At 43.0% G+C, this 461,373-nt stretch carries 389 protein-coding genes and 9 tRNA genes (2 of these 398 cut by a window edge); 202 read left to right on the plus strand and 196 right to left on the minus strand.

Annotation, left to right across the window (positions count from 1 at the left end):
• Both DXX92_RS05925 and DXX92_RS05930 read right to left on the minus strand, forming a co-directional pair.
• On the minus strand, positions 1 to 3,074 hold the 5' portion of the coding sequence (locus DXX92_RS05925) for an EAL domain-containing protein (protein ID WP_181901703.1). It extends 1,423 nt beyond the left edge of the window; the window shows 3,074 of its 4,497 coding nt (coding positions 1–3,074); it begins with the start codon at positions 3,072 to 3,074; the stop codon falls past the left edge of the window.
• Positions 3,075 to 3,346: 272 nt separating this feature from the next.
• Positions 3,347 to 6,133 (minus strand): insulinase family protein, encoded by a 2,787-nt coding sequence (locus DXX92_RS05930; RefSeq protein ID WP_245961406.1) that lies wholly within the window; start codon positions 6,131 to 6,133, stop codon positions 3,347 to 3,349.
• A 212-nt stretch (positions 6,134 to 6,345) separates the two neighbouring features.
• On the opposite strand from DXX92_RS05930, the gene sixA reads away from it, so the two are divergent.
• Entirely contained in the window at positions 6,346 to 6,837 is a 492-nt protein-coding gene (gene sixA, locus DXX92_RS05935; RefSeq protein WP_115999616.1) for a phosphohistidine phosphatase SixA, read from the plus strand.
• Positions 6,838 to 6,869: 32 nt separating this feature from the next.
• Here the strand turns inward: sixA and smrB are convergent, their stop codons facing one another.
• Complete coding sequence (gene smrB, locus DXX92_RS05940; protein WP_116002311.1) at positions 6,870 to 7,403, minus strand: endonuclease SmrB; 534 nt, start codon at positions 7,401 to 7,403, stop codon at positions 6,870 to 6,872.
• Positions 7,404 to 7,492: 89 nt separating this feature from the next.
• Between smrB and prmB the strand changes: the two genes are divergently transcribed.
• The 3 genes from prmB (at position 7,493) to DXX92_RS05955 (ending at position 10,957) form a co-directional block, all read left to right on the plus strand.
• The gene (gene prmB, locus DXX92_RS05945) at positions 7,493 to 8,494 is read left to right on the plus strand and encodes a 50S ribosomal protein L3 N(5)-glutamine methyltransferase (RefSeq protein ID WP_115999617.1); all 1,002 of its coding nucleotides are present in this window, start codon (positions 7,493 to 7,495) and stop codon (positions 8,492 to 8,494) included.
• Complete coding sequence (gene aroC, locus DXX92_RS05950) at positions 8,494 to 9,582, plus strand: chorismate synthase (protein WP_115999618.1); 1,089 nt, start codon at positions 8,494 to 8,496, stop codon at positions 9,580 to 9,582. The genes prmB and aroC overlap by 1 nt, the downstream gene beginning before the upstream one ends.
• Before the next feature lie 223 nt (positions 9,583 to 9,805).
• The gene (locus tag DXX92_RS05955; protein WP_115999619.1) at positions 9,806 to 10,957 is read left to right on the plus strand and encodes an MFS transporter; all 1,152 of its coding nucleotides are present in this window, start codon (positions 9,806 to 9,808) and stop codon (positions 10,955 to 10,957) included.
• A gap of 108 nt (positions 10,958 to 11,065) precedes the next feature.
• Here DXX92_RS05955 and lipA read toward each other — a convergent pair whose 3' ends face one another.
• The 13 genes from lipA to leuS form a co-directional block, all read right to left on the minus strand.
• A complete protein-coding gene (gene lipA / locus DXX92_RS05960) occupies positions 11,066 to 12,034 on the minus strand; it encodes a lipoyl synthase (RefSeq protein WP_115999620.1) in 969 nt (322 codons plus the stop codon).
• The gene (lipB, locus tag DXX92_RS05965; protein WP_115999621.1) at positions 12,024 to 12,683 is read right to left on the minus strand and encodes a lipoyl(octanoyl) transferase LipB; all 660 of its coding nucleotides are present in this window, start codon (positions 12,681 to 12,683) and stop codon (positions 12,024 to 12,026) included. Before lipB ends, lipA begins: the two co-directional genes overlap by 11 nt.
• Positions 12,684 to 12,751: 68 nt before the next feature.
• Complete coding sequence (gene ybeD, locus DXX92_RS05970) at positions 12,752 to 13,015, minus strand: DUF493 family protein YbeD (RefSeq protein WP_115999622.1); 264 nt, start codon at positions 13,013 to 13,015, stop codon at positions 12,752 to 12,754.
• A 273-nt stretch (positions 13,016 to 13,288) separates the two neighbouring features.
• A complete protein-coding gene (locus DXX92_RS05975; protein ID WP_115999623.1) occupies positions 13,289 to 14,485 on the minus strand; it encodes a D-alanyl-D-alanine carboxypeptidase family protein in 1,197 nt (398 codons plus the stop codon).
• 192 nt (positions 14,486 to 14,677) lie between these two features.
• Complete coding sequence (locus DXX92_RS05980; RefSeq protein ID WP_115999624.1) at positions 14,678 to 15,586, minus strand: septal ring lytic transglycosylase RlpA family protein; 909 nt, start codon at positions 15,584 to 15,586, stop codon at positions 14,678 to 14,680.
• Between the two features lie 73 nt (positions 15,587 to 15,659).
• Positions 15,660 to 16,778, minus strand: a complete 1,119-nt coding sequence (gene rodA / locus DXX92_RS05985) for a rod shape-determining protein RodA (RefSeq protein WP_115999625.1) — start codon at positions 16,776 to 16,778, stop codon at positions 15,660 to 15,662.
• Positions 16,778 to 18,751: a penicillin-binding protein 2 gene (mrdA, locus tag DXX92_RS05990; RefSeq protein WP_115999626.1), complete on the minus strand. Its 1,974-nt coding sequence runs from the start codon at positions 18,749 to 18,751 to the stop codon at positions 16,778 to 16,780. The genes rodA and mrdA overlap by 1 nt, the downstream gene beginning before the upstream one ends.
• 48 nt (positions 18,752 to 18,799) lie before the next feature.
• Positions 18,800 to 19,270, minus strand: a complete 471-nt coding sequence (rlmH, locus tag DXX92_RS05995) for a 23S rRNA (pseudouridine(1915)-N(3))-methyltransferase RlmH (RefSeq protein WP_115999627.1) — start codon at positions 19,268 to 19,270, stop codon at positions 18,800 to 18,802.
• A 23-nt stretch (positions 19,271 to 19,293) separates the two neighbouring features.
• Positions 19,294 to 19,614: a ribosome silencing factor gene (rsfS, locus tag DXX92_RS06000; RefSeq protein ID WP_115999628.1), complete on the minus strand. Its 321-nt coding sequence runs from the start codon at positions 19,612 to 19,614 to the stop codon at positions 19,294 to 19,296.
• Between the two features lie 210 nt (positions 19,615 to 19,824).
• Positions 19,825 to 20,547, minus strand: coding sequence for a nicotinate-nucleotide adenylyltransferase (gene nadD / locus DXX92_RS06005; RefSeq protein ID WP_115999629.1), 723 nt, complete (start codon positions 20,545 to 20,547; stop codon positions 19,825 to 19,827).
• Positions 20,540 to 21,580 (minus strand): DNA polymerase III subunit delta, encoded by a 1,041-nt coding sequence (gene holA / locus DXX92_RS06010; RefSeq protein ID WP_115999630.1) that lies wholly within the window; start codon positions 21,578 to 21,580, stop codon positions 20,540 to 20,542. The genes nadD and holA overlap by 8 nt, the downstream gene beginning before the upstream one ends.
• Positions 21,581 to 21,612: 32 nt before the next feature.
• Positions 21,613 to 22,113 (minus strand): LPS assembly lipoprotein LptE, encoded by a 501-nt coding sequence (gene lptE / locus DXX92_RS06015; RefSeq protein ID WP_115999631.1) that lies wholly within the window; start codon positions 22,111 to 22,113, stop codon positions 21,613 to 21,615.
• 171 nt (positions 22,114 to 22,284) lie between these two features.
• Positions 22,285 to 24,885, minus strand: coding sequence for a leucine--tRNA ligase (gene leuS, locus DXX92_RS06020; RefSeq protein ID WP_115999632.1), 2,601 nt, complete (start codon positions 24,883 to 24,885; stop codon positions 22,285 to 22,287).
• A gap of 336 nt (positions 24,886 to 25,221) precedes the next feature.
• Between leuS and DXX92_RS06025 the strand changes: the two genes are divergently transcribed.
• Together DXX92_RS06025 and DXX92_RS06030 are read left to right on the plus strand one after the other, a co-directional pair.
• Positions 25,222 to 25,704 carry a zinc ribbon-containing protein gene (locus tag DXX92_RS06025; protein ID WP_245961407.1) on the plus strand — a complete coding sequence of 161 codons (483 nt, stop codon included), beginning with the start codon at positions 25,222 to 25,224 and terminating at the stop codon, positions 25,702 to 25,704.
• 206 nt (positions 25,705 to 25,910) lie between these two features.
• Entirely contained in the window at positions 25,911 to 28,298 is a 2,388-nt protein-coding gene (locus DXX92_RS06030; RefSeq protein ID WP_115999634.1) for an ATP-binding protein, read from the plus strand.
• A gap of 106 nt (positions 28,299 to 28,404) precedes the next feature.
• Here the strand turns inward: DXX92_RS06030 and can are convergent, their stop codons facing one another.
• Complete coding sequence (gene can, locus DXX92_RS06035; RefSeq protein WP_115999635.1) at positions 28,405 to 29,004, minus strand: carbonate dehydratase; 600 nt, start codon at positions 29,002 to 29,004, stop codon at positions 28,405 to 28,407.
• Between the two features lie 138 nt (positions 29,005 to 29,142).
• On the opposite strand from can, the gene ppiC reads away from it, so the two are divergent.
• Positions 29,143 to 29,421 (plus strand): peptidylprolyl isomerase PpiC, encoded by a 279-nt coding sequence (ppiC, locus tag DXX92_RS06040; RefSeq protein ID WP_115999636.1) that lies wholly within the window; start codon positions 29,143 to 29,145, stop codon positions 29,419 to 29,421.
• 132 nt (positions 29,422 to 29,553) lie between these two features.
• Here the strand turns inward: ppiC and DXX92_RS06045 are convergent, their stop codons facing one another.
• Positions 29,554 to 29,727: a DUF2897 family protein gene (locus tag DXX92_RS06045; protein ID WP_115999637.1), complete on the minus strand. Its 174-nt coding sequence runs from the start codon at positions 29,725 to 29,727 to the stop codon at positions 29,554 to 29,556.
• Between the two features lie 219 nt (positions 29,728 to 29,946).
• Here DXX92_RS06045 and DXX92_RS06050 point away from each other — a divergent pair, with 219 nt between their 5' ends.
• Complete coding sequence (locus DXX92_RS06050) at positions 29,947 to 31,113, plus strand: methyl-accepting chemotaxis protein (RefSeq protein WP_115999638.1); 1,167 nt, start codon at positions 29,947 to 29,949, stop codon at positions 31,111 to 31,113.
• Positions 31,114 to 31,234: 121 nt separating this feature from the next.
• Here the strand turns inward: DXX92_RS06050 and DXX92_RS06055 are convergent, their stop codons facing one another.
• From DXX92_RS06055 to DXX92_RS06070, 4 genes are all read right to left on the minus strand, one after another.
• Positions 31,235 to 33,226, minus strand: a complete 1,992-nt coding sequence (locus tag DXX92_RS06055; RefSeq protein ID WP_115999639.1) for a methyl-accepting chemotaxis protein — start codon at positions 33,224 to 33,226, stop codon at positions 31,235 to 31,237.
• Between the two features lie 750 nt (positions 33,227 to 33,976).
• Complete coding sequence (locus DXX92_RS06060) at positions 33,977 to 35,068, minus strand: alkene reductase (RefSeq protein WP_220347627.1); 1,092 nt, start codon at positions 35,066 to 35,068, stop codon at positions 33,977 to 33,979.
• Positions 35,069 to 35,070: 2 nt separating this feature from the next.
• On the minus strand, positions 35,071 to 36,186 hold the full coding sequence (locus DXX92_RS06065) for an alkene reductase (protein ID WP_115999640.1): 1,116 nt from the start codon (positions 36,184 to 36,186) through the stop codon (positions 35,071 to 35,073).
• A 250-nt stretch (positions 36,187 to 36,436) separates the two neighbouring features.
• Positions 36,437 to 37,150, minus strand: coding sequence for an autoinducer binding domain-containing protein (locus DXX92_RS06070; RefSeq protein WP_115999641.1), 714 nt, complete (start codon positions 37,148 to 37,150; stop codon positions 36,437 to 36,439).
• A gap of 444 nt (positions 37,151 to 37,594) precedes the next feature.
• Between DXX92_RS06070 and DXX92_RS06075 the strand changes: the two genes are divergently transcribed.
• Positions 37,595 to 38,050 (plus strand): hypothetical protein, encoded by a 456-nt coding sequence (locus tag DXX92_RS06075; RefSeq protein ID WP_115999642.1) that lies wholly within the window; start codon positions 37,595 to 37,597, stop codon positions 38,048 to 38,050.
• Between the two features lie 97 nt (positions 38,051 to 38,147).
• Positions 38,148 to 38,546: a hypothetical protein gene (locus tag DXX92_RS06080; protein WP_115999643.1), complete on the plus strand. Its 399-nt coding sequence runs from the start codon at positions 38,148 to 38,150 to the stop codon at positions 38,544 to 38,546.
• A gap of 91 nt (positions 38,547 to 38,637) precedes the next feature.
• Here DXX92_RS06080 and DXX92_RS06085 read toward each other — a convergent pair whose 3' ends face one another.
• The 6 genes from DXX92_RS06085 to DXX92_RS06110 form a co-directional block, all read right to left on the minus strand.
• Positions 38,638 to 38,925, minus strand: coding sequence for a hypothetical protein (locus DXX92_RS06085; RefSeq protein WP_115999644.1), 288 nt, complete (start codon positions 38,923 to 38,925; stop codon positions 38,638 to 38,640).
• Between the two features lie 13 nt (positions 38,926 to 38,938).
• Positions 38,939 to 39,157: a hypothetical protein gene (locus DXX92_RS06090; RefSeq protein WP_115999645.1), complete on the minus strand. Its 219-nt coding sequence runs from the start codon at positions 39,155 to 39,157 to the stop codon at positions 38,939 to 38,941.
• 61 nt (positions 39,158 to 39,218) lie between these two features.
• A complete protein-coding gene (locus DXX92_RS06095; protein ID WP_115999646.1) occupies positions 39,219 to 39,818 on the minus strand; it encodes a hypothetical protein in 600 nt (199 codons plus the stop codon).
• Positions 39,819 to 40,227: 409 nt separating this feature from the next.
• Positions 40,228 to 40,629, minus strand: coding sequence for an ankyrin repeat domain-containing protein (locus DXX92_RS06100; RefSeq protein WP_115999647.1), 402 nt, complete (start codon positions 40,627 to 40,629; stop codon positions 40,228 to 40,230).
• 66 nt (positions 40,630 to 40,695) lie between these two features.
• Positions 40,696 to 41,280, minus strand: a complete 585-nt coding sequence (locus DXX92_RS06105) for an ankyrin repeat domain-containing protein (protein WP_115999648.1) — start codon at positions 41,278 to 41,280, stop codon at positions 40,696 to 40,698.
• 155 nt (positions 41,281 to 41,435) lie between these two features.
• On the minus strand, positions 41,436 to 42,416 hold the full coding sequence (locus DXX92_RS06110) for an NAD(P)H-dependent oxidoreductase (protein WP_115999649.1): 981 nt from the start codon (positions 42,414 to 42,416) through the stop codon (positions 41,436 to 41,438).
• A 176-nt stretch (positions 42,417 to 42,592) separates the two neighbouring features.
• On the opposite strand from DXX92_RS06110, the gene DXX92_RS06115 reads away from it, so the two are divergent.
• Together DXX92_RS06115 and DXX92_RS06120 are read left to right on the plus strand one after the other, a co-directional pair.
• Positions 42,593 to 43,495, plus strand: coding sequence for a LysR family transcriptional regulator (locus tag DXX92_RS06115; protein ID WP_245961408.1), 903 nt, complete (start codon positions 42,593 to 42,595; stop codon positions 43,493 to 43,495).
• A 106-nt stretch (positions 43,496 to 43,601) separates the two neighbouring features.
• A complete protein-coding gene (locus tag DXX92_RS06120; protein ID WP_115999651.1) occupies positions 43,602 to 44,528 on the plus strand; it encodes a LysR family transcriptional regulator in 927 nt (308 codons plus the stop codon).
• Between the two features lie 116 nt (positions 44,529 to 44,644).
• Here DXX92_RS06120 and DXX92_RS06125 read toward each other — a convergent pair whose 3' ends face one another.
• Complete coding sequence (locus DXX92_RS06125; protein WP_115999652.1) at positions 44,645 to 45,652, minus strand: quinone oxidoreductase family protein; 1,008 nt, start codon at positions 45,650 to 45,652, stop codon at positions 44,645 to 44,647.
• 330 nt (positions 45,653 to 45,982) lie between these two features.
• Here DXX92_RS06125 and DXX92_RS06130 point away from each other — a divergent pair, with 330 nt between their 5' ends.
• The gene (locus tag DXX92_RS06130; protein WP_147301937.1) at positions 45,983 to 46,576 is read left to right on the plus strand and encodes a hypothetical protein; all 594 of its coding nucleotides are present in this window, start codon (positions 45,983 to 45,985) and stop codon (positions 46,574 to 46,576) included.
• Between the two features lie 79 nt (positions 46,577 to 46,655).
• Here DXX92_RS06130 and DXX92_RS06135 read toward each other — a convergent pair whose 3' ends face one another.
• Positions 46,656 to 47,648 (minus strand): SDR family oxidoreductase, encoded by a 993-nt coding sequence (locus DXX92_RS06135; protein WP_115999654.1) that lies wholly within the window; start codon positions 47,646 to 47,648, stop codon positions 46,656 to 46,658.
• Positions 47,649 to 48,006: 358 nt separating this feature from the next.
• On the opposite strand from DXX92_RS06135, the gene DXX92_RS06140 reads away from it, so the two are divergent.
• Positions 48,007 to 48,909 carry an AraC family transcriptional regulator gene (locus tag DXX92_RS06140; protein ID WP_116002313.1) on the plus strand — a complete coding sequence of 301 codons (903 nt, stop codon included), beginning with the start codon at positions 48,007 to 48,009 and terminating at the stop codon, positions 48,907 to 48,909.
• A 27-nt stretch (positions 48,910 to 48,936) separates the two neighbouring features.
• Here the strand turns inward: DXX92_RS06140 and DXX92_RS06145 are convergent, their stop codons facing one another.
• Entirely contained in the window at positions 48,937 to 49,701 is a 765-nt protein-coding gene (locus DXX92_RS06145; protein ID WP_115999655.1) for a fibrobacter succinogenes major paralogous domain-containing protein, read from the minus strand.
• Between the two features lie 361 nt (positions 49,702 to 50,062).
• Between DXX92_RS06145 and DXX92_RS06150 the strand changes: the two genes are divergently transcribed.
• On the plus strand, positions 50,063 to 51,343 hold the full coding sequence (locus DXX92_RS06150; RefSeq protein WP_115999656.1) for an NAD(P)/FAD-dependent oxidoreductase: 1,281 nt from the start codon (positions 50,063 to 50,065) through the stop codon (positions 51,341 to 51,343).
• A 128-nt stretch (positions 51,344 to 51,471) separates the two neighbouring features.
• Here the strand turns inward: DXX92_RS06150 and DXX92_RS06155 are convergent, their stop codons facing one another.
• Complete coding sequence (locus DXX92_RS06155; protein WP_115999657.1) at positions 51,472 to 52,446, minus strand: LysR family transcriptional regulator; 975 nt, start codon at positions 52,444 to 52,446, stop codon at positions 51,472 to 51,474.
• A gap of 213 nt (positions 52,447 to 52,659) precedes the next feature.
• Here DXX92_RS06155 and DXX92_RS06160 point away from each other — a divergent pair, with 213 nt between their 5' ends.
• The 3 genes from DXX92_RS06160 to DXX92_RS06170 all read left to right on the plus strand — a co-directional run bounded on the left by DXX92_RS06160 (position 52,660) and on the right by DXX92_RS06170 (position 58,113).
• Positions 52,660 to 53,841 (plus strand): efflux RND transporter periplasmic adaptor subunit, encoded by a 1,182-nt coding sequence (locus DXX92_RS06160; RefSeq protein WP_115999658.1) that lies wholly within the window; start codon positions 52,660 to 52,662, stop codon positions 53,839 to 53,841.
• Between the two features lie 12 nt (positions 53,842 to 53,853).
• Positions 53,854 to 57,018 carry an efflux RND transporter permease subunit gene (locus DXX92_RS06165; RefSeq protein WP_115999659.1) on the plus strand — a complete coding sequence of 1,055 codons (3,165 nt, stop codon included), beginning with the start codon at positions 53,854 to 53,856 and terminating at the stop codon, positions 57,016 to 57,018.
• Between the two features lie 114 nt (positions 57,019 to 57,132).
• Positions 57,133 to 58,113, plus strand: a complete 981-nt coding sequence (locus DXX92_RS06170; RefSeq protein ID WP_115999660.1) for a zinc-binding dehydrogenase — start codon at positions 57,133 to 57,135, stop codon at positions 58,111 to 58,113.
• 131 nt (positions 58,114 to 58,244) lie between these two features.
• Here DXX92_RS06170 and DXX92_RS19375 read toward each other — a convergent pair whose 3' ends face one another.
• The 3 genes from DXX92_RS19375 to DXX92_RS06180 form a co-directional block, all read right to left on the minus strand.
• Positions 58,245 to 58,451: a hypothetical protein gene (locus DXX92_RS19375; RefSeq protein WP_342768039.1), complete on the minus strand. Its 207-nt coding sequence runs from the start codon at positions 58,449 to 58,451 to the stop codon at positions 58,245 to 58,247.
• A complete protein-coding gene (locus tag DXX92_RS06175) occupies positions 58,452 to 60,443 on the minus strand; it encodes a M3 family metallopeptidase (RefSeq protein WP_342768040.1) in 1,992 nt (663 codons plus the stop codon). It abuts the gene before it with no gap.
• 243 nt (positions 60,444 to 60,686) lie between these two features.
• Positions 60,687 to 62,015 carry a dihydroorotase gene (locus tag DXX92_RS06180; RefSeq protein ID WP_115999661.1) on the minus strand — a complete coding sequence of 443 codons (1,329 nt, stop codon included), beginning with the start codon at positions 62,013 to 62,015 and terminating at the stop codon, positions 60,687 to 60,689.
• Positions 62,016 to 62,279: 264 nt separating this feature from the next.
• On the opposite strand from DXX92_RS06180, the gene DXX92_RS06185 reads away from it, so the two are divergent.
• On the plus strand, positions 62,280 to 63,164 hold the full coding sequence (locus tag DXX92_RS06185) for a LysR family transcriptional regulator (protein ID WP_115999662.1): 885 nt from the start codon (positions 62,280 to 62,282) through the stop codon (positions 63,162 to 63,164).
• Positions 63,165 to 63,235: 71 nt separating this feature from the next.
• On the opposite strand, the gene DXX92_RS06190 is transcribed toward DXX92_RS06185, so the two are convergent.
• Positions 63,236 to 63,442, minus strand: coding sequence for a dodecin (locus DXX92_RS06190; protein WP_115999663.1), 207 nt, complete (start codon positions 63,440 to 63,442; stop codon positions 63,236 to 63,238).
• A gap of 167 nt (positions 63,443 to 63,609) precedes the next feature.
• Positions 63,610 to 63,966 (minus strand): winged helix-turn-helix transcriptional regulator, encoded by a 357-nt coding sequence (locus DXX92_RS06195; RefSeq protein WP_115999664.1) that lies wholly within the window; start codon positions 63,964 to 63,966, stop codon positions 63,610 to 63,612.
• A 183-nt stretch (positions 63,967 to 64,149) separates the two neighbouring features.
• Here DXX92_RS06195 and DXX92_RS06200 point away from each other — a divergent pair, with 183 nt between their 5' ends.
• Positions 64,150 to 64,731: an NAD(P)H-dependent oxidoreductase gene (locus tag DXX92_RS06200; protein ID WP_115999665.1), complete on the plus strand. Its 582-nt coding sequence runs from the start codon at positions 64,150 to 64,152 to the stop codon at positions 64,729 to 64,731.
• Between the two features lie 9 nt (positions 64,732 to 64,740).
• Positions 64,741 to 65,283 carry a redoxin domain-containing protein gene (locus DXX92_RS06205; RefSeq protein WP_115999666.1) on the plus strand — a complete coding sequence of 181 codons (543 nt, stop codon included), beginning with the start codon at positions 64,741 to 64,743 and terminating at the stop codon, positions 65,281 to 65,283.
• Positions 65,284 to 65,406: 123 nt separating this feature from the next.
• Here the strand turns inward: DXX92_RS06205 and DXX92_RS06210 are convergent, their stop codons facing one another.
• Positions 65,407 to 66,945, minus strand: a complete 1,539-nt coding sequence (locus DXX92_RS06210) for a leucyl aminopeptidase family protein (RefSeq protein WP_115999667.1) — start codon at positions 66,943 to 66,945, stop codon at positions 65,407 to 65,409.
• A gap of 194 nt (positions 66,946 to 67,139) precedes the next feature.
• On the opposite strand from DXX92_RS06210, the gene DXX92_RS06215 reads away from it, so the two are divergent.
• Positions 67,140 to 67,646, plus strand: coding sequence for a gamma-glutamylcyclotransferase family protein (locus DXX92_RS06215; RefSeq protein ID WP_115999668.1), 507 nt, complete (start codon positions 67,140 to 67,142; stop codon positions 67,644 to 67,646).
• A gap of 35 nt (positions 67,647 to 67,681) precedes the next feature.
• On the opposite strand, the gene DXX92_RS06220 is transcribed toward DXX92_RS06215, so the two are convergent.
• The 4 genes from DXX92_RS06220 to DXX92_RS06235 form a co-directional block, all read right to left on the minus strand.
• Positions 67,682 to 68,671: an MDR family oxidoreductase gene (locus DXX92_RS06220; protein ID WP_115999669.1), complete on the minus strand. Its 990-nt coding sequence runs from the start codon at positions 68,669 to 68,671 to the stop codon at positions 67,682 to 67,684.
• Between the two features lie 107 nt (positions 68,672 to 68,778).
• On the minus strand, positions 68,779 to 69,417 hold the full coding sequence (locus tag DXX92_RS06225) for a TetR/AcrR family transcriptional regulator (protein ID WP_115999670.1): 639 nt from the start codon (positions 69,415 to 69,417) through the stop codon (positions 68,779 to 68,781).
• Between the two features lie 128 nt (positions 69,418 to 69,545).
• Entirely contained in the window at positions 69,546 to 70,733 is a 1,188-nt protein-coding gene (locus tag DXX92_RS06230; RefSeq protein WP_245961409.1) for a c-type cytochrome, read from the minus strand.
• Positions 70,734 to 70,935: 202 nt separating this feature from the next.
• Positions 70,936 to 72,471 carry an AbgT family transporter gene (locus DXX92_RS06235; RefSeq protein ID WP_115999671.1) on the minus strand — a complete coding sequence of 512 codons (1,536 nt, stop codon included), beginning with the start codon at positions 72,469 to 72,471 and terminating at the stop codon, positions 70,936 to 70,938.
• A gap of 325 nt (positions 72,472 to 72,796) precedes the next feature.
• On the opposite strand from DXX92_RS06235, the gene DXX92_RS06240 reads away from it, so the two are divergent.
• The 4 genes from DXX92_RS06240 to DXX92_RS06255 all read left to right on the plus strand — a co-directional run bounded on the left by DXX92_RS06240 (position 72,797) and on the right by DXX92_RS06255 (position 77,173).
• Entirely contained in the window at positions 72,797 to 73,924 is a 1,128-nt protein-coding gene (locus DXX92_RS06240; protein ID WP_115999672.1) for a type 1 glutamine amidotransferase domain-containing protein, read from the plus strand.
• Between the two features lie 69 nt (positions 73,925 to 73,993).
• On the plus strand, positions 73,994 to 74,893 hold the full coding sequence (locus DXX92_RS06245) for an alpha/beta hydrolase (RefSeq protein ID WP_245961410.1): 900 nt from the start codon (positions 73,994 to 73,996) through the stop codon (positions 74,891 to 74,893).
• 230 nt (positions 74,894 to 75,123) lie between these two features.
• Positions 75,124 to 75,834: a response regulator transcription factor gene (locus DXX92_RS06250; protein WP_245961411.1), complete on the plus strand. Its 711-nt coding sequence runs from the start codon at positions 75,124 to 75,126 to the stop codon at positions 75,832 to 75,834.
• 94 nt (positions 75,835 to 75,928) lie between these two features.
• Entirely contained in the window at positions 75,929 to 77,173 is a 1,245-nt protein-coding gene (locus DXX92_RS06255; protein WP_115999674.1) for a sensor histidine kinase, read from the plus strand.
• Between the two features lie 44 nt (positions 77,174 to 77,217).
• On the opposite strand, the gene DXX92_RS06260 is transcribed toward DXX92_RS06255, so the two are convergent.
• Positions 77,218 to 79,176: a methyl-accepting chemotaxis protein gene (locus DXX92_RS06260; protein WP_115999675.1), complete on the minus strand. Its 1,959-nt coding sequence runs from the start codon at positions 79,174 to 79,176 to the stop codon at positions 77,218 to 77,220.
• A gap of 186 nt (positions 79,177 to 79,362) precedes the next feature.
• Between DXX92_RS06260 and DXX92_RS19315 the strand changes: the two genes are divergently transcribed.
• Positions 79,363 to 79,497: a hypothetical protein gene (locus DXX92_RS19315; protein ID WP_281269071.1), complete on the plus strand. Its 135-nt coding sequence runs from the start codon at positions 79,363 to 79,365 to the stop codon at positions 79,495 to 79,497.
• 55 nt (positions 79,498 to 79,552) lie between these two features.
• Here DXX92_RS19315 and DXX92_RS06265 read toward each other — a convergent pair whose 3' ends face one another.
• A complete protein-coding gene (locus tag DXX92_RS06265; protein ID WP_220347628.1) occupies positions 79,553 to 80,677 on the minus strand; it encodes a hypothetical protein in 1,125 nt (374 codons plus the stop codon).
• Positions 80,678 to 80,957: 280 nt separating this feature from the next.
• Here DXX92_RS06265 and DXX92_RS06270 point away from each other — a divergent pair, with 280 nt between their 5' ends.
• The 4 genes from DXX92_RS06270 (at position 80,958) to DXX92_RS06285 (ending at position 87,784) form a co-directional block, all read left to right on the plus strand.
• Positions 80,958 to 82,055: an efflux RND transporter periplasmic adaptor subunit gene (locus DXX92_RS06270; protein ID WP_115999676.1), complete on the plus strand. Its 1,098-nt coding sequence runs from the start codon at positions 80,958 to 80,960 to the stop codon at positions 82,053 to 82,055.
• Complete coding sequence (locus DXX92_RS06275; RefSeq protein ID WP_115999677.1) at positions 82,052 to 85,210, plus strand: efflux RND transporter permease subunit; 3,159 nt, start codon at positions 82,052 to 82,054, stop codon at positions 85,208 to 85,210. The genes DXX92_RS06270 and DXX92_RS06275 overlap by 4 nt, the downstream gene beginning before the upstream one ends.
• Positions 85,211 to 85,745: 535 nt before the next feature.
• Positions 85,746 to 86,405 (plus strand): nitroreductase family protein, encoded by a 660-nt coding sequence (locus DXX92_RS06280; RefSeq protein ID WP_115999678.1) that lies wholly within the window; start codon positions 85,746 to 85,748, stop codon positions 86,403 to 86,405.
• A gap of 218 nt (positions 86,406 to 86,623) precedes the next feature.
• Complete coding sequence (locus DXX92_RS06285) at positions 86,624 to 87,784, plus strand: helix-turn-helix domain-containing protein (protein WP_147301938.1); 1,161 nt, start codon at positions 86,624 to 86,626, stop codon at positions 87,782 to 87,784.
• 211 nt (positions 87,785 to 87,995) lie between these two features.
• Here the strand turns inward: DXX92_RS06285 and DXX92_RS06290 are convergent, their stop codons facing one another.
• Positions 87,996 to 88,703 carry a PEP-CTERM sorting domain-containing protein gene (locus tag DXX92_RS06290; protein WP_115999680.1) on the minus strand — a complete coding sequence of 236 codons (708 nt, stop codon included), beginning with the start codon at positions 88,701 to 88,703 and terminating at the stop codon, positions 87,996 to 87,998.
• Positions 88,704 to 89,324: 621 nt separating this feature from the next.
• Here DXX92_RS06290 and DXX92_RS06300 point away from each other — a divergent pair.
• On the plus strand, positions 89,325 to 90,008 hold the full coding sequence (locus tag DXX92_RS06300) for a hypothetical protein (protein WP_115999682.1): 684 nt from the start codon (positions 89,325 to 89,327) through the stop codon (positions 90,006 to 90,008).
• 48 nt (positions 90,009 to 90,056) lie between these two features.
• Here the strand turns inward: DXX92_RS06300 and DXX92_RS06305 are convergent, their stop codons facing one another.
• Complete coding sequence (locus DXX92_RS06305) at positions 90,057 to 91,016, minus strand: alpha/beta fold hydrolase (protein WP_115999683.1); 960 nt, start codon at positions 91,014 to 91,016, stop codon at positions 90,057 to 90,059.
• Between the two features lie 300 nt (positions 91,017 to 91,316).
• Here DXX92_RS06305 and DXX92_RS06310 point away from each other — a divergent pair, with 300 nt between their 5' ends.
• A complete protein-coding gene (locus tag DXX92_RS06310; RefSeq protein ID WP_115999684.1) occupies positions 91,317 to 92,207 on the plus strand; it encodes an alpha/beta fold hydrolase in 891 nt (296 codons plus the stop codon).
• Positions 92,208 to 92,400: 193 nt separating this feature from the next.
• On the opposite strand, the gene DXX92_RS06315 is transcribed toward DXX92_RS06310, so the two are convergent.
• The 7 genes from DXX92_RS06315 to DXX92_RS06345 form a co-directional block, all read right to left on the minus strand.
• Complete coding sequence (locus DXX92_RS06315; protein WP_115999685.1) at positions 92,401 to 93,789, minus strand: DUF1501 domain-containing protein; 1,389 nt, start codon at positions 93,787 to 93,789, stop codon at positions 92,401 to 92,403.
• A gap of 24 nt (positions 93,790 to 93,813) precedes the next feature.
• Positions 93,814 to 95,742 (minus strand): DUF1800 domain-containing protein, encoded by a 1,929-nt coding sequence (locus DXX92_RS06320; RefSeq protein WP_115999686.1) that lies wholly within the window; start codon positions 95,740 to 95,742, stop codon positions 93,814 to 93,816.
• A gap of 287 nt (positions 95,743 to 96,029) precedes the next feature.
• The gene (locus DXX92_RS06325; protein WP_115999687.1) at positions 96,030 to 97,451 is read right to left on the minus strand and encodes a sensor histidine kinase; all 1,422 of its coding nucleotides are present in this window, start codon (positions 97,449 to 97,451) and stop codon (positions 96,030 to 96,032) included.
• 51 nt (positions 97,452 to 97,502) lie between these two features.
• Positions 97,503 to 98,180, minus strand: a complete 678-nt coding sequence (locus DXX92_RS06330; RefSeq protein WP_115999688.1) for a response regulator transcription factor — start codon at positions 98,178 to 98,180, stop codon at positions 97,503 to 97,505.
• 611 nt (positions 98,181 to 98,791) lie between these two features.
• Complete coding sequence (locus tag DXX92_RS06335) at positions 98,792 to 99,505, minus strand: pirin family protein (protein WP_115999689.1); 714 nt, start codon at positions 99,503 to 99,505, stop codon at positions 98,792 to 98,794.
• Positions 99,506 to 99,525: 20 nt separating this feature from the next.
• Positions 99,526 to 100,491 carry a glutathione S-transferase family protein gene (locus DXX92_RS06340; RefSeq protein ID WP_115999690.1) on the minus strand — a complete coding sequence of 322 codons (966 nt, stop codon included), beginning with the start codon at positions 100,489 to 100,491 and terminating at the stop codon, positions 99,526 to 99,528.
• 120 nt (positions 100,492 to 100,611) lie between these two features.
• Entirely contained in the window at positions 100,612 to 101,058 is a 447-nt protein-coding gene (locus DXX92_RS06345) for a DoxX family protein (RefSeq protein WP_115999691.1), read from the minus strand.
• Positions 101,059 to 101,240: 182 nt separating this feature from the next.
• Here DXX92_RS06345 and DXX92_RS06350 point away from each other — a divergent pair, with 182 nt between their 5' ends.
• The 5 genes from DXX92_RS06350 to DXX92_RS06370 all read left to right on the plus strand — a co-directional run bounded on the left by DXX92_RS06350 (position 101,241) and on the right by DXX92_RS06370 (position 108,099).
• Entirely contained in the window at positions 101,241 to 102,134 is an 894-nt protein-coding gene (locus DXX92_RS06350; protein WP_115999692.1) for a LysR substrate-binding domain-containing protein, read from the plus strand.
• Positions 102,135 to 102,803: 669 nt separating this feature from the next.
• A complete protein-coding gene (locus tag DXX92_RS06355) occupies positions 102,804 to 105,176 on the plus strand; it encodes a TonB-dependent receptor (RefSeq protein ID WP_115999693.1) in 2,373 nt (790 codons plus the stop codon).
• A 217-nt stretch (positions 105,177 to 105,393) separates the two neighbouring features.
• Positions 105,394 to 106,761: a leucyl aminopeptidase family protein gene (locus DXX92_RS06360; protein WP_115999694.1), complete on the plus strand. Its 1,368-nt coding sequence runs from the start codon at positions 105,394 to 105,396 to the stop codon at positions 106,759 to 106,761.
• A 130-nt stretch (positions 106,762 to 106,891) separates the two neighbouring features.
• Complete coding sequence (locus DXX92_RS06365) at positions 106,892 to 107,203, plus strand: putative quinol monooxygenase (RefSeq protein ID WP_115999695.1); 312 nt, start codon at positions 106,892 to 106,894, stop codon at positions 107,201 to 107,203.
• Positions 107,204 to 107,274: 71 nt separating this feature from the next.
• The gene (locus DXX92_RS06370; RefSeq protein ID WP_115999696.1) at positions 107,275 to 108,099 is read left to right on the plus strand and encodes an SDR family oxidoreductase; all 825 of its coding nucleotides are present in this window, start codon (positions 107,275 to 107,277) and stop codon (positions 108,097 to 108,099) included.
• 10 nt (positions 108,100 to 108,109) lie between these two features.
• Here the strand turns inward: DXX92_RS06370 and DXX92_RS06375 are convergent, their stop codons facing one another.
• Entirely contained in the window at positions 108,110 to 109,468 is a 1,359-nt protein-coding gene (locus DXX92_RS06375) for a serine hydrolase domain-containing protein (protein ID WP_245961412.1), read from the minus strand.
• A 215-nt stretch (positions 109,469 to 109,683) separates the two neighbouring features.
• Here DXX92_RS06375 and DXX92_RS06380 point away from each other — a divergent pair, with 215 nt between their 5' ends.
• From DXX92_RS06380 to DXX92_RS06415, 8 genes are all read left to right on the plus strand, one after another.
• Positions 109,684 to 109,926, plus strand: a complete 243-nt coding sequence (locus tag DXX92_RS06380; RefSeq protein WP_115999697.1) for a hypothetical protein — start codon at positions 109,684 to 109,686, stop codon at positions 109,924 to 109,926.
• 69 nt (positions 109,927 to 109,995) lie between these two features.
• Complete coding sequence (locus tag DXX92_RS06385; protein ID WP_115999698.1) at positions 109,996 to 110,289, plus strand: putative quinol monooxygenase; 294 nt, start codon at positions 109,996 to 109,998, stop codon at positions 110,287 to 110,289.
• A gap of 29 nt (positions 110,290 to 110,318) precedes the next feature.
• Positions 110,319 to 111,071 carry a sporulation protein gene (locus tag DXX92_RS06390; RefSeq protein ID WP_115999699.1) on the plus strand — a complete coding sequence of 251 codons (753 nt, stop codon included), beginning with the start codon at positions 110,319 to 110,321 and terminating at the stop codon, positions 111,069 to 111,071.
• Positions 111,072 to 111,724: 653 nt separating this feature from the next.
• Complete coding sequence (locus DXX92_RS06395) at positions 111,725 to 112,258, plus strand: SRPBCC family protein (protein ID WP_115999700.1); 534 nt, start codon at positions 111,725 to 111,727, stop codon at positions 112,256 to 112,258.
• A gap of 58 nt (positions 112,259 to 112,316) precedes the next feature.
• Positions 112,317 to 112,724 carry a DUF4019 domain-containing protein gene (locus DXX92_RS06400; RefSeq protein ID WP_245961413.1) on the plus strand — a complete coding sequence of 136 codons (408 nt, stop codon included), beginning with the start codon at positions 112,317 to 112,319 and terminating at the stop codon, positions 112,722 to 112,724.
• A 201-nt stretch (positions 112,725 to 112,925) separates the two neighbouring features.
• Positions 112,926 to 113,480 carry a VOC family protein gene (locus tag DXX92_RS06405; RefSeq protein WP_115999701.1) on the plus strand — a complete coding sequence of 185 codons (555 nt, stop codon included), beginning with the start codon at positions 112,926 to 112,928 and terminating at the stop codon, positions 113,478 to 113,480.
• Positions 113,481 to 113,555: 75 nt separating this feature from the next.
• Complete coding sequence (gene efpL, locus DXX92_RS06410; RefSeq protein ID WP_115999702.1) at positions 113,556 to 114,128, plus strand: elongation factor P-like protein EfpL; 573 nt, start codon at positions 113,556 to 113,558, stop codon at positions 114,126 to 114,128.
• Positions 114,129 to 114,243: 115 nt separating this feature from the next.
• Complete coding sequence (locus tag DXX92_RS06415; RefSeq protein WP_115999703.1) at positions 114,244 to 115,179, plus strand: M14 family metallopeptidase; 936 nt, start codon at positions 114,244 to 114,246, stop codon at positions 115,177 to 115,179.
• Here DXX92_RS06415 and DXX92_RS06420 read toward each other — a convergent pair.
• The 6 genes from DXX92_RS06420 to DXX92_RS06445 all read right to left on the minus strand — a co-directional run bounded on the left by DXX92_RS06420 (position 115,163) and on the right by DXX92_RS06445 (position 121,371).
• Entirely contained in the window at positions 115,163 to 116,476 is a 1,314-nt protein-coding gene (locus DXX92_RS06420; RefSeq protein WP_115999704.1) for a DUF2252 family protein, read from the minus strand. The two genes, DXX92_RS06415 and DXX92_RS06420, sit on opposite strands and share 17 nt — an antisense overlap.
• A gap of 54 nt (positions 116,477 to 116,530) precedes the next feature.
• Positions 116,531 to 117,346: an MBL fold metallo-hydrolase gene (locus DXX92_RS06425; RefSeq protein WP_115999705.1), complete on the minus strand. Its 816-nt coding sequence runs from the start codon at positions 117,344 to 117,346 to the stop codon at positions 116,531 to 116,533.
• A 257-nt stretch (positions 117,347 to 117,603) separates the two neighbouring features.
• Complete coding sequence (locus tag DXX92_RS06430; protein ID WP_115999706.1) at positions 117,604 to 118,329, minus strand: HugZ family protein; 726 nt, start codon at positions 118,327 to 118,329, stop codon at positions 117,604 to 117,606.
• A 72-nt stretch (positions 118,330 to 118,401) separates the two neighbouring features.
• Complete coding sequence (locus tag DXX92_RS06435) at positions 118,402 to 119,322, minus strand: ATP-binding cassette domain-containing protein (protein WP_245961414.1); 921 nt, start codon at positions 119,320 to 119,322, stop codon at positions 118,402 to 118,404.
• The gene (locus DXX92_RS06440) at positions 119,315 to 120,364 is read right to left on the minus strand and encodes a FecCD family ABC transporter permease (RefSeq protein WP_115999707.1); all 1,050 of its coding nucleotides are present in this window, start codon (positions 120,362 to 120,364) and stop codon (positions 119,315 to 119,317) included. Before DXX92_RS06440 ends, DXX92_RS06435 begins: the two co-directional genes overlap by 8 nt.
• Entirely contained in the window at positions 120,364 to 121,371 is a 1,008-nt protein-coding gene (locus tag DXX92_RS06445) for a heme/hemin ABC transporter substrate-binding protein (protein WP_245961415.1), read from the minus strand. The genes DXX92_RS06440 and DXX92_RS06445 overlap by 1 nt, the downstream gene beginning before the upstream one ends.
• Before the next feature lie 408 nt (positions 121,372 to 121,779).
• On the opposite strand from DXX92_RS06445, the gene DXX92_RS06455 reads away from it, so the two are divergent.
• Positions 121,780 to 123,897, plus strand: a complete 2,118-nt coding sequence (locus DXX92_RS06455; RefSeq protein WP_115999709.1) for a TonB-dependent hemoglobin/transferrin/lactoferrin family receptor — start codon at positions 121,780 to 121,782, stop codon at positions 123,895 to 123,897.
• A 280-nt stretch (positions 123,898 to 124,177) separates the two neighbouring features.
• On the opposite strand, the gene DXX92_RS06460 is transcribed toward DXX92_RS06455, so the two are convergent.
• Complete coding sequence (locus DXX92_RS06460; protein ID WP_116002321.1) at positions 124,178 to 125,005, minus strand: TIGR02391 family protein; 828 nt, start codon at positions 125,003 to 125,005, stop codon at positions 124,178 to 124,180.
• Positions 125,006 to 125,520: 515 nt separating this feature from the next.
• Between DXX92_RS06460 and DXX92_RS06465 the strand changes: the two genes are divergently transcribed.
• The 4 genes from DXX92_RS06465 (at position 125,521) to DXX92_RS06480 (ending at position 127,593) form a co-directional block, all read left to right on the plus strand.
• Complete coding sequence (locus DXX92_RS06465; RefSeq protein ID WP_115999710.1) at positions 125,521 to 125,724, plus strand: DUF3565 domain-containing protein; 204 nt, start codon at positions 125,521 to 125,523, stop codon at positions 125,722 to 125,724.
• A gap of 44 nt (positions 125,725 to 125,768) precedes the next feature.
• Entirely contained in the window at positions 125,769 to 126,029 is a 261-nt protein-coding gene (locus DXX92_RS06470; RefSeq protein WP_115999711.1) for a DUF5062 family protein, read from the plus strand.
• A 10-nt stretch (positions 126,030 to 126,039) separates the two neighbouring features.
• Entirely contained in the window at positions 126,040 to 126,744 is a 705-nt protein-coding gene (locus DXX92_RS06475; RefSeq protein WP_115999712.1) for a M14 family zinc carboxypeptidase, read from the plus strand.
• A gap of 207 nt (positions 126,745 to 126,951) precedes the next feature.
• Positions 126,952 to 127,593, plus strand: a complete 642-nt coding sequence (locus tag DXX92_RS06480; RefSeq protein WP_115999713.1) for a LiaF domain-containing protein — start codon at positions 126,952 to 126,954, stop codon at positions 127,591 to 127,593.
• Positions 127,594 to 127,747: 154 nt separating this feature from the next.
• On the opposite strand, the gene DXX92_RS06485 is transcribed toward DXX92_RS06480, so the two are convergent.
• Together DXX92_RS06485 and DXX92_RS06490 are read right to left on the minus strand one after the other, a co-directional pair.
• Positions 127,748 to 128,590, minus strand: a complete 843-nt coding sequence (locus DXX92_RS06485) for a DUF417 family protein (RefSeq protein ID WP_115999714.1) — start codon at positions 128,588 to 128,590, stop codon at positions 127,748 to 127,750.
• Between the two features lie 124 nt (positions 128,591 to 128,714).
• Positions 128,715 to 129,623 carry a LysR family transcriptional regulator ArgP gene (locus DXX92_RS06490; protein WP_115999715.1) on the minus strand — a complete coding sequence of 303 codons (909 nt, stop codon included), beginning with the start codon at positions 129,621 to 129,623 and terminating at the stop codon, positions 128,715 to 128,717.
• Between the two features lie 170 nt (positions 129,624 to 129,793).
• Between DXX92_RS06490 and DXX92_RS06495 the strand changes: the two genes are divergently transcribed.
• Entirely contained in the window at positions 129,794 to 130,411 is a 618-nt protein-coding gene (locus tag DXX92_RS06495; RefSeq protein ID WP_115999716.1) for a LysE/ArgO family amino acid transporter, read from the plus strand.
• 106 nt (positions 130,412 to 130,517) lie between these two features.
• On the opposite strand, the gene DXX92_RS06500 is transcribed toward DXX92_RS06495, so the two are convergent.
• On the minus strand, positions 130,518 to 131,669 hold the full coding sequence (locus DXX92_RS06500) for an iron-containing alcohol dehydrogenase (protein WP_115999717.1): 1,152 nt from the start codon (positions 131,667 to 131,669) through the stop codon (positions 130,518 to 130,520).
• Between the two features lie 153 nt (positions 131,670 to 131,822).
• Here DXX92_RS06500 and DXX92_RS06505 point away from each other — a divergent pair, with 153 nt between their 5' ends.
• Both DXX92_RS06505 and DXX92_RS19095 read left to right on the plus strand, forming a co-directional pair.
• Positions 131,823 to 132,113, plus strand: coding sequence for a hypothetical protein (locus DXX92_RS06505; protein WP_245961416.1), 291 nt, complete (start codon positions 131,823 to 131,825; stop codon positions 132,111 to 132,113).
• A gap of 260 nt (positions 132,114 to 132,373) precedes the next feature.
• Positions 132,374 to 133,807, plus strand: a complete 1,434-nt coding sequence (locus DXX92_RS19095; RefSeq protein ID WP_181901706.1) for a GAF domain-containing sensor histidine kinase — start codon at positions 132,374 to 132,376, stop codon at positions 133,805 to 133,807.
• Positions 133,808 to 133,886: 79 nt separating this feature from the next.
• Here the strand turns inward: DXX92_RS19095 and DXX92_RS06515 are convergent, their stop codons facing one another.
• Entirely contained in the window at positions 133,887 to 134,402 is a 516-nt protein-coding gene (locus tag DXX92_RS06515) for a hypothetical protein (RefSeq protein WP_115999718.1), read from the minus strand.
• 227 nt (positions 134,403 to 134,629) lie between these two features.
• A complete protein-coding gene (locus tag DXX92_RS06520; RefSeq protein WP_115999719.1) occupies positions 134,630 to 135,658 on the minus strand; it encodes a choice-of-anchor H family protein in 1,029 nt (342 codons plus the stop codon).
• Positions 135,659 to 135,858: 200 nt separating this feature from the next.
• On the opposite strand from DXX92_RS06520, the gene DXX92_RS06525 reads away from it, so the two are divergent.
• The 4 genes from DXX92_RS06525 to DXX92_RS06540 all read left to right on the plus strand — a co-directional run bounded on the left by DXX92_RS06525 (position 135,859) and on the right by DXX92_RS06540 (position 139,071).
• A complete protein-coding gene (locus DXX92_RS06525) occupies positions 135,859 to 136,134 on the plus strand; it encodes a PepSY domain-containing protein (RefSeq protein WP_115999720.1) in 276 nt (91 codons plus the stop codon).
• Positions 136,135 to 136,175: 41 nt separating this feature from the next.
• Positions 136,176 to 136,853, plus strand: a complete 678-nt coding sequence (locus DXX92_RS06530) for a response regulator transcription factor (protein WP_115999721.1) — start codon at positions 136,176 to 136,178, stop codon at positions 136,851 to 136,853.
• Between the two features lie 128 nt (positions 136,854 to 136,981).
• Complete coding sequence (locus tag DXX92_RS06535) at positions 136,982 to 138,352, plus strand: ATP-binding protein (protein ID WP_115999722.1); 1,371 nt, start codon at positions 136,982 to 136,984, stop codon at positions 138,350 to 138,352.
• Between the two features lie 71 nt (positions 138,353 to 138,423).
• Complete coding sequence (locus DXX92_RS06540) at positions 138,424 to 139,071, plus strand: DUF998 domain-containing protein (RefSeq protein WP_245961417.1); 648 nt, start codon at positions 138,424 to 138,426, stop codon at positions 139,069 to 139,071.
• Between the two features lie 109 nt (positions 139,072 to 139,180).
• Here the strand turns inward: DXX92_RS06540 and DXX92_RS06545 are convergent, their stop codons facing one another.
• Entirely contained in the window at positions 139,181 to 139,864 is a 684-nt protein-coding gene (locus tag DXX92_RS06545; RefSeq protein ID WP_220347629.1) for a cupin domain-containing protein, read from the minus strand.
• A gap of 533 nt (positions 139,865 to 140,397) precedes the next feature.
• Between DXX92_RS06545 and DXX92_RS06550 the strand changes: the two genes are divergently transcribed.
• Together DXX92_RS06550 and DXX92_RS06555 are read left to right on the plus strand one after the other, a co-directional pair.
• Positions 140,398 to 142,044, plus strand: a complete 1,647-nt coding sequence (locus tag DXX92_RS06550) for a DUF3300 domain-containing protein (RefSeq protein WP_115999725.1) — start codon at positions 140,398 to 140,400, stop codon at positions 142,042 to 142,044.
• Positions 142,045 to 142,270: 226 nt separating this feature from the next.
• Entirely contained in the window at positions 142,271 to 143,131 is an 861-nt protein-coding gene (locus DXX92_RS06555) for a polyphosphate kinase 2 family protein (protein ID WP_245961418.1), read from the plus strand.
• Positions 143,132 to 143,242: 111 nt separating this feature from the next.
• Here DXX92_RS06555 and DXX92_RS06560 read toward each other — a convergent pair whose 3' ends face one another.
• The 8 genes from DXX92_RS06560 to DXX92_RS06595 all read right to left on the minus strand — a co-directional run bounded on the left by DXX92_RS06560 (position 143,243) and on the right by DXX92_RS06595 (position 148,294).
• Positions 143,243 to 143,440 carry a hypothetical protein gene (locus DXX92_RS06560; protein ID WP_115999727.1) on the minus strand — a complete coding sequence of 66 codons (198 nt, stop codon included), beginning with the start codon at positions 143,438 to 143,440 and terminating at the stop codon, positions 143,243 to 143,245.
• A 59-nt stretch (positions 143,441 to 143,499) separates the two neighbouring features.
• Positions 143,500 to 143,742 (minus strand): hypothetical protein, encoded by a 243-nt coding sequence (locus tag DXX92_RS06565; RefSeq protein WP_115999728.1) that lies wholly within the window; start codon positions 143,740 to 143,742, stop codon positions 143,500 to 143,502.
• A 236-nt stretch (positions 143,743 to 143,978) separates the two neighbouring features.
• Complete coding sequence (locus tag DXX92_RS06570; protein WP_115999729.1) at positions 143,979 to 144,578, minus strand: MlaC/ttg2D family ABC transporter substrate-binding protein; 600 nt, start codon at positions 144,576 to 144,578, stop codon at positions 143,979 to 143,981.
• Positions 144,579 to 144,683: 105 nt separating this feature from the next.
• Positions 144,684 to 145,274, minus strand: coding sequence for a TetR/AcrR family transcriptional regulator (locus DXX92_RS06575; RefSeq protein ID WP_115999730.1), 591 nt, complete (start codon positions 145,272 to 145,274; stop codon positions 144,684 to 144,686).
• A gap of 191 nt (positions 145,275 to 145,465) precedes the next feature.
• On the minus strand, positions 145,466 to 145,945 hold the full coding sequence (locus DXX92_RS06580; RefSeq protein ID WP_115999731.1) for a hypothetical protein: 480 nt from the start codon (positions 145,943 to 145,945) through the stop codon (positions 145,466 to 145,468).
• A 138-nt stretch (positions 145,946 to 146,083) separates the two neighbouring features.
• Positions 146,084 to 147,124 carry a glycerophosphodiester phosphodiesterase gene (gene glpQ, locus DXX92_RS06585; protein ID WP_116002322.1) on the minus strand — a complete coding sequence of 347 codons (1,041 nt, stop codon included), beginning with the start codon at positions 147,122 to 147,124 and terminating at the stop codon, positions 146,084 to 146,086.
• A 195-nt stretch (positions 147,125 to 147,319) separates the two neighbouring features.
• Positions 147,320 to 147,574, minus strand: a complete 255-nt coding sequence (locus DXX92_RS06590) for a hypothetical protein (protein WP_115999732.1) — start codon at positions 147,572 to 147,574, stop codon at positions 147,320 to 147,322.
• A 177-nt stretch (positions 147,575 to 147,751) separates the two neighbouring features.
• On the minus strand, positions 147,752 to 148,294 hold the full coding sequence (locus DXX92_RS06595; protein ID WP_181901707.1) for an N-acetylmuramoyl-L-alanine amidase: 543 nt from the start codon (positions 148,292 to 148,294) through the stop codon (positions 147,752 to 147,754).
• Positions 148,295 to 148,433: 139 nt separating this feature from the next.
• On the opposite strand from DXX92_RS06595, the gene DXX92_RS06600 reads away from it, so the two are divergent.
• From DXX92_RS06600 to DXX92_RS06610, 3 genes are all read left to right on the plus strand, one after another.
• Positions 148,434 to 152,951, plus strand: coding sequence for a hypothetical protein (locus DXX92_RS06600; RefSeq protein WP_115999734.1), 4,518 nt, complete (start codon positions 148,434 to 148,436; stop codon positions 152,949 to 152,951).
• Between the two features lie 324 nt (positions 152,952 to 153,275).
• Positions 153,276 to 154,508, plus strand: a complete 1,233-nt coding sequence (locus tag DXX92_RS06605) for an efflux RND transporter periplasmic adaptor subunit (protein WP_245961419.1) — start codon at positions 153,276 to 153,278, stop codon at positions 154,506 to 154,508.
• Positions 154,509 to 154,532: 24 nt separating this feature from the next.
• Positions 154,533 to 157,649 (plus strand): efflux RND transporter permease subunit, encoded by a 3,117-nt coding sequence (locus DXX92_RS06610; RefSeq protein ID WP_115999735.1) that lies wholly within the window; start codon positions 154,533 to 154,535, stop codon positions 157,647 to 157,649.
• A gap of 211 nt (positions 157,650 to 157,860) precedes the next feature.
• Here DXX92_RS06610 and prsT read toward each other — a convergent pair whose 3' ends face one another.
• The 10 genes from prsT to DXX92_RS06660 form a co-directional block, all read right to left on the minus strand.
• On the minus strand, positions 157,861 to 160,644 hold the full coding sequence (gene prsT, locus DXX92_RS06615; protein WP_115999736.1) for an XrtA/PEP-CTERM system TPR-repeat protein PrsT: 2,784 nt from the start codon (positions 160,642 to 160,644) through the stop codon (positions 157,861 to 157,863).
• A gap of 132 nt (positions 160,645 to 160,776) precedes the next feature.
• On the minus strand, positions 160,777 to 161,577 hold the full coding sequence (gene xdp1, locus DXX92_RS06620) for an exosortase-dependent surface protein XDP1 (RefSeq protein ID WP_147301940.1): 801 nt from the start codon (positions 161,575 to 161,577) through the stop codon (positions 160,777 to 160,779).
• A gap of 336 nt (positions 161,578 to 161,913) precedes the next feature.
• Entirely contained in the window at positions 161,914 to 163,602 is a 1,689-nt protein-coding gene (locus DXX92_RS06625) for an amidohydrolase (protein ID WP_115999738.1), read from the minus strand.
• A gap of 147 nt (positions 163,603 to 163,749) precedes the next feature.
• Positions 163,750 to 165,309: an apolipoprotein N-acyltransferase gene (gene lnt, locus DXX92_RS06630; RefSeq protein WP_115999739.1), complete on the minus strand. Its 1,560-nt coding sequence runs from the start codon at positions 165,307 to 165,309 to the stop codon at positions 163,750 to 163,752.
• Between the two features lie 22 nt (positions 165,310 to 165,331).
• Positions 165,332 to 166,210, minus strand: coding sequence for an HlyC/CorC family transporter (locus DXX92_RS06635; protein ID WP_115999740.1), 879 nt, complete (start codon positions 166,208 to 166,210; stop codon positions 165,332 to 165,334).
• A gap of 16 nt (positions 166,211 to 166,226) precedes the next feature.
• Positions 166,227 to 166,703 carry an rRNA maturation RNase YbeY gene (gene ybeY / locus DXX92_RS06640; protein ID WP_428977358.1) on the minus strand — a complete coding sequence of 159 codons (477 nt, stop codon included), beginning with the start codon at positions 166,701 to 166,703 and terminating at the stop codon, positions 166,227 to 166,229.
• Positions 166,693 to 167,868 (minus strand): PhoH family protein, encoded by a 1,176-nt coding sequence (locus DXX92_RS06645; RefSeq protein ID WP_115999742.1) that lies wholly within the window; start codon positions 167,866 to 167,868, stop codon positions 166,693 to 166,695. The genes ybeY and DXX92_RS06645 overlap by 11 nt, the downstream gene beginning before the upstream one ends.
• 113 nt (positions 167,869 to 167,981) lie before the next feature.
• Positions 167,982 to 169,436: a tRNA (N6-isopentenyl adenosine(37)-C2)-methylthiotransferase MiaB gene (gene miaB / locus DXX92_RS06650; protein ID WP_115999743.1), complete on the minus strand. Its 1,455-nt coding sequence runs from the start codon at positions 169,434 to 169,436 to the stop codon at positions 167,982 to 167,984.
• 100 nt (positions 169,437 to 169,536) lie between these two features.
• Entirely contained in the window at positions 169,537 to 172,329 is a 2,793-nt protein-coding gene (locus DXX92_RS06655; RefSeq protein ID WP_147301941.1) for a triple tyrosine motif-containing protein, read from the minus strand.
• Positions 172,307 to 172,756, minus strand: coding sequence for a hypothetical protein (locus DXX92_RS06660; protein WP_115999745.1), 450 nt, complete (start codon positions 172,754 to 172,756; stop codon positions 172,307 to 172,309). Before DXX92_RS06660 ends, DXX92_RS06655 begins: the two co-directional genes overlap by 23 nt.
• 205 nt (positions 172,757 to 172,961) lie before the next feature.
• Between DXX92_RS06660 and DXX92_RS06665 the strand changes: the two genes are divergently transcribed.
• The gene (locus tag DXX92_RS06665; protein WP_115999746.1) at positions 172,962 to 174,131 is read left to right on the plus strand and encodes an FAD-dependent oxidoreductase; all 1,170 of its coding nucleotides are present in this window, start codon (positions 172,962 to 172,964) and stop codon (positions 174,129 to 174,131) included.
• 659 nt (positions 174,132 to 174,790) lie between these two features.
• Here the strand turns inward: DXX92_RS06665 and DXX92_RS06670 are convergent.
• The 11 genes from DXX92_RS06670 to DXX92_RS06720 all read right to left on the minus strand — a co-directional run bounded on the left by DXX92_RS06670 (position 174,791) and on the right by DXX92_RS06720 (position 178,693).
• Positions 174,791 to 174,865, minus strand: a tRNA-Gln gene (locus tag DXX92_RS06670).
• Between the two features lie 49 nt (positions 174,866 to 174,914).
• A tRNA-Leu gene (locus DXX92_RS06675) sits at positions 174,915 to 174,999 on the minus strand.
• Between the two features lie 64 nt (positions 175,000 to 175,063).
• Positions 175,064 to 175,140, minus strand: a tRNA-Met gene (locus DXX92_RS06680).
• Between the two features lie 54 nt (positions 175,141 to 175,194).
• A tRNA-Leu gene (locus tag DXX92_RS06685) sits at positions 175,195 to 175,279 on the minus strand.
• Positions 175,280 to 175,326: 47 nt separating this feature from the next.
• A tRNA-Gln gene (locus DXX92_RS06690) sits at positions 175,327 to 175,401 on the minus strand.
• Between the two features lie 61 nt (positions 175,402 to 175,462).
• Positions 175,463 to 175,537 (minus strand) — tRNA-Gln (locus tag DXX92_RS06695).
• A gap of 42 nt (positions 175,538 to 175,579) precedes the next feature.
• A tRNA-Leu gene (locus DXX92_RS06700) sits at positions 175,580 to 175,664 on the minus strand.
• An 8-nt stretch (positions 175,665 to 175,672) separates the two neighbouring features.
• A tRNA-Met gene (locus DXX92_RS06705) sits at positions 175,673 to 175,749 on the minus strand.
• Positions 175,750 to 176,306: 557 nt separating this feature from the next.
• On the minus strand, positions 176,307 to 177,398 hold the full coding sequence (ychF, locus tag DXX92_RS06710; RefSeq protein ID WP_115999747.1) for a redox-regulated ATPase YchF: 1,092 nt from the start codon (positions 177,396 to 177,398) through the stop codon (positions 176,307 to 176,309).
• Positions 177,399 to 177,478: 80 nt separating this feature from the next.
• Positions 177,479 to 178,063 (minus strand): aminoacyl-tRNA hydrolase, encoded by a 585-nt coding sequence (gene pth / locus DXX92_RS06715; protein WP_115999748.1) that lies wholly within the window; start codon positions 178,061 to 178,063, stop codon positions 177,479 to 177,481.
• A gap of 15 nt (positions 178,064 to 178,078) precedes the next feature.
• Positions 178,079 to 178,693 (minus strand): 50S ribosomal protein L25/general stress protein Ctc, encoded by a 615-nt coding sequence (locus DXX92_RS06720; protein ID WP_428977333.1) that lies wholly within the window; start codon positions 178,691 to 178,693, stop codon positions 178,079 to 178,081.
• Between the two features lie 440 nt (positions 178,694 to 179,133).
• Between DXX92_RS06720 and DXX92_RS06725 the strand changes: the two genes are divergently transcribed.
• From DXX92_RS06725 to DXX92_RS06735, 3 genes are all read left to right on the plus strand, one after another.
• Positions 179,134 to 179,481, plus strand: a complete 348-nt coding sequence (locus DXX92_RS06725; protein ID WP_115999750.1) for a PadR family transcriptional regulator — start codon at positions 179,134 to 179,136, stop codon at positions 179,479 to 179,481.
• On the plus strand, positions 179,481 to 180,203 hold the full coding sequence (locus tag DXX92_RS06730; RefSeq protein ID WP_115999751.1) for a hypothetical protein: 723 nt from the start codon (positions 179,481 to 179,483) through the stop codon (positions 180,201 to 180,203). The genes DXX92_RS06725 and DXX92_RS06730 overlap by 1 nt, the downstream gene beginning before the upstream one ends.
• Positions 180,204 to 180,273: 70 nt before the next feature.
• On the plus strand, positions 180,274 to 181,164 hold the full coding sequence (locus DXX92_RS06735; RefSeq protein WP_115999752.1) for a CPBP family intramembrane glutamic endopeptidase: 891 nt from the start codon (positions 180,274 to 180,276) through the stop codon (positions 181,162 to 181,164).
• Between the two features lie 114 nt (positions 181,165 to 181,278).
• Here the strand turns inward: DXX92_RS06735 and speE are convergent, their stop codons facing one another.
• Together speE and DXX92_RS06745 are read right to left on the minus strand one after the other, a co-directional pair.
• The gene (gene speE / locus DXX92_RS06740; RefSeq protein ID WP_115999753.1) at positions 181,279 to 182,154 is read right to left on the minus strand and encodes a polyamine aminopropyltransferase; all 876 of its coding nucleotides are present in this window, start codon (positions 182,152 to 182,154) and stop codon (positions 181,279 to 181,281) included.
• Complete coding sequence (locus DXX92_RS06745) at positions 182,144 to 183,106, minus strand: adenosylmethionine decarboxylase (protein ID WP_115999754.1); 963 nt, start codon at positions 183,104 to 183,106, stop codon at positions 182,144 to 182,146. The genes speE and DXX92_RS06745 overlap by 11 nt, the downstream gene beginning before the upstream one ends.
• Positions 183,107 to 183,594: 488 nt before the next feature.
• Between DXX92_RS06745 and speB the strand changes: the two genes are divergently transcribed.
• Together speB and speA are read left to right on the plus strand one after the other, a co-directional pair.
• Complete coding sequence (gene speB, locus DXX92_RS06750; RefSeq protein WP_245961420.1) at positions 183,595 to 184,578, plus strand: agmatinase; 984 nt, start codon at positions 183,595 to 183,597, stop codon at positions 184,576 to 184,578.
• On the plus strand, positions 184,575 to 186,533 hold the full coding sequence (speA, locus tag DXX92_RS06755; protein WP_428977334.1) for a biosynthetic arginine decarboxylase: 1,959 nt from the start codon (positions 184,575 to 184,577) through the stop codon (positions 186,531 to 186,533). Before speB ends, speA begins: the two co-directional genes overlap by 4 nt.
• 301 nt (positions 186,534 to 186,834) lie before the next feature.
• Here the strand turns inward: speA and DXX92_RS06760 are convergent, their stop codons facing one another.
• On the minus strand, positions 186,835 to 187,284 hold the full coding sequence (locus tag DXX92_RS06760) for a hypothetical protein (protein WP_115999755.1): 450 nt from the start codon (positions 187,282 to 187,284) through the stop codon (positions 186,835 to 186,837).
• Between the two features lie 397 nt (positions 187,285 to 187,681).
• Here DXX92_RS06760 and DXX92_RS19320 point away from each other — a divergent pair, with 397 nt between their 5' ends.
• Positions 187,682 to 188,992, plus strand: a complete 1,311-nt coding sequence (locus tag DXX92_RS19320; protein WP_115999756.1) for a methyl-accepting chemotaxis protein — start codon at positions 187,682 to 187,684, stop codon at positions 188,990 to 188,992.
• 220 nt (positions 188,993 to 189,212) lie between these two features.
• Here DXX92_RS19320 and DXX92_RS06770 read toward each other — a convergent pair whose 3' ends face one another.
• On the minus strand, positions 189,213 to 190,325 hold the full coding sequence (locus DXX92_RS06770; protein ID WP_115999757.1) for a methyl-accepting chemotaxis protein: 1,113 nt from the start codon (positions 190,323 to 190,325) through the stop codon (positions 189,213 to 189,215).
• Positions 190,326 to 190,725: 400 nt separating this feature from the next.
• Between DXX92_RS06770 and DXX92_RS19325 the strand changes: the two genes are divergently transcribed.
• Both DXX92_RS19325 and DXX92_RS06780 read left to right on the plus strand, forming a co-directional pair.
• On the plus strand, positions 190,726 to 192,030 hold the full coding sequence (locus DXX92_RS19325; protein ID WP_115999758.1) for a methyl-accepting chemotaxis protein: 1,305 nt from the start codon (positions 190,726 to 190,728) through the stop codon (positions 192,028 to 192,030).
• Positions 192,031 to 192,378: 348 nt separating this feature from the next.
• Positions 192,379 to 194,112, plus strand: a complete 1,734-nt coding sequence (locus tag DXX92_RS06780; protein ID WP_116002326.1) for a mechanosensitive ion channel family protein — start codon at positions 192,379 to 192,381, stop codon at positions 194,110 to 194,112.
• 16 nt (positions 194,113 to 194,128) lie between these two features.
• Here the strand turns inward: DXX92_RS06780 and DXX92_RS06785 are convergent, their stop codons facing one another.
• Complete coding sequence (locus tag DXX92_RS06785; protein WP_115999759.1) at positions 194,129 to 194,917, minus strand: enoyl-CoA hydratase/isomerase family protein; 789 nt, start codon at positions 194,915 to 194,917, stop codon at positions 194,129 to 194,131.
• Between the two features lie 209 nt (positions 194,918 to 195,126).
• Between DXX92_RS06785 and rimO the strand changes: the two genes are divergently transcribed.
• The gene (rimO, locus tag DXX92_RS06790; protein ID WP_115999760.1) at positions 195,127 to 196,578 is read left to right on the plus strand and encodes a 30S ribosomal protein S12 methylthiotransferase RimO; all 1,452 of its coding nucleotides are present in this window, start codon (positions 195,127 to 195,129) and stop codon (positions 196,576 to 196,578) included.
• A gap of 221 nt (positions 196,579 to 196,799) precedes the next feature.
• Here the strand turns inward: rimO and DXX92_RS06795 are convergent, their stop codons facing one another.
• The 8 genes from DXX92_RS06795 to DXX92_RS06835 form a co-directional block, all read right to left on the minus strand.
• Entirely contained in the window at positions 196,800 to 198,782 is a 1,983-nt protein-coding gene (locus DXX92_RS06795) for a methyl-accepting chemotaxis protein (RefSeq protein ID WP_115999761.1), read from the minus strand.
• A 367-nt stretch (positions 198,783 to 199,149) separates the two neighbouring features.
• A complete protein-coding gene (locus tag DXX92_RS06800; protein ID WP_181901708.1) occupies positions 199,150 to 203,751 on the minus strand; it encodes a PAS domain S-box protein in 4,602 nt (1,533 codons plus the stop codon).
• Between the two features lie 398 nt (positions 203,752 to 204,149).
• On the minus strand, positions 204,150 to 205,898 hold the full coding sequence (locus DXX92_RS06810; RefSeq protein WP_147301942.1) for a GGDEF domain-containing protein: 1,749 nt from the start codon (positions 205,896 to 205,898) through the stop codon (positions 204,150 to 204,152).
• 47 nt (positions 205,899 to 205,945) lie between these two features.
• Positions 205,946 to 206,191, minus strand: coding sequence for a hypothetical protein (locus DXX92_RS06815; protein WP_115999765.1), 246 nt, complete (start codon positions 206,189 to 206,191; stop codon positions 205,946 to 205,948).
• Positions 206,192 to 206,207: 16 nt separating this feature from the next.
• Positions 206,208 to 207,008, minus strand: a complete 801-nt coding sequence (locus DXX92_RS06820) for an SAM-dependent methyltransferase (RefSeq protein WP_115999766.1) — start codon at positions 207,006 to 207,008, stop codon at positions 206,208 to 206,210.
• Positions 207,009 to 207,094: 86 nt separating this feature from the next.
• Positions 207,095 to 207,679 (minus strand): GNAT family N-acetyltransferase, encoded by a 585-nt coding sequence (locus tag DXX92_RS06825; RefSeq protein ID WP_115999767.1) that lies wholly within the window; start codon positions 207,677 to 207,679, stop codon positions 207,095 to 207,097.
• Positions 207,663 to 209,069, minus strand: a complete 1,407-nt coding sequence (locus DXX92_RS06830; protein ID WP_181901709.1) for a pepsin-like aspartic protease — start codon at positions 209,067 to 209,069, stop codon at positions 207,663 to 207,665. The genes DXX92_RS06825 and DXX92_RS06830 overlap by 17 nt, the downstream gene beginning before the upstream one ends.
• A gap of 265 nt (positions 209,070 to 209,334) precedes the next feature.
• Positions 209,335 to 211,194 carry a M2 family metallopeptidase gene (locus DXX92_RS06835; RefSeq protein ID WP_115999769.1) on the minus strand — a complete coding sequence of 620 codons (1,860 nt, stop codon included), beginning with the start codon at positions 211,192 to 211,194 and terminating at the stop codon, positions 209,335 to 209,337.
• A gap of 1,370 nt (positions 211,195 to 212,564) precedes the next feature.
• Between DXX92_RS06835 and DXX92_RS06840 the strand changes: the two genes are divergently transcribed.
• The 3 genes from DXX92_RS06840 to DXX92_RS06850 all read left to right on the plus strand — a co-directional run bounded on the left by DXX92_RS06840 (position 212,565) and on the right by DXX92_RS06850 (position 215,779).
• On the plus strand, positions 212,565 to 213,185 hold the full coding sequence (locus DXX92_RS06840) for a TetR/AcrR family transcriptional regulator (RefSeq protein WP_115999770.1): 621 nt from the start codon (positions 212,565 to 212,567) through the stop codon (positions 213,183 to 213,185).
• A 169-nt stretch (positions 213,186 to 213,354) separates the two neighbouring features.
• Positions 213,355 to 214,365 (plus strand): beta-N-acetylhexosaminidase, encoded by a 1,011-nt coding sequence (gene nagZ / locus DXX92_RS06845; RefSeq protein WP_116002327.1) that lies wholly within the window; start codon positions 213,355 to 213,357, stop codon positions 214,363 to 214,365.
• A 1-nt stretch (position 214,366) separates the two neighbouring features.
• Entirely contained in the window at positions 214,367 to 215,779 is a 1,413-nt protein-coding gene (locus DXX92_RS06850; RefSeq protein WP_115999771.1) for an SLC13 family permease, read from the plus strand.
• 96 nt (positions 215,780 to 215,875) lie between these two features.
• On the opposite strand, the gene dsbB is transcribed toward DXX92_RS06850, so the two are convergent.
• The 3 genes from dsbB to DXX92_RS06865 form a co-directional block, all read right to left on the minus strand.
• Complete coding sequence (dsbB, locus tag DXX92_RS06855) at positions 215,876 to 216,394, minus strand: disulfide bond formation protein DsbB (protein WP_115999772.1); 519 nt, start codon at positions 216,392 to 216,394, stop codon at positions 215,876 to 215,878.
• Positions 216,395 to 216,550: 156 nt separating this feature from the next.
• On the minus strand, positions 216,551 to 218,137 hold the full coding sequence (gene nhaB / locus DXX92_RS06860) for a sodium/proton antiporter NhaB (RefSeq protein WP_115999773.1): 1,587 nt from the start codon (positions 218,135 to 218,137) through the stop codon (positions 216,551 to 216,553).
• 428 nt (positions 218,138 to 218,565) lie between these two features.
• Positions 218,566 to 220,239, minus strand: a complete 1,674-nt coding sequence (locus tag DXX92_RS06865; protein ID WP_115999774.1) for an AMP-binding protein — start codon at positions 220,237 to 220,239, stop codon at positions 218,566 to 218,568.
• A 394-nt stretch (positions 220,240 to 220,633) separates the two neighbouring features.
• Between DXX92_RS06865 and DXX92_RS06870 the strand changes: the two genes are divergently transcribed.
• From DXX92_RS06870 to DXX92_RS06900, 7 genes are all read left to right on the plus strand, one after another.
• Positions 220,634 to 221,899 (plus strand): serine hydrolase domain-containing protein, encoded by a 1,266-nt coding sequence (locus DXX92_RS06870; RefSeq protein WP_115999775.1) that lies wholly within the window; start codon positions 220,634 to 220,636, stop codon positions 221,897 to 221,899.
• 36 nt (positions 221,900 to 221,935) lie between these two features.
• Positions 221,936 to 222,631: a response regulator transcription factor gene (locus DXX92_RS06875; protein WP_115999776.1), complete on the plus strand. Its 696-nt coding sequence runs from the start codon at positions 221,936 to 221,938 to the stop codon at positions 222,629 to 222,631.
• Positions 222,632 to 222,658: 27 nt separating this feature from the next.
• Positions 222,659 to 223,876 carry a sensor histidine kinase gene (locus tag DXX92_RS06880; RefSeq protein WP_181901710.1) on the plus strand — a complete coding sequence of 406 codons (1,218 nt, stop codon included), beginning with the start codon at positions 222,659 to 222,661 and terminating at the stop codon, positions 223,874 to 223,876.
• 157 nt (positions 223,877 to 224,033) lie between these two features.
• Positions 224,034 to 224,414 carry a hypothetical protein gene (locus DXX92_RS06885; RefSeq protein WP_115999778.1) on the plus strand — a complete coding sequence of 127 codons (381 nt, stop codon included), beginning with the start codon at positions 224,034 to 224,036 and terminating at the stop codon, positions 224,412 to 224,414.
• A 272-nt stretch (positions 224,415 to 224,686) separates the two neighbouring features.
• A complete protein-coding gene (gene fadR, locus DXX92_RS06890; protein WP_116002328.1) occupies positions 224,687 to 225,397 on the plus strand; it encodes a fatty acid metabolism transcriptional regulator FadR in 711 nt (236 codons plus the stop codon).
• 222 nt (positions 225,398 to 225,619) lie between these two features.
• On the plus strand, positions 225,620 to 226,447 hold the full coding sequence (locus tag DXX92_RS06895) for a tetratricopeptide repeat protein (RefSeq protein ID WP_181901711.1): 828 nt from the start codon (positions 225,620 to 225,622) through the stop codon (positions 226,445 to 226,447).
• 86 nt (positions 226,448 to 226,533) lie between these two features.
• Positions 226,534 to 227,364, plus strand: a complete 831-nt coding sequence (locus DXX92_RS06900) for a tetratricopeptide repeat protein (protein WP_115999780.1) — start codon at positions 226,534 to 226,536, stop codon at positions 227,362 to 227,364.
• A 307-nt stretch (positions 227,365 to 227,671) separates the two neighbouring features.
• Here DXX92_RS06900 and DXX92_RS06905 read toward each other — a convergent pair whose 3' ends face one another.
• From DXX92_RS06905 to sodB, 4 genes are all read right to left on the minus strand, one after another.
• Positions 227,672 to 229,183, minus strand: a complete 1,512-nt coding sequence (locus tag DXX92_RS06905) for a SpoVR family protein (protein WP_115999781.1) — start codon at positions 229,181 to 229,183, stop codon at positions 227,672 to 227,674.
• Between the two features lie 38 nt (positions 229,184 to 229,221).
• Positions 229,222 to 230,499 carry a YeaH/YhbH family protein gene (locus tag DXX92_RS06910; protein WP_115999782.1) on the minus strand — a complete coding sequence of 426 codons (1,278 nt, stop codon included), beginning with the start codon at positions 230,497 to 230,499 and terminating at the stop codon, positions 229,222 to 229,224.
• A 37-nt stretch (positions 230,500 to 230,536) separates the two neighbouring features.
• Positions 230,537 to 232,471 (minus strand): PrkA family serine protein kinase, encoded by a 1,935-nt coding sequence (locus DXX92_RS06915; protein WP_115999783.1) that lies wholly within the window; start codon positions 232,469 to 232,471, stop codon positions 230,537 to 230,539.
• 257 nt (positions 232,472 to 232,728) lie between these two features.
• A complete protein-coding gene (gene sodB, locus DXX92_RS06920; protein ID WP_115999784.1) occupies positions 232,729 to 233,310 on the minus strand; it encodes a superoxide dismutase [Fe] in 582 nt (193 codons plus the stop codon).
• Between the two features lie 292 nt (positions 233,311 to 233,602).
• On the opposite strand from sodB, the gene DXX92_RS06925 reads away from it, so the two are divergent.
• Positions 233,603 to 233,941 (plus strand): Grx4 family monothiol glutaredoxin, encoded by a 339-nt coding sequence (locus tag DXX92_RS06925; protein WP_115999785.1) that lies wholly within the window; start codon positions 233,603 to 233,605, stop codon positions 233,939 to 233,941.
• A gap of 121 nt (positions 233,942 to 234,062) precedes the next feature.
• Here DXX92_RS06925 and rnt read toward each other — a convergent pair whose 3' ends face one another.
• The gene (gene rnt / locus DXX92_RS06930; protein WP_115999786.1) at positions 234,063 to 234,722 is read right to left on the minus strand and encodes a ribonuclease T; all 660 of its coding nucleotides are present in this window, start codon (positions 234,720 to 234,722) and stop codon (positions 234,063 to 234,065) included.
• A gap of 275 nt (positions 234,723 to 234,997) precedes the next feature.
• Here rnt and DXX92_RS06935 point away from each other — a divergent pair, with 275 nt between their 5' ends.
• The 3 genes from DXX92_RS06935 (at position 234,998) to DXX92_RS06945 (ending at position 238,731) form a co-directional block, all read left to right on the plus strand.
• The gene (locus DXX92_RS06935; RefSeq protein WP_116002329.1) at positions 234,998 to 235,870 is read left to right on the plus strand and encodes a flagellar protein MotY; all 873 of its coding nucleotides are present in this window, start codon (positions 234,998 to 235,000) and stop codon (positions 235,868 to 235,870) included.
• Between the two features lie 94 nt (positions 235,871 to 235,964).
• On the plus strand, positions 235,965 to 237,806 hold the full coding sequence (locus tag DXX92_RS06940; protein WP_115999787.1) for a M1 family metallopeptidase: 1,842 nt from the start codon (positions 235,965 to 235,967) through the stop codon (positions 237,804 to 237,806).
• Positions 237,807 to 237,930: 124 nt separating this feature from the next.
• On the plus strand, positions 237,931 to 238,731 hold the full coding sequence (locus DXX92_RS06945) for a hypothetical protein (RefSeq protein WP_115999788.1): 801 nt from the start codon (positions 237,931 to 237,933) through the stop codon (positions 238,729 to 238,731).
• Between the two features lie 149 nt (positions 238,732 to 238,880).
• Here the strand turns inward: DXX92_RS06945 and miaE are convergent, their stop codons facing one another.
• A complete protein-coding gene (miaE, locus tag DXX92_RS06950) occupies positions 238,881 to 239,657 on the minus strand; it encodes a tRNA isopentenyl-2-thiomethyl-A-37 hydroxylase MiaE (RefSeq protein WP_115999789.1) in 777 nt (258 codons plus the stop codon).
• Positions 239,658 to 239,921: 264 nt separating this feature from the next.
• Between miaE and DXX92_RS06955 the strand changes: the two genes are divergently transcribed.
• Positions 239,922 to 241,817, plus strand: coding sequence for a DUF885 domain-containing protein (locus tag DXX92_RS06955; protein ID WP_115999790.1), 1,896 nt, complete (start codon positions 239,922 to 239,924; stop codon positions 241,815 to 241,817).
• A 115-nt stretch (positions 241,818 to 241,932) separates the two neighbouring features.
• Here the strand turns inward: DXX92_RS06955 and DXX92_RS06960 are convergent, their stop codons facing one another.
• Positions 241,933 to 242,685, minus strand: coding sequence for a UDP-2,3-diacylglucosamine diphosphatase (locus DXX92_RS06960; protein WP_115999791.1), 753 nt, complete (start codon positions 242,683 to 242,685; stop codon positions 241,933 to 241,935).
• A gap of 62 nt (positions 242,686 to 242,747) precedes the next feature.
• Entirely contained in the window at positions 242,748 to 243,239 is a 492-nt protein-coding gene (locus DXX92_RS06965; protein ID WP_115999792.1) for a peptidylprolyl isomerase, read from the minus strand.
• A gap of 205 nt (positions 243,240 to 243,444) precedes the next feature.
• Between DXX92_RS06965 and cysS the strand changes: the two genes are divergently transcribed.
• Complete coding sequence (gene cysS / locus DXX92_RS06970; protein ID WP_115999793.1) at positions 243,445 to 244,833, plus strand: cysteine--tRNA ligase; 1,389 nt, start codon at positions 243,445 to 243,447, stop codon at positions 244,831 to 244,833.
• A gap of 143 nt (positions 244,834 to 244,976) precedes the next feature.
• On the opposite strand, the gene DXX92_RS06975 is transcribed toward cysS, so the two are convergent.
• Positions 244,977 to 245,678, minus strand: coding sequence for a hypothetical protein (locus tag DXX92_RS06975; protein WP_115999794.1), 702 nt, complete (start codon positions 245,676 to 245,678; stop codon positions 244,977 to 244,979).
• A gap of 110 nt (positions 245,679 to 245,788) precedes the next feature.
• Positions 245,789 to 246,544, minus strand: a complete 756-nt coding sequence (cysZ, locus tag DXX92_RS06980; RefSeq protein ID WP_115999795.1) for a sulfate transporter CysZ — start codon at positions 246,542 to 246,544, stop codon at positions 245,789 to 245,791.
• Between the two features lie 194 nt (positions 246,545 to 246,738).
• Between cysZ and smc the strand changes: the two genes are divergently transcribed.
• The 10 genes from smc (at position 246,739) to DXX92_RS07030 (ending at position 259,598) form a co-directional block, all read left to right on the plus strand.
• Positions 246,739 to 250,359 carry a chromosome segregation protein SMC gene (gene smc / locus DXX92_RS06985; protein ID WP_115999796.1) on the plus strand — a complete coding sequence of 1,207 codons (3,621 nt, stop codon included), beginning with the start codon at positions 246,739 to 246,741 and terminating at the stop codon, positions 250,357 to 250,359.
• 12 nt (positions 250,360 to 250,371) lie between these two features.
• Positions 250,372 to 251,442, plus strand: coding sequence for a cell division protein ZipA (zipA, locus tag DXX92_RS06990; protein WP_245961422.1), 1,071 nt, complete (start codon positions 250,372 to 250,374; stop codon positions 251,440 to 251,442).
• 89 nt (positions 251,443 to 251,531) lie between these two features.
• Entirely contained in the window at positions 251,532 to 253,565 is a 2,034-nt protein-coding gene (gene ligA / locus DXX92_RS06995; RefSeq protein WP_115999797.1) for an NAD-dependent DNA ligase LigA, read from the plus strand.
• Between the two features lie 2 nt (positions 253,566 to 253,567).
• Positions 253,568 to 253,903 (plus strand): DUF3392 family protein, encoded by a 336-nt coding sequence (locus DXX92_RS07000; RefSeq protein WP_220347631.1) that lies wholly within the window; start codon positions 253,568 to 253,570, stop codon positions 253,901 to 253,903.
• Positions 253,904 to 253,979: 76 nt separating this feature from the next.
• Positions 253,980 to 254,549 carry a hypothetical protein gene (locus DXX92_RS07005; RefSeq protein ID WP_115999798.1) on the plus strand — a complete coding sequence of 190 codons (570 nt, stop codon included), beginning with the start codon at positions 253,980 to 253,982 and terminating at the stop codon, positions 254,547 to 254,549.
• 97 nt (positions 254,550 to 254,646) lie between these two features.
• On the plus strand, positions 254,647 to 255,432 hold the full coding sequence (locus tag DXX92_RS07010) for a M48 family metallopeptidase (RefSeq protein WP_115999799.1): 786 nt from the start codon (positions 254,647 to 254,649) through the stop codon (positions 255,430 to 255,432).
• A gap of 505 nt (positions 255,433 to 255,937) precedes the next feature.
• Positions 255,938 to 256,315: a response regulator gene (locus tag DXX92_RS07015; protein ID WP_115999800.1), complete on the plus strand. Its 378-nt coding sequence runs from the start codon at positions 255,938 to 255,940 to the stop codon at positions 256,313 to 256,315.
• A 55-nt stretch (positions 256,316 to 256,370) separates the two neighbouring features.
• Positions 256,371 to 256,916, plus strand: coding sequence for an adenine phosphoribosyltransferase (apt, locus tag DXX92_RS07020; RefSeq protein WP_115999801.1), 546 nt, complete (start codon positions 256,371 to 256,373; stop codon positions 256,914 to 256,916).
• Between the two features lie 6 nt (positions 256,917 to 256,922).
• Positions 256,923 to 259,169 carry a DNA polymerase III subunit gamma/tau gene (dnaX, locus tag DXX92_RS07025; protein WP_115999802.1) on the plus strand — a complete coding sequence of 749 codons (2,247 nt, stop codon included), beginning with the start codon at positions 256,923 to 256,925 and terminating at the stop codon, positions 259,167 to 259,169.
• 99 nt (positions 259,170 to 259,268) lie between these two features.
• A complete protein-coding gene (locus tag DXX92_RS07030) occupies positions 259,269 to 259,598 on the plus strand; it encodes a YbaB/EbfC family nucleoid-associated protein (RefSeq protein WP_116002332.1) in 330 nt (109 codons plus the stop codon).
• A gap of 197 nt (positions 259,599 to 259,795) precedes the next feature.
• Here the strand turns inward: DXX92_RS07030 and DXX92_RS07035 are convergent, their stop codons facing one another.
• Positions 259,796 to 261,133 (minus strand): dicarboxylate/amino acid:cation symporter, encoded by a 1,338-nt coding sequence (locus DXX92_RS07035; RefSeq protein WP_115999803.1) that lies wholly within the window; start codon positions 261,131 to 261,133, stop codon positions 259,796 to 259,798.
• 185 nt (positions 261,134 to 261,318) lie between these two features.
• On the opposite strand from DXX92_RS07035, the gene DXX92_RS07040 reads away from it, so the two are divergent.
• The 4 genes from DXX92_RS07040 (at position 261,319) to topA (ending at position 270,707) form a co-directional block, all read left to right on the plus strand.
• Positions 261,319 to 263,586 carry an Ig-like domain-containing protein gene (locus tag DXX92_RS07040; protein ID WP_115999804.1) on the plus strand — a complete coding sequence of 756 codons (2,268 nt, stop codon included), beginning with the start codon at positions 261,319 to 261,321 and terminating at the stop codon, positions 263,584 to 263,586.
• 430 nt (positions 263,587 to 264,016) lie between these two features.
• Positions 264,017 to 265,786 (plus strand): DEAD/DEAH box helicase, encoded by a 1,770-nt coding sequence (locus DXX92_RS07045; RefSeq protein ID WP_115999805.1) that lies wholly within the window; start codon positions 264,017 to 264,019, stop codon positions 265,784 to 265,786.
• Between the two features lie 624 nt (positions 265,787 to 266,410).
• Positions 266,411 to 267,454, plus strand: coding sequence for a 4-hydroxyphenylpyruvate dioxygenase (hppD, locus tag DXX92_RS07050; RefSeq protein ID WP_115999806.1), 1,044 nt, complete (start codon positions 266,411 to 266,413; stop codon positions 267,452 to 267,454).
• Positions 267,455 to 268,022: 568 nt separating this feature from the next.
• Positions 268,023 to 270,707, plus strand: a complete 2,685-nt coding sequence (gene topA, locus DXX92_RS07055; RefSeq protein ID WP_115999807.1) for a type I DNA topoisomerase — start codon at positions 268,023 to 268,025, stop codon at positions 270,705 to 270,707.
• Positions 270,708 to 270,944: 237 nt separating this feature from the next.
• Here the strand turns inward: topA and DXX92_RS07060 are convergent, their stop codons facing one another.
• The 3 genes from DXX92_RS07060 to lolB form a co-directional block, all read right to left on the minus strand.
• Positions 270,945 to 271,895, minus strand: coding sequence for a ribose-phosphate pyrophosphokinase (locus tag DXX92_RS07060; RefSeq protein WP_115999808.1), 951 nt, complete (start codon positions 271,893 to 271,895; stop codon positions 270,945 to 270,947).
• A gap of 93 nt (positions 271,896 to 271,988) precedes the next feature.
• A complete protein-coding gene (gene ispE, locus DXX92_RS07065) occupies positions 271,989 to 272,852 on the minus strand; it encodes a 4-(cytidine 5'-diphospho)-2-C-methyl-D-erythritol kinase (RefSeq protein ID WP_115999809.1) in 864 nt (287 codons plus the stop codon).
• A gap of 108 nt (positions 272,853 to 272,960) precedes the next feature.
• On the minus strand, positions 272,961 to 273,632 hold the full coding sequence (lolB, locus tag DXX92_RS07070) for a lipoprotein insertase outer membrane protein LolB (protein WP_181901712.1): 672 nt from the start codon (positions 273,630 to 273,632) through the stop codon (positions 272,961 to 272,963).
• A 494-nt stretch (positions 273,633 to 274,126) separates the two neighbouring features.
• On the opposite strand from lolB, the gene hemA reads away from it, so the two are divergent.
• From hemA to kdsA, 7 genes are all read left to right on the plus strand, one after another.
• Positions 274,127 to 275,398 (plus strand): glutamyl-tRNA reductase, encoded by a 1,272-nt coding sequence (hemA, locus tag DXX92_RS07075; protein WP_115999811.1) that lies wholly within the window; start codon positions 274,127 to 274,129, stop codon positions 275,396 to 275,398.
• A gap of 33 nt (positions 275,399 to 275,431) precedes the next feature.
• Positions 275,432 to 276,520, plus strand: coding sequence for a peptide chain release factor 1 (gene prfA, locus DXX92_RS07080; protein WP_115999812.1), 1,089 nt, complete (start codon positions 275,432 to 275,434; stop codon positions 276,518 to 276,520).
• A 17-nt stretch (positions 276,521 to 276,537) separates the two neighbouring features.
• Positions 276,538 to 277,425, plus strand: coding sequence for a peptide chain release factor N(5)-glutamine methyltransferase (prmC, locus tag DXX92_RS07085; protein ID WP_281269072.1), 888 nt, complete (start codon positions 276,538 to 276,540; stop codon positions 277,423 to 277,425).
• A gap of 337 nt (positions 277,426 to 277,762) precedes the next feature.
• Positions 277,763 to 278,125, plus strand: a complete 363-nt coding sequence (locus DXX92_RS07090) for a SirB2 family protein (protein ID WP_115999813.1) — start codon at positions 277,763 to 277,765, stop codon at positions 278,123 to 278,125.
• 129 nt (positions 278,126 to 278,254) lie between these two features.
• Positions 278,255 to 279,052, plus strand: a complete 798-nt coding sequence (locus DXX92_RS07095) for a SirB1 family protein (protein ID WP_115999814.1) — start codon at positions 278,255 to 278,257, stop codon at positions 279,050 to 279,052.
• A gap of 14 nt (positions 279,053 to 279,066) precedes the next feature.
• Complete coding sequence (locus tag DXX92_RS07100; RefSeq protein ID WP_115999815.1) at positions 279,067 to 280,314, plus strand: DUF819 domain-containing protein; 1,248 nt, start codon at positions 279,067 to 279,069, stop codon at positions 280,312 to 280,314.
• 16 nt (positions 280,315 to 280,330) lie between these two features.
• A complete protein-coding gene (gene kdsA / locus DXX92_RS07105; protein WP_115999816.1) occupies positions 280,331 to 281,176 on the plus strand; it encodes a 3-deoxy-8-phosphooctulonate synthase in 846 nt (281 codons plus the stop codon).
• A 393-nt stretch (positions 281,177 to 281,569) separates the two neighbouring features.
• Here the strand turns inward: kdsA and DXX92_RS07110 are convergent, their stop codons facing one another.
• From DXX92_RS07110 to DXX92_RS07135, 6 genes are all read right to left on the minus strand, one after another.
• Complete coding sequence (locus DXX92_RS07110; RefSeq protein WP_115999817.1) at positions 281,570 to 282,013, minus strand: DoxX family protein; 444 nt, start codon at positions 282,011 to 282,013, stop codon at positions 281,570 to 281,572.
• Positions 282,014 to 282,104: 91 nt separating this feature from the next.
• Positions 282,105 to 283,088, minus strand: coding sequence for a DNA-binding domain-containing protein (locus tag DXX92_RS07115; RefSeq protein ID WP_115999818.1), 984 nt, complete (start codon positions 283,086 to 283,088; stop codon positions 282,105 to 282,107).
• Positions 283,031 to 283,978: a DUF692 domain-containing protein gene (locus DXX92_RS07120; RefSeq protein ID WP_116002334.1), complete on the minus strand. Its 948-nt coding sequence runs from the start codon at positions 283,976 to 283,978 to the stop codon at positions 283,031 to 283,033. Before DXX92_RS07120 ends, DXX92_RS07115 begins: the two co-directional genes overlap by 58 nt.
• Before the next feature lie 75 nt (positions 283,979 to 284,053).
• On the minus strand, positions 284,054 to 284,356 hold the full coding sequence (locus DXX92_RS07125; protein WP_115999819.1) for a BufA1 family periplasmic bufferin-type metallophore: 303 nt from the start codon (positions 284,354 to 284,356) through the stop codon (positions 284,054 to 284,056).
• A 40-nt stretch (positions 284,357 to 284,396) separates the two neighbouring features.
• On the minus strand, positions 284,397 to 284,708 hold the full coding sequence (gene trxA / locus DXX92_RS07130; protein WP_115999820.1) for a thioredoxin: 312 nt from the start codon (positions 284,706 to 284,708) through the stop codon (positions 284,397 to 284,399).
• Positions 284,709 to 284,710: 2 nt separating this feature from the next.
• Entirely contained in the window at positions 284,711 to 285,187 is a 477-nt protein-coding gene (locus tag DXX92_RS07135) for a YHS domain-containing (seleno)protein (protein ID WP_115999821.1), read from the minus strand.
• A gap of 180 nt (positions 285,188 to 285,367) precedes the next feature.
• Here DXX92_RS07135 and DXX92_RS07140 point away from each other — a divergent pair, with 180 nt between their 5' ends.
• The 3 genes from DXX92_RS07140 (at position 285,368) to DXX92_RS07150 (ending at position 287,212) form a co-directional block, all read left to right on the plus strand.
• On the plus strand, positions 285,368 to 286,210 hold the full coding sequence (locus tag DXX92_RS07140; RefSeq protein ID WP_115999822.1) for an AraC family transcriptional regulator: 843 nt from the start codon (positions 285,368 to 285,370) through the stop codon (positions 286,208 to 286,210).
• Positions 286,211 to 286,293: 83 nt separating this feature from the next.
• The gene (locus tag DXX92_RS07145; RefSeq protein WP_115999823.1) at positions 286,294 to 286,932 is read left to right on the plus strand and encodes a Crp/Fnr family transcriptional regulator; all 639 of its coding nucleotides are present in this window, start codon (positions 286,294 to 286,296) and stop codon (positions 286,930 to 286,932) included.
• Positions 286,933 to 287,023: 91 nt separating this feature from the next.
• The gene (locus tag DXX92_RS07150; RefSeq protein WP_115999824.1) at positions 287,024 to 287,212 is read left to right on the plus strand and encodes a YgaP family membrane protein; all 189 of its coding nucleotides are present in this window, start codon (positions 287,024 to 287,026) and stop codon (positions 287,210 to 287,212) included.
• Between the two features lie 89 nt (positions 287,213 to 287,301).
• Here the strand turns inward: DXX92_RS07150 and DXX92_RS07155 are convergent, their stop codons facing one another.
• From DXX92_RS07155 to ahpC, 4 genes are all read right to left on the minus strand, one after another.
• Complete coding sequence (locus tag DXX92_RS07155; RefSeq protein ID WP_220347632.1) at positions 287,302 to 287,763, minus strand: GNAT family N-acetyltransferase; 462 nt, start codon at positions 287,761 to 287,763, stop codon at positions 287,302 to 287,304.
• Between the two features lie 49 nt (positions 287,764 to 287,812).
• The gene (locus DXX92_RS07160) at positions 287,813 to 288,247 is read right to left on the minus strand and encodes a CBS domain-containing protein (RefSeq protein ID WP_115999826.1); all 435 of its coding nucleotides are present in this window, start codon (positions 288,245 to 288,247) and stop codon (positions 287,813 to 287,815) included.
• Between the two features lie 232 nt (positions 288,248 to 288,479).
• Positions 288,480 to 290,072: an alkyl hydroperoxide reductase subunit F gene (gene ahpF, locus DXX92_RS07165; protein WP_115999827.1), complete on the minus strand. Its 1,593-nt coding sequence runs from the start codon at positions 290,070 to 290,072 to the stop codon at positions 288,480 to 288,482.
• A 208-nt stretch (positions 290,073 to 290,280) separates the two neighbouring features.
• Positions 290,281 to 290,850, minus strand: a complete 570-nt coding sequence (gene ahpC, locus DXX92_RS07170; protein WP_115999828.1) for an alkyl hydroperoxide reductase subunit C — start codon at positions 290,848 to 290,850, stop codon at positions 290,281 to 290,283.
• A 434-nt stretch (positions 290,851 to 291,284) separates the two neighbouring features.
• Here ahpC and DXX92_RS07175 point away from each other — a divergent pair, with 434 nt between their 5' ends.
• Positions 291,285 to 292,148 carry a substrate-binding periplasmic protein gene (locus DXX92_RS07175; RefSeq protein WP_115999829.1) on the plus strand — a complete coding sequence of 288 codons (864 nt, stop codon included), beginning with the start codon at positions 291,285 to 291,287 and terminating at the stop codon, positions 292,146 to 292,148.
• Between the two features lie 138 nt (positions 292,149 to 292,286).
• Here the strand turns inward: DXX92_RS07175 and DXX92_RS07180 are convergent, their stop codons facing one another.
• From DXX92_RS07180 to DXX92_RS07195, 4 genes are all read right to left on the minus strand, one after another.
• The gene (locus DXX92_RS07180; RefSeq protein WP_115999830.1) at positions 292,287 to 293,111 is read right to left on the minus strand and encodes an L-type lectin-domain containing protein; all 825 of its coding nucleotides are present in this window, start codon (positions 293,109 to 293,111) and stop codon (positions 292,287 to 292,289) included.
• Positions 293,112 to 293,432: 321 nt separating this feature from the next.
• Positions 293,433 to 295,493 carry a M13 family metallopeptidase gene (locus DXX92_RS07185; protein ID WP_115999831.1) on the minus strand — a complete coding sequence of 687 codons (2,061 nt, stop codon included), beginning with the start codon at positions 295,491 to 295,493 and terminating at the stop codon, positions 293,433 to 293,435.
• Between the two features lie 172 nt (positions 295,494 to 295,665).
• Positions 295,666 to 296,331 (minus strand): TetR/AcrR family transcriptional regulator, encoded by a 666-nt coding sequence (locus tag DXX92_RS07190; protein WP_115999832.1) that lies wholly within the window; start codon positions 296,329 to 296,331, stop codon positions 295,666 to 295,668.
• Positions 296,332 to 296,353: 22 nt separating this feature from the next.
• Positions 296,354 to 297,577 (minus strand): threonine/serine ThrE exporter family protein, encoded by a 1,224-nt coding sequence (locus DXX92_RS07195; RefSeq protein ID WP_115999833.1) that lies wholly within the window; start codon positions 297,575 to 297,577, stop codon positions 296,354 to 296,356.
• A gap of 270 nt (positions 297,578 to 297,847) precedes the next feature.
• Between DXX92_RS07195 and DXX92_RS19100 the strand changes: the two genes are divergently transcribed.
• Positions 297,848 to 298,024 carry a hypothetical protein gene (locus tag DXX92_RS19100; protein WP_181901713.1) on the plus strand — a complete coding sequence of 59 codons (177 nt, stop codon included), beginning with the start codon at positions 297,848 to 297,850 and terminating at the stop codon, positions 298,022 to 298,024.
• Between the two features lie 9 nt (positions 298,025 to 298,033).
• Here DXX92_RS19100 and DXX92_RS07200 read toward each other — a convergent pair whose 3' ends face one another.
• Positions 298,034 to 298,825, minus strand: a complete 792-nt coding sequence (locus DXX92_RS07200; protein ID WP_115999834.1) for an NRDE family protein — start codon at positions 298,823 to 298,825, stop codon at positions 298,034 to 298,036.
• Positions 298,826 to 298,943: 118 nt separating this feature from the next.
• Between DXX92_RS07200 and DXX92_RS07205 the strand changes: the two genes are divergently transcribed.
• The 3 genes from DXX92_RS07205 to DXX92_RS07215 all read left to right on the plus strand — a co-directional run bounded on the left by DXX92_RS07205 (position 298,944) and on the right by DXX92_RS07215 (position 301,900).
• The gene (locus tag DXX92_RS07205; RefSeq protein WP_115999835.1) at positions 298,944 to 299,714 is read left to right on the plus strand and encodes a class II aldolase/adducin family protein; all 771 of its coding nucleotides are present in this window, start codon (positions 298,944 to 298,946) and stop codon (positions 299,712 to 299,714) included.
• 67 nt (positions 299,715 to 299,781) lie between these two features.
• A complete protein-coding gene (locus tag DXX92_RS07210; protein WP_115999836.1) occupies positions 299,782 to 300,957 on the plus strand; it encodes a mandelate racemase/muconate lactonizing enzyme family protein in 1,176 nt (391 codons plus the stop codon).
• Between the two features lie 67 nt (positions 300,958 to 301,024).
• On the plus strand, positions 301,025 to 301,900 hold the full coding sequence (locus tag DXX92_RS07215; RefSeq protein ID WP_115999837.1) for a D-hexose-6-phosphate mutarotase: 876 nt from the start codon (positions 301,025 to 301,027) through the stop codon (positions 301,898 to 301,900).
• 33 nt (positions 301,901 to 301,933) lie between these two features.
• Here DXX92_RS07215 and DXX92_RS07220 read toward each other — a convergent pair whose 3' ends face one another.
• A complete protein-coding gene (locus DXX92_RS07220; RefSeq protein WP_115999838.1) occupies positions 301,934 to 303,361 on the minus strand; it encodes a sensor domain-containing diguanylate cyclase in 1,428 nt (475 codons plus the stop codon).
• A 136-nt stretch (positions 303,362 to 303,497) separates the two neighbouring features.
• Complete coding sequence (gene mutH / locus DXX92_RS07225) at positions 303,498 to 304,181, minus strand: DNA mismatch repair endonuclease MutH (RefSeq protein WP_115999839.1); 684 nt, start codon at positions 304,179 to 304,181, stop codon at positions 303,498 to 303,500.
• A gap of 149 nt (positions 304,182 to 304,330) precedes the next feature.
• On the opposite strand from mutH, the gene rppH reads away from it, so the two are divergent.
• The 6 genes from rppH (at position 304,331) to DXX92_RS07255 (ending at position 311,117) form a co-directional block, all read left to right on the plus strand.
• Positions 304,331 to 304,837, plus strand: coding sequence for an RNA pyrophosphohydrolase (rppH, locus tag DXX92_RS07230; RefSeq protein ID WP_116002335.1), 507 nt, complete (start codon positions 304,331 to 304,333; stop codon positions 304,835 to 304,837).
• 478 nt (positions 304,838 to 305,315) lie between these two features.
• Positions 305,316 to 307,574: a phosphoenolpyruvate--protein phosphotransferase gene (gene ptsP / locus DXX92_RS07235; protein WP_115999840.1), complete on the plus strand. Its 2,259-nt coding sequence runs from the start codon at positions 305,316 to 305,318 to the stop codon at positions 307,572 to 307,574.
• A 58-nt stretch (positions 307,575 to 307,632) separates the two neighbouring features.
• Positions 307,633 to 308,424 (plus strand): sulfite exporter TauE/SafE family protein, encoded by a 792-nt coding sequence (locus DXX92_RS07240; protein WP_115999841.1) that lies wholly within the window; start codon positions 307,633 to 307,635, stop codon positions 308,422 to 308,424.
• Between the two features lie 434 nt (positions 308,425 to 308,858).
• A complete protein-coding gene (gene lgt / locus DXX92_RS07245) occupies positions 308,859 to 309,680 on the plus strand; it encodes a prolipoprotein diacylglyceryl transferase (protein ID WP_115999842.1) in 822 nt (273 codons plus the stop codon).
• Positions 309,677 to 310,528, plus strand: a complete 852-nt coding sequence (locus tag DXX92_RS07250; protein WP_115999843.1) for a thymidylate synthase — start codon at positions 309,677 to 309,679, stop codon at positions 310,526 to 310,528. The genes lgt and DXX92_RS07250 overlap by 4 nt, the downstream gene beginning before the upstream one ends.
• Positions 310,529 to 310,715: 187 nt before the next feature.
• Entirely contained in the window at positions 310,716 to 311,117 is a 402-nt protein-coding gene (locus DXX92_RS07255; protein ID WP_115999844.1) for an MAPEG family protein, read from the plus strand.
• A 246-nt stretch (positions 311,118 to 311,363) separates the two neighbouring features.
• Here the strand turns inward: DXX92_RS07255 and DXX92_RS07260 are convergent, their stop codons facing one another.
• The 16 genes from DXX92_RS07260 to hisG form a co-directional block, all read right to left on the minus strand.
• Positions 311,364 to 311,819: a GNAT family N-acetyltransferase gene (locus DXX92_RS07260; protein WP_220347685.1), complete on the minus strand. Its 456-nt coding sequence runs from the start codon at positions 311,817 to 311,819 to the stop codon at positions 311,364 to 311,366.
• Between the two features lie 60 nt (positions 311,820 to 311,879).
• On the minus strand, positions 311,880 to 312,182 hold the full coding sequence (locus tag DXX92_RS07265) for a DUF6559 family protein (RefSeq protein ID WP_115999846.1): 303 nt from the start codon (positions 312,180 to 312,182) through the stop codon (positions 311,880 to 311,882).
• A 276-nt stretch (positions 312,183 to 312,458) separates the two neighbouring features.
• Positions 312,459 to 312,782 carry a hypothetical protein gene (locus tag DXX92_RS07270; protein WP_115999847.1) on the minus strand — a complete coding sequence of 108 codons (324 nt, stop codon included), beginning with the start codon at positions 312,780 to 312,782 and terminating at the stop codon, positions 312,459 to 312,461.
• Positions 312,783 to 312,956: 174 nt separating this feature from the next.
• Positions 312,957 to 313,358, minus strand: coding sequence for an ACT domain-containing protein (locus DXX92_RS07275; RefSeq protein ID WP_115999848.1), 402 nt, complete (start codon positions 313,356 to 313,358; stop codon positions 312,957 to 312,959).
• A gap of 978 nt (positions 313,359 to 314,336) precedes the next feature.
• Positions 314,337 to 314,582 carry a hypothetical protein gene (locus tag DXX92_RS19135; RefSeq protein WP_220347633.1) on the minus strand — a complete coding sequence of 82 codons (246 nt, stop codon included), beginning with the start codon at positions 314,580 to 314,582 and terminating at the stop codon, positions 314,337 to 314,339.
• Between the two features lie 539 nt (positions 314,583 to 315,121).
• Positions 315,122 to 315,475 (minus strand): hypothetical protein, encoded by a 354-nt coding sequence (locus tag DXX92_RS07285; protein ID WP_115999849.1) that lies wholly within the window; start codon positions 315,473 to 315,475, stop codon positions 315,122 to 315,124.
• A 113-nt stretch (positions 315,476 to 315,588) separates the two neighbouring features.
• Positions 315,589 to 315,906: a hypothetical protein gene (locus DXX92_RS07290; RefSeq protein WP_115999850.1), complete on the minus strand. Its 318-nt coding sequence runs from the start codon at positions 315,904 to 315,906 to the stop codon at positions 315,589 to 315,591.
• Between the two features lie 349 nt (positions 315,907 to 316,255).
• Positions 316,256 to 316,819 (minus strand): hypothetical protein, encoded by a 564-nt coding sequence (locus DXX92_RS07295; protein WP_115999851.1) that lies wholly within the window; start codon positions 316,817 to 316,819, stop codon positions 316,256 to 316,258.
• Positions 316,820 to 317,365: 546 nt separating this feature from the next.
• Positions 317,366 to 317,986, minus strand: a complete 621-nt coding sequence (hisIE, locus tag DXX92_RS07305; protein ID WP_115999853.1) for a bifunctional phosphoribosyl-AMP cyclohydrolase/phosphoribosyl-ATP diphosphatase HisIE — start codon at positions 317,984 to 317,986, stop codon at positions 317,366 to 317,368.
• 2 nt (positions 317,987 to 317,988) lie between these two features.
• Positions 317,989 to 318,762, minus strand: coding sequence for an imidazole glycerol phosphate synthase subunit HisF (gene hisF, locus DXX92_RS07310; RefSeq protein WP_115999854.1), 774 nt, complete (start codon positions 318,760 to 318,762; stop codon positions 317,989 to 317,991).
• Complete coding sequence (hisA, locus tag DXX92_RS07315) at positions 318,762 to 319,547, minus strand: 1-(5-phosphoribosyl)-5-[(5-phosphoribosylamino)methylideneamino]imidazole-4-carboxamide isomerase (protein WP_115999855.1); 786 nt, start codon at positions 319,545 to 319,547, stop codon at positions 318,762 to 318,764. Before hisA ends, hisF begins: the two co-directional genes overlap by 1 nt.
• Before the next feature lies 1 nt (position 319,548).
• Complete coding sequence (gene hisH / locus DXX92_RS07320; protein ID WP_115999856.1) at positions 319,549 to 320,199, minus strand: imidazole glycerol phosphate synthase subunit HisH; 651 nt, start codon at positions 320,197 to 320,199, stop codon at positions 319,549 to 319,551.
• Positions 320,199 to 321,266, minus strand: coding sequence for a bifunctional histidinol-phosphatase/imidazoleglycerol-phosphate dehydratase HisB (gene hisB, locus DXX92_RS07325; protein ID WP_115999857.1), 1,068 nt, complete (start codon positions 321,264 to 321,266; stop codon positions 320,199 to 320,201). The genes hisH and hisB overlap by 1 nt, the downstream gene beginning before the upstream one ends.
• Positions 321,266 to 322,435 carry a histidinol-phosphate transaminase gene (gene hisC, locus DXX92_RS07330; RefSeq protein ID WP_115999858.1) on the minus strand — a complete coding sequence of 390 codons (1,170 nt, stop codon included), beginning with the start codon at positions 322,433 to 322,435 and terminating at the stop codon, positions 321,266 to 321,268. The genes hisB and hisC overlap by 1 nt, the downstream gene beginning before the upstream one ends.
• Complete coding sequence (gene hisD, locus DXX92_RS07335; protein WP_115999859.1) at positions 322,435 to 323,760, minus strand: histidinol dehydrogenase; 1,326 nt, start codon at positions 323,758 to 323,760, stop codon at positions 322,435 to 322,437. Before hisD ends, hisC begins: the two co-directional genes overlap by 1 nt.
• 11 nt (positions 323,761 to 323,771) lie before the next feature.
• Positions 323,772 to 324,668, minus strand: coding sequence for an ATP phosphoribosyltransferase (hisG, locus tag DXX92_RS07340; protein ID WP_115999860.1), 897 nt, complete (start codon positions 324,666 to 324,668; stop codon positions 323,772 to 323,774).
• Positions 324,669 to 325,233: 565 nt separating this feature from the next.
• Between hisG and DXX92_RS07345 the strand changes: the two genes are divergently transcribed.
• The 8 genes from DXX92_RS07345 (at position 325,234) to DXX92_RS07380 (ending at position 334,206) form a co-directional block, all read left to right on the plus strand.
• On the plus strand, positions 325,234 to 325,752 hold the full coding sequence (locus tag DXX92_RS07345; protein ID WP_115999861.1) for a hypothetical protein: 519 nt from the start codon (positions 325,234 to 325,236) through the stop codon (positions 325,750 to 325,752).
• Between the two features lie 58 nt (positions 325,753 to 325,810).
• Positions 325,811 to 327,742 carry an ATP-dependent DNA helicase gene (locus tag DXX92_RS07350; RefSeq protein ID WP_115999862.1) on the plus strand — a complete coding sequence of 644 codons (1,932 nt, stop codon included), beginning with the start codon at positions 325,811 to 325,813 and terminating at the stop codon, positions 327,740 to 327,742.
• Positions 327,739 to 328,431 carry a tRNA (adenosine(37)-N6)-threonylcarbamoyltransferase complex dimerization subunit type 1 TsaB gene (gene tsaB / locus DXX92_RS07355; protein WP_220347635.1) on the plus strand — a complete coding sequence of 231 codons (693 nt, stop codon included), beginning with the start codon at positions 327,739 to 327,741 and terminating at the stop codon, positions 328,429 to 328,431. The genes DXX92_RS07350 and tsaB overlap by 4 nt, the downstream gene beginning before the upstream one ends.
• A gap of 107 nt (positions 328,432 to 328,538) precedes the next feature.
• Entirely contained in the window at positions 328,539 to 329,174 is a 636-nt protein-coding gene (locus DXX92_RS07360; protein ID WP_115999864.1) for a hypothetical protein, read from the plus strand.
• Positions 329,175 to 329,293: 119 nt separating this feature from the next.
• Positions 329,294 to 329,968, plus strand: coding sequence for a M50 family metallopeptidase (locus tag DXX92_RS07365; protein WP_181901714.1), 675 nt, complete (start codon positions 329,294 to 329,296; stop codon positions 329,966 to 329,968).
• Positions 329,965 to 330,834, plus strand: a complete 870-nt coding sequence (locus DXX92_RS07370) for an alpha/beta fold hydrolase (RefSeq protein ID WP_115999866.1) — start codon at positions 329,965 to 329,967, stop codon at positions 330,832 to 330,834. The genes DXX92_RS07365 and DXX92_RS07370 overlap by 4 nt, the downstream gene beginning before the upstream one ends.
• A gap of 221 nt (positions 330,835 to 331,055) precedes the next feature.
• A complete protein-coding gene (gene fadD / locus DXX92_RS07375) occupies positions 331,056 to 332,711 on the plus strand; it encodes a long-chain-fatty-acid--CoA ligase FadD (RefSeq protein WP_115999867.1) in 1,656 nt (551 codons plus the stop codon).
• A gap of 166 nt (positions 332,712 to 332,877) precedes the next feature.
• The gene (locus DXX92_RS07380; protein WP_115999868.1) at positions 332,878 to 334,206 is read left to right on the plus strand and encodes an IS4 family transposase; all 1,329 of its coding nucleotides are present in this window, start codon (positions 332,878 to 332,880) and stop codon (positions 334,204 to 334,206) included.
• Between the two features lie 140 nt (positions 334,207 to 334,346).
• Here the strand turns inward: DXX92_RS07380 and DXX92_RS07385 are convergent, their stop codons facing one another.
• Positions 334,347 to 335,084: a YciK family oxidoreductase gene (locus DXX92_RS07385; protein WP_115999869.1), complete on the minus strand. Its 738-nt coding sequence runs from the start codon at positions 335,082 to 335,084 to the stop codon at positions 334,347 to 334,349.
• Between the two features lie 270 nt (positions 335,085 to 335,354).
• Between DXX92_RS07385 and DXX92_RS07390 the strand changes: the two genes are divergently transcribed.
• Positions 335,355 to 337,775 carry a VolA/Pla-1 family phospholipase gene (locus DXX92_RS07390; protein ID WP_115999870.1) on the plus strand — a complete coding sequence of 807 codons (2,421 nt, stop codon included), beginning with the start codon at positions 335,355 to 335,357 and terminating at the stop codon, positions 337,773 to 337,775.
• Positions 337,776 to 337,911: 136 nt separating this feature from the next.
• On the plus strand, positions 337,912 to 338,958 hold the full coding sequence (gene sohB, locus DXX92_RS07395) for a protease SohB (protein ID WP_115999871.1): 1,047 nt from the start codon (positions 337,912 to 337,914) through the stop codon (positions 338,956 to 338,958).
• A 342-nt stretch (positions 338,959 to 339,300) separates the two neighbouring features.
• Here sohB and DXX92_RS07400 read toward each other — a convergent pair whose 3' ends face one another.
• Entirely contained in the window at positions 339,301 to 339,573 is a 273-nt protein-coding gene (locus DXX92_RS07400) for a hypothetical protein (RefSeq protein ID WP_115999872.1), read from the minus strand.
• On the opposite strand from DXX92_RS07400, the gene DXX92_RS07405 reads away from it, so the two are divergent.
• On the plus strand, positions 339,542 to 341,626 hold the full coding sequence (locus tag DXX92_RS07405) for a bifunctional metallophosphatase/5'-nucleotidase (protein WP_115999873.1): 2,085 nt from the start codon (positions 339,542 to 339,544) through the stop codon (positions 341,624 to 341,626). The genes DXX92_RS07400 and DXX92_RS07405 overlap by 32 nt on opposite strands.
• A 200-nt stretch (positions 341,627 to 341,826) precedes the next feature.
• On the opposite strand, the gene DXX92_RS07410 is transcribed toward DXX92_RS07405, so the two are convergent.
• The gene (locus DXX92_RS07410; protein ID WP_115999874.1) at positions 341,827 to 343,137 is read right to left on the minus strand and encodes a Na+/H+ antiporter NhaC family protein; all 1,311 of its coding nucleotides are present in this window, start codon (positions 343,135 to 343,137) and stop codon (positions 341,827 to 341,829) included.
• Positions 343,138 to 343,590: 453 nt separating this feature from the next.
• On the opposite strand from DXX92_RS07410, the gene DXX92_RS07415 reads away from it, so the two are divergent.
• The 10 genes from DXX92_RS07415 (at position 343,591) to DXX92_RS07460 (ending at position 361,229) form a co-directional block, all read left to right on the plus strand.
• Positions 343,591 to 344,211 (plus strand): FKBP-type peptidyl-prolyl cis-trans isomerase, encoded by a 621-nt coding sequence (locus DXX92_RS07415; RefSeq protein ID WP_116002336.1) that lies wholly within the window; start codon positions 343,591 to 343,593, stop codon positions 344,209 to 344,211.
• Positions 344,212 to 344,323: 112 nt separating this feature from the next.
• On the plus strand, positions 344,324 to 344,815 hold the full coding sequence (locus DXX92_RS07420) for a hypothetical protein (RefSeq protein ID WP_115999875.1): 492 nt from the start codon (positions 344,324 to 344,326) through the stop codon (positions 344,813 to 344,815).
• Positions 344,812 to 345,615, plus strand: a complete 804-nt coding sequence (gene dapB, locus DXX92_RS07425) for a 4-hydroxy-tetrahydrodipicolinate reductase (RefSeq protein ID WP_115999876.1) — start codon at positions 344,812 to 344,814, stop codon at positions 345,613 to 345,615. Before DXX92_RS07420 ends, dapB begins: the two co-directional genes overlap by 4 nt.
• Before the next feature lie 344 nt (positions 345,616 to 345,959).
• On the plus strand, positions 345,960 to 347,120 hold the full coding sequence (carA, locus tag DXX92_RS07430) for a glutamine-hydrolyzing carbamoyl-phosphate synthase small subunit (RefSeq protein ID WP_115999877.1): 1,161 nt from the start codon (positions 345,960 to 345,962) through the stop codon (positions 347,118 to 347,120).
• 14 nt (positions 347,121 to 347,134) lie between these two features.
• Positions 347,135 to 350,350 carry a carbamoyl-phosphate synthase large subunit gene (carB, locus tag DXX92_RS07435; protein ID WP_115999878.1) on the plus strand — a complete coding sequence of 1,072 codons (3,216 nt, stop codon included), beginning with the start codon at positions 347,135 to 347,137 and terminating at the stop codon, positions 350,348 to 350,350.
• Positions 350,351 to 350,518: 168 nt separating this feature from the next.
• Positions 350,519 to 350,995 (plus strand): transcription elongation factor GreA, encoded by a 477-nt coding sequence (gene greA, locus DXX92_RS07440; RefSeq protein ID WP_115999879.1) that lies wholly within the window; start codon positions 350,519 to 350,521, stop codon positions 350,993 to 350,995.
• 387 nt (positions 350,996 to 351,382) lie between these two features.
• Entirely contained in the window at positions 351,383 to 353,077 is a 1,695-nt protein-coding gene (locus DXX92_RS07445) for a reprolysin-like metallopeptidase (protein WP_181901715.1), read from the plus strand.
• 322 nt (positions 353,078 to 353,399) lie between these two features.
• Positions 353,400 to 354,266: a transporter substrate-binding domain-containing protein gene (locus tag DXX92_RS07450; protein ID WP_181901716.1), complete on the plus strand. Its 867-nt coding sequence runs from the start codon at positions 353,400 to 353,402 to the stop codon at positions 354,264 to 354,266.
• A gap of 344 nt (positions 354,267 to 354,610) precedes the next feature.
• Entirely contained in the window at positions 354,611 to 357,871 is a 3,261-nt protein-coding gene (locus DXX92_RS07455; protein ID WP_115999882.1) for a VPS10 domain-containing protein, read from the plus strand.
• A gap of 100 nt (positions 357,872 to 357,971) precedes the next feature.
• Entirely contained in the window at positions 357,972 to 361,229 is a 3,258-nt protein-coding gene (locus tag DXX92_RS07460) for a VPS10 domain-containing protein (protein WP_115999883.1), read from the plus strand.
• A 279-nt stretch (positions 361,230 to 361,508) separates the two neighbouring features.
• Here DXX92_RS07460 and DXX92_RS07465 read toward each other — a convergent pair whose 3' ends face one another.
• Complete coding sequence (locus DXX92_RS07465) at positions 361,509 to 361,793, minus strand: hypothetical protein (protein ID WP_115999884.1); 285 nt, start codon at positions 361,791 to 361,793, stop codon at positions 361,509 to 361,511.
• Positions 361,794 to 362,100: 307 nt separating this feature from the next.
• Between DXX92_RS07465 and DXX92_RS07470 the strand changes: the two genes are divergently transcribed.
• The 4 genes from DXX92_RS07470 (at position 362,101) to rlmM (ending at position 365,442) form a co-directional block, all read left to right on the plus strand.
• Positions 362,101 to 363,018, plus strand: coding sequence for a transcriptional regulator GcvA (locus DXX92_RS07470; RefSeq protein ID WP_115999885.1), 918 nt, complete (start codon positions 362,101 to 362,103; stop codon positions 363,016 to 363,018).
• A 60-nt stretch (positions 363,019 to 363,078) separates the two neighbouring features.
• Positions 363,079 to 363,855: an alpha/beta family hydrolase gene (locus tag DXX92_RS07475; protein WP_245961423.1), complete on the plus strand. Its 777-nt coding sequence runs from the start codon at positions 363,079 to 363,081 to the stop codon at positions 363,853 to 363,855.
• 62 nt (positions 363,856 to 363,917) lie between these two features.
• Positions 363,918 to 364,343 (plus strand): DUF423 domain-containing protein, encoded by a 426-nt coding sequence (locus DXX92_RS07480; RefSeq protein ID WP_115999886.1) that lies wholly within the window; start codon positions 363,918 to 363,920, stop codon positions 364,341 to 364,343.
• Between the two features lie 10 nt (positions 364,344 to 364,353).
• On the plus strand, positions 364,354 to 365,442 hold the full coding sequence (gene rlmM / locus DXX92_RS07485; protein ID WP_115999887.1) for a 23S rRNA (cytidine(2498)-2'-O)-methyltransferase RlmM: 1,089 nt from the start codon (positions 364,354 to 364,356) through the stop codon (positions 365,440 to 365,442).
• Between the two features lie 150 nt (positions 365,443 to 365,592).
• On the opposite strand, the gene DXX92_RS07490 is transcribed toward rlmM, so the two are convergent.
• The 5 genes from DXX92_RS07490 to DXX92_RS07510 all read right to left on the minus strand — a co-directional run bounded on the left by DXX92_RS07490 (position 365,593) and on the right by DXX92_RS07510 (position 371,363).
• Entirely contained in the window at positions 365,593 to 366,600 is a 1,008-nt protein-coding gene (locus DXX92_RS07490; protein WP_115999888.1) for an isocitrate dehydrogenase, read from the minus strand.
• 278 nt (positions 366,601 to 366,878) lie between these two features.
• On the minus strand, positions 366,879 to 367,256 hold the full coding sequence (locus DXX92_RS07495; RefSeq protein ID WP_115999889.1) for a DUF3192 domain-containing protein: 378 nt from the start codon (positions 367,254 to 367,256) through the stop codon (positions 366,879 to 366,881).
• A gap of 195 nt (positions 367,257 to 367,451) precedes the next feature.
• Positions 367,452 to 368,255 carry a flap endonuclease Xni gene (xni, locus tag DXX92_RS07500; RefSeq protein WP_115999890.1) on the minus strand — a complete coding sequence of 268 codons (804 nt, stop codon included), beginning with the start codon at positions 368,253 to 368,255 and terminating at the stop codon, positions 367,452 to 367,454.
• Positions 368,252 to 369,646 (minus strand): nucleotide 5'-monophosphate nucleosidase PpnN, encoded by a 1,395-nt coding sequence (ppnN, locus tag DXX92_RS07505; RefSeq protein ID WP_115999891.1) that lies wholly within the window; start codon positions 369,644 to 369,646, stop codon positions 368,252 to 368,254. Before ppnN ends, xni begins: the two co-directional genes overlap by 4 nt.
• Positions 369,647 to 369,737: 91 nt before the next feature.
• Positions 369,738 to 371,363, minus strand: a complete 1,626-nt coding sequence (locus DXX92_RS07510; RefSeq protein WP_115999892.1) for a GGDEF domain-containing protein — start codon at positions 371,361 to 371,363, stop codon at positions 369,738 to 369,740.
• A gap of 339 nt (positions 371,364 to 371,702) precedes the next feature.
• Here DXX92_RS07510 and DXX92_RS07515 point away from each other — a divergent pair, with 339 nt between their 5' ends.
• Entirely contained in the window at positions 371,703 to 373,490 is a 1,788-nt protein-coding gene (locus DXX92_RS07515) for a M61 family metallopeptidase (RefSeq protein WP_115999893.1), read from the plus strand.
• Positions 373,491 to 373,581: 91 nt separating this feature from the next.
• Here the strand turns inward: DXX92_RS07515 and queF are convergent, their stop codons facing one another.
• Complete coding sequence (gene queF / locus DXX92_RS07520) at positions 373,582 to 374,433, minus strand: NADPH-dependent 7-cyano-7-deazaguanine reductase QueF (protein ID WP_115999894.1); 852 nt, start codon at positions 374,431 to 374,433, stop codon at positions 373,582 to 373,584.
• A 66-nt stretch (positions 374,434 to 374,499) separates the two neighbouring features.
• Between queF and syd the strand changes: the two genes are divergently transcribed.
• Positions 374,500 to 375,072, plus strand: coding sequence for a SecY-interacting protein (syd, locus tag DXX92_RS07525; RefSeq protein WP_115999895.1), 573 nt, complete (start codon positions 374,500 to 374,502; stop codon positions 375,070 to 375,072).
• Between the two features lie 40 nt (positions 375,073 to 375,112).
• Here the strand turns inward: syd and DXX92_RS07530 are convergent, their stop codons facing one another.
• A complete protein-coding gene (locus tag DXX92_RS07530; RefSeq protein WP_115999896.1) occupies positions 375,113 to 375,469 on the minus strand; it encodes a DNA-binding protein in 357 nt (118 codons plus the stop codon).
• A 171-nt stretch (positions 375,470 to 375,640) separates the two neighbouring features.
• Between DXX92_RS07530 and DXX92_RS07535 the strand changes: the two genes are divergently transcribed.
• Positions 375,641 to 376,006: a DUF3192 domain-containing protein gene (locus tag DXX92_RS07535; protein ID WP_115999897.1), complete on the plus strand. Its 366-nt coding sequence runs from the start codon at positions 375,641 to 375,643 to the stop codon at positions 376,004 to 376,006.
• 126 nt (positions 376,007 to 376,132) lie between these two features.
• Here the strand turns inward: DXX92_RS07535 and DXX92_RS07540 are convergent, their stop codons facing one another.
• Positions 376,133 to 376,363 carry a DUF2789 domain-containing protein gene (locus DXX92_RS07540; RefSeq protein WP_115999898.1) on the minus strand — a complete coding sequence of 77 codons (231 nt, stop codon included), beginning with the start codon at positions 376,361 to 376,363 and terminating at the stop codon, positions 376,133 to 376,135.
• A gap of 307 nt (positions 376,364 to 376,670) precedes the next feature.
• Between DXX92_RS07540 and DXX92_RS07545 the strand changes: the two genes are divergently transcribed.
• The 3 genes from DXX92_RS07545 to recR all read left to right on the plus strand — a co-directional run bounded on the left by DXX92_RS07545 (position 376,671) and on the right by recR (position 378,454).
• Entirely contained in the window at positions 376,671 to 377,327 is a 657-nt protein-coding gene (locus DXX92_RS07545) for a GNAT family N-acetyltransferase (protein WP_115999899.1), read from the plus strand.
• A gap of 2 nt (positions 377,328 to 377,329) precedes the next feature.
• Positions 377,330 to 377,647 carry a DUF962 domain-containing protein gene (locus tag DXX92_RS07550; RefSeq protein ID WP_115999900.1) on the plus strand — a complete coding sequence of 106 codons (318 nt, stop codon included), beginning with the start codon at positions 377,330 to 377,332 and terminating at the stop codon, positions 377,645 to 377,647.
• A gap of 201 nt (positions 377,648 to 377,848) precedes the next feature.
• Entirely contained in the window at positions 377,849 to 378,454 is a 606-nt protein-coding gene (gene recR, locus DXX92_RS07555; RefSeq protein WP_115999901.1) for a recombination mediator RecR, read from the plus strand.
• 66 nt (positions 378,455 to 378,520) lie between these two features.
• On the opposite strand, the gene hmpA is transcribed toward recR, so the two are convergent.
• From hmpA to DXX92_RS07570, 3 genes are read right to left on the minus strand one after another with little or no spacing between them, the layout of a single operon-like run.
• Positions 378,521 to 379,729, minus strand: a complete 1,209-nt coding sequence (gene hmpA / locus DXX92_RS07560; protein ID WP_115999902.1) for an NO-inducible flavohemoprotein — start codon at positions 379,727 to 379,729, stop codon at positions 378,521 to 378,523.
• A 35-nt stretch (positions 379,730 to 379,764) separates the two neighbouring features.
• Positions 379,765 to 380,994 (minus strand): NnrS family protein, encoded by a 1,230-nt coding sequence (locus DXX92_RS07565; protein WP_245961424.1) that lies wholly within the window; start codon positions 380,992 to 380,994, stop codon positions 379,765 to 379,767.
• Positions 380,995 to 381,012: 18 nt separating this feature from the next.
• Entirely contained in the window at positions 381,013 to 381,279 is a 267-nt protein-coding gene (locus tag DXX92_RS07570) for a hypothetical protein (RefSeq protein WP_245961425.1), read from the minus strand.
• A gap of 487 nt (positions 381,280 to 381,766) precedes the next feature.
• Here DXX92_RS07570 and norR point away from each other — a divergent pair, with 487 nt between their 5' ends.
• Positions 381,767 to 383,431 (plus strand): nitric oxide reductase transcriptional regulator NorR, encoded by a 1,665-nt coding sequence (gene norR / locus DXX92_RS07575; protein ID WP_116002339.1) that lies wholly within the window; start codon positions 381,767 to 381,769, stop codon positions 383,429 to 383,431.
• A gap of 57 nt (positions 383,432 to 383,488) precedes the next feature.
• On the opposite strand, the gene nhaA is transcribed toward norR, so the two are convergent.
• The gene (nhaA, locus tag DXX92_RS07580) at positions 383,489 to 384,784 is read right to left on the minus strand and encodes a Na+/H+ antiporter NhaA (RefSeq protein WP_115999903.1); all 1,296 of its coding nucleotides are present in this window, start codon (positions 384,782 to 384,784) and stop codon (positions 383,489 to 383,491) included.
• 194 nt (positions 384,785 to 384,978) lie between these two features.
• Complete coding sequence (locus DXX92_RS07585) at positions 384,979 to 385,395, minus strand: hypothetical protein (RefSeq protein ID WP_115999904.1); 417 nt, start codon at positions 385,393 to 385,395, stop codon at positions 384,979 to 384,981.
• A 181-nt stretch (positions 385,396 to 385,576) separates the two neighbouring features.
• Here DXX92_RS07585 and nhaR point away from each other — a divergent pair, with 181 nt between their 5' ends.
• The 3 genes from nhaR to htpG all read left to right on the plus strand — a co-directional run bounded on the left by nhaR (position 385,577) and on the right by htpG (position 388,982).
• Positions 385,577 to 386,482, plus strand: a complete 906-nt coding sequence (nhaR, locus tag DXX92_RS07590; RefSeq protein WP_115999905.1) for a transcriptional activator NhaR — start codon at positions 385,577 to 385,579, stop codon at positions 386,480 to 386,482.
• Positions 386,483 to 386,531: 49 nt separating this feature from the next.
• Entirely contained in the window at positions 386,532 to 386,816 is a 285-nt protein-coding gene (locus DXX92_RS07595) for a hypothetical protein (protein ID WP_115999906.1), read from the plus strand.
• A 204-nt stretch (positions 386,817 to 387,020) separates the two neighbouring features.
• Positions 387,021 to 388,982 (plus strand): molecular chaperone HtpG, encoded by a 1,962-nt coding sequence (htpG, locus tag DXX92_RS07600; protein WP_115999907.1) that lies wholly within the window; start codon positions 387,021 to 387,023, stop codon positions 388,980 to 388,982.
• A 123-nt stretch (positions 388,983 to 389,105) separates the two neighbouring features.
• On the opposite strand, the gene DXX92_RS07605 is transcribed toward htpG, so the two are convergent.
• Positions 389,106 to 389,576 (minus strand): GNAT family N-acetyltransferase, encoded by a 471-nt coding sequence (locus tag DXX92_RS07605; protein WP_115999908.1) that lies wholly within the window; start codon positions 389,574 to 389,576, stop codon positions 389,106 to 389,108.
• A 480-nt stretch (positions 389,577 to 390,056) separates the two neighbouring features.
• Here DXX92_RS07605 and DXX92_RS07610 point away from each other — a divergent pair, with 480 nt between their 5' ends.
• The 7 genes from DXX92_RS07610 to adk all read left to right on the plus strand — a co-directional run bounded on the left by DXX92_RS07610 (position 390,057) and on the right by adk (position 394,577).
• Positions 390,057 to 390,542: a plastocyanin/azurin family copper-binding protein gene (locus DXX92_RS07610; protein WP_115999909.1), complete on the plus strand. Its 486-nt coding sequence runs from the start codon at positions 390,057 to 390,059 to the stop codon at positions 390,540 to 390,542.
• Between the two features lie 10 nt (positions 390,543 to 390,552).
• Positions 390,553 to 391,017, plus strand: a complete 465-nt coding sequence (locus tag DXX92_RS07615) for a hypothetical protein (protein WP_115999910.1) — start codon at positions 390,553 to 390,555, stop codon at positions 391,015 to 391,017.
• 177 nt (positions 391,018 to 391,194) lie between these two features.
• Positions 391,195 to 391,389 (plus strand): hypothetical protein, encoded by a 195-nt coding sequence (locus DXX92_RS07620; protein ID WP_115999911.1) that lies wholly within the window; start codon positions 391,195 to 391,197, stop codon positions 391,387 to 391,389.
• A gap of 28 nt (positions 391,390 to 391,417) precedes the next feature.
• The gene (sodN, locus tag DXX92_RS07625) at positions 391,418 to 391,927 is read left to right on the plus strand and encodes a superoxide dismutase, Ni (protein ID WP_115999912.1); all 510 of its coding nucleotides are present in this window, start codon (positions 391,418 to 391,420) and stop codon (positions 391,925 to 391,927) included.
• Positions 391,928 to 391,957: 30 nt separating this feature from the next.
• Positions 391,958 to 392,257: a S24 family peptidase gene (locus tag DXX92_RS07630; protein ID WP_115999913.1), complete on the plus strand. Its 300-nt coding sequence runs from the start codon at positions 391,958 to 391,960 to the stop codon at positions 392,255 to 392,257.
• Between the two features lie 134 nt (positions 392,258 to 392,391).
• A complete protein-coding gene (locus tag DXX92_RS07635) occupies positions 392,392 to 393,603 on the plus strand; it encodes a putative manganese transporter (RefSeq protein WP_115999914.1) in 1,212 nt (403 codons plus the stop codon).
• 329 nt (positions 393,604 to 393,932) lie between these two features.
• A complete protein-coding gene (adk, locus tag DXX92_RS07640; protein WP_115999915.1) occupies positions 393,933 to 394,577 on the plus strand; it encodes an adenylate kinase in 645 nt (214 codons plus the stop codon).
• Between the two features lie 218 nt (positions 394,578 to 394,795).
• On the opposite strand, the gene yhbY is transcribed toward adk, so the two are convergent.
• Positions 394,796 to 395,092 (minus strand): ribosome assembly RNA-binding protein YhbY, encoded by a 297-nt coding sequence (gene yhbY, locus DXX92_RS07645; protein ID WP_115999916.1) that lies wholly within the window; start codon positions 395,090 to 395,092, stop codon positions 394,796 to 394,798.
• Between the two features lie 138 nt (positions 395,093 to 395,230).
• Between yhbY and rlmE the strand changes: the two genes are divergently transcribed.
• From rlmE to DXX92_RS07680, 7 genes are all read left to right on the plus strand, one after another.
• Complete coding sequence (gene rlmE / locus DXX92_RS07650) at positions 395,231 to 395,860, plus strand: 23S rRNA (uridine(2552)-2'-O)-methyltransferase RlmE (protein WP_115999917.1); 630 nt, start codon at positions 395,231 to 395,233, stop codon at positions 395,858 to 395,860.
• A 56-nt stretch (positions 395,861 to 395,916) separates the two neighbouring features.
• Positions 395,917 to 397,857 (plus strand): ATP-dependent zinc metalloprotease FtsH, encoded by a 1,941-nt coding sequence (gene ftsH / locus DXX92_RS07655; RefSeq protein ID WP_115999918.1) that lies wholly within the window; start codon positions 395,917 to 395,919, stop codon positions 397,855 to 397,857.
• A 113-nt stretch (positions 397,858 to 397,970) separates the two neighbouring features.
• Positions 397,971 to 398,837, plus strand: coding sequence for a dihydropteroate synthase (folP, locus tag DXX92_RS07660; protein WP_428977335.1), 867 nt, complete (start codon positions 397,971 to 397,973; stop codon positions 398,835 to 398,837).
• A 2-nt stretch (positions 398,838 to 398,839) separates the two neighbouring features.
• Entirely contained in the window at positions 398,840 to 400,177 is a 1,338-nt protein-coding gene (gene glmM, locus DXX92_RS07665) for a phosphoglucosamine mutase (RefSeq protein WP_115999919.1), read from the plus strand.
• A 97-nt stretch (positions 400,178 to 400,274) separates the two neighbouring features.
• Positions 400,275 to 401,048: a triose-phosphate isomerase gene (gene tpiA, locus DXX92_RS07670; RefSeq protein ID WP_115999920.1), complete on the plus strand. Its 774-nt coding sequence runs from the start codon at positions 400,275 to 400,277 to the stop codon at positions 401,046 to 401,048.
• A gap of 3 nt (positions 401,049 to 401,051) precedes the next feature.
• Positions 401,052 to 401,429 carry a preprotein translocase subunit SecG gene (gene secG / locus DXX92_RS07675; RefSeq protein WP_181901801.1) on the plus strand — a complete coding sequence of 126 codons (378 nt, stop codon included), beginning with the start codon at positions 401,052 to 401,054 and terminating at the stop codon, positions 401,427 to 401,429.
• Positions 401,430 to 401,453: 24 nt separating this feature from the next.
• A tRNA-Leu gene (locus DXX92_RS07680) sits at positions 401,454 to 401,538 on the plus strand.
• A 156-nt stretch (positions 401,539 to 401,694) separates the two neighbouring features.
• On the opposite strand, the gene DXX92_RS07685 is transcribed toward DXX92_RS07680, so the two are convergent.
• Complete coding sequence (locus tag DXX92_RS07685; RefSeq protein ID WP_116002341.1) at positions 401,695 to 402,615, minus strand: alpha/beta fold hydrolase; 921 nt, start codon at positions 402,613 to 402,615, stop codon at positions 401,695 to 401,697.
• A gap of 251 nt (positions 402,616 to 402,866) precedes the next feature.
• On the opposite strand from DXX92_RS07685, the gene DXX92_RS07690 reads away from it, so the two are divergent.
• A complete protein-coding gene (locus DXX92_RS07690; RefSeq protein ID WP_115999922.1) occupies positions 402,867 to 403,250 on the plus strand; it encodes a winged helix-turn-helix transcriptional regulator in 384 nt (127 codons plus the stop codon).
• 312 nt (positions 403,251 to 403,562) lie between these two features.
• Positions 403,563 to 404,570 carry a hypothetical protein gene (locus tag DXX92_RS07695; protein WP_115999923.1) on the plus strand — a complete coding sequence of 336 codons (1,008 nt, stop codon included), beginning with the start codon at positions 403,563 to 403,565 and terminating at the stop codon, positions 404,568 to 404,570.
• A 218-nt stretch (positions 404,571 to 404,788) separates the two neighbouring features.
• Here the strand turns inward: DXX92_RS07695 and DXX92_RS07700 are convergent, their stop codons facing one another.
• On the minus strand, positions 404,789 to 404,971 hold the full coding sequence (locus DXX92_RS07700; protein WP_115999924.1) for a DUF6435 family protein: 183 nt from the start codon (positions 404,969 to 404,971) through the stop codon (positions 404,789 to 404,791).
• 279 nt (positions 404,972 to 405,250) lie between these two features.
• On the opposite strand from DXX92_RS07700, the gene DXX92_RS07705 reads away from it, so the two are divergent.
• Together DXX92_RS07705 and DXX92_RS07710 are read left to right on the plus strand one after the other, a co-directional pair.
• On the plus strand, positions 405,251 to 405,841 hold the full coding sequence (locus DXX92_RS07705) for a hypothetical protein (protein WP_115999925.1): 591 nt from the start codon (positions 405,251 to 405,253) through the stop codon (positions 405,839 to 405,841).
• Between the two features lie 245 nt (positions 405,842 to 406,086).
• Positions 406,087 to 406,575 (plus strand): fasciclin domain-containing protein, encoded by a 489-nt coding sequence (locus DXX92_RS07710; RefSeq protein WP_181901803.1) that lies wholly within the window; start codon positions 406,087 to 406,089, stop codon positions 406,573 to 406,575.
• Between the two features lie 238 nt (positions 406,576 to 406,813).
• Here the strand turns inward: DXX92_RS07710 and DXX92_RS07715 are convergent, their stop codons facing one another.
• On the minus strand, positions 406,814 to 408,151 hold the full coding sequence (locus DXX92_RS07715) for an ABC1 kinase family protein (protein ID WP_245961426.1): 1,338 nt from the start codon (positions 408,149 to 408,151) through the stop codon (positions 406,814 to 406,816).
• A gap of 278 nt (positions 408,152 to 408,429) precedes the next feature.
• On the opposite strand from DXX92_RS07715, the gene DXX92_RS07720 reads away from it, so the two are divergent.
• The 7 genes from DXX92_RS07720 to DXX92_RS07750 all read left to right on the plus strand — a co-directional run bounded on the left by DXX92_RS07720 (position 408,430) and on the right by DXX92_RS07750 (position 418,189).
• Positions 408,430 to 409,635 (plus strand): PepSY-associated TM helix domain-containing protein, encoded by a 1,206-nt coding sequence (locus DXX92_RS07720; protein WP_115999927.1) that lies wholly within the window; start codon positions 408,430 to 408,432, stop codon positions 409,633 to 409,635.
• Positions 409,636 to 410,216: 581 nt separating this feature from the next.
• On the plus strand, positions 410,217 to 412,559 hold the full coding sequence (locus DXX92_RS07725) for a TonB-dependent receptor (protein ID WP_115999928.1): 2,343 nt from the start codon (positions 410,217 to 410,219) through the stop codon (positions 412,557 to 412,559).
• 251 nt (positions 412,560 to 412,810) lie between these two features.
• Positions 412,811 to 413,188 (plus strand): hypothetical protein, encoded by a 378-nt coding sequence (locus DXX92_RS19220; protein WP_245961427.1) that lies wholly within the window; start codon positions 412,811 to 412,813, stop codon positions 413,186 to 413,188.
• Positions 413,189 to 413,212: 24 nt separating this feature from the next.
• Positions 413,213 to 414,925 carry a PepSY-associated TM helix domain-containing protein gene (locus DXX92_RS07735; protein WP_115999929.1) on the plus strand — a complete coding sequence of 571 codons (1,713 nt, stop codon included), beginning with the start codon at positions 413,213 to 413,215 and terminating at the stop codon, positions 414,923 to 414,925.
• On the plus strand, positions 414,926 to 415,174 hold the full coding sequence (locus DXX92_RS07740; protein WP_115999930.1) for a hypothetical protein: 249 nt from the start codon (positions 414,926 to 414,928) through the stop codon (positions 415,172 to 415,174).
• 388 nt (positions 415,175 to 415,562) lie between these two features.
• A complete protein-coding gene (locus DXX92_RS07745) occupies positions 415,563 to 416,564 on the plus strand; it encodes a cytochrome-c peroxidase (RefSeq protein ID WP_220347637.1) in 1,002 nt (333 codons plus the stop codon).
• Positions 416,565 to 416,584: 20 nt separating this feature from the next.
• Entirely contained in the window at positions 416,585 to 418,189 is a 1,605-nt protein-coding gene (locus DXX92_RS07750) for a methyl-accepting chemotaxis protein (RefSeq protein WP_115999932.1), read from the plus strand.
• A 179-nt stretch (positions 418,190 to 418,368) separates the two neighbouring features.
• Here the strand turns inward: DXX92_RS07750 and DXX92_RS07755 are convergent, their stop codons facing one another.
• On the minus strand, positions 418,369 to 418,860 hold the full coding sequence (locus DXX92_RS07755) for a GrpB family protein (protein ID WP_181901717.1): 492 nt from the start codon (positions 418,858 to 418,860) through the stop codon (positions 418,369 to 418,371).
• Positions 418,861 to 419,068: 208 nt separating this feature from the next.
• Here DXX92_RS07755 and DXX92_RS07760 point away from each other — a divergent pair, with 208 nt between their 5' ends.
• The 7 genes from DXX92_RS07760 (at position 419,069) to DXX92_RS07790 (ending at position 426,819) form a co-directional block, all read left to right on the plus strand.
• Positions 419,069 to 420,352 carry an efflux RND transporter periplasmic adaptor subunit gene (locus tag DXX92_RS07760; protein ID WP_115999933.1) on the plus strand — a complete coding sequence of 428 codons (1,284 nt, stop codon included), beginning with the start codon at positions 419,069 to 419,071 and terminating at the stop codon, positions 420,350 to 420,352.
• Between the two features lie 92 nt (positions 420,353 to 420,444).
• Complete coding sequence (locus DXX92_RS07765) at positions 420,445 to 421,170, plus strand: ABC transporter ATP-binding protein (protein WP_115999934.1); 726 nt, start codon at positions 420,445 to 420,447, stop codon at positions 421,168 to 421,170.
• Between the two features lie 56 nt (positions 421,171 to 421,226).
• Positions 421,227 to 422,543, plus strand: a complete 1,317-nt coding sequence (locus tag DXX92_RS07770) for an ABC transporter permease (protein WP_115999935.1) — start codon at positions 421,227 to 421,229, stop codon at positions 422,541 to 422,543.
• A gap of 39 nt (positions 422,544 to 422,582) precedes the next feature.
• Positions 422,583 to 423,797, plus strand: a complete 1,215-nt coding sequence (locus tag DXX92_RS07775) for an ABC transporter permease (RefSeq protein WP_115999936.1) — start codon at positions 422,583 to 422,585, stop codon at positions 423,795 to 423,797.
• Between the two features lie 215 nt (positions 423,798 to 424,012).
• Positions 424,013 to 425,569, plus strand: coding sequence for a COG3014 family protein (locus DXX92_RS07780; protein WP_115999937.1), 1,557 nt, complete (start codon positions 424,013 to 424,015; stop codon positions 425,567 to 425,569).
• A gap of 61 nt (positions 425,570 to 425,630) precedes the next feature.
• Positions 425,631 to 426,230 carry a penicillin-binding protein activator LpoB gene (gene lpoB, locus DXX92_RS07785; protein WP_115999938.1) on the plus strand — a complete coding sequence of 200 codons (600 nt, stop codon included), beginning with the start codon at positions 425,631 to 425,633 and terminating at the stop codon, positions 426,228 to 426,230.
• 76 nt (positions 426,231 to 426,306) lie between these two features.
• Entirely contained in the window at positions 426,307 to 426,819 is a 513-nt protein-coding gene (locus DXX92_RS07790; protein WP_245961428.1) for a glycine zipper 2TM domain-containing protein, read from the plus strand.
• Positions 426,820 to 426,959: 140 nt separating this feature from the next.
• Here DXX92_RS07790 and DXX92_RS07795 read toward each other — a convergent pair whose 3' ends face one another.
• From DXX92_RS07795 to DXX92_RS07830, 8 genes are all read right to left on the minus strand, one after another.
• Positions 426,960 to 428,096, minus strand: a complete 1,137-nt coding sequence (locus DXX92_RS07795) for a porin (RefSeq protein ID WP_181901718.1) — start codon at positions 428,094 to 428,096, stop codon at positions 426,960 to 426,962.
• Positions 428,097 to 428,491: 395 nt separating this feature from the next.
• Positions 428,492 to 428,908: a phosphate ABC transporter substrate-binding protein gene (locus DXX92_RS07800; RefSeq protein ID WP_220347638.1), complete on the minus strand. Its 417-nt coding sequence runs from the start codon at positions 428,906 to 428,908 to the stop codon at positions 428,492 to 428,494.
• A 9-nt stretch (positions 428,909 to 428,917) separates the two neighbouring features.
• A complete protein-coding gene (locus DXX92_RS07805; protein WP_115999940.1) occupies positions 428,918 to 430,054 on the minus strand; it encodes a porin in 1,137 nt (378 codons plus the stop codon).
• Between the two features lie 527 nt (positions 430,055 to 430,581).
• Positions 430,582 to 431,001, minus strand: a complete 420-nt coding sequence (locus tag DXX92_RS07810) for a substrate-binding domain-containing protein (RefSeq protein ID WP_245961429.1) — start codon at positions 430,999 to 431,001, stop codon at positions 430,582 to 430,584.
• Positions 431,002 to 431,018: 17 nt separating this feature from the next.
• Positions 431,019 to 432,155 (minus strand): porin, encoded by a 1,137-nt coding sequence (locus tag DXX92_RS07815; protein ID WP_115999941.1) that lies wholly within the window; start codon positions 432,153 to 432,155, stop codon positions 431,019 to 431,021.
• 316 nt (positions 432,156 to 432,471) lie between these two features.
• Entirely contained in the window at positions 432,472 to 433,989 is a 1,518-nt protein-coding gene (locus DXX92_RS07820) for a methyl-accepting chemotaxis protein (protein ID WP_181901719.1), read from the minus strand.
• A gap of 755 nt (positions 433,990 to 434,744) precedes the next feature.
• Entirely contained in the window at positions 434,745 to 435,878 is a 1,134-nt protein-coding gene (locus DXX92_RS07825; protein WP_115999943.1) for a porin, read from the minus strand.
• Positions 435,879 to 436,333: 455 nt separating this feature from the next.
• Entirely contained in the window at positions 436,334 to 439,312 is a 2,979-nt protein-coding gene (locus DXX92_RS07830; RefSeq protein WP_115999944.1) for a TonB-dependent receptor domain-containing protein, read from the minus strand.
• Positions 439,313 to 439,766: 454 nt separating this feature from the next.
• Here DXX92_RS07830 and DXX92_RS07835 point away from each other — a divergent pair, with 454 nt between their 5' ends.
• Together DXX92_RS07835 and DXX92_RS07840 are read left to right on the plus strand one after the other, a co-directional pair.
• Positions 439,767 to 440,864: a sensor histidine kinase gene (locus DXX92_RS07835; RefSeq protein WP_245961430.1), complete on the plus strand. Its 1,098-nt coding sequence runs from the start codon at positions 439,767 to 439,769 to the stop codon at positions 440,862 to 440,864.
• Entirely contained in the window at positions 440,857 to 441,618 is a 762-nt protein-coding gene (locus DXX92_RS07840; RefSeq protein WP_115999945.1) for a LytR/AlgR family response regulator transcription factor, read from the plus strand. Before DXX92_RS07835 ends, DXX92_RS07840 begins: the two co-directional genes overlap by 8 nt.
• 420 nt (positions 441,619 to 442,038) lie before the next feature.
• On the opposite strand, the gene DXX92_RS07845 is transcribed toward DXX92_RS07840, so the two are convergent.
• Positions 442,039 to 442,494: a methylglyoxal synthase gene (locus DXX92_RS07845; protein WP_115999946.1), complete on the minus strand. Its 456-nt coding sequence runs from the start codon at positions 442,492 to 442,494 to the stop codon at positions 442,039 to 442,041.
• A 475-nt stretch (positions 442,495 to 442,969) separates the two neighbouring features.
• Here DXX92_RS07845 and sbcD point away from each other — a divergent pair, with 475 nt between their 5' ends.
• The 5 genes from sbcD to DXX92_RS07870 all read left to right on the plus strand — a co-directional run bounded on the left by sbcD (position 442,970) and on the right by DXX92_RS07870 (position 452,647).
• Positions 442,970 to 444,232 carry an exonuclease subunit SbcD gene (gene sbcD / locus DXX92_RS07850; RefSeq protein WP_115999947.1) on the plus strand — a complete coding sequence of 421 codons (1,263 nt, stop codon included), beginning with the start codon at positions 442,970 to 442,972 and terminating at the stop codon, positions 444,230 to 444,232.
• Entirely contained in the window at positions 444,232 to 448,029 is a 3,798-nt protein-coding gene (locus DXX92_RS07855; protein ID WP_115999948.1) for an SbcC/MukB-like Walker B domain-containing protein, read from the plus strand. The genes sbcD and DXX92_RS07855 overlap by 1 nt, the downstream gene beginning before the upstream one ends.
• A gap of 165 nt (positions 448,030 to 448,194) precedes the next feature.
• On the plus strand, positions 448,195 to 449,082 hold the full coding sequence (locus DXX92_RS07860; RefSeq protein ID WP_116002349.1) for a DMT family transporter: 888 nt from the start codon (positions 448,195 to 448,197) through the stop codon (positions 449,080 to 449,082).
• A gap of 90 nt (positions 449,083 to 449,172) precedes the next feature.
• On the plus strand, positions 449,173 to 449,655 hold the full coding sequence (locus tag DXX92_RS07865; protein ID WP_115999949.1) for an FKBP-type peptidyl-prolyl cis-trans isomerase: 483 nt from the start codon (positions 449,173 to 449,175) through the stop codon (positions 449,653 to 449,655).
• A 1,072-nt stretch (positions 449,656 to 450,727) separates the two neighbouring features.
• On the plus strand, positions 450,728 to 452,647 hold the full coding sequence (locus DXX92_RS07870) for a methyl-accepting chemotaxis protein (protein WP_220347639.1): 1,920 nt from the start codon (positions 450,728 to 450,730) through the stop codon (positions 452,645 to 452,647).
• Positions 452,648 to 452,777: 130 nt separating this feature from the next.
• Here the strand turns inward: DXX92_RS07870 and DXX92_RS07875 are convergent, their stop codons facing one another.
• Entirely contained in the window at positions 452,778 to 453,029 is a 252-nt protein-coding gene (locus DXX92_RS07875; RefSeq protein ID WP_115999950.1) for a TIGR03643 family protein, read from the minus strand.
• Positions 453,030 to 453,262: 233 nt separating this feature from the next.
• Here DXX92_RS07875 and DXX92_RS07880 point away from each other — a divergent pair, with 233 nt between their 5' ends.
• The gene (locus tag DXX92_RS07880; protein ID WP_115999951.1) at positions 453,263 to 454,360 is read left to right on the plus strand and encodes a sensor domain-containing diguanylate cyclase; all 1,098 of its coding nucleotides are present in this window, start codon (positions 453,263 to 453,265) and stop codon (positions 454,358 to 454,360) included.
• 3 nt (positions 454,361 to 454,363) lie between these two features.
• On the opposite strand, the gene DXX92_RS07885 is transcribed toward DXX92_RS07880, so the two are convergent.
• The gene (locus tag DXX92_RS07885; protein ID WP_115999952.1) at positions 454,364 to 455,167 is read right to left on the minus strand and encodes a hypothetical protein; all 804 of its coding nucleotides are present in this window, start codon (positions 455,165 to 455,167) and stop codon (positions 454,364 to 454,366) included.
• Positions 455,168 to 455,338: 171 nt separating this feature from the next.
• Between DXX92_RS07885 and DXX92_RS07890 the strand changes: the two genes are divergently transcribed.
• The 3 genes from DXX92_RS07890 to DXX92_RS07900 all read left to right on the plus strand — a co-directional run bounded on the left by DXX92_RS07890 (position 455,339) and on the right by DXX92_RS07900 (position 459,327).
• Positions 455,339 to 456,304, plus strand: a complete 966-nt coding sequence (locus tag DXX92_RS07890) for a LysR family transcriptional regulator (protein ID WP_115999953.1) — start codon at positions 455,339 to 455,341, stop codon at positions 456,302 to 456,304.
• A 445-nt stretch (positions 456,305 to 456,749) separates the two neighbouring features.
• A complete protein-coding gene (locus DXX92_RS07895; protein ID WP_116002350.1) occupies positions 456,750 to 457,988 on the plus strand; it encodes a metal-dependent hydrolase family protein in 1,239 nt (412 codons plus the stop codon).
• A gap of 175 nt (positions 457,989 to 458,163) precedes the next feature.
• Complete coding sequence (locus tag DXX92_RS07900; RefSeq protein ID WP_115999954.1) at positions 458,164 to 459,327, plus strand: GNAT family N-acetyltransferase; 1,164 nt, start codon at positions 458,164 to 458,166, stop codon at positions 459,325 to 459,327.
• 37 nt (positions 459,328 to 459,364) lie between these two features.
• Here the strand turns inward: DXX92_RS07900 and DXX92_RS07905 are convergent, their stop codons facing one another.
• The 3 genes in view from DXX92_RS07905 to rcsF are tightly spaced (at most 13 nt apart) and all read right to left on the minus strand, a layout consistent with a single transcriptional unit that may run on beyond the window.
• Positions 459,365 to 460,234 (minus strand): DMT family transporter, encoded by an 870-nt coding sequence (locus tag DXX92_RS07905; protein ID WP_115999955.1) that lies wholly within the window; start codon positions 460,232 to 460,234, stop codon positions 459,365 to 459,367.
• Between the two features lie 8 nt (positions 460,235 to 460,242).
• Positions 460,243 to 460,992: a tRNA (N6-threonylcarbamoyladenosine(37)-N6)-methyltransferase TrmO gene (tsaA, locus tag DXX92_RS07910; RefSeq protein WP_115999956.1), complete on the minus strand. Its 750-nt coding sequence runs from the start codon at positions 460,990 to 460,992 to the stop codon at positions 460,243 to 460,245.
• Positions 460,993 to 461,005: 13 nt separating this feature from the next.
• Positions 461,006 to 461,373: the 3' portion of an Rcs stress response system protein RcsF gene (gene rcsF / locus DXX92_RS07915; RefSeq protein WP_181901720.1), read on the minus strand. It continues 34 nt past the right edge of the window; only the last 368 of its 402 coding nucleotides appear in the window; the start codon falls outside the window, past its right edge; it ends in the stop codon at positions 461,006 to 461,008.

Consider the following 461,373-nt stretch of genomic DNA (forward strand, 5'->3'; position numbering starts at 1 on the left):
TAAAGCTCATTGTTGTGGCGCAAACTTTCAATTTCACCTTGCCAACTGCCTTCAACAACCAACTGCTTTTTAATTGATTGCGTAAAATTTGCGGGGTAGCGGTTAAACTGCAATTGTTCGCCAATAACATCGGCTTTGCTTCTGCCAGTGATACGGCTGAATGATTTGTTAACATCAATGGTGTTAAATTGACGGTCGTAAATCACGACTGCGTCAGAGATGTTTTCAATGCACTTGGCAAATAATTTAAGCCTTTCTTCTGCTTTTTTTATTTGACTAACGTCTTTAAGGGTACCTGTCATTCGCAATGGCTTACCTTGCTCATTACGTTCAACCACTTTGCCGCGATCGAGCACCCACACCCAGTTTTCTTGTTTATCTAGAACGCGATACGTTGTCTCGTAATGCTCAGTTTTGCTATCAAAATGATCTTCTAATGCGTTGGTCACCCGTTTGATATCATTTGGGTGAATATTTGTTTGCTCAGTTCCTACATTACGTGTGCCATCTTGTGGGAACTCTAAAATGCCCCAGATATTTGAGCGGAATATTTTCTGAGTACGAATATTCCAGTCCCACATTTCATCACCACTGCCCCAAAGTGAAAGTTTTAATCGTTCTTCACTTTTCTTGATCTGGTAGTGATATTCGTGGCGATGTCGCAACTGCTGCAAAAAGTAAGCGCATAGTAGGATGCCCGCTAAGCCGTATAGAATCACCGCGCTTTTGTCTAACCACCACGGCGGGGTGATAGTAAACGAAAGCTTAGTACCTTCAACTAGCGTCGGGTCAAAATGGTCAAAGACTTCAACTTCAAACGTGTATTCGCCGGAGCTTAAATTTGTGTAGGTCGCACGTCTGTTTTCGTTGTCAGCTTCAACCCAGCTTTCTTCTAATCCAAGTAAGCGGTAGCGGTATCTGGTTTGGTGTTTTAGCTTGGCATTAGGTGCAACAAAATCAAAGCTTAGCGGGAAATCTCGGTGACCTATGGTAAATGCTTTAGTATTCGCTAAATTCATAGGAAAGTGTTGGTCCGCAAACTGTTCTAGTATCTCAATGTTTTTATTCGCGATGTTGACTTTGCTGATGACAGGAGTTGATATCGACTGTGTTGTATTAAACAGCTGTTGTGGTTTGAATTTTACATAGCCTTTAGGGCTACCAAAATACGCCCAGCCTTCTTTTGTTAATAGCGCAGAGTGACTATTAAATTCGATGTGATCCAACCCATAATCAATATCGAACTGCTTTAAGGTTAAGCTGTTAACATCAATTGCGCCAATTCCCTTATTGGTCGCAAACCATAGCTGATTGTCAGGCGACATTAGTAAATCGGCCAAGTAGCTATTGCCCAAACCATTGCCTTCGATGAAGTTTTTTACTTGACTGGTTGCTAAGTCAATATGGGTTAGGCCTTTACCGTTTGAAGCCAACCAAAGGCTGCCTTGGCTGAGTATTAAGTGGCTTACCGTTACTGAAGGTGAGTAAATATCGGCTAAAGAATAAATAAACTCGAATTTTTGCTGAGCAACTGAAAATTTATAAACGGCTTGGCTTTCGGTCAGAACGAGTAGACTATCGTTTGTGTGTTTCTGCAACAAAACGGCCGCTTGTTCACCGTCAGGCAGAAAAGTTAATACCTGCTCACTATTGCTGTTTAAACAGCTGACATTTCTTGCTGAGTCGATTTGGCAAAGGTGGTTGTTTAGAGCGACTAGCTCTTGCATTTTATGACTTGAAGCTATCCAAGCTTGAAAATGTCGAAGTGTGAGCGACTCAGTATTGAATTCGAAAAGCTCTTGTGAGTAGCTTTTTAACCATAAACTATTACTGTCTTTAACGTGTACTTGCGCGACTTCAATGTTTAGCGATATTGGCTGAGCTAGCTCGGCATCAAGTGGTTGTTTAAACAGTTCACCTGATTCATTACTAAACCACAGGGTCCCTGTGCTGTCTTGCGCGAATGAGGTGAGCCAAAGATCATGTGTTAACTGCGTTCTTGGGCCAGTTTTAATCAGCTTACTGCTGTCTCTGTGCTTTTGAATACCGCCGCCATAGGTGCCAAACCATAAGTTACCAACCTTATCTTGATAAGATGTCATCACCCATGGCTCTTCAAAGCCATTCGGGGCTGCCCCTTTTTTCGCGACTTGGCTGATTGATAGCGTCAATAAATCAATGGCATTGATACCTTCTTTGGTTCCAAGCCATAGTTTGCTGCCCTGGGTCGGCAATAAAGTTCTGATTTGGTTTGACAGTAATTGGAAGTCGGTCGATTGTTGGGTGATATGGTGTTTAAGCTGGTAGCTCTTATCAACTATAAAAATACCGTTGTCTGTTGCTAGCCAGTAGTTTTCGGCAATTTCTTTAATATCAAATAATGAAGTAGCATCAATAGTGAAATTCCATTGGCTCGTTTTTTCACCAGCAATCTTTAAGTGTTTTATTAAACTAAAACTTTGATTGGTAAGATAAACACCATCATCAAAAGTACCTAACCAAATATTTTTTTTGTCGTCTTGGTAGATGCTTTTTACTGCTTTAAAACTTTCGCCTGTTGTGCCATTTTCTATCCGTGTAAATTGACCATTAGCGGTATTGAACTTATGCAGGCCTGATTCTGTCGCGACAAGCAGTTGAACACCATCAACGTTGGAAACAACTTCATAAATAGTCCAAATAGTGTTGTCGGATAGGGCATTGGTATTGCTTTGATTAGAGGAGGTAAGAGCGTTTTCCTGATCGGTGGTGAAATTATCAAAGTTATTACGGGAAGGATTAAATCGGCTGAGGCCTCCTTTTGTACCAACCCACAAGGTATTTTCGCTGTCGATAAATAAGGTTCGAATGTAATTGTCAGCTACAGAATTAGGATCTTGAACATTGTGTCGATAATGCACAAATTCAAACCCGTCATAACGGTTCAAACCATCGGCTGTTGCGAACCAGAGAAAGCCATTACTGTCTTGGACAATAGAAAATACATAACTTTGTGATAGGCCATCAGAGGTGGTGAATTGCTGAAAAGTTGCGTTGTTATCGAAGTGGCTGGCGTGCGAAATTTTGCTAACCAATACCGACGATATTGATACAGCAATTAACAGCCAAAAAAAGAAAACTCTATGTAAAGCTCTATGTAAAGAAAGAACAGCCAAATTATTTTGCTAGCAGCCTAGGGCTTAGCTAGTTCATTTATAATTATTGTTTGCTACATTTAATCGAATGCTTTGTGGTAAGTCAAATTTGTTGATAAAAGTGTAGGACATATGCTCAAACAATCGTCGGTAATGTCTCAATCTTGATAAAAATTAGCCTAAGGTTTGGCTAAAAACTTGGTGTCTGAGCTTTAGTATTTTCGCTCCGTCTTTTGGCTTAGTTCACTTGGTTCGTTAATAATTATGGCGCCTCTATCTTCCCATTGTTTACTTTGCGTTTTATTCTCAAGTGAAACTAATGTTAATCGGCTAATGAAGTCTTGATTGTCAGTTTTACATAGTACCTTGTCGATAAACGCGATGACTTGTTCTAGCGATATGTCATTGATAGCTTCAAGCAAGCGTTGCTTGCGATCAAAGGTAAAATCTTGATTGGATATTGCTGCCCAAAAGCGTTGGCTTTTTGTGCGTAAGCTAGTGTCCTTCTCTGCTAATTGTGCACTTAGACCAAATTTAAACGTTTGCCATTGCTCATTGGTGACACTTGACAGTTTATCACTCACCGTTGCAATAAACTCATCCATAGCGCTGACTAATTCAACCGGTGAGGTATGTGGTGACTGGATGTAAAATGCAATGCCAGGGTAGCGGTTAATAGGTATATAACCGACATTAACTAAGTATCCATATTGCTTTTCTGTGCGCATTTCTTGGAAAAACAGAGGTGCGAGAAAATGACTGGTTAGCATGGTTAGTGCCGTTGAATGCTCGTCTTTTTCTGTTTGTGGGTAATAGCACACGGCTGCGTGATCATGCTCGGGCAGTAACACTGGCACTATATATTCTTGGTGCCCATCGATATCAATAACAGGGCAGCTAACGTGATTACGACCATCAAAGCAATGATTAAACCCGTCTTCTATTTGCTTGGCTATTGCTCGAGCGTGACTTTCTAGCCAGTTGCCGTGGATCAACACCTCAAGGGTGATATGTTCAAATAGTCTGCCACAAAAGCGCATAAACTGAGCAAACGAGATTGAGCTAACCGTTTCCAATAATTCACTTGCGGCCGGATTGTGAGGCTGCATTAATGAGCTCAAGGTCGCAAATAGTTGAGAAATAGACTTGTTCTTGTCAGCATTTTGCCACTGCTTAACATGTAATGCTTTGCTCTGCTCAAATGCCTGCTCAGTAAAGTTATGTTGAATAAGGCTAGCTAATAGCCTTTCTAGTAGCAAAGGTTGCTTTTCACTGAGCCCAGACAATTGCAGTGTCATCCCACCTTGATGGGCATAGAGTTGATAGTGAATGCCTGCTAACTCAGCGTCATAATGTTCTTCAATCACTTGATCACTAAAGATATCAACAAACATGCGCGTCATGACAATGTTAGCGGTAGATGCAATAGCAAGAGGGGAATCTATACCAATATAGATGTATCCTTTGGGCACTTTATAAGTTGTATCTTGCTTGTACCAAACACATAAGCCGTTGTGGTTGTCAATTAACGCAGGCTTGCTTGACTCATGGCTGTGAGGCCAAACCTGAGGCTTGTCTATGATATAAGGGTTTGGTGCTGGTAGCTTTAAGTCTTGATGCACAGTAATGGTTTGCCAGCGCTCTAGCGTTTGAGGCGAAATGGCACTCACCTGATAGGGCACTTGATACCAAGGGCTTAACTGATCACATTGGTAATTTTGCCCGATTTTGACTATGCGACAGTTGTTGGGAGATAAAAAGGTTAACAAGTGCTCTACGCTGTCATCGCACATACCTGCCATTAAATAATCGCCGGCGATATAGTCTTCCACCGGGTAGTGTTGCATGTTCACCGCGAGCTGGTTGACTGAGTCGAGCGGCTTGAGCCTTTCCATATAGTCAAAAGCGATGCGTGCGAGCTTTTGCTTTTCAATGTAGTAAGTGTGCGATAACGGTTTTGATTTTAATAACTGAATATAGCTAAAAACGATGTCGAGAATACCATCAATTTCTTGCTCGCCTTGTTCGGTAAGCGAGATGCTGATATTGAAATCTTTGAAGTTTGAGCCGTTTATCCCAGAGCCTGCGGTAAGCCCCAAAGCTAAATGCTGTTGCTTGAGTAGCGATAGAATACTGCCTTTGCCTTCATGTCCTAGCAGGTAAGTAAGCACTGATTCCGGCTTGTGCTGGTAATATTCATCGATACCAGGCATCGCAAAGCTGACAATTAATTGTCTTTCTTCTTTGACAGGGGTAACCGATATTTCTTGTGCTAAGTGCTCAGCTAGATATAAAGGTGTGGTGATCGTTTTTTTATCACCACCAGTCTTGATGGATGAAAAGTACTGTTTAGCGAGCTGCTCTAATTCCTCAAGTGGCTGCGGCCCTTCGATGGCAAGGGTCATTAAATTAGCGCGATAATTTTGTTCAAAATAAGCAAGAATGTCTGCTTGTGCGCTTTGCCCATCGCGATCGGCTAAGGTTTCAAGGTTGCCGACAGAAAACTGCGAAAATGGGTGTGCTTGGTTTACGGTTGCCTTGTGAACATCGTACAAGCGTCTAATGTCGTCTTTTAATTTTAATTTGAACTCGGCATCAATATTTTGTCGCTCAGTTTCGACAAATTCTTCGCTCAGTAGCGGGCAGATAAAAAAGTCAGCAAATCTTGCTAACGCTTCTGGTAAGAAATTACTTTGAATGTCAAAAAAGAAGCAGGTGTGCTCGGTGCCTGTCCATGCATTATGATGGCCACCGTGCTGACTGATAAATTTTTGGTATTCACTACCATCGGGATAATTTTTAGTGCCCAAAAACAACATGTGCTCAACAAAATGCGCTAGGCCTTCGCGGTCTCTAGGGTCATCAAAATGACCAGCATTAATTGCCAAAGCTGCCGCGGCTTTTTCAGACTCAGTGTTTTGTACAAGTAGCACTTGTAAACCATTGCTAAGTGTCAGCGGCTGGTATTGTTTTTTGTCATTAGGGCTTTGTTTCAACATAAATTCCTATTTCACACTTATATCGAACAGCACCATCGGAAAATCGTGTATATACTTTTGATTATAGCGTTGTTTTTGTTATAAATTACTTGAGGGAATAACGCCAGTTTATTTTATTCTTAAGAGTTGTTATTAATCATAACGCGTTTCTTTTACTATAGCCGGAATTTTTTACCAATAACCGCGATTTATTGAAGTGCGGGAGACAGTTAATGCAGATTTTGATAATGCGACATGGTCAAGCAGAAGCGACGGCCAACTCTGATGCGGAACGTGCATTAACTGAATACGGTATTAATGAAGCCGCTATAATGGGCAAATGGTTGGCGAGTAGATCAATTACGCCAAGCAAAATTTGGGTTAGTCCTTATTTGCGTGCTCAGCAAACCTATCAAACCCTTGCTGAATATTTGCCTCTGTCGACTCAAGCGCTAACCGAGTTAGTTGTTACTCAGTCCATGATCACCCCGTCAGGCTCAGCGTCTCAAGTACGCGATTTAATCGATGGTGAATTGATGTCAACATCAACAGAAACCTTATTGATCGTTTCGCATATGCCATTGGTGAGTTATTTAGTGTCAGAATTCACACAGCAGCAGTTTGCTCCTATCTTCCAAACGGCAGGTATTGCTGAAATAGAATATGATGTAAACACTATGCTTGGCGAGCTCAATGGCGTCGTTGCGCCAAGTGATTTAGGCTAGCTGTTAATTAGATTATCTGGGGCTTGCTTTTATCAATACTTATCTTTGATATCAACAAGCGCGAGCAAAGCACCGTCACCACCATACTCCAAAGGCGCTTGATGAAATGCTAGTACATCAGGGTGCTGCACTAACCAGTGAGGCACTTTGTTCTTGAGAATTCGGTTGCCAATACCGTGAACAATGCACACACAGCGCGCATGTTCTTTGTGACAAGCGAGCAACAAGGAGGCAATCTCGCGTTTAGCATGCTCTTGCGTTAACCCGTGCAAATCTAAAATTAGCTCGGGATGATAAATTCCGCGGCGCAGGTTTTTGGCTTCATAGCTGTCGGTACCTTCCTTAACGTATTGCATTGGGCCTGTGCGATTTAAATCGGGCTCAAATTCATCAGAAAAATGAAACTCAGCCACTTGCCTTGTCGTCATTTGATTTGCTTTTACAACCGCAGAAGTCGGGCGCTTTTTTTGATGCACGACTTTGTCTTGTTTAAGCCGTTTAACTTTACCAATTTCATCTTTGAATAATTGCTTTTCTTCAGCGGTTAATAAATCTTTAAATTTCATGGCAAAGTTGAACACGTAAACAGAGTTTAATGATATAGTAGTTGGCCTTTTTTGTCCTCCATTAGTACGCCAGAACGCGCAAGATAGCCATGTCAGAAAAAACAGTGTCAACCACCTCAGAGCCACAGCAAGAGTCGCTCAATCCAGACATCGCTAGCCAACAGCTAGCAAATCCAATATTTGAACAGTTAACGACGATTGAAGATTGGATTAGGTGGGCGGCAAGCGAGTTTAATCGCGCTGATTTATTTTTTGGGCACGGCACTGACAATGCTTGGGATGAAGCGACTAAATTAGTGATGTACACACTGGCGCTGCCCAACGAGTTATTTGAACGTTGCAAAGCAGCCAAACTGTTAGCTGATGAAAAGCAGGCATTATTTGAACTTATTGCGCGCCGAATTGAAGAGCAAATTCCCGCCGCCTATTTGACCAATCAAGCAAGTTTTGCTGGTTTGTCATTTTATGTGGATGAGCGCGTGCTTGTGCCACGTTCGCCAATAGCTGAGTTGATAGATAATCAGTTTGCTCCTTATTTGTCACATCAGCCAGCGCGTATATTAGATCTTTGCACGGGCAGCGGCTGTATCGCTATTGCGTGTGCTTATGCTTTCCCTGATGCTGAAGTGGACGCTCTTGACTTATCGACAGATGCGCTGGATGTTGCGCAAATTAATATTGAAGGTCACGGTTTAATGGCACAAGTTATTCCGATTCAGTCTGATCTTTTTGCTTCTGTCACACAGGAAAAATATGATTTAATTGTGACGAATCCACCGTATGTCGATCAGGAAGATGTTGACAGCTTACCTGCTGAATTCACTCACGAACCAGAAATGGGGCTTGGCTCTGGTCACGACGGCTTAGATATTACTCGTGAAATATTAGCCAAGGCAGCAAGTCAACTCAGTGATAATGGCATTCTGGTTTGTGAGGTAGGTAACTCACAAATTCATGTTGAAGCAACTTATCCTGAAGTCCCTTTTCATTGGGTTGAGTTTACACGCGGTGGACACGGCGTTTTTGTGCTGACAAAGGCACAATTAGAGGAACATCAAGAAATTTTTAATCAACGGGTCGTTGCAAGATAATGTCAGGTAATACATACGGAAAATTATTCACGGTCACCACGTTTGGTGAAAGTCATGGTCTAGGTTTAGGTGCTATTGTTGATGGTTGCCCACCGGGTTTAGAAATCTCGGAAGCAGATCTGCAATTTGACCTTGATCGCCGTAAGCCTGGTACATCTCGTTATACCACAGCTCGACGTGAAGCCGATCAAGTGAAAATTATGTCGGGTGTGTTTGAAGGTAAAACAACAGGTACACCTATTGGCTTGTTAATTGAAAATACAGATCAACGCTCGAAAGATTACGGCAATATCGCACAAAGCTTCCGTCCTGGCCACGCTGATTACACGTATACGCAAAAATATGGTTTTCGCGATTACCGTGGTGGTGGTCGTTCGTCAGCGCGTGAAACAGCAATGCGTGTAGCGGCTGGTGCGATTGCGAAAAAGTATTTAAAACAACAATTAGGTATTGAGATTAAGGCCTGTGTTACACAAATTGCTGATGTTAAAGCAGAGCAGTTTAACTGGGATATTGTTGAAGAAAACCCTTTCTTTTTCCCTGATGACACTAAGCTTGACGCGTTAGATGAAACTTTGCGCGGCATTATTAAGCAAAAAGACTCGATTGGCGCAAAAATCATGGTGGTTGCCACAGGCGTTCCTGTTGGCTTAGGTGAGCCGATTTTTGATCGTTTAGATGCTGACATTGCCCACAGTTTAATGAGCATTAACGCGGTTAAAGGCGTTGAAATTGGCGATGGTTTTGAAGTGGTTAACCAGAAAGGCTCAGAGCATCGCGATGAACTGACGCCTGAAGGTTTTGCTTCTAATCACGCTGGTGGCGTATTAGGGGGCTTGTCTTCAGGTCAGCCAATTGTCGCTAATATTGCGCTTAAGCCAACCTCAAGTATTGGTGTTAGCGGTCAAACCATTGATGTTGACGGACAGCCTATGGATATCGCAACCAAAGGGCGCCACGATCCATGTGTTGGTATTCGCGCTGTACCTATTGCTGAGGCTATGCTGGCGTTAACCCTAATGGATCACTATTTACGCCATCGTGGCCAAAACGCCGATGTGGCCTGCGCTACACCAGTAATTGAATAGGCTGTCGGCAAACACAAGCAAGCTTATGAAAGTTAACTTATCTTAAGCTGCTAAGCGATAAAATTGACATAGCTCGCCGCGGCGAGCTTTTTTATATGCGATAATTAAACCCTTTCAAATAAGGACTGGCGAACATTATACAATGTCGCTACTAAGAGGTTGGGGAGGCTGGACCTATCCAAACCTTCTTTTTGTTACCAATATGGAAGTAATTTTCTAACACATGTTATCTAACTTTGTTCGCCTTTCTAACGGCTACTTTTGGTACTTCGCCGTACTTGGTTTAGCCATGCCATTTTTAGCGGTTTTTCTAGAAGGGCGAGGATTTAACTCCCGCCAAATTGGTGAGCTACTTGCGATTTTTACCGCTACTAAAATTGTAGGGCCGTCTTTTTGGGCATTCTTTGCTGATAAAACGGGTAAGCAGCTTGTCGTTATTCAAGTGGCCAGTACGCTGGCAATGATTTCATTTTTTGGCTTGTTCTTTGTTGATGGTTATTGGCCGATTGCTATTGTATTAGCGCTATTCAGTTTATTTTGGACAGGCATGTTGCCTCAGCTAGAAGTGCTAACGCTGCACTCGATGCGCAAAAGCGCAAAGTTTTATGCGCGTATTCGGCTTTGGGGTAGTTTAGGTTTTATTGCGCTTGCTGTGCTTAGTGGCGAAGTTATTGCCAGCCAAGGCAGTGAAACCTTTGTCTTGCTCGGTCTAGTGGTGCTCATTGGTTTATGGTTATCAACCTTGTTGATGCGCGATAAAAGAGGGCGAGCACCAAGCGAAATAGATACGAGCTCAATGCTAACCCTCCTTATGTCACGCAACTTTGTTTTATTCTTTGTCGCTGGTTTATTGTTGCAAGTAAGCTTTGGCCCTTATTACTCATTTTTTGCTCTGTATATTCGTGACTTAGGCCATCCTAGCTACGCAGTTGGCCTGCTAATCGGAGTCTCTGTGGTGATTGAAGTCGCGACATTTATACTTGCTGGGCGTATATTTAAGCGGTTTAGTGTTTATCACTTATTAATCTTTAGCTTTTTAAGTACCGCACTGCGCTGGCTGTTAATGGGGCTTTGGGGCGAGCATATGGCATTACTAGTGTTTACGCAGCTTATTCATGCGGCAAGCTATGCGCTATACCACAGTGCGTCGATGCAGTTTATTCAACATCACTTTCGTGAAAATCAACAAAATAGGGCGCAAGCGCTCTACATTAGTGGTGTTTATGGGGTGGGGGGCGCGATCGGTGCGTACGCAGCTGGCCTATTGTGGCTAGATGGTGATGGGTTAACGCAAACACATATTGCGGCCGCGATAACTGCGCTTCTAGCTGGTTTTATTTCACTGGGGCTTAACAAACGTCAACTGGATCGTTAACGAAGGGATGAGAGGGCTAAAGAATTAGCGACAGTACCAAGTTAAACTGCCGCTAATTTTTAGGAAGTTATGATTAGCCTTAAAGCACGTAACGCTGGCGACACATTACTAGCTGACTTCTTCACCTGCGGCTTGCTTGTCAGCGTGGTAACTTGAACGTACTAGTGGCCCACAGGCGGCATGTTTAAAGCCCATTTTCATGGCTTCGTCGTGGAACATTTTAAATTCATCAGGGTGAACATAACGTTCCACAGGTAAGTGCTCTTTACTTGGTTGCAAGTATTGACCAATCGTTAGCATGGTCACGCCGTGAGCACGCAAGTCGCGCATAACCTCAAGGATTTCTTCGTTAGTTTCACCTAAGCCCACCATTAAGCCTGACTTAGTTGGTATATCGGGGTTAGCTTCACCGAATTTCTTTAGTAAGTCTAATGACCACTGGTAGTTCGCCCCGGGGCGCGCTTTAGTGTATAGTCGCGGCGCAGTTTCCATGTTGTGGTTAAACACATGTGGTGGATGCTGGTTTAAAATTTCCAGCGCTCGGTCCATACGGCCACGAAAATCAGGCACTAAGATTTCTACTTTTGTGTGTGGTGCAAGTTCGGCTATTTCTTTCACACATTCAGCAAATTGGCTCGCACCACCGTCACGCAGATCGTCGCGATCAACTGAAGTGATCACCACGTATTTTAGTGACATGTCTTTAAGCGTAAGTGCCAATTTTTTCGGCTCTTGGGCATCAGGTTTTAGCGGACGCCCATGAGCTACATCACAGAACGGACAGCGACGGGTACAAATGTCACCCAAGATCATAAAGGTGGCGGTACCGTGATTGAAACATTCTGACAGGTTAGGGCATGAAGCTTCTTCACATACGGAGTGCAAACCGTGCTTGCGTAAGCCAGCTTTGACTTGATCGATTTTTTCAGTCGTACGCGGCAGTTTGATGCGCAACCACTCTGGTTTGCGCAGCATGGTTTCGCGTTCTGAAGGCACCACTTTAATTGGGATATGGGCCATTTTCTCAGCGTCACGTAACTTAACGCCGGGCTCCATACGTGAAGATTTAATTGTCATATTGTTGTTCCAAACCTGTTTGATATTGAAGCTCGTCGGCTTCAAGTAGTGCGCTTAAATGTTTGACCAGCCCTTGACCTGCTTGCTCAACAGTTTTGGGGCCATTTAAATCAGCACTCTGTATAATTTCTAAATCGTTATAACCGCAAGGATTGATGCGCAAAAATGGTGATAAATCCATATTAACATTGAGCGCTAACCCATGGAATGAACAGCCTTTGCGAATCCGTAAGCCAAGCGAAGCGACTTTTTTGCCATCGACATAGACACCTGGGGCATCTGGCCTTGGGTAAGCGTCAATATCATATTCTGCAAGGGTATTAACTATCGCATTTTCAATTAGGGTAACCAGTTCTCGAACACCCATTTTCCGGCGTCTAAGATCGATCATAACGTAGATAACTTGCTGGCCGGGACCGTGGTAAGTCACTTGTCCGCCACGGTCAACTTGTACAACTGGGATTTCCCCTGGCGCAAGTAAATGCTCTTCTTTACCGGCTTGCCCTTGAGTAAACACGGGCGGATGCTCTACTAACCACAGTTCGTCTAAGCTTGACTTGTCACGCTCATCGGTGAACTTTTGCATGGCTTGCCATACTTGCGTGTACTCTGCTTGTGCTAACTGTCGAATAACTAGCGTATTAGTCAATTTACTGCCTACTTGATTTTACAATGTCGCGATAGAATGCTTGGCTATTTCTTTGGTGGCTTGGTTCGCTAGAGGATGTAGCGAACTTGCTCAATTGTATTAAGTGATTGATATACTTGCTCAATATGCTCTTTGCTTGTCACGCGAACGGCAACAGACACAGACACATAATTACCTTTAGAGCTTGGCTTTAATTTCGGTGAATAATCGCCAGGCGTGTGCTTTTGTAACTCAGCAACAATCAAGTCAGGTAATTCGTCGCAAGCGACACCCATCACTTTGAAGTTTAGTACGGTTGGAAATTCTAATAGTTCATCAAATTTAGTTTGCATATTTGCTCTCTATTGCTGCTTGCAGGGCGTTAATACGACGCTTTACAACGCAGTCTGGTGCGAACGCTCACATAAATGCGGTCGCTTGGTACTCTTAGTTCATATTTTATCACTAATCTACAGGCAAGGGCTATGCTTGTGATTTGCTGGCTTGTTAATGGTGGCGAACAATCAAAATTCAAGCGTTAAATGTAACTTTATGAGACAAAAAAACCCTAGCGTTTGCCAGGGCTTTTCAAGGGGGGATTTACGCTGTTACTTCACATTTAGTAACTAGTTAACAAACTGTAGTTTTACATAGTCCACTAAACGACTGAACATGCTGCCTTCGTTCACTTCTTGTAAGGTAACCAGAGGGTATTCAGCGATATCTTCACCGTTAAGGGTTAAATAAAGTTTGCCCACTTGCTCACCTTTGGCTAATGGGGCAACAAGTTCTTTGGTAAGCTCAACGTTCGTTTCAATTTTCTTACGTTGCCCACGCGGAATAGTAATCGGCGTACTTTCTAAAATACCTAGGTTAACGTCTTTAATATCACCCATCCAAACACGGTTCGTGGCAAACGTTTCGCCAGCTTCATATGGCGTGATGGTTTCAAAGAAGCGGAAACCATAGTTAAGGAGTTTCTTGTTTTCAATTTTACGAGCGCGTTGGCTTTCGGTCCCCATCACCACAGAAACTAAACGCATTCCGTCTTTCACCGCCGAAGTCACTAAGCTGTAGCCAGCTTTTGAATGGTAACCCGTTTTAATTCCGTCAACGTCTAAACTCTTGTCCCATAATAGACTGTTACGGTTGTACTGTTTGATGTCGTTGTAAGTGTACGAGCGTTGCTTGTACATCTCATATTCATTTGGTGTATCGCGAATTAATGCAATTGCGAGGGTTGCCATATCTCGTGGTGTAGTGAAGTGCTCTTCACTATGCAGACCATGGCTGTTTTCAAAGTAACTGCTCGACATGCCTAATTGCTGTGCGTGGGCATTCATCAGATCGGCGAAGGCATCTTCCGACCCTGCAATATGCTCAGCCATTGCAACACAGGCATCGTTACCTGAAGCGACAATAATTCCTTGGTTAAGCTCGGCAACACTCACCTCAGTACCGACTTCAATAAACATTTTTGAAGAATCTGGGAAGTTTTTTGCCCATGCATTTTCACTGATAGTTACCATATCAGTGCTTGCAATGTTACCTGCTTGAAGTTCGCGACCGATAATATAGCTGGTCATCATTTTAGTTAAACTAGCCGGTTCTAATTGCGTGTCGGCATTGCCTTCTGCGATCACTTTACCTGTGGTGTAATCAATTAAGATGAAGCCTTTGGCATTAATTTCTGGGGCATCCGGTGTGATGCGAATCGATTGTGCCGAAGCAGAAAATATAGATGAGGAAAGTGTAATGGCGCTTAGCAAAACTAAGCATCGCTTAGTGGATTTAGCTACGCGCTGAGCGAATGGGCGTGACATAATGCTCCTTGAAAATTGTATTTTTAACCAGCTGCACAACTGATCATTGCTTTAGCGAGTCATTTACTTTGCCACTCGCTTTATTGGGGAGGGCAGTGCTAAAGGTTGATGTGATAAGTTGTGTCAAAAAATTGCCAACAGTATATCACTACTATTAGGATTTGCTACGCGCAAACCCAATGGATAACAGGCTTAATGTAAGATTTTGCGACGGTAGGCGCTTTCGTAACCGGCTTGTCGCAAACTGGTGACTAATTCATCAGTATTTTCGTGCTCAGCAAATGGACCTAGCTTAACTCGGTATATACCATTTTGCTGTGAATAAACGGCGTTGTGTTGATATAAGCTGGTCAGTGCTAAAACTGTACGCTTAGCCACGTCTTCACTGCGTGTTGCGAATACTTGAACATAATCACCTTCTGGTACCGCCGAGTCATCGTTGGTCGTTGTTAACAATTCTTGCTTGGCTTTCTGCTTAACTTCTTGCTCAGCGTCAGTGGCTGCTAACTGACTTGTACCATCAGGTGAAGTTTTTGCACTGGCAACCGAACTTGGTTTTGCTATCGGCGCATTATCGTCAGTAATCGCTTCAATTGTAACGTTTGCAGTGCCAGTAGACAGCATGCCTAACTTGTATGCCGCGCTGTAGGACAAGTCGATAATACGATCTTGATGGAACGGACCGCGATCATTAACGCGGACTATGACTGATTTTTGGTTTGCTTGGTTGGTGACTTTTACATAGGTTGGCAATGGTAAGTTTTTATGCGCGGCGCTCATGGCATACATGTCATAAATCTCACCATTAGATGTTAGATGACCGTGAAATTTTTTACCATACCAAGAAGCTATACCTGACTGGCTAAACCCTTCTGCGCTATCGAGTACTTGATAGTGCTTACCGCGCACTTGATAGTTTCGATTACCACCTCGGCTTTTCGGCTCAACACGCGGAATGGGATCTTTAAGCTCCGCAGCGGTTGGTAAACGGGTTGGAATGCTGTCATGTGCTTGTTGGTAGCGGCCCTTACTGGTACTGCAACCAGCCATGATGGCAATAGCAGTGATAAGCAAGCTGGCTAGGCATAATTTTTTAGTCATTGTTATTTATGTATAGCTTTTATGTTTAGTTTTTAAGCGTTACGTAAAATTGAGATTTAAAGCTTATTGGCAATCACTGTGCATTAAACCGACGGTGTGTTCCTATTGCCATTAGAATGCCAAAGCCGGCCATTAATGTCACCATTGACGTACCACCATAGCTAACGAGCGGCAGCGGTACGCCAACCACTGGTAGCAAACCCGAGACCATACCAATATTGACAAATACGTATACGAAAAAGGTCAACGTAATACTGCCTGCAAGCAGCTTGGTAAAGGCTTCTTGAGCATTTACTGCGATCCAAAGACCGCGCATCACGATAGCTAAATAAACCAGTAGCAGCGCTGTTACGCCAACTAGTCCAAACTCCTCACTAAATACTGAGAAGATAAAGTCGGTATGGCGCTCAGGTAAAAACTCTAATTGTGATTGCGTGCCTTGTAGCCAGCCTTTGCCGTATAGCCCGCCTGAACCAATGGCAATTTTCGATTGAATAATGTGGTAGCCGCTACCCAGTGGATCTTTCTCTGGATCGAGAAAAGTTAATACCCGCTGCTTTTGGTAGTCTTTCATCAAAAACATCCAAAGGATTGGCGTAAATGCTGAGGCAAGGCCAACGCAGGTGCCAATTAACTTCCAACTGGCGCCCGCAAGAAAAATCACGAAAATGCCTGAGCTAGCAATTAATAATGAGGTACCTAAATCGGGTTGCTTAGCAATTAGTAATGTTGGGATCAGCACAAGAATAAAGGCAATCACGATATTACCTAGCTTGGCTGGCAGATCGTGCTGGCTGATAAACCAAGCGATGGTGATCGGCACAATAAGTTTCATCACTTCTGAAGGTTGAAACTGCATAAAGCCGAGATTTAACCAGCGTTGAGCGCCTTTACCTACCGTACCAACTAGCAGTACCGCAACCAGTAAACCTAAACCAATAACAAAAGTGGGAACGGCCCATTTAAAATAAACCTGCGGTGGAATCTGCGCGACGATAAACATCACGAGCAGGGCAACGCCAAGGCGAACACCTTGTCGAACAACTAAATCAAAGTCTTGCCCACCTGCGCTATAGACCACAAAAAGTCCCAAGGTCATCAAGCTAAGTAAGCCAAGCAACAAGGGTAAATCTAAATGAAGTTTCTGCCAAATATCGAGTTTTTTGGCTTGATCTTGCCCCGTTGATCGCATTAATCGGCCTCGTCAGTGGAAACGGTAAAGTGCTCGTCGTGAAGTGGATGTTCCTCACTGGTGTATTCGCTAGTGATCACGCGATTACCAAAATATTGATCCATTATTTGCCTTGCCACCGGCGCGGCATTGGTTGCACCACCGCCTTTGGCAACATTTTCGATAGCAACAGAGACCACAATCTCGGGCTTATCAAATGGGGCAAAGGCGATAAACATGGCATTATCACGCTTGTTCTCTTGAGTTTTTTCGGCGTCATATTTTGCATCTTGCGCAATGCGCGCAACTTGTGCGGAGCCTGTTTTACCGGCGGCGTCGTATTGGTGGTCTTTAAACGCGGTATGGCCAGTTGCCCCTTTTTTCTGCACGGTTGAATGCATCGCATCCAATACAAGTTGCCAATTGTCTTTGTTATTTAAGGCAATTGGTGGATACTCCTCAAGCTCATATGGCTGAGCACTGATGGTGACAACATTCTTGCCTTCACCTTGTGTGTATGTAGTTTGCGAACTGGCTTTTAATAAATGCGGCTTTTTGATTTCACCTTTGTTGACCAACACTGAGGTCGCCTGCGCCAGTTGCAGTGGCGTTACTGTCCAATAACTTTGTCCGATACCGACTGATAAAGTTTCGCCTGTATACCAGTTTTGATTGTAGCGAGCGCGCTTCCAGCCAACACTGGGCAAAATACCGCTGCTCTCTTCATGAATATCAATGCCGGTGCGTTCACCAAAGCCAAACTTGTCCATCATCTCGCTGATTTTGGTGATACCAAGCTTGTAGGCTAAATCATAAAAGTAAACGTTACACGATTGTTCAATCGCTTTAGTTAAATCAACCCAGCCATGCCCCCATTTTTTCCAGTCACGGTATTTGTGATCAACACCTTTTAGCTGATACCAACCAGGGTCCCAAATTCGAGTTTCAGGTGTTATCACTCCTTGCTCTAGGCCAAGTAAGGCTAAGAAGGGTTTTACGGTAGAAGCGGGCGGGTAACCTTGGACACTGCGATTGATCAGTGGCAAGTCTTTCGAGTCCAATAATTTGCGATAATTCTTCGAACTAATGCCGTGCACGAATAAGTTACCGTCGTAACTTGGGTTCGAATACATCGCCAACACTCCGCCATCACGGGGGTCAATCGCGACTACTGAGCCACGTTTGCCAGCGAGTGCCCGCTTGGCGATCATTTGTAGCTCAATATCTAGGGTAAGGGTAAGGTCTTTGCCGGGAGTAGGAGGCGTGAAATCAAGCGTGCGTATCACGCGTCCTTGGTTATTCACTTCAACTTCTTGGTGACCAATACGACCGTGTAGAATCTCTTCGTAATACTTTTCTAAACCTAGTTTACCTATCTCACGCGTTGCTGCGTAATTCTCTGATTTCCCCTCTGCTTCTAGGCGCTGCGCGTCTTTGCGGTTAATTTTGGCAACATAACCTAAGTTATGGGTGGTTAAATCGCCAAATGGATAATAACGCTTAAGTCGGGCATCAATAAATGCGCCTGGGTATTTATGCTGATTAACGGAAAAGCGCGCTACTTGCTGATCGCTCAAACGCGACTGCAATTCAATCGGTTTAAAACGACGTTTACCTCGCAGTGCTTTGAAGAACTTTTGTTGCTTTTCTTCGCTGATATCGAGTAATTCACTAATATCGGCAATCGTACCTTCGAGGTCTTCAACCTGCTCAGGAATAATTTCTAAGCTGTAAACGGGCTTATTTTCAGCCAGCAGTACGCCATTGCGATCATAGATTTGCCCGCGATTAGGGGCAACAGGTAAAAGCTTAATGCGGTTGCTGTTTGATCGTGTTTGATACTTTTCGAACGAATTAACTTGCGAGTTATAAACGTTGGTAAACAGAACAATCAACATCGCGACCACACCAATGAGTGCAATAAAAGCACGGCGGGCAAATAAGTTTGCCTCGGCGCTGTGGTTACGTATGGATACGCGTTTACGTCTTACCATGATAGCTGCTTAGTTTTGATGGCTATTACCTGCGCTTATTCTCTGTGCTTATTCTCGATGATAAGGGTGGTTAGTGTTAACACTCCAAGCGCGATACAAACTTTCGGCAATAATAATGCGCACCATAGGGTGTGGCAATGTCAAAGGCGAAAGCGACCACTTTTGCTCTGAAGCTTTAATACATGCGGGTGCTAGCCCCTCAGGCCCACCAACCAGTAATGCAACGTCACGACCATCGTGCTGCCAACGTTCTAGCTGGGTAGCGAGCATCGGGGTGTCCCAAGGTTTACCTGTGACTTCCAGGGTAACAATGCGATTGCCTTTTGGAATAGCCGCTAACATTTGCTCGCCTTCTTTGTCTAGAATACGGGCAATATCAGCATTTTTAGTACGTTTACCAGGAGGGATTTCAACCAGGTGAAAGCTTAAATCACGTGGGAAACGGCGGGCATATTCTTCAAAGCCTTGAGTCACCCAAGCAGGCATTTTATTGCCAACGGCATATAAAGTTAAACGCATTGAACGGATCGCCTAAATTGCTGTTAGTCTTGCCAAAGCTTTTCAATTTGGTATTTGTCACGTTGCTCGTCAGTCATGACATGAACGACCACTGAACCTAAGTCAACTAACGACCATTCACCAATATCGTTACCTTCGATACCGAGCGGTTCGATACCTTCAGCACGGCATTCCATGGCAACATTTTGCGCAATAGATTTAACGTGGCGATTAGAGTTACCTGAAGCGACTACCATGTAATCAGCAAAACTGGCCTTATCTTGAATATTTAGGGTGATAATGTCGCGGCCTTTTAGATCGTCGATTTTTTCATAAACGAAAGCGGAAAGAGCTTCACTTTGCAATGTTTTTTCCTTGATTGAAATTGAATTTAAACAATATTCGAAATTAGTAACCGCTAATAATATCACTATTTATCAGGAGCGTTAACTGCTCAAAGGTAACAGGCAGTAAATTATTAGGCTACGAAGTACTTATTCGTGAAGTATTCACAAAAACGCGTTGATGTTTAGGTTAGTGCGGATAGTGAGTTATCTGTATATTCAGGCAAATTATTAGCAATAAAGCTGACGCTGCTTGATGTACTCTGCGATTACCTTGGGGAGCTGGTTAAATGCTTGGCTAGGCACTTGGGAAGAAGTGGTGACCGATGATGAATCGTACGTGTTTACTTGACTAAGCTGATAGCGAATATCGGTTGAGGACAAGTCTACATTAGCTGACGGTGCTAAATAAATTTGTCCAACATCAGCTAAGTTTAATGAAGCCTTATCGGTCAGGCGTTTTTGTAGCTCTGTGTGCAATTGCTTTATGTCAAGCGTGTAATTGGGGCGTGTACAGACAATAAGATTAACTCGCGCGATTATTTCCTGCCATTGGTGCCACTGCGTAAAGCTCAGTAAAGAGTCCATACCAATAAGTAAACTTAAAGAAAGCGCAGGGGTTTCAAGCTTAATCTCTTTTAATGTGTCGACTGTATAACTTGGCTTGTCGCGATTGAGCTCTCGACCATCAACACGAAAAAGCGGTTCTTGCTGGGCGAGTGCTTGTAACATTGCCAATCTGTGTTGACTGCTTACCTTGGCTGCGGCTTTGTGCGGCGGAATATTCGCAGGCAATAGTGTGATTGTATTAACGTCTAAATCGCCAGCAACATGTTTACATAGGTTTAAGTGGCCCAAGTGAAAAGGGTCAAAGGTGCCGCCAAAAATTAGTTGGCTTTCGGTGTTTTTGGGCCGTTTGCTTTTAACACGCTCGTTTTCAGCAACGTTAGTCATAGTAGTTTAGGCTAAGTGGCTTTAGCTTTTCACCGTGATAAGCGCAAATACAGACATCTGCGAGCATCTGAAAAACATTAAATTCACTCGTAGTTTTACTGACCAAATCAACATCGGCTAGGCGGGTAATCGCAATTAAAATATTATCAAGCGACATATTGGCTAGTGCATGCTGATAAAGCGGTTTGCGCTTATCCCAAATGCGAAATGCTTTAAATATGGCTTGCTCGTTTTCGCCTGTTTGCAATTGGTAATGCATTTGTTTGAGCTGGTTAAGCTCTTTATTGATAAACCATTGTATTTTGGCTGCAGGCGTTCCTTCTTGTTGCTGCTGATCTAACATAGTGATACAGCGATCAACTTTACCTGCGAGTAAGGCATCAACTAAGGCAAAAGGATTAAATTTTGCTTGGCTAATAATCAGTGCTGACAAGGTATCAAATTCAATTGCCTGCTGGCCATATAAAATAGACAGCTTTTGTAATTCTTGATCGAGCGCTAAGACATTGCCCTCAAACATGGTCAGCAATAATTCAATGCCTTGTTTATCAATCACCAATTGATACTGACGTACTTGACGATTGAGCCACATGGCTAGCCCTTTGGTGTCAAGGTCGTAAAGTGGCAGATAGACACCCGAGCCGCTCAGTGCTTTAAACCATTTCTTTTTACTGGCGTTGCCATCGAGTTTATCACCATGGCAAAGCAGGGTGACATCTGGGCTAAGCTGACTACAAATTAACTCAATCGCTTTTGTGGCGCTATCGTTTAACTTGGTGGTGAGAAATTCAAGCTCAATCACACGGCGGGCGGCAAATAGGCTCATCGCATTGTATTCGTTGAGCACATCGTCCCAACTGAACTTGTCATCAATGCTAAAGCGGATTAGCTCATCAAAACCTTGCTGCAGGGCAGCGGCTTTGATTTGTGCCAAGCTATCGTTTTTTTGCCAAGGCTCGTCGCCAAATACTAGCCAAACTGGTGAAAGCGGCTCAGTTAAGGTTTGTGAGAGTTGATTGTGGTAGATGCGCAAGCTTAAAAACCTCGTTAATTGGCGTTGAAGGCTTAGCTATTAACTTGAATACTCGCCATTTCACGTAGGATACGATCTGCAGCAAGTTGGCGCATTTCTTTTAACAGTAGTGCAAGTTCGCGACTTTTTGCCAGAGTGCGATCTGGGTCGTCTTGATAATCACTGTACAGCTCAAAGCTAAAGCGCTGAGGTTCTTGGTTAGCCATTTGTAGCTGGTAATTAACGGTATAGATAATTTCGTATTCAGCCACTTGGCCATTAGGAAATAGTGACAGGGTGCGACGATTTAGCTCGTCTTTTAAAATTCTCAGCTCAGGTAGTTCGGCACGAGGTGTACTAACGATATTCACCTGATTTAAGGTTAAATGTTGTTTGACTAAACGAGTGAGCTCACCGTGTTTGTCAACTGAACTAACATAAAGGGTTTGCAGTTCTGGTGCGAGCAGAAAGTCACCGCGTAAGCGAAAGCCACAAGCCGATAGCAAAATGCTTAACACGACAATCAGGCTTATTTTACGTGACGATAACTTCATAATTTTTCCTTACTCTAAAGCGAAAAGAACCCGACAAGATTAAATATTTAGCGCCTAAATTAACGCCTCACTTATAGCGCCTAACAAGGACTTGATAGGCGCATTTTTATAGTGTTAGCTAGTGGCTATTTGATATTAAACAGTCATTAGTAACAGCTAGTTAGCCAACCTTTAGTTGGCTACAATGTTTAGCAGCTTACCCGGTACATAAATTACTTTACGTACCGTTTTGCCTTCAACAAATTTTGCTACGTTTTCTTCTTCTTTCGCTAATGCTTCCACAGACTCTTGGCTAGCATCAGCAGCAACAGTTACTTTAGCGCGAAGCTTACCGTTTACTTGTACGATGATAAGTTTTTCATCTTCAACAAGTGCTGCGTCATCTACCTGTGGCCAAAGTGCGTCTTCAACTTGGCTGCCGTCACCAATTTCTTGCCATAACTTGTGGCTTAAGTGAGGCACGATTGGCGCAAGCATTAAGGTAACTGCGCGCACCGCTTCTTGCATCACCACTAGATCTTCGTTTGACTCAAGCTTAGCTTTCGCTAAGTGGTTCATTAGCTCCATAACTGCCGCAATTGCGGTGTTAAAGGTGTTACGACGACCAATGTCATCACTTACCTTAGCAATTGTTTTGTGTAACTCACGACGAAGTGCTTTGTGTTGGCTAGCAAAGTTCACGTTTGCTGCATCAAGCTCTGTTGTATTTGCTGCTTCGGTGAAATCAGCAGCGAGCTTCCATACGCGCTTAAGGAAACGATGCGCACCTTCTACACCTGAGTCTGACCATTCTAAGGTTTGCTCTGGTGGCGAAGTGAACATAATAAATAAACGCACGGTATCTGCGCCGTATTGCTCGATAACCGCTTGTGGGTCGATACCGTTGTTTTTCGACTTCGACATTTTGCTCATGCCCGCCGAAATCACTGGTTCACCATCAATTTTGCTTTTCGCTGCGGTGATTTTGCCTTTTTCGTCGCGCTCAACTTCTACATCTGTTGGTGCAATCCACTCTTGGCCGCCGTTAGCACCTTCACGGTAATAGGTTTCTGCTAACACCATACCTTGACATAACAGGCTCTTGAATGGTTCGTCTGAATCAACTAAGCCAACATCACGAAGTAGTTTGTGGAAGAAACGCGCGTACAATAAGTGCAAAATAGCATGCTCAATACCACCAATGTATTGATCAACGGGTAACCAATAGTTTGCCTTTTCTGGGTCTAACATTTGATCGTTTGAATCAGTCGAACAGTAGCGTGCGTAGTACCAAGATGATTCCATAAAGGTATCAAAGGTATCGGTTTCACGGAATGCTTCTTCACCGTTGTAAGTGGTTTTCGCCCACTCTGGATCATCTTTGATTGGCGAGGTTACACCATTCATTACCACATCTTCTGGTAGTTCAACCGGTAGCTGATCTTCTGGCACTGGCACAGATTCACCATTGGCTAGGTTAATCATCGGAATTGGCGCACCCCAGTAGCGTTGGCGTGATACACCCCAATCGCGTAAGCGGTAGTTTACCGTGATCTTACCTTTACCTAATGATTCAAGCTTAGCGGCAACCGCTTTAAACGCTTCATCAAACGATAACCCATCAAACTCGCCAGAGTTAATCAATGCACCTTTTTCGGTGATTGCGGCTTTGCTGATATCGTCTTCTTCGCCACCAGCAATAACTTGTGCTATTTCAAGGCCGTACTTAGTGGCAAACTCAAAGTCACGTTGGTCGTGACCAGGTACTGACATTACCGCGCCTGAGCCGTAATCCATTAGTACGAAATTCGCCGCCCATACAGGTACTAATTCACCGGTTAATGGGTGAATAGCTTTAAGGCCAGTATCAACACCTTTTTTCTCAACCGTCGCCATGTCGGCTTCAGACAGCTTGCTTGCTTTCACTTCCGCAATAAATTCAGCAAGAGCAGGGTTGTTTTCAGCCGCTTTCACTGACAATGGATGCTGGGCAGCAAGCGCAACATAAGTAACACCCATGATGGTATCTGGGCGCGTGGTGTAAATGTCGAAGCTTTCGTCAGACGCTTGACCTTCACTGTCAGCAACAGCAAAAGTCATTTCAACACCTTCAGAGCGACCAATCCAGTTGCGCTGCATGGTTTTTACTTGCTCAGGCCAGCCTTCTAACTGATCTAAATCGTTCAACAACTCTTCTGCGTAGTCAGTGATTTTGATAAACCATTGAGGAATTTCTTTACGCTCAACAATCGCACCTGAGCGCCAGCCGCGACCATCAATTACTTGCTCGTTAGCCAGTACGGTTTGATCCACTGGATCCCAGTTTACTGTCGCGTTTTTCTTGTAAACTAAGCCTTTTTCGTAAAGCTTAGTGAAGAACCACTGCTCCCAGCGGTAGTAATCTTTTTGACAGGTAGCGAATTCGCGATCCCAGTCATAGCCAAAACCTAGCGATTGCAATTGACCGCGCATGTAGTCAATATTTTGGTAAGTCCACTTAGCGGGTGCAGAGTTGTTTTTGATCGCCGCGTTTTCTGCTGGTAAACCAAATGCATCCCAACCCATAGGCTGTAATACGTTTTTACCTTGCATGCGTTGGTAGCGAGAAATTACATCACCCAAGCTGTAGTTACGCACGTGACCCATATGCAAGCGACCGCTAGGGTATGGGAACATTGACAGGCAGTAGAACTTTTCTTTGCCTGGCTTTTCTTGTGCTTTAAAGGTTTTGTTGTCAGTCCAGAACTGCTGAACTTCTGCTTCAATCGATTGGGGATTGTATGTGGATTCCATCAATTAATTTCTCAAATACTCAGAAGAGGGTGCTTAAGCCTTAACTGGCAGCTTTTTATGTTACTTATCTCTCTGACGCTAGGTCAGTAGCTAGGCAAGTAGCGAGGGCGTTAAATAACGATTTTATTGCTATTTATTCGCTCTTTGGGCAGCTGCAATGGCGGCATGTTAAATTTTGCCGCATAGAATACCTTATCCTGCTAGGAAACAACAAGTTTAATCCCGTAAATCGCAAGCTAGGATGACGTACAATTAGCGCCGTAAAAACACTTAATCGCCATGGCTAGCTATACTCAATGATAGGGTGTTTCTTGCTTAAGTGATTAAGGGGTGATGATGGCTGAGCACAACCAACTAGATACCATTTATCAAAAGCTTTCCAACTGGCTGCAAGATATTCAGCAACATGAGGTTAGGCAGTTAATTGATGTCGTGGAAGAAGCAAAAGCGTTAGCACATGCGGCAGAGAGTTTATCGCAAGAGCGAGTAGGCCAGTTTGTTGATAATTTGAAATATGACTTAAAGGAGTTTGGCGAGCAGTGGCAGCAAGACTCCGCACATTCCATTTATTTAGGGCTACTTAACGAGACTTGGTGGGATTCGTTAGCAAAAGCGGCAGATAAATCGCAAATTGAGTGGGCTGAGCTGCCTGATGATTTTGCCCATGACGGTATCTATCAAAGTGGTGACTATATTGGTTTTGGTGTCTTGGTTTGCCGACAATGCGATGCATCGCTGACGATTTCTCATTTCTCGCAAGTCGCTAATTGTGCTAAGTGCGGGCACGATAAATTTTATCGCCAACCCTTGTCGCCTTAGTCTTCGGGAAAGGGCGTTGTTCAAGTCAAAGAAACTTACTTTCTAGTGCAAATAGGGAACGTTCAATTGCTGCTAACTAGGTTGCGTTGGTTGATAAGTAACCACCTGTCAAAGCCAAGGGTAAATTACCTTTGCTCTTGGCAGGCAAGCGAGTAAACTGGCGATAATACTAACAAAATTTGAACATGTTTCATTTGAGTTCCTGCATGAGTTTATCCGCTGTTAGCTGCCTGCTAAAACCAAACCAATTAACTGCTAATTTATCAGAGGCGATGTTTATCAGCTCTGAGCACGCCATTGAGCGTCAGCCATTTGTCGGGCACGAACGTGCCAAAGAGGCATTGGAATTTGGTTTATCAATGGAAGCTATTGGCTTTAATGTGTTTGCCATGGGAGATCACGGTACGGGTCGCCAAACGTTAATCAAGCAAATGCTAAACGAAGTAGCAGGTGAGCAAACAACGCCTTCCGAGTGGTGCTATATCAACAACTTTGATGATAACCACGCACCGTACCGCCTCTATGTGAGCCCGGGCGATGGCAAGCAGTTATTGGCTCGCATCAATACTTTTATTGATGAGTTGATGGCACTGTTTCCAGAAATTTTTGATAACCCGGGTTATCAACGTCAAAAGGCGGCGATTGATCGCGAGTTTAACCAAAAATATGATGAAGCCATTGGCACAGTTGAGCAAACCGCGCTTAGCCACAGTGTAGTGCTGCACGAAGAAAACGGTGAAATTGGTTTTTCACCACTAGTAGACGGTAAACCTGTTAGTGATAAAGAATTTGCCAACCTGTCGGAAGAAAAACGCGCTGAGTTTTACAAAATTCTTGCGGCTCTTGAGAATTTGTTATCGGAACAATTAATTGAGTTACCACTATGGAAACGCGAGTCTTCAAACAAACTGCGAAAGCTTAAGTTTGAGACCGCTGATCACAGTATTCGCCCGTTAATTAAAGAACTAGAGCACGAGTTTGCCAGCAACATTGGTGTGCTTAAATACCTGAGCAAGCTTAAAGAGCACGCCGTTGATACAGTACTTGAAGTACTGGCAGATGAAAGTGCAGAAAACACGAACGATAAAGATAATCGTAAGTTATTGGTTGAGCACTTCTTGCCAAATCTACTCGTTTCACGTAAGCCGAACGAAGGCGCGCCTGTGGTGTACGAGCAAAATCCAACCTTCCAAAATTTGTTTGGTCATATCGATTTTTCCACCTTTCAAGGAGCAACTTACACTAGCTATCGTCAAATTCGCCCAGGGGCGTTGCACAAAGCGAATGGTGGTTATTTGATTTTAGATGCTGATAAGCTGCTCAATCAGCCATTGGTGTGGTCAAGGTTAAAGTTGGCGTTAAAAACGCAAAAGTTAGCCATTGAAAACCCCTATTCAGAAATGGGCGCGAGCGCGACGGTCACCTTACAGCCGCAAAAAATTCCACTTAATGTGAAAGTGGTTTTACTGGGTAGTTCAGATGTTTACTACATGCTGCAAGAGTACGATCAGGAGTTTACCGAGCTATTTCGCGTGTTGGCAGACTTTGATCGTCATATTGATAATAACCACGCCAGTTTGAAAGCGTATGGCAATTTAATTCGTCGCCGTGCAAAACAATTCGATTATCCCGAAGTGCTGGATGAGGCGATTGTCGAGTTGGTGCGCTATGCACTGCGCCGTGCTGAGCATCAACACAAGATCTCTGCCAATATTGTGCAAATCAATGACTTGTTAGACGAAGCCGTTTATTGCTGGCGCAAGCAGTCGCTGGAAAGCACACTTACTGCTGAATTTGTCAAACTTGCCCTAGCTGCAAAGCAGCGTCGTACGGGGCGATTAAGTGAAACTTGGCTAAGCGAAATTAAAGAGCGCCAAGTGCTGATTAATACCGAAGGGCAAAATGTTGGCAAGGTTAACGGCTTAACCGTGTTAGAAATTGGCGATAGCGTGTTTGGTACACCAGCGCGCATTACCGCCACGGTCTATGCAGGCAGTAACGGCGTAACCGATATTGAGCGAGAAGTCGACTTAGGTAAATCAATTCACTCCAAAGGGGTATTGCTACTGACGGGTTATCTCGGTCATAAGTACGGTCAAGAGTTTCCGGTATCGATTTCTGCCAATATTGCCATTGAACAATCTTATGGGCATATTGATGGCGATAGTGCCTCAATGGCGGAGCTGTGTGTTTTAATTTCGGCCATTACTCAGCTGCCCATTGAGCAAAGCATTGCCATTACCGGCTCTATTAATCAACACGGTGAAGTGCAATCGGTTGGTGGTGTGAATGAAAAAATCGAAGGTTTTTATCGCCTGTGTAAAGACAAGGGGTTAACGGGTAAGCAAGGGGTGATTATTCCGCGTACCAATGTGATTAACCTCATGTTAGAGCAAGATGTGATTGATGCCGTTAAAGAAGGGAAGTTCGCCATTTATGCCGTTGATTGCATCGACCAAGCGCTGGAAATTTTAATGGCGATGCCTGCAGGCGAAATCAGTCGCACAGGTCGATACCCACGTAAATCAATTCATGGCTTAGCATTAGAGAAACTGAATAAATTTGCCGATATTTTAGAAGGCTCGGAAGAGTAGTTTTTTCAACCGTCATCCTATATCAAAAAAATAGCCAGCAATCGCTGGCTATTTTTATTCGTTAAAGTTTTAGTTAAGGCTCTCGTTTAGGTTAAAGCACTAGCCGTTACTTACCGTCTACCGACACTTCCATATCTTTTAAAATGCCGTCTTTAAGGTTATAGACAAAGCCATGAACCGTTAACTCCTGTCCGTTAGACCACGCTTTTTTAACGATACTGGAATTAGCGACATTGGCGACTTGTTCAATCACATTGAGCTCGCACATTAAATTAAACTTTTCGTTTTGATCGGTGACGGCATCTACCTTTTCCTTATGGAATCGATAAACATCTTTTAAATGGCGCAGCCAGTTATCGATTAAGCCTCTAGGCTCATCGTCCATTGAAGCGATAACACCGCCGCAGCCATAGTGGCCACAAACAATCACATGTTTTACTTTCAGCACTTCAATCGCGTATTGCATTACCGATAAGCAGTTAAGGTCAGTGTGCACTACTTGGTTGGCGATATTGCGATGAACAAATACTTCACCCGGCGCTAAACCTAATAGCTGGTTGGCGGGAACACGAGAATCTGAACAGCCAATCCACAAATATTCTGGTGATTGCTGTTTCGACAATTGCTCAAAAAAATTGGGGTCTTGTTCACGTATTTTATCTGCCCATTGTTGGTTTTTGCTAAATAGATGATCGATGGAGCTCATAGTTAATTATTATAATTTTAAGTAGTAGATAAACTTGGTGATAGCGTATCACAACTGAATATGTGAAGTGGTTGAATTAGTTGTTTTTAGTGTTTTCAGTTTACAATTGTCACTATTGAGGATTTATTGAGAACAATCATGGCAACAGCATCTGCCCGACATATTTTAGTGAAAGACAAAGTACTAGCGGAAAAGTTAAAGCAACAATTAGACAAAGGCGCTGATTTTGCCAAATTGGCAAAAAAGCATTCCACCTGTCCATCTGGCAAGCGCGGCGGTGACTTGGGAGAATTTCGTCGCGGTCAAATGGTGAAAGCATTTGACGACGTGGTGTTTAAGAAAGATGTACTGAAAATTCACGGCCCAGTGAAAACTCGCTTTGGCTTTCACCTGATCCAAACCATTTATCGCAGTTAGGCCAACGTTTCGCCGCTACAATTAAAGGTACTTATGGAACGGTTTGCTTGTGTAACGCTTTACCAAGCAAGCCATCAATTACTTAACATCTTTTTCTTCTCTAACTTCTTTTTAATGCCTTAGTGATGCCTTTTATTCCTTGTCTTCTTCTTTCTCTTCCTTTTCCCAAGCGGCTTGACGCTCTTTTATTTTCCTTTTCTGTTCATCTGTCAGGTTAAATTTCTTTGCAGACTGTTTTAGTAACAGTATCCCGCCCCAAATAACTCCCAACGCCAATACTAGAATTAATAATTGCTCAATATTCATGCAGATAAATGATTTGTCTGTTAAATCTTAAAATTATCATAGAAAAATAGCGGATTTATCGGTAATTTGGTAACGCTTTCATAACAATAATGTCATTTATTATCGTATTAAGTTTCAAAATAGCTCGAGTAGTATTATTCAGGACTAAAGGTGAGACGACGGTAAATATCATTACTCAGAAAGTTGTGAAAAATAAGAAAAATAATATGGAAAGTTAATATGTTAGATAGGTTAAACGTAAAATTGCTGATGCCGTTGGCATTGATTGGTGTCATTTTTGTTGTCGTTAGTGTCTTGATGGCGGAAACCTTGTCGGGCGGCGCAGTTACAGGCTTTGTGCTAGCGATGCTGATCACTCAGCTGATAGGTTGTTACTTTTATTCCCAACATACATTAACGGCTAGGCTTGCCAAGCTAAAAGCCTATTTGGCGTTAGTGGTAAGTACTGAGCAAGCACCAGAGTCTCCACTTAATGATAGCCGTAGCGATGAACTTGCTGAAATCACTAATGAATTAAGCGAGTTTATTGAAGGTTTAGGGCAAGTAATTGAAGAAATTCGCACTGAGTCTGAGGTTTTAAGTCAAGGCTCTACTAAGCTGTCATCACAAATGGTTAACTCGGTTAATGCCGTTGACGAATCATCAAATCAAATTGAGTTAATGGCAGGCTCAATCAACCAAGTTGCCGAAACTTCGAGTATTTTATCTGATAGCGCAGAGCAAGTTAGCGAAACGACTAGTCGTGTGATGGAAATACTTGCACAGGGTACTTCTTCGTCAAATACCAGCCAGCACACAATAGAATCAGTCACCAATGAAGTTAACAGCATGGCCAATGACTTAGCCTTGCTGCAAGAGGAGTGCTCACGAATTGGTACTGTACTCGATGTTATTCGTGGCATCGCGGAGCAAACTAATTTATTGGCACTTAACGCCGCCATTGAAGCAGCGCGTGCCGGAGAACAAGGGCGTGGTTTCGCCGTGGTCGCTGATGAGGTAAGGGCGCTGGCGCATCGAACCCAAGAGTCAACGGTAGAAATTCAGTCGATGGTAGAGGGTTTACAAGAAAAGTCTACGAAAGCGGTTAATGCAATTGGCCGTGGGCAAGCGTTAACACAAGAAAGTTTAGCGCATTCTCAGCAGGTAGTGTCGGCATTAGACCAAGTAGGTGATGCCTTTGCTGACGTTGATAATTTAACCTCACAAATAGCCAGTGGTACTGATGAACAACGGCTGTCGACATCATCGATAAATGAAGCTATGGCGACGGTGGTGGCGTTAAGCCGTGATGTTACACAAGGTTTAGCCGCTATTGCAGAGCACGCTGAGCAACAACAGCGCACAGCTGCTGATGTTGACACCACGTTGAATCGAATCTGTGTTTAAATCCTAAAAAAATAAGCGCCTAGAACTAAGCAGATAAAGCTAATTCGATAAAAATTGGCAAATAAAAAAGCGAGCAATTCACGCTAAGTGATGCTCGCTTTTTTGTTATTGGTATAAATTGCTACTGAAACTTAAAGTTATCCATGGTGTTTTGAAGTGTTTTAGAGTTGATTTTCATATCTTTGAAAATTTGCTCTAAGTCTTGAGATGCTTCAACTTCGTGGTTCGCATATTCCAGCACATTCGTTGCATCACCTGCAATGGTTGCGGCAACGGTCGATTGCTGCTCGGCAGCAGAAGATACGTTCATTGCCAGCGACTCTAAGTTACGGCTTTGAGCGTGTACTTGCTCAGACACGTCTTTTGCTTGTTCAAACTTATCTAAGGCCGTTTTCGACAACTCTGCGCTATCGTCAATTGACTTAACAACTTGCTCAGTAATGGATTGCAGCTGGTTAAGCAGTGAAGCAATCTTTTCTGAAGACTCTTTACTGTTGCCCGCTAGACTTCTTACCTCATCGGCGACCACGGCAAAGCCTCGACCATGTTCACCAGCACGCGCTGCTTCGATTGCGGCATTTAAGGCAAGTAAGTTAGTTTGCTCGGCAATGCTGCTAATAGAATCAAGAATTAGTGAAATACTGGCAACTTGCTGCTCCATTTGTGCAGCAAGTGATTCAACAGTATTCATACTTGCGGTTAAATCGTTGATCGATGTTTGGCTTGCTTGGTTGTCGTCAATCAGTTGCTGTGCTTGTCGATTTAAATCATCGCTAGCATCTAAGGTTTGCGACGCAGACTGAGCAATTTCTCGGCTAGTGGCTGCCATTTCTTCAATTGCACTGGCGATATTTGTGGCCATCGACTGTGTTTTAAGTGACTCTTCTAATACAGTTTGTGTCGCTTCGTTCATGCTATTGTTGAGTCGCGTTCCAGATTTTACTGACTTATCTAACCCTAGCATCAAGGCTTTAAATGCATAAACCGTATTGTGAATAGCGCTAGATATTTCGCCCAACTCATCTTTGGTATTAAGGCGAAGTTCTACGGTTAAATCACCGTTTTCCGCCTCTTTTAACATTTTGGTTAAATAACCAAGCTCTTCACGCAATGTTGATAGCAAGTAATAGTTCAGCAAAATAATGATGATGATAGTGACCACAAACGCAATTAGCGTGTAGGTTAGTTCATTCAACGCGCCATTTTTCATTGCTTCTCCATCAGCTTGGATACCTTGCCATTGCTTGTCTAGCATGGCTTTGATTTGTCCAATTTGTTGAGTTGCCATTGGAAACCAACTAGTGGCTGCAGGAAGGCTAGAGAAATCAGGGCTGTCTGACGCTAGCAATTGGTCGACAATTGCTTTAATGCGGATCGAATCACCTGAACTTAACGCACTGTTGAATGTCTGCTGATCATCTGTGCCAGAAAGGCTGGCTTTAAGGTAGTTGTTTAAAAGCGCCAATTCAGAGCTATATAGCGCAATATCTTGCTGTGCTTTTGGCGAGATTTGTTGTTTGGCTAATACACCATTAATTTTACCGCGATTTTGCCCTAGCCGCTCTTTGTATTGAGCAAATAAAAACGCAGCACTTAACTCTTCAGCTAACTCAGGGTGCTTAATTTGGTTTTTCAGGCTGGAAGCGATATCAATAGCGATTTTGTTGAGTGTACTGTAGTAGCCAAATGCTTCTGGCGCGTTACGCGCATCCACCTTGCGACGCAGGCTAGTTTTGCCTGCCTCGTGGTTGTACAAAATAGTGAGGTTTTGACTTAGTTTATCACCTAAGTGGTCAAGCTCTTTTTGCTGTTCTCGTAAGTTGTTAATCGATGCATCGGCTTTTTGGCGTTGAGCGATAACTTTCTGCCTAGCTTGGTCAGTACCACTGCCTAAAAAGCCCGCGGTTAATCCCCGCTCAACGGCGTGGTTATGCGCGACTTTCTCTAGTGCATCAAGCAAGAGAATGAGCTTAATATCTTGTTCTGTGGTTTCCACTTCGTGCCACTTGTTTAATAGGTTTTGAACCAACAAGGTGACAACAAATATGGCGAGTATGGCTGAGCTTATTAACGAAATTTGAATAATAGATAATCTACTCAGTAGTTTTTTCATTGATGATTTCCTTCTACTCAACAGGTCCTTTGCTTTGAAAAAGCGAACTAAGTTTTGGGTTACTCTTGGGTGTTTACTAGATATTTGGTGTGTATTACAGACTTGTGCAATACCACTTCAGTGTAGACCAAGAATTTTAAACCTGAAGAATTTATGATTGTTTTTACTGCTTTTTTTTGCTTTTTCTCGATTACTTAGAGTAAAAGCTTTAGCTAGATTAGCAGGAATATTGAGCAATAATAGGGGCTAAATCAAAGTGAAGGTCTAAACATTGATGTTAAAAAACACTAAAGATGAGTGAAAAATAACAATAAATGACGAATTGTCAGCAAGTTAGCATCATACCTGAGAGGTTTTATGTATAAGCTTACAGGCATTATGATTTTGATGAATTGTCGTTATTGTCAGCTCAATCTACAGGTGTAAAAACTATTGTAAGTGTTTGATTATAAATAGGTGGTTGTTCTAGGGCTAGCTGGCCAACGCTTCTTAGGTTGCTTACGTAGTTTACGTTGCTTACATCAATTGCTTAGTTTGCGTTAACTCCGTGGCTTACTTTGCCTGTTTCGAATGGCTTTACTTTGTCGGTTATATAAAAGTTATCGGTTATATAAAAATTTTGCGCTTTTAAAAATGGGTAAAGCCAAGACGTAACTGCTGAATTTTCAAATTGCAGGAAAATCAGCAATCACGCTTAGCTTTTATTTTGTGAGCTACTTTTAGAACTTCAAAATATTTATGCTCTTAAAACTAAGCTAAATAATTTGAGTAGTCAGTGTAACCCTCAGCATTGCCGCCATATAGAGTCAGTCTGGCATCGGCATCAAATTCTGCCAGCGGCCAGCTATTTTCAAAGCGCGCCACTAGGTCTGGATTAGTGACAAATGGCGTACCGAACGCCACTAAATCAGCATAACCTTTGGCGAGTAATTCCTGAGCTTTATCTTTATCGAGCTTACCGGCGACCATGATTGGGTTTTGGTAAACTTCGCGCACCTGTTGGCGGAATAATTCTGGCACTGCTTGGTAGCGGGAAATATTTTCAGAAAAATGCACATAGGCCAGCTTCATTGGCTGCAATTTCTCTAGCATATTTAACGTTAATGGCACCAGCTCGGGGTCTTGTTCAGCGAAGCCTTCAACCACATGCGGCGATAAGCGCACGGCGACTTTGTCACTGCCAATCTCATTACCTACGGCTGATAATGTTTCAAGTAAAAAGCGCATTCGGTTTGCTTGGCTACCACCATATTGATCGTTTCGCTGGTTACTTTCTAAACGCAAAAATGTATCAAATAGGTAGCCATGTGCCGCGTGAATTTCAATGCCATCAAAGCCCGCTTCCATCGCATTTTTTGCCGCTTGGACAAAGTCAGCGAAGGTGTTGTCGATATCTTGCTGCGTCATGGCTTTTGGCTGCTCGGTTTCTATCATGCCAAAGCCACCTGTTGGCAATGGGCCGAATACTTGATCTGGCACTTTGATTGCCGATGGCGCTAGCGGCTGTTGACCTGAAATACTGGAATGGCTGCGGCGACCAACATGCCAAAGCTGAACAAAAACTTTACCGCCTTTTTTATGGATCGCATCGGTAACTTTGCGCCAGCCTGCGATTTGCTCTGGTGTGTAAATTCCCGGAGTCATGGAATAACCGCGACCCACTTCAGATATCGGCGTCCCCTCGGTAACAATAAGCCCGGCTGTGGCGCGCTGCTCGTAATATTTCGCCATTAATTCATTGGGAATATCACCGGGTTGAGTGGAGCGTGAGCGTGTCATCGGTGCCATGGCGATACGGTTAGTTAAGCTTAGTGATTGATGCTCAAAATCTTGGAAAATCATGGTTACTGCTCCGCGTTGGCTTGGCTAGTGTAATTAGGGTAGTCGATTAAGCCTTGCTCGCCGCCGCCAAATAGGGTTTCTGGCACATGAGCGGCTAATGGATAGCCGTGTTTAATCCGCGTGGGTAAATCAGGGTTGGCGACAAATGGGCGACCAAAACCAATCATGTCGGCTAGGCCTTGGCTAATGGCTTGCTGCGCTTTCTCACCGTTGTAACGACCTGCGTAAATAAGCACGCCATCAAATGCATCGCGAAGCCCTTGTTTAAATGACACTGGTGTATCGGGGGCATCGTCCCAGTCCACTTCTGCGATATGTAGATAAACAATCTTGTGCTTATTGAGCAGCGCCGCTGCGGCTGTATAAGTGTTGATAGGATCGCTATCGACTGTGCCATTTAGTGTGGTAAGTGGTGCTAAGCGCACGCCAACACGATCGGCACCTATGGCATCAACCATAGCGCTAACTACTTCGTCTAGAAAGCGCAAACGGTTTTCAAGGCAGCCACCGTATTCGTCGGTGCGGTTGTTCGATTCAGAATCGATAAACTGGTTGATTAAATAACCGTTAGCGGCGTGTAGTTCGATACCGTCAAAGCCCGCTTCAATCGCATTCAATGCTGCTTGGCGATATTGCTCAATAACTAACTTGATATCGTCATGGGTCATTTCACGCGGCTGTGCTACATCAACAAAGCCCGGTTCATCAGTGCCATTATCAACAAACACTTTAACGTTTTCCGCTTGAATCGCAGATGAGGAGATTGGCTGCTCGCCATCGATATTATCTGGATGGGTAACTCGGCCAACGTGCCAAAGCTGCGCGAAAATAGTGCCGTCTTTCGCGTGCACAGCCTCAGTCACCTTTTTCCAACCAGCAATTTGTGCCTCACTGTATATGCCCGGTGTCCAAGCATAACCTTTACCCATAGGTGAAATTTGTGTGCCTTCGGTAACAATTAGGCCTGCGCTCGCACGCTGGGCGTAATAGGTTGCCATTAAATCGTTGGCAGCATCGTCAGGTTGACTGGCTCGTGAGCGAGTCATAGGGGGCATTACTATGCGGTTGTTAAGCGTTAGTTTGCCTAATTGAATAGGCTGGAATAAAGCATCTGTCATGACTGAGCCTCGTTACATCATATAAAGTGTGAAGAAAATAAGTTAAGTGGCGCGTATCTTAGCAAGGGTGACTGGGTAGATTTAGAGCAAAAATAACAAATGATATTTGTTAAAAGTGAAATAATTTAACGGTGTTGTTGCAATCTTTTACTGTGACGGCTAGTCGTGATGGAAAATGGTGGCGGGGAGTCAATAAAGGGCGTAATGCTCTTGGCAAGCGCTTTTATGCGAGCATGCAAATGCAGGCGAGCTATAGCAAGTTATACTGAATAGCCTTAACGGCAGCAGCGGTTTTATTGCAAACGCCTAATTTGTTTACCGCATTAGCTAAATGAAAAGAAACTGTGCTTTTAGTGACGTTAAGTATCATCGCAATTTCATCCGATGTTTTGCCATCTGCACACCATTTAAGGATTTCTTTTTCTCGTTTGGTTAGCTTACCGTCATGGGTGTCGATTTTTTGCGGCACGACAAGCTCACCGTAGACAGATTGGAAGGTGTTACTCAAGCTTAATAAATATAGCTGTTTAGCTTGCGACAAGGGGGCTTGATCATTCGTTGCCAGAGTTAGCATGCCCGTTGCACCGGGTTTTAATAGTGCCGATTGCGCCCAACCTGACTTAAGCCCGTGAGCGTTAGCCTCTTCCCAAAATGCCTTTTGGCTGCGCTTTTTTTGTCCTGACCAAGCAATTGGTCGAGTGGATTGCAGCCCGTGTGCCACAGTCGGATCAATATGGATATATTGGTTTTTCTCGTATCTATGTTGCCACTGCTCGGGGTAGTTATTACGTAGTGTGAAGGTTGGCCTAGTCACCGGAGAAGCAATACACAAACCATAGGCGTAGTAATCGAATTCTAAATATTGTATTGCCGACTTTAGGTGTTTAAACAACTCAGACTCAGTTGAAACATAAGTCATATCTTGAATGATTTGAAAAAAAGTGGTTGAAAATACTGGGGTCATTACTAAAAAAGCTATTATCGGAACGGGTGAAAAGCGCTTAGCATTTTATTTATGCGTTGCCATCACACTTTTATTTTGAACATATCTTTTAAACACAAGCCCGGTTAAAAAACGGCATAAAATTCGATGACATTGACTGTGTTTAAGCGGTGTAAAGTATACAAGGTACTAAGGCATATACAATCGTAAAAGGTAAACAGTTGAGAGCCGAGCTGCACAACTCTGTTACTGGCGGTACATCAACTGACAATAATTTGCCGCATCAGTGCCAACCCTTGCCTACTCAGCTTTCGATCATTTCTGAACGCCGCCCAAAAAGCAAACTATCCATTAATTTAGCCGTAAAAACCTAGCACAAGTACTAGGTTAATTATTTTTGGTGCATGACTTGCGTGACCACGATTAATTCAAGCCAAAGTGTCATTAAAATAGCAGAGGACAATCATGCTAACTAACCGAATAGCGCAAACCAACCAAACCGCTTCAATACAGCAAACAATAACAAATACCGCCATTTACCAGCAAAACCAAGAAAATACGACAAAGGCCACAAGCACCACCACAGATACGGCAACCATCAGTAGCGCAGGCCAAGCCAGCAGCGATGCCGATATTGACGCCAAATGGCAAGCGATTGCCAAAAAATATGATGTAACGAATATTACCGGCCATGAGGTGTTAGCCATGGCGCAAGAGTTATATGACAATAATTTTATAACTGGGGCTGAAAAACTAGATATGTATATACCTGCTGGTATTGATGATGACTTATCCAGAAAGCGCAATCATTTAGAAAGTAGGATGTTAGATTATGAAGCCATCAAGAAGCATGGCGAGTATAGTCAAGGATCCCTTAAAGCAGATGAGCGTGTTATCGAGATATTAAAGCGAATTGGCTAATTAACAAGGCGGACTAGCCACAAAGGATAAGGAATCACCCATGATCACAAACCATATTGCCCCTACCCACCAAGCCACCTAAATAAAGCAATCAACGATGACTGCGGCAATTTACCAGCAAAACCAAGAAAGCACCGCACAGGCAAATAGCACCACTGCAGATATGGCAACCATCAGTAGTGCCGGTCAAGCCAGCAGCGATGCCGATATTAATGCCAAATGGCAGGCGATTGCTGAAAAATATGACGTAACGAATATTACCGGCCATGAGGTGCTAGCCATGGCACAAGAGTTATATGACAATAACTTGATCTCTGAGGCTGAATACTTCGATATGTATAGATCAGCAGGTATTGATGATGACTTATCCAGAAAGCGCAATCATTTAGAAGGGATGATGTTAGATTATGAAGCTGTTAAGAGGCATGGCAAACCGACACAAGAATCCCTTAAAAAAATGGAAAGTGTGATTGAGATATTAAAGCGAATTGGCTGATATAGTCTCAACGAGCGCTTGCTTATCGAATATAAACAGAATCTCGCCAGTAACCAAATGGGCTGGCGATTGAGTTACAGTTTTAAATAGCTCAAGCATAGTAATCGGCATAGCTTGGAGTGAGTTCGACTAATGTTTGATAATTTTCTGGAGAGCTTAAGCCTTGGCTTCCCCAGCGATTCGCGAGCTTGTATAAATCTGATTGTTGGTCTCTTAATTCGACAATACTGAGCAGGATCGCTTTGTCGCTTTTGCCCTCCGCTCGGACCTGACTGATTAGCGCTTGCTCCTGATTGAGCACAGAGCGGTTTTCTTGTTCAATTTGGCCGCTTAAACGATTGATTCTGTTAAGCAATTCTTCTTCTCTACCTGAATTCATTATTTCCCGCAAATTAACCACCATGGGGGAGGGAGCTTGACATGATTTGGTTAACGCGTGCAGTAAGCTCTGCTGGTGTTGCCGTGGCAATAAAGTCGGTCGTATTTTTTCGGGTATCGATATTGACGACCGATTCACTCGATTTGGCGGTGAACTGGGCTAACTCATTGACTTTACTAACAGTGCGTGTTGGCTGAATGTGATAACTCTGCCCAGTGATTGAACTGTTCATGGCGCTTATCCTTACGTCTTCGCTGGCGGTAAAAGTTGTTTGTAATCGTCAACTTAGATCTTTATTTCGGTTTAACCCCTAGGGTGTTCATTAGCGTGACGGCTTTGGGGTTGGCTAACATGATTGCTTTGAATTGTTCACCCAGCGCTGCGCTGTTTGGGTCATGTAAACTTGGCAGAAAAGAGTCATTATCAAGACCTAGTGCTGCTTTAGCTGCGGCCATTGCATCCTGCTTAATCGCTGTGTATTCATCAATTTGCTGTTGGTGAGTTTGATTAAATTGATCATGAGCAAGCAACTGCTGATTCGCTGACATATGGTGTCGATAACTTGCTATTGCTTGTTGTTCTGCGGCAGTAACATGTCCATCTGCACTATATTGTTCTGACAATGCAACTAGCTGGGCGCCTTCTTTGATCGCCGCTGATGAGCTTGTCAGATCTAAGCTGGGCACTGAAAATTCAGTATACCAGTTAGGTAGTGCAAGTTGACTTAATGCTGCTTCATTGCTTAAAGCAGAACGACCTGCTTCAGATAAGCTGAAAGTGTCCGCGTTGTTCTTATTAGGTGAGTTTGTATTAAACTGCTCAAGTTGGTGTTGCACCGAGTTAGCGTAGCTAGACTTTGGGGTATTAACTTGTCTGGCGTCTATAACGTTCATTTGCGCTCCTTTGTTTAAACGAAAGTTATTACTTGTGCCTAGTGGCAAGCGTTAATGAAGCAAAGCGAATGCCAGCATTTCCGGGGTTAACCTGTTATTAATACTAGGTTTTTAGCTTTAATTAAGGGATAAGGGAAAAATATCAGTATTGACCGCTTGTTCAGACACAAATGACATGCCGAATATTGATATATCTGTGTTGATTGAAAGCGCTACTGTCAGACGTATTGGCAAAATATGCTCAATATTCGGTTATGAATATCGAAATTAAGCGGCTATAGCACGAAGATGACAAAATATTGCCACATCGTCGACACGCTTTGCCTCGTTAGGCTGGCGGAAAAATTCGCAGTCCCCATTTAAGAAGGCTGGCGTATCGACTTATTGTTTTCAAATCAGAATACTAATGTTAATGCTCTATAAACTTCACTATTTCAGAATATTGATAGCGTTTAGCAAGTGCGAGTGGAGTATCTTGCTCGTAAGTCGACAAATCAAGTTTTGCACCACCTTTAATAAGTACTCTAGCCGCCTTGGTATTGCCATGCCAGATTGCATCGTGAAGTGGTGTGTAACCATTGTTAGGTCCTTGTGCGTTTAGCACTTTAGCTGCCCGTTTGTCGGCGAGTAGTAGTTGTATTATCTCTGGATGGCCCATATAAGCTGCCTTGTGAAAGGCAATTGCGTTCATTGGATAGCCAGTGATAGATTGGTCCGCATCATGTGCCAACAAGAGTTCAACTATTTTGCTATAACCCTCTCGCGCAGCTATCAGCAATGGCGTATGCCAGTCATTGCGATTTGAATACACAGGGCGTCGTTGGTTAACGTTTTGCCCTTGCTCGATTAAACGTGAAATTTTATGAACTTTTTCTGATTAAGGCAGGCTGTTGTCTTCAACGGTATTGAGAATTTTCTGCTTGCTCAGCAAATTTGCTTGTTGGCTACGTTTATCCGCAAACAATTTCGCAAGCTCGTTATACCGCTTAGCTTCATGTGGCTCAATATGGCGATCCCAGCCGCCAACCATGTCTTCGGCCTTTGCTCCTACTGGGCTTTGTAACTCAATATTTAACTCGGTGTAGCTAAATAGCAATTTAATATTCTCAGGCTTTGAGTACCATGCTGCGATCATCAATGGCGTAAAGCCAGATCGTGGTGCTTGCAAATTAATGAAAGCACCGTGGTCGAGCAGGTAACGCAAAATATTGGTGTGGTCTGTTTGCGCGGCAATATGTGCAGGAGAGTTACCCATTTGTGGGTCGAGCTGGTTAATGTCGCTTACTTGATCAATCAGCTGTTTTACTTTTGCCAAGTCACCAGCGATCACGGCTTGATGAAGTGCGGGAAGAGAGTGATGTGTGGGTAAATATTGTGCTGATGAAACTGAGTGCGCATTACCCGCCTTTGTCGATAGGCTAACTAGGGCTACTAGTGCTGCGATAAAAGTTACTATTTTCATGTTTGTTTCTGCTTTATAAATTTACCAATAAAGGGCTGAATGAACTAGCAAAGCCTTCTAACGAGTGGGAGGCTTGTTTTCATTTAGTGTGAATTGGCTTAATGCTTGGTTATTACCCGCGACTAAATTCATCGCGGACAATTAGTCACGGACAACTAGCCATTAACGACTTCGACTAAGTATTCAGAAATATTAATATCACCAGCATCAGTTAAGCTTAGCTGCCACGTTTCATTGACTAGCATATTAACGCTTTGACCTTGCAGCGCTGATTCAGGAAAAGTTTCTGCTTTAAGGCGAATGCGTAATTCGGCGGTGTAATTACCATCGCTGTTTTGTTCATTAACACTTATCTGCTCGACAATATGCTGACAGTTTGGTTTAAAAGTTTTTCTGGCAATCGCGTACCAGTCTCTAAAGCCTTGATGACCGATAAATTCACCATCTGGCATCACCAGTTTGACGTCTTCACTTAAATTTGCGGTAAAGCGCTCTGGTGCGGCAGTCAGTAGGTCAAAATCGGCAAACCAATCAGTAACAAACTTGCTCACTTTGCTTTCGATTGAATTGGACAGCTGTTGAATTTGATTGACCAGACGTTGGCCATGAGCAGTCGCGCGGCTTTGCACATCTTCTAAGGTATTGTAAACGCCAGGAATATACACCATGCGATGAGTGTAAACAGGAGCAACAAAATTCATTCCTGCCAAATAAGCGGTTTGCTGAAGTGGCAAAATTAACTGTTCAATCGAAAAGTGGTTATAACCTAGTGGTTGGTATGACTCTTCTGGGCCCCCCACTGTAAACGATAAGATTAAGTCTTTGCCTTTTAGTTTGTCGCCTTCTGCGCCATAGGCAAAATTGTAGCTAAACACATCGTCTAACCACTTTTTCAATAATGCTGGCGTTGAGTACCAGTAAAAAGGAAACTGCAGGACGACAATATCAGCATTAACAAGTGCTGCTTGCTCTGCGGCAACATCAATGTGAAAGTTAGGGTATAAGCTATCTAGTCGACGAACTTCGAGGTCATATGAAGGAGCGGCAAGTTGTTGTGTTAGGTGATCTAAGATCACCGTATTGGTATTTGAATTGGCTAAATCTGGATGGCCTGAAACTACTAGAATATTACTCATTGTGACTCTCCTGCTGACAGCATTGGTATGGCTAAGGCCTGACTAAACTGACCTTGTCTGTAATTGATAGGGAGAGTGTACGTGAGCTTATTGTTATTGATTAGATGATGTATGGCTAAATAATTGTTAGTCTTTAGCTAACAATCAAGGTGGGCAGCTGTGAATAAAGTACAAGAATGATGAATGGTGCGACTTTTAACCAACTACAAATGTTTCACACTATTGTCAGTGAAGGCAGTATTACCAAAGCGGCGCAAAAGCTAGAAGTTGCCGCGCCTTCAGTCAGCAATGCGTTAAAAGCACTTGAAGCAGAAGTCGGCTTACCGCTATTTACTCGCACAACGCGCCGAATTGAGCTCACTGAAGCGGGCAGGTTATTGCACCAGCAAACAAAGCAGCCGCTGCAGGAATTGCCGTTAGCGTTTGAAAGTGTCAGCGATTTAAGCAAGGTACCATCGGGTAAGGCCAGGCTAACCACGCCGCGCTTTGTTTATAAGCATTTATTGCAACCTATTTATGCTGAATTTTGTCAACGTTATCCAGCCATTGAACTAGAAATCTCCGTTTCTGATGCGGCGATCGATATTTTAAAAGAGGGCTATGATCTGGGTATTCGCTTCGGTGATCGCGTGGAGCAGGGCATGGTGGCGCGCCAGTTAACCAAACCAATGAAAGAGGCGTTTTTCGCTTCACCAGATTATGCAAAACAACACGGCCTACCAGCAACGCCAAACGAATTACAGCAACATAAACTGATCCAGTATCGCTTTATTACCTCGAATCAATTAGTACCTGTATTACTTAACGATAATGGTCAAACAGTGACAGTGGAAATGCCTAATGCCTTAATCGTCAATGATACCAGCTTGATGGTCGACGCCGCGCTAAAAGGCTTGGGAATAGGCCGTATCGTTGAGCCGTTAGTCACTGAATTAATCGACAGCGGTCAGCTGGTTCCTGTTCTACCTGAGTATTGGTATCCGTATTCTGCGCTGTATGTCTATTTCCATAAAGACGCACAAAAAGCAAAGCGGGTCAGAGTGTTGATTGACTTTCTGTTGGAAAAATTAATGCCGTAAGCTTAGCTAGCCACTAGGTTCGATGCTGATTTGTTTCACTAAAATTCGCTATTATTTCATTTTTGGTATAGTTTGCTTTATTTGATGAAAAATACTAAGCACGCGAATGAAAAAGGTTCTCGACGATATTCAGGTCTTTTGCGCGGTAGTCGAGCAAGGTAGTTTAAAAAAAGCCTCTGAGCAGTTAGGCGTGCCACACAGCACTGTGAGTCGTCGATTAGATGCGCTGGAAAGTTCGCTAGGGCTAGATTTAATTAAACGTACCACGCGAGAAATTAGCGTGACGGCACGCGGTCATCAGTTGTATCAAGAATGCTCGCCACTACTCGCATCACTCACTAACTCCATTAATGCAGCGGTCGCTGATGAAATTCGTTTTAACGGTGAGCTCAGCATTTCAATGCCTGTGCGCGCTGGCGTTGATTTTCTCGGCAGCTGGTTAATTGACTTTGCCGCTGATCACCCTGACTTATCACTCAGCATTGGCCTATCGAATGTTAACCAAAATTTAGTGCGAGAGCAGCTAGACTTAGCGTTTCGGGTCGGGCCACTGGAAGATTCATCCGCGATTGCATTGCATTTGTGGGATATTCCTTATGTCGTTTGTGCACATAAAGACTTGCTGATAGAGGCAGGGCTAGTTTGTCCGAAAGTAATGAGTACTGAGCAAATTCAGCAAATAACCATCACTGAATCACAGCTAAGCGCATTACCTGCTGTGGTAACTTTACCTGCTAGCCAGTGGGCTTTTCAAAGCACAGATAACCAAACACATCTTTTTACGACAAATCAAAAACTCACCCTTGATGACCTTGGGCTGGCTTATCACAGTGTGGGTAACGGACGATTTGTTGGCTTTATTCCCGAAGTGATGCATACCAACCCGGAGGTGCTCGAAATTAATGTTGAGGGACTAACACCTCGTACTCGCGCTATGTATGCATATTATTATGGTCGGCGCCATACTATTAGCCAAATCAGACACTTAGTAGGCTACATTAAACAAAGGTATGCAGCACAAGAGTCTGAGTGAGCACTGCAATAAGCCGCTAGTTTATTAAATTTTAAACTAGCGGTTAATCGAAATTTTACATCGTAAAAGTTGTTTATTAAAAACTAAGCTAGAGCAGCCAACCGAGAGCAGACAAACTAAGGCGTTAGCACTAACTTACCCAACACTTTGCCATTTTCTAATAAGTCATGCGCTTTGGCAGCTTCAGCCAACGGTATCGTAGTGTATAGCGGCTGAATTTTCTGCTCTGCTAATAAGGCATAAACTTTTTCTAGCGATGATGCGACCAAGTCATAATTGTTAAAGTAGGTAGCATAGATTTCTGAATAACTGATCGTCGGTGACTTGCTAAAGTGTTTAACTACTTCTGCTTGCATATTAGTTTCACCAACGCCTGCTAAGAAACCAAAAATAACGATATGCCCAAGCGTTGCCAAGGCTTCTAAGTCTTGGCTGATGGTATCGCCAGCGACAGGGTTGAAAATATAGTTCACCCCTTGGTTATTAGTGATTTTCTTAACTTCTGTTAGCCAATCTTTACTAGCAGCACTTGTATTAAATGCGCTTATATTAAAGGCATAGTCCGCGCCCATTTTTAATGCTTGCTCTACTTTACTATCGCGACGTTCAAGGGCGATTGTCTTAACACCAGCAAGTTTTAAAAGCTGTAGTAAGGCCGTGCCAACCCCACCCGATGCCGCGTAAACAAGGGCAAATTTGTTTGGCTCAACTCGGGCGACGTTATGAATCATATGATAAGCGGTAAAATACGTTACTGGCATAGAACCAGCTGCGATTAGATCCGTTGCTTCATCTAAAACAACCAGCTTATCAGCATCGACCAAGGCATATTCTGCGTAGGTAGCGGCGCCAATTGGCCCTAAAAACGCAACTTTTTGGCCGTTTCTCAAATTTGTGCCATTGCTATCGACAATTGTACCACTGCCTTCAACCCCCGAAATAAATGGAAGTTCTGGCATCATACCCGGTGGCATATTACCTTCGCGGATAATGGTATCAATAAAGTTAACTGGTGCTGCTGCCACCTTGATCAATACCTGGCTTGATGACGGGCTTGGTGTGCTCACTTCGGTGTAGTTTAGCTTTTCACTATTTCCGGTTTGAGTTAATAAAATCGCTTTCATGGCTTGCTCCTAATGGCATAAAACGACTCGTAGTGACGAGTCAATCTTGAACGGGGCATATGCTAGCAAGCTAAGGTGTGATGAAAAATGCGCATTATTGGGAGTGACTATTGCAAATTTGCAATAATAAAAGAGGTGGTAGGTAAGAGGTGAGAGGTAAAAGAATCGCGAATAATCACCACAACCCCCAACCAGAAACCACAAAAGAATACTGTTTTCCGTAACTACTGTTTGGCATAGATGAATAAATCGCAACTTGGGAAAATTGCCGAACCGACAAAAGCTAACTAAATTTAAATAAGTTGTTTGTTATAAATAAGTTTGATTTTAATGAATTTGTTTAACACGAAGTTAGTACATTCAAGTGCCGCTTTTGTTGCCAACTTTGCCGCCCATTTTGTGGCTTATTTCGATAACCTTGAGAAAAAATGCGACTCGTTAATAGCGCTTCGCGATTCAGGTGCTGTTTCTGAAACTGAGCTGATCCACGCGAATAATCAACTATTAACCGATCTGATCAATGCCCATGCAAAGTGTAGCTTGATGAGTCAGTTTGTCGGCTTAAACAGTGATTTATTCGAGCGGAAAATCGCTTATCTGTTTGGTGAAAAAGAGTTCGTCAAAGAAGTGATTCGTATCGGCTCTAACTTATCGGACTACTTTGGTTACTGCGGCTTTTCCTGTGATTCCACCAACATTTTTAACGGCTTTTCTTTAGTGATTGACCGCAATATTTTGGCTTTCTCACCTAATGATGTGAATGCCTTTTCCGATCTTATTTTAAAAAATATTCGCTTTAGAAAAGCCGTTAGCACACCGACAAGCTTTGACCCTGCTTATCAACTACCGACGTATTCGATTGCAGGGGTAAGTTTTTATATTGTGCCGGTCAGTGAAATCAAATATCCCTACATTGATATTTAGCTAGGAGCTAGTGGCGGTTTTGTTTTGAACAAAGCTTCTAACTCGCAAAGAACTTAACCGAATAACCCCAAATAGCTAACTAAAACGGCCAAGTAAAACCCGTTTTCTGCTCAGATACTTGCCAAAGTTTAGTGGCGACCTCTCTGTCTAGCGCCAGAGTTTCCAAAGGGCATTCATCAACGGCGCCAACCGTTTGTGCGCGTTTTGTTGGCCCATAGTAACGCTGTGGTTTTAAGTCTTGCTCAGTTGCACACATTACCTGAGGCCAAGCGCCTTTTTCGGCAGGTTGGGCAATAACGCGTGAGAGCACAGACCAAAGTGCTTTGTTAAATGTGCTGGCGGTATCCATCAACAAATTAGTGCGCGATGCGCCAGGATGACAAACGTGTACTTGAACGTTTGAGCCTTTAGTATCAGTATCGCTGGCTAAAGGGCTGGCTAAAGGGCTGGCAAATTGGTTGGCTAAGCGATATTGCAACTCATAAGCAAACATCAGCTGAGCTAATTTACTTTGCGCATAGGCATTCCATGCAGTGTACTTTGCGTCAAAATTTAGATCGTCAAACTGAATGGTTTTTAGTCCCATTTTATAGGCGTTGCTGCCCACTACCACGATACGACCGCTTGATGCTTCAATGCGATTAAACAACATGCCACATAGTAAAAAGTGACCAAAATGGTTGACGCCAAGCTGACTCTCAAAGCCATCAGTGGTGATTTCTTGCTGAGCAACTTGTGCGATTGCGGCATTACAGATCAGTGCATCGATTTGCGGTACCGATTCCAACACCTTTGCAGCGGCTTTGCGCACTGACGCTAACTTTGCCAAATCCAATTGGATATAGCTTACCGGGCAACTGGTACCAAACTCTTGCTGAAGCTTGTCGATGGCTACTGCTGATTTTTCAGGATTGCGATTCATCATCACTACCTTCGCGCCCTTTGACAGGAAAATACGGGCAGCTTCAAAACCTGTACCTGAATTTGCGCCGGTAATAACATAAGTTTTTCCCGCCAATGAGCGGATTCGCTCGGGGCTCCAGCCGTATTTACCAAATTGTTGTGTGGTCATCGTCTAACTCCTGAATGCGTATTGCTAAAGTACTAAATGGGCTTGCAAGTCGCTGTTATGCGGGTTTCAGTCGTTAACCCATATGCTTAATAAGCTTGAAGCACTTGCTAGGGTGAAATACTATAAATCTCAATGGTGGTAGCTAATAGACGATAAAGTCGTTAAAACTTGCCTATTTGTATCGTATTGGTGTTAATCGAGTGGTTTGGTGAACTGTTAAAATGTGGGCTTGGGAATCAAGGTAGTTGGATAGACTAACAAGTAGAATGTAAATATGAGCAATAAAGACGCGCTGAAACAACAAATAAAGCAACTAATTGAGGCTCAGGTATGTCTGCAAACCTTAAGTGAGCAAACCATGGGCGAGCACCAGCTTAGTGACAAGCCGGCAAGTAAAAGGCAGGCAAGTGAAAGTAAGGTCAGTGCAGAAGCGTTAATCGATACCGGTATTAAAGGCTTACAACTTTTTAAAGTAACTGACGCAGTGCGATGTGCACCGGCGATATACGAGCCAGCAATAATCGCCATTGTTAGCGGTACTAAAGAGGCGATACTCGATGGTCAGCGTTTTAGCTATGGAAGTGATCAATACATGTGCTGCACTATGTCGATGCCAGTTGAAGCAGGCACACCTTTGGCTTCACCTGAAAAGCCGTTGTTAGGCGTTTATATCTCGCTTGATACTAAGGTAATGACTGAACTGGTAATCGAATTAGCCAGTACAACCAGTGTTATGACACAACCTAAATATAGCGACCAATCACCGAGCTTAACCTTGGCAACGTGGGATGATAATTTTACGGACGCGTTGCTACGTTTATTGCGATTACTGGCTAACCCAACACAAATGAAAATACTGGGAGATAGTCGATTAAGAGAGTTTTATTACGCTGTATTGGAAGGGCAAGCAGGTCTGTCAGTCAAGCGAGCGTTCGGTATGGGAAATGAAATTGCCCGTTCAATTGAATATTTATCGGCACGTTTAGGTCAAAGCGTGACGATTGACGAGCTTGCGTCGCAAGTGGGAATGAGCCGCGCTGTCTTTCATCGCAAGTTTAAGCAAGCAACCACTATGTCGCCAATACAATTTGTTAAATCCATGCGGTTAAATAATGCCGCAATGCGCATTGCCAGTGGTGAGAACGTCAGCACGGCAGCATTGGCAATGGGCTATGAAAGCTCGTCGCAATTTAGCCGAGATTTTAAGCGACTATACGGTCAATCACCCAAGCAGTGGGCGCAAACCCAGCAATCGCACTAGCAAGTTCTCAAAACTCATTACGCTTGATTAAATTTTGATACAGCGCACGGAAAACATATAGTCTTTCGATATCTTGACGCGGTTAATTTCACCTTTGTGAGGATTCCACCAAGGGTAAACGAGCGTTCGATTATAGGCTTTTGTGTCGGTTGCCTCCGTGCTTGTCCAAAACTCTGTGTATATTCCTTGGGTGAGATAAAAGCGGCCCCATTTCACACCTGCGGGTCTGGCGGCAAAGTTGTACTTGTTGACTTGTGATTGATCGAATTTTTCAAACCAGCTATCTGGTTGTGCTTCTTTAAGGGTGATAGCAAGATCATTATCACCTCGCCAACCTTCTTTATTGAGATCAGCATCCGCCATACCAATGGTTTTTTCCAATGTTTGCCAATCGGCGTCAGTGGCAACGCGCCAGCCAACAGGGCAAATATTTCGCTCGTCGACAACATCATGCCAGTTGTAGAGCCGACCATAGGTTAGCAGCTTATTTTCATCGTCATCTGGAATAAAAGCAGTGGGTATCGCCGAGCCATCTTGAAACTTAGTACTTCTTAGATTTTCGGCGAGCCAGATTTGATCGCCTATAGTTACGGTGCGATAGGTGTTGCCCTCACTATCTTGGACACTAGGTTGTACTTTACTTAGCGTTTCGCTATCTGCTTGCGCTTTGCTATCTGCTTGCTCTTGGCTGTTTATATGCGTTTGGCTATTTGACATGGAATCTAACGCATTAACAGGTGTTACGGTGGTCAGTGACACTATGGCTCCTAACGCTAAAATTAGCGGTCTCATGGTTATTTACCTTGGTTGAACTTTTGCGAGCCACTTTATAGTTGCTAAGGTTAACCTGCTAGGCGATATCGTCTTCAAAAATAGCCTATTTGTATCAAGATCATGTCGACTATTTGCTAGTTCGAAGTTCCAAAGAGCGGCTTCAGAACTGTACTCGTAAGGTAACTTATTAATACCAAAGGACTCTTTAAAATTACCGTACAAATTGTGTTAGTATGATTTTGCTTTTAAGTGATAAAGCACTGAAGTTGGATTGTTTTGGCTAGCGCTTTTCCTGCATTTTCCTTGTGTTTTTAAATGCTAGGTGAGCTACTAAAAGTTTTGCCGACGCCAGTCCTTTATTACTTTTAAGGACTTTTCTATGCAAACTATTGTTATCGTTGGAGGAGGGGCTGGCGGCCTTGAATTAGCAACCCAATTAGGCCATAAACTAGGCCGAAAAAACCAAGCCAAGATCATCTTGGTAGACAAAAACCGCACCCATGTGTGGAAACCTTTATTGCACGAAGTCGCCTCGGGCACCTTTGATGCTGGCCTAAATGCCGTGGTTTATCACGCGCATGGCGCACGTCATGGCTATCACTTTCAGCTTGGCTGTTTAAGTGGTGTTGACCCTGACCGCAAAACCTTGACCTTAGAGCCTGTCAGCGACGAGCATAATCTGGGCACACGCCAATTACACTACGATCAATTAGTGCTAGCGGTTGGTAGTGTCAGTAACGATTTTGGCACGCCGGGCGTGGCTGAGCATTGTTATTTTCTCGATAGCCATCAACAGGCTGAGCGCTTTCACAAAACCTTATTAAGCACTTTCACCCGAATTAGTCAGGATGAATCCAAGCAAGAGCTACACATTGATATCGTAGGTGCAGGCGCGACCGGTGTTGAGCTGGCGGCAGAGCTATTTCATGTCACCGAAATGCTGGGCAGCTATGGTTTTGAACATATGGCCGCAGAGCAGCTTAAAATTCGCCTAATTGAAGCAGGACCGCGTATTTTACCCGCCTTGCCTGATCGCATTGCTAGCGCTGCTAAACGTGAGCTGGAAAAAATTGGCGTTGAAGTGCTAGAGCAAACGCGGGTGCAGCGCGCAGAGCATGATGGCTTTGTCACCAGCGAGGATGAAAAACTGCAAGCCGATATTATGATCTGGGCGGCAGGGGTAAAAGCGCCCGAGTTTTTGGCACAGATCAAAGGCGTCGAAACTAATCGTATGGGGCAAGTGTTGGTCAATAAAGATCTAACCTCAACCTTCGATGAGGATATTTATGTACTTGGCGATGCGTGTGGTTTTCAAAACCCTGATGAAAGCTGGGTACCACCTAGAGCGCAGTCGGCACATCAAATGGCGAGCATCGTCAAAGAAAATATTTTACGTAAACGCAAAGGACTCGCGCCGAAAGAATATCGCTATATGGATTATGGCTCGCTGGTGAATTTGTCGCGTTTTAGTACTGTGGGCAGTTTAATGGGGAATCTCACCAAAGGCAGCATGTTTATTGAAGGGCGCATTGCCAAGCTGGTGTATGTTTCTTTGTATCGTATGCACCAAGCGGCTATTCACGGCCAAGTGCGAGCGACGATTTTGTGGTTTGCCGAACGGTTAGTGAAAGTGACTCGACCTAAAATGAAGCTGCACTAAGTTCTAATATTTTAGCGACTACTTGAGCTAATACTTAAGCGAGAAATAAAGCAAGTATTGGAGTAAAGGCACCTCTTGGTGCCTTTTTAACTTTAGTGCCTTTATATCTCTATCTAGGGGTAAATGGTTTATGCTTGGCTGTTCCACTCTTCACGCGTTGGATTACCGTACATTTTTTCAAAGTTCGGGATATTCTGCTCCCAAATCGGAATTTTATCGCCGATATATTCTTTTAACGCATCAAAAAATAGGCGTGCTCTAAGTGGTAAATCTCGGTGTGGGTATACTGCATAAATCGCAGTAAAATCCAGTAGTTTTAAGTCGGTCATGATCGGCACTAAGCGACCAGCGCTGATATCGTCTTGCATATGAAACGCAGGGGCGAGATAAAACGAAGCACCTGAAAGCACGTGGTCGCGCATTAACTCCACTTCGTTACAGGCAAATTGCCAGTTCAGGTGCACACGCTGTGTTTGGTTTTGCTCGTCGGCATAGTCGATATAATCCGGCCTAATTTGCTCGCCGGCATAGCAAGTAGCAGGCAAGCTCGCCAGTTCTTCAAGTGTTTTGGGCTCGCCAAAGCGTTCGATAAAGCTTGGCGCAGCCAGTAACAATAAGCGATTGCGGGCAAGGTAGCGGGCTACCATAGAAGAATCTTTTTGCTCACCAACGCGGATCGCTAAATCAAATCCATCAGCAATAATATCGACGACTTTATCGCCGGTGAATAATTCTACGTTAACTTGTGGAAAGCGCTGCTGAAAGGAGGTAATCACCGGCATCAGTACTTGCTTAGCTAGAGAGTAGCTACAGGTAATTTTTAGCGTACCCCGAGGTGTTTGGTGATAATTTTGCGCAACACGCGTCGTGTCATCAAGCAAGCTTTTGAGCGCTTGTGCCTTTCTTAGCACATCGTGGCCGGCGCCAGTAATGGAAAAAGAGCGGGTGGTGCGATTCATTAAGCGCACGCCTAATTCTTGCTCTAACTTGGCGACTTGTTTCGATACAACTGAACGATCGATCTTTCTATGCTCGGCGACTTTGGCAAATGAGCCGCGCTCAGAAACTTCCAAAAACAACAACATACGACTAGAAATATCCATTCGGATCTCCACAAGATTAACTTTATTGGTGCCAAAAGCGCAACACTGTGTGTCATTATAGGTGGTTAATGGGCAACAATAAAAGCCTTACAATAGCGCTCAATAAATTGGTCATGGTTTCATAGTCTGTGCTTGTCGCCCTTACCAATCTCTTTTCATAAAATTCTCGACCACCTGTGGTCGTAATTAGCGCATTACAAGGTATATATTTTCATGAAAAAGCTTCATTTATTAGCTTCCGTAACGGCAATGCTCGCGGTGCTTACCTTGGCTGGATGTAATAGCCAAGAAGCCGAGCCACAAATGCAAATGCCACCACTGCCAATTGATGTTGCACAAGTTGCCTTTCAAGAAGTGCAATCTTGGCATACCTATACTACTCGCCTTGAGTCGCCGCAGCGCGTGATTTTAATGCCGCGTGTTTCTGGTGTGGTTGAAAGCATTGCCTTTACCGAAGGGCAAACGGTGCAGCAAGGTGACGCACTTTTTCAAATTGATCCTCGTCCATTTCAAGCGGTCGTTGATCGCTTGCGCGCGCAAATTCTTGCTGGTGAAGCGGCGCTGGAAGAGGCGATTAATCGCGAAAAGCGCGCCTTAAACCTAGGAAAAAGTAGTGCCATTTCAATTGAACAAGTGGAATCGCGTTCAGCTGATTCAAAACAACGTAAGGCGGAATTGTTAGCACTGAAAGCTCAACTAGATTCAGCCTTACTTGATTTAGAATTCACCTCAGTGAAGTCGCCAATTACAGGTGTGATTTCACGCGCAGAAATTACCGAAGGTAACAACGTTATTGCTAACCAAAGTGTGTTAACTAATATCGTTTCTAACGATGAAATGTATGCATACTTTGATATTGACGAGCGCACGTGGAACTCAGATTTTGCCAATGTTACGTCAAACACACCATTGCCAGTGATGTTAACGTTAGCTGGCAGCAGCAAGCGTCAATACCAAGGTCATATCGACTTTGTTGATAATGCAGTGAATGCCTCAACAGGTACGATTCGTGTCCGTGCGACGTTTGATAACCACACGCAAGAACGCGCGTTAAAAGCAGGCTCTTTCGCTCGCTTAAAACTGGCGTCTACCGATATTGAAAAACACATTTTGGTGCCAGATCGCGCAATTGGCACAGATCTGAAAAATCGTTTTGTGTTAACGATTGGCGAAGATAATACCGTGCAATATCGCCAAGTAACGGCAGGTGAGCGTTATGGTCAGTACCGCGTGATCACCGAGGGTTTAAACCCAGAAGACAATATTGCCGTAAATGGCCCAGCGAAAGTGTTCCCAGGCATGGTGATCAGCCCGCGCAATGTCACTTTAGATTTATCGGCGGTTGCACTGACCGTTGACCCAGCTGCTGCCGAAACGTTTGCGGCTGTGCGCTAGGAGTTACTCGCTGTGAATTTTTCTCATTTCTTTATTCAACGGCCGATATTCGCGTCGATGCTGTCGCTGATTATCTTGATCGGCGGCTCTATTTCCTTGTTCCAACTGCCGGTCAGTGAATATCCAGAAGTTGTGCCACCTACTGTGGTGGTCACGGCGAACTACCCCGGTGCTAACCCAAAAGTGATTGCCGAAACGGTGTCCACGCCGCTTGAGCAAGAAATCAACGGTACCGAAAACATGCTGTATATGTTTTCACAGGCAACCAGTGATGGTCGCATGACCTTAACCGTCACTTTTGCCTTGGGTACCGACCTAGACAAAGCGCAAGTACAAGTGCAAAACCGTGTTAACAGTGCCTTGCCGCGTTTGCCAACGACAGTGCAACGCTTAGGTGTAGTCGCCGAGAAAGCTTCGCCTGATTTAACCATGGTCGTGCATTTGTACTCGCCAGATGAGTCGCGTGAAATCAGCTACTTATCAAACTATGCCAGCCTGTATGTGAAAGATCAGATCGCTCGTTTGGGCGGCGTTGGTGATGTTCAGCTATTTGGCGGCGGCGAATACTCAATGCGCTTATGGTTAAACCCAGATGCCATTGCTTCACGCAATATGACGGCAATGGATGTTGTTTCAGCCGTTCGTGAACAAAACCGTCAAGTGGCCGCAGGTTCATTAGGCGCACAGCCAACGCCAGTGGACAGTGAATTCCAAGTTCTGCTCAACGTAAAAGGGCGCTTAAACTCAATTGAAGAGTTTGAAGATATTGTCATTAAAGTAGGTGACGATGGCTCTATTACACGCTTGAAAGATGTCGCGCGTGTTGAGCTAGGCCAAAACACCTATGCCTTACGTTCACTACTTAATGGTAAGCCTGCGGTGGCGATGCCGATTTTCCAGCGTCCGGGTTCTAATGCTATTGAATTGTCTGATGAAGTGCGCAGCACTATGGCCGAGCTGTCAAAAGCCTTCCCACAAGGGGTAGCTTACGAAATCGCTTACGACCCAACGGTGTTTGTTCGTGGCTCGATTGACGCGGTAATCGCCACGTTACTAGAAGCGATTGTGCTTGTGGTCTTGGTGGTGATTTTATTCCTACAAACATGGCGCGCATCAATCATCCCATTAATTGCGGTGCCTGTATCGCTCATCGGTACCTTTGCCATTATGCAGTGGATTGGCGTTTCAATTAACACACTTTCACTATTTGGCTTGGTACTAGCCATTGGGATTGTGGTCGATGATGCCATTGTGGTGGTGGAAAACGTTGAGCGAAATATTCACGATGGTTTATCGCCATTAGAAGCAACGCGCAAAGCCATGACCGAAGTAACAGGGCCAATTATTGCGATCGCGCTAGTACTGTGTGCGGTATTTATTCCAACAGCCTTTATTACTGGTTTATCAGGCCAATTCTATAAGCAATTTGCCTTAACTATTACCATTTCAACCCTGATTTCAGCATTTAACTCGTTAACGTTATCGCCAGCGTTATCGGCATTGTTGCTAAAAGGGCATGATGCCAAGCCAGACTGGTTAACACGTGTGTTAGATAAAACGCTGAGCAGAGTGGTATTTACACCGTTTAATAAGTTGTTTGACAGAGGTGCTAATGCCTATGAAAACTTAGTGAAAAAGTTAATCCGCTTTTCGCTGTTAGTGTCTGTGTTATACCTAGGTTTAGTGGGCGCAACTGGCAGCTTATTTAATGCTGTACCGGGTGGCTTTATTCCTCAGCAAGACAAGCAATACTTAGTGGCGATTGCGCAATTGCCAGATGCGGCAAGCTTGAATCGTACCGAAGAAGTGATCCGTGAAATGGGCGATATGGCGCTTAATACCCCTGGTGTCGCCAATACCGTCGCCTTCCCAGGTTTGTCGGTGAACGGTTTTACCAATAGCCCGAACAGCGGTATTGTGTTTGTGACCTTAAAAGATTTTAGCGAGCGCAGCGACCCACAGCTTTCTGCTAACGCTATTGCGGCTAACTTAAATGGCCAATTTGCGGCGATTGATGAAGCTTTTGTCGCGATTTTCCCTCCGCCCCCCATTCAAGGCTTAGGTTCAACCGGTGGTTTTAAACTACAAATTGAAGACAGAGGTAACTTAGGGTTTAACGCTTTGTTTGATTCACTACAAGCGGTAATTGGTGAAGCGCAAAAACGCCCTGAGTTAATGGGCTTGTACTCAACTTTCCGCATTCAAGTACCACAAATGGATATTGAAGTGGATCGCGAACAAGCGCTGATTCTAGGGGTTGAGCTATCGGAAGTGTTCGATGCGCTGCAAGTTTACTTAGGCTCTTTGTATGTCAACGATTTCAACTTGTTTGGCCGCACTTATCAGGTTAACGCGCAAGCCGATGCAGACTTTCGAGTTGATCCGAAACAAATTCTTGGCTTAAAAGTCCGTAATGCCGCAGGGCATATGGTACCGCTGGGCGCAGTTGTGGCAGTAACGCCAACCACAGGGCCAGATCGCGTGATGCACTACAACGGTTATCCAAGTGCTGAATTAAACGGTAGCCCAGCACCGGGTTACAGTTCAGATCAGGCACAATTTGCGATTGAAGAAGTACTCGCCGCGACCTTGCCAAACGGTATGGAATACGAGTGGACCGAAGTGACTTACCAGCAAATTTTAGCGGGTAATACCATGGTGTACATCTTCCCGTTAGTGGTGGTGTTAGTGTTCACTGTATTAGCTGCGCAATATGAAAGCTTACGTTTGCCATTAGCCATTATTTTGATTGTGCCGATGACCATTTTCTCTGCCTTGTTAGGTGTTTGGATGATTGGCGGTGACAACAATATTTTTACCCAAATTGCGTTAATCGTGCTGGTTGCACTGGCCTGTAAAAATGCGATTTTGATGGTGGAATTTGCTAAAGAAATTCAAGATGCTGGTCAATCGCCATTAGCGGCAATTTTGGAAGCCTGTCGCTTGCGTTTGCGCCCAATTTTAATGACCTCAATTGCCTTTACTGCCGGTGTTGTGCCGCTTGTGTTGGCAACAGGTGCTGGCGCAGAAATGCGTCAAGCAATGGGCGTAGCGGTATTTGGCGGCATGATCGGGGTTACGGTATTTGGCCTGTTATTTACGCCAGTTTTCTATATGCTACTAGCTAATAAAAATAAAAAAGCCGCCTCAGCGTTACCAGCCGAGCAAGTAACTTAGGGAACGGCCAATCGCGATAGGTTTAGCAATGAATATTTTAGCTGCTAAACCTATCGCAGTAAGTTTGTATTAGCGGGGAAACAAGTGAAAACAAGCAATTCGATTGCCAGTAGTATGCGAGCACTGGTATTAACCAAGGCAAGTGAAGACTTTGAACTAACCGAAACTCAGCTACCGGTGCCGAGTGTTGGTGATGGTCAAGTACTGATCAAAGTTGACTATGCCGCGCTCAACCCAGTGGATAGCAAGTTAGCGAAAACTGGGCATAGTGCTTGGCAATATCCGCATATTCCAGCATTAGATGGGGTAGGTACTGTGGTTGATTCATACAGCCCGCATTGCCCGTTAATTGGTAAACAAGTGCTGTGGCATAGCGATTTATCAAAAGCTGGTGCGCTTGCCGAATATGTTGCGATTGAAGCCCATGCGGTATCGCTGTTGCCGGAAGGTGTCGAGCCAATTAAAGCTGCGGCTTTACCTTGTGCGGGTATGACTGCGATCCTTGCGCTATGTAAGCTGCAAGTTGAAGCTGGCGAAACCATTTTAATTGAAGCGGGGGCTGGTGCTGTTGGCCAGTTTGCGATTCAACTAGCAAAAGCTAAAGGGCTAACGGTGCTGGCAACTGCCTCGAAAGCCAATCATAAATTAGTTAGCTGTTTAGGCGCCGATCACGTCTTTGATTATCGCGATAAACACTTAGTGGATAAGATTAAACAAGCTTTGGCTTATCAGCTGTTAGACGCAGTACTTGATTCAGTTGGTGGCGAAGCAACGGCGCGTGATATAGAACTATTACGCTTTAATGGGCGCATTGCCTGTTTAACCGAACTACCAGTAATTGACGCTGGCTTATTGTTTGAACGATCGCCAGCCATTCACGCTATCTCCCTCGGTGGTGCTTGGCTTGCCAATGATCTATGTGCTCAGCAAAAACTCAGTATGATGGGCGATCATTTGCTAGAACTACTCGCTAGCAAACAACTGCATGTCCCTGAAATTTATTCAATTGAATTTGATGCCGAGCAAGTGACCAAGGCTATGCATGCGCAACTCGCTGGTGGGCTAGTGGGTAAGCAGGTGGTTAAGGTTAGTTAGCTGGTAACAATATTTATTTAAAAAGCCCTGACATCTTGCGATGCAGGGCTTTTTTATTGGGTGGCTTTCTATTTTTCTTTTTCCGTCTCTGATGACAGGTGAAAACTTAAGAAAGCCGCTTTAATAGCGCGCTAAGGCTGCGTAAAACCTCGATTTTCTAATAACGCGTCTGTTGTTGGCGCACGACCTCTAAAGCCTTTGTAGGCTTCTTCGTAATTTAACGTATCACCTGTGCTAAACACGAAGTTATAAAGTTTCTGCGCAACTTCTTTGTCGAAAATATTGCCTGCTTCAACAAAGGCGTTAAAACCGTCAGAGTCTAAAATTTCAGACCACATTTAGGCGTAGTAGGCTGAGTCGTAACCGCCAGCGAAGATATGACCAAAGTGTGTGCTGCGATGGCGCATAATAATTTCTTCCGGCTTGCCATAATCACCTAAAATTTTGTCTTCAAACGCTCGCACGTCGATTGAATCAACTTCAGTCATTTTGTGATAAGCCATATCAACCAGTGCTGACGCTGTATATTCGATGGTCGCAAAACCTTGGTTAAAGGTGCTGGCATCTTTAATGCGTTTGATAAGCGCATCAGGCATTGGTTCGTTGGTTTTGTAGTGACGAGCAAACTGCTTCAGCATTTCTGGTTCAGCGATAAAGTGTTCGTATAACTGTGCTGGAAACTCTACCCAATCACGTGACACACTGGTTCCTGCTAGCGTTGGATAAGTAACGTTAGAAAGTAAGCCGTGCAGCGCGTGACCAAATTCGTGGAATAAGGTTACCGCATCAGAGTAGCTCATCAGCGTAGCTTCGCCTTCAGCTGGCTGGTTAAGGTTCATGTTGTTGATGATCAGTGGTTTAACATCACCCGCCAATTTTTGCTGCGTTCTAAACGCACTCATCCAAGCACCAGAGCGCTTAGTTGAACGCGCATAGTAGTCACCAAAGAACAAACCAATCGAAGTGCCGCTGGCGTCTTTTACTTCCCACACACGAACGACAGGGTTGTAAACCGGAATATCGTTGCGCTCAGTAAAAGTTAAGCCAAAGAGCTGCTCAGCTACATGAAACTTAGCTTTGAGCATGTTTTCTAGCTCAAAGTACTGGGCGATTTCACCTTGGTCTAGGTCAAAGCGCGCTTTACGCACTTTTTCTGCGTAGTAACGCCAGTCCCAAGCTTCAAATTTGTGATCTGCGCCTTCTTCTTTCATCAGCTCAAGAATCCATTCACGCTCTTGCTCTGCTTTGGCAACCGCAGGTGTCCAAACCTTCATGAGCAAGTCCATCGCCGCTTCTGGTGAGGATGCCATGGTATTAGACAGTACATAGTCGGAGTGGTGCTTGTAACCTAGTAATTTAGCGCGCTCTGAGCGCAATTTAACGATTTCTTCAACGTTTGCTTTGTTGTCGTATTCGTTGTCGTTATCACCGCGCATTGCCCAGCCTTTGAACGCTTTTTCGCGTAAGTCACGGCGCTCTGAGAACTGTAAGAATGGTTCAACACTTGAACGTTGAAGGGTGATTAAGTATTTGCCTTCCATATCTTGGGCTTTAGCGCTGGCGGCTGCGGCATCAATCATAGATTGAGACATACCTGCCAAGTCTGACGCTTCCAACACGAGTTTAAAGTCAGTGCTGTCGTTCAACATGTTTTGACCAAAGGTGGTGGTGAGTGTCGCAATGCGTTCATTGATTTCGGCAAAACGCTCTCGATCTGCACCTTCTAGGTTAGCACCAGAGCGAACAGCTTCGTTATACAAGCGTTCAACAAGGCGAACTTGCTCGGCTTTTAGGTTGCTGTCGTTACGAGTGGCATGTACCGCTTTAATTCGCTGAAACAACTCAGGATTCATTTGAATCTTATTACTGTGACGGCTTAACAGCGGCGAAATTTCACGTTGCAGGGCTTGCATTTCATCGTTCGATTCGGTGCCTGTTAAGTTAAAGAATACGCGCGCTACGCGCACTAACTCAGCGCCCGAAAGCTCTAGCTGCTCTACCGTGTTGGTAAATGTAGGTAGACTGTCTGATGTCGCAATTGCGTCAACTTCTTTAAGGTGCTTCTCCATTGCCTGCTCAAATGCTGGCATAAAGTGCTCGGTTTTGATTTCATCAAACGGTGGCGCGCCAAATGGTGTACCCCATGCATTAAAAAACGGGTTAGTTGCAGCGGCCACTTGGCTTGGATCTTTTACTGCTGTTTGGCTCTGCTCTTGGGGGGCTTGTGTTTCCTCGGTGGCTTGCTCTTGCTGAGGGGAGCAGCCCGTTGTTGACAATGCCAAGGCAACGGCGCCGGCTGTCAATAATATCGAAAATCGATGTTTAGACATGTGTTTTCCTTCCAATGTAGGTTGAGTTGTTACACTCTGTGTTTTTTATTGTGTTTATTTCCAACAATTTAAACTAATCGTTTAAATAAGCTTTGGTCAAATAATCTGCTTACTTTGCCACGAACTTTGCGACTATTTTTACGACAAGCTTCGGCTAAAATGCGTCAAAATACGGTTACGGTTAATGCTTTTGTCTTGGTCATAGCCCTAGGACTGCTAAAATCCTTAGCCTCGATCAGAGCCTTAGCCCCGATCAAAGCTTAGTGGCATCGCCGAGCTAGCTGCTATGACATTCGTGCCGTCAAACACTAGTTCTCCGTTAACATACGTTGCGGCAATCCTGTGGCTAAAGGTTACGCCGTCGAATGGTGTCCACTGGCACTTATAGCGATTGTTTTGATGACTTGTATAAGTAGATGTACTTGGGTCAATTAAGACGAGATCAGCAAAATAACCTTCTTGAATAAACCCGCGTTTTCTCAGTTTATAGCGCTTAGCTGGGTTATGACTGACTTTTTCCACAACTTTCGTCAGCGGTATGGCACCTCGTGCCGATTGCTCTAATAGTGAAAGTAGGGCGTGTTCAACCAATGGCAATCCTGCCGGTGCTTGTAAATAATCAACTTGCTTTTCCTGCCAAGTATGTGGAGCGTGATCTGTGGCAATAATATCAATGCGGTCGTCGTTGATTGCGTTGATGAGCGCCAATCGATCACTTTCCGCTTTGATGGCTGGGTTGCATTTGATCAGATTGCCGAGCGTTGCGTAATCGTCTTGATTAAACCAAAGGTGATGAACACAAGCTTCGGCGGTGATTTTTTTATTGTCGATCGGCCCGCGTTCAAACAGTGACATTTCTTTTGCTGTGGTCAGGTGCAGTACATGTAAATCACTATCATGTCGTTTGGCTAAATCAATGGCGTATGACGAAGATTGATAGCAGGCCTCAGCATCGCGAATTACCGGGTGATGTTTCGGCGTGAACTCTGTGGTTTGTGTTTTGAGTTGTTTAAAGTTCTTGTCAATCACTGCGCCATTTTCGCAATGGGTAACAATCAGCGTGGGGCTATATTGGAAAATACGCTCTAGTGCTTCTGGGTGTTCAACCAATAAATCGCCAGTAGATGCGCCCATAAACACCTTTACACCGCATACCCAACTTGGATCAAGGCGTTTGATTTCTTCGATGTTGTCAGGTGTTGCGCCAAGGTAAAACGAATAATTCGCCAGCGAGTTATGCTTTGCTAGCTCGTGTTTTTCAAGCAGGGTGTCAATTGTGGTCGTTGAAGGTTTAACATTCGGCATTTCCATAAAACTGGTGATACCGCCAGCTACCGCGGCACGCGACTCACTGTAAATTGAGCCTTTGTGAGTTAAACCGGGTTCGCGAAAATGTACTTGATCGTCAATCATACCCGGTAGTAGCAACATGCCACTGGCATCAATCACAGTGTCATTTGCTGTAAGTGTGATATCTGGCGCAATTTTCTCGATAATATGACCCTTGATAGCGACATCTGCCGCATACATTCGACCACTATCAACCAAAGTCGCACCTTTGATAATTTTCATTGTTATTGCTTAGTATTATTTTTTGGTGAAATACTATGTGATAGTGTAACGATACGCAAATATTGAATAGGGCTTGAGGTTGTTTTTGGTTGTTATAGTGTAACTGGATGTTTCCGTGCTAAGAAGGCACTTGCGGGGTTGCTTTATTGTGATCTCTAACGGCAGTTAATTATCATAAGTCCCTTAATGTAATAGGGTTCTTAAGTGCGGGGCCTTAAGTAAAGGAGCCTTAAGTGATTATTTGGATTGGCGAGCAACAACTCAGTGGTTAAATCAAAAATAGAAGATTTAACGGCATTTATTGCCGTGGTTGATACCGGTGGATTTTCCAGTGCGGCAGAGGCGCTTGATCTGCAAGTGGCCAAAATCTCACGTAGTGTTAGTCGTTTAGAGCAAAGCTTAAATACGACTTTACTTAATCGCACCACGCGACGAGTGGATTTAACGGAAGAGGGGCGCTTGTTTTTAGCTGAAGCAAAACAAGCGTTAGCCACCCTCAGTAATGCAGAAGAAAAACTCTTATTTGCAGATGCCAAGCCCTCTGGGCGATTAAGAATTGATGCCGCCAGCCCGTTTATTTTGCATCAATTAGTGCCGTTAATGGCTGAGTTTAATGCGGCTTACCCAGACATATCGGTGGAACTGATTTCCAATGAAAGCATTATTGACTTGCTTGAACGGCGCACTGATGTGGCTATTCGCATTGGTCAACTGAACGACTCAAACTTGCATGCCAGTCGTTTAGGGGAAAGCCCATTAAAAATAGTGGCAACGCCTGAATATCTTGCCAAACATGGTAAGCCTGAAAGTATTGCTGCGTTGGCAAATCATCAAATCGTAGGCTTTGCTGATTTACCTAAGTTTAATGATTGGGCGCTTGTTGAGCCATGCCAAACAAAACCTTTTATATTGGCAAGCAGCGGGGAGTCGGTCAGGCAACTTGTGCTGCATCATCATGGCTTGGCGCTGCTGTCGAATTTTATGATCTACCGCGATTTAGCCGCTGGCCGTTTAGTTGAATTGCTACCGCGCGCTGTGCTTTCACCCAACCCTTGGGAGCAAATTCAGGTGGTGTACTATAAGCAAACCGCGTTGTCAGAACGCATCAGAGTATTTATCGATTTTTTAAAAGCAAATATTCGGCTTTAGGGAAAAACTGGCTGAAAGCTCGATGTCAATAATCACTGTGCACTAATCAATGACGCACATGCTATTACCTGTTAATCCAGCGTAAATCCGACTTTGATGGTTACTTGCCAATGCGCGACTTTTCCCTCGTCAATTTGACCACGAGTGTCGATGACTTCAAACCACCTAAGATTGTGTAAAGACTCGCTGGCTTTGGCGATAGCATTGCTGACCGCTTGTTCAATACCATCTGGCGAAGAACCTGTTAATTCCAGTAATTTATAAGTGTGATTAGACATATGATCTCCTGTTAAAGAAATAAGCGAAATACCATTTGGGTATTCACTGACTATAGATCAAATATTCTGCTCATCACGGTAAATTGGCGAAATATGAGTAGTTTACGACAAGACTTGTTTAAGCAAATTGACTTAGCTGACTTCACTGACGTAGCTGAGTAGCCGCCTTATATGTCGTTGTGTTCAGACCAGCTTCTTAACTGCTCTAAAATCGACAGCGCCGAGCGGCCAAATTCAGTTAGCTCATAGCTTACCGCGACAGGGCGATCGCTGATCACTTTTCGCAGCACCATACCATTGGCTTCTAACTCTTTTAATCGTTGGTCGATCATTTTCTTGCTTGCGCCGCCAAGTAAGCGAGTTAAATCGTTAAAACGCACTGGCTCATCTTTTAGGTGATAAATAATCGAACCTGTCCATTTTCCACCAATTAACCGCATACCTTTTTCAATGGCACATGGCTCTAGGCAGGCATTTAAAACTTTTTTACGACCTTTACTGTCTGTTTCTACAACACTTTTCATCAAATCCTCTAGGTTTTAACTAGGTTACTAAAAGTATACTAATTGATTAAAGTTTACAGGTTACTAAAATAAACCACAAGTTTGAGTCAGCGATGATGCTGTATTTTATTTTTCATCAATAGCCTAGCTTCTAGCACATTCACATCTGAAGTGATCGCTAGCGCATATTAACGAGATTTTCTTATGAGCAATGTATTAATTATTAACGCCCATCATTACTACCCATTTTCCGAAGGCAAGCTAAATGCCTCTTTGGTTGATAAAGCTGCGACACAACTGGCCGAAAAAGGCCACGAAATTCGTGTTATCAGCATTGGCGAAAGCTTCGATGTTGAACAAGAATTGGCGCATCATCAGTGGGCAGATATTGTTTTATTGCAAGCGCCAGTGAACTGGATGGGCGTACCTTGGTCGTTTAAAAAATATATGGATGAAGTGTATACCGCGGGTATGGGCGGTGCCTTATGCAATGGCGACGGCCGTACAGAAGATGCGCCGAAAAGTAACTATGGTACAGGCGGTGCATTAGCTGGCACCAAATATATGTTGTCATTGACGTTTAACGCGCCAGCGTCATCTTTTAATGACGAGCTAGACTTCTTTGAAGGCAAGAGTGTTGACGATTTGTTCTTCCCTATGCATATGAACTTTAAGTTCTTTGGAATGACGGCGATGGAAACCTTTGTGTGTTTTGATGTGATGAAAAATGCCGATATTGAAAACGACTTTAAACGTTTTGAAGCCCACCTTAACCAACATTTTTAAGCGAGAAAAGTGATGACATACACAACCAATAAACTGCACCCAGGCAGTGAATTTCCTGAAATATCTGTCACCATGCGCTCGGACGAGCAACAAGTATTAGGTAAGGCAGCTAAGCCCAATAGCTGGCAAGTGGTGTTAGTGTATCGCGGTAAACACTGCCCGTTGTGTACCAAGTATCTCAATGCGCTGGAGCACTACCTGGCGCCGTTGGCAGAAATTGACGTTGAAGTACTGGCGGTTTCTGGCGACTCGAAAGTACAGCTAGAAGGGCATATGGAGCAGTTAGACATCAGCTTCCCAATTGCTTACGGCTTAACTGTGGAGCAAATGCAGCAGCTGGGCGTATATATTTCAGATCCGCGCTCGCCAGAGGAAACCGATCATCCGTTTGCCGAGCCGGGCTTATTTGTGGTGAATGGCGAGGGTAAGTTACATGTCGTGGATATTTCGAATAATCCCTTTGTGCGTCCAGAGCTTGGCACGCTGGTTAATGGGTTAGCTTGGATTAAAAACCCAGACAATGACTACCCCATTCGCGGTATGCGTAGCTGATTATTTGAATAGCTATTACAAAGAAGCCGCTAATTAGCGGCTTTCTAATTATTTGTGCTATTTACAGGTAAAGATATTACGAACAGCTGTTGTTCCGGTAAGCAGTTTAAACTGAGTGAGTAGTTATTTGTCTGCTTTTGAGCTTTCACGTACCAGTTGATCCATAAAACGCACGCCCCAGCCTTGCGAGCCTTTTGGAGCTATGGCGATATCTGCGTCTAACCAGTCAACGCCAGCAATATCGAGATGTACCCAAGGTAAATCCTTATCAATAAAAGTGGCAACCACGGCGGCACCAATACTTGCGCCGGGATTACCGGCTCCTGAGTTTTTAATATCGGCAATATCTGATTTTATCTGGTCGAAATGATTAGGGTGAAGTGGTAGTGGCCAGACGTTTTCGCCACTGCTTTTGCCTATTGTCATCATTTGCTCAGTCAATTCCCAGTCACGCGTCACCACAGCAGCATATTCATCACTTAGTGCTCGCACAGCTGAGCCTGTCAAGGTCGCGATGTTAAGCAACAAACTAGGCTTAAAGTCGTTCTGCGCGTAGCGTACAGCATCGGCTAAAATGAGTCGGCCTTCGGCGTCGGTAGAGATAATTTCAATCGTCGTGCCTTGCATTGTAGTTATCACGTCTCCGGGGCGAATGGCATCACCAGATGGCATATTTTCTGCCAGCGGCATCACGCCGACTAAATTGACTTGTTCGCCTCGTTTGGCGACTGCGAGTAAAGTACCTGCAACCGCGGCAGCACCGGCCATATCAGACTTCATCGCCCACATGCCTTTGTTTTGTTTAAGACTAATACCGCCAGTATCAAATGTAATGCCTTTACCTACGAGGGCAATTGGCGCTTGTTTATCGGCACCTTGGTAGTTAATCACCAAAAGTCTTGGATCATGCACCGAACCTTGCCCAACCCCCAGCAACGCTCCCATATTACGCTTTTTCATATCGCGAACTTTCAGCACGTCGATATCAATATTTTTCACCCCTTTAAACGCTTTTTTGACGTGGCTAACAAAACTTTCTGGGTACATAGTTTTACCTGGCTCCGAGGCTAAATCGCGCGCTAAATAAATCCCTTCTGCCATATGTTTTAAGTCTTTGTCGTATTTAGCCTTTGCTGCATTAATATTGCTTGATTGAATGAGCAAGTCGCTAGGTAAGGTTCTAGCTGATGGCGTTTTGTATTTATCAAAATGGTAGTCGCGCAGGGCAGCGCCGAGCGCCAGCCATGCTTCCGGTGTTTCAACTTTGGTGTTAAGTGCATCAGTCACGATGGCGGCTTGCTCTTGCAGGTTAGCTGGAATACTGGCAATAGCATAACCACCTAACGCTTGCAGATTAGCTTGAGTTAACGGCTCTTCACCTTGACCAATCACTGAGATTTGCGAGAACGGTGCAATACCGTAAAAAATCTGCGTGTCACCAAACTTGGTCGAGGCATCACTGTTAGCAATCGCTGCGAGTAATTGACCTGAGGATTCTTGATTAATTTGTGCTGCGACACCCGTTAACGATTGCGTATCTTTGATAAAAACGACAATGCGTTTATGAACCGCCAAATCCAGTACGGTAAATTCTACTTTTGGCAAGGCAAAGGCTTGTGCACTAACTAGCCAGAGAAGGCATATGGTGATTAATTTCTTCATCTTTATTCGCTCTACAGTCGTATATTTTTGTGTATTTTGCGGCGCATGCTAATTGCGTAAGTTTTATTCATCTATTTTTATTGTTTAATGGCTTTTGCGGTAACTTGCTATGGTGTACAACACTTATTTACTAAAACCATTGCTAATCGGTTTATTAGCAGACCGCAAAAGCCGAAATTTTTTAAGGGAGTGTTATGAAGGATAGTGCATTATTGAAGTATTTTGCTTATGGCTCGAATATGTCTGTGCCTCGGTTACAACAACGGGTGCCGAGCGCTCGCTATATTGGCGCTTATTACTTACCCAAGCATGATTTACGATTTCATAAAAAGGGCGTTGACGGCTCAGCCAAGTGTGATGCCTTCCTAACCAACAAAGAAGAAGATGTTGTTTTTGGCGTACTATTTGAGTTCTGCCCCAGTGAGAAACATTTTTTAGACGCCGCCGAAGGCTTAGGTGTGTTTTATTTTGAAAAAGACGTGACGATTTATGATCAACACCATCAAGCCGAGCAAGCCAGCCTCTATTATGCCAGCGATAGCACGCCCGATATTCAGCCGTTTACTTGGTATAAGCATCATGTGTTTTACGGTGCGAGCCAAGCGAATTTACCCGCTGACTATCTTGCTAAAATTGAGCAAATTGCTGCTATTGATGACACGGATGACAAACGAAAAGCAAAAGAGATGGCAATATATTAACCATCTCTTTAATTACTATTTGTTCGCTTATTCGCCTATTTATTAGCGCCAAGATCAACAATGACTCGACCACGCACTTGTCCAGCAATAAGCGCTTGTGCTGTCTCAATGGCTTGGTCAAGGCTGATATCGGTAGAGATGGTTTCTAAATCTGCTGGTTCGATAATCTCGGCTAAGCGCTGCCAAGCTTCGACGCGATCCGTTATAGGTCTCATCACACTATCAATGCCAGCCAATACAACACCGCGCAAAATAAACGGGGCAACCGAGGCTGGAAAATCCATGCCTTGTGCTAAACCACAAGCGGTGACGACACCGCCATATTGCATACTGGCACAAACATTGGCCAAGGTGTGGCTGCCAGCCGCATCAACGGCACCTGCCCAACGCTCTCTCGCTAATGGCTTACCCGGCTCCGATAGGGTATTGCGATCAATCACTTCTGCTGCGCCCAACTGTTTTAAGTAATCGGTTTGGTCTAGTCGACCTGTCGAAGCAACCACGGTATAACCAAGTTTAGCCAAAATTGCGATGGCAAAGCTGCCAACACCGCCGTTTGCGCCGGTGACTAAAATTTCACCTTTATCGGGGGTGACGCCATTTTTTTCTAACGCGATGACACACAGCATGGCGGTATAGCCGGCGGTGCCAATTGCCATTGCTTGGCGCGGTGAGAAAGCTTCAGGCAATGGGATCAGCCAATCACTGTTGAGGCGCGCTTTTTCAGCCAAACCACCACAGTGTTTTTCACCTACACCAAAGCCGTTGAGCAACACTTTATCGCCAACCTTGAATTTGTCGCTATCGCTTGCGGTTACCGTTCCTGCTAAATCAATGCCGGGGATCATTGGAAAGCTTCGCACCACGGGAGCTTTGCCGGTAATGGCTAGGGCATCTTTGTAATTTAAGGTGCTATGGGAAACATCAATAGTGACATCGCCTTCAGGCAAAATGCTGTCGTCAACTTCCTTAACTTGTGCCTGATAACCCTGTTCGTCTTTATTGATAACAATACTCTTAAACATGCTTTCTCCTATTTTAGACCGATTGTCTATTAATGTTGAAAAAAATGTGGTGAAGCTTTTAAATGATAGCCTCGCCGAGTTACTCTTTTTTGCTTATTCGTGTTCGCCTATTCACTTTGCGAAATGCGTGCGATAAAAAAGGCTAAATAGTTATCTAACGGTTTTGCATTTTGAACGAGTTTGGCTCTGCTAACCGCGCCTTCCCAGCCAATCCAAAAGTCTTCAGCGAGCTGAGCGCAATTATGCTTAGTTGCAAGCTCACCGCATGCCTGTGCTGCACTTAAACAAGCTTCTAGTTTTTGCTGCCACTGACTAAATATATCAATGAGTTGTTGGCGGTAACTCAAAGGTAGCAAATCCACTTCTTGACCTAAATTACCCACTAAACAGCCACGTTTAAATTGATAACGCTGCATTCCTTGTTTGGCGTCGTCAACAAAATTGGCAATTCGGGTCAGTGGCGGATGAGTTTCATCGAGTAAATACAGATCGAGCTTACGTGCAAAATAAGTGGCATAGCTATCTATAACAGCTTGTCCAAACGCCTCTTTGCTGGCGAAGTAGTGATAAAATGAACCTTTTGGTACACCGACTTTTCTTAAGATTTGATCGATACCAGAAGAAGCAAAACCATTCTCGGTTAACTGCTCTAGGCCGCTGCGGATCAATGCCGCTTTGGTATCTTGGTTATCGCGGGCAACTTTCGGTGGGCGACCGCGTCTTGGTTTAATAAGGGTATCAGTCATATATTTATATTAGACCGATCGTCTAATTAAATGCAAGGAAGGTCTCAATTGTATGCTTTATAGCAGTCAGCTCGAATAAAGTTGGTTAAATTTAAAGTATGTTTTAGTGCTGTGATTTTGGCATGTCGTTAGTGGCTCACATCCGCAATATCACCGCGTCTAACTGGGTAACCTAAGTGCATCCAACCGAAAATGCCTTCCCACAACACCGCGGTGCGAGTGTAGCCGCGTTTTCTTAACTTATTAATGGTGTAATCGGCAGCAGCCCGAGGGCAAGAGCAGTAGGCGACGATTTGTACATCCTTTGGAATACCGGCAACGGTTTCGTCTAGATCAGCATAGTAAGGGAAGGGAATAGCACCCTCGATATGGGCTGTTTGCCACACGGACGGTACACGCGTATCTAGCAATACCATACGGCTATTATATTCGAGTGCGCGATTTAAGTCTGTTGACATCACGTACATGCCGTCTTTTAGCGTAAAGTTAGGATCATCGCCTTGTTTATTGATGATGTAATCTTTAGGCTCTGGCATTGCCGTTAAGGTTGGCTTAGTTTCGTTTAAGCCTAGTGATTTACTGCGTAAATAAGCGGTAATACTGTTAATTTCTTGCGCGGATAATTTTATCTTAAATGCCTGCATCGGTGTGCCTTGACGACCATTTTCAATGGCATGGCGAATAAATTCATCGGTATTGTGGGCAAGGGCAGATTGGTTCATCAGCGCTGGTGCGTTCACCCCTTCGCCATTAACCCCATGGCAGGCGGTGCAATTAGCCTGATAAAGCGTTTCACCAAATTTGATATCACCAGTGACTGGCTTAGTGGAAAACTTGAGGCGGTCAAAACCTGCTTGTTCAAATAACCAGTAGGTGAGATCCCAAGTTTCCGCCAGTGTCATTGGACCACCCACTTCATCCAGGTAGCCAGCCATGGCAGTGCCTTTGCGGCCATATTGCATCGGGCGCAGCACTTGATGGGCGATGCCAGACTCCATCAAACTTTTACTTTTTAACGAAGGCGCGTGATCATTGGCATAACCTTCACGATTTTTGCCATGACACAAGGCGCAGTACTTTTGATAATTACTTGCGGCGATTTCAGCTTGTTCTGCTGTCAGTTTTCGCGGCGGTGAGCGTAACTCTCGCTCTTTTGCCAATACATTAACGGAATAAATACTGCTGATAAGCACCAAAGCTATCAGGACTAGGCTTTTCGTCAGGCTTTTAGTTTGGTTTAGCCGCATAAAAGCTGGCAAGTAAAAGTGTGACAAGCTGAATTGACCTTTTCGTCCATAAATTGGTATTAACAGCATAATAATTGTTATCTGTGTTCGCTAGTGGTTTAACAAACTTGGTAACAATTGTTTGATTGGACTTTGCTGATAAGCAGTAAAAGGGAAAGTAAATGTAAAGCTAAGAGGGAAGTTCAATGAAATTAGCGAGTGGCCTCAATATTTTAGTGATTGAGACTACTCACTACATTAGCTTATATCGCTATATCTAAGAAGCTAGAGCTTAAGGAAAATACTCATAGCTTGCCTGCAAACCTAGCGGTAAGCCTAAGCTCCAAAAGATCATAAGAAATATTGTCCAAGCGATCAGAAATATTACGGAAAATGGCAACATCATCGCCGCTAAAGTACCTATCCCTGCAGAGGTTACATAACGTTGGCAGAAAACAACAACCAGCGGGAAGTAGGGCATTAATGGGGTGATAATATTGGTACTAGAGTCACCGATGCGATAGGCCGCTTGCGCGAGATCTGGCGATATGCCTAGCTGCATTAACATAGGCACAAAAATTGGCGCTAGCAGTGCCCATTTCGCCGAGGCTGAGCCAACAAAGAGGTTAATAAAGCCGGTAAGGATAATAATGCCAGTAATAGTAACACCGCCTGGCAATGCCAGCGCTTTTAGCGCTTCTGCGCCTTTAACCGCAAGTAAAATTCCTAAATTAGATTGACCAAAAGCGTAAATAAATTGGGCGATAAAAAACATGATCACCAGATAGTAGCCCATATCACTCATCGCTTTACTCATGCCTTGAATAAAGTCTTTGGTGGTTCTGATTTTGCCAATAATAATGCCGTAAACTAGCCCGGGAATAAGAAATAGTAAGAAAATCAAGGGGACGATAGATTGCATTAGTGGTGCAGAAAACGAAGTCAGCGAGCCATCACTTGCGCGCCATGCGGAGCTTTCAAATGAGGTGCTGACAATGAGCAAGACAATGCCAATACCCGTCGCTAATAATGACCAACGTAATGCTTTGCGCTCGCTGTCGAGTAACGGCTCCATGGTCGGCAAATCCGATAAATCGCCATCAAGCTCGTTACCTTGTAGTTTCGGCTCAACGATTTTGTCGGTGATAAACCAGCCCAAGGTAATAATCACTAGCGAAGAGGCCGCGGTAAAATAGTAGTTATTGAGCGGGTTGAGGACGATTTCAGCGTTCAAGATTTGCGCGCCTGCTTGGGTAATGCCTTGCAGCATAGGGTCGATAGAAGACGGTACAAAATTCGCGGAAAAACCACCAGAAACACCAGCAAACGCGGCGGCAATGCCCGCTAACGGATGTCGCCCTGCGGCATAAAAAATAACGCCGCCAAGTGGTATCACTAACACATAACCTGCATCTACCGCAGTATGACTGACAATACCAACCGCAATTACCATAGGGGTAAGTAGCCATTTGCCTGTTACCGCCATCAAGGCTCGTAGGCCAGCGTTGATAAAGCCTGAAAATTCCGCAACACCAATGCCTAAAATAGCGACAAGTACGACGCCAACAGGGTGAAAATGCGAAAAGTTAGTAACCATTTTGGAAAAGAAAGTGGCCATAGCATCACCACTTAACTGGTTGTTAATCACCAAAGCTTGGCCAGTGCGAGGGTCTACAGCGCTAAAATCTACCCCAGAAAGCGCCCAAGAAAGTAGCCAAACAATGACCATCAACGCGATAAATAATGCAGCGGGGTCGGGTAGTTTATTGCCCCAAATTTCCACTTTATTGAGTAAACGCTGAACGAGTGGCTCTGAATGTTTCGTCATAAATTCACCTTTGTTATTCTTTTTGTGGCTTTATTTTGCATCAATAAGCTTGAGCAAAAATTGAACTCATTAGCTCCATCTTAGGAAATTGCTCAAAAAATAGAAAGGGTTGTTGCAAAATTGTTAACTTGATTTCCCTATTGTGGGTCCGTCATCTTTTTACATACCAACTTTAATTGCTAACTATAGCCCAGAACTTTTCCGCAAATATTTTTCTATATGCCTTTTCTAAAGACTGCTGTCTTCACATTTTCTTCACAGCGTCATTGCTAGCTTAACGATTGAATTTAGATATTCATGTACCAGCTAAAACGGAGCAATAGCAATGAAGCAATTTATCATTAAAGTGTTAGTACCTATCACTTTAGTATTTACAAGTATCAATGCCCAAAGCAGCGAAACAGAGTCCACACCAGCAGTGCTTATGGTACTCAGTAGTTATGGTGAAAAAGGGGATGATGGTCAGTTAGTCAAACCAGGCTATGAATTTGATGAAATGAGTAAATCTTATTTGGTATTCAAAGCCGCTGGTGTTGCGGTCACTTTTGCTTCACCAAATGGCGGCGAGCCAATCGCTGATAAGTTTGATAAGAACAAAACTTATAACCAGGCGTTTCTCAATGATAAACAGGCTGTTGATTCGCTAGCTTCAACACTTAAATTATCGCAAGTTGAACCAGCGAAGTTCGATGCGGTTTACGTGGTTGGAGGCAAAGGGCCAATGTTTGACTTAGCAACTAATTCAGCTGTTAAAGACATTATTCGTCAGGTTTACGAAAACAAAGGCATTGTCGGGGCTGTTTGTCATGGTCCAGCAGCTTTGCTCGATGTAAAGCTTAGCAATGGTGACTTGCTGATTGCTGATAAACGCGTGTCAGCGTTTACCAATGAAGAGGAAAATGCCTTTACGAAAAAGTGGCAGCTTCCATTTATGCTTGCAGATAAACTGGCGGAAAATGGCGCGAATTATCAACAAGACGGTTTAATGCTTAATCAGGTCAGTGTTGATGGTCGATTGATTACGGGGCAAAACCCATTTTCTACCACAGACGCGGCGAAAGCCGTGGTTGTAAAACTGGGCTTGCCTGTACCGCAGCACATTGATTTTAAAGATGACCGCACGATAAAACTGGCTGAAGCATTTTTTAATAACCGTGAAGCCGCGGAGCAAGAGTTCATTGCCAACGGTGAACGATATGATGCCATGCTATTGGCGATGTTAGGGCTATACCAAGCCAAGCACGCCACTCGTCAAATCGAGCTTGATATTGGAATAACGCTCATGGAATTGGTGCAGGCGAAAGTGAACCACCCAATGCTAGATACAGCAATAGCCAAAGCCTACCTTGATAAAAGCGATACACAAACGGCGGTGAAACTGCTGCAAACATCAAAAGCGAAGTTCCCTGATAACGAACAAATAGCAAGCCTATTGCTAACGCTGAGCGAATAAGGTCAAGGAGCAATGAGTGTGCTTAATCAAATTAAACAGAAACTTAGCGGTATCAAGTGGGGGAAGGCTATGATCAGTATAGTTGGTATTGTCGCGGTATTGGGTGGCGTATGGTATGCGATTTGGGGCTTGCATCCGTATCAAGTTGACCAGCAAGAAATACAAGCATCTTATACATATCAAAGTATTGCTGATAGGCCAATGAATATGCAGCTTGAACAGTTAACTGCAACGACCTTTGCTTTTACTTATCAAAGCTTTGATGGCGCTATTGTTAATGGTCGAATGGCTTACCCTGATACCTATACTAAAGCTCATTCAATGCCGGTGATGCTGGGCGTGCACGCCATGGGGCGCAGTGAAAATCGCTGGTGGATGGATAGCTTCAAAGAGCGCCCAACACTTGAGCAAACCGATAAGCTAGCCAAGCAGGCGTTGGCCAACGGTTATGCCGTCATCGCCATTGATAGTCGCAACCATGGCAAACGCAAAAACCTTGACTACAACATTATTGAGGTGATGCGTGACTTACATTGGTGGGGCAAGCGCGAGCCATATGAGCAAATGGTTATCGACACGGTTAAAGACTACAGAGTCTTACTGGATTGGGTGGAAAAACAAGCGCAATTTGACCAAGCCAATACCACGGTTGCAGGCTATAGCATGGGCGGCCAAGTATCCATATTACTTGCTGGCGTTGATGAACGAATTGAACGGGTGCTATCTATTGTGCCGCCTTACCTCGATGATAAAGTGGCGATAGTCGCACCAAAAAACTTTACCCATAATTTGGCGCATCTTGATAAATTATGGCTGGTTTCAGCCAATGATGATGAGCATGCTAGCGAGTCTGAGAACGCCGCGCTTTATGCCAACATTACGACAGCCAATAAGAAACATGTGCAGTTTGATGGCGGTCATGTGTTACCTCAGGGCTACTATCAGCAGCTAGAAAACTGGTATCAGTAAGCTAACTTTTTTATGTAAATCTTTGTTTATTTGGCCTTTATTGTGTTGTGTTAGGCGATAAATTAGCTGTATTTTGACTGCGAAGATTCAGCTTCAACGAGAAGTAGCAAGCGACTAAAGGTTTACAATTAAAGTTATGATGTTAAATATTAGCGTCGATAGCTAAGCATATGATAGTGCTATGATTAGCGCTTGATTACTCAAATCATAAGCCATTTAAGGATAACTAATTGACAGCTAAAGCATTGCAAGTAAAACCTTTAAAAGTGCTTATTGTTGAAGATAATTTGGCAATTAGTCGCAATATCGCTAACTTTTTTGAAAAGCATCAGGTGATACTCGATTTTGCTTACGATGGTGAACAAGCATGTGAGCTGGCGTTTAGCCATTATTTCGACTGTATTGTGCTTGATATCGCATTGCCTAAATTAGATGGTTTAGCGGTGTGCCAATTGCTTCGAGCAAAGGCAGAGCGTCATATTCCTATCATTATGCTAACGGCACGCGATACTCTTGATGACAAACTAACTGGCTTTGCGCAAGGTGCAGATGACTATCTTTCCAAGCCATTTGCACTAGAGGAATTATTGGTTAGGTGCCAAGCCTTAGCTGCTCGTAATCAAAGTCAGCAGCGAAAACAGCTTGAACTCGGTGAAGGAAGCCAGCACTTAGTGCTTGATCTAAGCACTAAACAAGTGATGCGAAATCAACAAGAAATCCACTTACAGCCAATTCCATACACAATTTTGCAGTTATTGATGGAAGCTCACCCGAGGGCGCTTACTCGCAGCGAGCTATGCCAAAAGTTGTGGGGTGATGCACCGACAGAGTCAGACGCATTGCGATCTCATTTTTATCAACTAAGAAAAGCGCTAGATAAGCCATTTGATATACCAATCGTTAAAACTATCCACGGTGTTGGTTTTGGTTTAGCGCTTTAACTTTTTAATTCTCTAGCTTATCAGCTTTGCAACTGCATTGCTCATTAGGCTCATTCACTTTATTAGCCAAAATTAGCACATAAGGATCGTTAACATGTTTTCTCAAATACGAAGTCGTATTTTGGCTTATTTTATTGGCTTAGTATTGCTGATTAGCGTGTTATTTGGTGCCCTAAGTTTTTTGTTTACTTATTATGTTGAAGACAGCTTATTTGTGAGCTTGCTTGAACAAGAAAAAGTGTTGGTTGAGGCACAAATTAGCGCGGGTCAGCCAATTCAACCGCAGCTAAATTTCGTCCGTTATTATCCATCAGCTCAGCAATTACCAACAGCCATCTCAGATGTGCTTAAGGATGAACCTGAACGCATTGAATTTTCTGGTGTAAAACAAAACAACAAAGCGCACTACCACTTAGTTAGATTAGGTGACGGGTTTTTAGTGGCAGAAGTAAGTGACTATTTAGTTGTGCGCAATATCAAAGGTGGTATGGCAAAAACACATGCGGTATTTATTGGTATGCTGATTATTGTAGCTTTGTGGCTTGCTTGGTCATTTGCAAAGCGTTTGATTAAGCCAATTGAACAACTTAATGCAGTGCTAATACAGGTTAAAGGTGATGAATTGCCAAACGGCTTTGCTAAGCAGTTTCACCAGGATGAAATTGGTTTGTTTGCCAAAGAACTAGAACGAGCAATTGATCGAGTTCGCGCATTTATCGCCCGCGAGCAGCATTTTACTCGTGATATTTCACATGAACTGCGCACACCATTGGCGATCACTCAAGGTGCCATCACCTTACTTAACGACACTTCCCTGACCAAAGAACAGCTCCCATTAGTTGAACGCATCACATCAGCGCAGCAGCAAATGCAATTATGCATTGAAGGTTTATTAGCCTTGGCACGGGAAGGAGAGACAAAGCACGAGCCCTTACCATTACTTGCTGTTATTGAAGCGGCCATTGTCGAACATCATCAGCTGATTGAAGATAAAGCCATCGAACTAGAAGTTAATGTCTCAAATACTGCCACAGTAACCGCCAACCCACAGGCGTTACGCATCGTTATCGGTAACCTTATCGCTAACGCCTTTAGTCATACCGAACAAGGTAAGATTGATATTGACTGGCAGTCGCCGCGTCTAATTATCAGCAATACTAGCGAAAGTATTGCGCAAGATATTTTACCCAATGTGTTTGAGAGCGGTACAAAAGGTAACCAAAGCCAAGGTTTGGGCATTGGTCTATCATTGGCTAAACGATTATGTGATCAGCAAGCGATAGGAATTGCATTAGCATCTGATAATCATGGCACAACAGCTACGCTAACATTTGCGTAATTGCTTTTTTAGTTTTCCTTTTTAGTTTTCTTTATCTCAACTAACTACACCTTAAATTTCTGAACTAACGCATTCAAATCTGCCGAAAGCGTGTTGAGGTCCTGCGAGTTTTCGCCAGCTTGCGACGAAATCACCGCGACTTCATCGGCTGCCATCTTAATTTCTACAACGTTTCGGCTGATATCTTCTGCCACCACTTGCTGCTCTTCTGCCGCGGCTGCTATTTGCGTGTTCATTTCACTGATGGCATCAACCGAGCCAGTAATACTATCAAAAGAGGTTTTAGCCTCTTGTGTAAATTCGATTGTTTGCTGTGATTTATCAACGCTGATTTCCATATCATTCGACACGCTTTGCGTCATATTTCTTAATTTGCCCAGCTGATGAGCGATTTCTTCGGTGGACTCGTGGGTGCGTTGTGATAGCGCACGGACTTCGTCGGCGACCACAGCAAAACCACGCCCTTGCTCGCCCGCACGTGCGGCTTCAATGGCTGCATTTAATGCCAATAGGTTGGTTTGCTCGGCAATGCCGCGAATCACGTCTAATATCGAAGTGATGTTTTCACTTTCTACATCGAGATGGCGAATGCTATCAGCGGATTTTTGCGTTAGCTCGCCGAGTGCTTGTACGCTCACAACCGCTTGTTCAATAAGCTGTTGACCTGATTCTGCTGAGTCTTTTGTGGCATTTGCAGAATCGGCTGCACTTACACAATTGCTGGCCACTTCATTTGCAGTTGCTGCCATTTCATTGATGGCTGTTGCAGATTGGTCAAGGGCTTCCAGTTGTTGCTTGATCGACGCATCTAAATTGCTCGATAACGCTGATGTTTGGTCGGCAGACTGGTTCACATTCTCGCTGCTTTGATTAATTTCTTTAATTAACTGGGCAATTGAGCCTAAGAAGCGGTTAAAGCTTTCTGACAGTTTACCTGTTTCGTCATTGGTTTTGATGTGCAAACGTTTGGTAAGGTCACCACCACCTTGTGCTATCTCTTCAAGCCCTTCGGTAACGGTAACAATAGGCTTTGAAATAAGCCTTGCTAGGTAGACACCTAAAATTGCAAATATCACGAGTAACACTGCGCTAATAATGACGATAAGTACTGCCATGCTATATGCAGATGCGAGTACTTCGGAGCTTTCCATCATGCTAACGTATTTCCAGCCCATTTGGGGCGAGGTGTAGATATTGGCAAGGTAGGTTTCGTCGTATATTTCAAGTTCGACTACGCCATTGCTCTGCTGAGCAATTTCGGAGAAAACGCCGTTTTCAATTTCGGCGAGTTGTTTAAAGTTATGATCTGGGTACTTGGCATCGACTAGCACATTGCCACTATCTTCTATCACCATCAAATAACCGGACTCGCCAATCCTAATTTTCTTCGCCATTTGAGTAAGTTCTTTAAGCGACACATCCATGCCTGCAACGCCAACTAACTGCCCATTGTTGGTGATGGTTCTAACGGTAGAAACGATCACTGCGTCGTCTGGTTCCCAGTAATAGGCATTTGTACGCACCGCTTCACCTTTTCCTTGTAAACCACGTTGGTACCATGGTCGAGGGCGAGGATCATAGTTAGCGCTGATGCTGCCAATTGGCCATTGCAGGTAGCCACCAGCTTGATTACCAAGATAGATGTATGAGATCCCTTCGTGGCTTGCGCCAAAGCTGTCAAAGTCGGCAAATATTTGTTGCTCTAATTCACTATTTTGGCGAGGAGTCATCTCGGTTGATTGCGTATTTTCAAGATAACGGGCGATATCTTGGCTCGCATTTTTAACGAATTGATTTTCTGTTATGTAGATAACGTTCTTGGCTATTTCTTTAAAAAACAATTCAACAGCATGATCAACTTGCTTTACTTCGCGGGTATTATTCACTTCAAAGTCTATATAAGCCTGATCAATTATTTTATTGATCATTAATACCGAAATGGTGAATAAAGGAAGTGTAATGGTTGCGATAAATGCTGAGATAAGTTTTTGTGAAATGGTCATTTATTTACCTTAACAACGGTGGCCTACTAATAAAATTAGTAAGCTTTTGCTGATAGTCAAACAAATGCCGAAAGGAATTGTACCTCCTAGGTGATAACACTTGCTGTCATGAAGCTACTTTATGTTTGAGGAATAGAAAGCTCAGTAAGAGGAATAGAAATTTCTGTATGAAGCATAGCTAGCAAAATGAAAGCTGCGACGCTAAGAGGAAAAGTTGATGCACTAGCTAAGGGAAACAGAAAGGGCGGGTTAGAATATAGAAAAGGCTTTGAATTAAACAAAGCCTTATCAGCAGTACCAATTGAATTACCGCAAGTATAGATAGGTTTCTCACGTGTACGGTTGAGCTAACAGATACACTAAGAAAACCAAGTGACTAGAAGTAGTAGCCGATATTGATATTTAGGCGTGAACGCCATCTTTCAGGACCTTGTTCAATACCTACACCTGGGCCACCGACAAACCACATATTTTTACCGGCAATCCAATCTACGTAGGTATATAAACCGCCTTTAGCAATTGCACAGCCGGTAACGTTTTGAATCGATTCAGCCAAGCCAGAACGATCATTCGGGTCAATCAAGGTCACTTCGTTGTAGCAAGTAATGCTATCGACAAGATCATTGTTGTAGGTAAACGTTTTGGCAATGTTTAAATTACTGAGTGTTGCTTTAGCGGCAATATCAAAAGGAAACTCAAACGCTGAAAGGGCAATTCTATGATCTGCTGTACCTAAGCTTTCTTCAGTATCATAGTCGTATTGCATTAGCTGGCCGCTAACTTTCCAACTGCCAAAGGTGCCAACATAATGCGCGCCTGCCGCCCAGTGGTCGCCTTTGTCTTGCGACTGGCTATTGATAAATTTGCCTAATTGGGCAGATGCTCCCACTGTGTGGTTACCCAGTTGATATTGAATGCGACCGTTAACTTGGCCATCTTCGCGGTTAGCTCTTTCGTCAGTACTAGCAATATCAAACGAGTAACGACTGTATCTTGCGCCATCATCATACTCAGCATTAAAGAAGTAGGCTAAATCAGCATTCCAGCCATCACCTTTGGTTTGCCATTTTACACCCGTGTCGTAATCATCTTCCAAGCCAACATAGTAAGCACCAGTAAACCAGAAACTGTTTGAGGCGTATGGTGCGATACCAAAGGGCACTTGCGTAACACCAGCAATAACTGTGTTGTTTTCATCTACTTTGTAGCCAACTTCAGCATGATGAATGGCGTCAAAGTCTTGATACCAACGAAATTGAGCATCAAGATACCATTTGTCTTGGCTGACATCGGCGTCGATTCGAAACAGCTCAATTTCAAATTTACCGTTAGAGTCATTGTCATAGTCCCGCCAGCCGTAATTTAGGCGAACAGCGCCGCCAATGTTAACTTCTGGTGAAGCACTCGCAGCTTGTGCGTATGTAGGCATAAAATAATGAGTTGAAGTGGTAATCAGTGCTATGGCTAGGGCTAATTTTCTGGGTTTTACAGTGTGAAGCATGTTTTCGACTTTTTTTGGACGTGTTAGCTCGTATTCTAGCTAAGCTATAGATAAGTGCATAGCAAATCGGCAATTTATTCGATTAATTGTGATTTAACGCAATCAGCTTATGTAAAGAAAACGTAAAGAATATACCCGCATATTACAAATAGTATGTGGATCTTTTACTCTATTAACGTATTTAATAATAATTATCATTTAAAGGTTGGTTACTTTGATAGCTAAACACACAAAGATCGCGACATTACTGCTGCTAACTGTTTTGGGCTGTATTAGCTCTATGACAAAAGCAATCGCTGAGCAACAAAACGGGCAAGCCGCGCCGACTAAGGTAGATGTGCTAAAGGCTGAGGAGCAAGCGTTGCGACAAACCTTATCACTTACCGGCACAGTTGAAGCGCGCCAGCATGCACAACTGGCAACTTTAGAGGCGGGCGTTGTTGCTGCTATGCTAGTTGAAGCGGGCGACTATGTCGCCAAAGGTGACCCTTTGCTGGTGCTTGATGACAAACTCGCTGCGCTAACTTTGGCACAGCGCGAGGCGTCGCTTGCTGCTGCTCACGCTGCGTTAATTGAAGCACAGCGCCTGTATGAAGAAGTGGTGACACTTTCGAAAAAGCAACTTGTTGCTGAAACCTTGATGGCGGAACGAGAGTCTGGAGTTGCTATTGCTAATGCTGAATTTAAGCGAGTACAGGCTGAAGTTGCACAGCAGCAAGAAGTTGTTAATCGCCATCGTTTGTATGCACCGTTTGACGGTGTGATTAGTGAACGCCATGTTGACCTCGGTGAATGGATTACCCAGCAGCGCCCCGCATTCACTTTAGTTGAGCAAGCAAAGCTCAGGCTTAAACTGGCCATTCCACAAGAGTATTTTAGCCAGCTATCGAGCGCTAACCTTACTAACCGTGAAAACAGTGTAAATGGCCAAATAATTGGGGTTGAAGTGAGCCCTGATGCAGCGCCAACCAATATCGCAAACCCTCCGATAAGCGCTACCTTAAGCCGTATTGTCAGTGATGCTAGTAATACCAGTCGTACGATCACTGGCTATGTTGATTTGCCGCAGGCTGAAAATTTGGTTGCTGGCATGTCAGCGCGCGCTGACATTATTTTACCTAGTACGCGAGATCAGCTTAGTCGTTTAATTTGGCTGCCGAAAACGGCAATAAAACAGCATCCTGACGGTGGTCGTAGCGTATTTACCGTTGAGCAGAATCGCGCCAAACGTCACCTTGTCAAAGTGGTTGAGACACAAGGAGAGCAAGTCGCTGTAACTGGCGCACCTAGCAATAGTGATTTTGTGGTCACTGGAGTTGCCTTGTTAAAAGATGGCGCGTTATTGGCTGTTAATCGCATCAAAGGAGCGAAGCAATGATAGCATCAGCGGTTAGTCGTGGAACCTTGGTCGCGGTAATTGCATTAATCACTACCATACTAGGCTTGGCGGCAGCACTTAATATTCCGGTGCAAATGATTCCTGATCTTGAGGTGCGTACAATCACAGTACAAACGGGGTGGCCGGGAGCAACGCCGCAAGATGTTGAGAAAGAAATACTCATTGAGCAAGAACGTTACTTACGCAGTTTATCAAACCTCAAACGCATGGTTTCTTATGCGGAAATGGGGCAAGCACGAATTGAGTTGGAGTTTCCTTTTGGTGTTGATGCGAATGACGCCTTGATTCGCGTGAATAATGCGCTTAGCCAAGTACCAGCGTACCCTGAAAACGTTGATCAGCCGCGCTTATTTTCTAGCTCATTTTCTGGCAATGCCTTTATGTACTTTGTGTTAAAACCCGTGCAAGGCAACCCGTTGAATCTAGATGTGGATTTACTGCGAGATTTTGCCGAGGATTATATTCGACCGCGTATGGAGAGCGTGTCAGGGGTGTCAGAAGTTGGCGTGCGTGGAGGGGCACAGCGACAGATTCAAATTAAAGTAGATGCTGCCCGCTTAGCGCAGCGGGGCATTAGTTTACCGCAATTACGCACGGCAATTCGCAATCGCAACAAAGATAGCTCCGCAGGTGATATTGAAAGTGGCGCCAGCCGCTATTTATTGCGTGTGATTGGTCGCTTTGAAGAACTTAGCCAGTTAGAAAATTTAGTGATTACCCGCCGTGATAATGCCAACATTCTGCTCAAAGACGTTGCAACGGTTACCTTAGATCATTTTGAAACACGTCGATTATCGTTCAACGATGGAGAACGCACGTTAAGTTTATCGGTCAGGCGAGAGAGCGGCTCGAACGTACTAGCCATTAAAGAAGCCATGCTGCCTGTTGTTGCCGATATTAACCGTCAGTTGCTGGCACAAAATGGCTTGGAATTAAAGCTGACCAGTGATGACGTGCAATACGTACAGAGTTCGCTTAACAATGTTTGGGTTAATTTAATTTTAGGCGCTTTGTTAGCCACCTTAGTCATGTACTTCTTTTTACGCTCGGGTAAAGCCACCTTAGTGGGCGTGATGGGGATTCCAATTTGCACTATTGCGGCATTTTTTGCGCTAATGATGTTTGGCCGCACAATCAATGTGATTTCACTAGCAGGCGTTGCCTTTGCCATTGGCATGACAGTAGATAATACCATTGTTGTACTAGAAGCGATTATTCAGGCGAAACGGCAAGGGGTTAGCAAAGTTAAAGCGGCTATTACTGGCGTTAGTGAAGTATGGCCAGCGGTACTGGCTTCTACTTCCACAACGGTATTAGTTTTTGCGCCAATTTTATTTGTTGAGCAAGAGGCAGGTCAGCTGTATTCAGATATTGCTATTGCCATTTCAGGCGCAATTATCGCGTCAATGTTAGTGGCGATATTTATTGTGCCAGCGGCACTGGCCAATATCAGCAAAAAAGAAGATCTCAAACAGGGGCAGCAGTTTACTTTATCAAAACGATGGCTTGGTTTGGCAATGTGGTCTACAAAGAGTAAATCAAGAGCTCGAACTGCCGCGCTTGCGTTTATTGTTGCTACATTAGGAGCTGCGTATTTGCTAATGCCAGCAGCAGAATATTTGCCGGAAGGTGAGGAGCCGAAAGCGTTTTCTATGATGATAGCACCGCCTAACTATAACTTATCGGAAATGGAGAAAATCGGCACTGAGCTTAGAGCCTATTTTGATCAGTATGTGCAGGCAGGCGGTGAAGACTATGCCAGTGGCAAAACCAATATGCCGCCACTGGCTTATTATTCAATGTCGGTTTCGGTTGGGCGAATTTGGCTGCTAAGCGCTCCTGTTGAGCCTGATAATATTAATGCCATGATGACGGCGATAACGGAAAAATTCCGCAGTTATGACAACATGCGCGCGTTCTCAGCAAGGGGGTCAATTATCTCAAGTAATGACGGTGGCACAAGAGCTGTCGCGGTTGATATTTCTGGTAGCAACATTACCGAGTTATACCAAGCAGCAGAGGCGGTTTATGAACAGGCCAATGTTTTTTTCGATAATCCGCAAATAAATTCAGAGCCAAGATCGCTAACACTAGACCAGCCCTTGATTGAAATTAAACCTCGCTGGCATCGCTTGGCTGAGCTCAACATCAACAATAATGATTTTGGCTACTCGGTTGCGGCAATGAGCGATGGTGCCTATGTCGATGAGTTTATTCTCAACGACGATAAAATTGATATTTTCATGTTTAGCGGTGCGGGCAATCAACAAAATTTGGAAGAACTTGCCGTCACTCCGATTGTTACATCTGCTGGGCAAGTGCTGCCATTACATGCACTTGCTGACTTGAAAGAGAGCAAAAATAGTAACTCGGTGCGCCGTGTCGATGGCAACCGAACCGTTACTGTTTATATTATTCCGCCGCGCATTGTTGCCCTAGAAACTGCTGAACAAATTGTGCGTGAACAGCTTTTGCCTACCCTTTGGCGCGATGGAAAAATAGCGCAAGGTATTAACGTGAGCATCAGTGGTGCAGCTGATCAATTAGAGGCAACTAAAAACTCACTCTCTGGAAATTTCTTAATCGCCTTAGTGTTAAGTTATTTGCTCTTGGTCGCCATTTTTACTCACTGGCGTTACCCTATGTTTATTTTGGCAACAGTGCCATTAGGCATGGCTGGCGGCTTGTTGGGGTTAGTTGCGGTTAATGGTGTTAATAGCTTGCTATCGTCAATGGGCATCTCGGCGAGCCATCAACCCTTTGATATGATCACCATGCTTGGGTTTTTAATCTTGTTAGGTACTGTGGTGAATAACCCCATTTTGATTGTTGACCAAACGCGCCGTTTTGTTATTGACCAAGGTATGGCGGCGAAGGAAGCAGTGATAGCAGCTGTCAACAAACGACTAAAGCCCATTTTAATGTCAACCGCAACGACCATATTTGGCCTAGCACCACTCGTTTTAATTCCTGGTGAAGGAACTGAGTTATATCGCGGCGTGGGCATTATTGTGCTGAGTGGTATTTTGGTATCTACGTTGTTGAGTTTAACATTCTTACCTGCCTTGTTGGTGGCGGTTATAGGTGACAAACCTGCCATGGCCGCACAGCCCAAATTGGCGCAAACGAGCTAAGGTATAAATTGTCAGAAATGAGAAAACAGAAAAACCGCTTCTTACTGATATGTAGGGGGCGGTTTTTTGTTTACTCTTGTTTCGTCAAAGTTAATTTGGTTTGAGATAGCTTAGCTGGCTTACGTTCAGTTTATGGTAAAAGCTGGCTAGCTTTTCAGTGCTAAGTATTCAGCGTCAATGTTCAGCGCCAAGTATTTATTACCAAGTGTATATTGCCAATAGCGAATCGCTATTGCTTAAAGGATTAAAAGACCTAGGTGTATCGATATTTATTGTTTAGTTTTACTTGCAAAAGCGTTACTAAGCTAATGAAACTTGTTTCTTTTTGTAATTTGAATACCAACCCATGTTTATTTTTATTATTTGAAAACAAGGTGTTATTGGATTATCAATTATTCCTTTATAAAGTTTTTCCAATTTCTGTATTTTTCGCCACGATTGAATTCTGTATTCTGCGCGCCGTTGACAAATTCTGGTGGTCTCGCTGCTAGTGAATGTCACATTAGCAATAGCAGACAAAGTAGTGGAGAAAGATATGTCTCATCAAATTATCAAAGATTTAAGCGATCGTTACACCGTTAAAAAATACGACGCAAGCAAGAAAATTTCGGCTGAAGATATGGCAGTGATTAAAGAATCACTTCGCTTATCAGCGTCTTCAATTAACTCACAGCCGTGGAAGTTTATTATTCTTGAAACAGATGAAGCGAAAAAACGTTTCCACGACACATTTGCAAACATGCATCAGTTTAACCAACCACATGCAACCGAAGCATCGCACGTGATTTTATTCGCTTACAACCCAAGCTATACAAAAGATGACTACCGTAAAGTGGTTGATGTTGAAGTGTCTTCTGGTCACTTACCTGAAGAAAGATACAATGACATGTTAGATGGCGCGTTTGGTTTTGCTGAAGCAAATACTGATGAAAAAGGCAACAACAGTGATTGGACTAAAGCGCAAACATACTTAGCACTAGGCAATACACTACACGTGCTAGCGCGCTTAGGTATTGGCTCTACTCCGATGGAAGGTGTTGATCCTGCGCTTATCAGCGAAATTTTTGCTGAAGAGCTAGACGGCCATGTGTGTGACGTTGCGCTAGCAATGGGTTATCACAAAGATGGTGAAGACTATAACTACGGTCTACCAAAAGCACGCTTGCCTCAAGAAGCTACCATTACTGTGTTATAAGCTTTTAACAGCTCATCAATTTAAATTTTTGAAAATCAAATACCTATCTGTACTGTTTGTATCGATAGGCATTTTTGTATAATAGGGTTGATAGCTCGCAAAAAATAGATATTATCTGCCGTCCACTTGTTCCGTTAATCTCTTGTTAATAAGGACTTGTTGTTAGCTCGCTAAGCAAACATAATATCGCCACTTTAATCGCCAATTTGGGTAACTTTGTGGATCAGCAACCGAGCCTTGTGTTAACTGAGATAGTTGTTCGTTTATTAGCGGAAAGCTCAGTGCCAGCGGCATTGACAATTGAGCAGTGCGCGCAGTCTTTGTCCATGAGTATGACGTCGTTTCGTCGCAAGCTAGCGCAAGAAGAAACCAGCTATAAACTAATCCAACAAAAGTACCTTAATGAACTTTGCGTTAAGGCTTTGCTTACTGAGAAACCCAAAATTGAAGCTCTGGCAATATCACTTGGCTACTCTGAGCGTGCGACTTTCGAGCGTGCTTTTCGACAAAAGTTTGGTATTACGCCATCAAGGTTTCGAGAGCTTTCGTTAAACCACGGGGCGCAGCGCCGTCAGAATTTAATTGCTATTGCCAACGACTTGCCACCTATGCCAGATAGCTGTGCTAAATTGCTCGCCGAAAGCGACAGTGGGACACTTGACTTGGCCTGTGCGGTTGCCATTATCGAAAAAGATCCTGTATTTTCCGGACGAGTTATCGGCCTTGCCAGCAAGGCCATTTATGGCAAAACGCCGACGGACTTACGCGAGGCTATAGGAAGAAATCTAGGAATAACAACGGTGGTTAATCTTGCGGTTTTATACGCTGTCAAAGATGCGCTACAACACCATGTAGATCCCATGATTATCGAACGTTATTGCCAAGCATTTGAGCTTGCTCCCAAGCTTATGCAACTAACGCGTAAGCAAACAACTTCTGCGTGGTTTGCCGATCATGCGCTAGCTGAGCAAATGTTGGTATTTGGTTTGTTAGGTATTTTTTTACTCGCGCATCAAAGTACAGAGCACCAAGCGTTAATTGTGCACTCGGTATCCGGTATTGATGATCTATCAACACTTAATCATCACCTACAGCAAAGCTTGTCGTTAAGTTTATTTGGCGCGTCTTCGTTATTGCTTTCCATTTGGCATTTAGATGCCGGAATCATTAAACAGCTCAATCAACTCGAACAAATTTGCTTGAGCAAGAGTAAAGCGAGCCATGAGAGTAAGCTAATGATGTTATTACTTAATTGTTTGTACCGCATCGCAGCTGAACATCAGGGCGTTGATGATTTGTTTGAGAAAGCTGAGCTACTTGGTATTGAAGGTTTTGAAACGATATATCAAGAATTTATAAATCAAGGCTGTGCTGCTTGATAACTAAAGCCTAAAAAGCAAGCAGGTTTAAAGCGAGAGGTCTGAAGAGGGAAAGTAAAACGAAGAGGAAATAGCTGAATACGTCTTATACGTTAAACCGAGGGTGAACTTTCTTAATCAGCCAAATGTGGGGGCTGGCTTATGACCAAGAAAGTTCGAGAAATCGGTTAATACTGACAATTAATGTTGACAAGTAAATAAATTGAAAACACTACTTATTCGCTTGTCTGCGTCTAAAGCCAAATAATGCTGCGCCACCTAGCATAAGTGCAATAACAGGGGGCTCGCTAACTGCAACAAGTGAAACATTATCAATTAAACCGCCTAGTGTGTTTTGAGCACCCACCGAGGCAAAGCTTAATGCCATTTCTGTTGCCGTTGCTTTAAATTGCACAGTTTGCACCTGCCAGTTTGGAATCGCGCTGCGGCTGCCATCGGCAATATGTTTAGCTTGCAAACTCTGATCAAAATTAACATCCGCATCATGCCAGTAAACATGAATAGCGTTATCGTTATCACGATTAGTTCTTGGCTTGTAATAAAACTCAAGCTGATAATTTTGACCAATCACTAAGGAGTCGATGATTTGCGTCATTGCTGAATTTGAGGCACCTCTAGTGTGCGAATCAAGCTCAACATGATATTGACCATCTTGTGAATTAGTTACAACATTCTTCTGTAGCTCAATGCCGTTACCATAACTGGTTTGCCAGCCGGGTAAGTTATAAAACACATCCCAAGCGCTATTTCTCTGGGTGAAATCAGCAAGATTTGTGTTAAATATTTGCCCTTGTGCTTTGCTACTGTCATCAAATAATAACTGCTCAAAGCTTCCGTTTGTGATTAACGATGCATTAGCTGCGATGCTTGCACTTAGCAATGATGACGCAATTAGCATGCGCTTCAATAGAGTAGCCATTGTCTTACCTAATCCAACCTTAGTGTCTTCCTTTGCTACTAAGTATAAATTTTCAGCTAAAGGCAAAATATGGCTAAACTGTCCAATTTGTTAAAAAATAGTAAATATTAGGGCGTGTTGATCTTTCGAGATTGAATTTTGTTCAACCTAAACGCTTTCTGATCGCGGCGCTCGCTTTGTCGCATAGTCGTTCTCGGCTTTGTCTCCTGAGTCGCCCTAGCTCCTGCATCCATGCAGTCGTATGTAAAAAGCGAGCAACAATGAGCAGGAAGCGTTTAGATGAACCCCCTCAACACAAAGCAAAGGGGCAGCGTCTGTTTGAATTTTCTACTGTGTTGGCACTTATTTATGGAGAATAACTACACTACACAAGTGCCGCCTAGTATAAAACCCAAACAGACTGCTGCAAAAACAACCCTGAAAGGTCAACACGCCCTAATAGTAAAATGCAGAGAGCAACAAAAAATATTAGGAGTATTTAAACCTTTCTTAAATTCACCGCATCTAAGATGTATTAAACAAACGCACTGAACTCTGCGAGCGTCAGCTGCAAAGCTCGAATTAGTAGCTCGAATAGGTAGCTCGGATCAGTGGCCCGAATAGTAAGAAAAGGAAAACACAATGAATAAAATAGTCTCTATTACTGCGTTGACGGTGGCGCTTTTATCGGCAACAAATGCGGTTGCAGGATGGAACAATGATTATGAATATGTTGAGACTAAGCGCTTAACAATGGATGCGTCAGCACTTGAACACTTTGAAATAGACGCAGGTGCTGGCAGCCTCATTGTCATCGGTGATGAGGTGGATGATATCAATGTGTCAGCGGAAATTTACCAAGTGGACGCTGGTGAGGAATATTGTTTGTCGCTAGATTATGCAAATGGCGATAAACAGCGCGCCCAGCTGGCTGCAAATAATTGTCGCAGTGATACCCGTATAGATGTCACTGTTACTTTACCCGCACAGCTAGTTACCGAGATAAAAGACGGCTCAGGTCGTATGGTTATCGACAATGCGAGTGTGAGCAAGATAGAAGACGGTTCGGGCAGTATTAAAACAACAAACAATCACACCGCTTTAGCCATTGAGGATGGTTCAGGCTCTATTGATATTGAACTTATCGACGGTGATGTGCGCATTAACGATGGCTCCGGCAGTATCCATGTATCCGATGTAACAGGGCAAGTGACGGTTAGAGATGGTTCAGGCAGTATCAATGTAAACAACGCTACGAGCTTTAATTTGCTCAGCGACGGCTCTGGCAGCGTTAATTTGTCTAATGTTAATGCAAAACGCATGTAGGTTCGATTGAAAACAGCGAATTTAATGGCAGGTGATAGGTATACTGCGCTAGTTTGCTTGAGCCTGCTTTTTCTTGGCCTTTTGTCGCGCCTTTTTTTGTAATTTTTCTTGTGACTTTTCTTGGGCTTTTAGGGCGTGCTTTGTGATCCATTTGGCGAGTTTAGGCATCAAGGGCACAGGAAAGTCATGCCCTAAGCCATAAACAACTTTCAGTTTCGCTTTGGGGATATCTTTGGCGGTTTCTATTCCTGCACTTAATGGAATGACGGGATCAGCACTGCCATGAATAACTAGCGTTGGCACTTTTATTTTCTGTGCAAGTTTACGGCGATCACCGCTTGCGGTTATTGCCGCGAGTTGGCGCTTAAAGCCTCCGGGATTATAGCCTCTTTCAATATTCTTCTTTGCTTGTGCTCGCAGCTCCTGCTCTTTTGCAGGGTATTTAGGGCTGCCAATTAATCGATTCATTTTCATGTGATATTGGATCACTGCTTCACGAGCATTTGGTTGTGGTCTTTTGGCAAGTTTTAAAAAGACGCTCATATTAGTAGAAGAAATTTTCGGGCTTGAACTAGACGACATAATTGATGTTAAGCTTAACACCCGCTTTTTATGCTGCGCTGCTAAGATTTGTCCAATCATCCCGCCCATAGAGGCGCCCACTAAGTGCGCTTTCTTAATTTTTAAGGATGACATTAATGCCAATACGTCACCCGCCATATCCTCGAGTAAATAGGGCACTTTCAAACGAGAGGGAAAGCGAGTACTCAACCAGCTTTTCACTAAGCTAGGATCGCCAAATTCATCAAGTTGACTGGATTGGCCAACATCACGATTATCAAAACGGATAACCCGAAAACCTTTATCAACCAAGCCAAAATACAATTCGTCTGGCCACACTGTCATTTGTGCTCCCAAGCCCATGATCAAAATAATCGCTGGTGCGGCTTTATCGCCTCTATCTTGATAACTTAGTTTGATGCCATGGCTGGTAATAACAGACTGCATTGATGATAAATCTATTCGCAAAATGAAATGAACGAACCGCCATTAATCGCAATAAAATTAGATGCTCTTTTAATCTACGATTCGTTGGCAGAACTATTTTGCAAATTGTGAATCTTAATTATGAAATCATCATGACAATTGGTTACACTGTATACAATTAATACAAAACAATGCACTCAATAATACTTTTATTCGCTTTTCTATTGATGCTCTAAAGTTTAATTCAAACTAGCCATTGCGAATAATCAAGCAGGAGTTGCATACGTTCAGTATCACAGCAGTACAGCGAAAGGATGCGATATGGATACATTATCAGCCTGGCAAGCAGCGGGCGAGCTGGTTAAATTAAATGGACAAAATATATTTGTTCGCCAAGGGGGATTAAAACATGGGCAAGTATTGGTGCTTATTCATGGTTATCCCAGTGCTAGTTGGGATTGGCAGCCCATTTGGAACAAACTAGGACAGCACTTTCGCCTGATCACCTTAGACATGTTAGGTTTTGGTTTTTCCGACAAACCAATTGGTGTTGATTATCTCATTCGTGAACAAGCGAGCTTGTTCACTAGCTTGTTAAAAAAACTTGATGTGACTGATTACCATATACTGGCTCATGACTATGGTGACACGGTTGCTCAAGAGTTGTTGGCTCGCCAACTTGAACCAATTGCCGACCCTAAAATTCTTAGTTGTTGCTTACTTAATGGTGGTTTGTTTCCAGAATCACATCGTCCTGTACTGTTGCAAAAACTATTGCTGTCGCCACTGGGAAGGGTAGTAACCCTATTCACTACTAAATCAGCGTTAAAACGCAATTTCCATAAGATCTTTGGTAAAAATACGCCACCTAGTGAAGAGGTGATTGATGGCTTATGGCAATTGCTGATGCACAATAATGGCCGAAGAATAATGCCTAAGTTGATTCACTATATTGTTCAGCGCAAACAAAATCGCGAGCGTTGGGTGGGCGCATTAACCAATGCTCAAGTTCCGCTAAAATATATTTGTGGCATGACTGACCCGATTTCAGGGGCGCATATGGCTGCTAGATTTGATGAGTTAATCGCTGACGCCGATGTGTGTGAGTTAAACGATATTGGGCACTATCCACAGTTAGAAGCGCCCAAACAAGTACTAGATGCTTTTTTTGATTTTCATCATGGGCAAGCACCTCACGAAAAGCCTGCTTAACCTTCTTCAATGTGTTTGATTGATTAATTGGAGGGGTAAAAACCTTCAGATGATTTTCAGCTAGAGATTTTATACAGGGGCAATGAATACTTGGGCATCGTGGTAAGCATTATGGAAGTCAATGGGGCTAAATTTGCTCTAGCCCCATATACATTTTATGACTAGCAGCTAACTATAGTTGCTAGTATAGTTGCTAGGCCAACTCGGTTTTAAACAGGGTTGGCCGTTCAGCAAAGTTTGTTAGGTTTGGAAATACGGTCGCAAGCTCTGCTTCACTAAGGCCCAGCCAAGCGCCGAAATTAGCGACATACTGTTCAACTGAGGTTGTTGGAATCAAGCGCCCACTGCCAGCATCAAACTGATGATTGAAACTCGCTGGCGGTATATCACCAAACACATGGCCACCGTTTACTGCACCACCAACAACAAAATGATGTGCTCCCCAGCCATGATCGGTGCCATCACCATTAACAGCTAGCGTTCTACCAAAATCAGACGCGGTGAACAAAGTGACTTTATCTGCCAAATTTAACGCTGAAATATTTTGATAAAAGCCAAGTATTGCGTCATCTAGCATTTGTTGAAGCTGAGGTAGGCTTTGTGCTTGACCTGAATGAGTATCAAATCCTCCTATGGCTACTATAAAGAGCTGGCGCTTGCTTTGCAGCTGACTGCGAGCATTAATGGTTTTTGCAACTGTACCAAGCTGACGACCCAATCTCGTGTTTGGCATGGTAAGATTACTACTGCTAGTGGAGTTTAGCGCTTGGCTGTAAAGCTTATTAGCTTGATATGCTTGATTTATTTTTCCAGCCAAGTCTCGCTGAATTATCGCGCCTTGACTGGTGTTTTGACCACTAAAGTGTGAAAGCAATTGAGCTTGCAGAGCGCCGCTAGTTTCATCAAGTATATCTAGGCTAACGGCGCTATCACCTTGTACATGAAATGGCGTCGTTTGTTCACCAGTGAGCAGTAACTCCGTTTCCGAAGTTGTAATTGCTGAGAAGGTGTTCACAGACTGTTGACCTGACTGAATGAGCGCATCATTTAATTGACCAGCCCAACCTAATTGTGCTCCCTCAGTAGTGCCCGACATCCACGTTGACTGCTGATCATTATGAGAGAACAAACGGGCTGGCAACCGAGCTGTATCGTTATTGAAACTTGTTGCTGACGTTACTTCAACTAAAGGACCAACATTGCCAACAACCGCCATATGACCTTGTTGATACAATTGCTGTAATCCTTTCATTTCGGGCGGCAAAGCAAAAGTGCGCTCACCAAAGCGACTTGCCGAGCTAGTAATAGGTAGCAGGTTCTCTCTTGTTCTAGGTATTTTATAGTTGCTTAGCATAGATGAACGAATTTGTGACCACTGGCTATAACCTTCAGTGTCATAGGGGATGATGGTGTCATGATTGTCCATGCCGCCATATAGAAACACGCACACCAGCGCTTTATAGTCTTCTTCAGCAGCTTGCGCATTTCGGCTATTTAGCAGTGCACCTAGACCAGCCATTGAAGCCGTCATTGCTGCGCTAGCAGATAGGGAGCTTGCTTTTAAAAAGTTACGTCTGTTCATTTTGAGATTCCTTACTGCGTCACGTTACTGTTGGTATAGATAGTCGGTTGAGGTCATTACCATCAGAATTGCAATATGTACAATGTCGATATCATCGTAGTCACTATCTTTCATGGTCTCTATCGTACTGATAATGTGCTGACGAGTGTCTGTGGATAAACTGCCGGCGGTAAGCAGAGTATCCAAGTGATTTAGTAGTGCGGCAGCATCAGATGTTAGCGCGAGTTCAGCTTCATAGGTAACGCGAAAGCTATTTCGAATTTCATCTTCGCTTACTTGCCTACCTAGCTCCGCTAATTCAGCGACAATTTCTTTAAAGTCAGCATCTTGCTGCTGGCCAGTAATAAAGTAGGTGATAAAGTTGATATAGCCCGGGATAGCGCTGGCATTGGTAATTTGCAATTCCGGTGATACCAGCCCCTGGCTGGCGGATTCGCTGCCTGGCGCTTTATAACCAGGTCGGAAAAAGTTAAACACTGAGGGCGAACGATAAGGGTGTTGCGCTAAGGCGCTACTTGCACTGGTATCCCATAGCAACAGTTGGTATTGAGGAGTAATATTTTTGACATTAAATGCTCGCGCCCAATGGGTAAAGCGCAATATTGGCTCTCTGATTTTTCCATTGGTAGAGGAGGGCGTTGCACGTGCTTCTGAGTAAAATAAAATGGCAGCTAATGTTGCTTGTAAATCACCGCGCTGACCAGCACCAATTACAGCCCCGTCTGGCAGTTGATAGCTGCCCGTATTAAATGCACTGGACACGTGCTCAACATATGCTGGCGTTGGATTTGAACTCACTAAGCGTTGAATTAATTGCTTACTGACAAAAGGAGCTAGGTTAGGGTGAGTAAAAATATGATCTAACGCTAAATCAATAGACGATTGCAGCGCTGTATTAGCGGGAATCGTATAGCCTAAAAATGACTTTTCTTTGCTTGAATGTGACTCGGCATACCCTTGCATAGGGGCACTAAACGCTAGGCCAATAGATTCTTCCACTAGCGTTTCGTTTAAGTTAAGCCCAGTGAAAACTCGTGCTAATCCGGTAATGTCTTGATTGGTGTAGGTTTCAATAGGCTGTTCGTTATCGTCTAATTTAACGGTGCCATCTAGATTTAATTCAACAACGCCTAGGGTAAAAAGCTGAATTAGCTCGCGTGCATAGTTTTCATCAGGCATTCGTCCAGTTGCTTCATCCCCTTTTTCACTGCCCAAATAGGTTAAGTAATATCCCATGGCAGGAGAATAAGTTACCGCTTCTAATAGCTCTCGGTAATTACCAAACGCCTGCTGAATAAGAATATCTTGGTAGCTAGCAACGGCTTCTGGCACATCGGTAAGCACTTCACCGCCGCCATTTGATACAACTAAAATTTCAGAAAGGGCAAAAGCCATACGCTGGCGCAATTGATCGGCTGCCATAATGCTATTTTGCCAAAAGCCAAAGCTCGTCGCTTCTATGTAAAATAGATTGAAGTCATCTTCTTCGTCTTCTGGGCGGTAGCCTTCTACTGTTGGTAGCACTAAAGATGGTGAAAGGCTTATTTGTTGTTTAAACCATTCAGAGGCACTTGTATTAACAAGTTGTGTCAGTTGTTCGGGCGTTGCACCAAATGTTGCTTGCCCTAGAAAACGTGCCGTGCTGTTGGTGCTTGAAAAAACATCATCAGCAGTGTTTGCGCTGATTACAGTGGTATCTGAATCGCTGCCTGTTGACGGCTCTGAACCAGAATTAGCGCTATTGTCTCCAGAAGAGTCACTGTCATTGTCATTGCTATTGTCTGGCTGTGTTGTGGGGGGAGTATTGATTGAGCTATTGATGCCGCTAACATCACTTTCATCACCTGTATTCTCGCTGCCAGAAGAGCCGCCACAGCCGGCAATGGTCATTGCAATGCTTAGCATCACCGCGATGCCAGCTTTTTGCCCAATGTAGATAAATCTTTGTCTCATTCTACTACTCCTTCACCGTTAGGCGTTTAACACAAAGCTTCAAATCCAGTGTAGGACTTTTTATTGAGCAAGTGTTATACAAAGCAACGATTGCAAGCATACAAATTTGTATGCTTGGTGGAGCAAGCACGAGAAATCACCATACCGCGTAGAAATTACGCGGCAATAAAAAAATTGGGCTTTGATCGATTTACTTTATGTGCGGATAACTAGGAGGCGGATAGCAATTGTTTATAGCATTATCAGCGTTGGAACTGGTGAAATAGCTGCTATTGCGTCAATTGCTATTAGTGCGAGATAGGAATAACAATATTAAATACTGCGCCAGTTACTCCAGCTTGTTTAGGCAGTATGCTAATTGGCGCATCGTGCAGATTAACAATGGCTTTAACAATGCTGAGCCCTAGGCCATTGCCGGGCTTATTTCGGCTAATATCGCCGCGATAGAAGCGACTGAAAACACGTTCTTGATCACTCGTGCTAATACCTGGCCCTGAATCTCCTACTTGCAATAATACGCCTGAAGTATGGTGTTGTAATCTAATCCAAACTTTGGCGTTTGCTTCACTGTATTCAAGCGCATTTTCCAGTAAGTTGTTCAGCATTTGATTTAACAAGTCTTTGTCACCAGAGCAATAAACATCATCAACGACCGAAATGTCGAGCGTGCGCCCTGAATCAGAAAACAAGGGTTCATAGTTTTCTGCCATTTCTTGAATGAGTGTGGATAAATTTAATCGGCTAAAACTCTGTTTGCGCTGGCCAGACTCAATCTCACTTAAACGAACAATACTGGTAAACGTCGAAATAACAACATTAACTTGTTCGATGCATTGCTCCAAATGCTCGGCGGTCATGCGAGGGTCATCGATGTCTTGCTGCATCAACTGCAAGCGGTTAGCGACTCGCGATAGAGGAGTTTTTAAATCGTGTGCAATGCCGACTGACATAGTTTCAATGTCTTGATGCATTGCGGACATTTTTGCAATCAGCTGATTAATGCTAAAACGAACGTGACTGATAGGCTCTGACGCCATTTTGCTTGCCGAACCTTTCATAGTTAACGGAGCCAGTTTTGAGGCCGTGATTAGCTGTTCAATTTCTGTCGTTAATTGCAAAGTCGTTGCTATTTGTCGCTTTGCGATTAAAAGACCGAATAGGCTAAAAAGCAACGGGATGGTTAGCCATAACCATAGCGCAAGGTGCGTAAACTCATGCCAAGCTTCTTCAGTTATCCATGAAGTGATACGGGATAAGCCGACTTGGAATTGTTCTCCGACAGCAAAGTGGTGGCTGATGATGTCAACAGTTTCTTCTTCTAGTTCGAAACTTAGTCGTTGCCAAGGTATGTTAAAGTCGCCCCCAAGCGCAGCACCTGCGATTAGCTGACCGCGTTTATTGAGGACAGAAAATACCAGTTCATTTTCGCTGAAGTGTTCACGAGTCTCCTCAATGTTCCAAGGATGCAGTCGTTCAAGGCCAAACTCTTCACGCACACCCATGGCGCCGTCTTCGTGGTAAATATCTAAAATTTCTTGTTTAAATTCAAGTAACTCTTCTTTGAGCATTTGTTGCTCGTGCTCAACAAACCACAACGCACGAATACCCAGCGCAAGGGTTAAGACAAGTGCAGCAAGTACGCCGAATACAAGCGCGTAAAGAAATAGGGGGCTACGCAAAAATGTTAGTTGTTCATTGTACTTTGTCATTCGCCATCAATGCTTGTATTTATTGGTAAAGATCTTTTCAGTGACACTAAGTTAATGGTCATCATTAATTAAATAACCGCTGCCACGTACTGTTTTTATCAGATCATACGCAAAAGGTTTATCCAGTTTCGTGCGTAATCGACTAACATGGGTTTGCACTATGCTAGTTTTGGGATCAAAACTAAATCCCCACACATTTTCTAGTAGCATCGTTTTTGTGATTAACTGGTCCGTATTGAGCAGCAGATATTCCAGAATTTGATATTCTCGCGGCAGCAACGTGATTGTTTGTCCGGCGCGAGTCACTTTTCTCGTTGTGCGATCAACAATTAAATCTCCTAGCTGCAACTGTTGATTAACTGGCTGCAATGGTTGTCGCCGTGCTAGTGCTTTTAGTCTGGCGTGTAACTCACTAAAGGCAAAAGGTTTAACTAGGTAGTCGTCTGCACCCGCTTCAAGCCCTGCGACTCGCTCGTTTGTTTCTGCTAATGCGGTTAACACGATAATGGGAGTGAGTAATTTGCTTTGTCGTAACACGCGAATTGCATCTACGCCATCCATATCGGGTAGTAATCGATCAAAGATGATGACGTCAAAATCTCCCGTTGTCGCTGAAATAATGCCGCCTTTACCTGTGGTTTCATGATGTGTAAATTCGCCCGACTGACTTAAGCCTCGTACGATAAAGTCGGCTGTATCAATATCATCTTCGACAAGTAATACTCTCATTATTCAAGCTTTTATAACTTAATGCTGAACAACATAGTAACGCAATTAGTGACGAGAGATTAATACAATTTTGTATGGTTTAGACGTGAGTGTATTTGAGGGATAAAAAGGCTGTTCACCATTTATCAAAATGATGTTACTAGGCTATTAAAGAGTGTCAATTAGCAGAAGCTAGTAAAAAAGTACGCAGCTTAGCTGCTAGAGTAACTGCTACATTAGCTCACCTGTGATAATTGTCGTTTACCTTACACACTCTAGTTGTTGTAACTATGTCACAATGTTGATGACGTGCTTAATTAACTGTTTTTTATTTCGTTGTATATTTTAAAAGACTTCAGTCGCTTTGTTTGTCATTGGTAAAATAAATTACAGGTAATGTTCTGTGATAATGTTGCAAAAATATTGTTGAGTTTTTTCGATATATAAATTACTGTTACAACATAACAGCTTTGAAGGGTTGTTATGTTTGAAGTTTTGTTGTTTTTATAAACAGCTAGTTTGAAGATGCAGTGCTTTCATCATTTATTGATTTTAGTACTTAGGCGAACTCCAAGTGGGTTCGCCTTTTTTATGCCTGTTTCAAAATTAAGTTGAAGGTACTATTACTCTCGCTAGTGCACAGGTGCGTCAATAATAATTAGCTCGGCATCTGAATGCGCTTCAATAACGATTTGTTGCTGGCGTGTTACCTCTGCGCCATCGCCTTTTGCCAAGGTTATACGATTGATGCCATCAATAATATCGACACTACCGGATGAGGCGAGAATATAGGCCTGATGGGTAATTTCATGTTCAAGCTCAGTGCCTTTGGCAAGCTTGCCACCAAATATTCTGGCTTCTTGATGAATAAATAACGCCTTGTCTTTGTCTTCTTTAAAGCCCGAAACAAGTAAAGGTAAGTTATCGCTGTTCACCTTTTGCGACAAGCGCTTGCTGTCCCAGCGTGGCTTAACATTATGTTGATTTGGCTCGATCCAGATTTGATAAAGGGTCAGTGGCTCTTTGCTCAAATTATATTCTGAATGCACGATACCAGTGCCGGCGCTCATCACTTGTACTTCACCGGCTGGCGTGATGCCTTTATTGCCAACGCTGTCTTGATGGGTGATAGCACCAGAGCGAATAAAGCTAATAATTTCCATATTTTTGTGTGGGTGAGGGGGGAAACCCGTCCCCGCGGCAACCCAGTCGTCATTAATCACTCGTAAGGTGCCAAAGCCCATGCGTTTTGGGTTGTAATAATGAGCAAAACTAAAGTGATGATTTGCTTTTAACCAACCGTGATCTGCTTTGCCAAGCTGCTGATAGGGAATATGTTTAATCATAGAAACTCCTCTTAACTGCTTTACGCACTTATTTGCGTGCGATCATGTGGTGCATCAAAATCTAGCACTGGACCAGCAGGGACGACTAACGTTGGGTTAATAGTGCGATGGCTGGCGTAGTAGTGCACTTTTATATGATCAAAATCCACTGTACTGGCGACATTCGCCACTTGGTAGAGTTCGCGCACATAGTTGCTGATATGGTGAAACTCGCTAAGTTTATTGCGATTACACTTAAAGTGGCCGTGATACACAGCGTCAAAGCGGATCAATGTGGTAAATAAGCGCCAATCGGCTTCGGTTAACCTTTCACCGACTAAATAGCGATTATTGGCTAAGTGCTGCTCAAGCCAGTCTAGGTTTGCAAATAGCTTAAAATACGCTTCTTCATAAGCTGCTTGGGTGGTGGCAAAACCGGCGCGATAAACCCCATTATTGATTGCATCATAAACGCGGTCATTTATTTCATTGATGCGCGATTGTAACGTATCTGGATAGTAATTATTCTGGTTTCCGGTCAGCGAATTAAAGGCGGTATTAAAGATACGGATAATTTCGCTCGACTCATTGTTGACTATTGTCTGCGTTTTTTTATCCCACAGCACAGGTACCGTCACCCGGCCTTCATAGTCAGACGCGGCTTTTAAATACACTTGATAAAGGTAGTCAAAGCCGTGCAGAGGATCAGCCGTTTGACTGCCTTGTTCGCCAAATTCCCAGCCGTTTTCCAGCATTTCGGCTTCGACGACACTGACACTGATAATATCTTGTAAGCCTTTTAACTCGCGAAAAATCAGGGTGCGATGTGCCCACGGACAAGCCAGTGATACATAAAGGTGATAACGTCCTGCTTCTGGTTGATAAAGTGCATCAGGTGCGTCGCTAATTTGGTGGCGAAAACGGCTTTCTTGACGCTCAAACGAGCCTTTGCTGTTTTTTGTGTCGTACCATTTGTCGTGCCATTTACCTTTGACTAATAAGCCCATGTTCTTGCTCCCGCTGTTAATTTTTGTTCGGTATGTTTAAATGCGCGCCATGATGATAAACATAGCCAAATGGCGCGCGTTATATTGATAATTACAATTAATAGGTCATTGCTGCTATAGCTACTTAATGCGGTTTGCTACTAAGTTATCTAGCGCGAAGCGGCCACCACCTTGGAAAACCAGTGCCACACTGATAGCTAATAACGACAGACCAAATTCGTAGCCGTTGTTGCTCATAAATAGGCCGTTTTGAAAGTGCACACTGAAAATAGCCACCACCATAGTAAACGCTAGTGCTAATGCAGCAGGGCGAGTTAGTAAGCCGACAATGAGTAGCAGGCCGCCAAAAAATTCCGCGCTACCTGCCATCAGTGCCATTAAGTAGCCTGGCGCTAAGCCGATTGACTCCATCCATTGACCAGTGCCATCAAGGCCATAACCACCAAACCAAGCGAAAAGCTTTTGTGCGCCATGGGCTGCAAAGATAATGCCGGCGATCAGGCGCAGTGGTAATGTTGAAATATTTTGCTGTGATGTGAATAAGTTTTTGATTGTTGCTGTGTTCATTAGTTAATCCTCAGTATTCGTTTAAAGTCTGTTATTTGCTCGTTAAGGAGTGGTTTACATCTGCTCTCCTTAAGCGTTGAGGGTATTCTACGAGCTTAAATTGGATGGAATAACCGGCATTATTTGACTAATATGTTCAAATAATTTGAATAATCGATGACTGCCTAATCAAAGGAGCAAAAATGTACAAAAGCCCGATCACGCTAGAAGCCTTGCTAGTACTAGATGCCATTGATAATCGTGGCAGCTTTGCAGCTGCGGCAGAGCAGCTCAACAAAGTGCCATCGGCACTGTCTTATATCGTACAAAAGCTTGAAGAACAGCTGTCCATTACCTTGTTTGTCCGTCAAGGCCGCCGCGCTGTGCTGACGCCCGCAGGCCGACATTTGCTAGCAGAAGGGCGAAAAGTGCTTGGCGCGGTCAGTAAAATTAGCGAGCAGGCGCAAACCATCGCACATGGCTGGGAGCCGAAAATTCGTATCGGTATTGACTCTATTTTAGATTGCCAACCTCTGATGAATACCTTGGCTAGCTTTTTGGCTGATTACCCCAATATTGAGGTCGATATAAGTGAGCATGTGATGAATGGCACATGGGAAGCGTTGCAAGAAGATAAGGTCGACGTAGTGATTGGGGCGCCTTCGCCTGCGCCAAATTATCAAGGTATTCGAACAGTTTCGCTAGGCAGCTTATCGCAGGTGTTAGTGGCAGCACCAGATCATCCTATTGCGCGTTTACCTCAGCCTGTTAGTAACACAGATATTGAAGATTTTCGTACTGTGATTGTGCATGATTCTGCTCGTAATGCGATTCCATGGACCAGTAATGTAATTGAGCAAAGCCAACATTTTTACGTTACCAGCGTTCATCAAAAAATAGCTGCCATTAAAGCGGGTTTAGGGGTTGGATTTTTGCCACAAGCAAGAATTGCTGGGCTCGTCAGCCAGAAAGCGTTAGTGATTATTCCCTCGGAAAATGCACCCGTTGAGGCCGATTGTTATTTAGCATGGAAATTGGTCAACAAAGGTAAGGGACTACAGGCACTTACAAGCAAAATCATTGACTCAAATGGCTAGCAGTGTTCGAGCTTCAAATGTTTGCTTTGGTGCTGCTGCTCGCGTCATCACATTCTCATATTGGCTGCAAGCGCACGCTAAATTAAGTCGCTATTAGAGTCTAAAAACACATTTTATACGTTCTCTTGTTCGCTGTTATCTAATTTTTGTGAATCTTAATTTACAAATATATATCAATGACTTAGAAAGATAAAAATAAGTAAATAATAATTGCAAGGTGAATTTTTTTCATTTATATCTATCGAGCGCTCAACATTAGAACCTTAGCTCTAATCATTAAAATCAACACAATAAAAACAATAACAAGTCGATGGCGTATTGACTTTTCAGGGGGAGTAGTTACTCGCTCTACTTCAAGATGCGTGATTTCAGCGCGTCACAGGGACTTAAGCTCAAGGCGCAACAAGCAGGAATGGTTACTCCCTTTCAATTTGTTGCAACGCAGAGATTAGGTTCCTGTGACGCGCCTTCATTGCTTTTTGACAGAGAAAGGTTGGTTTAAAAACGATTTATGCAGTGTTATTGATTTTAACAAGGGAGCGGCCATTCTTTGCAATCAATGCCTTGCCTAAATCGTTTTTAATTCCAACTGAAACTCGCACTTTGAAGTAGAGCGAGTAACACGTCTGAAAGGTGTTAGTTAGTAACCTTTGAAGGAAGAAGTAAAACATGTATAAAAAAGCCAAGTTGCCTGCGCTGATCAGCGCGGTCTTAGGGACGTTGGCCTCTCCAGTGTATGCACAGCAAAACGACAGCGACGAAGTTGAAAAAATCGTTGTAACCGCCACCAAACGTGCTGCCAGTATTAAAGAAGTTCCATTCTCTGTTAACGCGCAAACCCAAGCGGATATTGAACGTGCTGGTGCGACTAATCTCGAAGAGCTTTCGCGTAATGTTGCGGGTCTTACTATTCAAAACTTAGGGCCAGGGCAAAGCCAAGTGGCGCTTCGTGGTGTCTCTGCCGGTCAGATTGTTCGTGACCAACCCGGTGTAAAAGAGCAGGTCGGGGTTTACCTTGATGAAAGCGTGATTTCTTTATCACTATTTACCCCTGATATCGATTTATACGACTTAAACCGCGTTGAAACCCTGCGCGGTCCGCAAGGTACACTATTTGGCTCAGGCTCAATTGGCGGCACCGTGCGTTACATTACCAACCAACCAGAATTAGATACTTTTGAAGGCTCATTTGAAGGTAATGTTAATAAACTAACAGACGGTGAAGCCGGCGGTCACCTTAAAGGTATGGTCAATGTGCCGCTTGTCGACGATACCTTAGCGCTGCGCGCTGTTGCTTATTCAACTGAATATGCAGGTTTTATTGATGCTTTCACACCTGATGGCAAAGACGATGATGTGAACAGTGGTAACCGCACCGGTGGTCGTATCGCACTTAAATGGCAGCCACTAGATAACCTGACGATCACACCTCGTGTGATCTTCCAAAGCATTGAAACCGATGGCTTTAATCGTCAGGAAGCGTTTAATCTTTACGCTAACCCGTTTACCACAACGCGCCCCGCGATTGATTTTAACGAGCGTGAACAGTTTTTATTGCTAGATGAAAGCTTTGAAGACGATACCACGATTGTTGATTTAACCGCCGAACTGAATTTAGATACCTTTGATGCGATCTTTGTTTATAGCTACACCGATCGCGAAATTTTAGTCAGTCGCGATGCCAGTGCGCTAACCGGTAGCATCAGTATTGATTTAGGCTTTCCTGAAGAAGCTTTTGTTTTACCGTCGAACTTACAAGATCGCACGGATATCGAGCAAGATACCTTTGAGTTAAGGTTTAGCTCAAACACTGACAGCGCTTTTCAGTGGTTAGTTGGTGCATTTTATTCAGACACTCAACGTGAATACGGCCAGTTTTTACCAACGCCAGGTTACGATGCCTTTACTGACCAAGCACTAGGTGCAGGTGTTGCTGCGGCGACAGCCAATGGTTTCCCAAGTGATTCACCTTACAATGCCGTATTGCCTTATGACTTAGAGCAAGTGGCTGTTTTTGCAGAAGTAAACTATGACGTAAGCGATCGCTTAGTACTAACCGCAGGCACGCGTTTCCACGATTATGAAGAAACTCGACGCTTTACTACAGGTGGTGTGTTCTCCAATGGCGATGATCAAGTCGACTCAACCGAGTCAGACGGTTTCACTTCAAGATTAATTGCAAACTACACCTTAAACGAAACGGTAAACTTGAACGCGCAAATATCACAAGGTTTCCGTTTAGGTGGTGTTAACGACCCACTTAACCGCAGCTTGTGTGATCCGCAAGATTTAGCCGTGTTTGGTGATTTCCAATCTTATGACGACGAAGAGCTAGTCAACTATGAAGTTGGCGCGAAAGCACAAACGCAAAAGTGGAGCGCCAATGTTGCTGTGTTCTACACCGACATTGATAACCTACAAGTCACCTTAGATGCCGGCTCATGTTCATCGCGTATCTCATTTAATGTACCTGAAGCACACACTGCAGGTGTTGAATTTGAAGTAACGCGCCAAGCAACTGAGCAGTTATACCTAACGCTATCGGGCTCAGTGTTAGAAGCTGAGTTTGATTCGACAGTACTTAACTCAGCGGGTGAAGTATTAGGCGGCGTGCAGGACGGCAACCGCCTTGCTTCTGTACCTGAGGTGCAATTCTCAATCGCCGGTACTTACGACTTAGCTAAGCCGCTATTTGGCTCTGAATACACTTATGTTTCTGCGTCATTACAGTATGTTGGCGATAGAATTACTCAGCCGAGCGATCAAGTAGCTGGCGCCGGTAACTTTGTGTCTGGCCTAGCATTTGGCGGCGCAACAGGTACTGAAGTAACTGAGTTAGACCTTGAGCTTGATGATTACCAAGTATTAAATGTTAGCTCTGGCTTAATCTATGAAGACTGGGAGTTAGTGGCCTACATTAACAACCTAACCGATGAAAATGCCAACCTTGCGCTTGATCGTGAGCGTGGTGGCCGTGCTCGTTTAGGATTTAGTACCAACCAACCGCGTACTTTTGGTGTAACCTTTAGAAAATCGTTTTAATCTAAAGTCGTTTTAAATGCCAAAAAAGGGAGCGAGTAAGTCGCTCCCTTTTTTTTAAACGCAGTAATTTTCATTACTTAAATCATTGAATCTACTTTCTCGGTAGAAGAGAAAATATTCAACTACTCGTTTATTCATCATCAACCGTTTACCTCTGCCTGCAATTTGTTTAACGTTGCACTAATTTTTATAAAGAACATCTAATTAGAGAATTCTTATGTCACAACTTATTAACGCTGAAAGCACGGGCATTCCACTATACGTGCTGACTATTGATGCATATGACACATGGCTGGCTAAACAAACCGCAGCAACGCAAACTTGGCTTGCAACTACAGGCTATCAGGGCAAAGGTGTAGCCACTATCCCAAATGAGTCGGGTAGCTTAGCGGCTGCCGTTGTGGTAGTAAACGATGCCAGCGAATACTTTGCTTGTGGCGATTTGGTCAATAAGCTACCTGCTGGTCAGTATTTATTGGAAACGGAAGAAGCTAATGAATCAGCGGTTGCCTTTGGTTGGTGTGTCGGTGGCTATCGCTTCGACCGCTATGTTACCAATGATAAAAATGCGAAAACACTGCCTGTTTTAGCCGTTGGTAAGCAGGCATTAGTCGATGAAGCCATCAAGCTAAGTGAAGCCACAGCGTTAGTACGTGATTTAGTCAATACGCCAGCAGCCGATATGATGCCGCAGCATTTAGCACAAACGTGTCAGGCGTTAGCAGAAGAATTCGGTGCCAGCTTTAGTGAAGTTGTTGGTGACGAGTTATTGACAGAGAACTACCCAACCATTCATGCGGTTGGTCGAGCTAGTTGTCATGCGCCGCGCCTATTAGATTTACGTTGGGGCAACAGTGATGCCCCGAAAGTGACCTTAGTGGGTAAAGGTGTATGTTTCGATAGCGGTGGTTTAGACGTAAAACCAGCCTCAGGTATGCGCTTAATGAAGAAAGACATGGGGGGCGCAGCTCATGTCCTCGGCTTAGCGCGGATGATTATGGCATTTGGTTTGAATGTGCAATTGCGGGTGATGATCCCCGCAGTTGAAAATGCTATTGCCGGTAATGCTTTTCGACCGGGCGATGTGATCACCACCCGCACTGGCTTAAATGTAGAGATTGATAATACCGATGCGGAAGGGCGTTTAGTGTTATGTGACGCATTAGCCGATGCAGCAGATGAAAAGCCTGAGCTGATTATCGACTTTGCCACCTTAACAGGTGCGATGCGTGTCGCCTTAGGTACAGAGTTACCAGGCTTTTTTGCGACAAAAGATGAAACGGCAAACGGTATTAGCCAAGCAGGTGAAGGCGTGCAAGACCCAGTATGGCGTATGCCGCTGCACCAAGCTTATCGCGATATGCTAAAAAGTGATATTGCCGATTTGACCAACTGTGCCAATGGCCCATTTGGCGGCGCGATTACCGCAGCGCTTTATCTTCAAGAGTTTTTACCGAAAGAGACTGACTGGTGTCATTTCGATGTAATGGCCTACAACGTACGTGCCTTGCCGGGCCGACCAAAAGGTGGTGAAGCCTTTGGTATTCGCGCGGTATTTGGTTACTTACAATCACGTTTTAGTTAATTTTAGTTTAGCTGTTAACTAAGTAAAAATCGTAAGAAAAAGCAGCAAGTTATAAAGCGATAGGCTAACATAAGCCTGTCGCTTTTTTATTCTATCCAACAATTTTAATTGGTATCAAAGGAACTAGGCTATGCCACTTTCACAAGGCTCTAAGCCACTAACGGTGATTGCTCATATATACGCCCAGCCAGATCATATCGAGCTGGTGAAATCTGAGTTAAAGAAATTGATCAAACCAACATTGGCGGAAGACGGCTGCCTGCGATACGACTTGCATCAAGGCAATGAAAATGCCGCGCACTTTATGTTCTATGAAACATGGCAAGATAGAGCAAGCTGGCAAGCACATATGGAGGCTGAAGCGCTGCAAGCTTATTTAAAAGCGGTGGATGGCGCGATTGCTTCATTTACCATATCAGAGATGACGCAAGTAGTGATCTAAGGTTGCCCGCGATACTTATTTAGGTTTTTGGCTTTTACCTGCCGACTTTTAAACGCTTAATTTGGAATAATATGACTAAATCGATTCTGATCACCGGCTGTTCGTCCGGTATTGGCTTACATGCGGCATTAACGCTAGATGCTCGTGGCTATCAAGTATTTGCGGCCGTGCGTAACCCTGAAGATATAGCGGTGCTAAAAGCAAAAGGGCTCAACGCTTTCCACCTTGATTATACCGATACAGACTCGATATCTAGCACTTTGGCGGCGATTTTGGCGATTACTGGCGGCACGCTAGATTATGTGTTTAACAATGGCGCATTTGGTCAACCGGGGGCATTAGAAGATTTGCCTACTGAGGCATTAAAAGCGCAATTTGATGCCAATGTTTTTGGTTGGCATGAACTGACTAAACAAGTCTTACCGATAATGCGTGCGCAGGGACATGGTCGTATTATTCAATGTAGCTCAGTGCTTGGCTTTGTTTCGATGCCTTATCGTGGTGCTTACAACGCGTCAAAATATGCATTGGAAGGGCTAACCGACACCTTGCGCCTTGAACTGCTTGATACTGATATTAAAGTGATATTGATTGAACCGGGGCCGATTAATACTGCATTTCGCGCCAACGCGCTAAAAGCTTTTAAGGCCAATATTAATATTGAAAACAGCATTCACCGCGCTAGCTATGAACAGCAGCTAGAGCGTTTGGCGGCAGAAGAGTCCAATGCAAAATTTGCCTTAGAACCGATTGCCGTGACTAAAGCGCTGATTCATTCGCTAGAAAGTAAGCGCCCGAAAATACGCTATCGCGTGACTTTCCCAACCTATTTGTTTGCTTACCTAAAGCGCCTACTGCCAACGCGTTGGCTGGATAGCATTTTGGCTAAAGGCTAAAGGCTAAAAGCTAAAAGTGATTGGCAAATGCTTTGCCTTCATACCTTTTAGCTTGGTTGTTCGATTCTGTAGTTTGAGCGAAATTCTTGGCCTGCTGGGGTACAGCAATATTATCTGCACTTGCCCAAAAGTCGCTGGAAATTTTATTGATCGCGTTAGATTCAGCGTTTATTAAAATCGCAAAGCCGACACCTAAGTCAGGTGAGTAGCCAATATCGGCGCGGAAACCTTCAACCCAGCCGGAATGATAAATAATCGGGTAATCATCAAATTGATAAACACGCCAGCCATAACCATAGTGGGCATCTTTAAGATGCGAGCGCCAATGTCGACGCTTCAAGTCTTTGCGAGTGCGAATACGTGGCGTGGTCAAATCCGCCAACAATGCCGGTGAAAGCACTTCTGGTTTGTGGCCTAGGTTGGCAATTAACCAGTTAGCCAAATCGGTGATACTGGCATTTACGCCAGCGGCAGGCTCAACTTTGTAGTAATCAGGTGAAACATAAACTTCACGCCACACATAACGCCTAATGGCATTGCCTTGCTTATCTTTTTTACCGGTTTTAATACGTTTGCGTAAAATATGAGGCTTCGCGGTATTGCTGTTATTGCGATACACCCCAATACCAACGCTGGCGTTGGCCATATTTAGCGGCTTAAACACTTTTTCTTCGAGCAGCTCGGCATAGCTCTTTTCTTGGCTAGCTTCGATGGCCGGTTGCAAAAAACCATAGGCAATATTCTGATAGCCATAGCACTTTTCTGGTTCACATATGGGGTCAAGGCGATTAAAACGGCCTATCACCTTGTCCATGCTCCACTTTTCATGGAGTAGGTTATCGTAAGTATTTGGCATTAAGCCGCTGGTATGGCTGAGAATGTGTTTGAGCTTTATCTTTTCTGCTTTCCCCGTGGTTTTTAATTGAAAATGGGGAACATATTTAGTGATCGGGTCGTTCAGCGATAGCTTTTGTTCATGTGCCAACATAGTGGTGAGTGTTGCCGCAAAAGGTTTCGACACTGACGCTAATCGAAACACCGTACTGTAATTCACTTTTTTGCTTTTTTCTTTGTTGATATGACCAAAGGTTTCAATTGCTGCGATACGGTCGCCGCGGACAATGGCATAAGCACCGCCAGGAATACTGTATTTATTGAGCGTATGCCTAACTTTTCTTGCTAATGTGTTGTTAAAGCTAGTGATTGACTGCGTTTTTACTCGTTGCTTCGAACTTGCCTCGTTTGCTTGAGCATAGCCATTTAGCATCAAGCCTAGCGATAGCGCGCCTAGCCATTGTATTGGGCTTTTTCGGTTAACACCTGAAAGCTTAGCAATAGGGCGACGACAAGATGAGTGAATTAAAGACAACAAACGAAACTCAGCGAATGATTAACAAAGCCGCTCATTCTAACGGCAAGTCAACCAAATAAAAAGCTACACATTAAGATGTCTTTATTGTGGTTAATTTATTTTACAATTTCAGCCATTGAAAAATAACTAAGCCCCCTTATACAGTTAACTAGGTAAAGAAATAACTAGGTATAGAAATAACTAGCCAAAAGAAATATCAGGCTGGAAAGATTATGGAAGAAGCACTAGCACCAATCGGTCGATTTATTATGAGTCTTGTTCGCTACTTTGTGGTTGAGCTTATTGTTGATCGCATTTTATACGGGGTAGGCTTTAGTGTGTTAAAACTGGTGAGTTTAGGCACATATCCAAGAAGCCCAGTATCTCGGCAAATGAAAAACCATTGCCTGTTTGCAGGCGTTGCCACCTTTACTATTGCCATCGTTCTAATTGCTGTTTTTAATGGTTTCAGCTAACACAGCCATTCGTATACTAATCAAAGCGTTAACTGTCATAACAACAACATCAAAAAGGTACTACCCCCCATGTCCAAGGTAATCTTACAAGGCTATATTGAAGTGCCTTTAAGTGAATTGAGCCTAGTTAAAGAAGCGCTTGAACGACATATCGAACTGACCAGAGCTGAACCTGGCTGCATAGTATTTAATATCGAGCCCGCGCAACAATATGCGAACCGGTTTAATGTGTATGAAGAGTTTGTTGATCAAGCGGCGTTCGAGCAACATCAAGTCCGAGTAAAACAGCCCCATTGGGGGAAGATAAGCCAAAATGTTGCAAGGCACTATCAAATTTCAGATTTAAGTGAAGTGAGCGATTAACACGCTCGAGTCAAATTAAGGAATTAATCATGTTAAAAAAACTATTAGCCAGTGTTGGTATTGGTAAAGCAAAAGTCGATGCAATTTTATTGTCAGATACAATGCGCGCTGGCGATGACTTCGATGTTGAAGTAGTCATTACTGGTGGTGAAGTGGCGCAAGAGCTAAACGGGCTAGAACTTGCGGTGATGGCACAGGCTAAAGCCGAAGCGGATGTTGGTGATGAAGAAGTAACTTACAATAAAAGCATCGTGCTGCAGCATTGGCATCAAGAGCTCAATATTACAGTTGCACCGGGTGAAGTCATTACCCGTCAGTTTACTTTAACTTTGCACCCAGAAACACCGGCGACCGAACTGTTTGGCCAACATGTTTCCAAAGTTTGGCTGCAAACCGGCTTAGACATTAAAAATGGACTGGACGGCTCAGATAAAGACAGCTTGTTTATTCACCCTTCAGCCACTCAATTAGCAGTATTAGAGTTAGTGGAACAAAGCGGCTACTCATTATTCAAAATTGATATTGAAGCGGGGCAAGTGCGTGGCCATGGTTTTGCATCTCACTTACCTTGCTACCAAGAGTACGAGTTTAAGCCGCAAAGTCGTTCATTGTTCGGCGCTAAAGAGCTGGAAGTGACCTTTGTCGATAATGGCAGTGAAACGGGCGTATTAATTGAAATTGACCGCGCATTTTTAGGCGATGGCTACCGCAGTGTTTCTATTCCCAATCATTGCACAACAGTAAGTGCCGTTCGCCCCTATGTTGAGCGACTGCTAGCTTAAATACACTTAACTCTATCGAGTTTAATCTAACCGTTACTAGTAAAAAAAGTAATAGTAAAAACTAATAGTAAAAAAGCGCGTTAGCTTGATGCAACGCGCTTTTTTACTGCTGTTAAATAGGTGGCTTTTAGAGTGCTGTAGATAGGAAAGTTCAGCCACTAAACGGGAAGTTTTTAAAGGATTTACAGTAATTGGTAAAAGAATAAAAAAATGTGAAAGTATTTTCACAAATGCTAGGTCAATAGTATCAGTACCAAGCGAACAGACGTTTTACGCAAATTAAACGCGAGCGATTGTTAGCGAAGTGTTTTTGAATGAATTTTTTCTCCCAATACCCCAGTGCGTTTTATCTTTTTCGCACTTCCTTTGTGCTTCAAGGATGAAGCCTATTTTTTTACTGATAAATAACCGCCTTTCTGTTTATTTCTAAGTGCATTGAGCTTGCTTAAATTTGCAAAATGAATACTGCTCAACCAAACTGCTAAAACAATGTTGGCTTTATACGTTAGATCTTGCTGAATTTTAGATTGCTAGGTTGGCTAGGCGAAAGTGTTCTTTAAATAACAAGTGCTTACTGTTAAGAAGCAAAGCTAACTAGATTCAGCATATATCAAGCCAAAACAATTCTAATATTGAAACGGGATGTTCTAATCATGTTAAAAAAGCTCATTTTAATTATTGGCGCTATTATCGCATTGCCATTAATCGTTGCCTTATTCCTACCCAATAGCTACGAAGTAGAGCGACAAGTCATCATTAACAAGCCCAAAGCAGAAGTGTTTGATTACGTAAAGTATTTAAAAAATCAAAATATTTACAGTAAGTGGGCGCAAATTGATCCCAACATGGTAAAAACCTTTCGTGGCGACGATGCACAAGTTGGCTTTGTTTCTCGCTGGGAGTCAGAGCACCCAGATGTCGGCACTGGTGAGCAAGAAATTATTGCTATCCAAGAAGGGGAAAAAATTGACTATGAACTTAGGTTTATCAAGCCCTTTGAGGCGACTTCTCCTGCTTATATGACCACCGAAGCGGTGAGCAGCTCAGAAACTCAAGTTAGCTGGGGCTTTCAAGGGCATTTAAATTATCCGATGAATCTCATGTTTTTATTTATCGATTTTAAACAAGTGATTGGTGATGACCTGCAGTTTGGTCTCAATAACTTGAAAATGATTTTAGAGAGCTAAAATGTTCTTTAGATTACGTAAACACGTACTCTAAACATTAATTATTAAAGGGATTTAAATGATGAAAGTGTTACTTATTCTATTGATTAGTTGGATGCTCGTGCCTGTTACTTTCGCCAATGACGCACAGATGCTAGACGACAATGCAGGCATGAATTGGCTACAAATGATTGACGATGGTGAATATAGCAAGAGCTGGCAAGAAGCTGATAGCCTGTTTAAATCGCAATTAACCAGTAGTAAGTGGCAAAAAGCGCTACGCAACGTCAGAAAGCCGTTAGGCAAGGTTGTCATGCGAAAGAAACACTCTGCTCAAACACACACGTCTTTGCCTGGAATACCCGACGGGCATTATTTAGTGCTGACCTTTAAAACGCAATTTGAACAAAAAACTAAGGCTATTGAAACGTTAACACTGAGCAAACAAAGTGGAGAATGGCGAGCAATTGGTTACTTTATTAAATAGCGTGTACAACTCTGCTACTTCAAGGTGCAGGATTTTAGCTGTCAAAAAACTTTAGCTGGAACAAAATGGCACCTTGAGAAATTCACTCGTAATAACCATTGGTCGGAAAAAGCCAGCCAGTCATCGCATACTCATCAAGTAGTTGAATATATTTTTTAACTAAACTGTTCTTATCGGAAAATTATTACTAAGGGATCACCGATGAAAACAAATCTTTTTCGCCTAAACCGCCTAGGTACTGCCAGTGTCTTTACTGGTGCGATTACTGCTGGACTTATTAGTGCTGCAATCTCCGTTGTTTGCAGCACTACCGCTTATGCTGCTGAGCCAAAAGCGCAGGTTGCCCAGCAAACGAGCCCAATTGGTGGTGTTGATCACGTAGGGCTTGCGGTTTCTAATCTAGAGCGCTCAAAAACATTCTTCACTGAAACGCTAGGTTTTAAAGTGCTAGGTAAAGATTCAGACTATCCCGCCTACTTTTTAAATAATGGCTCGATAACTGTTACGTTATGGCAAACCACTAATGGCGAGCAGGCAACGCCATTCAACCGTAAAACTAATGTTGGCTTACACCATTTGGCATTTCAGGTAGATAGCTTAGCCAAGTTAAATCAACTTCACGAAACGCTGAAATCAGCACCAGGTGTAAAAATTGAATTTGCGCCAGAAAACCTTGGCAAAGGGCCAACAAAACATATGATGATTCGTGAGCCGAGCGGTAACCGCCTAGAGTTTATCCATCGCGCTCGCCGTTAATCGTAATCAGTAAATTTTTATGCTAACGTTGCGCCAGTTATAAATACCTGCTTTTTAAATAAGGGAATCTACACAATGCCAAAGGCGAGTGAAATTAAGAAGAACGCGGCGATTGAATATAACGGTGGCGTTTATTTTGTTAAAGATATTGAGCGCTCTGTTCCTCAAGGTCGCGCTGGTGGTAGCTTGTACAGAATGCGTATGTACAATGTGGTTACTGGTCAAAAAGTTGATGAAACCTTTAAAGATGTAGACATGTTGAACATGGCTGACTTAGTGCGTCGTCCTGCAATGTTCTCTTACATTGACGGTGACGAGTATGTGTTTATGGACAATGAAGACTACACGCCTTACAACATGAACAAAGAGTCAATTGCCGAGGAAGTGCTATTTATCGACGAAAGTACCCAAGGTTTGCAAGTCATTTTGGTTGATGGCAGCCCAGTAGGCGTGGACTTACCATCGAGTGTTGAGTTAGATATTGTTGAGATAGACCCTTCAATTAAAGGCGCATCAGCAACGTCTCGTACCAAGCCAGCCACGTTATCAACGGGTCTAATTGTGCAGGTACCAGAGCATATTTCTAACGGTGATCGCATTAAAGTAAATACTGAAGAAAAACGCTTTATGAGCCGTGCTGACAAGTAGCCAAGCAGGCATAAATGTAAAATATTCGAAAGCGAGCCATGTGCTCGCTTTTTCTTGCTTAAAACACTATCTGTTAATTTATATCGCGGTAATAAAAGAAAAAGGGTTATAGATCATGTCACAGTATCCAATTGGTAAGCTTGGCCAGAAATGGGGCGAAGAGGAGCGAGCTTTATGGCTCGCCAAACAGTCAGTTAAGCGTTCTTATCAGGATGAAGTTGAAGCTAAAATTAATAAACTAGCGAGCGACTTAACTGTCGAAAGTAATGCCGAAATTCATGTCGAAAGCTATGGCACTTTGGCCTATCACACAGGTGACTACAAGTTGTGGGCAATTAAAAGTGCAAACTGGTCAAATGAGAAAAAAACGGTTTTAGTCACTGGTGGTGTGCACGGTTATGAAACCAGCGGTGTGCAAGGGGCGATACGTTTTGCCGAAACCAAAATGGCTGATTACGCTGGACACTTTAATATTCTGGTACTACCGTGTTTAAGCCCTTGGGGTTATGAAACCATTAATCGCTGGAATCCTGAGGCGATTGACCCAAATCGCTCGTTTTATGAAGAAAGCCCCGCACAAGAGTCGGCGCTGGCCATGGCTTATGTCGCAAGTTTAGGGGTTAAGTTTGATATTCATATTGACCTGCATGAAACCACTGACACAGATAACAGTGAGTTTCGACCAGCACTTGCTGCGCGAGAAGGGACTACCCAAACCAACTGGAATATTCCTGATGGTTTTTACTTGGTAGGGGATAGCGAAAATCCTCAGCCTGCATTTCAACAAGCTATTATTGCCGCTGTTGCCCAAGTTACTCATATCGCGCCTGCTGACGAAAATGGTGAGATTATCGGCGCGCCATTAGAGCAACACGGCGTGATTAACTATGCCTACAAAAAGTTAGGTTTATGTGCTGGGCTTGCCAACGCCAATTTCGCGACGACAACGGAAGTTTACCCAGACAGCCCGAAAGTCGACGATGAAAATTGTATTTTGGCGCAAGTGGCAGCCATTACGAGTGGCTTGGATTATGTTATTGAGCGAGCATAACTTTAAGCGCTTTTGTGTCTGCTTGAACTTGCTCGGCATAATGCTGACAAGCACTAATTAAACTGCTAATCACGTCTGGCAGAGTATTTACAACCGCTTGTTCAAATAGGGTTGAGCGGCGATCGCCACGGCAATGGGCAAGGGCTAATGCTTGGCCGCAAGCCTGTGCGTATTGCACAAAGCCTTGTTTACTCGTCGCTTTTTTACCTAAGCCAATGTGTTCAGGTTTGATGCCCACTTTCGCATGGTGGCGAGAGCGCACTAACCAATGATGCCCTTGCCATTCAACTTCATCGAGCACCAAATCTGGATTGCGCTGCATCCGGCGTTGGCAATTTACCGTGAGATGCGCGGCGTTAAGCTGGTTTACCGGCGACAAGTCGTCAGAATAAGCGAGTGGTGCGGCTTTACGTTGCTGCTTTACTTCAACAATATGACACAGTGACAATTGGCTTTGTGGTGATGTTTTAGGGCCAACTAATAAGTAGTAGCGGCCCATATTCACTGAGCCAGTACCTGCGTTTAAACGAGCGACAATATCGTGAATATGATCGTCAACATATGGCCTAAATTGTTGATGAAGCGCTTGATAATCGCCCTCGTCAAGCTTGGCAAATTTTTCTGGCAAGTTAGCAAAGCAAATGCCGTCATCGGTTAAGTCAACAGCCTTAGCTAATGCACTTTTGCTGTAAAAGGTGTCGCCATTGGCGGCACGCGATTGTGCTTTAAGCCAATGTTTGTGTAATAAGTGTTGCTCGGTAAATTCGGCAAGAGCTTGGTTGCGCTGCTGTGGAGAATCAATACACTGCTGACAAGTATCAAGATAGCTGGTTAAAAAACTATTGGCGGCTCTGTGACAATCTTCAATAGCAATAACAGGTTTGGTTGAATAGTCTTTTTCTGCGGAAATTTCTCCTGCTTTTATCCCTTGGCAATGACTTTGCGTTAAAAACAAACTGGTAATAAAGCGCGCAAGATCCCAGCTAGCATGGCCAATACAGGCATCATCAAAATCGTTTGGGCTGAAAATTACCGTATCGCCGTGTGCCCCCTCTTCGGTTAAAAAACCAAAATTAGAGGCATGGCAATCGCCCATAATATTCGTTAACGGTAGTAAGGATAGCTCCTTCGGAAGCGTTAAATTGCCCGCTTGAATATCTGCATAAAATAGAGGTGCTGAGCCGCGAAAAAAAACAAACGGGCTGGTTGCCATTTTTTGATGCTTTTCAATGCCCTCATGCGGCAGGGCGTTATCGGTTTGCTGTAAACATTGGCTGATAAAGGTGCTGCGATCCATAAAGCGCCGTCCTGTAAAGTATTGTCTTTTCGAGCGAATTGCTAAGTTATTAGCTTAGCGAGCAAAGAGCACTTTTTTAAGCTTTATTTTTACCGAACGCCAATGAGTGAGTGGCACTTTCGGGGCACGTTCAAATAAGTGCTGATAATCATCATCGTCAGGGTGCACTTCGCCGCCATGCGCCAACATAATGCCGCTGGGTGACAGATCTTTAATACGATGAAGTGAAGCTTGATAGCGATTTGGGTAAAACAAAGGAAATGGCGGGATAAAGCGGCCTTTGACCGTCACCATTAAATCAGCCACATAAACTTTGCCTGTCGGTTGGTGATACAGGGATAAGTCACGATCGGTATGGCCTTGAGTAAATAATGCCTGCCAGTCACCAAAGCCTGGTAATGGCTGGCCGTCATCAAGTTTGATGTCTGGTGAGAGTTTCGGGTTGTACCATAAATTGCGCTTACCTTTGCCTTTTCGTTGCCCAACCCAGTTGGCTAAGGCAATGTCGGTTAAGTGCATCAGCTTACCATCAAGGCCACTGTACCAATGACCGTCAACGTTAGCAGCGGCGATTTGGCAACCGGTTAGCTTGCGAAGTTTATGAGCGGCACCTGCATGATCGGGGTGCATATGGGTAACGACTACTAGCTTTAATGCGCTCAAAGGCAGCATTAACGTGTGCTCAATAAATTCGCGAATCACTTTAATATCGGCGCGGCAACAACCGTCAAGTAACAAGAGTTCGTCACCTTGTTTGACTAGATAAATTGACTGAATATAGCCAGCCAATTCAAACAAAGTAGTGTGCTTTGATAAGACTTTCGTTGAGACATGAACGGCGTTTTCTATGGCGGGCGCATTAGTTGTCATAATGTGTTGATAAGCGTCTTTATCCGTTTTTCATCTTGATATTATTATCGAAAACACGACTAAACATCAATTTCTGGTCGGATGAGATTAAAAAAGCTGACAAAAAGAATCGCCCTAAGGCAACGATAGAAAGTTTGATAATTGGCGGGGAAGGCAGCTAACTCAATATTTTGCGGTGAGTTAGCTGCTATTTACCTGCTAGCTAAGCGGGGAGCAGTTAAATTATTAGGCTAGCTTAGATGAAGTACACGCTAGTATTAAGCTAAAGCCGCTCGTGCATCGTGTGTTAATTTGACCAAAGCTTTGCGAACATCGGTAGAGTTTTCACAAGGCTGTTCAAAGTCGAGCCAGAAGTTACGCTCTTTACTTTGTAAGAAACAACCGTCAGCAAGCACACCCGCCATCACTGGCTGTTCGTCTTCAACGTTAAAATGTTGCTTTAACATCAAGGCCATTGCATCTTGATGATCTTCGTTCATGTGCTCAATCATATGTTGCTCACTAGCGCTGTCCCATGGGCTTTCTGGTGCCTGCCACTCGTCTTTTTCTAGCCAGAAAATTTTCCCAAAGCCGCCAATATAGCGAACGCGCTTTACGCTTAATTGCCATAATTTGAAATCATGTGCTTGCTTGTAGCTTTCGGCAGCTGGGTAAAGGCGCACGTATTTGTCGATAAGCTCAGTTTGTCGCTCCGCATCCACGGGAGTGGTATCACCAACAATGGTGACACGCCCTTGAGTGTTTTGATCGCCTTGCTCAGCTTGGTTAAAAATGGTGATCGACATTTTTGGATCAAGCGTTAGGTTTTTCGCATGTTGGGCAATATCGCTAATATAAAAGTAGAGGCTGCCATCACTGTCACATAAATAGGGGCTGACTGAGCCAAACGGGTAACCTTTTAAATTATTTGAGTGAGTGGCGATCACGCCAACTCCGGTACTTTTAACTAATTGTTTCGCTTCAAATAAAGCTTGCTTACGCATTGTTCTTCTCCTTACTTGTCGCGAGCTTTCTGCTTGATATTGGTGTTAGTTCGAGCATCAGCTAGCGCTTTTTTATTGGTTTACTGCCGAGTAGACCATAGGCACATTGGCCTGTGGGTAGGGCATTACATTAATTGGGGTTTGATACGTTTGGCTTAATATCTCGCTAGTTAAGACCGCTTGTGGGCTGCCTTGATAAGCCAGTTTGCCATCTTTTATTAGCATCACTTTATCTGCATACAAGGCCGCTAGGTTTAGGTCGTGAATGGCGACAATGGCGCTATTGCCTTGCTCGGTAAAGTACTTCACTGACTGAAGTAAGCTGTGTTGATGGCGTAAATCCAGCGCTGCTGTTGGTTCATCTAATAGCATTAGCTTGGGTGCCTGCTGCTCTTGGCTGTTTGCTTCAAGTTCTGCGTTTTGTTGCTCGGCTGTTGGTCGCTCATGTCTTTTTAATTCACGCCTTTTTAGGTCAGGGATTGCCGACTTAACGGGGGCGTCAAGCTGTGCAAGGCAGCGCGCAAATTGCAAGCGTTGTAATTCACCACCTGAGAGCTGATTCACTTTGCGGCTGACTTTATGCGATAGCTCTACTTCAGCAATATACTGTGCAACTTTGTCGTTGCGCTCAGCATTGCTTTCAACCATCTGATAGCGTCCCATGGCGACAAGCTCAGGTACTGAAAAGGCGAATGGCAAAGCGTTATGTTGATTAAGTACCGCGCGGTACTTCGCCAGCTCTGCAACTGGCCAGTCAGACAACACTTTGCCATGTAATTCAATACAGCCAGTTGCTGGAATTTGGCCTGCAAGTGCATGCAGTAACGTTGATTTACCTGCGCCATTCTCGCCAATGAGGGCGACTAATTCGCCACTAAAGATATGGCCTGTGGCATCACTCAATATACGTTGCTGCCCACGTGTGATATTGAGCTCGCGAAAACTAATCACCAATTGATTAATTTCGGCCAGCAGCCTTTTTTCACTAACCATGATTGCTCCTTTGCTGTTCAAGCAGCAGGTAAACAAATAACGGTGCGCCAATCAGCGCTGTGATAATACCAATAGGCAGTTCAGCAGGGGCAACAAGCACCTTGGCGAGCCAATCGGCAAGCAATAGCATTAAGGCACCCAATAGCATTGCCAGTGGTAACATTTGTTTTAAGTTAGGGCCAACCAGTAAGCGAGCAATATGCGGCATCACCAAACCAACAAAGCCAATCATGCCAGCAAGCGCAACTGCTGCGCCTATGCCCAATGCCACCCAAACGATAATTTCGCGCTTTAAACGCACCGTATCTATGCCTAAGTATTTGGCTTCTGATTCACCAAGTAGCAAGATGTTTATTTGAGATTGGCGCCAATAAAGTCCGCCAAGGCTTAACAGCAATAACGGTAGCGCCTGTAAAATACCAGGCCAAGTTGCACCAGCTAGTGAACCAAGCGTCCAGTAGTTGATTAAGCGCAGCGCGTTGTCGTCAGCATAAAAACTAAACAAACCAATTAAGGCCATGGCTAAGGCGTTGATCGCTACTCCCACCAGAATTAGTGTGATCACTTGCATATCGCCGTTACGATTGGCGAGCAAATACACCAAGCAAGTAGTGAGTAGTGCGCCAGCAAAGGCGGCATAAGGTAAGATGACATCCGGCGAGTAGCCAAAGCGCGGCGCAAAAGCGATCACCGCAACGGCGCAAACTGCGGCACCTGCGCTAATGCCAATAATACTAGGCTCTGCCAGTGGATTTCGGCATAAGCTTTGTGTTGCTGTGCCTGATTGTGCCAATACCGCGCCGATTAATATCGCGATAAATAAGCGCGGTAGGCGAATTTGCATAACAACCTGCAATTGCAGTTCGGTAAAGCCAAAGGTTTCTGGGCTAAATGGCCACGCAAACGCCAAGCGCCAATCCCAACCAGCAGGGCCATACGCCAGCGCAATTACGGCAAGCAATAGCATCAAGCCAACAATTGCAGCCTGCCAAATAAAACTGTGGCGCTGCTGTTTTACCAGCACTTGAGCAACTGTGCTCATTACTGCTGGCTCACTTTAGTTGAGAATTGTCCGTCAGGTTTTTGCTGATAAAGCGTTAATGCGTAAGCTTTTACCTCCGCTAATGCTTCTGCAAGTCGAGTGGTCATGCCGAGCACCTTAAGGCCGTCGACAACCAATAGTCGACACTTGGTTGCTGCTGGAACTAGTGCCAATGCAGCTTGCTGGCAAAACGCCTGCTTACCGCCGAGACTAACAACACTATGTGAAGCGGCGACAATAAAGTCAGGGTTCGCGGTAAGCAAGGCTTCACGACCAAGTGTTTTATAGCCGTTATGCTCGCCAGCAATATTGTTGATACCTAAATAATCAAATAACAAATTAGGCACAGTGTCTTGGCCTGCCGCCACTAAACCTCGGCTCCCAACCGACAGCAAGAACACCGCATTACCGCCTAGTTGCTGTTTTTCTGGCAGTGAAGCTGCAATCTTTTCCTTTAATGCTTTGGCTTGAGTGGGTTTGTTGAGAATTAGTGCTAATTCGTCAATCAATGCATAAAGCTCTTCAACCGACTCTGGTTTGTTAAGCACCTTAACCTGTACGCCGACACTGGCGATTTGTTTAAGTACATTGGCTCGACCAACCCCTTCGATGGCAAGCAGCATATCAGCGTTTTGCGCTAATACCCCTTCGCTCGCAAGATCTCGATAGTAACCTATCATGGGTAATTTCGTTGCGGCTGCAGGGTAGGTGCTTGACTGATCAACCGCGACAATTTGATCGCCTGCGCCAAGCGCATAAACAATTTCAGTGATCGTTCCACCTGCTGTGATCAAGCGCTCAGCCGAGCTTGGCAAGCTAGTGAATAAACACAGCAGCAAAATTGATGTTTTGGCTTGATGCGCAAGCTTACCTAAATGGCTATTGCTAGCGCTAATCCTAAAGCTTCGGCTAATTTTTTGTTTGATAGTGTGCCAGCCAACGTGCAGAAAAAATTGGTTGGTTGTAGATTTTATAAGGGCTTTAGCCTTGTGATGAAAAGAATTCACAAAACCTCCTTCGTTTATTTTTATTGCTATGAGCGGATTCAATAACGGGGATTATCACAACAAAACCCAATAATCGCAAATGATAATGATTTTTATTTGATCTGATTTTCATCCATTGCTATCGTACAGCTCTCGAATTTGGAATGAGAATTATTTGCAACTGGTGGTTGTGTTTGAATAGAGGGAGTTTCTGAACCGTTTTGATAAGTTCAGAGCAACCTATAGAGAAACAAGCCATTCAAGCAAATGCCGTCAGCGGGAAGCTAGATAGCAATAAATTCGCCCTAGTGTTTTTGATAAAAATTTTTAATTGGCTCGCGTCGTTAGTGCCCTGTCGGCTGATGAGCAAAGTTAATGACAATACTGCAAACACTCACCGCGATAACAACAATAAATTAACGAATTATCATGAAACAACATAAACATAAGTCACTTTTTTTACTATCTCCTTTGGCACTTGCGCTTACGGGTGCAACCAGCTTGTTAGCACCTACTGCATTCGCAGAAGACGATGATGCTATCGTCGAACATATCATCGTTTCTGGCGCCCGTATCGAACAAAACTTAGGTGATGTTGCCGGTAGTGTCACCGTTGTGACCGAAGAAGATATTGAACGCCAATTAATCACTAACCTAAATACTATGTTCCGTTACGATCCAAGTATTAGCGTTGAAGGTAATGGCGCACAGGCGCAAGGTATTACCGTGCGAGGTGTTGGCGGCAACCGCTTGGTCTACATTAAAGATGGTCGTCGCACCAACGATGCCTATGCGGGTGGTGGTTCGTTAATTGTTGGACGTGGCTATTTTGACAGCTATAGCATTAAACAAGTTGAAGTCGCGAAAGGTGCGGCCTCATCATTGTATGGCTCTGATGGTTTGGGTGGTATTGTGGTGATCAGCACTAAAGACCCATTAGATTACCTTGGCAGTGAAAAACAACACTTAGCGTTAAGTGCCGGTTATCAAGGTGAAAATGAGCAAACGGAATTTAACTTAACTGGCGCTACCTACCTAGGTGACTGGGCGACAAGTGCTGTAGTTGGCATACAAAGCGGCAGTGAAGTACAAAATTTTGATGAGGAATTACCCGGTTACGACAGTGATGGCCGCTCTTTATTGCTAAAAACCTTTAAGCAGCTAGATAACGATCACAGCATTAAATTTACCTTGGATTATTATCAGCAAGAGGTTGACCAAATTGTTAGTGCCACCAATAGTACCGAAAATGATGATACCAGCTGGGCGGTAAGTGTTGATTTTCATTCAACAGCGAAAACAGCTTGGTACGATAGCTGGCAAAGTCAGGCGTATTTCAGCCGCTATGAACAAGAAAGTGAGCAAGTTAGAGCAGTGCGAGGCAGTACGTCGCTAGACTACAATGCTTACGATTTTGAGCAAGACATTGTTGGTTTACGCAACGTATTCGCCAAACAAATTGCACAAGAAAATGTCAGTCACCAACTGGTTTACGGCCTAGATTACGATCAATACGACACGTTAAGACCGCGCTTTAAAACTCGTGTTAGCGCAGACGGCAGCACAGAGTTTAGCAACGAGCCGCAAAAAGCCTTTCCAGGTGCTGATACCACGTTAGCTGGGGTATTTTTACAAGACACGATTAAATTTAATGATTCGGGCTTGTCTTTGGTGGCAGGTGCTCGCTTTGATTACTACAACTTAGAAGCGAAAAGTAATGAATTCTTTAACACCGCAGAGCTAGATGATTACAATGAAACCGCGCTCTCACCAAAGCTGGCGGCAATTTATCAGTTAAACGAGCAAGTCTCTGTTTATGCACAATACGTTGCTGGCTTTAAAATTCCACCACATGATCAAGCGTATCAAAGCCATGGGGTAGAGCCTTTCTATCAAATTTTACCGAATAATGATCTCGACGCCGAAGAAAGCGACTCATTTGAACTTGGCTTACGCGCAGGTATTGATGACTGGCGCTTTAATGCCATTGCGTTCTACAGCCAGTTCGACAACTTTATTGAAACTAAGCTTGTTGGCACTGAGCCAACTTTTATTCCTAGTGTAAACAAAAGCTTATTCCAATACCAAAATGTTAGCGAAACTGAAATTCAAGGAATTGAGTTAGAAGGTGAATACTGGTTTAACGACAGCTTGTCAGTCGCGATAAGTGCGGCATATGCAGACGGTGAAAATAAAGAAACCGACCAAGCGCTAACCACAGTAAACCCGTTAAACGGAAATATTCGTGTGAACTACAACTTAACTGACTGGCAGTTAACAGCCGCATGGCGATTAGCGAAACGCATGACAGACTTACCAACCGATAGCCAAGGTAACGATTTAGCAACGACAGCGGGTTACGGACTAGTTGATTTATTTGCGCGCTACCAAGTGGCTAACTGGACGTTAGATATGGCAGTGACCAATGCGTTTGATAAAGAATATACCCCTTACAGCAGTATTGCGGGGCAAGCAGCGAATGCCAACTTAAACCAATACACGCAAGCTGGCCGTAATGTTTCAGCGCAAGTAAGCTATAGCTTCTAATAAGTGCACTATATATCGATTTACTAGCGACCCGTGCTTCTACAGGAGTTAACTGCCCATGGATGGGCAGGGAGCACACCTCTTGCTAACTCTGCTTAGTTGAATAAGTCAGAGTTAGGTTCGATTATTAGAGCCCAAGGAAATCTAGCCGCGCATTTGTGCCAATTAATGCTTTTATATCTTTGTTAATTGATGACCGCTTTGTGCAATAAGCAGTAAGTAATGTTGGGCTGAAGTCGGTGAGGCACGAGCAGCGTTAAGCGTATTTTTGATTGCTTTGTTATATTTTCCCTTCGTACATTTTACGAGCTTCTACTGCTTTATCTAGCCTGCGGTGTACTAAAGAAACTAAGGATAATATATCCAAAGCATCTACTTCTTCGATACACCACGCAATCTTGGGTGCGTGAGCAGTAGTATTTCTGAAAGTACCAAATAACCCTTTTAGTAAATTCATAAATCCTTTTTGTTCGCTGTGTTCACTTTCTGTTTCCAAGTTGTTTAATGCTAAGTGAGGTATTTGTTTAAAGGAAAATGCTTCATCAACTAAACTAGCACCATCAGATTTTAAGCCTGTTTTATTGCGAATTTTATCGGCAACACTTTTGGTTGCTTCAAATACTGCGTGAAAGTAATTATCGACAAGCAACTCTTCTTTACAATAAAGAAGCACATCAGGATGAACATTACGAACAACCAAACGCTCTTTTAATTTGCTAGCACGTGAAGCAGCTTCAGAAATGGTGTTAGAACGTTTTATCGATACTACCTTTCCGTTTTCTCCAATATTTAAACCTGAAAAGCTTAATATTTGATTTACTTTAAAGCGTGTATCGTTGAACCATTCTGAATTATTATAATGACGAGCTGGGTTCAAAGAATGTTGAATGAACGCGACTACATTATTCGCGCAACGATCTAGCTTCTGTTTGTGTGATAAAGCGGCGTTTAGTCTTTTCCATTTAGTGTTAACTGAATCAATATCTTGAATATTTGTTTCGGATAATAATTTAGCTAATTCAGCACCTGTAAAACCTGTTTCTGTCTCAGCAAGTACTTTAGAAATTGACTCTAAGACATTAGGGTCTAGTTTTGGAATTGCAGTCACAGTAATCCTTGGAAACATAGCAGTTTATTATGTAGTCATCTCAGTAATACCTGCTTACGATTATCTATTTAAACTATCATAAAACTTAATTATTTCAATTTGCTACCAAATAAATAAAAGTACTTATTTGCCTTTGTAGGAATACTTCTGAAACTTCGTAGTAATATTTATTTGCAATTGGTGATTTTATCAAACAATTTCATGGTGTTAACGGCTAATTTGGTCTTACCTTGGGGGCTGAGAATTCTCAGTATTATCGAGCTCAATGTCCGTTCCTCGCTTATAACTGCCTTTCAGACAGTATTTAGAGCTATTCACCAAGATTGAAGGTGATTAACACTCAAATTCAGTCTTGTTTTTTGCTGGTAACTTCTAACTTAGCGACTTTTCTCCTTTTCATTCCATATAGCTACTTCTCCTGCTAAGGTTTGTTCACTGATAGTTTGTATAAACTGATTTTGTAATCAATTTGTTAGGCATATTTTTTAGGTATATTTTTTTAGGTATAAGGCACAATGCAACAACCGATTGTTGGTTATCATCAAGACGAAGACCTGCACTGGGTGGCACGATTAGCCTGTGGTCATAATCAACATGTTCGTCATCAGCCGCCGTGGACCGTTCGTGAATGGGTAACGACAGAACAAGGGCGAGCAAGCAAATTAGGGTTTTCCCTGTTTTGTGTGAAATGTGTCGAACAAGCACCTCGTGATTGGTGATTAGCACATCATCACGCTGGGCAAAAAGAAGTTAAGGAATAACAATGAAAAAAATTAAACATGAGAAAGAGTTGCTAAAAAAAGCACTAACGGTAGGCGAAACATACGCGAAAAAGCGCGGCTATCAGCAATTTAGTGCATCTGACTCTCACGATGTCAAAATAGAGTGTATTTATCGGCTTTTGGTCAATGACAAGTTAGTTATTCCATTGCCTGCACAAGATGAAAACTTACTTAACATTAAGAAACGCTTAGTGAAATGGATAATGAATCAATTGCCGGATAACCATCCGCTGCTGCAATAAGTAACACTCCATGACGATAAGTTCAAAGCCGCCGACTCTAGGTGGTAGTAAGAATATTTGGCAGCAAAGCAACTGGGCAAGTTCTTGCCTTGGGCAAACTATTTCGCTCTATGGCAGCGCTGCCCCTGAGCAATGGTCAGCTGCATCACCTGTGCTTTTTATTGGTGGCGTACATGGCGATGAGCCCGAAGGCGTGGTGCTCGCCAATGAATGGCTAGCGTGGCTGAAATCAGAAAATATATCGCAGCCATGGCTGCTAATTCCTTGCTTGAACCCTGATGGCTATCAGCGCAATGAACGCACTAATGGTCGAGGGGTTGATTTAAATCGAAATTACCCATCAAAGTGTTGGAACCCAGCGTTTGAAGAGGAACGCTACTTTCCAGGCACTGCGCCAGCTTCTGAGCCTGAAATTAGTGCGCTTGTAACGCTAATTGAACAAACCAAGCCAAGGCTAATTGTGCATTTTCATAGCTGGCAACCATCAATTGTTTATACTGGTGAAAGTGCGAAATCTGCAGCTAATATCCTAGCTGAGTCTTCTGGCTATCCGCTGCAACCTGATATTGGTTACCCAACACCCGGCAGTTTAGGGGAGTATGGTGCAAACGATCTCGGTATTGGTGTGATATGCATTGAAGAACAAGAAGGTGCTGTTAGTGAGACTATTTTTCCTCGTTTCAAACAGGGCCTAATTGATTTAATGAAAGCTTGAAAGTGGCCTGTTCAGAATATGCTAGTAAACGAATAAAGTGGTCAAATTGACCAAAAAACGTAAAAAACCTATTAGGTTTAGTTGTTTGATAATAGTTAACTTATTGAAAATTAGGTAATAATGCTATTGGTCTAAGTGTTGCTTAATTCTCAAGCTATCAAATATTGCTGTAACCTAAAATCAGCTTAAATAAGTAAAGGAATGATTATGCCAGTTGCCATTCAAGACAGACCTACGCAAACCGTTCGTGATGAAGTGATTGATAAATTGATAATGAATTACAGCCATGGCGAGCTGAGCTATGAAGCATTTGAGCGGCGTTTGGATATTGCGATGGAAAGTGATGATAACGAGGAAATTTTTCAGCAAGCTGCCGATTTAGACCTGGCCGTTGATAAAGAATACGTCGATTCGAAAAAGCAAGATTTGGGCTTTAGCTTTGATAACGATCCCGCCGCTGAGCGCGATACCTTAGTGAGCATATTTGGTGGCAGCGATCGCTCTGGCGCATGGAAAGTCGCAAAAGAAATTCGCGTGTTGAGTATATTCTCTGGCTCCGATATTGACTTTAGCCAAGCGCAATTTAGCTATCGACAAACTCACGTTAAAATTTTTAGCTTATTCAGTGGTGACGATATTTATATTCCTGAAGGTGTAAACGTAGTCACTAAAGCGTTTTGCATTTTTGGCGGTATTGATAATAAATCCAATACCATGGTTTCCAATGATGGCCCAACACTCGTGATTGAAGGATTGGTGATTTTTGGTGGTATTGATATCAAGTTGAAAAAATCACTGAAAGAACGCTTTGTTGCCTTTGCCGACAGCTTAAAAGGTATGTTTGGCTAACTAAATTAATTATTAAGTTTCGAATACGTGATTTTCGAGTAGGTTTTCGAATAGACTTTCGAATAGAGAGACAAAAGGCTTAGCTTGTAAGTTTTAAATTACTTACTTTTAACAACTGCTAAGCCTTTTTTAGTGTATTCTTCTACTTCACTTTTTACTCAATGATGCGAGCTAATTTTGTTAGCTGGTAGTAAAACACCAAGTTCGCCAAATACCATAAATCTTTAATCAGAAATTGACCGCCTGATGACAACAGGGTTTCGGCTGATAGGGCGTCAGGCCAAGTGAACACAAAGCTCTGCGTGGTCAGCATTACCGCACCAGACATCAACACAGCTGGAATAAATAAAGCGTGAATGCGCAATGACAGTAATAATGCTGCCAGCGCAATTAAGTCGTATACACCGATGATATTAGAGGTGGTTTGTACCGACCATATTTGGTACATCCAGCTCATCAGTGGCGAGCTGGCAACCAGTGGCTCAATTCCTTTCGCTTCTAGCTCAGTAAATTTCATGCCGCCAATCCATAGCAATACCAGCACAACTGGTAAAATTTGCACTAAGCGTTGCTGAGTAAGATTTAGTTTGTCTTCGGCAAGCAAGTGAATACCCAGCGCGAGCAATGCAAAGTATTTGATAATGCCTTGACCAGAGCCAATTGCAGGGAAGCCCCCAAGTGATGCGATCCAGCGCTGCTCGCTGAATAAGCTGATTAAAGGCACTAGGCTAATAACGACTAACGCAAGCCCCATTAGTTGGCTCAGTTTTTTGTGCTCTGGTTTCACAAGTACAGTCAAAGCTAGCAGTGAGATAAGGGCAAAACCCAATGCTGCTATGATGTGGCCATTTGCTGAGATAAAGCCACTTGATAGGCCAAAGAAGTCTGTTACGATGGTTATGCTGGCATCACTGCCAATCATTAAGGTACTAACTGCCATCAGTCCAGAAGCAACTAATAACAACACATAAATTAGTTTGTTGAGGGGAGTTGTCATATTTTTCACTATTTCAAAAATTTGACTTAAAGACCTCGATTGTTGAAAAAGCTATTCAGCCTTTACATAAATTTACTTTTCTGGGTTTACTTTTCTTAGCTTGCTTTGATAAATGGCACACCAACTAGTGCGAGCTAGCAATGAGTATCTGCTTGGCATAATTGACCACATGCTCTGTGACTCGCTTGTAACTGCCACGCTCCAGCACCCAGCTGTGCCAATAAAGTTGCTGTATTAGCTGCTTTTTGGGGGCAAGGCTAATTAATTCACCACTGGCTAAATAGGGCTTTGCTTGGGTGATCGGCAGCAATGAATAAGCAAGGCCAGACAAGGTAAAGTGCACAAATGCTTCTGAAGAACCGACGCGGTGGCAAGGGTATTGTCCTTTATTCATGCCAAATTGTTCATTCAGATATTGGTGGTGCATATTGTCGCTGGCATCAAAGGTTACAGCAGGCGCTTTGCATAACGCGTTTTGTGTTAGCCCATCTTGAAAATAGCGTTGGGTAAATTCTGGGCTGGCGCACAGTAAATAATTAAGTTGCCCTAAATGTTGTACCTTGCACCCCGCAACGTTTTTCGCTTGGTTGCTGATGGCGGCGAAAACCTTGCCTTTTGTCAGTAATGTCTGGGTGTCCGCTTCGTTGGCAATATGTAAATCTAATACAATAGCTTCTAGTTTTAGTAGCGGTGTTATGGCTGGAATAAACCAACTGGCGAGGGTGTCGGCGTTAATCGCAATCGAAATACTGAGCGCTTCTTGTTGATCATTCGGCAATATATCATGCACTAGCTCTTGTGCCAGCAAGCTAACTTGTTTGTAGTGCTTAAGCAGCTTTTCGCCAATACTTGTCGCCACCGGCGGGCTGGTTCGAATAATTACGGGCTGTGCAACTTGTTGTTCTAGTTGTTTAATGCGCTGAGAGATTGCTGATTGCGTAATGGCAAGCTTGTCAGCCGCCTTTTCAAAACTCTGCTCGGCAATTACGGCTTCAAGCGCGGCCAGTAATTTATAATCAAATTGTAATTTCATCGCAATGACAGCCTAATCGTGAAAACGTGATGTATCTAAACCGATATTAACAATAGTATTAACAGTGGTATTAATAAATTTAATGATAAATTAAATTTATTAATTTTACTTAATTTATGGGGAGGCTTATTGTTCACACATCTCGCAATTACTTTTGGTTTGAAATAAATATGTTTACCACCTTAGCCAAAGGCTTTGTTATTACGTTGGGGCTAATTATGCCGCTTGGCGCACAAAACTCTTACGTGCTGAGCCAATCAATTAAGAAAAATCATCACTTAACTGCAGCAACGGTTTGTATTGTTTGTGACTTTTTATTGATGTCGTTAGGCGTGTTTGGTGGAGGAGCTTTGATTGCAAGTAACGATTTAGCCTATCAAATTATTACTTGGGCAGGCGTTATTTTCCTCAGTGTTTACGGGGCGATGTTTTTTCGTGACGCAATCAATGCGCAAGCGGTTGAAGCGGCTGAAAGTGCTACACCAAGTAAACGCAAGGTGGTGATTTTTACAACGTTAGCAGTAACCTTATTAAACCCACATGTTTACCTAGATACTGTGGTGATTATTGGCAGTATCAGTGGTCAATACCAAGGAGATGATAAGTACATATTTTGGTTAGGCACGATCTTAGCGTCATTGGCGTGGTTTTACGCCTTATCACTTGGTGCTGCTAAGCTTTCACCGTGGTTGGCTCAAGCGCATGTGCAGCGAGCTATTAACCTGATAATTGCTGTGATTATGTGGGTGATTGCATACAGCTTAATAAAGCCACTTTTACTTAGCTAGAAAAGATGAGCAAAGCGCTTTTGTTAAGAGCCATGCTTTAACAAAGCGCTTTATAATTACTTTTCATTGAACCAATATTTTTTATAAATGAAAGCAGGCGACACGTTTACAGGCTTAGCTCAATAATTTTTCGGCTACGTTCTATGGTAACCGCTTTGGTTTCGCCCATCGCAGTTTGACCATGGCGCTCTAGTTGAGCCACTAATGCCTCAACTACGTCACTTTCAAGCTGATAGTTACTTAATCGCGTTTTCATTTTTACTTGTTGGAAAAACTGCTCGGTTTTAGCAATGGCAAGTCGAATTGCATCGTCGGCGCTTTCTTCTTCAATGTGCCAAATCCTGCGTGCAAATTGTAGTAGCTTCGCTTGTTTTTCCTCGCGCATTTCCCACATCATTCTAGGCAAAATAATCGCTAATGTTTGCGCGTGATCTAGGCCATATAACGCAGTAATTTCATGGCCAATGCCATGGGTTGACCAGTCTTGTGGCACGCCAGCACCAATTAAGCCGTTAAGCGCCATAGTCGCGCTCCACATCACATTGGCACGCGTGTCTGCATCGGGTTCAGCGAACATTTTAGGGCCTTCTTCAATCAGGGTTTGCAATATACCTTCGGCAAACCTGTCTTGAACTTTGGCATTAACGCTATACGTCAGATATTGCTCCATAACATGAACAAACGCATCAACAATGCCATTGGTGATTTGACGTTCTGGCAAGCTTGCCATCACGCTTGGGTCTAAAATTGCGAATTTGGGCTGCACCAGTGGTGAGCCAAAAGCGAACTTGTCTTTCGTTGCTAATTTCGAAACGACAGCGAAGCTGTTCGATTCAGAGCCGGTTGCCGGTAAAGTGAGTACGACACCTAGCGGCACAGCATCAGCCACTTTGGCATTTTGGGCGAGAATGTCCCAAGGTTCACCGTCAAATTTGGCTGCTGCGGCAATGAATTTACAGCCATCAATGACTGAGCCGCCACCGACGGCAAGAATAAAGTCAACTTGCTCTGACTTGACCAGCTCAACAGCTTTCATTGTTGTTTCGTAACTGGGGTTGGGCTCTATCCCTGAAAATTCAATAACTTGATGTTCTGCTAAGGCGTCACAAACTTGCTGATATACGCCGTTACTTTTGATACTACCGCCGCCATAAGCCAGCAGTACTTTGTGGTTTTTATCAATGGCGGAAGCTAGTTTTGCAATTTGCTGTGTACCAAAATGAATACAGGTGTTATTGCTGTAGCTGAAATTTAACATGGCGCATCCTTTAAGCAGAAAGTTAGAAATTATTGAGCGAAGTTATTGAGTAATATGGCGCGAATTTGGAAAAGATCAATATGATGATATGAATCAAAGTCACTCAACTGGCTTATGTTATGGTGATTGAGAAGGGCGTGTGGAGAGAAGCTTATGTCCGAAGAAAAAACCATAAAAGTACTTAAAATTTGTATTCTTATTGGTATTTGCCTGTTGTTACTTGGCCACTACTTGATCAGTTATACCAATATTTCACAGACCATGGGAGTTAAAGGTATGGTGCTGAGTGCCGCATGTATCGCGCTTGGTTTAATATTTAGTTTACCCACCAAAATGTATCTTACTTTTTTACTGGTTACTCGCGAAAATCGTCAAGCTCAATGTTTACAGCAAGCAAAGTCGCAGAAAACACAGCCTGAGCAGAAGAAAAGCTCGCTACTGTAACTGATTGCTGCCACCTGCAACTATACCGCTGTTCATTGTTGGTGGCATTGAGTTAGCAAGTGTTTGAAAAGTTTATAAAAGCAATATTCGAACTGCATTTATGACGCTCACAAATAATTAACCCAGTAATAAGTTAATCGCTTGATTTATATCAAAATAAAATAGTGTTGTTGGTGAAGGTAGATTTAAAATCCGCTAAAGTGCTAGGATGTGAGCCTAGCAAATTGCTGTGTGTTAAGTAGTAACCTTAAGTTGTAGCCATGACCCAAATTCGACGCCCAATCAATACCGCCTCATTAAATGAACAACTTGCCTATTGGCAACGAGCTATGGAGCTTGAAGAAGGACGTAACGAAGTATTACGCATGGTAGCATCGGGTGATTCGCTTGATTCTGTACTCAATACCTTATGCCACAAAGCACAAGTGTATAACCCAAATATGTACTGTTCGGTGCTATTGCTGGATAACGAAGCGAAAACTTTGCACTCAGTTGCTTCATCTTCACTGCCTGATTTTTATTGCGAAGCGTTAAATGGCACTACCATTGGTATGGGCGTAGGTTCATGTGGCACAGCCGCTTTTATTGAACAGCGCGTCATCGTTGAAGACATCAATACGCATCCATACTGGGTGCAATTCAAGGGCTTGGCGCTAGAAGCTGGTTTACAATCTTGTTGGTCTGAGCCGATTATTGGTCAAGATGGTCGTGTATATGGCACTTTTGCGATGTATTACAGTACGCCATGTAAGCCAACTGATGAAGATATTCAGTTTATTGAGTTAAGCGCCAACCTTGCCGCAGTTGTTTTTGAGAACGATTACAATCGTCAGCAATTATTGGATGCCAATACGAAATTGAGTTTGACGGTTGATGAACGCACCAGCGAACTTGAAGCGACAAATAAGGCACTTGCCAATCGCATTGAGCGACAAGCTCGACAGCAAATTGAGCGAATTGAAGAAGAGAAAATGCTAACCACCAATGCGTTATTGTGTGGTTTTGCCCATGAAATTAGCACGCCAATTGGCAACAGCTTGACCACGGTTAGCGCGATTGTTGATAAAATTGAGAAGTTGTTTGATGCACTAGAAAACGGTGTTATGTCTCGCCGCGCATTTGAAGAGCACCTTACACAACTGCATCAGCTTTCTGAAATTAATAAGAAAAATCTTATTAAAGCAGATTCGCTGCTAAGCCAATTCCAACAGCTAGATGCCAAGCAAGTCAGTGATGTTCAACAAACGTTTGAATTGAGCACTTTTTTTGCGGAAGTTAAGGCAAGTTTGCATAGCGTATTAGGCGATCATCAATTGTTTATTGATTCGCAGGAATTGCCTATCACTTGTGTAAAAGAGTGTTTGTGGCAAGTGTTTTATCAGCTAATTGAAAACTCATTAGCTCATGGCTTTATTGACAAAGCGAAGGGCAATATTCACATTAGTGCGATTCGTAAAGGCAATGAAATTGTTATTAACTATCAAGATGATGGTTGTGGTATTGATCAGCAACATAGCGATAAAGTTTTCGAACCTTTCTATACCACGCAGCGCAATAGCAACAAAATAGGCTTGGGTTTGACAACAGTGGGCAGCTTAATGGGTAACGTGCTCAATGGTCGAATTCAATTACAAAACTCGCCAGTAGGCGCTCGCTTCGAAATTACGTTACCAGGGCTTAGCCTAGTGAGTTAACAAAGGTTAGTTAAGGGCTTTTCGTTAACAAAAGTTAGTCAAGAGTAGCTAGCTGGACCTAATTTAGTGCCTGAGTGCTTTACTCGGGCTTATTGACAACTGGCGCTTGAGATTTACTGTGAACAGCGTCACAAGCAGCATTTTTTTCTTGAATTGATTTGGCGTCTTGGTTAACAAGTGCTTTTAAAATCAGTTGATTACATTTTTTCTCTTGTGCCGATAATTGAGTGCTGTCGCCATAAGAGATGGTGGCTACCATAGGTTGGAAGTTAACCGCAGCCTGACAATACATTTCCTTATAATTTTGATGATGCCAGTACGGGCTTGTACGATTGGATAGCGCTGAACATATTTGATTGAATAATGACTTAGCCTTAACGGTACAGTCAGAATATTCAGGTGAGTTACGGTCGTTATCAAAGCATACCGTGTGATTAAGTACTCGCCATTGACTATGACTAAACGGAATATAAGTGTCTTGGTATTCAATTGTCAGCGATGTTTCTGTGAGTGATAAGCGCTGATCATTTACGTCTTGTATGCTTTCGCCAAGCGCAGTGATATATGCGGTTAACGCAATTGCCGAGGCAGACATGCTTGCTATCCTTATTGGTGTTCAAATAATCCTAGGGTAATTGTGTTTGTGGTTACGCTTAGATAAGTAAGTGCCTAATGCCTGCAATTTTTGTAGCGGCACTCACTTAGCAGCCCACTTTACAATCTAATTTTCAATCGAGTCTACAACTACACTGAATATATAATATTCCGGCCTGAATTTTCAAACTAACTTGGTATTCGCCAGCGCAAGTATTTCAACTTTCATTAAGTCTGTGAGCGACGCTGCCACAGCATTCCTGCAATGACGGCTAGGCCAAACCATGCAAAGCTACCGCCATGGACATGAATTTCTTCTTCGTAATAAACATCGTAGTTTTCACTTTCAAGCGGTAAAGCGTATAAACTGCTGCTGTCATCACTGCTGTAGGTGGCAACAATGTTGCTGTAACCTACTTGGTAAAGGTCAATGAGCACATCATAGTGATCTGTTTGGTAGCCACTGGCTAATGTGCTCAATACTTCGTATTGGTCGTCAGTTGACTCACCAAAGATCATAAAGTTATCAGTCGAGTAGAAGTATTCCCAGTCTCTGCCGCTTTGGCGAAGATAGATATCAGCGTATACCAGTGCTTCATTAACACCATTGTAGGTATATACATCGGCATCGAAAGTCACGCTAAAGGTGCGAAAGAATCCGTCGGCGTCAATGTCATCAAACAAGCGCGTAACAGCGTCAAATATACTAAATTCTTGACGAAAACTACGTGCCGCCTTTATTTCGATTTTCTGCTTACTGATCGGTAATTGGCTTAGTGCTTTGGCTGCTTGATGCTCGGCACGAGAAATTCTGGTGCTAACTGGTAGTAATGGCGCTTCACTAAGCTTTTGGTTTGCTGCTGAAGGAAATTGATTAACGCCGTTGATATTACTGTTACTATCATTATCAGTACTTTGCAGCTCGCGAGTGTAATCAGCAACGACCTTAATTTGCTGAAACTCACTTGGCTGCTCTGCTGCTAGCAGTTGATTGGCAAGCGTCGTTGTAACCCCTTCAGTTGTTGCCTCTTCGGTTGTAGATGCATGCTGTGATTGCTCAACGGCTTCGGCAGTCAGTGCAATAAATAGCAAACACCAAATACAAGCAACAAATTTAAACCAGCGAACTTCTTGGCGGTTAGCTTGACGCTTGCGCAGTAGCTGCTTTATTGCAGCACGTTTACCTTTATGCTGTTTCTTCATCGCCAATAGGCGTGCTTTGTTGGCAGAATGTTGAGTTGTGATTTCAGTATTCATCTTGTGCCTCCTGTTGCAATTGAGGCTTATTAAAGCAGCGAACAACTGAATAAAAACTGAACTTTGAGTTCAGCAAGTGTTCAGTTTATTTCTCCTAATCTAAGGCAAAATTGGCAAAAACATTTCATCTGCGATTGCATTCTTTTACACTAAAGTGATTAGATAAGCTCTGTAAAATAAAGCAATAAAATAAGGTTGTTATGACAAGGTTGGCGTTAATATTCATTTCATGCTGTTTGCTGCTGGCGACTTCGCCTGCGGTGACTGCTCAGCCTTATTTTGATAAGCAGCAAGGCGGGCAAAGTCGCTCGAAAGGGTTTACGGCTCAGCAAGCGGCAAAAAAGGTGCAGTCGCGCTTTGGCGGTAAAGTACTTAAAGTGCAGCCGTCCGGTAATGGCTATCGCGTTAAGTTGATCAAAAAAGACGGCCGTATTGTCAGTGTTTTTGTTGATGGTAGTGGCAAAATCAAAGGCTAATGGATTTTGCTTAATTACTCACAGTAATAGAGGAGTTGTCTGTGCGTTTATTACTTGTTGAAGACGATCAACAACTACATGAAAATTTAAAATCTTCACTGGCTAAACAAGGCTTTAGTATTGACTCGGCATTTGATGGCGAAGAAGGCTTATACCTTGGCAGTGAGCACCCATACGATGCTGCGGTGATTGATATTGGTTTACCAAAAAGAGATGGTATTTCATTGATCACTGAGCTGAGGCAGCTTGATATTAAGTTCCCGATCATTGTCCTAACAGCGCGCGATCGCTGGCAAGATAAGGTGCAAGGTTTAGACGCTGGCGCTGATGATTACCTTACCAAACCATTTCAGTATGAAGAATTACACGCTCGACTGAACGCACTTATTCGCCGCAGTGCAGGGCAAGCAAGCCCAGTATTAACGAGCGGCGCGCTGAGTATCAATACAGCGAGCCATCAAGTATTGGTTAACGATCAAGAGGTGTCACTGAGTAGTTATGAATACCGACTGATTGCTTACCTGATGCTACAGCAAGGCAAAGTAGTCTCTAAAACGAGCTTGACCGAACACTTATATGATCAAGACTTTGACTTAGACTCAAATGTGATTGAAGTGTTTGTCAGGCGCTTGCGTAAGAAACTTGACCCTGAGGGTGAACATAATTTTATCGAAACCTTACGTGGTCAAGGTTATCGTTTGCGCACCATTGATAGTTAAACATTGATAGCTAACCAGTGACAGTTAACTTGTATTCGAGTGAATTTGTGCTCGAGTCAAATTTACGCTAGCGAATGCCACTTAGCTCAGAATTTTTATCCCAATATTTATGCCAATAAGAGTAGGTGATGGACGTACCTTCGTTAAAATCCCGACTAATCGCCAGTGCCGTAGTAATGCTATTTGTATTGCTACCGGCTATAGGTTTTACCCTTGATGATGCTTTTGCCAAGCATTTGTTAAAAGCCGTTGAGCAGGAGTTAACCGCTCATAGCTACAGCATATTGGCGGAAACTGATTACATCGACGGTGAACTTTTAACGCCAACCAACTTTCAAGAAAGTCAGTTTAATGTGATTGACTCTGGCTTGTATGCGCTTATTTCCGATCAAATACCGATAGCAGGAACGCCTACAGAAACACCCATAGAAACGGAAACGCCGCGCTTGATTTGGCATTCTGACTCCGCACTTAATATTACCTCAATGGATAACTTGTTTTACCCTGCGCAAGGGGAGCGGGCATTTTACTCGGTGACTTTCGCAGAGCAAGCGATGTTTGTTTCGAGCTTTTCGGTTAACTTTGCCGATCTTAACCAAGATATGCCGCTAACCTTACACATCGCTAAAAGCCAGCAAGATTATATGGCGGCGCAAAAAGCGTTTCGTCAGCAACTGCTGATCTGGCTGGCGATTATTGCCATTGTTTTTGCCGCCGTGATGTGGTGGTGGCTGTCGTGGACGTTAAAACCGTTAAAACAGCTAACTCACGAATTAAAAACCATCGAGCAGGGCGACAGTGAGTCGGTTGCAGGTGATTACCCAATAGAGGTAAAGCCAGCAATTAGTCAGCTCAACAATCTGCTCGCAAACGAGCAGACTCAACGACTGCGTTACCGCAATGCGCTTGCGGACTTAGCGCACAGCTTAAAAACACCCTTAGCGACGATTAGCAGTGCGGAAGCGGTGTCTAGTGAAATTCAGCAAGAAGTCAGCAAGATTAACCATATTGTCGAACACCAGCTAAAGCGCGCGCAAAGTGCTGGCCAATCAGCTTGGCGCTTGAGTGTTGATATTAAGCCTTGCATCGATAAATTATTGTCAGCTATGGCAAAAATTTATCGTGATAAAACAGTCACCGTCGCCGTTGAAGTCGCTGAAGGCGCCAAATTCAAAGGTGACGAAGCTGATTTAATGGAAATTCTTGGTAATCTGCTCGACAACGCATACAAAGCCGCGACAGCTAAAGTGGCGGTAACGGTCAATGTGAGCGCCAAGTATTTAACATTATCGATAGCAGATGATGGGGTCGGTATTTCTGAGCACAAACGGGACAGCATTATGCAGCGCGGTGTGCGGGCTGACACTTATGAACAGGGCCACGGTATCGGATTAGCGATTGTCAGAGATATCGTGACTAGCTACCAAGGAAAAATTGATATCAAACGTGATGCTGAATTAGGCGGAGCGCTGTTTGAGTTATCATTTCACATCAACTGAAGCTAGTGCTTGGGTTGCAGCTCAGTTAACCCAGTTTTTTATGATTCTCATGGTTTTATATGGAGACAAATTTGATCAACGTTCTAGAAGTTATCGCAGGTTTATCTGGGCTTATTGCGACTATTTGGATAACCATTGGCGTTTATATCGCGGCCAAGTTCTATCCCAATTACAATCACAGCAATCAATTTTGTAGCGAACTGGGGGCGGCTGGCAGCCCAACAGAGAAACTATCACCGCTAATCAATAACTACCCTTTAGGCGCAATTTTTTGTGTATTTGGCTGGTACGTTCAAGCGCGTGCTGGCGCCGATATAGCAATACAGTCAACTGGCTATTTAATTATTATTCACGGCCTAGGAACTTGGGTTGCGGGCTATTTCCCTATGGATAAAGACCCGTACACAAAAGAGCCAACCCATAGCTGCAAAGTCCACTCTTGGGCTGGCTTTATTATGTTGCTCTCGTTATTAATTGCGCCCATGTTGGTGGCATTTAGCGGTGATAATTTAGCGCTGCCAACATGGTTTCGAATTGCGTCTGTACTGACTGTGATATTGGCAATTTACTATTTAGTAAAGATGGCAAAATCAGTTAAACAATCGCAAACCCACAAAGATGCTGGCATGGAGAGTAAGGTTGGCTTATACCAGCGAATTTCTTACTGGATAAAATTAATCTGGCTAAGCGCATTCTCAGTAATATTAGTGCAGAGTTAACTTTGCTCGCTTTGTTAGGCAATGGGCGCTTTAGACAACGAGGATAAGACAACGAGCATATTAACCATTTTTATGTCTTGATTAGTGCTTAATGGAGCAATTAAACATTTTAAACGGGTTGGTATGGGTCAAAAGGCAGGTGCCCCGTTTTTACCCAAATAATCGTTTCTTGCTCTACAAACGGGTGATGCTGACTCATATGGGGGCTGCGCAGCCAGGTTCCGGTAGGGTAGCTACCTAACTCGTCTTTGAATTCACCAGATAACACCAATATTTCTTCACCACCAAAGTGGCGGTGAGGTTTGAATTTCTCACCTGCAGGCCATTTCACTAAAGCGACGTGCTCTCCTTCGTGTTCATGCAATGGCATCACTTGCAATCCGCCTTGGCCTGGTAACCAAGCTGCTGTTTGCGTATTCACCCTGACTTGTGCGGTGTCAGACTCTTGGAATTGATGTAATTTGACGAATAACGTGCAGCCATGCTCTGAGTATGGGGCATGCACAAAGCCTTTGGGATTACGAATATAAGTACCCGCTGGATAGTCACCGGTTTGATCTGAAAATACGCCATCTAATACCAGAATCTCTTCACCTAACGGGTGATTATGCTCTGAAAAAGAAGCACCAGCGTCATAACGCACTATGCTAGTCGCATGGCCTTGTTCTGCTTCCTCTCGGGCCAAAGGTTTGCGCCATACTCCAGCCTTGGGGCTAGCCAGCCAGCTTTGCTGTGCTGTTGATACAACAACGCGCTGTTCAAAATTCATGTTGAGATTGCTAATTGCAGTCATGTGTTGCTACTTAGATTAGATTGATACCAATTGAACTAAAGAATTGCTCAATTCAGAGCGTTGTCAGCGGTGGGAGAATCAGCCAAATTTGTGCAGATATAGTTGCTCTACATCGAATAAATTTGGCGAAATTATCGCGCCGCTGACACGCTCCCAAGGGCGAGTTTAAAAGGCTTATATGCGGCGTTATTGATTTTAACAAGGGAATAACCATTCTTTGCAATCAATGCCTTGCCTCTAAGCCTTTTAACTCTCGCTGAATGACTAATTCTTTATTTCAATTGGTATTATTGCCATATAGGAACATTATAACAAGCAGTTGAGCAGCGACTTATTCTTGTTTGTTTTGGCTCATATAAATCATGTCTTTAGCAACAAAGTAGTGACCTAGAAAGTTTTGAGTGAGAAAGTAAATATTAGCCATTCGGCAATCGAACGATAGCTTTTCGGCATTTGCTCGAAAATTGTTCAGCAATAATTCAGCTTGCGGTTTTTATAGTAAAAGGCAACTCGTCAAGAGAGGGATTTTTATTATGAAAACTCACTTGTTCAACCCCACGTTATTGCTGACTGCTGCGCTAACGAGTGGATTAGCCTTCACTAGCACAGTGGCTCTCGCAATCGATTATAGTGATAGCGCCTATCAATCGAATGAGCACTCGTCAGACAATCACCAATCAAAAAAACACAATTCTGCTAACAGTGATGAGCAAGCATTGCTTTCTCAAGCACAATTAGCACAGCTTTTGGCACCCATTGCTTTGTACCCCGACAGTTTACTTAGCCACATTCTGATCGCTGCTAGCTACCCCCTAGAGGTTGTTGAAGCTTACCGTTGGCGTGAGCTGCAAGGAGATGTCTCAACACAAACACTAAGCGAGCGAGCTTCGCAGCAGGACTGGGATGCAAGTGTTATCGCGTTAGTGCCGTTTGAGACTGTGCTCGAGCAAATGAATAAAGATTTAACTTGGCTGCGCCAACTTGGGGATGCGTTTTTAGCCCAAGAGCAAGATGTGCTCGATAGTATTCAGTCACTGCGCTTACAAGCTCAAGAAGCAGGAAGTTTAGACGCGATTGATAAAGTTGATGTTGAATACGAGCAAGAAAAAATAGTGATTGTGTCGCGTGAACCAGAAGTGGTTTATGTGCCATATTACGACACTCGTGTGGTTTATGGCGATTGGCGCTGGCGTCATTACCCACCTGTTTACTGGCGACACCGCTATAAGTTTCACCGCCATCACCATGATTATTGGCCTATTACATGGCACCGAGGTGTTCATATTGGTGTTGGCTTCTTTTTCAGCGCATTTCATTGGCATAACGGCTATGTGGTGATCAATCATCGTAGAAATTTCCACAATCACTATCGCCACTATTACCGCAAACGCCATCACATTTTATATAGCGGCTATAGCAAACGCTGGCACCATAAACCTTACCACCGTCGCAATGTTGCCTATCGCACGGCAGTGGTTAAAGAAAAATATCGCAGCCAATACCCTCATAAGCGTAATCACGCGGTGCGTTATGTTGGCAAAAGCTCAACTAGCGGCAAGAGGGGGATAAAACCCCATAAGCACAATGCTCTGCAGCATAACTACAAGCGTAAACATGACACTTTTAAACGTGTAAAAGGTGATTTGAATAAACAAAGCAGCAGTGCGTCAAAAACTAGTGTGATTAAAACCAGTGCGCCAAAACAGTATCAGCGAAATAGTGCGAAGCTTGTGCATAAACAAGATCGCCAATCAGCTAAGCGTGACAACTTTAAGCGCAACCAGTCAAACCGTCACACTACCAGCTCAAAAGCTGGCATAAAGCGTGTTCAAGCGAAACCTGCTCAAGTCAATAGCACCATTCGTCAACAATCAGCTAGTCGCCCAGCTAAGAAATATTTTGCCAGCGCCAATAACAAGAAAAAGCCAGTTGCCAATATCAATAGTCAATTGCGTCATCAGGCTGCTGGTAATGCTAACAAGAAGTACCAAAAAGTAAGTAAAAACAGCGGTTACAAAAACAGTGCTTATAAAAAGGTTAGTCAAAGTCGGAAAAGCTATAACAAGTCGGCAAATAAGCCGGCAAAAAATTATGCGCGCAGTAATTATAAGAAACGCAATCATACGTCGAGCAGGCAAAGTGCAAGTCGTTCTCAGAGTCGAAAGCAACGTCAGCATTAAGTAATGTCAGTACTAAGTAATGCCTGCATTCAGTAAACCTCGCGAAATCATTCTTTAGTTCAGGGAAGTAATTGGCGGTGTTTAGTGCAATTAAAAATGCAAACTAAGCACTAGGCACTCGCCTTTTGCTATCAACTCCTATAGCCATATAGCTTCAATAGCTTGATAAGTATCAAGTAGTTAATAATTAGGGCTGAGCATGTTTATCCTGTGCTTGTGGTGAGATTTGTCTTCTTCTATAGTCAATTTACTTGACCCTATTTTTTTTAGTTCCATGCATTTACCTTCTGACATCAAAGTTTTACCAAGCGAACAACTTGAAGCTGTAGATTTAACGCAAGCGATTGAAGACAAACCCAAGTACGAAAAGCAGCTTAAAAAATGGCAGCAACGAATGTTGCAAGTGCAACAAGCGTATTTTAGGCAAGGTAAGCGTGCTTTAATTGTTTTCGAAGGCTGGGATGCCAGCGGCAAAGGTGGCGCTATTCGCCGATTGACGGAAAAGTTAGACCCGAGGGGCTTTACGGTTTATCCCATTGCGGCACCGGATCCAATTGAGCAAGCAAAGCATTATTTATATCGGTTCCAAACCAAATTGCCTGCGCCAGGTGGTATTGCTATTTTTGATCGTTCTTATTATGGCCGTGTATTAGTAGAGCGGGTTGAGGAATTTGCTAAACCTAATGAGTGGCAGCGAGCTTACCAAGAAATTAATGAGTTTGAGCGTTTGTTGGCAGATGATGATGTACGCATCGTCAAAGTGTTTTTGCACATTAGTGGCGATGAACAGCTAAAGCGCTTTAAAGAGCGATTACACAACCCTATTAAGCGATGGAAGCTAACCGAAGAAGATATTCGCAATCGTGAAAAGTGGGACGATTATCATGTTGCCATTAATGATATGCTTAAATTTACCAATACAAATCATGCCCAGTGGCAAGTGGTCCCTGGCAACCGGAAATGGTATGCGCGTATTGCGGTGCTAAAAGCAGTTGTTAAAGCGATGGAAGCGGGCGTTGATACGAGTATTCCTGAGCTTGACGAAGCCGTTGTCAAAGCCGCAGAAAAAGCACTGGGTGAATCGTAGTTATACTAGTCATTCACATTAGTCATTAGAAAAGTAATCACCTGAACTGGCCGATATAAGCTTAACTAGTAGCGCAGGCTAGGTTAGTTAGTCGTTGCAGGTTGGCTTAGGTTAGGTATTGGTGAGATATTGCTGATAGCCTTGGATACCAAAGTAGCGGATCGACTTTTTATGTTTCACTCGTTTTGCTATTAACGTTTCACCGCAGTAAATTCTCACAATTTGTTTATCACCATTGCTGTCTGTGTCAAAACAATGGGCGTCGTTAAGGCGCAAGTCGTCAAACTCGCTACGCATAATTAACTTCAATTTTAGACCTTTAACTGGTGTGAAAACTCAATTTATTTCGATGTCGCATTTGCAACGAGCTATAACCCGTTGATTTCCTTATTCACGGCATAACCTTCGTCAGTCACAATTTTTTCTAATACTTGTACACGCTCTTCTAATTGTGCGACTTGTGATTTGAGCGCTGCATTCTCTTTACTATTTTCCGCGTTGTATTTCAGTGACTTTTCTTTAAAACGTAGGTGCTTTTGATACATATCGTACATTACACCAAAGCCAACAGAAATAAACACGATAAGCACAACCATAGTCGTTCCAGACATTCTTAGCCTCCATTACATTGCCTGTAATCAGCAGTATATCGGTTGGATTCTAAAATTCATAGTGAGTAAGAGTCTTAATGAGTGTAAGGAAACAAACGACCATTCTGCGGTAAAAAAAGAGCCACATTTCCAATTGGTAATGTGGCCCGAAGAGAGTAAAGGAGAAAATGTTTAGGTGGAATGCTTTAATCAATAAGTTCAATTAACAACACTGATTTAACAATTATTAAGCCAAGTTATTTCGCGATAGATGCTAGCTCTAGCGTAACTTGTGACAAACCTTGTTGTTGAATTTTACGATTTAGTTCTGCTTTTTTACTTTCAAGTAATGAGATACCTTCAACGACCATATCAAACGCTTTCCATTGGCCTGTTTTCTTGTTGCGACGCATTTTGAACTGAATCTCAATTTCAGGGGCATCCTTATCAATTATGCGCGTTGAAACCGCAACAACACGTTTGCCTTCAAAAGACTTTTCTGGCTCATAAATCACTTGTTGGTCGGTATAGCTCGCTAGTGCCGTAGCATAAGTTCTAACTAAGTAATGGCGCATTGCATCGGCAAATTTATTGCGCTCTTCTTTAGTGGTTTTCTTTAATTGCTTACCAAGAATGCGAAATGCTGCATATTTGTAGTCGACATGTGGCATTAATTCTTCTTCAACAATAGTGCGCATTAAATCAGGGAATTTCGCTAATTCTTGCTGCTGTTGCGCGATGCGGTTAAACAGGTTATTGCCTGTTGTCTCTAGCGTTTGGTATGGCGACACGCTAGCCGCTTGCACCGTAAACATACTGCTAATCAGCAATACGATAGTAGTTAATACCTTATACATAATAAAACCCTTAATATCAGTTAAACCGACCAGTTGGTCTGTTAAAAATTAGATACAAAAAATGACCACAGCGAGCAGTAAATTCATTGATCTTGTTTGTTTTGGTTAGTTGCTACGTCTAAGCGACTGAATATAATTGCAAAGTTCCGCCATTACGGTTTGGAACAATGCTTTTTCTTGCGTGCCTTTACTCAAACTTGTTGAGCCGTTAAACACCGAAACGATAAAATATGCGACCTGAGAATAATCAATATCATTTCGCAATTGATCGCTTATTCGTCTTAAGTTCTCAGAAATAAGCGTGTTTAGTTTTTGCTGCATCATTAAAGTACGCAGTCTAAATCCTTCATCAACACTTGCCATTTCCAAGCATAAATTATTGAGTGGGCAACCACATACTACGTCTTCACAGCTCATATCGTTTGCTGAGTCATGAAAAAAATCACACAGTCCTTGAATTGGATCGGCTTGTGTAACCGCGGGCTCCCATGAAGCAAGGAACATTGGCGTAAATATTTCTTCAATTACCGCATAACCAAGCTCGTGCTTGTTTGCAAAGTGATGGTAAAGCGCACCTTTTGAGATGTGACAGCGAGACAAAATTGTCGATAGACTAGTTGCTTGAAATCCGTTTTTACGAATTTCTTCACCACTGACCTCTAGTATCAATTGTCGCGTTTGTTCTGGATCTCTCATGAGTCTCTACCTTGACTAGCTTAATAACATATTAACCGACCAGTCGGTCTGTTGGAAATGAAAAAAAGTTATAACCTAGTCAGTTTTGGACAAAATGTCGGGTGGGTGCAGTTTTCATATGCGGCGACTTCCCAAGTTAATCACAGTCAATTAACTGTAAGTAGCTGATTAATAATGATTAATCTATGTTGCTAGTTTGGCTTATTGTAGTAATCACCATGTTTATGTCGAAAAAACACATTGCAATAAGTTAACTCAAGAGCAAGTGGTGATTCGGTAACAATGTTGAGGTAAGGGTTCAGCTCAAGTGTTACGCGAGTTGTCTCTTTTGATTGCGAAAGCCTTTCAAACAAAGCTTTTTTCTGATGTGTGTTATTAGAGTAGGGCATACGTACAATAATATGCTCACGACAGTTTGGTGCGGGTATAGGGAATAGCTCCTTGGGAATAAATACTTCAAATTGCCCACCAGGATTAAAGCCATAACGTTCATTGACACGGTACTGGTTAGGAATTAAATCAAGCTGAATATGATAGTAATTGAAGTACTTACCGGGGTTAATGGTTATCTCTTGTTTGGGAACGTTGGCGTGTGTTTGGCTGCTAACGCTGGTAACAATAACGAGTGCAACCAGTGCTATATATCTTACTAATCGAATTAGGTATTTCATTGATAATTTTAATTTAGCTCTTAATTTAGCAATGCGCAGTGCACCTAGCGATAACTTAATGTCGTGTGGCTAATATCTGCATTATTCTATCAGTTTATACGGCGTTAATAAGTTAAATAGTCAGATGCTTTGCACCACTCAGTGCATCAATGCCGATTTTGCGCGAGCAGGAAAATCAGTAAAAACTCCAGTGATGCCCAGCTTTTTGTTGGTGTACTGCAACCAATGCTCAAAACTCGCAAAGCGCTTAGGTGTATCTTCAATGCGAAATGTATATGGGTGAATGGTCATATTCAATCGCTGCGCCTCAGTTAAGAGTGCGGAAGCTTGCCAGTTGTCATCGACAAGCATTGGAAACCACGGGCCGATACCATCGGCATAGCGAGCAATTTGCGCTACCCCTTGTGCTGAAAACATCCAGTCGTAGCTGTAGTTTTGCCATTTGCCGCCAACACGTTGTTTTGTTTCTTGCCAGTCAGTAAATGCGATAAGCTGCACTAAAGCAATGTTCATCTTTAATTTGGGCAGCAACTCACTATTGATGCGCATTAGCTCATTGGCATCAAAACTTTGCAAAAATACCTTGTCAGATTTTTGTGTGTAACCAAAGGCTTTTAACGTTTGCAAAACAGCAAGGCTGATATCTTTTCCCGCTTGGTGATGAAACCATGGTGACTTAACTTCTGGATATATGCCGACTTGCTTACCGTGGCTTGTGTTGAGTGCTTGAATTAACGTTAGCTCTTCAGCTAACGTGTGTAGTTTGAATTCCCCAATGTTAATTGGAAACCGATTGGGGTACTTGGCTTTGCCGGGAGTAGTAACACGCTCTGAAACTGACAAGGTTTTTAGCTCTGCTAAGGTGAAATCAATCACATAGAAATGACCATCTTGGCGCTGCCTATTGGGAAACTGTGTAGCGACATTCGTTGTGGCATCTAAGGTTAAATCATGGTGAACAATAAGGTGGTTGTCTTTACTCATAACAACGTCTTGTTCGATAAAATCTGCCCCCATACCATAGGCAAGCGCTTTACTCGCCATGGTATGTTCCGGCAAATGACCACTAGCCCCGCGATGCGCAATAATAGTCATTGGTACTGGCGGTAATGCAGATAATTGCTGGGAGCTTGATGCTTCGTCTAATTCTTTAGTGCTTGCAGTTGACTGAAAACCCATCACTAGGATTAAAAGCAAAGTAAAAATCAGAGGTTTTGACAGGGGGAGTGAGCGGTATTTCATCATTTATAAGTATGTATTAGTTAATCGTATACGTGTTTGTTGAATAGTTGAGCTAGCATTAATGAGACTAGAATGCTGCTAGCTAACTGATATACATAATTTATTAACTGATTATTGTGACAGGCAGATGAATTAAACTTCAATTGAAAATTGAGCTTGACGGCGATCGGTTTTATTACGACTGTCGAGGCGGCGTTGACCTATCATGTTTTTTTGGCGACGATCATCACCTTGACGGCGTTCTTCGCCGCTCCATTCTTGTCCATTACTGCCATCGTTATCTGTAAACTTATTTCGTAAAAAAGTTTGCAGTGATTTCCTTTTCTTATGGGTTTCCGATGTACCGGCAACCCTAGTACTAACAGTTTGTTCTATCGGATTAAACATAATAGTTACCTAGCGTCCTTACAGTTGATTAGCCTATATATAACTCTTTATCGGTAATGGATGGTTAAACTTTAACCTGTTGAGCGTGGTGACCGTTAAATGGCATATCAACTGAGCCTTGTTCGCGTTTATACAGCTCCCGCATAACTAATAAACGAGTGAACTAAGGTAAAAGATCTATGTCACAACAGCATTGCTCACTGCTATTGCCTCAATAGCTTCTGCGTAGGCCGCAACCAGTTGGTCGTAATTTGTTTTAGCATTACCGAGTTCTTCATCGTTATCGATAAAAAATGGCTCGGTAATAACACAAGGGGCGCTGGTATAGCGAAGCAAGTACCCACCGCGATCTTCTGCACTACGGGCTTTAAGGCCGCGATCTTTATTGCCAAGCGCTGTTTGTATTTTAGTTTGGAGGATGTCAGCCATGGCTTTGCCTTTTTGTGATCTGTGGTAGTACAGCATTTCACAACCACTTGCTTGTTGATTAAACGCATTACAGTGCAGGCTAACGATAAAGTCTGGGGCGAGTTCATCAATGTCTGATGGCAGCTGGCGGTAGGTACGTCGGTACACTCGTTGGACGTTGACGTTTGATACTTTTCTTTCAATATCAATCGCTAACTGTTCATTAAATTCAAACTCGCTAAGTCCTGCGCCTTGATTCTTAGCGCCAGGGTTATTCTTTTTATGTCCTACAACCAATGCACATAGTTTCATGGTGTGTTCCTTTATTCCGTGACGGTAATCGCTGTCCATTGAGCATAATCTATTTTCTTGTTTTTGCACGTCTAGCCCCCGTTTTACTTGCGTTATGGCGATATTGTTCGATAGTTAATAAAGCGACCGGAGACCATGCATGGAAGCCAACCAAGCAGCACAATCCTCAGGACAAGCGTCGAATGCGACATCTGCACCCTTAAAGCGGCCTCGTAAATGGTTGTTAATCCCCGCTTTTATCGTCATATCTGTCACATTTTACTTCTTCCACGATATCGGACAGCGCAATAGTCATGTAAATAATGAAAACTATCGGCTCCTTTACGAGGCGTCGGTAGAATTTAACAACAACCTCAATAAACTGCGCAGCGCCCATCAAAATGGCGAGTCAGACACTGCGATTCGTGGCCTATTTGCCAGTTATAAAAGTCAAGTGGCTAATGCTAGCGATAGAAAGTCGGCGTTTAAAAATGCGGTTTATTTGTTAAAAGCTAAAAAGCTAGTGGTTCAAAAAGGTGAAGGGAGCGAGCAGAATGAATTGGCAAGCTTAAGTGATAGTGACATTCTACCGAAAGCTGGCGCAGTCTTTAGTAAAATATTGATCGTAAACGCTCAAGACAAAGTGCTAACCACGTTAGGTAATGAAACCAAAATATCCTTTAGTGATTTAAATTTTATTGCTAAGTCCTTTGTTAAAAATCAGCAAAGTATTTTCTCGACAACTAGCAACAAAACAGCGTTGCAAGACAGAGAGAAAGTTAATTTACCGTCACATTCTTCGCATATTGATGTTGAATTAGCGCACGGTGATTATCGGGTTTATGTCTTTCCTTTCACACTTGAGCAAGAGCTCGCCTATCCAAAGTCAGCGAAAGACAAGAGCCAAGAAAACGACAATAATTATGTTCAAGCGACGACGCTAACGCTTGTTGGTTTTGTCGAAAACATCGAATTATCCAAGCGTGCCACTAGCAAGTGGAATATTCCGCTGATAGTTATCTCTGTTCTGACATTATGCGTACTAGTCGCCATTCTTCGCCTTTACCTGCAACCTAAAAACCAATTCACCACCAAATTCTTTCGCGGTTTTGTTGTGCTTGCCTGCTATTTGGCCTTCAGTGCATCACTTGCTTTGGTGTTGGCCAGCGTCGAAAGTAAGTATTTATCGCATGTGAAAGCGAATGCCACGCAAAAATACATTAAGGCGCTTGCTGATCAGTTTAATACTGAAATATATGGAATATTCAATTCTGTGCACCGTTATCGGCCTTTTTATCAGAAATTGAGCCAATTAATTGCGCAGCCAAGTGAACTTGGCAGCTATTGCCTTGATTTGCAGTCTCCTAAGAATGTGAAAGACAGTCACTCTATTCCAATTTTCGTGAAACAAAGTGAGCAGGGGGCATACTGCCGTAACACACCACAAACGAGTCTATTGGTAAGTTATGCGGTAAATGCGAACCGAGAAAAGGGCGTATCAGACGATCTAAGTACCTGTTTAGCTGTTAGCCAACAGTCAGACAATTCAACCGATGTTACGCAAAATAAAGAAAGTAAAGACGAACAAGAGCAGCGAGCAAAATTACAGGCTGAGTACACATCATTTGAACAGTTAAATAAAGACAAAGATGGGCTCGCATATCAGCAGGTAGTAAGCAATATTACCAATACACTACCGTGCCGCGTTGCAAACCTGCCATCTGTGGGAGTTTACGCCCAAAGTCTGAATCTAACGCGAAATCCAGACAATAAACCAACAGGTATTAAACTTGTCGATGAAAGGGCGCCTCTAGCGCTCCCTAATGGCTTGATTTCCCTGTTGGCGGTAAACCGCTATGGCAACCCCGCTTTACCCTCTCTTTACTACCGCGAAAACTTTAGTACGCCAAGAACTATTAACTTGTCGCACCGTCAATACTTTAAAAAGGTGCGCGATCAGCAAGGCTGGCAGTTGCCATTGAACGAAAACATCACGGCAGCCTCCAGAACTATGCGTAATGTATACATGCAGCGGCTGCGTAACATTACTAACGGCACAACGGGCACCACCTTATCCATGCCATTGTTCGAATATTTGGATGAGCAAAGCGAAGGTAGCTTAGTATTAATTGCCGATGTATTAATACCCGCAATGGAATATTTTCAATTGGCTGCGGTTTTCGATGAAGAAAGTGACAAGCAGGCTAAGGGAAAATACCTTAACTTTGAGCACCTAGCACAACTCACCCCCAGCCCATTATTTGCCGATCTTAGACATATGATACTTGACCGAAACTCAGGGCAAGTACTGTTTCATTCACAGGCTGATCGAGCACTTAACGAGAATATCTTTTTTAGTGGCAATAACCAGCAAGGGTTAACAGAGTGGATAAAGTCTTCAGGTTATTCGTCATCAGCTGAAGAAAAGGCGGTAAGGGTATCAGGCAATTACCATGGAAAAGCTGGTGCATTTTATTTGTACCCGACTGTTATTGACGAATGGGCACTGGTGGTCTTTGCGCCAAACGAGCTAACAACTTGGTTTCAAACGAATAAATTTATTTATTACATGCTAGTGATCACAACCTTGATGCTGGTCAGTTTTGCCTTAGTCAAAGGGTTAAGCTTGGCGGTAAATAGCCGTGTTAAGGTTACAAATACTGAGCGTTCAAATTCTTCAGCTAACGCTAATACTAGAGCTAACACTGATGATAGCAGTGACGCAAAAGTAGCGATGCACTCGCCAGTTATTATTAGCTATGAGTTACAACGCCGACTAGGTTTTATTGCCACTAATATTATCGTGATGGTCGTTACCATTAGTGCAGTTGTTAAGCTTTTACCGCTTGATGAAATGATTTGGTATTTACCATTAACTTTGGTCATTTTAGGTGCGGTGCTGTATGGCATTAGTCTTATTTGGCAGCGTTTACCGAATCATTTGTTTAAAGATATTCGCCGCTTAGCACGAGCGATGAAGTACATTCCCGCTAAGCTTTGGATAACAGTATCAGCGATTTTCGTCATTGTATTTTGGTACCTTTCAGCGACCAGCGAGGCATCGTTTCGCGGTGTCGCCTTGCAACAACAAAATTACCAGTGTGCGCTTATTAACGCTAAGCGAGAAGAAATTACTAAACAAGCGCTGACTCTATTTCCTAACTCTATTACCAATTACCAACAGCAACCTGCTATGTTGATGTTAGGGGAAAAAAATTACTTAAATCATACTAAATGCACCAACAACAGTGTAACTCCGGAAGATTTTCCAAATTTCGCAACAGCGGTGGGTAATCAGCAATTATGGCGTTGGCTACAAGCCTACATGTTACCTAAGCCAGCAGCACAGAGCGTACAGCTGAATTTAGAGAAGCCATTCTTAGCCATGCTTGGTTACAGTATGTTGATGATATGCCTTGTATTTTTGCTGAGTGTTATTTGGTATTTACTGCACAGTAAGGTGCTTTGGACGTTTATGTATTTCGGCATGGATTTTCTGCGCCATATTGAAAAATTAAGCCAAGACTTAGCAGATATTCCAACAGATAAGAGAAACACTAACTTACTCATTAAAGGCGATAATATTCGCTTAAACGGGGTTGAATTGAATTTATATGCTAGCCTGCTTAAAGGCGATAAACTCGATAATCCTTTTGTGAAAAAATTAGCCGCGCTAAGTCCAGCGCTAACCGCCATTGTTGATCAGCAGATAAAATTACCTAACCTCAAAATTAGCGTTGATGGCGACGTTGACAATAACCAGCAAGTATCAAACTTATCAGTGCAATTATGGGACTTGGAAACTTGCTTGGAGCAAAGAGGGCTGCGCCAACATTTGCTCTCTATCATCATTGATCTAAAAGGCTTAGTACTGGATAAAAAAATTAACGACTTTTGCATGTACAGTGGTTTTCATTGTTTACAAAGGGTAGCTCTAAAAGATGCACTAGCACAGGCGGAAAGCGATGAAATGCGCCTCGAACATATCGAGTATTTATCTTGGTCAGAATGCTTAATGGATTTTAATTTTAAATTGCCAGAGGCTTTCTCAACCGATGTTGACCAGACATTACTCGCGCGTGAGTTAGCACATTTTCCGGAACTTAAATCAATAGACGCGTTGGCTGAACTAGCTGATGAGCAAAATGCGGGAGCAAAAAAAACCTATGTTTATCCGCAATCTCTTAGCGAAGATGTTTCACCGTTATTAGCAACTCAGAAAAAATGGGCAACGATTAATTTGATATTAATCCACGCAGAAGCTTTTTATCGATTTAAATGGGAATTGTGTTCAAATGCGGAAAAACTCGCCTTATTTAATCTAGCAAAAAAACGCTATTTAAATCCAAATAATAGTCAAATGGTTGAGCACTTGGCTCTGAATGGGCTTATCCGTGTTGATAATGACGATATTCGCTTGGTGAATGACAGTTTCGCTTATTTTGTCTTAAACGCTGAGCCGCCAGAGGTGATGGGAAAACTGTTCAAACTAAGTGAGCAAGGAGTGTGGAAGAATTATCGCGTGCCAATTGTGTTAAGTATTGCTTTGTTACTCGGTGCTGTCGCCTTAATTTCCGGTGAATCTCTGTTTATCATTTTCGGCTCAATTGCAGGGGTGTTAACAACAATTGCAAGTATGACCAATAGCGCTAACTTAATTCGCAGTCAATTTAACTAGTGCGGTTATTAGTTAAGTTATTAGCGCAGGCTTTAGCCAGGCAGTGCGTGTTTTCAATGAATGAAGTGTTTGTCATAAGCTTATGGTTAGGTTAGCCGTACAACTTACATTCAATCGACTGTCCTTATCGCGCTCACTGCTGAACTTGTTGCTTGTTAAAAAATTGTTACTCGCGATTGCTATCGTGTAGTGCCATAATCGAACTAACAATCAGTTTTTTACTTGTTAAGCAATGTGTTAAATAAAACGTTGAACAAGTCGAACTTTTTGTATTTAACACATCTAAAGTCTCAAGCTTTTAATTAATAGCACGGAGTTGAGTAAATGTTGCAAAAAAGCATCCAACCTGAAGTCTACATAGCCAAGCCTTTGGTTCGTCATAGAATAAAGCAAACTGTTAAACACGGCATATTACTGAGCTTGCTTTCCATGCTTTTGGCTTGTAGCCAAGAAAGTGCGCAACCTTCGGCTGCGCCAAAACCAGCGGTTTCGGTATATCGGATTACTGCTGAACCTGTTGGTTTTGTACGAGACTTTGTCGCGAGAACGCAAGCTTCGCAGCAGGCTAGCATAGTGGCTAGGGTAGAGGGTGAGTTAATTGCTAAACATTTTGAAGAAGGCAGCACAGTAGATAAAGATCAATTGCTATTTGAGCTTGACGATTCAACCTACCAAGCTTCATTGACCCAAGCAAAAGCAGAACTTGAAAGTAAGCAATCAGCCGCCGAGCGAGCTAAGCGCAATCTAGCTCGCGGTCAGGAAGTTGCTCCACAGGGCTTTATTTCACAATCTGATCTCGACAAGCTGATTGCAGAAGATTTGCAAGCAAAGGCAGCGGTGAGCTCTGCACAAGCAGCACTAGAAAAAGCAGAATTAGACCTTAGCTATACTCGCATTCATGCACCGTTTGCTGGTCAGATTGGTAAAATAGTCCAAGATATCGGCAATATTGTTGGGCCCGGTTCAGGTGAATTAGCGAGTTTACAAGCAACTAATCCCGTGTACGTAAATTTCCAGATAGATGAGAGTGAATATATCACCTATTTGCAGTCACGCTCTGAAGCAACACAAGCACAACAAGCAGGCTTTACCCTATCGTTAAAACTCCCTAACAATACTATTTATCAAGGTCAGGGGCAGTTTGTTTTTGCCGATACTAAAATTGATGCCGGTATGGGAACTGTTGAACTAAGAGCTCAATTTGAAAACCCTGAAGGGCTTATAGTCCCTGGCTTATACGTCACCTTATTGGTTGAGGGAAATGCCAAACAAGCATTGCCCATGGTACCGCAAATTGCTGTGCAGTTAGGCCAACAAGGAGAGTCCGTGTTGGTCGTCGATAACGACAATAAGGTAGTTCAGCGTCAGTTGGTTTTAGGGCGTCAAATAAACGCAATGCGAGTGGTTGAATCAGGCTTGGCAACTGGCGATAAAGTGATTATTGAGGGGCTGCAAAAAGTCCGCTCTGGCAGTGAAGTTACCCTTGTAGAAAAACAGGTAGACCCAACCACCGGCGTGATTTCTGATTTAACAACACAAGATCAGGTTAAGGAATAAATCAGGGCTAAGGACAGAACAATTATGATCAGTAATACTTTTATTCATCGCCCTAAATTTGCCATTGTTATTGCGATTGTTATTTCTTTGGCGGGTGTTATTGCGATGGGCTTGTTACCTGTCAACATGTACCCGCAGATCACACCACAACAAGTAGAAATAAGCGCTGTTTATCCTGGTGCTAGCGCCCAAGTTGTCGAGGAAGCGGTAATTCGCCCCATTGAAGAACAAATCAATGGCGTGGAAAACATGATGTACATTGAATCGACTGCCTCAAACAATGGCACTGCAGTTATTAATGTGTTTTTTAAAGTGGGTACCGATGGTGATATTGCCCAAGTCAATGTGCAAAATCGAGTCGCATTGGCAGAAAGTTCTTTGCCGCAAGAGGTTACGCGCCCAGGTGTTAGTGTAAAGAAAAAGTCTTCTAACATGTTAATGGCGATTAACCTTTACGCGGAAAATGACACCATAGACCAACTGTTTCTGAGCAACTACGCAACGAATCAACTTACTGAGCCTTTGGGACGCATTCCTGGCGTAGCGGCGGCGACTGTGATGGGGGAAATGACCTACAGTATGCGGGCTTGGTTAAAACCTGATCGCATGGCCTCTTTGGGGGTAACGGTTACTGAGATTAAACAAGCTTTACAAGAGCAAAACGTTATTGTTGCCGCAGGCAAATTTGGTGCAAGTCCTGTCGCTGAAAACCAACAGTTTGAGTATGCGATACAAGCACAAGGGCGATTAAAAACGGCTAAAGAGTTTGAAAATACCATTATTCGAGCGCAGGGTAACGGCAACTTTATCCGCTTGTCGGATATCGCGCGCATTGAGTTAGGTGCAGAAAACTATGCAATAGAAGCGCGATTAAATGGCCAGCCAACTGCATTTTTGGTGATCTATCAGTTGCCAGATGCAAATGCTACGCAAGTTGCGGAGCTGGTTAAACAGCAAATGGATGTGCTTTCACAACGTTTCCCAGACGGCTTGGCCTATGCGATCCCTTACGATACGACTAAATTTATCACCCGTTCTATCGACGAAGTTATTGTGACGCTTTACCAAGCGGTAGGATTGGTAATACTGGTTGTTTTCCTCTTTTTACAAAACTGGCGAGCAACCCTTATTCCGTCAATCGCTATCCCTGTGTCCTTAATTGGTACCTTCGCTTTTATGATGCTAATGGGGTATTCGATAAATACCATCACTTTATTTGGCTTAGTACTTGCCATTGGTATTGTGGTTGATGACGCCATCGTGGTGATTGAAAACGTCGAACGTTTGTTAAAAGAAGAAAAACTGCCGATTAAAGAAGCTGTTGCTAAGGCGATGTCACAAGTGTCAGGGCCGATTGTTGCAACCACCTTAGTGCTGCTAGCGGTGTTTGTACCGGTTGCATTTATGCCGGGCATTACAGGGGAACTCTACAAACAGTTCTCAGTGACAATTTCGTTTGCCGTGTTAATTTCATCGCTTAATGCATTAACGTTAAGCCCTGCACTGTGTACTTTATTGCTAGATGAAAAGCAAATGAAGCCTATTGGCTGGTTGCAGCCATTAGAGCGAGCAATAAACAGACTCACCGCAAGTTATACGAATGGTGTGCAGTACATTTTAAAACGCAGTGCACGTGCAGGCATTCTGGTATTTGTTGGCTTTGCGGCGACAGGGTGGCTGACGACTAATGTGCCCACAGCATTTGTTCCCGGAGAAGATCAAGGTTATCTATTTGTTGACATACAACTTCCAGATGCTGCTTCGGCCAATCGAACTGAAGCGGTTATCGACAAAATCACGCCTATCTTAAAGGCTGATCCTGCTGTTACTGACGTTATTACGGTGGCCGGTTCATCTATGCTGGGCGGTGCAGGTGCGAATCAGGGAATGGCTATTGTTATGCTTAAAGACTGGGAAGAGCGCAACACGCCCGAGCTTGGTTTAAGGCAAGTGTTAGGACGATTAATGGGGCAACTTTGGGCGATACCGGATGCACAAATTATGATGTTCAACCCGCCCCCTATTCCTGGGCTGGGCAATAGCTCAGGATTTGAGTTTAAGCTTCAAGATAGTCAAGGAAATAGCCCCGCAGAGCTTGCTCAGGTAATGAATGGGTTAATTTTTCAAGCTAATGCTCGCCCTGAACTCAATAGAGTTTTTAGTACATATCGCGCTAGTGTGCCACAGTATCAATTAGAGGTGGATCGCAACAAAGCCAAAGCGCAAGGGGTTGCACTGTCAGATATTTTTACGACTCTGCAAGCACAATTGGGCTCTTTATATATTAATGACTTTAGCCAATTTGGACGCACCTATCGCGTGACTATTCAGGCAGAAAGTAGCTACCGTGCGAAGCCTGAAGATCTACATTATTTTTATGTGCGCAATCAAGACGGTGAAATGGTGCCCTTAACAACGCTTGCAAAGTTAACGCCAAGCCTTGGGCCAACTAGCATTAATCACTTTAATCTTTATCGCAGTGCTTCGATTACTGGACAAGCTGCCGATGGTTACTCTTCTGGTCAGGCAATTTCAGTAATGGAAGAGCTTGCCAGCCAATTGCCTGACGGTTATGTATTTGAATGGGCGGGGCAATCAAAGCAAGAACTAGAGGCTGGTAACTTAGCCCCTATTTTATTTGGCTTAGCCATAGTGTTTGTGTATTTATTTTTAGTTGCTCAATACGAAAGTTGGACAATTCCTTTCTCAGTAATTGCAGCCGTGCCTATTGCGATATTTGGTGCTATGTTGGCGTTGTATACCGTTGGCATGGCGAATAATATTTATGCGCAAGTAGGGTTAATTTTGTTAATTGGTTTATCGACGAAAACGGCTATTTTAATTGTTGAGTTTGCTATGGAGTTGCATGCTAAAGGAGAGAGCGTTTTCAATGCGGCTTTGCAAGCAGCTAAACTGAGGTTCAGAGCGGTGTTGATGACGGCCTTGTCATTTGTGCTTGGGGTGCTTCCTTTGGTTTTCGCCTCCGGCGCAGGAGCTGGTAGTCGTATATCGCTTGGCTTGACGGTCTTGGCTGGCATGTTAGCCGCAACTATTTTAGGTACTTTATTAGTGCCATATTTCTATAGTGTTATTCAGCAAATGCGAATGGCAACGAAATCAAAAGCTAACAGGAGTGCTTAAGCGCACCTAATAAGCAAAAACCAAAAACCAAAAACCAAAAACCAAAAACCAAAAAAGCGGCAGATAATCTTTGCCGCTTTTTGTATTCAGACTCGACTAACAACACTGGCTAGTGTTTGGCAAGGCTAGTGTTTGGCAGTCGCCTAGATATTATTAGCTCCCTTAGCTGTAGCACCTTTGGCCTTAGATTAGTCATTAAGAAATACAGCGTTTAGTTGCCTTGCTCACCAACTTCTAAGAAACGTAGCAAGTCTTGTGCATCACTCTTACCTTTAAAATCTAGCGTACTGCTTACGGCTTTTTTCAGCTCAAGCTTTGCTTCGCCATCGCGATTTAATTTATGTAAGGTATAGCCGATATGATAAGAGATGACAGGATCTTCAGAGTTTAGCGCATTAGCATTTCTAAGCTTTGTTAGTGCCTCGGTGTAACTGCCTTGCTTAGCTAGCACCCAAGCGTATGTATCCATGATTGCCGTTGAATTTGGCATTAAAGATAACGCTTTATCGGCATAGGCTTTAGCAGTGTCGATATCTTCATCAAGGTAAATATTTGCCAGGTTGTTATAGAAAACAGCTTTGTTTCCATTACTTGCTTCTGCGAGTAATTTGTAATGATGCTTAGCTTTATCAAGTTGTTGATGATTCAAGTAAAAATCAGCAAGAAAGTTTCGCATTAGCTTTGTTCCTCGCTTATTCGTTAATATTTTTTCCATCTGCTGGCTAAACTGCCTGCTATTAACTCCCTGACTTGCCAACACGTATAGTTGAGCTGCTGCTTGTTCAAATTGATTATCGAGTGAGAGTGCTTTGCGATAAGCTGCATAGGCCTGTTTTTGCTTTCCTTGCTTAAATAGCAAGTCGCCTTGCAACAGATATACATTGGCATCTTCTGGATGGTTCTGTGATAGCTTGTCTAATAAGCGCTGACTTTCAACAACTGGTTTCATTTCAATTGCTAGTTTCGCTTGTGTTAAGTGCAAAACAGGCTCAGCTGGCGATTTCTCTATCGCTTGCTCGATACTATGATAAGCGGCTTCCAAATCTTGTGCTTGGCTTTGTAATAAGCTCAGCTGATAGAAGTCATTTGCTGACTGAGCGAGCCCAAGTAGTACTTTCAATGTTTGTTGGGCTGCTTGATAATCTTGTAATTGAATAAGTATTTTAGCTTTAGATGCCAAATGATTAGGTTCAAGGAAAACTAAATCATTTAAGCGCTCTACGTGTGTTAAAGCTTCTTTAAATTGACCTGTGCGGTAATAAACCTCGACTAAAAACGCAATTGTATCAACGTTATTCGGCGATGTTGTCAGCAATTTAAGCGCTGTTGCAATTGCAAGTTGCGGTTGATTGGTGTCACGAGCTAACTTGGCTTTTAACAGGAGTAATGCTGAGCCTCCGTGACCTTGTTCAGTCAATGAATTAACTATCTTCAAAGCTTCACTGTGTTCATTTGTTGCTGCTAAAGCGCTTGCGAGATTAAACTTAGTCGCATAATGCTCAGGCGTGCTATCAAGCACTTGTGTAAACAGCGATACTGCTTGGTCTGGTCTACCGGCTTTTAGTAAGGTGACAGCTTTAAAATTAATAAAGTCGATGTTTTCTGAGCTTATTGCAAGCAAACTATCTGCTACTGCGAGTGCTTGTTTAAAGTTACCCATTTCCAACGAAATAAGCCCCCTTGTAAGGGTGTAACTTGCACTCGGTGCATTTGGCTGTCGGCTATTAAGCAATGTCATCGCTTCTTCGTAGCGCTTACTTTTAGCAAGATAATTAGCTTGGGCGATAAGAATTTGGCTGTTGTCTTTGAATGTACTAGATAAACTTTCAAGGACACTTTTAGCTTTGTATATTTTGTTGGTACTTAAGTACACCTTAAACAGCTTTAATGATAAGCCTAAATCTTTTAGTACAACTTTTTCGTTACGCTCTAATAATTCTTGAGCCTTATCGACTTTACCCAGTTGCAGATATATTGCGCTTAGCATATTAAGCCCTGCAACGTCATTAGGTTGGTAGCTAGTGTAGAACGCTAACTCATTTTGCGCGAGCTCCAGGTTACCTTGCATAAGGGCCGCAGCACCAGAGATGTAGGCTAATGATGCATTGCTACTTTTTTGTGCTTCTGTCAGTAAAGACAGCTTTGCGCTGATATCTTCAAGAACTTGTTGAGCTTCATCGAGTTGATTGGTACGCGTTAACAGCTGGCTCTTCAACAAGCGGGCATAGGGATCATTGGGTGTAAGCTCGATAATGGTTTCAACTAACTTTAATGCCTTCTCGTGCTGCTTTGCATCGGTGTATTTGTGCGCTAAAGCGCGCATCACGATAGGGTCTTCAGGAGCCAACTGATGTGCTCTTTCTAAGTTTTCTAACGCCTCGCGTGCATTACCTTTAGCTGTAAAATAATCCGATCTTAGCTTCCATGTTTTATTATTGTCAGGAACAAGCGTTGTTAGTAGCGTGATATACTGCCAAGCTTGCTCAAATGAGCGCTCGGCAATGAAAAAATTAGCAAGAGAACTAATTACGCCTATATCTTTGGAGTTGAGGTTTTCAGCCTGCTTTAGTGCTCCTAATGCTTGATCATATTTTTCTAACGCGATAAACGCATTACTTTTTATTTGCAGTGTAGCGATTTGATTTTTTTTGTTTAATGTAAGGTTATCTAATAAGTCAATTAGCTCTTGATTTTTGCCTAATAGTAGCATTGCCCTTACTTGTTCGAAGATAAATTGGTTAGCGTCAGCACCAGCAGCAAGTGCGTCATTAAATTCTTGAATACCTTCTGAATATAAACCCTTACGCAAGAGTACTCTGCCCATAAGTACTTTGGCAGGTAGGTTTTCCGCATCGCTATTGAGTGTGTTTTTTAGGTGAATATATGCAGCTTCAATATCATCGACTTGATACGCGCCAATTGCTTTTTCAAGATCGTTTGATGCAAGTATTGAAAAACTAGCAAGTAAAGGTAATAAAGTAAAACTTCGGAGCATGACGTAACCTAACAGTAAACAGCTAACTTAATATTAGTATGTGTGATTGTAACTTAAAATAAAAAAAGATGGCGTTAGCCATCTTTTGTCAAAAGCGATAACCCAACGAGTTACACTGAGTTATATCTGCATTTATTTATTAACTTTTCGTCTTGCTAAAACAACTAGTGCAACTAGCATCAAAGCAAGTGGTGCTGGCTCAGGAATAGAGGTGCCTGGTTTGTTCGGTTTGGTTGTAAAGCCGATACTAGCTAACTTAAAACCATCATTACTTTCTAAACTAGCATCACCACCAAAATGGTGATTAAAAGCACCTACGATCCACCTTGTCGAACTAGCAGAACTCAAATCCTCACCAGCTTCAGAAGTGAATGAGTTAACGTAATAGCTGCCGCTATTTCCCATAAATTGACCATATCCCGAACTTAATGAAAAGTTATTGTCTACCTGATTCCAGGTTTTATCGGCTAGGTCTCCTGTTGTAACTGCCGCAACAGATACCTGAGTTGAACTTGCTCCGTACTCTAGATAGCCAGACGTAATTGAGTTTAACGTAACACTCAAATCACCAAAATCAAGCAAGAAGAAGTCGTAGTCACGCTCGTTTGGATTGGATTGATAGTTGTCCGCAGTGTGACCATCGCCAGAAGTGTTGTTAGAAATACCTAAGCCTCCTGGGTAGTCGCCAATTTCTGCAGCCTCTATCAGTAAATCAGTGGAAGAGCCATCAGCACTTTTTGTATCAGCCCACGCAGTAATTGTCAGTGTTTGAGTTTCGCCATTTGCACTAAAATTCTTGGTAAAGCTATTACCAAAATCCGAGCCATTTTGTGTTGCGTTCTCAACGTTCAATGTTAATGTGCTCGCATTAGCGAACGAACTAGCTACGACAACTAGTCCTGAAAGTATCCATTTACTTGGCTTTAGAAACATACTGAACTCCGTATTCAGAAAACTTTATTTAGTTTTAATTAGCGCCATTAATTTTTTAATTTAATGCAATTAATATGCAAATTATAAAAAATCTATATTTTACATAAGTCTATGTTTGCTTGTTAGCTAGCCACAGCATTAATTGTAAAGCACTTTGACACATAGTAAGACAATTGCTTTGGCAACTAATGACGTAATATTAACATTGTTGTGACATTGTTTTAATAGAGAGAATTTACGATTTTGCATAAATTGTTTGTTATGTGCATTTTCAATTATTTGAACGATCAATTTTGTTATTGAAAAATACTTAATCCAGAAATACCTGATACAAGGCTATTTCGTGAAAACTGGTTTCCCAGCCACCCAAGTTGCAAGCACTTTGTTTTGCCAAATCGTGCTAGGTTCCTGAGAAAACAAATCTTCTTTAATGAGAATAAAGTCAGCTTGTTTACCAGCTTCCAAGCTACCTAGCATAGGTTCTTGATGGCCAGCATAAGCGGCGTCAATCGTGAAACTTTTTAATGTTTCTTCAGTGGTGAGCGCCTCTTCGGAAATCCAACCTCCTAATGGTTGGTTGTTTCTGTCTTGACGAGTAATTGATGCGTGAAGGCCATAAAATGGATTGGTTGGTTCGACGGGGAAATCTGAGCCATTGGCAATACGAGCACCAGCGTTAAGTAAGCTGCGCCAAGCATAGGCACCTTTGAGTCGTTCTTTGCCTATTCTGCCTTGCGCCATATTTTTATCGCTGGTCGCATGCGTTGCTTGAATAGACGCAATCACATTTAGCTTCGCAAATTTTGGAATATCATCGAGTCGAAGTACTTGTGCATGTTCAATGCGATGACGCATTTTCTGGCTGCCGGATTGCTCAATCAGTTTGGCATAGTGATCAAAGGTTAAGGTATTGGCATGATCGCCGATCGCATGAGTATTCACTTGATAGCCCTTAGCCATGGCTGTTTTGATGTAATTGGCTAAATCTTTATCTTTATGCAGCAATATCCCTTTAGTGCCCGGTTGATCAGAGTAGTCCTCATGCAATGCTGCACCGCGACTTCCTAATGCACCATCTGATTGTATTTTTACGCTATTAAATTGAAAGAAATGATCGTCTGAGGCGTATTGGCCATCATCTAGCTTTTGTTGCCAGTCAGGGCTTGGTAGGTAGAGCATGGCATTTACGCGAATTGGCATTTGTTTGTCTTGTGCTAATTCTTGGTAAAGCTCAATGTGCTCAGCGGTCACGCCAGCGTCATGAACACTGGTTAAGCCAACTTCTGCTAGCGCTTTCATAGCTTTGACTAGTACACGTTTTTGCTCTGCTTTCGACAGTGGCGGGATTTTATCTGTGATCAAATTCATCGCGTAATCAATGAATATACCTGTTGGCTTACCTTGGCTATCTTTAATAATTTCGCCACCAACAGGGGCTTTAGTCTCTTTGGTAATACCTGCGAGTGCCATTGCTTTGCTGTTAGCCCAGCCAGCATGACCGTCGATACGACCTAAGAATACCGGAGTGTTTGGAAATAGCTTATCGAGTGATGCAGCCGTTGGAAATTGATCAACTGGCCATTGAACTTGGTTCCAACCTCGCCCTTGTATCCAACGCTGTTCAGGATTTTTATCACGATACGCTTTAACGCGCGCAACAGCTTCTTGTTCACTTTTGGAATTGACCAAGTCCACTTGCATTAGGCTTAAGCCGTAATTTAAGACATGACCATGAGCGTCTATTAAGCCCGGCAATAGTGTATTACCTTGCCCGTCGATAAGTTTTACTGAACTATTGATGCCACTTGGCTTAGTCGCATAAACATTGTCAATTTTATCGTCAGTAAACTCAATGGCAGAAAATTCTGTCAGCTTGCCATCGTTGATGGTATAGCCTTTAACATTGTGAATTAGCGTTGTGGTTGCGTTGGCTGATGTTACACCAGTCACTAACGCTAGCAGTGTTGCCGACGATAAAAGTAGGGCAGATAGACGGCGCAGATTAAACTTTGAGGTCAAGCTCATAGTGGCTCACTTATTGTTATTCCTTTTAGCACTTCATCATATGATCAAATACCCATCAAGCAAAGGAAAAAGCAATAAGCGGAAATATTGGGGGCTACGTTAGGAGCTGTGCTGGCAACTATGTTAGCAATAGCAGCAGCTATGTGACTAAAGTTTTGTTTTTCGACTGACGCCGATGATAAGCAAAAACAAAAGTGTTGCCAGAATATAGGTTGGGTAGCGCTGATATCGGCTAAACGGCGTATAACCTGTTACTAGCGCTACGTCGGCTTTTAGTACCTGTTCTTCAAACTGTGGAATGCGAGCAATAAACTGACCTTGATGATCAACCGCTGCGGTTACGCCAGTATTGGTTGATCGAACTAAGGGACGACCAAATTCTAAGGCGCGCATCTGTGCAATTTCCATATGCTGATGTGGTCCATGAGAAGTGCCAAACCAAGCGTCATTACTAACAGTGAGCAACATGTCAGTGTCAGCTTTAAAATTAGCGTGAAGTTGTTCTGGAAAGGCTATCTCAAAGCAAATTAGCGGTGTAATTGATAAGCCATTCGCCTTTAAATTCGATTGAATGTAATCGCCACGGGTAAAGGATGACATTGGTAGGTTGAAAAAGGGTGCAATAGGTCGCAGCCACTCTTGAAATGGCACAAATTCACCAATCGGCAATAAATGGTGCTTATAAAAGCGGTTGGCATTTGGATAGAAATAACTGCCACTGGTATCGGTAGCGCTTTCCTTACCTAAGACTATTAAGCTGTTGAAGTATTCTTTGCTTTCAAAGTTGTAATTAATAATGCCGGTAATAATCGCAGTGTCATTAAGCGCGGCAGCGCTATTGGCCATATCAAGAAATTCGCCAGCGAGTGGCTCTATTTTAGGAATAGCAGATTCAGGCCAAACAATTAGGTCGGCATCGTAGTTGGCACGTGTTAAGTCTAAATACTTTAACATGCTTGGCCACTCTTGCTCTTGTGCCCACTTAAGCTCTTGCGCGATATTCCCTTGCACCAGTGCAACCGATTTAGTTTCACCTGTAGGTTTCACAAACGTTAATTGCTGGCTGACAATAATACCCAGCACACAGCTCGCGAGCATTGCACCAGCGAGTTTAACTTGTTGCTTAAAATACAGGCTAAGCGCACTGGTCACCATGATTAGCATGATAAAGCTAATACCCACTTCGCCAATTATCGGGGCGAGGCCTGCCAATGGTGAGTTGAGTTGACTATAACCAATTGAAAGCCACGGAAACCCAGTTAAAACCCAGGCGCGCAGCCACTCGGTAAGCAGCCAAATACTAGGGAACAGTAGTAAGTTAAGCTGTCTATTGGTTGAGCATCTTGCACTAAGGTAGCCTGCGAGTGCTGGAAACAGGGCCAAATAGGCACATAGCAGTGCCATTAAGCCAAGCGAGGCAATTAATGGCAGGCCGCCAAATTGGTCAATGCTAACATGTACCCAGCTGATCCCGGCACCAAACCAACCGAGCCCGAAAAAGTAGCTACGCACGGCGGCGAGCTTCGGTGTTTGGCAATTTACTAGCGTGCCCCAGCAGGTCAGTGCAATAAAACTTAGCCACCATTGGCTGTAAGGGGCATACGCGAATACCATGGCTAAGCCAGCAACAAAGCTTAGCCAGTATTGCCAGACTAAGCTGGCCGACTTGACGCGGCTGGCAGTACCTTTGAGTGTGCTAAGGATCATTGATAGGTAAGTTAAACAGCTACTAGTCGGCGACTTTACCGTTCACTTCGTGATCTTTCGGGACGGTAACTTGCAGTACTTGAAGGCGGCGGCTGTCGGCAGACATCACTTTAAAGGCCCAGTCGCCAATGGCGACTTCTTCGCCTTTTTGCGGCATATGGCCAAATTGATGCAAGACAATACCGCCAATAGTATCTGAATCCGCTTCATCGAATTCACAGTTAAAGTAATCGTCGAAATCTTCTAAATCCGTTAACGCTTTTACTTGGTAAACGTTACCAGCTAAGTGTTTGATTTCTTCTTCTAACTCGTCGTCGGTTTCATCTTCAATTTCACCAACAATTAGTTCAAGAATATCTTCAATGGTAACAAGCCCAGAAACCCCGCCGTATTCGTCAACAACAATGGCCATGTGGTAGCGTTTAGCGCGGAATTCTTTAAGTAGTGATTCAACTTTTTTACTCTCGGGAATAATCATGGCTGGGCGAATTAAATCACTTAACGTAAAGTTATCGCCATCTTCTTTAAACGCGTGAGCAAGTAAGTCTTTCGCCAGCAGAATGCCTTCTACGTGGTCAATATCGTCATTAACGACAGGAAAACGCGAGTGCGCCGACTCTAAGATAATAGGTAGGAAATCAGCCAATGGCTGGTTTATGTCTAATGAGACAATTTGCGAGCGTGGGATCATGATCTCACGGACACGCATTTCGGAAACTTCCAGAACCCCCTCAATCATTTGCTTGGTTTCTGGTTTGATTAACTCGCGATCTTCTGCGTCATTTATTACATCAACGAGTTCTTCTTTATTTTGCGGCTCTCCAGTAAATGCTTGAACTATTTTGTCGAGAAATGATTTACTTGCAGAGCCGTTGCTAGAGTGGGGGTTGTCTTCGCTCATGGAGCTGTTTAGTTTCCTATATTAATTCGTAGGGGTTATTAAACCCAAGATTTTTTAGAATGTCTATTTCTAAGGCTTCCATTTCTTCCGCCTCGTCATCACTTATATGATCAAAGCCAAGTAAATGCAAGCATCCGTGAATTGTCATATGTGCCCAATGGGCAGCACGGGTTTTATTTTGTTCCTTTGCTTCGTTTTCAACCACTTGCGCACAAATAACCAGATCGCCGAGCAAGTCCATTTCAATACCTTCAGGTACTTCAAATGGAAATGACAGCACATTGGTGGGTTTGTCTTTATCGCGATAGGTATGGTTGAGCGACTGACTTTCAGCGGCATCGACTAAGCGTATGGTAAGCTCAAACGGCTTGTTGTATTGAAGCAGTGCAGTTTCTGCCCAGCGCTGAAAGTCTTCATTACTTGGCAGTTGGTCATTTTCAACTAGGCCTGCGGTGACATCCGCTTCAACGGCTCGCTGAATATCAAGCGTTATCGTCATTAGATGTCTTTTGCTCAGTGCTTAGTTTCTCTGTGCTTGGCTGTTCTTTGCTAGCGCTTTGCTGTGTGTTTGCTTGTGCTGCAGTAACAATATTCGCTGCCGCTGCTTGTACGGCTAGTTCTGCTTGCTTTTGCGCACTTTCTTGGGCTTTGCGCTCAGCTTTTAACTTGGCCATTTTAGAGTCATGGGCGTCGTAAGCTTCAACGATACGCGCAACCACAGGGTGACGGACAACATCTTTTGACTGGAAGAAGTTAAAGCTAATGCCTGGAATGTTTTGCAATACCTCAATGGCATGGCGTAAACCTGATTTTTGCCCGCGTGGTAAATCAACTTGGGTAATGTCACCTGTGATCACCGCGCGCGAATTAAAGCCAATACGAGTCAGGAACATTTTCATTTGCTCAACCGTCGTGTTCTGGCTTTCATCCAGAATAATAAAGGCATCGTTTAATGTACGACCGCGCATGTAAGCGAGTGGTGCGATTTCAATAACATTGCGTTCAATTAGCTTTTCGACTTTCTCAAAGCCAAGCATTTCAAACAAGGCATCGTAAAGTGGGCGCAGGTAAGGGTCGACCTTCTGTGATAAATCACCTGGCAAGAAACCTAATTTTTCACCAGCTTCAACCGCTGGGCGTGTTAGCAAAATACGGCGAATTTCTTGGCGTTCTAGCGCATCTACCGCACAGGCAACCGCTAAGTAAGTTTTACCCGTACCTGCTGGGCCAATACCAAAGCTGATATCATGTGTAATAACATTTTGCACGTACGCTGATTGATTCAGGTTACGCGGCTTCACAATACCGCGCTTAGTTTTGATGGTGACCATTTTTTCATAGTCGACATCAACCTTACTTGGCGCTTGCTCTAACACATTGGCGTTAAGAATGCCTAAATGTACCATCTCAGCGGTAATGGTTTTCATCTTGCCTTTAACGGTCTCAGTTTCAACATATAGCTCTTTGAGCAAGTCAGAAACCGCTTCCGTGTTGGATGGGCTGCCGACAATTTTAAACTCGTTGCCACGATAGCTAATTTCTACACCAAGGCGGCGTTCAATGGTTTTTAAGTTATCGTCTAGTGGCCCACAAAGGTTTGCCTGACGGGCATTGTCGACGGGCTCTAAGGTTAGCAAGGTGCTGTTATCTGTGCTCAAGAAATCTTCCGTTTGTCTTTTTGTGTTGTCTTTGCGTGTTAAAGATGAAAAGCCTGTAACTAAATAAAGCGTGGCATAAAAGCAAAGCAGCTTTTATGCCGATATCATATTTACTAAGGCGTAAACGTGCCAACACCGAGGTCGTCGGTGCCATTGGTGCTTGCCGCCGCATTAGCTTCATGATGGCTGTTAGCCAAGATATCAGACGGTGAATGCGCAATGCGTAAACCCATGTCTTTTTCTTCACGAACCAGCTTACCACGCAATGAGTTAGCGTATACGTCAGTAATTTCAACATCAACGAACTGACCAATTACGTGGTGCGGTGCTTCAAAGTTCACGATACGGTTATTTTCGGTACGGCCACGAAGTTCCATTGGGTTTTTCTTCGATGGACCTTCAACCAAAATACGTTGCTCTGTGCCTAACATTTGGCGTGCAATGCGCAACGCTTGCTGGCTAATGCGATCTTGCAAGATCTGTAGGCGCTGTTTCTTGGTTTCTTCGCTGATATCGTCAGGTAAGTCAGCCGCTGGCGTACCTGGGCGAGCGCTATAAATAAAGCTAAAGCTTAAATCAAAGTCGATATCTTTGATCAGATTCATGGTTTGCTCGAAATCGAAATCAGTTTCACCCGGGAAGCCAACAATAAAGTCAGATGACATGCAAATGTCAGGGCGCGCTTTACGCAGTTTGCGAATTTGTGACTTGTATTCAAGTGCGGTATGGCCACGCTTCATTTGCGTTAATATACGGTCACAGCCACTTTGTACTGGTAAGTGCAGGTGACTTACCAATTCAGGTACGTCTTTGTAGACTTCAATAATATCGTCAGTAAATTCTACTGGATGCGAGGTGGTGTAGCGAATACGATCAATACCATCAATGGTTGCCACTAAGCGCAATAATTCAGAGAAGCGACAGATAGTACCGTCATGGTTTTCACCGCGGTAAGCATTTACGTTTTGGCCTAATAGGTTAACTTCACGTACACCTTGTTCCGCTAATTGGGCGATTTCGTACAATACATCATCTAACGGACGGCTAACTTCTTCACCACGGGTGTAAGGTACAACACAGAAAGTGCAGTATTTACTACAACCTTCCATAATAGAAACAAACGCACTTGCGCCTTCTGCTTTTGGCTCAGGTAGGCGATCAAACTTTTCAATTTCTGGAAAGCTAACATCAACAACTGGCGCTTTTTCGCCAGATACTTGTTGGATCATCTCTGGCAAACGGTGAAGGGTTTGTGGACCAAAGACCATATCAACATAGGGTGCACGCTCGCGAATAGCATCGCCTTCTTGCGAGGCAACACAGCCGCCAACGCCAATGATCAAATCTGGGTTGTCATTTTTCAGTAACTTCCAGCGACCTAACTGGTGAAATACTTTTTCTTGCGCTTTTTCACGGATAGAGCAGGTATTGAGTAAGATTACGTCGGCGTCTTCTGCTTCTTCGGCTAATGAGAAACCGTGTGTTGAATCCAGTAAATCTGCCATTTTCTGCGAGTCATACTCGTTCATTTGACAGCCCCAGGTTTTAATATATAACTTTTTACTCATAACTACGTGCCCATAAGAAAATTGATTCCAGTTTTTGCTGGAGAATTTAAGGTCGCGTATTTTACTCTTTATGAGGGTTCTAGGGCAATAGGCTTTCGTGTTAACTAGTAAGACGCATCGGAAAGCTAATCACTATTTGGCTGCCTTTATCGTCTTTAGGCTCAAAGGTATTAACCGATGCCTTGTACTTATTGGCTATTTGTCGAATGTAATACATCGACATATTAAACGTAACCTTGCTATTAAAATGAGTAAAGCTGTCTTCGTCGTCGCTGATGGTTAACCATAGCTTATCTTTGAATTCTTTTAGCGTTAATTGGAAGTGGCTGGAGTCACCGTGCAGTATTGCGCAGGTTACGGCCTCGTATATTAGTTTATAAATATTGGCTTGTAGCTCGTAGCTCAACTGTTCGTTTTTAGCATACAAATCGTACGTCATTTTGACATGATATTTACGATGTAAAAATTCAGCGAAATAGGGTACCGCGATATTCAAATTACTGCCGTAAAGAGCGTCAGGCGTTTCTTCAGATTCTTCATTAGCAAATTGACTTATACATTGCTCGGCGATTTCAATTGCCTGCTCTTGCTTGTTTTCATGCAGCAAGGTAACGATTGATTGCAAGTTTCGTTGTGTTGACAATGCGCTTTTTCCTTTGCGCTTTACTTCTGTTTCGAGCAGCAAATAGATTTTTCGAATCGATTGTGTTCGTAAATAAAACGTCCAAGAAAACAATGCAATAAGACAAATTAAGGTAACTGCATATACAATGCGAGCTTGCAGTGTCCAATACCATGGGTAAGCAACATTAATATTGGCATAGGCTCGTTTCTCGCTCCACTGGCCTAAACTATTGGTTGCCATTATTTCGATGTTGTAGCGACCAGAAGCCAACCCCGTTAAGGTTAGCTGGTTACCATTGATATGATTCCAGGCGCCATTATTGAGCTTGTACTTGAATTTTTTTGCTTGGCCTGGGCGATAATCTAAACTGACCAAATCAAACGACACCACGTCACTAGCAGATGAAATATTAATTTCTTGGTTTTGTAGATATTGACTCCCAGAAACAATTGTTTTGCCAATATAAACATCCGCGCTATAAGTATTTCGTTGCTCTATTGGTACCTCTAATATGCCACCAAAATGGGCATAAAACACTGAGTCACCAACTAAGCGAGCAGCATCAGAAAATGAATATTTTTCTGTCGTTGGAATTAGGGCAACTTCATGAGTGCTTGGGTCTATAGTGTATAGGCCAACCGCCGAGCCGATCCAAATTTTGTTTTTAATCGTTGAGCTGTAGGTAAATTCAATACCTTGAGCAATCACAGATAGTAAAGTCCCTTGGCGGTCTAGTATGTTTATACCGTCTCCTAACGTGCCGGCAAATATTTTGCCGTTAGCATGTTCGAGTGAAATGACTTTGTTTGGGCCAAGGTTTGGCACATTGTTAATGTACTTACTAAAGCGATTGTAGATTGAAATGCCTTTGGTACCCGCTAGCCATACATCACCATTGTCAAAAGGAAGAATATCGATGATTTCAACTGATGTTAAGCCTTTGTCTTTATTGACATGATCTATGATTGCCTGCTTTTCTACATCATAAATATAAAGACCGTCAGAGTTACTACCTAAATAAAGTAGGCCATCTTGATATGCTAGTTTTATTAGGAGTTTATTGTTATTGGTAAATGGCACACGCACTAGACTTTCATTTTTAGCATTGAACTGCCAAAGCCCATCAAATGTCGCAATGAACAGGTCGTCACCGACGGGTTGTAAATCCATGACTCGTTTTGCACTGGTGGTAAATGCTTCGTTAATGTTGGCTGGAAAAATAGTCGATTTAGGGTCAAAGGCATGCAAACCTTGACCGTAACTACCAATAACGAGCTCTCCTGAAAATACGGATATCTCGTTAGAATTATTAGCGACATCAAAAGTCACGGGGTGATTTTTCAAAGAACTTTCAACAAGCCTTTGTATACCTAGGTTAGAAGCCAGCCATAAGACTTTTGAGCTATCATGATAGGCTGCTTTGACACGTCCTTTATCTGCGTGCTCGTAGTTATGTGGCAGTTCCGTAAGGTTCTCAGCTCTATAACGTTTGATTTCGCCTTCGTTAGAAATGGTAAAAAAGTTATTTGTATGGTGCTCTTTCGCTATGCCATTAATACCAGCAGTTGTCGGAATAGAGGCGACAACTTGCTCACCGTTATACGTATATATTTGGTTGGGCGTAACTACGATAAGGTATTGGCCAACCGCGGCGATCGTATTTACTTTCTCGCTAATTAATTGGTTAAATTTCTCATCTTTTAGAATGTAAGCGCCCTCGTAACCAGCGTCCATGTACAGGTGGCTCGAGGTTTTGACTAAATGTGTTGGCGCTGCTCCCTTGAAGATGTCTTTGGTTAAGCTAGTGTTACTGTCATGTTTGTATACACGCTTACCAGATGAGATGTAATAATTCCCGTTAAATTCGATACTATGATAGTGGCTTGAGCGCTCCGTATTAATATTCAGTTGCTCAAACTGACCATTGCTAGGGTCGAAAAGCCAAGTGCCTAAGCTTTCTGAAGAAACAATAAATTTGTCACCATGTGGCTCTATTTCATGTGTCCAAGTGAAGGGAAGTTGCCAGTTAGGATCGTTGGCGGAAAACGTTATGCTGTTGGTGCCATCGAATCGCGTTAACCCTTGATGTCCAGCTAGCCAAACAAAGCCGTTACTGTCTTGGGTAATACTATAAACCTTTGCTAGGTTGTCTATTTGGGCAATTGCAGTTGATGGGAAAAGTAAAGCTACGAAAATAGGCAATAGTGAAAGTGGCAGCAAGCGCTGCCACATAGCTTGTGGAAAATTAGATAATACTGTCCGGCGCAATGTCCGTTTCGTGCTTTTTCGTACCGCAAATCGCATAGACTTTTGGTAAAGCGCCTTCAGACTCAGGCTTTTGCACCAGTAAATAAGTTGGTTTTCTTGGATCATCTTGTTGTTGTTTTTGTTGCCAAGCTTTTGTTACAACGTCAGCTTGTTCTTGTCCATACTTCACTGCAAATGCTGTTGCTAGCATTTCGACACCAAAGTCATCCATTACCATCATCGTATTACCATGGTAGCCACTTGTGGTATCAAAATCTATATCAACGGTCATGATGTTATCTTCTGGTAACACTAAATCAAGTCGCATGTTAGCAAGCACAGCGCGATCAGGCTTCGCTTGTAAATTAGTAAGATTTGGTTTCTCTGTTAGGTCGTATACGAGTTTAATATCCGGAGCGACAATTTTTTCTTCTTTTAATGCAGACATAATCTTTCCTTAATTATTGGAATGGCAGAATTGCCAACTTGAGTATAATCGTTAATTACAATTCTTGAAGAGATAACTCGCACGGAATGTTAAATATTGATACTTATCAAATAAAAAGCGCTTTCAGCGCTGTGATGGTACTCGCCAAGGTCGCCAATACCTTTTAAACTAAACGCGATTTTTCTAAGTTAATTAAAACTAAATTATGCAACAGTACGATGTACTTATTGTTGGTGGCGGTATGATTGGTGCTGCTACTGCCTTATCTCTTGCTGAGCTTGGCCTCAAGGTCGTAGTGTTTGAGCAACATCAGCCACAAGAATTTTCACATGAACAAGCTTTCGATTTGCGCGTTTCGGCGATATCGGTAGCCTCTGAAAACTTACTCAAAGATCTAGGCGCATGGCAACAAATACTGCATTGGCGTGCTTGCCCTTATCGTCGGTTGGGGGTTTGGGAGTCAGAGCTTGCTTATGCAGAGTTCAATGCCGACGCGATTAATCAACCGCATCTTGGTCATATCGTAGAGAATCGATTAATTCAACTCTCACTATGGCAGCAAGTGGAGCAACATCAGGGGATTAAGCTAGTTTTGGGGCAACCAATAACTAATATTAATCAGCAAGTCGATAGTGTTTTGGTAGAAACTACGCAGGAGAATTTTATCGCGCGGTTAGTGGTAGCTGCCGATGGCGCTAATTCGTTTGTTAGAAAACAAGCAAAAATTGGCTGTACTGGTTGGAATTACCAGCAATCAGCAATGTTGATAAATGTGAAAACTGAGCTGTCTCAACAAGATATCACCTGGCAACGGTTTACGCCATCTGGACCATTAGCCATGCTGCCAATGCCAGGGCACAATGCCTCTTTAGTATGGTATGAGGATAGAGACCGCATAAAACAATTAGCACAGCTTAATAATGAAGAACTAACCGCGCAAATTTCACAATACTTCCCAGAGAAGCTCGGTAAAGTTGAAGTTGTTGATAAAGGCTACTTTCCATTAACCAGACAACATGCAAATAAATATGTGCAAGGTAATATTGTATTACTAGGAGATGCCGCCCATACAATTAACCCATTAGCGGGGCAGGGCGTGAATCTTGGTTTTAAAGATGTGCTCGCGCTTCGTAACGCGATTGCAGATGCTATTGCAAATGGCACTAGCTGGCATGCTTCAAGTGTATTGAATCGTTATGAAAAAATGCGCAGAAGAGACAATTTATTAATGATGTCGGCAATGGACGGCCTATACGCCACTTTCTCTAATGACTCATCAGTTTTAAAGGCGGTTCGCAATATCGGCTTATTTGCGGCGCAGCGTGTTACGCCTGCGATTAAAAACAAAGTATTAGCGTATGCTTGTGGGCTTTAACCTAAAGCCCTTTAATTTACTTATACCAAGTTGAATAATTATTTGATCACTCAGCGAGAATTTAAAGGCTTATAGACAAGGCTTGGCGTGCAGAGATTGGTTATTCCCCTTTTTTTGAACGAAAAGTAAACGCCATAACGCAGTATATGAGCCTTTAAAACTCGCCCTTGGGAATGCATAAGCAGCATGATAACTGCACAAAATTCACTTGATGTAGAACGACTATATCGTCATAAATTTCGTTTGTTCTAATACTGCTTATGTCATTCTGAGAGACTAAATAATTAATCAAATTGGTATTACTTCTATCTTTCATTAGGCGCTTTGTCGTTAAAACGTCTTTAATAAAAAGTATTTAACGGCATTTCTTCTCTCGCCATCCAAACAAACTGCCTATAGTCATATCAAATTCTCCATTCTGACTAAGAAGCGTTGATAAAGCATTATTCTTAAATAGGGAATCTGAGGCTTAATCGCGTAAACTGCGATTCTTTTTCGTAAAACTCAATGAGATCACAGTTACAAGAAGCAATTTGTTTGTAAATATCAAAGCAGATAGTTCAAAAATAATTGAACAAAGCTATAAGGTTAAACTTTAGCAATTATTTAACCGAGTAATTTTTTTTGAATTTAAGTACTGGAAAGCATGTAGAGAAAGTTGGCTGGGGTATCAGGATTTGAACCTGAGAATGACGGGATCAAAACCCGCTGCCTTACCGCTTGGCTATACCCCAATCATATTGAGATGATTTGTAATATCTGAGTGATATTACTAGTTTTCAATGGTACGGGAGGAGAGACTTGAACTCTCACGCCTCGCGGCACTGGAACCTAAATCCAGCGCGTCTACCAATTCCGCCACTCCCGCATTGAAAAGTTGTCGTTATTATAGAGCCGCCGCTCTTGTGCTACATTCAGCACTCATTTGTAAATGGTGGCTACACCGAGATTTGAACTTGGGACCCCATCATTATGAGTGATGTGCTCTAACCAGCTGAGCTATGTAGCCATTTACAACTTTCACTTCTTTAATATATAAAGATAATTGAAAGGTTCTACTAAATGGTACGGGAGGAGAGACTTGAACTCTCACGCCTCGCGGCACTGGAACCTAAATCCAGCGCGTCTACCAATTCCGCCACTCCCGCATTTAGTAATTTGCATTGTTAAAGAGCTTGCTACTCTATCTTAAGATTGGCTGGGGTATCAGGATTTGAACCTGAGAATGACGGGATCAAAACCCGCTGCCTTACCGCTTGGCTATACCCCAATCTTAAGGGCAAAACATCGATGATTTATACTCACCACAACTTTAGCCTAGGCTATGAAAGTGGCTGGGGTATCAGGATTTGAACCTGAGAATGACGGGATCAAAACCCGCTGCCTTACCGCTTGGCTATACCCCAACGATGTTTCATATTTTAATAACAGACAGCCTGTTATTAAAATGGTACGGGAGGAGAGACTTGAACTCTCACACCTCGCGGTACTGGAACCTAAATCCAGCGCGTCTACCAATTCCGCCACTCCCGCATTGTAAATGGTGGCTACACCGAGATTTGAACTTGGGACCCCATCATTATGAGTGATGTGCTCTAACCAGCTGAGCTATGTAGCCATTTACAATCTTGCCTCTCAGCAAGTGGCGCGTATTATGCAAATCTGATTGCAGCGCGTCAACCGTTTTTTTGCAAAAATATGACTACTTAGGTTTGTTTGGACAAATTACCAACAAGGCGTTTAATTACTACGCGAGAAGCATGTTTTTACGACCAATTTAACGCGTTATTTGTTTTTATATTTTAGAAGTATCACTACACAGTTAAAAGAGATGAGTTAAGAAGTTTGAGTTAAAGCACCGGTATATTTAACGAAGTAATGGTAAAACTAGTATTAGAAGAGCAATCGCTGCATTAGCCACTTTTAGCTATCAATAATCTATGTCTGCTCGCAGCTTGTTCTTAGCCAGTGATTTGTATTCATATACGCGGATGTAAATAAGCAGTTATATAAACAGGTATAAGCAGGTGCTTTTTTAAAGCTTTAAGGTTATGGCAAATAGAGAGTGAGTTGATCAAATACTGAAAAGAAAAAAGGAGCCATTAGGCTCCTTCTTCAATTATTAAGATAAACGCAAGATTAAGCGTTTAATTCAAGGTTTAGTTCAACGTTAACTTAAACGTTAAATCTAAAGTGAACTACATCACCGTCTTTTACTAGGTAATCCTTACCTTCTAAGCGCCATTTACCTGCTTCTTTCGCGCCAGATTCACCATTGTTTTCGATAAAGTCATCAAAACCAACAACTTCAGCACGGATAAAACCCTTCTCAAAGTCAGTGTGAATCACACCAGCTGCTTGCGGTGCCGTTGCGTTTTGCTTCACTGTCCAAGCGCGCACTTCTTTTACGCCAGCGGTGAAGTAAGTTTGTAAGCTTAATAAACCGTAACCAGAGTTAATTACGCGATTTAAGCCAGGCTCAGTTAACCCCATTTCTTCCATAAAGATCTCGCGATCTTCTTCGTCCATTTCTGAAAGCTCACCTTCAATTTCCGCACATACAGGTACTACAACGGCACCTTCTTTGGCAGCAATTTCGCGAACTTCATCAAGGTATGGGTTATTTTCAAAACCATCGTCATTAACGTTGGCAATGTACATGGTTGGCTTAACGGTTAAGAAGTTAAGGTATTTAACTGCGGCTAACTCTTCTTTTGTTAGCTCTAGTGAGCGGATCATTTCGCCTTCTTCTACGTGCGCTAAGATTTTCTCTAACACAGGTACTTCGAATTTAGCGTCTTTGTCGCCACCTTTAGCTTTTTTCGCTTGTTTTTGTAGGGCGCGCTCAGCGGTATCCATATCAGCAAGGGCTAATTCCGTGTTGATCACGTCAATATCGCTGCTTGGGCTAACTTTACCCGCAACGTGAACAATGTTTTCGTTTTCAAAACAACGTACCACATGGCCAATCGCATCTGTTTCACGAATGTTGGCTAAGAACTTGTTACCTAAACCTTCACCTTTTGAAGCACCAGCAACAAGACCCGCAATATCAACAAATTCCATAGTGGTTGCGATAACGCGCTCAGGGCTAACAATCTTGGCAATTTGATCTAAGCGAGGATCTGGTACAGGTACCACACCTGTATTAGGTTCGATGGTACAGAACGGGAAGTTAGCCGCTTCAATACCCGCTTTTGTTAATGCGTTGAACAAAGTAGATTTACCTACGTTTGGTAAACCAACAATACCACATTTAAAACCCATGATTTTTTCCTATCTCGTTATCGCCGATGTGCGGCAAATTAATTTTTGTCAGTGCTTTTGGCTAACATTAGAAAGCTGAGCTAGGCAGCCTTAAAGCTGTGTAAACGATTTTGTGCTTTCTTTAAATCGTCTTTTAGCCAAATTTCAAAGCAGCGGCTGGCTTCATCAACCGCTTGATCAATTAACGTTTGCTCGGCAGCAGGTGCTTTGCCAAGTACGTGTCCGGTTACGCGATCTTTATGGCCAGGGTGACCAATGCCAATGCGCAAACGGTAGAAATCTTTATTATTTGCCATTCTGGCGATAATGTCTCGTAAGCCATTATGACCACCATGGCCACCACCCATTTTTATTTTACAAACTCCCGGTGACATGTCCATTTCATCGTGTGCTACCAGCATTTCGCTAACGGGAATTTTGAAAAAATTCGCCAACGGTGCTACGGCTTGACCACTGCGATTCATAAAAGTGGTTGGAATAAGTAAATGAACAAGTTGACCCGCAATTTGCCCTTTGCCATACAGGCCAGCATATTTCTTTTCGGGTTTTAGGGAGATGTTATGGATGCGAGCAAGTTCTTCAACGAACCAGACGCCAGCGTTATGGCGAGTTTTTGTGTATTCGGGGCCGGGATTACCCAGCCCCACAACTAATTGAATAGTCATAAACGAACGTTATGATTACTCTTCAGTTGCTTCTTCTTCAGCAGCTTCGTCGTTACCGCCTTTAGGAGCGTTTAATGTAACAACAGCTTGGTCGTGGCTTTCACCTTTAGCTAATTCATCAGAAGTAACGCCTTCTGGGAATTTAACGTCAGATAGGTGAAGCGTTTGACCAACTTCTAAGTCTGCACAATCAACTTCGATGAACTCTGGCAAGTTACCTGGTAAACAAGTAATTGCGATTTCAGCGATGTGGTGAGCAACAGAACCACCTTTCTTCGCAGCAGCTTCTTCGTTGATGAAGTGAACTGGTACGTTAGTGTGTACAGCGTGAGTAGCATCAATACGCATGAAATCCATGTGCATTACTAGCGGCTTGTACGGGTGACGTTGCATGTCTTTTAATAAACACTCAACTTTTTCACCGTCAACGTTTAACGTTAATACGTGAGAGTAGAATGCTTCTTCTTCTTGCGCACGGAATACTTTGTTGTGAGCAAGTGTTAAAGATACAGGCTCTTTGCCTTCACCGTAAAGGATAGCTGGAACTTTGTTCGCGTGACGTAGGCGGCGGCTCGCACCTTTCCCTAGGTCAGTACGTACTTCAGCATCCAAAGTAAATAAATCAGTCATGATAAATACTCTATTAATAAGTCAAAAATTGTTGCTCTTTGCGACCAAGAACAACCTGAACACCTGATATGTTGACCAGCATAAACTCACTAATAAGTAAGCTTAAATCTTAGCCACCATAAAAAGGCGCGGCATCATAGCATTTTCATTCGTTAAAAGCCAAGGGATAATTATCGCGGGGGCAGCTTGTTTGCTTAAAGCTGAACCAAGGTGGGAATGCTAAAACTAAATATACAAATGCACCAGACAAGACCCATTTTGCACACCTTGGTAAAAGGCTTCACCAAGTAATGCTTGTGCTGAGCCGATAGGAACTGTGCTATCAACAATGTTCACATCAAATATTTTCTAAAGTATTTACTGCTTTGTAGTAAAAATACCTTGCATTCTTTGGTTAGTTAAAACTACATTGTAGTAAATATTTGGATAGAGTGATTAGTATGGCAAATGGTGAAAAGTTTTTAGGTGAGTTTGAACAAATGGCAATGCTGGCATTGATCCATTTAGGTAGTGAGGCTTACGGGGCTGCAATTCGTCAGTTGCTGGCAGAGCAGGTTGACCGTAGCGTGGCAATAGGCGCTTTGTATTCAACATTAGATCGGCTAGAGCGTAAGGGCATGGTGGCATCACGCTTAGGTGAAGCAACGGCCCAGCGAGGGGGTCGACCAAAACGCTACTTTACAGTAACGGCGCAAGGTAACAGTGCATTACTACGTGCCCGTAAAGCAATGGATACTCTGTGGCAAGGAGTTTCTATTGGTCAAGTTGACTTACTGGGAGCGCAATAATGGGGCAAGCTTCAAATAAAAACAGCAAAGTCACACCGCCTTTTTTGGCCAGTAAACTATTGTCACTGTTACTACCTGAGCGATACTCAGACAACGTGTTAGGAGATCTGGAAGAAGAGTTTTATCAGTTGGCTGAGCAAGATATGAAGCTTGCTAATCATTGGTATTGGCGACAATCCATGTCAACAAGCATGATTTATTTGCAGAAAAAGATGCGCTCGATAGAAGTACTTGGACGATTAAACTTCTACTTGCCGCTAGCAATGGTGTTAATTGCCATTAGTTTGGTAAGCCTCTTGTCTATGCTGACAGATCCTGAATTTATATCACCTAGGTTTTGGGACGAGCTTTTACAGGGAAAAATACATACTGCCTTATTAAGTGAAAATTTTTGGCATAACTTCTGGAGCTTTATCAGGATGGCTGAGCTGGATATGCTTATTCACTCAGAGTCATTAATCATTGCATCGGCCTGTCTCTTTATCCTTAGCTATCAGGCTAAAAAACCACAGGTATCGGCTGCTAAGCTTGCCATATGGGGCTATATGCTAGCCTTTACGCCCTATCTCTGGAGCATTATTTACATAGGCCACAACAGTTTCGAGGCAAGGCAAGTTGGGCCAATTATCGCCACTGGGATCTTGAGCCTTTTCTATATGTTGCTTCCTGTCAGTTATCTGGTTCACCGCCAACTAAAACGCCAACAAGCAGAGCAGCATTGAGCAAGAGTAAATGAACTAAAAGTTGTAACTACCCAACAATAAGCAATGCCAATGCTGGGTTGGGTTCATTATGGATAATAAAAGCGATAGCAGTATGCACAATCAAGATCTTTTGCCGTTAAAAAAGGAAGTCGGTTTTTTTATTGCGCTAACATTTTTCTTTAGCGCTTTCTTTTACTATTTTATTGCCACTATTGAAGATGATGGTTGGTATGAGTTTGGCCTGATGTGGTGTCCTGGTGTTGCTGCTGTGATCACCAGTTTGCTGTTTAACAAAAATTTAAAAGGCTTTGGCTGGGGCATTGGCAGTAGTTGGCTATTATTGGCAAGCTATTTTTACCCGCTGGCTGAGCTGTTCTTAGTTTACGGCATTGTCTGGTATTTTGGCTTTGGCGGTTTTGCTGGCTTTGATGCTAACTTTATGACGAAATTAGCTTTCTTACCGATGATCTTGATGGCATTAGAAGGAACATATTATGCAGGTCGCTCTGCGTTAGGTGAGGAAATTGGCTGGCGGGGCTACCTTGTACCTAGGCTTTTGTCAGCATATAAGCCTAATACCGTATCCATTTTTGTCGGTCTTGTTTGGGCGGTTTGGCACTTTCCTATCATGATCACTGGTGATTACGGCAGTAATACACCCTTGCTTTATCAATTAATATGCTTCACCTTGGCGTTTGTTGGGGTTAGCTTTATCTATACTTGGTTCCGAATTAAATCAGGCAGTTTGTGGACAGCGGCTTTACTGCATACTTCAGGTAACTTGTTTATCTTTCACGTTTTTGAAGATCTAACGATTAACACTGGTAATACCGCATATTATACGGGAGAGACAGGGGCGGTATTTGCGCTCTGGGGGCTAGTATTAATCTTTTTATTTATGAGGTTTGGTTGGGATTGGCCTACGACTTTCTATCGTTTCTTGCGCAGCAAATGGTGTAACAACAGCCAAATAAGTTAGCTAGGTTCGGGATTTCAGGAAAATGTCAGGTTTATATGCCTAATTAAACCTGACATTTGACGTTTAGATTTATTTTATAGCTTTTGACATAGCTTTTTGCACAGTTGATAGCAACTATTTGTCGTTATCAATTAACCCCGCCAGGCCTTTTTGCACAAAGCTTGGTAAGGCAAACGCAGCGCTATGTAGTGCCGCGTTATAGTAGTCAAAGTCTAAGCTGCTATCAGCGACACGCGCCGGATTAAAATCGTTTACCGGGTGATACTTTTTCGAGGCAAAGGTAAAGCTCCATAAACCGCCAGGGTAGGTCAGGTTACTAAAGCTGTATAAGTAGCTGCTTGGAAATACCGCATTTAATACTTTTAATAGCGATTGCTGAATATCCATGGCATACCAGGAAGATTCCCCTTGCGAAACAACAATGCCATCGTCGGTTAAACAGTTAAATACGTCTTGATAGAAAGCTTCACCAAACAGTGGCTGGGCAGGGCCGATAGGATCTGTGCTATCGACAATAATCACATCGAATTTATCCCTGTCTTGATGTGAATGTTCTGCTACGAACTTTACGCCATCGCCAATAATTAAGTTAATGCGTGGATCATCTAATGCACTAGCTGTTTGTGGAATATGGGCTTTACAGGCATCAACCACCATACCGTCAATTTCTACCATAGTACATTTTTCTACCCCAGGGTGACGGATCACTTCACGAGCAGTGCCGCCATCACCACCACCGATCACTAACACGTTTTTCGGGTTAGGGTGCACAAATAAGGGGACATGAGTGATCATATCGTGGTAAGCAAATTCATCACGCTCAGTGACCATGATCAAACCATCATTTAGTAGCATTTTACCGTGGCCTTTAGTTTCTACCACATCAACGGTTTGGAACTCGCTTTTGCCAGAAAATAGCACTTTCTCGACTTTAAATTTTAGTCCTAAAAAGTCTTCAAATTTTTCTTCTACCCATAAATTAGAGTGCATGGTTTTCTCCTGAAATATCCAGTTCAATTGGCGCTGAAAATTGCTTGCTCGGTAAAATAAAGTTGGCAAAGTTGACTAGGTAGCCATTGCTTAAGGTCTTGCTCACCAGTGATTTACTCACGTATTGTGAGGGGATAGTTGTCTGAATTTGCTCGGCAAAATCAACTTCATTAAAGCTCATTAAATCAAACGATGCTGGCGCTAATACCGCTAAAATTTGTGGTGCAAGTGCTACCAAATTAAGGTTTGATTCAAACGAGATATAGCTGCTATCGGCCTGCGGCGTAACATGAATGGTTAAATACTCACGGCCTTTAATGGCATTGAGTGAATAACCGTAAGGCTCAAACACAAAATCATCTATTGCAAAGCCCGGTAATAGCTTGTCGATTTTTAAATAAGCGCGAATATCTTCAGCCGATAAATTTGGCTGGGTTAAATGCTGCGACGCCTGTTCGCTAATTTGATAAGCCAGCAACTCATAAGTTTTATCGCTTTTGTCGGCAACAAAGTCGTTATCGAGATGGAATACATAGTTATGGTGGCTGTCCATCTCACCAAAGCGATAGGCTTTACCCGGAAAGTGACTGGCGAGCAGCTTAATATCATCACCAAAACAGCTTGGCTGTGCCTGCGCAAAATATTCGTTTTTACGCTGATAAATAAGGTGCGTAATGGCATCTTTGCCTTGGTGCTTAACAAAGTAATCTACCGAGTTAATTAACTGGGTAACACCACAGGTAAGAATAAGCATACGATCATGCCAAACAAACAAGCTGGATTCCGACAATAAGAATGCCTTGCAGTGTTCGTTTTCAATGCTTGATAAAATCTGCGCATGACAGCAATTGACTAATGCTGCCCAAAATTCATTATCAATATCAGTTAGCAGGTTTAATGTGTTGGGGTTAACCAATATTTCGGCTTTTTTTTCTGAACCTTCAAAAAACACGACTTGCCCTCTAAAGCAACACGCAAAAAAATGGTGCGGTATTTTACAAATTATTTTTGGGTTTACAAGCAGAGCGTGTTTGTCTTTCGAGCTTGGATTTTGTTCACTCTAAACGCTTTCTGATCGCGGCACTCACTTTGTTGCATAGTCGTTCTATGTAAAAAGTGAGTAACAATGAGCAGGATGCGTTTAGTTGAACCCCCTCAATACAAAATAAAGGGGCAGCGTCTGTTTGAATTTTATACTGTGTTGGCACTTGTTTATGGAGAGTAACTACACTGCACAAGTGCCGCCTTGCATAAAACCCAAACAGACTGCTGCAAAAACAACCGTGAAAGACCAACACGCTCTCAGTTTTTTCGCCAATCAAACGGCGCTATTGGGCTGTTATTTTAGCTACTATTTGGCGTACTAAAAAATACTATACTTATTCGTGAGTTTTTGCATAATTGCGCAAAATTTTGTGAGTAAACATTTGGGTAAAATCAGTGACAAAATCGGTGAGTAGTTTAAAAACGATCAACACCCCGCTAGCTGCGGCACCTGTGCCGTTTGAATGGTCATCCACTGAGTTGGTGGTAAGTTCAAATACTACCCATTTAATTGGTTTTGAATTTGATGGCACGGCGTGTTTTCGAAAAGGCACTAAACATGGCCCCAATGCGCTACGAGCGGTTTCTGATGGCATAGAGTCATATTCGCCATATTTAGACGATGATCTGGAAAACTACCGCTTTAGTGACTTAGGCAACTTACCTATTGATATAAATATCACAGAAGAATCAGATCCTGAGCATATTAAAACGCAATACCTGCAAGCCAACATTACCTTTAACGAAGTATTTGCGGATATTTCATTAGCCAAAGACAAGGTGCGTGTATTAACCCTTGGCGGTGAGCATTCGATCTCTTACGCACCGATCACCCGTTATTTGCAAGAATACCCTGATCTGGTGTTACTGCACTTAGACGCTCATGCAGATTTGCGTGATGGCTATTTGGGCTATCACTATTCACATGCCTCAATTATTCGCCGTGTGACTGATCATTTCACCGAGCAAAACCAGCTGATTCAATACGGTATTCGCTCAGGTACTAGAGAAGAATACGATTGGATGCGTGATAACCAAACCATAATGCAAAGTCGTGCAGACTTTTTGGCGGCGGTAGAAGCGATAGCAGATGACAGACCGATTTATCTCACACTAGATTTAGACTATTTTGACCCCAGCTTTTTCCCTGGCACAGGTACGCCAGAGCCGGGCGGTGAAGATTTTCATTCGTTCGTTAGCTTGTGCAAAATTTTACAGCGCAAAAATTTTGTGGGCTGCGATGTGGTTGAACTTTCCCCTGAAATTGACAGTACAGGTAATAGCGATGTATTCGCTGCCAAAGTGGTACGTGAATTACTGCTTTGTTTAAACTCAGGTGCTAGTGTTCATACTAAAAATGGCGCGGAGGCTAACTTATGAGCCGAGATGATTTAGCAATGCAAGAGTTAGCAAATACCTGTGCGGCTTGGTCTATTGATGACGCCGAAAAAATCTACCGAGTAAACCGTTGGGGCAACGGCTATTTTGCTATTGGCGAGCAGGGCGATCTGCAAGTTACGCCACGTTATGACCAACCGAATTTAAAAATTAACTTACGTGAAATCGTCGATGAAATGGCCGCAGAGGGCATTGAATTTCCCGCTGTTATTCGTTTTCACGATATTTTACGCTCGCAAGTTGAACGCCTAAACCGCACGTTTCGCAGCACCATTGAAGAAGCGGATTACGAAGGTCGCTACTTAGGCGTATTTCCTGTCAAAGTGAATCAAATGCGTGAAGTCATCGAAGAAATAGTCGATGCTGGCGCGCGTTTTGACTATGGCCTTGAAGCTGGCTCGAAGCCAGAGCTTATTGCGGCGCTTGCGTACAATACCAATAAAAACTCGCTGACGATCCTTAACGGTTACAAAGACGAAGAGTACCTGCGCCTTGCCTTACTAGGCCTCAAAATTAATCGCAATATGGTGATTGTGGTTGAGAAGTTCAGTGAGCTGACCATGTTAATCAAGCTTTCCCAACAGCTTGGCGTTAAACCTATTATTGGCCTGCGGGTAAAAATGATGGTCAAAGGTCGTGGTAAGTGGGAAAGCTCAAGTGGTGAGCGCGCTAAGTTTGGCCTGAGTATTGCCGAAATTTTAAATGCCGTGACCTTGCTTGAACAAGAGGGCATGGCCGATACCATCAAGTTACTGCATTTTCATATTGGCAGCCAGCTAACCGATATTCGTGCAATTAAAGAGGCGGTACAAGAAGCGTCTTTGGTTTATTCGCGGCTTGTTAAACAAGGTGTGCCACTGGAATATGTGGATGTCGGTGGCGGTCTAGCCATTGATTATGATGGCTCGCAATCCACCAATGATTCCTCCTGCAACTATGGTTTAGAAGAATATATTGCCGATATTGTTTATGGTTTTAAACAAAGCTGTGATTTAGCTGGTGTTGCTCACCCACATTTAGTCAGTGAAAGTGGCCGCGCGATGACAGCGCATCACTCGTGTGTGGTGACCAAAGTGATTGGTGAGATTCATCCGCGCGGCGCCGAGTACAGCACACGTAAAGAAACGGGCGAACATATTATCGTTACCAATTTACGTGATATCGAAAAAGGCCTAACGCAAGATAACTACCAAGAAGCGTTTAATGATATTGCGCAACTGAAAGAGCAGGCGATGCAAGCGTTTAAGCTCGATGTACTATCGCTTGAAGAAATGGCGAAAGTGGAAGTGATATACTGGCGCACATTGGAAACCATCGATGTGCTGGCGCAGCAACAAGAATTTGTGCCAGAAGAGCTAAAAGAAATTCCAGAAATGCTCTCGTCGCAGTACTTGGCTAACTTCTCGGTTTTCCAATCAGCTGCGGACTCTTGGGCAATTGATCAAGTATTGCCGATTGTGCCAATCTCTCGCCATCATGAGCAACCCACTAAGCTTTGCAGTCTAGTGGATATTACCTGCGACAGTGACGGAAAAATTGATAAGTTTATTGGTGATGAGGCGACTGGCAACCCAATTGCCAGCAATGTACCGCTGCACTCGCTTAACAAAGACGAAGATTACTTTATTGGCATTTTCTTAACGGGTGCGTATCAAGATGTGATGGGTGATATGCATAACTTGTTTGGCCGGTTAAACGAAGTGCATATTGTGAGTTACGATGACGATCCAAAAGACTTCTACATTGAAGAAGTGGTTAAAGGCACGTCAGTAAAAGGGGTGCTATCAACCATGCAGTACACGCCAGAAATTATGGCGCAAACAATTAAAAAAGAAATCGACAAGCAAATCCAACGTGGTCAAATTAAGCCTCGCGAAGGGGTTAACTGGATCGATTTCTATGAAGATTGTTTAGACGGTTACACCTACCTGAAATAACGTTTCGAGTAGTATTCATACTTTTATCATGTCTTCTTTTACGCCTTGTTCACTAGTTAAATTTATTCGGCAATTAAAGAAGACATGAAAAACAATTGTCGAAGCAAAAGCAAAAGCAAAAACAAAAGCAAAAACCAACCAACTGGTTAAATAAAAATCTGCTGGCCGAGCATCAAATTATATAATGTACAAAAATTGTTGTCGATTTGTTCGGTGAGGAGTACATAAATTAGATAGGCGACACATGGGAAGTTTATGCGCTTAGCAAGTATCGCCAAAATTGATAACCTATCGCAATTCGCTACTTCATAATAATTTCACGCATTCGATATTCGCCCGTAAGTGTGCGTACTTCAGGGTATTTTGCGGAAATTTGTTGAGATTTTTTCTGATTGGCTTCGCCCCATTTCTTCATAAACGCATCATAGCGTTTTTTGTTGGGTTCCATGTCATTGGCTTGTTCAAACACCACCATTAATACCATGTTGAAATGACCACTTTGTGGCAAGTCGCTGGCGTATATTCGCCAATCTTTAATATAGCCAAGCTCTTTTTGAATTTTTACTGCCTTTACCCAACTCTGACTGAGCCCAGCTAGGTAAATATCTTCCATGTTTGGGTCAATTTTAACCGTTGTAATTGAAAATATATCAGTACCTAGGTCGTAGTCTGTAAATACTTCTAATCTATCTTTGCTTACGGCAGAACAACTAAGCAAAATACTGGCGATAAAAACCATTACTTTTTTCATTGTTAGTCTCCGATTGTTTGAATTTTTGTTTGTTTTAATCTCCTTTACGATACAGCTTCGCCCATTTCGCTATCGCGAAAATAGGTTGGAGCAAGTATAGAAGACAAAAATATTATTGCCCGATTGGTCAATATTTGAGGTTCTAATGGCTGGCAAGCAAATGATACGGTCAGCGTTTTTATCTCGAAATTGCAGGAAAAGGTATCGATTTGGCGGTTAATTGCTTGTTACTTGCTTAGTCGTAAACCCATTTTTTGAACTTATTGGTACAGAAAATGTTCAAAATGTAATTAAATTGTAACAAAAGGTAGCAATCTTTAATTTATATCAAGAATTTTGGTGAAATTGTCTGTATCTTCTCATGCTCGCCCCGTGAGTATTATCATCAAGGATCTGTATGAACTTTTTTCCTAGAACTACAAAAAAAATTGAACATGCTGTGACTGCTCAGCAACAAGCCGATATCAAGGCACGACATATATTAGAGAGCATCAAGAGTTCAACTGCATTTATTGAGTTCACACCACAAGGCACCATAGTGGATGCAAACAGTAATTTTTTAAATGCGATGGGCTACCGCTTAACTGATATAGTCGGAAAGCATCACAAAATTTTTTGCGAGCCAGCGTATAGTAATTCAAGTGAGTACAGAAACTTTTGGGAAAGACTAGCACAAGGGCATGCTTTTACTGATAAATTCCAACGCTTTACGAAAGACAACCAAGCAATTTGGCTAGAAGCTAGCTATAACCCAGTGAAAGACGAGCATGGCCAGATCATTTCGATTGTTAAAATTGCAACCGATATTACCGACTATGTGCTGGCCGCAGACATTCAAAATGGCGTGGTTTCAGCGTTAAATAGATCGAGTGCGGTAATTTCTTTTGCACTCGATGGCACCATTCTTGACGCGAATGAAAACTTCCTTCAAACCGTTCAATACTCGCTTCAAGACATCAAAGGAAAGCATCACAAAATATTTTGCTCGAAAGAGCTTGTTGCTAGCCCAGAGTACGCACAATTATGGCGACAATTAAACAGTGGGCAGTTTGTGCAAGGTATGTTTGAACGTCGCAATGCCGCTGGTGATGTTGTTTGGCTGGAAGCAAGCTACAACCCAATTTTTGATAACCAAGGCAAACTAATCAGAATAGTAAAATTTGCATCAAATATTACTGATCGCATAGCAAGCGTGAAAAATGCCTCAGAAGCCGTGCAGTCAACAGTTGCAGAAACTGAGCAAGTGTCAGAGTTAGCAAAAGGCGTACTCGATGATTCTGTGGCAACAATGGATGAAATAACTGCCAATGTTGAAAATCTTGCCACTAATATTTCAGGGTTATCGAATCAATCGGATCAAATCAGCGATATTGTTAACACTATTTCATCAATTGCCGATCAAACTAACTTGTTGGCCTTAAATGCTGCGATTGAGGCGGCAAGAGCGGGTGATTTAGGGCGCGGTTTTGCGGTGGTGGCCGATGAAGTAAGGAGCCTAGCGGCAAGAACAAGTGCATCGACCGCAGAGATTGCCGAAGTGGTTAAGAATAACCAAACAATGACGACTTCGCTTTCACAAGATATTAAGTTAACGCAAGAAAAATCAGAAGCTGGCAGTGCTCTAATCACCCAAGTAGATGGCGTGTTTAGAGAAATCAATGCCGGTATGTCAGGTATAGTGACTGCAGTAGAAAATCTTTCCAACTAGTCTGGTTAAGTTACGGCAAAATATCGAGCGACAAAATAAGACTTTTAAAAGCGACGATTTATAAAAACGAGAGATCTACTATGCTCTCTCGTTTCATAGAATTTTTCGCTTCATTGAATCTTTCGTTGCTCAGATTTTTTCGCTGCAATAAAAAATTCCGAAAATCGCTAAATGGAGGTTATTGCTAATCTCCATTTAGCTTAAAATTGCTCGCTGCTAGTTACGAGGCGGCCCTTACATCATCAATTAGCTCAAGTACTTGCTGACCAATTTGGATATTGTTGGCAGAGCCTTGCACTGCTTTTTCCGCATCAGCTTTCATCATATCAATTTGCTCTGCAACTTCACTAAAGCGATCGCAGGCGTGTTCGTTTTGACTGATAATATCGGTTAAGTGCGTGTTGATAATTTCAATGGCAGAGAGAGCGTGCTCCATTTGGCCAGATAAATTGCTCTGACCGCTGGTTGATAAATTCATCGATTGCGATAGTGAGTTGGCCAAGGTTTCAAATTTCTGTTCAATTTCTTGTTGTTTCACTCTAAGTGCCTGACAAACTTGATCAATATCGCTAGCACTGTCTTTCGATGCATTCGCTAAGGTTTTTACTTCTTCTGCTACGACTGCAAAACCTCGCCCTAATTCACCAGCGCGCGCTGCTTCAATTGATGCATTCAAAGCAAGTAAGTTGGTTTTTTCTGATAGTGAACTAATGGTGTCGGCCATCTCAACTACTTGATTGAAGTCTTTTAAAAACTCTGCAGTCTCGGCTTTTAACGAAATGGTGCTATCGGCATTCACTTTAATTTCGTTTACCAGCTGTTCTATATGTTCAGTAATAGCAGTAAACATTTGTTTTAGCTCAGCAACATGAGTACGAGAATCAGTTAATTCGGTGCAGCTATTACGGCTTTGATTTACTGAATCTGCCATAATGCCTACCAAGCTCTCAATAAATGGCACTCGTTTTTTCGAGGCCGCGTTCACGTTCGTGGCATTAGTTACTAAGGCTTGAGTAAGGGAATGCATGCTATTACCTGTTTGCTGCAAGCTTTGGTTATGTGCTTGCTTGTTCACTAGCATATTGCGCATGTCGGTTTCACGTTTACGACAAGACACTTCGCTTAAGTAACTGCTGTAAGACGACACGCAAAAGGGCACTAAATAGGTGAGTAGCATAGGAATAACTGCAATATTGGCGTCGCCAAATATGCCATTCCATTGGTTTATCATAGTTAAAATTGATCCTATGATAATGCTAAATTTACATGCTCGTATCGCAATAGCGGAAAATGGAATCGCTGGCTGTTGCTCAGAAGAAGTTATGTTGTCCATTAATATAAGCTCTTTTCGTCATGGTAGCGCCTGCTATTGAAACTATAGCCGACCAAATAAATTCATTCGAAAGTAATTTGAAATGCAAAAACTATGGCCATAACTCAAGGTCTCGCTTCTAGTTTTGCCTGTAAGTAAGCGCTGTTATCAACGCGCGCGCACTATACTATAACGACTCAATTTTATCTGCTGAAACATTGGATTATATTGATAGAGCACATTGATAGGGCACAAGCAAAATGCTGTATAGATCTCCTCAATGGTTTGACCACTGCTAAATACTCTGCTTTGTCATAAATCTGTAACAGACTCGGTAGAGAATCCCGCGGTCAATTTTTCAACCAGTAATGCTATTTACTGCAATACTTCTTATACCGCTTATTCGTTCTAGGGGAATTATATGAATCTATTTTCTAAGTTTAAAAAAGTTGAACAAGAGATAGCTCCTCAGAATCAGGAAGATTTAAAAGCAAGAAATGTACTCGATAGCATTAAAGGCTCAACAGCGTTTATAGAATTCAAGACTGATGGCACCATCATTGATGTTAACGATAACTTTCTAAATGTTGTTGGATATACCCGCAATGAAGTGCTTGGCAAACACCACCGCATATTCTGCGATAGGGCTTACAGTCAATCGAGTGACTATCAAAACTTTTGGCAAAAGTTATCACAAGGCCAGTCATTTACCGATAAATTCAAACGATTCACTAAGAACAATCAAGAAGTATGGCTAGAGGCCAGTTATATTCCTGTAAAAGACGAGCAAGGTCAGGTTGATTCAATCGTTAAAATTGCGTCTGATATCACAGAGTTCGTTGAACGAGCGGACACGCAAAATGGCGTGCTTTCAGCGCTGGATCGCTCCACCGCGACAATATCCTTTGCACTTGATGGCACCATTCTCGAAGCGAATGACAACTTTTTGCAAGCCATGCAGTACAGCTTGGATGAAATAAAAGGTAAGCATCATAAGATTTTTTGCTCAAAAGAACTTACTTCAAGCCCTGAGTATGCTGAGTTTTGGCGAAAGCTCAACAGTGGTCAGTTTGTTCAAGGCATGTTTGAGCGTCGCACAGCCAATGGCGATGTGGTTTGGTTGGAGGCGAGTTACAACCCTATTTTTGACAATACGGGTAAGCTAGTTCGAATTGTTAAATTTGCGTCTGATATTACCGCGCGAGTTGCTAACCTGAAAAATGCGTCAGAAGCGGTGCAATCAACTGTTGTGGAAACTGAACAAGTCTCTGAAGTGGCAAAAGAAGTGTTAAATGATTCGGTGAACATCATGGATGAAATTACCGGAAACGTTGAAAATTTAGCAGCTAATATTACAGGATTGGCGAATCAGTCAGACAAAATTAGCGATATCGTCAATACGATTTCATCCATTGCCGATCAAACCAACTTACTTGCGCTAAACGCTGCCATTGAAGCGGCGCGAGCTGGTGAAATGGGGCGAGGTTTTGCGGTAGTTGCTGATGAAGTAAGAAGTTTAGCGGCGAGAACCAGCGCTTCTACAGCGGAAATTTCTGAGGTTGTAAAAAACAACCAAACAATGACAACATCACTTAATGAAGATATTCAATTAACACAAGAAAAGTCAGAAGCTGGCGCAGCGCTAATTGCGCAAGTTGACGGTGTATTTAAAGAAATTAATGCTGGTATGCAAGGGATCGTTAGCTCGGTTGATAACCTATCTTAATGATTTATCAACTAAGCCCTTGTCTTTAACATTACCACACAGTGCCAAAGCTTGACGCTGTACTTATGCTGTAGTTAGGCACTTCACATTTTCAATGCTTAGTTAAGTGCTACTCACTTAGACCTTTATTGCGAAGATTATTCTTGGTTTTCAGCGATTAAAATTGCGCGCTTAGCTAAATTACCCAGATCATGTCCTAGACTACTAATAATAAAGATTTTAATCAGTTACCTATTCAATGGGCTGACAAGAGAAATAGTAATTAGGGCAGGGCTTATGCAGGTTAACGTAATTGTCACTAGGTTAATGCGCAACGTTAGGACGTGCGCGCTCGCTTTTAGCATGCTTATGCTAACCACTCATGCACTTGCAATCCCCCTTGAACAAACAAATGCACAATCAAACAAACAAGTAAACAACCTGGCTAGCGAGCAGGTAACAGAGCAAGAAAATGAGCTTCCCGCTGATTCTTCTCAGCAGTCAAAAATACCAGTACAGTCGACCAAGTTAGCGCTTGAAATTGAAGCGCTGAAAGCCGAATTGATCGCCTTAACAGAAAGCTTAGGTCAAGCAAAAGGAGATGACTTTAGTGCTATTCAATTGCAGTTGTTTCATAAGAATCTTGAATTAAGGCGCGATATTGACGAAGCGATAAAAAGTGAAACTATTCCCATAGATGCACTTCAAGAGCTTGTTAGAAGCCAAGTCCAATACGTTGAAAGTGCGATTAATTTTCTGAATACCAAAATACAAGATGTTTCTGAAAATCTAAGCAACGCTCCTGCTGAGCAAAGATTACTGGTGCTGAACAGCTTTGGTGAGCTGCAAGCACTGATTGACCTTATTTATCAGTGGAGCGCGGAAAACATTACTTGGTTAAATGCGTTAAAAGTGGTAACCGTAAATGCGCAAGGAAACTTCAATGTAAAACTGCAAGGTAGAATAAGAATGCTCGCGGCATCAATTAATTACTATCATCGCCAACGCCAAGTGCTGCAACAGCAAATTTCAGCGAGCCCACTATCGGAAAAAGCAAACCTCGAAGTGTCATTGCTGGCGGTATCGCAGCGATTAACCATTGCACTTAAAAGCCTTAAAGCGATGATCAAATTGGCGAAAAATGCCGGTATTGAAACCTCGCAGTATCAGCAGCTAATGTTTGAATCCACGGGGGAGCTAACCTATGAAATTCTCGATTTCAAAGTGCTAGGCGGTATTTTCGCAAACCTGGGAGAAAAATTTGTTAATTGGCTGATGAACAATGGTGTGCAATATCTGTTTAAGCTACTTATATTCGTTTTTATTGTATTTATTGCCAGTAAACTCGCCAAACTAACCGCAGTTGCAGTTCATCGAGCGACTAGTGCAAAGCAAGTCAACATGTCGCGATTAATGAAAGACTTTTTCGTCAATATGTCAGGTAAGGTGGTATTAATAATCGGCATTATGATTGGCCTGTCACAAATTGGTATTGATATTACCCCTGTGTTAGCAGGTTTTGGTATCGCCAGTATTATTATTGGTTTTGCGCTGCAAGACACCTTGTCAAACTTGGCCTCTGGCATGATGCTGTTAATCTACAAACCTTTTGACGAAGGCGACTTTGTTTATGCGGGCGGCGTTAATGGCAAGGTTAGCCATATGAGTTTGGTGAATACCACAATACGCACTTTCGACAATCAAATCATTATTATTCCAAACAGTAAAATTTGGGGTGATGTGATCAAGAATGTGACACAAGAGCGCATTCGCCGCGTTGATATGGTATTTGGTATTGGCTACAAAGACGATTTATTAAAGGCTGAACAAGTATTAACGGAAATTGTGGCCAGCCACCCGAACGTGCTTAAATCGCCGGAAACTATCATTAAGGTGAATACCTTAAACACTTCGTCTGTCGATTTTATTGTAAGGCCGTGGGTGAAAACCGACTTTTACTGGGATGTTTATTGGGATATCACCAAAGAGGTTAAACTGCGATTTGACCGTGAGGGCATTAGCATTCCATTCCCGCAGCAAGATGTGCACCTGCATATGGCCGAACCCGAAAGTTCAACCATAGCGCAAGTACCTAAAACTTAAATGTTTTCCGGTGTTATTAGCGGCCTTTAAATTCAGGTTTCGTTTTATTCAAGAATGCAGTAATACCGGCTTGGCCGTCTTCAGTCACAGAATTTGCGGCTAAGGCAATACCTTCTAAATGCATTTGAGATTCCATGGTTTGCGTGCTGCTAGCGTTTAACAATGATTTAATGCTCGCTAGCGCTAACGTTGGCCCTTGCGCAAGTTGGCTCGCAGTTTTCAGTGCGACGTCGGCTAATTCATCTGGGCTAGTTACTTGATTAATCATGCCCCAGCTTTCAGCTTCTTGGGCCGATAGTTTACGATTACATAACAACATTTCTTGCGCACGTTTTTTGCCGATAATGCGTGGCAGCATATGTGTAAGGCCGCCATCCGGGCTAACGCCAATCGCCGTATAAGCAGGTACGAAAACCGCTTTTTCAGACGCAATGGTGATGTCAGCAATTAATGCTAGGCTCAAACCAATACCTGCTGCCGCACCATTAACCGCTGCAATTACTGGCACATTGATGCGTGCAATGCTGGCAAAACCAACGTGCAGGCTATCGGCTAGCTTTTTCAATGCTAGCTCAACGTTATCTTCGCCATTCACCATATAATCGAGATCGCCACCCCCACAGAACAACGGGCCATTGGCATTAATTAACACTGCGCCAATGTCTTTGTTTATTTGGCAAAGACGAGTTACATCTTCAAGTTCTTTAGAAAACTCGAGGTTAAGCGTGTTACCCGCTTTTGGACGATTTAAAGTAATAGTGGCAAGGCGATCTTCGATGGTGAAGGTTAGGTATTGATAATTCATTATGGTCACTTGTTGCTCAGTAAGAGGATGATAATTATTTGTGTGTGACGTTACTGAGTCTATTAAGCCTTGTCAATTGAGACATAGGGTTGCGTTGTGATGATCAAAATTAGTAATGGTTATCTTGGTATATATTAGTCATGGATTACTGTATAATCCGCGCCCTAAAATCTCTGTATCACTAAGACTTCGACACATAAGGGCACACTATGACTGTTGAACAATTCGATCCGAATAATCCAGCACCGACTGTTCAAACTGATATCAAGCAAACCACTACGCTAGATACCCCCAACCAAGTAATTGCTGAACAAGCCAGTGAAGTTGACCATAGCCAAACACAGGGCTCGCGCATCGGTTTTGTTAGCCTTGGGTGCCCGAAGAACTTAGTTGATTCCGAACGCATCTTGACTCAGTTACGCACTGAAGGGTATGACGTTGTGCCAAGCTATCACGATGCTGATATGGTGATTGTAAATACCTGTGGTTTTATTGATGCAGCAGTACAAGAATCACTCGATACCATTGGCGAAGCGCTGAAAGAAAATGGCAAAGTACTGGTAACAGGGTGTTTAGGAGCGAAGGAAGATGAGATTACGGAAATTCACCCAAATGTACTTGGCGTCACTGGCCCACATGCTTATGAAGAAGTGTTAACGCAAGTTCATGAGCACTTAGCTAAACCTCAGCATAACCCGTTTGTTGATCTTGTGCCGGATCACGGTGTTAAGCTGACGCCTAAGCATTTTGCTTATTTGAAAATATCGGAAGGCTGCAACCACCGTTGTACATTCTGCATTATTCCGTCAATGCGAGGAGATTTAGACTCTCGCTCAATGGGAGATATTTTAGGCGAAGCACAACGTTTAGCGAATGCAGGTGTTAAAGAAGTATTAGTGATTTCACAAGACACCTCGGCCTATGGTGTTGATGTGAAACACAAGATGGATTTTTACGAGGGTATGCCAGTAAAAACGCATCTTAAGCAGCTATGTGAGCAGCTTTCAAAACTCGGTATTTGGGTGCGGTTACATTACGTTTACCCATATCCGCACGTGGATGACATTATTCCACTAATGGCAGAAGGTAAAATTTTGCCGTACCTTGATATTCCATTTCAGCATGCCAACAAGCGTATTTTAAAATTGATGAAGCGCCCTGGCAGCTCTGAGCGTGTACTTGAGCGTATTCAAAAATGGCGCGAGATCTGCCCAGAATTGGTGATTCGTTCAACTTTTATTGTTGGCTTCCCAGGTGAAACAGAAGAAGAGTTTGAAGAACTATTAGACTTCTTACGTGAAGCACGTCTAGATCGCGTTGGCTGTTTTAAGTATTCGCCAGTAGAAGGCGCAACCGCTAATGAGTTGCCTGATCACGTGCCAGAGGAAGTGATGGAAGATAGGCTACAGCGTTTTATGGCTGTACAGGCTGAAATCAGTGCTCAAAAATTGCAAGATCGTATTGGCCAAGAATACCTAGTACTAGTTGATGAAGTAAACGAACTTGGTATTGTTGGTCGCTCTTACATGGATGCTCCAGAAGTTGATGGCAAGGTTTACTTATCAGACGATTACGATGCACAGCCAGGCGATCAAATTTGGGTGCAAATTATTCATGCCGACGAGCATGATGTTTGGGGCGTAAGAGTTGAAGATGAGTAACTAAAGTAAGCAGCTGAAAGCAAGTTATTCACGCTTTTCTATTACTTAAAAGAACTAAGCATCTGAGCTAAGCCATTAAGCTAGATATTTGTTTTAAATAGATAAAAACGCCGTTATTGCTATTAATAACGGCGTTTTTATTTGTGCTTTCTTATTCCAGACTTTGGTTGCTAACCTCGGTAAAAAACTAAAGTGAAACAAGCTTCGGCTTAAGCCGTATATTAGGAGTAGTTGTACTTCTCTATTTGGTTGTCCATATCCACCGCTGAATCGGCAATGGTAACGGCAGCGACAGCAATTTGCTCAGCACCACTCACGTTTTCTGTAGCTTGTTGGAAGATATTTTCAATGTTAGTGTTAATTTCTTCAATAGACTGCGCTTGTTCTTTAGTACTCACGGTTACTGAATCGGTAACATTTTTTACTTCATCAATTTGAGTCGTGATCCGATCTAGCGCAGCTTTGATCAGCTCGGCTTGATGGGAAGCTGCCATGGCATTTTCTTTACCGTGGTTAATAATATCAAACGCCTGTGTTGAGCCTTTTTGTAACTCATCAACCACTAGCGATATTTCTTCGGTTGACTGCTGAGTGCGGCTGGCAAGCGAGCGAACTTCATCGGCGACAACCGCAAAACCTCGTCCTTGCTCACCGGCACGAGCGGCTTCAATCGCGGCGTTAAGCGCTAGCAGGTTGGTTTGCTCAGCGATGCCACCAATCAGTTGAACCATGTCGGTAATACTACCCACTCGTTCATTTAATTGATTAATCGCTTCGGCTGATTTTGCCATATCTTCTGCGGCATTTTGAATAACGCTCACTGCTTCTGTTACCGTATTTTTGCCCTGCTGTGACTCTTCCGCCACTTTATAAACTGACTCGCTGTTCTCTTGCATGGCACTGGCAATCACTGAAACATTGTTATTCATTTGTTCGGCAGCAGAAAAAATCACCTGAATGCCTGAGTGTTGCTCGGTTAAATTCACTTTACTTTGCTCAATAGCCGAGGCAGTTTCGCTAGTAGATTGACTAATATCTTTTGCCGTACTTGAAAACTGGTTTAAATCTTTGGCAAACAACTGGGTCAGTGAATTAATGCCCTGAGCAGCTTCACCCAATTCATCGTAACTAATAATTTTAATCTCGTGCAGTAAATCTCGGCGGTGTAGGGCAATGTCGATGCCTTCTTTAATCTTGGCCGATTGGTGATTACGCAGGCTGAGGGAAATATAAATGCCAATGGTGGTTAGTGCGCCAATGGCGAGTACAATAAGCTCTACCACCAATACAACCACTGCCTCTTGTTGAACCTTAATCGCGGTTTTATCAACTATCGATAGTGCTTTTTCTTCCGCGCCTTTTAAAGCATTGATGCGCTCAGTCGCATATTGAAACCAAAGCTGTGGTTGAATGTTAAAATTACTGTCTTTGTCGGCGACTGCCTGCCTAATTTGCTTCACATTTAGCGCAGCTGAACTACTCGTAGCTTGCTGGAAAAAATTTAAAAGCTCTGGTGTTGCCGACTCAAACGCTTCGTATAAAAACACCTCTTGCTTGGTCATCAATTCAGTATGCTTAGCGCGCTGTTGCGGCGTGAACTGGTCTTTTGCTAGTACGTTTGCAAGTACTGCACGCTCTATGCCAGCCGATTCTTTGGCACTTGAGAAGTTGTAAATACTAAATAATTCTGACGAGATGACTTGGTTAGAGCTCAGCTTTGACGCCATAATCACCACGTGCAAGCCTTTATTATTAATATTGGTGTAAAAACGCAGCGCATCAGCGGTTGGAATATTTAGGCTACTTACTGATTGGCGAGTGGCTTGCAGATTGGAAAAAGCAGCAAGAAAGTCATCATACGATGCTTGCATATCAGCACTGAGTGGCCATGCTTTACTGTCGGTTTTAATTTTGGCAAGTGCGCTGTCAACTAAGCTTCTTTGCTGCCTTAACTCAGTGGCAAACTTTTGCCCTGATGAACCAATAAAGCCAGCAGTCATGCCTCGTTCTTTTTGAACCTCGTGAACAACACCTAAAATGCTGTGCGATAAAAATGCATTATATTCGGAGTCGTACGCGTTATTCATGCGATTATAGGAGTGATAAACGTCGTAGAAAACCACGCCACCCAGCAATATACAGGGAAGTATAATAAACAGATTTAAGTGCGAAGAAATGTACTTAACAATATTTTTCTTGATCATAATTGCCCTTACTACGTGTATCCTTTTAACGCTTAAACTGCAAGCGGGTAAACCTACAACTCACACTTAGACCTTACTTATTAATAATTAATTTCCATATACATTTCAATAAATTAATGACGTAAACATGAATGGACGAACAAAGTTTGCACTGAGCCTTCAAGCGCTCAGCTAGTACAAAACAATAGCCGAAAAGTCGACTTTTTGCTATATCGTTACACTTTATTAACTTATCGCTATGAGTTAGCTGCAATATTCAAACAACTACTGTTTTCTGAGTGTTCAAGGGCAGGTGAATTTTGGTAATCAGCTAGGATTCCTAATCATAGTCTGTTCAATCTTAGGATTGGCTAAATTCCATACATAATTAAACAATGGATTTTAAGATGGCAGCTGTTGCTTCAAAATCATAACTGCTGAGTTGTTGATTAGCTTGTTCTAATTGTGGACGTATTGGGCTGTCACCAATTTTCATTATCAGCGCTGCTAATTTATCGACCGCTTCACTATCAAAATCCTCAGCCAGATCAATGATCTCTTGCAGCATGGTAGTTATTTCAACGTCTGAAAGCGTGATCGTTTGTTTAGTTGGTGTATCAGGTTGGTTTTCAGGCTGCTGATATGCATCTGCTTGATCAATCAGGTCAAGGTATTCAGTGATTGAGGTCAAAGCGTGAGATAGACTATTGGCAAGTTTAGTCGCGAGTAGGGATAACGCCTTGGTGTCTACATCGGCGCTTAGGTCTTGTTCTAATTGCGCTGCTAGTTGTTGCACCTCACTGGCACCGATGTTAGCCGAGGTGCCTTTTAAACTGTGAGCAATACGGACCTTTGTTTCAAGGTCGGCCTGTTGATAATCTTCTAGAAAGTTATGGTAGCCGTCAATAAATCGATGCAGTAATTTATGATAGAGCTTGAGATCGCCAGCAACAGTGGCTAGCCCTTGTTTACAATTAACGCCTGCAATTATTGGTAGTGGCGCGTTTTGTTGGCCGTTCATGTCTTTTGCGATTGCGCTTTTCACAGTTATTTGCTCATTATCCTGCGTCAGTTGCTCTGTCGCCGAATGAGTCGCTATTTTAGTTGGGAAAATACATTGAGCTAATGTGCTAAACAGCGCACGCACTTCAATTGGCTTGCCAATGTGTGCATTCATACCCACCGCTAAAGTGCGTTCAACATCGCGCTGCATGACGTTTGCGGTCATGGCGATAATCGGAAGTTGGTCGTATGCAGTATTTTTGCGGATATGACTGGTCGCAGTATAGCCATCCATTACCGGCATTTGGCAATCCATTAAAATAGCATCATAAATGTCGGGTTTAAGTTTGTTCAATGCGATTTGGCCATTTTCAGCAAGGTCAACAATAATGCCCTCGCCAGTCAGTAAATCTTTTGCTAATTCTTGGTTAAATTCATTGTCTTCAACTAGCAGAATTCGTTTACCTGAAAGTTCAGGCCATTGCTGCACGGTTTCTACCGAGCTTTGTTGCAGCTGCTCAGTGTCAACCGCTTCTTCTTGGTGATGGCTAAATGCTTCCAAAATGCTCTCGTACAAATGGCTTGGGCTCGTCGGCTTAGTTAAGGATGCGTCATAGCTTATCGAGCGCTGTTGCGCTTTTTCCGCCATATCTTGAATATCGTACGCCGTCATCATCACCAGTTTGGGTAACTTATTTGCTCTTGGTTGTTCAGATAATGCTTTAACAAAAGCTAAACCATCCATTTTGGGCATAACCCAATCAACATAAATGAGGTCAAACAAGGTTTTTTTATCATTGATTAAGACGAGTGCTTGCTGTCCAGAGTCCACGGCTTGTGCCTGAAACCCTAGTTGGTTGAGCATTTCTGACAGTATTTCCCGAGCACTTTCGTTGTCATCGACAACCAATACGCGTAACTGAGATAAATGTGCAGGAACAACAATTTTCTCATCTAACGTTTTGTCACTTAACTTGAATGTGCAGTTGAATTCAAATGTCGTGCCTTCAAGGCTTTTACTGCTTACCGAGATTTTACCACCCATCAACTCTACTAGGTTCTTAGTAATGGTTAACCCTAAACCTGTACCGCCGTATTTACGAGTGGTAGAGCTATCGGCTTGTGAGAACGCACGAAATAATCGGTTTTGCTGCTCGTCAGTCATTCCTATGCCGGTATCTGAAACAGTAAATTTAAGCGAAAGTGAGTCAACCGATGCGCCATTAGCATTACTTTTGGGCAGCAATTCACTGCTGACTTTTAGCTTAATTTCACCACTGTCGGTAAATTTAATCGCGTTGCTACCTAGGTTGATCAGAATTTGCTTTAACCTGAGCGGATCGCCAACTAAGTTAGTTGGCGTATTGCGTGGTAAATCAATAAGCAGTTCGATGTTCTTTTGCGCAGCTTTTAGGGCAAAGGTATTGCTAAAGTGGTCGATAACTTCATTTAAACTAAAGTCCACTTGTTCAATATCCAGCTTACCAGCTTCAATTTTCGAGAAATCTAGTATGTCGTTAATGATGCCCAATAGTGACTGCGCGCTTAGCTCCACTTTTTGAATATAATTTTGCGCTTTGGTGGGCAGTGGTTGCTGCAATGCCAAATGGGACATGCCAATAATGGCATTCATTGGTGTACGAATTTCGTGAGACATATTAGCAAGAAAATCTGACTTAGCACGCGTCGCTTGTTCGGCGGTATCTTTGGCACTGAGCAGCTGCTGCTCGGCAAGCTTACGCTCAGAAATGTCACGAATGGAGGCACAAATCAGCATATCTTCCCCAGTGTTTAGCGGGCTTAAACTAATTTCAACCGGGAATTCGAAGCCTTTGGCATGCAGCGCGGCAAGCGACATATTTGCGCCCATATCACGTACCGACGGGTTATCCATGTACTTTTCAACGTGAACTTGATGTATTGGCCTGATTTTTTCGGGGATCAACATATCAATAGAACGACCCAAAAACTCTTTTTCTGAATAGCCAAACAGTTCTTGTGCGAGTGCATTCACCAGTACAATTTCTCGTTTTTGGTTGATGACCATCATGCACTCTGGTGCCGACTCAATCAGCGCGTGAAACAGCTCTTCTGACTCTTTGCGATCAGTTATGTCGATAATGGTGCCATGTAATACTTTGGGTCGCCCGTCACAATCATACGATGCTTGACCACTTTCATAGACCCAGCGCTGTTCGCCATCTGCGCGAAATAATCGATATTCAACGGTATACGGCTGATGGCGAGCAACAGCGTCGTACACAGCTTTTGTGATTCTGTCGTTGTCATCAGGGTGGATAATACTGGCAAAACTGACTTCGCCAGATAAAAATTTGATAGGAGGAATTTGGAGTAGCTGTTCAGTCATGTCGCTCATAAACAACATACTCCAGTTTTCGTCAAGGCGGCAGGTGTAAACAATACCAGGAATGGTATTGATGATAATCTCCCGTTCTTTTGCGACTTGCTCGGCAATCTCGCGCGAAGACTCAAGCTGTAATTGCATTGATTTTGCTTTAGTAATATCAACAATTAACCCAGAGATTTTTAGCGCTTTGTTTTTTTCATTTCGAGTAAGCGCACTGCCATTAACCAGAAACCAGCGCCATTCGCCTTGTCGTGTTTTCATCTTGCATTCAACACGCAGTTCATCAGCCTTATTGTCGATATAATCGTTGAATAATTGCTGTACTTCATCGCGGTTATCAACGTGGATTAATTCCACCCATTTTTCAACATCTTCCCCTAAAGACAAATTAAGCTGGCGAGGCTCATAACCAAGCACTTGGGTCCAAGTTTCGTTGGTTGTGAAGGTGTTTTTTTCGCCATCCCAAGTCCACATACCTGCGTTGGCACCATTAAGTACGATGTTCAATCGTTTTTGATTATCTGTCGCTAGTTGCTCGGCAGATTTAAAGCGGGTGATATCTTGGCTAACCCCAACCAGTTGGTAGGTATGCGATGCGGCTTTGCGCAGTGTTGTGGCAATCCAGCGATAGTCTGAGTCCCCAGTATGTTTAAGCCTTACTTCAAATTTACAAAAAATATCATCGCCTGATCTAAAGCGTTTAAGCTTGCGCAGTGCGCTCGCAAGGTCTTTTCGATTAACGAGCGGGTATAGCGCTTTGTTAACGTCAATACGGCCAGGTTTTATCCCTACGATTTTCGCGAGCATTTCTGATCCACTAAGGCGCTTAAGCGAAGGTGTCCACTCCCAATCTGCGAGTTCCGCCGCCTCTGCCGCAACTTTTAGGCGAATGTCATTTTTACGGTTTAACCTGTCGGCAAGTTTTTTGGCAGTAATATCGCGTACGGTACATAAAATACCTGCCTGTTTCTGCCAGTCGATAGGTTGCAGGTTTACTTCACAATAAAATCTTTGGTTACCAAAGCGAATATGCTCCCACTCAAACGAACTAAAGCCCGTTTCTTTGGCTTTGGCAATATTGATATCGACTATCTCTTGCGAGCTTGAACCGTCAGGTTGGAACTCTGGAGAAACGCCAAACGGAAATACACTGGCAAGCTGCTCTTTGTCATCAATGCCGTAAAGGGTAAGTGCCGCTTGGTTACAGTCAACCATTTTGTGTTGGATCATGACCATCAATGCGACGTGGGAAGAATCAAACAGGCCGCGAAAGTTTCGCTCGTTGTCGAGCAATTCAGTTGTGCGAAGTGCGACTTGTTGCTCAAGCGACAAATTGGCATGGATTAACGATTGCTGTGTTCGTCTATGGGCGAAAAGTAGCCAAACAATAATCGCTACAGCAATGCCGCAGAAAAGTGCCATTACCCAGAACACAGTAGAGTCTTGGTGGGCATTATGTGTAACGTTAGTTTCTGAACTGTTATTAGCGGGTAAAAGATCGTCTGCAGATGATGCTGAAGGCTCAAATGCTGCTTGTGGTCTCTGTACATTGAGCTGGGCTGAATGACTCGTTACTTCATCAGCGATAATGGTTGAGCTGGTAAATAGCCAAACAAGCATAGCTAACAAGCTTTTATATGTGGCGTGAGTGAATTTTGAGATCATTACGAAGCAATTAACCTGCAGCGCTAAATTTTTCGATGCTATTGAAAAGCTTAGTTTATATTTAGCCGTTCGCAGGATTTATATCGCGTAATTTTTAAAGAATTTGTTAAGCGCTTTAAAGAGCAAGTGGCCTATGTTTGAACTTAGAGAGAAGTTCGCAGTTCGATACCCCTTTAGACATATAAATATGATTTACAAAAGTTTCTGTCAGATAGCTATGTGGCTAGGCAAGCTGAAACCAATAAAGTGGGTAGAGCAACAAAGCGACAATATATCAATCGCTTTGCACTCGTTTTGGAATAACGAAATTTATTGAATTTACGCTCGTTAAGCAGGGTGGTTGTAAGTAAGCATTATGGTTCGTAAATTCGGTATTGATTACGGCCATTATTTTTTGCTTGATAAAGCGCTTTATCGGCATCGGCAATTAAATCATCAATAGCCATGCCGGATATTTTACTGGTGGTAATACCAAAGCTTGCCGTGACTGAAAAATCATGACCAGAATCATTGGTATCGATTGCTTCAAATGCACGCATGCACTTTTCCGCGACATAACAAGCTGCGCTGGTATCACAACCTGGCAGCAAAATAACAAATTCTTCACCACCTAAACGGGCGAAAATGTCGTTGTCTCGCACACATGAGTGCGCGGCGCTTGCCGCGGCTTTTAATGCAAGGTCTCCTGCTGAATGGCCGTATTGGTCATTAATCTTTTTAAATTTGTCTAAATCGAACATAATGCAGGTTACAGTTTGCTTGGCTTTAGTTGCTAGCTTTAAGGTTTCTTCGGCTAGCGTCATAAAGTGCCCGCGATTGTAAACATTAGTCAAATAATCAAACTCTGCGAGGGTTTTCAAACGGCGTTGCGTACGCCAAGAACGATAACCAAAGAATGCAAGCAGGGCGATAATGGCCATTAATAATGAGGCAATAAGTTTTGTGTTCTCAGCCTCTGTTCTGGCCAATGATTGCTCGACCCGCAACAACTCATTTCTGTTATTTAATAACTCGTTTTGGTTGTTGAGCAGTTCTATTTGGTTTTTTTGTTGTATAGCTTGATGCTGTGCAAGCTGGTAGGCCAAAGCTTTAGCTGAAACTTCGTCTAAATATGCTTTTTCAGAACGAGCAAATTTTTCAAAATACTCTAATGCTGTATTATATTTATGTTTCCGTTTATTAATTTTGTAAATTAAATAATAAGAGTCTTTAGCTTGGTCTGCGATTTGGTCTTTGTGTTCTTGAACAGATAAGTAAGCGTATTTTTCTGCTTGTTCTATATTGCTCAATGCTAGATATGCTTCTGAAATATAATTGTATATACCAGCAGTCAACATAGGGTATTGTATTTTTCTAATATCATCTATGAGTGGTAATAGAAGGCCAATTGCTCTTTCTGGAGCGCCACTTTTAATAAACAAGTCTGCTTGGTAGCTTCTCAGGATATTAACTAGCAACGGAGCGTTTGCAGCAGAACAAATTCTAATAGATTCATCAATTTCGAGAGATGCGATCGAAAGCTGTCCCAAACTCTTTTTTGCTAGAACCTTCAATTGCTCTGATACGCAATGGTTATATGGAGACAATTCAAATCCGTTTAACTTTTCTAACTGGTTTAGCGCTAATTCAAATTGTTCGAATTGATTTAAGAAAGTAATTGTTGCAATCAGTGCGTTTGCAGCAAGTGTTTTTTGTGAATCTAATATATCAGAGTCAATTAATTCCTTAGTGTAGTAAAAACCTTTGATCCAATTTTTGATGGCAGCCATGTTGTATACCATTAAATATTGGGATTGGAGTTTTACAGAAGGTTTGAGGTTAGTTTGCTGCAAAACATGCTCTAGAATAGATTCTGACTTCTTATAATTGCCTATATAAGAATTCAAGTAAGCATGCAGTAGCTTAGTATCATTGATTTGTGAGCTAGAAAGATTAGTTTGTATTAAAAGGTGCTCGACTATTTCTTTAAACCTACTTGGACTCGAAAGCCTTACCTCATATGCTTCATTTATTAATGAGTTGATAGATTTGTCCTGCATAGCTTCAGCTTTGAATACTGTGCAGCAGGCAAAAAACAGTAGAGCTCCAATTAACTTTATCAATGTTTAAACCCTATTGGTGGGTAAAAAAGTTGTTAGAACCGTTCAGGCTAAATAGCGATAGCACTGGTTGATTGTTCTTTTTCTTGTTCATCGTTTTTGTCTTCAGATGGCTCATCGTCTTCAGCAGGCACAATTGCAAAACACTTTATTTCCGGTTGTAAGCTTTTAAAATGATTAATATCTTCCAACATTGCGATTTCTTTTTCAGACAAAGCGCTTCTAAGCTCTTCTGTGCTTCCACTTAGAGAGGCATCGCTTCCTAATTTTTCTAATAAGTCAATTAATTTCGCCATTATCTATTTCCTTTTGTTATTGGACTAGCGTTAAAAAAGAAGTTCTATCTAACTTGTTCAGTTCGTTACGAATTTTGTTATTTGGTATAAGCTTGCTACTAGGTGGAATAACCAAGGTCGTTTGCATATTTAATTTTGCTTTGGCAAGTGCACTGATCCTAATTTGCTCTTTTCGCACTTTTTCAGTTGGTAAAGTGTTTGCTTCATAAAGTACAACTTGATGATCAGTAGGATAATGTTTCAGTAGTAAATCGACTAATAGTTGCGCGTATTCTTCACCAGTCGAGAATTTGCTAAAACTAACGTCACCGGCGAGGCCTACTTGCCATAAAATCATATGTGCAGCAGTGTCTACAGCCCTTTGGTAAAGCATAAATTGGCTAGCTTCGTAATGAATGCACCCGGTTTTACCTGGGTCTATGCCTAGATCGGCGTACAAACAGTCTTCTGCTGAAATGCCAGCTTCCATTTTTGCAGGAATATTTAGTTTGTCCAAAGCGGAGATAGCTTTGTGTGCAACGCAGGCAAAAACGCCTGGGTGGCCATAAAATGCGGCCACAACTTTGAGCCCTGACTGAGCAGCCGAAACTAGTTCGTTGGTCATTTCTCGATAGGTGCTATGCCTTGACTTACCTTCGTCATAAAAAGGCTGTAGGCTTTGGCAGTTGCTGTTCATTGAGCTAACCCAACTTTCAACAAAACCATCAGACATTAATAGATAAACTTTGTCTGCTTGTTCTATATGACTGCGGCTAATGGGGCTGATATGTGCGCCAAGGGTAATACCAACTCCAACGCAAACTAAACTTCCAGACATCTAAACTGTAGCTATTTATTATTATAATTGGCTAAGATAGCAGTAATTAATAATCGATTAAACATTTAGGTTTAAGAAATTACTAATTATTGGACGGCGAAATTGTTTACCATTTTACTCCAAGTCTTTTTGTTAATAAATGCGTAATAATTGCCATTTTCGATTGCGCTATAGTCAAAAATAAAGCCTGTTTTTTCAACAAGTCTATGGGTTTTTACATTTTCCTCTGCAAAGCGGGCAACAATTTCATCTATGTTTAAACAAGTAAAGGCAAACTCCAAAAGGCTATTTATTGCCTCTTCCGAAAGTCCTCGGTTTTGTCCACTATTGGCCATCATAATGCCAATTTCCCAAATTTTCTCTTGACGATGTTTATTTGTCTGATAAAGCATTTCAAACCCGATTGTTTCATTATTAACCGTGGAAACTATCGTCCAAATACTAAATTTTGCAGGTTTTGTTTGATTAAGCTTTAATGCGGTTTCAAACTTAGCATGTGCTACCTCTTGTGATACTGCCCCTCCAGTATGTTTCATGATCTTTTCATTTGTATGCAGTTCAATAAAAAGTGCCTTATCTTGGCTATTGAGTGGGCGCACAAGTAATCTTTTTGTTTCAAAGCTATTCTTTGTCTTGGCTGACGTCAGTATAGTTTTAGCTTTGCTTTGCAAACCTAATCACTCCTGTGCCGTTAACACTTCTATCAAATACTGTGTAGTAGTTGGTAATTAGGGGTAAACCAATAATGCTTTGGTTTGGCCAGTTAGGTAACTGGCTGAGCAGTTTAAAACAAGCCTTATCGTTTTCTGGGGTATTAATTTGCCAGTAGTGGCTAGGGGGGCAAACTAACGCTTCAAGTTCACTACTTTTATCGTTTTCACCGATAAATCGAAAGGTTAAATCGGGCCATTGGGTTAGCTCTAATTGGTTAGCGTCAACTCCCAAGTATTGCTGCTTGATTTCTGCAAATGGTGCAAGCAACTTAGCAAACTTAGGGTTCATTTCATTAAGCTGTTCGGTAACTTGTTGGAATAAACCTTGAGGCAATATCGTTAGGCTGGCACCAGCATCTATAATGGCGTTGGTAAAGTAAGACTTTTCATCTTTAGGTGCCAATGGCTCGGCTAGAATCGGCGTATTATTGCCAACCTGCACCGAATGCAGTTTTACGTTGTAATAAACATCATGAAAAACCTTGATAGTTTTAAATGCGCCATTATAGAACTCAGTCTGTGCTTCGCTGCCACCTAAGATGAGTCGCCCTTGATTAAGCGGGTCTGCTACTAATTCTTCTATTTGCTTCGCGGTTGGGCTAACTGCACTGATATTTTCGATTGCTACATGAACACTTGAGCGCTTGGCATAAAAGCTAAAACGGTTATCAACTAAATGCTGATCGGCAATTTGAGTAAACAACGGCCTAATATCGTGCTCTGGCTGTTGCCACAAAAAAGCTTTAAATGCCTTAAGGCTTTCAAATTGTGTTGAATTGTCAGTTAACGATTGTTTACTTGATGTTTTTTTATCTGCTGATTGTGTAGCTGATGTTTTATCACCGATTGAAAACGGCCAAGGTAGGCTAAGTGCGGGGCTAATTTGTTTTTTGTTATAAAACTCTGTTAGATCAAAGCTTTTATTTAAGTGGTGATAGGCGAGCCCTAAAATACCGTCAGCATCACCAAACGTTTTGGTTGGCTCAGCTTCAACTACTGCAATTGAGGTATTACATACCAGTGCTTTGCTTGTCTTTTGATTGCCAAGGCTTGAATGATTGTTAGTTTTAGTTTTGCTAGCTTTAGCCTCGCTTGAAGTAAAACATAGCTGGCTATGTACAAGGGCTCCTGCCCAGCCCCCTAATCCATAATTAACTTCTTGTACGATAGGTGTCGCAACTAATTTTTTATCTTGTACGGGCTGGTAGTTATTGGGCTCGACTACTAAGGTACTGCTGCCGGTATCAATAATTAAGTTGACTGGGTTTTGCTCACTACCCAAATAGACAGTCGCGGTAAAGTCACCTTTGGCATATACATTGGTGAGTTCAAGCGTAATACTTTTCATTTTATTGTTATTTTTGTCGTTCGTTACTGCTTGGAAATAGCGCCTTTGGGCGCTACAAAACCGGATAAGCATAGCGAGGTGACGTGCAAAAATAAAGTGGAGTTAGCGTTAGTTTCTGGCTTGCTAATGGTTAATCAAGCTCAATTCTTAATCTACAAGTTGCCGTTGGGAACGCTTTTCAAGGCTTATAATGAGAAACGCCTCGATTAATTCGAGGCGTTTCTATCAATGCTTAGCTTGTTTTAATCAACTTAGGCTTAAGTCATTAAAAGCCACATTGGCGACCTTTGTTTTGGTCTTTTAACCAAGTGTGCAGTGGCGCAAAGTAATCAAGGATAGCGGTTGCATCCATTTGCTCATTACCTGTTACGATTTTGTAGGCTTGCTGCCATGGTTGGCTCATGCCCATTTCTAGCATTTTGTTAAGCTTTTCACCTGCGTCTTTATTGTTGTAAATCGAACAACGGTGAATCGCGTCAGTATTGCCAGAAATCTCACACAGCGCACGGTGGAATTCAAATTGTTGAATATGCGCAAGAAAATAGCGGCTATACGGTGTATTCGCCGGTACGTGGTACTTTGCGCCAGGGTCGAAAGCATCAGCAGGGCGCTCAACAGGTGCACTTACCCCTTGATATTTCTCACGTAGTTCCCACCAAGCTTGGTTGTAATTCTCAGGGGTTACTTCGCCCGAGAACACTTTCCAACGCCACTGATCAACTAATAAACCAAATGGGATAAAGGCAACTTTGTCTAATGCCATTTTCATCAGTAGGCCAATGTCTTTTGATTCGTCTGGTACGGTATCAATTAGGCCAATTTCTTTAAGGTATTTAGGTGTCACAGAAAGCGCAATGGTATCACCAATGGCTTCGTGGAAACCGTCGTTAGCTGAGCCTTGGAAGAATACTGGTTGATTTTTGTAAGCGCGTTGATAGAAGTTATGGCCTAACTCGTGATGAATGGTAGCAAATTCTTCACCCGTTTTTTGAATACACATTTTAATGCGAATATCGTCAGCACCGTCCATGCTCCATGCCGATGCATGACACATTACGTCGCGATCCGCAGGCTTAGTGAATAACGAACGTGTCCAGAATGTTTCTGGTAATGGCTCAAAACCTAGTGAAGTGAAGAAGGTTTCTGCACCTTTCACCATCTGAATTTCGTCATAGTTATGCTTGGCAAGCTGCTCAGTAACATCATAACCAGGATCTGCATTTTCTGGTGCAACTAAATCATAAATATTGCCCCACTGCTGAGCCCACATATTACCCAGTAAGTGAGCAGGAATAGGTTGGTCTTGCGGCACTTTGTCTTCACCGTAATGTTCGCCTAATTCAGCGCGAACGTAACAGTGTAAATCGTCGTAAAGTGGCTTTACTTGACCCCATAAGCGATCTAGCTCTTTGGCAAACTCATCCGCAGGCATATCGTATTTAGAACGCCACATGGCGCCAACATCGGCATAACCTAAGGCTTGTGCGCCTTCATTACCCAGCTCTGCTTGACGCTCATAGAGCGGTTTCATGTCTGGGCTAACCGTACGCCAACCTTGCCAAAGCTCAAGTAATTCATCGTAATCGCGTGATGTTGCCATTTTTGATGACATTGCGACTAAACTTAATTCTTCACCTGCTTTGGTCGTGTAGGTACCTTTACCATACATGCTACCCATTTCGGCAGCTAAATTAGCAAGTTCCTCTGTTTTTGCTGAATCTTGCGGCGCAGGAATAACGAGTGCTTGTTTCAACACTTCTAATTTGCGACGCTGCGCTGGGGCGACTTCCACACCATCAAATTTTGCTGCTTCCATTGCATACTTAACGCCAGCCTCAGTTGATCGTTTGCCAGCAGCAGAGGACAAAGCAGCGGTATCTTCAGTAATAAAGTTTTGGTAAATCCATTCAGCGCGTGCACCTTCAACGTTCAACGTTTGAATTTCTTTCTCAACACGGCTTAAGAAAGTATCTACGTCTTTGGCAGTTAATGCTTGAGTTTGTGTGGCAGTTTTTACCTGTTCACTTGATTGTTGGTTCGGCTCGGCTTGTTTTGAAGGGTTACAGCCAGTTAATGCCAATGCAAGTGCACCAGCTACCGCTGTGACTTTGAAGAGTTTGTTCATAGTTTGAGCTTTATTATTTTAAAAGTAAGGCAAGTATAAAGCAGTGAGATTATTTTTAAAGAATCGCAAGCGCGCTAGCGGTTTTGTCGAGGGTGGTTTGAGTAGTCTTGAGCCAGCTATCTTGAGCCAAGTGTCTTGAGCCAACTATCTGTAAGTAAGTTGTAAAATATGGGCATGCTATAAAGAACAACCGCGCAGTTTTTAGGCTACGCGGCTGGGATTTCATGAAACAAGGAAGTATTGCATGTCACTTAGTAGCGAACCCCTCAAGAACTTGTCTATAGTGAAAACTATTCTTCACTACTTTACAGACGTTCTTGTTTGATTTACGACTAAGTAAACTTAATTGTAGACCTTTATGCGTTAATTGGCTGAATTTTTATCATCTTTTTTCTATCTAACTAATAACCAAAGACAAAGTTCTCTATAAGCCTTGAGTTAAGGCCATAAAAATCAAAGTGTTAAAAATTTATTAGCGTGCTTTTAGTACAAGGATTGTTTGAAAAATGCGCTGAAATGCCGCGTGAAATGTTGAACAAAAACATTAGTGCAAAAAAAAGCCCAGCGATAGGTGCTGGGCCAAAAGAAGGAGAGTATAACAAAGTCACTTAACAAGCTTCACCTTGAAAAGATGGTGATATATTAGCCATATCTTGTGTTTTTTACTGTTGGTGATTTGTTTAAATGTGTAATAGTTGGTCGCCAGTTTGATACATTTTGGGTGAACGCTAAGGGCGATTTTCGGATAAAAAAATGGCTCAGTGCCGATTGACAGATCAGGTCGCCGAGCCAGGGAGAAGTCATGTGTATATTGTTTGAGGTGTACACGCCTAAAAAGTTCCTTGGATATTTAAAAAAGTATTAGGGCGTGTTGAACTTTCAGGGTTGTTTTTGCAGCAGTCTGTTTGGTTTTTATACAGGGCGGCAATTGTGCAGTGTAGTCATTCTCCATAAATAAGTGCCAACACAGTAGAAAATTCAAACAGACGCTGCCCTGCGGGTTCACCTAAACGCTTCCTGCTCATTGTTGCTCGATTTTTACATACGACTGCATGGATGAAGGAGGTAGAGCGACTCAGGAGACAAAGCCGAGAACGACTATGCGACAAAGCGAGCGCCGCGATCAGAAAGCGTTTAGATTGAACAAAATTCAATCTCGAAAGATCAACACGCCCTAAGTTTTTCGTAGAACGATTAACCCATTCTTGCGCCCGCGCTATTTAATCTCTCCAATTCATTGCTTCTAGTTTGTTTCAGTTCTTTTGTTTTCGCTATATTAATTGACGGCAGCGTCTTAGGTACGCTATTTTAAACGCACGTTTTAACTGTACGTTTAAACGGCATTTGTCTAAGCAGTAGGCGCGCAGGGTATGAGTACAAAAAATAAAATATTAGATGCGGCGGAAGAACTTTTTGCCATAAAAGGCTTTAACGGAACATCGCTAAGAGAAATTACTAGCCAAGCTGAAGTTAATTTAGCTGCGGTAAACTATCATTTTGGTTCTAAAAAAGAGCTTATTAAAGCGGTAATTTCAAGATATATGAATGAACTGGCGCCGAAGCTAGAAAAAGCGCTGGTTGATGTTTACGACCAAGAAGCGCCAACATTGCACCAAGTGTTTTCTGCATTTGTTCAGCCCTTACTGTCGTTAAACGAATTAAGAGAAAATGGTACAAGCATTTTCTTGCAGTTATTGGGGCGTGGTTACACCGATAGCCAAGGTTTTTTACGTTGGTTTTTGACCACCCAGTATCCCAATGTGATTGAACGTTTTGTTCAAGCGGTGCAACGAGCCTACCCAGACTTGACCGCAGAACAAATGTTCTGGCGTTTGCACTTCACCATGGGCACTATCGTATTTACCATGTCTTCTAGCGATGCCTTACTTGATATTGCGAAAAATGATTTTAGTAAAAACTTAGGCGTTGAAGATTTGATTCAACAAGTCATTCCTTATGTCGCTTCAGGCGTAGCGGCTCCAGTCCGTTAAACTTATTATCCACTACTGATTGTTGGTTATTGGTTGACGCTTAGTTGTTGACGCATATTTGTTGACGAAAGTGCTGCAATAAACGCTTCATAAGCCCTTTTATTATCCAAGCGATATTTAATATGATTAAATATCGCTTTTTTAATGCCTTAAGAGCACCAAGGATATGATTGGACCTATCATGCTCGATGTCGAAGGGACATCACTCACTGAAGAAGATAAGGAAATTTTGGCTCATCCGCTCGTTGGTGGGCTTATTTTATTTAGCCGTAACTACGAGTCTCCTGCCCAAGTTTCCGAATTGACCCGCGATATTCGCCATGCGGCTCAAAGTGATATTTTAATCGCTGTTGACCAAGAGGGGGGACGAGTACAACGTTTTCGCAATGGATTTTCTGCTATTCCAGCCATGGGAAAACTTTGGCAACAAGCTGGCCATTCCCTCGAGCGGGCATCAATGCTGGCCAATGCTTGTGGGCAGCTCATTGCATTGGAAGTGATGTCGGTTGGCGTTGATATCAGTTTTGCTCCTGTGCTGGATATCAATGACGTTAGCGACGTGATTGGTGACCGAGCCTTTCATTCACAGCCCGATGCAGTTTATCAACTTGCTGACGCCTTTATTCATGGTATGCATTCGGTAGGCATGAAGTGCACTGCCAAACATTTTCCTGGGCATGGCAGTGTTAAAGAAGACTCTCATATTGCCTTGCCGATAGATAATCGTGATCGCGCTGAGATCTTAGGTATTGATATGGAACCCTTTCGCCAACTTATCAATGCGGAGAAAGTTGATGCCGTGATGCCAGCGCACGTTATTTACCCAGCATTTGACGATAAATCGGTTGGTTTCTCTTCATTCTGGCTACAACAAGTATTAAGAGCCCAGTTAAATTTTGACGGTGTTATTTTTAGCGATGATTTGTCAATGGCTGGTGCTGGTTCAATTGGTGGCTTTGTCGAACGCACTGAAGCCGCCCAAGCCGCAGGTTGTGATATGTTGTTAGTTTGTAATGATCGAGCCGCAGCAGTTGAGGTTATCGACAAAGCCAATATTCAAGTGCAACAAGCTAGCCAGCCAAGATTGGCAAGAATGCTCTCAAAAAGCCCTGTTAAGTATGAGCAGTTAACGCAAATTAAAGAATGGCAGCAAGCCCGAACAGCGTTAGGAATTTCATAAAATGAACGTAGCATCTGTATTGACTAATAAGTATTTTTATTTGCTGACGGGTGTTGTGGTCTCGCTCGTCAGTTATGTGTTGTTGCTAGCCGCAGGTTTACCACAATTACCTGCAACAGCGGCTGCTATTACGCTATTAACTGTGATTTGGTGGGTCAGTGAAGCCTTACCTATTCCAGTTACATCGCTCGTACCGTTTGCATTGCTGCCACTGTTTGGCGTGATAGATCATAAAACTGCGGCATCAGCATTAGGTAGCCACGTTATATTGCTGCTGATGGGGGCATTTATGCTGTCAAAAGCGCTTGAGCGCAGCAAAGTGCATGAGCGCTTAGCAATCTACATGATTAATCTGGTTGGGCTAAGCAGCGGCAAACGCTTGGTATTTGCGTTTATGCTGTCAGCTGCAATGCTAAGTATGTGGATTTCAAATACAGCAACCACGTTAATTATGCTGCCAATTGCGTTAGCGATTATTAGCAAACTAGACAATAAAGTACTGGCTTGTGCGCTTATTCTTGGTATTGCGTATGCCGCAAGTTTAGGTGGCGTTGCCACCCCGATAGGTACGCCGCCCAATGTAATTTTCATGGGCGTTTATCAAGAAAATGTAGGCCAAGAAATGGGCTTTCTGGCCTGGATGAAAATTGGTGTGCCGGTTGTGGTGCTCTCACTGCCTTTAATGGCACTCTGGCTGACCAGAAATGTGAATACCTCGTTAGATATCGATTTACCCAAACTAGCGCCGTGGCGTACAGAAGAGAAACGTGTGCTTTGGGTGTTTGGCTTAACCGCATTAGCTTGGATCACTAGACAAGAGCCATTTGGCGGCTGGACTGGTTTATTGGGATTGAAAGGTATTGGTGATAGCACTGTCGCGCTTGCTGCTGTGGTGATCATGTTTATTGTGCCAAATGGCCGAGTAGACCAAGAAACCGGTCAGAAGGGGAGGCTGCTTGATTGGCAAACGGCACAAACAATCCCTTGGGGGATGTTATTGCTATTTGCTGGTGGTATTGCGATTGCAAAAGGTTTTGTGAGCTCTGGCTTAAGTACTCTGATTGGTGAATGGCTATCTTCATTAGCAACTATCCCGTTGATTGCTATGGTGTTGGTAATTTGTTTAGTAGTAACTTATTTAACCGAAATTACTAGCAATACAGCCACTGCAACACTACTGCTGCCAATATTAGCGGCCGCGGCTTTATCGGTAGGTGAAGACCCGCGAATTTTCATGATCCCAGCAACAATTTGTGCAAGCTGCGCATTTATGTTGCCTGTGGCGACTGCGCCTAATGCCATTGCGTATGGCACGAATATGCTGGAAATCAAAGATATGGTAAGGGAAGGCTTTGTATTAAGCTTGCTCACCGTAACGGTCACTACAGGTGTCTGTTATTGGCTGCTTGTCTAATTGCTGTTTAGTTCAAAGTGCAGTTAGTAAAAGAGCGCCGAATGGCGCTCTAATTTTTTGTAAACTAGCTTTTTGACTTTAACTATTTGTTTTTAATTAAAGATTTTTGGCAACGGCAATTCGTGTCGTTAACACAGCTGCAAGCAATGCAGTATAAACACCGTAAACCACAACCATCCATTGCGGCATGCTATAGCCTAAAAATTGCCAGCTAATTTCACCACAATCGCCTGTTGCTTCGAACAATGCTGGTAACCATTCATGCAAAGGCGCCCAGCTTGGGAAGTTTGGTGTAAAGTCACAGGTAAAAAACAGTGATAAGGTTGCGCTTTGCATTTCGACATGTTCAAGCGCGATGATTAGGCCCCATATTGCGCCTGTTCCCCACAGTCCATAGCCAGCTAGTCGAGCAACCAATTGATTAGGGGCGAGGTAGCCAACAACGCCAGCAAAAAAGATCGCCCAAATTGCCACCCGCTGATAAATACACATAATGCACGGCGCTAAGTCCATCACATATTGAAAATACAGGGCCGCGAACTCTAGACCCAACGCCGAGGTGGCTAACAATCCCCAAGCTTGTTTCTTCGTGGCGAGATTACTAATAAAATTCACATAGTTTCCTTATAGTTATAGCGAATACCAATCGTTAAATAATCATTCAATTGGCCTAACGGCATTTTATTGAAGGTGTTGTATTGAGGGCATTGTATCGAACAGGGCGCGAAAAAAAAGCACCGTTAAGGTGCTTTTTGTTAATAAGTTTTGCGACTAGTGTCCGCTAGGAGCCTGCGCTTCCGAAGCTTTATGATGATGGATAATACCAGCATCGTAGAAGTCTTGTGTTTTTGACTCTAAGAAACCACTAGAAATGGTAATTAGGCCAACCGTTGTTAACACTAAGGTGTATGGCAGAGCCATGACCACCATACGACCATATGATAAGCGAATCAGCGGCGCCAAAGCTGAAGTTAACAAGAATAAGAACGCTGCTTGACCATTTGGTGTTGCAACACTTGGTAAGTTGGTTCCCGTGTTGATGGCAACTGCTAACATGTCGAATTGATCGCGCGTAATGTGGCCCGCTAACAAGGCTTTCTTAACTTCGGTAATGTAAACCGTGCCAACGAATACATTGTCAGAAACCATTGATAAGAAACCATTTGCTAGGTAGAACATCACTAGCTGCATATTCCCTTCAAAGGTTAGCACCCAATCAATAACTGGCGTGAATAATTGCTGGTCAATGATTACTGCAACCACGGCAAAAAATACGGCCAGTAGTGCAGTAAATGGCAATGCCTCTTCAAATGCATGGCCAATTTGATGCTCTTCGTTTACCCCAGTAAATACTGTTGCGAAAATAATAACGCTTAAGCCGATCAGGCCAACGGCCGCAAGGTGAAGTGCTAATGCTATAATTAACCAAACACCGACGATACCTTGCATCACTAGTTTTACTTTATCGCGAGTTGTACGCTTTCTTGATTCCTCAGCATCGAAATCTTGCAAAATAGCACGCACGCTCTCTGGTAAATGCGCGCCGTAACCAAACCATTTTACTTTTTCGAGTAACACACAAGTGAGCATACCAGCAATAAATACAGGCGCAGTAACAGGTGACATACGAATAGCGAACTCAACGAATTCCCAGTTAGCTTGTTGACCAATAATTAGGTTTTGTGGTTCACCAACGATGGTACAAACACCGCCTAGAGCGGTACCGACACCAGCGTGCATAAGCAAGTTACGCAAGTAAGCGCGGAAGTCTTCTAAGTCGTTGCGTGACACGTCATGTACATCACCATCATGGGTGTGGTCATGGTCGTGTGCAATTTCTTTACCTGAGGCAACTTTGTGATAAACCGAGTAAAAGCCAACCGCGACACTGATGATTACCGCAATAACCGTTAACGCATCTAAGAAAGCAGATAAGAAGGCGCTAGAAAAGCAGAATAGTAAAGACACCATCGTTTTTGAGCGCACTGTCGTAATGATTTTAGTGAATAAAAACAGTAACAGGTTCTTCATAAAGTAGATGCCTGCAACCATAAAGATCAGTAGCAGCAGTACTTCAATATTGACAATAAGTTCGTGGAGTACTTGCTCTGGCGAGGTCATGCCAATAACTACCGCTTCGATAGCGAGTAGGCCGCCTGGTTGCAGTGGGTAACACTTTAGTGCCATTGCTAAGGTGAAAATAAACTCTAGAACAAGTGCCCAACCGGCAACATAAGGGCTAACGTAGAAAAATAAGATGGGATTAATAACTAAGAAAGCAATAATGGCGTATTTGTACCACTCCGGCGAATTACCGAGGAAGTTTTTGAAAAACGCACTCATAACTGACTGCTGCATAACTAACCTTTTAGAAATTTAGTTTGAAAAGTATCGCGCCCATAACAATAGGTGTATCGATACTTTTTTCGACAAAGTTGGCAGAATATATCATATAAAAATAGACATAATTAGGGCTGGCTACAATTTTTTGCAGTTTACTTGATCTGTCGTATGACTGCTTGCTAGTCAATGTATTTATTGGATTGTTTGTGTTTTCAGTAGCTGGCGAGTAAATACTCTAAAGCTTGGTTGTCGATATAGAGAGTGAGAAAGGTCAGTTTGTTTATGGTTAGTTGGTGAGTAAACACTCTAAAACTCTGGTTTATAGGCCGCAATTTCATTTTGACATGCTTATGTCTAGCTAAAGACTTCCCAAATAAACCTTTATGATGAAAACTCGTCAAACATCGTTATTCGACGAGTTTATATCGGGCGCTAATTGCAGGTTAATTCGTCCAAACAATTTTATCGCTGTGGGCGTGAGCGATAATATCGGCGAATTTCTCTTCTATTGAGTGCCTTTTAACTTTTAATGTTGGTGTCAGCAGGTCATTGTCAATTGACCACTCTTCGTTAAACACTACTAAGCGATCAAGTCGTTGATGGCTTTCTAGCGTTTGATTGATGCTGTTTAAGGTGTCAAGCAAGCTTGCCTCGTTATCCGCCTTGCTTTCTTTTTTTGCATCTTCAGACAAGACAAGTAAGCCAATTGGTTGGGCTAAGTTGGTGCCAGTTACACACACTTGCTCAACATTGGAGTTTTCCATAATTTTCGCTTCGATGGGCGCGGGTGTGACATATTTGCCTTTAGCGGTTTTGAATATATCTTTTAATCGACCTGTGATGCGGTAATAGCCATCACTGTCAACAACGCCTTTATCACCAGTTCTTAGGTAGCCATCATTGGTAAATACGTCAGAGGTTTTTTCTTGATCCTTGTAGTAGCCAATCATGTTGCAAGGGGCTTTCAATTGAATTTCACCATCTTCGGCAATACGCATGTCTACACCGTCATAGGCTTTGCCTATTGAGCCGACTTTTTCTTCTCTAAACGGTATACAACTCGTGCCATAGGCTGCGTTCTCTGTCATGCCCCATGCTTCACAAATATCAATGCCGATTTTTCCAAACCACTTTATTGTAGCTGGTGCTAAAGGTGCCGAGCCAGAGGCATAGTGTCTTGCGGAGTCTAACCCCAATTGCTTTCTTATTTTTGACGCGACTTTTTTGCCAATAATAGGTAAGGCTAGTAAAAAGTTGAGCTTTTTCTGTGGAACTTTAGACAAAATTCCCATTTGAAATTTTGTCCACAAGCGCGGTACTGAGACAAACAGCGTTGGGTCGCAATTTTTTACATCGCGCGTAAAAGTATCGAGCGATTCAACGAAGTACAACTTTATACCTGAGTAATACCCAGAGAGCTGTATCAAGGCTCTTTCGGTGATGTGTGCTAGTGGTAGGTAGCTCATGACGCGATCTTCGGTACTCACACCCAGCACATGGATTGAGTTACTGGCTGCCCAGCTTAAAGTTCGATAAGTGTGAACAACACCTTTGGGTTGCCCAGTACTACCAGAAGTGTAAATAATACTGAAAACATCATCCATATCAGGCACTGGGCTGTCAGCTATAGGGTCAACATTAGTGAATTCTTCCCAGGAAATTGGCACATCTGCGCCTTCATAAGGAAAAGCAACTTGTTTGACGTTGTCAGGAAGGTAACTAATTGATGCTTTCGGGTCATCCAGTTTGCCAACAAAAATCATTTGGCATTCCGCATGTTCTAATACGTAATGTATTGTGTCTTTGCCTGCGGTTGAAAAAATTGGTACCGACACATGACCTGCCATCGCTATCCCCATATCAGCAATGATCCAATGTGCACAGTTTTTAGAAAGAATAGCAATGCGGCTGCCTTTAGGGTAGTTACTGGCGCGTAATGCAGCAGCGACTTTTCGTGCTTGTGTGATGGCTTCTTTCCAAGTGAACTCGATGTATTCGCCATTAACTGGCTGGGTCATATAAAGCATATCAGGATGCTCGCTTTCCCAATGATAAAGCATCGATATAGGTGAAGTAACAGTGCTTTGCGCGGTATTGTTAGAATTATCTTGTGACATGCCTACTCCATTATTGTATAAATTTTACTCGCTATATAGTAATAGTTATCTATGAAGCAAACGGCAAGAACTTTTTAAACTTAAATTCAATGGTTTAGGTTTGTCTAATAGGGTTCCATAGAGCTGCTTGATCTTGTTAGTAATCAATCGGTGCCTTGTTTTTAAGTGCTTTGTTTCTCTGTACTTTGGTTCTTGGCACTTTGTTTTTCTATATTTGCTTTGACAGCAAGTGCACCTTGATAGTTTTAATAAAGACCTGATAGGTAAATTTCACTGCTTTAGCTTTTTCACTTTCCCAGCTAGTCGCAATATCGTCTAGCAATTTACATTGAATTCACATTGCACCCGTTAACTTAGGCTACATAAAACAATACCTATAGGGAATTAATGAATTATGTTGTCGAAAAAGTTAAAGAAAGCGCTATTAGTTGGCTGCGCGGTATGCTCAGTATTTTCGTTAGGCACGACTTCTGTGTACGCAGATCAAAATAATGTGTCTGGTGTTGGTGATTTTGAGCAAAAATTAAATGCTCTGTTAGCCGAGCATCAGCTACCTGGGGTTGTGCTGCATATTGAGCATCAAGATAAACTCGTCTTACATCGCGCCTATGGCAAAGTGAACATCAATGATGATCGAAACATTGCTAAAGACGATATTTTTAGAATTTATTCTATGTCTAAGCCATTAGCTGCAGTAGCGCTATTGCAACTAGTTGATAAAGGACTTGTTAGCTTAGAGGCAGATATTCGAGACTACCTACCCGCATTTGAACCATTTGAGTATCAAGGCCAACGCCAAAGAGTCACGGTACATCAATTACTCAGCCATACTGCGGGGTTTGGCTATGGCGGCGGTATTAAAAATTGGGTGGATTTTCGCTATCTTATCGCCAATCCCTTGTCGAGGCGCAATGACTTATCTGACTTGGTCAATGACCTATCAGGAATCGATTTGAAGTTCATACCAGGCAGTAAATTTGAATACAGTATCGCGAGCGATATTCAAGGTGCCATCATTGAAGCGGTCACCAATAAGCCACTCGAGGAATATTTCCAACATAACCTGTTTGAACCGTTAAAAATGATAGATACGGGATTCTATGTACCACAAGCAGATCATCGTCGTTTGGTTGACATGTATGAGTATGATGCTGGTACCTTTGAAAAGGCCTATACCTTCAACAAAGACAACATTCTGTTTGTTGAAAAGGCCCAAGATTCTGAATTCTTAACTAAACCAAGATTAATTTCAGCAGGTGGGGGGCTAGTATCAACCGCGCAAGATTTTGCTAATTTCGCAGACATGTTAGCAAATGGGGGCGTGTTCGAAGGGCAGAGAATACTGTCAGAAGAATTAATTTCTCGCATGGTTAGCTCTCACATCCAAGGCTTAGACAAACACTTTTTGCCGCGCGTATACCATGGTGCTGGTTTTGGCTACGGTATTGGTGTAAAAGAGGTGGCTGGTGACAGCCGAGCGCAAGGCAGTTTCTTTTGGTCGGGGCTTGGCGGCACGGTATTCTGGGTTGACCCAATAAATGAATTGCAAGTTGTCGTGATGTTTCAGGTTGAGGACGGCTGGGTTGGCATGGAAAAATGGATGATAGAGCACGTATATCCATTGATTAGCTCATTGGCTGATGCAAAAAAGAAAAGTTAAAACAGTTAAAAACTAAAAATAATAAATAGGCATTAGATGACGGCAATACTAGTAATCGAAGATGATATTGATATTTCTCAGGGGATAGCTGAGTACCTATCGGTTAAAGGGTACGAGCTCGATTTCGCTTACAATGGAAGACAAGCTCTACACCTTATTGAAAGCAATCATTACGACCTTATTCTGCTTGATTTAAATTTGCCCTATGTGGACGGTTTAGATGTTTGCCGTTCACTATTAACTGAACACTTAACCGCGGTACCTGTGATTATTATGTCGGCGCGCTCAAAAGAAACTGACATCTTGAAGGGCTTTGACTCAGGGGCATGGGATTATTTAGCTAAGCCCTTTTCCTTTGCTGAATTATCGGCGCGTATTGCCGTTTGTTTGGCAAAGGCGGCACATGCGCCCCAAAAGCTATCTGTTATCGAAAAAGCAGGCGTGACGCTAACATTTGATGACATGACGTTGTCAGTGGCAGGGCACTGCACACAACTACATCAGGTTAGCTTTGAGTTTGTAAAATTGCTGATGGAGCAGTATCCGTCGGCGGTAAAAACGTCTGCTATTCATCGTTCCTTGTGGGGGGAAGAAACCCCTGACAGTGATCCACTGCGAGCACATGTCTATAAAATGCGAAAACAATTTAAAAGTGAGCTTGGCCAAGAATTTATCACCACAGTACGCGGAGTGGGATATAAATTTGACATAGACGAGAGCGCAATAGGGTAGATAGCTTATATGTCAACAGAAAAGTGGATGAAAAAGACCCCCACCAGAACCCTATTTAGCCGACTAGTCACTATTATTTCCGGCCTTACATTTAGCATTGTTGTGCTGTTTACGGCAGCGACACTGTTGATCACCTATTCATTCGAAGATGCCTTGTTTAATGACCGATTAGCGCTGGCCCATGCCAAGGTTAAAGAGGGTGAGGCGCTGCCCTATAATATTCAGCTAGTCGACAGCTTGGGAGAGTTGGCACCGAATTTGGTTCAGCAGTTACGATATTTTGAATTTGATCAAAGCAGCGAATTTGGTGAGTTTAGTGTTGAGCAACGCCACTATCATTATTTGACAACGGCGCAAGGTACCCTGTTATACGATACCACTGATGTTTCTGTGGTGGATAAAGCATTAAACGATGTTTTGCTTATTCTATTGGTACTGCTTATCCCAACGGTGCTGTTAACGTTTTGGGTGGCAAATGTATCTGCACGCTACGCATTAAAACCCTTTTCTCAACTTAGCCATATCTTTACTCATGCAGAGTACTCCTCTCAACAAGGAAATGAGTTAATCGAAGAGCTTAAAGAACAAGACGTCAAACATATAGCGTTGGAATTGCAGCAGGCATTGCAGCAAAAAGCAGAGCTATTATCGCAACAAGAATTGTTTAATCAGGGCATGGCTCATGAGCTTCGCACACCTTTGCAAGTGATGAAAAATTCTGTTGAGCTTTTAACTGCATCTTATCCTGATTTGGCAGGTACTGGCGCTATACAAAGACTTGAGAAATCGATGAGTCGAATGAATCGGCTTAGCAGTGGTTTGTTATGGCTAACCTCAGAGCAGCCATTCAGCGGTACTACGAATGTCACTAAGACAATAAAGCAAGCCATACTGCAGTTAGGTGATGTATGTAAAGTTCACGGTATCTCTACTGAACTGAGATTAGACAACAACTATGACGTTGCAATGCCAGAAGAGGTACTAGAGCTTATTATTTTTAACCTGTTTAATAATGTAGTTCATCACGGCAAAGCAGAGGGAACAAACGTTATTTGGCATGTAGAGGCCAAAAACAAACGACTTGTTTTTTCAAATTTAGCGGCAGAGCAACCTGAATATCAGCTGCAAGAGCAGCATTTTGGGGTTGGATTAGCCTTAGTATCACGCCTTACCAAACGCTTCTCGTTAGTCGCTTCTTATCAAACTAATCAAAACAAATTCAGCGCTATTATCTCTCTGGTTTAGTTTTGGCTTAGCCCAGTTTACTTTCAATTTACCTTTAGTCGTTAAGCTAACAAACGTAGTTAACTCTTCTATGAATGTTAAGACTTATCTACTTAAGTTGGCTGTAGATATTGCCAAATATTGCAGCTGGGCGTTTAAACACATTTATAGGTAAATTATGGAAGCATTAACGGTGCATGATGCAGTGCAACTAATCAGGCTAAATGAGGATGCAATTTCAACCCAGTTTCAAGTTTGGCTAACCATTACGTTTTCAACCATAGTCGCAACGTTTGCTGGCAGGAGTTTATTGACAAGGAAGACCAAATGGTTAGTAACGTTACTTTATCTATTAGCTTCAATGGCAACGCTCTCTTCTAGTATTTATTTAGCGGAAAGCAATGCGCGAATAGTCAGCACAGTTGAAGGACTAAGTAGTTTGTTTTCACCACCAATATTTGCTGGCACAGCTTACTTGTTGCTTTTTATCGCGGGCATAACGACAACCGTTTACTTTATTCATATGAAAATAGGTGAATTGCTACAAGCTCCTACTTAATGAATGGTATTGAGTAGGGTATTGGCTGGCATAGAAGCGAAGTTGTTAGTTTCTCCATACTAAGTTAGATCACGCTAGGTTGATATTAACGAGATTAATTCAACTTATACTCGCTATCAAAATTGGGCTGTCAAAATTGCAACCCACCGTGAATCGCCATTCTAAGCGGCGCTCGCCACACACTAGCTGATAACTTAACTGGTTGTACAAGTTGGATGTTCTGGTACAATCAGTCTGAATTAAAGAAGCAGGCAATTGAGGCTAAGAAAAAAATGGTAATAAAAGCACAGAGTCCAGCAGGTTTTGCAGAGCAGTACATTGTTGAATCTATCTGGAATGGTGGCTTTCCTCCAGGCTCAATTTTACCCGCAGAGCGCGAACTTTCTGAACTTATTGGTGTTACTCGTACAACTTTACGAGAAGTGTTACAGCGATTAGCACGCGATGGCTGGCTAACGATTAAGCACGGTAAACCAACAAGAGTAAATAACTTCTGGGAAACATCTAGCCTTAACATTCTTGAAACCTTAGCACAGCTTGATCACGAAGGTATTCCAGAGCTAGTTGATAACTTAATGTCAGCGCGCACTAATATTAGCGCAATTTATGTGCGTGGTGCGATTAAGAACAATCCTGAAAAAACCATTGAGCTATTAGAAGCATACAAAGAAGTTGAAGATGACGGTGAAAAGTTTGCTGACTTCGATTATCGACTTAACAAAGAGCTGGTAATGGCGTCGGGCAACTCTATTTACTTGCTGATCTTAAATGGCTTCAGAGGGCTGTATTCTCGCTTGGGTGGCTTATATTTCCAACACCCAAGAGGTCGAGAAATTTCTCGTGGCTACTACCAGCGTTTAATCGATTTAGCTAAGGCAGGCAAATTTGACGAATCAGTATTTGCGGTGCGTAAATACGGTGTTGAATCTGGCCAATTATGGCTTGAATTGAAAGATGAAGTGTTAAAAGAACTCGCTGAATAAAACGCATTAGTTCCAATAAAAAAACGGGTAAAGGCTTAGCCTTTACCCGTTTTTTTTATGGGCAAATGTAAATAAATATTTCATTGTGATAAGTGGTTGGTTAATGGTGATAAACGGTGTTTATTTATGGGTATAGTACCTCTAAAGTTTAATGGAATGACTAAAATATCAACGATGAGCTAAGCTGTTAAAGGACTCTGTTGATTTAGTAAAGGAATGAACATGACTAAAAGAATCACCATTTTTGGCGCAGCATTTGTGCTTATACAATTTCTCGGTGGTAGTGCGCTTGCAGAGAAAATAGACGAGTGCAATACCGATACGTGTATCAACTACTTCGAACAATACAGAAAGGCCGCCAAGCGCGGACACTCACTGGCGATGCTGACGTTAGGTCAGTTTTATCATCATGGTTATGGCACACCTAAAAACGAAAAAATGGCGTTAAAGTTTTTCAAAAAAGCTGCCCGTGCTGGTTATACATCAGCACAATTTAAAGCTGGTTATATTTATATGACTAGCAAGGACTTGCAAGATCTAGATAAAGCTCAAGATTACCTAGAAAAAGCAGCAAAATATGAGTATGACGGTGCCGACTTCCTCTTAGGTATGATGTACTTAGATGAAAAATATGGCGTTCAAGACTTGGCTAAAGCTGACAATCATTTCGCCAATGCTTATCAAAGAAAACACGAGCAACTACCTAATGTGGTGAAGTTTATTAATGCCAAATATGAGTCGCCGGATAAAGCCTTTCCTGAACTTTACAGTTTGTTGAATCAAAAGCCGCTCGTGACCAATGAAAATGGTGAATTGGCGTGGTATGACGATGGTGTAGAGGTTATCACCATTACTTCTCCGCCTTTACAAACAACGTTTAATCGACAGTTGGTCACTTTTCGCAAAGCCATTAAATCAACAGGTACTCGCTTTAAAGGCAAAACCTGTGTCGAGCGCTTGACCTGCTTGCAACGTGCAGAGATTGCCGACGCAACTGATTTTAGGCACCTATTTTTAGATGGTTTTAGCGGAAATGCTTATGCCCAATAGTAAACACCTAAACCTGCTTTAAAATGTTTACTTAAGAGCGTGCAGGAACATATAACTTTAAATTGTTAATCAAGGATAGGCATAAAATGATAAAACACTCTTTCTTTATTGGCACACTGGTCGCCATTATGATGCTTGGCTCAACGTCGGCATTTGCAGAAAAAATAGATGAATGTAATACAGACTCTTGTATAAATTACTTCAAGCAATACAAAAAGGCTGCTAAACGAGGGCATTCGCTGGCAATGCTAACGTTAGGGCAATTTTATCACCACGGCTATGGTACGCCTAAAAATGAAAAAATGGCGTTAAAGTACTTTAAAAAGGCTGCTCGTGCTGGTTATACCTCGGCGCAATTTAAAGCGGGTTACATTTTTATGACCAGTAAGGAATTGCAAGATATTGATGACGCTCAAGACTATCTTGAAAAAGCCGCTAAGTATGAATACGACGGTGCAGACTTTTTACTCGGTATGATGTTCTTAGATGAAAAATATGGCGTGCAGGACCTTGCCCTTGCCGATGAACATTTCGCTAAATCATACGCTCGCAAGTATGAGCAAATCCCGAATGTTATTAAATTTATTACTGCTAAGTACGAAACACCAGAAAAGGCCTTTCCAAAGCTTTATGCCAAGATGAACGAAAAACCGTTGGTGGCTAAAAAAGATGGTGAACTCGCTTGGTATGACGATAACATCGAAATTATTACCATCACTTCTCCTCCGCTACAAACTACCTTCAATAAGCAATTGATGACCTTTAGGCAAGGAATTAAAGCGACAGGAACGCGCTTTAAAGGGAAGACTTGTGCTGAGCGCTTAACTTGTATGCAACGTGCAGATATCGCCGATTCAACAGATTTTGCTAACCTATTCTTACAAGGCTTTACTGGCAAAGAAGTCAACGGTGGTTAATGTTAACCGACGAAGAATAGCGCATCGCAGTCTAATGGTGCTGCGATGCATCGATTTTGCGTGGTAATTTGAATTAGCGTTAATTTGCTCATTTGCGTTAACAGTGACTAAAAGGTTTGGAGTCACTTTGCTAGTGATGGTGTTGAAGGGCTTTCTGATTACTCCTTTTTATTCGTCAGCTATAGCAGAGTAGGTAACGGCGGCGGCAATGGTCGATTGTAAAACGATCTTTGTTTAGCAAGCCCTTCTTTGTTTAGAAATCTCTTTTTAGGCGTGTTTTAGGGGATTAGGCCCTTAGGTATTGGTTTTATGTTTCATCTTCTTGCGCTAGTGGGCAACTCGCTAGCGCTATTTCATCACCAAACTCATCTTCTTGTACCAGCTTAACGTCGAATTGCCATAAGTAATGCAAATGTTTAAGCACCTCATCTTTTGAGTCACCAAGTGGTACTTTGTTGTATGGCGTATGCTTTAACGTCAGTGAACGATCGCCATTAACATTGGCGTCTACAATCTGAATATTGGCCTCTAGATTACTTAAATTGTATTGGTTAGATAGTGTGGAGCGAATTTGCTGATAGCCAATATCGTTGTGTATTGCGCCAACTTCAATGTAATTAAATTTGTCGTTGTCATGAATATGGAATAGCTTAAAATCACGAATGATTTTCGGTGAAAGAAACTGGCTAATAAAACTTTCGTCTTTAAAGTTTTGCATAGCAAAATGCACAGTTTCAAGCCAGTTAGTGCCTGCTATATCAGGAAACCAACGTTTGTCTTCTGCTGTTGGATTTTCACATATTCGACGGATATCCATAAACATATTAAACCCTAATGCATAGGGGTTAATGCCAGAGTAATAGGGGCTATTGTATTCTGGTTGCGCAACAACGTTGGTGTGACTATGCAAGAACTCCAACATAAATTTGTCGCTTAGCAAGCCCTCATCATACAAATGATTCAGTATGGTGTAGTGCCAAAAACAAGCCCAACCTTCATTCATTACTTGAGTTTGCTTTTGCGGGTAAAAGTACTGAGATATTTTGCGAACAATTCGGACAATCTCTCGTTGCCATGGCTGGAGCAAGGGGGCATTTTTCTCGATGAAATACAAAATGTTTTCCTGCGGTTCACTTGGAAAACGGGTTTTGTTTTTTTGTTTTTCCGTTGATTGAGTTGGCAGGGTGCGCCACAAGTCATTCACTTGTGATTGCAAGTAAGCTTCTCGCTCTTCTTGGCGCTTTAATTCTTCATCTAACGATATCTTTTGTGGGCGTTTGTAGCGATCAACACCGTGATTCATGAGCGCATGGCAGGCATCCAATGTAGCTTCAACGTCATCAATGCCATATTTGTGCTCACATTTGGCAACGTAATTTTTTGCAAAGAGTAAGTAGTCGATAATTGAACTTGCATCTGTCCATGATTTAAACAGGTAATTTCCTTTGAAAAATGAGTTATGCCCATAACAAGCATGCGCCATGACAAGTGCCTGCATGGTCATGGTGTTTTCTTCCATTAAATAGGAAATACAGGGATCTGAGTTGATGACAATTTCATAAGCTAAACCCATTTGACCGCGCTTGTAGGTGCGCTCTGTTTGGATAAATTTTTTGCCAAAGGTCCAATGGTTGTAGCCAATAGGCATACCAACGCTAGCGTAAGCGTCCATCATTTGCTCGGCAGTAATCACTTCAATTTGGTTGGGGTAAGTGTCGAGTTGGTAATATTCGGCAACGCGGGCAATTTCCGCTTGATATTGTTCGAGCTTTTCAAATGTCCAATCTGGGCTGTCGTCTAATGGCTTGCGTGTAGTCATAACGCTCCTTAATCACTTTATTGCGGCGTTGAGTTTGGTTATGCGGCAGATTTTTCGTCTTTTTTGAACAGCTCTCTAAATACTGGGTAAATATCTTCAACTGACTTTATATGGCGCATGGCAAAATAACTACATTGACTAGCCACTTCTTGATATTGGTGCCACAAGGTTTGATGAGCACGTTGCGTGATTTCGATATAACTAAAATAACGAGATTTAGGTAAAATTTTATTCATCAATAACTGTTTACACAGGGGTGAATCGTCGGCCCAGTTATCGCCATCTGATGCTTGCGCACCATAAATATTCCAATCGTTTGCGCTGTATCTGTCTTGTATAATTTCAGTCATCAGTTCAAGTGCGCTCGAGGCGATAGTGCCACCGGTTTCCTGTGAGTAGAAAAACTCTTGTTCGTCTACTTCTTTCGCTTGGGTGTGATGACGTATGTAAACAACATCAATCTCTTTGTAGGTTCGCGTTAAAAAGAGATAAAGCAAAATATAAAACCGTTTAGCGATGTCTTTCGTGGCTTGATCCATAGAACCGGAGACATCCATTAAGCAGAACATAACCGCCTTTGATGTTGGAACGGCTTGTTTTGCATAGTTGCGATAACGTAAATCAAAGGTGTCAATAAAAGGTACTTTACTGATTTTCTCTTTTAATTCGCTTATTTGCTGCTTGAGCGCCTTTTCTTCTTGAATATGATCGTGTGGGTCGGCCTCGAGCTTAGCAAGCGCCGCTTGACACTCTTTGAGCTCGCGGCGTTTATTTGATGTCATGGCGATTCGACGAGCAATAGACCCTTGTAGTGATTTAACTATATCAATATTTGCTGGCACACCTTCAGCACAGAAGCCACTGCGCACCGTTTTATATTCAACTAACTTGTCTAGTTGATTCTTTTCAAGGTTAGGTAGTGCTAAGTCTTCGAACAGTAAATCGAGGTATTCATCTTTGGAGATGGAGAAGACAAAATCGTCTTCCCCCTCGCCAGAGTTACTCGCATTTCCATTACCTGAGCCTTGGCCTGCACCTTGTGGTGGTCGATTAATGCGATCGCCGGGCGTAAATTGATCATTACCGGGATGAACACGGTCGCGAATACCACCATTGCCTTGGTGAAATATCGGTTCGCTTAAGTCTTTTTTAGGAATAGTAATGCTTTCGCCACTATCAACGTCAGTGACACCGCGCTTATTAATGGCATCGGAAACCGACTTTTTGATCTGGCTTTTATAGCGTCGAATAAAACGTTGGCGGTTAACCGTACTTTTATTCTTACTATTTAATCGTCTGTCAATAAAGTTCGCCATACTGCAACTCCTTAACGGCCTAGCTGTTTCATCTTCGCTAAGACGACTTTCTTACGCGCAAATACCATTCAGATAACAGTCGCACTTGCTTCTTGGTGTAGCCTTTGCTCATCATACGTTCGACAAAATCGTCGTGTTTCTGTTGATCGTCAGTTGAAGTTTTGGTGTTAAATGAAATAACCGGTAGCAAGTCTTCCGTATTTGAGAACATTTTCTTCTCAATGACGGTGCGTAGCTTTTCGTAACTTGTCCAATTAGGGTTTTTACCGTTGTTGTTCGCTTTTGCGCGCAATACAAAATTAACGATTTCATTACGAAAGTCTTTGGGGTTGCTAATGCCTGCCGGCTTTTCGATTTTTTCTAATTCGTTATTCAATGCCTCTCGGTCAAATAGTTGGCCTGTTTCAGCATCGCGATATTCTTGGTCTTGAATCCAGAAATCGGCATAGGTGACATAGCGGTCAAATATGTTTTGACCATATTCTGAATACGACTCTAAATATGCCGTTTGTATTTCTTTACCAATAAACTCGATGTACTTCGGTGTTAAGTAACCTTTGATAAATTCTAAGTAACGCTCTTGGGTTTCTTTGGGAAGTTGTTCCCGCTCTACCTGCTGTTCGAGTACATAAAACAGGTGCACAGGGTTGGCAGCCACTTCTAAATGATCGAAGTTAAACACACGCGATAGAATCTTAAAGGCGAAGCGGGTTGATAACCCTGACATACCCTCATCAATACCCGCATAGTCGCGATACTCTTGGTAAGATTTAGCTTTAGGATCGGTGTCTTTTAGGCTCTCGCCATCATAAACTCGCATTTTTGAATAAATGCTTGAATTATCAGGCTCTTTCAAGCGTGATAACACTGAGAATTGCGCTAGGGTTTCTAATGTGTCTGGTGCGCATTGTGCCTCTTTTAACTCACTGTTTTCAATTAGTTTCCTGTAAATTTTAACTTCTTCAGAAATACGCATACAGTAAGGCACTTTTACAATATAAACGCGGTCGAGAAACGCTTCATTGTTTTTATTGTTTCTAAAAGTCTGCCATTCGCTTTCATTGGAATGCGCTAGAATCATACCGCTAAAAGGTAGCGCCGATAATCCTTCAGTTGGGTTGTAATTACCTTCTTGTGTTGCGGTTAGTAGCGGGTGTAGCACTTTAATTGGTGCTTTAAACATCTCAACAAATTCCATCACCCCCTGATTAGCGCGGCACAGCGCGCCTGAGTAGCTGTATGCATCTGGGTCATTCTGAGCAAAATGCTCTAATTGGCGGATATCGACTTTACCTACCAATGCCGAAATATCTTGGTTGTTATCATCCCCTGGTTCAGTTTTCGCAATGGCGATTTGATCCAAGATAGACGGGTATACTTTAACGACTTTAAATTGGGCAATATCGCCTTTAAATTCGTGCAGACGTTTAGCTGCCCATGGTGAAATAATAGACGTTAAATAACGGGCTGGAATGCCGTATTCTTCTTGTAAAATTTTGCCATCGGCGTCAGGGCTAAATAAGCAAAAAGGGTGATCGTTAACTGGGCTGCGTTCACCATTAGCGCTTAATACGTATATGGGCTCTTGCTGCATTAGCGCCTTCAGCTTTTCTGCTAATGATGATTTACCGCCACCAACGGGGCCAAGCAAGTAAAGAATTTGCTTTTGCTCTTCTAAGCCTTGTGCAGCGTGTTTTAGGTAGGAAACAATTTGCTCTATGGCATCTTCCATACCATAGAAATCTTTGAATGCGGGGTAACGAGCAATAACACGATTAGAAAATATCCGGCTGAGCGTGGGCTCAGTGGAAGTATCAATCATTTCTGGCTCGCCAATGGCGCTGAGTAAGCGTTCTGCACTGCTGGCATAGGCCATTTTGTCTGAACGACAAATATTGAGAAATTCTTGCAGAGAAAATTCTTCTTGCTGCGCCTGTTCATAGCGAGATTGGTAGTGCGTGAAAATGCTCATAACTGTCTCCCATACCTAAATTAAGGCAACAATAATTAAGACCGACAAAACAGGGGATATATTTATAAGCTTAGTTGGATTTTAGATTTCGGCGAAAAAAACTCACAGTTTTTTGTAATTTTCTTTGCTCACTAAGTGTATTTAAGACGCTGAATTTGCGGCATAAAAAAAGCCGACAATGTCGGCTTTCGATAAATATTGTATGCTAGTTTAGCTACGCTTGGTGGCTAAACCAAGATCAACTTACACAGGGTCAATTAAGCAAAGTTTGCTGAAGCAAATTCCCAGTTGATTAACGCCCAGAATGCTTCTAGGTAGCTAGGACGTAAGTTGCGGTAGTCGATGTAGTAAGCGTGTTCCCATAAATCAACAGTCATTAGTGGAGTTACGCCGTCTTCAGTTAATGGTGTTGCCGCATTTGAAGTGTTAACAATGTCTACACCACCATCAGCTGTTTTAACTAACCAAGTCCAGCTTGAGCCGAAGTTGTTTACTGCTTTGTCGTTGAATGCCGCTTTGAATTCTTCAAAAGAACCGAATTTAGCGTTAATTGCGTCAGCTAGTGCACCTGTTGGTTCACCGCCACCGTTCGGGCTTAAGCTGTTCCAGTAGAAAGTGTGGTTCCAGATTTGTGCAGCGTTGTTAAATACACCGCCTTCTGAAGACTTAACGATTTCTTCTAGAGATTTACCCGCAAAGTCAGTACCTTCAATTAAGCCGTTTAATTTAACTACGTAAGTGTTGTGATGCTTACCGTAGTGGAACTCTAAAGTTTCTTGTGAAATATGAGGTGCTAATGCGTCCATTGCATACGGTAAAGCTGGTAATTCAATAGCCATGTTATTCTCCAGAAATTTATATTGATTAGAAAATTTTATTCTTAAACAAACTCATCTATAGGTTTGTTTTTCTGAAAAACCTAGTAAAATACTCAGGTTTTTTGAAGCCACGCATAGTGTACCGAAATTTATAGGTATTGCTAGCGCTATTATCAAGGCTTTAACGCTATAAAATAGATGATTTTTATTTGTTGGTAGGTTGGTGTTGAAAATATCGTTAACTGCCCATATCAATCATTGTTATCGCATAGTTATGTGCATAGTCAACGCGTAGTTATCACAAGAGGTTATTATGGAAACGATTGAACGCATTAAACAGCAAATTGCTGAGAACTCTATTTTACTTTACATGAAGGGTTCGCCAAAACTACCAAGCTGTGGTTTCTCAGCGCAAGCGGCTCAAGCGCTAATGTCTTGTGGTGAAAAATTCGCTTTTGTTGATATTTTACAAAATCCAGATATTCGTGCTGAACTTCCACAATATGCTGATTGGCCAACATTCCCTCAACTATGGGTTGAAGGCGAGCTAATTGGCGGTTGTGACATTATTCTAGAAATGTTCCAACAGGGTGAGCTGCAAACCGTTATTAAAGAAGCTGCGGCGAAAATGAACACCGAAGAAAACTCATAGTATTTTCTTGTTGTATTAATAGTTTCTAAACAGAAAAAAGCCCGATTGACACGCTCAATCGGGCTTTTTTATTATTATCTGTTCTTTTATTGTGTGCTGAATATTACTTTACATCAATTCGTCAGCCTAATGGCCAGCCGCCTAAACTACGCCACTTGTTAACAATTGTGCAGAACAGCTCCGCTGTTTTTTCTGTATCGTACAGGGCTGAATGGGCTTCGCTGTTGTCAAAATCAATTTGTGCTGCTTCACACGCTTTTGCTAACACGGTTTGCCCAAAGGCAAGGCCAGATAACGTGGTGGTATCAAAGCTTACAAACGGGTGAAACGGACTGCGTTTAATATTGCAACGTTCCACTGCTGCATTAAGAAAACCTAAATCAAAGGCGGCATTGTGGGCAACCATCACAGCGCGCTGGCAACCAGCTGCCTTCATTTTCTTTCTAACTAATTTAAATATTTCTTTGAGTGCATGCGCTTCTTGGACATTACCGCGCAGTGGGTGAGTAGGGTCAATACCAGTAAAAGCCAGTGCTGATGGCTCCAAGTTTGCACCTTCGAACGGCTCAATGTTAAAACATATGCTTTCGTCGATACTCAGTTCACCAGTGTTTTCATCAAGAGATAATACGCTGGCTGCAATTTCTAATAGGGCATCTGTTTTGGCATTAAAACCAGCGGTTTCAACATCAATAACAACAGGGAAATAACCGCGAAACCGTTGAGCAAAAAGTGATTTTTCAGTGGTGGGTTCGGCATTAGTGTTTACAACGTCTGACATGCTTTTTTTGATCTAGCCTAAATTGCGAGGCATTATCGCAAAAAATCATGTTAATCTCGACATTAGCAATTTAAAAATGCGCGAATTATCGCTAAAGTTAGTGAAATAAATGCCGATAAAAACCTGTCGGATAAAGAATGTAAGTTCCTGTTATGAATAATTTGTTGCTTTCCACGCTAGGCAAGGTTTCGCAAAAGATGTCATTTTTCAAATTAGATACAAGTTGTCGTTTAAGTTGTTGTTTGAGTAAAGTAGGTCAAAAGCTAGGTACAATTATGGGTACTAGCCTTGCTGTGGCTTCCATTTTAACAGCAAGTACTGCTAATGCTGGTGTTCGTCAATATACTGCATCTTTGGAAAATTCACACTGGCAGGTTACCAATAATTCTCGATTAAATTGTACGTTATCGCACAACATTCCCAATTACGGCGAAGCTAAATTTGTCAGTAAAGCAAACCGCAATAATAACATGCTGTTTGAACTTGATATGCTGCGTTTGCCAGATAACTACTCGCTTGCTGAGGTAAGATCTGTCGCGCCGAATTATCGCCCTGGCATGAACAGCTACACTATCGCTGATATGAAGCTATACAAGCAGTTTTCACCGAGTTTAGATAAGAAAGTTGCGTGGACTATGCTAAGCGAACTTGAGCAGGGCATGAATCCAACGTTTTACTACAACGATTGGTATAGTGACAACGACAAAATATCTGTTGGTTTATCCAATGCGCGTTTTATGCGTGCTTACAAAGAATTTGTTGGCTGTGTTGGCAACTTATTAAATTATAGCTTCGACGATATTTCGTATACCGTACTTAATTATCAATCAAACAGTGACAAGTTTACTAAAGCATCAGAGCGCAGAATGGCGATGATCTCACAGTACTTAAAACTAGACACTGAGTTAGAACTGGTGTTGATTGATGCGTATTCAGACAGCTACGGTGGCCGTTGGAATAACTTAGAGTTATCAAAACGCCGTGCGAACAAAATTCGCGAATATTTTGTAAAAAACGGCATTGATACAAGCCGTATCGAAGCCAAAGGCTATGGTGAAAAGCGCCATATTGCATCAAATGAAACTATCTTGGGTCGCGGCCAGAACCGTCGTGTGGTTATTCACATGGAAAAGCCGATCGAATTCTAATAGCATATACTGCTAACAAATATTGAATATGGCTGTAGGTTAGGGTTAACTTACAGCCATATTTTTTTGTCTCCTTCATTCACGAGAAAAACTAATGAAAAGAATAATAACGGCATTAGTGTTTTGTGCTGGGCTGGTTGGCAGCGCATTTGCACAAACGAAAGATGCCTATACCTACGCAAATTATGATCAAGTAATAACTACACATACCTACCTAGATTTGGCCATTGATTTTGACAACAAGGCGTTAAAAGGATTTGCCGAGCTAGATTTAAAGTGGTTAGTCGATAACAAGCAGCCAATTTATTTAGATACGCGCGACTTGATTATTCATCGCGTGATGGCAAAGGGCACGGGTGGTGCTTGGCAAAAAGCTGACTATACACTGGCACCTCGCGACAAGGTTTTGGGCAGCAAATTAACGGTCAATGCGCGTATTAAAGCTGACAAACTCAGAATCTATTACGAATCGACCGCCAAGGCTTCAGGTTTACAATGGCTAACGCCAGCGCAAACTGCGGGCAAAAAACTGCCATTTATGTTTAGCCAAAACCAAGCAATTCACGCTCGTTCTTGGATCCCGGTGCAAGACACGCCAAGTGTTCGTATGACATACACAGCACGTATTTCAACGCCTGATAACGTATTGGCAGTGATGAGTGCCAATAATGATCCAGACACTAAGCGCGATGGCGACTATTTCTTCGATATGCCACAAGCGGTACCGCCATACTTAATTGCGATTGCAGCAGGCGATTTGGTGTTCAAACCAATGAGTGACATTACCGGTATTTACGCCGAGCCTAGCTTAGTAGACTCTGCGGTTGCCGAATTTGATGACACCCAAGCTATGATTGATGCAACGGAAGCAATGTATGGTGAATACCGTTGGGGCCGTTACGATTTACTAATTTTGCCACCTAGCTTCCCGTTTGGTGGCATGGAAAATCCGAGACTATCTTTTATCACTCCAACCGTTATTGCTGGTGATAAAAGTTTGGTCAACTTAATCGCCCACGAGTTAGCACATTCTTGGTCAGGTAATTTAGTGACGAACGAAAGCTGGCGCGATTTATGGTTAAACGAAGGTTTTACCAGCTATGTTGAAAACCGCATCATGGAGCGCGTGTTTGGTCGAGATCGCGCTGTAATGGAGCAGTCGTTAGACGCGCAAGGCTTAAGCTATGAAATCGCAGAATTAGCGCCGGGTGATACGCAGTTATACATTGATTTAGTGGGTCGAGACCCAGACGATGCGTTCTCTGGTGTACCGTACACGAAAGGTCAATTATTCCTGATTTACCTAGAGCAAAAATTTGGCCGTGAAATATTTGATAAGTTTGTACGCAAGTATTTTGACGACCATGCTTTCCAACCGCTAGGCACTGCAGCATTCGTTAAATACATTGACTCTGAGCTATTAGCAAAGCACCCAGGTATTGTTTCTCAAGAAGAGATTAACGAATGGATTTTTGAGCAAGGGCTACCAAGCTACGTGCCAAAGCCTAAATCTAATGCATTTACCATCATTGATACGCAAATTAATGACTTCATTACTGGAACATTGTCAGTAGACGCACTACCAACAACTGAGTGGACTGTGCATCAATGGCTGCATTTCATTAATAACCTTCCGTTAACCATCAGCCAAGTGCAAATGCAAGCATTAGATAAGCAGTTCAACCTAACCAATAGCACTAATGCTGAAAAAGCTCACGCTTGGTATTTATTAGCGCTGCGCACTGGCTACGATGCCGTATTCCCCGCAATGGAAAAATATTTAGTGGGCATTGGTCGTCGCAAATTAATTGTGCCACTTTATAAAAAGTTAGCAGAAACCGAGCAAGGTAAAGCGTGGGCAACACGTGTTTATCAGCAAGCTCGCCCAGGCTACCATCCATTGGCCCAAGGTACAGTTGATACAATCTTAAAGTAAAAATTACTACTTGCTACTAGCTAAAACCGCCACCTATGAGCTAACTCGAGTGGCGGTTTTGTTTTTCTGGACTAAAATTCTTGTTGTAAATGGATTACATCAACAACAATAAGGATATTAGTTTATGAAAACACAAGCTTTTCTGCTTGGACTTTGGTGTGTCATTTGTGCCTTAACAGCAACCTCTGCCTCGGCCACATTAATTGGACGAGACCTATCTAACCAAGCCTCGGTAGGCCTAATTAGCTATCAAAATGCATTTACAGATGCATTTGGCTCATCAAGTGATGGTACTCAAATTTATCGCCGAGGAGCAGGCTCAATACCACTTGTTTTCTTAGATGATTCATTGGCCTCAGCCAACGATAGTTTAGGCATAATTAAAGCTGCAGACACTGCGCCATTTTTTGGCCTAGTTGATACCACTAATCCCGATAATCTGAGTGGCGATGTTAATGCTATTTGGCAGTTTGATATTAATGGTTTTAATCAGTTAAGTTTGGCAATTGATATTGCCGCAATGGGAGATTTTGAACCAAGTGATATTTTCTCGATCGAATATCAATTAGATGGTGGTGCTTGGCAGTTAATGCTTTCCGGTACTGCTGACAATGCAGGTCAGCAGACTTATCAATTGGAAAATGGTAATACGACGACGTTGGACGATCCTATGGCTGTCAGCGGCGTTAACCTAACCAATAGTTTTACATCATTTAGCCAAATGATTGTTAACACTGGAAGCACGCTTGGGATAAGAATTTCTGCTAATACCAATGGTGGCACTGAAGCAATTGCGTTTAGGAACATTACGGTCAATGGTACAGCACTATCAGCATCGCCTGTTGAGGTGCCAGAGCCAAGCTATTTAGCTGCGGGCATACTATTACTCATGTCGGTTTCACGAATAAGACAATTAAAGCCTTAAAGTAAGAGGCGAGAATATAAGAGTCGAGAAGAGTATAACAAGAGCGCGCTAATTAGTGAATTAGTAGCGCGCTGCGCTGTTAGCTTTTTGCTGTGCTTGGTGTTTTGCCAAGCTATTAGGAATTAACTTGTTCGTAACCGAGGTTGATTTTACGCCGGCACACCACTATGGAATTTAAAATCAGTATCTGGCGACGAAATTAATTCAGCTTCAATTTCACCAAAGAACTTAATTCGCTCTTCTACTTTATCTTCATTACCTTCGCCAGCGATTTGTTTAGCAAGTGCTAAATAGTCTTGGTAGTGGCGTGCTTCACTTCTTAATAGCGAGATATAGAAGTCGCTAAGTCGCTTATCCACGTGTGGCGCTAGTGCTGCAAATCGTTCGCATGAACGCGCTTCGATATAGGCACCAATAATGAGCTTATCGATTAACGTGTCTGGCTCATAAGTTTTCACATTGCGGATTAGTCCTTTAGCATAGCGAGCAGGCGTAATGCTTCGGTATTCAATATTGTATTCGTCCATGATTTCTAGCACTTGATAGAAGTGATGTAACTCTTCTTTAATCAGTAACACCATTTTATCGATCAAATCCTGACCATAAGGCGAATTAGATTTAGGCAGCACTGATTTAGATAATTTGTTTTTATCGGCGAGTTCGCGCCAATCGCCTTCTTTTTTATAAATTAAGCGTTCAAATGGTTCTAACCACTTGAGCAAAGCGTCGCCGCTTTCTTTATCTACGGCATACTTGCGAATTAAGTACATCGCTTGCTGACCTGCTTTTAACTCACAAACCAGATGATCCAGTAACACCATCGGTAAGTTTTCGGGCTTTTTCGCGGCTTCGATCCACGCTTGAGGTGTTGAGCACTGTAAAAACTGGTTTATTGGTTCAAGTAATGCTTGGTGTTCAGCTTGCATAGAGAGTAATTCGTTGTTTGATCAGATAACAAAAGAGGCGGCATTTTACCTTGTTGGCTGCCAATAAAAAATGATCTGTGTCGTTTTTAGTTAAACGGCCTCAGGTAAAGGAGCATAGTTAAAGAGCCGTAGTAAGTCTGGTTTAGCTATCACGCTTGATTTTCTTCAAAGCATAAGTGTTTATATTTTCTTGCTAGGCGTTTAAAAAGTTGGCTATTATCAATAGCTAACAATATAACGATAATAATGATATAGGGAAGTCAGATGCGTACCTTTATTTTCACTGCCTGTGCTGTCGCCGTATTGGCAGCTTGCCAACCAAGTAATAACACTGGTGAAAGCACAAATGCTCAAGCCAACGCTCAAAATGCTGCAGAAAACCCATCTAGTATTGCTCAGTCGGTTATGACGGAGTCTGAAAAGCTAAATATATGGTTCGATGAAAAATACGAACAGCAGTTACAAATGAACCCGCTAATGATGACCTTCCTTGGCCGCAAAGATCGCTATGACGAATTTAATGCCATGACTCGTGAAGAAGAACAAGCTTTATTGGATTGGCAAGCGGCGAGTGTGAATGAACTAAAGGGGAAGTTTAATTACGAAAAATTAGACGATGACGCAAAAGAGTCTTATGACTTATGGCTTTATCAATATCAGCAAGCAAAAGAAGCGGCTGAATTCCCGAAAAACGGTTATGTCTTTACTCAAATGAATGGTGCACAAGCGTTTTTAACCCAATTTATGATTAACTTTCATAAAGTTGAAGACGTTAGTGACATGCAAGCATACAACAAACGCATTGTTGGCTTATCAAGCGCATTAACAAGTTTACTTTCGCGTGCCAAAGAGCATGCTGAATATGGTGTTAGACCTCCAAAGTTTGCCTACCAAGGTGTGATTGAACAATCAAAAAACGTGATCACGGGGCTACCTTTTAGCGATGATGAAAACGCACAAGATGCGCCTCTTTGGGCTGATGCAAAAGCAAAAGTAAAGGCGTTGACCGAAGCGGGTAAGCTCGATGAAACACAAGCAGCAGAGTTACTTGCGCAAACCAAAGCCGTGCTCGTTAATGACTACTTACCTGCTTACCAAGCCCTAGTTGCTTGGTTTGAAAAAGATATCGTTAATGCTGATGAAATTGCTACCGGTGTGGCGAAACAGCCAAATGGCGTTGATTTTTATAATATGCGCCTCAAGCATTCCACCACCACAGACTTAACCGCAGAAGAGATCCATGCACTTGGCTTAGCTGAGGTTGAGCGTTTAATTGGTGAAATGAAAGCGATTAAAGAAAAGGTTGGATTTGAAGGGGATTTACAAGCCTTTTTCCAGTTTATTAAAACGGATGATCAATTCTTTTACCCAAATAGCGATGAAGGCCGCCAAGGTTATATTACCGACTCCGAAGCGTATTTAGACTACATTAAAGGCCAATTGCCGAATTATTTTGGTATTTTGCCCAAAGCTGATTTAGTGGTAAAACGTGTTGAACCTTTTAGAGAGCAAGATGGCGCTGCTCAGCATTACTTCCCGGGCACCGCTGACGGCTCTCGTCCCGGTGTTTACTACGCTCACCTTTCAGACATGCGCTCTATGCCAAAAAATGAAATGGAAGCCATTGCCTATCACGAAGGTAACCCTGGTCACCATATGCAAATTTCGATAGCAAAAGAGTTAACCGGTATTCCAAAATTCCGCACTAATGCGCAGTTTACCGCTTATGTAGAAGGTTGGGCACTATACTCTGAGCTGTTAGCGAAAGAGATGGGTGCTTATGAAAATGATTATTCTGATTTTGGCCGCTTGATTACTGAGATTTGGCGCGCGGTAAGGTTAGTGGTAGATACAGGTTTGCATGCCAAGGGTTGGACAGAGCAACAAGCGATTGATTACTTTAAAGCGAATTCTCCTGTTGCTGAAGATGCGGTGACTTCAGAGGTGCGTCGTTACCTTGTTTGGCCGGGACAAGCGACAGCCTACAAAATTGGCATGTTAGAGATTCTAAAGCTGCGTGAATATGCCAAAGAGTCGCTAAAAGAGCGTTTTGACATCAAAGGCTTCCACGATACGGTACTTGGCGGCGGCGCGATGCCACTGCCGCTATTGGAAAAACGCGTTAAACGTTGGGTAAATAACGTGAAGCTAAAAGGCTAGTTTATTAGCGATTAATAGCCCGCAAGTTGTTATTACAAATACAGTTTTGGCAATGCGCGGGCTTTTGTCTTTTATCAGTGCTTAACTACTTGCTGTTCAACAGTTAACTGTTCAACTATTTGCGGTCAAATGGCTGGTTTAGTAACTCGTACCCTTGTGGGGTAAACTTAAGCCATGAACCTTGGTCGTACCAATCACCCAATACAACACGCGTGCGTGCCACATTCTCGCTGGTAAAGTGGTGCACATCAGGACGATGGGTATGGCCGTGGATCATTAAATCAACCTGCATATCTGCCATTACGCGTTCAACTTCTTGTTGAGTGACATCCATAATATCTTGAGATTTCATCGCAGTGGAAGCGGCACTTTTCTTCCGATAATTTTCAGCAATGCGCTTACGTAAAAACAAGGGCAAGTTTTTCATAATGCCTTGCCACCACCAACTGCGTGATTTCTTTCGAAACGCTTGGTAAGCAAGATCGCGAGTACATAAGGTATCGCCATGCAAAATAATTAACTCTTGCCGGTAAAGTGAAATCTTTTCAACATCCGGCAGCAGTGTCATACCACTGCGTTTAGCAAATGCTTTGCCCAATAAAAAATCGCGATTGCCTTGGATAAAGAATATTTTAGTTTGTGTACTAAGTGTTTTCAGCGCGTTTGCTATCGTTTCAACAAAAGGGCTATCGTCATCGTCACCGAGCCAATACTCGAATAAGTCACCTAAAATAAACAGCTTTTCAGCCTTCGGTGCTTGGTTTTGTAAAAACGATAAAAAACAAGCGGTAATATCTGGCCTGTTATCGGCGAGGTGCAAGTCAGCAATAAAGTAGCTGACGGGGGAGGTGGTGTTTGAACTGCTCATGTAAAGTAAAAAGTGGCTAAGTGTTTAACTTAACCACTCTCATCTGTACTTAAACTATCGAATTATTCTACGATGGTTTCTTCAACGATGATTTCATCTTTTGGCACATCATCGTGGAAGCCAAAGCGACCTGTTTCAACTGTCGTCATTTTATCAACCACTTCCATGCCTTCAACGACTTCACCAAATACACAGTAGCCCCAGCCTTGAATGTCTTCACTCTTAAAGTCTAAGAAGCCGTTGTCAACTAAGTTGATAAAGTACTGAGCAGACGCTGAATGTGGATCTTGCGTACGTGCCATTGCTAATGTGCCACGCTTATTGCTCAGGCCATTATTTGCTTCGTTTTGAATTGGCTCGCGCGTTGTTTTTTCGTCCATACCAGAAGCGAAACCACCGCCTTGCGCCATAAAGCCTTTAATTACACGGTGAAAAATAGTGCCATTGTAGAAACCGTCTTCAGCGTATTGTTGGAAATTTTTTGCGGTAACAGGAGCGTTGTCAAAGTCTAATTTGATTTTGATATCGCCTAAATTTGTTTTAAAAGTAATCATGAATTTATCCTGTTTTAAAAGTGTTGGCAGATTGTAGCGTAATTAATTCGCTTTTTCTCGTTTTGTCTAAGCTAGGCTGTGGTTTGACTATAAATGATACGTTACAATGGCGCGCTGGGCTGAAGCACGATGAATTGAAAAGCTTGCTTCTTGCCACCAAGGTTATGTTTATTAATTTGTTTGTACTAAAGGAAACCAAAACACAATGTTGCAAATATACAACACCCTAACTCGACAAAAAGAAGTGTTTAAACCTATTGAAGCCAACAAGGTGGGGTTATACGTTTGTGGTGTTACCGTTTACGACTTGTGTCATATAGGCCACGCTAGAACCTATATTGGCTTTGACAACATTGTTCGTTACTTAAGGTTTTCTGGTTACGATGTTAATTACGTACGCAATATCACTGACGTTGAAGATAAAATCATCAAGCGCGCGAATGAAAGTGGCGAGCAACCGCTAGAGCTAGTCGAGCGTAATATTGCAGAAATGTATCAAGACTTTGATGCCTTAAATTTACTGCGCCCAGATATCGAACCACGTGTTACTACGCACATGAACGAAATTATCGAGATGATCGACACACTTGTTGCCAAAAAACACGCTTACGTAGCTGACAGTGGTGATGTGTTGTTCGATGTTTCAAGTTTTAAAGATTACGGTAAATTAAGTGGTCAAAATTTAGAACAGTTGCAAGCGGGTTCACGCGTAGATGTTGATGAAACCAAGAACAACCCACTAGATTTCGTGTTGTGGAAGTCGGCAAAACCTGGCGAGCCATACTGGGAATCACCTTGGGGTAACGGTCGCCCGGGCTGGCACATTGAATGTTCTGCAATGAATGCGAAAGAGCTTGGTCACCATTTTGATATTCACGGTGGCGGCTCTGACTTGTCTTTCCCACATCATGAAAATGAAGTGGCACAAAGCTGCTGTGCATTAGACACACCTTATGTGAACTACTGGATTCACACGGGGATGGTACAAGTGGACCAAGAGAAAATGTCTAAGTCACTGGGCAACTTTTTTACCATTCGTGAAGTATTGGAAAAGTACGATACGGAAACCACGCGCTTTTTCTTAACTTCTGGTCAATACCGTAGCCAGTTAAATTACTCGACGGAAAATCTTGATCAAGCAAGAGCTTCTATTGAGCGAATTTACACTGCGTTACGTGATGTTGATGTACCAGTAGAATTTGTGCTTGATAAAGCACATCCCCAAGTTGCTGAGTTCTGTGCGGCGATGGATGACGACTTTAACACGCCACAAGCGATTGCTGTGTTATTTGAGTTGGCAAAGCAGTTAAACGTTGCCAAGCAACAGGGTGAGCAATCACTCGCAGTAGAGCTTGCTGGAACGCTAAAAGGCTTAGGTGGCTTAATTGGCATTTTACAGCTAGAACCTGCTGAGTTTTTACAAGGTGGTGGTGATAGTGACGAAGTTGCTGAAATTGAAGCTTTGATCGCTCAACGTAACCAAGCGCGTGCAGATAAGAACTGGGCGCTTGCAGATGAAGCACGCGATAAGCTCAAAGCCATGAATATTGTGCTAGAAGATAGCGCTGGTAAAACGACTTGGCGCAAGGCTTAACAAAAGCAAACTATTAGCTTTTGCGAAAGTAGCTATTGCCAGAGGCAGAAACTAAAAAAGCCGCAATTACTCAAATGAGTAATTGCGGCTTTTTATTGTCCGTGTATTCGTGCTTTAACTTGTTAGCTATGGATAGGTTAAAGCTACAGTGCTGCACTCTCTTGCAGTACATCGACTTGGCGACGATTATCTTGCTCTGAAATCACCACACGCGTCGCCACATCTTGCAGGTAAAAGGTAACGTTTAAACGACCACGCTTGCGTTCTTGTTCAACTGGCTCACCATAGTTTTCGCTGTAAAAAGCGATAATTTCGTCTTCGCTAGCCATCGTAAAAAAATTCACTACAGCAGGTAGTTCATCGATAAACTCGGCAAAGACTTTTGCATCGGATAGCACTGGAATAAAAACATCGCCCTCTTCAGGGGTAGGGCGGACAAAATTGTAAGGTGTATCGTCTACAGAACTATCAATATTGGCTTCTGCAGCTTGAACGTCACTCGACAGGTCATCTAAGGTGGTTGATAAATCTGTTTGTTCTTCGTCACTGAACACTTCAGTGGGCATTTCAGCTACTGAGGGTTCAAATTCATCTGTTACCTCAGTTGCTACTTCAGTCGTTTCTTCAGTAGGAGGCACAGAGCTATCAGATGGAGCTTCTTGCTCTTTTGATGCTTGCGCTAAATCAATCATTTTTTCTTCAACGGCTTGTGGCTCGTTTGCTACCTTCTCTACAGGTGTTTCTGTAGTTTGTAGCTCCGTAGAATTTGCATCCGTGTTTTGCGCGCTAGCCCAAGTCAGAGGACATATTGCTAACAAGGCGCCAACGGTTAATTTAGCTTTCATCAAAAATTGCTCCATCACTTTTATTTAACTGTAAAAGTTAGCGATATACGGGTCAACCTTTTTGGGCAAAATAGCTGAAATGAAAAAGAATTCTCGTTGCGAGCTCGCTTTTATATTTGCGTGTCACGGGTGTTAACTTGCGCTTTCATCGCTTGTTTGTGGTGATCAACCCATAGTGCGGTGGCACCGCAAATTGCCACTGGCATGACAATTAAATTAACAAAAGGGATCATTGAAAACAGCGCAGTTGTTATGCCGAAACTGTAGCTTTGACCTTTATGCTCATTAAGACGGCCACGCATTAATTCGAAGTTAATTTTGTGATTATCGAATGGGTAGTCTAAGTATTGAACCGCCATCATCCATGAAACAAACAAAAACCAAATAATTTGCCCAATGAGTGGCAGTACCCACATGATAATAAAAAAGCCAATAGCGCGTGGCAGATAATAACGCAATTTGCACCACTCTCGGCTGAGCGTTCGGGGAATGTCTTTAAACACATCTGATAGGCCACCGCTGTTATCTTGCTGCCCCGTTAATTTTGCTTCTACTTTTTCGGCGAGCAGGCCATTAAAAGGTGCTGCGAGCCAGTTAGCAATAGCGCTAAAAATAAAGGAAAAGCCGATTAAAATCGCGACAACAGCAACTGGCCACACCATATACTCTAGCCAAGCTAACGCCTCTGGTAGCCAGCCTAATAATTGTGAGATGTAATCATTGAGTTGCAGCAGTAGCCAATAAAAAGTAATCCCAAAAATGACCAAGTTAACGGCTAGTGGAATTAATACAAAACGCCTTAACCCTTTGGAGTTAATTAAGTTAAAACCTTGAAAAAAATAGCCGGAACCGCTGTTTGCTAACATATGTGCCTTTGATGTGTCATACGGGCAAAGTGCCGCAGTGATAAATGTGATATTTCCGATTATAAGAAAATTTCATTGCGAGCCAAGGGCTAAGACCACCTTTAAGCGCAATTAGGTGTGACAAAGTATGACAAAATTTGATAAATTGCACCTATAACAAGAACAACTCGGCATCGCCTTAATTTCACCCAGATATGCGTTTAAAACAAATCAAACTTGCTGGTTTTAAATCGTTTGTCGATGTCACAAAAGTTCCTTTTCCTCATCAAATGACTGCGATCGTTGGCCCTAACGGTTGTGGTAAATCAAATATTATCGACGCTGTACGTTGGGTGCTTGGCGAAAGCTCTGCGAAAAACCTGCGTGGCGATGCGATGACTGACGTCATTTTTAATGGCTCCGCTGAGCGAAAGCCTATAGGGCAGGCGAGTGTTGAACTCATTTTCGAAACACAGGGCGAAGGCACGCAGGACCTACTCACCAATAATTTTCACTTGGCGGCTAATCTTGCAGAGCGAAATGAAGTAGCGATCAGACGTACGGTAAATCGCGATGGCCAAAATCTTTACTACCTAAATGGCAGTAAGTGTCGAAAAAAAGACATTACCGACGTGTTTCTTGGCTCTGGTCTTGGTCCAAAAAGCTACGCAATTATTGAACAGGGCATGATTTCTCGGCTGATCGAGTCAAAACCTCAAGAGTTGCGCGTTTTTGTGGAAGAAGCCGCAGGCGTTTCAAAATACAAGGAGCGCCGCCGTGAAACCGAACTAAAACTCGGCCATACCAGTGATAATTTGTCACGCCTTGCCGATATCAGTCAAGAGATTGGCATTCACCTTAATGTGTTAGATCAGCAAGCGCAGCAAGCAGGCCAATATCGCAAGCTAAAAGCACAAGAACGTGAACTGAAATCGATTATTGCAACGGTAAAATATCAATCGGCACAAAAGCAGTTAGATAAGCTCAATACCGTGATTGCTGAGTTAAACCTGCACATGGCAGAGGCGAAAAACGCACTAAGTGAACAGAAATTTGCCCTGTCCAAACAAGAACAAGCGATAGAGCAGGATTACAAAACGTTGAGCGACGCTCAACATACGTTAACCAGTACAAATCAAGAGCACAGTCGTTACCAGCAAGAACTTGCCACCGCTCAGCATTTATTGAGTAACAATGAAAAGCAAGTCGCCCGTTATTTGCAAAAGCAGCAAGATATTGTCGCCAAAAGCGAGCAGTATCATCAAGAAATTGCTCGCTGGCAGGAAAAACTAGCGGCACTTGCCCCACAAACATTAGCGGCAGAGCAAGCACTTGTGAGCGCTAAAGCTGAGCTGTTGAGCCTTGAACAGCAAGTGGCATCACAAGAACAGCTTGTGCAAACGCAAAGCCGAGAGCGCCTAGCCGCCCAAGAGCAGCGTTTGGCGCAGCAAGAAGCTCAACTGGCGGGCCAAGAACTATTGGCTAAGTTAACTGCTCAGCTAGAAGCAAAGCAATTGCAATTCAAAGAGCTTAGTGAACAGCCAGTAGCAGACCTGAGCGCGCTAACAGATAAAATTCAGCGATTAAAAGACGAAATTACTATCGGCCAAGCTGAACTAAACGCGCAAGCCGAAAGTAACAACCAGCTTGAACAAGATATCAAACAAGCAGAGTTAGCCTTAGCTGACAACACGCAATTGCAATTGTCTTTCAACCTGCAATTGGCACAATTAACCAAGCAACTTGCGGTAAAAGAAGAGTGGCAAAGTGAATGTGAGCACTGGCTTACGGCGCAAGGCATTACTAAATTTAATAGTTATCGCGAGGCGATTTCAGTTGATAAAAATTGGCAGGCCGCTATAGACAAAGTACTCGGCCAATGGTTGGACGCTTATTTACTTAGCGCTAATGACTACCAGCTTATATCATCTAATATTTCGAATACGCTAGAGAGGGGCGTAGGCGATTCTCATAGCGATTCTAAAAACAATTCTCAGAACAGTTCTCAAAATAATGAGCATAAAGCTGCTGAGCGGTTTTGGTTAATTAACCAAGAAAACCTCGACCAACATGCCAATATTGGCAGTTTAGCCAGTAAAGTAACGACTCAACTTGGGTTTGTGTCTTTGCTCAACCAAGTTAAAGTCGCAGAAGATGAAGCCTCGCTACAAGCCATGTTGGCATCAGTGGATACGCTAACAGATGAGCAATACATCATTAGTGCTGACGGCACCTTGTGGTCAAGGGCGATATTGTCAAAGGGGCGAGCATCACAAGGCATTAACCGTTTAGCCTTGCAGTGTGAGTATGATGAGCTTAACCAGCAAATAGCTGAGCTATCGCCAATTGTTGATGAGCAGTCAGAAAAGCTGAAACAGCTAAAAGATCAGCAACAGTCTCTTGCACAGCAAAATACCGTGATTGCTAATCAGCTTGCTGAGCAAAAATTAGCGCTACAAAAAGTGCAAAGCGAGTATGATTTTGCTCAATCACAAATTGAACAGCGAAATCGTCAGTTAGCTCAGCTTTCTCAAGAGCTGACTGCGCTAACGCTAGAACAACAAAGTGCTATTTCAACAATAGAGCAGAGCAAAGCAGGACAAGCTACTGAAGCGCTAAGCGTTGAGGCTATCGAGCAAAGTGAACAAGCTTTACGGACGCTGCAAGAGCAGCTAGCTGCACTAGTTGCGCAAAAACATGCGAAGCAACAAGCACTCAATGATGCGCAGCAACAATTGCAGCAGTTACAGCTTCAACACCAACAACACTCGTTAAGCCTTCGACAAAGCGAATTGCAATTGGCTCACACCAGTGAGCAGCGCCATAGTACGGATGATCAATTAAGTCATTATCAACAAGAATTGGCACAATTGCCCAAAACGGCAACGCTTGAGCAACAAGTCGTTGCTGCCAACGAAAGTGTTGAAAAAGCCAAGGTAAAACTTGCCAGTGCTGAATTGCAACTGGATGAAAGCAAGGCTAAGAAGTCCCAGCTAGCGCAGCAAATTGCCCAATTGGAGACAAAAGTTAATCAGCACAACGATACGGCTCATCAACAAGCGTTGAAAAAAGAGCAACTCGTTTTTGAATTAAACGCTGCAAAAGAGTCACTCAGCGAGTTGAAAGAGCTTAATCAACAGCAAGTGTTTGGTGAGCCAACAGGTTCAGTGGCTAGTTATCAGCAACAGCTAAAACAAGTGCAACGCCAGCTTGGAGAGCTTGGAGCGGTTAATTTAGCAGCGATTGATGAGTTTCAACTGCAACAAACGCGAAAAAATCAAATAGATTTACAAATTGAGGATTTAACTCAAGCAGTTGCCACGTTAGAATCTGCAATAGCAAAGATTGATAAAGAAAGTCGGCAGAAGTTTAAAACCACTTTTGAGCAGATTAACCAAGGGTTTTCTGCACTTTTCCCGAAAGTGTTTGGCGGCGGGCAAGCCTATTTGGCATTAACGTCAGATGATTTGCTTGATACTGGCGTGACCATTATGGCGCGTCCTCCTGGCAAAAAAAATAGTACAATTCATTTGCTCTCAGGTGGAGAAAAGGCGCTAACGGCATTATCATTAGTGTTCGCCATTTTCCGACTGACACCAGCACCATTTTGTATGCTGGATGAAGTAGACGCACCGCTAGATGACGCCAATGTTGAGCGTTTTTGTAATCTGGTTGGTGAAATGTCTAAAACTGTGCAATTTATATATATCAGTCATAATAAAATCGCGATGGAGATGGCTTCTCATCTTACGGGGGTAACCATGATGGAACCCGGTGTGTCTCGCATGGTCTCAGTAGACATAGATGAAGCAATCGCCATGGCAGAAGTATCATAATAAACAGGCTCGATGATGGAAGATAATTTTCGAAACGCATTAATCATTATCAGTGCAATTGTAATTGCCGCCATTTTTATCCACGGTTTGTGGACTATTCGCAAAAACAAAAATCCGTATAAGTTAAAAACAAGTGATACCAAAGTTGAGCCGATGTCGCGCGACTTTGATGGCAAAGGGTTCGATCAAGATGGCGTAAGCGAGGCGAGAGTTGTTGCCGATTCCGCGCTTACTGGCGAAATTGAGCACCCGCCAGCAGATGAAGAAATTCCTAATCACCCCGCGCCTGCACCGGCATACAATGATGAACCTTTGCCGGTGGATATTGCTGAACAAACTGTTGCTCCTGAGTTGCCAGAGGAAGAAAAAGCAGCACCAGCGGCCGAAGAGCTGGTTCTAGAATCTGAGCCTAGCGTTTACCAAACTCCGGTCACTCAAGCTAAGCCGAAAGTTGCTACACCTGCTTCTGCTGCCAATGCTGTAAAAGCACCTAGCGGTGCGGCGCTCAAGAAAAATCAAATTGAGCTGAATTTTGATGACAGTATTGACACTACAGATGCTAGTGACCGCAAAGAGCCAACCTTTGGCGCTCAGCCAAGTGATGATGTTGAAGCTTCTGACAATGCGCCAACGCTCGAGCAACCAGAGATTGAAACAGAAGTTATTGTGTTATCTGTGGTTATGTCGCAAGGACAATTAATGTCTGGTGCGGCGTTATTACCAAGCCTGCTAACCCTGGGCATGAAGTACGGTGATATGAATATTTTCCATCGCCATCAAGACAGTGCTGGCAACGGCAAAGTTACCTTTAGCCTAGCGAATATGATGAATCCTGGCACCTTTGATTTAGACAATATGGAAAACTTTAATACGCAAGGGGTCAGCATGTTTATGACCTTGCCGAATGCAGGTGATCCATTTGAAGTATTTGAACAAATGTTAGCGGCTGCTAAACAGCTTGCACAAGAGTTTAATGGTCAGATCCTTGATGACAAGCGCAGCGCGATGACCAAGCAAACTGAACAGCATTACTTGAGCAAAATCAGAGAGTTCGATCGCAAACAACGTATTGCGCAAAGTTAATATAATGAGTTAGTAGATAAAAAGCCTCCAGTTGGAGGCTTTTTTCACGACTTTTTTCACCACGCTTTCACCAAAGAATAGAATTGAATATGTCACTAGAAACTGCACAGCAGCAAGCGGAAAAAATTTCCGAGCAAATCCGCCAGTATAATCACGAATACTACGTGCTAGACCAGCCTTCTGTACCTGATGCCGAGTACGATCGACTAATGCGCGAACTTATTGCTATCGAAACAGAATTCCCAGCGCTAAAAAGCATAGATTCGCCGTCGCAAAAAGTAGGTGGAGAGGCGCTAAAAGCCTTTACGCAAGTGACTCATCAATTACCTATGCTATCGCTTGATAACGTCTTCTCCCAAGAAGAGTGGCAGGCTTTTGTTACCCGTATCAATGACCGATTGGCAAGCAGTAAAACACTAGCGTTTTGTGCAGAGCCTAAACTTGATGGCTTAGCGGTTAGCTTACGTTACGAGCAAGGTGTGCTGGTGCAAGCGGCAACGCGAGGAGACGGGACAACGGGTGAAAATATCACGGAAAATATTCGCACGATTAAATCAATTCCCTTAAAACTGATGGGCACTGATTATCCAGCGGTGTTGGAAGTACGTGGAGAAGTATTTATGCCCAAAGCCAGCTTTGAGCAGCTTAATGAGCGCGCCAAAGCGAAAGGTGAAAAGGTATTTGCTAATCCGCGTAATGCTGCTGCTGGTAGCCTACGTCAGCTAGATTCTAAAATTACCGCACAGCGTAACCTTGCTTTTTATGCCTACGGTATTGGTTATGTTAGCGATGAAGGTCAAGCTTGGTTAGCTGGCTCCCACTTCGCTCGTTTAAACCAGCTTAAGACGGTTGGTATGCCAATGTGTCCAGAGGTGAAGTTCTTAGCCAATGCTAGCGAATGCGAGGCGTTTTATCAGGATATTCTTAATAAACGCGACGCTTTAAGCTATGAAATTGATGGCACGGTATTGAAAGTTGATGATATTGCGCTGCAACAGCAACTGGGTTTTGTTGCTAGAGCACCGCGTTGGGCAACAGCTTATAAATTCCCAGCCCAAGAGGAAATTACATTACTTGAAGATGTGGAGTTTCAAGTAGGGCGCACTGGCGCAATTACGCCGGTAGCTCGATTAAAGCCAGTATTTGTTGGTGGGGTAACGGTAAGTAATGCAACCTTACACAATCAAGATGAGATTGATCGCTTAGGGCTACAGAAAGGCGACACTGTGGTCATTCGACGCGCAGGTGATGTGATTCCGCAAGTGGTTAGCGTGGTTGTTGAACGCCGCCCAGATGATGCCATGCCAGTAGTATTCCCAAACGCTTGCCCGGTGTGCGACTCTCCGGTCACTAAACCTGAAGGTGAAGCTGTGCTGCGTTGTGCTGGTGGCTTAATTTGTGGTGCTCAGCGCAAAGAAGCGATCAAACATTTTGCTTCGCGTAAAGCCTTCGATGTTGATGGTTTAGGTGACAAGTTAGTTGAGCAGTTGGTAGACGAAAACCTGATTACAACCCCTGCTGACTTATTTGACTTAAACGAGCTACAAATTAGCAGCTTGGAACGTATGGGGAAGAAGTCAGCAGAGAAACTCGTTGCTTCATTAGAAACAGCGAAAAAAACCACGCTAGCTAAATTTATTTATGCGTTAGGTATTCGTGAAGTCGGCGAAGCGACTGCTGCGAATTTAGCTAATCATTATCTAACATTAGAAGCGGTGCAGCAGGCTAACCGAGAATCTCTGCAATCAGTATCTGATGTTGGTGAAGTGGTTGCCAATAACATCGCAACTTTCTTTGCTCAAGAAACGAACTTAGCGGTTATTGAAAAGTTGCTAAATGCCGGTGTAACTTGGCCAGCAATAGCCGTTAAATCGGTAGATGAGCAGCCACTTATCGACCAAACTTTTGTGTTAACTGGCACCTTGTCGCAAATGGGGCGAAATGAGGCTAAAGCAAAACTTCAGGCCTTGGGTGCAAAAGTTTCTGGTAGTGTTTCTGCTAAAACGCATTATCTTGTTGCAGGTGAAAAGGCAGGCTCAAAATTGACCAAGGCACAAGACTTGGGCGTAGCGGTGCTAACTGAGCAAGATCTAGTTGATTTGCTAGCCAAGCACGGGGCTTAATAGTGCAAGCGCAGTTAATAGAATTGGCGGGTCAGTTAGGTCAGTGGTTTAGACCGTATCAAGGGCAATGTGCAATGGCGATCATTGCGACATTGTTGGTACTATTTGGTGGTGAAATTTCTCAATCGATTCGCCAGCTTATTAAAAATCAGCACTTAGTGGTACGCACGTTAATTTTTGTTCTAGTTTGTGCGTTTGGTTATGGTGCCGCAACTGTATGGCTAAGTGGATTGTTAGCTGAGTTATTGGCGCAAATTTCTGATCTATACCTAGTACCGGTTGTGGTATCTGTGTTTGTTGGACTAGGCATGTACGCACAAAAACAGCGGCATATATAGGTGTTATACACAATAGTTGAGCCCTAACGTAAAATAAAAATACTGGGCTAACGACAACAGCAAAGCGAAGAGAATAATGAATGTAAAAGCGATAGGTATTTTAGTTGTTTTATGGGGTTCAACAATGGTGAGCAGCGCTATGGCTGACCAGCATAAGCTAAACATAAGTGAGGACGCTTTGGTTAAATCAATTGCTGTCACCGCTAGCGAACTAAGTGATAGTGCGGGTTTAAGTTACGTTGGTGGCATAGTTCAACAAGACATTATCGCTGGCTATTTGCAGCAGTTACAGGCTATTGAAACTGATGCTTTTAAAACACTCAGAGCTGGCCAAGCCAACCGCGACCATGGCAAGTTTCACGTCACCTTAATTAATCCTTATGAGATCAAAGAGGTTAGTGAGCAGCAAGTTAACGCGTTATTAGCCAGTGGTCGTCAAATTAAGTTTCAGGTGAAAGGGTTAGGGCGTGTCATAAAAGACCAAGGGAAAGCGTATTTTGTGGTACTTAGTTCGGAGCAAGCAGATGACTTACGTAAGGCATTTGGCCTAGCGCCAAAAGACTTTCACATTACCTTGGGCTTCTCGCCATCAGACATTTATGGGGTTAGTAAAGACGAAAGCACGCTTGTTAAAGTTTCGCCCTAGTCAACATTGCACCTTAGTAAGTTGTTTAAGCTAGTGAATACCCCCACAACAATACACAATAAAAAACAAATGATAACGTTAGGTAGAAGGAATTCATATGAAACGTAGTTTGGCAGTAGTCGCATTGGCCTTGTTCATTAATGCTTGTTCTACATCGTCAACGGGACGCCAGCAGATCACCTTATTTTCCGCTGGCGAGCTTAATAAAATGGGCGCATCTTCGTTTGAGCAGTTAAAAGAAAAAGAGAAAATCTACCAAGATAGCAAAACTAATCAATATGTTCGCTGTATTTCTGACGACATTATTCAACAATTGCCAGGCCAGCCTAAGGCAAGTGATTGGGAAGTGGTGGTATTTGACTCTGAGCAAGTGAATGCTTTTGCGCTACCGGGGGGCAAAATAGGTGTTTACACTGGCATTTTAAAGGTTGCTGAAACGCCTGCACAGTTAGCAGCCATTATTGGTCATGAGGTTGCCCATGTTATTGAGCAGCACTCTAATGAACGTATGTCTTCAGGCCAATTGGCACAAATTGGCTTGCAAGCTGCTGACGCAGCACTGGCTAGCCAAAATGTGCAAAATCGAAATGCATGGATGGCTGGGTTAGGTTTGGGGTTACAGTATGGCGTGTTAATGCCTTATGGACGCACGCATGAGTCAGAGGCTGATATTGTTGGTCAAAAATTAATGGCCAAAGCTGGCTATGATCCACAGGCAGCTATTCAGCTATGGCGCAATATGGCAAAGGTGAGCAAGGGCGCTCCGCCAGAGTTTTTATCAACTCACCCATCAAGCGATACACGAATTCGTCAGTTAACCAATAATTTGCCTAATGTTAATGGCGACTACCAAGCATCTGTTAAAGGGCAATGTCGCCGTTAGTACGCTTTATTGGCCTGTATTGGTCTTAGTTGGTTTTTAGCCCAGTATTGATTCTGCTGGGCTTAATTCGCTAATAACATCAGGCTGAAAAAGTATGATTGCACAGCGTTAGCTGTAGATTTTGTTGTGAGCTTTCTTGTCATTGTCTTGGTAAATACTGGGCTAAATGACGAATCGAAGTATTATTTTTAACTCACAAACGCTACCAACTAACATAAATAGCTCAGTAACTTAGCCTGCATATTAACTGCCAACATGTTGGCTATAAACTTGATCTAGATCAAAATCTCTGTTCATAAAATCAATCATCTATTATAATGCGCGACGTTTTTAACCTGTGTAGGAAGTAGAAGATGTCTCACAACGAGAATTTCAAAGATAGTGCGTCAAAGCGTCATTTGTTTTTAGCTCTAGTTGCCCTAGTTTCAATGCCTTTATTACCTATGCTAATGGGCTGGTACACTTACCTAGCTTAATAGGTTCTGCTGGATCACAGCATATCTCGATGAACATTTTAGTGGTAGATGATAATGCTGCCGTATTGGCACAAATCAATTGCTTGCTCGCTGGCCGTGGGCACCATGTGACCAATGCGAAAAATGGCTTAGATGGTTATAAAAAATACCAAGAACAGCCTTTTGATTTGCTTATTATCGACCACTTAATGCCATTAATGGATGGTGTTAAGCTGCTAAAAAACATCAGTCAAGACGAGCACTTGATCCCTATCATTTTTATGACCACCCAAGGTCGTGAGTCAATGAAGCATTTAATCGAACAATCGCTTTGTGATTGTATTCTCGACAAGCCCATTGATGATGTTAAATTCCTAACATTAATCGCCCAACTGAACAAGCAAAATACTCGCGTCGCCTCTCTGTAAAAATTGTTTAAATTCATTTATCCTTAACCTCCAAGATTAAGACTCAAATGAAGCAATGACAGAATCAGATATTTCACTTTTAAAAAGTGCCATTCACACCATCGAAGATTACCCAAAACCAGGCATTATGTTTCGTGATGTCACGGGGATTTTAGAGAACCACCAAGCTTTTTCGTTAACAATTGAACTGCTTAAAAATAAATATGCAGACCAAGGGATTACCAAAATAGTTGGTACGGAAGCAAGAGGCTTCTTATTCGGTGCGCCATTAGCTTTAGCATTAGGCGTTGGCTTTGTGCCAGTGCGTAAACCAGGCAAACTACCTCGCGAAACCTTCGCACAAGACTACGAATTAGAATACGGTACTGATACCTTAGAAATTCATCAAGACGCTTTACTACCAGAAGACAAAGTACTGATTGTTGATGACTTGTTAGCAACTGGCGGCACTATTGAAGCAACTACCGCGTTAATTCGTCGCGTAGGCGCAACAACACAAGATGCTGCGTTCGTTATTTCATTACCTGACTTAGGTGGTGAAGAAAAGCTAGCTGCGCTTGGCTTGAACATTACTACGCTAATTCAGTACGAAGGCGAATAATACCCAATGAGCTATCAAGTGCTGGCGCGCAAGTGGCGCCCAAAAACCTTTGCTGAGTTGATGGGACAAGAGCACGTTGTTTCTGTGCTTGTTAATGCAATTAGCCAGCAACGCTTACACCACGCGTACTTATTTACCGGTACGCGCGGTGTTGGTAAAACCACGATAGCTCGAATTTTTGCTAAGAGTTTAAACTGTGAGCAAGGGGTTAGCACTGAACCTTGTGGCAAGTGTGATACTTGCTTAGACATCGACCAAGGGCGCTTTGTTGATTTATTGGAAATTGACGCAGCTTCGCGAACAAAGGTTGATGATACGCGCGAAATTTTAGACAACGTGCAATATGCGCCAACACGTGGTCGTTACAAAGTGTATTTGATTGATGAAGTGCATATGCTGTCGAGAAGCAGTTTTAATGCGCTGCTTAAAACACTTGAAGAGCCGCCTGAACACGTTAAATTTATTCTCGCCACAACGGATCCACAAAAACTACCTGTAACCGTGTTATCGCGTTGTTTACAGTTCCATTTAAAAGCCTTGTCTGTTGCGCAAATTGAACAGCAACTAGAGAAGATTCTCAACGCCGAACAAGTGACATTCGAAGCTGAAAGCTTAAATGTGCTAGCGAAAGCCGCTCGCGGCAGTATGCGTGATTCACTGAGTTTGACAGATCAAGCCATTGCTCAAGGGCAAGGCCATATCAGTGTTGATAATTTGCAGCACATGCTGGGCGGTGTGGATCAGCATTGGCCGTATAAAATCGTTATCGCCTTGGTCAAGCAAGATACCAGTGGATTGATGGCGTTGTCGCAAGAAATTGCCGCTTATGCGCCGAGTTACCAGCGCTTGCATGCTGAGTTGTTGCAGTTGTTGCACAATGTGGCGATGTACCAAATTACCGAGCAACATTTTGATCTTTCTTCAGAGCACAGCAAGCTGATCAAAAAATTTGCTGGTGCGATGTCTGCACAAGATATTCAGCTGTATTACCAACTCGTGCTTAATGGTAGAAAAGACTTACCTTATGCAGGAGATGAACAAGCTGCATTTGATATGACTTTGTTGAGGCTATTAGCCTTTAAGCCGATGGCAGGTGTCGATATTGCTGCACCAGCTATTAGCATGGAGCAAAATACTTCAGCACAAAATACTTCAGCACAGAACAAAGCCGAAAGCTACGCAGAGAAAGACACCACTGTAACAGACTTTGATGAAGTCACCCTACCTGAGACACAAGTTACCCAGACTGCTCAGGTGGCTCAAGCGACTAAGGTGGCTCAAGAGAATGAGCAAGAAACGACAACTCATCCTGAATCTATTTCAGTCGCAGCAGGCGACAGCAGTGCCAATCAAACACAGGCCGAAATAAACGGCATAATAAAGGATGAAATACAGGCTGAAGAGGTAAGTGAGCAGCAACTTGCTCAAGAGTTGCAGGCAATAGAGCAACAAGCTCAGTCACAAACAGCAAATATACAAAACGCACAGTTGCAAGAGCCGCAATTTAAGGAAGCGGTTGTTAATCAGGCGACATTCGAAACTACTGCAGATGCAACAGCGAACATTACGCAAAATGTTGCTCAAGATGTGTTGCCCGAAGCAAGTCAGCCTGCAACAGAAACAGCCCAAACTTCTTCAGAAGATGGTTTGTTAAGTGCGAGTGTGGAATCGGCATTAGCGACTCGAAATATGCTTCGAAGCCGTAAGAAAAAGCTGGAGAGCAAGTCGGTAAAAAAGCCTGACGACGCGACTGAGCGTCAGACTCTTGCAGCACAAGCTAAGCCCAAACCTGATGTTCCTGCACCTGAAACTATACCAGAGCAGGGATTCGCGATAGAGCAGGTTGATCCCTCAATAATCAAAAAAGCGAACCAGGTCGATAAATGGGCGAATATGATTGACGCTATGGCGCTCAATGGCCGTTTACGAATTTTGGCTCAGCAGTCAGTTATTGGCAAAGCAACCACTGACAATCATCTGGTACTAGAATTAAACCAGTCAGCTAAGCATTTGATCACTGATTCGGCATTAACCCAGCTGCGCAGCTTTGTGTCTGAGCATTTTAGTCAGCCAATGCAGGTTGATTTGGTTGTAGTAGACGAAACTATTGACGATCCGCTGCAGATTCAAAGTCAAATCAATGACAAACGATATGATTACGCTAAGCAAGTACTAGCCTCTGACCCTATCGTTAACTATTTACAAACAAACTTTCAAGCGGTGCTCGATGAGTCGAGTATCGTGGCAAGATAGTGCAAGCATCGATCAACAAAACCACTTGGTAAACCCTAATTCCCTTGAATTGTTTACCAAGAGTCACTATCTTTGGCAACAACTACGTATTGGAGACATATTATGATGAAAGGTGGCATGGGCAACTTAATGAAGCAAGCCCAGCAAATGCAAGCAAAAATGCAAAAAGCACAAGAAGAACTGGCAAATATGGAAGTTGTTGGTGAATCTGGCGCAGGTATGGTTAAAGTAACCATGACGGGCTCTCACAGTGTACGCCGTGTTGAAATTGACGAGAGTTTAATGGAAGACGACAAAGACATGGTTGAAGACCTTGTTGCTGCTGCATTTAACGATGCTGTACGTCGCGTAGAAGAGCAAAACAAATCTAAAATGGCAGACCTTACTGGTGGTATGCAGATGCCTCCAGGCTTTAAAATGCCGTTCTAAAAGAGAACCCCATAAAAGTAGCGCCTTGCGGCGCTATTTTTTTATCTGCGAATTACTTTGCTCAAGAATTATGGGTCAATCTAGCAGACACAAAAAAGCCCGAATTAAATCGGGCTTAATCATATTTCTGGCTTAACCGTCTTTCTGGTTTAACCATAGCTTAGTATTGATTGGCTAATACAACATAGTGCTGACAATTAGTCTTTTAAGTGATGAAAGTCGATATTCTCAATATCTTTTCCAGCATCTAAGTTGTGGTAAGTATCTGATTCGAATTGTCCTTCAGATTTACCTACAACAAGCGATACCATGCTATCACCCGTTACATTAACCGCCGTACGTGTCATATCTAGTAGTCGGTCAACACCGATTATCAATGCAATGCCTTCTACAGGTAACCCAACTTGCTCTAGCACCATAGCTAACATAATTAAGCCAACGCCTGGCACACCCGCCGTACCAATAGACGCTAATGTTGCTGTTAGTACGACCATAAGGTAATCAACGAGTGTTAAGTCTTGGTTAAACACTTGCGCAATAAATACCGTGGCAACACCTTGCATAATTGCAGTGCCGTCCATATTAATGGTGGCGCCAAGCGGCACAGTAAATGAAGCGATAGAGTTTTTTACCCCCATCTTTTTCGTTGCTGTTTCAAGTGTAATAGGAATTGTGGCATTACTGCTTGATGTAGAGAAAGCAAAGATAGCGGCTTCGCGCATTTTCTTAAGGAAAATAACAGGGTTTAAGCCAGTAAATGCTTTCAGCAAAACAGGGTAGGTAAGTAAACCGTGAATCACTAGGGCGAAGAATACGACTAAAAAGTAAACAATTAAATTGCCAAAGGTTTCGATAGACAAGTCGGTAAACAGACCTGCTAATAAACAGAATACACCGTATGGCGCGATGTTCATTAGAATGGTCACAAGGCGCATAATAACAACATTTAAGTCTTCAAAAATACCTGCAATACGCTCACCCGCTTGGCCTGAAAGGGCTATCGCAATACCAAATAGCAATGCGAAAACGATCACTTGCAGCATGTTACCTTCGGCAAAGGCCGCAAACGGATTGCTGGGGAACATGTTGATAATGGTTTGTGCAAGCGATGGCGCCTCACGACTGGCGAAGGTGGTATCTGCTGCCATATTAACCCCTTCACCTGGGCTAATAACCATGGCTAAGGTCATCGCGAAGCTAATCGCGATTGCTGTAGTAATAAGATAAAGGCCAACGGCCTTACCCCCTATTTTTCCAAGCTTAGAGGTGTCCTTTAATGAGCAAGTACCGCAAATTAGCGATACAAATACCAAGGGCACAACCAGCATTTGTAAGCTGGCAATAAAGATTTTACCGACAACTTCAAAAATACCATCCACTAAAAAGGCGCGAAGTGAAAAATCAAAAAGGCCGAGTGGAATAACAAAATCTTTGCCGTTGGGCATTAACCATTGCAACAGGGCGCCAAGTAAAATGCCTGAAACCATTGCGGTAACAATGCGGCGCGTTAGATTTGAACTTTGATCTGACGACATGGTATCGAATACAACCAATTATTGTTATAGAAATTTGGCTGTAAGAGTAACAGTTAAATTTAATTGAAAAAACTAAATTAATTGCTTAACTGCTCTGGCTTTTTGCATTTAGGTAGTGACCTTTTCGATCTTTATCAGTTAAGATGGGATAGATCTATAATAAAAATGTACATGGAGATGACAGTATGGAGCTGTTTCGACGCTTAAGTTTTGCCATGGCGCTATTGACCTTGGTAGGTTGTGGCGGTGGTGATGGTGGTCTAAGTTCAGAAGGTAACTCAGATCCTGATAATGGGGTCGGAAATCAAACGACTCCTATTGTGATAAGCCTTGCCCTTGATAACGATATTGTCTCTGCTGCAGCGCCAATTGCACTAACGGCAACTGTGACGCAAGATAACCAACCGGTTCCAAATAAACTCGTTTCTTTTATTGTCAGTGAAGCAACGCTAGCTTCATTTAGTCCAGAAAATGGTGCCGCATCTACTAATGCAGAAGGTATTGCGACCATACAGGTTGTTGTGGGAACACTTGCTGGTGCTGGCACAATCACCGCGTCTGTATTAAATGATGATGATTCCCAATCAACAGCAGACATAGTGTTCACTAGCCAAGGCGATAGTATTGGCAACGAAGGACCTGAAGTAACTAGTTTAACTTTGTTTGCCGACAGTCCTCAGATAGCGTCAAGCGGCGCGGGGGAAGTACAATTAACAGCCCTCGTTAAAGACAGTCGAAACAATTTGGTTGAAGGTGCGACGGTAAGCTTTGAAGTATCATCGGGCGAATTAGAAGTTGAAAAAGCAGAAACAGAAACCGATGGTCTTGCATCAGCTAAACTAACAACGCGAAATCCTGAAAATAGACTCGTTACAATAACAGCTTCAAGTGGCAACATAACTGATAGCGTACTGGTTCAAGTTGTTGGTACGGCCATTCAACTTAACGGCTCATCTGCATTAGCAATTAACGACTCTACCGATTATGTTCTAAATCTTAGAGACAGTGACGGCAATGGTATTGCTAACCAAGTGGTTGATTTGTCAGTGGCAAATGGTTCATCTGCACAAATCGATATACCGTCAATGGTGACAACAGACTTTACCGGACAGGCTATATTTACCGCTACTGGTTTATCTGGCGGTACAAATTCAATTGTTGCAGCGGCACTAGGTGCGACTGAAAGCTTACAAGTTTCAGTGCAATCAGATTCATTTTTATTTACAGCCTTCGATAATAACAATGGTTCAGTTGTTAATCCGAGCAATGCCTTAGCCCCTGATGTTGGACTGTCAAAATCGGCTGATATAACGTTAACTTGGTTAGATAACGGCACACCTGTTGCTGACGGCACAAGAGTTGATTTTACCAGCACTCGTGGAACGCTCTCAGCATTAAGTGGCACTACAGTCAATGGCCAAGTATCTGTTAGTGTGCAAGCAGACAATGCAGGCCCTGCTGTTGTTACTTTTACTGGCGGTTCAGGTGATACGGCACTAAGCAATCAAATCTCATTTGAGTTTGTTGCTGAAACGGTTGAAACGGTTGTAGCGCAAGCGTCTCCAGCCTCGGTAGAGCCAAATGGCGAGACTTCAGTTATCTCAGTCACACTGCGCGACCCTAATGATAACTTGGTTAAAGGTAAGCTAGTTGACTTCACGTTGGACGACACCAATGGTGGCTCAATTTTCCCTGCTAGTGCAATTACCGATAGCAACGGCAGTGCTTCAACGGTATACACATCAAACGCGGTTTCTTCGCAAGAAGGAGTCTCGGTTACTGCAACCGTTAGAGATCAGCAAGACAAAGCTGACACAGTTAATTTAACGGTTGCAGGGCGTGAGTTGTTCTTAACCTTAGGTACAGGTAACAATATCGAAGAATTAGATATTACTACCTATAACAAGCAGTACACGGTTTTTGCGACAGACGCAGACTCTACGCCAGTTGATAATGTGACTTTAACTGTTACGGCAATTCCAGTCCGTTATTACAAAGGCTATTGGGCTCAATTATTTGACGAGTCAGGTAGTTTTGTTTCTTGGGTAACAACAGGCCGTCAACCTACTGAGGATGATCCAACCTTAACCTCGCCAATTTCGTGTATAAATGAAGATCGCAATCTCAACGGTATCTTGGACCCAGGTGAAGATACCAACGGTGACGGTATCTTAACACCGGGCAATATTGCAGCGGCGACAGGGCAAGTTACAACTGACGACCAAGGCCGAGCATTAATTGATGTGCTCTATCCACAAACTTATGGTTCGTGGGTTGATATTGAATTAGCAGTAACTACCCGAGTAACAGGTACAGAAAGCAGAGAATTCACCATCTATACCTTACCGACATCTGCCGAAGATTTAACTGAAGAAGATGTCGTGCCACCAACGCAAAATGTTGGACTTAAAGGACCGTTTGGTGGTGTACAGAGCTGCTTTACCGACCAATAGTGAATACTTTTGATTGAAGTTAAAGCCCCAATAGGGGCTTTTCTTTTGATTAACACTACGAATTTAATTAACACGACGAAAACTTTCTACTATCCAAGCTTAGTAATTTTAAAACTTATTGTTTGCTAAATTAGTACTTTAATTTATCGGTAAGCTTCTATAACTACACTTAATAACAAACTACAATCAGCAACAACCTTGCTAAATTACTTAGTCTCTGTATAATGCGCGCCTCAATCTTTACTGCATTCGCTATTAACGATAACTAGCGCAGAAAATTGGTAGAGATTCCAAATTTCGTAGGGGTTATATCCGCCCAATAGACTTGCCTTGTTCAGCGAAAACGCTGTCCTTTCGAATGTGCCTCAAGTCTTCTTGGTGGTTTCCTCAAAGTTGTATCGCAGGACTTCCTGCCAAGAGATAAAAAATTATGAGTGAACAGAACAATGCCGTAACTGGCTTTGATGCGTTAGGCTTGCCTGAAAATATTCTTTCAGCCTTAAATAAGCTTGGTTTTGAATCAGCTACGGCTATTCAAGCCCAAACTATTCCGCCACTTTTAGATGGTCGTGATGTACTTGGTGAAGCACAAACAGGTACGGGTAAAACAGCAGCATTTAGTTTGCCTGCACTTGCTGCCATTGACCCAAGTATTCGCAAACCACAATTAATGGTGCTTGCGCCTACTCGTGAGTTAGCAATCCAAGTGGCTGAGGCAATTGAATCGTTCTCTGCCAATATTAAAGGCTTGCGTGTTGCCACCCTATATGGTGGTCAATCATATGGTCCTCAATTCCAACAATTAGAGCGCGGCGCGCAAGTTGTTGTTGGTACACCGGGTCGTTTAATGGATCACTTACGTCGCAAGAGCCTAAAACTTAACGAGCTTAAGCTTTGTGTGTTAGACGAAGCTGATGAAATGCTTAACATGGGTTTCCTAGAAGACATTGAGTGGATCCTAGAGCATTTAAACGATGATACGCAAATGGCGTTGTTCTCTGCGACAATGCCACCAGCAATCCGTAAAGTGGCTAATCGTTTCTTAACTGATCCTGAGCACGTAAAAATTGCGGCAGTGAAAAAAGCGAAAGCAAATATTGAGCAGTTCGCATGGAAAGTGAGTGGTATTAACAAACTAACTGCACTAGAGCGTATCGCTGAAACCTTTGATTACGATGCCATGATTATTTTTGTGCGCACCCGTAATGACACCGTTGAAGTAGCTGAAAAACTTGAGCGTCAAGGTTATCCTGCAGTAGCGTTAAATGGTGATATGAACCAAGCACAGCGTGAACGCACGGTTGATCAAATTAAAAATGGCCATTCGTCTATTTTAATCGCGACAGATGTGGTTGCTCGTGGTCTAGATATTCCTCGTATCGACTTAGTGATTAACTACGATTTACCGGGTGATAATGAATCATACGTTCACCGTATTGGTCGTACCGGACGTGCTGGTCGCAGTGGTACCGCAATTTCTTTTGTTCGTCCAAGAGAAATGTACCAATTACGTCATTACGAGCGTTTAACTTCTGGCGTGATCAATCCATTTGAACTACCTAGCATTCAAGAAATTGGTAAAGCACGTATCGAAAAAACTCAACAACAATTGTTAGAAGTTATTGCGTCGAAAGAGCTTGACGGTATGCGCGCTATTATCGAGCAGATGGCAGATACATCAGAAGTTTCAATGACTGATTTAGCTGCAGCATTGCTTTACTTAAAGCAACTAAAACAACCGCTTCAGCCAAAAGAAGATCCAAAACCTCGTCGTGAATTTGACCGTAACGATCGCAATGACCGTGGCCGTGATGGGCGTCGTCGCGATATGCGTGATGGTCGAGGTCAACGAGGTGAGCGCGATGGTCGCGGTGAACGTGCTCCGCGCAAAGCAAAACCAGTACGTAATGATATTGACTGGCAAACTTACCGCCTAGAGGTAGGTAAAGAGCACGGTGCTAAGCCGGGTGATATCGTTGGTGCCATCGCTAATGAGATTTCATTGGATAGCAGCTACATTGGTGCAATTAACTTGCATGAGCGTCACAGCTTTGTACAACTACCAAAAGGTATGCCAACGGCATCATTTAAGCAATTAAAGCGTGTTCGCATTCGCCGCCAAGCGTTAGAAATCTCGGTTGCTGATGCGCCAGTTGTCACTGAACGTCCAAAACGTCGTGAGCGTCGCAACAACGGCTAATTAAGATTAAAGCTTCATATGTAGCTTTACACAACAAAATAATCAAAAAGGTGCTGCTAGCTAGGCTAGAGCGCCTTTTTTAATGCTTTTCTGTCACGTTCAGCAATAATACCAATTTCAATAAATACTTGCCCATTCTGGCTGGTTATTACACTCATTAACTGCGTTGTTATTTTTGAAATTAGAACAACTAGTTACTTAAAAATAATGCCTTGCCTACATGGATGTAGTTACTTAGGTTTTGCTGGGAGCATAAAACCTGTGTTTCTGAGCGTTTTTCCTGCGCCATAATTGATCAACTAATTAATTCAATTGGTATAAAAATCCTGCCTTTGCTAATGCGATTTAAGCCATCTTAAACGCTCGTTTGTTTACTTTCTTCAGTTAACTTATTTGTTCACTACCCAAGCCTAATCGGGTACTAAACATATTTGTGTAACCCTAACTTTACAGTGTCGCTACAGAGCCTATCAAGGCTGGCTAGATGTTAGCCAGTTTTTTTGCAAAACAGACGTATCACATGATTTACATCGCCAGATTTCGCTTAGCTACTGGCTATCTTCTCACCAGAGTTTTTCCATGAATAATAAAAGGAAAGGTACAACAGGTCACAGAGAGATAATAATGAATGACGTTGCTAACCCACTAAAATTGTGTGGTATTGAATTTACAGAATACGCGACACCTGACAGCGATTTTATGGAAAAAGCGTTTTACGGTTTTGGCTTCTCGAAAACCAAAAAGTTTAAAGGGCGTGATATCGACTACTTTAATCAAAACGATATCCATTTTTTACTGAACAATGAACAGTCGGGTTTTTCTAAAGAGTTTGCGAAAAGTCATGGGCCTGCAATTTGTTCTATGGGGTGGCGAGTAGAAGACGCTGAATTCGCGTTTGAACAAGCAATTAAACGTGGTGCTAAATCAGCAGAAAATGCCGCGAACAAGCTGCCATACCCTGCTATTTATGGCATTGGCGACAGCTTGATTTACTTTATTGATCGCTTTGGCTTAGGCGGCTCAATTTACCAGCAAGATTTTGAAGATCATCCAGAGCCCGTTGAAGTTGAAGACAAAGGCTTTAAAGCGGTTGATCACTTAACCAATAATGTTTACCAAGGGACAATGGAAAAGTGGGCGAACTTTTACAAAGAGGTATTTGGCTTTACGGAAGTACGTTACTTCGACATTAAAGGCGAGAAAACGGCACTTGTCTCTTACGCCTTACAATCGCCTTGCGGTAATTTTTCAATCCCTATAAACGAAGGTAAGGGTACTAATAACAATCAAATCGATGAATACTTGGATGAGTATAATGGCCCTGGCGTACAACACTTAGCGTTTATTACCGATGATTTGGTGAGCTCGTTAGATAAAATAGATAGCGATATTATTGATACCTTGAATATTGTGCCTGAATATTACGATGATGTGTTTAAGCGCATTCCTTGGGTAAAAGAAGATCATAAACGTATTCGTCAGCACCAGATTTTGGTGGACAGCCAAAAAGAAAATTCATATTTATTGCAAATATTCACCAAAAATATTTTTGGCCCAATTTTTATCGAAATGATTCAACGAGTTGATGATAAAGGCTTTGGTGAAGGTAACTTTACTGCACTATTTAAATCGATTGAGTTAAACCAAATGGAGCGAGGCGTGCTATAGCTGTTTTCAGCTGACCCTTTCCAAATCTACAAAAGCTGGCGATGCCAGCTTTTTCTTTTTTATAGCTAGTCTTAGCAACTCACTTCACTATTAAATTAGTCGTAATATCTAAACTTGCTGTTAATTTTTAGTGATACATTTAGCCACTTTTTACGTTATTTCAACTGTGGCGTTTTAAAAATTGAAATCTAACTTAAACGTTAAGAAACCTTAATTGGCTGGCACTTGGATAATGTTTGTTGGTTTTCTGGTTAGAAATCTTACTGATTCAATTTTATTATCAATCGCCTCTTAAGTTTTTCGGCAAAGTCGATTATGATGCGCGAAAACTGGTGGATATTATAGCTAAATAAGGCATTTACATAGGTCAAGTTGAATAAATGCTTGTCACCTTGCATATTTATGGATATATCTACTAATAATTATTTACACGATATTTAAGACAAACTTTATCTGCCTCGCGTCAAAGTTAGTCCAGTTGTAGCTCGCACACATCTTAACTTTTTCGACGGCGTTAAATCGCTTATACATAAAAATGTCGGCTGTCTAAGCAGGAATTAAAGAACATATGGCAAAATCATTGGTAATTGTCGAATCACCAGCCAAAGCAAAGACAATTAACAAATATCTTGGTAAAGACTTCGTGGTTAAATCGAGTGTCGGTCATGTACGTGACTTGCCTACGGGCAGTACCGGGAAAAAAGTCGCTACTAAGCCAGCGGCCGAAGTACGAAAAATGTCGCCTGAGGCCAAGGCTAAATACAAAGCCAAGCGTGACCGCCAAGCATTGGTTAATCGCATGGGTATCGACCCAGAAAAAGACTGGCAAGCGTCTTATCATATCTTGCCAGGTAAAGAAAAAGTGGTCAGTGAATTAACTAAACTAGCCGACAAAGCTGACACCATCTACCTCGCAACCGATTTGGATAGAGAGGGAGAGGCAATCGCGTGGCACTTAAAAGAGATCATCGGTGGTGACGATGATAAGTTTAAACGCGTGGTATTTAATGAAATTACAGAAAATGCCATTCAACAGGCGTTTGCTACGCCTGGTGAGTTAAGTATGCCGGGCGTTAACGCTCAGCAAGCGCGCCGTTTCTTAGATCGTGTGGTCGGCTTTATGGTGAGCCCACTTCTGTGGAAGAAGGTCGCTAGAGGCTTGTCAGCAGGTCGTGTGCAATCAGTCGCAGTAAAGCTTGTGGTTGAGCGAGAGCGTGAAATCAAAGCCTTTATTCCGGAAGAGTTTTGGGAAGTTAGTGCTGACACAACCACAGCTGATGGCACGGCATTAACCCTAGCGGTTACCCATGAAAAGGGTAAAGCGTTTAAACCAACCAATGAAACACAAACCATGGCGGCAGTTGCGCTACTTCAAAAAGCGCAGTTTGCGGTTGCTAAACGCGAAGATAAACCATCGAAAAGCTCGCCTTCAGCGCCATTTATTACTTCAACATTGCAGCAAGCAGCGAGTACTAAACTAGGCTATGGTGTTAAGCGCACGATGGGCTTAGCGCAGCGTTTGTATGAATTAGGTCACATCACCTATATGCGTACCGATTCAACCAACTTAAGTGCTGATGCGGTGAAGATGGCGCGTGATTTTATTGCCGATGAATTTGGTGCTGATTACTTACCTGAAAAACCAAAAGTTTACGGTAGTAAAGGTAATGCGCAAGAAGCGCATGAGGCAATCCGTCCATCGAACGTGAAATTAGAAGCAGCATTGTTAAACGGTGTTGATGCTGATGCGAAACGCTTATATGAATTAATTTGGCGCCAGTTTGTGGCTTGTCAAATGACAGCTGCACGTTACGACGTAACAACCTTAACCATAGGCGCTGGTGATTTTGACCTTAAAGCAAAAGGCCGCGTAATGCGATTTGACGGTTGGACAAGAGTTCACCCGCAGCTTAACAAAGGTGATGATAAGCATCTACCAGATTTGGCGGTAGGGGATACGGTTAATCTTGATAAGCTAGACCCAACGCAGCACTTCACAAAACCGGTTGCACGATTTGGTGAAGCGTCACTGGTAAAAGAGCTGGAAAAACGTTCTATCGGTCGCCCATCGACATACGCATCGATTATTTCCACCATTCAAGATCGTGGTTATGTGCGCTTAGAGAAAAAACGTTTCTACGCTGAAAAAATGGGTGAAATCGTCACTGATAGCTTGTCAGAAAGTTTTGAAAATCTGATGAGCTATAACTTCACTGCGAACATGGAGCAAGAGCTTGATGATATCGCAGAAGGCTCAGCGCAATGGAAAGCTGTGCTTAACGAGTTTTATGCCAACTTCAAAGGCCAGTTAGAAAATGCTGATAAGCCATCAGAAGAAGGTGGTATGCGCAGCAACGAACCGGTACTGACAGATATTGATTGCCCAACCTGTGCTCGCAAAATGGGTATTCGCACGGCATCTACCGGTGTATTCTTAGGCTGCTCTGGCTACTCATTACCTCCAAAAGAACGTTGTACCACCACCATGAACCTTATTCCAGGTGAAGAAGCGGTAAGCGTGCTGGTGGAAGATGAGGAAACTGAAGCGCTACGTGCGATGCATCGCTGTCCAAAATGTTCAACGGCGATGGACAGTTACTTAATCGATGAAAAGCGCAAACTGCATGTTTGTGGTAATAACCCTGTCTGTGATGGCTACGAGCTAGAGCAGGGCGATTTCAAGATTAAAGGCTATGATGGCCCAGTGTTAGAGTGCGACCGCTGTAGCTCGGATATGGAGCTTAAATCAGGGCGCTTCGGTAAGTATTTCGACTGCACTAACAGTGAGTGTAAAAATACCCGTAAGTTGTTAGCTAACGGTGAAGCAGCGCCACCGAAAGAAGATCCGGTGCAGTTACCCGAGCTTCCGTGTGAAAAGTCTGAAGCGCACTTCGTGCTTCGTGATGGTGCAGCGGGTATTTTCCTTGCAGCGAGCACTTTCCCGAAATCGCGTGAAACACGTGCTCCTAAAGTGGCTGAATTAAAGCGCTTTAGAGATAGAATTTCATCTAAGTTCTATTACTTAGCAGATGCGCCAGAGCAAGATCCAGAGGGCAACCAAGCCATTGTTCGCTTTAGTCGTAAAACGAAAGAACAGTATGTAATGACTGAGGTCGAAGGTAAAGCGACTGGCTGGGTGGCTAAGTATGTTGATGGCAAATGGCAGGAAGAGCAGACTAAGAAAACCGCTGCGAAAAAAGCCCCCGCTAAAAAGGCAGCAACTAAAAAAGCGCCTGCTAAGAAAAAAGCTTAATATCGACAAGCTTCTTGAATTTGACAATAAAAACGGCCTCAATTGAGGCCGTTTTTGATCGTAGACATAAGTCACAAAATAATCATTAATCGTTTACTGCAAACAACTTGGTGAAATAAAACTATTAACGGTTATTTTATCTAGAGCTTTTGTTAAAAAGCTAATTTCCAGACACAAAAAAGCCGCGCCAAGCATTTGCTTGAGCGCGGCTTTTAACGTCTTTAATGTTTACTGCTGTTAAGCTTCAAACATTGCAGAAATAGATTCTTCGTTGCTTACACGGCGAATAGCTTCAGATAGCATACCGCTCAACGTTAGTTGCTTCACACGGTCGCCTAACGCTTTAATTTCATCTGATAATGGAATTGAGTCAGTCACAATGACTTCATCAATCACAGATTCTCGTAGGTTCTGCGCTGCATTTCCAGAAAGTACAGGGTGTGTTGCATAAGCGTAAACATTTTTCGCACCGTGATCTTTAAGTGCAGCAGCAGCTTTCGCTAATGTGCCACCAGTATCAATCATGTCGTCAACGATAATACAGTCACGGCCTTCCACATCACCGATAATGTGCATTACTTGTGCAACGTTGGCTTTCGGACGACGTTTATCGATAATCGCTAAATCAGCGTCATCAAGTAATTTTGCTACTGCGCGAGCACGTACAACACCGCCGATATCAGGTGAAACCACTACTGGGTTTTCTAAGTTGCGGGTTTTCATGTCTTCTAACAAGATAGGTGTACCGAATACGTTATCTACTGGTACATCGAAGAAGCCTTGAATTTGCTCTGCGTGTAGGTCAACAGTTAGGACACGGTCAACACCAACGCTTGAAAGGAAGTCTGCTACTACTTTAGCGGTAATTGGTACACGAGCACTGCGTACACGACGGTCTTGGCGAGCGTAGCCGAAGTATGGCATAACAGCGGTGATACGACCTGCAGAAGCGCGGCGCAGGGCATCAACCATGACAATCAATTCCATTAGGTTATTGTTAGTCGGTGCACAGGTTGATTGGATGATAAACACATCGGCACCACGAACATTTTCAGTGATTTCAACACTGATTTCCCCGTCACTAAAACTACCTACTTTCGCTTCACCTAAACCGATATATAAGCGATCGGCAATTTTTTTAGCCAGTTCAGGGGTGGCGTTACCCGCAAAGATCTTCATGTCAGGCACTGTAAGTTCCTCAGAAGCTTATGACATTAAACGTAAACACTGATAGCCAGCGTGATTTAACTATCAGCAAACTATTCATATTTCGCCAGTTAATTAACCCAGATTTTTGCGCAGTGTTTCTAACGCAGAATGGGTAGGCGATTGGTTGACACCTTTAGCGACAAACGACTCAATGTTGTTAGGCAGTTGAGCTTGAATATCGCAAGCCTCTTGCTCACTGGTACAAGTGGTAAAAATGCATGCCCCTGTACCCGTCATTCGAGACGGCGCGTATTCTAACAATGTCGCCAACAGCTTGGCAACCTCAGGGTAGTGTTTTGTTACCACCACTTCGCAATCATTTTGACGGTGATCAGTGTTTAGCTCAAAAGCCGAAATTTTCTTAGTATTTCTAGGTAAATCATCACTTTGGAATACTTCTTGAGTGGAAATGTGCACTTCGGGCTTACTCACCAGGTACCAGCACTCTGCAGGCGCTGCAGGTACTAATTGTTCGCCAACACCTTCCGCAAAGGCAGCAAAGCCGCGCACAAAAATTGGCACATCAGCCCCTAGCGACAAGCCCAACTCAGCAAGTTTTTCTAGGGGCAAATTAAGCTGCCAAAGCTCATTCAATGCCAATAAAATAGTCGCGGCATTTGACGAGCCGCCGCCCAAACCGCCACCCATAGGTAGCACTTTGTTGATGGCAATATTGATTCCTAAACTATTACTTTTTACCCGCTCAAGAATTTTAGCGGCTTTAACAATTAGGTTATCTGCTTCGGCGACACCTTCAATTGGTGTCGCTAGGGTAATTTTATTATCGTCAGTTAGCGTAAGTGAAATGGTGTCGCTGTAGTCGAGAAACTGAAATAAGGTTTGCAGTTCGTGATACCCATCTGGTCTGCGACCGTTAACGTGTAAAAATAAATTAAGCTTGGCCGGAGAAGGTAATGTGTAGGTTGTATTTATCATTTAACGGGGGGCTTTAGTTCGTAGTTAGAAGTTAATACTGAGTTTGGCTTTCATTCACTGAAGTGAGCCGCTTAGCGGATTGATCATGGAAAAGCTCTAGCTGCACAATCAAATTTGCCATTGTCTTATTGCCAGCTTAATGGTTAAGCCTTGCTGTTTAATTAATATGCTAGTTGGCAGTTGTACGCCTTGAAATTCTTGGTAGCGACTGTATTGCACTCGCCATTGCTGATTATTGTAATAGCTAGTGATGGTTGCAGGTAATTGGCTTTCAGCCGATAAGCTTATTTCATCGCTGTCTGAATAAGGTACGGCCTTGATCCAATGTGTCAACGCATCGCTGGGAAAAGTAAGGCCAGTAAGTTGCCAAATAAGCTGGTCAAGATTTCGGGTTTGATAATCTTTGCCATCAATCGTTAGTTGATGTGAACCGTTAACGCTCTCAAGTGACATCACATTGATGCCTAAATAAGTGGTTAAATTAAGCGATTGGTTATCTTCACCGTGCTGCCAAAAAATACTGGCCTTTTCACGTTTACTTGGCTGAATAAAGGCAATTTGTCCTTTTATTTGCCAGTCATTAATACTGCTTAGTAGCTCTGTGCGATCTGTGCTTGGATCATAGTTTTGTTGTTTGCCAAAGCTACCTAGCTGGGCGCAACCCCCAAGCATTAGCGTTAAGCACATTATTAACCCCATTAACAACTGGCTGTTCATCGTCTTAGCTATCAATAGCTCTATATCTAATGGCAGTGTTACTGGCGAATATTGGCGAGACATAACTGGAGGCTTACCTATCTGCAAAGCTTGTTTCATGAAATGTATAAGTGGCTAAAGCAAAATTGTACTTAAGCGAGATGGTAGCGCAAATAGCTAGCAACTAACACCAATGAATTAGCGTTTACAAAGCTAAGCGAATTAACTCGATACTTAATGAATAAGAATGAGGTTAGTTCTTATTGTTAAATCACATTTAATTTAGTGGTGATTTCACAAACAACATCACCGTTAACTTAACTGATTATTCGTTTTTTTCGATAGTTATATTTAAATATAGTGTTGGTTAGCCACTTTCAATCACGAGCAATTTTCCGTAAAATTAGCGCCAAATTTTTTCTGGGTATTTTTCCTATACTTAAGTTAGTTCACTTTGCAGCCAGCGCTTACTTGGCTGAACCTTTTGAACTTAGCTAAGTAAAGAAAAACTCTCGCTTACCCAATATTTGGTGCGAAACGCCAAATTTACATTCTGCGTTAGGCTGAAATTACGAAATATGTCCATAGTTGCTGTTGGTATCAATCATAAAACTGCACCCGTGTCGGTTCGAGAGAAAATCTCGTTCAACCCCGACCAATTAAGCTCAGCTTTGCAAGAGATGCTGGCGCAAGTGGAATGTAATGAAGCAGCAATATTATCGACCTGTAACCGCACTGAACTTTATCTGGTTCAAGACGCTAGCCTAGAAGCAACGCAAGCAAAGGTCGTTAGCTGGCTAGAGCAATACCACAATATTCCTGCTAGTGCGATTATTCCAAGCCTATATTGGCATACCGACAAACAAGCCGTAAACCACATGATGCGTGTCGCGTGTGGCTTAGATTCGTTAGTCTTGGGTGAACCACAAATTCTCGGCCAAATGAAACAAGCTTACTCGCAAGCAAAAGCCGCGGGTTCAATGGCCTTGGTTATGGATCGGTTATTCCAAAGGACTTTTGGTGTTGCCAAACAAGTGCGCACTGAAACTGAAATTGGCGAAAGCGCGGTTTCAGTAGCTTTTGCAGCCGTAAACCTTGCAAAACATATTTTTGCCAGCCTGAAAAATGCGCGTGTACTGCTTGTCGGTGCAGGCGAAACCATAGAGCTGGTTGCTAAGCATTTATACGACAATAATGTTGGTAGCATCACGGTGGCGAATCGCACGATTTCTCGTGCGGAAAATATGGCGAAGCAGATTGGCGCCGATGTCATCACCCTAGCGCAAATTCCTGACTACTTGGCCAAAGCCGATATTGTCATTAGCTCAACCGGCAGTACCTTACCTATTATCGGAAAAGGTATGGTGGAAAGCGCTCTAGAACAGCGTAAGCATCAACCTATTTTTATGGTCGACTTAGCCGTACCGCGTGATATCGAAGAGCAAGTATCCGATTTAGAGGATGTCTTCTTATACACAGTTGATGACTTGCAGGGCATTATCGCGAAAAATATTGAAAACCGCCGTAAAGCCGCAGTGCAAGCGGAAGGTATCGTGACTGAGCAATCGGGCGTGTTTATGTCATGGTTGCGCGGTTTAAATACTCAAGATGCGGTGTTAAGTTATCGCCAGCAATGTATGGCTGAGCGTGACGTGTTGTTAGAAAAGGCGCTTTCGCAGCTTAATAACAATAAAAACCCAGAAGCGGTAGTGGCAGAGCTCGCCACTAAGCTGACAAACAAATTAATGCATGCGCCAACCAGTGCACTGCAATCTGCTGCTCAAGGCGGCGAACTCGATAAACTCATTTATTTACGCGACATTTTTGATTTGGATAAGCCAAATAACTAAACTCTCGCGATATCAGAAAAGACAATTTACAAAATGAAAGAATCCGTATACCGCAAGCTCGAAGGTTTAGTTGAGCGTTTTGAAGAAGTGCAGGCGCTATTGTCTGATCCTGAAACCATTGCTGATCAGGAAAAGTTCAAAGCCTTGTCAAAAGAGTTTTCTCAACTCGAAGGCACCACTAAGGTGTTCCAAACTTTCCAATCTGCTGAAGAAGATTTGGAAATGGCCAACGAAATGCTTAAAGACAGTGATCCAGATATGCGTGAAATGGCGCAAGAAGAGCACAAAGCAGCAAAAGCGGCGATTGAAGAGTTAGAGCAAGAGCTACAAATTCTATTACTGCCGAAAGATCCAAACGATGATAACAACTGTTTCGTTGAGATTCGTGCTGGTGCTGGTGGTGATGAAGCTGCTATTTTCGCTGGTGATATTTTCCGCATGTACAGCCGATACGCTGAGAAAAAAGGCTGGAAAGTGGAGGTGATGAACATGAACGAAAGTGAGCAGGGTGGCTACAAAGAAATCATCGCAAAAATTAACGGCGAAGGTGTTTACGGCGAGATGAAGTTCGAGTCAGGTGGTCACCGCGTACAACGTGTACCAGAAACTGAATCACAAGGCCGTGTTCATACCTCTGCTTGTACTGTCGTGGTAATGCCAGAAATTCCTGAATCTGAAGCGATTGAAATTAACAAGGCCGACTTAAAAGTAGATACCTTCCGCGCCTCTGGTGCTGGTGGTCAGCACGTTAACAAAACCGACTCTGCGATTCGTATTACCCACATTCCAACCGGCTTAGTGGTGGAATGTCAAGACCAGCGTTCACAACATAAAAACCGCGCACAGGCCATGTCTGTGCTTCAAGCGCGTTTACAACAAGCGGAAGACGATAAGCGCCGCGCCGAAGAAGAGTCTTCACGTCGTAGCCTAGTCGCTAGTGGTGATCGCTCTGAACGTATTCGCACTTACAACTACCCACAAGGGCGTATGACAGACCACCGCATTAACTTAACGTTGTATCGCTTAAACGAAGTGATTGAAGGTAACTTACAGTTAGTGATGGATCCAATCCTTCAAGAAAACCAAGCAGACTTATTAGCGTCACTTGCTGATCAAAACTAATCTGTCGAGTTTTGGTTTTGAACAGTGAAGTACTTCCTACCATAGAAGTTGTTTTAGCATCAGCAAGCAAGCAGCTTGCTGATGTCTCTGACTCCCCCTTGCTTGATGCGAAAGTGCTACTTGCCGACGCACTTGAGCAAACCTTAACTTATCTTATTACTTGGCACGATAAGCCGCTCACCGAAGGTCAATTAAGCGCTTTTCAGCAAATGCTTGATAGACGTTTAGCAGGCGAGCCAATTGCTTATATTGTGGGTGTTAAAGAGTTTTGGTCGCTGCCATTTTTTGTTGCACCTTCAACACTCATCCCACGCCCAGATACTGAGACCTTGATTGAGTTAGTACTTGCTAATCATCAGGTTAACCATTCGTCAAACCATGATAAAGATAACCTGCGACTATTAGACTTAGGCACAGGTACAGGTGCAATCGCCTTAGCACTGGCCTCAGAAAATCCTAGCTGGCAAGTGCAAGCAGTTGACTTTAATCCTGATGCGATAAAACTGGCGCAGCGAAATGCTCAGCATTTAGCGTTAACCCAGGTTAAGATTTATCAGTCTGATTGGTTTAGCACGGTGAATGGGCAAAGCAACGAAGATAAGTTTGATATCATTGTGAGCAACCCACCGTATATAGATGAAGCTGATCCACATTTAGTAGCAGGCGATGTGAGATTTGAACCGAAATCCGCGCTGGTAGCTGATAATCAAGGGCTTGCTGATATTGAACATATCGTTTGTGAAGCGAAAAATTATCTAGCCAACGGCGGTGCTATATATCTTGAACACGGCTATCAGCAAGGAGCGGCAGTAAGAGATATTCTGACCGCTAACGGCTATCAAAATGCACAGACCGAGCAAGACTTAGCTGGCAATGAACGCATAACTTGGGCATGCTTAGCTTAATCAGGCTGAGTTAACAGCTTTGGCCTAATGTTATACCCATGCTACATCAAGAAGCTTGATTTCAGCGCTGTCACAGGGGCTCAATATCAAGGCGCAGCTTGCCGGAATGGTCATTCCCTTTCAATAAGCTGCAACGCATAGAGTGAGTTCCTGTGAAGCGCCCAAAGGGTTGGTTTAAAAGCGATTTATGCTGCGTTATTGATTGTGACAAGGGAACGACCATTCTCTGTAATCAATGCCTTGCCTAAACCGCTTTTAATTCCAACTGAAACAAGCTCTTTGAAGTAGCATGGGTATATAACAATAATTTTCTAGGGCACATCATTAAGGTAGAAATATGAAACACTTACACATGACGCTGGCAATTATCAGCGTAAGCTTTTTTACATTGCGCTTTTTCTGGTTACTGAAATCACCGCAGATGCTGGACAAAAAATGGGTGAAAATCTCTCCGCACGTCATTGATACGTTTTTACTCGGTATTGGTGTTGTGATGGCGGTAAAACTAGCATTAAATCCAACAGAGCAGTTGTGGTTGGCTGAAAAGCTGATGGCGATAGTCGCTTATATTTTTACTGGCATCTATGCCTTAAAATTCGCTCGCAATCGCACCATGCAAATTTTCGGCTATGTCGGTGCAATGGGCTGGGTTATGCTGGTCTTTAAAATCGCTCATACCAAAGAAACCTTCTTCTTTTAACTGTCTTTTTGACAGTTAACGTCTAGTAAATAATCAGTTGGGCTGAACAATTTTATTCAGCCCTTTAATTTATCGTTTTCCACCCCCATATTGTCCCTTTAGTTTTTATTGGGTCTAATTTTTCTTTTCATGAATGATTTGTTGTTGTCTGAAATAAATACCGAACGAGAAGACTTGCTGCGTGCAGTTATGCTTGTTGAAGAATTTATCTTTGAACATAAGTCATCGGTACTACCTCTGATTGACGAAATGGTGGATTATTGCGAGCAAGAGCTGGCGGATATAGAAGAGCCGTTGGCACAAGCGGAGCATTTCATTAATTTGCTGTTTCTTGATTTATTGTTTATTGAAACGAAAAGAAATAGCTGGCCTGTTGCCGCACTACAGCTGGAACAAGCGGTTGCGCATCGCGAAATTCATCCAGTGCTTAAAGCGGTGATATTTAAAACCATAGGTGAGCAATGCGGTTTTGAAATCGATCTGGTTTTTGTCCCGGAAAAAGTCATGTTAAGGCTGATTTGTGATCAGCAGTTTGCCATTATTTTCGATCCACTCAATGGCGAGTCACTCAACTGGGAAGAGTTAGATACTCGCCTAGACGAATTACCGCAAGAACCTTCAGAATATCTTGAATCCATGGACACCAAAGCGGTGTTGGTGGAGTACCTTAGCGCGTTGAAAAATGCGCTAATTGACGCGCAACAATACACAGAAGCGCTGCGCTGTGTTGACGTACTAATCACTTTAAAACCAGATGACCCATTCCAGCGTCGCGATCGCGGATTTTTGCTTCATCAACTCGATTGCTTTAAAGTGGCGTACGATGATTATCAATATTTTGTAAATGAATGTCCGCAAGATCCAGCGGCCCAAATATTAAAAATACAATTAGATAATATAAAAATTTCCAATACAATTTTACATTAGTTCACGGAGCCTTAATGACTCATAACCCATTAATCACTAACGATGCGGTGGTGCTCGGTTTGCTGACCTTGATTTTAGGTGCAGTATTCAAAACCGCGCATAGCAGCCACCCGTTTTGGCGCAAGTTTTACAAGTATGTACCAGCCTTATTGCTGTGCTACTTTATTCCTTCGCTACTTAACACGTTTGGTATCGTTGATGGCCATAGTTCCAATGTTTACTATGTTGCCTCTCGGTTTTTATTGCCAGCTTGTTTAATACTGCTCACCATAAGTATCGATATTAAATCTATTATTAATCTTGGCCCTAAAGCCTTAATTATGTTCTTAACAGGTACGCTAGGTATTGTCATTGGCGGCCCTATTGCCATTTTAATTATGAGCGCTGTTGTGCCGGATGCAATTGGTGGCCATGGACCTGATGCGGTATGGCGCGGTATGACAACTGTTGCGGGCAGCTGGATTGGCGGCAGTGCTAACCAAGCTTCAATGAAAGAGATGTTTGAGGTTGGTGGCGATATCTTCTCAGCGATGGTAACCGTTGATGTCATTGTTGCCAATTTATGGATGGCGGTTTTGTTGTTTATGACCGCTAAACACAAAGAAATTGATGCTAGAACTGGTGCCGATACCTCGGCAATTGAAGAGCTAAAAGTTAAAGTAGAAGAGTACCAAGCGCAAAACAGCAAAACGCCGCAGTTAAATGACTATATTCGTATGATTGCGATTGCCTTTACCATTACCGGTTTTGCGCATTTCTGTGCTGATTTTCTCGGCCCGTATTTTGGTGAAACCTTCCCTTGGGCAAAAGAGTTTAGCTTAAACAGTAAGTTCTTCTGGTTAATCGTTATTGCAACAACAATAGGTATTAGCTTGTCATTCACGCGCGTGCGTGAAATTGAAGCTTATGGTGCTTCTAAAGTAGCGCAAAGCTTTATTTATATTTTGGTCGCGTCAATTGGCTTGCACATGAATGTACTTGCTATCGCTGAAACGCCAATTTACTTTGTGATTGGTGCGATTTGGATGACCATTCACGCAACACTGATGCTGACAGTAGCCAAGTTTATCAAAGCGCCACTCTTTTATATGGCTGTAGGTAGCCAAGCAAATGTTGGCGGCGCGGCTTCTGCGCCAGTGGTGGCTTCGGCATTCCACCCGTCACTTGCGCCAGTAGGCGTACTGCTTGCAGTACTGGGCTATGGTGTTGGTACTTATATGGCGTACATTTGTGGTTTGTTAATGCAAGCTGCTGCTGGTTAAATTTTAAGGAAAACTTATGACAATTGAAAAGGTTGTTGTCTCGGGTATTGAAGTTGCAAATGACAAGCCCTTCGTGCTTTTTGGTGGCATGAATGTGCTTGAGTCACGCGACTTGGCTATGCAAATTTGTGAGCACTACGTGGAAGTTACGCAAAAGCTGGGTATTCCTTATGTGTTTAAGGCATCGTTTGACAAAGCTAACCGTTCATCGGTTAACTCATACCGTGGCCCTGGCCTTGACGAAGGTATGAAAATTTTTGAAGAAATCAAAAAGACCTTCAATGTGCCAATCATTACGGATGTTCACGAACCTTATCAAGCGCAGCCTGTTGCTGATGTTGTCGATGTTATTCAGCTGCCAGCGTTTCTTGCTCGTCAAACTGATCTTGTAGTTGCGATGGCAAAAACAAGAGCGGCAATCAATGTCAAAAAACCTCAGTTTTTAGCCGCTCACGAAATGCGTCATATCATCAAAAAGTTTGGCGAGGCAGGTAACGAGCAAATTATGTTGTGTGAGCGTGGTAGCTGTTATGGTTATAACAACCTTGTGGTCGATATGCTGGCAATGGATGAAATGACGCAACAAGCGCCGGTGATTTTTGACGCGACTCACGCCTTGCAAAAGCCAGGTGGTCGTAGCGATTCTGCGGATGGTCGCCGCGCACAAGCTGCGCAGCTTGCTCGCAGCGGTATGGCATTGGGTATCGCAGGCTTATTTATTGAAGCGCACCCGAATCCTAATGAAGCGAAATGTGATGGCCCTTGCGCATTGCCACTTGATAAACTTGAGCCTTATTTAGCACAGATGAAAGCTATTGATGACTTAGTAAAAGATTTTGAGCCGCTAGATACTGCGAGCTAAACCCCTCAATTTGCTTTTGTAGCATCCGTTGGTGCAAGCTAAAAAATAAAAGCCACTTGTTGTTAATCAACCAGTGGCTTTTTTGTTTGTCAGTTGTTTTTACGAAAGTTCTTTCTTGTGAAAAGTGTTTGTTCAGAATATTACGTATTGAAGAGATTGCTCTGATCTATTGAACTGAAGTATCAATCGGCTTAGCGGAGTATTTTCAATAGCTATAGGCTCTATCGGTAAGCCAATACCAGAACCTAATTGAACCAGTATCTAATTGAACCATTACCCAATAGAGAAACTGCTTTATTTAACCCATTAACTTTATAAAGCTCTTGCGCCAATAACAAAAAGGCTAACAAAGTTAATTTGTTAGCCTTTTTTCACTGTATATAGAATGAGTGTTTAGCTTATCTTTAACTTGTTATCGAGTGAGAATTTGCCACCGCCAAGCAACATTACAGCTGCTAGTGCTAATCCCCAAACAATATGCATGTTAATAGCTGCTAATGAGATGTCTAAGTAGGCAATAACAGCAACTATATTTACAATGGTTAGACCTGCTGCAGCAAAGCGTGTAAGTAAACCCGCCGCGAGTAATACAGGTAATACTAACTCACCAATCGTTGCCATATAAGCGGCGACTTCATAGGATAAAAACGGCACAACATATTCATATTCAAACAGAAACAATGTTGATTCCCAGTCGTCAATTTTGCTTAAACCGGCTTTAAAGAAAATCCAGCCGATGTAAAGTCGAGCAAATGCCAAGGCTGGCGCTTGCAAGTAATCAAACAAACCGAATAAAAAGTTGTAGTAGTCCCTTAGCAGGGTAATTTTGCTATTCATAATTTCCTCATTGTAAAATTTTGTTGATTTGCAGCGTGACGTCAAAACTTAGTTAGCCTTGTATCACAGTGCGTTAAAGTTGTTGTGGTGATTAACTTGTATTGCTGACAGCACTTGAGCCTTTGCTAACATCGCTGAGCTCATAAATACCCAGCAATAATTGATGCTTAATGGCGTCGGCAAGCCAGTGCGATAAGTCAAATTCATCTAGGCTATGCTCATTGCCTTGCTCAGGGCTGCGCTCTGCTTGCGAATTGGGCGCTTCGATAGCGACGAGTGCTTCATTGATGGACGCAGACGAGCTGAACTTTTCATAGCCTAGATAATCGACGGCTGATAGCGATAGTGATTTCGCTTGGTAGCCAAGGCGATAAATGGCGAAATAATTTGTTTGCATCGGCTGTTCAAGCAAGGCACTGATCGCTTGGTTTATCGCTTTTTCAGTTACTTGTTCGGCATCTTGCTCATTACCATGCTCTGCAGTGAGCAGAGAATGGAGCTCAGCAATCGGGAAAGGTGAATTTAGCAAGGCAAAACCCGGTGCAAAATTCATCTTTAAGTGTTGGCTATCGACTTTTTCAAGCAATGACAGACTGCCAAGTGCGAGTGCTTTGTCACCAGCGCGCTCTGCAATAAACATCGCATACTCAAACTCGGCGAGATCGCCAAGGTAAGGTAACGCGCTTAATGCCGGTTCATTGGCTAAATAGCTGGCAAATTGCTCACCAATTAATGCCCAATCGGCATTTGTTTTTAAGTGAGCTCGTAAGTAATGATTAACTGCGACATCAAAATTTTCTTCTAGCAAGGCTTTTACAGCAGGAAAACTGTTAGCAAGTGAGCGTTTGGCACTCGCTAAAAAATTGTTCTGATAAATCGTTAATCCAACGTTGTCGAAAGCTTCGCTAGCACCAGAATTAGCCGCTTTGTCTCCAGAATTTGGCTGCATAATTGCCGCCAATAGATCATTTTGATAGTGCGTTAATGCGCTGCTTGATGGTTTACTTGATGAGTTAGTTAATGACATGGCAGCACCTGCTTGGCAATTTTTCTCGCTAACTGTGCTTGTTGGCATAACGTCTGCCAGTCAGGCAAGTCCATATCCCATTCAATCAAGGTTGGCACTGCACCAAAACGCGTTAATGCCGTTTCGTATAATCGCCAAACATCGCCAGACACTGGCTGACTATGGTCGTCAATCATTACGCCTGTTTCGCCAACTGGGCTGCATCCCGCCAAGTGAATTTCACCAATCACATGACTTGGAAACTCATATAACTGTGCCAAGGCAAGATCAACGGGTTTCGTTGCTTTGTCATGGGCACCATTTTGTTTCGAATTGGCAGCTTGAGTGTTTATTGCGTTAACCATTAAATTGTTTAAATCTAACAGCAAACGACAATCTGTTTGTCGGCAGAGCTCAATCAAGAACTCACTTTCACTCATGGTCGAATTCGCTGGAGTGATATAAGCAGACAAGTTTTCTACGAGAATACGACGGCCAAGTTGTTGCTGAACTTTGTTTACATTCGCCACCATAACAGCCAGGCTTTCTTGATTAAATGGCACAGGCAGTAAATCACCAGCGTGTATCGTTAAATCGTTTAGTTGTCCCCAACTAAAACAAGCATGATCTGATACCAGTATTGGCTGAACTTGTTCCACTAACTCACTAAAGCGCTTTAAGTGTGGTTCAGGTACTGGCTCGGTTGAACCTAGTCCAAGTGAAGTTGCGTGTAAGCTGACCGCGTATTGCGCTTTGATATCGTTGAGAATCGCTTGAGTGATCCCTCCTTTTGCAAAGAAGTTTTCCACGTGAACTTCAACGAAATCAATATTAAAGGGGGAAGTCAGCGCGTCTTGATAATGAACATGACGCAAACCAACACCAATAAGAGGTAGTACTTGCGATTGCTCGCTGCTGATGCTTTTATGGTTTTGACGTTGTGTTAATTGATAAGACATCGCTTCCTTCCCAACATGATGAACTGTCTTAATTGAACCTTTTGGGTAGCTACCCGAGGCAGCCACCTAGTTCGGCTAGCTGTTTTGCATCGCCTTAAATTTAGCTTTCGCTTCTTTACGTAGCATGCCACCTAATGACTCACAGCTACCTTTATTCACTAAGCGCCACTCGCCTGGATCATTGTCAATGGTTGATTGACCTGCACAAGAGTGGGTACCTGCTAAGTTACCGCAGTCATTTTGGCCAGCAGGGCTAATGCCGTAGCAACGCTCTTTGGGAGCGCGTTTACGCTCGTTATCAGCAGCTTCAGCGCTGTTGATGACACCCATAGATACGACCGCTGCAAGTGCCGCTGAAAGTGCTAATTGATTTTTCATAAAAAATCTCCTGTTAAACGTTAATGCTTAGGCTGAACGGCTAGGCGACAAGGTCGCGCAAAGCCTGTTCGTTCATTAGACCCGAGCTTTGGGTTTTTACTTCGCCATTTTCGATAACAATTATTGCGGGTATTGAGCGAATGCCGAATTTTTGTGCCAACATTGGCAGTTCATCTACATTTGCTTTAACACCAGTTGCTTCGATGGCATCACCACTAAATACTTTTTCGAATACTGGCATCATGGCGCGACATGGCGCGCACCACGGTGCCCAGAAGTCAATTACGATTTTGTCATTGTTAGCGATTAACTCAGCAAAATGATCAATATCGGTTACTTCAATTGCCGCCATTATTAGTCCTCTGCAAGCTCTTCTAATGTTTTATCTTTGATATCGCCCCAAATATCGTCTGACTTATCAATGTTACCTTGCGTGTCTTGCACCCAACGGTTTTGAACATTTTTGTTTAGGTTAAGGTAAAGTTTGTTATCAACGATTTTCCAAGCTGTTGGATCAGTGTCGAATTTCTTCTCCATCGTCACACCGAAAGCACAGTAACCGCCGTACTGTGGAGCGTATTTATCCGGGTTTGCTCTAAACTTGTCGCGGTTAGACTCTGAGCTAAAGCGGTAGATGGCACCTTTATGAGTTGCAGTAAAGTTGATGTCACCTTCAACCGGCTTATTCATTGTGAAGTAAGCCACTGGATCAAAACCTTTAATGGCTAAGTCGTTAGCATCTGCGTTCATCTCAACATCAGCAGCGAAGCTGAAGCTAGATGCTGCTAATAAAAGGCTGGCTGTAATTGATTTAAGTGCAAAGTTTTTCATTTTGTATATCCTCATCATTTTAAATTCGATTGCAGCCAATTTGCTGCTGCGTCGTAGTGATGAAAATAGTACTGCCGAAATGAAACGGCTTGGGCTACAATCGTCCAAAAAATCGTGCAAATCGTCCAAACCTAAATGGTTTTAGATTAAGTGATTGAAAAAACTAGATAAAGTAAGTCAATGGATCAACTATCACAAATTATTCAAGATTTTAGTATTCAAGCTGGGGTGTTTTACACTGGCCAATTGTGTGGTTTATCGGCGTTTGGCGATGAAAACCATGTTGAAGGCCATATTCATATATTGCACAGCGGTACCTTAACTCTTGCTGATGCAGACGGCAGCGAGCAGTTACTTGATGAACCAAGTATTGTATTTTTCCCTCGGCCTAAACAGCATCGCTTGCGCGCAACTGAGTCTGACAATGCAGAGGTGATTTGTGCAACCGTGCAATATGGCATTGGCCAGCAAAGTCCACTAACCCAAGCATTACCAGAAGCAATCATTCTTCCCTTGCGTCAAGCAACAGCACTAAACGATAGCTTTGCGTGGATGGTGAACGAAGCTTTGTCAGACAATTTAGGCAAGCAAACTATTTTAAATCGCCTGATGGAAGTTTTTATAGTGTGCTTGTTAAGGCATTTAATTACTGAGCGTAAAATTGAGCAAGGTTTGCTTGCTGGTTTATCTCATCCGTTTTTATCTAAAGTAATTAGTGCTATGCACAACGAGCCTGCTCACCCTTGGGGACTAGATGAAATGGCTGAAGTGGCATTGATGTCGCGCTCTAAATTCTCTCCCTTGTTTAAGCAAGTATTAGGTGAAACACCAAACGATTATTTGACTCGCTGGCGAGTTTCATTGGCACAAAAGCATCTGCTAAGCGGTAAAAGTGTTGACCATTGTGCCCAACTTGTCGGTTATGAAAGCCCGTCAACATTATCACGCGCCTTTAACAAAACGTGTCAACTATCGCCGAAAGCTTGGTTGAAAAAAGCCTTGGAAGAAGCGCAGCAAACCTAGTGTGAAAAATACTGTTGCACAACATTCCTTGCGTTAATTGTTAGTGCTGGAATATGCGAAATTAACTTCTTTAGTGAATTAAAATGAACCTGATAGCGTGTCCAATTTTCAATAGCCTTTCTTCGTCAAGTATTAGTCTTGTTAAAGAGCAAGCCAGCACTTTTAGTGTGTCTGCCGGTACTCGTTTATTTGAAACAACAAATGAATGTCAAATGATGCCAATTGTCACCAGCGGTACAATAAGGGTGTTTTCGCAAAGTGATACGGGCCGAGAAATTACACTTTATCGCGTTAGCCCTGAGCAACTTTGTATCTTAACAATCAGTTGTTTACTTAGCGGCGATCGCTATCCTGCTAGCAGTATTGCCGAAACAGAGGTGTCAGGTATTAGCGTACCTAAATCGCTTTTCTTAGAGTTGATGGCGAGTGAGCCGAGCTTTAGCGCACAAATATTTCATACTTTTTCATATCGCATTACCCATTTAATGCAATTAGTGGATGCTGTCGCGTTTAAAAAATTAGACAAACGTTTAGCGCTCTACTTATTAGAGCAAGGCCCGGTTATTACTTGCTCACATCAGAAAATTGCTGATGAATTTGGGAGCGTTCGTGAAATCATCAGTCGTTTATTAAAACAGTTTGAAGACAAGGGAATAGTTGCCTTGTCGAGAAAACAAATACAGCTTATTGACCCAGATCAACTAAGGTTGTTTGTCGATTAGCTTGTGTGACTTTAGTCACTGAAACTAATTTTTCCCGCCATATACTCGAAGCCAGCTTTTAAGAGTTTTTGGATAACAAGAGGAAAAATCAATGACGTTAAATGTTGGCACGATCGATCGCATCTTACGGGTTTTATTAGGTTCACTACTTATTATTTGGGTGATTATGGGCGGGCCTCTATGGGCTTGGCTTGGTGCTGTATTAGTGGCAACTGGCCTTATAAAATTTTGCCCTGCGTATGCAATATTCGGTGTTAAAACCTGTAAAACCAAGGGATAAAAACTTGAGCCTTGCTCGCGTTGCCTTGTGCTTTTGTTTAAAGACACTGCTTAAAGGCAATAAGATAAGAGAGCAACGTTCAAGCTCAGTTAAACTTCAACTCGCATTTGCACTAGGCTTTTTTTAAAGCCTAGTTTTTCATAGGCCTTAATGGCGGGGGCGTTGTCGTTATAAACATCGAGCAGCACTTCAGTAATCCCTTGCTGTTTAGCCCAATCAAATAACGCTTTTATCACTTTTTGGCTAATGCCTTGGCCGCGAAATTCAGGTTCTACATAAATAAAACCAATATAGCCGTGGTTTGTGTACTTGTGGTGAGCAGGCGAGGGTTTAACTTTAATGTAACCGCTGGCAATTAGCTTGCTGCTAGTTTCAGCTACCAATAATTGGCATTTGTCGCTTGTAATAAGTGCTGCTAAGTCATAATAGATAATATCACCACTGCGCAAGTTATCAGCCACAGGGCGCTCCGCGCTGATGACCCCTTGCTCGAACAATTCAAGTGTAGGTATATCATTGAGCGTTGCAGGTCGAATAGTTATTGGAGTCATTATGTTCTCTTTGGGCTTTGGGCTTTGTGCTTTGTGCTATAGGCATTGGCTAAAGGTTGGTGTTTGATGGTTCTATTTTGTCGTGAAGTAAGCGAATAATATCTTTGGTGGTTACAATCCCCACAGGTCGTTTATTTTCATCCACAATTGGCATGCAGGTTACTTGGTGTTCATGTAACTGCTTGACGACATCGGTAAGACTGGCACTTGTTGGTAAGCAAATGGGGTTGCGAGCAGCGATTTGATGTACCCGCTTATTTAGCGTCGCCGCGTCTCTTGCGGTTTCAGAAGCAAGGCCAACATTAGGACTCAGTGCTCTGAATAAGTCGCGATCCGAGAGTACACCGCATAGCGCATTGTTGTTATCAACCACAAGTAAGTGGTGGAACTTATATTGGTCAAAGATCTCTTTAACTTTGTTCAGGCGCTCATCAAGGTTAATTTTGATGACATCGCGAGTCATGAATTCTGCAACACTAAGCATTCGTCTACGTTACTCACTCTGCTATCTAATAGAGGCTGTATCTGTTTTGCCATTATTTGGCACAAGACCACTGGTTTACCCGTACAGGAAGTTTTTCAAAAGGCAGACATAAACCGCTGTTAGCAATAACTATTTCGCCGATTATAGCGCAAAAAACAAAAAAAGCAGCCGAGGCTGCTTTTTAACTTTTCTCAATTTAGGCGATAACGCCGTATTTGGCTTTTAAATGAAATTAAGCCACTTTTTCAACTGAACCATCGCTGATTTCTTCGCCTTTTTCATCGACCTGGCGAATCAAGTAATCAAACGCTGCTAAGCTAGCATTGGCGCCGTTACCCATAGCGATAACGATTTGTTTGTATGGTGAAGTGGTTACGTCACCTGCTGCAAATACACCTTCCATTGAAGTTTCGCCGCGCTCGTTGACAATGATTTCACCACGGTTAGTTAAATCAATGTCACCATCTAACCATTCAGCATTCGGTACTAAGCCGATTTGAACGAAGATACCTGCTAGTTCAAGTTCGTGACTGTCACCTGTAGCGCGGTCAGTGTAAGCAAGGCCAGTTACCTTGTTACCGTCGCCCAATACTTCGGTAGTCTGCGCTTGGGTAAGAATGGTAATGTTACCCATAGATTTTGCTTTGCGTTGCAATACTTCATCAGCGCGTAGTTTTGAGTCAAACTCTAGTACAGTCACGTGCTCAACAATACCTGCTAAGTCAATCGCTGCTTCAATACCAGAGTTACCACCACCGATTACCGCTACTTTTTTGCCTTTAAATAGTGGGCCGTCACAGTGAGGGCAGTAAGCAACACCTGAACCGCTGTATTCAGCTTCACCAGGTACGTTCATTTTTCTCCATCGTGCGCCAGTAGCAACAATCACACTCTTACTTTTTAGTGTGGCACCGTTGTCTAGTTCAATGTTGACTAGCTCGTCTTTGCTTAACTTAACGCCTTTTGCGCCAGTCATAATGTCAACGTCGTAGTCTTTTACGTGCTCTTCAAGGCTAGCAACTAATTTAGGGCCTTCGGTTTTCTTTACCGAGATAAAGTTTTCAATACCGACAGTTTCTAGTACTTGGCCACCGAAACGGTCAGCAACAATACCAGTTTTAATGCCTTTACGTGCAGCGTAAACGGCAGCTGATGCACCTGCTGGGCCACCGCCAACAATTAATACGTCAAACGCTTCTTTTTCGTTAAGCTTTTCTGCTTGCTTAGCACCAGCGTTTTTGTCTACTTTCTTTAAGATGTCGGTTAATGTCATGCGACCTTGACCAAAGCTTTCACCGTTTAGGTAAACGCTTGGTACTGCCATAATGTTGCGTTCTTTTACTTCGCTTTCGAACAAGCCACCATCAATCATAGTGCTAGTAATTTGCGGATTGATTGCTGCCATAATGTTTAAGGCTTGTACTACGTCAGGGCAGTTTTGACAGCTTAATGAAATGTAAGTGTCAAAGTGGAACTCGCCTTCTAACGATTTAATTTGTTCAATTTCTTCTTCCGATACTTTGATCGGGTGACCACCTGAGTGCAATAGTGCTAGCACTAGTGATGTGAATTCGTGACCTAGTGGAATACCAGCAAATACGAGTTTTGTGCCGGCTTCTGAGATAACTGTCATTGACGGCTTACGCGCTTCTGCGACGGTGTTATCTTCGATATTGATAAGCGTTGATAGTGATGCAATATCGTCTGCCAACTGCTTTAATTCTTGAGATTTTGCGCTGTCATCAAGGGCAAGGCTTAATGTTACTTGCTTTGTGATGTTCGCTAAATAAGTTTTCAACTGCGTTTTTAAGTCTGAATTTAACATGATCAACTCCTGCGCTCACATCAATTGATGCAGCAATGCTAATAAAATTGGGGTTATGGTGGCTTAGCTTAAGTCGTGACAGTGAGAACTACTGTTTCGCTTTGTTATCAAGCTAAGCCATTTAGAAACTCTTTGAATCAGCAGATAAGGCTTAGGCCTAAACCTTATCTGCAAGTAGAGCTTTCTAGGCGTTAACCTAAAGGCTAGCTTAGATTTTACCTACTAGGTCTAAAGAAGGAGCAAGTGTCTCTTCACCTGGAGTCCAAGCTGCTGGACATACTTCACCGTCGTGCTCAGCTACGTATTGTGCAGCTTGAACCTTACGAACTAGCTCAGATGCAGAGCGACCAATACCTAAGTCGTGAATTTCAGCAACTTTGATTTCGCCTTCTGGGTTGATTACGAAAGTACCACGTAATGCTAAACCTTCTTCTTCGATTAGTACGCCGAAGTTGCGAGAGATTTTACCTGTAGGGTCAGCAAGCATTGGGAACTTGATCTTGTTGATTGTGTCTGACGCATCGTGCCATGCTTTGTGAGTGAAGTGAGTGTCAGTTGATACTGAGTATACTTCAACGCCCATTTCTTGAAGCTTAGCGTAGTGGTCAGCCATGTCACCTAATTCAGTAGGACATACGAAAGTGAAATCTGCAGGGTAGAACATTACTACAGACCATTTACCTAGTAAGTCTTGCTCAGTTACGTCAACGAAATCACCGTTGTGGAAAGCTGTTGAGTTAAATGGTTGTAATTTTGTATTGATTAATGATTGAGTCATTTTCGTTCTCCGTATAGTTGTTCTGTAATGAACTAAAAAAGTCTGTTTGTTTGTTACGGGGAGAATGATAGGGGAAGTTGTGTCTAATTCAAAATTAATTGAGTAGATTGTTGCAATCGAAAAAAGTGAACGATGAAGCTTTAAATGTTAGGCTGCTGAATTATAAGGGTTTATTGGTTGCTTTTAATTGCCGACTTATAGGTTGTCATGTAATTGAATTAAAAAATTCATAGTTGATTATTGAACCGTTTTTCTAAATGGTGATTTAGTGCTCAATTATTAGCACAAAAAAGCTATAAAATTGTGCCTTACCCAAGCATTAACTATTTTGCCGTATTAGATTTCAATCGCTTTGTTTTGCTGCGCGCTAGAATATCAATAAATGTAGGCTACCAACTTAAATTGCAGTAGAAGGGGGTTAAGGCTACCATTGGTTGATTCTTGGTTGGATTCTTTCCTTTATTTGTTTGAGTGCAGTACCTTTGCCATTGACCATTAAGCTGCTGAAAAAGTTATTACGACCGCTGGTTGTTTTCACCATTTTACCTGCATCTACCGCCATCTATGCGGCATCTAAAGTCACGTTAATTGGGGCGGAAGTCCCTCCGTTTTCATGGCAGCAGGAAAATGAGGTTGTTGGCATTAATATGGATGTTGCCGCACAAGCAGCGCAAACCATGGGTTATCAAGTTGATCGTAAAATTTTGCCACTAAAGCGCGCGCTATCAACCCTATCACATCAACCAAATACCTTGATGGCGGGCTTAGCGCGCACCCCAGAGCGCGAGCACCTATACACTTGGATTGGGCCCGTTGTATCAATAAAAGTGGGCTTGTTAAGTTGGCAAGAACATATAAAAGCTAGCCAAGGCAAGCAGTTAATGGCAGGTAGTGCAATTGCATTAGATGATGCTGGTTCAATTGCCTCTGAAGCTCCGCATTATCGTGCAAAGCTTTGTGTTCATTACGACACGCCAATGGAAGCGTGGCTGAAAAACCATGGTGAAACAGACTATATTGCGGTAACCAGTGAACATGCCTGCTTAAGCTTACTGGCAGAAAAATTGGTAAAACATTGGTTTACAGAATTCCACTTAGCCCGCTATTTAACCTCAAAGTCTAGTTATCCAGTAGAAAACTTAGTTGAACATGAAGTGCTTATTGAGCCAGAATTGTATTTAGCTGGTGGCTTAAACATGTCATCAACGGATATTGAAGAATGGCGCATGGCACTGGAACAGATGGCTGAAGCTGGCGATATCGATAAGATTATTAAGCGATATGTTGCTGATTATTAAGCTTTTCGCGGGTTTGAAAAAATAACTGTCTGGGGAATCTAGTGCTAAGTAAGCACTGTAAAAGCAATATGACAATACCTGCTATGCAAGCATTGTCATACCTAAGATTATGCGGATTGGCATCAATACGTTATATAACTACTTGGCTTTTCTGCGACATCCGATGCCAATCAGGCCAGCTAACATTAAGGCAATAGCTGGCGGCGCATCAATTGCCGTAGCGGCACTGATGGGCGCAAAATCATTGCGAAATTCAAAGCTAACAATCTCGTGTAAGCCGCCACCAGCTGCGGTACCAGAGGTAAAGCCAAAGAAAGCATCGCTACTGCCCAGTTCATTAGCTAAATCAACATTTAGTGATAAACCTGCATCGCTAGAGCGAGATCCTGTATTTGACCACCGTACTTCCAGCAAATCATTAATACCGTTGTAATCAATCCATGCGGACCAAATACCACCGGTATTAAATGCATCGCTTTCAGATGCTTGTGCAACTGATTGGCTGTTACCGCCAAGGTTGATACCGACATGGTTGCCATCAATATCGTTTAGCGTTGTGTTTGTCCAAGTGTCGAACTCAATGCCTAAACTATTGGCAATCCCTTGATAGCCAATGCCTAAACCTTGACTCCCCACATTGGTGTCATTTGTTTGTACGACAAACACTAAGCCGTCAGCACCTTGTATGCCATCAACGTCGGTTAAACCGACTGGTTGAGAAATTTCAAAGGTAAAAAACGCACTAAATGAGGTGTCGTTCATTAGGTTAATCGATGAACTTAAAAAGGCGCTACCACTTTGTGAGAGCCCTTGAGTGAGTACCAAGCGATCATTATTCTGTGTAGCATCGCCATTAAGTTGCCATGCTGAGGTGTCGGAAAAATCCGTTTGGCTTACGATCATACCAGCTGTTGCTGGTAGGCTAAGCATCGTTGCTGTAATGAAACTAGCTAACTTCTTCATATTTCATCCTTGCATTACTAAAGTTTATAACAACATTGCCAGCAAATATCGCTAGCGTATTAAACAGGGCGAAATTTAATCTAAAAATACCATTTAGTAAAGCATTAACATATTATTTACAACAATTTGCCGACACACCTAATAGGTGAGCAAGTAGCTGTTCGACTTTTTCAAAGCTAAATGAGGGAGAGAGTTAAAAATTGAGGCAAGTGGTCAATATGAAAACTGTGGGGCGAAATTGCCGGAAGGGGATAAACTTGAGTTATAGGCCAACTAAATCAGCATAACCCTGAATTAGTTGACCTATACGTTATGGTTTTATTACCAAATTTTCACACGTTGTTCTGGCGCGATATACATCGCATCGCCTTCTTTTACGTCAAATGCTTGGTAGAATTCATCCATATTCGATAGTGAACCTAACGCACGAAACTCACCCGGTGAATGAGGGTCAGTCGCTACACGATTACGCATTGATTTTTCAACGATTTTCGAACGCCAAATTTGCGCGTAACCCATAAAGAAGCGTTGGTCGCCTGTTAGGCCATCAATCACTGGTGCTTCTTTACCGTTGAGTGACGCCTTATAAGCTTTGTAAGCGATAGTCACACCTGATAAATCACCAATGTTTTCACCTAACGTCAACTTACCGTTAACGTTTAAGTCTTCAAACACTTGGTAGCCATCGTATTGCTCAACTAAGTTTGCAGCGCGCTTTTGGAATTCCGCTAAATCGTTTTCAGTCCACCAGTTACGCAGGTTGCCGTCAGCGTCGTAGCGGCTACCTTGGTCATCAAAGCCGTGACCCATTTCATGACCGATTACTGCGCCAATACCACCGTAGTTAACGGCATCATCAGCACCCATATTAAAGAATGGTGGTTGTAAAATTGCCGCCGGGAAAACAATCTCGTTAACGGTTGGGTTGTAGTAAGCATTGACCGTTTGCGGTGTCATACCCCATTCCCATTTGCGAATTGGACCGCCTAACTTTTCGACTTCTTTTTGGTGCGATACTTTACCTGAGCGAATGATATTGCCCACTAAGTCATCGCCTTTGATCATCAATGATGAGTAATCTTCCCACTTGTCTGGGTAGCCGATTTTCGGGGTAAACGCAGCAAGTTTAACTTGTGCCGCTTGCTTGGTTTCGTCAGACATCCACGCTAGGTTGTCAATTGATTTACCGTATGCGCTGCGTAAGTTTTCCACTAGCTCGCTCATACGCGCTTTGGCTTCAGGCTTGAAGTGGCGTGATACGTAAACTTTACCGATCACTTCACCTAAGTTGCTGTTTACCACGCTAACGCCACGTTTCCATTGAGGGCGTTGTTCTTTACGACCACTTAACTGTTTTGAGAAAAACTCAAAGTTTTCGTTGTCTAAATCGGCCGTTAAGTAGCTTGAGTAGGCACTTAGCGTGTGGAATTTTAAGTAGGTTTGCCAGTCAGCAAGTGGCGTTTCTGCTAATACTTTACCAAAACCTTCGATAAAGTCTGGTTGGTTAACAATTAAGTCTTTTTGCGAAGCAACACCTTGAGCTGCTAGGTATGCTGACCAATCAATGTTTTCTGAAACACTCTTTAAGTTAGCTGTTTCAAATTTGTTGTAGCGCTTTTCACTGTCGCGTGATTGCACACGTGTCCAGTGGTATTCAGCCATCTTGGTTTCTAATGCTAATACCGTTTCGGCCGCTTTTTCACCATTGTCAAAACCAGCTAACGCAAACATTTTCGCGATATGAGCTTTGTAGCCAGCGCGCAAATCAACAAAGCGCTCAGCATCGTTAAAGTAGTAATCTTTGTCAGGTAAACCTAAGCCACCTTGCCACACATGGGTTGCATAACGGCTAGAATCTTTGGCATCAACACCAATGTATAAATACATTGGGCTGGTAACACCAACTGATTGGTACTGACCAAAAAACGCCATTAAATCAGACTTGTTTTTTAATGCCTTAATGTCATTTAAAATTGGTTTAATTGGCATGATGCCTAAACCGTTACGCTTTTCTTGATCCATATAAGCGCGGAATAAGTCAGCAACTTTTTGCTCATCTGAACCTGCTTGCAAGTTAGGTGTAGCAGCTAGCTCTTCGATGATTGCTTTAACGTTTTCGTCAGCTTCATCACGTAAATCGTAGAACGAACCAATAGCCGTTTTATCGCCTGGAATTTCAGTTGCTTTTAACCAGCCACCGTTAACGTAACGGTAAAAGTTGTCTTGCGGGCGAACACTCATGTCCATATTGGCTTGGCTGATACCAGAGGCAAGTGCGGTTTGTTTGAAACTTGTTTCAGTAGTTGCTGATTCTGATGTGGCGTTACAGCCAGCTAGTAATAGCAATGATGAACAAATTGCAGAAGATAGAATTGTTTTCATATAGGTACTCTACATTTTCTACTTGGAATGTTTTAACGCACCAGATAGTAATGAATCTGATCTGGAAGCGCTATCAAAAGTTAATGGTGTGTTAATTTTGTGTATGCTAATTGTGTTACAAAATATGTAAACTTATTGGGAAATCAGGTTAGCGCATTGCCAACGACGCCATTTATTTTTTGGCAAGAAAGACATTAACTGCGCACTCGCACATTTCTTCAATGCTATTAGCGTCAGCGTATATACCATCAATTAACAAGCGTGCAATGCCATGCATAGTGCCCCACGTTACTTGGGCGAGGCGCAAGGTATTTTCCTCTTTAGGTAAAATGCCTGCCTGTTGCCAAGCTTTGGTCATCTCCACCTGATGTTGAAATACCGGATAGGCGATGTCGCGCAGTTCTTGGTTGGAATGATCGTTTTTCCATAGAGTGTGGCCAAACATCAAGTCGTAAATTGCTGGGTTGTTGGCAGCAAAGTCGATGTATTTAAAGATAAATTGACGATATCTGTCGTTAATTGGCCGCTCTGTATCGTTGAATATTGCTTGTTCGATGGCTTGCCAGCGCAAAAATCCCTCTGCCGCAACAGCACACAATAAGTCGTGTTTGTTTCTAAAATGGTGGTAAGTGGCGGTACGCGACACGCCAACTTTCTCTGCTAGTTTACGTAACGACAGCGCTTCAACTCCGCCCGCATTAATCATTTCTGATGCGGCTTGCAATAAAGTAGGGCGCAAGTCACCGTGGTGGTAGCTACTTTTGGCTGAAATATTGGTGCTCGTCTGAGTAGTCAGTGGCTTAGTTTGTTTTTTGTCTGTGGTTGATTTAGCAGTCATTTAAGTTACAAGGCTTTCTTGTTTACAACGTATTGCGTGAGCGTACCGCAACATTAGCGAAAATTAAGCCTGCAACAAGCGACATAAAAATCAAAAAAGTTTGCGAGGCGGTATCTGGCGTATTCAACATATTTTGGCCAGAAACAGCGGAGTTTAATCCGATATACACTTTACTGCCAGGTACCAATACAACCAGACCAAGTAGCATAACAATACTGCTTGGCAAATTCATCACGCGTGAGAATAAGTTGCTGTAAACGCCTAAAGCAAACGCCCCAGCAAAGGCACCAAGCGCATAGCCTAAATAAGGTGTCGCCAAAAGTGTCGCGCCATATGCAATATAGCCGGATATTATCCCCCAAGGTGCATCTTTTTTGCGCACTTGGAACATGATGACAAGGGTCATGGATAAAATGGTTACCGCAACCCAAGAAGTCCAATTGGGCATAGCTGATGGCTGGATAAATTCAGCGGTTCCCCAAATTAAGTTACCAATAGCGATACCCAAAACGGCGCCAAAATACAGCTTAAAGAGCACCATAATGGCATCCATTATGCGGGCGGTTCCCGACACAAGGTGTCGAGCAGCAAGCTCAGACAAGCCCAGCGTTAGTGACAGGCCGGGAATAAACACAATAATGGCCGACAATATCACCAGTGCCATATTGATGTGGGGATCGTAATTAGTCACCGCAGAGGCAATTAAGGCGCAAACCAACGCCGATAAAGGCTCTAGCGACTCTGAAATTCGCTGTGAGCGTTCAGACCAGAAAACAAACAGGGCAACCACCAAACCGAGTAAGCCTGACCAAAGTACGTCATTCCAACTGGTGTGCATTAACATGGCAAAGGCACCACTTGACGCACCAAATGCTAAAAATGTGATGGTTTTACCGTATGGGTTGGGTTTGTTGTAGATCTCTTCAATGCGCTCAGTTGCTTCGGCTAAGCTGCGTTGACCTGAGCTTAACTCGTCAACTAACTCATCAGTTCTTGCAAGCGAGCCAAGGTCTAAATCACCCGGTTTTACTCGCACAATATAATTGTGTTCGCGATGTTCATCATCAATTAAGACAAAAGTAAGCGAGGTAGGTGTAATAATAAAAGATGCTTTGACACCAAGAAAATTGGCGACGTTTTGCAGGTGTGCTTCAGAGCGAAAAGAGTTAGTGCCAAACTTATGGAGCGCTTTACCTAAACTAATGATAAATCTGCGCTTTTGTTTGAACTCTGCACTTTGTGGCATGGCTGGTTAAACCTTGATTATTCTTGCTTTGATACTTATACCAAGTTGATTAAATTCTCGCTGAGTGCTCAAATAATTATTTAACTTGATATTATTTAGCGTATGGTAAACAAATCTTGTGAGTTTTACAGTCAAAACTTGATACTGGGTATGCCTAACGGCGCTAAAGTAACCAATTTACGTATTTTTACCGTAAATTAAGCCATTAGTCGCAATGCAATCAATTACTCGTTAACCAAGTAAATATAGGATCATAAATCAGGATTCCACATGACGTTACTTATTATTCTTGCCCTTGTGTTTATCAGTGTTGCCATTATGGTGGTATTAGGGGAAAAGTTTGGTAAACCGCTCGATCAGCCGACACAACAAAAGTACAGCAAGATTTTAATTGTGCTGGTGTTCGCTTCTTTATTTATCGCAATTCTAAAAAATGCCTTTGGCTAATGTTTTAAGTTAGTTATTTTCAGTTTGCCAAGAAAATTCAACTTGGCTGTCAACATCGCCACTCGTGTTGTAGGTCACTTCGGTTACCTGTGCCACACCGTCAACGCGCAGCGTATAAACACATGAAGAGCGAGTACCGTATTCCTCGCCGCGAATAAAAATAGCGCTTAACTGCTTTTCCCATTCATAGGGTAAGCCAGTTTTGGGTAATAGGTTATCCGGTGCAGTTTGGTTATCTTGCAATAAACCGAGCAAGTCTTGGTGGTTAAGCTCGCCAGTATTTTGGCTTTCGATAAAGCGCTCAAGGGCTTGCTCACCACGTGCCATTTTTGGCCAAATGTCGTCTAATGCACCATTGCACAAGCTAAAAAATCCAGCCTTATTCTCAGTAAATTGATGATTAACGCTATCAAAGCAGGTTAAACCATGTTGATCGCCATACAGTAAGTTAAAACCTTGATATTGCTGGTACTGCTCGCTTAGTAACTGGGTTAGCTCTGTTTTTCCAAGTTGATGCGCTTTTAATACAAGTTCACCGCGACTGGTGTATTGACGTGAATTATCAATTGGCAGCTTGCGAAAGTTGGTTAGTGCGGCAAATTTTCCTGAGCGGGCAATCGCCAGCCAAGTGCCACCTGCGCTTAAATCTTTGCCTGCGAGTACACAAGGTTCAATGTCAGCTGTTGGTGATTGCCACCAATGCATTGCGGCTGTTGGTCGTTGCCTAAATTCGTCACGATTTGCCGCAATGATTAACGGATATTTAGGATGTTGATGTAAGGCAATAAACAAAATGCACATATTTGTTAAAGTCGGCGGCTAATTTATGAGTAATCGCTATAACTTAGCGGATCACAGCCTTTAACAAAAGTCTGGGGTGCGTTAAAGTTGTCGTCAGCACGATAGAGTGGAAAACAACATGTTCGAACTTCCTCAACTTAACCTAAAAGATAAAGTTTCAGACGCCGAATGGCAGACTCGTATAGATTTGGCGGCTTGTTACCGTTTAGCCTACTTACACGGCTGGGATGATTTGATTTATACCCACATTTCAGCACGTATTCCCGGCACTGACGAGTTTCTTATTAATGCCTTTGGCTTAGCATTTGACGAAATCACCGCGTCTAACTTGGTGAAAATTGATCTGCAAGGCAACATTTTAGATAAAGATTGCCCGTTTGAAATCAACCCAGCAGGCTTTACCATTCATAGCGCAGTACACGAAGTGCGCCACGATGCTATGTGCGTAATGCATTTGCACACCAATGAACTCATTTCGGTGGCAACCTTAAAAAATGGCTTGCAGCCACTTAGTCAATATTCAGCATTTGCGTTGGCCTCAATGAGCTATCACGGTTATGAAGGTTTAGCAGTAAACGAAGATGAAAAAGCGCGCTTACAAGCAGACTTAGGTACGGCTAACTTTATGTTACTGCGCAATCATGGTGGCTTAACTTGTGGTAAAACGATTGGTGATGCGTTTATGCACATGTATGACCTAACGCGCGCTTGCCAAGTACAATTGCAAGTTCAAGCGACGGGCCAAGAACTGATTGAAGTTGACCAAAGTATTGTCGACAACATCAAAGCGCAAGCGAATGTCGTACACACAGGTTTAACTGGTGGGCAAAAATCATGGCCAGCAATGTTGCGCCGTATCTACCGCCTTGACCCGAGCTTTGCAAGTTAATAACTGCACGACAGCGTCTTGCTTCAGTTAAAATAGATAAATTCAGATAAATAACAGAGAATCCCCAATGAAAATTACCCACGTAGAAATTTTTGATATCCATTGCCCTGAGCGTCCACCATGGAATCCGGTATTTGTTCGTATTCATACCGACGAGGGGATTCACGGGGTGGGTGAAGCTGGTTTGGCTTATGACTGGGGTCATAGTGCTGCAGCAGCGATGATCAAAGAAATTGCCGAGGCGGTATTAATTGGCTTTAACCCGTTTCAAACCGAACTCTTGTGGTCGCGCATGCTACGTGAAAGCTTCTGGGGACTTGGTGGTGGCCCTGTACTTTATGCGGCGATGAGTGCTATTGATACCGCGCTTTGGGACATCAAAGGTAAGGCATTAGGCTTACCTGTTTATCAGTTACTTGGTGGTAAAACGAATACCAAACTGCGCACTTACGCGAGCCAGTTACAATTCGACTGGGATAAAGAGTGCAAAAAATTGATTGAGCCAGCCGAGTATGCCGAAGCTGCGTTAAAAGCGATGGCCGAAGGCTATGACGCAGTGAAAGTAGACCCTATTGTTTATGACGCCAATGGCGAATCTTCGTTTGATCGCACCAAGTTATTTACTAAACCACAAATGCGTTTGTTTGGTGATCGCTTGCGCGCTATTCGCGACGCTGTGGGTGAAGATGTTGATATTATTTTTGAATCACACTCACTAATGGGGGCTGCTTCTGCAATTCAAATGGGTGAAGTGATCGAAGAAGTTGGCTGTATGATGTACGAAGAGCCAGTGAACTACTTAAACTCAAAAGTGCACAAAAAAGTGTCTGATCGCGTCAATGTGCCAATTGCTGGTGGTGAACGTTTGTACCACCGTTGGGATGTTCGTCCTTATTTTGAAGATCAAAGTATTGATGTACTACAGCCAGATGTTGGCTTGTGTGGTGGTTTCACTGAAGCGAAAAAAGTGTGTGACTATGCCGATACTTACGATATTCGCGTGCAAGCACATGTTTGTGGCGGGCCTGTCGCAACGGCAGCGTCATTACACTTAGAAACGGCTATTCCAAATTTCTTGATTCACGAGCATCACACCTACGCCATTAAAGCGTGGAACCGTGAACTTTGTATTCAAGATCCACAGCCAGTTGATGGCTTCTTTGAAGTGTCAGAAACACCGGGCATCGGCATAGAGCTTAATGATGAAGTTGTTAAGCGCTCACCACACGTTACGGTTAAATAAGCACTTAGCCAGCAACTCATTGCCATTTGACTAGACACTTTATTTGTAAACCGACCGCGGAGCTAACATGACATTGATTGGTGAGAATAACTTTGGCCGTATCAAGCAAGAAGGGCTAGGGGAGTCGCTAGCGCAGCTAGTGATTGAACATCAATCCTGTCGTGCTCGCGTTAGCTTGTATGGCGGCCAAGTACTTGCTTGGCGGCCAAGCGGGCAAGAAGAAGTCTTTTGGCTATCAAATTCGTCTGATTATTCACAAGGCAAGGCGATTCGCGGTGGCATACCGCTGTGTTGGCCTTGGTTTGGTGCACACCCTAACGCTGAGGGTGCGGGTAATCATGGCTTTGCTCGTAACGTGGTCTGGCAACTAAGCAGTTCAGAAATTACTGAAGCAGGAGTAGAGCTTGAATTGGTATGGCAAGGGGAAAACCAGCACCCGCAATGGCCTTTTAAAACCAAAGTGGTGCAAAAACTTGTCTTGGGTGAAACGTTTACACAGCAACTAACCATTGAAAACCAATCACCAGACACGATTGAATTTACTGGCGCATTACATAGCTACTTTGCCGTTAGTAACCCTGCTCAAGTGACTATTCCAAACCTTGATAATGTGCCTTTTGATTGCAAACTTAGCGAACAAAAAGGCCAGCAAGACTCGCTAGAAAACTCAGTAGGGCCGCTGGATCGCATTTACTATTCTGATCAGCCAATGAAGATTATCGACGCTGGCAAGCAGCGAGTAATTAACCTAATGCCTAATCAAGTGAACAATTGGGTACTATGGAACCCTGGGCAGAAAACGGCGGCAGGTATGGCAGATGTCCATGCTGGTGGCGAACAAGAGTATGTTTGCCTTGAAGCGGCGAATATTCAGCCACTTACCATTGCATCGGGAGAGTCGGTGACGTTTGGCCAAGTGATTAGTTTAGCCAAGTTATCGTAACTAACTTACCGTAAGTAATGCCTTAGCTAATAGCTACCCAATAACAACACAGTTTCGACCATTTTCTTTGGCTTGATAAAGGGCGCGATCAGCGCGTTTGACAATATCATTTAGCGATTCTACGTTTAAATCACCTTCTGCTAAGCCAAAGCTTAATGTTACGTTAACCATGGGCGATTGCTTATCTAACCTTATTTGTCGGCTCGCTATGGTTTGGCGAGCGCGTTCGGCAATTTCAAATGCCTGCTTACGCCCTGTATCGGGTAGCATTATAATAAATTCTTCACCGCCCCAACGAGCCACGACATCAAATTGTCGCAGTGAGTTCGACAGCTCAGTGGCGATGACCTTTAACACTTCGTCACCAGCCAAATGCCCGTGCTGATCGTTAATACTTTTAAACTTATCAATATCAGCAATTACCACAGACAAAAACCGATGTTTACTGCGAATATCTTCTGCTTTCCAGTTAATAAAGCTGCGATTGGGGAGTTTAGTTAAAAAGTCAGTTTCCGAGTCTTTGACTAAATCATGCTTAAACGCGGTATTTTTATATTCAAAGGCAAAATATAACGCCAGTATAACCAGCAGAAATACAAAAACCGTACTAACGAGTTGCTGCCAGTAAGTACTTTGTTTATACGGCGGAGGAGCGACAAGATAAAGGTGCCACTTAAGCTCAGGAATCGCAATTTTGCTGATCACGTATTGACTGCCATTGACCTCAACCATATCGCTTGAACGCCCTTGTTTTTCTTGCGCAGCAAAAGGTTCGAACCAAGGCAAACTGGTTAAATTTACAATTTCGTCTTTGCGGTGGTGGCTTTCGGTTTTCATCAGTGATGATGAGGTGATGGTGATATTATGCTGCTGATCAGCAACATATAATTCGTAGCCAAATTTATCGCGAAAAGTGCTAAAGCTCGCAGAGAAATGGTCAAGATCAACCCCGACTCCAGCAAAGCCTAGAAACGCGCCCTGTGCATCGCGCAGTTTTACATCAAAATAAAGGTGTGGGTTTTCTACATTGCCGATATCGGCAATTTGCTCTTGCTCGGAGCCTTTCAAGCGGTGAAACCACTCCGCACGTTCGCTGGTCAGAGGCGCTTGCTTATAGTCTGAGTCAAGCATGAAGTTATGCTTTTCAAAGGCAACAAACGCCAACAATCCGTAGGCATCGCTAATCCCCTTAAGGTAAGAACCAAGTTGCTCGATATTAACCGTATCTGCCTGAGCCACTTGATTAATAAAGTGATTCTTGGCGATATGGTGAGAAATCGTCAGCGGGCGAATAATTTCATTGGTGGCAAGAGATAATAGCGGCACTAACGCTTGTTGCTGATGGTTAAAGTGATCACGAATCACTTTATTAAAGGTGAAGTACGAGGTAATTATCAGCACGATAACGGTGGTGATAAATATTAAGGTTACATGTCGATCAAATCGTTTTGTTAACCTCATCTAATGCACTCACACTGACCGCTGTTTAAAACTAAACCACATCATATTGAGGATGTGATGCGGTTGCAACTATACAGAAATATGCACTCGCCCAACGTAAACTGTTATTTCAGCCAGAAACCGTTGACTATTAAAGCTAGCCAACCCTTAAGTACTTTTTAATTAAGCCGTGGGTAAAGGGTATTTTAAGATAAAAGCCTCGCGGTAGTGTTTTAAAGCGGCGGCCATGTTTATCAAAGGCATCAGTTTTGGCTTTGCTGTTCGCGGCTTTTGGCCTTAGCTGCATTACTTGCCCGTGTTTGCCGCTAATATTTTCTACTTCACCGAGTACTATCATGTCGATTAGCTCTTGCCAGTCGTTAGCGAGTAACGCTTCTTCTTCTGGTGAGGGCGACCATAAAAAAGGCATGCCAACAATTCGATCAGGGACTGGCATTTCTCGTTCAGCGACAATTGGCACCCAAAGTACGCGCTTTAATTTATTTTTTACATGACTATTTTGCCAATTCGCACCCACTAGGCCGGTGAGTGGAGCAACGCTTACAAAGGTGGTTTCTAGTGGTTTGCCTTGGCGATTAATGGGAATAGTTTTTAGTTCAATGCCAAGTTCAGGAAAATCAGGCTCTGGTTTTGAACCAGCGGTAGCACCCAAAGTGTATTCCAGTAACAGCCCCGGCCAACCTTTATCGCGGCGCAAATTAGCAGGTACTTCAATGCCCGCTTGTGCTGCAATATCACCTAGGGTAAAGCCCGCAAGACTTTGTGCTTTGGTTATTAATGCGTGCTCAGAATCGGGAATATTTTCTTTTGGAGTAATCATTTAGTGACGCTAGGTACAACAACAAGGTTAAGTTTGTCGACATTCTACCCTGATTATTCAGCGGCAAAAAATAATCTGGCAAATAATTTGCTCAGGCCATGACTTTGTGGAAGAATCAAAGCATAACGAATTTGTTGCTGGGAGTTCCTGTGATAGATGCCGAAGGCTATCGAGCCAATGTCGGCATAGTAATAATCAATGACAGGGGACAGGTATTTTGGGCAAGGCGTTTTGGGCAACATTCATGGCAATTTCCACAAGGTGGAATTGATGAGGGCGAGTCTGCTGAAAAAACACTTTATCGCGAACTATACGAAGAAGTGGGCTTAAAGCCAGAACACGTTAAAATTGTTGCAACAAGCAAGCATTGGCTAAGGTACAAATTACCAAAGAGATTTATCAGACACGATAGTAAACCCGTATGTATTGGCCAAAAACAGAAATGGTTTTTGCTAAAACTCGTGGCAGATGATTCTGCTGTGAATTTAATGCACTCATCACACCCCGAGTTCGATGATTGGCGTTGGGTAAGTTACTGGTATCCTGTCAGACAGGTAGTATCTTTTAAGAAGGATGTTTATCGCAAAGTGATGAAAGAATTTGCCTCAAGCGCAATGCCTTTTCATCGTCATGACCGTAGAAAACGTCGTAGCTGATTGTCGTAAAAGATTATTATTATGTGTTAATCGCCTGCTTATCGCGGGCGATTTTATTATCTTCTGCCGTATCTTCTGCCGTATTTTCTGCTTAAGATTCTGCAGTAATACCAATTTGATTAGTTATTTAGCCTCTCAGAATGACATAAGCAGTATTAGAACAAACGAAATTTATGACGATATAGTCGTTCTACATCAATTGAATTTTGTGCATTTATCATGCTGCTTATGCATTTCCAAGGGCGAGTTTTAAAGGCTCATATACTGCGTTATGCCATTTGCTTTTCGTTCAAAAAAGGGGAACAACCAATCTCTGCATGAAAAGCCTTATTTATGAGCCTTTAAATTCTCGCTGAGTGATCAAATAATTATTCAATTTGGTATAGTGTGGAGCCATCACCACGACTTCTTTATAGAGAAACATTAGAGCAAATATATCTGAGCAAATTGCGCAGTAAGCGCTTAGAAAAGGAATTGCATGTTAACCACGTTACGCCGCATTGTGTTGGAGTTTGGTCGCGAACCGGAGTTGGAAATCGCGCTGCAACAGCTTGTGACGCAAGTAAAACAGGCGATGAATACTGACTGTTGCTCTATCTACTTAGCTGACTATCAGCATCAGCATTTCTTATTAATGGCCTCAGATGGTCTTGCTAAAGGCTCCTTGGGTTACACTCGTATCGGTTTTACTGAGGGCCTTGTCGGCTTAGTTGGTCAACGTGAAGAGCCGCTCAATATCGCCAATGCTCATGCGCACCCTCATTTCAAGCAAGCACCAGAAGTTCAAGAAGACGACTTACGGGCGTTTTTGGGCACACCGATTATTCATCAGCGCAAAGTTATTGGCATTTTGTCAATTCAACAAAAGCAATCGCGTAGCTTTAACGAGAATGAAGAAGCCTTTCTAGTTACGCTTTCGGCGCAGTTAGCGACGGTGTTAGCAGATGCTGAAAAGCATGGCAAAGCGGCACAAACAGGCTTGCAGCCGTTTCAACAGTTGTCGGGCATTGCGGGCTCTGCTGGTGTTGCTATGGCGCCTATGCGAGTGGTGCAGCCCAGAGCTGATTTAAAAAAACTATCGCTGCAAAAAGTGTATGCCAGCGCCGAGCAAATTGAGCGCTATCACAAAGCGGTGCTAAAAACGCGCGTTGATTTTGAAGCTATGAGCTTGAAACTCAACCACATCGTCGCGCAAGACACGCTTGATATTTTCGAGATGTACAAGCAAATGCTCGACAACGCGAGTATTGGCAAAGAAGTTGAAGCTAAGATAAAAACAGGCTGGTGTGCTGAAAGTGCGTTAAAGCTGGTAATTGATCACTATGCCTTACAGTTCGAAGCGCTTGAAGAAGCCTACCTGCGAGAGCGTGCGAGCGACATTCGCGACCTTGGTAACCGTGTGCTGTTTAACTTACAGCAACTGTCGTTGGAAAACGAAAAATTACCTGAGCAGTTTATCTTAGTCGCCGATGATGTAACCGCCTCTATGATTGCCGAATACCAGCAACGCGGCCTGCAAGGGATTGTTTCGGTAACGGGCTCTAACAATTCACACGCAGCGATTCTAGCGCGTGCCATGGGGCTACCTGCGATAATGGGTATTAGCTCATTGTCGCTTAGCCATCTTGACCATCAACAAGCGATATTGGATGGCTACAGCGGCGATTTATTTATCTCACCCGATGCCACGTTAATTCAAGAATATCGTCACCTGATTGAAGAAGAAACGGCATTAACCGAGAAAGTAAAGGCGGTAATTGGCTTACCAGCGGTAACACCAGACGGTCGGGGTATTGAACTGGTACTTAATGCAGGTTTAAGTGCGGGCTTTGAACATTCGCAAAAGGTCGGGGCGCTGGGCATTGGGCTTTATCGCACTGAAATTCCTTTTATGAATCGCAGTTGTTTCCCGTCAGAGCATGAACAAACGGTGTGGTACCAAGAGGTTTTAAAAGCCTTTCCAAGCCATAACGTGACCATGCGTACCTTAGATGTGGGCGGCGATAAAGCATTGCCTTATTTCCCTATTCAAGAAGACAACCCGTTTTTGGGCTGGCGCGGTATACGCATTACGCTCGATCATCCTGAAATATTTTTACTGCAAGTACGCGCCATGATCCGCGCCAATATCGGCTGTAATAATTTAGAAATTATGTTGCCGATGATCTCTAGCGTGGGCGAAGTTGATGATGCTGTGCGCTTAATTAATCAGGCGTATCACGAGTTGTGTACTGAATATGAGCAAAAGCTGACTAAACCGAGTGTCGGCATTATGCTGGAAGTGCCGGGGGTACTTTATCAGTTAAAAGAGTTAGCCCAGCGGGTAGACTTTTTCTCGGTTGGCAGTAACGACTTAACCCAATATTTGTTGGCCGTAGATCGCAATAATTCGCGGGTTGCCAATATTTATGATTTCTATCATCCAGCGGTGCTCCGAGCGCTCAACTTTATTGCGCAAGAATCGAATAAGTATTTGGTGCCATTAAGTTTATGTGGTGAATTAGCCAGTGAGCCTTCAGGAGCTCTGCTATTATTAGCCATGGGGTACGATAAATTAAGCATGAATTCGTACAACATTAGCCGCGTTAAATGGGTGATACGCCACGTTGAATTGCAACGCGCCAAAGTCATGCTGTCACACGCACTAACCCTTAGTAATGCTCAACAAGTTCACAATTACCTGAGCGAACAATTGGAGTCACTTGGCCTAGGCGGTTTTGTTAGAGCGGGTATGTAGCTTTCGTTGCGTTACTGCGATAGGCAAATTTAGCAATCACACAAATTAAAGAGCTGAGATGCTAACCACGTTTTTTATTTCTTGTTTGGTATTAGGTGCCCTCGTTGGCCTGCTGGCGGGCTTACTTGGCATAGGTGGTGGCTTAGTGATTGTGCCAGCACTGGTCTATTTACTGCCCATTGCTGGCGTTGACTCATCGGTTGTTATGCCAATTGCGCTAGCAACATCGCTGGCAACCATCGTATTAACTTCTATCTCTGCGGTACGTGCACATCATAAAAATCGCAATATTCCTTGGGAATTGGCGCGGCAAATCATGCTTGTGGTCGCTGTTGGCGCCTTACTTGGCGCTTTTATCGCTGATACCTTGTCAGGCCAAACATTAACCTACATTTTTGCCACTGCGGTTAGCTTGTTAGCGGTTTACATGCTGGTTTCCATTAAACGACCTACCTCACGAGCGATGCCAAGTGCGTTTGTTTTTCAAGTTTCAGGCTTAATTACGGGCATTATGGCAAGTTTGATGGGGATTGCAGGGGGCGCAATATTAATTCCATTGCTCAGTTATTTTGGCGTGCAAATGCGGCAAAGTATTGGTGTTGCTACTGCCTGTGGTTTAGTGGTTGCGCTGTTTGGCTCACTTGGCTATATCGTCACAGGGCTTGAACAAACTAACTTACCGAGCTGGAGCTTAGGCTATATTTATTTGCCCGCACTGGTGGGGATCAGTTTAACGTCATCTTTATTCGCGCGTTATGGCGTAAAACTTTCAGCGAAATTACCCGTGCGAACGTTAAAAAAAGGGTTCGCGGTATTTTTAATTCTCGTGGCGATAAGAATGGCGTTTTAGCTGTCGTTAAAACCTCGCTAAATAATAATACCAATCCGCATAATAATATGCTCAACTCAGAACTATTTCAGCGGTTCAAGTACAAGAAAAATTTTTGCCGATATAGTCGTTCTACATCTAGAAAATTTTCAGCCGTAATTGTGCCGCTGAAACGTTCCCGAAGGGCTTGGCTAAAACACTTTACTGCTGCGTTGCATGTTCTTATTCTCTGTTTAGAAAAAGAGAATAACTATGACGAGCAAATATGCGCCTTGCATAAAAGCGTTTTATCTCAAGCTGAGTGAACATTTATTTATGCGCATTGGTATATTGTTACAAATAACCGATAGCAAGCACAGAGCAGTGCTAGAATTTGCCCGTGGAACTAGGCATAATCTAATCAAATTTTAACAACCTATCGCCAATGCAAAGTTGGTGGAATTATAAGAATTTTCATGTCCTCTGAATTTATTCAATTTCCGGCTATAGACCCGGTAATTTTTAGTGTTGGCCCGGTAGCAATCCGCTGGTATGGGTTGATGTATTTAATTGGCTTTATTGCCGCCATGTTTATCGCTAATCGCGCTGCTGATAACAGCAAAGGCGAATGGACACGTGACCAAGTAAGCGATTTACTTTTTTATGGTTTCCTTGGGGTGATTCTAGGTGGCCGTTTAGGCTATGTATTTTTCTACCAGTTTGAATATTTACTGGTTGAGCCGATGTACCTCTTTAAAATTTGGGAAGGGGGCATGTCGTTCCATGGCGGCTTGCTAGGCGTTATTACCGCAATTTTCTTATTTGCCCGCAAAACCAACAAACGCTTCTTAGCGGTTGGTGATTTTGTTGCGCCGCTTGTGCCAATTGGCTTAGGCATGGGGCGTATTGGTAACTTTATTAACGCTGAACTTTGGGGACGCCAAACTGATATGCCGTGGGGCGTTGTCTTCCCGAATGATCCGCTGGCAGTGCCGCGCCATCCTTCGCAGTTATATGAGTTTGCACTTGAAGGCGTGGTGTTATTTGCCATTCTTTACTGGATTGTGCGCAAACCTCGAACGCTTGGCTTAGCATCAGGGGCTTTCTTAATTGGTTACGGCGTATTTAGAACCTTTATCGAGTTTTTCCGCGAACCCGATGCACACTTAGGCTTTATTTTTGCCAACGTTACCCAAGGCCAAATTTTGAGTTTCCCAATGATTTTAACTGGCGTTGCCATTATCTTGATTGGTCGTAATATGCAAGCGAAAGCGGCGATTGCTGGAGCAAGCAAATGAGACAGTATTTAGATTTATGCCAGCGCATTGTTGATGAAGGTGTTTGGGTTGATAACAAACGCACAGGCAAACGTTGCTTAACGGTAATTGACGCTGAACTTAAATATAATGTCGGCAACAATGAATTCCCGTTAATCACAACTCGCAAGAGCTTTTGGAAAGCCGCGATTGCTGAATTGCTTGGTTACTTGCGTGGTTATGACAACGCTGCCGATTTTCGTGCCATTGGTTGTAATACGTGGAATGCCAACGCCAATGAGAACGACGCTTGGCTCAACAACCCTCATCGCAAAGGCGACGACGATATGGGGCGTGTTTATGGCGTACAAGGCCGCGGCTGGGCAAAGCCAGATGGCGGCGTGGTTGATCAACTAGCGAAACTGGTTAACGACCTGAAAAACGGCATTGATGATCGCGGTGAAATTTTATCTTTCTACAACCCTGGTGAATTCCATATGGGCTGTTTGCGCCCATGTATGCACACACATAACTTTTCTTTGTTAGGTGATACGCTTTACCTTACCAGCTATCAGCGTTCGTGCGACGTGCCGCTAGGACTTAACTTTAATCAAATTCAAGTGTATGTGTTGCTGGCGTTAGTGGCGCAAATTACCGGTCACAAAGCTGGTATGGCCTATCATAAAATCGTTAACGCACATATTTACGAAGACCAGTTAGACTTAATGAAGAATGTGCAACTGAAGCGTGAGCCGTTTGCAGCACCCAAACTCAATATTAATCCGGATATTAAAACCCTAGAAGATATTGAAACTTGGGTGACGCTAGACGACTTCTCAATAGAAGGTTATGAGCATCACGACGCCATTGCATACCCGTTCTCGGTATAGCAGCACGGTAATTAACTAGTTGAACTTAATAGGAGCATAATTGCTCCTATTTTTTTATCCGCTGAGCTTGGCTCCTAGTCTCAACTATGATTCGCTCGATTCGTATAATTTAGCTTGCTTTTAGCTTAGTAATTTCAATAAGCTTTTAATATTAAATAAAAAACATAACAACAATAAGGATTTCACTATGAGTATCTCAGCAGAGTTAGCAATTACGGGTTTGTACACCAGCTTGCTAGCAATATTATTTATTGCCTTGTCATTTAACGTCAGCCGATTGCGCTTAAAGCATAAAGTGAGCATTGGCAGTGACGGGGTAAGGGCATTAGAAAAAGCCATTCGTATTCAAGCCAATTTTACTGAATATGTGCCGCTGGCATTAATTATGTTAGCCGTATTGGAACTGGCTGGCTTAGCTGAAATGTGGCTACACATTTTTGGCTTAACCATTTTGCTAGGACGTGTGCTTCATGCCATGGGCTTAACTAAAACTTTAGGGGTCTCTCTAGCGCGCCAAATCGGTACCTTGGCAACCTTTATTGTCTTGCTTGTAATGCCAGTGACTTTTTTGGTGATGACTTACCTATAAGCGTTTGAGGCACTGGCTTGTAACTAATGGTTTATTGCTTATTATCGCCAATTGGCTTCTGCAACTCGTCGGCTATCGCCAGTAAATAGGGCATAGCGATAACACTTAGTTATACAGAAAAGTATCAAGCAGTGCATACCAAGTAATAAATGTTAAAAAACGCGCTTAATGCGCGTTTTTGTGGCTAAAATCTAGTCAGTGTCTAGTCAGTGTCTAGTCAGTATTTAGTCAGCACTTAGCCAGCGTTTAGTTATCACTTAACAGCATGCCGATATGTGGAATATCATCTTCTAGGTACATTTCGGTCACTTGTTTAAAGCCATGTCGGCCATAAAATTTTGCCAAATGCTCTTGCGCTGAAATTTTAATCGCCTTTTCATTAAAGTGCGCTTGGCAAGTGGCGATGCCTGTGGTTAATAGGTCATGACCTAAGCCTGTGCCACGGGCGCTATCAGCAATAATTACGCGGCCAATGCTGTTGTATTCTTGATAAGTGGTTCCTTTGGGAAGAATACGTAAGTAAGCCACAATGTTATCGCCACTATACTGGAATACATGCAAGGTTTGAGGGTGACGATCTAGGTCGTCAAGGTCGGGGTAATAGCAAGTTTGCTCGACAACAAACACATCTATTCTAAGTTTGAGAAAATCGTAAAGCTCGTTGGTGGTAAGCTGCTCAAAAGACTTAATTTGCCAGTTCATCATAATTCAATATCGCCAAAGAATGGCGATATTGAATCACAGTTTTGCTTGTCTTAACAACTAGCTGGCTTGTTTTAATACTTGCAGGTGTCCTTCATAACTTTTGTTAGCTAAATAGCTAATAATTTCCTGCTTGTATTCCTCAATGTTCATCTCAGGAAACTCTCTTGCTAACACGTTATCAAGCTCACAAGGCTCTAGGAAAAGCAAATAGCCAAGCGGAAGGAACTTAGGGTTAAAATCTTTTTGATATACGGTTGCGCGTATTTGGTGGGCAGAGTAGAACTCTTGTTTACCGTAGCGTTTTTCAAGTGTTGGCTGCAACTTAGTGCCGTACTTTTTTAATGACCAATATCTAAACATAGCTATTCCTTAGCGTTTACAACGCGGCAGACGTCATATTGCCGCCCATAATTCAAGGTCAAGAATTATACAACTGTATTAGGCGTTTGCAATGATCAAATCAAAACAAATTGGTAACAAATTGATTACAAAATGAATAAAGTATTCAATTTAACGTTAGCGTTGAGTTTTTACTTGGCTAGCCCTTGTTTTGTTAGTCAGGCTAGGGTTATTCAGAGCAAGCGTTAGCCAGATCATTAGCTATTCAGGGTCGATGTCAGCTAGCGAATGTGACAGTTAGCGCGTAAACGAGGTGTAGGCTACCATTGTAGCTCTATCTTGTTCGTCAAACTCAATCGTGCAGCTTATGCTATGAAAATTTAACCAGCTGCTGTGCACAATACGTTTACCTTGATCGCCAAGTTCAATTTGATAACTCGATAAAGTAATAGTGGCCAGTTGTCGCTCTATGCTTGAGATTGAGGTGCCTTGATTAACATTCCCACATAAAAAGTAAACTTCCTTTCTCGCTTCGTTTGCAAAGCAGGCAAATACAATAAACGCCGATATTACAACAATAAGAAGAATGTATTTAGGGTTTAGGAAGCGGGCTCTAGTCATATTAAATGCGACTTTGTTTGGTTTGACGTGAAAACACACGTAAAAACAGCGAGAAAATCAGCGGAAGTAGAGCGTCACTCCAAATGCTTAGTCAGCGATATGGCTCAGCTTATTCAGTTCAACTCATTCAATTCAACTAATTCAGCTCAGTTAATTTAGCTCAACTAATTCGTTTCAAATATGGCCACTAAATTCTTCTAACGCTGAAACTGCTGCTTCCGCTTTGCTGCTTTGCACAAAAATATGGTCGTGATAATAAGCGGCGATAACATTAGCGCTAATGCCCTTTGATGCTAACTTGCTGGCAACTGCTGCGGTAAGGCCAACAGCTTCCAAACTAGAATGAACTGTTAACGTAATTTGGCGATACGTGCCATCAAACGATAAGCCTGCTGTTTCTGCCGCTGACTTTTCTAGCACCAAAGTTAACCCCTCATGTTCAATAAAGGTCGCAACTGGGTTAAGCGATGCATAGTCTGCTAGCACACCAGAAACCGTGCAGAATACAAATTCCGATGCCACTAATTTGGGGCGCATAGCGCGCAATAACTCATCTAAATCAGTGATGCCAGACATAGTTATTTTCTCTTGTGTTATTAAATTTAGTGCAGCTAAAGGCGCCTAGCACTTAACTAATAGTTGAAAAATATTTAGCTAATAATGTGTTAATGCTTGATCATGTGCTATCAACCATTGACGTGATAGCTAAACTATAGAACGAGTTCATTTAGAGGGGCTAAACTCTACTATCGTGCAATGCAACGCTATAGATCTCAAAAATCAGAAAATTATTCACGTTAGTTTTAACAATAATATAACTATTTGAGACAATACATCCCTTTATACAAAATGACACTTTAAGAGGTTAAAAATAGTTAGCTAAGTTCGTTTGAGTAAAGAGACAAAGCGAACTATTTTTAGTTAGTCTTAAAGGCCGCGATATTTACTTCTTTTTTACAGTAAACTAAGGGCATTGAGCATGCCAAACCGTGTCACTGGCCAAAGCTAGCAGACAAACTTCTGGTGCCGTGAGGCCAGAACTAGGCACATCTATGCCACACTCTCTCTGATAGGGCTGAGAAAGAGAGTCAGAATGATAATATATTTGACAATCACCAGCTCCTACTCCTGCGCGAAGGTGCCATTCGGAAGCAACACAGTTTGAATCATTGGCACACGTGCTTCTGCATGTGTCTCTGTCAGATATTTGCAGAACCTGAGAACTTGCAATAAATCCGTTCTCCAAAGACCAATATGCAACGTTACCATCTACTGCAATTGAAAGATCACTGCATGTATTGTATGAGCCATCGAATTGACCTGGAATCATAGCAGTTAATGTGCCTGTAGGGGTCACATGTGTATTGGATGGGCAGCCTTGAGGGTATTGTCCCAAGTTCGCTAAAGCCTCACAGAAGTGCTGAAAGTTATACTGTGCATCAGGGTGCTGCTCCCTTGCATTGGATGCGCGACAATCACCTACGCCCCATTTTCCGTCCTTATTGGTATCTTCATCAGGTTCGTCTATACCGTTCTCATTAATATCCCAGCAATTTATTCCAGCTTCGCCAGTTGCACCTTGCGGTCCTTCTGGCCCTTGAGCACCCGCGGGTCCCTGAGTTCCGGTTGGTCCTTGAGAACCTGCTGGTCCCTGAGCTCCGGTTGGCCCTTGAGGACCTTCTGGCCCTTGAGGACCTTCTGGCCCTTGAGTTCCTTCTGGTCCCTGAGGACCTTCTGGCCCCTGAGTTCCTTCTGGTCCTTGAGCTCCAGCAGTTCCGTCCGAACCGTCATCGCCTTCAAGAGGGCACCCTGCTAGCAGGAGTGAAAAGGCAAGAATTGTAATTGGTTTGATTAGACTCATCTGAATTTCCTTATTCAAGTTTTAAGATTAATTTTCTTTAAGAAGATATGTTATCTATTGATGTAGTTATAGCACATTAGATCTTGGTCATATGGCCAGTGTTTTTTTAACACCCTTATAAACAGAGACCTGCGTTACAAGTCCAATTAAACTATATTCGTTAAGTGTTTGGCTTGCCCTTCTTAGCTTCGCAGCCAAGCCCTGAATATTTGATAAAGCACTAACGTCTTAATTTTAACGATACTAAAATTTCAACTGACTAATGGATAGCGAGATATTGAGTTAATCCATTAACTTTCGAAATTCACATATTTATTAATAATATATAATGCATGAAAGGTTAACAACTTCAATTCAATATGAAAGGAATTTAAATGGTTACTAAAACTTCGAAATTGCCGAGCTAAAATCGACGGCGAATACGCAAAGCCAACAGTATTTTGTTCTTTTTGATATGCTTACTAGCTAAGTATAGTTACTAGTAAACCTTTACAACTTTCCTTTTAGACTTGAACAAAGTCCAGCCTTTGATGCTTAGAAAATACGTATTGTTAGGCTCTATTTGGTGGTAAATATCTTCTGATGTCGTAAAGTGCTCTTCCAATGTAATAATGTTGAACTGCGGAGACTCAATACATTGGTATTCACCACAATACTCTGTCCATGTAATATTTTTTGAGAAGATCTCAACCTCAATAGTGTCGACGCTAAAGCGATATTGTTGATAAATTAAAGCGCTAACAACGGCAATTGATGGAAAAAAGACCTTGGCGATTAAGGCCAATCTTTTCGAATTTTTCTCGTGTTCACATTGTTGATGAGAGCTTTCCATAGCCACCTAATTCGTGATATTGATAACCCCGCGTTAAACTGCCTGTAGCACTTGGTTAGAACTAATGAAGAAAGAGCAAAAGCCAGCGGCATTTGCCCTTGTTAAATAGCTGATTAGCTAAGATTTAGGCGTACTATTTTCTTTAGGCGTTTTTTTATTAGCTTTTGCTCACAATAAAGGCCAATAAAACTACCGACCCCAAAAGAACAAAGTACTAAAAACCAGTACAAAATACTGTTGTCAGATTTAATACCAGAAATATAAAGATATAAATTAAACGGCACAATAAAAAACAGCGCGCCTAAGATTTTTAACAACTCTCTAAAAAGCTGAGTACCTGATATTGCTTCTTCGACATAAGCGTCAATCGTTGCCTTTGGGGTCTCATTCAATTGCGGAAAGACTTTTTGTAACCAGTTTGAATAATTCAATGATGTTTCCTTAGTATGATGTGATTTCCTTATTAGGTATTTAGAACAGCTCTATCGGGGTCTTTGGTGAGTGAGCAATTGAAAACACCTAAGTTTAAATTTGTAACGATACTTAAAAGGTTAACTGGCTAATGGAGAGTAGGGCGTTGAATTAATCCATTAACGCAAAAGAAAATCCCTTTTAAGTATGCCTATATTCGATATTACAAATTGCGTGAAAGAATAACAATTTCAATGCAATACGAATGATGCCTAGCGCTACTTTAAGTGGCAATGTGAAGTGAAACCAAAGGCAACAGTTATTTGTCTGTTTCAACGCATTGTTAGATTTTCAAGACTTGCTTTACGTCTATACCTGAGGCTTGTAGCTCTTGTAGATCTCTGTCAATATTTTTAGCACCATGACTGTTCCACAAAGTTTCGCCCTTTTTTTATTTATACAAATTAAACTGTGTTCAATAAACGTTCTCAATGATTCCGGACTTACTTGAACATATGATACATAGATCATTTTGCCACTATTTAGCGAGTCAATTATGTTTTTGAATTTTGATTTTGGTTTTTTCCCTTCTCCAAATGGAGCTCCAAAAAGGTGATTTCTGAGTCTATCTTTGATACCTGTGCTATGCCTCTGCCCAATATATTTTAAATCCCAGAGTTTTGAATAAGGTCTAGATTCCGTCCAGATTGCGTACATATTATTGTTGTTTTGAAGTTCTTGGATAAAAGAATTCCTGTTTGACTCACAGGCATCCTTAAATGATTCTACAAAGTCACCAGCAGACAAGCTCTTTCCATAAAGCTCTTGTGGATACCATACTCGTTGTGGCTCATAGTTATAAAGCCATTTTTGAGCTCTCACTAATAAAGACTCTATTCCATATTCATCTAGTCTGAGTGGTTTTCTTTTCACCAAAATTCTCCATAAAAACCCAACGCCCTGTTAAGGTATGAGCAACCAATACCAATGCTCCCGCATACCACCTTTACCACTAGAGCTAACGCATAGTCAAAATGCCACGCGTTGCGAATCACTTTTATACAGATTGTTAATTTAGAAAGATCTGCATACCTTTATAATGATTCATGTCACTTGGTGCGATGTTTTCTGCCATTGATGTTAATAGCTTAACCAAGTCACTATTTTCTAAGGTAACAGTTTATTAGAAGGCAAAATTGGCGCTTTCCACGCTTAGCCTTCAACACTTATTTAAAAAAGGTGCGTACTCTAACTGCTAGTAGTTTTCTTTGCTAGTCAGTTACTTAACAAATCATTAAAAGTATGTGGTAGATCAAAGCGCACTATTACGTGCTTTATATCTAGAAAGGAAAATATGAAGTAGTATGCCAATACTTATGTTGATAAGGAGGCAGAAAAGGAAACTCGTAAGCCTATTTATGCTTACGAATTCCAGATACCGAACTGCATTTATTGCGAATAGGTAAATTTATCTAAAACCTACTGACTATGGCGCTTCTGAAGCACTTCCATTACTTCGTTTAGCTCAACGCCTTTATCTTCTAGTAATACTAGCGTGTGGTAGAAAAGATCGGCACATTCACCAAGTAAATCTTCTTTGGTTTCGGCAACGGCAGCAAGGGCAACTTCTACACCTTCTTCACCCACTTTTTGGGCCACTTTTGTTGTGCCTCTTGCAAGCAGGCGAGCGGTGTAGCTTTCTTCTACTGGATCGTTTTTACGTTCACCAATAAAGCGCTCCAAGTAAGATAGAAAGTTTTGCTTGCTAAGCTTTTCTTCAGGAAAACAAGAGTGATTACCTAAGTGGCAGGTTGGACCATGCGGCACAGCTGCGATTAAAATAGAGTCTTGATCACAGTCAGCAAGTACTTGTTTAACCGCGAGTACGTTGCCTGAGGTTTCACCTTTCATCCATAGGCGCTGTTTTGAGCGGCTAAAGAAAGTGACATTGCCAGATTCCAAGGTCACTTTAAGCGCTTCTTGGTTCATAAAGCCTTGCATTAATACGGCGCCGGTTGCGCTGTCTTGAATAATGGCAGGCAATAGGTTGTCCATTTTCTGCCAAGCTAACTCATTAAAATTTTCGAGAGTAACAATCACGATTAAATCCTTATTTCTAGATCGGCAGCTTTTAGTGTTTGTTTTAGCTCTGCCATATCAATAATGCCTTTGTGGAATACGCTAGCGGCGAGTGCCCCGTCAACATCCGCTTGTTTAAATACGTCAGTAAAGTGTGCAATTTCGCCCGCGCCGCCAGACGCGATTAAGGGTATATTGGCAACCGCACGCGCTTTGCTTAGCTGGTCAATATCGTAGCCTTGGCGCACGCCGTCTTGGTTCATGCAGTTTAAAACAATTTCACCTGCGCCTAGTTGTTGCACCCGTTCAATCCAGTCAAAGGTTTGCCAGCTGGTTTTTTGCGTGCGGCTTTCATCGCCGGTAAATTGGTATACTTGGTAAGCGCCAGTTTCTTTGTCGAAATAGCTGTCGATACCCACCACCACGCATTGCACGCCAAAACGATCCGCTAAGCGTTCAATTAAACTTGGGTCTTGCAGGGCAGGGGAGTTAATGCTGATTTTATCGGCGCCCATCATTAAAATTTCACGCGCATCTTGCTCTGATTTAATTCCACCGGCGACACAAAACGGAATGTCGATCACTTCGGCAATACGGCTCACCCAGCTTTTATCTACCACGCGACCATCAGAGCTGGCGGTAATATCGTAAAACACCAGTTCATCGGCACCAGCTTCCGCGTATTTTTGCGCCAGTGGCACAATATCGCCAATAATTTCGTGGTTGCGGAATTTTACCCCTTTCACTACTTTGCCATCACGTACATCAAGGCATGGAATAATACGTTTTGCTAGCATTATTGTGCTCCTTGCGAGGTACTGGTTTTGACAAAATCACCGCTGTTAAAGTCATTCGGCCATAACGCTAACGCTTCATCTAATGTGAATTTACCCTCTAATAATGAGCGACCTAAAATTACGCCACTCACACCTGTGGGTTTAAGTGCTTCAATATCCGCTAACGAACCGATGCCGCCAGAAGCTTGCCATTGAATGCTAGGGTATTGGCTGCAAAGCTCGCTGTACATGCCAACATTGCTGCCCGAAAGCGTACCGTCTTTGCTGATATCAGTACAAAGTACGTGAATTAAGCCTGCGGCTAAGTAGTCGTCTAACAACTCTTCAAGGTTAACACCGCTGTCTTTAATCCAGCCATGGGTGGGTAGTGTTTTGTTACCTTGCTCGTCAATTTTTACATCAAGCGCAAGTACGATTTTCTCGCCGCCAAACTCGATTAGCCATTCGCGAACCAGTTGTGGTTCCTTAATCGCAAGGCTGCCAATGACCACGCGATCTGCGCCTAACGCTAATAAATCTTCAACGTCTTGTTTTGAACGCACGCCACCACCGACTTGAATAATCATGCTTGGGTGATTCACTAAGGTTTTTAGTAAGGTGAGTTGGCGTTTAGTGCTGTCTTTTGCGCCATCTAAATCAACAAAGTGCATTACTTTTGCACCCGCTTTAGCATAGCTGGCTTGTCGCTCGGCGGCAGAGGTTTGGTAACTGGTTTTTTGCTCGTAGTCACCTTGGTATAGGCGAACTACTTCGCCGTTAATCAAATCAATTGCAGGGATCAGCACCTTACATCTCCAAAAAGTTTTTAATGATTTTGCTGCCATTTGCGCCTGAGCGCTCAGGGTGGAACTGACAACCAACAAAATTGTCTTTAACAATGGCAGCTGAAAACGCGCTGCCGTATTCACAGGCCGCTGCCGTGTAATCACTCACTGGTGCAGCAAAGCTGTGCACGAAGTAGAAGTAATCGCCAACATTGATGCCAGCAAATACGGGGTGGTCAATCACTGACGTTAGTGTGTTCCAACCCATATGCGGTAATCGCAGGCCATTTGCTTCAAGTGGTGCAACTGAGGTGGGAATTAAATCTAAACAGTCGATAATTTCCACGCCCTGATCTGTATCAGTTTGAGTGTGGCTCAGCGCTGAACTTTCACGAGAGTCGCTGCACATTAACTGCATACCTAAACAAAAGCCTAATACCGGTTGCGTTAACCCTTGAATACAGGCCACCAAGTTTTTCTCGCGAATATTTTCCATCGCGTGCTTGGCATTACCCACGCCGGGTAAAATGACTTTTTCTGCCACTTTAATCTTGGCTAAATCGTCGGTAATTTCGGCGTCAAAGCCTAGGCGCTTAATGGCGAATTTTACCGAGGAAAGATTGGCACAGCCGGTATCAACAATCACAAAACGGCTGTTTGCTTGCTCTGGCATTACAGCGCTCCTTTGGTGCTTGGCAATTCGCTACCTTGTACGGTAATTGCTTGGCGCAATGCGCGGCCAAAGACTTTAAACAAGCTTTCTACTTGGTGGTGACAGTTACCTTCTGTGGTTGAAAGGTGCAAGGTTACCGCCATGCTGTCGGCTAATGAGCGGAAAAAGTGCGATACCATTTGCGTTGACATTGTACCGACACGGCTGTCGGTAAAGTTAGCATCGAATTCAAGCCAAGGGCGGCCAGATAAATCAATCGCACATTCGGCTCGGCATTCATCCATCGGCAAGACAAAGCCAAAGCGACCAATACCGCGTTTGTCACCTAGTGCTTGTTTTAACGCACTGCCTAGTGCTAATGCGGTGTCTTCCACGCTGTGGTGTTCGTCGATGTGGTAATCGCCGTCTACTTTTACTGTTAGCGCAAAACCGCCGTGCGTAGAAATTTGCTCTAACATGTGATCGAAAAAGCCAAGGCCAGTGTTAATGCTGTTGCCTGTGCCATCAAGGTTAACATCAATGGTGATGTCGGTTTCTTTGGTGGTGCGAGTAACGGTTGCCTTGCGCGGCTGAGTTAATAGTTGCTCAGCAATGGCATCCCAGTTTAGGGTGTCACGGTTGTAGCGCAGCCCTTGGATGCCCATGTTAGCGGCAAGTTGCATGTCGGTTTCGCGATCGCCAATCACGTAAGAGTTAGCAAAGTTAACTTTACCTTGCTGCAAGTAGTCAGACACCATGCCAAGCTTTGGCTTGCGGCAGTTACAGTTGTCTTTTTCAAAGTGTGGGCATAACAACACATCGTCGAAAATCACCCCTTGTGAGGTGAAGAAATCCATCATTTTGTTGTGTGGTAAGTCAAAATCCGCTTGCGGGTAGCTGTCGGTGCCTAAACCGTCTTGGTTCGATACCATGACAAGGCGAAAGCCTTTTGCTTGTAGGGCAAGCAGTACAGGGATAACTTTTGGTTCGAAGACCAGTTTTTCTAGGGTATCGACTTGAAAATCTACTGGCGGCTCTTCAATTAACGTGCCGTCGCGGTCGATAAATAAAATATTTTGTCCACTCATTAATTTGTTTCCTGTACTGATACCGCAGAAGTGTTTGTGACCAGATTTGTCATTGTTTTTTGTACTAAGTCCATCTCGCGCTTACTGCCAATAGAAATGCGTAGGCAGTTTTCCAATTGCAGTTGTTTTGATTGATCGCGAATTAATATGCCTTGCGCTTTAAGCCCGTCAAAAATTTCAGTTTTTAATGGCGTGCGAAACAGTACAAAGTTGGCGTCGCTGGCAAACACCTCATCAACCCAGCTTTGCGTTTCTAACCAGTTAATCAGGCTTTGGCGAAGTATTTTTGTTTCTTCAACGCGCACTTTCATTAACTGTAAATTATCACCAGTCAATGCTTGGCTGGCAATTTCTGCAACTGGCGCTGAAATAGGGTAAGGGGCGATCACTTTGCTTAGCAGGGTGATAATTTCTTTTGACGCCAGTGTAAAACCACAGCGTAAGCCCGCGAGCGCAAAGGCTTTAGAAAGCGTGCGCAGTACTACTAAATTAGGGTAGTCAGCTAACCAGCTTTGCGCTGAATCTTCCGGTGAAAATTCAATATAAGCTTCATCCACCACGACAATGGCTTTGTCTTGTGCTGCTTCTAACACAGCTTTAATTTGTGCTTTTGGCAGCAAGTTGCCCGTTGGGTTGCCCGGCGAACATAAAAACACCACATTGACGTTATCAAGCTGCTCGATAATGCCGTCAACATCCAACTGATTATTCACTTGTGGTACTTTAACAATACCTGCACCGTGATTTTCGGCGCTAATGGCGTACATGCCGTATGTTGGCGGGCAGATTAAAATGCTGTCTTGGTATGCCGTACAGAAAGTGCGAATAATCAATTCAATACCTTCGTCAGCACCGCGTGTTGCCAGCAATTGTTCAACAGGTAAGTCGCTATATTCGCTGTAGGCTTCCATCAAGTTTTCTGGTTGAAAATCTGGGTAGCGGTTAATGCAATCGGCGCTTAGCTGGTATTTACCAGGCCCCGAAGCTTCGTTAGCATTCAACCAAATTTTGCTATTAAAGGTTTGCTCGCCACTGTCTTTTGCGCCACTGTCTTTTGCTCCGGCATCTGCATCCGCTTTTTGTAAGCGGCGTGCCGACTGATAAGGCACCATCTCGATAAGCTCTGCACGTGCGAGCTTTTCTGCACTAGATAAATCTTTAGTTGCCATTAGCTTTCGCCTTCTAATCGTATGGTTACCGCTTTTTGGTGCGCCATTAAACCTTCCGCGTCGGTTAGCTCGATGATTGCAGGCGCTAAATTTGCCAAGCCTTGACGGGTAATTTGCTGCACCGTGTAACGGCGAGAGAAATCTGCAAGTGATAAACTACTGACAACTTTTGAATAGCCGTAAGTCGGTAGCACGTGGTTAGTACCACTGGCGTAATCACCAGCAGATTCTGGCGTGTAAGCACCCAAGAAAATAGAGCCAGCATTACGTAGCTTACCTACTAAGCATTCTGGCTCAGCCGTTTGCACAATTAAGTGCTCTGGGCCGTAAAGATTAGATACTTCAACTGCCGTGGCGATATCGTCGGTTAAAATTAAACGACTTTTTGACAGTGCTGCACGAGCAATGTCGGCACGAGGTAATTCCGCTAATTGACGATCTAGTGCTTCGCGCACATTGGCAATTTGTGTTTCGCTATCTGACAGCAAAATCACTTGGCTGTCTTCGCCGTGCTCGGCTTGCGAAAGTAAATCAGCAGCAACAAAATCAGCATTTGCGCGGCTATCGGCAATCACCAACACTTCAGATGGGCCCGCTGGCATATCAATGGCGAAACCGGGGATTTTTTGCGACAGCTGCTTTTTCGCTTCGGTCACGAAACGGTTACCTGGGCCAAATACTTTATTGACGGATTTGATTGACTCTGTGCCAAGGGCAAGGGCGGCAACCGCTTGTGCGCCGCCAACGGCGTATATTTCATCAATGCCACAAAGCTTTGCCGCCGCTAGTACTTCGGGGGCGATATCGCCATTTTTATCTGGTGGTGATACCAACACTTTGCGCGGGCAATCAGCGAGCTCGGCTGGCACACCTAGCATTAACACCGTAGAAGGTAATGGCGCGCTGCCGGCTGGAATGTATAAACCCACCGCTTCAATGGCTTCAGTTTTTAACACGCAAGTGACACCGGGGCAGGTTTCTACCACGATATCTTCTTGTTGCTGTGCTTGGTGAAAGCGTTTGATTTGGCCGTAAGCGGTTTCCAACGCTTCAAGGCGGGCTGGTGATAAGCTATCAATGGCTGCTTTTACTTGCGCTGTCGTCACTTTCAGTGATTCTAGGCGAATACCGTCAAAGCGCTCTGTTAGGTTGATGAGCGCAGCATCGCCTTGCTCTGCCACCTGATTAACAATGTTATCGACTTGCGTGGCAAGTAAGCTGCTTTCCGCAATTGCTGGCCTTGCCAGCGCATTTTGCTGTTCTTGATCAGAGATACTTGACCAAGTTGTCGTTGGCAGTAATGACAATAAAGATTGTGTGCCCATGGTGTTTGCCCTTAACCCATCATTTTTTCAATTGGCATGACCAAAATTGAGTCACAGCCGAGTGCTTTTAATGCTTCCATGGTTTCCCAGAAGAAGGTTTCGGTGGCAACGACGTGTACTGCCACTAAGTCGTCGCGACCCGCTAATGGTAATACCGTTGGTGTCTCTTTACCTGGCATTAGGTTGCTGACTTCGTCTAATTTGTCTTTTGGCGCGTGCAGCATAATGTACTTGCTTTCTTTGGCCTTCATTACCCCTTGAATGCGTGGTAACAAGGTATCGAGAATTGCTTGTTTTTCTGGCGCAAGTTCAACCCCTTGGATCAGTGACGCTTTAGAGCGGTAAATTACTTCCACTTCTTTTAGGCCATTGGCTTCAAGCGTTGCACCCGTTGATACCAAGTCGCAAATACCGTCGGCTAAACCAACACGTGGCGCAACCTCTACCGAGCCTTTTAATAAACAAAAATCAACGTTAATGCCGTTTTCTTTAGCAAAGCGCTTCATTAACTGTGGATAGGTAGTGGCAAAACGCAAACCGTCGAGTGAGGCAAGGCCGGTGTAGTTAAATTCTTCTGGCATCGCAAGTGATAAACGACAGCCGCCGAAGTTTAAGCCGGTGGTTTTAGTGTAAGCAGAGTTTTGGCCTAATAACTCACGCTCTAGTGCGGTTTCTTCAAGTGTGTTGTCGCCAACAATACCCAAGTCGCACACACCGTCCATCACTAGGCCAGGAATATCGCTAGAGCGAACACGCATAATGTCGATAGGCATGTTAGTGACATGTGCCAACAGACGACGATCACCCACATTAAGTTTTAAACCACAACGTTTAAGTAGTTGCTGTGTTTCGTCGCTCAGGCGACCTGACTTTTGCATGGCGATGCGTAAGCGTGTTTCTGTAGTCATTTTCCCTTCCTAAAATAAGTATAAATTTAAAATTTTTTGTAAATTGTCAATTTTGTTTAGTGCTAATTCGTTAGGCCATAAAACGTAAAAAACCCCGAGAGAGTTTGACTCTTTCGGGGTTTTTAGAATTCTTCAATTCGCATGCCGCTGAAAGAGCCATAGCCCTCAGCGAATAAACCTGAGCGGCTAATCCGTGTGATGGTGATGATGATGGATTTTGCTGAGGTTTAATAACATTTAAGTTGCCTTTGTTTAGCTTTTAATTAGCTTAATATTCGTTTCTGTTTTTCAGTGCATAACTGTTCGTATGCGTCTTGCAAATAACAATACTGACTAAAGTTGCGCTTCGCAACCCCTAAAAATGATTCTTTTATGACAAAAAGTTGTTAGTTATTGCTGCTAGCGCTAATGTTGTTGAAAAACCAGCCGATACAGGGGGAGAATTTCTAGCTTTTATAGTGGTCATAAATAGTAGGCATTAGCGCTGACCAATATGAAAACATCATCAACAATATTCTCTTTCATTATATTAGCTACATAAGCGGGAGAAGGTGCACAGTAAACAATGGATATTTTTACGACTCAGCTTGCAAAGCTTGCTCCAAATCGATTGCAACCGAAAAAACTCAAAGTCAATCGCTTAACCAAGCAAAGCCCTTCTAAAAATATTGATGAAGAGCACGAGCACCTCGATGCTCACGATACAACTACCACCACATATCAACACGCGAAACAACAATTCTCTGAAGTAGTTGATGTTGAGATAGCGCATCAACAAAATGCTAATGCGGATGATGAAGAAGGCATAGTAGATAAAAAACAAAGCTCTGTAGCATCGGAAGATGCCGAGCATACTAGTGCACCCGTAAATGCAGCAGCCCAACCTAATACCATTCAGCCGAAAATAGATAGCCACATCCAGAAACGCGTTGAACAAGAAGGTGTCGAAGTGCCAAGCGATGAAGCATTAGCCCAGGTTGTTTACCAGCGGCCAACAATTGGTAACTCTGTTGCTAGCGAAAAAGCCGATGAAAACGCCAGTGATGACGATGACCACGACCAGCATTTAGATATTTTTGTTTAATCCTCACAATCTACCGATATAATAGCGCCTTTGTTATTTTCTCGGTAATTTTGCGCAGATGAGCACAGTTGCACAGGCTTTTTCATCAAGTGGTTTATTGGCAAAAGCCATTAATGGTTTTTCCCCTCGCCAAGCACAACTTGATATGGCGCTAGAAGTTGAACAAGCGATTGCCAAGCAACATACCTTAATTGTTGAAGCGGGTACCGGAACCGGTAAAACCTTTGCTTATTTGATCCCTGCGTTGATGTCGGATAAAAAAGTGATTGTTTCTACGGGTACTAAAACCCTACAAGAGCAGTTATTTCACAAAGATATTCCGGTTATCCGCAAAGCGTTAGCAACGGGCGCGCAAATGGCGCTGTTAAAAGGGCGTGCCAATTACTTGTGCATCTACCGAATGGAGCAATTTCAGCACACGCGTGGTGTGTTAGATGCGCAAGGGTTAGCTGATTTTGTGCAGGTGAAACATTGGGCGAATAGCACGCATGCAGGCGATATCGGTGAGCTAGACTCGGTTGCCGAAGACTCTAGCATATTTCCACATATCACCAGTACCGCTGATAATTGTTTGGCGCGAGACTGCCCGCATTTCGAAGATTGCTACTTGGTTAAAGCCCGTCAAAAGGCGATAGAAGCCGATGTTGTTGTGGTTAACCACCATCTGTTTTTTGCGGATATGGCACTGAAAGACACGGGCTTTGGTGAGTTAATCCCGAAAGCCGATGTGGTGATATTTGATGAGGCCCATCAAATATCCGATATTGCCAGCGAATACTTTGGTGAGTCGTTTTCAACAAGGCAAGTGCAAGAGCTTTGTAGCGACGTTATTCAAGCCTACAAAACTAGCGTTACAGACGTGAAACAACTGGGTAAAGCCGCAGAAAAGCTTGAGCGAACTTGCCAAGATTTTCGTCTGCTCTTTGCTCATGATCCTGAGCGCGGCAATTGGCGAGAGAAATGGCACAATGCCCGCATTCGTCAAGCGTTTGAACACTTAAAAACCGATTTAGATTTTTTATATCAAGTGCTCAAACTGAATGTCTCGCGCAATGAGCTGGTGGACAATTGTTTTGAGCGAGCAGTGACACTGTTATCTAAGTACGACATCGTTGCCAATATCGACGCCTTTGAAGTTAGCCTTTGGTACGAAACAACACGCCGCCATATTACGCTGCATCAAACCCCGTTATCGATTGCCGACAAGTTTAGCCAAGTAGTCAGCGAGTCTGGCGCTGGTTGGATTTTTACCAGTGCGACACTGGCGGTAAATAATGGTTTCGAGCATTTTGCTAGGCCACTGGGCTTATCACAAGGGCATACGCTAATGCTGGATAGCCCATTTGACTATCTAAATCAGTCTCAGCTTGTGGTGCCACGTTATTTGCCTGAACCAAACGATAGGGGTAGGGCGTTAGCTTTAGCGGAATTAGCTGTGCCGTTAATTAACAGTGCTGCGGGTGCGTGTTTTATGCTGTTTACTAGCTATCGCATGATGAACCAAGTGGCAGAGCTACTGGAAGATAAAATAGATAACCCGCTGTTGGTGCAAGGGCAAATGGCTAAGCGCAACTTACTGACCGAATTTATTGCCCAGCCTGATGCGGTATTGCTAGCAACGGCAAGCTTTTGGGAAGGGGTTGATGTTAGAGGCGACAAATTAACTTGTGTTATCATAGACAAATTGCCGTTTGCCTCGCCTGATGAGCCGTTATTACAAGCTCGGAGTGAAGATGCCCGAAGGCAGGGTAAAGACCCCTTTGCTGAAATTCAATTGCCCCAAGCCGTTATCGCCTTGAAACAAGGGGTTGGGCGATTAATTCGTGATGTTAACGATCGCGGCGTATTGGTGATTTGTGACAACCGCATTGTCAATCGCCCATACGGGCAGGTATTTTTATCCAGTTTACCGGAAATGCGACGCAGCCGAGATTTAGACAAAGCGGCATCTTTTTTAACAACTATTCATAGTGAGACCCAATCAAGGTGAATTTACTAGCTATTGATGCATCGACTGAAGCATGTTCAGTCGCCATTTTAAAAGACGATCAAGTATTTAGTGATTTTGAGTTATGCCCGCAATCACATAGCGTTGTGTTGTTGCCAATGGTAGACAAGCTACTTGCCAAAGCTGGCGCGAAATTAACTGATTTTGACGCTTTAGTTTATGGCCGTGGCCCTGGCAGTTTTACCGGTGTTCGCATTGGTATTGGTGTCGCGCAAGGGTTAGCGTTTGCAGCCGATTTACCGACCATTGGTATTTCGACCATGCAGGCAATGGCCCAGCAGGCATACGAACAAGAAGGCAAAGACACCGTTAGTGTAGCTATTGATGCGAGAATGGCGGAAGTTTATTGCAGTAACTGGCAAGTAAACGAGCAAGGGCTAATGGCACTTGTCGGTGAAGAGCGCGTGCTTCCACCAGAGCAATTTGCGCAATCACTTGAGCAAGGTGAATATAAATATGGCGCAGGCACTGGATGGCAGGCCTATCAAGAAGCTTTTCAGTCAATTTGTGCTAACCTAGAAAAGATAAGTGTGATGTATCCTAACGCCCAATATATGTTGGCGCTTGCCAAACAAGAATTTATTACAGGCAAAGCGTTACCAGCGGAGCATGCACAACCTGTTTATGTGCGTGATACCGTGTCTTGGAAAAAGCTACCAGGGCGAGAGTAGTCTGTGATAAAACGACTGTAACGCTATTGTAAAAGAAGGTATTAGTTAAGCGGTATAACACCCATTGCGTTAGGACATCTTGTAAGAATTGATGCCAGCTTAATGCAATGGAAATCTATAACACTAATACGACGATACCGCTAACACGCCAAAGCCGAGCTTTTGCTACTAATCAGCAGCGTGTTAGTGGCAATAACGATACCGATAACAACGCCCAAATAGAGCAGATACGTCGTGTTCGTAATACTGAGCGAGTTGATCAAAACTCGCCACAAAACTTTCCTGTAGCTCAACCACCATCAGCTCAACTACAATCAGCCCAGCCACAAAATCAACCGCAAGCGCGGCAAAACCGTTTAGACTATAGCGAAGCGGCGATTGCCATTTTAGAGGAGCGCACTCAGCGGCAGAGCCGTCAGCGAGATATAGGCTTTCAGCAAGAGATAAGCCGTCAGCAAGATATAAGCCGTCAGCAAGGTTTAGCTAGTGAGCGAGATGCTGGCCTTCAGCGAGAGCTCGACTTTGAGCAGGAATTTAATCGACAACAAGATTTTAACCTGCCGCAGGGATTTAACCTTCAGCAAAGAAACCGCCAACAATCAGACGCATCATCAGGGCAATTTGCGGGTTACGACCGCCCATCTGCCGCTAACCGCACGGCTATTTCAGCCTATCAAACAGTTGAAGGCCTAGAAGAAAGGGATAACCTTGAGCAAATTCTTGGCGTAGACTTATACGCTTAAAAACTTCGTGTACGCCTCTGAATAGTGTTAAATATTATTAATTTCAGTTACATAAACGTGCTTGCCAAATAATGGCTTAACATCCACTATGATCTGCAAACTCATATATAGAGCCAATCGTGACTAGCCAGCTTCACCAACCTTCATTCTTTTATCGACACCGCTTTTGGTTATTGTTGTTAGCTGCTGCGACTTTGCGTCACTTGCCAATAGTCTCTCTGCCATTTAATTGGTTAGAAAGTTATTTTCACGAAGTCAGTCATGGTTTAGCGGCAATCATTGCAGGTGGAAAAATTATTCAAATAGAGCTTTTCCCCAACGGCGCTGGCTTATGTACTACGCAAGGTGGCAGCCGATTACTAACAGCATTTATGGGGTATAGCGGGGCGGCGATTTGGGGAGCGGCAATTTATTCCTTGTCGTCACTTAATCAGCGGATCACTCAATTAGTGACCGCCAGTATTTTAATACTTTTGGTATTGAGCTGTATTTTTTGGGTCAGAGATATACTAACGCTCATTATACTCGCTGTGTTAATTGCGCTTTTTGCGCTCAAAGTGAAGTTTTACCACCACCCTTGGTTAATTGTCAGTGTGCAACTGGTTGGCCTAACAGTGCTGCTAAATGCCTTGTTAAGTCCATTGTATTTGATAGATGGCCGTCATCGCGGCGATGGTGCAACCTTAGCGGGCTTAACTGGCGTGCCAGAAATTTTATGGGTTGCAATCTGGCTAGCAATCGCTGTAGTTTTGTTATATCGACTGGCAAAACAATCCAATAAGAGACTGAGTTGAGAATAACAACAGAAGAAACATGTTACGACATAAATGAAGTGTCACTGCATGGCTTAACCACAGGCGATGACGATCAGCCAATCACTTTATGTTTGCATGGCTGGCTTGATAACGCCGCCAGTTTTTTACCACTTATGCCATACTTACCAGACCGTAAGCTAATTGCCTTAGATTGGCCAGGGCATGGTTTTTCGTCTCACCGAAGCTTAGATGCTCACTACCATTTTATTGATTGGGTTTACGATTTAGTTCAGTTATTTGATGTAACGCAATGGCCGGCGGTCGATATTGTGGCTCATTCGATGGGCGGCATGGTAGCTACAGCGTTTGCTGCTGCCTTTCCTGAAAAAGTAAAATCGTTAACTTTGCTTGATTCAATAGGGCTTATTTCAGACAAGCCGGAAAATACCACAGAGCAATTGCGCAAAGGTTTAACTAGTCGCCTTAAAGGGTTGTCGAAGCAAAAAAACCAACATCCGTCGATAGAGTCAGCTGTGAAGGCAAGAGTTGCGGTGTCAGATATGGCGTATGAGCAAGCACAGTTAATTGTGAAACGCGGCTTAGTGCAGCAAGGTGGTAGCTATATTTGGCGTGCTGACAGTCGCTTAAGAAATGCCTCGCCATATCGGTTAACCGTAGAGCAAGCCAAACAACTTATTTCAGATGTGCAGTGTCCCGTTAATTTAGTTTACGGTGACAATGGGTTGGAAATGGTGCATTTAGGCATCAAAGAATTCTCAGCACTATTCAGTGATTTAACCGTACATAAAGTCTCTGGTGGGCACCATGTGCACATGGAAGCGCCAGAGCAGGTTGCTGAAAAGATAACCGCATTTTGGCAGCAAATCGCGGCAAAAGTACCGTAAAATTTACAAAATTCGCGAAAGTTGTCGCTAAGTTACTCCACAAAAAACTAGGATTTTTGGCCAAAGTGTGGAATCATCTCTAACTTTCGAGTAAAAGCTCAGGTAAAAGTAGACCGTAAATCTTTACGCAAACCGCCTGACGAACGCATGCCAATTCATATTGGTATTACTATAAAAATTATAATTATCACGCGTGTCTAAATAGAATTGAGGAGATGACTGTGGAAAAAATTTGGCTTGAAAAAAGTTACCCACCCGGTGTTCCACACGAAATAGACCCCGACAAATACTCATCAATTGTCGAAATGTTTGACAAGTACGTTGGCATTTACGCGCAGCGCACCGCCTTTATTAATATGGGCGCAGAAATCACTTACAGTGAATTAGCCGAACAGGCTAGTGCGTTTGCAGCATACCTGCAAAAGGAATTGGGCTTAGTTAAGGGCGACAAGTTTGCCATTATGGTACCGAACACCTTGCAATACCCTGTTGCTTTATTTGGTGCGCTAAAAGCAGGCTTAACGGTTGTTAATGTTAACCCGCTATACACGGCGCGTGAGCTTAAGCATCAGTTGAACGACTCTGGTACTAAAGCCATGTTGATCGTTGAAAATTTCGCTCATACCTTGCAAGAAGTTATCTCAGATACGCCTGTTGAAAAAGTTATCTTAACTGGTTTAGGTGATCGCCTAGGTGGTTTAAAAGGCAAGTTAGTTAACTTTGCCGTGAAATACGTGAAGAAAATGGTGCCGAGTTACTCACTGGCAAACACCGTTAAATTCAACCACGTTATTGCCAAAGGCGAGAGCTTAACGTTAGACCCAGTTGAGATTACTGGTGAAGACTTAGCTTTCTTACAATACACTGGTGGCACCACGGGTGTATCAAAAGGGGCAATGTTAACGCACCGCAATATGGTGGCGAACTTAGAGCAAGCAAAAGCCGCGATTCGTCCGGTATTAAAAGATGGCGAAGAGTTGGTGGTTACCGCACTGCCGCTTTACCATATTTTTGCACTAACAGCGAACTGCCTGACGTTTATGACATTAGGTGGTACTAACTTGTTGATTACTAACCCGCGCGATATGCCGAGCTTTGTTAAAGAGCTAGGTAAATACCCATTCACGGCAATTACAGGTGTAAATACACTGTTTAATGGTTTAGTGAACACACCGGGCTTTGCGCAATTAGACTTCTCAAAACTGAAGTTATCGCTAGGTGGCGGTATGGCAGTGCAACGTCCAGTCGCAGAGCGTTGGGAAGATGTTACAAAAACGCGTTTACTTGAAGGTTATGGCCTAACAGAATGTTCACCTATGGTGACTATTAGCCCGTATAACCAAACCGCATTTAATGGCTCAATTGGCTTACCTGCACCATCTACTCATATTAAAATTGTGCGTGAAGATGGCACAACGGCTGGTGTGAATGAGCCAGGCGAAATGTGTGTTAGTGGTCCACAAGTCATGAAAGGTTACTACAATCGCCAAGAAGCTACCGATGAAATATTAACTGACGGCTGGTTAGCGACAGGTGATATTGCTGAGATGGATGAGCACGGCTTCTTCAGAATTGTTGATCGTAAAAAAGACATGATTTTGGTTTCTGGCTTTAATGTCTTCCCTAACGAAATTGAAGAAGTGGCAATGATGCACGAAGGTGTTGTTGAAGCTGCAGCAGTTGGTGTGCCTCACGAAGTTAGTGGTGAAATCATTAAACTGTTTATCGTTAAGAAAGACGATTCACTTACGCAAAAGAACATTATCGAACACTGTGCTAAGCACTTAACGAATTATAAAGTGCCTAAGTTGATTGAGTTTAGAGACGACTTACCGAAAACCAACGTAGGCAAAATTTTACGTCGTGAACTAAGGTAGTAACCCTACAATTAGTTAACTTCGCAGCACTATTAATTAACTTCGTATTATTAAAAAAGCCGACATATTGTCTAATGCCGATCAGTTAAGAAATTTAATCGATCGGTTGACCGATATTTAAAAGGCTTCAAAATCCGATATCAGTTTTCTGCTATCGGATTTTTTTATGCCCCTTGTCCAAGCTTTTGAAGATGTATCGTCGTTTTTAGATGACGTTAATACACTGGATAAACTCAAAGCGATACTTGACCCAAATATTCTTGAACAAGCTTTCGAGTATGCCGGAGTTGCGACAGTAAGGCGAAGAAGGCTGCCATTGGAAGCGGTTATGTGGTCAGTGATAGGAATGAGTCTATTTCGTCATGAAACGGTTTGGGATATTGCCAGTCGTCTTGATATTTCTCTCCCCGGCAAACATAAGCTAGTAGCGCCTAGTGCGCTTGTACAAGGGCGCCAACGCTTAGGTTACGAAGCGGTGCAACAAACATTTCAATTACTTGCTCATAGAGCATTTTCTACTCATGCCTTTGAGCATTGGTGTGGGTTAAATTTGCTCGCGGTAGATGGTGTAGTTTTTCGCACACAAGACAATGAAGATAACCGTGTAGCGTTTGGGAGTGACCGTAATCAGCGCGGTGAAGGCAGTTATCCTCAGATACGCATGTGTGGGCTCATGGAAGTGTCAAGCCACCTGTTATTGGATAGTGCATTTGATAGTCGCCATGTGGGCGAAATGACATTAGCAGAGCGACTTTTGCCAACAGTACCAGAAGAGTCTTTAACCCTATTCGATCGAGGTTATTATTCACTGGGGCTTTTGCATAACTGGCAACATCAAGGGCAAAATACTCATTGGATGATCCCCGCGAGAAAAGACCTACAGTATCAAGTTGAACGCAGCTTGGGTGAATACGATAAGATAGTCACATTATCGACCAGCCCACAAGCAAGAAAGAAATTTAGGGGGCTGCCTGCACACCTCACTGCGAGGCTCACGTCATACCAAGTGAATGGAAAGTCTTATCGTGTACTAAGCTCATTAACCGACCCGCTACGATTTCCATACGATGAACTCACCGAAGTCTATACGCAGCGCTGGGAAATCGAACTAGGATTTAGGGAGATGAAGCAGGGATTACATCAAGCCAAACATGTCCTACGTAGTAAAAAGCCTGACATGGTGCGTCAGGAGTTATGGGGACTTTTACTGGCTTATAACCTGATACGTATTGCGATGCTTGATGCCGCCAACGCAGATGAAATGATATCACCAACGAGGCTAAGTTTTAGTTTATGCATGCGACACGTGATTGCATTTCTCATGCTTACACCGATACGTAGCGCAAGCAAACTGCCAATTCACTATGAGGAATTACTCACCACCTTGAGGATGTTTACATTACCAGACAAATTACCCGATAGGCATTACCCAAGAGTCGTTAGAAAGAAACCGACGAAATATCCTTATAAACGAAAAATGCCAGTCAGCTCTTAACTGACTGGCATTAGACATATTGTCGGCTTTTTTGTGGCTGCTATTAAAGGCTCAGATAATAGTTATTCATGCAAAAGTACTTAACGTAAAAGTAACTGGCGCAAAAGTGCTTAGCGCATCAACTCTCTTGCTTACAAATGCTATTGCGCTTTTAATACTTGGCCGTTAACTGCTGCGCTATCGTCTGACATTAGGTAAACGTATAGCGGCATAATGTCTTTCGGTGTTGCTAGCGTGTCTGGGTTTTCACCTGGGTAGGCTGTTGCACGCATCGCTGTGCGTGTGCCACCTGGGTTAATTGCGTTAGTGCGTAAATTCGTCCCTTCGAACTCGTCAGCAATTAACTCCATCATACCTTCTGTGGCGAATTTCGACATACTGTAAGTCGCCCAAAATGCTCGGCCTTTGCCACCAACGGTTGAGGTCGTAAACACTAACGAGGCTTTGTCAGCTTTTTGTAGCGCTGTAATTAGGGCTTGCGCCATCATCATTTGTGCTTTGACATTAATTTGCATGACATCGTCAAACGTTTGTTCGTGAATGTTCACAAATGGTGTTAACTCACCTAGCACTGAGGCATTAAGTAATGCACCATCGAGCTTACCAAATTGGTCAATAATGGTACTGGTCATGTCGATATAGTGTTGCTTTGTCGCACCTTTCATATCGAGTGGAACGATAGCTGGCTCAGGATTACCAGCAGCAACGATTTCATCGTAAACGTTTTCAAGCTTTTCAACCGTTCGGCCAAGTAAGATAACAGTCGCGCCGAGTTCGGCATAAGTTAATGCTGCTTGCTTACCAATACCGTCACCAGCACCAGTGATCAAAATTGTTTTATCTTTCAAACAGCTATTTTGAATTGTGTAGTCAAACATCGAGTATTTATCACATTGATTTTAGTGCTGTAATTTTACGCTTCCTAAGCTGATATGACGAGTGAAAATTCCCAAGATTCAGCAGATTTATTGAAAAAGCGAGATAAAAACAAAAAAACGCTAGCGCTCTTGTGCAACTTTGTGTAGCTTAAAAATTGTCTAATATGTTGGCGGAAGTAGTGTAAAAGCTCTAATTTTTTTTGGAAAAAAGCTAACAAAGTCAAATGGATAAAAGCAAAAAATAAATAGACTAGACTCTGGGGAGATGCAATGAAAAAGCTAGTACTAAGTATCGCTATCGCTGGTGCACTTGGATTAAGTGGCTGTGATGATGAAACCATTCGCGATGTAGAACAAGAGGTCGCAGAAAACGGCCCTGTAACCACACCAACAGCCCGTATAATTTTTGATCCGACAGCGGGCGATCTTTCAGTTCCAAACGATTTACTTTTCTTAGGTACCACTGATGGTACGTTAAACCCGCCGGTTAGCGATCCTACTGATTCTTCAGATCCGTTTTTTGCGCTTAGTGCGCTTGATGGTTGGTCTACCGTTCAACCATTTAGAATTGATGTTGATTTACCGCCAGGCGTCAGTTTAGATGCAAACAGTGTTGCTAACCCAGCATCTGTACGTATTTTTGAAACAGAATTTGGCGGCCCAACTGCATCATCAGCAGAGTGTGCGGCATTGCCACAAGGCGCTGCTTGTCAGGTGGTTGGTGAACTAACGTTTGGCGTTGATTTTATCTCGCAAATGTCTGGTGATGGCGTAGCTGTTGTACCATTAAAACCGCTCAAAGCTAAAACGGGTTACCTCATTGTTTTAACAAATTCACTACAAGACGATACTGGTAAAGCAGTTGCGGGTTCCTTTACTTATGAGCTTGTCCAGCAAGACTTAGCGACTAAGCCGCTAGCAACTGATTCTCAGTTAGCACTTCAAGGCGCAGTAAACAGTTTTGAGAATGCCGTAAGCGGTGCTGGTGTTGATAAATCTAGCATTATCTACACCGCGGCAATGACCACACAATCAACGGTTGATGCGGTTGCAACGGTTAAACAAGTGATGGCTGCGGGCTTACAACTAGGCAACGTGCCGACTATTGCTATTCAAGATACTTCAATTTCGGTATTTGACGCATTAACATCGCAAGGTGTAACGCTACCAGCTGAATTGGCGCCGGTTTATCAAGCAGCTAACCTAATGCAAGGCTCAATTACTTTGCCATATTACTTAGGTACACCAAGTGCTGAAAATCCATTGGCACCAGTAAACGATTGGTGGAAAGCACAATGTGATTCAGGTGCTATGCTAGCGGGTCTTGCTGCACAAAACCCAGGTGCAATTCCGGCTGACGCTGTGAGTGAGGGTGACGGCCTATGTTTAGCAATTTCTGCAGCGGCAGGTTTAGCAGCACCAGGTTTACGTGATTTACGTGGCGTATTAGATTTAGATACAGAGCGTAACATCACAAAATTCAACCCAATGCCAGAAAAGCGCGCAGATATGACGCTTGATGTGCAAGTAACTACGCCAGACATGGCGGTGGCTAATGCGGTACGCGCAAGCTTAGGTTTACCAGCGTTAACACAACCAGAAGCGGGTTGGCCGGTTGCTATTTTACAGCACGGCATTACTTCTCGAAAAGAAGACATGCTAGCGATTACCGGTGCATTGGCAATTCAAGGTATTGCAACGGCCGCGATTGATCACCCAATTCACGGTAGCCGTGGTTTTGATTTAGATGGTGATGGTGTTGATGATTTGAATGCTTCAACGGTTTCAGCAACACACTACATGAACTTAGGCAACTTGCTAACAACGCGTGATAACTTACGTCAAAGTACTGTTGATACACTTGGTTTACGCTTAGGCCTTAACTTTGCTGGGGGTGTTGACGCAGCTGGTGCTGCAATCTCATTAGATGGCTCAAAAGTTTACTTCTTAGGCCACTCATTAGGTGCTATCTCTGGTATCAACACAGTTGCATTAGCAAACTTATCGTTAGATCCTGCAGTTGACCCGTTATTTAAAGTATCGGCAACTTCGTTTGCGATGCCAGGTGTTGGTGTTGCTAACTTATTGCTTGAATCAGCTGCATTTAGCGGTCTGATCAAGGCAAGCTTAACGCTAGCAACATCAGAAGAGTTCGCAGCATTTGTAGCAGCAACTTTCCCAGGTCAGCCAAGTGAAGCTGAGCTTGTACAAGCGTTCAATACCTTCTTTGCAGCGTTAACGCCAGCGCAACAAGCTGAATTAAATGGCGCGTTTGCACAATTTACCTTTGCAGCACAAACTGTAACAGATGCTGGCGACCCAGCTAACTACGCAGGTATGGTGGCGATGACACAAACGCCGACACACTTAATTGAAGTGGTTGGTAATGGCGCTGATAACTTATCAGATCAAGTTATTCCTAACACAGTGAGCTCAACACCGTTATCAGGTACAGAAGCTGCGATTGCACTACTTGGCCTACCAGGTGTTAGCGAAACAACGGAAGGTTCTGGTGCGGTTCGTTTCACTTACGGTCACCATGCGTCAATTCTTGACCCGTCAATTCGCCCAGAAGCAACTAACCCTGCACAAACAGCAGCAGCAACTGCTGAGATGCAAGGTCAAGTGGCTACCTTCTTTGCGACTATGGGACAGTTAGTTTCAATCACTAACAGTGATGTTGTGATGTAAGCAACAAGATGAAATATTGCTAAAAGCTCCCAATTGGGAGCTTTTTTTTTGCTAAAACATCCATATATAGTAGTAAAGTCATTAGTCAAAATCATACGGCCATGGCAGGCTGTTGCTAGAAAAATTGGAGATAGCATTGGAATTTTTATACGAATACGGTTTGTTCTTGGCCAAAGTGGTCACTTTTGTGTTGGCGGTTGTGGTGATCGTCGCTGTCGGTGCCGGTGCTGCGATGAAGCAAAAAGGTCGCAAAGGTGAGCTGGAGATCGAAGATTTATCAGAGCATTTTGAAGACGTTGAACTAGAAGTTACTCATGCACTTTTAACTAAAGACGAGTTAAAAGAAAAAGAGAAACAAGATAAAAAAGCTGAAAAAGAGAAGGCCAAAGCAGCGAAAGCGAACAAGGGTAGTGACGAAGCCGATAAAACTAAACCAAGAATGTTTGTATTAGACTTTAATGGCAGTATCGACGCAAAAGAAGTATCGGGTTTACGTGAAGAAGTTTCAGCCGTGTTAGCCGTTGCTAAGCCTGAAGATGAAGTGTTTGTAAAATTGGAATCAGGTGGTGGCATGGTGCATGGCTATGGTCTTGCATCATCACAGCTAGATCGTATTCGCCAACGTGATATTCCACTCACCATTTCAGTTGATAAAGTGGCTGCGAGTGGTGGTTACATGATGGCCTGCGTTGCCAATAAAATTATCGCCGCGCCATTTGCTATTTTAGGTTCGATTGGTGTGATCGCCCAAGTACCTAACTTTAATAAACTACTGAAAAAGAATGATATCGACTTTGAACAGTTAACTGCTGGTGAATTTAAGCGCACGCTTACTATGTTTGGTGAGAATACAGACAAAGGTCGTGAGAAATTTGTTGAAGAGTTAGAAGAAACGCATCAGTTGTTTAAAGACTTTGTTAGTGAGCGTCGTCCGTTACTAGATATTTCGAAAGTAGCTACTGGTGAACATTGGTTTGGAACAAAAGCTAAAACATTGGGTTTAGTTGATGATATTCAAACCAGCGACGATTATTTATTTGCAGCAGCAAAAACTCATAAGATTGTCGGCCTAAAATATGCGACTAAAAAAGGCTTAGCGGAAAAACTATCAAAAGCTGCATCAATGTCAGCAGATAGCTTTATCTCGCGATTAATTCAGCGCAATCGTATCTTTCCAAGTTAATCGAGCAGTCAAATTTATATTGATTAGCTTGAAAGGCGTTTAGTGCTGATGTACTAAGCGCCTTTTTTATGTTTTCAATTAGCAGTCCTAAATACAAATAACCTAAGCGATGGGCTGAAATCTTTCAAAAAATGCTTTTTGACTTGGATTAACTAAGGCTTTGGGTCGAATAGCTTGCACCATTTCCACAACCTCTGATTTGTTATAACCGAGCTGCAAAAGTAATAGTGCGATTACAAGCCCAGCGCAACCTGAGCTACCTTTGCTGTGAACCGCAACTGCTCCTTGGTTATTGAGTATTGAGAGTATTGACAGTATTGAGCTGTAACTGGAGTGAAATGCCTAATCAAAATCTTCGTTAGGAGCATCATCGTCGCTGATTGGTAATTGAAGCCAGTCGATATTTTGAGTTTGCAAGCTTGCGGCAGATTTTGAGCTTACGTGTCGCCATAGAGGTTTTTTAATTTCGGCATGTTGCAGTTGTTTTGTTAAATAGATGTAGCTAACCTTTGCTTCATTACAAATATTGCCCAGCGATTTTGCAGACTTGGATTTTGTGAAAATAGCTATTGCGGAGAGAAAAATGAAAAACTGGAAGAGCTCACTATTACCCATTTTAAGCTTGCTGGCGTTAGCGAGCTGTGGTGATAACGCTAGCCTTCAAGGTCAAAACGCTGCTAATGATGATGTTGAGTTAGCGACTCAAGATAAACATTGTGGGCAGGATCACCAACAATTCGCTCAATGTTCTGATGGTGCCTTTCAGTTACAGCTATTGCACTTCGCCGATATTGATGGCGGCCGCGATATTCTTAACAATGCCGTTCGTTTTTCTGCACTTTTAGATTCGTTCCGCTCTCAATACGCTAACACACTGGTACTGAGCTCAGGTGACAATTGGATCCCTGGCCCCGAATACAATGTTGGCGGCGATGACTCGCTAACCCCTATCTTAGGCGTGGCTGCAAATGGGCGAGCACATGTGGCTTACCTTAATGCCATGGGGGTGCAAGCAACTGTTGTTGGCAACCATGAGCTTGATTTAAATACAGACGAATTTGCCGAGTTAATTGCGCCTGAAACGCGCGACAGTAACGTGTGGCAGGGGGCCCAATTTCCTTACCTTTCGGCCAATTTAGACTTTTCTACCGACGAACATTTAGCGCCTTTAATTGCGGAAAATGGCCTAATGAATACTGATCAGGTAGGGCAGGTAGCTGCCAGTACGGTTATTCTGGTTAATGGTGAAATGATTGGCGTGGTTGGCGCCTCAACACCAGCGCTTAGCAGTATCACTAAAACAGGCGGTATGATTGTACTTCCATCCGATGAAGATGATATAGCAGGGCTTGCAGCCGAGATCCAAAAACATGTCGACCCATTGAAAAAGCGTGGTATAAACAAAATTATCTTGCTGGCGCATATGCAGCAAATTGCCATTGAACAGCAACTCGCGCCTTTACTTGACGGTGTCGATATTATTGTTGCTGGCGGCTCTAATACCATTTTGGCTGATAAGAATGATAGGTTGCGCGATGGTGATGCAGCTGAAGGCGATTATCCTCTTGTTTATCAAAGTGCGTCAAAAGAGCCTGTTGTGGTGGTTAATACCGATGGTGACTATACCTATTTAGGGCGTTTTGTGGTGACATTTGACCAGCACGGTGTCATGTTACCCAGCTCGCTCGATAGCACCATTAATGGTGCTTACGCGACGGATAAACAAAGCTTAACCGAGCATAACTTAACGCTAGCCGATGCCATTCCACAAGTACAAACAATCACCAACACCTTAAACCAAGCATTGCAAGCAAAGCTAGGCACGGTTTTTGGTAGTACCGCGGTATATTTAAATGGTGATCGGGTGTCAGTTAGAACTCAAGAAACGAACTTGGGTAACCTTACTGCAGATGCAAATTTAGCCTACGCGCAAAGCATTGATAAAAGTGTCGCAATTTCTATCAAAAATGGCGGAGGTATACGAGCGCCAATTGGCTCATGTGCCGTACCGGCTGGCTCTACCGACGCTAAGGTCGTATGCAGTCCACCAGCAGGTGTACAGGGTATTAATAAATCAGGCGATGTTACTCAGCTCGATATGGAAATTGCACTGCGATTTAACAGCGCGCTAAATAACTTAACGGTGACCGGTAGCCAGTTAAAGGGGATTATTGAATATGGCGTGTCGGCAACTAGAGATGGTGCGACCCCTGGCCGTTTTCCACAAGTGGCTGGTATGCGCTTTAGTTTTGACCCTGCCAAAGCGGTTAACTCACGTGTACAAAATTTAGTAGTGCTAGATGACAATGGCGCATTGCCGGGCGGTAATACGGTAACTGTTGTTCAAAATGGCCAACTTGATCCGTCTGTTGCTAAGCAAACATTTCGTTTAGTGACGCTTGATTTTTTAGTGGATGGCGGAGACGGTTATAAATTTCCAACAGATGCGCGGGCGAACCTTGTGAACCTTAAAGCGGCAGGGCAAAAAACGGGCATGGTTACGATAACGGATGATGGTACAGAGCAAGATGCGTTAGCGGAATACTTATCAAGTCACTACTTAAAAGCAGGCACCGTATTTGATAAAAAAGATTTGCCAGCAGCGCAAGATACGCGCATTCAAAATTTGTCAGAAGTGGCTTTAGATAGCGTGCTAAAACTAAAATAAAGTTTAATTAAGTCCAATCAAAAATAGCGGCTAAACAAAGATTATTGTGATTGTTTTGTGCCAGCAAAAAGCAAAAAGCAAAAAGCAAAAAGCAAAAGTAAACACATAAAATAACAAAGGCTTGCGTTAGCAAGCCTTTTTCATTGAGCTGTTTTGTGCTGGTGCTTTGTCCAGGTTAGCTGTCGAGAGACAAGAGAACATTAGTTTCTTGTAATGCGCCAGAATGCGATCAGCGCCGCAAAGAATAAAATCATCGGGTAAAACGAGTAAACCACTACATCCACTGGTGAGATACCAATAGTTGCTCCGAGCAATAAGGCTTGTGCACCGTAGGGTAATAAGCCTTGGTTAATACAGGCGAAAATATCCAGTAAACTAGCCGATTCGGCTGCTTTAATGTTGCCATCTTCGGCGAGCTCTTTAGCGGTTTCACCTGTGATAATAATTGACACTGTATTGTTTGCCGTAAAAAAGTTCGCACTAAAGGCGAGGCTGGCAATACCTAAACCAGCGGCGCGTTTAGGATTATTGGGGCTAAGTTTACCCGCTAATTTTTTTAAGCTTATTGTAAGAGCCTGCAAACCACCTTGGCGGCGAACTAACTCGCTTAAACCACCAATAAATAGCGCTAAAATAAATACGTCTTGTACGTTAGCAAAGCCTTTGTTGATATCCGATGCGAGAGCTGATAATTGATAGCCATTACTGACAAAGCCTGTTGCTGCGGCTAATAATATACCGACCAGCAAAACCACAAATACGTTCACCCCCGACAATGCTAAGCCAAGAATAACGACATAAGGCAATAGGCCAATTACGTCGATCACTTGCTCGCTTTGATAGTCAGCACTACCTCCCAAGAAAGTGAATAGCACAAGAGAGATAAGTGCGGCGGGAAGCGCAAATTTAAAGTTTACGCGGAACTTGTCTTTCATTCGCGCCCCTTGTGTACGCGTTGAGGCAATGGTTGTGTCAGAGATAATCGATAAGTTGTCACCGAAAATTGCGCCGGAGATGATACTACCTGCAACTAATGCAGGGCTTAGGCTGGCGGCTTCAATAAAGCCTGCGGCTATCGGGGCAATGGCGGCGATTGTACCAACCGATGTACCCATGGCAGTAGATAAAAATGCGGCAACAATAAATAGCCCAGGGATGATTAAATAGTCGGGAAACAGCGCTAACCCTAGTTGCACACTCGCATCAACACTGCCTGTTGCTTTCGCAACCATGCTAAACGCGCCTGCCAGCAAATAAATCACGCCCATGGTAATAATATTGCTATGGCCCGCACCTTCAATAAACTGATTAACTTGCTCGCTAATCGTTTCCTTCCCCATCATTATTGCAACGATGATGGCAGGAATAATGGCAACACTGGCTGGCAGCTGGTAAAACGCAAACTCAACACCTTGCAGGGTTAGGAAAATCCCCGTGCCGATAAAGAGCGAGAGGAATACGCCAAACGGCAATAGACTAAGGAGGCGAGGTGGTGAGGTTTGTTCTGTCATATAATGCTCTAATTCTTATTGTTAATCGTTGTTGCCATTCTCTTTAAGCGCTCAGTTTTAAACGCTTGGTTTTGACTTGCTTGCTCAGCCTACGTAAAGGTCATGTGTGGCAAACGGTGATACATGAATGCAGCTATAAAGTGTTTAAATAATAAACTTTTATATCATTCCACTCGATCAGGGGAAAGGCAAAACAGCAGTTTGAAAAATAAAATTTCAGGAATAACGCAAATTATAAAGTGATTTGCATCACTGTCAATCTAGATGTTTAGATGGCTAAATTGGCTTGGTGTTTAACAGACGCTAAGAATGAACCAAATTTCGTTAAAAACCGGGTTCAATAATTTAGCGACATAATCCCTCTATTTTTATCAATCGTAGCGGAATTAGCCCTACTTTATGGTGGCGCTCTGTGCTATTCTTGCCGCCAATTTTTACAATGAAGAAGTGCAAATGTCTGATAACAAATTTGAATCAATCGAAGCACGCGTAAGTTACGGCGTTGGCCGTCAACTGGGCGACCAATTACGCAACAACCCATTTAAAGAGTTTGACGTAACCGCAGTACAAGCTGGTTTAGCTGACGCATTAGCAGCTGCTGACAGCCAAGTAAGTGAGCAAGACTTAAACGAAGCATTTGCTGTTGTTTCTAAGAAACTACAAGAGCAAGAGCAAGCACAAGCCAAAGAAAAAGCCGCTGAAGGCGAAGCTTTCTTAGCAAAAAATGCTGAGCGGGCAGAAGTAACTGTGACTGAGTCTGGCTTACAGTACGAAGTACTAGCAGATGCAGAAGGCGAAAAGCCAACAACAGCATCAACTATTCGTGCACACTACCACGGCACTTTTATTAATGGTGAAGTATTCGATAGCTCAGTTGATCGCGGTCAGCCTGCTGAATTCCCAGTTGGCGGTGTTATCGCTGGTTGGACAGAAGCATTACAGCTAATGAGTGTTGGCGCAAAATGGCGTTTATACATTCCTTACAACTTAGCTTACGGTGAGCGTGGTTCGCACGGTGCGATCCCTCCATACTCAGCGTTAGTATTCGATGTTGAACTATTAGACATCCTATAAATGATTAAGCCGGGCTAGCCCGGCTTTTCTTTGCCTGGAATTCTTTTAATTCGCATCATAACCCAAAGCAAACAGCACTTTTTACTACGCACCTTTACTACGCAAGACAAGAATGAACGAACAGCGCCAAGAACAAGACGATCCTAACAAAGCCCAGCAGTTGGCTACCTTCTACCAAAATTACATTCATGCCTTCTCTGCGGCCAGCGTGCCAGCAGTAGCGAAATGCTATCAACTCCCTTGCGTATTGAGTACGCCAGACAAAGTACTCGTGCTTGATAGTGAGCAAGGCTTCAATCAAGAGTTTAGTGGCATTTTTGCCATGTTAGCTGAACATAACATCACCGGGTTTAAGGCCAGTAATGCCAGTTATCAGCATATTAATGAAGCGCTTAGCTTAGTGAAAATTGATTGGCGTTTTTATGACCAAGCTAATAACCTTTTTAGCGAATTTTCGGCAATTTATCATTTAAGCTATCAACAAGAAGCCTATAGAATCATTAACGTTATTTCTCATGATATGTGTCAGCTTGCTGACTTAGCTCATGAGTTAACCTTAATCCCGAGTGCTAACGATACAAACAATAAGGAAACCGATAAATGACCACCAAAGTTGCAATTTTAGGCTGTAGCGGCCGCATGGGCCGTAACTTGATCAAAGCAGCTGTAGAGCATGATGAAATTGAACTCGTTGGTGGCACGGTTCGCGAAACTTCTTCTTTTGCTGGTTTTGACTTAGGCGAGTTAGCAGGTATTGGCAAACTTGATTTGGTGACAAGCACTTCGCTTGAAGCGGTCAGCAGTGCGGATGTCTTTATTGACTTTACTTCGATTGAATCTACGTTAAGCAACATTGAGTGGTGTAAAGCGAATGATAAAGCACTAGTCATTGGTACTACCGGCTTTGAAGATGCGCAAGTTGAGTCGATCAAACAGGCTGGTCAATACATGCCCGTATTATTAGCGCCAAACACCAGCGTTGGTGTTAACTTGCTATTTAAACTCTTGGAAATTACCGCTCAGGCTATTGGCGACTATACTGATATAGAAATTTTTGAGGCGCATCACAGATTCAAAAAAGATGCACCATCAGGTACCGCCATGAAAATGGGGCAGGTGATTGCTGAAACCTTAGGGCGCGATTTAAATGAATGCGCCGTTTATGGTCGCGAGGGCATCACTGATGAGCGCGACAATAAAACCATAGGTTTTGCTACGGTTCGTGCTGGCGATATTGTTGGTGAACATACGGCATTTTTTGCTGATTTGGGCGAGCGTCTCGAAATCACCCATAAAGCCAGCTCGCGTATGACCTTTGCCCAAGGGGCGATGCGTGCAGCACTTTGGTTAGCAAAGGCTAAGCACGGTTATTACGATATGCAAGATGTTTTGGGGTTGAAATAATACACCCGAATGAACGGCATAAGTTGATTAAATAAATCATATAAAACAGCTTGTTAGTTATTTTTGTTAACTTGATTTTCTAAACAAATCAAGTGGTTTTAAGGTTAGAAAACATAGGTTTTTGACCGTTTGGTTATAAAAATCATTTAAAAGCTAAATATTTCTAATTTTACTAGACGAAAAATACTAATGGGCGTAGAATGCGCGGAATTTGTCAAAAATTTGCGATTCGCAAGCCAAAAGACGGATTATTGAACAATTTTCGCGCTTAGTGCTTTTAACGAGAAATACGCAAAAAAACGTTAAAAGCGATTAAGTTTACTTTCTTCTTTTCGGAGGCTAAATTGACTAAATCTGCCATTTTGGTGCTAGAAGACGGCACTATATTTAACGGCACCGCCATTGGTGCAGAAGGAATGGCGGTTGGTGAAGTGGTGTTTAACACTTCCATGACCGGTTACCAAGAAATCCTGACTGATCCTTCCTACGCAGAACAAATTGTTACCCTCACTTATCCTCACATTGGCAACACTGGTACAAACTCAGAAGACGAAGAGTCTGGCACCATTTGGGCTAAAGGCTTAGTGATCCGCGACTTACCTTTACTGGCCAGTAATTTTAGAAACGAAGAAAGCTTGAGCGATTACCTAGCGCGCAACAATATTTTAGGTATTGCTGATATCGATACGCGTAAACTAACACGTATTCTACGTGAAAAAGGTGCTCAGAACGGCTGTATCTTAGCGGGTGACTTCACTAATCAAGAGACAGATGAGGCGAAGGCACTAGCCGAAGCAAAAGGCTTCCCGGGCTTAAAAGGCATGGACCTAGCGAAAGTCGTGTCGACCAAAGAGCAATACCAGTGGACAGAAGGTAGCTGGCAACTAGGCGAAGGCCATACCTGCTATAAAGAAACGCCGGAAAAGTTACCTTTTCACGTCGTTGCCTACGATTTTGGTGCCAAACGCAATATTTTACGTATGTTAGTGGACCGTGGCTGTAAGCTTACGGTTGTGCCAGCGCAAACTCCAGCGGCTGATGTATTAGCGATGAATCCAGATGGCATCTTCTTATCTAATGGCCCTGGCGATCCAGAACCATGTGACTACGCAATTGCAGCAATTAAGTCTTTCCTTGAAACTGACATTCCAGTGTTTGGTATTTGTTTAGGTCATCAACTGCTTGGTTTAGCGAGCGGTGCCAAGACTATTAAAATGAAGTTCGGTCACCACGGTGGCAACCATCCAGTGAAAGATATTGACCGCGATGTCGTAATGATCACGGCGCAAAACCACGGTTTCGCCGTTGATGAAGACAATATGTCAGACAACCTGCGTGTCACTCACAAATCACTGTTTGATGGCACAATTCAAGGTATTCACCGCACTGACAAGCCAGCCTTTAGCTTCCAAGGTCACCCAGAAGCAAGCCCAGGTCCACATGACGCAGCACCGTTATTCGACCACTTTATTGAACTAATTAATGAAGCTAAAGCAGCTAAGTAAGAGAGAACAAGACTATGCCAAAACGTACTGACATAAAAAGTATTCTAATCTTAGGTGCTGGCCCAATTGTTATCGGTCAAGCGTGTGAGTTTGACTATTCAGGTGCACAAGCCTGTAAAGCCCTGCGCGAAGAGGGTTACCGCGTTATTCTGGTGAACTCTAATCCAGCCACCATTATGACTGACCCAGAAATGGCTGATGCAACTTACATTGAGCCTATTCACTGGGAAGTGGTGCGCAAGATTATTGAAAAAGAACGCCCAGACGCGATTTTACCTACCATGGGTGGTCAAACAGCACTTAACTGTGCACTAGAGCTTGAATCAAACGGTGTACTTGCTGAGTTTGGTGTTGAGATGATCGGCGCTACTGCTGATGCTATCGACAAAGCTGAAAACCGTGAACGCTTTGACCAAGCGATGAAAAACATTGGTTTAGAATGTCCACGCGCTGAAATTGTGCACTCAATGGAGGAAGCGAAAGAAACCGCTAAGCGCATCGGTTTCCCATGTATTATTCGCCCGTCTTTTACCATGGGGGGTACTGGTGGCGGTATCGCGTACAACCAAGAAGAATTCGAAACGATTTGTACTCGTGGTTTAGATTTATCACCAACCAACGAGTTACTTATCGATGAATCATTAATCGGTTGGAAAGAGTATGAAATGGAAGTGGTTCGCGATAAGAACGACAACTGTATCATTATCTGTTCAATTGAAAACTTTGACCCTATGGGCATTCACACCGGTGACTCAATCACGGTAGCACCAGCGCAAACGCTAACCGATAAAGAATACCAAATCATGCGTAACGCATCACTTGCGGTATTGCGTGAAATTGGTGTTGAAACCGGTGGTTCAAACGTACAGTTCGGTGTTAACCCGAAAGATGGTCGTGTTGTCATTATCGAGATGAACCCGCGTGTATCGCGCTCATCTGCATTAGCATCAAAAGCGACGGGTTTCCCAATTGCTAAAGTGGCAGCAAAACTAGCGGTTGGCTTCACGTTAGACGAGTTACAAAACGATATCACAGGTGGTGCAACACCAGCATCATTCGAACCAACCATTGATTACGTAGTAACGAAAATTCCACGTTTTAACTTCGAAAAATTCGCTGGCTCAGAAGATCGTTTAACGACGCAAATGAAGTCGGTAGGTGAGGTGATGGCGATTGGTCGTAACCAACAAGAGTCAATGCAAAAAGCACTACGTGGCTTAGAGGTTGGCGCTAGCGGTTTTGATCCAAAAGTTGATGTTAACGACAAAGACGCACGCTCTGAAATTATGCACGAATTGCAAGAAGCGGGCGCTGATCGCATCTGGTACGTGGCTGATGCCTTCCGTTTAGGCATGTCAGTTGATGAAGTATTCAACGCCACTAAAATTGACCGTTGGTTCCTTGTACAAATCGAAGATATCGTTTTAGAGGAAAAAGCACTAGCTGAAAGCGGTATGGCGGGCTTAAACGCTGCGTCGTTAAAACGCTTAAAGCGCAAAGGTTTCTCAGACAAGCGTCTTGCGGATGTGATTGGTGTTAATGAATCTGAAATTCGCAAGAAACGTCATGCGGCTGATATTCGCCCAGTTTACAAGCGCGTTGATACCTGTGCGGCAGAGTTTAAATCTGACACCGCTTACATGTACTCAACGTACGATGAAGAGTGCGAATCTTCACCGTCTGACAAAGAAAAAATCATGATCATTGGTGGTGGTCCAAACCGTATCGGTCAAGGTATTGAGTTTGACTACTGTTGTGTACACGCAGCCCTTGCGATGCGCGAAGACGGTTACGAAACCATTATGGTGAACTGTAACCCTGAAACAGTGTCAACTGACTACGACACGTCTGATCGCTTGTACTTCGAGCCGATCACTTTTGAAGATGTGTTAGAAATCGTTAATGTTGAAAAACCAAAAGGCGTAATCGTGCAATACGGTGGTCAAACACCACTGAAACTTGCTCGTGCACTAGAAGCGGCTGGTGTACCAATTATTGGTACTTCACCTGATGCGATTGACCGCGCAGAAGACCGTGAGCGTTTCCAACAAGCAGTTGAGCGTTTAGGTCTATTACAACCAGAAAACGCGACAGTGACTTCGTTAGAAGAAGCGGTATCAGAAGCGAAAACTATCGGCTTCCCATTGGTTGTTCGTCCATCTTACGTATTGGGTGGGCGTGCGATGGAAATCGTTTACGATGAAGACGACTTACGCCGTTACATGAACGAAGCGGTAAGCGTGTCAAACGACTCGCCAGTATTGCTTGACCACTTCCTTGACGATGCGGTTGAAGTAGACATCGATGCGATTTGTGACGGTGAAAACGTAGTGATTGGCGGCATTATGCAGCACATCGAACAAGCAGGTGTTCACTCTGGTGACTCAGCCTGCTCATTACCGGCTTACAGCCTAAGCCAAGAAGTGCAGGACGTAATGCGTGAGCAAGTGACTAAACTTGCGTTTGAACTAGGCGTTGTTGGCCTAATGAATACGCAAATGGCGGTAAAAGATGGCAAGGTTTACTTAATTGAAGTTAACCCTCGTGCTGCTCGTACTGTACCATTTGTTTCAAAGGCTACATCAGTGCCACTAGCGAAAGTGGCGGCACGTGTAATGGCTGGTAAGTCATTGACTGAACAAGGCATTACTAAAGAAACTATTCCGCCGTTCTTCTCAGTAAAAGAAGTGGTGATCCCGTTTAACAAGTTCCACGGCTCTGACCCTTTAGTTGGTCCAGAAATGCGCTCAACTGGTGAAGTTATGGGTGTTGGTGAAACGTTTGAAGAAGCGTATGCCAAAGCGAACTTAGGCGCGAATGTAGTGGTACCTAAATCAGGTCGTGCATTAGTGTCTGTGCGTAACTCAGATAAAGAGCGTGTAGTTGAGCTTGGTAAGCAGTTGGTTGAACTAGGCTATGAACTAGACGCTACTCATGGCACCGCGGTAATGTTAGGCGAAGCAGGCGTTCCATGTCGCTTAGTGAATAAAGTACACGAAGGTCGCCCACATATTCTTGATAGAATCAAAAATGGTGAGTACAGCTACATTATCAACACGACTGAAGGTCGCAAAGCGATTGAAGACTCAAAAGTGTTACGTGGCGGCGCGTTGCGCTATAAAGTGGCTTATACCACAACACTAAATGCTGCGTTTGCGGCATGTCAGGCACACGCTGCTGATGACCGCGATAAAGTAACCTCTATTCAAGAGTTACATGCTCGCTGTTAGTCGTTAACTTAGCTGCATAACGCAAGATTCGATAAACTAGACTAAAGCCTTGGCTGAGAAAGATAGTTTTGTCGAATCATGACAGTTTTGTTATGCTTATTCGCATACGATTATTTTATAAAGGTGGTTAGTAGCCACCTTTATCTATTTTAGGAACATACACCTCGAATGAATCAAATTCCAATGACGGCAGCAGGCGCAGAAGCATTGCGCGAAGAGCTGACCCATTTAAAGCAAGTAAAGCGTCCAGAAATTATTGAAGCAATCGCCGAAGCGCGTGAGCACGGCGATTTAAAAGAAAACGCTGAATATCATGCCGCACGTGAGCAGCAAGGTTTCTGTGAAGGCCGTATTCAAGAAATTGAAGGCAAGCTGGGTAATGCACAAATCATTGACGTCACTAAAATTCCTAACACAGGTAAAGTGATTTTTGGTGTTACAGTCGGTTTATTAAACATTGATACCGATGAAGAAGTAACTTACCAAATCGTTGGCGATGACGAAGCGGATATTAAAAATAACCGTATTTCAGTCAATTCACCTATTGCCCGTGGGTTAATTGGTAAAACCGTTGATTCTGAAGTGGAAATCAAAACACCAGCGGGTTTAGTGGAATACGAAATTATTTCTGTAGATCACAAATAATTAATTTTTCACAGATTAATTGAAAAATTGAAAGCCGAGCATCTAGCTCGGTTTTTTTATGGAGATGGTTTTATATCGCTACTATGTGATGTAAATCAGTTGTAAATATTAGCGTACATTTTACTCGCTTATTCAGCGCGATTAATACTAGTAAATTGCTTTACTGTCACTAATTAGTCACCAAGTTTTGATACGATAACAATTCCCAAGCTATTGGCGATATTGATCAAATATCAGGTCCAATCAAAAGCCAATGCCACCAAAAAATGAAAGTTATATAAGTCATAAAAGTTGTAAACCACCATGCTGTTCAACCTACCTTCAACTACTCAAAAGCTTTATTCTTGCCCTGTAGTTCTTAGCTTTCTAAGCAATAAGCGTCGACATATGTCACCTAGTATGTTGCTGCTATTTGCCTTGTGTCACTTTAACGCCATAGCAAGTACGCCAATTCCTTTATCCGCGAAAAAATCAGGAGAAACGTCTGCTAGTTACGAGCATACAAACAGCTCTATGGCTCTAGCACCTATATACGAGCTAAAGCGTTTGCATAATAACAATCAGTTATCCAAACAATCGAACATTAATGCCCTTAGTGAGTTTGGTGAAAAGGCGACTAGTGAATCTAATCAGCATGTTATCGAAATTGGTTTTTTCTACACGGAAGATCTGCTCGCTCAAATTGGACGGGCGGAAATAGACCGTTATATTGACGAGCAAATTAGCGCGGCGAATCAAGTAATGATTAACAGCGGCTTGGTGATTCGCAGACAAGTTTCTTACGTGGGACCGTTTCTTATGGCTAATGAGCCAGATACCGCGATTAATTTGTTTCTAGCGAATGTCTATTCAGACCAAGCATTCTCAGCATTATCACATATTCGCGAGCGATTTGGGCTAGATTATTTAACTATTCTGCGCCCGCAAACCGACAATAATTTCTGTGGCTGGGCGTATTACGACAACCCTTATGCCATTATGGAAGTTGGTGGGTTTTGCACCAGTGCTACTTTAGGAGCTCACGAATGGGGGCACAATGATGGTGCCGATCACGATATTGCCAATAGCTCTGATACTCCGGTACGAACAGACGCACGAGGCTATAACTGTGCTGGTGAAGGCACGATTATGAGTACCTCAAATAACTGGAATACTCGTCATAACATTTATTCTAGCCCTGATATCTCAGTTAATGGCGAAGCTTGCGGCAAAGTAGGTGAGGCTGACTTCATTAGCGTCCTAAATGAGTTAGTGACGTTGCCTAACCATTTAGGCAATATGCAGGCGGCAAGCGAAAAAATAGCATCTGTTGCAGTGAGCACCGATAAATTAAGCATTGCTGAAGGTGAGTCGGTTACAGTGACACTTACTTTAGTGGATGGCGATAATAATGTTATTACCTTAGATCGCGAAGTTAGCATCGAACTATATACTTATGGAGATGCAGGCAGCGACGGCGATATTCGTTTCAATGGAGCACTTGCTGATGTTGACTTTATTAATGCCACACAGCGGGTAACTTTCTCAGCAGGTCAATCAACTCAGTCCATCACAGTAACAACGTTGGGCGATAATGAACAAGAGCCGACCGAATTATTGCAAATTGGTGCCCGCTACGGGGACTATGTCAACGGTAGCGCTAACGAGCTGACGGTAGAGATTAATGACGCCGCTGGCCAGGAGAACCTATCATTTTCTATTGAAAATGCTGAACTAGAAAGCGATCAGTCGATAGCAATAACAGTGAATCGTGCTGCTGATTTTGATATTCCCGTTTTATTGGCACTCGCCTTTGATTCTGAGCATTTGACGATAACACCAGAATTAATGGAATTTACCAGCGCAAATGCCAGTGAAAATGTAACTATCACAGCTGGAAGTATAGATATCGCTGAAACTGTCATGATTCGATTAGAAGCAATTGATGGTAGCCAAGTTTTTGATCAGCTTGCTATTCAACTGTCACCTGTTGTGATTGAACCTGAAAAGTCATCAGGTGGTGGCGTGAACTTTTGGTTGGCGTTATTAGCAGCGCTGGCGCTTGCTGGTCGAGAATTGACTCGAAATCGCAGGGAAAGTTAATTACAAAAGTAGCCACGGGTAGTATCAACTTTTAAAACGACGAAAGCGTTAAAGGTTAAAGGTTAAAGGATAAAGGATAAAAGCCTGAATAAAATTTGTATAACTCTGCTGTGCGTATTACGCTGAATTGTAAATAGTTTTAGATAAAGGCTGACTTTTGCAAGCGATAGTTCATTTGTCAGGTCTATGTTCATTCAAAGTTAAGAGAAGTCCTTGAAAAGCGGTTGAGAAAGCCGCTAATTTAATAAGCGGCGCATAATTGTGAGAATGACATGAGTGGATTGCATAAATGGATATTAGGCGATAGCTGTCAATGATGACGATGAAATCTATAGTGTTTTTGATTTTGGCATTGATAACATTGCCCGCAGTCGCGTTAGATGTCGTTAATTACTCGTCCCATGGCCGAGATAATTTACCCTATGATAAGTATTATCGAGAGCTACTAGCACTTGCGTTGAACAAGTCATCACCTCGATTCGGGCCATATCAACTCAATGGCGTTGATGCAGGTAAAACGCAGACCAATATGATCGAGCTCATCAAGCACCGTCATATTGTCAATGTCGCTTGGACCATGACTTCAAAAGCTCGTGAGCGCGAGTTGCTGCCGATTCGTGTTCCATTGTTCAAAGGCTTAGGTGGCTGTCGTATTTTCTTGATCAGACAAGGAGAGCAAGATCGATTTAGTCAAATAACAAAGGTGTCTGATCTACAAAACCTGCTTGCTGGCCAAGGAGCTGATTGGCCAGATACCAGTATTTTAAAAGCAAATAACTTTAATGTTATTACCGCTAAGCAACACAATAGCTTGTTTTCGATGCTCACCAAGCAGCGATTTGACTATTTTCCTCGTGCTTTACACGAAGCATATAGCGAAGCCGCCCGCTTTCCTGAGTTAACCGTCGAGCAATCATCGTTGCTTTACTATCCAGCACCATTTTTCTTTTTTGTCAGTAAAGAAGATAAGCGACTCGCTGAACGCATTGAGTACGGGCTAAACAGAATGATGGCCGACGGCAGCTTTGAACAATTTTTTAATCAAAACCCTTACAGCAAGAGTGTGCGCGCTAAAGCTAATATTAATAACCGACGAATATACACACTCAAAAACCCACTACTTACCGCGCAAACTGCGCAAGTAATAAACTCCAAGCAATATCAAACCAGTTGCCGTCAATTCCAATAACGATAGATTTTGCAATTCATCGCTTAAACCGCAATATTTATCGTGTATTGAATACATTCATCATGTTTATTAGCTATATTCAAAGGTTGATAATTTTGTGTTTGCAATGAATTACTTGGCGCAAGAATCGCTAGTAAAGTGATTTTCAGTTGATGAATTAAGTGATTGCGCATTGTTTGTGTGTTGTTCGTGCAATGCTAGCTTAACCGTTAACCAAGTAAAGAAAGCAAAACAGATAAAGCATTAATAAAAAACAAAAATTACTTTCTGAAGTAGCGACCTTTACGTGGCTGCTTTATATTCGTTTAGTTAACTCACTTACTACTTTAAGGTTATAAATTCTAATGAAAAAATCCTTAACCTCATTATTTGTCTCAGCGGCGCTATTTGCCTCAAGCAGTTATGCTGCCATCGACACTGACTTACTCTCAGGTATTAAAGCGCGTCATATCGGCCCAGCAGCAACCAGTGGTCGTATTTCAGATATTGAAGCCGTGCCTTCTAATCCAAATATTATTTATGCCAGTGCAGCGTCGGGTGGCGTATGGAAATCAGAAAATGCTGGCCTTAACTGGCAGCCGATTTTTGACGACGAAGAGTGGGCGTCAACGGGGGCGCTAGCAGTGCACCCAGCCATTCCTGATATTGTTTGGTTAGGTACGGGTGAAGGTAATGTCCGTAACTCAACTTCAATTGGCGGCGGTATTTACAAGTCAATGGACGGTGGTAAAACATGGCAAAACATGGGCTTAAAAACCACTGAGCGTATTAACCGAATTGCGTTGCATCCAACTAACCCAGATATCGCTTATGCCGCTGCAATGGGCACGCTTTGGTCAAAAAATGAAGACCGAGGTATTTATAAAACCACCGATGGTGGTAAAACGTGGCAGAAAATTTTATACGTAGATAACGTCACGGGTGCATCTGATATCAAAATGGATCCAAGTAATCCAAACAAGCTTTATGCGTCAATGTGGCAGTTCCAACGTTGGCCGGATAAGTTTGAGTCAGGTGGCCCGGGCTCTGGCATGTATGTGTCAATCGATGGTGGTGAAACTTGGCAACAACGCACGTCTGCAGATGGCCTGCCTTCAGGCGAATTAGGCCGTATCACGTTTGATATCGCTGAGAGTCAGCCAAACACGGTTTATGCGCTAGTTGAAGCGGAGAAAAGTGCCTTATTGCGCAGTGATGATGGCGGCGATAGCTGGAATACAGTCAACAGCGAATACAATGTTGCCGATCGCCCATTCTACTACTCAGAAATTGAAGTCGACCCAACTAATCCAGATATTATCTACAATATCGCGACCTTTATTCGCCGCTCAATTGATGGCGGTAAAACCTTTAGCAAAATCGATAAAGTCGATTGTTGTGCAACCGGTAATACCATTCACATTGATAACCACAGCCTTTGGATCAACCCGAAAAACCCTGAGCACCAAATTTTAGGTAATGACGGCGGAATCGCGATCACTCAAGACAAAGGCGACAGCTGGCGCTTTGTACAAAACTTAGCAGTTTCTCAGTTCTACCATATCCGAGTTGATGATGCGGTGCCTTACAATGTTTACGGCGGTTTGCAAGATAACGGCTCGTGGCGTGGCCCTGCGGAAGTATTCCATACTGCAGGTATTCGCAATGTTCACTGGCAAGAAGTCGGCTTTGGTGATGGTTTCGATACCATGCCATTCCCAGATGACGTCACAAAAGGTTATGTGCAGTCACAAGGTGGTTACTTAAACCGTTACGATTTAGTGACTGGCGAGCAAAAATTGATCCGCCCAGCAGCGCCTAATCATGACACAGAATTGCGTTTCAACTGGAATGCTGGTTTAGCGCAAGATCCATTTGATGCCAACACCATCTACTACGGTAGCCAATTCGTGCACAAATCAACAGATCGCGGCGAAACCTGGCAGGTGATCTCAAAAGATTTATCCACTAACAACCCAGATTGGCAGCGTTACAAGGAATCAGGCGGTTTAACGCCAGATGTTACCGCTGCGGAAAATCACACAGCGATTATTACTATTGCGCCTAGCCCAATTAAACAAGGAGTGATTTGGGTCGCAACCGACGATGGCCGTATTCATGTCACACAAGATGGCGGTGACACTTGGAAGAGCGTTGAGAAAAAAGCGCGCAAAGCGCCGAAAAATGCGTTTGTGCCGCATATTCAACCATCGCTACACAACCCAGAAGAAGCTTTTATCGTGTTTGATAACCACAGACGCGGTGATATGAAGCCTTACGTGTTCAAAGCGTCTAAGTACGGTAGCAAGTTTACCAACTTAACGGCTAAAAACATTCGTGGCTATGCCTTATCAGTTGTACAAGATCACGTTGATGAAGACTTATTATTCTTAGGTACAGAGCTTGGTTTATACGCCTCAACAAACGGTGGTGATTCTTGGTTCAAGTACGATCAAAACGTACCAACAGTGTCTGTGATGGATATGGCCATTCAGCAACGTGAAAACGACTTAGTATTAGGTACGCACGGTCGCTCTGTGATTGTGATTGACGATTACAGCCCACTGCGTGGTTTAAATGAAAAGTCGTTTAACGCGTCATTAAAACTATTGAGTGTTGGCGATGGCCAGCAATACGTATCTAGCCGCGCACCTTCAACCCGTTTCTGGGGTGATGCGGCATATGTGGGCGATAACGAAGTTTACGGTGTCACCATTAATGTTATGGCATCGGGCGATCACTTAGCACACCCTGATGCAGACAAAGAAAAAGCACGTCAGATAGCAAAAGCGAAAAAAGCCGCTGACAAAGATAGCGACAAGAAGGATGAAAAGCCGCTTTCAGAAAAGGCTCGTGTCACGGTTAAAGATGCAAATGGTGAAGTGGTTCGTACTTTTGTCACTAAGCTAAAACAAGGGGTTAACCGCATTGTTTGGGGCTTGGAATCTGACGGCCAAGGCCGTATGCCGGGGCAAGAGCCAAAAGAAGATAAAGACATCAAACCAGCTGGCCCTGAAGTGATACCGGGTAAATACACCATTCATGTAAAACTTAACGATAATGAGTTTGAAACCACCGCTAAGGTGTTAAAAGACCCTCGTTTTACCGATGTCACCATGGCGGATATGAAAGCACGCTACGCACTTGAGCATCAAGCAGTTGCTATGTACGGCACGCTAACTAAAGCGGTTCATGCTTTGCACGACAGTAAAAAAGATATTGAAGTGATCAAAGCGATGGCGGATAAAGCGCTGGAAAATATCGATAAAGCTGAAAACAAAGACGAGTTACCTGCGAGCAAATTAGCTAAGTCTGCCGATGAGCTGATCAAGAAGATTGGCGAGTTAGACAAAAACCTACGTTCTATTCCAAAAACCACAGGGATTGTTGATGAAACTTATAAAGTAACATCACATGTCTTTATGGCTTGGGGTTATGCAGGTGGCCGCTACGGTAAGCCTTCACCAACGGCTGAAATCTACCTTGAAAAAGCGAAAATCGAGCTAGATAAAGGCGTAGGTAAAGTGAATGAGTTTATTCAGCAAGACCTCACTGAATTTAAACAGGCGTACCAAGCGTCTGGCTTGGGCTTGTTATCAACCACTCAACCAATCGCACTTAACTAGCCACTGGCTAGATAAAATGAAAAAAGCAAAAGCCCAATAACATTTTGGGCTTTTTCTCTTTAGTAAAACCAACATAACTAATAATAACTAAGGAAGTGAAATGAGATTACTACCTTCTTTACTCGCAGCATCAATTGCACTTGGCTTATCGGGCGCATCAAGCGACGCATTCGCGGCGAAAGGCGATAAAAAAGCAGACGCTAGCATTTATAGCAGTATTAAATTAAGAAACATGGGACCAGCAGTGACTGGTGGTCGTGTCAGTGACTTTGCCTTTAATCCAGAAAACCCAGCAGAGTACTTTGTTGCCACTGCCTCTGGTGGTATGTGGAAAACTGACAATGCCGGCGTTACCTGGCAAGCAGTCGCTGACAGCATGCCAAGTTACTCGTATGGTGATGTCACCATGGATCCAAACAACAAAAATGTGATTTGGGCGGGTACCGGTGAAAACAATTCACAGCGCTCAGTTGCCTATGGTGACGGGGTATATAAATCGGTTGATGGCGGTCAAAGCTGGGAAAACGTTGGCCTAAAAAACTCAGAGCATATTGGCGAGATCTTAATTGACCCAAGAAACTCTGACGTTGTTTATGTTGCCTCGCAAGGCCCATTGTGGAGCAAGGGCGGCGATCGCGGTTTATTTAAAACCACTGATGGCGGTAAAACATGGGAAAACGTGTTAGAAATTAGCGAGCACACCGGGGTGAGTGATATCGCCTTTGACCCACAAAACCCAGATGTAATTTACGCAACGTCATACCAGCGTCGTCGCCATGTCTGGACGCTGATCAATGGTGGCCCAGAATCAAGCATTTATAAATCAACGGATGCCGGTAAAACGTGGAACAAGATTGAAAAGGGGTTACCAAGCGTTGATAAAGGCCGTATCGGTATTGATGTAGCGCCTACCGATGGCAATATTATCTACGCCATTGTTGAAGCGGCTGATGGCAAATCAGGCTTTTATCGCTCAACCGACGCTGGTGCTAGCTGGCATAAGCAAAGCAGCTATGTGTCGGGTAGCCCGCAGTACTACCAAGAAATTGTTGTTGACCCGAAAAATCCACACCGCGTTTACTCGCTTGATACCTACTTAATGGTCTCTGAAGACGGTGGTAAAAACTTCACTCGCGCAGGCGAAGCACACAAGCACGTTGATAATCACGCGCTATGGATTGACCCAAACAACACCAATCACTTGATCATTGGTAGTGACGGCGGTGTTTATGAGTCGTGGGATCGCGCTAAGAACTGGACATTTAAAGACAATATGCCGTTAACTCAGTTCTACAAAGTCACGGTGGATAACGATTACCCCTTCTACAACGTGTTTGGTGGTACGCAGGATAACGCCTCGCTAGGTGCGCCACACCGCACCACAACAGAATCAGGTATTCAAAACAGCGACTGGTTATTTACTCAATTCGGTGATGGCTTTAAAACGGTTATCGACCCGAAAAATCCAGATATTATCTACTCGCAATACCAGTACGGCGGTTTAGCTCGTTACGACAAACAATCCGGTGAGCGTGTGCAAATGCAACCGGTTACGCCAGATCCTGCCGTTGCCCAGCGTTTTAACTGGAACTCTCCGCTGCTGATTAGCCCGCATAACAATGAACGTATTTACTACGGCTCACAAACCTTGTTCCAATCAGATAATCGCGGTGACGACTGGCGTGCGATCAGTGGTGATTTATCACGTAATATCGACCGTAATAAGTTAGAAGTGATGGACACAGTTTGGGGCGTTGATACGGTAGCGAAAAATACCTCAACGTCATTCTACGGCTCGCTTATCGCGCTAACAGAATCACCATTGCAAGAAGGTTTACTGTACACGGGTAGTGATGATGGCGTAATGCACGTTACCAAAGATGGCGGCCAAGCGTGGACAAAATTAGACTGGCCTTCAAAAGTGCCAGACAACTCTTATGTTGCGGATATGGAAGCGTCAGTGTTTGATAAAAATACCGTATTTGCGGTGTTTGATAATCACAAGCGTGGCGATTTTAAACCCTACGTATACCGCAGCGACAACAACGGTAAAAGCTGGAAAAACATCACAGGTGATTTACCTGTGCGTGGCTCAACTTACACCATTGCGCAAGATCACCAAAACAAAGACTTACTTTTCGTTGGTACCGAATTTGGTGTCTTCTTCACGCAAAATGGCGGCAAAAACTGGGTACAGTTAAAATCTGGTATGCCAACGATTGCCGTACGCGACATTGAAATTCAACGCCGTGAAAGCGATTTAGCGTTAGCAACTTTCGGTCGCGGTTTTTACATCTTAGATGACTACTCATCACTGCGTGAAGATGCCAAAGCAGTGAAAAAGCAAGACGCGACGCTATTCCCAGTGCGCCGTGCTTTCCAATTTATCGAGCACAGCCCACTAGGCTTGCCAGGCAAAGCGATGCGCGGTGCTGATTTCTACTTTGCAGAAAACCCGGAATACGGTGCAGCGTTTAGTTTCTACATTAACGAAGAGTTCAAATCGTTAAAGGCGCAGCGACAAGCAAAAGAAGCCGAGCTACGTAAAGATGAAAAGCCAGTTTACTACCCAAGCTGGGATGCACTCAAAGAAGAAGATTTTGAGCAAAAGCCAAGCCTATTGCTAACAGTACGCGATGATGAGGGCAATATTGTTCGCCGCATCAAAGCACCTGCGAAAAAAGGCTTTAACCGTATTCATTGGGATTTACGCTACCCAGGTTTTGAACCAGTTGATGCCAGTGGCGATCAAGACTCAGGCTGGTTAGTGGTACCAGGTAAGTACACGGTTTCGCTATCTAAACTCGTAAAAGGTGTTGAAACGTCATACGATCAAGAGCAAAGCTTTGAAGTGGTTTCTATCGATAACCGCACCTTCCCAAGCACAGATCGCAAAGCTGATTTAGCCTTTGATATGAAAGCAGGCCGTTTAAGCAATGCGATTGCTGGCGCGCGTAAATACCTAGGTGAGTTGGAATCACGTATTAAGCACATCAAAGTAGCAACCACAGAAACACTGGCGCTTGACCAAACAACGCTAGCACTTGCTCACCAAATGCAGCGTGATTTGGAAGAGATCAAACTCGATCTGAACGGTGATTCAGTTGTTGCTAAACGTGCTGAGCCAACGCCAACGTCAGTGAATGGCTATATTGGTTATCTCATGTGGTCACGTAGTGAGAGCACCAGCCCAGTTAGTGGTCAACAAAAGCTACGCTTTAAGCGTGCAAGCGAAGGCTATGCTGATATCTACCAACGTATTGTCCAGTTAGCTGAGTCCGTAAAACTGACAGAAGAAGCGATTGCCAAAGCAGGTGGTAACTGGTTACCGGGCACTTTACCGGCGAATGGTAAATAGGCGTTGAGCTAACCTTAACGTGCTAAATGGCTTATTGAGTTAAGCCATTTAGTTTTCTATGGCAATACTCAGTTCTTTAAATGGTTATATGCATTTTAAGAGCGAGACAGGATTATTAAAAAAGGCGCTAAGCAATTACTTAGCGCCTTTTTTATATATTGAACAAGTTAGTGCTAGTTAATCAGGCTTATAGCCAAACCAAGTTGGTTGGGGATACTTGGTCTGACTCCAACTCCTAAAATCTAGACTGAAAAACAAGCTTATATTTAGCTAGTTAACTTATTCGCTTTCGATTAACTGATTTAAGGCAACAGTTTCAGCTTTTACTGCTGCTGTTTTCTTACCGTGTGTCTCGGTTTTTTGTGTCACTAGCACATTGTCTAACTTAATCGTCAGTGGTGCTTGATTGTTTAAGCTCTGGCGAAGATAATCTTGTGCCACAACTTGTAGTTGAACTGGGTTAATCGTAACTGCAGTTTCAGCAGTTGTTGAATTGTAGACACTCTCTGCATTTGCGGTAAATGCGAGCGCGCCAGTGATAAGTGCAAGCAGAGTTGTTTTCATGATGGTACCTTTTTCCTACATACATAAGTTACGTCAATATTACTTATAGATGTCAAAGGACCAATCTCTATCGCGTTAAGTTGTGGGTTGGGAACACAACTAAAGTATTATAGCCATATCTATTAATATATAAGGCCTAGAGATGTTGTCCTTCATCTACGGTGTATATTCTAAGCATCTTGGTTAAAAAGTGACACTGACATAAATTCACGTTATTCATTAGAAAAACTAATGCAAAATATTGCTGATTTTTCATTTGTTTGTCATAATCTCAGGCTATAGTCTTTCACTTTGAAGCGAATTCATTTTGGCCTCTCGTTTACCTCCTTTAAACGCACTTCGCGCCTTCGAAGCAGCTGCCAGGCACCTAAGTTTTACCCGTGCGGCAGAAGAGCTTTTTGTTACACAAGCGGCGATTAGTCATCAAATAAAATCATTGGAAGAGCATCTTGGTATTAAGCTCTTTATGCGTAAAAACCGTGCTTTGCTGTTGACCGAAGAAGGGCAAGCGTACTTTCTCGATATCAAAGATATTTTTACAGCCTTGCATGACGCCACAGAAAAGCTACTTGCCCGCGGCGCTAAAGGTGCGATCACGGTAAGTTTGCAGCCGAGTTTTGCCATTCAATGGCTGGTACCGCGTTTAAATGCGTTTAATATTTTGCATCCTGATATTGATGTACGAATTAAAGCGGTAGACCAACCAGATAACTCATTAACGGAAGATGTCGATGTTGCGATTTATTATGGTCGTGGCCGTTGGACGAATGTGCTTGCGGAAAAGCTTCATACAGAATATTTGATCCCTGTCTGCTCGCCGCTACTGGTCAATGGTAAAAAACCGCTATTTACCGTAAACGATTTAGCCCAACACAACTTATTGCACGATACTTCCCGTCGTGATTGGAAGCGCTGGTTTAAGGAAGTGGGGGTAAAAGGGGTGAATGTGAATCATGGGCCGATATTTAGTCACTCTTCGATGGTATTACAGGCGGCAATTCACGGTCAGGGGGTGGCGTTAGCCCATAGTGTGCTAGCCAAGCCCGATATTGACTCCGGTCGTTTGGTTACGCCATTTAACGATGTATTGGTCAGTAATAATGCCTACTACATTGTTTGTCGTGAACATCAGGCGGATGTCGGTAAAATCTCTGCGTTTCGCGATTGGGTATTAGAAACCGTGGAAGAAGAGCAAGACCAAATTGAAGATGGACAACTGTTGTAAGTTGTTCAATCAAATAACAAGTTAAGCAAGACCAGAAGCGAAAGCAAAAGCGAGAAAAAGTTGTCAAAACTAATTAGTACCTCGGAAGTGAATACCTCTCATGTAACTACCCCTGAAATAACGGGTGTTGAACAAACATCAGTGATTATTGAGCAGGCAGCAAGCCCAAAAGCCATTGTGATTTTTGCCCATGGTGCTGGCGCCGATAAAAGCCATGAGTTTATGGCAAAGGTTAGTGAGCGCTTGGTTGCGCATAAAATTTCGGTATTGCGTTTTAACTTTCCTTATATGGATAAACGCTTGGCGGATGGTAAAAGGCGCCCACCGGATCGCATGCCAAAGTTATTGCCTTGTTTTCTTAATATCATCAATCAGTTGAGCGAGTACTTCACTGACTTTAATGCCACTGAATTGGCAGAAACCCCCTTGTTTATTGGCGGTAAATCTATGGGTAGTCGCGTTGCGGCAACCATCACCAGCGAAACACTAGCTGGCGAGTTAAAAGAAGATATACAGCTAAATCGAGAAATTGCAGGCACATTTTGTCTCGGCTATCCGTTTTATCCCATCGGTAAGCCTGAGAAAACTCGTCTGGCGCCGCTAACTGAGCGCCATAAAGACAACTCGATACTGATAGTGCAGGGCAGTCGCGACAAGCTTGGTGACGAGCAAGCAATTGAAAGTTATCACTTACCAGCTCAATGCCAAATTACTTTTCTCGAAGATGGGGATCACGATTTAAAGCCGCGAGTAAAATCAGGCTTTACTCACGCTGAGCATATCCAAACGGCAGCTAATGCGATTAGTGAATATATTGATAGCGTTATTTCGTCTTAAGCACAAGCCAATCAGTTAGGCTTCGCCAATTGGCTAATACCTAAAAATGGAGACCACATTTAATGTTTACTTGGCAACATCGCGTTTTAGCGGTTTTTATTGGCGTTAGTGGGTGTTTTTGCGTATTATTCGGCGCTTGGCTCGCCCACGCTGGCGGGCATTTATCGCCAGAGGTGATAACCCGATTGGAAACAGCTCACCAATACCATATTTTACATACCTTAGCGCTGCTAGGGTTGGTGATTTGGCGGCTGGTGATTTGGCGTCAGCAAGCTCAGTCGAGATTATTAGCAACAAGTAGCTGGCTGATGGTAGCAGGTATCTGGGGTTTTAGCGGTAGCCTATACTTTAAAACCTTACTAATGATGCCTGAGCTTGGCCAAATGGCGCCTTTTGGTGGCGTGAGTTTAGCGCTGGCATGGCTGTGTATCGCTATTTATGGTGTTACGGGTGCAGCAAAAAGCCAGCGTATTGAAGAATTAAAATAGGTCGTAATAAATGAAAACCTCCATTGTATTATATTGCCGTCCGGGCTTTGAAAAAGAGTGTGGCGCGGAAATTCAGGAAAAAGCGGCATGGAACGAAATTTACGGCTATTTGGAAATAGTTAAAAAGCAAGGCCTAGTATTTTTCCATCTGCATAACGAAGAAGACGGCGAAACCTTAATGGAAAAGCTGCCATTGAAGCGTTTGATTTTCACCCGTCAGTGGTTTGTTACCTTAACGGAAAAAATTGAACTGCCTGATTACAACCGCGTTGAAGCCATTGTTGAAGCGCTAGGTAGCGACTGGCAATATGCCGACCTTCGGATGGAAACACCGGACACTAATGATGGTAAAGCGCTAACTAAGTTCTGCCGTAAATTAGCTGTGCCACTGCGCCAAGCGTTAAGAAAGCAAAAAATTCTTACTGAGCAAGGGGATGATGACGGTGCCGTACTTCACGCCTTGTTCTTATCTGGCAAAGAAGTGATCTTGGGCTTTTCATTAGGCACTAATACCTCACAGCATGTAATGGGTATTCCACGCTTAAAATTCCCGTCACAAGCACCAAGTCGCTCAACTTTAAAACTCGATGAAGCGTTTTTATACTTTGTTCCGAAAAAAGATTGGGAATCACGTTTAACCTCAGGCTTAAATGCGGTTGATTTGGGCGCTGCACCGGGTGGTTGGACATACCAACTAGTGCGTCGTGGTATGATGGTGTCAGCTGTCGATAATGGTCCAATGGCTGAATCTTTAATGGAAACAGGGCAAGTTAAGCATTATCAAATTGATGGCTTTAAATTTAAACCCGCCAAGCAAAATGTGTATTGGTTAGTGTGTGATATGGTGGAAAAGCCACATCGCGTTGCTTACCTAATGACTGACTGGTTAATACATGGCTTTTGTAAAGAAGCGATGTTCAACCTTAAGTTGCCAATGAAAGGGCGTTATCAGCAAGTGCAAAAAGACCTGCAAATGATCAAAGACCGATTTGCTGAGCACGATGTTAGGTATGAGATGTACGCAAAGCATTTATATTACGATCGTGAAGAAATTACCGTACACGCTCGTTTATTATCGCCAGCACCACTAGCGCGCTAAGTTTATTGGGCTAAACACTAACAGTGTTTCAGGCTACGTAATAGGCCTGAATACAGAGATAAAAAAACCGACAATTAAGTCGGTTTTTTTGTGCTTTAACTAGTTATATAAGCTAAAGCGCACAAGCTATAACTAACAAACAAGTGTTAATTATAAACGCTCTAGTACTGCGTCAGTGAAGTCAGTTGTACCGTGAGAACCGCCTAAGTCGCGAGTTGTACGGTCGCCTGATTCGATAACTTCAGTAATTGCGTTGCGAATAGCTTGTGCTTTGTCACCCATTTCTAAGTACTCAAGCATTTGGATAGCAGCAAGAATAACTGAAGTAGGGTTAGCTAGGTTTTTACCAGCGATATCTGGTGCACTGCCGTGAACCGCTTCAAAGATTGCACAGTCGTCACCGATGTTAGCGCCAGGGGCCATACCTAAACCACCAACTAAACCTGCACATAAGTCAGATAAAATGTCACCGAAAAGGTTAGTAGTAACGATAACGTCGAACTGCTCTGGGTTCATTACTAACTGCATACAGCAGTTATCAACGATCATTTCTGCAGATTCGATATCTGGGTAACGCTCACCAACTTCACGAGCAACCTTTAAGAATAAGCCAGACGTTGATTTAAGGATGTTAGCTTTGTGAACCGCTGTTACTTTTTTACGGCCTTCTTTGCGTGCAGTTTCATAAGCGAATTCAACAATGCGCTCAGCACCTTCACGAGTGATTTGGCTCATTGCTTCTGCTGTTTCACCACAATCAGAAACGTTTTGGCCTAAGCCAGAGTACATACCCTGAGTGTTTTCACGAACGGTAATAATGTCGATGTTTTCGTAGCGAGCTTTAGTGCCTTTGAACGAAATTACTGGGCGCATGTTTGCGTAAAGCTGGAACTGCTTACGTAATGTTACGTTGATTGACGTAAAGCCTTCGCCTACAGGTGTTGTTAATGGGCCTTTAAGCGTGATTTTGTTCTTTTTAATTAGCTCTAAAGTCTCTTCTGGAACTAATTCACCGTGCTTTTCTAGTGCTACTAGGCCTGCATCAGCGTATTCATATTCAAAATCACAACCTGCTTTGTCTAATACTTTGATCGTTGCGTCGATAATATCAGGACCGATACCGTCGCCAGGAATTACTGTGATAGTTTGCTTAGCCATTTATTGTACCTTTAAAGATTTGTCAGAAGTATTTTCAAAGCATAGCCTAATCGTTAGTTCCAGCATCAAATTGGCAAGAAATAAACGTGCGCTTGGTGCGCTAAAGTAAGTATTTAGTTAGGCTATGTGAAAAAAAGCGCGCCTTTATACCACGGCTTAAGGCTGTAAGCTAGTATGAAAACTTACGGGGTGAGTTTTACGTGGGCAAATTTTATATGAGGGAGTTTTATTACGGAAAATTCAGCAGGTAAACAAATTGGCCGTTGCAATTGAGCAGCTTAAAGCGATTTAAACTGCTCGTAAGCGACATTGCCAATGGCAGTTAGTAAGCCATTGCTAAACAGGAGTGGTGTACACTCTTCTTGGGTGGTAATGCCATCTGATTTAACGTGTTGAGTGCGGTAGAACATCACTTGATAATTCACGTTATCCACTTTTTTCGCTTCAGTGATATCTGGGCTGCCTAAATTTTCAAGCGCTTGTTCAAAGGTAAAGTTATCGAGCTGTAGCTTAGAAATGTATTGACGGTTGAACGCTTCGCGATCTTCCCATTTCATATTGGCGGGGTCGTCGTTATAAAAATTGACCACTAACAACACAAAAATGCCGTAAGCTGCTAATGCCAATAAAATACGGAAGATAACTTTTTTACTCATAACCCTAGAAGAATTTGCTGGAATTTTGATTAGTAAACTATGCCACTGAACTCGGCCACTTAAATCCACCACTATGGCCGCTACTTACTAACCTTAATATTTATTGTAGCTGACCCTTAGCATAGCGAGTTATTGGCAAGTTTTAAATAGCTTGTTGATGATTTGCAACAATTTTTATAGGCCAACCAATTCTTACTAAATTGTCATTAGCCGAATGTCTTTGAGGTTAAAACCTAGAGGAATATTTTGCTTTAAAGTGAGCAGTTGATGACTCAGTTTGAGCATGTCCTTCCCTTGATCTAGCTTTTGCTTAACCGAAGATTTTATTTTATCTGCCGCTAGAATAGCATTGACCGAACCATAGTCTTTGATTAACTCCGCAGCGGTAATTTGGCCAATGCCAGCGACACCAGGAATTTTATTGGTGCTGTCACCTGTTAGCGCCCATAAATCAATCAGTTGATTCGATTTTACACTGAATTTTTGTTCGATATAGTTATCGTCTAAGAAGCGGCGGTTAAAGTAGTCGTAAACTTGAATGTTTTCATTAATTAGCGATAAAAAGCACTTATCGGTTGAAACTATGGTGACTTTTTGGTTTCGCAGTGCCACTTTGATCGCCAAAGTGGCAATCACATCGTCTGCTTCGTCTTCTTCGGGCTCAATAGAATCAATACCTTTGCTTAACAAGGCATCTTGAATGTCACTTAATTTGGCTGCTAAATGCTCAGGCATTTTTTTGCGGCCTTTTTTGTAGTCGGGGTACAGCTGATAACGCCAACAGGGCTGCTCGCTGTCGAATACGGCAACCCCATGAGTAGGGGTTAAAAATTCCAAAATATTGGCAACAGCGGTCGCCGAAGCTTGCGCTGTGTTGTGAAGCACTTGCTGTTTAGTGTTTTCCGATAACTCATTGTTGAGCAGGAATGGTCGCTCTTGAACAGCATAAATGCGCCTAATTAAATTAAGCGCATCAATTAGTACGACATGTGCTGTCATGCAGGCTGACCCTGAATGGTTGACGCAGCATCAGCGTCTTGTGCAACGCGATAGCAAGGAATGTATTCACTACCCGGCAGTTTCATACGCTGCTGTTTTACAAATGAATCTAGCAATTTATCCATTAACGACATAATTTTCTCTTCCCCAGAAATTACAAACGGGCCATGTTCCCTAATGGCCTTAATACCGTTGGCTTTGACATTGCCAGCCACAATACCGGAGAAAATTCGGCGCAAGTTGGCGGCTAAAGCAGCGGTATCCATATCTGTTTTTACCATTAAGTTTGCCATGTTCTCATGGGTTGGTTCAAATGGTTGTTGAAATTCCTGATCAATTTCTAATGACCAATTGAAGTGAAAGGCATCACCTTTGGCTTTGCGATAGGCGAGCACTTGCTCCACTTCTTCGCTTAACGCGCGGGCAACACTTGGCGCATCATCAACAATAATTCGATAATGCTTACGCACTTGCTCGCCAAGCGTGGCAACGACAAATTTGTCAATCTCTTGGAAATACGCTTCACTTTCTTTCGGGCCCGTTAAAATAATAGGTAAGTGTTGCTCTTTGTTTTTCTCGTTGAGCATAATGCCAAGAATATAAAGAAATTCCTCAGCAGTCCCAGCTCCGCCAGGAAAGATGATAATGCCATGCGATAAACGAACAAAGGCCTCTAACCGCTTTTCGATATCCGGCATAATAATCAGTTCATTAACAATAGGGTTTGGCGGCTCAGCTGCAATGATACTAGGCTCGGTTAGCCCTAAATAGCGGCCGGTAAGGTTGCGCTGTTTGGCATGACCGATCGTCGCGCCTTTCATTGGCCCTTTCATGGCGCCAGGGCCGCAACCTGTACAAATATTAAAGCCCCGTAGGCCAAGTTGATAGCCAACTTCTTTGGTGTATTTGTATTCGGTTGTGTTGATTGAGTGACCGCCCCAGCAGGTAATTAAACCGGGCACAGACTCAGGTAAAATGGCATTGGCGTTGCGCAATATATCAAAAACAATGTGCGTAGTTTTTTCACTTTCGCAGCTAAGGTTATCGCACAGTCCGTCGTATTTATCATTGATAAATAGAATGTCACGCAAAACGGCAGATAAGTGCTCGCGAATACCACGGATAATTTTGTTATCGACAAAGGCATCTTGTGGCGGGTTGGTTAGCTCTAATTTCACACCGCGTTCAATGCGCAATACATTGATGTGAAAGTCTAGAAATTGCTGGTAAATTTCCTCTGCATCATCGGTATGGCTACCTACATTTAATACCGCTAATGAGCAATTACGGTACAGCTGAAAAAGCTTACTTTCTGCAGATTCTTGTAATTGATCAATCTCTATTTGTGACAATAAATTCATGTTGCCAACAGGGTTAATTAAAGTTTTCATCCTGATCCCCTTATTCAATTGGTCATTGAAAAGCAATGACGATCCCACTAGTGCCATGGCGATAAGCCAATAGCAGCTAGCGCCTGTTTACTTATTGTGCGTAGATTATTCGGTTTTTACCTTGATGTTTTGCTTGATATAACGCCTCATCGGCGCGTTCGAAGGCAAGGTGAATATTGTCACCATGCTTAATGTGAGTAACACCAATCGAGGTGGTGATATTGACTTTGTTATTTCTGAATTTAAATGGCAGTTTAGCAATCGTTTTACGGAAGTTTTCCAGTGCAGCCATCACTTCCTTTTCACTTAGCTCGTTAAATACTAAAACAAACTCTTCACCGCCATAGCGAGCAATAAAGACATTCTTAGTTAGCGCTTTGGTCAAGGTAGCAGCAATGACTTGCAAGGTTTTATCACCGGCAGTGTGGCCATAGGTGTCATTAATTTGTTTAAAGTCATCTAAATCTATAACCGCGACTGCGAGCTCAAACTGTTGGTGATTGAAGCGCACCATTTGCTTAGCAAAGTACTCGTCAAAAGCGGCGCGATTATTTAGCTTAGTCAGTGCATCTTGCAGGCTAATGCGTTGTTGCTCTAGCATGCGTTGTTCAAAGTGTTTGCTTTGTTTTTCCAATTCACTGACTTTGGTGCGCATGGCTAAAAGCTGTTGCTCTAGCTGTTCAAAATAGCCAAGTTCTAAGCTATTTTTTTGCTCAATTGTTTGTGTGATGGTTTCAAATTTTGTCATCAGCTCGGCTTTGGCCTCAGTGAGACTTGGCGCAGATTCGATCATCTCAGCGATATCACCTAACTGGCTGTTAAGTGATTCATTAATACTTTCTTGTTCACTGCGGTGCCCTTGAGAGTTTGACAGGGTAGATTTAACCGCGCGCTGCACTTTGGATAATGCACCAGAGAGCGTTGATAAAAAGGTTTTAGCCGTTTTACGCTCTTGTTCCATATCTTCAGCTACAAGATTTAGCACTGCCACTATGTTGTTGAGCAAGGTATCATCGATATGCTGTGTATTTCCTAGCTCATCCTTTAAGTGATTCAGCTTTTGTTGCAGCTGCTCAGATAACTTAATGTTGCTTAGAATTGAGGTAATACGCTCAATAAAGCCCTTGGCACTTTTAGCGGCCTCTGGCTGGTTACTATTCGATTGATTTGCTCCCAACGCCGCACTAGATTGCATTGCAGCATGAGCTTGTCCGCTTACTTGAATGCTGTCTTTTGCCGCCAGCACTTCGCCATAGATTGAGAGCAGTTCGCTTAACTGCGGGACATATTGAATAACTGTGTCTTTGGTGTCTGAGTTTTCGGTTAGTAAGCTTCTTAAACTGCGTCTTGACTGCGGTGGCAGACCTTTCGCTTTTTGCAGTGTCGTACCAGCGCCGTGGAACTTTTGGTGTAAGTCGCGAATATTAAGCTCGTTTTTACTGGCTTGTTTGTTTAACAGCTTAGAAACGTTTGCGAGTTCTTTTTCAACATCTGCTAGCGGCGCACTCTTTTTTAGCATGGCGCGTAGCTTTGCCATACGGTTGTCTAATTCAAGATCTTGTCCTTTACACAAACGCGACAATTTAACCAAAAAGTCGGTTAACAAGGTTGAACGTTTATTAAAGTCTTCTTCTAGCGTTGAACGCGCTTGAATAGAGGCATCAAGTTTGGCTTTGAGTTGGCGAAGTTGACTCTGAAAAACAGACGTTTCACTCATGGGTAAATGATTTCCTGAATAAAATGGGCTTTCAATATGTTGGTTAGCAATAAAATTGCTCGTACCTGAAAATGAGTTTGAAAATTACGTTATAGCCTGATGAATTTCGACAGCAGTTACTTTCACTATAATAGTTCAATTTATAATATCACTGTATATAAGAACGGTTAATAAAACTATTTGTCCCACTGAGATTTTGTAAAAATTTAAGATTTTTCGACCAAGCCCCGAATTTTCAAGCGCACTAACATGGTAATCATTCGCAAAGCAGGTAAACTTACGCCATCGAATGATTCGACACATTTATTTAACATCTTATTTTAAGAATATAGTTTGATTATGAACAAAATTACTAAGCGTTTGTCACCAATTGCTTTATTTTTGACCTGCGCCTTTTCTCAATCTGCATTGGCCGATGTTAAGGTCAACATTGATTTATCAAAAGCTGAACACCATTACGCCAAAGTTAAAATGGCGTTACCTGCTTCAACACAGGCGTCAATTGACCTAAAACTGCCAACCTGGCGCACAGGGCGTTATGAAATTTTAAACCTTGCCAATGGTATTCGTGAATTCAACGTAAAAGATAGCGACCTTACTTGGCAGAAAATAGACAAAGATACTTGGCGTATTTCCGGTGACTTAAGCGACGGCGTTGATGTGAGTTACCAAGTGTATGCCAATCAACTGGGTTACCGCACACGTCACGTTGACGACAGCCACGCGTTTTTAGATGCCTCCGGTGTTGTGATGTACACCGATGAAAGCCGCGACGACAAACACGTGATTCAACTGAAAGTACCGAAAAAGTGGCGCAGTGTGTCAGGTTTGAAAAAAGGCCGTAACAAACACCAGTTTATTGCCGCGGATTACGATTTGCTGATTGACTCGCCGATTGAAACTGGCATTAATGATTTTTATAAGTTCGATGTTGATGGGCGCGATTACGAGCTCGTGATTTGGGGTAAAGGTAATTACGATGCTGAGCAAATGGTTGAGGATTTGGAAAAAATCGTTAGCCAAGGTGATACCATTTGGTCTGACTTCCCATTCGATCGTTATGTGTTTATGGTTCACGCCACAAGTGGTGCGCGTGGTGCTACTGAGCATATTAACTCAACGATTATTCAGCGTGATCGCTATACCTTTGCTGAGCGCAAAGATTACCTTAGCTTTTTAGGTACTGCCGCACATGAGTTTGTTCATACGTGGAATGTGAAGCAATATCGCCCAGAAGGGCTAGTGCCGTACGATTATCAAGGTGAAAACTACTCTAACTTACTGTGGTTATCTGAAGGTTCAACCAGCTACTTGCAAAATCAATTGCTAATGCGCGGTGATATTATGACTAGCAAAGAATGGCTGGATCACCTTGCTCGTCGCATTAATAGCTATTTAAGAAAGCCGGGTCGTGACAGTCAATCAGTGGCTGAGGCAAGCTTCGATAAGTGGATCAGCGAAGGCGGTGATTACCACAAAAACCATAGTGTGAATATTTACTCAGAAGGTTTCTTGGTGTCTTGGATGTTGGACTTCGACATTCTAGAAAAAACGGGCTTAAAACAGAGTTACCGCAATGTTCACGACATTTTATACAAAGAGTTTAGTATTCCTAAAACCTTTAACGACCAAGACGTTCGCAACATTCTCAAACGCGTGACTGGTGAAGATTATCAAGCGTGGTGGGCAGAAAATATCGACGGCCATGCCAAGCCAAGCTTCGACAAGTTACTGGCCAAAGCCGGCTTAGAGATCAGCTATGGTAAAACGGATAAAACTAAGGCGTGGTCAGGTATTGCTACGAAAGCCGATACTAATGGCTTGAAAATTACCAGTGTTGAAAAAGGTAGCCCTGCATGGCGCGCCGGCTTAACAACCGACGACATTATTGTTGCGGTTGATGGCTTGCGCATGAAAGATAAAGACCTAACTAAACGCTTAAGCAACTTTAAGCCAAAGCAAAAAGTGACGTTTACTTTCTTCCGTCGTGATCAGCTTGTCACCAAAACAGTTAAACTTGGCGAGCTACCAGCAGGTAAGCTAAAAGTGCAACCTATGGCTGACGCGAGCGAAGCACAAAAAGCCTTCTATCAAGCGTGGACAGGCTTAGCATTTCCTGAAAAATAGCGTTAATTCAATTGGGATTAAACGTTGAACAAACAAAAAAGCACCTTAGGGTGCTTTTTTAATACCAATTGAAATTGTATTTAAATGGACGCTATTGTCTTAGCGAGCGTGAGCTCGGCGCGTTTGACGGCAGCGAACTGCGATAAGGGTTAATATCTAAGCCACCTCGACGGGTATAGCGAGCAAAAACTGTTAAATACTTAGGGTTACAAAACTGCTGGATATCACAGTAGATGCGCTCTACACACTGTTCGTGAAACTCATTGTGATCGCGAAATGAGATGAGATATTTCAGTAGTTTTTCTTTATCAATTTCATTGCCCGTATAGCTAATGTAAACACTGGCCCAATCTGGCTGGTTGGTGATTAGACAATTCGATTTTAACAAGTGACTAACCAGCTGCTCGGTCACTTGTTTTTTACCCTTGCCTGTCGCATCAGCTAACAGTGTTGGCTGATATTGGTATTGATCAATCTCGACATCTAACTCATCAATACAAGTGGCCTTTGTCGCTGCGATTGCTAGCGGTGGGCAGTTATCGACAGGAAATAAACGCACGGTGGCATGAGCACCTGCCACTTTCGATAAGTCATTGGTCATATGCTCAAGCACTTGCGCTTGGCTATCAAAACGCGTTTGATTGAAGCTATTTAGATACAATTTGAACGACTTAGATTCGATTAAGTTATCGCTTGAACAAGGAAAGTGGAATTCTGCAACCGCAACGACTGGCTTACCTTTAGCATTCAGCCAAGAAACTTCGTAGCCATACCAGATATCTTCACCAAAAAACGGTAAGTTACTTTGGTCTATGTCTAAATCGTCGCGATTTAAACTACGTGGCACTCCTTGCAGCAAGCTTGGATCATACTGGTCGCTATAATCTGTTGCTTTTCCTAACGTTAAACCTTCTAATAGGCCACTGTTTTGATACTTTGCCATGAACTGCTTAATAAAATTGAAATGTTAACGAACTAATGGCGCTATTTTACTAGGATTTTGACCAAGATGACACGCCCAGACAATGAATTAAGCAGACAATTACACGCCTTAGCATCAAGTTTTGTGTCGGCCTTTCAAGACAAACATGGTCATTTGCCAGTTATCGAAAAAGACGAAGAATGGCCATCTCCTTGTTTGGCAGGAGAATACTCAGCTGATGCAAATTTTTGGCAGCCTACAAGTGCCGAAGGCATAGAAAGTCCATTGTCTTTTGATAATGTTGAGCAGGCGCTTGAATTGTCATTACACCCCGATATCAAAACTTATTTCACGACACTTTATAGCGAAAGTTTCGACCTAAGCTGTGATGACGGCAACTTGACCTTATTATTTCCTTGGAGCGAAGCCGACTTTGCTCGTCTACAAGAGAACATTATTGGCCATGTGCTAATGAAGCGTAAGCTTAAACAAGACGTGACCATATTTTTTGCACTTACCGATCAAGACGACTTTATTTTATCGCTTGATAACCAAACGGGTGAGGTATGGGTAGAGCAGGTAGGAAAAGCGCCACATAAAAAGCTTGCAGACAATTTAACAGAGTTTCTAAGCCAGTTAACGCCCGTGATTTATGATTAATTGCAAAATATTGTTTTTGTGATGCTACCCGAGCCAGAGGTTATTTAGCTTTAAGTAGCTGTTTTATTTCATCAAGTTCTTCTTGCAGTGGTTTAATCGCTGCTGCAACCGCCTTCTCGATATGACTTTGTAGCTTATTTTGCAACAGTGCCAATTGCGCTTCTGACAACTCCACCGTTTGAATATTTTCACTACTTTTATCAGCACTATTTGAACCCTTATTCGCCTTATCAACACTGGTCTTCTCTGGCTGATGTTGCCAGCTTTTAAGGGTGTTAATAATCGTGGGTAATGGCGCGGCTTCGCTGAGTTTTGCCTTCACTTTCGCGACTGTTGGACTTTGTCCATCGTTGGCGAGTTGGTTAGCGATGGCTAAAATTTCGTCTTTAATCGTCATAATGCTTAATCGTGTGAAAAAATTAACAAGTATTAGCAAATATGACCAAGTGCTAAATTTCAAAGCTCTGATGAATTCATTAAAAAATTAACAAAATCAACACCTTGAAATCTTGGTGCATGACTTGCTGAGTGGTAAGCAATAATAATCAAACTTAGGGAATTATAGAAGATGAAAAAGTCACTTGTTTTATTATTAACTGCATTACCGCTAACAATGGCATTGAGTGGCTGTGTAGTTTCAGTGGGGGGTGACGATGGTCACTACGGTTATGATTTAGGTGATCGAGAATACGAAAACCGTAAAAAGATCGCGCGCCTACAACTGAATGCGTCTTTTGCTGATGTGCAATCACGTTTAGGTGTGGCAGATTTTAATGAGGTTTACCAAAAAGACGGTGAAAATGTGCAAGTACTTTATTACCGCACTAACCGCAAACACAAAGATGGCATCACCACGAAAGACGAATGTACACCACTCATTTTCCGCGATGGTTTGTTAGTTAGCTGGGGTGAAATGGCTTACGCCCAACTATAAAACGACAAACTATCTAACCTGAAAGCCGAAGCGCTAACCTTACCGTTAGCGCTTTTTTTGTGCTTATATTTTTCGGCTATTTTTAATTGGTGTTTCAGTTAATTAAATTGATATCAGAAACTAAAGCTACCTTAGCTGTGAATCTAGGCTATCAACAATTTCAGCCCAATCAGCGTCTTCCGCAATTGCTTGCTCAAGAAAATCTTGTTGCGCTTTACTCCAAAAACTTGCCTGCGCTAGCCTAACTGAACTGGGTATGCCTTTATGTTTGGCGATAAAGGCATTGATGTCAGCGGGCGAATTTGCAAGCCCTAATTGTGCAAACAGCGTGTTCATTGAATGTAAGGAAGTGTCCATAAGCGGGCCTTTCAAAGCTAACGAGATTATGATTTTTATTGTTTAATTATAGTGAAGCTTAACAAGGGTGAGAGGAAAAGTAGCAAAGGCGAATGCTGATTGATTATTGACCTAATTCTTCGCTTGTTGCTATGGTGGTATTGTAAACAAGAAAAATAAAAACGATTAGCGAATAGTGCACGTACTACTACAATAAATTAACAACAGGTTTGTACGCTATTGCCGTGATAAAGATGCTTATTTCGATTGGTATGAATATAAAAGCACAAACCACACGCTAACAAGCAATTAAAAAATGGGGGAGTCTATGACGCAAACGGTATCCGCACCACAAGATGTTGATATTCGAGCAACTTATTTAGCCGCAGAGGATCTTAAGCTTGCCGCTTCTTTACTTTATCAAGCCTACCACGATGACCCTGTCTTTTTAGAAATTTTCCATGGCGACAAAGAAGATTACGAACAACGGTTGCGCACATCAATTCGTGAAGAATTGGGCGCGTTTTGGCAAGCTAAACAGCCGATGGTTGGTTTGTATCTTGGTGAGGCCATGGTGGGGGTTGCTTGTTTAAATGGTCCAGATGATGGCGTTGGCTTTGAACGCTTTTGGCATTGGCGTCTAAAAATGCTGTTAAACGCAGGGTACTTCTCAACCAAACAAATGATGGAAAAAGAAAAGCGGATCATGTCGCAAGTGCCCTTAACGAAATTCCATATGCTCAGCTTTATTGCCATTCACCCTTTGCATCAACATCACGGTTTTGGTCATTATTTAATGGCTGCGGTTAATACCGTGCTTGAAGAGCATCCTGATAGCCAAGGTGTTGCCGTATATGCTACCAATGATAAGTATCGAGAGTTTTTCAAAGACGTAGATTACGAGCTCATTAAAGAAGTGCAGGTAGGTAAAGTAAACGGTGCGCTCATGGTGCATCACAGAGAAAACACACTAACGGGGAGCTAAGCATGGCAACGCCCAAAAAATATCAAAGTTTTGAAGAATTTTACCCGTTTTACCTGTCGCAACACCAAAATAAAATTTGCCGAGGTTTACATTACATCGGCAGCGCAGTAGCACTTGCATTACTCGCATTAGCCTTTGTTAAGCAAACTTGGTGGCTGGTATTACTAGCGCTTGTTTCCGGCTATGCCTTTGCTTGGGTTGGTCACTTTTTCTTTGAGAAGAATCGTCCGGCAACCTTTACCTATCCTTGGTACAGCTTTATTGGTGACTGGCGAATGCTTAAAGAGTTTTTAACGAATCGCCAAGGCCCAAAACAATAGTGTTATAAATTGCGAATTTAGTGAAAGCACCAAATTGATTGAGTCAATTGGTGCTTTTTTATGTTGATGGCATTGGCTTACGTAGGCTCTGTGCCAATAAATGTCAATGCGCGTGAATAGGCTTGATTTTTATTGTCTTGCTGACGTTTAGCTTGCTACACTTTGCCCGTTTTTGACCTTAATTACCTAATTTATATCTCTATGAAGTTCAGCCCACTTGTCCAAGAATTAATTGAATCTTTTCGTTGTTTACCCGGTGTCGGTGCCAAAACTGCTCAGCGTATGGCGTTTCACTTATTAGAGCGAAACCGTCAAGGTGGTGCTAAGCTCGCGGAAACGATGGCAAAAGCTATGGAGCAGGTCGGGCATTGTCAGCAGTGTCGTAACTTTACTGAACAAGCATTATGCGATATTTGTGAAAGTCCACGTCGCCAGCATGCTGAGCAATTATGTATTGTTGAAAGTCCAGCAGATGTTATTGCCATCGAGCAAACGGGCGAGTTTCAAGGTCGATACTTTATTTTAATGGGGCACTTATCACCAATCGACGGTATTGGCCCAGAAGATTTAGGGTTAGACTTGCTTGAAGCACAACTGCAACAGGGCGGTATTAAAGAAGTGATTTTAGCCACCAATCCAACAGTTGAAGGGGAAGCGACTGCGCACTTTATCGCGGAAATGGCAAAGTCATTTGAAGTCAATTTATCGCGTATTGCTCACGGGGTGCCAGTAGGCGGCGAGCTTGAGTATGTTGATGGCAATACTTTGTCACATGCGTTATCAGGTCGAAAAAGCTATCAGGTATAGTTCACTATAAAGCTGCGGTGGAGAGTCATTAACTCGACACCGCAAATCCTTATTACCCCATAGCCCTTAAAGGTTGGCGTGCGGGCCAAATACCTCATAATGAATACATGACTCATCTACACCAAGTTTGAGTAGTTGCTGCTTGGCAAACTGCATAAATCCGACTGGCCCACAAAGATAAAAATCACCATTTGTATCTAGTGGTAAATCAATTACTGAAAAATCCATTATACCTGTGAAAGTGTCTGGTTGATCAGCTGCTCCTTCTCGATACCAAGTATAGGCTTGCCAACCTTGTTGCTGACATTGCTGTGCTGTGTGTTTGGCAAAAGAGTGCTGCGCTTCGTTTTCACAGGCATGTAAATAAATTACCTGTTGTGGATAGTTGTTCTGAGCGAGCGTATCTAACATGGCTTGCATTGGGGTAATGCCAACACCAGCTGAAATTAGCACTACAGGTCGTTGGCGATCTAGCCAGTAAAAGTCGCCAGTAGGGGCGTGTAAATCAACAATGTCACCAAGGCTTAAGTGATCGTGTAAATAATTCGACATCACACCATTGCGCTCGCTTACATCGCTTAACTCACGTTTTACCGAAATGCGATAGCTCTTACCATTTGGGCTGGTTGACAGCGAGTATTGACGAATTTCGTTGTAAGGTGATGTTGTCGGCTTTAACTCAATGCCTATGTATTGACCGGGGCAGTAGTTCATTACAGGCTGCTGATCAATCGGCTCAAAAACAAAGCTTGTAACCAACTCAGATTCTTGAATTTTATCTACTAGGCTAAAGGCGCGTTTACCGCGCCAGCCACCTGTCGCAGTTTCACGGTTAACATATAATTCTTCTTCAAGGTTTATAAACAAGTTGGCGAGTACTTGATATGCGGTTGACCATGCTTTTTCAATCGCTTGTGTGAAATGCTCGCCCAGCAGCTCGCGCATGGTTTCAATAAGATGATGACCAACAATATTGTAATCGTCTGGTTTAATATGAAAGCTCACGTGTTTATTGGCGATACGCTCAACGGCATGTTTTAACACGCTAATGTTATCTAGGTTTTTCGCATAGGCGACAATCGCCTCGAACAATGCTGCTTTCTGTCGACCGGTTTCTTGATTGGTTAGGTTAAAAATATCTTTCAGCTCAGGATTGTGGTGAAACATTCGTTGATAAAAGTGCGCTGTTACAGCATCACCGGCCTGCTCAATAAGCGGTAAGGTTGATTGCACTAGGCTAATATCTTGAACGGAAAGGGCTTGATTAGATTGCATGTCTACTCCAACAAACTAGAAAGTTAAAAGTGAGCTTACTGACGAGGTTTAGTAAGTATTGGCCAGTAAGTGAAGAAAAATAAGCTAAATGCGATACCCCATAGCAAGGCGCTAAGCTGCCAGCTCAGCAGGGTATAGCCTAGGTGTGGCAAGATAAAGCGAATTAGTGCGGCGGCAGCTACCAAGTAAAATGCCAAATTGATACGGCGTTTTGTGATTAACGCCCGCCCTGTATGGCCTAGTGATACTCGACTCATCATAGCAATGATAATCAAGCCGATTGCGCCAATAGTGATTATATGCAGTGCAGCGCTAAATTGAACCATTGGGGTAAGATAGCTCAAACCAAGGGCGATAAGGCCTAGGCTCATTAATAAGTAAGCTAAGTGTAACGACCAAAGCAGTGGCACATTCAGCGTTTTTCTGCCTGACCAACGAGCACAGCGCACTAGATGCAGTATGCCAGCAGATAGCATGAATAGGGCTGGTGTGATTGGCAGGGAGATAAACTGCCCAAGGATAAAAATAGTGATGCCAGCAATGGCGACTGGTAGTAGCGCCATTTCCAGCCAAGGTAGCGGCTGCGTGGGTTCAGTACCCGCGCCGCGAACTGTAAAAAACGGGATTACACGGCCACCAACAACTGCCATCACTAGGGTAAAAATGAGTACCGCTGAGCGTGTAAAATGCACTGCTAAATCAGTTTTCCCTGCCAAACCACAGCCTAATACGAGCAAATTGACCGTTGCTAGTGCACTAAGTAGAGGAATAAACAAGTAGTTTCGTTTGTTCTTCGCGCGCAACACAATACGCGCATAGCAGCCAATAATAGCAAGCCACCAAAGGCTCTGTAGTGCAATGGCAAAAGCTAGACTTGATATTGTGTTGTACCAAAGAAGCGCTCTCACCATGACCCAAATTGCAACCAGCGCCATAACTGGACGACCGCTAATGCTTGGCGAACTTGTCCAAGTTTGCACCGCGGTTAAGATAAACCCAATGGCAACAGTGGCGGCAAAACCAAAAATCATCTCATGAGCGTGCCATACTAAACTAGATAAGTAGAGGGCTTTAGCAGTAATAGGACTCGCGAAACTAAGACCTGATAGCGATCCCACCCAAAGCGCAACGGCAACTACAGAAAACAAGCTTGCCGCTAAAAAGAAGGCGCGAAATGACAATTGCCATAGTGGATGGCGATCATTAAATATGGATAAAGCTGAGGTATTGTTTTCAGCATTTACAAGTGGTTCAGATATCATCATCTTAAAACACCTTGTGACCTAAACCGTGGACACCAATGCAACGTAAAACGTAACCCACTTTAAAACACCAGCGAAAATGATTGTCGCGATATGCGCGGTGACTTGGCTTGCAATCGAAAAGTAGTGGTCAAAACCAAAAGTAATGGTAACGCACATCAAGATGACAGTTAGCGAAGTAAGCATCATCCAATTGCCAATAAGAATGCATTTTTGAAAATTCAGTTGTGCTTGGTCAAATTGACTGCCATCAGCAATTAGAAAATTTGAATATGGTGCAGGGTACATAATGGCTCCGATGTTTCGTGTTTAATGCTTTTGCTAAAGTCTGTAACTTACGTGGCCTCATTACTCTAAGTGTGCTAGCGGGGCTTATCTGCGCGCTATTGACCTTAGAATGACTTTCTGAGGCTTTGTTATCTAAGCGTTACCTATTTGAGTCATATCAAGACTAGTGCCAATCTTTTAATGTATTGAAATATATATAGATATCTAAACTTGATGATTTTATGGAGTCAAAATGACATAGGGTTTTTGTGAGTCATAAAGACATGCTTGTGTGTATTTGATATAGTAAGGTTGCGTTTAGCTGAAAGCTGCTAACGGTTTAACTAGGTACGTTGATAGTTAGGTAGTTAAGTAGGTAGTAAATTAGGTAGTAAATTAGGTAGTTAAGTAGAGAAAGGTAGAGAGAAAGCCAGCTAGTCGTTTCCATACTGACATAATGAACACAGCACAAAATCAAAAAAACAGCAATCAAAAGAACAACCATCAAATGAACAATTTAGCTGACAATCAATTATTAGAATTATCTATTGAATTGGCACAGAGCGCGGCAAAAGAGCAACGCTTTGATGATGTCCTAACAGCAATTCGCAAGGTTATTACTTGTGATGCTATCGCTTTGCTCGTTATCAAAGGTGATTACTTGCAACCGATAGCTAGCCAAGGGTTAAGTGCGGATACCATGGGGCGACGTTTTGTCATTGATGAGCACCCGAGATTTAGCCAAATTTGCACGGCAAGAGAAGCGATACGATTTGCAGCTGACTCACCACTTCCCGATCCTTACGATGGCTTGCTGAGTAGCAAAGAAGGCGATTTACCGATCCACGCTTGCATGGGGTTACCACTTTATTTCGATGAACACTTAATTGGCGTATTAACGCTTGATAGCTTAACGCCGAATATATTCAATGGTTTGTCTGAGCGTGCGCTGTCTTTGGTAAGTGCAATGGTCGCGGTTAATTTGCACACAGCGCTTACCTTAAACTCACTCGAATCGAATATTAATCACTCTAAAGCGGTAATGCGTGCCATTAACGAACCAAGCATATCGGGTGTTCATACCGAACTTATTGGACAAAGTCCCTCGATGGAAAAGCTTAATCATGAGATAAGTATGGTTGCACCTTCAAATTACTCAGTGCTGATTGAAGGAGAAAGTGGCACTGGTAAGGAGCTTATTGCTCATAGTATTCACCAACAATCGAGTCGGTCTGAAGCAGCAATCATTCACGTGAATTGCGCTGCGTTACCCGAAAATTTGATTGAAAGTGAGCTATTCGGACATGTTAAAGGCGCCTTTACCGGTGCCAATAGTAAGCGCGCTGGTAAGTTTGTTATTGCTGATGGCGGCACTATTTTTCTTGATGAAGTGGGCGAGCTGCCGCTTGCTGCGCAGAGCAAGCTATTACGAGTGCTACAAAGCCAAGAGGTTCAACCGGTCGGGCAAGATGAAGTTATCACTGTCAATGTTCGCGTTATTGCGGCAACAAATCGCAATTTAAAAGATGAAGTCGAAAATGGCCGTTTTCGCGCTGATTTATATCACCGACTAAACGTTTACCCGATCAAAGTACCTGCATTGCGTGATCGCCATGGTGATGTCGCCTTGCTGGCTGGCTTTTTTATTGAACGTGCAAAACGCAAGCTTGGTGTCGGCCAGTTAAAATTATCAACCAAACTAATGCAGCAGCTAACGCATTACACTTGGCCTGGTAATGTGCGGGAATTAGAACATTTATTAAATCGAGCGGCATTAAAGGCGTGTGCAAAAGTGCCAGCTGCTAATCGTTATGAATCGATAGTCACAATTACGGATAACGATAGTGAATTAGTAGCCCCAATTGGTGGTTTTAGTGGTTCGAAACAAGCAACAGAAAAGGATTTGTTAGCAGCTTCTACTCAAACAGAAATTGGCAATGAATTTGCCAACAAGCACTTTGAACAAGGGCACTTTGATTACAAGCAATTTGACGATACGCCAATAAATTTAAGAGAAAATGTTGATGCCTATCAGCGTCAGCTGGTGCGTCGTGCGTTATCCCTTTATCAAGGGAATTGGAGCAGGGCTGCTAAGCATCTGGGGGTTGATCGTGCTAACTTAACACGCCTTGCAAAACGGCTTGATATTCATATTGATAAAGTTGTTCGTTAGTCTACCAGTTAAGCTAAAGCAATGATGTGCCAAATTAAAGCACACAATTTACGCACACTATGCCTCACTGGATGTATTGGTTTTACGGCTGTTAGCTGCAAAATGACTTTGATCATCAGAGTGATTGGTATTGTCTCCAGATAAACCGCTTTCTTTCTGGCGACTATCATTACCATCATCACTTAATGTTTGTGTTGCAGACGCATTTTTTAAGATCATAAAGCCAAGAATGGCAGAAATAAATGACGCTAATAAAATACCAAGGCGTTCATCAACAATAATGTTGCTCCCTGTTGTTTCAAAGGCGAGCGAGCCGATAAACAAACTCATGGTAAAGCCGATACCACATAGCACTGATACACCGAAAATATGATACCAACCAATACCCGTTGGTAGCCTTGCAATACCGAGTTTGATGGCAACAAAACACATCGACATAATACCCAGTGGCTTACCTATTACTAATCCAAGCGCAATACCTAAGGTGATTGGGTGAGTTATCGCCTCGGAGGTGAGCTCTCGAAAGTCGATGCCCGCATTGGCAAAGGCGAAGAGTGGCAGAATAACAAAGGCGACAGAGCTGTGTAGGCTAGATTCTAATTGCTTAACTGGTGAGTGGTCGGGATTCTTGCTATCGCGCATTGGGATAAAGAAAGCGAGTAACACCCCAGCTAAAGTGGCATGAACGCCAGACTTCAAAACAGCTACCCAAAGAATACCGCCAATTAAAATATAGGCGGGTATGTCAGAGACCCCTTTTTTATTGAGCAAAGTTAAGATCACTAAACATATCGCGCTGATAAATAGCGGTACGGTTTCTATTTGTTGGGTATAGAAAACCGCGATGATAACAATGGCGCCAATGTCATCAATAATGGCAAGGGTCACTAAGAATATTTTAAGTGCGGCAGGAACTTGCTTGCCAAGTAACATTAAAATGCCGAGCGCAAAAGCGATATCGGTTGCCGCTGGAATCGCCCAGCCAATGCGGTTTACTTCATCGTGATAATTAAGCGCTAAATAAATGAGCGCTGGTATCACCATACCGCCTATAGCGCCAAAAATTGGAAGTAGGGTGTTTTTAGGTTCAGATAAGTGTCCTTCTAACAGTTCACGCTTTAATTCTAGACCGACCAAAAAGAAAAACGCTGCCATTAGGCCGTCGTTTACCCAAAGTAAAATGGGCTTATTTATCGCTAGACCACCGATATGAATGCCAGCTGGAATTTGGATCAGCATCTCGTAATAGACAGACAAAGCGCTGTTAGCAACTAATAATGCCAACAAAGTTGCAAATAAAAGAATCAATCCTGCGGCAGCTTCCAGCTGCAAAAACTTCTTAATCGTGGTCATAGCTTAACCTGTTGTCGAAATTACCCTTTAGTTCCGGTTAGGAAAGATTTGTTATCACGAGAAGGCCCTTAAGCGCGATAAGCAAGTTAATAGCTTATGGACTTATATTAATAAATATAGTGCATGGGGCTGGTAGGCACGATGAACGCAGTTGTAAAGTAAGTTGGTGGCGCTTACGTGCTATTAACTGCGTGCTATTTGCAACTGTAGTGTCGTGCTAGAATGTCGGTAACCGATTCCACATCAAGCTGAGCGTTGTAATTAATCGCAGCTTTCTTTAGCACACTTTTGAATGTCTGATAGTCAATGTCGTCAGGCAAACATACTTGATCCATACCATACTTACGTGTTTTGACGACACTGTAGTTACTGGTGCTGGTTCTGCTGTTGTAGGCGCGATCGACTAGGCCTTTTGATTTTACTGGTGCAAGCAGTGCTTGCTTTTTACTGATAAGGCCATAGAAAAAGCCCTGACAACCTACCTGTTGCTGCTGCGATATATTGTCCAATAAACATTCGTTTATCATCGCCTCAGCTGAGAATTTAGCCGCTAGAGAAGGCGCTGAAAAGCTGAACAATACCGTTAAAACCACTACAATGGAAATACGCATAAATCACCTCATTAATTGACCGGTAGAAGTGGTTAACCAATTCTCAGACCAGTCAATTATTAGCCATGTGGTCTTTAAAGTTAATTTAACTCTCGTTAAGATAAAATCTGAATATTTCTGACTATTACTTCGTAATTTACGAAATAATGGCTACTGAGTAGACTAGGGAGTGGAACAACGAATGCAGATAAATTATAACCATCTCTACTATTTTTGGGTGACAGCAAATGAAGGTGGCATCTCGCGAGCTGCACAAAAACTGAACCTTGCCCCCCAAACGGTGAGTGCGCAAATTGCTGCTTTAGAAGAGCGATTAGATCGACCGTTATTTATCAAACGTGGACGTAGTCTTGAATTAACAGAATTTGGCGCCCTAACTAAATCTTACGCAGACGATATGTTTGCTAAGGCACAAGAGTGGTTGCACACAGTGGCCTCGGGAGAGAAACACGTTACGACAATGTGCCGAGTTGGCGTGACAGATGGCTTGCCTAAAACATTAGCCAGTAAATGGTTATCACCAGCCTTGACGGGTGAACAACATGTAAAGTTAGGCATTCAGGATGGCAACTTAGATGAGCTTATTGGTCAACTGGCACTGCACAAGCTTGATATGATTTTGACGGATTTACCATTGATCGCCGATGTAGATCTACCGCTTTATTGTCAGCATATTGGTCACAGCGAAATCGGTTTTTTTGCCTCACATAGTGATGGCGATATTGATGAGCTTATCGCTAATTTTCCTTACTGCTTGGATCAAGCTCAAGTGGTGATGCCAGGTCAAAATAGCAGTTTAACCCGCAGCTTAATGCAGTGGTTTGACGTGAATAAAATAGCGCCTGATATTACGGTCTACGCTACCGACATCGCACTAATGAAGTCACTAGGGCGGGATGGTTTTGGTATATTTCCCGCGCCACTGATGATTAAAGAAGAGATTATGGGTAAATTTAATGTTTCCTACATTGGTAAAGCCGAAAATATCTCTCAGGAATATCAACTAATTACCCCTCAAGGCAGCATTGTTCACCCGCTAGTGTCAAATATTGTTAAAATCGCCGCAGGTATTAATAGGGCTGATTAGACCAACAGACTTTATCTTCTTTAAGTTATGCAGCTATAAATGCAGGACTATGAAAACAGTAAACTTTCTTATCAATGTCATCTCTGTACCAGCGGATCTTCTCGCTATCGCTGATACACCGGAACATGAGCTATATGCCACCTACCAGCTTTATCAATACTTAGTGGACTCTAATTTACTGCATAAAGTGTGGATGATTGATGAGTATAACGAACTATGGTTAGAGATTAACTTTGTCGATGAAGAGGGTGAGCCAGCGTTTCATACCCTTAAGCTCGATAGTGGTAGTTACGAAGAAGTTGAATTTGAAAGTTACTCTGTACTGACGGAATAATATCTGTAATGGCGAGTGCATGCCTGCTTGTTTTTCCCTCAATTAAGTTGATGTAAAAGCCCACTTCAAAAATCTCCAATAAATTTTCTTGAATTCAAAAACACTATCCCCATATCTCCTGTTAAGTAAAAAGTAGCGTAGCGGCTAGCTTGCCTAAATTAGCGTTACATTGGTTATTTTGAGTTCAGATAGGAGATGTTTCAGATGTCTGAGACAGGTCAAAAAGAAGTTCATGGTTTTCAAACTGAAGTAAAACAACTACTTCAACTAATGATTCACTCACTTTACTCTAACAAAGAGATTTTCCTACGTGAGTTAGTATCAAACGCGGCAGATGCGTCAGACAAATTGCGTTTTAAAGCCTTACAAAATGCTGATCTTTTTGAAGGTGACGGTGAGTTACGCGTGCGTGTAAGTGCCGATAAGGAAAACAACACAGTTACCATTTCTGATAATGGTATTGGTATGACAAGTGACGAGATCATCGCTCACTTAGGTACCATTGCAAAATCAGGTACGGCTGAGTTCTTCTCAAAACTATCTGGCGACCAAGCGTCAGACTCACAATTAATCGGTCAATTCGGTGTGGGTTTTTACTCAGCGTTTATCGTTGCTGACAAAGTAACTGTTCGCTCTCGTGCTGCCGGTGTTGCTGCAAGCGAAGGTGTGGAATGGCAAAGTGAAGGTGAGGGTGAATTTACGACTCGCCAAATCGAAAAGTCAGGCCGTGGTACCGACATTATTCTTCACTTAAAAGAAGAAGAAAATGAATTCCTTGATGATTGGCGCTTAAAGTCAATTGTCACTAAGTACTCAGATCACATCTCTGTATCGGTTGAAATGCTAACACCAGAAATTCCAGCGGTAGAAGCACAACCGGAAGAGAAAGACGACGAAGGTAATGTGATTCGCCCTGCGATTGAAGCGCGTGACGCCGAGCCTGCCAAGTGGGAAGCAGTGAACAAAGCAACAGCGCTTTGGACACGTGAAAAAGCAGATGTTAGCGATGAAGAATACAAAGAATTCTACAAGCATGTTTCGCACGACTACGCAGAGCCAATGCTTTGGGAGCACAACAAGGTAGAAGGTACAACTGAGTACACATCACTACTTTATATTCCTAGCAAAGCACCATTTGATTTATACAATCGCGAAAAGCAACACGGTTTAAAACTCTACGTGCAACGCGTTTTCATCATGGATGATGCAGAGCAGTTTATGCCGACTTACCTGCGTTTCGTAAAAGGTTTATTAGATTCAAACGATTTACCACTAAACGTATCGCGTGAAATCTTACAAGACAACAAAGTAACGCAAGCCATCCGCAAGGGTTGTACTAAGCGCGTACTTAAAATGCTTGAGAAGTTAGGTAAGAAAGACCAAGAGCAATATCAATCATTCTGGAACGAATTTGGTCAAGTGCTAAAAGAAGGTCCAGCTGAAGATATGGCTAACAAAGAGCAAATTGGTAAGTTATTGCGCTTTGCGTCAACTAACGAAGATTCAAGCGTGCAAAACGTGTCATTACCTGACTACGTTGAGCGCATGAAAGAAGGCCAAGACAAAATTTACTACGTAGTTGCAGACAGTTTCGCCGCAGCGAAAAACAGCCCGCACTTAGAAGTCTTCCGCAAGAAAGGTATTGAAGTACTGCTGCTATCTGACCGTATCGATGAATGGTTAGTCAGCCACTTAACTGAGTTTGACGGTAAGCAGCTACAATCTGTTGCGCGCGGTGGTGTTGACCTAAGCGGCATGGAAGATGAAGAGTCAAAAGAAGCACAAGAAAAACTTGAGCAAGAGTTTGATTCAGTAGCCAAGCGAATGAAAGAAGCGTTAGGCGACAAAGTACTAGACGTTAAAATTTCTAACCGCTTAACTGACTCGCCAGCCGTTATCGTAACTGCCGAAGATGATATGAGTATTCAGATGCAAAAATTAATGGCATCTGTCGGTCAAGAAGTGCCAGAAATTCAACCAATCTTTGAAATTAACGCCGAGCACGAGCTAGTTAAACACGTTGCTGACGAGCAAGATGACGACAAATTTAACCAGTGGGTTGAAGTGTTATTTGAGCAAGCGACACTAGCAGAGCGCGGCAGCTTAAGCGACCCTGCATCATTTGTGGCTAAGCTGAATAAACTAATGATGAGCTTGGCTAAGTAACCAAGCTGAAAGCGCGAGAATAATCGCTCTTTATGAAAACACTAAGGCGCCAATTGGCGCCTTTTTTTATATCGGTGATTCGTCCTAAGCCGCTGTTTAAAGTTTTGGCAGCTTAATCGGTGACTATTCGCAGAGAAACTTATAGAACAGTATTTTACTGTTATCAGGCGTACCATTATCTTCATATCCTTCAATGCGGTAGCCGTTTGCTATTAGTAGCTGCAGCGTGGCCGGGAACCGATTCATTGACTTTACCCGCAGGTAACGGTATCCGTTTTTAGTTGCCCATTTTTCTTGCTTGTCTCTGAGCTGGTTGGCAATCCCTAATTTTCTATACGCGGGTACAACGCCGCCTAACCAACTGTAAAATTCGCTGCCGCTGGTGGCGTAGCCAATTTTATAGGCCACTAATGCTTGTTTATCTCGGTCAGTGATACTCGCGCGTGTTTGCATAGTGGCGACCAAAATTAAGCTTGGCGTATGAGCCAGTCGGCTTGATAGCTTCTCATTGGTTAATTTAACGTCAAACTCAGGAATTTGACTGTTAATGGTAAGCACCTCTTCGATGGTGCCAGTGCGGATATTAACGCTCATAAACTCTTTTCTAATTAGACTTGTTCTAAACCTGAACTAAGCCAGAAGTTAGCAAGCGCTCAGTTTATCAAATTAGCTAGCTGGCGATAAAGAGAAGCAACTTGCACCTTGTTTACTAGGTTAGTTGTGCTAGCAAACCTCTTTTGCTCGTTTTCTTTATGAACCACTTGCCACCAGCTCTTACCTTACGCAGCCAATACCCTAGTCGACACACGCGATTGATGCTGTTGAACATGTTATTTGTGGGCTGGTCATAGCAGCTATGAAAAACGGCTATAAAAACAACTTTGTAAAAATTTCAAATTAGTTATTGATGATCTAAATGATAACGATTACCATTTAAGTGTTGGCGCTGTGCATATAGATCAAGAGAAGATAAGTCAGTGCCTGATATTTCGATACGTTATTTTTCAAAGCGTCAATACGTGAATCGTGACGCGACTATATGTGAAACAACATCAGACAAATACGAGAACCACTATGAGAACCAAATTAGATTCTGCGCGTGATTTAGCTACACAATTCTTTACCTTTATCGGGCTATGTGCGCTGCTTGCATTGTGTGCCAATAATGTCGCTGCGGCTAAAAACCATGAGGTACAGTTATTAACTGCCGATGGTAGCGGTCAAACCATGGTGATGTCTCCAGGTTATTTAAAAATTGCGAAAGGCGATACGGTGACCTTTGTGCCAGCCGATGTAACCCATAATGTTGAATCTGTTGCCATTCCTAGTGCTGCAAAGAAGTTTTCTAGCACTATGGGGCAAAAGTTTACCTACACCTTCGATGAGCAGGGCGTTTACCTCTATAAATGCACGCCGCATTTTGTCATGGGTATGCTAGGTGTTATTCAAGTTGATGGTGCAGACAATCTAGGTGATGTGAAAAAACAATGGGAAACCGTTGGTGCTGGCGTCGTCATGAATAAAGAACGCGTGGCAAGTTATTTGGCACAAGTGAAGTAGGAGAGGGCGCATGGAGCACAGTCATAAAAATCAAGATTATCTAGATCTAAGCCAGTGGCAATCATTATTGAAGTTAGGTAACGAATCTTTTCACGAACAGCAGTTTCAACAAGCAGAGTTTTTTTACAGTGAAGCGTATGACTTGCTCGCCCACCAATACCGCAACTCGCCAAAGTGCGCTGATACCCTGATGGCTTGGATATGCACTTGCCACAACCTGTCATCATTGTATGAAGAAATGGGCAAATTAGAGGTGAGCTTGCGATTTTTGATGGTGCCACATGAGTACTTAATCGAAGTTACTGAATCAGAAGTGCAAGACGAAGATATCAAGCTTATCGCGTTTAAAGGTTTAAGTTTGACCTTAGCGCCAATAATGCAATTTGCACAAAAGCATCCGATCTGTGAAGGCTGCAAGGATAAGCTGGAATCGATGGAGCAATTGTTAAATCAAGACGCTTCACAGATTCATTAAAGTGGATTTAATGGCAAGCTTCGCGACATTTCTCAGCATTTCATAGCTCATATAAGTAGCTCTGATAAGTAGAACAGATAAGCAGCTAAGCGAATCAACTAAGCCAGTAAACTGAGCCAATCAACTAAGCCAGAAAACATAGATAGTTAACATAGCTAATTAGTACGGAGAACAACAATGACAATGCGCATTTTATGCTTATTCATCGCGGTGACCTATTCAAGTTTATCTTTCGCTCACCCTGGTCACGATCACAGCGACCCGATGGCGATGTTAATACATTTACTATGGCTAGCACCAATTGGATTGACCTTTGCAATAGCGTTTCGTATCAAGAAAAAACACGCAGGTAATTCGAAAGAGCAAAAGTAACGACGCTTGATTGATAGGAGATAATAAAATGATTTTTGAAATACTAAGCCAACTTGATAAGAAAAATCCTTTTGATACCGCGTCTGCGCATTGCGATATACCTTGTAAAATTTATGACCCAATGTCGGCTCAGCTAGCGGTGTTAACCATGATTCGTATGGTTGATTTGCTGGAAGAGCTAAAAGCTCATGAACAGCTAAGCTTTGAGCAACAAGCAACATTCAATCGACTAGTTGCCGAAAAAGAAAGCCACGGCAAAACTGTTAAGGAAGAAATTCGAGTTATCTGGGGCGACTATATCAAACAACCACAACTTGATGCACATCCCCAATTGCATCAGCTAACCCATGAAATTATGTTAGCGGCGTCTTTTGCGAAACAACATATTGATCGCACGGCAACATTGAAGTTATTAGACAAGGTTAATCAATTTGCTGATATTTTTTGGCAAACTAAAGGCGTAGCAACTTACACTGCAAATTGCCCTTATCCGCCAAGTGAGAACTTAGTTTATCCAGACCTAAAGGCTGAAGGTTAAGCGTTGGCCCTTATTCTGGATTAAATTACTATGCTTGGATTAAAAATTTGGAAAGTTAAAGGCCATAGTATGGCGCCCGTTATTCCGCAGGGGTGCTTTATTTTGGCCGCCAAATGGCTCAACTTTATGCCAATAAAGCCCGGTCAACGTTTGCTTATAGATCATCCTGAATACGGGATTATTGTGAAAACCGTTGCTGTGGTTGATCACAATGGCTTGATTTGGAGTAAAGGAGAAAATGCTGCAAGCGTGCCTGTAGAGGTGCTTGGCCCGGCAAATAAAACTCAAGTATTAGGCCGAGTGATCAGAATATTTAAACCCAAAAATTAACACTAACTATTGTGTGTCACTCTGCACTCTTACGCCAAAACTGTCAGCGCACGTTCACTGCCATCTATCAAAAGTCCAGCCATAGCTACGCAAATTTACTTTGCTTGCCCATTTAGCCACAAGATAAGTACCTTATGCCATTTTCTTTATTAGAAAAATTAGACGTATTCTCACTTCGCTCGCTAGTGCCTCACTACCGCCGTTTGTTAATTCCAGTTGTAATTATGGTGTTATTGGTTAATACCGAGACACGTTCACTCACTCTTTCCGTGTTATCGGATGCTTTCTGGCAAGTTGCCGTTTTTGTCGCTGCAACACTTGCGGTTTATCACCTATTCGCTGATAAAATTTATCAGCTCACAATTGCCAAAAATAAGCGCTATCAGGCGACACGACAAGTGGTTATTGCCAGCGTGTTAGGGGTTTTACCGGGGTGTGGCGGTGCAATTGTTGTCATTACGCAATACGTTAGTGGGCGAATGGGATTTGGCGCTGTGGCCGCTGTACTCACTTCAACGATGGGCGACGCGGCATTTTTGCTTTTGGCCGCCGAGCCTCTCACTGGGCTAGGTGTGGCATTGATGTCTTTGATTGTCGGAATTTTATCGGGACTTGCGGTTAACCGTATTCATGGGCCAGATTTCCTTCGCAAGACGGTTGTCGATAACGCCATTAGTGATCAATGGTCACAATGCTCAAGCAGCCGAAGCTCAGCTCACAGGCAAGTTGTGCCTCGTCGGTTGCGCTACCAGGGCCTTGCTTGGCAATGGTTAATGCTGCCAGGCGCAATTGTCGGGCTTATGATGGCTGCGCAAGTCGATGTGGCTAGTGTATTGAGCGTTAGCGATACTTATGTATCAGCATTAGGGGCGCTATTTGCACTCACTTTTATTTTTCTATGGTCAGTTACCCGTGAAGTCACTAACTTTGAGTCAATAGTTGCCGAAGATAAAAAGCTAAAACAAAGCAAAGCTTTTCAAAAAGTGGCGCTTGATACTAACTTTGTCACTAGCTGGGTAGTAATGGCGTTTTTGAGCTTTGAGTTAGTTATGCATTATGGTCAATTCGACCTAACGAATGCTTTTAAGCTTTTTGGCGCTGCTGCGCCTTTGATGGGCGTATTAGTCGGTATGATCCCCGGTTGTGGCCCGCAAATTATCACTACTTCTTTATACTTATCTGGTGCAATTCCTCTTTCAGCTCAGCTTGGTAATGCTATCAGTAACGATGGTGATGCACTGTTTCCAGCGATTGCTTTATCACCAAAAGTTGCCATTGTCGCGACGCTATATTCGGCTATTCCTGCGCTAATTGTTGCCTATGGTTATTATTTTATCTTCGAATAAAGGCATTTAGCGTATTTTTTATGATATGAACGCATAAACTAATCGAATTGAAATTGCTTAATATTTATTTAAATCAACGAGTTGTTGTTGAAGTAAATAAATACGTTGGTTTTTTGATCTAAGCAATGAAATGCCACTTGTTTGCGTAGATACGAAAATGTATAGTGTCACCCCGTATTTAGGCAAAGAATAAATAATCGCTTACTTATATCTAAGCAAGAATACAAACGTAAATTAATAACGATTCAAATTTTGATACTTATTTGCTTGGTTAATGTTTAACTAAGTTACACAAGCAAATAAGTTTTTAACTCTAAGGGCAGATTTATATGCGCATTATTTTGTTAGGTGCTCCTGGTGCAGGTAAAGGCACACAAGCACAATTCTTAATGTCAAAATACGGTATTCCTCAAATTTCTACTGGCGATATGCTTCGTGCTGCGATTAAAGCGGGCACTGAGCTGGGTAAGAAAGCAAAAGAAGTGATGGATGCTGGCCAATTAGTTTCAGATGAATTAATTATCGGTTTAGTGAAAGAGCGTATTGCCCAAGACGATTGTAAAGCTGGTTTCTTATTAGATGGTTTCCCACGTACAATTCCACAAGCAGACGCAATGAAAGAAAACGGTGTTGATGTAGACAGCGTTATCGAATTCGACGTTGCTGACGAAGTGATTGTTGAGCGTATGGCTGGTCGTCGTGTTCATCCAGGTTCTGGCCGTGTTTACCATGTGGTATACAATCCGCCAAAAACTGAAGGCAAAGATGACGAAACACGTGAAGACCTAGTTGTTCGTCCAGATGATGAAGAAGCGACTGTACGTAAGCGTTTAGCAATTTACCACGAGCAAACTAAGCCATTGGTTGATTACTACCAAGCAGAAGCAAATGCTGGTAACTGCAAGTACTTAACTATTGACGGTACGCAACCAGTAGAATTGGTGAGCAATACTTTAGCTGAGCAGCTTGGTTAAGCTTATTTATAGCTAAGCATTAATATTCGAAAACGGTTCTATATGAGCCGTTTTTTTATGTCTAAATTTTGAGATTGGATTGCAAAGTCGAAATAGATTTCGGTGAGCGGCTAAGCAAAGGGTAGAAAGAGATGAGAAAGAGGAGAGAAGTAGGAGTCGCCCATTTAATGCAGCATCGGCAATAAATGAGCAACTGAGATGCAATTACTAAGTAGGTGTTAACCTTTAGGCAGTTGAATCTTCTTGTCTTCAGACTGGCGGTAGATAATTAGCGTTTTACCGATAACTTGTACCTTTTCAGCTTCAGTTTCGCGGCAAATCGCTTCAACAATTAACCCTTTTGTTTCACGGTTATCTGTTGGGATTTTTACTTTAATTAGCTCATGGTGGCTTAGTGCGAAGTCAACTTCTGCGACAACCGCTTCAGTTAAACCATTGCTGCCAAGCAACACAACGGGTTTTAAGTCGTGTGCTAGGGCTTTTAAATGTTGGATTTGTTTTTTATTTAGGCTCATTAACAATTTTCGTTACAGTTTGCTTGAATTCGCATATTTTACCCTTATCTAGACTGTATTACTATGTCCGCACTTTGGTTTTTGTGTACGGATTTGTGTCCTCGCACTTCAACTTAAAGTAGCAAAAAAGGTTATTTAGTGAGTAAGAAAAAACACAGTGCCAGCAGTAAGCGCTGGCTAGATGAACACTTTGATGACGAATACGTAAAAAAGGCGCAAAAGCTTGGCCTTCGCTCAAGAGCGGTATTCAAAATTGAAGAGATTAACAATAAAGACAAATTGATCAAAGCCGGTATGAAGGTCGTAGATCTTGGTGCAGCGCCCGGTGGCTGGTCTGAATACGCCGTTAAGCAGGTTGGCGATGATGGACAGGTTGTCGCGTGTGATATTTTGCCGATGGACCCGATAGCTGGCGTTGATTTCCTGCAAGGTGACTTTCGTGAAGAAGCGGTACTTGACGCCCTTTTAGAGCGCATCAACGGTAAAGACATTGATGTGGTGATGTCTGATATGGCTGCAAACTTTACAGGTAACGACGCTGCAGACTCGGCTCGCAGTATGTACTTAGTTGAGTTGGCATTAGATATGTGTCATCAAGTTTTGAAGAAAAATGGCGCTTTTGTGGTCAAAGTATTTCAGGGAGAGGGCTTTGATCAGTTTATGAAAGACGTTAAAGCCGTTTTCAAGGTAGTTAAAACTCGTAAGCCTGATTCTTCTCGTGCACGGTCAAGAGAAGTTTATCTAGTAGCTACTGGTTTTAAATTGTAGTAAATTAATGAACAGTTTGGTCGCACCATTTTTATAAACAGCAAGAGGTTGTTAAGTTGAGCGATATGGCAAAAAATCTTATTTTATGGTTGGTAATAGCCGTCGTCCTGATGTCTGTATTCCAGTCTTTTTCTCCGGGTGGTAGTAATGAACAACAGATGGACTATACCCGTTTCATTCAGGATGTTAGACAAGGTCAAGTGCGCGAAGCGAGCGTTGACCGCAACGGTGTTATCGAAGGCACCAAACGCAGTGGTGAGCAGTTTGTTACTGTAATCCCTGGCGGTTACGACCGCGACTTAATCAATGATCTTGTTAAACAAGGTGTACGTGCTAAGGGTCAGTTACCTGAAGAGCCAAGCATCTTAACCTCTATTTTCATTTCTTGGTTCCCAATGTTACTGCTGATTGGTGTATGGATTTTCTTCATGCGTCAAATGCAAGGCGGTGGCGGTAAAGGCGCAATGTCATTCGGCAAATCAAAGGCGCGCCTGTTAAGCGAAGATCAAATCAAAACCACTTTTGCTGATGTTGCCGGTTGTGACGAAGCTAAAGAAGAAGTGGCTGAGCTTGTTGATTACTTGCGCGATCCAACGAAATTCCAAAAACTGGGTGGTCGCATTCCATCAGGCATTTTGATGGTGGGTCAGCCAGGTACTGGTAAAACATTGCTTGCGAAAGCTATCGCTGGCGAAGCAAAAGTACCGTTTTTCTCAATTTCTGGTTCAGACTTTGTTGAAATGTTTGTTGGTGTGGGTGCTTCGCGTGTTCGTGACATGTTCGAGCAAGCAAAAAAATCTGCCCCTTGTATTATCTTTATTGATGAGATTGATGCCGTAGGTCGCCAACGTGGCGCAGGTCTTGGTGGTGGTCACGACGAGCGTGAGCAAACACTTAACCAAATGCTTGTAGAAATGGACGGTTTCGAAGGCAACGAAGGTGTTATCGTTATCGCGGCAACTAACCGCCCTGACGTACTAGACCCTGCATTACTTCGTCCTGGTCGTTTTGACCGTCAAGTAACGGTTGGTTTACCTGACATTCGCGGTCGTGAGCAAATTTTAAAAGTTCACATGCGTAAAGTACCTTTAGCGGATGATGTGAAAGCATCAGTTATTGCACGTGGTACACCAGGTTTCTCTGGTGCAGACTTAGCGAACCTAGTAAACGAAGCGGCACTATTTGCTGCGCGTGGTTCACGTCGCTTAGTGTCTATGGAAGAGTTTGAAAAAGCCAAAGACAAAATCTTGATGGGCGCCGAGCGCAAATCAATGGTAATGAGCGAAGACGAAAAAGAAATGACAGCTTATCACGAAGCGGGTCACGCTATCGTGGGTCGCTTAGTGCCCGAGCACGATCCAGTTTACAAGGTCAGTATCATTCCTCGCGGTCGTGCGTTAGGTGTGACTATGTACTTACCTGAGCAAGATCGCTTCAGTCACAGCAAGCAGCATTTAGAAAGCAATATTTCGTCGCTTTACGGTGGTCGTATCGCTGAAGAAATCATCTATGGTCCAGATAAAGTGTCGACCGGTGCTTCGAACGATATCGAACGTGCAACGGGCTTAGCGCGTAAAATGGTTACTCAGTGGGGCTTATCAGAGAAAATGGGTCCTATGCTATTCGCTGAAGAAGAGGGCGAAGTGTTCTTAGGTCGTACATCAGCTAAGTCAATGCACATGTCTGATGACACAGCGAAAGCGATTGACGATGAAGTAAAAGATTTCATTGATCGCAACTATCAGCGTGCTGAGCAAATTCTAAAAGATAATATGGATATCTTGCACGCGATGAAAGATGCGTTAATGCAATACGAAACTATTGATGCAAACCAAATTGATGACTTGATGGCACGCCGTGAAGTACGTGCTCCGGCTGACTTTGATGATTCTAATTCCGGTTCAAAGCCAAGCTCAGGTAGCAAGGTGGATGAAAAGGAATCGGTTGAACCTAAATCACCTGATTTAGACGAGCCGTCGGATTTACCTGCCAAGTAAATTGATCTAGTATATTGCATTGCAATTGATATAAAGCCCCGTTTATCGGGGCTTTATTTTTAGTGGCAATAAAAAGCGACTAAAGGTTAGACTTAAAATACTAATAACAATTAATGAATTTGAACGCTATGACGCCTACGCATCTATCATGTCCCAACAAGCAGCTTTCACTGGTTCATCCCCAAGTGATGGGGATATTAAATGTTACGCCAGATTCATTCTCTGATGGCGGCCGTTTTGCTAACTTCGATGATGCCTTGTTTCAAGTTGAGCAAATGATTAATGATGGCGCCGCCATTATTGATATTGGCGGTGAGTCTACACGACCCGGTGCGGCAGAAGTTTCAGTGGATGATGAGTTAGCACGGGTAATTCCTGTGCTTGACGCCATTAATCAGCGGTTTGATACCATAGTGTCGATTGATACCAGCAAAGCGCAAGTTATGAGCGAAGCAATTGCTCATGGCGCAGGCATGATTAATGACGTCAGAGCGCTTCAAAATGAAGGTTGTTTAGCTGCCGTTGCCAATAGCAACATTCCAATTTGTTTAATGCATATGCAAGGTTTACCGCGCACTATGCAAAACAATCCGCAGTACCAAGACGTGACAAAAGATATCGTCAACTTTATTCAACAGCGCATTGAAGCGTGCGAGCAAGCAGGCATTGCTAAAGAAAGGCTACTGGTTGACCCTGGCTTTGGCTTTGGCAAAACACTTGAACAAAATTATCGCTTGTTACATGAATTAAAAGCTTTCCAAGCATTGGGATTGCCAGTGCTGGTTGGGATATCACGTAAGTCGATGATCGGTAATTTGATAAATGCGGATGTTAATGAGCGATTGGCTGGTAGTTTGGCTGCTGCCATTATCAGCGCCCAACAAGGGGCTAAAATAATTCGCGTTCACGATGTTAAAGCAACCGTGGATGCACTAACTGTATTAAGGGCTGCAGAGCAGCCAGAACTGACGCGAGGATAAGTATGTCAGAACGTAAATATTTCGGCACTGATGGTGTTCGAGGCTTAGTAGGTAAAGCGCCAATTAGCCCAGATTTTGTGATGAAACTTGGCTATGCAGCGGGCAAGGTAATGGCCGCGCAAGGCACTAAGAAAGTATTAGTCGGTAAAGACACGAGAATTTCAGGCTATATGCTCGAATCTGCGCTAGAGGCTGGCTTTTCTGCTGCCGGTGTTAACATTGGCTTATTAGGCCCAATGCCGACACCGGGTATTGCTTATTTAACCAAAACATTTCGCGCCGAAGCCGGTATTGTGATCAGCGCATCACATAACCCATACTACGACAACGGCATCAAATTCTTCTCGCAAAGCGGTGAAAAGCTACCTGATGCGGTCGAGCTAGCCATAGAAGCAGAAATTGATAAGCCAATGACCTGTGTAGCGTCGGACAAACTAGGTAAAGCTACGCGTATTGATGACGCCGCTGGTCGCTATATTGAGTTTTGTAAAAGTAACTTCCCAAGTCAGTACTCACTTGCAAGCTTAAAAATAGTTGTCGATTGCGCCAATGGTGCAACGTATCACATCGCACCTAACGTATTTAAAGAGCTTGGTGCTGAAGTGATTGAAATTGCGACGAGTCCGAATGGCACTAACATCAACGACAAATGTGGTGCTACTTCAATGGGGCAAATCCAAGAAGCTGTGGTTAAACACGGCGCCGATTTAGGTATCGCACTAGATGGTGACGGCGACCGTTTGATGATGGTTGACCATACCGGTGAAGTGGTTGACGGTGATGAGTTAGTCTATGTCATCGCTACTAGCGATCTAGCGGCAGGTTCATTATCTGGCGGTGTTGTTGGCACGTTAATGAGTAATATGGGGTTAGAGCTTGCGTTAAAAGAGTTGGATGTGCCTTTTGTTCGAAGCAAAGTGGGCGACCGCTATGTGATGGAGAAGCTACTTGAAAATGGCTGGCAACTTGGTGCTGAAAATTCAGGCCATATTATCAACCTAAATCATACCTCAACAGGCGATGGTATTATTGCTGCGCTTAATGTACTTACTGCGATTTGCCGCACCGAAAAATCATTATTTGAATTGCGCCAAGGCATGACTAAGTTGCCGCAAATATTGGTGAATGTGCGCTTTGAAGGTGATAACGATCCGCTTGAATCCGCTAATGTGATTGCCGCAGTTGATCAAGTAAATGAACAACTTACAGGTAAAGGCCGCGTGTTATTGCGCAAGTCTGGTACAGAGCCGCTTATTCGTGTGATGGTAGAAGGGCCAGATCGCAAAGAAGTTACTCAGTTGGCAAACGATATTGCAGAACAAGTAAAATTAGCTTGTTAGGTTGAATAATCGCCAAACAGTCAACATATCGTTGGAAATACTTGTAAGTTAGCGGCAGGTTAGTTACTATCTCGCCGCTCTAAAATGGGAACCCAAGATGAAAAGACAAGCAATTGTTGCAGCCAATTGGAAAATGAATGGTAGTTTCGGTCTTGTGACTGAAATTAGTCAAGGTTTAGCTGATTTAGGCTTGTCGAATGATGTTAGTATCGTTGTTTGCCCTAGCAGCCCATTTTTAGCAGCATTAACAGATGCTTTCGAGCAAGAAAAAGCTTGTGAGCATATTAGTGTTGGTGCACAAAACGTAAGTGAATTTGAGCAAGGTGCTTACACAGGTGAAATTTCTGTGAGCATGTTGCAGGCCTGCAAAGTACAATATGTTATTGTAGGTCACTCAGAGCGTCGCAGCTTGTTTAAAGAGACAAGCACACAAGTGGCGCACAAGGTGAAAACTGCGTTAGACGCAGGGTTAGTACCTATTTTATGTATCGGTGAAAGTGAAGCAGAACGTACTGCCGAGCAAACCGAAACAGTGTTAGCAAGCCAACTTCAGCCAGTAATTGATGAAGTAGGTATTGAGCGTTTTAGCCATATTGTTGTAGCATACGAGCCTGTTTGGGCAATTGGTACAGGCAAAACAGCTTCACCAGAAATGGCACAGCAAACACACGAATTTATTCGTAAGTTTTTAGCAAATGCGAGCGAAGAAATCGCTGCGAAAACACCAATTTTATACGGTGGTAGTGTAAATGCTAAAAACTGTCAGGACTTGTTCGCACAACCTGACATTGATGGTGGCCTAATTGGCGGCGCAAGTTTAAAAGTCGAAGAATTCAAAACGATTTGTTCGGCGGCAAAAGGAACTCGTTAGATGTTGTATGAAATTTTAATTGTTATCTACTTAATTGTAGCGCTTGCATTGATTGGTTTAGTGCTAATTCAGCAAGGCAAAGGTGCAGACATGGGTGCTTCATTTGGTGCTGGTTCATCTGCTACTATTTTCGGTTCAAGCGGTTCGGGTAACTTTATGACCCGCACAACGACGTGGTTAGCAGTTGCATTCTTTGCAATCAGCCTTGTTTTAGGTAACTTGACAGCTAACCGCATTAAAGCGACTGACGAGTGGAACGACTTATCAGCACCAGTTGAGCAACAAATTCCAACTGATGTCCCAGCAGCAAGCGCTGAACCTAAAAACGCTGACGTACCAGCGGCTGACGAAGACAAGAGCGACAGCGACGTACCTAACTAGGCTATTCAGCCAGAATCAAATTTCGCGGATGTGGTGGAATTGGTAGACACGCCATCTTGAGGGGGTGGTGCTTAACAGCGTGCGGGTTCAAGTCCCGCCATCCGCACCAATTAAAATTAAAGGGCTGCAGCAATGCAGCCCTTTTTTATTGCCTGTCATTTGTGGAGTTCACCCTCTTTCTGTCATCTAATACAGTAGTCAAAAATCACTGAAATTAGGCACAAAAAAGCCGCCTAGAGGCGGCGATAGCTTAATCTAGCGAATATTATTTTAATTGGTGCTCGCCAAGGCACCAGTCCTTAATTAACTCAACATATTCATCACCTGCATCTTCGGCTGAAAAATGTGAAGCATTTTCAAATATCTTCACTTTATTATTAGGGAGTTGCGAGCTTAAGTATTCGGCGTTGCTTGCTAGCACAAAGGGATCGTGCTTGCCCCATGTGATTAATGTCGGGGTTTGAATTTTTGTAAGGTTCTCTTCAATCCATGGCAAATCACGCTGGTAAGAGCCGAAAAACGCAATCGAGTTCTGGTGCGCTTGTTCGTTATGGGTGATCTCGTAATATTCTTTAATCGCGCGCTCGTTTGGTTGGTAATGGTGATAACCGTCTTTGACCGCAGCATTAAAGTTAGTTTTCATAATGGCTTTTTTGTTTAAACCTGCTGCTAACCATCTGACCAGTCGATAGTTAATTACCGCCTTAAGAATGGGAGACATTGCCGGTGGATTGCTTCCAGGGCCGTCAAATATGTTAATGCTAACTAACCGTTCGGGGTAATCGATTGCGGTTGCTAAGGTAATTGGTACACCAACATCTGGCCCGACTAAATGGGCTTTATCAATATTAAAATAGTCGAACACTTCGATGATTTTAGCGCTTAGTGCTCTTGGCGACATATCTGTTTTATCGGCTGAGCTCAAGCCAAAACCTGGAATATCAAAGGCCAGTAGATTGAAGTGTTTAGCGAGTTCAGACCATGCGCTTTCCCACATACGAATACTTTGTGGAAAGCCATTAAGTAATACCAAGTTAGGTGCATTTGCTTTGATCGACTGCGCGTATCTAACCTTGTGTTTACCTATCATGGCATAACTGGGCGTAAACATATCTTTGGCAGTGGTGCTTGTGCTCGCAGTTGATGAAAAATTAGCTATTGCAGTATTAAGAAGTGCCTGAGTCATAATAGTTTCCATATTTAGTGTTGGTTACTGTTGTATACTAAGGTACGATAAATTATATTGGCTAACAAGAAGGCAGTTTTAGCTTCGCTAGTTACCTTTTGGTAACCGTATCATTGGCTGTGCTGGGTGAATTAGTTAGCAAATTATGGATTTGTGGACTAGCTGGTTTACCTAAAGCAAAAAGATAGATACAGCAATAGTCGTGAGTTAGAAAGCAAAAGAAAGTCGCAGAAAATAATAGGAAAAAATGAATGAATGCAAAAACAAAACAACAAGATCGCCGAGTCTTTGTGCAAGACGAACATTGTCCTATCCGAAATGTTGTTGCCCATATTGGTGATAAGTGGTCATTGTTAATTATTTTTAGCTTGGTGGACGGCCCAGATCGCTTCAATTCGCTGAAATCTCGTATTGAAGGTATTTCGCAGCGTATGCTAACGCAAACCCTACGCGATTTAGAGCGTGATGGATTTGTTGAGCGAACTGTTTACCCTGAGGTGCCAGTAAAAGTGGTTTATGAGTTAACCGACTTAGGCAGAGGAATTGCTAAACCGGCATGGGGGCTTGTGTCTTGGGCAAATGACCACCTACAAGATGTTTATAGTGCCCGTAAAAGTTATGACGACAGACCATAAAATATTGAACTTTGTAGTCGTTGACTTTGGCAATGCTCAGCTGTATTAGCTGAGTTTGGTAATTTGAATAAGTCTTAACTTGATCTACCAAATGCGATTATTAAATCTTAATCAAATCTGACAGTCGCATAAGTGCCAGAAGCGGACATTGGAAAAGGGTCAAATCATCGACTCTGACCGCATTGGTTCCAGGGCGCGTCACTAATGTGTCCCTGTAACAACAGCTTCTTATTACTGATAAAAAATTGACAAATTTCAATTAACTTGTTAATTTAATTGAAATTTTAATTGACTTGTTAATTAAGCTCTACTATGAAGCCTAATTTACCTTTGTTCATTCTCGTCTTGTTATTGTTCCCACCTTTTATTAACGCCAAATCAAAAGAGTGCGCCGGTGAAGAAGGCTATTATTTTGTCAACGATAGAGAATCTAATCCTAGAAAAGGCGGCTTTGTTGGCAATGGTGCCTTTGTCGATGAACGTGCCTTTATTGCGCCCAGTGCCTCAATCTGTGGTTCGGCTACCATAGAAGCGAACGTAAGAGTATTAGGTAATGCCGTAGTAAAAGACGATGCTTACATAGGCGAGTACGTGAGGATCATGGGTAACGCGATTGTTGGTGGTAGCGCTCATATTGAAGGTAAATACAAGTCGCCGGTTATCATTCGCGGCTACGCTCGAATATTGGAAGGGGAAATTACTGAAGGTAAGTATGGCTCGAATCAAAAACCTAAAGAGCTAATTGAAGCTGAAACCAAAGCGGCTAATGCAAAGAAAATAAAAACACTTGTTAAAGATATTAACCGCACCTTACAATATTTGGATGGCACACATAGGGTTAATAATAATGAATATTATCAAACGATTAACTTCCCAACTCAATTTTTCACTGACAATTGCAGCATTGAGGCAACTAACATTTCAAAATATAAATACAATTCTTGGCGTGGTGATTCCTTATACTCAGAAACAACCTATGAAGATGTGACCTACCACTTAGCCAATAGCTCCGTTGATTTAAGCATATCAACCATTTTTTTTGGAAGATATGACGCCCACTATACACAAACGTTTAACTTAAAAGTCTTTAAAAATGTGAATGCGAATGATCCCTATAAAAATTCTGAGTATAAAAAGTTTACAATGTGGACCAAAAATTTCCGACATAAAAGTACAGGTAATTATAAAGTACTTTATTGGAACCTAGATGTGGAAGGAGTAGATAAGCCGTTATCTCACACGAAAAAAGAAACATTAAAGCAAAACCTAAATGAACTTGCCAGATTATGTGAATTCAAGCTTAGTATTAAAGATAATTAAATACTACAGCATTTGAAAGTAAATTGGGACAGGTCTTACATTTTGCATACTGATGGGGGCATCAAAGACTGTTGTTCGCTCAAAGCCGTCTGTCAGTTCAGGTCATATTCTGTCAAGCACGAGTGTCAGACCAAATATGAGCTAGTACAGGTAATTGTTAGTTGAATTTGTACAGTTGAGTCGTTCGCTTTTACCAATTTTGTGTACTGAATTTTCGATTAAGCTGGCTGCTTTTCTTGTTTTAATGTTTTTATTTCACTCGCGATTTGCTCTGCCTCTGCGGTTAGCATGGCGTATGATTTCATGTCGCCATTGCGCTGCGCATGCATGGCTTGTTCAAGTTTGATTGCGTGCTGCTTAGTCAGTTTTTTAATCGGGTCGCGTTTAAAAATAGAAAACATATCAATTGGCCTCTCTTTAGTCGTCTTAGGTCGTGTTATCTCGTTATACGTCACTGCTTTATATTATCGTCAGTGTGTACACTAATATCGGGTGTTAGAGGGTACGTTGAGGTAGGCTGTAAAGATTTGTTCTTACGGTGTTTGGTGCTTGATTAGTGGCTTAATGATTTTCCCGTTTTAACCATTTATCAGTTTTAACGTTTAATCAGTTTCAACACTTAATCAGTTTCAACAATGCTTACGTAATCCTAATAAATTGAATTATTTAGGATAGTAAACATGATAAACCGCTCGATATCTTCACCATCCATAACCGCCGCTAAACGTTATGTTCTTGCGCTTGGCATTACGTTAGTTACTTTGCTAAGTGCCTGCTCTTCACCTATTGCCAATCGAACACCGATTAATGAAACTTTTCCTACCGTTACTGGCGAGAACTTAAATCAAGAGCAAGTGTTAATGCCGCGCGACTTAAGCGGCGAACATCGCCTGTTATTAATCGGCTATGTGCAAGATTCACAGTTTGATATTGATCGCTGGCTCATTGGTCTTGATATGACACAAACGCCAGTAACGGCATACGAATTACCCACCATCAAAGGCATGTTACCGCGCATGTTTGAGACCTTAATCAATAACGGTATGCGTAAAGGAATTCCAAAACAACTGTGGGGTGGGGTGATCACCGTTTATCAAGAGGCTGAAAAAATTACCCAGCTTACAGGTACTGAAAATCCAAATAATGCACGGGTTATTCTGTTAGGTCGGAAAAATGAAATTCTCTATTTCTACGATAGAGGCTTTGCTGTTGATGCGCTTAATGATCTGCGTGATGTTCTTGCTAAGAATGAGCAAACTGCACGGCAATAATTGAAGTCATATTGATATGGCATTCAGAAATAATTTGTTACGGCAAATAGTTTGTGGCGCAAGATAAAAAAGTAATCTTTGGCAAAGGCAAGCCCGTAAACATGAATAACCGCAGCGGCAACAACAAAGGGCGAGGGAAGAGTTCTTTGTTGTTAACACAATTTGTCGAAACGAAATTATTTAATCAACGGGAAATCACAATGATCACGTTACAAAAAATTTGGGTTAAAGCTGTATCTGTTGTCATGTTACTTTCTGCATTTGCGGTCTCTGCAGGTGGCTATGGCTACAAGAAAAACAAAGATATTGTTGATGTTGCTGCATCAAATCAAAGCTTCAGCACGCTTGTCGCGGCAGTCAAAGCTGCAGGATTGGTTGACACACTCAAAGGTAAAGGCCCTTACACGGTTTTTGCACCTACGAATGAAGCTTTTGCAAAATTACCAGCTGGAACAGTAGAAAGCCTACTTAAGCCAGAAAACAAAGACAAACTGATAGCAATTTTGACCTATCATGTTGTGCCAAGTAAATTTTATGCCAAGCAAGTAGTGAACATAGATGCAGCGAAAACGGTACAAGGCTCAAGCATCGACATTACTGCGATGAATGGCAAAGTGATGGTTGATAATGCTAAAGTTATCAAGACCGACATCAAAGCATCAAACGGTGTTATTCACGTTATCGATAATGTGATTATTCCAAGTGACAAAGCGACAGTGGCGAGACACCACTAGACAAACACATATGCAAATAGAGTGAGGATGAAAGCACTGGTAGTAAGGTAGTTTTAGCAAAACCAGATAACGCTTCATCCTTTGCTGCATCTAGCCGCTAAAATGAAATACATTAAAATGGCCCACTATGCGCTAATGCAACGTGGGCTTTTTATTGCCTTATGCATAAATACTTTACGGAAAGGTAATTTATGCATAGATAGTTTACGCAAAGGTAATGCGCGCAAATAAATCTAGTTTAAGCATTGTTGGCAAGTTTGGAGTAAGGCATAAACAGTGATTTAACATTTACTTTGGCGCTGAGTTTCGCCGCTAGTAAATAAATGCCTGCCAATTTGCGATGAATGAAAATGGCGTCAACAGGTGGGGTATGCCACTGATCTTGCTGTCGTTGAATATTCATCCCTTGCGTTTTAATACGTTGGGCTAAATTGCTATTGGCAAAGTCATAGCTGTTATCGCAAGTTAGTGGTTCGCTGGCAAGCTTAAAAATCGTCAAGATTTGTGCAAGGTAGTCTGCGCTAATGTCGTCGGTAAAAAAGCCAAGCTGTTTAGCTGATGCGATCATTTGCGATTCATTAACCTGCATCGCCGCATTAATGAGCGATAAATACCCTTGGCTAATATGCGAGGGTATATTTCGTGTTGCCCCAAAGTCCAATAAAGCAATTTGTTCGGTTTCTTCTTGGTATAAAAAGTTAGCGAAGTTGGGATCTGTTTGCATCAAGTTAAAATCAAATAATTCGCGAAAGAACAAGTCAATCAATTGCTCAACGGCGTTATCTCTTACAGCTTGTGGTGCGTTGCCCAATTTATCAATCGAAATTCCTTCAATAAAATTCATTGAGAGAATAGAGCCGGTGCTGAGCGACTTGAATACTTCGGGCAGACAAAACGGTTCGCTTTCTAGGTGGGTTTTATAACGGCCGATAAAACTAGCTTCTTGTCGATAATCTGCTTCAACTAAGAGCTGTTTTTTAGCTTCTGCAATCAGGCCATCAATTTGAATATGCTCAGGTAATAAACCAGAAAGCTTAAGCAAAGTCGCGACATTATCCACGTCACTTTCAATCGCTTTTGCTACCCCAGGATACTGCACTTTTACTGCTAGTTTTCGGCCATTTTCCAAATACGCGAGATGGACCTGGCCAATAGAGGCTGAGGCAAAAGGTTGAAGCTCAAAATGACTAAAATTATCGAGCCAATTATCTCCCCAATTCGCCTTTAATACCGATAAGAGTTGTTTATGTGGCATTGGTTTAGCATCGGCGCGAAGTCTGTCTAGTAATTGACTTAACTCTGGTGGCAACAGATCGCCGGCATCCATTGACAATAACTGACCCAGCTTCATTGCAGCGCCGCGCATCTGCGCTAATTTGTCCGCCAGTAAAGCAATATTTTTAGGGTGTAATACCAAGCTTTTCATTGAGGTGGATTCGCCTTGTGCCCATTGCTTAGCGCCGTCAATAAGGGTATTCGTAGCAACTTTCGCTACTAGGCCACCAATTGCCGTTAATCTGGAAAAACGTGACGTGGGTACTTTTTTAGCATTTGATTTGCGGGAAGAAGTTAACAATAAACTATTCTGTGGCCTATGGTTCGACATATAAAACTTACGCTAAATTACATGATGAAATTTACTGTTTTATACGGTTTAGCATTAAGAAGTGATCTTGCTTTTGTTGACAAAAAATTATTAGTCACACTTTCAGGTACAGAGTTAAGACGCTAAGTTAACTCATGTGAAGCTATATAAAAATAGTAATCATTATTGATTGTGTTTTCTCGCGTCACTAGAATAAACGCCTTTCTTCATTTCTCGTATTTTTCTTATATCCAAGTAAGGAGCTTCAATTGAGCAGAGCACAGTGGTTTAAAGTGCACAGTTGGGTCGGTTTTAAACTTTCGATTTTGTTAAGTTTTACGTTAGTTACTGGCACCTTGGCGGTGCTTTCACACGAGCTCGATTGGCTAACTAATCCTGCAATGCGTGTTGACTCCGACACGGTAAAAACAATGGAATGGACGAGAATCTATCAATCAGCGATAACACAGCAACCGAATAAACACTTGTTACATATTCGTGCCCCAATTGACCCATGGTTTGCTGCTGAAGTGGTTTTTTTTAGCCAAGACAAGATCAGGCATCGCATGTTTTTTCATCCGACTACGGGTGAGTACTTAGGTGATGGGCGCTGGTATAACTGGCAGCGTTTTTTGCGTATGAGCCATCGCCACTTAATGGTGCCCACTAAAGTTGGCGTGACCATAGTCGGCGCATTGGGCTTTTTATTGGCAATTGCATTAATAACAAGTTTGGTGGTTTATCGCAAATGGTGGACAGGTTTTTTCCGAATGCCGCGGCGCAGTCATCGCAAGCTGTTCTGGGCAGATGTTCATCGCTTGGCTGGTGTTTGGAGTATTTGGTTTATCGCTGTGATTGCCATCACGGGTATTTGGTACTTTGCTGAAGTGTGGGGGCTGCGCGCGCAATATCCCGACCGTGGTAAAGCGTTATCTGAACAAGCACTAGATGCCAAAGTACTGCCTTCTGTAGCAGTATTTTCCGAGATGATGGCAAGTGCCAAAACCTTGTACCCAGAGCTAGCTGTAGAGCGCGTGTTCTTTCCACAGCGCAATGGCAATGGCGTGCAATTGCAAGGGCAGGGGAAAGCACTTCTCGTTAGAGCTCGCGCCAATATGCTTAGCTTTGATCCCATGTCAGGGGCACTGTTAGCTAAAAATAAAGGAGAAGACTTATCAATACATGCCCGCATCTCCGAGGCAGCAGACCCCTTGCATTTTGGTACCTTTGCGGGTTTACCATCTAAACTAGTATATTTTGTGTTTGGCATTGTACTCAGCACATTAGCGATTACAGGTACGTATATTTACGGTATGCGTATCGCCAGAGTTGGAAAGCACGAGCCTAAAGTGCGCCGCCAGTTTTGGTTAGCTGCAACTCGCACTATGACATGGGGAAAGTGGTTTTCCTTAACAGCAATAACAATCTGTCTAGTGATCACAGTGTTATTGTTCGGTGGCTTTGTTAATGAATAATTCTTTGCGGGTTGAATGCTCGGTGCCTTGCTCGTTACAGATAGAACTTTTTAACAGCACTTAATGCGGCACAGCGTTTGTGTCGTTGATTAATAGATGTACTTATCTGGCTTTATTTCCTTATTCTTTATTCTCTTTGCACAGCTCGACTCAATATTATCTTTGCACAGTTTAACTCAACCCAATTCAACCGAATTCAATCCAGTCGATTTATTTACACTCATCAATATTAAGTGATGAGCTCACTTGTTTAGCGACAATTTTATTCCATTCATTAGAATCAGTTACGACTACAATCAATTATCACTTCAACCACTAAAAGCGTTTACATTGTATTTACAATCAAAATGCAAATCATTATCATTAGCTTGCGATTGAGTGAGCTACTTGTCTGTCTGGCAGTTGTGTTAAGGGAACAACCGCTGAATTAGTGCAGGTACAAAGCATTCGCTAGGGGATACCCTATACAGCCGCGATAAGGAAATCATCTAACCCTCCTTTACTGGCTAATTTCCGTAGCCGCCATGATTATGCTTGCGGCTTAATTTCATCTCATATCAGTAAAAAAGTAAGTAAAAATAATGAAATATAACAAAGTTGCAATGGGCCTAATGTTGGCCTGTGGCGCATTCTCTCATGTTGCACTCGCCGATGAACTACTCGACGAAAACGTTGAAAAAATCGTGGTTACGGGTCAAAAAATTGATCGTTCATTAAAAGATACCGTTAATAGTGTTGCCGTTGTTACGTCGAAAGAGTTCGAGCGTTTGAATATTAAAACGGTTAACGATATTTACAACGTGGTTCCAAATATCTCTGGTGACTTTGGTCAAGGTTTCAGTATGCGTGGCATTAATGCCTTTAACGTATCTGGTGGCGGAAATAGCTATTTAACCAGCATGTACTTAGATGGTGCGCCTTTGCCTTTCCGTTTACTTCGCAGCGGTGCAACATCGGTTTGGGACTTAGCGCAAGTCGAGGTATTCCGTGGCCCACAATCAACACTGCAAGGTCGAAATGCGCTCGCAGGTGCAATAATTATGCGCACGCAAGATCCAACTTACGAGTGGTCTGGCAAGGGTAAATTAACCGTCGGTGAACACGGTCAGCAAGAGTTTGCTGTCGCTGGTGGTGGTGCGTTAATTGACGATATGTTGGCATTTCGTTTGAGTTATGAAGACAAGCAATACGATGGCGATATTTACAACGTTACTCGTAAAGAAGACGCAAACTTCGAAAACACCGAAACGGTGCGCGGTAAATTGTTATTTCAGCCCACAGAAGATTTTACCGCACTGCTAACGCTATCGAATATGGATACGGAATATGGTCCGCAGTGGTCGCTGTATAACTACGGCGGTTCCCCATTTGATCGCACATCGTGGCAAAACTCTCCTGTTTGGCAAAAAACAGATACCGATTTGTACAACCTAGAGCTGACTTGGGATTTAACGGATGAGCTGTCGGTATACTCAGTCACCACCTACAGCGATTCTGAATATGGCTATAACTGGGATGGCGACTTGACTGCTGAGCAATTGGTGCTCGATCAGCAATACACCCGCAATGACGAGACTGTTAGTCAAGAGCTGCGATTTACCTACCAAACTGATGAAGTTCAGGCGGTGGTTGGTGCTTATTATTCGAAACTCGATGTTGACGATATCGCGTCAGGTGAGCGTCTTATTCACTTTAGCAGTATCGGCTTACCGCCATTAGCAACATTACTTGGCGCGCCGCCATCGCTGGGAGGTTTTGGCTTACCAGTTGAACTTATTGGTGCTGTTTTACCATTGTACCCTGACATTGACCCTGTCAAGCTTGGGTTATCGTCTACTTTAGCGCAAGAAGTTGAGACCATGGCGATTTATGCTGATGTAACTTGGCATATCAATGATCAGTTTGACCTACTTGCAGGCCTGCGCTACGACGAAGAAGAGCAAAGCAATGCGTCAACAGCCTTGTACCGAATAAACAATATATTGCCCGATCCAGATGTGCTACCAGCACCATTGAACCAAGTTGTTGGGGCGATTAACAATACCTTAAACGGTTTAGCCGCGAATGCTTCAGGGGTAGAGCCACCTTCATCAGCTGATTTTGATGCTTGGTTACCTAAACTTGGTGTTAGTTATCATGCCAGTGACGATGTAACGGCAAGTTTTGTTTACCAACGCGGTTATCGCTCTGGCGGTGTTGGTACCAATATCGCACAATCTCGCCTTTTCACATATGACCCGGAATACACTGACAATTACGAATTATCGATTCGCTCGGTGTGGCAGGGCGGTGATTTAATGTGGAATACCAACTTTTTCTACACAGATTGGACAGATCAACAGATCAGTGTTCAATTATCTACGGGAACATTTGATAGGGAGACAGTCAACTCGGGCGAATCAAATGTTAAAGGCTTTGAAACCGAAGTTTACTATTACCCAACTGATCAGCTAACCATTAACGCAGGCCTTGGTTATGCAAAGTCTGAGTTTACTGATTTTGAATATACATTGCCGTCGACAGGAGAAGTGATCGATTTATCTGGTCGTGCTTTTGCTGATGCGCCTAAATGGACGGCTAATGTAGCCATTACTTATGACTTTGGCGAAGGGTTTAGCGCAGGTATTAATGCCAATTATCGCGATGAAAGCCCAGCTTACTTAAATCCAGCAGTTTCATTAACACCTCAAAAGTTAGCGCTTGATGCAGATCCAACGAACGACAGCAGAACGTTACTCAATGCTAATGCCAGCTACGAATGGGATAACTACACCATAAGAGTTGATGTTAGTAATCTGCTTGATAAGGACTATATCGCAACGCACTTCTCAGGCGCAGACAGCCTAGGCAATAGCGAAAGCTATGGTCAACATCAGCTAGGCCGTTCGCGACAAGCCAATATTAGTTTCTTAGCGACGTTTTAATCTCGTTAAACAAACTTAATGTACTTTTCATGGGAAAAGGTTTGCTCTTTTCCCATGCTATTTTTCATACCTATTTTGCGATTAATGGCAGCCTTTTAAGCTAAATCAATCGATAGCGGAAATTGGGCTATGTTGGAATTGCACTGCGACGAAGCTATCTAAAATCCAAATTGACTTGAAGCGCTTTGCTCTTAGTTCGCAAACCTTTTTATGCTCAAAGTTTTACTTCTTTAAAACATATGTAAATAACAATGATTAGCATTTGCAATAATGATTTTGTCAGCATATCATTTGTTGCTAATTTGTTAATGGCTAAATCAACGAAAAAAATGGATGCTGAATTAACCGAGTCAACACGCAAAGGTGTATTTACGAGCATAAAAAGTCGTAACTTCGCTGGTGTGTTAATGGCTTTTCTGACCTGTGTGATGTTAGTACCAGGGATGACCACTTACTTACCTTTTAGTGCTGCCGACCAAATCGGTGTGCCAATTCTATTATTCCCGTTTATTTGGACTGGCCTCTGCCTATATAGCTATATGGCCGAAAAAGCGTGGCAACCATGGGCATTAATGATCACTTTATCGGTCAGTCATGGTGTGCTCTCTTATCTCGCCTTAGCAGGGTAAACAAGGGAACAGGAACTTCAGTAAATGAAAAGTAAATCAATCAAAAAACTCTACACCTTACACAGTTGGGTTGGCATTATCACAGGCATTCTGTTGTTTGTTATTGCCTTTACTGGCGCGGTTTCGGTATTTGGTCGACCTGAAATTAAAATTTGGGCGAATCCTGAAATTCGTACTTTAGCTCAAGTTGATACGGCAAAAGTGGAACAGTTAGTCGCTGAATATGCGACCCAAGTACCCGAACATTACCAAGAAGAAATACTGATATTTCTGCCGCGAGTTCGTGGCAATAAGCATTTGGCGATTATTTTTGAATCCCACCATGGTGAGCCAGTTACATCGGATGATGCGAGTATCGATGATGTTAAAAGCGAACAAGCCGCGCAGAAACATAGCCCACCTGTCGGCACTTCATTTGAATTCGATCCGCATAGCTATGAACTGGTGCGCGAAAAGTCTGGGTTAATGTCCGAGATTTTCGCCACCTACGAATCAGATATGGCCGATTTTATTGTCGATTTTCACGCCGACTTACACCTTGGTCGCCCCATTGGCTTATTAACCACAGGTGTGCTTGGCCTTACCATGATGTTATCTATCGTTACGGGGATATTTATTCACCGTAAAATTCTTGGTCAGCTTTTTACCTTTAGACCGAGAAAAAGCTATAGTTTGATGCTCAATGACGGCCACAAAGCGATTGGTGTGTGGGGGCTGTTATTTAACGCTGTGATCGCATTTACTGGCGCATTTTTAGGTTTGGCAGTGGTTGTTTTAGTGCCGGCCGCCGCATTTGTGTCATTTGGCGGTGATCAGGATAAGCTTGTCGAAACCTTTACGGCGATCCCTGCGCCAGTGATTCAAAACGTTCAACAGTCTACGGCAATTGGTTCAGCATTTGATCATGCTTTTGAACTGCACGACGAAGTCATTGTCCGTTCAATGACCGTAATGGGCTACGGTGATGCTAGTGCAAAAATGTACGTTGGCATTGCTGGCGGGCAGAATATTGCGGCGCAAACCGCTGTTTATCAAGCTGGAGGGGAGTTTGTAGAGCGCTATAGTAACTTTGGCCGCATCGAAGGGGTTACAGGCAAAATACTCGATATTATGTACCCACTACACTTTGGTAATTTTGGTGGCATTTTAGTGAAAGCAATTTGGGTTGTACTTGGTTTAGGAACAGCGTTGCTGCCGTTGACCGGATTGATGTTGTGGATGGAGCGTGGCGTTAATGCGGCTAACCCTCGTTATTCAATGAAAACTTACCAACGCTTTAATCGATTAATTGTCGGCAGTTGTGGCGGCCTTGTGGTCGCGACTATGTTGTTATTCCCAACTCAAATGATGATTAAGTATGGCATGGGGAATAACGATGTTGGTAGTATCATCGGCTGGCCATTTTTTATCAGTTGGTTAGCAATTATAGTGGCGGCATTTCTGGTACCTTATGAAAAGCACTTTGCGCGCCAGCTAGCTTATGTAACCGCAGCATTGCTTATCGCCGTATTACCGATTGATTTATTGGTCACAGGCACCAACAAAGCCACTGAACTAGCGACAGGTCATTACTTAAGTTCTGGTATTGATCTAGTTTGCTTAGCACTCGGTTTATACCTGTTTAAGCTGATGAAAAACTTCCCTAAACCACTGCCTAGCGCAAACGCAACGGTGATTAACCAGATTGTTGCTAATCAGGCTAGTGCTAACCAGACAGGTGCTAAGGAGGCCGTTTAAATGACGATTATTGCAATATTAGTCACGTTTTTTGGTTTATTAATGGCAGATGAGCGGGGCAAGTTAACAGCGAACATCGTTAATCAGCTAGTGTCTGTGCTCGCTTTGGTAGTGGCTACTGTATTGCTTTGTTATCAATTTGGCACATTGCGCGGAGTGTTTGTTTTTCTTGGGGTCGCAAGTGTATTGGGCACTTTATTGACCTTATTTAGGGCAAAACTCATCAATAACTCAGTACACTCTTCTTAATACTTAGCAGGTAAATTTACTAAACCTGCTGATACTCAAACAACATTTCCAACATAAACAGTAGAAACATAAACGCCAGTAACAAAAATGTTACTGGCTCACTTTCCAAATAATAACAGCGACCTTACCGTTTTCTCATCGTGGCCAATGGTCGTTAATTATGCGCCTAATACCTTTATTATTAATCATAAGGTATTGATAATTAATGTGATACTAGAGGTCAGATGTGAATTTTATGTTATCGGCTGAAAATAGAATGTAAACTTTCAAAAACGTTTACGAAATATAGTCACGGATGGTTTAATCGTAAAAAAATGTAAATAAATTGAAATAAAGTGTATTTATTGCCGTTCAATTTTCACACATGTTAAAAAGTTGAGTAACGATTTTGCAGTTTTACCGTGTATTATTGACTAGTGTTGTATCGATCAGTATCACACTGTCGGGTTCTTTGCTGGCGAACCCATTGTTAAAAGAACAATTTAAACGTCCAGACACCATCCCATTTCCTGCCGATAATCCTTACTCTGTGCAAAAAGCCGCACTGGGCAAAATGCTTTTCTTCGATCCGAGGCTAAGTAACAATCGCAATATGACCTGTGCAACTTGTCATAATCCTAGCTTTGGCTGGGAGGATGCGACAGCGCGTTCAGTTGGTGATCAAAACACTCAACTTGATCGCCACTCTCCTAGTATTATCAATGCTGCTTGGGGCGACCGATATTTCTGGGATGGCCGAGCGGCATCGCTAGAAGAGCAGGCAAAAGGGCCAATAGAAAGTGCGGTTGAAATGAACTTGCCATTACCTGAGGCAGTCGCACGCTTATCGCAAGTGCCGCAATACCGCACTTGGTTTGGTCGAGTGTTTGGCAGTGAAGGTATTACTGCAGACACCATCGCTAAAGCCATAGCAACATTTGAGCGCACCATTGTTTCTGGTGAAGCCCCTTTCGATCGCTGGGTAAATGGTGATGAATCAGCCATTAGTCCGGCTGCAAAGCGTGGCTTTGACTTATTTGTTGGTAAAGCAAAATGTGTTGATTGTCATTCCGGTTGGAACTTCACCGACATGCAGTTTCACGATATCGGCCTACCGGGTAATGACTTGGGGCGCGGCCAATTAACTGGCAATGCGCAAGAGAATTTTGCGTTTAAAACCCCTAGTTTACGCAATATAGGTCAACGCGCGCCATACATGCACGACGGTCGTTTTGAGAATTTAACTGGCGTTATTGGTCACTACATCCCTGGTGGTATTAAGCGTCCAACGCTGTCGACAAAAATGGTGCCTATCGCGCTGTCAGCTCAAGATATTACCGATCTTGAGGCATTTATGCTGACACTCACCGGCGAAGATACCGCCGTTAGCCTTCCTACCTTGCCTTATTAAGACGTTTTCACGGAGCAATCATGACAATTAAATCGAAACTGCTGTCGAGCTTTATCGTGATAATTATGGCCTTTGGTACGCTAGCGGTCTATTTGGTTTACCTACTATTCCAGCAAGGCCAACAAACCATATACGCGTTCCATCAGCCACTTCAAGCGGTGGTCAGTAGCCAGACCGCTGCCGATAAATTTAAACAAGCGGCGGCGCTCGCGGATAATGTGCTCGCGATGACAATGCCAAGTGATAGCAACTCAGTTATCACTAAGTACCAAGCGCTTAAGCGAGAATTTAATCAAGCGGTTGATAACGCACAAGCAAACGCCCTGACTGATAATACACGTGGACTGGGGCAATCATTGCTCGCCTCATCACTCAATTGGTTTGAGCAAACTGAACTGCATTTATCAGCCTCAGGTCACCAATCATTGCAAGACATGCGACTGCTGCGTCAGCAACAAACGGAAATAGCGCAAATGTTAACTGAGTTTGCGCAACAAACGCTTGAGGATGCAGCGAAAATCGCTGATGACGTTGAGCAGGCGACTGACGGTGAAGTACAAGGCTCTATAATCGTTTTGTTAGTATTCACATTGGCAGCCTTGTTTGTTTCGTTTTACCTTACGAAAAATCTACTTCGTCCGATCGATGGGCTTAAAGACGCGGCAATTGCGTTGTCACGTGGTGATGGCGACTTAACGCGTCGCCTCGTCAATAATGATAAAGACGAAATCGACGCGCTCAGTAAAGAATTTAATTCGTTTATTGATAAAGTGCAGCATATTGTCAGTGAGATAGCAGGGTCAGTTACCCATACTCATGGCAAGTTATCAGAATTTTCTCGCATTTCTGATAGTACGCAACAAGGTACAGAGCAGCAAAAAGTAGAAATTGAACGAGTCAACGAGTCGATTAGCCAAGTGTTAACGCTTGGCTCACAAGTCACAGAATCAAGTGAGTCGGCGCAGCGTCAATCTGATGAAATCGTTGACTACACCAAGCAAGGTGTTGAACTTACTGAGCAAAGTAATGAGCGCATGGCCCTATTGACCGAAAAAGTTGAAGCTGCCAGCGACGTTATTTTCTCGTTGAGTAATTCAAGTGGCGAAATTAACTCGGTCATCGAAGTTATTCAGGTTATTGCCGATCAAACGAATTTACTTGCACTAAATGCCGCGATTGAAGCGGCGCGAGCAGGTGAAGCAGGGCGAGGCTTTGCTGTGGTTGCAGAAGAAGTGCGTGCGCTGGCGATAAAAACGCAAGAATCGACAAGTAGCATTCAACAAACCATTGCCAAAGTGCAAGGTATGGCGAATGAAGCTAAAGACTTGATGGAAGTGGGCCGTGATCAAGTTCATTCTTGTCGTGAGGTGAATTTGTCACTGACGGATTCGTTATCACAAGTGCTCGATAAACTAACTGAAATTCAACAGGTTAATGGCGAAGTAGGGCGCTTTACCCAAGAGCAGGAATTGGCGGTGAAAGAAGTTAATGAGTTCTTGAATCGCATTACGCTGATAGCCAATGAAACCGCGAAAGACAGCTTAAGTTTGAAAGATAATAGCGTTGAAGTGTTAAGTGCGATTGAGCACGTTAATGCCAATGTATCGACCTTTAAACTAGCCTAGTTTAAAGCGTTTCAATATTTATAACCTGTCATATTAACCTAACTAGCCAACCCAGCTTACAAGGCTGGGTTGCTCTACTAATTTAACCAACTCAACTGATTTTCGAAAATCCAACTTACGAAAATCTAATTGATAAAAATCACTCGTTACAAATGCTGTGACTAAGCCTTACCTTCCTCTTAAACTAGGCGCAACACTTGCTCTATAAATTGCCACTTACTTTGCGTGTAACGCTCTCTGTCTTTTGGATATTGCATGGCTAATTGTCGCTTTAGTTTGGCATATTCAATTGCTACTGACTGATGTGCTCGCAAGTAATCACGAAAGAGGATGCGCTCATGCCATAGCGCACTCTGATAGGGGACTAAGTGCAAATGGTGCGTGCGAATTTCTGGCGATGGCTTGCAAAACCAATGCATCACATCTGGCTTGTAAGGGTAATAGCAGTAGCCGCTGTCGACTAATACTTGAATAGCATCTTGAGCATGATTTAGTGACTTCACACCAACCATGATATCAATCACAGGCTTGGCGGCTAATCCAACGATGGAAGTGCTACCTACATGTTCAATGGTGCCGCAAAGCCAGTGGCTAATAAGGCGACCGATATGTTGCTTTTCGGCACTAAATAATTGTGGCCAGCGAGCGTCGTAATCTACTATTTCAATCAACTAAACCTCTCATCATGCTAAAAAATTTCGCTAGCTTGTATGTGCTAAAGCATATGATTTTTGGAGCATTGTAGCGAATTACAGCCATTATTTTTAAACGCACCTTACAAAAAATGCAGATAAATTACACAAATTTTTAAACCTTTTTAATTCACCCCGCTACTTACCCTTTGATTGTTCTTTTTAATTCAAATTTCGGGAAAGCGTTGTGAAAATTGCAGACACTAGCGGACAGGATGTCGTCCTGACGCCAAAATCCAATAAAAAAACGTGGCTAGTAAGCGGTTTATCCGTTGCCACTATTCTTGTTTTATTTTTCTTAGCAGCTCCTGCGATCAGCAGTTGGTCGTCAGGTGAAGCCAGTATTGCGCGCGACAGGCTGCGTATCGCCACCGTTGAACGCGGCGACTTAGTCAGAGATTTATCTGTGCAAGGGCGAGTCGTTGCTGCGGTTAGCCCAAGGCTTTATGCAACAGGACAAGGCACAATTACTTTTTCCGTTGATGCCGGCGATGAAGTGTCTAAAGGTCAAGTGCTGGCGAGTATCGACAGCCCTGAATTAACCAATGAGCTGAAACAAGAGCAAGCGAGCCTAGAGCAGCAGAAACTCGAACTCGAACGACAAAAAATTCAGGCAAGAAAGCAGGCGCTAGAAGACCAAAAATCGGTAGACATGGCTAAAGTCACTTTAGTGGCGGCAGACCGAGAAAAGCGTCGTGCAGACAAAGCCTACGAATTTAAGTCCATCAGCCAAATTGATTTCGAAAAAGCGCAAGACGATCTACAAAACGCACAGTTTGTTTTTCAACACGCAGAGCAAGATGCTGCCCTAAACGCCGAAAGCTTAGCATTTGAGATTAAAACCAACCAACTGCAAGTTGACCGCCAAGCGCTTTTGGTTAAAGAGCTGCAACGTAAAGTTGATGAGTTGATACTGCGTTCCCCCGTAAGCGGCATCGTGGGTAACTTGGCGGTAAAACAAAAGAACCAAGTTAGCCGTGACCAGCCTATTCTAAGCGTTGTCGATTTATCTGAATTTGAACTCGAAGTGTTTATACCCGAAAGCTACGCCGATGACTTAGCCATTGGTATGGCAGCTGAGGTAACCGTTAATGGCGAAACGTATGCGGCTAACTTAGTTACTATCTCGCCCGAAATCGAGAACAATCAAGTAACTGGGCGTGTACGTTTTGCCGCCTCAGACACTTCACAACCACCTGGCCTGCGCCAAAACCAGCGCTTAACCACTCGTATATTGATGGAGCGAAAAGCTGATGTGCTAATGGTGCGCCGTGGTCAATTTTTAGAAAGCTCAAGCGGACGATTTGCCTTCAAAGTTATCGGCGATAGCGCTGAAAAAGTGACAATTGTCACCGGTGCACGCAGTTTGTCTATGGTGGAAATTAGCAGCGGCCTTGCTGTTGGTGACCAAATTATTGTTTCCAGTACTGACCAGTTCAACGATGCCAGCAAAATTCTGTTAACGAATTAACCGCTTGTTATAGCAAAGAAAATATTACGCAGGCTGGTAATACGCTTACCAGCCTCTGCTCAAAAGAAAACGACACAAGAAGGAAGAATATCATGCTCACCATGACCAATATAAAAAAGGTATTTCGCACTGAAGTAGTCGAAACACATGCGCTTCGTGACTTTAATTTGCAGGTAAATGAAGGTGAATTTGTTGCCGTAACTGGCCCATCAGGCTCAGGTAAAACAACCTTTCTCAACATTGCTGGCATGTTAGAAACCTTTAACAGCGGAAGTTATGTGCTTGATGGCGAAGACGTTAGCCACCTCAACGACAATCAGCGTAGCAAACTGCGCAATGAAAAAATTGGCTTTATTTTTCAAAGCTACAATCTGATCCCTGATCTTAACTTGTTCGACAATGTCGATGTACCGTTGCGTTATCGCGGTTTTAACGCCAAAGAGCGCAAGTCGCGAATTGAAGAAAGCCTTGAAATTGTCGGTTTAGCGAGCCGAATGAAGCACCTGCCTTCGCAGCTCTCTGGTGGTCAACAACAACGTGTCGCAATTGCTAGAGCACTAGCTGGTAAGCCAAGATTTTTGCTGGCTGATGAACCAACCGGCAACTTAGATTCTGCGATGGCACAAAGTGTGATGGAGCTACTGAAAAATATTAACAAAGCAGGAACCACCATTGTCATGGTTACCCATGATCCGCACCTAGCAACACAGGCTACGCGCAATATTTTTGTTAAAGATGGCCAAGTGAGCGATATCGATACCGAGCAAGTTGTGGCAAGTGCAGCAGATGTGGTCGCTATGCCAGCTGCACAAGCTTAGCGGTAGAAAAAACAACCACTAGAGAACATTTACTAAGAAAAATAACAGGAGGCAATATGTTTGGTTATTACCTAAAACTTGCCGTGAAAAGCATTAAAAAGAATGCACTGCTAAGCATGCTAATGGTGCTTGCTATCGCCTTAGGCATAGGGGCGAGCATGACCACAATCACCGTAAACTATTTAATGTCGGCCAACCCCATTCCGGATAAAAGCACGCAGCTTTTTTACGTGCAGGTTGACAGCTGGGATCCGCACAATGCATTTAATGATGACAATGGCGATCCACCGAATCAAATTACTTGGACAGAAGCTAATAACTTGTTCAACGCGCAACAAGCAAGCAAACAAGTCGTAATGGCAAAGTCAGGCGGCATTATTGTTCCTGAGAATCAAGATATTAACCCGTTTCAAGCGTCAATTCGTCTAACCACGGGTGATTTCTTTGCCATGTTCGACACACCGTTTTTGTTTGGCGGTGGTTGGCAACTCGCGACTGATCAGCAGCGAGAGCAGGTGATTGTATTAACTAAGCGCATTAACGATAAGTTGTTCGGCGGTGAGAACTCGATTGGCCGCACGGTATTGCTTGCAGGACAAAACTACAAAGTTGTTGGTGTGCTTGATGCTTGGCAGCCCATGCCGAAGTTCTACGATGTTAACAACGGCGCATTTGATGAAAGCGAAGAAGTGTTTATTCCATTTTTCTTAAAGGAAACCTACGAGCTGCCTAACTGGGGCAACACCAACTGCTGGAAAAGCCCTGAAGGTGAAGGGTTTAAAGCGTTTTTGCAATCTGAGTGTATAAACTACCAGATGTGGGTTCAGCTAAACAGCGAGCAAGAAAAGACAGATTATCTGGCGTTTCTAAACAACTATGTGAGTGAGCAAAAAGCCTTAGGGCGTTTTCCAAGAGACATGAATAACCAATTGCTAGACGTGATGGGCTGGATGGAAAACCAACAAGTGGTAGAGGACGACGCCAAAATGATGATGTGGATGTCGTTTATGTTTTTGGTTGTGTGTTTGCTTAATACCGTAGGCTTGCTGCTTGCCAAATTTATGGGTAAATCAGCCGAAATTGGCTTGCGCCGTGCCATTGGTGCGTCGAAACGCGATGTATTTATACAGCACATTATTGAGGCCGCAACTATAGGTTTGCTCGGGGGCTTGCTGGGCCTAGCGCTGGCAATGTTTGGCTTAGTTGGTATCAAGACCTTATACGGTGACTTTGTCGAAAATTTAGTGTCGCTTGACTGGGTGATGGCATTTACTGGCATTGGTATTGCCATAGTTGCCAGTGTATTAGCGGGTTTATACCCAACTTGGCGAGCATGCAATATTGCACCTGCGACGCAGCTAAGCAGCCAATAGTTGGCCAGCAACAAAGAAGCATAAAATAGGAGCAACAAAATGCTTACATTAGGACCTATATTTCGCGCCTTGTTGCGCAATAAAGTTGGCGCACTGCTGATAGCGATACAAATCGCCTTTACCATGGCGATTATTGTCAACTCTGTATTTATCATTATTGAGCGCAGCCAAGAAACTAAGCGACCCAGTGGCATTGACGAAGCGAATTCGTTTTTCGTGAACAGCAGTGGATTTTCTGAAAACTTTAGCGCCAAAGCGACCATTGAAGAAGACTTAGCCAATATTCGCGCGCTACCTGGGGTGATTGATGCAATTCAGATCAATGCGATTCCGGTGAGTGGCAGTGGCTGGTCAATGGGCTTACAAACCGAACCCGGCGCCGAGCATGACGGCGTTGGTACTGCGGTTTATATGGTTGATGAACGCGGTATTAACGCGCTTGATGTGCAGTTACTCGCCGGTGAGAATTTTAGCGCGTCTGATATCCGCTGGCGTGGCAATAGCGCAAGCGATTGGCCGGATAAAATTATTGTGACAGAGGCAATGGCAAAGCGTTTGTTTCCCGACCTAGATTACGCTCAAACCATAGGTAAAACGGTTTATATCAATGACACTGAACCAATGATCATCACTGGCGTTATCGATAAACTCCAGGCACCATGGGTGGGTTGGAATAACGTTGATAATTCGTTCTTGTCGCCAGAGTATTTAGAACGCGACTCAAGCACTTATTTTATTCGCACAGAGGATGGCCAGCGAGATGAAATGATGAAGCAAGTTGAGGAATTGCTGTCGGCCAATAAGTCTCGTGTCGTGCAAAATATGCGCAGTGTAGACTACGTGCGAGAGCGCAGTTATCGCGGTCATAACGCGATGATTAAAATTCTGAGCACAGTGATCATTACGCTGACCATAGTGACCAGCTTAGGTATTGTTGGTTTAGCTAGTTTTAGTGTTAATCGCCGCAAAAAGCAGATCGGTATTCGTCGTGCGTTAGGGGCGACGAAGGCAGATATTTTACGCTACTTTATGACGGAAAACCTGATCATTAGCGCTTTCGGTGTATTGCTTGGAGCGGCATTAACAATTGGCCTTAATATGGTATTGGTTAACGCCTTGTCACTGACACCCATGAGTTGGTTCTATATTCCTGTGGGTATGTTGGTGCTTTGCCTTGTTGGTCAAGCCGCAGTATTTGGGCCTGCCCGAAAAGCAACAAGTATCGCTCCGGCAACTGCGACTAGAACGGTTTAATTCGCCAAGACAAAAGTGAGTGCTCGTGTTCAGCGGGTACTCACGCTCCACCTCTTGATATACTTTTTGACATCTAATCCGTATTTTTACGAAATTTTACACGCCAGCGCTTATCTTCTAACGCTAATTTATTTATATTGAGGCTCGTTCATTTAGGATTCATTAATTACTCGTTAGAGTGGTTGATATCTTCTCGGTAAGGAATTGTTTTTTCTATGCTTGTGCTTGCAAAGCGACTTTTTATTGCTTGCTCTTTGTTGGTTGTTTCTGGTTGTGCGACATTGCAGCTGAATAACCTATTTCAAGATTACGCGTCACAATTCCAACCTGTTCGGGCAGCACTGTCTCAAGGGAATGTTGCGAGCGCTATTCAACAGGTACCCAAAGCGCATGCAGGCGATACTAATTATCAATTATCGTTAGTCGAACAGGGGCGATTGGCCTTTTTACAAGGTGATATAAGCCAAAGTCGTTGGTGGTTTGAGCAAAGCTATCAAGCACTTGAGACACAGCGAAACCGAGCAAAGTTAAAGTTAGGTCAAGGTTTAGAGCGCGTGAATACATTGGTGACCAATGACAATGCTATCGCTTATCAAATGCCTGCTTATGAGCAAAGTATGATGCATGGTTACCAAGCACTTAACTATGCCTTAGCTCATGACTTGGAAGGCGCGCTGGTTGAAGTTCGTCGCGCCAATCAGATCCAAGAAGCTGCACTAGTCCAATATGAAGATGAGCTTATTGAGGCGAATGCTGAGCGACAAAATGTTGATTTTAGTTACCTTGATAACACTATGTCGGCATTAACAAGCAAAGCTGGGCAGATAAAAAATGGTTTTCAAAATGCCTACACATTTTATTTGTCGGGCATTTTTTATGAAGCGGCTGGCCAGCTTAACGATGCCTATATTGACTATAAAAAGGCGTTAGAAATCTTCCCGGATAATCAATATTTACAGCGCGATGTATTAAGGCTTGGTTCAGTATTAGGGATGAATAATGACCTTGAATATTACACTCAGCAGCTTGGTAAAGCGTATGTTAACCAGTTATTAAGCACTAGCGTCCTTGGCAGTGATAAAGGCAGTGAGAAAGTCGGTAAGAAAGTCGGTGAGCAAAACACTAAGCAAGGCTCATTAGACCAAAAACAAGGGCAGTTAGTTGTTGTTTATGAACAGGCACTGATTGAAGCTAAACAAGAGCAAGCAGTGCGTTTACCGATTTGGACGAGCGGAGGCGACCCAAGGTTTTACAGTGTGTCGGTGCCTAGCTACTCGAAAAGCTATGCAAAAGGCCATTCAAAAAGCTATGCAAATACAAGCGATGGGAATAATAGTGCGTCATCTCGAGCGCTTGAACTTCAACTGGGCAAAGAAACATTAACCGCTGAGACCATTGTTAATTTACAGGCGTTAGTTGCCAAACAGTTAGCAGAGAGTTTGCCGTCAATCGTGAGTCGTCAAGTGTTGCGTTTAGTGGCGAAAGAGCAAGTGCGAAGAAAGCTAAGCAAAGAGGGCGGTGATGTCGGTAATATTTTGGCTGGCTTGTATAACCTAGCGTCTGAGCGTGCCGATACACGTAGTTGGCTAACGTTACCAGGCGATGTTCAAATTATTAAAGCTGACCTGCCAGCAGGTGAGCATCAACTTAGCTTTAATCGCAAAAATATAGCGGCTAATGACACTATGGTCACTATAGCGCCTAATAAAATAACCTTAGTGGTGATCTCAGAAATTGGGCAAGTATGGCAAGTCAAACAGGCCGTGCTTTAGCGACTTTAATGTTTACACAAGCTCTAGAAGAAATTTTAAGAAAAACGGAAAGGAATTAACTATGAAAAAAGCGTTATTTATTGCATCAGCGTTGTCAGTAATGGTGTTAGCAGGTTGTTCAAGCAAGCAAGTTGTGAGCTATGGTGATGCAACCGCTGTTGAAACCACAGATATCAACTTTGGCTCAACTGATTTGCAAACTGTGGCGAATCAGATGACCGACTCTCTCATTGCCTCGCCGATTATTGGTTCATTAACTCAAAACAAACGCCCAGTGGTATTTGTTGAGCGTTTAAAGAACAAAACTAGCGAGCATATCGATACGGAATCCATTACCGATTCGATTTCTACTAAGGTGCTGCGCTCTGGCAAGTTCCGTTTTGTTGATATGAGTCGTGTTGAAGCTGTGCGTAAGCAATTGAACTTTCAACAAACCGGTGGCTTAGTTGACCCAAGCAAAGCGATTCAGTTTGGTCAGCAAGTTGGCGCTGAATATATGCTATACGGCAACTTATCAAGTATTGTTAAAACTAACGAAGATAAGAAAGATGTCTACTATAAATTTACGATGCGTTTAATGGATCTAAAAAGCGGCATTATTGAGTGGGCCGATGAAACTGAGATTCGCAAAACTCGCGAGAAAGCATCGATTGGCTGGTAGCACTAACGCTACTTTAAGCTTTAGTATGTTGAAAGCATACGTCATTGAAAAAGCTAACTAATTAAGAGGTGAGCAAATGAAGAATAATGTGAATACTCGATCTCAGGCATTGTCTTTGTTATTGCCACTGATGTTCGCTAGCATTTTGTTTGTTAGTTTAACGGGAATGGCAAAGGCGAGTGAATACCAGCGCAATCAGGCGGTGCCTGTGCAGCAAGTGCTGTTTGGTGAAGTGCTTTCGACGCGTCGCATCACTGAGCGGGAAATTCGCGAAGACCAAGCCAATGGTTGGCAGGTATTTGGTGGCGCACTCATTGGTGGCGCGATAGGTTATCAATTTGGCGATGGCTCAGGGCAAGCAATAGCGACCATTTTAGGCTCGCTATTAGGCGCCGCGGCGGCTGACAACAACCACTCTCGTAGACAAGAGCGAGTATTAGAGTTGATCGAACTCAATATTCGTATAGAAGATGGCAGTCAATATATGGTGATTCAAGATTATGACCGCCGTATGGTATTTAGTGATGGTGATGAAATACGGATGATTTACCTAGCTAACGGCAGCGTGAGAATTGATAAGCAGTTGTAGCTGAAATTATACGAGTTGCGCTAATCCTATAAATTCTCCTAAACCTTTTGCGCATAAAAAGCCAGACTAAGAAAGTAGTCTGGCTTTTTGTTTTATGCGTTAGCTATAGCATTTCTGCAAAGTACTGCCTTTTGGCGATATTAGAATACCGTGACTAAGGCAGTGCGCACTAAGCTAGTATCTTCATTGGTTAGATCGCTATCTTGAGCGCTGAATTCTACTTTAAACGCAGCAGATTCGTGGAAGTCCCAGCGCGCACCAATTGTATAGTAGGTGTTGTCTTGCATACGGAAGTTTAAGAACTGACGAGTTAGATCAACTTGTGAAGCTAAAGGCTCTGCGGCACCAACAGGTAGCTGGTCAATAACAGAGTTAACTTCGTTTTCGACCATACCGTATGTAGCGTGAACTAAAATATCATCAAAACGGTAGCCAATGGTGGCATACATAGCTTCTTCGTTGTCGATAGTCATGGTTTCGTAGTTTTGACGTGAGTATTCTGCAATAACTAACCAATTGTTGTAGTCAATTTGAATGCCCACTTCTGCGAAGTCCATCGTATCGTCTTCAACAGTAATCTGCTCAGCAACAAATTCAAATCCAGGCGTCGCTCGCCATGCGTTACCTAAACCATCGGCACGAGAGTTAGGCACAGTTACTTTAGCGGACAAAAATGCTGTATGTAGGGTAAACCAATCGCGAGTTAAGGTAAGGTTAGCACCGTACATATTGTTGAAATCAACATCGATGTCATCACCAGCAATATTCATTTCCGTTGTTTCAGCACCGCCAATTACTTGGATGCTTGATTCAAATTCTCCTAATGCGAAGTTGTGGCTGACACTAACACCGTCGTAACTTGAAAACTCGGTAGCGTAAAGACCTTCTGGTACGGTAATCCAAGGCATTGCATAAGATACGTCAAGGTATTCAGAGTACATAAACAGTGGTGCACGCTGACGACCTACCATTACCGTTGTTTGGTCATTTAAGTTGTAGCTTAAGTATGCCCACTCAAAATCAGTTTCCCAGTCGTCTTCACCACGAGCAATGATTTGAGCGGTTACACTAAGGCCATCGCCTAAATCTGCAGATGTTTGAAGGGCAAATAATGAGTCTTCTTTGAAGTCGACATCATCGTCATACCCCCATTGAGTATCACCACTTGATGCTTTACCAGCAACAATATTGGCAAAGCCGTTAAAGGTTAATTCAGCGTGCGCTGATGACAGAGGAAGAGCTGCTGCTAAAGCAAGCGTAACAAGAGACTTTTTCATGATATTCCTTTGAATTATATTTATCTGCTCAGGCGCCATTGAAATGGCTGATTTTTTAAATTGAACGATAAAATTAGCTAATAAAATTACTACTTATTGCCAGCGCTTAGCTGACAAAAATTTGTTCGCGCTTTGTGTCGCTTGTTGTTGATAATTTTGTTTTCAATATTTTTATATTGCCCGATACCGCTAAGCATTACCGTCACTCAAAACTACTTGTTTTACGGCGCTTTTTCCTAACCATAACCTCTCTTCTAGAGGTTAGCTTGAGCACTGCAATAGTACTTTTATGGTTAATTTTGGCCGCAAAAATCCAGCGAAGTCACAATGTACTTCGCTGATTTAGTAGATTTAGCGGAATTCGCTAGTGCATGGAAAATTTGTAATAGATTTCGCTAGAAGCTTTTAAGCACTTTGACTGAGCCATCAACGCTGCTGGCATCAACATAACCAATGGCATTGGGGGTTGAAGCAACAAAGCTGATAATGTCGGCATCTGAAGCAAGCTCTTTAAGCGGCTTGCCTTTGCCCGTGAATAGGCGTTTAGACCAGTAAGCTTTAACTTGTGCGGAAGACTTTTTCAGCACTAGCTTTTCAAATTCGCCACGTGCTTGATTGCCAGCTTTACTATTTACTGCGTTAATGGTTTGGCCATCAGCAAATGTTTTTAATTTGCCAAGGAAAGCACGAGAAATATCGCTTTCCGACAAGTTATTAGCATTGGCAGAATTGACGATAACGGCGACTTCAGCTGAGGCTGCTGTACTCATACTTAACAATAGTGATAACGATAGGGTTTTTAATAACTTCATAATACTTCCTTAAAATACAGTTACTAACGCAGTGCGAATTAAATTACTGTCTTGATTAGATAAATCGTTTTCCAAGCGGCTGTACTCAACTTTTAGTGCGGCTGAACTGTGGAAGTCCCAACGCGCGCCTAATGTGTAATAAGAACTGTCTTGTTCGCGGAATCTAAACACTCGCTCAGTTACCGCAGATAGGCCGTCAAGCTCCGGTGCAATACCAAATGGCAATTGGTTGATAGTATTGTTAACTTCGTTTTCGTCTTGACCGTAAGTTAGATGTACTAACAGGTTGTCGAAACGGTAGCCGCCAGTCACATACAATGACTTTTCATTTTTTAATGGCATGCTGTCGTATTCAACGTGCGTGTATTCACCAATAAACAACCAATTGTTGTAATCGATTTGGATACCAAATTCGGCAAATTTAGTTTCGTCTTCTACCATGGTGACTTCATCGCCAATAAATTCGAACCCTTGGGTTGCACGCCATGCGTTACCGAGCTCAGTGGCACCTTCATCTGGCAGTGAGAAGTCAGTTTGTACATAGGCGCTGCGCAGCGTTAACCAGTCACGTTGCAACGTTAGGCTGACTCCATAGATGTCTTCAAATTCAGATTCAACCATGTGGTCGATGACTTCCACATCGTTTGTCTCTGAACCAAAGAATGCTTGAACGCTGCTGTCAAATTCGCCGAGGGTAAAGTTGTGGTTAACGCTTAGACCGTCAAAGCGAGAAAGTTCAAGATCGTAAACACCTTGTGGAGGCGTGATCCAAGGGTAAGCATAAGAAACGTCTAAGAAGCCTGAGTACATGTAAAGCGGTGCACGTTGACGACCCGCCAAGATACGAGTGTTGTCTGTTAGGTCGTAGCTTAAATATGCCCATTCGAACTCAGTATCCCAGTCGTTTTCACCACGAGAGATAATTTGTACTGTCGCGCCAATACCTTTACCTAAATCTGTTGATGCTTGTAGCGCAAATAAAGAATCTTGCTTAAAGTTAACATCATCGTCGTGACCCCACTGGCTATCACCACTTGAGGCTTTACCAGCGACAATGTTAGCGAATCCGTTAAAGCTTAACTCTGCTTGAGCAGAGGATAGTGGTAGGGCAGCGGTTAACGCTAGCGCGAGCAAAGATCTTTTCATAATTTACCTATTTACTTCTATGCCGCAGTGACTCAACTAAAGTAATCACTTAACTATGAATTCACTTGTGGCAAAACTAAGTGAGTTAGAGAACACAGATTATTTGTCTTCTCTGGAATTTTAAGGAGGTGAATTATACTGAAAGCGCTTTCTAAAAATAGGGCTAAAACGTTCAAATTTTGATTTAAAACAATGAAAATCAATGACTTGTTATGGTGTTGTTAATTTTGTGAGGTGGACTTGTAAAACCTATGTGTCACTTTGTTATAGACTGGTGTCAAAATAGCTAAGGTGGTTAATGTTCATTCTTCTCTTGTTAGAGGAATATTGAAGTTGACGTGAACTTGACGGCTAAATATTTTGCAATTGCTTAATAGTAGGGAGTTTATGGAGCTTCAATTATACAAATGCAATTGCTGCTAAATTGAATTTAATTGAGTATAGAGAATGCTATAAAAAAAGGGCATAAACTTGTGTAGGTTTATGCCCTCGAATTTAAGTAACTCTAACGTTAATTCACTTAGTCGTTAAAATGTTTTAAGTACTTTTACCGAACCGTCAACCGCACTTGCATCAACATAACCAATTGCATTAGGAGTTGAAGCAACTAGCGATAGCACTTGTGCGTCAGCGTCTAATTCTTGAAGTGGTTTGCCTTTACCTGTGAATAAACGCTTAGACCAGTATGCTTTTACTTGTGCAGGCGACTTCTTCAGCACTTTTTTCTCAAATTCTACGCGTGAGTCGCTATTTGCTTTACCGTTAACAGCTTTAATGGCTTGGCCGTCCGAAAAGTTTTTTAGCTTGCCTAAAAATGCGCGTGAGATATCGCTATCTGACATCGTATTTGCATTCGCTGGGTTAACAATTACGGCAACATCAGCAAAACTAGTCGTGCTTACTGAGAGTAACGCCGCGATAGAAAGTGGTTTGATAAACTTCATCATCGTATTAACGTCCTATCTTAGAATACTGTGACAAGTGCAGTGCGCACTAAGCTGGTATCTTGATTTAACAAATCGTTGTCAAAACGCGTGAATTCAACTTTAAATGCGGCAGAGTCATGAAAATCCCAACGAGTGCCTAGTGTATAGTATGAAGAGTCTTCGCGTTGTGCATCAAGTACTTGATTAGTAAAACCTACTAATTGATCGAGCTCAGGAGCAACACCCGATGGCACACCATTGGTAACTGTTGCTGGTGTTTCTTCGTCTTTACCGTAAGTTAGGTGCACTAATACATCATCAAAGCGGTAACCAATCGTCGCGAACATCGACTCTTCATCACCCAGCGGCGTACCTTCGTACGTGTTATCAACATATTCTGCGATAAATAACCAATTGTTGTAGTCAATTTGAATGCCAAATTCTAAGAATTCACCTCTGTCGTCATCTAGAGTTAGGTCAGCAACGACTTGCTCAAAGCCTGCGCTAGTCCATGAGTTGCGCAGTGGATCTAAGATAGGCAGTGAGAAAGATAAGTTAGCGGTAAAGTAACCACCACGTAGGGTCAGCCAGTCGTTGTTAAACGTTAACGCCGCACCGTAAATATTTTCAATTTGTGTATCAGTAACTTCAACACCACTAACTACTAAATCTTCTGAGTTAGAGCCGTAAATAGCGTGAATGCTTGAATCAAACTCGCCTAATGTAAACGAGTGAATTGCGCTAATACCGTCAAAACGCGTGATTTCAAAATCATAAACGCCGTTAGGTGGAGAAATCCAAGGGTATGCGTATGACACGTCTAAGTAATCAGACAGCATGTAGATAGGCGTTCGCTGACGACCAGCAAGAATACGGGTATTGTCGTTGAAGCTGTAGGCTAAGTACGCCCACTCAAAATCAGCTTCCCAATCATCTTCACCACGAGCAATAATTTGGGCGGTCGCAGAAAGACCTTCACCTAGGTCTGAGCTTGCTTGCAGAGCGAATAATGAACCTTGTTTAAAATCAACGTCATCGTCATAACCCCATAGCGTATCGCCGCTTGATGCTTGACCAGCGACAATGTTGGCAAAACCGTTAAAACTAACTTCTGCTTGTGCAGCATTGGCAGATAAAAGGGTGCATAGCACACTGCTTAAAAGTGCTTTTTTCATGAGTACCTTTGTGTTGTATTGCGTTGTAAAAAGTTTGTAAATTGAGTTTTCGAATGTGTCGTTTAACTTGTCGTTAAACGAGTGACTTTTGAAGAGTTAACTTCAGCAGCTTAAAAGAGCTGTGATTTAAAGAAAAACTTTCAAAAAAAATCGCCCCCTGCACCAAAAGTGCAGGGGGCGATTCTCAATTAATATGATTTATATTGCAAGTTAAACTGTAACTGAATTGTTATATACCATTAAAAATTGTTATGTAAATACAATCGGTAGTAGTAATAACGCTAACTTGGTCAAATGGTTACGGTTTAAGTAACAACTAAACGTTGAACTGCTTAGTCACGCCTTCTAACTCGCCGGCTAAATCAGCAAGTTTATCACTTACTTGAGCCACATCGTTTGATACTTGCGTTGCTTCGTCAGCACAACTTTGAATATCTTCAACATGGCTAATCATCAGGCTAGACACTTGATGTTGCTGCTCAGTTGCAGTCGCGATAGCGCCGTTCATATCGTTAATAATGTTAACTTTATCATTGATCGCAATTAAGCTTTCACCTGCTTGGTGGGCAGAATCAACACTAGTATTAACACTTGCACAAGAGCTTTCCATCTTAACAACCGCTTCACCTGCAGCAGATTGCAGCTGTGCCAGCATTTGGTTGATTTCTTCCGTAGATTCTTGCGTACGTGATGCAAGACTTCGAACTTCATCAGCAACTACCGCGAAACCTCGGCCTTGCTCACCAGCACGGGCAGCTTCAATTGCGGCATTAAGTGCTAGTAAGTTAGTTTGCTCGGCAATCCCTTTAATCACATCAAGTACTACGTTTACACGTTCTGTATCTTGTTGCAGCTGATTAATCGTTACCGCTGAGCTTTCAATATCAACAGCGAGTGTTTGAATTTGCTTAACCGTTAACTCAACGACTTTGCGACCATTTTCTGCCTCGTCACTCGCTAATCGAGCAGCTTCAGCAGCGTCGGCAGCATTGTGGCTGATGCTAGCAATGCTTTGGCTCATCTCTTCTACTGATTGGCGAGATTGAACAACACTTTCTGTTTGGCGAGAAAACGTTTGCAATGACTGATCTGACAAACCTTGAATTTGGCTAGACGTTTGCGCGACAGGTGTAGCCGTATCAACTACATCTTTAATAACGGTTTGCAGTTTCTCGATAAAGCTATTAAACCAAAATACTAAATCACCAATTTCATCTTTACTGCTAGTTGATAAACGCACGGTTAGGTCGCCGTTTTCTTTGGCGATATCCTGCATTGATTCAATGATGCTATGTAAGTTGCGGTAAATCGCATTAGCGATGGGGACAGCTACTAAGAAGAGTACAAAAATGGTAATTGCACCAACGATTAAACCCATTGTACTTGTGGTGCTGGCGCTTTTAGCGGCACTATCAAAGGCATTGCTGAAGCGGTCGTAGCGTTCGCTTTGAAACTTCTCTAGTTTGGCGTGAACGGTATCAAGTTGTGCGGTCATTTGCTTTGATATGTCGCCAATTTTTTCAAAATCTGCGCTGCCATCCACTAGCTGGCTTGATAGCTTGTGACCAGTAGTGAAGTAGGCATTAAAGTCGTCAAGAATATTGGTCAGTTCTTGTGCTGATTGAGGGGCAACTCTCTTACCCTCATTGATCCCCGCTCTGAATTCGTCAGCAAGGCTAGCAGCAGTATCAAGTAATTCTTCTTCACCTAAAGTAACCGCGTTACCTAAGTTTTCTGTGATTTTATCTAATTTTACTAGGTTGCGATCTGCACCTTGTAACAGTTGATAATCAACTTTATAGGCTTGCTCCAACTGATCAACAGTATTGTTCATCGACAATATGCTGATTGCTAAATACAGGCAAAATCCAATCATACCCACTAATGGGATAAGTAAGACTTTTGTTCTTATAGAAATTGATTTAATTGAAATCATATTTTTTTGTACTGCCTTGTTATTGTGTTTAATTCTGACAAAAATTGGCTAAGGTTAAATAATAATCAAATAATTAGAGTAATTACGTAACAAAGTGTAGTTAGGCGAACTATCCATGGAATGAAATGGCAAATGCAGTTTAACGTAAGCGCTTACCATCTGTGCTTGATCTACATCATCTATCAAGAACGATATTATACGGATAACATTTCATTGCACGATAAATTTTATAAAATATAATGGCTTGCGTGAATAATGTACATTTCGATTGATTCTTAGCCAGTGCTTATTTGGCAGAGGATACAAGGTATTAACATTAGATTAAAAAAGGTGCATTTTACGGAAAATCGTCCGATGGTTATGCGTTTGTTAATGAGATGTTGTAACAATATTGCTACTTTGTATTTATCTATTTTGACGAAACGATTTCTCGCATATTAGACCTTTGACAAACAAAAGGCTCTTATTGATTGGATTGCAAGATGATGTGATTGACGAAAGGGTATAGCAACAAAGGTTAAAGCCCAATGGTGCAACTAGTTTTAATATAGGGAGTTTATGTAGTGATGAATGAGGCTGTATTGATAAAATGAAACCTAATTGGGAGGCATCATCAACAACACAGCCAATTAATTTGGCGGATTAAGCCGATATTAGAATACTGTTACTAGTGCAGTGCGCACTAAGTTAGTGTCTTCGTTGGTCAAGTCACTTTCTAAACGGCTGTATTCAACTTTAAATGCTGCTGACTCGTGGAAGTCCCAACGTGCCCCTAAACTGTAGGTTTTTGAATCTTCAGTACGTGCATTAAATACACGAGCCGTTGCAGTAGATAGCTGGTCAAGTTGCGCGTTAATACCGTAAGGTAACTCGTTAACCGTTGGGTTGGCATCATTCTTATCTCGACCGTAAGTGGCGTGCACCAGCACATCGTCAAAACGGTAACCTACAGTCACGTATAAAGACTCTTCGCTGTCAGATGCTGACTCTTCAAAGTCAGAGTAGGTGTATTCACTGATAACAAGCCAGTTGTTGTAGTCAATTTGTAAGCCAGCTTCAAAGAACTGCGCTTGGTCTTCTTCAAGCATTAATTCGGTACCAACGTACTCAAAGCCTGGTACTTGGTTCCACGCTTCAACAATTGCAGTGCCAATCGGATGAGGCATAGAAATGTCAGTTGAAATATAAGCGGCACGCAATGTTAACCAATCGCGGTTAAACGTCGCATTAAAGCCGTGAATATTATCAAAAGTTGAGTAAATGTCGCTGTCTAAGATGTGCACATCTCGGCTTTCTGAACCATAAATTGCTTGTACATTGGTATCGAATTCGCCAAGGTTGAATGAGTGGCTGATACTCGCACCGTCAAAAGAAGTAAACTGCAAGCTGTATACGCCTTCTGGTGGTGTAATCCAAGGGTAAGCGTAAGACACATCAAGGTAACCAGAGTAGATATATAAGTTGGCACGTTGACGGCCAAGAATTACTCGGGTTTCCTCACTGATATCATAAGCTAAGTAAGCCCACTCAAAATCAGTCTCCCAATCTTCTTCACCGCGAGAGATTAATTGCACTGTAGCACTAAGGCCTTCGCCCAAGTCAGCTGTCGCTTGCAAACCAAATAATGAGTCTTGTTTAAAATCAACATCGTCATCGTAGCCCCATTGTTCGTCGCCACTTGATGCTTTACCTGCGACAACATTGGCAAAACCGTTGAAGTTTAATTCTGCGTGAGCGGAAAGTGGAAGTGCTGCTGCTAGAGCGAGCGTAACAAGCGTCTTTTTCATGTACTACCTTACTGCTTATCTTGTTGTTTATTGAAAATGCAAAATGATGCTTGAGCTTGAGTTGATGGCTGCGTATAAACGGGTATGCATCTGCGCGATAAACTGGTGACTTGTTACGTTTTATAATTTTTGTGAATGAACTAGCTCAGAATATGCTATGCGCTCAAAGCGGGACGAATTCTAATCGAATTAAGATATGGCGATGTAATAAAATGTAACCGCTAGGTTACGGTTTTGTAACTTCGTAGAAAGTGTGATTAACAATACGCGTATTCGTAATACTGAAGTTTTTCAATAAGCCTAAAACGCAAAGTAAGGCCAGCTAACTAAGTTTGTGACAATAGAGTTAGTGACAATAAAAATGCCAGTGAATTAGAGTTGAATACTAACTCACCGGCATTTGCCATCAGGCATTACTTCCAAGTTTTCTTTTTGCTAATGGTTTAGCAAGTGTCTTAGAAAGTAAACTTTACCCCCGCTTTGTAAATACGGCCCAGTGCACTGTATGTACTTGGGAAAGTGTTACCTGAGTTGAAGGTTGTAGAACCTGCTTCGCCGCCAACAACGGGTGGATCTTCATCCGTTACGTTATCAACACCTAAGGTTAACTTGATGTGCTCGCTGATGTGGTAGCTAGCAAATAGGTCAATGTAGTCATAAGCATCAATTGATCTGAATGCTTCAAATGAACCTGCTGCTTGTGCTGGCTCCATATCGATACCACTTAAGTGACGCCACAACATTGAAACAGTGAAGTCTTCCATATCCCAAGTAATACGTTGGTTCCAAGTTGTTTCAGGCGTTGGCGAACAGTTATTACCGTATGCACCTAAACAATCAATCACAGGTAGTACTTCCGAAGACTGGCGTTCATTCGCGATATAATGGTTAATATCGGTGTTAAAACGCAATTCACCCCAATCTTCAAGACCGATAGCGAAGTTAATACCTACTTCCACACCTTCGGCTAATCGATAGCTTAAGTTGGTGGTAAAGGTCTGAATGCCAGAGCCTGCAATGGTCAAGTCACCACCAATGCGAACGATTTTTGCACATTCACTGGCGATGCCAAATTGATAACAAGCATCTAAGGTTTGCTGTGCAGTAAATTCACCAATACTGTTGTCGACTTCAATGTCGTAGTAGTCAACAGAAACCTCTAGATCCCAAAGCTCTTCATTGGTGTAGACAAAGCCTGCCGTGAAGGTTTCAGCTTCTTCAGCATCTGGTAGTTGGCTTGGGTTAGTCCCTTGGAAAGCATTAACTTGTCCAGAGATAACATCTTGAACGCGACCTACTTGCGCGTCTGTCATACCTGTTGAAATACAAAGCTGACGCAATGTACTGTCAATGTTCGCGGCATTAGCAACCGAGCAGGGATCGATTAACGCATTGTCTAAACCCGTTACTGATGGCGATGCAATTTCACCCACGTTTGGTGCACGTGTCGCTTCTTGCTGCATCACACGAACTAGTAAGCTATCAACCGGACGCCAGCTAAAACCTAGTTTCCACGTTTCATTGCTACCTACTGAGTCGTAGTCTGCTGTACGGAATGCAAACTCCATTTCAAGTGATTCAGCAAAACTTTCACCTTCAACAATAGGTAACACACCTTCAACGAAGAATTCTTCAACTTTGAAACCACCAGCAATCGGTAGGGTGTTACCACCAGCACCACCTAAACAGCTAGTAGGTGCTTCTTTTAAACACTCATCTGGAATAGTTTCACCAGTTTCACGGCGATGCTCATAACCAAAGCTAAGTGATAGTGGCGCGCCAGCCCATGGCAATTCAATCGCATCAACAGGGCCATTAACACTCGCATTGAACACTTCTTGTGAATATTCTTGCTTAATCAGTGCCGTTGCTGATGAGTAGGCTGCCATTGCTGGCGTAATAGTGCCAAAACCACCGAACAAGTCGATAGGTACACACGTTGAGTCACCGTTATTACAAGTGACGCCGTCTGTGCTATCTAACGCATTTTGTATGTTGCTTACATTCGTGTAGCCTGCACTAATATTGGTTCGGTTAGACTCACCGTATTGGAAAGATACATTGTATTCCCAATCTTCATACAATACCCCTTCGATACCTGCAACTAATTGGAATAGTTGAGTTTCAAAGTTAGTGGTACGAGGGCCTAGCTCTAAAGTACGGCGGCGAAGTTGTACTAACAAATAATCTTCTTGGTCAACAACCCCGTTGCCATTTACATCTTGCCAGTTTTGTACACCATCATTCAGTAAGCCGTTGGCAAGCGCCTGGTTACCTGCATCAATGATCCATTGGCGCGCTTGATCGCCAATAAATGGGTTAGCAATTGGTAGATTAAAGGTTGAACCAAATGTACCTGATGGTGCAACTTGCTGCCTTACTTGTGTATTGGTAAAGGTCGCTGTGGTGTAAACAGTGTGCTCTTCCGCTATATCATAGTGGGCAATAGCTGTTGCACCGTAGCGCTCTTGCGGGGTTTGATAGAAGTTAAACGGGTTGAAGTTAAAGCGGCTACAATCATCACCTAGCGTTCTATCTTCTCTAAATTGGCCTGCAGCATCTGCACCACCACCAACGATGGCAAAACGCGTAGGAATAGAGGTTGTAGAACCACCGCCACTTTCAAAGGTAGTTACATTCGGGCCGCCACAATTATCTAACGGTGGAACTGGGCCTTCACCATCTAAAAAGGATTGGTAGCCACCGCCAGATGCGGTTGCAATACCTAGTAAACCGAGTGGACGATCACCGAGCATTACAGGCTTTCGATCAGTCCAGTTCATAGAAAGTGCAACGTTACCGCGACCATCACTCAGCGAAGAACCAAGGGTTAGTGCAATACTGTCGGTATCGCCATCGCTATCACCTGTTTCAGAATGGTTAATAAGTAGCTCTACACCTTCAAAATTATTCTTCATCACGAAGTTAACGGCACCTGCAATAGCATCAGAACCGTAAACCGCTGACGCACCACCAGTGACTACGTCAACACTTTCAATCAGTGATACAGGCACTGATGCGGTATCAACAATACCGTTAAAGTTAAACGGTATCATTCGGCGACCGTTCATCAACACCAAAGTACGCTCGGTACCAAGAGCCCTTAAATTGACCGTTGCAGCACCAGCTGTACCGTTGTTTACACTGCCGCCATCGCCTGGAATTGTTGCTGGCAAGTTGCGCAGAACTTCTTCTATTTGTGGGGTTTGTATCATCTCAATTTCTTGAGCTCCAACAGATACGATAGGACTAGCAGATACCGCACCTGGTCGCCTAATTCGGCTACCAGTCACGGCAATTCGTTCGATCTCTTCTTCAGCATTTTGTTCAGCTTGTTGGGCAAAAGTGGTTTGCGGAAGGAGGAGAGCGCTTGAGGTTGCACCAAACATCAGCGCAAAGCGAACTGACTTCGCTACGCTTGTTTTTGTAAACATAATATTCTCCCTGATTTTTTATAATCGTTGTCGAGACGCACGTTTAGCAGCACCACTTACGAAGCTAGTAGTACGAATGAACAGAGCCACGTTACTCCTGTCGCAAAGCACAGACATTAGCCAATCCATCAGTGGCGCAAATAAAGTGATTATTGGCCTCATAGCTGATTTAAACGGTAGCTGGATTTAAATAGGCGAAAATTATTTGCTTTCTGAAAGGTAGTAACCACATGATTTTTAATGTAGTTTTAAGATGGGTGTTGGGAAATTTACAGGTGCGCGGATGGTAAAGTTGCAAAAAGTGACAGCGTCATTTAAGCCTTAGTGTGAGAACTATTTGAATAAAGCATGTAATTAACTGTTTAACTAACTGTTTAGCTAACTAATAGGCGCATGAGATACAAAAATCAGGCGAGCGTTAATGACGAAGGAAGAACCATCCGCGTTATAGATTATGTTTAAAACCTTTATCGACAACTTACCATCTAAATACTTTTGGCTAGCTAATGCCTTGTTTTGGTTGTTATTAAATTCAATGGCGGCAACCAATAGCTACCGTATGAGTCTACACTTTAACAGGCCAGTAGAGTGGTTCGAAGTGTGGTTAGAGTATTTACCATGGTGGGGAAATTGGGCGCTATTAGCGCCGTTAATTATCGCCAGCACGCAAATGATTTCGTTTGATGTAGAACGCTTGGTAACCTTTGTTGGCAAAACCTGTGCAGTGATGCTGCTGTTTTTCACTTTATATTGGGGCTTAACCATTGTTGAAGTTTCGCTAATTAATAATGGATACATTAACCCAACAGTGCTTGCCGAGGCATTTTCGCAACTCCTACTAAGTCCTTTGCATATGGACTTTCTCGTTTATTTAGCGGTGTTGTGCTCAGGCTATTCATATACTTATTACAAACACTCACGAATTCAAGCGCGCCGTAATCAAGAGCTCAGTGAGCAGTTGTTGCAAGTGGAGTTGCAGTCACTGAAGTCTCAACTTAATCCACACTTCTTATTTAATACCTTGAACACGATTGCTAGTTTGATCCGACTAGATAACAAAAATAACGCCATCAAAGCCTTGAGTGAACTCAGCTTTATGCTGAGAAAAGTATTAGAAAATCAGCGGCATCAACTGATTTCGCTCGAGCAAGAAGTCGAGTTTATTCAAAGCTACTTAACCATTCAGCAAATGCGTTTTGCCCATAAGCTGAAAACATCGGTTGATGTTGATGATCAATGCTTGCCACTCGATGTGCCTTTTATGCTGTTGCAACCCTTAGTTGAAAATGCTGTTCAGCATGGCTCTCAGTTAGAAAGCGATCAAAATGAACTAAAATTGTCTGTGTATTGCCAAGATGAATACTTACACGTCAAACTGATTAATAAAATTCCAGAAAAAGACGAACACAAAGGCTTTGGCATTGGCCTGAGTAATTGTCGAAAGCGCTTGGAAAAGCTCTACCATTTGGATTTTCAGCTGAGCCTGACGCCGATGGAAAATGGTTATTTTGAAACTTATCTTTGTATGCCGATTGGAGTATTGGATGCTTAATATTTTGGTTGCTGACGATGAACCGTTAGCACGCGAAACAATAAAATTGTTACTGGCGAATCAAACCGACGTTGGACACGTCTACGAAGCGCAAGATGGAAATCAGGTACTGGATGTATTTAGTGAGCATCACCCAGATATAGTGTTTCTTGATATTCAAATGCCGGGAAAAACGGGCATTGAGCTAGCCGAGCAGCTGCCTAATGATACTGTGATTATTTTTGCTACCGCCTACGATCAGTTTGCGATTACGGCATTTGAGCTAAATGCTATTGGTTACTTGTTAAAGCCATTTGATGATGACAAATTCTATGCAGCATTCGATCGCGCTCGCCAACAAGTCGCGAGTAAGTCGCCGACGAACTTCAAAAAAGTTGGGCAACTTATTCAGCATATGGTTGACGAGCAAGACCGAGCCTATAAAACGCGTTTAGTGGTGAAAGATCCCGGCCGTATTCGACTTGTCGATGTTGATCAAATTAACTTTATTGCAGGAGCTGGTAATTATGCCGAAGTTCATTTGTTTGATGACAAGCCTGTGCTGCACCGAGAAACACTAACTAGTTTAGAGAAGCAACTCGACCCGAATGTGTTTGTTCGTATTCATCGTTCAACTATTGTTAGGCGCTCGAGTGTTATTGAGCTTAGACCTAATGAAAATGGCGATTATAGCGTGATTTTAAAATCGGGAGAGCAGTTAACGCTTTCGCGTAGAAACAAAGGTAAACTAGAAGCATTGATTGGTGAACAGTAGTCAATTGGTTCAAAGGTGCAAAAGCGAGAAGTTTAGTTTTTAAATGTTGATTAAAAAGCGCTGAACTGTAAAAAGCATACCTACAAACTAGGGATAAAAAAGAAGGGGGCAAAACTTCACCCCCTGTAAAGTCATCATCGTGTTTAAAATTGACAGATCATAAACACAAAACTACATGCCTCAATGTCATCGAAAATATGTATCCAGAGAGTAGTTGAATCTCATATTTCTCTTTGACGCTGTCAGTATGGCAAAGAGCTATCCTTATCAACAACGGCGTTGGGATAAACTGATTGAAATTTGGGACAAGTGGCAGACATGGATGGAAAACAGGCCTGAAAGATTGGTATTAATGTCTTTTAATATCACCAAAATTAGGTATTTTTATAAGTAGAACAACGACTTGTTTAGAGTTGTACCTTATGTTCTGCTTGATATATAACGTTGATAATCAGGAACTTTTCGTGCAAACACTTGGCCAAATAAGCTAGAGGTAATGAGTAAGTCCGCACTGGCAATATTACAGGCCACCGGAATATTCCAAACTGCGGCAAGTCGCAATAAGGCTTTAACGTCAGGGTCATGTGGCTGCGCTTCTAGCGGATCCCAAAAGAAAATTAACACGTCAATCTTTTGCTCTGTGATCAGTGCGCCAATTTGCTGATCGCCGCCAAGCGGGCCGCTGATGAGCTGGCTCACACTCAGGCCAGTTTGTTTAGCGATGAGTGCGCCTGTCGTACCTGTTGCGTATAGCTGGTGATTTTTTAACTGTTCAATGTGAGTGTTGGACCACTCAATTAAACTGGCTTTCATGTTGTCGTGAGCTACCAGCGCCACGGATTTTTGTGCGTTAGATTGGATCGTTTTGTATTCCATCGTTTTATTTTCCCTAATGAGTTCTTTAATAAGCCAACTGCGATGTGATTTTTTAGCTGTAACACTTGTTTTAGCGCACTCATGAGCAGAAAGCAGTTATAAAATATTTCATCAAAGGTTTTAGGGCGTGTTGATCTTTCAGGGTTGTTTTTGCAGCAGTCTGTTTGGGTTTTATACAAGGCGGTACTTGTGTAATGTAGTCATTCTCCATAAATAAGTGCCAACACAGTAGAAAATTCAAACAGACGCTGCCCTGCGGGTTCATCTAAACGCTTCCTGCTCATTGTTGCTCGCTTTTTACATAGAACGACTATGCGACAAAGCGAGCGCCGCGATCAGAAAGCGTTTAGATTGAACAAAATTCAATCTCGAAAGGTCAACACGCCCTAGTTAGCATCTAAAAATAGCGCTATCTAAAATTCACTATTCGGGTAAAATTGTGGGCTTTCGAAAATAAAAAAAATCTCCGCTTTTGATGAAAATCCTTCACACTTCTGACTGGCATTTGGGTCAACACTTTTATGGCAAAAGCCGCGCGAATGAACACCTGCAATTTCTCAATTGGTTGCTTGAACAGGTTACTGAGCACAGCGTTGATGCCATCATTTTAGCAGGTGATATTTTTGATACCAGCACACCGCCAAGCTATGCTCGTGAGCTGTATTTTAACTTTATTGATAAGTTGAATACATTAGGCTGTCAGTTGATTGCGCTAGCAGGCAACCATGATTCTGTTGCCATGTTAAATGAGTCGAAACAATTGCTAGCAGCACTGAATACGCAAGTGATCACAACGGCATCAGCCGACAGTGACGAGCAGTTAGTCACGATTAAAAATGCCAGTGGCAAGGCGCTAGGCGTTGTGTGCGCAATCCCTTTTTTACGTCCTCGTGATTTAGTGACAAGTCGAGCGGGGCAAAGCGCAACAGACAAGCAATTGCAACTGCAAGTAGCAATTACCGAGCATTATCAAACACTTTATGAATCGGCGAATGCATACCAACTGCCCGTGATCATGACAGGCCATCTCACTACAGTGGGCAGCAAAACGTCTGATTCTGTTCGTGAGATATACATAGGCACCTTAGAAGCTTTCCCGGCAAACGCATTCCCACAAGCCGACTATATTGCACTTGGTCATATTCATCGCCCGCAAAAGGTTGCTGGTAATGACACGATTCGCTATTCAGGTTCACCTATACCGCTCAGTTTTGATGAAGCATCGCATGATAAAACGGTTAATTTAGTAAGTGTTAATGACCAATCAACGGTTGAAGTCGAAGCACTGACAATTCCTCGCTTTCAGCCGATGGCAATGCTAAAAACCAGTGTTGACGAGCTGGCGACAAGCATTGAACAGCTAGCGCAAGAGTATTGTGAGCAAATCACAACCGATTTACCTCTATGGTTAGATATTGAAATTAGCGCACAAGGCTACTTGGCTGATCTGTCTGGGCGTGTGCAAGAATTAGTGAAAGATCTACCGATAGAAGTGTTGCTCATTCGTCGTAGCAAACAAGAGCGTCAGCAAATACTCGCAGAGCAGCGCACAGTCACGTTAGAAGAACTTTCTGTGAGCGATGTTTTTACCGCTCGCCTAGCACAAGAAGAGTGGCAAACAGATGAGCAAGAGAACCAAAAAGAACGGCTAACAGAACTCTTTAAGCAAGTGCATCAACAAGTGCTAGATGAAACTAATGCCAAGCATGTCGAATCGAATACGGGAGGCAAAGCCTAATGCGTATTTTGTCACTGCGATTTGAGAACTTGAACTCGTTAAAAGGGCATTGGTTTATCGACTTTAGCAAAGAGCCCTTTGCTGGCAATGGGCTATTTGCGATCACTGGGCCAACAGGTGCAGGTAAAACCACTATTTTAGATGCGATTTGTTTAGCGCTTTACCATCAAACCCCAAGGTTAACTATTTCTGATAAAAATAATCAATTGATGACTCGCCACACCGCTTCTTGTTTGGCAGAAGTTGAATTTGAGGTGAAAGGGCAGGGCTATCGTGCATTTTGGAGCCAGCGTCGCGCTAAAAATGCCGCAGACGGCAAATTACAACCTGCTAAGGCTGAACTAGCCACACTATCGGGCGAAATCCTTGCTGAAAAGCTGCAAGCAGTGAGGCAGAAAATTGCCCAGTTAACTGGTTTAGACTTTGGCCGCTTCACCAAATCGATGATGTTGTCGCAGGGGCAGTTTGCAGCCTTTTTAAATGCTTCTGCTAATGACCGAGCTGAGCTACTTGAAGAGCTGACCGGCACTGATATTTATGGCGATATTTCTAAAACGGTTTTCCAAGAAGCAAAAGCAAGTGAACAAGCATTAGCACTACTAAAAGCTAAACTCGATGGCGTTGAGTTACTGAGTGATGAACAAGCGAAGAGCTTACAAGCTGAATTGCAATCGTTAAACACTGTTGAGAAAGAGCAAACAAAGCGTGTTGCTAAGCTACAAAAAGATATTCAAATTCGCCAGCAACGCACGACATTACAAGACAAGCAAAAACAATTAGATGCCAGCCAAGCCGAGCTTGCAGCGCAAAAAAAACAACACGCAGATGAACTAACAGCCTTGGCCGCTGCAAAGCCCGCGATTGCCATTCAAGACAGGTACCATACAAAACAGCAGTTGGTTGAGCAATCACTGCATAGCCAACAGCAACTCACGGCGAGTGAATCGAACCTTGCTCAAACTGAGCAGCAGCTTGCTGAGCAAACAGCATTGCGTGCAAGCGCTCAAGACAAGTTAACTGAGCGACAAAAAAAATTAAAACAGCGTGTCGCAAGGTTAAATGAGCAAATTTTGCCAACGTTGCAAAACCAGCAGCATATGGTTGAGCAACAAAGTGACAAGCAAAGTGCTATAAAAGAAAAAAAATCCAGCTTAGCTAAAGTTGAAGTTTTAATAACAGATAAAAAAGCCGAATTTGACGTATTAACGGCTGAGCACAACAACATTCAGGCTTACTTAACCGAGCACCTGTATGTTAAGCAACTACCGAGTTATCTTGGCCGTTGGCAAAGCGACTTCAATCGTTTGCAAACGATTGAAGTAGAAAAGCAAAATACCGAGCAAACCATACAAGAGCTCAGTGCTCAGCAAGCTGAGGCTGAAAAAGCAGATCAGCAACTTAGCCAAACACTGGAAAACTTGGCCAAAGAGAAAGCGGCATTTCAAGTATCGCTACAAGCGCTAAGCCAGCAAAGAGCAGAAACCTTAGCGGGTATTAGTTTACCCGTTTTAGCTGAGCAGCCAGCTTTACCCCTGACGGAGGCAAGTTTACAGGGATTTATTCAACAATTGCAGCAGCACCAGCAAGGGCTTAATCAACTTAAATTAATCGCGCAACAATTCGCCAATTCCAATCAGAGCCTGCACGACAAACAGCAAACAAATGCTGAACTTAATCAAACCATTAGCCAGCAAGAGTCTTCATTAACTGCTAAACGTGAAGAGTTCAAGGCGGCTAAGCACACCTTAGATTTGTTAGAAAAAGTAGTTGCTCAACAGCAAACGATTAAGCAGTTATCGGATCACCGTGCTGAGCTTCAACCAGGGCAAGCTTGCCCATTGTGCGGTGCTACTGAGCACCCGGCAATTGCAGAGTACCAAGCGTTAACCAGCTCGGCAGAGGAACAACAGCTATCAGGTCAAAAAAACCTAGTTGAACAACTAAAACAGCAAGGCATTGAACTTAAAGAGCAACTTCATCACCAGCAACGTACGTTAAGCCAAGAGCAAAGCCAAATAACGGCTTTACAGCAAGAATGTCATCAACTCACCGAGCAATGGCTGCATATTGTTCAACAGCTTGATGCCAATATTCCAAGTGCCGTTAACCAAGCGCATAATGCCGTAAATAGTTCGCCTAACGGCTCTGCTAGTAACTCAGTTAATGAGTCAGCCAGTGTATGTTCGGTTGCACAAATTGATGGTGAGCTTGAAAGTGTTCAACAACAACTGTCGCAAACCATGAATTGCCAATCAGCGTTAGTCTCTTTGACAGAGCAAGAGAATAACTTGCAGAAGCAGCTAGTCGATATTGACCAAAGTATTGCTCAGTTAAATCAAAGTGAGGCGGTTAACCGTCAGCAAGCCAGTCATCGAGTGGCTGAGCAGCAAAAGCTTAGCGAGCAGTTATCAGCGGTTGGCGCAGAGGCTGGCCAATTGTGGCAAGGCATCTCGGAACAAGTTTCACAGCTTGAATTGCCAATGCCGCGTGCAAGCGAGTTTAGCCAGTGGTTACTGCAACTAGAGCAGCAAATACAGGATTATCAAACGCAACTCACCGCTGCTGAGCAAGTTCAACTCAGTATTCAAGCGTTAGAAAAATCCTTAATTGGCTACCAGCAACAACAACTTGCTGAGCAGCAACAAGTCACAGTACTTATCGAAGAAGGCAAAGGGATTGATAGTCAGTTGCAAGCATTAGCACAACAACTGCAACACTTGCTTGGCGAATCAACCCTTGAACAAGAGCAACAGCATATTGCGACGGAAGAGTCAGCCATCGCGGATGAACAGCAGCAGATTGAAAAAGCCTACAACGAGGCGGCCAATGCTCATCAACACGCACAAGGGCAGCACACATCATTAGCGAAGCAAGCGCAAAGCTTGAGCGAGCAAGTTAATCTTGCTACTGCGAAATGGCAGGAAGTGCTATTGGCGAGCGAATTTAGTGATGAAACGGCTTTTATCAATGCCAATATGCCAGCAGAGGAATTTACCCGCTTAACGGCGTTGGCAGATGAACTAAACGTTAAAGAGCAGCAACAGAGTGCACTTGCACAGGAATATCAATCGCAATTGGCTAGCCTGCCTGTTGAAGCTGATAGCAATATTTCATTGTCAGAGATGACAGAAAAGCTAGTGAAAGATGAAACTGAACTCAAGGCATTGCAAACGAAGTTGGCGCAGCTTGATTTTGAACTACAGCAAGATAAAAAGCGCCGTGATGAGCAGCAAAGCTTAATGGCAGATATTGCGCAGCAGCAGATTGCACTTAACGATATAAGTCACCTAAACGGTCTGATTGGCTCGGCAGACGGCGCTAAATTTAGGCGCTTTGCTCAAAGCTTAACCCTTGAGTACTTGGTTCATTTGGCGAATAAGCAATTGATGCGTTTACATGGCCGATACCAGCTAACGCGACAAACAAATGAGTCGCTTGCACTCGAGGTGGTTGACACTTGGCAAGCAGACTTAACCCGCGATACGAAAACTCTTTCAGGTGGCGAGAGTTTCTTGGTGTCACTTGCACTGGCGCTGGCGTTGTCTGATTTAGTGAGCGCAAAAACGCAAATCGATTCGCTGTTTTTAGATGAAGGCTTCGGCACACTTGATAATGATACGCTGGAAGTGGCTTTAGACGCGCTCGATAATCTAAACGCGGCCGGCAAAATGATTGGTGTCATCAGTCATATTGATACGTTAAAAGAACGTATCGCCACACAAATCAAAGTGGAAAAAATAAGCGGTTTAGGGGTCAGTAAACTGGCATCTCAGTTTGTTTATTCGCCTAACCAATAACAGAACAACGCGAACACCAAAATTGAACCTTTCGCCGTCAATAACCGTGATAACGTCAGGTTATTGGTGGCGGTGGTTAATTCCGCCTAACATGTTAACCACAGGTTTGGCGAAGAACATCACTAAAGGTGCTCACTCGAACTTAGCACATCAATGGAATTTTTAATGGAAACTTGGATAGCCTTTACTTTGTTAGCGGCTTTTATGCAGGCGATACGAACCGCTGGTCAAAAGCAACTGTCAGCTCAGTTATCATCACTTGCTACTGCCGGCGTTCGCTATATATTCGCTTTACCATTTGCATGGCTATATTTGTGGTGGGCGCTCAATCATTATCAAGTAGCCTTGCCAGCGCTTAATCCAACGTTTTTGCAGTATGCCATTATCGCCAGTTTTGCTCAGCTAATCGGCACAGCTTGCCTTGTTATTGCATTTCAGTATCGGAATTTTGCCGTCGCTACTAGCCTTGCTAAAACCGAGGCTATTCAAGTGGCAGTGATTGGCGCTTTGTTATTCGCTGCACCTTTGTCAGGCTATGGTTGGTTATCGGTAATTCTGGGTGTTGTTGGGGTCATTTTACTGTCGAAAGTAAAATTTAATCTTAAAGATATATTGACTAATCCGGGGGCTGGCTATGGCTTGGCCTCCGGCCTTGGGCTGGCGATTACCACATTACTGATCCGCGAATCGAACTTAGCGCTTGGCAGTCACCCTATGGTCAATGCTGCGGTAACGCTGGTGTTCTTAATTAGCGCTCAGTCATTGTTAGCTGGCTTGTATTTGTTAATGCGTGATGCCAGTCAGTTTAGAAAGATGGTGATTAATTGGCGCCTTGCCTTGTTTGTTGGCATTACTAGCTTACTTGGTTCAATTGGTTGGTTTACTGCCGTTAGTTATCAAACCGCGGCCTACGTAAAAGCACTAGGGCAGGTGGAATTTTTTATCACGCTGGTGCTGACTTATCGACTTTTTAAAGAAAAAACCACACCCGCAGAGATATTAGGCATGTTGTTGATTGTTGTTAGTGTTGTTGTACTTTTGCTTTTAGCATAGGTGGCTGTGGAGAAGTAAAGATAGCACTGCTGTCGCTCGCTATTATCTGCTAAACTCCCCGCGCAATTTTCAAAACTAGCAATAAACATCATGCAAATTACCAAAGATAAAGTAGTGCAATTTCACTACACCATGAAAGACGAATCTGGCGAAACGGTAGAAAGCTCTACTGGCGGCGATCCAATGGCCTACTTACACGGCCACAATAATATGATTGTCGGTGTTGAAAACGCATTGGCCGACAAAAGTGCAGGCGATAGCTTTACAGTGACTGTTGAACCGCAAGATGCCTACGGTGAACGCCAAGAAGACGCCGTACAACGTATTCCTACCAAGCACTTGCAAGGCGCTAAAGTATGGAAGCCAGGCATGGTAGCGGTTGTTCACACTGAACAAGGGCAACGCCAAGTTACCGTATTAAAGGTTGGTCGTTTTATGGTGACATGTGATTTAAATCCACCTTTAGCCGGCAAAACGTTAACGTTCGATTTAGAAGTGGTAGACGTACGTGAAGCCACTGAAGAAGAAATTGAGCATGGCCATGCTCACGGTGTGGGCGGACATCAGCACTAAGGCTCGCTTTTAGGGTCTGTAAATGCCTCTTAAAGCCTGTTTAAGTTAAGCCTAGGCAAATCTGTACTAGGCTTAACTTTATTTCTATTGTTTTCATTTCTTTCCATTCATTCGACAGTATTAAAACCATATTTGGCATTAGGCATCTGATTTTAATTGCCTTATCTAAACGTTGTTTTTAAAAATTAAATCAATTGTAAGCTTTCGTATAGCACTAGGCTGGTTATCACAACCTGCACAAGCGACTATCTATAATTCAAGCCATTTCAATATCACGCCGAAGCTTATAATTACGCTCTCTTCCTTTCGATAAACGTTCTCACTGCGAACGGTAAAAATAGCCATGAAAAGTGCATCAGTCATTCACAGCTGAAGTGCTTTAGCGTAATGATTTTTTATCCGCTATTGCTGCCGAGTCAACCAATTTTTAAGCATGCTTATCGACTAATGCGTATATTCTAACCTGCTTGTTTTAACAGCAAAAATTACGTATCTGTAACAAAAGTGTTTACTGTGTTTTACCTTTGTTAATATTTCGATTACAAAAGGTGAAAAAGTAAGGGTAAACCCTGATAAAAGCTCAGTGTAACTACGCCTTACTTAACTCACAATCTTCACGTAATTTTCACACCCGTGTTACGGTAGTGTCACCTTGTATTAACAAGTGTGAAAGCCTGCTAAACAAGCATCATCAAGGTAGTGTTATGAAGAAGCCTCTTGCCAAGGGTTTGGCATGCTCATCTCCGAACAGAGTTCGATTTTTATATAGTTTTTAGCGTGTTACAGCTAAGCCATTAGCTAAGTAAAACACTAGCCAAGAAAGCAATAAACCATATCAACAAACAACAGTGCTTACTGAAGCATCAGTTGGCGCTTGTAGTGCACATTTTTCTCAACAAGCATCACGAATTTGAAGAAACATCATGAATTTAACAATCAAAACTAAGCTAATTTTACTAGCTAGCATCGCTTTATTTTTAATTGGGGGGATTTCTATTGTCGAAACACTAGTTACTAAAAACATAGTGTTGACGGCGGAATCTGAAAACGTCGGCAATTCGGTAAAAAAACATTGCAAGAAAGCTTACAAGCACAAATTGATACGGTTACGCTTTCGACCGAATTATTTTATCAACAAGCTCAGCAAGACCAGATTAAAAAAGAGCTAGCTGAGGAGCTGACGGTCATCTACCAAACGATGTCATCAATCTATCAGAATACATCATCCAAATCAGAGGCAAAGGCTCATATTCATAGCTTTTTAAACCACTATACGTGGGGCAACAATCGCTATGTATTTAGCTATAACAAAGACTCTATTGACTATGTAACTCATACTTTAAAGCCTGCGCTAATTGGCACTTCAGCGAAAGATTCACAAGATAGAAACGGTGTTTATTACGCGCGAAATATCGTTAACGTCGCACTAGAGAGTGACATCGGTTTTACTAAATATGCGTTTGTTAATCCAACGACTAACCAAGTAGAAGATAAGCTCACGGCGGCAATGTTATTTACACCTTTGAACATTGTTATTGCTACCGGTGAATACATTTCCAGCTTGCAAGCTGAAAAGCAAGCGAATGCACTTGCGATGATCACACATGCAAAATACGGCAAAAACGGATATTTTTGGGTGCAAGATAGCCATGGTGTGATACTTGCTCACCCGAAAGCGTCTATTGTTGGCAAAGTGATTGGTAACACAGAAAAAATTGCCAAACGTGTGAGCACGCAAAACGACGCGTTTATCGACACAACGTTTAATAACCCGGCAACGGATAAAGTTGAAAGTAAAATTAATTATGCGCGTAATGTCTTTCCAGACTGGGGTTGGACCATTGTAACGGGTGCCTATGAGAGCGATATTATTGAAGCTCAAGAGCAATTAACATACGCGACGCAAGAAATTTTTAACAGCCAAACTGTGCAAAATATTGTTCTGCTATTAATTGCAATTGGTGTCGCGATCGGCCTGTTTATCTACTTTATTAATCGCGTAACGTATCGATTGTCAGTGTTGCAAGAGCGAATTGCGAGCTTATCAAGTGGGGAAGCTGATTTGCGCTCTCGATTAACAATGAATGGCAAAGACGAAATTAATGACATAGCCAATGCCGTCAACGCTTTTATTGCGTATTTGCAAAAAATGTTACGTGAGCTAAGTGCATCTTCACACCATATTACTGACAATATTAATAGCCTATCGGCTCAGTCAGAGCAGAATCATATCGCCTTAAATAACCATGCAAACGAAACCGAGCAAGTGGTTACCGCTATTACTGAAATGAGTGCGACTGCCAATAGTGTTGCAGACAGTGCTAATCAGTCAGCGCATAGTACTAACCAAGCGGAACAAGAAGCGAATGAAGCACAGCAGCTAGTTAACTCAACAACCGAAAGTGTTGAAAAGTTGCAGCGTGAAATTGAACAGGCAGCGGCGAATATCAATACCATGAACGACAATACTCAAGAAATTGTCAATGTACTGACTGTAATTGGCGAAATCGCTGATCAGACAAACCTATTAGCGTTAAATGCTGCGATTGAAGCTGCGCGAGCAGGTGAGCAAGGCCGAGGTTTTGCGGTGGTTGCTGACGAAGTTCGAGCACTGGCTTCACGCACGCAAACAAGCACCGAGGAAATTAGCCAGATCCTTGCCAAAGTCCAAGGTGATGCTGTTAATGCTGTTGCTGCCATGCAGGCAACGCAAGCGAGCTGTGCATTGGCCTCTACTAATACTGCGCAAGTATCAACAAGCTTAACGACCATGACCGATGCAATTGTTCAAATTAATGACTTAAACAACCAAATTGCGACTGCTGCTGAGCAACAAAGTGCGGTAACGGAAGAGGTTAGCCAAAACATGAACAACATCCAAACCGTTGTCCATGACCTTTCTCATGGCGGCGAACAGACAATGGCGAGTAGCCGTGAATTGGCAACGACCAACGAACAATTGGCTGGGCTTATTGGCCAATTTAAGGTTTAAGAAAACACTAATCAGCCGAACTATGAGTAAAAATCACAAAAGATTATCTGTGATGTTCGGCTGTATATCTTAATACACTTATGACGGCTTATTAGCGGGTTGGTTAGTAGCAGCCCGTTTAAATTAAACACTAACCACGCTTATACTGTGTTGGGCAGTATGCTCGCAACACATTGCCGGATCTGAGCTTACTGTGTTTCGTTGCTCGGCCCGATACACGCGCTCGCCATAGTTTAAAGCTAGATGGCTTCAATTGCCGCCTCATAAATTTGATGAGACTAGTTTCGTTTAAACCATAATTTTCTCTGATCGCTTCAAAAGGGGTTCTGTCTTCCCAAGCCATTTCGATTATTCTTGAGGTATCTTCATTAGAAAAATTCATAGGTTTCTTAACACACGTAAAAAAGAGAAATATTGCATTTGGCTTATTACGTATGTCAGGAAAAATAAGAACACAAAACCATTAACTTACTATTAACAAACCCCACGAAAAAACCAGCCAATTATTGGTTTTTAAAGCAAAAATATTCAGTTTGCTTGTTGCACCAATCTTGATCAGTTACTATCGATTGCAACTAATAAAAATTAGCAACGCTATAGCATGGAAGCCAACGCGTGAGTCGTACTGTGACAGAAAAAACAAAGCAACATCCCATCATAAAAATAAACTACTTGCCGCGCATTATTGCGGCTAAGTTTATGTTGCTAATTTGTGGCTTAAAACTGGGCTGGGATGTTCTGCAAGTTCAGTATCTTTGGTTATTTGTATTGGGTATTTTGTACCCGCATATCACTTATTGGTTGGCGGCGAAAAGCAGAGATGGAAAACGTCAAGAGCATATGAATATGAACTTTGACGCGTTTCTAACGGGCATGACTGTATCTATTTTGCCTGACTATTATTTCCTTTCAACAGCGACCATCGTATTAATCGCCAATGCTTTGTACATAGGTGCGTTTAGGTTGCTGTTAAAGAATATGCTGGCCTATGCAACAGCGCTCGTTTTCGCCATGGTTTACGTGTGGCCGTTTACTGGATTTGTGCAAACTGACTGGCCAGTAAAAATTGTTAATACGCTATTTATTCTTATTCACTTCGGCACATTTGCGATTCTAAGTTATTATCTTACCCGCCGCATGATTGCGCTGACCAAAGAAGTACAAAGTTTATCGATTACCGACCCTCTAACGGGCGCGTACAATCGTCGCTATCTTGACGCGAATTTAAGTAAAGAAATTCATCGTAGCCAACGATTAAATTATCCAATAACCGTTATCTTTACCGACTTAGATCATTTTAAGTCGGTGAACGACGAATATGGTCATCAGCTAGGTGATAAAGTGCTGGCTGACTTTGTCAGCATTGCACGCAAGTGTATTCGAGAGGATGTTGACTGGATTGCCCGATTTGGCGGTGAAGAATTTATTGCAGTGTTACCAAATGCCGACGCCGATTACGGAGCGCTTATTGCTGAACGTATTCGCCAAGAGGTGAGTGAGCACCTGTTCGAATTTGAAGACAAACAGGTGTCTATATCATCAAGCTTTGGTGTTGTTGCAATAGACAACAACGACCATAATGCTTCGGCAGAGTGCGTGATCGCCAGCGCTGAAAAGCTAATAGCTACGGCTGATGATGGCCTTTACAAAGCAAAAGAGAAAGGCCGTAATCGCGTGGAAGTGGTCAATCTGCATGCTCAAGAGAGTATCTAGCTATCACTGAAAATCTTGAGTTTCAAAATATAGTGATTGTTTAAACACAAGCTGGCTTTGGTGTTGCGCTCGGCTTTTTCCTAGCTCTGATTGCAAGTTTAACGAAGCCTTATTTTGAGCTGATAGTTTTTGCCCATCAGTCGTGATGGAAGTTGGTAATGCTACTAACTTCTCACTCTTGTAGGTTAACCACACTAAATGATCAAAGCTGGGCTTATCGCCAAATTGATGCACAGCCAATACATCACCTTCGCCCATGTTAATTAAATCATACTCACCATTACTAACACCTTTGTTTGACAATTTTCGCTGATAAAGCATTTGGTCAATTGCAAAGCTCACCTGTTTAGCGATAGGCTTGCCGCCTCGTTCAAAGTGCCCTTGATAAATAGTTGCGGTAAAGTCGGTTAGCTCACCATTTCTTAGTTTACTAAGCGAAAATACTTCCGGCAGTAAGGTGATTAATTGGCCTTTAGTCAATGCTGCTTTCATCGAGGCTACTATTTGGGGCAGTTGGTGTTGTTTATTTTGGCTTTGGCTGTGCTTTGAAGTGGCAGGGCGTTCACTGATATTTGTGGTAAAAATTATCTGGTGCTCGTGCATCGAGTTATGCAGTGGTAAATGCGATGCAATCAGCTTGTCTCCCACCATCACTAATGCCATGCCATGCACACCAACGTCGTGATGTTGCTTATGTTCTGCACCTTTCTCGCTTGCAAGTGCAGAGTGTTGACAAATAAACAGTGTTAAAAGGGCACTAGTGATAAATAACCTAGTGCGATGTAATAAGGGATGTTTGGTAATCAAAATTAATATTTCTCGTTGGGTAATGATGTGCTGAGTATAGTGAACTTTTGCTGAACCATCGTTTACAATGTGGTTGATTTGTTTCCTATTTGGAAATGATGTTTTTGCATTAAAGGTGAATGATTTGTTCGGTTAGTTAATACCTAACGTTAAATAATAGAAACAAAAATAATGGATACAGCAGATTTAGAAAAATTTATAGTGCTTGCTAACAATCAAAACATGCAACAAACAGCTGCGCACTTTCAAAGTTCACCAAGCGTTATTTCTAAGGCATTAAAACGCCTTGAAAGCTCGTTAAACACTCAATTGTTTGACCGCGTTGGCAAGTACATCCAACTGAATTCGCAGGGAGCGCAGTTGTTACCTAAGGCAGTAGAATTAGTAACAAACGCTAAGCAAATACAAGGCTTGTTTTGCAATGAATCTAGTCGACATATTCGAGTTGCAGGTCCAGCAATTATTCTCGCGCGCTGGGCAAGTGTTATCGCGAGAAGTAACTATCACCAAAACCAGCAACAAGAGAAGCAGCAAAATAAGCAGCAAGAGAAGCAACAAAACCAGCAGTTCAACAGTGAGGGAAAGCGTGAGGCTAGTTTACCCAATCTTACTTGTGAGTCGATCACATTTGATACCTGCTTTGAGCAGCTTGCGGTTGATAAAGTTTTAAAAGGCGCAGCTGATATCGCTTTAGTTACTAAGCAAGTGACTGAGGAAATCAATGGCCAATTACCGAACAATATTTCCCGCTTATCATTAGGGTCTCTAGATATGGTTGTCGCCTGCGCAGTAGGGCACCCATTGGCAAAAGCGAATCCGTCAGTTAACGAACTAAGTGAATATGATTTTGTTGTGCCGCAACGCTCCCCGTATTGCGGTGAACTGCGTGGTATCGGCTGTGATGGTTGGAACGAACAGTTGGTTCCACGAAATAAACCTGTGATTGCTGATGATCTAAGTGTCTTAGCTCAGCTTGTTAAAAGTGGCTTGTATCTTGGCTATGTGCCCAGTTATTGGGCGAGGGAACAGCAGCTTATTGCGCTTAATATTGCCGATGTAGCAACGGAAGCTGAGCAGCAAGTAGCTATTAGCTGGCAACCAGAATTACTTAATATGTTAAGCAGTGGTTTTAATTAGTATTAACTAGTGTTGCTTAATTTGCTTTTATTACCAGTGAAAATCATCACCAAAATAAATGATATGCAATAAATTTTAAGCTCCCGGCAGTCGCTAATTGACCAGTGGCAGGATAATTAGGATGAACTAACATTACCATAAACCGCGAAACTGCTATCTTACTTATTATTAATAATTCAGCCTTATTATCTGGGCAATAGTTACGAAAACTTCAATCATAAAATCACAAAAACAAAAAATAGAAAACAGAACAAATAACAAAAACAATAAATCAGTTGGTGTAAACCAACACATCTTCTTCAAGGAAACTTCAATGTTCAACTATTCAATCTTTCAGTCAGTCGCGTATACAGATGATGCTGCTGAAAATAAAACCAAATCTAAACCTAAACAGAAAGTGGCTTCACGTTCATTGTTAGCACTGGCACTAGGTGCCGCTATTTCAATGCCTGCATTTGCAGATACTAAGGTGATCCATGCTGGTCAGTTATTGGCTGTACCTGGTGAAAAACCACTGTCTAAGCAAACGCTAGTGATAAAAGACGGACTGATCTCAGCCGTGAAAAAAGGTTTTATTGCACCTAGCCAATACGGTGAAAGCGCTCAATTAATCGATTTATCTAGCTCGTTTGTTATGCCAGGCCTTATGGACATGCACGTGCATTTACACGGTGAGCTTGGTCCTAACAATCACAAAGAAACGGTGCAAATGTCAGACGCCGATATTGCCATGAAAAGTGTTTACTTTGCCAATAAAACACTAATGGCTGGCTTTACGACAGTGCGTGATTTATTAAATCAACCTGAACAAATTAATGCGTTACGTGATGCAATAAACAAAGGCTGGGTTGATGGCCCGCGCATTATTGCCGGTGCTGGCGTTTCAGTAACGGGCGGTCACTTGGATGTCGATGGCATGGCGCCTGATATCTTAAAACTTAAATCGCCAGAAACCTTATGTGATGGCCCATATGAATGTCGAAAGGCAGTGCGTCATGCCATTAAATATGGTGCCGATGTTATCAAGATAGCGTCTACAGGAGGCGTTTTATCTGATACAACCACAGGCACTGGCCAGCAAATGGCTGATGATGAAATGAAAGCAATTGTTGATGCAGCACACGTGCTGGGGCGCAAGGTTACCAGCCATGCGCACGCCGTAGACGGTATAAATGCCGCGCTTCGGGCTGGCGTTGACAGCGTTGAACACGGCAGCTATGCCAATGAAGAAAGCATAAAGTTATTCAAGCAAACCGGCGCTTATTTAGTGCCGACTCTGTTGGCAGGTGATACTGTGGTCAATATGGCGAAAACATCTGATTTTATGTCTGCGCCAATCAAAGCCAAGGCCATTCGCGTCGGCGCCGATATGCTGAAAAACTTTACTCGTGCTTACCAATCGGGCGTGAAAATCGCTTATGGTACCGACAGTGGCGTGTCTAAACATGGTAGTAACGCTAAAGAGGCGGTGTTGATGCACCAAGCAGGCATGACAACGCAAGACGTACTAAAAGCTGCCACGGTTAATGCCGCTGATTTAGCTGGTATGAGCAATAAGCTAGGAACGCTAGAGGCTGGTAAATACGCTGATATTATTGCCACAGATGCCAGCCCATTAAAAAACATTGAAGAGTTAATGGATGTTGACTTTGTGATGAAAGGCGGCAAAGTATATAAGCAGTAAATATCGCCGTTAAATGAATTAGGCGATTATCTTATTGAAGCTATATCGGCAATGTTAGCCAAATAAGTAACCTATGTTAGCTATTTGGTTAGTAAGCTAGCTGGGCAAAATCAAACAATAAATCGGTTTTGCCCAGTTTAACTTAGCTTCACGTTTCCATTATAAAACCAAGTTAATGAAGTTATATCCGCAATTTTTCACCAGTTGCGCAGCAATAGACGAGTTCGATTGGCAGCGCTGTTTTCCTTCTTCGCAGCCCTTTACGCAGTACAATTTCATTTCGACATTAGAAAGCACAGGTTGTGTTAGCAAGCAAACTGGCTGGCAGCCATGTCACCTTGCATTGAGTGATGACAGCCAGCAAGTCGTTGCTATTGTTATCCTTTACATTAAATCTCACTCTTACGGCGAATATTTATTCGACTGGAGTTGGGCTGATGCGTTTTATCAGCACGGAATTGAATACTACCCGAAAATCGTCTCGGCGATCCCGTTTACGCCAGTAACTGGCGCACGCTTTGGTATTGCTGAGGAGTTCGCAGAGTATCAAAACGATATATTGTCGCAGGCAACGCAGGCAATTAATTCACTCGCTAAGCAAATTGATGCGCAAACCGCTCAGTGCTTGTTTTTAACCCAACAGCATGCAGAGGCCTTAGCAGGCAATGATTGGTTAAAGCGCTGTGATGTGCAATATCATTGGTTTAACCGAAACTACGGTGATTTTTCAGAGTTTTTGGCGCAACTAACGGCGCGCAAAAGAAAATCAATAAGCAAAGAACGCCAAGCGGTTGTTGATCAAGGCATACAAATACGTAGCTTTGTCGGTGAGCAGTTAACTACAGAACATTGGCGTGAGTTCTATCGCTTTTATCAAGCAACCTATATGAAGCGCTCTGGCCATCAAGGGTACTTAACGCCCGCTTTTTTTGATGCCTTAGCTCAACCAATGTGTAGTATTAGCGAAAACAGTGCGATTGTTTTTGCTTATCGTGATGAAAAAGCGGTAGCTGTGGCTTTGTTTTTTTATGATAACGAGCAACTATATGGCCGTTACTGGGGGGCAGAGCAAGCATTCAACAATTTGCACTTTGAGCTTTGCTACTATCAAGGCATAGAACTTTGTATCAAGCTTGGTTTGTCTCGCTTTAACGCAGGTGCGCAAGGTCAGCACAAACTAAAGCGAGGCTTTGAACCTGTTTACATCTATGGCAGTTATCAAGTGTATCAACCCGTATTTCATCAAGCGATTAGCGACTTTATTGCGCGCGAGCATGAGCACCTTGAGCGCTACACTGAACAGGCAAAAACCGAGCTGCCGTTTAGAAAGCATCAATAACGCTTCTTAATGAATAAATCTATGTCAGTTGCTTAGGTTATCCGCGGCGTGAGAGTAACCCAGTGGTTAGCCCCACGCCAACTAAAATACAACCACTGCCTAAAATCGTAGTGAGTGTAATTGGCTCACTTAAGAATAAATAGCCCCAAAACAAGCCAAACACGGGAATTAGGTAGGTTACTGAAATCGCTTTTGTCGGGCCAATTGTCGCTATCAAGCGGAAGAACATAATGTAGGCGATACCCGTGCAAAATATGCCAAGCGCTGCAACGGAGTAAAATGCTTGATTGCTTGGCATTTGTTCAGGCAAAAACATCAGCGCAAATGGCAGTAGCATTATGGTGGCACTGATCTGGCTTCCGGCAGCAAGCACCAGTGGCTTTAAATCATGCAAATACTGTTTGGTGTAGTTGGTGGCAATTGAATAGCACAAGGCCGCGCCAAGCGCAGCCAATGTTGGCAGAATAAGCGCCTCGCCGCCATTTGCTATTTTGCCTGACATCAAGACATACACGCCGAAAAAGCCCAGTAACAAGCCAAGAATGCCAGCGAATGATATTTTGTCTTTTAGCCAGAAAAAGCCAACGATGGCGGCAAATATTGGTGCGGTTGCATTGAGCACTGAACCTACGCCTGCCGACAACGACAGCAAGGCATAGCCAAATAACGCAAATGGAATGGCGGTATTGAACGCGCCCATGACAAAAATTTGCGTCCAACGGCCAGTGAGTTGATGGTGCTGGCGCTTGGAAACCAAAATTGGTAGTAAAAATAAACTGGCGGTTAGTGTGCGCAGTGCGACCAATAAAAAAGGCCCAAACTCTGGCGAGCCAATACGCATAAATAGAAACGATGCCCCCCACAAAGAGGCTAAAAATAGTAATTCAAAAAAGGCGTTGGTTGACATAAATCAGGCTAAACAGCAGTAACAGGGGTGATATTGAGGACTTGCACTTGAGTAAGCGAACTACACTGCCACGTAATATTGTAGTTGTATAAGCGCATACCGTAAGTATTGTCGTCAGGCTTGTTTTGACGATAAGCAGGGCGAGGGTCTTGTGCCAGTACTTGCTCAATTAATACCGCTAACTCTTGCGATTCACTTTGCTGCTGTGTCTGCAATATCGCTTGTGCTTCTGCCGAAAAATTAACACTAAGCTTGGCTTCGGGGGCTTGCTCAGCAAATCCTGCTTGAGCGCCTTGAAGGCTGTCAGAGTATGGAATGTAAGGCTTTATATCGACAACTGGCGTGCCATCAAGTAAGTCTAAGCCCGATACGTAAATGCGAGTTTGTACTTGATTGTTTTTTAGCGTGATTGATTCAACTTTCTCAACTGGCAGCACCGACATACCAATGCCATTGGGGCGAAATGTGGAGCGTGTCGCCAATACACCCACTTTTTTATTGCCACCAAGGCGTGGTGGTTTAACTTTGGCTTTCCAGCCATGGGCAAGGTTTTGATGAAACATAAAGAGCACCCAAATATGGCTGTAACCTGCTAATCCTTCCACCATGCTTTTGCTATCGATGTCGCTTACCAGCTCAATATAGCCTTTTGCCGCGGTAACCAGCCCAGGCTGGCGCGGAATGGCAAACTTTTCTTTGTAGGGTGAGCTAACGGCGCCTATCGAGCTAATGCTGAACCTGCTTGAACTTGTATTCATTGCAGCCGCCTGACTAATTTAGATTTTCGACTTGATAGGCTTTGCCATAACAAATAACGCTGGCATGACATTGCCTATTGTCGCCTTGATTACCCACTTCAGCGCAACCGGAGAAAACAATGGCATTGGCACCTAGTTGAAATGCACTGCGGCGCGCCTCAGTGCGCGCTTCAATTTTATCAGGAGCCGCTAAATGTGCTTTGGCTTGGCAATGCGAGCCCTCAACCATACCTAGCATTTTGTGCTTACCAGGAAATTCTTGCTCAGACTCAAATATTTTCACTTCAGCTGGGGAAAAATAGTGGGCGAAGTTTTCGCGATCTAAATTGGTATTGATGGTGCTGATTTTCGCACAACTACTGAGTAGCAAACTACAAGTTA

Origin of the sequence: Thalassotalea euphylliae (genome assembly GCF_003390395.1) — a bacterium.
GTDB classification, from domain to species: domain Bacteria; phylum Pseudomonadota; class Gammaproteobacteria; order Enterobacterales; family Alteromonadaceae; genus Thalassotalea_F; species Thalassotalea_F euphylliae_C.

What these genes read in the sequence shown, in the direction of transcription:
- DXX92_RS06230 (WP_245961409.1), bottom strand. Translation starts at nt 70,733, where the DNA reads ATGCTGTTAATACCAATTTATGGACGAAAAGGTCAATTCAGCTTGTCA.
- DXX92_RS06785 (WP_115999759.1), bottom strand. Translation starts at nt 194,917, where the DNA reads ATGAATTATCAATACCTAACCTTCACCATCGAAGATCGCCTTGCCACT.
- DXX92_RS06760 (WP_115999755.1), bottom strand. Translation starts at nt 187,284, where the DNA reads ATGAAAAAAGTAATGGTTTTTATCGCCAGTATTTTGCTTAGTTGTTCT.
- sodN (WP_115999912.1), top strand. Translation starts at nt 391,418, where the DNA reads ATGATTTTTGAAATACTAAGCCAACTTGATAAGAAAAATCCTTTTGAT.
- nadD (WP_115999629.1), bottom strand. Translation starts at nt 20,547, where the DNA reads ATGACTAACGTTGCTGAAAACGAGCGTGTTAAAAGCAAACGGCCCAAA.
- DXX92_RS06345 (WP_115999691.1), bottom strand. Translation starts at nt 101,058, where the DNA reads ATGAACACAGCAACAATCAAAAACTTATTCACATCACAGCAAAATATT.
- DXX92_RS07585 (WP_115999904.1), bottom strand. Translation starts at nt 385,395, where the DNA reads ATGCGTATTTCCATTGTAGTGGTTTTAACGGTATTGTTCAGCTTTTCA.
- cysS (WP_115999793.1), top strand. Translation starts at nt 243,445, where the DNA reads ATGTTGCAAATATACAACACCCTAACTCGACAAAAAGAAGTGTTTAAA.
- DXX92_RS06580 (WP_115999731.1), bottom strand. Translation starts at nt 145,945, where the DNA reads ATGAAATACCTAATTCGATTAGTAAGATATATAGCACTGGTTGCACTC.
- glmM (WP_115999919.1), top strand. Translation starts at nt 398,840, where the DNA reads ATGTCAGAACGTAAATATTTCGGCACTGATGGTGTTCGAGGCTTAGTA.
- DXX92_RS19320 (WP_115999756.1), top strand. Translation starts at nt 187,682, where the DNA reads ATGAACTTTTTTCCTAGAACTACAAAAAAAATTGAACATGCTGTGACT.
- DXX92_RS07145 (WP_115999823.1), top strand. Translation starts at nt 286,294, where the DNA reads ATGAACCTGATAGCGTGTCCAATTTTCAATAGCCTTTCTTCGTCAAGT.
- DXX92_RS07795 (WP_181901718.1), bottom strand. Translation starts at nt 428,096, where the DNA reads ATGAAAAAGTCTCTTGTTACGCTTGCTTTAGCAGCAGCTCTTCCTCTG.
- DXX92_RS07420 (WP_115999875.1), top strand. Translation starts at nt 344,324, where the DNA reads ATGAACGAACAGCGCCAAGAACAAGACGATCCTAACAAAGCCCAGCAG.
- DXX92_RS06330 (WP_115999688.1), bottom strand. Translation starts at nt 98,180, where the DNA reads ATGAGAGTATTACTTGTCGAAGATGATATTGATACAGCCGACTTTATC.
- DXX92_RS06070 (WP_115999641.1), bottom strand. Translation starts at nt 37,150, where the DNA reads ATGACCCCAGTATTTTCAACCACTTTTTTTCAAATCATTCAAGATATG.
- DXX92_RS07595 (WP_115999906.1), top strand. Translation starts at nt 386,532, where the DNA reads ATGAAAACAGTAAACTTTCTTATCAATGTCATCTCTGTACCAGCGGAT.
- DXX92_RS06125 (WP_115999652.1), bottom strand. Translation starts at nt 45,652, where the DNA reads ATGAAAGCGATTTTATTAACTCAAACCGGAAATAGTGAAAAGCTAAAC.
- DXX92_RS06945 (WP_115999788.1), top strand. Translation starts at nt 237,931, where the DNA reads ATGAAAACACAAGCTTTTCTGCTTGGACTTTGGTGTGTCATTTGTGCC.
- lolB (WP_181901712.1), bottom strand. Translation starts at nt 273,632, where the DNA reads ATGTCTCGCCAATATTCGCCAGTAACACTGCCATTAGATATAGAGCTA.
- DXX92_RS07035 (WP_115999803.1), bottom strand. Translation starts at nt 261,133, where the DNA reads ATGTCGTCAGATCAAAGTTCAAATCTAACGCGCCGCATTGTTACCGCA.
- DXX92_RS07010 (WP_115999799.1), top strand. Translation starts at nt 254,647, where the DNA reads ATGAAACGTAGTTTGGCAGTAGTCGCATTGGCCTTGTTCATTAATGCT.
- DXX92_RS06395 (WP_115999700.1), top strand. Translation starts at nt 111,725, where the DNA reads ATGTTAAAAAAGCTCATTTTAATTATTGGCGCTATTATCGCATTGCCA.
- xdp1 (WP_147301940.1), bottom strand. Translation starts at nt 161,577, where the DNA reads ATGTTTCTAAAGCCAAGTAAATGGATACTTTCAGGACTAGTTGTCGTA.
- DXX92_RS06110 (WP_115999649.1), bottom strand. Translation starts at nt 42,416, where the DNA reads ATGAGTAATATTCTAGTAGTTTCAGGCCATCCAGATTTAGCCAATTCA.
- hisD (WP_115999859.1), bottom strand. Translation starts at nt 323,760, where the DNA reads ATGGGCACACAATCTTTATTGTCATTACTGCCAACGACAACTTGGTCA.
- DXX92_RS07490 (WP_115999888.1), bottom strand. Translation starts at nt 366,600, where the DNA reads ATGGCTAAGCAAACTATCACAGTAATTCCTGGCGACGGTATCGGTCCT.
- DXX92_RS07185 (WP_115999831.1), bottom strand. Translation starts at nt 295,493, where the DNA reads ATGAAAACAATTCTATCTTCTGCAATTTGTTCATCATTGCTATTACTA.
- prmB (WP_115999617.1), top strand. Translation starts at nt 7,493, where the DNA reads ATGTCAGAAAAAACAGTGTCAACCACCTCAGAGCCACAGCAAGAGTCG.
- DXX92_RS06865 (WP_115999774.1), bottom strand. Translation starts at nt 220,239, where the DNA reads ATGTCACAAGATAATTCTAACAATACCGCGCAAAGCACTGTTACTTCA.
- DXX92_RS06935 (WP_116002329.1), top strand. Translation starts at nt 234,998, where the DNA reads ATGGGTACTAGCCTTGCTGTGGCTTCCATTTTAACAGCAAGTACTGCT.
- DXX92_RS06600 (WP_115999734.1), top strand. Translation starts at nt 148,434, where the DNA reads ATGGAAGCCAACCAAGCAGCACAATCCTCAGGACAAGCGTCGAATGCG.
- DXX92_RS07890 (WP_115999953.1), top strand. Translation starts at nt 455,339, where the DNA reads ATGGATACAGCAGATTTAGAAAAATTTATAGTGCTTGCTAACAATCAA.
- DXX92_RS06320 (WP_115999686.1), bottom strand. Translation starts at nt 95,742, where the DNA reads ATGAGACAAAGATTTATCTACATTGGGCAAAAAGCTGGCATCGCGGTG.
- DXX92_RS05975 (WP_115999623.1), bottom strand. Translation starts at nt 14,485, where the DNA reads ATGTCACGCCCATTCGCTCAGCGCGTAGCTAAATCCACTAAGCGATGC.
- DXX92_RS06340 (WP_115999690.1), bottom strand. Translation starts at nt 100,491, where the DNA reads ATGGGCTTATTAGTCAAAGGTAAATGGCACGACAAATGGTACGACACA.
- DXX92_RS19325 (WP_115999758.1), top strand. Translation starts at nt 190,726, where the DNA reads ATGAATCTATTTTCTAAGTTTAAAAAAGTTGAACAAGAGATAGCTCCT.
- DXX92_RS06430 (WP_115999706.1), bottom strand. Translation starts at nt 118,329, where the DNA reads ATGCGTAAGCAAGCTTTATTTGAAGCGAAACAATTAGTTAAAAGTACC.
- prfA (WP_115999812.1), top strand. Translation starts at nt 275,432, where the DNA reads ATGAAAGAATCCGTATACCGCAAGCTCGAAGGTTTAGTTGAGCGTTTT.
- DXX92_RS06565 (WP_115999728.1), bottom strand. Translation starts at nt 143,742, where the DNA reads ATGTCTGGAACGACTATGGTTGTGCTTATCGTGTTTATTTCTGTTGGC.
- dnaX (WP_115999802.1), top strand. Translation starts at nt 256,923, where the DNA reads ATGAGCTATCAAGTGCTGGCGCGCAAGTGGCGCCCAAAAACCTTTGCT.
- DXX92_RS06525 (WP_115999720.1), top strand. Translation starts at nt 135,859, where the DNA reads ATGACAAGGTTGGCGTTAATATTCATTTCATGCTGTTTGCTGCTGGCG.
- zipA (WP_245961422.1), top strand. Translation starts at nt 250,372, where the DNA reads ATGATGGAAGATAATTTTCGAAACGCATTAATCATTATCAGTGCAATT.
- fadR (WP_116002328.1), top strand. Translation starts at nt 224,687, where the DNA reads ATGGTAATAAAAGCACAGAGTCCAGCAGGTTTTGCAGAGCAGTACATT.
- ptsP (WP_115999840.1), top strand. Translation starts at nt 305,316, where the DNA reads ATGTTAACCACGTTACGCCGCATTGTGTTGGAGTTTGGTCGCGAACCG.
- norR (WP_116002339.1), top strand. Translation starts at nt 381,767, where the DNA reads ATGAACAATTTAGCTGACAATCAATTATTAGAATTATCTATTGAATTG.
- greA (WP_115999879.1), top strand. Translation starts at nt 350,519, where the DNA reads ATGAATCAAATTCCAATGACGGCAGCAGGCGCAGAAGCATTGCGCGAA.
- DXX92_RS07110 (WP_115999817.1), bottom strand. Translation starts at nt 282,013, where the DNA reads ATGAATAGCAAAATTACCCTGCTAAGGGACTACTACAACTTTTTATTC.
- DXX92_RS06065 (WP_115999640.1), bottom strand. Translation starts at nt 36,186, where the DNA reads ATGACAGATGCTTTATTCCAGCCTATTCAATTAGGCAAACTAACGCTT.
- DXX92_RS06870 (WP_115999775.1), top strand. Translation starts at nt 220,634, where the DNA reads ATGTTGTCGAAAAAGTTAAAGAAAGCGCTATTAGTTGGCTGCGCGGTA.
- nhaA (WP_115999903.1), bottom strand. Translation starts at nt 384,784, where the DNA reads ATGACCACGATTAAGAAGTTTTTGCAGCTGGAAGCTGCCGCAGGATTG.
- ahpC (WP_115999828.1), bottom strand. Translation starts at nt 290,850, where the DNA reads ATGACTCAATCATTAATCAATACAAAATTACAACCATTTAACTCAACA.
- sixA (WP_115999616.1), top strand. Translation starts at nt 6,346, where the DNA reads ATGCAGATTTTGATAATGCGACATGGTCAAGCAGAAGCGACGGCCAAC.
- DXX92_RS07780 (WP_115999937.1), top strand. Translation starts at nt 424,013, where the DNA reads ATGCTTGTGCTTGCAAAGCGACTTTTTATTGCTTGCTCTTTGTTGGTT.
- DXX92_RS07150 (WP_115999824.1), top strand. Translation starts at nt 287,024, where the DNA reads ATGACGTTAAATGTTGGCACGATCGATCGCATCTTACGGGTTTTATTA.
- DXX92_RS06335 (WP_115999689.1), bottom strand. Translation starts at nt 99,505, where the DNA reads ATGATTAAACATATTCCCTATCAGCAGCTTGGCAAAGCAGATCACGGT.
- DXX92_RS06505 (WP_245961416.1), top strand. Translation starts at nt 131,823, where the DNA reads ATGTCCGAAGAAAAAACCATAAAAGTACTTAAAATTTGTATTCTTATT.
- aroC (WP_115999618.1), top strand. Translation starts at nt 8,494, where the DNA reads ATGTCAGGTAATACATACGGAAAATTATTCACGGTCACCACGTTTGGT.
- rlmM (WP_115999887.1), top strand. Translation starts at nt 364,354, where the DNA reads ATGAAAACCTCCATTGTATTATATTGCCGTCCGGGCTTTGAAAAAGAG.
- yhbY (WP_115999916.1), bottom strand. Translation starts at nt 395,092, where the DNA reads ATGAGCCTAAATAAAAAACAAATCCAACATTTAAAAGCCCTAGCACAC.
- DXX92_RS07550 (WP_115999900.1), top strand. Translation starts at nt 377,330, where the DNA reads ATGGCAACGCCCAAAAAATATCAAAGTTTTGAAGAATTTTACCCGTTT.
- lipA (WP_115999620.1), bottom strand. Translation starts at nt 12,034, where the DNA reads ATGACAATTAAATCTTCACGTATGGAGCCCGGCGTTAAGTTACGTGAC.
- DXX92_RS06515 (WP_115999718.1), bottom strand. Translation starts at nt 134,402, where the DNA reads ATGTCTGCCTCGGCAATTGCGTTAACCGCATATATCACTGCGCTTGGC.
- rlmH (WP_115999627.1), bottom strand. Translation starts at nt 19,270, where the DNA reads ATGCGTTTAACTTTATATGCCGTTGGCAATAAAATGCCTGCTTGGGTG.
- ispE (WP_115999809.1), bottom strand. Translation starts at nt 272,852, where the DNA reads ATGATAAATACAACCTACACATTACCTTCTCCGGCCAAGCTTAATTTA.
- DXX92_RS07840 (WP_115999945.1), top strand. Translation starts at nt 440,857, where the DNA reads ATGCTTAATATTTTGGTTGCTGACGATGAACCGTTAGCACGCGAAACA.
- ybeD (WP_115999622.1), bottom strand. Translation starts at nt 13,015, where the DNA reads ATGCAAACTAAATTTGATGAACTATTAGAATTTCCAACCGTACTAAAC.
- DXX92_RS06210 (WP_115999667.1), bottom strand. Translation starts at nt 66,945, where the DNA reads ATGAAGAAATTAATCACCATATGCCTTCTCTGGCTAGTTAGTGCACAA.
- queF (WP_115999894.1), bottom strand. Translation starts at nt 374,433, where the DNA reads ATGGCAAAGTATCAAAACAGTGGCCTATTAGAAGGTTTAACGTTAGGA.
- DXX92_RS07865 (WP_115999949.1), top strand. Translation starts at nt 449,173, where the DNA reads ATGCAAATTACCAAAGATAAAGTAGTGCAATTTCACTACACCATGAAA.
- DXX92_RS06730 (WP_115999751.1), top strand. Translation starts at nt 179,481, where the DNA reads ATGGGGCAAGCTTCAAATAAAAACAGCAAAGTCACACCGCCTTTTTTG.
- DXX92_RS06215 (WP_115999668.1), top strand. Translation starts at nt 67,140, where the DNA reads ATGAAGGATAGTGCATTATTGAAGTATTTTGCTTATGGCTCGAATATG.
- DXX92_RS06520 (WP_115999719.1), bottom strand. Translation starts at nt 135,658, where the DNA reads ATGAATACTGAAATCACAACTCAACATTCTGCCAACAAAGCACGCCTA.
- DXX92_RS06940 (WP_115999787.1), top strand. Translation starts at nt 235,965, where the DNA reads ATGAAAAGAATAATAACGGCATTAGTGTTTTGTGCTGGGCTGGTTGGC.
- DXX92_RS06105 (WP_115999648.1), bottom strand. Translation starts at nt 41,280, where the DNA reads ATGAAAATAGTAACTTTTATCGCAGCACTAGTAGCCCTAGTTAGCCTA.
- DXX92_RS06280 (WP_115999678.1), top strand. Translation starts at nt 85,746, where the DNA reads ATGTCTCATCAAATTATCAAAGATTTAAGCGATCGTTACACCGTTAAA.
- DXX92_RS07195 (WP_115999833.1), bottom strand. Translation starts at nt 297,577, where the DNA reads ATGCCACAAAGTGCAGAGTTCAAACAAAAGCGCAGATTTATCATTAGT.
- adk (WP_115999915.1), top strand. Translation starts at nt 393,933, where the DNA reads ATGCGCATTATTTTGTTAGGTGCTCCTGGTGCAGGTAAAGGCACACAA.
- nhaB (WP_115999773.1), bottom strand. Translation starts at nt 218,137, where the DNA reads ATGCAGCAGTCAGTTATGAGTGCGTTTTTCAAAAACTTCCTCGGTAAT.
- DXX92_RS07090 (WP_115999813.1), top strand. Translation starts at nt 277,763, where the DNA reads ATGAAACACTTACACATGACGCTGGCAATTATCAGCGTAAGCTTTTTT.
- ligA (WP_115999797.1), top strand. Translation starts at nt 251,532, where the DNA reads ATGTCACTAGAAACTGCACAGCAGCAAGCGGAAAAAATTTCCGAGCAA.
- DXX92_RS06840 (WP_115999770.1), top strand. Translation starts at nt 212,565, where the DNA reads ATGAGTACAAAAAATAAAATATTAGATGCGGCGGAAGAACTTTTTGCC.
- DXX92_RS06405 (WP_115999701.1), top strand. Translation starts at nt 112,926, where the DNA reads ATGAAAACAAATCTTTTTCGCCTAAACCGCCTAGGTACTGCCAGTGTC.
- DXX92_RS07735 (WP_115999929.1), top strand. Translation starts at nt 413,213, where the DNA reads ATGAAAAGTAAATCAATCAAAAAACTCTACACCTTACACAGTTGGGTT.
- lnt (WP_115999739.1), bottom strand. Translation starts at nt 165,309, where the DNA reads ATGATCCTTAGCACACTCAAAGGTACTGCCAGCCGCGTCAAGTCGGCC.
- DXX92_RS07900 (WP_115999954.1), top strand. Translation starts at nt 458,164, where the DNA reads ATGAAGTTATATCCGCAATTTTTCACCAGTTGCGCAGCAATAGACGAG.
- mrdA (WP_115999626.1), bottom strand. Translation starts at nt 18,751, where the DNA reads ATGGTAAGACGTAAACGCGTATCCATACGTAACCACAGCGCCGAGGCA.
- DXX92_RS07835 (WP_245961430.1), top strand. Translation starts at nt 439,767, where the DNA reads ATGTTTAAAACCTTTATCGACAACTTACCATCTAAATACTTTTGGCTA.
- DXX92_RS07610 (WP_115999909.1), top strand. Translation starts at nt 390,057, where the DNA reads ATGAGAACCAAATTAGATTCTGCGCGTGATTTAGCTACACAATTCTTT.
- DXX92_RS07820 (WP_181901719.1), bottom strand. Translation starts at nt 433,989, where the DNA reads ATGAACAATACTGTTGATCAGTTGGAGCAAGCCTATAAAGTTGATTAT.
- DXX92_RS07750 (WP_115999932.1), top strand. Translation starts at nt 416,585, where the DNA reads ATGACAATTAAATCGAAACTGCTGTCGAGCTTTATCGTGATAATTATG.
- DXX92_RS07260 (WP_220347685.1), bottom strand. Translation starts at nt 311,819, where the DNA reads ATGAACTGGCAAATTAAGTCTTTTGAGCAGCTTACCACCAACGAGCTT.
- DXX92_RS06975 (WP_115999794.1), bottom strand. Translation starts at nt 245,678, where the DNA reads ATGAAAGCTAAATTAACCGTTGGCGCCTTGTTAGCAATATGTCCTCTG.
- speA (WP_428977334.1), top strand. Translation starts at nt 184,575, where the DNA reads ATGAGCCGAGATGATTTAGCAATGCAAGAGTTAGCAAATACCTGTGCG.
- DXX92_RS07095 (WP_115999814.1), top strand. Translation starts at nt 278,255, where the DNA reads ATGAATGATTTGTTGTTGTCTGAAATAAATACCGAACGAGAAGACTTG.
- DXX92_RS07140 (WP_115999822.1), top strand. Translation starts at nt 285,368, where the DNA reads ATGGATCAACTATCACAAATTATTCAAGATTTTAGTATTCAAGCTGGG.
- DXX92_RS07605 (WP_115999908.1), bottom strand. Translation starts at nt 389,576, where the DNA reads ATGAGCGTTAATATCCGCACTGGCACCATCGAAGAGGTGCTTACCATT.
- DXX92_RS06170 (WP_115999660.1), top strand. Translation starts at nt 57,133, where the DNA reads ATGCGAGCACTGGTATTAACCAAGGCAAGTGAAGACTTTGAACTAACC.
- DXX92_RS07535 (WP_115999897.1), top strand. Translation starts at nt 375,641, where the DNA reads ATGAAAAAGTCACTTGTTTTATTATTAACTGCATTACCGCTAACAATG.
- DXX92_RS07270 (WP_115999847.1), bottom strand. Translation starts at nt 312,782, where the DNA reads ATGACTAGAGCCCGCTTCCTAAACCCTAAATACATTCTTCTTATTGTT.
- DXX92_RS06795 (WP_115999761.1), bottom strand. Translation starts at nt 198,782, where the DNA reads ATGATCAAGAAAAATATTGTTAAGTACATTTCTTCGCACTTAAATCTG.
- DXX92_RS06145 (WP_115999655.1), bottom strand. Translation starts at nt 49,701, where the DNA reads ATGAGACCGCTAATTTTAGCGTTAGGAGCCATAGTGTCACTGACCACC.
- DXX92_RS06175 (WP_342768040.1), bottom strand. Translation starts at nt 60,443, where the DNA reads ATGTCTAAACATCGATTTTCGATATTATTGACAGCCGGCGCCGTTGCC.
- DXX92_RS06500 (WP_115999717.1), bottom strand. Translation starts at nt 131,669, where the DNA reads ATGTTAAATTTCAGCTACAGCAATAACACCTGTATTCATTTTGGTACA.
- DXX92_RS06485 (WP_115999714.1), bottom strand. Translation starts at nt 128,590, where the DNA reads ATGACAACTCCCCTCAACAAACTAATTTATGTGTTGTTATTAGTTGCT.
- DXX92_RS06780 (WP_116002326.1), top strand. Translation starts at nt 192,379, where the DNA reads ATGCTAACCACTCATGCACTTGCAATCCCCCTTGAACAAACAAATGCA.
- rimO (WP_115999760.1), top strand. Translation starts at nt 195,127, where the DNA reads ATGACTGTTGAACAATTCGATCCGAATAATCCAGCACCGACTGTTCAA.
- smc (WP_115999796.1), top strand. Translation starts at nt 246,739, where the DNA reads ATGCGTTTAAAACAAATCAAACTTGCTGGTTTTAAATCGTTTGTCGAT.
- DXX92_RS07220 (WP_115999838.1), bottom strand. Translation starts at nt 303,361, where the DNA reads ATGAGGTTAACAAAACGATTTGATCGACATGTAACCTTAATATTTATC.
- carB (WP_115999878.1), top strand. Translation starts at nt 347,135, where the DNA reads ATGCCAAAACGTACTGACATAAAAAGTATTCTAATCTTAGGTGCTGGC.
- DXX92_RS06435 (WP_245961414.1), bottom strand. Translation starts at nt 119,322, where the DNA reads ATGGTTAGTGAAAAAAGGCTGCTGGCCGAAATTAATCAATTGGTGATT.
- DXX92_RS07860 (WP_116002349.1), top strand. Translation starts at nt 448,195, where the DNA reads ATGGAAACTTGGATAGCCTTTACTTTGTTAGCGGCTTTTATGCAGGCG.
- DXX92_RS07765 (WP_115999934.1), top strand. Translation starts at nt 420,445, where the DNA reads ATGCTCACCATGACCAATATAAAAAAGGTATTTCGCACTGAAGTAGTC.
- DXX92_RS06720 (WP_428977333.1), bottom strand. Translation starts at nt 178,693, where the DNA reads ATGACTGATTTATTTACTTTGGATGCTGAAGTACGTACTGACCTAGGG.
- DXX92_RS06140 (WP_116002313.1), top strand. Translation starts at nt 48,007, where the DNA reads ATGGGCGAGCACCAGCTTAGTGACAAGCCGGCAAGTAAAAGGCAGGCA.
- DXX92_RS06550 (WP_115999725.1), top strand. Translation starts at nt 140,398, where the DNA reads ATGAAAACTCACTTGTTCAACCCCACGTTATTGCTGACTGCTGCGCTA.
- DXX92_RS06225 (WP_115999670.1), bottom strand. Translation starts at nt 69,417, where the DNA reads ATGACTGATACCCTTATTAAACCAAGACGCGGTCGCCCACCGAAAGTT.
- DXX92_RS07830 (WP_115999944.1), bottom strand. Translation starts at nt 439,312, where the DNA reads ATGTTTACAAAAACAAGCGTAGCGAAGTCAGTTCGCTTTGCGCTGATG.
- DXX92_RS06880 (WP_181901710.1), top strand. Translation starts at nt 222,659, where the DNA reads ATGAAAAAGACCCCCACCAGAACCCTATTTAGCCGACTAGTCACTATT.
- DXX92_RS07710 (WP_181901803.1), top strand. Translation starts at nt 406,087, where the DNA reads ATGTTACTTTCTGCATTTGCGGTCTCTGCAGGTGGCTATGGCTACAAG.
- DXX92_RS06310 (WP_115999684.1), top strand. Translation starts at nt 91,317, where the DNA reads ATGGATACATTATCAGCCTGGCAAGCAGCGGGCGAGCTGGTTAAATTA.
- DXX92_RS07015 (WP_115999800.1), top strand. Translation starts at nt 255,938, where the DNA reads ATGAACATTTTAGTGGTAGATGATAATGCTGCCGTATTGGCACAAATC.
- pth (WP_115999748.1), bottom strand. Translation starts at nt 178,063, where the DNA reads ATGACTATTCAATTAGTTGTGGGGCTGGGTAATCCCGGCCCCGAATAC.
- DXX92_RS06915 (WP_115999783.1), bottom strand. Translation starts at nt 232,471, where the DNA reads ATGAGCATTTTCACGCACTACCAATCTCGCTATGAACAGGCGCAGCAA.
- DXX92_RS19220 (WP_245961427.1), top strand. Translation starts at nt 412,811, where the DNA reads ATGATTAGCATTTGCAATAATGATTTTGTCAGCATATCATTTGTTGCT.
- DXX92_RS06325 (WP_115999687.1), bottom strand. Translation starts at nt 97,451, where the DNA reads ATGACAAAGTACAATGAACAACTAACATTTTTGCGTAGCCCCCTATTT.
- DXX92_RS06150 (WP_115999656.1), top strand. Translation starts at nt 50,063, where the DNA reads ATGCAAACTATTGTTATCGTTGGAGGAGGGGCTGGCGGCCTTGAATTA.
- hisG (WP_115999860.1), bottom strand. Translation starts at nt 324,668, where the DNA reads ATGACTACAGAAACACGCTTACGCATCGCCATGCAAAAGTCAGGTCGC.
- miaB (WP_115999743.1), bottom strand. Translation starts at nt 169,436, where the DNA reads ATGAGTAAAAAGTTATATATTAAAACCTGGGGCTGTCAAATGAACGAG.
- DXX92_RS06360 (WP_115999694.1), top strand. Translation starts at nt 105,394, where the DNA reads ATGTCACAACTTATTAACGCTGAAAGCACGGGCATTCCACTATACGTG.
- DXX92_RS06770 (WP_115999757.1), bottom strand. Translation starts at nt 190,325, where the DNA reads ATGGACAACATAACTTCTTCTGAGCAACAGCCAGCGATTCCATTTTCC.
- DXX92_RS07845 (WP_115999946.1), bottom strand. Translation starts at nt 442,494, where the DNA reads ATGGAATACAAAACGATCCAATCTAACGCACAAAAATCCGTGGCGCTG.
- DXX92_RS07805 (WP_115999940.1), bottom strand. Translation starts at nt 430,054, where the DNA reads ATGAAAAGATCTTTGCTCGCGCTAGCGTTAACCGCTGCCCTACCACTA.
- DXX92_RS06130 (WP_147301937.1), top strand. Translation starts at nt 45,983, where the DNA reads ATGAATTTGTTTAACACGAAGTTAGTACATTCAAGTGCCGCTTTTGTT.
- DXX92_RS07120 (WP_116002334.1), bottom strand. Translation starts at nt 283,978, where the DNA reads ATGTCTTATCAATTAACACAACGTCAAAACCATAAAAGCATCAGCAGC.
- DXX92_RS07455 (WP_115999882.1), top strand. Translation starts at nt 354,611, where the DNA reads ATGAAAAAATCCTTAACCTCATTATTTGTCTCAGCGGCGCTATTTGCC.
- DXX92_RS07410 (WP_115999874.1), bottom strand. Translation starts at nt 343,137, where the DNA reads ATGACAGAACAAACCTCACCACCTCGCCTCCTTAGTCTATTGCCGTTT.
- DXX92_RS06415 (WP_115999703.1), top strand. Translation starts at nt 114,244, where the DNA reads ATGTCACAGTATCCAATTGGTAAGCTTGGCCAGAAATGGGGCGAAGAG.
- DXX92_RS06365 (WP_115999695.1), top strand. Translation starts at nt 106,892, where the DNA reads ATGCCACTTTCACAAGGCTCTAAGCCACTAACGGTGATTGCTCATATA.
- DXX92_RS06075 (WP_115999642.1), top strand. Translation starts at nt 37,595, where the DNA reads ATGCTAACTAACCGAATAGCGCAAACCAACCAAACCGCTTCAATACAG.
- DXX92_RS06305 (WP_115999683.1), bottom strand. Translation starts at nt 91,016, where the DNA reads ATGCAGTCTGTTATTACCAGCCATGGCATCAAACTAAGTTATCAAGAT.
- glpQ (WP_116002322.1), bottom strand. Translation starts at nt 147,124, where the DNA reads ATGGGTTTTCAGTCAACTGCAAGCACTAAAGAATTAGACGAAGCATCA.
- DXX92_RS06240 (WP_115999672.1), top strand. Translation starts at nt 72,797, where the DNA reads ATGAAGCAATTTATCATTAAAGTGTTAGTACCTATCACTTTAGTATTT.
- DXX92_RS05930 (WP_245961406.1), bottom strand. Translation starts at nt 6,133, where the DNA reads ATGTTGAAACAAAGCCCTAATGACAAAAAACAATACCAGCCGCTGACA.
- nhaR (WP_115999905.1), top strand. Translation starts at nt 385,577, where the DNA reads ATGCAGATAAATTATAACCATCTCTACTATTTTTGGGTGACAGCAAAT.
- DXX92_RS07570 (WP_245961425.1), bottom strand. Translation starts at nt 381,279, where the DNA reads ATGTACCCTGCACCATATTCAAATTTTCTAATTGCTGATGGCAGTCAA.
- DXX92_RS06190 (WP_115999663.1), bottom strand. Translation starts at nt 63,442, where the DNA reads ATGTCTAATCACACTTATAAATTACTGGAATTAACAGGTTCTTCGCCA.
- DXX92_RS07615 (WP_115999910.1), top strand. Translation starts at nt 390,553, where the DNA reads ATGGAGCACAGTCATAAAAATCAAGATTATCTAGATCTAAGCCAGTGG.
- DXX92_RS06060 (WP_220347627.1), bottom strand. Translation starts at nt 35,068, where the DNA reads ATGATTTTCCAAGATTTTGAGCATCAATCACTAAGCTTAACTAACCGT.
- DXX92_RS07045 (WP_115999805.1), top strand. Translation starts at nt 264,017, where the DNA reads ATGAGTGAACAGAACAATGCCGTAACTGGCTTTGATGCGTTAGGCTTG.
- DXX92_RS06835 (WP_115999769.1), bottom strand. Translation starts at nt 211,194, where the DNA reads ATGAACAAACTCTTCAAAGTCACAGCGGTAGCTGGTGCACTTGCATTG.
- DXX92_RS06570 (WP_115999729.1), bottom strand. Translation starts at nt 144,578, where the DNA reads ATGTATAAGGTATTAACTACTATCGTATTGCTGATTAGCAGTATGTTT.
- DXX92_RS07350 (WP_115999862.1), top strand. Translation starts at nt 325,811, where the DNA reads ATGAGCACAGTTGCACAGGCTTTTTCATCAAGTGGTTTATTGGCAAAA.
- DXX92_RS06245 (WP_245961410.1), top strand. Translation starts at nt 73,994, where the DNA reads ATGATCAGTATAGTTGGTATTGTCGCGGTATTGGGTGGCGTATGGTAT.
- DXX92_RS07240 (WP_115999841.1), top strand. Translation starts at nt 307,633, where the DNA reads ATGCTAACCACGTTTTTTATTTCTTGTTTGGTATTAGGTGCCCTCGTT.
- DXX92_RS06830 (WP_181901709.1), bottom strand. Translation starts at nt 209,069, where the DNA reads ATGAAAAGTATTACGCTTGAACTCACCAATGTATATGCCAAAGGTGAC.
- smrB (WP_116002311.1), bottom strand. Translation starts at nt 7,403, where the DNA reads ATGAAATTTAAAGATTTATTAACCGCTGAAGAAAAGCAATTATTCAAA.
- DXX92_RS06495 (WP_115999716.1), top strand. Translation starts at nt 129,794, where the DNA reads ATGTTTACCACCTTAGCCAAAGGCTTTGTTATTACGTTGGGGCTAATT.
- DXX92_RS06440 (WP_115999707.1), bottom strand. Translation starts at nt 120,364, where the DNA reads ATGAGCACAGTTGCTCAAGTGCTGGTAAAACAGCAGCGCCACAGTTTT.
- hisB (WP_115999857.1), bottom strand. Translation starts at nt 321,266, where the DNA reads ATGAGTGGACAAAATATTTTATTTATCGACCGCGACGGCACGTTAATT.
- DXX92_RS07770 (WP_115999935.1), top strand. Translation starts at nt 421,227, where the DNA reads ATGTTTGGTTATTACCTAAAACTTGCCGTGAAAAGCATTAAAAAGAAT.
- DXX92_RS06800 (WP_181901708.1), bottom strand. Translation starts at nt 203,751, where the DNA reads ATGCTTGTTTGGCTATTTACCAGCTCAACCATTATCGCTGATGAAGTA.
- lptE (WP_115999631.1), bottom strand. Translation starts at nt 22,113, where the DNA reads ATGAAGTTATCGTCACGTAAAATAAGCCTGATTGTCGTGTTAAGCATT.
- DXX92_RS06050 (WP_115999638.1), top strand. Translation starts at nt 29,947, where the DNA reads ATGTTAGATAGGTTAAACGTAAAATTGCTGATGCCGTTGGCATTGATT.
- DXX92_RS06665 (WP_115999746.1), top strand. Translation starts at nt 172,962, where the DNA reads ATGCAACAGTACGATGTACTTATTGTTGGTGGCGGTATGATTGGTGCT.
- DXX92_RS07155 (WP_220347632.1), bottom strand. Translation starts at nt 287,763, where the DNA reads ATGACTCCAATAACTATTCGACCTGCAACGCTCAATGATATACCTACA.
- DXX92_RS07200 (WP_115999834.1), bottom strand. Translation starts at nt 298,825, where the DNA reads ATGTGCATTTTGTTTATTGCCTTACATCAACATCCTAAATATCCGTTA.
- DXX92_RS06590 (WP_115999732.1), bottom strand. Translation starts at nt 147,574, where the DNA reads ATGTTTAATCCGATAGAACAAACTGTTAGTACTAGGGTTGCCGGTACA.
- DXX92_RS06425 (WP_115999705.1), bottom strand. Translation starts at nt 117,346, where the DNA reads ATGACAACTAATGCGCCCGCCATAGAAAACGCCGTTCATGTCTCAACG.
- DXX92_RS06095 (WP_115999646.1), bottom strand. Translation starts at nt 39,818, where the DNA reads ATGAACGTTATAGACGCCAGACAAGTTAATACCCCAAAGTCTAGCTAC.
- DXX92_RS07415 (WP_116002336.1), top strand. Translation starts at nt 343,591, where the DNA reads ATGTCTGATAACAAATTTGAATCAATCGAAGCACGCGTAAGTTACGGC.
- DXX92_RS06235 (WP_115999671.1), bottom strand. Translation starts at nt 72,471, where the DNA reads ATGACGAAACATTCAGAGCCACTCGTTCAGCGTTTACTCAATAAAGTG.
- rnt (WP_115999786.1), bottom strand. Translation starts at nt 234,722, where the DNA reads ATGTCAGACGTTGTAAACACTAATGCCGAACCCACCACTGAAAAATCA.
- DXX92_RS07855 (WP_115999948.1), top strand. Translation starts at nt 444,232, where the DNA reads ATGCGTATTTTGTCACTGCGATTTGAGAACTTGAACTCGTTAAAAGGG.
- syd (WP_115999895.1), top strand. Translation starts at nt 374,500, where the DNA reads ATGACACGCCCAGACAATGAATTAAGCAGACAATTACACGCCTTAGCA.
- DXX92_RS06490 (WP_115999715.1), bottom strand. Translation starts at nt 129,623, where the DNA reads ATGAAATTACAATTTGATTATAAATTACTGGCCGCGCTTGAAGCCGTA.
- DXX92_RS19095 (WP_181901706.1), top strand. Translation starts at nt 132,374, where the DNA reads ATGACCCAAATTCGACGCCCAATCAATACCGCCTCATTAAATGAACAA.
- DXX92_RS07635 (WP_115999914.1), top strand. Translation starts at nt 392,392, where the DNA reads ATGCCATTTTCTTTATTAGAAAAATTAGACGTATTCTCACTTCGCTCG.
- DXX92_RS07160 (WP_115999826.1), bottom strand. Translation starts at nt 288,247, where the DNA reads ATGCTTAGTGTTGCAGAATTCATGACTCGCGATGTCATCAAAATTAAC.
- DXX92_RS06910 (WP_115999782.1), bottom strand. Translation starts at nt 230,499, where the DNA reads ATGGCGAACTTTATTGACAGACGATTAAATAGTAAGAATAAAAGTACG.
- DXX92_RS05980 (WP_115999624.1), bottom strand. Translation starts at nt 15,586, where the DNA reads ATGACTAAAAAATTATGCCTAGCCAGCTTGCTTATCACTGCTATTGCC.
- DXX92_RS06385 (WP_115999698.1), top strand. Translation starts at nt 109,996, where the DNA reads ATGTCCAAGGTAATCTTACAAGGCTATATTGAAGTGCCTTTAAGTGAA.
- DXX92_RS06545 (WP_220347629.1), bottom strand. Translation starts at nt 139,864, where the DNA reads ATGACTGCAATTAGCAATCTCAACATGAATTTTGAACAGCGCGTTGTT.
- DXX92_RS06735 (WP_115999752.1), top strand. Translation starts at nt 180,274, where the DNA reads ATGGATAATAAAAGCGATAGCAGTATGCACAATCAAGATCTTTTGCCG.
- DXX92_RS07210 (WP_115999836.1), top strand. Translation starts at nt 299,782, where the DNA reads ATGAAAATTACCCACGTAGAAATTTTTGATATCCATTGCCCTGAGCGT.
- DXX92_RS07540 (WP_115999898.1), bottom strand. Translation starts at nt 376,363, where the DNA reads ATGGACACTTCCTTACATTCAATGAACACGCTGTTTGCACAATTAGGG.
- DXX92_RS06255 (WP_115999674.1), top strand. Translation starts at nt 75,929, where the DNA reads ATGTTTTCTCAAATACGAAGTCGTATTTTGGCTTATTTTATTGGCTTA.
- DXX92_RS07135 (WP_115999821.1), bottom strand. Translation starts at nt 285,187, where the DNA reads ATGAAAAACTTTGCACTTAAATCAATTACAGCCAGCCTTTTATTAGCA.
- DXX92_RS07690 (WP_115999922.1), top strand. Translation starts at nt 402,867, where the DNA reads ATGAATGCAAAAACAAAACAACAAGATCGCCGAGTCTTTGTGCAAGAC.
- DXX92_RS06475 (WP_115999712.1), top strand. Translation starts at nt 126,040, where the DNA reads ATGACGATAAGTTCAAAGCCGCCGACTCTAGGTGGTAGTAAGAATATT.
- DXX92_RS06900 (WP_115999780.1), top strand. Translation starts at nt 226,534, where the DNA reads ATGATAAAACACTCTTTCTTTATTGGCACACTGGTCGCCATTATGATG.
- DXX92_RS07800 (WP_220347638.1), bottom strand. Translation starts at nt 428,908, where the DNA reads ATGAAGTTATTAAAAACCCTATCGTTATCACTATTGTTAAGTATGAGT.
- DXX92_RS06315 (WP_115999685.1), bottom strand. Translation starts at nt 93,789, where the DNA reads ATGAACAGACGTAACTTTTTAAAAGCAAGCTCCCTATCTGCTAGCGCA.
- DXX92_RS07905 (WP_115999955.1), bottom strand. Translation starts at nt 460,234, where the DNA reads ATGTCAACCAACGCCTTTTTTGAATTACTATTTTTAGCCTCTTTGTGG.
- DXX92_RS06370 (WP_115999696.1), top strand. Translation starts at nt 107,275, where the DNA reads ATGACTAAATCGATTCTGATCACCGGCTGTTCGTCCGGTATTGGCTTA.
- DXX92_RS06180 (WP_115999661.1), bottom strand. Translation starts at nt 62,015, where the DNA reads ATGAAAATTATCAAAGGTGCGACTTTGGTTGATAGTGGTCGAATGTAT.
- DXX92_RS07465 (WP_115999884.1), bottom strand. Translation starts at nt 361,793, where the DNA reads ATGAAAACAACTCTGCTTGCACTTATCACTGGCGCGCTCGCATTTACC.
- DXX92_RS06905 (WP_115999781.1), bottom strand. Translation starts at nt 229,183, where the DNA reads ATGACTACACGCAAGCCATTAGACGACAGCCCAGATTGGACATTTGAA.
- DXX92_RS07685 (WP_116002341.1), bottom strand. Translation starts at nt 402,615, where the DNA reads ATGACTCAGGCACTTCTTAATACTGCAATAGCTAATTTTTCATCAACT.
- recR (WP_115999901.1), top strand. Translation starts at nt 377,849, where the DNA reads ATGAAGTTCAGCCCACTTGTCCAAGAATTAATTGAATCTTTTCGTTGT.
- DXX92_RS07565 (WP_245961424.1), bottom strand. Translation starts at nt 380,994, where the DNA reads ATGATGATATCTGAACCACTTGTAAATGCTGAAAACAATACCTCAGCT.
- DXX92_RS06635 (WP_115999740.1), bottom strand. Translation starts at nt 166,210, where the DNA reads ATGAGCGAAGACAACCCCCACTCTAGCAACGGCTCTGCAAGTAAATCA.
- prsT (WP_115999736.1), bottom strand. Translation starts at nt 160,644, where the DNA reads ATGCTCCGAAGTTTTACTTTATTACCTTTACTTGCTAGTTTTTCAATA.
- DXX92_RS07400 (WP_115999872.1), bottom strand. Translation starts at nt 339,573, where the DNA reads ATGGGTAATAGTGAGCTCTTCCAGTTTTTCATTTTTCTCTCCGCAATA.
- DXX92_RS06220 (WP_115999669.1), bottom strand. Translation starts at nt 68,671, where the DNA reads ATGTTTAAGAGTATTGTTATCAATAAAGACGAACAGGGTTATCAGGCA.
- DXX92_RS06875 (WP_115999776.1), top strand. Translation starts at nt 221,936, where the DNA reads ATGACGGCAATACTAGTAATCGAAGATGATATTGATATTTCTCAGGGG.
- DXX92_RS07385 (WP_115999869.1), bottom strand. Translation starts at nt 335,084, where the DNA reads ATGTTTGACTACACAATTCAAAATAGCTGTTTGAAAGATAAAACAATT.
- hemA (WP_115999811.1), top strand. Translation starts at nt 274,127, where the DNA reads ATGTCCATAGTTGCTGTTGGTATCAATCATAAAACTGCACCCGTGTCG.
- DXX92_RS07725 (WP_115999928.1), top strand. Translation starts at nt 410,217, where the DNA reads ATGAAATATAACAAAGTTGCAATGGGCCTAATGTTGGCCTGTGGCGCA.
- ppiC (WP_115999636.1), top strand. Translation starts at nt 29,143, where the DNA reads ATGGCAACAGCATCTGCCCGACATATTTTAGTGAAAGACAAAGTACTA.
- DXX92_RS06350 (WP_115999692.1), top strand. Translation starts at nt 101,241, where the DNA reads ATGTACAAAAGCCCGATCACGCTAGAAGCCTTGCTAGTACTAGATGCC.
- DXX92_RS07775 (WP_115999936.1), top strand. Translation starts at nt 422,583, where the DNA reads ATGCTTACATTAGGACCTATATTTCGCGCCTTGTTGCGCAATAAAGTT.
- DXX92_RS07620 (WP_115999911.1), top strand. Translation starts at nt 391,195, where the DNA reads ATGACAATGCGCATTTTATGCTTATTCATCGCGGTGACCTATTCAAGT.
- DXX92_RS07255 (WP_115999844.1), top strand. Translation starts at nt 310,716, where the DNA reads ATGAGTATCTCAGCAGAGTTAGCAATTACGGGTTTGTACACCAGCTTG.
- DXX92_RS07450 (WP_181901716.1), top strand. Translation starts at nt 353,400, where the DNA reads ATGAAATCTATAGTGTTTTTGATTTTGGCATTGATAACATTGCCCGCA.
- DXX92_RS07190 (WP_115999832.1), bottom strand. Translation starts at nt 296,331, where the DNA reads ATGACTGCTAAATCAACCACAGACAAAAAACAAACTAAGCCACTGACT.
- DXX92_RS06045 (WP_115999637.1), bottom strand. Translation starts at nt 29,727, where the DNA reads ATGAATATTGAGCAATTATTAATTCTAGTATTGGCGTTGGGAGTTATT.
- DXX92_RS06925 (WP_115999785.1), top strand. Translation starts at nt 233,603, where the DNA reads ATGGAAACGATTGAACGCATTAAACAGCAAATTGCTGAGAACTCTATT.
- cysZ (WP_115999795.1), bottom strand. Translation starts at nt 246,544, where the DNA reads ATGTTAGCAAACAGCGGTTCCGGCTATTTTTTTCAAGGTTTTAACTTA.
- DXX92_RS06155 (WP_115999657.1), bottom strand. Translation starts at nt 52,446, where the DNA reads ATGGATATTTCTAGTCGTATGTTGTTGTTTTTGGAAGTTTCTGAGCGC.
- DXX92_RS06610 (WP_115999735.1), top strand. Translation starts at nt 154,533, where the DNA reads ATGATCAGTAATACTTTTATTCATCGCCCTAAATTTGCCATTGTTATT.
- DXX92_RS19375 (WP_342768039.1), bottom strand. Translation starts at nt 58,451, where the DNA reads ATGTGGTCTGAAATTTTAGACTCTGACGGTTTTAACGCCTTTGTTGAA.
- DXX92_RS07815 (WP_115999941.1), bottom strand. Translation starts at nt 432,155, where the DNA reads ATGAAAAAAGCACTTTTAAGCAGTGTGCTATGCACCCTTTTATCTGCC.
- DXX92_RS06815 (WP_115999765.1), bottom strand. Translation starts at nt 206,191, where the DNA reads ATGGCGAAATTAATTGACTTATTAGAAAAATTAGGAAGCGATGCCTCT.
- dapB (WP_115999876.1), top strand. Translation starts at nt 344,812, where the DNA reads ATGACCACCAAAGTTGCAATTTTAGGCTGTAGCGGCCGCATGGGCCGT.
- DXX92_RS07205 (WP_115999835.1), top strand. Translation starts at nt 298,944, where the DNA reads ATGTTCGAACTTCCTCAACTTAACCTAAAAGATAAAGTTTCAGACGCC.
- hisF (WP_115999854.1), bottom strand. Translation starts at nt 318,762, where the DNA reads ATGCTAGCAAAACGTATTATTCCATGCCTTGATGTACGTGATGGCAAA.
- DXX92_RS06025 (WP_245961407.1), top strand. Translation starts at nt 25,222, where the DNA reads ATGGCTGAGCACAACCAACTAGATACCATTTATCAAAAGCTTTCCAAC.
- hmpA (WP_115999902.1), bottom strand. Translation starts at nt 379,729, where the DNA reads ATGCAATCTAATCAAGCCCTTTCCGTTCAAGATATTAGCCTAGTGCAA.
- hppD (WP_115999806.1), top strand. Translation starts at nt 266,411, where the DNA reads ATGAATGACGTTGCTAACCCACTAAAATTGTGTGGTATTGAATTTACA.
- DXX92_RS06090 (WP_115999645.1), bottom strand. Translation starts at nt 39,157, where the DNA reads ATGAACAGTTCAATCACTGGGCAGAGTTATCACATTCAGCCAACACGC.
- DXX92_RS07405 (WP_115999873.1), top strand. Translation starts at nt 339,542, where the DNA reads ATGAAAAACTGGAAGAGCTCACTATTACCCATTTTAAGCTTGCTGGCG.
- lgt (WP_115999842.1), top strand. Translation starts at nt 308,859, where the DNA reads ATGTCCTCTGAATTTATTCAATTTCCGGCTATAGACCCGGTAATTTTT.
- DXX92_RS06465 (WP_115999710.1), top strand. Translation starts at nt 125,521, where the DNA reads ATGCAACAACCGATTGTTGGTTATCATCAAGACGAAGACCTGCACTGG.
- DXX92_RS07285 (WP_115999849.1), bottom strand. Translation starts at nt 315,475, where the DNA reads ATGGAAAGCTCTCATCAACAATGTGAACACGAGAAAAATTCGAAAAGA.
- ychF (WP_115999747.1), bottom strand. Translation starts at nt 177,398, where the DNA reads ATGGGTTTTAAATGTGGTATTGTTGGTTTACCAAACGTAGGTAAATCT.
- DXX92_RS07040 (WP_115999804.1), top strand. Translation starts at nt 261,319, where the DNA reads ATGGAGCTGTTTCGACGCTTAAGTTTTGCCATGGCGCTATTGACCTTG.
- efpL (WP_115999702.1), top strand. Translation starts at nt 113,556, where the DNA reads ATGCCAAAGGCGAGTGAAATTAAGAAGAACGCGGCGATTGAATATAAC.
- DXX92_RS07250 (WP_115999843.1), top strand. Translation starts at nt 309,677, where the DNA reads ATGAGACAGTATTTAGATTTATGCCAGCGCATTGTTGATGAAGGTGTT.
- DXX92_RS06850 (WP_115999771.1), top strand. Translation starts at nt 214,367, where the DNA reads ATGAACGTAGCATCTGTATTGACTAATAAGTATTTTTATTTGCTGACG.
- DXX92_RS06290 (WP_115999680.1), bottom strand. Translation starts at nt 88,703, where the DNA reads ATGGCTACTCTATTGAAGCGCATGCTAATTGCGTCATCATTGCTAAGT.
- DXX92_RS19100 (WP_181901713.1), top strand. Translation starts at nt 297,848, where the DNA reads ATGACGTTACTTATTATTCTTGCCCTTGTGTTTATCAGTGTTGCCATT.
- DXX92_RS07445 (WP_181901715.1), top strand. Translation starts at nt 351,383, where the DNA reads ATGTCACCTAGTATGTTGCTGCTATTTGCCTTGTGTCACTTTAACGCC.
- DXX92_RS06885 (WP_115999778.1), top strand. Translation starts at nt 224,034, where the DNA reads ATGGAAGCATTAACGGTGCATGATGCAGTGCAACTAATCAGGCTAAAT.
- DXX92_RS06300 (WP_115999682.1), top strand. Translation starts at nt 89,325, where the DNA reads ATGAATAAAATAGTCTCTATTACTGCGTTGACGGTGGCGCTTTTATCG.
- DXX92_RS06055 (WP_115999639.1), bottom strand. Translation starts at nt 33,226, where the DNA reads ATGAAAAAACTACTGAGTAGATTATCTATTATTCAAATTTCGTTAATA.
- folP (WP_428977335.1), top strand. Translation starts at nt 397,971, where the DNA reads ATGAATTTGAACGCTATGACGCCTACGCATCTATCATGTCCCAACAAG.
- mutH (WP_115999839.1), bottom strand. Translation starts at nt 304,181, where the DNA reads ATGATTACTCCAAAAGAAAATATTCCCGATTCTGAGCACGCATTAATA.
- DXX92_RS06400 (WP_245961413.1), top strand. Translation starts at nt 112,317, where the DNA reads ATGATGAAAGTGTTACTTATTCTATTGATTAGTTGGATGCTCGTGCCT.
- DXX92_RS06595 (WP_181901707.1), bottom strand. Translation starts at nt 148,294, where the DNA reads ATGAAACTATGTGCATTGGTTGTAGGACATAAAAAGAATAACCCTGGC.
- DXX92_RS07740 (WP_115999930.1), top strand. Translation starts at nt 414,926, where the DNA reads ATGACGATTATTGCAATATTAGTCACGTTTTTTGGTTTATTAATGGCA.
- DXX92_RS19315 (WP_281269071.1), top strand. Translation starts at nt 79,363, where the DNA reads ATGAAAGCTGCGACGCTAAGAGGAAAAGTTGATGCACTAGCTAAGGGA.
- DXX92_RS06820 (WP_115999766.1), bottom strand. Translation starts at nt 207,008, where the DNA reads ATGTCTGGAAGTTTAGTTTGCGTTGGAGTTGGTATTACCCTTGGCGCA.
- DXX92_RS07630 (WP_115999913.1), top strand. Translation starts at nt 391,958, where the DNA reads ATGCTTGGATTAAAAATTTGGAAAGTTAAAGGCCATAGTATGGCGCCC.
- DXX92_RS07875 (WP_115999950.1), bottom strand. Translation starts at nt 453,029, where the DNA reads ATGAATTTTTCTAATGAAGATACCTCAAGAATAATCGAAATGGCTTGG.
- DXX92_RS07265 (WP_115999846.1), bottom strand. Translation starts at nt 312,182, where the DNA reads ATGTTTAGATATTGGTCATTAAAAAAGTACGGCACTAAGTTGCAGCCA.
- DXX92_RS06955 (WP_115999790.1), top strand. Translation starts at nt 239,922, where the DNA reads ATGCGTACCTTTATTTTCACTGCCTGTGCTGTCGCCGTATTGGCAGCT.
- DXX92_RS06265 (WP_220347628.1), bottom strand. Translation starts at nt 80,677, where the DNA reads ATGCTTCACACTGTAAAACCCAGAAAATTAGCCCTAGCCATAGCACTG.
- DXX92_RS06625 (WP_115999738.1), bottom strand. Translation starts at nt 163,602, where the DNA reads ATGAGCTTGACCTCAAAGTTTAATCTGCGCCGTCTATCTGCCCTACTT.
- DXX92_RS07360 (WP_115999864.1), top strand. Translation starts at nt 328,539, where the DNA reads ATGGAAATCTATAACACTAATACGACGATACCGCTAACACGCCAAAGC.
- DXX92_RS07275 (WP_115999848.1), bottom strand. Translation starts at nt 313,358, where the DNA reads ATGTCTGGCATCACTGATTTAGATGAGTTATTGCGCGCTATGCGCCCC.
- hisH (WP_115999856.1), bottom strand. Translation starts at nt 320,199, where the DNA reads ATGCCAGAGCAAGCAAACAGCCGTTTTGTGATTGTTGATACCGGCTGT.
- DXX92_RS06965 (WP_115999792.1), bottom strand. Translation starts at nt 243,239, where the DNA reads ATGATTACTTTTAAAACAAATTTAGGCGATATCAAAATCAAATTAGAC.
- DXX92_RS07215 (WP_115999837.1), top strand. Translation starts at nt 301,025, where the DNA reads ATGACATTGATTGGTGAGAATAACTTTGGCCGTATCAAGCAAGAAGGG.
- DXX92_RS07005 (WP_115999798.1), top strand. Translation starts at nt 253,980, where the DNA reads ATGAATGTAAAAGCGATAGGTATTTTAGTTGTTTTATGGGGTTCAACA.
- DXX92_RS06030 (WP_115999634.1), top strand. Translation starts at nt 25,911, where the DNA reads ATGAGTTTATCCGCTGTTAGCTGCCTGCTAAAACCAAACCAATTAACT.
- DXX92_RS07125 (WP_115999819.1), bottom strand. Translation starts at nt 284,356, where the DNA reads ATGAAAAATCAATTAGCACTTTCAGCGGCACTTGCAGCGGTCGTATCT.
- leuS (WP_115999632.1), bottom strand. Translation starts at nt 24,885, where the DNA reads ATGGAATCCACATACAATCCCCAATCGATTGAAGCAGAAGTTCAGCAG.
- lpoB (WP_115999938.1), top strand. Translation starts at nt 425,631, where the DNA reads ATGAAAAAAGCGTTATTTATTGCATCAGCGTTGTCAGTAATGGTGTTA.
- DXX92_RS07530 (WP_115999896.1), bottom strand. Translation starts at nt 375,469, where the DNA reads ATGACGATTAAAGACGAAATTTTAGCCATCGCTAACCAACTCGCCAAC.
- DXX92_RS07810 (WP_245961429.1), bottom strand. Translation starts at nt 431,001, where the DNA reads ATGATGAAGTTTATCAAACCACTTTCTATCGCGGCGTTACTCTCAGTA.
- DXX92_RS06160 (WP_115999658.1), top strand. Translation starts at nt 52,660, where the DNA reads ATGAAAAAGCTTCATTTATTAGCTTCCGTAACGGCAATGCTCGCGGTG.
- DXX92_RS07515 (WP_115999893.1), top strand. Translation starts at nt 371,703, where the DNA reads ATGAACAAAATTACTAAGCGTTTGTCACCAATTGCTTTATTTTTGACC.
- trxA (WP_115999820.1), bottom strand. Translation starts at nt 284,708, where the DNA reads ATGGCGGCAATTGAAGTAACCGATATTGATCATTTTGCTGAGTTAATC.
- DXX92_RS06260 (WP_115999675.1), bottom strand. Translation starts at nt 79,176, where the DNA reads ATGACCATTTCACAAAAACTTATCTCAGCATTTATCGCAACCATTACA.
- DXX92_RS07460 (WP_115999883.1), top strand. Translation starts at nt 357,972, where the DNA reads ATGAGATTACTACCTTCTTTACTCGCAGCATCAATTGCACTTGGCTTA.
- DXX92_RS07380 (WP_115999868.1), top strand. Translation starts at nt 332,878, where the DNA reads ATGCCCCTTGTCCAAGCTTTTGAAGATGTATCGTCGTTTTTAGATGAC.
- DXX92_RS06115 (WP_245961408.1), top strand. Translation starts at nt 42,593, where the DNA reads ATGATGAATGGTGCGACTTTTAACCAACTACAAATGTTTCACACTATT.
- DXX92_RS06420 (WP_115999704.1), bottom strand. Translation starts at nt 116,476, where the DNA reads ATGGATCGCAGCACCTTTATCAGCCAATGTTTACAGCAAACCGATAAC.
- speE (WP_115999753.1), bottom strand. Translation starts at nt 182,154, where the DNA reads ATGCACTCTAATTTATGGGTAGAAGAAAAATTTGAAGACTTTTTAGGA.
- DXX92_RS07495 (WP_115999889.1), bottom strand. Translation starts at nt 367,256, where the DNA reads ATGAGTAAAAAAGTTATCTTCCGTATTTTATTGGCATTAGCAGCTTAC.
- ahpF (WP_115999827.1), bottom strand. Translation starts at nt 290,072, where the DNA reads ATGTTAAATTCAGACTTAAAAACGCAGTTGAAAACTTATTTAGCGAAC.
- DXX92_RS07510 (WP_115999892.1), bottom strand. Translation starts at nt 371,363, where the DNA reads ATGAGTGAAACGTCTGTTTTTCAGAGTCAACTTCGCCAACTCAAAGCC.
- DXX92_RS06085 (WP_115999644.1), bottom strand. Translation starts at nt 38,925, where the DNA reads ATGAATTCAGGTAGAGAAGAAGAATTGCTTAACAGAATCAATCGTTTA.
- DXX92_RS06470 (WP_115999711.1), top strand. Translation starts at nt 125,769, where the DNA reads ATGAAAAAAATTAAACATGAGAAAGAGTTGCTAAAAAAAGCACTAACG.
- DXX92_RS07545 (WP_115999899.1), top strand. Translation starts at nt 376,671, where the DNA reads ATGACGCAAACGGTATCCGCACCACAAGATGTTGATATTCGAGCAACT.
- DXX92_RS07700 (WP_115999924.1), bottom strand. Translation starts at nt 404,971, where the DNA reads ATGTTTTCTATTTTTAAACGCGACCCGATTAAAAAACTGACTAAGCAG.
- hisC (WP_115999858.1), bottom strand. Translation starts at nt 322,435, where the DNA reads ATGGCAACTAAAGATTTATCTAGTGCAGAAAAGCTCGCACGTGCAGAG.
- DXX92_RS06455 (WP_115999709.1), top strand. Translation starts at nt 121,780, where the DNA reads ATGAAACAACATAAACATAAGTCACTTTTTTTACTATCTCCTTTGGCA.
- DXX92_RS07480 (WP_115999886.1), top strand. Translation starts at nt 363,918, where the DNA reads ATGTTTACTTGGCAACATCGCGTTTTAGCGGTTTTTATTGGCGTTAGT.
- DXX92_RS06270 (WP_115999676.1), top strand. Translation starts at nt 80,958, where the DNA reads ATGACAAAAGCAATCGCTGAGCAACAAAACGGGCAAGCCGCGCCGACT.
- DXX92_RS06355 (WP_115999693.1), top strand. Translation starts at nt 102,804, where the DNA reads ATGTATAAAAAAGCCAAGTTGCCTGCGCTGATCAGCGCGGTCTTAGGG.
- DXX92_RS07705 (WP_115999925.1), top strand. Translation starts at nt 405,251, where the DNA reads ATGATAAACCGCTCGATATCTTCACCATCCATAACCGCCGCTAAACGT.
- xni (WP_115999890.1), bottom strand. Translation starts at nt 368,255, where the DNA reads ATGACAGCACATGTCGTACTAATTGATGCGCTTAATTTAATTAGGCGC.
- DXX92_RS07180 (WP_115999830.1), bottom strand. Translation starts at nt 293,111, where the DNA reads ATGAAGAAGTTAGCTAGTTTCATTACAGCAACGATGCTTAGCCTACCA.
- DXX92_RS06080 (WP_115999643.1), top strand. Translation starts at nt 38,148, where the DNA reads ATGACTGCGGCAATTTACCAGCAAAACCAAGAAAGCACCGCACAGGCA.
- DXX92_RS07825 (WP_115999943.1), bottom strand. Translation starts at nt 435,878, where the DNA reads ATGAAAAAGACGCTTGTTACGCTCGCTCTAGCAGCAGCACTTCCACTT.
- sbcD (WP_115999947.1), top strand. Translation starts at nt 442,970, where the DNA reads ATGAAAATCCTTCACACTTCTGACTGGCATTTGGGTCAACACTTTTAT.
- htpG (WP_115999907.1), top strand. Translation starts at nt 387,021, where the DNA reads ATGTCTGAGACAGGTCAAAAAGAAGTTCATGGTTTTCAAACTGAAGTA.
- DXX92_RS05955 (WP_115999619.1), top strand. Translation starts at nt 9,806, where the DNA reads ATGTTATCTAACTTTGTTCGCCTTTCTAACGGCTACTTTTGGTACTTC.
- DXX92_RS07115 (WP_115999818.1), bottom strand. Translation starts at nt 283,088, where the DNA reads ATGCCAACAAGCACAGTTAGCGAGAAAAATTGCCAAGCAGGTGCTGCC.
- DXX92_RS07790 (WP_245961428.1), top strand. Translation starts at nt 426,307, where the DNA reads ATGAAGAATAATGTGAATACTCGATCTCAGGCATTGTCTTTGTTATTG.
- DXX92_RS06480 (WP_115999713.1), top strand. Translation starts at nt 126,952, where the DNA reads ATGCCAGTTGCCATTCAAGACAGACCTACGCAAACCGTTCGTGATGAA.
- rodA (WP_115999625.1), bottom strand. Translation starts at nt 16,778, where the DNA reads ATGCGATCAACGGGGCAAGATCAAGCCAAAAAACTCGATATTTGGCAG.
- DXX92_RS06535 (WP_115999722.1), top strand. Translation starts at nt 136,982, where the DNA reads ATGGACGTACCTTCGTTAAAATCCCGACTAATCGCCAGTGCCGTAGTA.
- DXX92_RS06200 (WP_115999665.1), top strand. Translation starts at nt 64,150, where the DNA reads ATGAGCAATGTATTAATTATTAACGCCCATCATTACTACCCATTTTCC.
- sodB (WP_115999784.1), bottom strand. Translation starts at nt 233,310, where the DNA reads ATGGCTATTGAATTACCAGCTTTACCGTATGCAATGGACGCATTAGCA.
- DXX92_RS06605 (WP_245961419.1), top strand. Translation starts at nt 153,276, where the DNA reads ATGTTGCAAAAAAGCATCCAACCTGAAGTCTACATAGCCAAGCCTTTG.
- ppnN (WP_115999891.1), bottom strand. Translation starts at nt 369,646, where the DNA reads ATGAAAACTTTAATTAACCCTGTTGGCAACATGAATTTATTGTCACAA.
- DXX92_RS06725 (WP_115999750.1), top strand. Translation starts at nt 179,134, where the DNA reads ATGGCAAATGGTGAAAAGTTTTTAGGTGAGTTTGAACAAATGGCAATG.
- kdsA (WP_115999816.1), top strand. Translation starts at nt 280,331, where the DNA reads ATGACAATTGAAAAGGTTGTTGTCTCGGGTATTGAAGTTGCAAATGAC.
- DXX92_RS07100 (WP_115999815.1), top strand. Translation starts at nt 279,067, where the DNA reads ATGACTCATAACCCATTAATCACTAACGATGCGGTGGTGCTCGGTTTG.
- can (WP_115999635.1), bottom strand. Translation starts at nt 29,004, where the DNA reads ATGAGCTCCATCGATCATCTATTTAGCAAAAACCAACAATGGGCAGAT.
- DXX92_RS06135 (WP_115999654.1), bottom strand. Translation starts at nt 47,648, where the DNA reads ATGACCACACAACAATTTGGTAAATACGGCTGGAGCCCCGAGCGAATC.
- DXX92_RS06960 (WP_115999791.1), bottom strand. Translation starts at nt 242,685, where the DNA reads ATGAGCAGTTCAAACACCACCTCCCCCGTCAGCTACTTTATTGCTGAC.
- DXX92_RS06895 (WP_181901711.1), top strand. Translation starts at nt 225,620, where the DNA reads ATGACTAAAAGAATCACCATTTTTGGCGCAGCATTTGTGCTTATACAA.
- DXX92_RS06195 (WP_115999664.1), bottom strand. Translation starts at nt 63,966, where the DNA reads ATGAAAAGTGTTGTAGAAACAGACAGTAAAGGTCGTAAAAAAGTTTTA.
- miaE (WP_115999789.1), bottom strand. Translation starts at nt 239,657, where the DNA reads ATGCAAGCTGAACACCAAGCATTACTTGAACCAATAAACCAGTTTTTA.
- DXX92_RS06275 (WP_115999677.1), top strand. Translation starts at nt 82,052, where the DNA reads ATGATAGCATCAGCGGTTAGTCGTGGAACCTTGGTCGCGGTAATTGCA.
- DXX92_RS07895 (WP_116002350.1), top strand. Translation starts at nt 456,750, where the DNA reads ATGCCTGCATTTGCAGATACTAAGGTGATCCATGCTGGTCAGTTATTG.
- tsaA (WP_115999956.1), bottom strand. Translation starts at nt 460,992, where the DNA reads ATGAATACAAGTTCAAGCAGGTTCAGCATTAGCTCGATAGGCGCCGTT.
- DXX92_RS06660 (WP_115999745.1), bottom strand. Translation starts at nt 172,756, where the DNA reads ATGTCTGCATTAAAAGAAGAAAAAATTGTCGCTCCGGATATTAAACTC.
- DXX92_RS07345 (WP_115999861.1), top strand. Translation starts at nt 325,234, where the DNA reads ATGGATATTTTTACGACTCAGCTTGCAAAGCTTGCTCCAAATCGATTG.
- DXX92_RS07695 (WP_115999923.1), top strand. Translation starts at nt 403,563, where the DNA reads ATGAAGCCTAATTTACCTTTGTTCATTCTCGTCTTGTTATTGTTCCCA.
- DXX92_RS07390 (WP_115999870.1), top strand. Translation starts at nt 335,355, where the DNA reads ATGAAAAAGCTAGTACTAAGTATCGCTATCGCTGGTGCACTTGGATTA.
- apt (WP_115999801.1), top strand. Translation starts at nt 256,371, where the DNA reads ATGACAGAATCAGATATTTCACTTTTAAAAAGTGCCATTCACACCATC.
- DXX92_RS06120 (WP_115999651.1), top strand. Translation starts at nt 43,602, where the DNA reads ATGAAAAAGGTTCTCGACGATATTCAGGTCTTTTGCGCGGTAGTCGAG.
- topA (WP_115999807.1), top strand. Translation starts at nt 268,023, where the DNA reads ATGGCAAAATCATTGGTAATTGTCGAATCACCAGCCAAAGCAAAGACA.
- DXX92_RS06575 (WP_115999730.1), bottom strand. Translation starts at nt 145,274, where the DNA reads ATGAGAGATCCAGAACAAACGCGACAATTGATACTAGAGGTCAGTGGT.
- DXX92_RS06380 (WP_115999697.1), top strand. Translation starts at nt 109,684, where the DNA reads ATGGAAGAAGCACTAGCACCAATCGGTCGATTTATTATGAGTCTTGTT.
- DXX92_RS06390 (WP_115999699.1), top strand. Translation starts at nt 110,319, where the DNA reads ATGTTAAAAAAACTATTAGCCAGTGTTGGTATTGGTAAAGCAAAAGTC.
- tpiA (WP_115999920.1), top strand. Translation starts at nt 400,275, where the DNA reads ATGAAAAGACAAGCAATTGTTGCAGCCAATTGGAAAATGAATGGTAGT.